Genomic DNA, 452,469 nt, shown 5'->3' on the forward strand with positions numbered 1-452,469 from the left:
TGCCCGCCGCGGAGGCGGTGCCCGCCGCGCTGGGGTTCTTCGTCGCCGCGGGCGGCGACCCGGTGCGGGTCGCGCGGCTGGCGGCCAACGCGGGCGGGGACAGCGACACGATCGGCTGCATGGCGGCCGCGATCGCCGGCGCTTACCGGGGGATCGAAGCGATCGACGCGGCCGCGGTCGCCGAGGTCGAGCGCGCGAACGACCTCGACCTCGCCGGCCTCGCCGGCGAACTGCTGGCCGCGACCCAGCGCTGACCCTCCCCACCCCCGATCCGAAGGGACGCTCGACGATGAGCGAACGAAGCGACGAATTCGCCACGGTGACTTGGAAGGAACGGCTTTCCTTCGGCGGCGGTGATCTGGCCACGAACATCGCCTGGGGTGCGCTGGCGACCTACGTGGTTTTCTTCTATACCAACGTGATCGGGGCGGCGGCCTCGGCGGTCGGCACGATCGTGCTCATCGCGCGGCTGTTCGACGGAGTGGTCGACGTCGGGATGGGCGCGATCGTCGACCGGACCTCGACCCGCTGGGGCAAAGCGCGTCCCTGGGTGCTGTGGGCCGCCGCCCCGTTCGCCATCGCGTTGATCCTGGTGTTCACCGTGCCGGGCATGGAACCGACGCCGACGCTGGTGTACATCGCGATCACCTACGCGCTGATGAACATCGCGCTGAGCGCCGCGGTGATCCCGTACGGAACGCTGAACACCCGGATGACGCGGGACTTCACCGAACGCTCCCGGCTCAACGTCACCCGGATGTTCGGCGCGACCCTCGGCTCGCTGGTCGTCACCGTGCTCACGCTGCCGCTGGTGAGCGCGCTCGGCGACGACCAGCGCGCGTGGATCATCACGTTCTGTCTCTTTGGCGCGCTCGCGGCCGTTTTGTTCTTCGTGACCTTCCGCAATACGCGGGAACGCCTCGTCGACACCGCGGCGCCGAAGGATCAGCCGGGTATCGGCGAATCGCTGAAGCTCGCGGTGCGCAACCGTTATTGGCTGCTGCTGTTCGCGATCTTCATCGTGTTCAGCGTCGCGGAATCGCTTTACACCGGAGCGACCGCGTACTTCGCGCAGTACTTCCTCGGCAATGCCGGGTTCGCCGCGCTGATGTCATTCATGCTCTACATCCCAGCCCTGCTCGGCATGCTTTTCATGCAGCCGGTCTACAACCGTTTCGGCAAAATCGCCCCGATGATCGTCGGTGCGGCGATCTTCGTGGCGGGATCGCTGATCATCGCCATCGACCCGACGGACATAAGCCTGGCGGTCACCGGTTCGATCCTGCGCGGCATCGGCCGGATCCCGATTTTCGGCGCGATCTGGGGCATGCTGCCCGACACCATCGAGTACGGCGAATGGAAGAACGGCCGCAGGCTGGAAGGCGTGCTCTACAGCGCGGGCAGCATGGGGCAGAAGCTCGGCTACGGCCTCGGCGCGGCGGTGCTCGGCTGGGTCATGGGCGCGGCGGGCTACAACGGCTTGAACCACACCCAGCCGGATTCGGCGCTGTCGGCGATCAACGCGTTGTTCGTGTACGTCCCGATGGCCTTGTTCGTGCTGTTGATCGTGCTATTCTGGGCCTACCGGCTGGAGCGGATCTACCCGAAGGTGGAGAAGGAACTGGCCGAACGCCGGGCCGCCGCTGCTGCCTCCCGGTCCTGACGCAAGCGCGGGGTCCCGCCGTGGCGGCGGGACCCCGCGTGCGCGCGAGAAGCAATCAGTCTTTCTTCAGTGCGTTCTTGACTTTGCCCGCGGCGTCGCCAAGAGCGTCTTTCACGTTTTCCGCGGCTTCCTTGATCCCGGCTTTCGCCTGATCCGCTTTGCCTTCGTTTTCCAGTTTTTCGTCGCCGGTCAGGGAACCGGCGGCCTCCTTGGCCTTGCCGCCGAAGTCGTCTGCCTTGGCGCCGATCTTGTCGCCCATCGACATGGCTTCTCCTCCTTCATCGCGAACAACGAACTCCAGAATGCGTCACCGGGGAAGACAGCGCGGATTCCGAATCGTCACTCACTCGATCCTGTGATCGTCGTCACTCGTTCGGGGAGTGAGTTTCGCGCGGTTCCGGAGTCGAACCGGTGAACGGAAACAACCGGAGACGACCGGAGGAGAACCGATGGCTTCGACGAACGACACCGCGGCCAAGTCCCAGGACGTGGAGAAGGCCGGCACCGGACAGCTGACCAGTTCGCAGGGGACGACCACGGTCGCCGACGTGGTGGTGCAGAAGATCGCCGGACTGGCGACGCGGGAGATCCCCGGGGTGCACGACCTCGGCGGCGGCGCGGCGCGGGCGTTTTCGGCGCTGCGGGAGCGGATCCCCGGTGCCACGGCGTCGGCCGGACAGGGCGTTTCGGTCGAGGTGGGGGAGAAGCAGGCCGCGGTGGACCTGCAGATCGTGGTCGAGTACGGCGTCGCGATCGCGGAGGTCGCCCGTTCGATCCGGCGCAACGTGATCAGCGCGGTCGAAGGCATGACCGGGCTCGAGGTGGTCGAGGCCAACATCAACGTGGGCGACCTGCACCTGCCGTCCGACGACGAGGAGGACGCGTCCGGCGACAGCGGCCGCGTGCAGTGAACCCGGTCGAGGAAGCGGGCCGGATCGCCGCCGCGGTACGGGAAGCGACCGGGGTGGCGGACGTGCACGGCGGCCGGTTCGGGGGCGTCGCGACGCTCGGCGCGGGCCGCCGGGTGGCCGGGGTGCGGGTGACCGAAAAGGACATCACCGTCGGCGTGACGGTCCGGATGCCGTTCTCGTCCGGCGAGGTGGCGGCCGCGGTGCGCGCGGCCGCCGCGTCGCCCGGCCGTCCGGTGCATGTGCTCATCGCGGACGTCGAAGGGCCGGTTCCGTCGGGGCGGGATTCGGAAGACGGGAAGGAGACGGGGTCGTGAATGCGACTGGTTTGGGTCTGATCGCTGGTCTCGCGCTAGGCATTGCCGCGGTGGTCGGCGGGTTCGGCGCGTTTCTGCTTGTGCTTGTCCTTGGCGTGGCCGGGCTGCTGGTCGGCCGCGTGCTGGACGGGAAGCTCGACCTGTCCCGGCTCGGGGGCCGTGGACGGGACTAACGGCGAAGGAGGACAGGATGAAACGCCGAACGCGCCGGTCGGTTCCGGCGAGCTTGACTGCTGGTGTGCTGCTGGCGGCGGGCGTCCTGACCGCGGTCGCCGCGATCCAGCGGATCACCGGCCATCAGCCGTGGCTGGACTACCGCGCGGTCGCCGCGGCCGCGCACGACGCGCGCTGGAGTGATCTCGTTCCGGCGCTGATCTCGGCCGCGGTCGCGTTCGCCGGGCTGGTGCTGCTGGCGGCCGCGGTCCTGCCCGGCAAGCGCCGGATCCTGCCGCTGGCGGGAGACCCGGATTCCGGTGCCGACGCGACGAGCTGCCGGGCCGCGTTGCGCGCGGCGGCGGCCGGCGTGGACGGGGTCGGGCGAGTCCGGCTTTCGGCCGGTCAGCGCAAAGTCAAGGTGCGGGTGCAGACCGCGCGCACCCGGACCGACGGGCTGGCTGACGCGGTCCGCGCCGCGGTCGAGTCCCGTTTGGACCGCATCGCGCCGGTCCGGCGGCCCGCCGTGTCGGTGCGGGTCCGTGCGACGAGGGAGGCGTCATGACCGGTGTCAACCGTCCGGCCGCGCTCAACCGGTTCCTGCTCGGGGCGATTGGCCTCGTCCTGCTCGCGGCGGGCGGATTCGGCCTGGCCGCGCACTTTCGCGTGCTGCCGTTCGTGGACCCGGCGGTGCCGCTCGTCCCGGGCACGGCCGAGCCGCCCGGCTGGGCGCTCTACGCGATCGCCGCGGCGGCGGTAGTGGCGGGGCTGCTCGCACTCCGCTGGCTGATCGCCCAGCTCGCGCGCCGGCCGCGCACGGGGATCTGGCGCTTCGAGACGGATCCCGCACAGGGGCGTACTGAACTGCACGCCGACACCGCAGTCGCCCCCTTCGTCGAAGAGCTGCGCGCGCATCCCGGCGTGGAGCAGGCCCGTGCGTCGCTGGCCGGGTCGCGGGAGAATCCGTTCCTGGCGCTGGTCGTGACGTGCGCACCGGACGCGGACCTCAGCGAGATCCGCGGCCGCATCACCGCCGAAAGCCTTCCGCGGCTCAAGGAAACGTTGGGGCTGGACGACATTCCGGTCGCGATCGAGTTCCGGTTCGCCCGGCGTGCCGCTTCTCGCGTCGAGGTCCGTTAGGCAGCGGCTCAGCGCGGAGTCAGCACCACCACCGGGATCTCGCGGTCCGTCCAGTCCTGGTACTTGGCGAAATCCGCGTACAGCGCGACCATCCTCGGCCAGAGTTCGCGGCGTTCGTCCGCCGCCGCGACTCGAGCGGTGACCGGGAGGTCCCGGCGGCCCTTGAGGTGGACGCGGGCTTCCGGGTGCGCGAGCAGGTTGAAGTACCACTGCGGGTGCTTCGGCAGGCCGCCCTGGGAGGCCACCAGGATCAGGTCGTCGCCGGAGCGCAGGTACAGCAGCGGGGTGGTGAACAGGCGGCCGGACTTGCGGCCGCGGTGTTCCAGCAGCAGCGTCGGCACGGGGTGGCGGAAACCGGCCCCGACGCGCCATTTGGCGCCGACCCGGCCGTTGGTGGCGGTGAAGACCTTGACCTGGATTTTGGCCATGTACTTCATGAGCGCCGCCGTCACCGGCGAGTCCAGGCCCTTCGGTGCTTGGGCGGGAAGGGAAAAGCGTCCCATCTGTGGCCTCCTGGCGGTGCGTCAGCGGGGAGCGGTCGATCCGGCCAGCGGCATCGGGTCGAGGCCGAGTTTGCGGTGGTCCCACGAGCGGACGCGGTCGACGTCGACGCGGACCGCGACGCGTTTGCGGAGCATGAATTCCACCATCGGTTTCACCTCGTCGGTGTACTCGCCGTGGTAGCGCTCCCAAATGCCGACGCCGACCGCCCAGAGCGCTTCGGGGTCGTCGACGACCTCGGCCCGCCCTTCCAGCGAGACGCCGCGCAGGACGTCGTAGGTCAGGCCGTCCTCGATCAGGACCGTGACGCGCGGATCGCGGCGCAGGTTGACTGCCTTCTGCGCCTTGGCTTTCGTTTCGAACCAGAGTACGCCGTCGAGGACCGCGTACCACATCGCGACCGCGTGCGGATGCCCGCTGGCGCCGAGCGACACGAGCGTCGCGGTGCGCTGGGACGCGAGGTAGGCCGAGACCTCCTCGGGGGTCATCTCGATCTGCGCGCGCTGGTTGGCTCCCATCGATCCCTCACTTCATGCGTCGGGCCCCGGCGGGCCAGCGAGTACGGATGTCACGACGTCGACGAGGTCTTCGACGATCTCCCCGGTGGTCCAGTCCGCCGCGTCCGGGCCGTGCAGGCGGCGGGCGCGGCCGACGTCGCCGAGGACGTTCAGGGTCACGGTCATCGCTTGGGACAGCCGGAAATCGAGCGTCCGGCGGGGGACGCCCGGGCTCAGCCGGTCCAGCAGTTCGACGAACACGGCGTTGCGCTCGAAGAACGACTCGGCGACCGCGCCCAGCCCGTCGCCGCCGGTCGCCAGCAGCCTGCCGACCAGCCGGATCCAGCATTCGCCGCCGGATTCGAGCACCGCCACCACCGGCTGTACGAACGCGCGGGCCAATTCCCTTGCGGTGACGCCGTTTTCGGGGAACTCCCGCAGCACCGCGTTCCGCTCGCCGGTCACCTGGTCGAGGCGGCTGCGCAGGACTGCGTCGACCAATCCCTCTTTCGAACCGAAGTGGTAGTGGACCGCCGCCACGTTCGTCTGCGCCGCTTGCATCACGGTGCGCAGGGACACCGCGCCGACGCCGTGCTCGGCGAAAAGCCGTTCCGCCGCGGCGATGAGCCGCTGCTCGGTCGCCGTTCCCCGGCTGCCGGGGATCCGCGCGGCTTCGGTGCCCATGGCGCGGACTCTATCAGCCGATTCAATCAGTTGATAGAGCCCGCGTGGGCGGTCAGAGCCGGTCGTACAGCGAGGCGAGCCGGGTGAGGACCGTGCCCGCGGCGTCGATCGCGTGCTCGTCGAGGTCCTCGGTCAGCTCTTGCAGCCCGGCGGCGAGGATCTGCTCCCGTTCCTCATGGCGGCGGCGGCCCGCGTCGGTCAAGGCGACGATCGAGGTGCGGCGGTCGCCGGAAGCGGCGCGTTCGCGCGTGACGTACCCCGCGTTGGCCAGTCCGTTGACCAGCTGGGTGACCGCGGCCCCGGTCGTCTCGACGTGCCCGGCCAGCTGGTTGACTGTCATCGGCCCGTGTTCGGCCAGGCTTTTGAGGGCGCGGGCGTGTGCGAGCGAAAGGGCTTCGGCGTCGCGGGTCGCGCGGCCGCGGAGCCGGGAATCCGCCGCGCTGAGCCGGTAGGCGGCTCGCGCCAGCCGGGTGATCGCGTCGTCGCCCATCGGTTCGTCTCTCCTGTGTCGCCGGCCGCATTCCTTGCCGCGCGGAGTCTAGCCGTGGCACATTAGCTAAGTACTTAGTTAATTGAGGAGGCGATCATGACGGCACGTTCGGCCGGGCAGAGCTGGGCTTTGGACATCGCGCTGGCCCAAGGCGGGTTCGACGCGTTGCACCCGGAGGGCAAGGGCACGCTCGAACAGCTCGGGCACGATCACGCCGATTTCGACAAGGTGTTCGCGATGGTGCGCGCCGGGGCGATGCTGCCGAAGGCGTGGGCCGTCGTCGCGGGGCAGGCCGAAGAGCGGGCCGCGCACCACGAGCGGCTCGGGTACCGCCGGACGGCTTCGGACCTGTACCTGCGGGCGGCGGTGATGTACGGCCGCGCGCAGTACTCGATCTTCGATTCCGCCGACGGGCGCAAGGCGAAGTTCCGCGAACGCTGCGATTTCTGCGTGGCGCGGCTGGGGGAACTGCGCGGAAACACCGTGCGCCGGGTGGAACTGGACTTCGAGGGCGGCAAGATCTTCGGGCTCCTGCACCTGCCCGCGCACCCGGTTTCCGGTGCCCCGGCGGTGATTCTCGGGCCCGGCATGGACATGATCAAGGAGGACTACATCTTCGCGGCCGAGCGCTACTACACCTCGCGCGGCGTGGTGGCGCTGTCCGTCGAGGGGCCGGGGCAGGGCGAAACGCGGGCGCGCGGGCTGACGGTGACGCTGGACAACTACGAGCGCGCTCTCGAAACGTATGCCGGGTATCTCGCCGGTCTCCCCGAGGTGGACGAGAACCGGATCGGCCTGTTCGGCATCAGCATGAGCGGCTACTGGGCGCTGCGCGCGGCGGCGGCGCCGGGCACCCGGCTGCGCGCGGTGGCGGCGTTCGAGGCGGTGTCCGGCGATTTCGAGACGATCTTCGAACGGGCGCAGCCGAGCTTCAAGAACAACTACCTCTACATGGCGGGCTACACCGACGAGGCCGCGTTCGACCGCGACCTCAAGGACAAGATGCCGCTGGGCGATCTGGTCGGCGGCATCGAATGCCCGGTCCTGCTGGGCATCGGCGAATTCGACGAGCTGACGCCGGTGGAGAACGCGCTCGAAACCTACGAAAAGATCCGTGCCCCCAAGGAAATGCGCGTCTACGAGGACGAGTTCCACCCGCTGGGCGGCACGGCGGCGGAGGTGTTCGCGTTCGGCGCGGAGTGGCTGACGCGCGGGCTGGACGGCGAGTTCGACGCGCCGGGCCGGGACGAGCGGTTCTTCGTCCACCGCGACGGCCGCACGACCGAGGGATCGGCCGACCCGCGCTGGTGGCTCGGCGCGGCTCCGGCCGGTCTGGCGACGGTCCGTGAAGGACTCCTTGAGGGAATCTGATTCCCCCAAGGAGTCCTTCACGGACGGTCGCTCCTTCAGGGGATGAGGACGGTCTTGCCGACTAGCCGCCCCGAAGCCGCTTCGTCGTGGACGGCCGGGAGATCCGCCAACGGCCGGCGGTCGGCGACGGTGATCCGCAGCGTTCCCGCGTCGACCCGCGACACGAGACCGGCCAGCTGACCGGCGTCGCTGACGACGAACACGCGAGCGGTGCGGATCCCGCGTCCGGGGTTGTCCGGCGGGGGAGTCGTGGTGCTGACCAGCGCGCCGCCGTCGGCGACCAGGCCGGTCAGCGCCGCGGTTTCCTCCGGCGTGGTGGGCACGAGGTTGACCACGACGTCGAACTGTCCGGCCGTCAACGGGCTGGCGGTGAAGTCGAGGTGCCCGATGATCCGGTCGGCTCCGTAGCCGCGGAGACGTTCTTCGTGGCGTGGGCTCGACGTGGCGGTGACCGTCGCGCCTGCCTCGTGGGCGAGCTGGACCGCGTAGCTGCCGACCGCTCCGCTGGCACCGTTGATCAGGACGGTTTGGCCTGCCTTGAGGTGAGCGTCGTCGAACAGCGCCTGCCAGGCGGTCAGCCCGCCGACCGGGAGTGCGGCGGCGTCGGTCAGCTCGACCGTTCGCGGCGCGGCGGCCAGTGCCTCGGCCGGGGCGATGGCGTACTCGGCGGCCGCGCCGTCGGCGTTCATCGGCAGGAAGGCCACGACCGCGTCGCCGACCTGATGGCCGTCGACTCCGGGGCCCAGTTCGGCGATCGTCCCGGCGACCTCGATGCCCGGCACGTGCGGGAATTCCAGCGGGAACACCTCCTGCAGACCGCCCGCGCGGATCCCGAGGTCGACCGGGTTGAACGAGGTGGCGGCCACCTTGACCAGCACCTGTCCCGCGCCGGGGACCGGCCGCTCGGCGTCTTCGTAGGCGAGTACTTCGCTGCCGCCGTAACGGTGATAGCGCACTGCTTTCATGACAGTCCTCCGTAACTGCTTCAATGTCGAAGTAACTTGAGTATGCTTCGATGTTGAAGCAAAGTCTCGAAGATGTGAGGGTCGCCACAATGATTCGACTTCGAAGCATCTAAGCTGGCGGGCATGGCGGACGCGCTGGAACCGAAGCAGCTCACGACGTACTTCGCGCTGATGGAGGCCGTGAGCCTGCTGCAGCACGCCGTCACGCAGCAGCTGCAGGCGGAGGGCGGCCTGAGCTATGTGCAGTTCGAACTCCTCGCGCGGCTTGCCGATTCCGGTGCGCCGTTGACGATGACGGAGCTGGCCGACGGTGTCGTCTACAGCCGAAGCGGCCTGACTCATCAGGCGGGTCTGCTCGAGAAGGCGGGCCTGGTCGTGCGCGCGCCGAGTGCGGAGGATCAGCGGGCCACCGTCGTCTCGATTACCGAGGCCGGTCGGGAGCTGGTCGCGAAAGTGCTGCCTGGGCACGTCGAGGTCGTGCGCCGGTTGCTGGTCGCCCCACTGTCCACTGAGGACTTGGACGCATTGGGCGGCATCATGGCCCGCGTCCGCGACCACATGCGCGCCGAGCCGCCGCGGTCGGCTGCCACGCGCCGGGGCCGGGTTCTCTAACGCGCACCGTCGTTGTTCTTAGACTGGCCGGGTGGAGGACATCGAGGCGATCGCCGTGCTGCAGGACCCGGTCCGGCGGCGGCTGTATGACTACGTGGCCGGTCAGGATCACGACGTGAGCCGGAACGAGGCGGCCGAGGGCGCCGGGATCCAGCGCACCCTCGCGGCCTTCCATCTCGACAAGCTCGTGGACGCGGGTTTGCTGGAGACGGAAAGCAAGCGGCTGAGCGGCCGTTCGGGCCCCGGTGCCGGCCGCCCGGCGAAGCTCTACCGCCGCTCGGGCGTCGAGCGTCAGTTCTCGGTCCCCGCGCGCGACTACCGCGTCGCCGCCGACCTGCTGGCCGAGGTCGCCGAGACCGCGCGTTTGGACGTCGAGCTGCAAGCCGCCGCCCGGCGGGAGGGTCGCGCCGCCGGACCGGTCTCGGACCTCGCCGGGGCGGAAGCCGCGCTGGCCGCGCGCGGCTACGAACCACGCCCGGACGGCGACGTCGTGCGCCTGGCGAACTGCCCGTTTCATGTCCTGTCGCAACGGCATCCGGGGTTGGTGTGCGGCATGAACCTGGCGTTGCTGGAGGGGCTGCTGGAAGGCGCCGACGGGGTGCGAGCCCGGATGGACCCGCGTCCCGGGCTGTGCTGCGTGGTGGTCGAATCTTCTAAAAATAATGAGAGTTGACATAGAAGACCGGCGATGGTGAGGTGAGGACGTGACCGGACATCACCTCGCCCAGCTCAACGTGGGCATCCTGAAATACCCGATCGACGACCCGCGCATGGACGGCTTCACCTCCATGCTCGACCCGCTGAACGACGTCGCCGACCGCGCGCCCGGTTTCGTGTGGCGCCTCGTCGAGGACGGCGGCAACGACGCCACCGCGATCCGGACGTCGCTGGGGACGGACGTCCTGGTGAACATGTCGGTGTGGGAAAGCCGCGACGCCTTGTGGGACTACGTCTACCGCAGCGGGCACCTGGACATGCTGCGCCGCCGGTCGGAGTGGTTCGAGCTGCCGAAGACGCCGTTCCAGGTGCTGTGGTGGGTTCCCGCCGGGCACATCCCCACGGTCGAGGAGGCCGTCGAGCGCTTGGAACTGCTGCGGGAGCAAGGCCCCTCGCCGCGCGCGTTCGGTTTCCGGGACAGCTATTTGCCCGAAGGCGCCGCTTCTGCCCCGTGACACGTCCGGTGGGTCCCCGGGCCGGCAGGGCCGGGTGGCTAGGGTGTTCGGCGTGGCGAACATGTCCCGATGGTCGGATGAGAACGGCGGCTTGGACTTCGGCCTGCTGATACTGCGGGCGATGCTGGCGGTCGCGATGGGCGCGCACGGTTTGATGCAGGTCTTCGGCCTGTTCGGCGGCGCGGGCATGGCGCATTTCGGGAACCTGTTGCGCGGCTACGGGTTCAGCCACAACATCGAGTTCCTCACCTGGCTGACCGGAATCACCGAGGTCGCCGGCGGGGCGCTGCTGGCACTGGGCCTGCTGACCCCGCTGGCGGCCGCCGGACTGCTGGGCGTGGCGATCAGCGCGGTGCGGGTGAAGTGGGCGGGCGGCCTGTTCGGCAGCGACGGGCCGGGGTTCGAGCTGGAGCTGACCCTGGCGGCGATGGCACTGGCGTTGCTGCTGACCGGACCGGGGTGGTACGCGCTGGACCGGCACACGGCTTGGCGGCAGAAACCACTGGGGTTCGCGGTGGGCGGCCTGTTCCTGTCGGTGTGCGCGGCGGTGGCGGTGGGGTCGTTGTTCTGACCGTGTTCGGGCGGCGAGGTGAAACACGGATGGCGGGCGCGCCGATGTAAGGGAGCATGCCCGGCTCGAGATCGCGTTCGGCGCAGTTGACGTCGCGTGTGTGGTGGGTCTTGGCGGCGTCGGTGCTCGTCGCGACTGCTGCCGCGGGTGCCGTTCTCTGGTGGGCGGGAACGCGGGGGCTGTCGGGCGCCGACTTGGCGAGGGCGCGATTCGATTCCGTCAAGATCGCGTTGAGCCTCGGTGCAGGAGCCGGCGCGGCGATCGGGCTGTACCTGGCGTGGCGACGGCAACGTTCGACCGAACAAGCCGCGGCGGACACCCGCCACGACGCCGAACAACGGCGCGTCACCGAGCTTTACGCGAAAGCGGCCGAGATGCTGGGGGCCGACCGCGCGGCGGTCCGCATGGCCGGGCTCTACGCGCTCGAACGCCTTGCCCAAGACCAGCCGTCGCAGCGGCGCCCGGTCGTCAACCTCTTCTGCGCGTACTTGCGCATGCCTCCGTCTGCGGACGGTGACACTGGCGTTTCCGCTGATCCGGCCGAAACCCCGCTCGCTAACGAGGGTCGTCAGGAAGTCGAAGTCCGCTTCGCCGTTCAGGGCCTGCTGCGCCGGCATGTGCACAGCGGTCCGGTCGGGGGAGAGCCGCCGAGCGCCGAGTACTGGGGAGACGCGCTCGATGTCTCGCTGGTCGGAGCGACGTTGATGAATCTGACCCTGGACGGCCTCCGGCTGCATCCGAACACCAGGTTCACCGGCGCGCGTTTCGTCGGCGACCTGAATTTCGCCGGAACGGTGATCAGCGGTCCCACCTGGTTCAACGGCGCGGTGTTCCTGGGGAAGGCGGATTTCCGGAACGCGACCTTCGTGTCCGGCGCGCTGTTCCGGAAAGCCACGTTCACGGGCTCGTCGAATTTCGGGAACGTGTCCAGCCCGCACGGGGTGGAGCTGGACGGGGCGATGGCGTCGGCTCGGGAGGAACACCGATGGCCCGCCGGATGGCGGGCGCTTCCGCCCGCCGAGGGAAGCGACGGCTTCGCCGAGATCGTCGAAGATTGAGCGGTGCGCTCGGGCGCGCCGTCCGAATCGGGTCGCGCCCGGAGGCGCAGTAGGGTCGGATCATGGACGAGTTGGTCTATCAGGTCACCGGTGCGGCCGCCGAGCGCGCGGCTCCGATCACGTTGGCCCAAGCCGGGTTGCGGGAGCGCGACCACTTGCAGGAGTGGGTGCTCGAGCACCCGGAGATGCTTGGTGACGGACTGCTGGTCGTCACCAGCGAATGCGACCGGTGGACCTCTGCGCGTGGCCGGGAGCGGGACCGGCTTGACGTCCTGGCGATCGACACGGACGGGCATCTTGTCGTGGCCGAACTCAAGCGCGACGCCGCCCCGGAGACCGTGGAGACGCAGGCGCTGAAATACGCGGCGTACTGCAGCCGGTTCACCCCGGGAACGCTGGCGCGCGAGTACCGCGCCTGGCGGGCGAGCCGAGGCGAGACCCTCAGCGAGGAGGACGCGCTCGCCCGGCTGGAGGCACACCTCGGAGAGGACGTCGGCGGGATGGCCGCCGCGCCGCTGGGTCAGCCGCGGATCGTGTTGCTGGCAGGCGGTTTCACCGCGTCGACCACTGCGGTCGCGGTGTGGTTGCGGGAAATGGGTATCGACATCAGCCTGCGCACGATCAACGCTTACCAGACCGCCGGCGGGCCTGTCGTGTCCGTCGGTGCCCTCTACCCGATGCCGGAGGTCGAAGAGTTCACCGTGTCACCGTTGCTTGCCCAACGTCAGCGAGACGAGGACGTGCGCCGTGCGGCTCGGCAGGAACCCGCAGTGCGCCAGTTGATCGCCAGCGACACTCTCCAGCCTGGCACGGAACTGCGCGTGCTGGCGGGAGGGCCGGACGCGGCGCGGTTCGCGGAGTGGGCCGCGTCCGCGGACCGTGACCGCGCGATCTGGACCGGCACCCCCGTCAAGCCGTTGCGCTGGGCTGGCACGGAGGCCGCGGAGTGGGGCGCGACTGGCAGTTTCACCGTCACCGGACTCGTGAAATACCTCTACAAAGAGGCCCAGTCGGCGGTACCCGCCGGTGCCGCCACGCAGTTGGTCGCCACTCCCGATGGGGAGAGTCTCGCCGCGCTGGCGGGCACGGGTGCCGGAGGCGGCCCCTTCGACTGGTCGGAACTGCACCGTTTGCTCGCCAAGATTCCCGCCGGGCGCTGGACGGCCTATGGTGCCGTCGCCACCGTGATCGGCACTGCCGGGCAGCCGCTGGGCCGGCACCTGAGCACCTGCCGGGAATGCGAGAACGCGTGGCGGGTGCTTTCGGCGGACGGGAGTCCCTCGCCCCACTTCCGCTGGGAGGACGGCCGAGAAGAGACCGTCACGGATGTGCTGCGCCGGGAAGGCGTGCGGTTCGTGGACGGCGTGGCCGACCCGGCGCAGCGACTCTCTGTTGAGGCGCTCCGGGAGTTGCTCGCCAGCGAATGAGAGGACGGCCCGCGGCGAGACGGCTGAGCAGCGCGGGGCTGGATTCGCCGCCGTGCCGGGGCGGGGCTGGGAGGACCCGCTCGGGAAGCGGGCGGCGCGGAACGGGACGAGGATTGGTCGGGCTGGCGGGGCGCTGAATCGCCGTATCAGGCACCGGTTGTCGTGCTGACCTATCACCGTCGCGGTCCGGTCCGGATGGACGGGGCGTTCTGCTTCGTCGCCGTCGGTGCCTCGGCAGCCCGGAAGGCACTGGCAGCCGGGCTCGAATCACCCGGCTTCGAGCCTGCAGAGGTGCTTCACTCGCCGCTGACCGCCCAGATCCGCGCCGTCCGAGCGCCTAACCCTGGGGCACCTCCAACGTCGCAGCGAGCAAACTCCGCGTATAAGCATGCGCAGGCGCCCCCAACACCCGCTCCGTCCGCCCAGTCTCGACAGCCCTTCCCTGGCTCAGCACGACGACCCCGTCCGAAATGCTGCGTACTACCGCCAGGTTGTGGGTTACGAAGATCATCGACGGACCGTCGCTCATCAGCGAGCGCAGTAGTTCCACCACCGACGCCTGCACCGAAACATCCAGCGCCGACGTCACCTCGTCGCAGATGATCAGCTTCGGCTCGCACACCAGGGCGCGCGCGATCGCTACTCGCTGGCGTTGGCCGCCGGACAGTTCGGCGGGGTAGCGGTCGGCCAGGTGGGCGGGGAGTTCGACGCGGTCCAGTGCGGCGCGGGCTCGGCGGCGGCCTTCGCGGGTGGTTACGCCGAAGTAATGCCGCAGAGGCACCAGCAGGCTGCTTTCGATCGTCCGATGTGGACTGAGCGAGCCGTAGGGATTCTGGAAGACGTACTGCAGTTCACGCCGGGTGCGGGCGTCTCGCCGGGCGGCTGTGGCGGGGACGGGCTTGCCGTCGAAGGTGATCGAGCCTTGGTGTTCGGGGTGGAGGCCCGCCAGGCACCGGGACATGGTGGTTTTGCCGCTGCCGGATTCGCCGACTACGGCCAGGCATTCGCCGTGCCGCAGGTCGAAGGAGACGTCGAAGACGACCTGTCGGCCGTGGTAGGCCGCGGTGAGGCCGGAGACGGACAGCAGGGGCGTCTGGTGATCGGCTGGCTGGTGAGGTTCCGCGCGGGGTGCGGTTCGGGTGGTGTGGGCGACCTCCTCGATGCGGAGGCAGCGGGCGAGAGTCCCGGAAGGGACGCGCACCAGAGGCGGATGTGTTGTGCGGCAGGCAGATACGGCGTGGTCGCAGCGTGGGGCGAAGGCGCAGCCAGGTCGGGCATCGGTGATGCCGGGGGCTCGGCCGCGGATGGGGACCAGGCGGTGCCGGTGGGTCGCGGACGGTACGGCTGCCAGCAGGGCTCGGGTGTAGGGATGCGCGGCGCGGGTCAGCACGTCGCGGGTGGCGCCGTGTTCGACGATCTCGCCGCCGTACATGACGACTACCTGGTCGGCGACGTCGGCGATCACCGCGAGGTCGTGCGAGACGTAGATCGCCGCCAGGTCGCGGGTTCGACAGAGTTCTCGCACCAGGTCCAGGACGCGGGACTGGGTGGCGACGTCCAGTCCGGTCGTCGGTTCGTCTAGCACGATCAGCCGTGGTCCGGCGGCGATCGCCATGGCGATGGCGACGCGTTGCTGCTGTCCGCCGGAGAGTTGGCGCGGGCGGCGGCGCAGGAAGGCGTCGTCGCTGGGCAGGCCGACCGTGTCGAGGAGTTGCCGTACTCGGGATAGCGCGGGTGCGTCCAGGCCCTCGGTCAGTTGGGTGGCGATGCGCAGGCCGGGGTTGAGGGCGGTGGCCGGATCCTGTGGCACGTAAGCGACTTTCCGGCCTCGGGCGCGGCGCAGGTCGGCGGGAGGCAGAGCCAGCAGGTCCACGCCGTCGACGGAGACCTGTCCGCCGGTGATGGCCGCGCCGGTGCGGGCGAAACCCAGCAGCGCGAGGGCGAGGGTGCTCTTGCCGGAGCCGGATTCGCCGACGACGCCCAGGACCTCGCCGCTGCCGAGTTCGAAGCCGATGTCCTGGACGATCGGGCTCCCGGCGGCCTGGACAGTCACGCCCGACACTGCCACTTCCTTGGCCACGTCAGCTCTTTCCTTCCGTGCGGCTGACTGTCCTGGCGACCGACTCGGCCACCAGGTTGCCGCCGAGCGCCATCATGAGGATCAGCGTGATCGGCGCGAGCACGGCCAGCGGGGCGACCGCCAGGCCGTCCTGGTTCTCGCTGACCATGAGTCCCCAGTCCGGGGCGGGCGGTGTGATGCCGAAGCCGAGATAGTTCAGCGAAGCGATCGCCGTGATCGCCCACACCAGCCGCATTCCGGTCTCCACCATCAACGGCGAGGTGACGCCGGGCAGTACCTCGCCGAGGACGATCTGGCGGGCGGGCAGGCCGTTTGCCTTGGCCCACAACACGTATTCACTGTCCAGCACGGGCAGGGCCGCGCCGCGCAGCACCCGCGAGACTCCGGGGACGAACGCGACCCCGACGAGCGCGGCGGTGAGGAGGGTGTGCCGGCCGAACGCGGCCACGAACACCAGCACGAAGATGGTTTCCGGGAAGCTCAGCACGACGTCCATCGCCCGCATGAGCACGGTGTCGGCGGCACCGCCCCGGTAGGCAGCGGTCAGGCCGACGAGTGCGCCGAGCGCCACGCCCAGTGCGGCGGCGAGGAGTGTCATCCAGGTCAGGCTGCCGCCGCCGGAGAGCACGCGGCTCAGTACGTCGCGGCCGAGAAGGTCGGTGCCCAGCGGGAATTGCGCGCTCGGGCCGGACAGCGGCGGCGCGACGATGGCGGTCGGCGGCCACGGCGCGAGCAGCGGTCCGAAGACGACGATGAAGGCGATCGCGGCGAGCAGTCCGAGCCCGAGCCGGGCGCGGCCAGTGCGGGCCGCGCGGCGCACCACTGAGACGGTCATCGGGTGCGCCCCGGGGCGGAAAGGACGTCGGAGAGGAGATTGCACAGGTAGTACGTGGCCGCGAGGATGAGCACGCACGCCTGCAGGACCGGCAGATCGTGCGAGTTCACCGCGCTGACCAGGGCCGTGCCGAGCCCGGGGTAGGAGTAGACGTATTCGACCACTACGACGCCGGTGATCGTGACGGCCGCGACCAGCCCGGCCGCCGGCAGGCTCGCCGCGATGGCGTTGGGCAGCGCGTGCCGGAACAGGATGCGGCGACGGCTGAGTCCTTTGAGGACGGCCATCTGCACGTACTCGCTGTCGAGCGCGTCGATGACCGAAGCGCGGACCATGCGTCCCAAGTACATCACCCCCATGAAGGTGAGTGTGGCGACCGGCAGCACGAGTTCCGCCGGATGCCACCACGGCAGGTCGCCGGGCGGGATGTCCGAGACGCCCGGCAGCACCCCGAGCAGCGACGTGGCGAAGAGCGCGATCAGCAGCATGCCGACGACGAACGGCGGCAGCGCCATGCTCAGCGACGAGACGGCGACGAACGCCTTGTCCGCGTAGCTGTCCCGGCGCGCCGCGCTCAGCACCCCGGCGATCACCGAGAGCGGCAGGATCAGCAGCATCGAGACGAAGCCGAGGGTGAACGAGTTCACGATCCGCGGCCCGAGGATGTCCGCGACCGGTTCCTTGTTCTGCAGCGACACGCCCGGATCCCCGCTGAGCAGGCCGCCGAGCCAGCGGCCGTACTGCGTCACGAGCGGCTGGTCGAGCCCGAGCTGATGACGCAGCCCCGCCACCTGCTCTGCGGTGGCGTCCTTGCCGAGGACGATCCGGGCCACGTCGCCCGGCAACGCCTGTGTCACCAGGAAGACCAGGACCGAGACCAGGAACAGCACGAGCACGCCCAGCGCGAGTCGGCGTGCGAGCCAGCGCGCGCTCATCCGACGGTCACCTCGGTCAGGAACGACAGCGGGCGGCCGTTCACGTCCGGCACGAGCCCGCGCACTGCCGCCCGGTGCGGCATGAGCACGTCGGAGAACGCGGGCGTGATGTTCGGGCCGCTCGTGTACTCGATTTCGTGCATCTGGTTCATCAGCGGGCACAGATCCGGTTCGGGCGAGGAGAACAGCTTCCCGGCGAGCCGCACGAAAGCGGGCTCGTTCCAGTGCGAGCCGTTGCCGATCCGGTCCGGCAGCAGGGAGCCGAGCACGGACGGCAGGTAGGGGACCGGGTTGTAGTCGACGAACGCCGGCCACTGGCCCCATTTCGCCAGCAGTTCCGGCGTCGGGACCACGTTGACGGTCACCTTCACTCCGGCCTGCGCGGCGTTCTGCGCGAAGACCTGCGCCAGCTCCGACATGCCGGGCAGCAAGCCGTCGGTGGTGATCGCGAACGACAGATCGCTGTGCCCGGCCTCGGCCAGCAGCCGTTTCGCCGCCGCGACGTCCGGGGCGCGCTGCGGGATGTCCGGCGGCGCGCACGGCGGCGCGGTGGTCTCGTAGTCGTTGGCGATCCGGGCGTATCCGCTGAAGACGTTGGACACGATCTGCTGCCGGTCGACCAGCAGCCGCAGCGCCTGGCGCACCCGGACGTCGCTGAACGGTGGGGCCGCCGTGTTGAGCCCGATCCGCAGGCTGAAGTTCCCCTTGCTGTCCAGCAGCTGGATCCCGCCCCGGCCGACGAGCGATTTCGCGATCGTCGGGGTCGTGTTGGACGCGATGTCGACCCGGCCGGACAGCAGCGCGTTCGCCTGCGCCTGCTGGCTTTGGTACTCGATCAGCTCGACAGCGCGCAGTTTGGGTTTCTTGCCCCAGTAGCCGTCGAAACGCTCTACTGTGGACTGACGGCCGGGCGCGAACGACTTCACCGCGAACGGCCCGGTGCCGACCGGTTTCGCCGGTGCCGACCCGGTTTTCGTCATCGGCAGCAGCACGCTCGCCCAGATGTCCTTGAACGGGCTGAACGGCTCGGTCAGTCCGATCCGGACGGTGAGCTTGTCGACCGCCTGGATGGCGGCCGGGTCGATCATCTGGATCAGCGACAGGCCCTGCGCCGCGTGCGCGGGATCGCGCAGGTACTTGATGCTGGACACGGCGTCGGCGGAGGTGAAATCCGTGCCGTCGGTGAACTTCACGCCGGGGCGCAACGTGATCGTCCACTGTGTCCGGTCGGCGTTCGGCGTCATGCCGGTGGCGAGCCGCCATTCGGTTTTGCCCGCCGGGTCCAGCGAGGTCAGCCCCTCGAAGAGCAGCGAGCTGCGCAGTTCCTGGATCGGGCTCTGCGTGCCGACGTACGGGTTGAGGCTTTCGCCCGCGTCGGCGGAGACGGAGACGCGAAGCGTGTCGCCGCTTGCCGCCGCGTCGTCCGGGCGGCCGCAGCCGGCGAGCAGCGCGGCGCCGAGCAGCAGGGTGGTCAGGCATCGGGCTCTGCGCGACACTGGGGACCTCCAGGTGGGAACCGGAAATCTAAGCCTTTAGATACCGCGAGCTTCGCCACAGGGTACGGCCAGTTCCGGCTCGGCGGAAGAGTCTACAAGTGGAGAAGCTAATCGTTTAGAGTGTGCCGTGCAGCTGTCGTGGACCAGCAGGAGGAAGGGGCCGCATGACCAGTCCGTACGAGCACCTGTTCGTGAGGAAGATGCCGAACTGCCTCGACGACCTCGTCAACGAGGGAGCCGCGGCGGGCGTCGTCGAACCGCCCAACGTCGGCGAATCGCTCGCCCTCATGCGCGCGAAGGAGGTTCCGGAGAGCAAGATCCACCTCACCTACACGTGGATCAGCGAATGCGACACGCCCGTGCAATGGGTGAAGGAGCATCAGCACGACTACGACGAGGTCCTGATCTGGCACGGGAACAACCCGGCGGACCCGGACGACCTCGGCGCGGAGATCTACCTCGACGTCGAGGGCGTCCGGCACGTGATCACCACGAGCGGGTCGGTCTACCTGCCCGCGGGCACCCGGCATTGCCCGCTCGGGTTCACGCGCGTGGACCGGCCGTTCCGGTTCAGCGCGCTGTCGCTCAACTCGGTCTACGCCTCGGACGAGCACACACTTCCCACGCGGTGACGGATTGCCCCGTCGCGCGTTCGCCGCGGCGGGGCGGTCATCCGCTCGCGGCGGCTCCGGCGTGCGCGGTTTCCTTGGCGGCGCCTGGAGCGCAGCCGCAGGTGACGCCGATGCTGAGCGTTCCGTCCAGCACCGCCGAGGAACCGTTGCCCGCCAAGGCGTCGAAGGCGCGGACGGCGAATTCGTCCAGCGGGACGTGGACCGTGGTGAGCGGGACGTTGCCGAGGCGGGCTTCCCTGGTCCCGTCGAAGCCGACGACCGCGAGGTCCTCCGGCACGCGCAACCCGAGGCTGTGCGCGATGCGGATGGTCACCAGCGCCTGCTCGTCGGTGGTGGCGTAGACCGCGCGGATCCGTTTGCCGCTCGTCAGCACCTCGCGGATGGCGCGGCCGGCCTCGACCTTGTCGAAGGACGTCCGGACGAGCCTGCCCTTGGTGGACAGACCGGCGTCCGCCATCGCTTGCCGCCAGCCGCCTTCGCGTCCTTCGGCCGGTCCTACCGCGATTTCGCCTGCCACGCAGAGAATGTCCGTATAACCGTGTCCGAGCAGGTGCTCGGTGACCAGCCGTGCGCCGTCGAAGTCGTTGAAGGTGACGCTGGGGGAGTCGTCCGGTGCGGTCCACTGCAGGAACACGCACGGCGTTTCGGCCGACAGCCGCGGTTTTTCGCCGGTGGTCACGAAAATCCCGCGCGGCCGCAGCTCGGAGAACGCCTCGCCGTACTCGTCCGCGAGGCCCGGGCGGTAGCCGGTGTTGCCGAGCAGGGTGAGCAGTCCCCGGCGGCGGCCTTCCGCTTCGAGGCAGCGCGACATCTCGCCGTAGAAGGCGTTCGCCGTGTCCGGCACCAGCAGTCCGACCAGATTGGACCGTCCGCCGCTCAGCGCCCCGGCGAGCGGGTTGCGCCGGTAGCCGAGCATCCGGATGGCGTCCTCGACCTTGCGGCGAGTCTTCTCGGCCACTGGGCGGGGACCGTCGTTGACGACGTAGCTGACTACCGCCGTGGAGGTGCCGGCCAGCCGCGCGACGTCGGAAAGGACCGGCTTGCGCGCGGGGCGCGGGGTTTCCTCGGTTTCGGCTGGCACGATGCCACTCTAAGGCACCGGAGCGCACCGGCGGCCCAGGTCCATTCGGAACGGCGGCGCTTCAGTGTGTGGTGTGCTTGGCCGGGTACCAGTCCTCGCCGACGGGTTCCCCGGCCAGGTTCCAGCTCCAGGACTCGGTCGGCGTGATGCGCAGGAAGGTACCCGGGCCGACCATGCCGGTGCGCTCGAAGGGCTGTTCCGCGTAGCCGTAGATCCGGATCCCGCGCGCCACGAACGGGTCGAGCGAGGGCAGATCGTCGAACACGAGGGAGACGTTCTGGTTGCCCGCCGCGATGTTGCGGAACTTGCGGGTGCGGGTCACGGTCGCGCCGCCGCCGACCCAGAAGTGCGTCCCGTCGTATTCCGCCGCGACCGGCACGACGTCGGGCTGGCCGTCGCTGTCGACGGTGGCCAGCCGTCCGGCGGGCTGCGAGCGCAGGTAGGCGATCTCGTCCTCGGTGAACGACACGGGGCTGCCTTTCTCTTCGGCGGTGCGGTCAGGCGGCGTCGAGGTACCCGGCCAGGTCGTCGAGTTCCTTCGGCCAGCCCTGAGTGTGCCCGGTGAATTCGTTGTCCGCGATCGGCGCGGGCATCCGCGCGAACCCGGTTTCCACCACGTGCAGCCGGGTGCCAGCGGCGATCGGTTCCAGGGTGAACTCGACGTGCGTGTGATACGGCTCGTCTTCCGGCAGGCCGGGCATTTTCCAGGCGAAGCCGAACACGGTCGGCTCCTCGACCCGTTCGACGGTCAGGTCGATCAGGTAGCCGCCGTCCCACCGCACCTCGGCCGGGCCGCCCGGCCGCAGGTCGATGGCCGCGGAATCGCCGAACCACGAGCCGAGGCCTTCGGCGGTGGTGAGCGCGGCCCACACTTTCGCCGGCGGGTGCGCGAACTCGACGGTCCGCTCGATGCGGTCGGGAATGGCCATGCGAATCCTCCGTTTCCGGCAGCCGCCGTCCTCCGGCGACTGGCAGCGGTCTTGCTTACCGTATGCGGGCGGCTTCCCCGGCGTGCGGGAGTTCGCGAACCGGCGGCGGCCGCAGAAAAGCGGTGGCCCAGGCGACGACCGCGGCGGCGCACGCGAAGACGAATCCGGTGAGCACCGTCGCGGCGGGGGAGAATCCGCTGAGCGCCATCCCGCCCGCGGCCGAGCCGAACGCGACCCCGAGGTTGGTGAACGAAGCGGGCAGCGACTGGGCGAACTGGGCGCCGGGACCGGCGAGGCGCACCACCCGGTACTGCATCGCCGGCACCATCGCCATGCCGAAGATGCCCAGCGCGAGCAGCGCTACCACGACCAGAGCGGCGATCGAGCCCGCGAGAAACAGCGTCAGCAGGGAAAGCGCGAGACCGCAGGATCCGACGATCAGCGTGCGCGAGGCGTCGCGGTCGGCGAACCGTCCGCCGCCGAACGAGCCGAACGCCGTCGCCACGCCGTAGACCAGCAGGAAGACGCTGATCGACGTGCCGGAGACCCCGGTGACCTGTTCCAGGAACGGGGCGAGATAGGTCAGCGTGGCGAAGATCGCCGCGCACAGCAGGACTCCGAAGCCGAGCACCGCCAGCACCCGTGGCGCGAGGGCGTATCTGGCCTGGCTGCCGATGCCTCCGGTGCTGGCGGGCACGGGCGGAACGATCACGGCGATGGCGACGAGCGTCAGCGCGGCGAGCACCACGATCGCGGCGAACGTCCCCCGCCAGCCCAGGGCCTGGCCCGCCGTCGTGCCCAGCGGCACGCCGAGCGCGGCCGCTACGGTGAATCCGGAGACGACTGCGGAGATCGCCCGTCCCATCCGCTCCGGCGGCACGATCGAGGTGCCGGCTTCGAGGGCGACGGCGATGAACAATCCTTGCGCCGCACCGGAAAGCACGCGCGCGGCGAGGATCAAGCTGTAGTCGTCGGTGAGTACCAGCGCCAGATTCGCCGCGGCGAACAGGCCGAGCACTCCGGTCAGGATCGCGCGCCGGGGGAGCCTGATGGTCACGGCGGTCAGGAGCGGTCCGCCCAGCGCGAGCCCCAGTGCGTTCGCGGTGACCAGCATCCCGGCCGCTGGGATCGGTACGGCCAGATCCGCGGCGACCAGATTCAGCACCCCGGGCACGATCAGTTCGGCGGTGCCGAGGACGAACGAGCCGAGGAACAGCACGGCCAGAATCACCTTGGCGCGGCCGGCGGACACAGCGCTCACGGGGCGACCGACGCGGGGAAGGGACGGCCGGCGCCGGTGGTGATCAAGGCGTGCAGGCTGGTGTTGACGCAGGCGGTCCAGCCTCGCACGCAGAGCTGGTAGCACGTGCTGGCCGGGGTCAGGCCGTCGTGGGTGAAGCGCAGCGTGGTCCCGTCCTCGCCGCGGGCGATCTCGAAGGTCATCTCGGTGTCGTCCCACTCGTCGTCGGCATCCTCGACATGCCAGGTCACCTGGCGGCCGGGAACGAGGCCGGTGACGCGGATCCGGCCTGACGTGATGGCTTTGTCGGTGAACGAGAAAACGTCTCCCACCTGGGCGGATGCGCCGGTGATCGTCTCGCTGAACCAGGCGCGGACGTCGTTGACCGCGGCGAACACCTCGTCCGGCGAGCGGTCGACGGTGAACCCGGTGGTGAAGTCCGTGGTCATGTAATCCTCCATGTAGCAACTGAACGGTTGCGACGGTATGGCAACCAGTTGATTGCGTCAAGGTCGGAACTAAGGTGTCGGGGATACTCGCCAGCGCAGGACATCGGGGGACGCAGTGGAAGCATCAGCGCGCCGCACGAGGGGCGAATCGGCCGGGCTTACCCGCGAAGCCGTCATCGCTGCCGCGGAGGCCGTCGCCGAACGGGCGGGTGTCGCCAAGCTGTCCTTGCGCGCGGTGGCGGCGGAGCTGGGGGTCAGCCCGACCGCGATCTACCACCATGTCCGGGACCGGGACGAGCTGCTGGACGCGGTCGCGGACGCGTTCGTGTTCCGGAAGGTGCTGCGCCGGCTGCCGCGCACGGCGGAGCCGCTCGAGCGGGTGCGGGTGATCGCGAAGCGGCTTCGCCGGGCCGGGATCGAACATCCGGGGCTGCTGTCCGCGATCGTCGGTTATATCCCCGAACAATCGCCGTCCGCGCAGATGGACTGCGCCGAGCTGATTATCTCGGACCTGCTTGAGGCGGGGGCCGCGCCGGATCGGGTGATCGTGCTGTATCGCGCCGTGGTGATGCTGTGCGTCGGCGACGCGATCGCGTACGCGAACTACGCCCGCCCGCGCACGATGCCGCTTGCCGACCGGATCGACCGCCATCTGAACACCGAGCGGTACGGCGTGCTCCGCGGCTATCTGCGCCGCGCCGCGGAGCCGACGAACGACGACGGCTTCGACAAGCAGCTGGATCTCGTCTTGCAGGAGCTGCGCGTCCCGGGTGAGTGAGCGGCCGCTGCCGTTCGCGTTCAGTCCACAGTGGCCCTTGCCCTTTAAATTGACACTGTTAATATGACGGGCACGGCCACGAGCCGCTTCGCCCGTTCCTCCGTAGCCACCACGCCCGGGAGTCCGCATGACGTTCGATGTCCAGAAGGTCCGCGATGTCGCTGCAGCGCAGCTGGAAGGAGACCCGGAGGGCGGGGCCGCGCTGTGCGTCTTCGTCGACGGCGCGGAGGCGCTGAACGAAACGTGGGGGCTCGCGGACGCCGATACTCCCTATGCCTCGGACACCCTGCAGATCGCCCAGAGCATGGGAAAAGGCGTGGTCGGGGCCGTGGCCGCGCTCTTGGTCGCGCGGGGTCAGCTCGATCTGGACGAGCGCGTCGCGGCGTACTGGCCCGAGTTCGGCACGCCGGACAAGCGGGACATCACGGTGTCCCAACTGCTTTCGCATCAGGCCGGTTTGCTTTATCTGGACGACACGATGCCCTTCGCGCTCACCACCGACCGGGAGAAGCTCGCCGCGGCTCTGGTCGCGCAGGCTCCCGCGTGGGAGGCGGGGGCCAAGATCGGGTACAGCCCGCAGACCGTCGGGAACTACGCGGATTTCCTGTTCGAGCGGGCTTCCGGAAAGGGCTTCGCCGAACTTCTGGAGGAAGTCAACGACGCGCTCGGGACTGAGTTGTCCGTCGGCCTCCCGGTCGAGCGGCGGCACCGTGCCGCACGAGTGCTCGCTGCCGAGGGCGGCGCGCTCTCGGAAGAGGCGTTGGCCGCGCTGCTCGCCGATCAGGACAGCCTGTTCGCGCGCATCTTGCACAACATTCCGGAAACGCTGCCCGACCCGATGCCAGCGGTCAACGGCGACGCGATTCGCGACGCGTTTATGCCTGCCGCGAATATGTTCGGCAGCGCACGGGATTTCGCGCGTCTGTACAACGCGTTGAACACCGCGTTGCTCGGCGGGCCGTCGCCGCTGTGGTCTCGCGAGGCAGTCGAATTGGCGACGACCGAAATCGCGCGCGGCACCGACGCGGTGCTCTCGCTTGAGACGGCGTTCGCGCTGGCTTTCCAGAAGCCCAGCACGACTTATCCGCTCGCGCGCAGTCCCCGCGGTTTCGGGCATGGGGGAGCGGGCGGTTCGCTCGCGATGGCCGATCCTGATGCCGGGTTCGCCTTGTGCTGGATGGCTACGCGGTACGGGACCGCTGCGTTCGATCCGCGCCAGACTGCGGTGCTGAACGCGGTCTACTCGGCGCTGGATTGAGCGGATTCCTTGGGGGAAGGGAAGGACTGGGGGCGGGTGCTCGCGGCCGAGCCAGGGCTAGCGCCCCAATGTGGCGTTGGGTGCATATGACGCAACCATTGCGGCATAACGGTGGCGGGGCAAGGTCCGTGAAGGACTCCTTAAGGGAATCAGATTCCCCCAAGGGGCCCTTCACGGACCACTGGCGTCAGTACCCGCTGGCCCGCCCTTCGCGGCGCGGACCGGTGCACGCGCTGAGTGTCCCGTCCGTCTCCCGCCAGGCCGTTTGGTAAGTGCCCATGTGATAGTCGTACTCCGGCAACGGGTTCGTCAGGACGCCGAGTTTCGCCAGGCCCTCGCTCACGCCGGGGGCGAGCCGTGCTTCCACCGAGATCGTGTGGTCCGGCTGGTACGGGAGGCAGCGGGGCGCGTCGTCGGCCGAGTACGGGTCCATGCCGAAGTCGAGGATGTTCGACAGCACCTGCGGCACCGTGCAGTGCACGTTGCCCGGGGAACCCAGCGACAGCCACGGTTTCCCGTCGCGCAGGACCATGGTGTTCGACAGTGTCGACCGCATCCGGCCGCCGCCGGTGACCCAGCCTTCGAACGGCGAGTCGAGGCCGTTCGTCCAGTGGCTGCCGACCATCGGGATGCCGCCGACGACCTCGCCCGGGATGCCGCCGCTCTGCAGGGTGTTCATCATCTGCACCCAGTTGCCCCGCTCGTCGACGATCGCCAGTTCGCAGCTGCCCGCTGGCTGCTTCGCCGCACCGGAGGCGGCCATCGCGGGCACGCCGCGGGTGAGCTTTACATGTTCGGTCAGGTCGATTTTCGCCTTGGCGTTGCGGAGAATCGCCGCGAAACCCTTGATGAGTTCCTTCGCGGTCAGCGCTTCGGTCGGGTCCTCGAACACCAGCGGATCGTTGAGCAGCCCGGTTTCGTGCGCGGCGCGGCGGAGGGCGTGCGCGAGGTAGTACAGCGACTCCGCGTTCTCCGACCAGTGGCCGAGCGACGAGACGTCCAGTTCTTCCAGGATGCCGAGCACGATCTGGCAGAAGATGCCCTGGCGCTCCGGCGCGGACTGCTGGACGACGGTGTTTCCCTTGTGCTCCCAGCGATGCCCGGACGACCAGCGCGGCGCGATCGCGGTCAGGTGCTCGAGTTTGACCGGCCAGCCGAGTTCGTTCCCGCGCGCCACGAAGTCCTGGGCCCATTTGCCGGCGAGGAAGTAGTCCGGTCCCTCGGCGGCGAGGTTGCGCATGGTCTCGGCGAGTTCGGCGGACGCCCAGCGGTCGCCAACCTGCGGAAGGTGCCCGCCCGGCGTGAAGTGCTTGCGGCCGGACTCGGTGAACAGGAAGAAGTCCACCGTCTGCGCCATCACCAGATGCTCGAACGACGTGACGATGTGGCCTTCCTCGGCCCATCGGACCGCGGGCGCGCACAGCTTTTCCCACGGCTGCGTGGCGAACCGTTCGTAGAGCGCCTTCATCCCGGGCATGAACCCGGGCACGACCGCCCGCGGCGAGCCGGGCACCTGCGCGTAAAAGCCTTTGCCCGCGGGGATCGGGGCGAACGGCGCGAGCCCGGGAACGATCGTGCCCATGCTGTTGAGTTCGGCGATCTGGCCGGACTCGGCGTCGTACACGAGCGCGGTCACGGTGCCGGTGTGGTTCGTCATGTCCTGCTGGACGACCGCCTGCACGAGGCAGCCCGCGATGGCCGCGTCGACGGCGTTTCCTCCGGCGCGCATGGTGTCGAGCATCGTTTCGGTGACGACGGTGTGCTGGCTCGACGCGACGGCGCGGTTGCCGGTGACCGGCGTTTTCGGGCCTACCCGGCCCAGTTCGCCGGTGGCTGCGTTGGCGGTCATGCTCCTCCTCGGTCGGTGCGGTTCGGCAGGTGCTCGATGAAGTAGTCCCACATGACGGTGCGGGCGTAGCGGTTCGTCCCGTTGTAGTGGTCGCCGCCGGGCCAGACTTTCAGGTCGAACTGGCGGTCCGCCTCGATCAGCGCGCGGATCAGCGCGAAGGTGTGGTCCATCGTGGCGTTCGAGTCGTGGTCGGCGGTGATCAGCAGCAGTTTGCCCCGGAGCCGGTCGGCGAGGTGGAGGTTGCCGAGGTCGCGCAGCGCGCCGGGGTCGTGCGGGCCGCTGCCGAGGAACCAGTCCCAGCTGCCCTTCGGCATCTTGAGCGCGTCGTGCACGCCGCAGGAGCTGACGGCGACCTTGAAGAAATCGGGGAAGTACAGCATCGACCGGACGGAGTTGTAGCCGCCGTAGGAATGCCCGGTGACGCCGACGCGGTCGAGGTCCAGCGGGTACTGCTCGGCCAGCTTGCGCAGTGCGGTCACGTGGTCGTCGAGGCCGCGTGGTTCGGCGGGCGCGTTGTGCGTCCACTGGCGGAAGGAACGGTCGCGGCCGGGGGTGCCTCGGCCGTCCATCACGATCGTGGCGAACCCGAGTGCGGCGTACGCCGCGCCTATCTGGGACCAAGCGGCGTTGCCACCTCCGCTCAGCCAGCCCGAGGGCTGCAGGACCACCTGGAAGCCCGCGTACATCAGGTCGATCACCGGGACCCGCTCGCCCGGCTGGATGTCTTCGGGGAGCGTGATGAGGCCCCAGAGGTCGGTTTCGCCGGTGGTGACCCGGAACTGCTGCGGGACGGCGAATCCGGCGTCGAGCAGGTCGCGGACGTCGGTGCGTTCCAGGGTTTCGGCGACCGCTCCGGTGCGGGCGTCGCGCAGCAGGATCTCCGGCGGGGTGTCCACAGTGGACATCCGGTCGACGAACCAGCGTCCGCTGGGGCTGATCGAGCTGGTCTCGGCGCCGCCGAAGACCGCGGTGAAGAACTGCGGGGCGGGTGCGAGCAGCTCGTGGTCGGCGGGCTCGGAGGTGAGCAGGGTCTGGCCGCCGCCATCGAGGTCGGCTCGGTAGACCTTGCGCCAGTACGGGTTTTCGCCGTCGTCCCCGCACCCCGCGACGAACACGATCTCGCGGCGCTGCGGGTCCACACGCAGGATGTCCCGGAGCGCGAGGTTGCCGGTCGTGATCGCGTTCAGCCGGGCGCCGGTGGCGAGGTCGTGCCGGTAGAGATGCCCCCAGCCGTCGGACTGGGAGAACCAGACGACCTCGTTCGATTCGGGCAGGACCCGGATGAGCGGCAGACTGTAGAGGTGGGTGTTGGGTTCGTAGATCGGCTCGGCGGTCTCGGACAGCACGACGGTTCGGTCACCGGTCTGGACGTCGATGCGGACCAGCGAGGCGGTGCGCGCCCCGGTGGTGTGCGAGAACAGGTACACCGCCGTCTCGCCGGGGGCCCAGGCGACGGTGCTGGGGCCGTTGCTGACGAAGCTCGCGAGCAGGCCGTCGTCGGCGGCGACCACGGTGCGCGATCCGGTTTCCCGGTCGATGAACGCCAATTCCGGGGTGCCGGTGGGGGTTTCGTCCTCGTGGTGGTAGCGGAACGGCCGTAACCGGGGCCGCGCCTGGTCTTCCGGCAGCTGGTCGACGAACGGGTGTTCCGGCATGGCGCGTTCGTCCAGCCGGACGGCCAGCACGAACCGGCCGGACGGGGAGAAGCACGCCAGCGCGGGCGGCAGCGGACGGCCGGCGATCGCGAGCGGCAGGATCGCGCGGGTGTAGTCCGGCATCGCGCCCCAGGCGAAGAACGGCTCTCCGTCGGTGGTGAGCGGATGTTCCATGCCGGTGGCGATCTCGCGGCACCAGAGATTGTGTTCGCGCAGGAACAACGCCGCCTTGCCGTCCGGTCCTGGCAACGCGGCGGGGTCCGGGCCGGGGACGGCGGTGTCGCCGGAAGGGCTGAGCACCGCCGTGCGGCCGTCGATCAGTCCGATTCGGACACTGTCTCCTTCGCGCTGATGGAGCACGACCGGAGTGGCTTCGAGATCGACTGAGTCCGTGAAGACCGCGGACAGCCGGGTGGTGACGTCGGCCGGGTCGAAGAGCGGTTCGCGGCGCGGGCCGTCGGGATCGACGAGGACGTACTCGTGACCGCCGCCGTCCGCGTCCCGGCGGTACCAGAACTGGTCGCCGTCGCCGGTCCACTGCGGCACGACCGAGTGGTTGCGCATCAGCCCGGGCAGCCGCTCGGGGACGAGGGCGTGTGCCTTCTGGTACCGCTCAGACAGCTCGGACTGGGATGGCTGGGACGACACTGTCACCTCCGGTAAAGGGCCTGGACCCTTCACTGTGCTGCGCCCGGGCGGCGAAGACCACCAGCAATCGTCGAAGGCGGGACGCCGGACGACGCGACATTCGTCGATAGGGGCGGGCCGGGGCGGTCGGTGACACTCGTTGGCCTGGCCGGAGTCCAAGGAGGCGTCATGAACCATCCCGCACCGGCAGTGCCCGCCGGGCGGACGAAGAACCGCTCGTCCGCCCGGTCCGTCCTGTTCGCTTCGTCCGTCGGCAACTTCGTCGAATGGTTCGACTTCACCCTCTACGGCTACGCCGCCTCGGCGATCGCCGCGACGTTCTTCCCCGCCGGCAACCAGGTCGTCGCCCTGCTGGGCGCGTTCGCGGTGTACGGCGTCGCGTTCGTCGCCCGGCCGCTCGGCGCGGTGGTGTTCGGCCGGATCGGGGACCGGCGCGGGCGGCGCACGGCGCTCGGGCTGTCGATCCTCGTCATGGGCGGCGCGACCGCCGCGATCGGGCTGCTGCCCGGCTGGTCGTCGGTCGGCATCCTGGCGCCGGTCCTGCTGCTGGTCTGCCGTCTGGTGCAAGGGTTTTCCGCCGGCGGCGAGTACACCGGCGCGATGACGTTCAGCGTCGAGCACGCGCCGGACCACCGCCGCGCCTGGTACCTGGCGCTGGTCGGGTCGTCGACCTGGATCGGCGCGATCGGGGCGACCGGCGTCGTGCTGCTGTTCCGTTCCCTGACCGGCGACGGGTTCCAGACCGGCGGCTGGCGCTGGCCGTTCCTGATCGGCGGCGTGATCGCGGTTGCCGGGCTGCTCCTGCGCCTGCGCGTGGACGAAACGCCGGTGTTCCAGGCGATGGAGCGGACGCAGCAGCCGGCCCGGCCGTTCCGGGAGCTGCTGCGCGGGCACTGGCGCACGCTGGGCATCCTGTTCGCTTACTTCGCCGTGCTCGGTCTCTTCACCCACACCTTCCTCGGGTACCTGCCGACTTACCTCAGCGAGGCAACCGGCTTCTCGCCGTCGGCGGTGCTCTGGCTCACGACCGCGCTGAACATCCTCACCATCCCGGCCGGGCTGTGGCTGGCCGTCCTCGCCGACCGGCACGGCCGCCGGATCCAGATCCGGATCGGCGCGCTGGCCGCGGTGCTGCTCGTCGTCCCGGCGTATCTGCTGATCGGCACCGGGAATGTGGTCGCGGTGCTGGGCGCCCTGCTCGTGTTCCTGTTCGCGGTGTCGTTGCTGAGCATGGGCGCGCTGTCGGTGCTGGAGATGTACCCGACGCAGGTCCGGTTCAGCGGCATGGCGTTGCCCTACAACCTGGCGTACGCGGTCTTCGGCGGCACCGCGCCGCTGGTGAGCCAGTTGCTGGTGGAAGGAACCGGAAGCCTGCTCGCTCCGGCGTTTTACGCCAGCGTGGTGGCGTTGCTCGCCCTGCCGCTGCTGCTGCGGATCCCGGAGACGCGCGGATCCGATCTGCGCGCCTGAGGCGACAGATGTCGTTGCTAGCGCGGGGAAATGGTGACGGCTGCCTGATGCCGGAAGCGCCGGGCAGCCGGAAAACTGGGGAAACACGGGAGAAAGGCATTGCATGGGCACGGAAATCGTGGTGGTCGGGGCCGGGGTGATCGGATCGTCGATCGCGCTGGAACTGGCTCGCGGGGGTACCGGGTGACCGTGCTGGACCGCGCCGCCGGGCCGGGGCAGGGCTCGACCTCGGCGTCGAGCGCGGTGGTCCGGTACAACTTCTCGACCGCGTCCGGGGTCGCGGCGGCGTGGGAGGCGCACTACGGCTGGCTGGACTGGGCCGGGCACCTCGGCCAGGACGTCGGCGAGCTGGCGCGGTTCGAGAAGAGCGGGCTGGTGATGCTGGACGTCGAGGCGGCCCCGCGCGCGGCGTGGCTGCCGCTGTTCGACGAAGCCGGGGTGCCGTACGAAGAATGGGACAGCGCGACCCTCGCCGCCCGCGTCCCGGGCATCGACACCGGCCGCTACTGGCCGCCGAAGCCGATCGCCGACAGCCGTTTCTGGGACGACGCCGAAACCACCCTCGGCGCGGTGTACACCCCAGACGCGGGCTACGTCACCGATCCCGCGCTCGCCGCGGTGAACCTCGCGAACGCCGCGGCCGCGTACGGCGCGGAGTTCCGCTTCCGCAGCCAGGTGACGTCGGTGTCGGCGAAGGGCGGGCGCGTCGCCTCGGTGGGGCTGGCCGACGGGACCCGGATCGCGTGCGACGTGGTCGTGAACGCGGCCGGCCCGTGGTCCGGCGCGCTGAACCGGTTAGCGGGCGTGGGCGCGGACTTCGCGGTGAACGTGCGGCCGATGCGCCAGGAGGTCGCGCACGTGGCCGCCCCGGAGGGCTACGCGGGCCTGGCGATCGCCGACATGGACCTCGGCACCTACTTCCGCGGCGAGGTCGGCGGCGGCCTGCTGATCGGCGGCACGGAACCGGAATGCGACCCGTTCCAGTGGCTCGACGACCCGGACGACGCCGCCCCGCACCCGACGATGGCGGTGTTCGAAGCCCAGGTCACCCGCGCCGCCCGGCGGCTGCCCGACCTGACGGTGCCGAACCGCGCCCGCGGCGTGGCCGGGGTGTACGACGTCGCCGACGACTGGACCCCGATCTACGACCGCACCGACCTGCCGGGCTTCTACGTGGCGATCGGCACGAGCGGCAACCAGTTCAAGAACGCGCCGGTGGTGGGGCGTCTCCTGACTACGCTGATCGAGCACGTGGAAAACGGTGCGGACCATGACGCGGAGCCGGTGCGGTTTCTCGCTCCGCATACGGGGGCGAAGATCGACCTGGGTGCGTTTTCTCGGCGTCGCAGCCCGAATACCGGCAGTTCTGGCACGGTGATGGGCTGAGGGTGCGGTCCGTGAAGGACTCCTTGCGGGAATGTGATTCCGCTGCCTGCGCGTGAGGCGGTGCCATGGGCGAGGTTGAGGCGGGTCGACGACCGGCTCCTGTCCAGGCCAGCGTGGTGGCGGGGTTTGTCGTCCTCACAGACGGGCAGATATGGTCATGTGGTCATGAAACGGGGCATTTCGCCAGGGTTGGCGTCCTTTGTGGACAGTCGGCAGGCCGAGACCGCCCGGCTCAACCCCCGGCCTCGGAGGTAAATTCCCTCAAGGAGTCCTTCACGGACTTGCCGCGGGCGGACCGTCCAGATGCTCCCGCAACGCCGCCGACAGTGCGCGGAGTTTGAGGCCGAGGTGGAGGGTCAGCCGGTCGTCGCCGTTGTCCAGAGTCCGGCCGGTCACCTGCTCGATCCGCTTCAGCCGCTGGTAGAGCGTCGCCCGGTGGATCTTCAGGATCTCTGCCGTGCGGCGGATGTTGCCGCCGTGGTCGAAGAACGTCTCCAGGGTTTCCGCGAGCACGTGGTGGCCGTCCTCGCGCTCCAGCGCGGCGAGCGCGGGCACCTCGGCCGCGCCGGCGAGGTCGTCGGCGGAAAGCTTCAGCAGCAGGCCGTACGGTCCCAGTTCGTTCCAGTGCGCGACCTCGCCGACACTCGGCACGAGCAGCGCCGCGCGGGCGGCCAGCGACGCGTGCCGGTAGGACTCGGTGACCTCGTCCAGCCGCTCGACGGTTGTGCCGATGCCGAACACCGGGGCCGGTCCGGCGGGCGCGAGCCGGGCGAAGCGGGCGCGGATCCGGTCGGCCAGGGCAGCGAGGGACTGCCGCGCCGGCGGTTGGTGTTGCGCGAGCAGGATCCATGCCCGGGCGCGGTTCGCGGCCATCAGCGCGACGTCCGGCGACACCGCGCGCAGGCCGTCCTCCACCGCCGCTTCGAGCGCGACTTCCTGTGGCGGGGGAGTGGCCCCGCCGGTGCGGCAGTGCACCGCCACCACGGTGAACCGCACGGCCGCCTCGGGAAACAGCTCCTCGGAGCGAAGGTCTTCGACGGCCTGTGCCCGGATCAGCGGGTCCGGCGACACCAGTTCCCGCAGGATCGCCTCGTGCCGGGCCTGCGACCGCTGGTGCAGCAGCAGCCGCCGGTACAGGATCGTGCCCGCCCGTCGCGCTGCCTCGGCAGCCGCGGCGAACTCCTCCTCGCGGAACTCGCCGTCCTTGTCGATCAGCCACAGATAGCCGAGCAGCAGCCCCTCGCACCGCACCGGCGCGCACAGCCGCGGCAGCGCGCCCGCGGTCCCGGCGAGGTCGACGACGCCCGGCTCGGTCCAGCTCGCGATGCCCTGCGCGAAAATCGGATCGGAGATTTCCGCCGGGATCGAGCGGTTGAGCACCGAACTCACCCGCACCGGGTCCTCGTCGCCGAAGTGCCTGCTGGCGGCCAGCAGCCGGATCGCCGGATCGTCGATGGCGACCGACTGCTCCAGCCGCTCGGCGAGTTCGTCCACTATGGACTGCAGATCGTCGTCGGCCACTGCCGCTCCCTTCCCCGGGTGGTCTCCCGCCACGAAACCATCCAGGCGGCGGCGAAGCCAGTCGCGGCGGGCCCTGTGCGAGACTCGTTCGCGACCGAGGGGAGCTGACGGAATGGCACATCTTCACGTCGGCTGCGCGATGTGGACCCACAAAGCGTGGCCCGGGCGGTTCCTGCCGCAGTCGCTGCCGGCGAAAGAACGCCTGCGCGCCTACGCCGCCTGGTGCAACGCGGTCGAGGGCAACACCACCTTCTACGCGACTCCGTCCCGGAGCACCGTCGAGACGTGGGCGGAGCAGACCGGCCCCGATTTCCGGTTCGTGGTCAAGGTGCCCAAGGCCGTCACGCACGAGCGGCGCTTCGCCGGGGTCGAGACCGAGATGCGGGCGTTCCTGGACGCGATCGAACCCCTCGGCGAGCGGGCGGTCCTGTGGACGCAGCTGCCCGGCTCGTTCGGGCCCTCGGACGTCGAGGTGCTCGGCCGCTTCCTGCGCCGGCTCCCCGCCGACCGCCAGCGTGCGGTCGAGGTGCGGCACCCCGAGTTCTTCACCGACGCGCGCGCGACGTCGCTGCTGGAGGGAACGCTCTCCGGCGCGGACGCGGAGTGGGTGCCGTTCGACACCACCGTCTTCTTCCAAAGCCCGCCGACCAGCAAGGCCGAGCAGGACGCCTGGGCCAAGAAACCCCGGCTGCCCCGGCGGACTCGGGCGCTGACCGGACGGCCGGTCGTCCGGTACCTGGGCCGCGATTCGGTCGAGGAGACGGTGGCCGGCTGGCGGCCGTGGACGGCGGTGGTCGCGGAGTGGCTGCGCGAGGGCCGGACGCCGACGGTCTTCCTGCACACCCCGGACAACGACGAGGCCCCGGCGCTCGGCCGGCGGTTCCACGACGAGGTGCGGGCCCTGGTGCCCGGGCTCGAACCGCTCCCCGAACCGGAACCTGTCGAGCCCGCGACCCTCTTCTGACCCGCAAGTCCGTGAAGGACTCCTTGCGGGAAACAGATTCCCTCAAGGAGTCCTTCACGGACCGTGCACCAGGGACAGGACTCGCTCCACGGCCGGATCCCGTTGCCCGGCGCGGGTGGCGGCGACGACGGTCAGCGTCAGGTTGTCCGCGTCCTCGCCGGACCGCGGCGGGGTTTCGAGCGTCCGGAACTCCACCCCGGGCAGCGCCCCGGAAGGCACCTGTTCGGGCACCAGGCATACGCACGTCCCGGCGGCGACGTGGCTGATCAGGCCGGGCAGGCTGTCCGCGCGGGCGCCGTCGCGCGGGGCGAAACCGGCGGCGCGGCAGGCGGCGGCGACTTGTTCGGCGAGTCCGGCCAGCGCGCTCAGCGAGGGCAGCGCGAAGTTCTCCGCGGCTAGGTCGGCCAGTCGCAGGGAAGGGCGGTCCGCGAGCGGATGTCCGGCGGGCAGGGCGACGGCGAGCCGTTCGTCCGCGACCGTGCGGAGGTCGAGGCCGTCCGGGTCGGCGAGCGGGCCGCGCACGAAGGCGAGGTCGAGCCTGCCGGAGCGGACCATCGAGGCCAGTTCCACCGACGTGTTCTGGTGCAGGTGCAGGCGAAGCCCGGGAAACCGGTCCCGGGCCAGCCGGAGCACGCGCGGCAGGAACGTGTAGGAGATGCCGCTGATGAAGCCGAGGTGCAGCTCGCCCTCGGTGCCGTCGGCGATGCGCCGCGCGCGGCCGACAGCGGCCTCTTGAGCTTCGAGCAGGTGCCGCGCGTCGAGGGCGAACGCGGAGCCGGCCGCGGTCAGCCGCACGGCGCGGGTGCTGCGCTCCAGCAGCCGCACGCCGAGGGCGCGTTCGAGGCGCTGGATCGCCTGGCTCAGCGGCGGCTGGCTCATCGAAAGGCGTTCGGCGGCGCGTCCGAAGTGCTCCTCCTCGGCCAGCACGACGAACTGCTCCAGCAGGCGAGTCGTCAGATCCATATCCCACAGCATATGGATAACGGCCCAAGAAGTATTGGCGGCAGATGAATGACCTCGATTTGACTGGGGGACAGCCGAGGACAACAGGAGGTGCGAGGTGGACGGGACCCCCACTGGCCCGCTGACCGGGGTGCGGGTCGTCGAGCTGGCGACGGTGATCATGGGCCCGTACGCGGGCGCGCAGCTGGCCGACCTCGGCGCGGACGTCGTCAAGGTCGAGGCGCCGGGCGGCGACCCGACCCGGCACTTCGAACCGCGCCGGCACCCCGGGATGGCGGGCGCGGCGCTGAACTTCAACCGCAACAAGCGCAGCGTGTGCCTCGACCTCAAGACCCCGGCCGGACGGGACGCGCTGCTCGCGCTGCTGGCCACCGCGGACGCGTTCATCACCAACATCCGGCCCGGCGCGCTGCGCAGGCTCGGGCTGGGCTACGAGGACCTGGCCGCCGCCTACCCCCGGCTCGTCTACGCGAGCGCGCAGGGTTTCCGCAGCGATTCCGCGCTCGGCGGCAACGCCGCCTACGACGACATCCTCCAGGCCGCCTCCGGCCTGGTCTGGCTGAACGAGCAGGTCACCGGCGAGGCGTACTACGTGCCGACCGTGCTGGCGGACAAGGTGTGCGGCCTGTTCATCGTCCAGTCCGTGCTGGCCGCGCTGCGCCATCGCGACCGCACCGGCGAGGGCCAGCACGTCGAGGTGCCGATGGCCGACACCATGATCGCGTTCAACCTCGTCGAGCACCTCGCCGGCGCCTCGCTGGAACCGGCGGAGGCGCCCGGCTACGGCTACCCGCGCGTTCTGAGCAAACAGCGCCGCGCGTGCCGCACCGCCGACGGGTGGATGTGCATCCTGCCCTACAACGACCGGAACTGGCGCGATTTCTTCGCCCACACGGGCCGTCCCGAACTCTCGGCCGACCCGCGCTTCGCGACCATGCCGGCCCGCGTCGCGCACGCCGACGAGCTGTACGGCCAGGTCCGGGAACTCACGCCGCAGTTCACTTCCGCGCAGTGGCAGGAGTTCTGCGACCGCGTCAGCATCCCCGCGCATCCCGTGTACAGCCTGCAGGAAGCGGCCGAGAGCGAGTACGCGCGGGAAGGCGGTCTCGTCCGGACGGTCCAGCATCCGACCGAGGGCGCGTGCCGTCTCGTGGCCCCGCCGGTGCGCTACTCCCGCACCCCGCCCGGGATCTACCGGCAGTTCCCGCCGGTCGGCGCGGACACCGCGGAGGTGCTGGCCGAGGCGGGTTTCGACCCGGCCCGGCTCGGCTGACCAGTCCCGTCCCAGCGACAACGTCGTCGTCCCGAGGAGAACCCATGTCCGGACCTCTCGCCCCGCCCCGTCCGAGCGCCGGGCGGGCGTGGACCGTCACCGCGCTCGTGCTGCTGTTCCTGCTGATCAACTACGCGGACAAGACCGTGGTCGGGCTCGCCGCCGAGCCGATCATGAAGGATCTCGGCCTCGGCGAGGAGAAGTACGCCCTCGTCCAGTCCAGTTTCTATTTCCTGTTCAGCGTTTCCGGCATCGCCGTCGGGTTCGCCGCCGCCAAGCGCCGGACGACGCGGGTCATGGTCGTGCTCGCCCTGATCTGGGGGTTGACCGCGTTGCCGATGGCGGCCGGGCTCGGCTTCGGCGCGTTGCTCGCGTCGCGGATCACGCTCGGTGCGGCCGAAGGGCCCGCGGTGCCCGCCGCGACGCACACCGTCTACGGCTGGTTCCCGACGCGCGACCGGGCTCTTCCCAACGCGTTGGTCCACATTGGACCGACGCTCGGCGTCGTGGCGAGCGCGCCGTTGCTCAGCTGGATCATCGCGGATTTCGGCTACCGGACGGCGTTCGGCGTCCTGTTCGCGCTTTCGGTGGTGTGGGCGGGGGCGTGGCTGCTGTTCGCGAACGACGGCCCGTACGCGAAGTCCGCCGTGCCGTCCGTCCGCTCTAACCCGGTGCCGTACCGGGTGTTCTTCCGGTCCGGCACAGCGCTCGGCGCGGTCCTCGCCGGTTTCGTCGCCTTCTGGGCGACCACCACCGCCTTGGGTTTCCTGCCCCGTTACCTGGCTTCCGGCCTCGGGATCGGGCATCAGCAAGCGGGCACGCTCTCCGCGCTGCCGTCCTTGTTCGCGACCGTCGTGATCGTGGTGATGGGTGCCGTCGCCACGAGGTGCCGCCGTCGGGGAGTGAGCAGCCGCCGCGCGTACTGCCTGCCCGGGATGGCGCTGCTCGCCGTCTCCGGTGCCGCGATGATTCTCTTCCCGCACACGGGAAAGGTCGCGGCGCTCGTGCTGATCACGGTCGCATTCGGCCTGCCGAGCGCGTTCTATCCGATGGTGTGGCTGCTCATCGGCGAGCTGGTGCCGCCGGAACGCCGCCTCGCCGTGACCGCCGCGACGACCGCCGTCGCCACCTCGGCCGGAGTGTTCGCGCCGTTGGTGATGGGCGGCTTCCTGACCGCGGAAAACGGCTATGCGGCGGGGTTCGGAGTGTGCGGCGCGCTGTTGCTGGTCGGGGCGGTCGTGGGCACCGCGCTGATCAACCCGGAACGAGACCGGCGGCGGCTGCCCGCGTTCGCCCCGGTCGCGGAGAGCGTCGCATGACCGCCGGAATCGCCGCCTTCACTCTTGATTCGCCGCACAACCGCAATGCGTTGTCGGTCGGGCTGGCCAACGAACTCGCCGCGCACCTGGGCCGTGCCGCCGAGGACCCGTCCGTCCGGGCGGTGCTGCTCACGCACACCGGCGAGACGTTCTGTTCCGGCATCGATCTGGCCGAAGCCCGTGCGGGCACCGGCCTCTCCGCCTCGCAGTTGGCCAGCTTGCTGCGCACCGTCGTCGAGACGCCGAAACCGGTGGTCGCTCGCGTGACCGGTCACGTCCGGGCGGGCGGGCTCGGGTTGCTCGGCGCGTGCGACATCGTCGTCGCAGGCCCGGCCGCGAGCTTCGCGTTCACCGAGGTGCGCATCGGACTCGCTCCGGCGGTTTTGTCGACTACCGTGCTTCCTCGCCTCGATTCGCGGGCTGTGTCTCGGTACTACCTCACCGGGGAGCGGTTCGACAGCGCTGAGGCCGCCCGCATCGGGCTGATCACGCTCGCGGCCGACGACGTTGACGAGGCGCTCGAGCCGATTCTCGCCGGGCTGCGTTCTGCAGCGCCCGGTGCACTCGCCGCCGCCAAGCGCCTGACCACGATGGCTGCGCGGGAGTTCTTCGACGCCCACGCGGGCGAGTTGACCGCGCTCGCCGGGCGGCTTGGCGAGAGTGCCGAGGCGAGGGAAGGGATCGCGTCCTTTCTGGACCGCCGTTTCACCACCAAGAAGGAGTCCCTATGACCTCTACCCCCGGCCTCGACGTCCGCGTCGAGGACCACGTCGGCTGGCTTGTCTTGGACCGGCCGCAGCGGAAGAACGCCTTCACCGGCGAAATGCTGCGCGCCTGGGCCGAGGCGTACCGCGCTTTCCAGGACGACGACCAGGTACGCGCCGTTGTCGTCACCGGCACCGGCGACGCCTTCTGCGCGGGTGCCGACCTCGGCGACCTTGGCGAGAAGCGGACTCCGCTGGGCAGCCGGCGGCTGATGACCGAGCACGTGCACCCGGTGGCCAGAGCCGCTGAAGACCTCGCCAAACCGCTGATCGCCGCGGTCAACGGAGCGGCGGTCGGCGCGGGCATGGACATGGCCCTGATGTGCGACTACCGGATCGCCTCCGAACGCGCGCGGTTTTCCGAAGGGTACGTGCGGGTCGGCCTCGTCCCAGGCGACGGCGGCTGTCATTACCTGCCGCGGATCGTGGGCCGGTCGCGGGCGCTGCGGCTGCTGTGGACCGGCGAGTTCGTCGACGCGGACCAGGCGCTGGCCTGGGGGCTGGCGGACGAGATCTGCCCGCCTGACCAACTGGTGGCGCGGGCCCGGGAATTCGCCGGGACGCTGGCGTCGCAGCCGCCGGTCGCGGTCGGGTTGATCAAGCGCGCGGTGCAGGCGGGCGAGCATGCGGATCTGCGGACGTCCCTGGATCTGATCGCTTCGCACCAAGCTGTCGTTCAGGCGACCGCCGATTCCGCCGAGGCGCTCGCGGCGTTCGTCGGCAAGCGTCCGCCGCACTACACCGGAGAGTGAGCCAGATGACCGAAGACCTTCGTCGCCGGGTGCGAGATTTCCTCGCCGCCCACCCGTTCACCCCGCGCTGCGATTCCTGGGCGGGCTCCTACGACTTGAGCTTCAGCCGTGCACTCGGCGAGGCCGGGCTGCTGGCGGTTTCCTGGCCGAAGCGGCTCGGCGGCGGTGGCGGAACCGCCGTCGACCGGCTCGTCGTGACCGAGGAACTGCTGCGCGCCGGGGCGCCGCTGGCCGCGCACTGGGTGGGCGAACGACAGATCGGCCCGACCCTGCTCCGGCACGGAACCCCTGCGCTGCAAGAGGAATTCTGCCCGCCGCTGGCGCGCGCGGAGTACACCTTCGCGCTGGGCATGAGCGAACCGGACGCCGGTTCGGACCTGGCTTCGCTGCGCACATCGGCCGTCCGGGACGGCGACGGCTGGCGCATCACCGGTCGCAAGATCTGGACCAGCGGCGCGCACCGGGCCAGCCACCTGTACGTCTTGGCCCGCACGTCCCGCGAAGCCGACCGCCACGACGGGCTGACGGAGTTCGTCGTCGCCATGGACTCGCCGGGCATCACCGTCACGCCGATCCTGGACCTGCGCGGCGAGCACCACTTCAACGAGGTCGTCCTGGACGAGGTGCCGGTTCCGGGCCGATGGGCGATCGGCCGGGTCGGCGAGGGCTGGCGGCAGGTCGTCGGGCAGCTCGCGTTCGAACGGGGCGGCCCGGAGCGGTTCCTCTCGACCTATCCGCTGCTGTCGGCGGTGCTCGCGGCCGGACTCGCGGACGAGACCGCGCGGCGCGAGCTGCGCGCACTGGCCGCGCGGCTGCAGATCCTGCGCGCCTGGGTGCTGGAAACCGCACAGGTGCTCGACGCGGGCGGCTCCCCGGTCGTGCCCGCCGCGACGAGCAAGTACCTCGGCCACCAGTTCGAGCAGAGCGTCATCGAGTGGGCGCGGCCGCTCATGCCGCGAGCCGCCCCGGCCGTCCGCGCGCTCTACGACCAGGCGCTCGCCGCCTCGCCCGCCTCGGGCATCCGGGGCGGAGCCGCCCAAGTCATGCTGTCGATGATCGCTAGGGACAACTGATGACCGTACCCACTCTGGAAGCCGACCTGGACGCCTCGGTCAGCGAGGTGATCGCGGGCTGGGAACGGCCCGGCGACCTGCGCGAGCACTGGCGGACCGCCGCCGGGCTCGGCTGGACTACCATCCTGGACGACCTCCGTCCCGACACGCCGGACCTGGTGGACGCTGCTTGCGGGGCGGTGACGGCTCTCGGCCGCGGCGGGTTCGCGCTCCCGCTTCGCCAGACGCTGGTCGCCCGCGTCGCGGGAGGTCCTTCGTCCACAGTGGACGCTATCCTCGTGCACCCGGCCGCACAGGGAATCTGGGCGCCGATCGCGGACGGCAGCGCACCCGCCGAAGCCGGACGGGACTTCGCGGACCGGCCGTATGCTCTGGTATCGCCGACGGAGATCCCGTTGCGGCTCACCGCGTTGTCCGAAATCCTGCGGTTCCAGGAGATGCTCGGCGCGGCCCAGGGCGCGGTCGCCGAGGCCCGCCGCTACGTCGCTGAGCGCGTCCAGTTCGGGAAGCCGTTGACCGCCATTCCGGCGGTGCGGACCATGCTGGGACAGCTGAAAGTCGATGTCCGGCAACTGGAAACGATCACCCGCGAGGCCAGGAACCGTCTCTTTGGCGGCGACGACGCGCTCGCCTTCGCACTGGCCACCGCCCGCGAGGTGGCCGCGACGGTGGTCCCCGGGATCGCCCAAACCGCGCACCAGCTGCACGGCGCGATGGGCGTGACCTACGAGGCCGCGCTGCACTGGCGGACCAGGCTGCTGTGGGCGGACTGCGACGAGGGCGCGCGGTGGGGCGACGACGGCGCGGACGCGGTGCCGCTGGACGAGGCTGCCTTGTGGTCGCTGACCGCTCCGGGAGCGTGCTAATCTCGCGACATGCTCATCGAGGTGGACAGAAGCTAGCCGCCGGGTTTCGGCGGCGTACCGGCCGACGAATGCCCTGGCTTTCGCTTTTCTCCCACCGCTTTCCCCTTTCGCGCGCGAAAGGGGACGATGACTTCCAGGAGCATTCATGACGCAGGACTTGCCGCGTCCCCCGTTCGACCCGGAACTCGCCGAAGCACTGTCGACCCTCGACGGCCGGGTACCGCTCGGCATGACGGCCGACCAGCTGGAGCGGTACCGGAAGCTGCCTTTCCCGAGTATCGAAGAACAAATCGGCGACCGTCCGGTCCACTGTGCACACCACACGATCGCTGGTTACGGAGGCGCGGAGATCGAGGTCTCGGTCCTTTCGCACCGGGACCACGAGACGCCGGGCCCCGGGATCTACCACCTCCACGGCGGCGGAATGGTCATGGGAGACCGGTTCGCCGCCGCGGGCCCGCTGATCGACTGGGTCCTGAAGCACGACGCGGTCGCCGTCACCGCCGAGTTCCGGCTGGCGCCGGAACATCCGGATCCCGTGCCGGTCGAGGACTGCTACGCGGGCCTGCGGTGGATGGCCGCCAACGCCGGCGCCCTGCGGTTCGACCCCGCTCGCCTGGTGCTGTTCGGCGGCAGCGGCGGGGGAGGCCTCGCCGCCGGAACCGCGTTGCTGGCCCGCGACCGCGGCGGCCCGGCGCTGCTCGGACTGCTGCTGCAGTGCCCGATGATCGACGATCGCGACGAAACGGTGTCGTCGCGCCAGTACGACGGCGTCGGAGTCTGGGACCGGACCAGCAACCGCACGGCCTGGACGGCAGTCCTCGGCGACCGCCGGGGAACCGCCGACGTCTCGCCCTACGCGGCGGCGGCGCGGGCGACGGACCTGAGCGGGCTGCCGCCGACCTTCGTCGACGTCGGCGCGGCGGAGGTGTTCCGGGACGAGGACGTCGCGTTCGCGAGCGCGATCTGGGCCGCGGGCGGCGAGGCCGAACTGCACGTGTGGGGCGGGGCGTTCCACGGGTTCTACGACCTGGCACCGGGATCGGCGCTGGCCGAGGCTTGCGTGGCGGCCCGGGAGGCTTGGCTTCAGCGGCTGCTGGACCGGGCCGTGCGGCAACGGCCGGTCATTAGCGAACCTGATCGCGAACAATAAAAACCCCAGCAACTCGCGACAGTTTACCTGCGCCACTTGGCCCAATTCCCTGCCGAACCCTTTCGTCATTCCGCCTTTGCCCGGTGAAATCGACGCCGTCGGTTTCACCGGGCAAAGGGGACAAGCCGTGCTGATGGTCATGCTGAGTTCGACTGTGCTCGCCGCCGGAGTTCTGTCAGTGTCGACCGCCACCCCGGTTCCGTGCAGCGAAGCCAGCCTCACCGCCGCTATCAAGGCCGCCAACGCGCATCCAGGCACTTCGCTCGACCTCGCCGAAAGCTGCACCTACCAGCTCACCACCGCACTTCCCGCGATTACCGCGCCAACGACGGTCAACGGCCGTCACGCCACCCTTTCCCGCTCCCTGACCGCCGCGCCATTCCGGATTCTGCGCACCGAGGCGGCCGGAGTGTCGATCTCCGATCTTTCCGTAACCGGCGGGCACACCGGACCGGGAGAAGACGGCGGCGGCATTCTCAATACCGGCGCACTGGCCCTGACCCGCGTGACGGTCACCGGCAATTCCACCGGAGACGGTCCGCCCGGTACCGACGGCGGCTCCGGGGGCGGGGTGTTCAGCCAGGGCGGCACGGTGTCGATCACCGACAGCACGGTCAGCGGCAACGTCACCGGCAGCGGCGGTCCCTGGGCCAGGGTCGGCACGGGCGGTTTCCCCGGCTCCGGCGGCAATGGCGGGGGAATCGCGGTCCGCCAAGGCACCTTGACGGTCAAGCACACCGACGTCAGCGGTAACCGGACCGGCCGCGGCGGGGACAGCACGGCGGCCCCGGGCACCGAAGGGGACAACTGGGCGCACGGCGGCGACGGCGGCGGGATCTGGAGCACCCGCAGCACGACGGTCCTCGACAGCACCGTGTGCCGCAACACTGCGGGCGACGGCGGGGTCGGCGGGCCGGTCGGCGGCTCTCCGAGCGGATCCGCTGGTCATGGCGGTCCGGGCGGAAGCGGCGGCGGCGCATACGTCGCGGGCGACACCACGTTCGCCACCAGCACGGTGTGCCGCAACAGTTCCGGCGGCGCGGGCGCGGGCGGCTCCGGCACCACTCGCGGCTACGACGGAAACGCCGGCAACGGCGGCGGGATCTGGACCGGCGCGGGCGCGACGGCCCTCAACGGCACCGAGATCGCCGACAACCGCACCGGCTCGCCCGGGACCGTCCGGCCGGGGACCCCCGGATCGGGCGGCGGGGTCTACGACCACATCGGCGAACTGACCGTCACCGGCGGCCTGATCACCCGCAACGTCAGCGGGCAGGACGGCGGCGGCGTCGGGCTGCACAGCATGCGGAAGCGCCCGCCCGCGCACTTCCGGATCACCGGGGTCCGGATCGCCGACAACGTCGCGGGCGGCAACGGCGGCGGCCTCGCGGTGTCCAGCGTCCAGGACACGGTGGCGCACACCCTGGCCGACAGCGTCATCACCGGGAACACGGCGGCCAGCGGCGGCGGGCTGCATCTCGGCTCCGGCAACACGGTGACGCTGGACCACGACACCATCTCCGGCAACCATCCCGACGACTGTGTTCCGCCCGGCTGCCAAGGCGGATAATCGGCCCGATCAAGCGGCGGATGGAGCACACTGTCCCGGTGAGCGACATCGCGTTGTATCACCCGTACATCCACTTCCGCGACGAGACGTGGTTGAAGGCCGCCGCCCTGCACTGGCCGAAGATCGCGCGGTTGCTCCCGGCCGCCTCCCCGTACTTCCAGGAGACTTCGGAAACCGAGCAGGCGCTGCGGGACAGCACGGACTTCATCGTCGACATCGATCCCGGGCTGTACCGCGGCGGGTACCAGCGCATCGACGACCTGATGTACCGGTTCCTCGACGCCCACCTCGACGAACTGCTGCCCCGCTACGGCCTGCGCGCGGCGGGGATCGAACTCCCGCCGGACGGGCAGGTGACCGCCGAGCCGATCGAGCCAAGGGACCTGCACCCGAAGCTGACGAAGGTCGCGCCGTCCAAGATGTCCTGGGACCTGACCCGCCGGCTTCGCGACGCGGGGCTGCTCGTCGTGTACGAGTACGTCTGGCGCCGACCGAGCGACGGCCAGGAGCAGGCCGCCGCCGTGATGGCCATGCACCGCACCCTTTCGGCGGTCTACCTGGCCGTGCTCGCCGGAGACATCGCCGAGCGGAACCGGATGGCCACCGTGACCGACCGGCCGGCCGCTCAGGTCGCGGTCACCGGCTGGACCATCGACGCGCTGGCGGAGGTGCTGCTCGACGACAGCCCGGAGCCGCCGCGGGACGATCTCGACGTCGAACAGGCCTTCACCATCCTGGCCCTGGCGACCGTGCTCCCGGGCGGGCTGGAGCACGTGCCGGTGTCCCGCGTCGTCGAGGCCCGCGAGCGGCTCCTCCCGGAACTGATCGCGTACCGGGAATTCCTCGACTCGCTGTCCGAGACCTTCGCCGAAGTCGCCGCCGCGCCGGATCCGGAAGTCCGGGCGGCTCGCCTGAGTTCGCTGGTCGAAGCGGAGGTGAACCGGCGGACCGCGGCCACCGAACGGGAGATCCGCCGCTTGGGCCTGCAACCGGTTCGCGCGGTGCTCAGCGCGCAGACGCTTACCCCGCCGGCATTGCTCGCGTCTCTGCTGACGGCGGCGGGGGTGCCCGGCTCGATCACGGTCGCCGGCGCCGCGGCCGGGTGTTTCGTTGGGGCGGCTGCCCGGGCGTTTTCGCAGCGGGGGAAGCTCGTGGAGGGCCATCCGACGGGGTATCTGCTGGGGCTGAAGCGGGAACTGACGCCGGGGGAGGCGGTGGCGGGCGCCCGGCGGGCGTTTCGCCGGGTGAGCGACCGGATCCGCTGACGAAGCTACCCGGCCGGGACGAACGTGATCAGCCGCTGATGGGGATCGTCCACCACCTGCAGCACCACCTGGTCCACCGTCTCCTCGGTCCCGTCCGGCAGCCGGAGCCGGATCCGGAGGCAGGTGTGCGGCCGCACGACGTCGTTGCGTTCCCACAGGGTCGCGAACTCGGGGTTCGTGCGGAGCAGGTCGTCGAGCCAGTCTCCGCCGGGCGCGCCCGGGGTGCTTGCGCGCACGATGCCGATCACCGTGCGCCGCATGGCTTCCAGGTCCGGGAAACGGCTCTGCAGCACGGGATCGGCGAACAGCAGCTGCACGTACCGGCGCCGCTGCGGCGGGACCGCGCCGAAGTCGGTCAGCAGCCGGGCGGCGGCGGGGTTCCAGGCCAGGACCAAGGTGGCCGGTCCGACCAGGACCGCGGGCACCTCGCCCATCCGGTCGACGAGGCGGCGCAGCGGATCGCTCGGCTCGGGGTGCTCCGGAGGGGCGTCGGGGGCGGCGAGGAGATCCAGCGCGTAGCGGGTCTGGTCGGCGTCGAGCCCGAGCGCGGCGGCGACGCGGCGGACCACGTCGGTGCTCGGCAGGACGCGGCCCTGCTCGATCCTCGTGTAGTACTCGTCGCTGATGAAGGCCCGCGCCGCCACCTCGCCGCGCCGGAGGCCGGGCACCTGGCGGCGTCCCGGGTCCGCGCCGGCGGGCGGCGGGACCTCGTCGCGACGGGCGTGCAGGAAGGCGCCGAGCTGCGTGAGCCGGGGGTCGCGCGCCATCAGCGCGGGCTCCGGGGGAGGGGGATCGGATCCTTCCCTCCCGCGCCCGGAACCGGCGCGGGACGGTGGAGGCATGACCGATCACGAACGCATCGACGTCCACACCCACCTGGTCCCTCCGTTCTGGGGCGAGGCTCTCGCACAGCACGGCGGCGACCCGTCGGGCTGGACGCTGCCGCCGTGGACGCCGGACGACCACCTGAAGTTCATGGACGCCAACGGCATCGTCACGAGCGTACTGTCGCTGACCGCGCCCGGCGTGGCGGGCTGGCAGGGCGCGGCGCGCCGGGAGATGGCGCGCCGGATCAACGAGTACACCGCCGAACTGGTGCGGGAACGGCCGGACCGGTTCGGGAACTTCGCGACCCTCCCGCTGCCTGACGTCGAAGGCGCGGTCGCCGAAGTCGACTACGCCTTCGATCAGCTGCGCGCCGACGGCGTGGTGCTGCTCTCGAACTACGACGGCGTCTACCTGGGCGACGACCGCTACACCCTGCTGTGGGAGACGCTGGACCGCCGTCGCGCGGTGGTGTTCATCCACCCCGCGCACCCGCTTCTCCCGCTGCTGCCGGACGTGCCGGGACCGCTGGTCGATTATCCCTTCGACACCACCCGCAACGCGGTGCACATGGTGATCCACGGGATCACCGAACGGTACCCGAACGTGCGCATCATCCTTTCGCACGCGGGCGGTTTCGTGCCCTACGCGGCACTGCGGTTCTGCCAGGTGCAGGCGGCGCTGGAGCCTGCCGGACCCACTGCGGACGAACTGCTGGCCCGGTTCCGCAGTTTCTACTGGGACACGGCGTTGTCGTCCGGGGAGTACGCCTTCGGTGCGCTCGCCCGGTTCGCCGACCCGGCGCGGATCCTGTACGGCAGCGATTTCCCTTACGCGCCAGCACAAGTGGGCACCCGGTTCACCGAGATCCTCGACACCGAAAGCGGACTCACTCACGAACAGAGCCGTGCTATCGACTCCGGCAATGCCAGCGCGCTTTTCCCGCGCCTGAAAATCGCTGGCTAGGGCAGCGGCGAGTACTCCGCCGCGTCGCCTGCTCGCGCGGTGCTGCGCACCCCGTCCACGCTGACCGGCACGTCCCCGGCGACGGTCACCCGGTGCAGGCGGCGCGGAAGCTCGTCGTAATCGGCGACGCCGTAATGCTGGGTGGCCCGGTTGTCCCAGATCGCGAGGTCGCCGGGAGCCCATTGCCAGCGCACGGTGTTCTCCAGCCGGGTGACGCGCGACTGGAGCAGTTCGAAAATCGCCGCCGATTCGGTGCTCGGCAACCCGACCAGGCGTTTGACGAAATGCCCGAGAAGCAGCACGCGTTCGCCGGTCTCCGGGTGGACCCGGACCACCGGATGTTCCGTTTCGTATACCTCGGACCGGAATTCGTCGCGATAGGACTGTTCTTTCACGTCGACCCCGCCGACGCGGTATTCGTCGGCGCGGCCGGCGTAGTCGTGCGCGTTGGTGTGCACCGCCCAGAGCCGGTCCGCCAGCGCCTGCAGCGACGGGGGCAGCTTGGCGTACGCGGCCGCGGTGTTCGCCCACGTCGTGCTGCCGCCGTAGGCGGGGATGGTGACGGCGCGCAGCAGGCTGATCGCCGGGATCCGGTCGACGAACGTGACGTCGGAATGCCAGCTGTTGGCCTTTCCGTGCTGGGCGTCGATCGGCAGGATGTTCCCCAGCCCGGTGCTGCGGACGGTCGGATGCGGCTGGGTGAGCCCGCCGAGCCGCCGCGCGAACGCCTGCTGCCCCTCGTCGTCGAGGTGGTGCTGCTCGCGGAAGAAGATCACCTTGTGCGCCAGCAGGGCTTCGCGGATCTGCGCGACGGTCTCGGCGGGCAGGTCCCCGCCGAGCCGGACTCCGTCGATCCGGGCGCCGATGTGGGCGCCGGTCTGGTGCACGGCGATGCGCGTGGGCTGGACTGTGTCCGTGAGGGTCATCGGTTGCTCCCGTTCGGTGTGCTCGGCTGGTTTCCAGACTGGGCGCCCGCGAACCCGCGGGGCAAGATTGCGTTCACGGTGAACCAAATTCGTCCCAGATTCCGGGCAGCGGGCCGGAGTCCGGGATGTGGGACGTCGTTGCCCGGCGCATTTCCCGCTGACAGCCTGATCCGCATGTCCCCGGACCCGGCCCTGACCGCCCGCCTGCACGTCGATCTCCGGCGTCAGGCCAGCGCGGTCTGTTCCGGTTCCCGCTGATCTTCCCCGGCGGGCGAAACGCGTCCGCCGTCCTCCGCGTGCGCGAATTCGACGCTCCCCTTTCCCCGTTTAGAAAAAGGACGTGCCACCGTGACCACGAGCCGAAGGCGATTTCTTGGACTGACCCTCGCGGGGGTAGCGGCGACCGCGGTCGGCTGCGGCACGGCGAGCGGCGGCACCACGAAAACCCTGCGCTACCAGGGCTGGGCGGGCCAGGTGACGCCGCCCGAACTCGCCGCCGACCTGGGCTATCTCAACGACGTCACGCTGCAGTGGGTGGGCGACACGATCAGCGGGCCGCAGGACATCCAGTCCGCGGCGACCGGGCAGGTGGACTTCGGCGGCGCGTTCAACGGAGCGGTCGTCAAACTCGCCGCGGCCGGGGCGCCGATCACCTCGGTGCTCGGTTATTACGGGGTGGACAAACTGGAATTCAACGGCTTTTACGTGCTGGAGAACAGCCCGATTCGCGGCCCGCGCGACCTGGCGGGCAAGAAGATCGGGATGAACACCCTCGGCGCGCATTCCGAGGCGATGCTCGACATCTACCTCCAGCGCAGCGGTCTGTCCAAAGAGGACATCGCCAAGGCGGAACCGGTCGCGCTGCCCCCGGTCAACACCGAACAGTCGCTGCGCCAGGGGAACATCGACGTGGCCGTGCTGAGCGGCATCCTGCGCGACAAGGCGCTCGCGCGCGGCGGCATCCGCCCGCTGTTCACCGATTACCAGCTGCTCGGCGCGTTCACCGCCGGGACCTACGTGCTGCGAAAGGACTTCATCGAACGCAATCCGGAAACCGTGCGCACGTTCGTCAGCGGTGTCGCCAAAGCCATCGAGTGGACCAAGACCACGCCGCGCGAGCAGGTGGTCGAGCGGTTCACGAAGATCGTCAAGGGCCGCAACCGCAACGAGAACCCCGACCCGCTGAAGTACTGGAAGTCGTGGGGCGTCGCCGACCAGGGCGGCGTGATCACCGACAAGGAACTGCAGCTGTGGATCGACTGGCTGGGCGGGCGCGGGGACATCCGGCCGGGCTCGGTCAAGGCGGGCGACCTGTATGCCAACAAGTTCAACTCGTACGCGAAGGGCCAGTGATGAGCGCGGCGCACAGCGGGATCCGGTTCGCCGGAGTCGGCAAGACCTTCCCGGTCCGGGGTTCCGGCGGCGGGGTGACCGCGCTCTCGGGGATCGACCTGGACATCCGGGCGGGCGAGTTCGCGGTGATCGTCGGCCCGAGCGGCTGCGGGAAATCCACCCTGCTCGACCTCCTCGGCGGGCTCGCCGAACCGGACGCCGGCCGGATCGAACTCGACGGCGTTCCGGTGCGCGGCCCCGGCCGGGACCGCGGGATCGTGTTCCAGCAGTACGCGCTGCTGCCGTGGCGCACCGCGCAGGGCAACGTCGAATTCGGGCTGGAGGCGACCGGCGTGCGCCGGGCAGACCGGGCGCGGCGGGCGCGCGAGTACCTCGATCTCGTCGGCCTGCTGGAGTTCGCCGACCGGCATCCGCACGAGCTGTCCGGCGGCATGAAGCAGCGCGTCGCGATCGCCCGCAGCCTCGCCTACGACCCGGACGTGCTGCTGATGGACGAGCCGTTCGCGGCGCTGGACGCGCAGACCCGGGAATCGCTCCAGGACGAGCTGCTGCGCATCTGGCGGCGCACCGGCAAAACCGTCTTGTTCATCACTCACAGCATCGACGAGGCGGTCTATCTGGGCGAGCGCGTCGTGGTGCTGACGTCGCGGCCGGGCCGGGTGAAAAGCGTGGTCGACATCGGCCTGCCGCGGCGCGACGACGTGGCGGACGTCCGCTCGACCGGCGAGTTCGCCCGGTACCGGCACGCGATCTGGGAACTGCTGCACGACGAGGTGGCCCGGGCGCACGAACTGGAGAAGGAGGCTGTCGGAGCATGAGCGTCACCACTGTTCCGGACACCGCGAGGACTGCGCGGGCCGAACCCGCCGCGGCCCGGCCGCGCGCCGGGCGGGTCCGGGTCCAAGCGGTCTTCGTGAAGAGCATCGCGCTGATCCTGCTGCTCGCGCTGTGGGAGATCGCCCCGCTGGTGGGTCTGGTGGATCCGGTGTTCCTGCCGCCGTTCCACACCGTCCTCGGCGCGCTGGCGGACCTGGCGGGCAACGGGCAGCTCGCCGCCAACGCCGGGGCCAGTCTGACGCGCTCGCTGGCGGGGTTCGCCCTCGCGGTCGCCGCCGCGGTGCCGCTCGGCGTGCTGATCGGCTGGTACAAACCGGTTTCGGACGTGCTGACCCCGCTGGTGCAGGTCTTTCTCAACACCGCGGCGCTGGCGCTGCTGCCGGTGTTCGTGCTGATCCTCGGCATCGGCGAGACCTCGAAGATCGCCATCGTCTTCTACGCCTGCACCTGGCCGATCCTGCTCAACACGATCAGCGCGGTGCGGTCGGTCGACCCGACCCTGCTGAAGCTGGCCCGCTCGCTGGACCTGCCGCCGCTGGCGCTGTTCGCCAAGGTGGTGCTGCCGGCGTCGGTGCCCACGATCTTCACCGGGATCCGGCTGGCCGGGGCGGCGGCGATCGTCGTCGTGATCGCGGCGGAGATGGTCGGCGCGAAGGCCGGGCTCGGCTACCTGATCAACTTCTCGCAGTACAACTTCGCCATTCCGCAGATGTACGCGGGAATCGTCGCGATCTCCGTTCTGGGCGTCGCGTTCAACCAGCTGCTCGTGACCGTCGAACGGCGCTTCACGTCCTGGCGCACGGAAGGGACCGCCTGATGGATACGCTCGAGTTGACGGCCGACGTGTTCGTGGCGGGCGGCGGCCCGGCCGCGACGTGGGCGGCGCTGCACGCGGCCCGGGACGGCGCGGACGTCGTCCTGGCGGACAAGGGCTACTGCGGCACCAGCGGCGCGACGGCCGCGGCGGGCACCGGCGTCTGGTACGTGCCGCCGGACCCGGCCGCGCGCGAGGCGGCGATGGACTCCCGCGAGGAACTCGGCGGCAGGCTCGCCGACCGGCGCTGGGCGGCCAGGGTGCTGGACGAGACCTACGAGCGGGTCAACGAACTCGCGGTCGCCGCCCGGTTCCCGTTTCCCACCGGTCCGGACGGCCGCCAGCTCCGCAACGGGCTGCACGGCCCGGAGTACCTGCGGCGGATGCGGATCCTGGTCCGCCGCGCCGGGGTGCGGGTGCTCGACCACAGCCCGGTGACCGAATTGCTCGCCGATCCGTCCGGGGCGGTGGCGGGCGCGGCCGGCTACCAGCGGCAGGGCCGGCAGAATTACCGGGTGCGGGCCGGCGCGGTCGTGCTGGCCACCGGCGGGTGCGCGTTCCTGTCGAAGGCGCTGGGCTGCGACGTCAACACCGGCGACGGCGCGCTGTTCGCCGCCGAAGCCGGGGCCGAGCTGTCCGGGATGGAGTTCTCGAACGCCTACGGCATCGCGCCGGAAGGCACCTCGGTCACCAAGACCGCGTTCTACCACTTCGCCACCTTCTTCCGGGCCGACGGCAGCGTGCTCGAGGGCGCCAGCGGAGTCCGGCGTTCGCCGATCGCACGGGAACTGTTGCGCGGCAGGGTGTTCTGCCGCCTCGACCGGGCCGACGAACAGGCCCGCGCGGCGATGCGGCTGGCGCAGCCGAACTTCTTCCTAGCCTTCGACCGGATGGGGATCGACCCGTTCGCCGAGAAGTTCCCGATCACCCTGATCGCCGAGGGCACGGTCCGCGGAACGGGCGGCATCCGGATCGTCTCGGACGACTGCGCCACCACCGTCCCCGGCCTGTACGCGGCGGGCGACGCGGCCACGCGCGAACTGATCTGCGGCGGCTTCACCGGCGGGGGCAGCCACAACGCGGCCTGGGCGATCTCGTCGGGCACCTGGGCCGGACGGGGCGCCGCCCGCTACGCGCGGTCGCTGGGCTCCCGCGCCGGCACTCGCCGGACGCTCGCGCTCGGCGAGGCCGGACTCCGGCCGAGCGGCCCCGGCGGCGGCGACCACCGCGAGGTGATCGCTGCGGTCCAGCGCGAAGTCTTGCCCTACGACAAGAACTACCTGCGGCACGGCAAGGTGCTGACCCCGGCGCTAGCCGCGCTCGACGACGTCTGGACCGAACTGCGCGCGTCGCTGGGCGGCACCGGCGAGCTGTCCGTCCGCACCCGCCAGGCGGCGGCGATGGCCGCGCACGCCCGGTGGATGTACCGCTCGGCGCTCGCTCGCACCGAGACCCGGGGCATGGCGAAACGGCTCGACTTCCCTTCTCCGGACCCGGCCCAGCGGCATCGGCTGCACACCGGCGGCCTGGACACGGTCTGGGTCCGTCCGGAAAGGACGGTCGCCGAGGTCGAGGCGGCGTCATGATCGAACTGGTGTCCGCGCAGCGTTGCATCGCCTGCGACAAATGCATCACGGTGTGCCCGACCAACGTCTTCGAGCGCGGCGCGGACGGCATCCCGGTGATCAGCAGGCACGACGACTGCCAGACGTGTTTCCAGTGCGAGGCGAACTGCCCGGTCGACGCGCTGTTCGTGTCGCCCCGCACCACCCCGGAACCGGACGGTGCTTCGGCGAAGGACGCCGATCTGCTGGCGGTCGGCGGATTGCTGGGCAGTTACCGGGAGCGGATCGGGTGGGGGAAGGGGCGGGTACCGGCGTCCAGCCGGGCGATCGGTCCGCCGCTGCGCCCCGGCGCGGACCCGATCACCAGCTGATGCGGTCCGTGAAGGGCCCCTTCACGGACTTGGGTTCCCCGGCCCAGGAACTTGCGGCGGTGCCCCGGATGCCGTCGAGGCGGGAGCGGGTTTGGTCGTCCGTGAGGGCCACCCTCACCGCCCCTGATTCCCTCGGGGTTCCCCTCACGGACCTTGGGATCCGGCCAGGCGGACATCCAGCAGACGCGGGACCACGCACCTCAAGCCCCCGGCACCGGGTTGCTGTCCGTGAAGGGGGCCTTGAGGGAATCAGATTCCCTCAAGGAGTCCTTCACGGACCTGAAGAGGCGGGAGCTGAGCGATAACAACGAGTGTTCTCACGGCAAGCCTCACCCCCGCCGCGGCCGTCCTCCGCGCCGTTCTCGCGCACGGCCCCCTGGCCCGCGACGCGATCGCCGAACTCACCGGGATCAGCCCGGCCGGGGTCAGCCGTCAGTGCGCGAGCCTCGCCGATCTCGGCCTGCTCTCCGCCCGTCCGGCGGAAAGGCCGCTGGATCGCCGCACGGCCGGGCGGCCCCGGACCGAACTCGCCATCGCCGCCGACCGGCACGCGGTGTTCGGCGTGCACATCGCCCACGAGTTCGCGACCTTGGCCGTGCTGGACCTGCGCGGCCGCGTCCTCGCGTCAGAGCGCGTGCCGCATCCGGGCGGCGGGCCGGAGAAGGTCCTGGCCGGGGCGGCGGTTCGGCTGCGGGAGTTCCGGCAGCGGCACCGGGCGCGGATCCCGGTCGGGCTCGGGGTCGCCTGCGGCGGCTGGGTCGACCCGGACGCCGGCGTGATCGTCGAGCATTCCTCGCTCGGCTGGTACGACGTGCCCGCCGGGGCGGTGCTGGCGGAGCTGTCCGGGCTGCCCACCCGGGTCGACGGGCACGCTCGCGCGCTGGCCTCGGCGGAGGCGATGTTCGGCGCCGCGCGCGGGTGCGGGTCGCTGGCGCAGCTGTTCGTCGGCAACGTGGTGGACGCGGCGATCGTGTCCGGCGGCCGGTTGCACCGGGGGCCGGGGTCGGCCGCGGGCACCGTCGCGCATCTTCCGCTCGGCGCGCCGGGCACGCGGTGCGCCTGCGGCCGGTCCGGGTGCTTCGAAGCGGACACGGCCGAGCGGGCGGTCACCGCTCGCGCCGGGCGGGAGTCCATTGTGGACGTGGTCGGCGCGGCCGGGGCCGGGGATCCGGTCGCGCTCGACGTGCTGCTCGCCCGCGCCCGCACGATCGGCCGGGCGGCGGCGTTGCTGTTCGACGTGGTCAACCCCGAGGTGCTGGTGGTCGCGGAGCCGGGGGTCGCCGAACTGCCCGCCTGCCTGGCCGCCGTGCGCGCGGAGGTTTCGGCCCGGTCGCGGGGACGGGTCGAGGCGGCGACGCGAGTCCTGCCGACGAGCTTCCCCGGCCGGGACCTGCTCGGCGTCGCGGCCGGGGCGGTGCAGCTGGACGCGCTCTACGCCGACCCGCACGCGCTGGCCGGCCGGCTCGCCGGTTAGCGGACCTCGCCGAGTTTGCCGGTGGCGACGTCGAAAACGAAGCCGCGGACGGAATCCCGGTGCGGAATGAACGGGCTGGTGCGGATCCGGGCGAGGGACTGGCGGACGTCCTCCTCGACGTCCGGGAACGCTTCGGACGCCCAGGCGGGCTTCACGCCGGTGTCCCGGAGGATCGAGTTCCGGAATTCGTCGTCGGTGAACGTGAGCATGCCGCAGTCGGTGTGGTGGATCAGGATGATTTCCGTGGTGCCGAGCAGTCGTTGGCTGATGGCCAGGGAACGGATCTCGTCCTCGGTGACGACGCCGCCCGCGTTGCGGATGACGTGCGCGTCGCCTTCCGCGAGGCCGAGGACCCCGTAGACGTTGAGGCGGGCGTCCATGCAGGCGAGCACGGCGACGTGCTTGGCGGGCGGCAAGGGGAGCGGCCCGGTGAAACTCGCGGCGTATTCGGCGTTGTTGGCCAGAAGCTCATCGGTGACGGACATGATGATCCTTCCGCGAGAGGAGTGGACTGGCCGAGTGGACCGCTCCCCGTCCCGGGAGGCAAGCGCGTCCACCACCTGGACGGAGCCAGCGGGAACGCAGGCTGGAATCGGGGCGGGACAAGGCAAACGCTCCAGGCCGCCGTACCGGACGGCCTGGAGCGTTCAGCCGGGCTCAGGTTCAGTTGCGCGCCGCCGCGGCCGGGTTGGCGACGGCCAGCTTCCACACCGCGTACCCGATCGCGTCGGAGTTCTTCTCCAGCGGGGTGTCCGGGATGTTCGCGGTCGTGTCGCAGGCCCGGTGGTAGCAGTTGTCGAACGGCGCGCCCGCGGTGCCGCCCCACATCTGGGCCTGTTCGTAGCTCTTGATGTCGCCCGCTCCGGTCGCGAGGCCGCCGACCGGGATGCCCGCGCGCTTGAACGACGCGTGGTCGGACCGGCCGTCGCCCTCGGTGTCGCCCTCGGTCTGGATGCCGATCGAGGCGAAGTACTCGTCGAAGACGGCCTTGACCGAAGCGACGTCGTCGTAGACGAAGTAGCCCCAGTTCTTCGAGCCGATCATGTCGAAGTTCAGGTAGGTCTTGATCTTCGACCGCGCGGTGCTCGACAGCGTGCTCACGTAGTACCGCGAGCCGACCAGGCCGGACTCCTCGTCGGCCCACCAGGCGAACCGCACGCGCTTGGCCATCGCCGGGTTGGTGCGGGCCAGCGTCAGCGCGACCTCGAGGATCGACGCGCTGCCGGAGCCGTTGTCGTTGATGCCGGGGCCCGCGCTCACCGAGTCGAGGTGCGCGCCCAGCATGAGGACCTGGTTCGCGTCGCCCTGCGGCCATTCGGCGATCAGGTTCTGCGACCGGCCGAGGCAGCTCGTGCAGGTCTGGCGCGTCGTGGTGTAGCCGGCGGCCTTGAGCAGACCCTCCACATAGGACACCGAAGCCGCGTAACCGCCGCCGCGCGGGGAGCGCGTGCCGCCGTTGTTGCGGGCGATGGTCTGGAACTGGTTCAGGTGCGTCTTGATGTTCGCCAGCGAGATGTCCGGCGCGGCGAGCGCCGACGAGGGCGCGGCGGTGGCCGCGGGCCCGTTGACGACGCTCAGGACTGCGACCAGGGCGGTGACCCCGGCGCCGAGTCTGGTCTTCCATGTCATGGCGGTGTGTTCCTCTGAATCGGGGGTGGGGAGGGGAGTGCGGCCGGGCCCCGCCTGGGGCCCGGCCGCGGTCGGATCAGCGGGTGGTGCAGGTCGGTTCACCGGAGACAGCCGGCACCGAGACGGCGTTCCACGCGGCCTTGGTGGCGTTGAATTCGGTGCAGCTGCCCGGGAAGAGCGCGATCGCCGCCTGCAGCGTCGCCTTGCGGGCCGCCTTGTGGTTCCACGACGAGGTCTTCTTCAGCAGGCCGTTGTAGAAGATCTTGGCGGCCTTCTGGATGCCGACCCCGGTGACGCTGCTGTTGTTGCAGGTCGGGCTGGACGGTTTGCCGCCGCCCGGGTTCGAGCCCTCGGCGAGCAGGTAGAACCAGTGGTTCTGCGGGCCGGCCGCGGCGTGCACCTCGGTGCTGGGGATCGACGAGGAGTAGCAGTTCGGGTCGCCGACCTTCGACGGGTTGTACATGTAGCGGATCGGGCCCTGGCCGACCAGGTTGACGCCCTCGCCGACCTCGTAGTCCGGCGTGTCCTTCGCGTTGTTCGCGTAGGCCTCGGTCAGCGCCCCGAAGATGTCGCCGGTCGACTCGTTCAAGCCGCCGTTCTCGTTGCCCGAACCCGCGCCGCCCGGGGTGGTCTGGAAGATGCCGTGGCCGAACTCGTGGCCCACGACGTCCATCGAGGTGGCCTGGCGGCGGTTGTCCTGCGAGTGCCCGAAGTGCGTCGAGGAGCCGTCCCAGTAGGCGTTGACGTCGTTCAGCCCGACCGACGCCGGGAACCCGCGGCCGCTGCCGTTGATGCCGTTGCGGCCCAGCCAGTCCTTCAGCATCTTCCATTCGGTCTGGACGCTGAAGAGCGTGTCGACGCAGCCGGTTTCGAGGTTCGTGCCCGAACCGTTGCCCCAGCTGTTGTCCGGTCCACTGTAGACGGAGCCGCCCTCGCGGCCGCAGCTGAGGCCCGGGCGGCCGGGGTCGCGCATGCTGTAGGTGGAACCGGACTGCGTCGTGTCGATGGAGACGGTGCCGACGTAGTAGCTGTTGCCGGTGCCCGCCGCGTTCACCGTGTTCGCCGTGCCCGGCTGGGCCTGGGTCTTGGCCCCGGTGCCGAAGGTCTTGATGTCGTCCCGCTTGTCGAGCACCGCGCCGGTGGCGGCGTCGACGAACACGTGCAGCCTGCTCGGCGCGGTCGCGCTGCGCCCGGCCACGACGACCTCGTAGGCCAGCCTCGGGTTCGCCCCGGCCAGCACCACCTTCTCCGGCGCGCTCACGCTGTCCACAGTGGACAGCTGGGCGCGCGCGGTTTCGGCGGCTTTCGCGGCGTCGAGAACGGCTTGCGTCCCGACGGTGATCGGCGAGGTCTCCGCGGCGCTCGTGCCGCGGACGTTCCCGGCCCCGTCCGCGACGACGACCGCGTCTCCGCCGACGACGCGCAGGCCCTGGTAGGTGCGTTCGTAGGCACCGTAGAAAAGCCCGCCGCCGCCCGCGGTCAGGCCGACGCGCCGGAAGGACTCGGCGGGGCCGCGGCCGAACGCGGCGAGCCCGGAGGCGACCGCCTGGTCGGCGGCTTTCGCCGCGGCGACCTCCGGGGACGCGGGTGGTGCCGTCGGGGCCGCTCCGGCCGGGGCCGCCGGGAGCGTGAGCGTCATGGCGAGCCCGGCGGCGGCCGCCAGGCCCGTCGTGAATCCGCGAGGGGGCATCGAGGTGTTCCTTCCCTGAAGGCAGGACGATGGGGATCGGGGAGGGGAAACTGCCCGGCCGCTCACGGTGGGTAGGCGGCCGAACACGTCCGAGTAAAGGATCAGCGGTTCGGGGCGTCAATGCTCCGAACGGACCAACGGAACGTTCCGGATTCGCCGGGCAATTCGTGTAAGTCCTGCCAGTGCTGGGAATCTGTGCGTGTTCGGCGCCGGAGCGACTTTCGTAGGGAATGTCCCGGGTGCAGTCCGAATGTCGGATGGTCGCGGCGCCGGTCGTGGCTCCCGGACGTCAGCTCCCGGTGACGGCCGCGCACACCTCGGCGGCCGCGGTCCACAGTCCTAAGTGGCCAGTCCGGACCGTCCGGCGCTCCCGGGCCCGGGCCGCCATCGAGGCGAACGGGGAGCGGTCGCCGAAGAGGACGCACCGGCTCGGCGGCCGCTCGTCGATCCTGGCCGGGGGCAAGGGTTCCTCGTGGGTGGCGATGCTGATCGGCCGCAGCCGGGAAACCACGTCGGGATCGGCGAAGCCGAGTGCGTGGAGGCCGAACGGCGGAACCGTCCGGCCCGCCGGATCGGAGGACGCCGCTGCGGCGAACGGCTGACGGAGCATCGGCATCAGGTCGAACGCGGATTCGCCGGGGAAGGGGAGGAAAGCGTCGAGGTAGATCGTTTCGCGGACCTGCCCCGGGCACGCGTCCGCGACCCCGGCGACGACCATGCCGCCGTAGCTGTGCCCGGCCAGGATCGTCCCGGGTTCGAGCAGCCGGCCGACTTCGTCGATGTGCTGCCGCAGGCCGGCGACGGCGAGGGTGGGCGCGACGACGGTGTGCCCCTGCCGGGACAACCGCGCCGCGACCCGGTCCCACACCCAGCCGCCGCACCACGAGCCGTGCACCAGGACGTACTGGCTCACCGGTCGGGGACTTTCGCGACGACGTCGACCTCGACCAGCACCCGCGGATCGAACAGCGCGGCGACCCCGACCAGCGTGCTCGCGGGCGGCGCGGGAACTCCTTCGCGCAGAGCGGCGAAGAGGTCGGAGATCAGCTCGGGCCGGTAGTCCACGACGTAGACGGTTTCCTTGACGATGTCCTCGCGTTCGCATCCGGCGGCCGCGAGCGCGATGTCGAGGTTCCGCGCGATCTGCCGCGTCTGGGTCACCGGATCGGTTCCGCGCAGGTTTCCGTGTTCGTCCCAAGCCACTTGGCCGGAAAGGAAAACGAGGCCGGTGTCGGGGAGGAGCACGGCGGGCGTGAACGCGCCCGGGATGTGGTGGAGACCGGCGGGAGTCAGGTAGTCGGTCATCGCGCCGCTCCGGCCCAGGCGGTGATCGCGGCTTCCCTGGCCGCGGCGTCCGGCGGCTCGCTTTCGCGGCGGACCCACGCGATGTGGCCGTCCGGCCGGACGAGCACCTCGGCGACGTCTTCGGTCCAGGAGTCTTTGCTGCTGGTGGCCGTCGTGATGCGGTTCTGCCAGGCGTCGGCGACCTGCGCCGCACCGTCGCCAGCGAAGTCGACGTAGCCGAAGGTGCCGCTGTGCACCAATTCCGAGACCCTCGCCGAGCCGAGCGGCAGGTCGGGCATGCGGGTGCCGAGGAGCGGGTCGCCTGGTGCCGGGTAGGACGTCGACAGCGCGGACACGATGCCGGCCAGCCGGGCGTTGGCCTCGGGGATGTCCAGGAGGGAGTTCAGCAGTTCGCGCAGTGCGTGCACCGGACGCTGATAGTCGGGCACCAGCGTGAGTTCGAGCAGCAGGGTCTGGGCCTGGGTGTTGTCGGTGACCAGCTGTCCCACCGGATGCCGCTCCGCGTGGTAGGTGTCGAGCAGGCCCGGCGGCGCCCAGCCGTTGATCTCGGCGGCGAGCTTCCAGCCGAGGTTCATCGCGTCCTGCAGGCCGGTGTTAAGGCCCTGGCCCGCCGCCGGGAAGTGGATGTGCGCCGCGTCGCCCGCGAGGAAGACCCGGCCGTTGCGGTAAGTCTCCGCCAGCCGGGTCGCGTTCCCGAATCGCGACAGCCAGCGGGGTTCCGCGACGCCGAAGGACGTGCCCGCCGCGTCCGTCAACGCTTCGCGGAACTCGGCGAAGGTCACCGGTTCCGTCGCCGGGACGCGCATGCGCTCCGGATCGGTGAGCACGAACCGGGTCAGGCCGCCGGTCAGCGGGGCGATCAGCACGGACCCGCGCCCGGCCTCGGCGATCGCGTCCTGGTCGACGACGGCGAAGTCGCCGAGCATCGCGCTCATCGTGCCGTCCGAGCCCGGGAACCCGATGCCCGCCGCCTCCCGGACCCTGCTCCGCCCGCCGTCGCAGCCGACGAGATACGCGGCGCGAAGCCGGAACTCGCCGTCGGGTCCGGTGCCTTCGACGTCCACTCCGTCGCTGTTTTGGGTCAGCGAAACGACTTCGTGCCCGTAGGAGATCTCGACGCCGAGTTCCCGTGCGCGTTCTTCCAGCAGCCGCTCGGTGCGGGCCTGCTCCAGGAAAAGCGTGTAGCCGTGGCGGGTTTCCAGCGCGGAGAAGTCCAGCTGCCGGGGCAGCCCGGCGAAATGCCAGCTCGGGACGGTGCGGCCGAGCGCGAGGAACCGGTCGGCGATGCCGCGCAGCTCGAGGATCTCGATGCTGCGGGGATGCAAGGTGAGCGCGCGGGACTGCTCGTGCCGCGTCTGCTGCCGTTCGAGGATCCGCACGCGCACTCCGGCGAGCGCGAGTTCGGTGCCGAGCAGCAAGCCCGTCGGGCCCGCTCCGCTGATCACCACGTCGGTGTCCACAGGTGCCTCCTTGATTTTCGAACAACGTTCATTTAATCCTTGAGGCCAGTGTCCTGACGAAGCGCGAAGCTGTCAAACACGCTGATAGGCTCGGGTGGACATGACCGCGCACCAGCCCCGCACCCGAGGACGGCCGCCCGCCGCCGACCGGGCCGACGTCACCGCCGCCGCGCTCCGGCTGCTCGGCGAAACCGGCCTGGACGCGCTCACCATGCGGAAGCTGGCCACCGCGGTCGGCGTCCAGGTGGGCACGCTCTACGGCTACTTCCCGACCAAGCGGGCGCTGCTGACCGCCATGGCCGAGGAGATGCTGAAGGGCTGCCGGGACGCGGCCGAAGGAGTTGCGCGGCCGAGGGAACGGGTGCTGGCGCTGGCTCGGAGCCTGCGTACCGCGCTTCTGTCCTATCGGGACGGAGCGCGGGTGTACGCGGGCACGCACTCGATGGGACCGAACACGCTGGGCTTCGCCGAGGCTCTCAACGGCGCTTTGCGCGAGGCCGGGCTCGATGCCACTGCGGCGACGCGGACCGGGCTGTTGATCCTGCACTTCGCGACGGGGCACGTCCTGGAGGAACAGGCAGCGCTCCAGTCCGGTCCGGACCTGCCCGCCGACATCGAAAACCTCCGCGAGGCGATCCGGGGCGGCGAGTATCCGCATCTCGCCGAGGCTCAGGATCAGTTGACCGGTACGGACTTGGCGGAGTTGTTCGAGCAGGGGTTGCGGCTGCTGACGGCGGAGCTTTCCTGATTCACTGCGCTGGCATGGGATCCGGCGCATTGTGCGCGCGGCGGTACGCAAGCGGCGACATGCCCAACTGTGCGTGGAAGTGTTTGCGCAGCGCGACCGGATCCCCGAAACCGCACGCCGTGGCGATCCGTGCGACGGGCAGTCCGGTGGATTCCAGCAGCAGCCGCGCGTGGGCGAGCCGTTGCTGCGCCAGCCATTTCAGCGGACTGCTGCCGACCTCGCCGCGGAACCGACGGGTGAACGTGCGCGCGCTCATGTGTGCGTGCCGCGCCATTTCGTCGAGGGTGAGCGGCTCGGCCAGCCGGTCCAGCGCCCACTGCCGGGTCGCCGAGGTGGACCGGTCGGTGTCCTGCGGAACCGGGTGCTCGATGAACTGCGCCTGGCCGCCTTCGCGCCACGGCGCCACCACGCAACGCCGCGCGGCAGCCAGACGCCACTGCCGCTCCGTGGTCGAGGCGGACCAGGTGCAGGCACAGGTCCATCCCGGCCGCCCCGCCGGCGGAGGTCAGGATGCGGCCGTTGTCGACGAACAGCACGTCCGGATCGACTTCGACGCTCGGGAACCGCCGCGCCAGCGCGTCGCACAGCGCCCAGTGCGTGGTGGCTCGCAGGCCGTCCAGCAGGCCGGCCGCCGCGAGCAGGAAAGCCGAGGTGCACAGGCTGACGATGCGCGTCTCCGGGCCGATCCGGTCCAGTGCGGCGGCGACTTCCTCGGGCAGAACGCCGGTCTCCAGCAGGGTTTTGGTCGGCTCTTGGGTGGCGAGCACGACGGTGTCCGCGGTCTCCAGCGCCGACTCGTCGTGCTCGACGACGATCCGGTAGTCCTCGTGCGTGCGCACCGGACGGCCGCCGAGCGAGCAGGTGCGGACGGAGTAGAACCGGGTGCCGTCCGGTGCGCACGCCTCGTTGAACACCCGGGCCGGGATGCCGAGGTCCAGCGGAAGGACCCCGTCGAGGGCGAGTACGGCGACACGATGCGGCATGGCCGGAATAGTACGATAGGTGTCCTTCCGGCCACTCACTCGTCGCCGCGCGCGTCCGCCACGCTGGTGGTCGAGCAACCGGAACGAGGAGAGCATGAGCGAGCACACGATGCGGGCGGTCACTGTCCGGGAATTCGGCGGACCGGAGGTGCTGACCGCCGAGGAGGTCGCGCGCCCGGAGCCGCTGCCGACCGAGGTGCTGGTGCGCGTCCGCGCCGCCGGGGTCAACCCGGTGGACTGGAAGACCCGCGAGGGCCGCGGAATGGCTGGGCTGCAGACGTTTCCGCTGATCCTGGGCTGGGACGTCTCCGGCGTGGTCGAGGAGGTCGGCTTCGGCGTGACCACGCTCGCGCCCGGCGACGAGGTGTACTCGATGCCCTGGTTCCCGCGTGCGGCCGGCGGCTACGCCGAGTACGTCACGGCACCGGCTCGGCAGTGGGTCCGCAAGCCCGACACCCTCGACCACGTTCACGCGGCCGCTGTGCCGCTGGCGGCGTTGACCGCTTGGCAGGCCCTGGTCGACACCGCCCGCGTACAGGCTGGCCAGCGCGTTCTGATCACGGCCGCGGCCGGCGGGGTGGGCCACTTCGCGGTCCAGTTCGCCCGGCACCTCGGCGCCCAGGTGATCGCTACCGCCAGCGCGGCGCGGCACCAGTGGCTGAAGGAACTCGGCGCCGACGAGACGATCGACTACACCGCCACCCGGTTCGAGGAGGCCGCGGCCGAGGTCGACGTGGTCATCGATCTGGTGGGCGACGAGCACGACCGGACCAGCACCCGTTCGCTGAAAGTCCTGCGCCCTGGCGGTTTGCTGGTCGCCGTCCCGTCCGGAGTCTCCCCGGAACTGGCGCGTGCGGCCGAGGCGGCTGGCGTGCGGGCGACTCCGTTCCTGGTCGAGCCGGACGGTCCCGCGCTGGCCACGATCGCGGGCTTGATCGACAACGGCGAGGTCGCCGTCGAGGTGGCGGAAACCTTTCCGCTCGAGCAGGCAGCCGCCGCCCATGCCCGGGGCGAGACGGGGCGTACTCGCGGCAAGCTCGTGCTCACCGTGACTGACTGAGCGAGAACGGCGGTTGTACCTCGGTCAAGTCGGTGACCACGAGATCGGCGGCTGAGCTGTCGGCGCCGATGGCGACGCAGAACGTCCCCGCCGCTTTCGCGGCTTCGATTCCGGCGGGGGCGTCCTCGAACACGACTGTCCGGGCGGGCTCGACGGCCAGCCGGGTGCAGCCGAGGAGATACCCCTCCGGATCGGGTTTGCCGCGCGAGACGTCTTCGGCGGTGATGACCGTGTCGAACAGCGGCCGCACGCCGAGCGCGGTCAGTTCGGCGTTGGCGTAGTCGCGGGTGCCCGACGTGACGACGCCGATCGGCCAGCCGAGTTCGTGCAGCGCGCGCACCAGGTCGACGGCTCCGGGCATCGGCTCGGCCACGCTGGTCGCGTAGGACATCGCTTCGGCGAACAGGTCGTCCACGGTCGGCTCGCCGGGGAAGCGGTGGCGGTTTTCGGCCAGGACGGTCTTGCCAGGGCGTCCGGAGAACGACGCGAGCAGTGGCTCGGGCAGGTCGACGCCGTGTTCGCGGAACAACCGGCGCCACGCGGCCTGGCTCCGGGGTTCGGTGTCGACGAGCGTCCCGTCGAGGTCGAACAAAGCTGCGGAGAACATGTCATTTCCTTTCCGTGCCAAGGGAGACGGCGGCGGCGATCAGGGCGAGCACAGTAAAACCTCCCAGTACCGTCGCGAAGGACGCGGTCGGCGCCCAGGGGAGTCCGAGGTAAGCGGTGCTCGCGCCCGCGACTCCGAGCGCCGCGCACAACTGCGCGTTGGTGTTGATCACCCCGGAGAGGTCCGCGGCGCGGTCCGGGCGGGCCGTCGAGGTGAGGCGGCCGATGAGCGAGTTCGCGCTGATTCCGAGACCGAACCCGCCAAGCCCGAGCAACGGAACCAACGGCGGCCCCGGGCGACCGGCGGCCAGCAAGTGGAGGCTTAGCGAGGCGTAGGCGGCGGCGAGGATGAGGCAGCCGGCCGTCGGCGCGAATTTCCGCCAGCGGGCGGGGAAGCGGGGGAGCAGCAGCCCGGCCACGCCGAAGGCGGCGACCCAGGACACCATGGCCAGTCCCGTCTCGGCTGGTCCGGCGCCTAGGCCCTGCTGGAGGTAGAGGGCGAGGACGAAGAGCAGGCCGACGTACGTCGCGGTGGTGAGCCCGTGGGCGATCAATCCTTTGCGCACCAACGGGTCGGCGAAGACATCCGGTGCGAGCAGGGGGCGCTTGCCTTGTGCGGCTGCCGCTTTGCCGAGCCGTACGAACCAGACGAACACGGCGGCGCTCACGGCGAGACACAGCCACATCCACGTCGGCCAGCCGTGTTCGCGTCCGAGCGCCAGCGGCACGATCGCGAGCAGCACCGCAGTCGACAGCACCGCCGCGCCTCGCAAATCCAGCCCGCCCCGCTCGGCGCGGGTGTCTGCGGGCAACGCCCGGCGCGCGGCCAGGAGGAGCACGACGCCGATCGGGACGTTGATCAGGAAGACCGACCGCCAGCCAGTGCCGAACACGTCGGCGGAGATGAGGAGGCCGCCGAGGAGTTGTCCGGCTACGGCGCCGCCGGACAGCGCGACGGCGTAGTAACCGAGTGCGCGGCTTCGGTTCGTGCCGGTGAAGTGGGCTTGGATTCCGCTGAGGACTTGCGGCACCATCAGCGCCCCGGCCGCGCCCTGCGCGAACCGCGCGACGATCAGCCAGCCGATGCCCGGTGCGAGCCCACAGGCCAGGGACGCGGCGGTGAATCCGGCCAGCCCGGCGATGAAGATCCGGCGGTGGCCGTGGGTCGCGCCGAGCCGGGCGCCGGGGACGAGGAGGACGGCGTAGGCGATGAGATAGCCGGACACGACCAGCGTGACTGGCCCTTCGCCGGTGCCGAACCCGCTCCGGATCGACGGGGCGGCGAGGTTGGCCACCGCACTGTCCACATTGGCCATGAACTGGCCGGAGAGCAGGACCGCGAGCAGCAGCTCCCGCCGCGGGAGCTTTTTCTCCGGGGAGAGTTCGACAGCCACGGCACCGACCCTGCCCGGGCCCGGCCGCCCGCGCTGGCGGTTTCCGGACACGGCTGTCGATCTTGGCGGCGGGGCTCGCTGGCTGGCGGCGGCATTGCGCCTCGGCGAGCACCCCGAAGGCGATTGCGATGACGGCATGTGAGCTTCGGATCGGGGTGCAGGGGCAGGGCTGAGCGCCTGGGTGATGGGGGTGGGGTGGCGGCGGTTCGTCTTGGGCGGGCTAGCGCACCAATGTGGCGTTGGGTGCATGTGGCGCACCCAACGCCACATTGGGTGCGTGGGCGGTGAGGGACGGGTCACGCCCGCTCACGGTTGCGCGCCCGGTGGTTGGCGACGCTGACCCGGTTGCCGCACAGGTCGGGCATGCAGTAACGCCGCCGTCCCGCCCGGCTGGTGTCGACGAACACCCCGTCGCAATCCGGGGCGGCGCACGGGCGGAACCGGTCGTGCCCGAGGGCCTGCAGCACACCGAGCAGTCCAGCCCCGATGACCACAGCCAACTCGTCGGCGAGCGACGCGCCCGCTGCGGTCTCGATGTGCCATTGCCACCGGCCGTCGCCATCGCGGTGCAGCCGGGGCCCTCTGCCCGCCCGGGCGACCAGATCCCCGGCGAGGCGGGCGGCTTCGTCCTCGTCCGCCTCCAGCACCGTCCGGACCTCGTCGCGGAGCGCGTGTACCCGCGCCAGATCATCGGCGCTCCGGGGTGCGTCGGGAAGAAGGCCGTGCTCGGCGAGAAACCGTTCCAAGGCCGCCGAATCCGGGAGCGCATCACCGGCGCTGCGCACCCGGGGAGACGTGTTGACCAAGTCGGTCGCCGCGCCAGCCCCGGCCATGTAACCCTTAAACGGTATCTTCACGCCTTACTCCCTGCTAGGGTAACCGTTGCAAGACGACTTTACCCCTTACTGAGGAGAGTTATGCACGCGCGTGGACTGCTGACCGACCGGATCCCGGTGTCCGGCGGAGAGGTCGCGACCGGGGTCTTCGGCGAAGGCCCGCCGGTGGTCCTGACGCACGGAACCCCGGCGTCGTCCTATCTGTGGCGCGAGGTGGTCCCGATTCTGGCGCGTCGGCGCACCGTGTACGTCTGGGACCTGCTCGGCTTCGGCGATTCGCGGCCCAGTCCGGGTGTCGCGCCGTCGATCGCCCGGCAGGCCGCGACGCTCGCGGAACTGGTGGCGCACTGGGGACTGGAGAACCCAGCGCTGGTCGGCCACGACATCGGGGGCGGGATCGTCCTGCGGGCGCACCTGCTCGAGAAGGTGCCTGCCAGTCGGCTGGCACTGGTCGACGCGGCCGTCCTCGGGCCGTGGAATACGCCGTTCACTGAGCACATGCAGCAGCACGCGGACGCGTATCGCACGATGCCGCACCACGTTTTCGCGGACATCATCGCGCCGCGGATGCGCACCGCCACGCATCACGCCATGTCCGATGAAGTCGCCGCCGCCTACCTCGCGCCCTGGGCCGGCCCCGAAGGGCAGCAACGCTGGATCGACCAGGTCGCGGCCGTCCATTTCGGCGACGTGCGCGAGGTGACGGACCAGCTCGACCAGATCGCCGCGCCGACACTGGTCCTCTGGGGCGAACGCGACGAGTGGCTAAACCTGACCACCGGCGACCGGCTCGCGGCGGCGATTCCCGGCGCGCGGCGGGAGAACATCGCGAGGGCGGGGCATTTCGCACCTGAGGACAATCCCGGTGATGTCGCGGAGGCGCTGCTGCGGTTCTTCGGGTGAGCGGCGGGTGGTCTAGCGACTGTCTACTTTGGATTCAGGGGGTTCTTGGTCTTATCGGGCGATGTCTCGCGGGGACGGACACAGTAGGTTCGAGAGGTTGTCTCGCACGGGGGTGGATGCGTGAGTCAGGACGAGGCTGAGCCGTTGGCGCCGTTGCCGGAGCCGGTTCACCGGGCGGCGGAGCAGTTCCGCGAATGCCTGGTCGAGGTCGCCCGGCTGGCCGGTGCCGCTCCGCCGGACGGTTCGACGGAGCAGCACCTGCGGATCGGGATCCGGGAGGCGCTCGACGGGCGAAGCCAGTTGTCAGAGGAGCTGTTCGACGCGCTGCTCAGGGCAGCGGTGTATGACCCGGATCCGAGCTTCAACCGTCAGTTCGTCGAGCCCGCGGTGGCCGCTTTCGGGCGGCGGCGGGTGCAGGAAGCGCTCCTGGACTACCTGGCGACGGGCACCGATCCCGAGCGGGCCGGGGCGGCTCGCGCCTGGTACTGGGCGGAACCGAACCTCGACTACCGGGGCAAGGATCTGGTCGCGACGCCGGAGAGCCAGGCGGAGTACGACGCGCACGCGGACCTGCGGGCGCGGTGGAACGCCGCCGCGCTCCGGGAATTCGTTTCCAACGAGGACCTCGACGTGCGCCGCTGCATCCTTCCCGGACTGCCGTTGCACCCCTCGGGGCATCCGGACGGCGCGCGTGACCTGATCGCCGAGGCGGTGCACATCGCCCGCGCTCATCCCGACAGCTATCTGCGGCAGCGGGTCGAGATCCAGGTGCGGTGGTGAGGGAAACCCGTGCGGAATACCCGACAGAGGATGTCGTGATTTCGCTGGGAAGCTGGGCGCAGCGACCCCTCACGACAAGGAGCATCAGATGGGATCTCAGCTCAACCCGTGCCTCGCCTTCGCCGGGAACGCGCGGGAGGCGATGGAGTTTTACCGGGAAGTCCTCGGCGGCGAGCTGGATCTGGGCACGTACGGCGATTTCGGGTCTCCGGAGGCGCCGGACGGCGATGACACCAAGATCATGCACTCCGTTCTTTCCACTCCGGACGGCTACACGATAATGGCGTGGGACGTCCCGGAAAGGGTGCCGTTCAATCCGGGCAACAATGTCGCGCTCTTTCTCGGGGGCGACGATCTCGTGCTTAGGGACCGCTTCGAGAAACTGTCCGTCGGAGGCACTGTGACGTTGCCGCTGGCGAAACAGTCGTGGGGCGACGAGGCGGGCTCGCTCCTGGACAAGTTCGGGATCAGCTGGATGGTCAACCTCGCGAATCGCTAGGTTCCGGCAGGAGTTGGGCCGCGAGGGCGCGTGCGGTGGCGGTGAGCGTGGCCTGGTCCAGTCCGGTCCGGCTCATGAACACGAGTCCTTGTTGTGCGGCAAGGAGAGCCCGTGCCATCGCGACTGGATCCGCTTCGGCGGGCAGGTCGCCCTCGCGCTGGGCCCTGGCGACGCACTCGCCGATGAGTGCGGTCGACGTCTCGTAGGCGCGGTGGGCGTGCTCGAGGACTTCCGGATCGGCATTGCCGAGTTCGCTGGTGCTGTTGGCCAGCAGGCAGCCGCGCCGCGGGGTGGCGGGGTCGACCGGAGCTTCGATGAGCAGGCGAAGCGCGTCCAGGGCCCGCGGCGGCTCGGCCAGGGCTTGCCGGAGCGCGGCGTGGCTGTCGTCGGTGTAGCTGTGCAGCGCGCGGAGGAAGAGCTGATGCTTGTCGCCGAACGCCGCATACAGGCTGCCCTTGCCGAGCCCGCTGACTCGCATCAGGTCTTCCAGCGAGGTCGCGGCGTAGCCGGCGTTCCAGAACTGGTCGCGGACGGCGTTCAGCACCTGCTTCTCGTCGAATGATCGCGGACGTGCCATGCGCACAGCATACGAGTTATTGACTGCTTGGTCAACAACGCAGCCGTCGCATTCTCCTTCAAATATTCTCCTGTTTCTCTCCGAAAGCCCCCACTGGCAAAAGATCGCGGCATACTCGAAAGCCGGTCCGGGGAATCAATCGAGTGCGACGTGAAGCCGAGGGAACTGTCATGTCTGAATGGATTTTGGCGTTCGACGCGGGGTGCGGGACCTGCACCGGAATCGTCGATCGGATCAGTGCCGCGGCCGGTGGCCGGCTGGCCGTCGCGGGGCTGGGCGAGGACCGGATCCGGGCGCTCCGGCAGCGGGCGCTGGGCGAGCATCCGCCGTTCGCGCCGACGCTGCTCGCGGTCGACGGGGACCGGGTGCGCGGCTGGACCGGGCCGGCGCTGTCGCTCCGGCTGGCGCGGGTGCTCGGGCCGGCCCGGTCCGTCGCGGTGGTGCGTGCGCTGAACCAGGCCGACCTGACCGTGCACGGCGATCGCCGCCGGTTCCTGAAGCTGGTGCCCGCCGCGGCGCTGGGTGCGTTCGTCCTCACCGGCGGCCTGGCCGGGACGGCGATGGCCGGGCCCGGCCGCCGGATGACGCAGGCGGAGGCCCGGGAACTGGTGGCCCGGCTCGATCCGGTGCCCACCGGTTATCGGGAGTTCGCCGCGTTGCCGATGGCCATGCGCCGCGTCCTCAGCTGCGACCTGCCCTCGGACGTGATGGCCGACCTGTGGCGGGCGCATTTCCAGCGGTACCGGCACGCGAATCCCGGCCTTTCGGCGGCGCAGAACGCGGTGCTGGACCGGGCGGTGGCGGCGCTGCCGGTGCTGTTCACGACCGGCCAGCTCGCCCCGGCGGACGTCAGTTCGGTGACGGACCCGCTGTGGGACGAGGCCGTCGCGGCGTTCGGCCACCGCGAGACGGTCTCCGTGTTCAGCACTCTCGGGCCGGCCGAGCCGGCGGCTGGTCCTGAGCCTTACACGATGTGGTGCGACTGCCACCAGGGGCACAGCGGCTGCACCAGCTGCGGGGACACCATCAACTGTCTCAAGAATTACTGTAACAACTGCGGAATTCTGTGGACGGAATTGTGCGACGGGGTCTGCGGCGGCTGAGCGATCAGGGCCGTCCGCCCTCGAGGTGGATGGTCTCGCCGGTCAGGAATTCGGCCTGTAGCAACCACAACACCGCGTCGGTTACGTCGGCGACGGTGCCGGTGCGGCCGACGAGGGTTCGCTGGGCCGCGGTCGCGAGGAAGTCCGGTTTGGCGGCTCCCTTGGCGTCCCAGACGCCGGAGTCGATGATTCCGGGCGAAAGGGCGTTGACCCGGACCGGTGCGAGTTCGGCGGCGAGGTGCTGTGCCGCGAAGGACGCGGCGCCGTTCGTCACGCCTGTCACGACGTTTCCGCGCGCCGGACGCCAGCCGACCTGGCCGGAGAACAGCAGCAGCGATCGCCGGATCGTGAAGTGCTTCGCGAGCAGCAACGGCCCGATCACCTTGGCGGTGAAGGCATCCACGGTTTTGTCCCGGTCAAGCTCGCGGACCGGGGTCGCGTGGGGTGCGGCGGCTGTGTTGACGATGTGATCGACCGCTCCGAGTTCGGCGGCCGCGGCGGCGATGGTCGCTTCGTCGCGCAGGTCGATGTGGAGTCCGCCGGGTCGGTGGGACGCGACGTGCGCCTGGGCGCCCTCGGCGGTCGCGGCCGCCGCGATCGCGGTGCCCAGGTGCCGTCCGCCCAGCACCAGCACTGTTTGCCCGGTCAGCCGGTTGCTCATGGTCCTTCTCCGTTCCGTCGGGGTGCGGAAGTAGGCTATGGAAAAGTAACCAGGTACTTCAACGTAACCGGACCCGGAGGAATCGCCGTGGGCTACAACGTCATGTCCGCCAGCTGCCCGTCCCGGGTGGTGCTGCACCGGATCGGGGCGCGGTGGACGGTCTTCGTCACCACCGCGCTGGAGGACGGCCCGCTGCGCTTCACCGTCCTGGCGGAGAAAATCCAGGGCGTCACCCCGAAAGTCCTGACCGAGACGCTGCGCGCGATGGAGGAGGACGGCCTGCTCGCGCGCGTCGAGTACGCGGAACAGCCGCCGCGTGTCGAGTACGGGCTGACCGATCTGGGCCGGTCGCTGCTGGTGCCGCTGCGGGCGGTGCGGGAGTGGGCGGAGACGCACGTGCCGGAGATTCTCGAAGCCCGCGAGCGGGCGCGGCGCGGTTAGCGAGGGAAGACCACGCGGCTGGCCGATGAATTCGGACCGCCCGGACGGTCAAGCTGGTGGGCGAACAGATGACCGCGACCGTTGGAGCCTCTGTGAGCCGTCTGCGTTTCGGCGCCTTTCTCGCGCCCTTCCACAAGCCCGGGCAGAATCCGACGCTGGCCCTGCAGCGCGACCTCGAACTGGTGGAGCACCTCGACCGCCTGGGCTACGACGAGGCGTGGATCGGCGAGCACCATTCGGCCGGTTCGGAGATCATCGCGTCGCCGGAGATCTTCATCGCCACGGCGGCGGAGCGGACCCGGCGGATCCGGCTCGGCACCGGCGTCACGTCGATTTCGTATCACAATCCGCTGTGGGTGGCCGACCGGATGGTGCTGCTGGACCACCTGACCCGCGGCCGCGTGATGCTCGGCTGCGGGCCGGGGTCGCTGCCGACCGACTCGTCCATGATCGGGCTGAACCCCACCGAGACGCGCGAGCTGCTCGAAGAGAATCTCGACATCATCATGCGGCTGTTGCGCGGCGAGTCGGTCACGCAGCGGACCCGGACGCACAATCTCGTCGACGCCCAGCTGCAGCTGCGGCCCTACACCGATCCGCATCTCGAGGTGGCCGTCGCGGCGGTGGCCTCGCCGACCGGGCCGCGGATGGCCGGGCAGCACGGGGCCGGCCTGCTGTCCATCGGCGCGACGCTGACCAAGGACGGATTCGACGCGCTCGCCCACCATTGGAACGTCGTCGAGGAGCGGGCGCGGCACTACGGACGCCCGGCACCGGACCGCGGTTCATGGCGGCTGGTCGGGCTGATGCACATCGCCGAGACGCGGAAACAGGCGTACCAGGACGTCGAGTACGGCATGCGGCACTGGTTCGAGTACTTCCAGAAGGTCGCCGCGTTCCCGCAGATGGCGGTCGGTGACAGCGCTGACGTACAGGGCATGATCGACTTCGTGAACGAGGCGGGCATCGGCGCGATCGGCACGGTCGAGGACGCGCGGGCCCAGGTGCAGCGGCTTGTCGACCAGTCGGGCGGGTTCGGGGCTTTCCTGCTGCTGGGGCACGAGTGGGCGAATCCCGAGGCGACGAAACGGTCCTATGAACTGCTTGCGCAGCACGTGTTCCCGGAGTTCCAGGGGCAGGCTGAGAGCACGGTCGCGGCCAAGGACCGGGCGGCGCGGTCCCGGCCCGCGCTCGCGCAGAGCCAGCTGGATGCGGTCGACACCATGACGAAGCGTTATGAGCAGGAGCGGGACAGTGCCGGGTGAGCCCGGGGTTTGCTGTCCGTGAAGGACTCCTTGAGGGAACCTGATTCCTTCAAGGAGTCCTTCACGGACCTGGAGCGGCCGGGGCGATGCGGTATCCGGTTCCGCGCACGGTGTGGATCATCGGCGGCTCCCGGAGTTTGCGGCGCAGCTGGCGGATGTGCACCTCCAGCGTGTTGGACGCCGGGCTGACCAGCTCGTCCCAGACCTGCTGGAGCAGTTCGGCGCGGCCGGCGGCGGCCGGATGGCGTTCCATCAGCAGCCGCAGCACGGCGAATTCGCGGCGGGTCAGGGTGAGCAGGACGCCGGCCCGGCGGGCCTCGCGGCGGCCCGGGTCCAGTTCCAGGTCTCCGCAGCGCAGCACGGCCGGCGCGGCGGCGGCCGGGGTCCGGCGGCACAGGCTGTGCACCCGGCCGACCAGTTCGGCCATGTCGAAGGGTTTGACCAGGTAGTCGTCGGCGATGCCGAGCCCGGCGACGACGTCCGCGGGGGTGTCGCGGGCGGTCAGGAACAGCACTGGCACCGGCCAGCCCGACTGGCGGCGCTCGCGCACGTAGCCCAGTGCGTCGCCGGCGGGCAGCATGCGGTCGAAAACCGCGCAGTCGTAGGAATTGACGGCGAGCGCGAGGTCGGCGGCGGGCAGGTCGGCGGCGGTGTCCACGGCGAGGCCCGCGCCGCGCAGCGAAGTGCTTACCGCGAGCAGGAGATCGGTGTCGTCCTCGGTGAGAAGTACCCGCACGGACGACGAGCGTACCGGCTATCCCGTCGCGGAACTGACGTCTTCGGCGGTGAGCGTGCGCAGTTCGCTCGTTTCGGGCATCCGGCCGAGGCCGCGCAGGCGTTGCGATTGTGCCTTGCGGGCACCTTCGAACGACCGGCGTGCGTCCCGGGCGTTGCCGAAACCCGGCTCTCCCGCGATCCGGGCGAAATGGTTCAGCAGCACCGGTTCGGTGTCGGGGGCGAGCACGTAGTCGCCGTCCTCGGCCATTCGGCGGACGATCTGCAGCAATTCCTCCGGCGTGTAGTCCTCGAATTCGACGGTCTTCGCGAACCGCGACGCCAGTCCGGGATTCGCGGCGAGGAATCCGGCCATTTCCCCGGTGTAGCCCGCGACGATCACCGCGACCTCGTCCCGGTGGTCCTCCATCAGCTTGACCAGCGTGTCGATCGCTTCCTGGCCGAAGTCGCCGCCAGCCTGGCGCGAAAGCGTGTATGCCTCGTCGATGAACAGCACGCCGCCTAGGCATTCCTCGAACACCACGGAGGTTTTTTCCGCGGTATGGCCGATGTATTGCCCGACCAGGTCCCGCCGCGACACCTCGCGGAATTGCCCGCCGGAAAGCACGCCGAGTTCCCGCAGCAGCCTGCCGTACGTCCGCGCGACCGTCGTTTTGCCGGTTCCGGGAGCGCCGGTGAAAATCAGATGATGGCTGACCGCGCCGACCGCCAGCCCGGCATTCCGCCGCCATTCGTCGACCTGGATTTCGTCGACCACCGCGCGCACTTCGGCCTTGACCCCACGCAGACCGACCATTCCGTCAAGCTGGGCGAGCAGGCCGTCGAGTCCCTCGGCGTCGGCGGTCGCCGGAGCGGGTTCGACTACCGTCGGGACCGCTCCTTCGGCGAGGCCGAGCGCCGGTTCTGCGGTGTTTTCCAAGCGGCACGCCTCGACCAGGCCGGCGCAGTCGGCGCCGAAGGAGATCCCGGCTCCGGTGACGTCGTGCACGGTGGTCCGCCGGATGGTCGGCACGCTCCGGTGCGCTACCGCGATGCCCGGTCCGGCGGCGCGGGAAATGTCGCAGCCCTCGATCACCGGGCGGGCGTACTGGTAGAGGTACACGCCGCGATAGCCGCATCCGGCGACGGTGCAGCCGGTCACCGTCGGATCGGCACCGAGCCCGATCACGAGCCCGTCTCCAGTGATGTCGCGGATTTCGCAGTTTTCGATCCGCCCGGAGGAGCTTTCCACGACTACACCCTGTTCCGCGCCACTGATCGTGCAGCGGCTGAGGTGGAACCGGCGGGAGCCGCGCACGCTGACCGCCGGGCCGCCGCTCGCGGTGAGCGTGCAGCGTTCCAGGATGAGTTCGGCGGCGTCGGCTTGGACCGCGCTGCTGGCCCCGGCCACCTCGATCCCGTGCAGGGCAAGGAAACCCGTGCGCACGCTCAGCGCCGTCCAGTCCGCGCCGGAGCCGTCGAGCTTGACCGTCGCACCGGCCGCGGCCCGGAGAGTCAGCTTCCGGCCGACGAGTTCGAACGTCTCCGCGTAGGTGCCGTCGGCGACGGAGATCGTGGCGCCGTCGGGGGCGGCGCGCACCGCGTCGCCGATCGTCGGACAAGCCCCTTGCTGCCCGGGAGCCACCAGCAGCGTCCGGGGCGCGGCGGCGGCCATCAGCCCGCCCGCTCGCTCAGCCAGCCGCGGTCGGCGGCTTTGGCCCCGGCCTGGAACCGGCTGCGCGCGCCGAGCCGGTTCATCACGTCGGCGACCGTCCGCCGGACCGTGCGGACCGAAATGCCGAGGTTCTCCGCGGCCGCCGCGTCGGTGTAGCCCGCGGACAGCAGTTTCAGCAATTCCCGTTCCCGCTCAGTGCTTTCTTCGCGGTCGGCGGCGGTCTGCAGCGGAACGGCGGTCGGCCAGACGCGCTCGAACAGCTCCACGACCGAGGTGACGACGCCGGGCAGGTGGAACGCCGCCGCGCCGGAACCCTCGGCGGGCAGGACGACCGCGGTGCCGTCGATGACCAACGCGTCGAGCGGCACGCGCGGGACGGTCCGCGTCGACGCTCCGGCCAGGCTCAGCGCGGCCAGCCGGGTCGACAGCCGTGGCGCGGTCCGCGCGGCGTCCGGGGCGAGCATGCGGTAGCGCACGCCGCGGCGCAGGTTTTCCTGATCGCCCGGCCGGACGAGACCGATCGGGTCCGGGCCGAGCGTGGACTGCGTGCTCATCACGAGGACCTCGAACGAGGCGCCGGCGAGCAGCCGGGTGACGGCGTTGGCCGGGGTGCCCGGGAGCGGGCGGGGCCGTTCGAATGCGAGGGTCATCGCGGGAATCCTCCGATCGGGTGCGATGTGGTCAGGGCGGGGAACGGCTGCTGGAGGGTCATCGCGGAAAACCTCCGATCGGCAGCGACGCGGCCACTGCCGGGAAATGGCTGCCGTCAAGACGGGAGAGCCGGACTCCGCCCGAGGCGAGGCCGCGGGCGAACCGGGCCGCAGTCGCGTCGACCGCTGCCTCGGTGGTCGCGGCGAGGCGCAGCACGGCGGACCGGCCGCCGCCGCTTCGGGCGCTGACGGTGAGCGAAACCGCGACTCCGGCGACCGGGACCAGCAGCCGGGCGGTGAGCGCGGCGGCCGTCGGCCCGGGCAGCGTGGCCCAGCCCTCCAGCGCGAAACATGCCTGGGAAACCGGTCCGGTGCGCCAAAACCGCCAGTCTTCGCGCAGTTCGTCGCGGCCTCCGTTCACGTGTGCGAGCGCGGTGAACGCGGCCGCGACGGCGTCCTCGGCGGGCGGGTCGGCCGGGATGCCCGCGCGGGCCAGCGCTCGCCGGATACGCCGGAGTGCGTTGCGCAGCGCGAGTTCCAGTTCGGCGTCGCCGGGGTGGTCCGCGGAACGGAGTGCGCCCGCGGCGAGCCAGATCCGGGCTGGCGCGTTCGGCCGGGTACCGGCGTGGAAAGCCGCTTGCACGGCGAACTCGGGGTCCTCTCCGGCCGGCGGCGGAAGCAGCGCGGCCGGGTCTGGGAATGTCCGCGGGTCCGCCGGGTTCGCGGGCGCGAGCAACGCGGTCAGGCCGTGGGCGTGGCTGATCGCGGAGGTCGTGCCCTGCGCGGTCTCGAAAGGACGCACGGTCGAACCGGGCAGCAGCAGGCCGAGCAGCGCGGTCGCTTTCGCGGCCGACGCCGGCAGATCGTGCCGCCGTTGCCGGAGAAGGAAACGGCAGCCGAGTCCGGCCAGCTCGCCGAGCCACTTGCCGCGCACGCGGATCCCGGTCAGCGCCAGCAGGATCGCGGCTCCGGCCGAGGTCGCGGCGAGCACTGGCCACGGCCGGTCCAGCGTCGCCAGCACCGCCACCACGGACAGCTGCCAGCAGACGACCTGCGGCAGCTCGATCCGCACGGATCGCGGGACCGGCTGGCTCCGTGCGATCGGAGCCGGAGCGGGCGGCGGCATCGGCGGCGCCGGACGCGGGGGAGGAGCAGGGACCGGGGGCGGTGCCGGTCTCGCGAAAGTGGGCGGCGGCACCGGGGTCCGGGCGTAAGCAGGCGCGGCGGTGGCTGCCGCCGAGACGACGAGCGTCGGAGTGCCCGCCGCGCGCGGCACCGCGGCTGGGCGGGCGATCCGCGCCGCCTGGTCACGACTGTCCACAGTGCACTCCCTGGTCGGGGATGGCCGGTTGCGGCCAGCTCGCCGCGAACGGGTGTTTCGCGGGAGCCGGCGCGCTAGTGTGACGGCGTTCCGCCGGGACCGGTCCTGGGAAAGTCACTCGGGCGCCTCCTCGTCGCCGTCGGGCGGATCCGCCGTGACCCGGATACGACCACCCCGAACATGAGGTTTCGATGACATGACGCGGCAGCGAGTGCTTCTCGTCGAGGACGACGAGAACCTGCGGGCGGCGATCCGGGCGGAGCTGGCCGCGGGCGGGTTCGAGGTGGCCGAGGCCGCCGACCTGGCCGGAGCCGACGCCCAGCTGGCCGCGGGCGGCTTCGGCTGCGTGGTGTTCGACCGGATGCTCCCGGACGGCGACGCGCTCGACTACGTCCGGCGGCGCCGCCTCGCCGGCTGGGACGGGCGGGTGCTGTTCCTGACCGCCCGCGACCGGGCCGCCGACCGGGTGGCCGGCTTCGCCCACGGCGGGGACGACTACGTGGTCAAGCCGTTCGCGATGGCCGAGCTGACCGCGCGGGTGCGGTCGCTGCACCGGCCGGGCGGGATCCGGCCGCCGGTGCTGCGCGTGGCGGACCTGGAAATCGACTGCGCCCGCCGCGAAACCCGGCGCGGCGGGGTGCTGCTCACGCTGTCCGGAAGGGAGTTCTCGGTGCTGGAATACCTGGCCGTGCACGCGGGGCGGGCGGTGTCGCGCACCGACCTGATCGAGCACTGCTGGGACGAAAGCGCCGATCCGATGTCCAATGTGGTCGACGCGGTGGTCACCCGGCTGCGGCGCAAGCTGCGGGAGCCGAACCTGGTCCACGCCGTGCGCGGGCACGGCTACCGGCTCGGCCCGGCGTCGTGACGCGCACCGCGGCCGGACGGCTGCGCGGCCTGCGCCGGCTGCTCACGCTGGTCTTCACCGGGATCAACGCGGCGGGCCTGATCGTGTTCGCCTGGCTGCTGGTCCACGACGACGAACAGCGCGGCGACCGCCAGCTGGACGCCGACCTGCAACGCACGACCGCGGTCGTGGCGCGGCTGCTGCAGTACGACTCCGCCAGCGGCACGCTGATCACCGGATTCGTGTCCAAGGACGAGCTGAACGACCAGTGCCCGCAGTTCTATGTGCTGCCCGGCGCTTCGGGCCAGTTCCGGCCGTATTCCAGTGCGCGCCAATGCGTTTCGGCCGATCTGGCGACGCTCGGCGGGTTCGCGGCCGACGCGGCCCGCGACGGGAAGATCGAGTACGGCCAGTTCCGCGGAACGGACGACCGGCGGCTGCGGCTGCGGGCCGAGCCGGTGCGCGGCAAGTCCGGGCAGTACATCGGCGCGGTGGTGGCGGTGAACGACGCCCAGCCCGTCTACGAGGCCCATCTCCGCTACACGCTGGCGGTGTTCGGCGGCTGCCTGGTGCTGATCGGCGGGCTGGGCCTGGCCGGGCACTTCCTCGCCGGCCGCGCGATCCGGCCCGCCGCGGCGGCGCTGGAACAGCAGGAGATCCTGCTCGCCGAGACCGCGCACGACCTCCGCACCCCGGTGGCGGCGTTGCGCGCGCTGGCCGAAACGTCGCTGCGGCACCCCGAGCAGACCACGGAGCTGCTGCCGCGCACCGTGCAGCTGGCCTCGCGGATGGGCGGGATCATCGACAGCCTGCTCGTGCGCGCGCGGCTCGCGGCCGGGGTGGACGAGCTGGCGGTCCAGCCGGTGTGGCTGGACCAGCTGGTGACCGGGCTGGTCGAGGACACTCCCTCCGACGGCGCCAGCGTCACGGTGACCGCCGCGCCGTCGCGGGTGCTGGTCGACCCCGGGCTGGTGCAGCGGGCGATCGGGAACCTGCTGGACAACGCCCTGCGCTACGGCAGGCAGCCCGGTCAGCCGGCGATCGTGCACATCACCGTGGCGGGCGGCCGGGTCGTGGTGGCCGACCACGGCCCCGGGGTCGAGCCCTCGGTCGCGGAGGGGTCGCTGGACCGGTTCGCCAGCGGAAGCGGATCGACCGGGCTGGGATTGTCGATCGTGCGCTGGGTGGCGCAAGCGCACGGCGGCACGCTGGCGGTGTACAACGCGGAGGAGGGCGGAGCGATTTTCGACCTTTCGCTGCCAGTAGACGCCACTAGCGGCTGACCCCCGGGGCCCGGGCCGCTCTGCGGGCCGACGGGTGGCCGGGCCGGGCTGTCCGTGAGGGCCACCTTCCCGGCCCACCCCCCAACAGCCACCCGCACCCCCACCCATCGAGGCACCCAGCCCTGGCCCTGCACCCCGATACGAAGCCTCCCTGCGGTCTGGTGGTGCTTGTCAAGGCATCTTTCCCGCCTTGACAAGCACCACCAGACCGTCAGCACACTTGGCTTCGGGGTGCCCCCCGCCGACGATGGCCCGTTGCGGCCAACCCCGGGACCCCTCCCTGCCCCCTCGACTACTTTCCGCCGCTGTGAACAAACGCAGTCGGCGCAAGGGAAGATGGCACCGCCGGGCACCAGCGGCGCTGCTAGCGGCCGTCGTGGTCGCGGCGGTGCTCGCGGCGGTCACCGGCGCGGCGCGGTCGCTGCCCGGGATGCGGGTGCTGCCCGGCGGGCACTGGGTCTACAACTCGGTGCTGCAGGCGGCTTTCCACCTCGACGGGGGCACCGCGGCGATCGACGCGCAGGCCCCGGTGCCCGGCGACCAGGGCAGCCAGGTCGTGCAGGGCGACACCAGCGGTTACGTCGTCGGCGACCAGCGGATCACCCGGTTCGGCAAATCGGACCTGAGCGCCGGGCCCTCGGTGCGGCCGCCGTCCGGGGAGATCCCGGCCGGGGTCGAGACCGCGGGCGGGCCGTATCTCGTGTACCGCCAGGCCGGGCAGATCGTGCGGCTCGGCGAACCGCCCGCGACGATCTCCGCGGGCGGGCCGGTCGGCACTCCGGTCGCCACGCCGGACGGCACCGTGTGGCTGTTCCGCACCGGTTCCGGGCTGCTCTGCCGGCTCGACAAGGGCGCGGACCGGGTGTCTTCCTGTCCGGTGGCGCTGCCTTCCGGGCACGGCGGCGGGCTGACCCTGGTCGGCGACCAGCCGCATTTCGTCGACACCACGGACAGCACCGTGCACAGCGTCGCGGGCGGACGGCTCGGCGACGGGGTGGCGATGGGCCTGCCGCCGGCGAAGGAACTGCGCGCGGCGGCGAACGACGTGTCCGGGCGCGTGCCGCTGCTCGACCCGCAGGCGCACCGGCTGTACCTCGTCGATCCGTCGCCGAAGCCGGCCAAACCGGTCACCGTGCCGTTGCCCGCCGGACAGTACGACGGGCCGGTGGCGGGCGGTTCCGTCGTCGCGCTGGTCGATCGCGCCGCCGGGACCCTGTACACCTTCGACGCCACCGGCAAGCAGTCCGACGCCAAACCCGTTCCGCCCGGCCCCTCCCGGCTGTCCCGCGGCGAGGACGCGCGCATCTACGTCGACGGCGGCCAGGGCACGCACGTGCTCGCGGTCGGGAAGGACGGCAAGGTCGCCGACGTCCCGGTCGTCCCGCCCCCGGCCGGGAAACCGGACCAGCCGGTGCCGAACCAGCCCGTCCCGAACCAGCCCGTGCCGCCGCAGCCGAATGCCCCGCCGCAGCCGAACGCGCCGCCGGTGGAACAGCGCGGCGTGACCGACGGACGGTCCGCGCCGCCGGATCGCAACGCGGGCAACGGTCCCCGCCACGAACCGCAGAGCCAGAAGCCGCCGCCGAAGGAGAAACCGCAGCCGCCCGCAGTTCCGGCGAGCCCGCCGGGAGCGCCGTCCAACGTGTCCGCGTCCGGCGGCGAAGGCTCGGCGACCGTCTCCTGGGGTGCCGCGGCGAGCAACCGTGCCGCCGTGACCTCGTACGAGATCAAGTGGGCGGGCGGGTCGAAGACCGTCGGCGGCGGCACCCGGCAGGCCACGATTTCGGGCCTGCGCAACGGAACCCGCTACACCTTCACCGTCACCGCGTCGAACAAGGCAGGCACCGGACCGGGTGCGTCGGCCTCGGCGACCCCGGCTTCCGCGGCGTCCGCGCCGGGGCTGACCGTGACGCGCAGCGGCGGCGACGGTGCCTCGCTGTCCTGGACGCAGCCGGATCTCGGCGGCGGATCGCTGGTGCACTACGAGGTTTCCGGCACCGGGCTGGGCACGAAGAACGTCGGCGGCACCAGTACCGAATACTCCGGGCTGGCCGCGGGCCGGTCGTACACCTTCACGGTGCGCGCGGTGACCAGGACGCCGGACGGCGAAACCCGCACCGGAGCCGCGTCGTCGAAGACGCTGAGGATTCCGGCGCGGAGCGTCAAGATCAGCCAGGGCGGGCCGACCACCAGCGACAAGTGCCACGAGAACTGCGCGAAGGTGAACGTGACGGTTTCCGGGTTCCCGCCCGACAGCGAAGTGTCGATCCAGCTCACCTCGGACAGCACCGAGAACGTCCAGACCGAGCGCACCCGGACGAACGCCAGCGGTTCGGTGTTCTACGACAAGCTCGACTACGACCGGCCCGGCCAGAAAATCTGGGTCACCGTGACCGCCTCGGACGGCACCAGCACCACATCCAATACGATCACCTGGGAATAGGCAGATGACGCAAGCACTTTCGCCCGGCACCGTCTACGAGCGCATCGCCGCGAGTGTCCACAGTGTACTGCGCGGCAAACCGCACGCGGTGCGGCTCGCGGTGGCCGCGCTGTTCGCCGAGGGGCACCTGCTCGTCGAGGACGTGCCGGGGGTCGGCAAGACGACGCTGGCCCGCTGTCTCGCGCGCAGCGTCGGCGGCTCGTGGAACCGCATCCAGTTCACCCCCGACCTGCTGCCCGGCGACATCACCGGGGTGCCGGTATACCGCCAGCGCACCGAGCGGTTCGAGTTCCGCCCCGGCGGGGTGTTCGCGAACGTCGTGGTGGCGGACGAAATCAACCGCGGCACGCCGAAAACGCAGTCGGCGCTGCTGGAGGTGATGGCGGAGCGGACGGTGACCGCGGACGCGGTGCGGCACGAGGTGCCCCGGCCGTTCCTGGTCGTCGCGACGCAGAACCCGATCGAGATGGCGGGCACCTACCGGCTGCCGGAGGCGCAGCTGGACCGGTTCCTGATGCGGCTGGAGATCGGCTACCCCGATCTCGCGAGCGAGGTCATGGCGATCATGGGGGAGTGCGCCGGGGTCAGCCCGGACGAGCTGTCGCCGGTCGTCGACCTGCCCGCGCTGCGGAACACCATCGCCCAGGTCCGCTCGGCGCACGTCGACCGGGCGATCTGCGAGTACGCGGCCCGGCTCGCCGCCGCGACGCGCGGGCACGACGCGCTGCGCTACGGGGCGAGCCCGCGCGGCAGCATCGCGCTGATCCGTGCCGCGCAAGGGCTTTCGGCCACCTACGGCCGCGCGTTCGTGACCCCGGACGACATCAAGGAGGTGGCGCATCCGGTTCTGGCGCACCGGCTGATCCTCACCACCGACGCGGAACTGCACGGCCGGAGCCCGGCGAGCGTCGTCGACGAGGTGCTGAAGGCGACTCCGGTGCCTGCCGTGAGCGGGGCGGGGGCCTGATGGGCAGGCTGACCGGACGCGGCATCGGGGTGCTGGCGGCCGCTGCGGTCCTCGGTGGATTCGGCCAGTTCGCCGGCTATCCGGTGTTCCTCGCGATCGCGGGCGCCGCCGCGGGCGCGGTGGGTTCGGCGGTCGTGGCGACCGGACGGCGGCCGCGCGTCGAGGTGGCCCGCGAGCTGTACCCGGATCGGGTGGAACGCGGCTGTCCGGCGTTCGCGCGGCTGCGCGTGCACAACCCGACCGGACGCCGCCACGCCGCGTTCAGCGCGGTGGACCGGGTCGGCCTGGCCGCGAAGGTGGTCAGCGTGCGGGCGCTCGCGCCGAACGCCGAGGCGGTGCAGCACTACGAACTGCCCACCGCCGTCCGCGGCAAGCACCGGGTCGGCCCGCTCACGCTCGACCGCGGCGATCCGCTCGGGCTCGGCCACCGCACGCTCGCCACCGGGGAAACCGCGACGCTGCGGGTGTATCCGCGGGTGCACGCGATGCGGGCGCCGAAGGGCGGCCGTCCCCGGCACCACCACGAGGGCGCGGCGGTCGACGAGCGGCTGCGCGGTTCGTTCGACCTGCGCGAGGTCCGCGAATACGTGCCTGGCGACGAGGTCCGGCACCTGCACTGGAAGGCGACCGCGCGGACCGGGCAGCTGATGGTCCGCGACTACGTCGATCCCGACCAGCCGCGTTTCACCGCGGTGCTGGACACGCGGCTGCGCGGGCCTCTTCTGGAGGAGGCGGTGGACCTCGCGGCGTCGCTGGCCGCGTCGGCGGCGAGCGACGAACAGCCGGTGCGGCTGGCGACCCCGGGCGGGCTCGACCTCGACACCGGCGGCGGCACGACGGCGTTGCGGCGGCTGCTCGACGCGCTGTGCGAGGTCGGCCCGTCCGCCGAGGACGCACCGCTGGTGCCGGACGAGCTGATCCGATCCGGGGTCGGCGGACTGGCGGTGGTCACCGCTGGCGCCGCTCCGGACGATCGCGCCGCGCTGGCCGCGCTGCGCGGCCGGTACGCGCCGGTCTTTGTGTTCGTGCTGGGCGCGTCGTGCGCGGGAATTCCCGGTGCGACAGTGCTTTCCGCTCCGGACGCTGCCGAGGCCGTCCGCCGCTGGAATGCGATTCCCCGATGAGTCCACAATGGACCAGGAGGTCCTCGACCGCGCTCCTGCTGCTCGCCACCGGCCTGGCCGGGATGGGCTGGGCACCGGTGTTCGGGGCCGGGGCACTGGCGTTGCCGGTCGGCCTGACGCTGGCGGTGTGCTTCGCGGTCGCCGAACTCTGCGCGGCGGTGTCCGCGCTCGGGCCGTGGCGGCCGGTCCTCGCGCTCGCGGCCGGGCTGCTGACGCTGGGGGAGCTGGAGTTCGGCCCGGACCTGCCCGGGCCGCGGATGCTGGGCGGCCTGCTCGACGGCGTCGTCCAGTCCTGGCAGCTGACCCTGCAGTCGACCTGGCCGGCGCGGCCGGATCCGGAGCTGCTGCTGTTCGTCCCGCTGGCGGTGCTGTTCGCGTCGGTGCTGGGCGTGGAACTGCTGCGGCGTCCGGCGGTCGCGCTGCTGCCTGGGCTGGCGGTCATGGGCTTGAGCCAGGCGTACGTCGCGTTGTCCGGTCCGGTGGCCACTGCGGCCGGGCTGGCTTACGTCGTCGTGGCGGGCGCGCTGCTGGCGGTGACCCGTCGGCAGGGCAGCCGCGTGGTGTTGCTGGTGCCGACGGCCATGCTGGCGGTGGCCGTTTCGGTGGGGATCACCGCGTTCGATCAGGGTGCGCAACCGCCGTTGGCGCTTCAGCACGAAGCGGTTCCGCTGCCGCCGATGCGCGTCGAAGACCCGCTTGGCCAGATCGCCGAACGGCTCTCGCATCCGGCGGCACCGGTGTTCAGCTACTCGGGCGCGGCTCAGGTCGACCGCTGGCGGATGGCGGTGCTCGAAGACTTCGACGGCGTCACCTGGCGGGCCGGCGACGGCTACCGGCGGTTGGGCGCTTCGCTCGGCGAGGCCAGGCACCACGCGCGGATCACCGTGCCCGCCTCGACGGACGGCCCGTGGCTGCCGAGCCAGGCCGAACCCGCGGCGGTGACCGGGATCGCGCCGCTCGTCGACCCGGGCACCGGCGTGCTCCTGCTGCCCGGCCGGACCGGTCCGGTGAGCTACGACCTTGGCTGGCGGGAACCGGCCCCCGCCGCGCTGCTCGACGCCGGGATCGACCCGGCCGCGGTGACCGGCGGGCTCGGCCAGGTCCCGCCCGGGGTCGCCGAGCTGGCCCGGACCGCCACTGGCGGGCTGCGGCCGTCGTTCCGTTCGGCGCTGCAGCTGGAGCGCTACTTCAGCGAGCACTACCGGCTCGCGACCGGCCCGCGCCTGCCCACCGGAAGCGGCTGGGCACAGCTGCGCACCTTCCTCTTCAGCACCAAAGCGGGCACCAGCGAACAGTTCGCCGCCGCGTACGTCGCGCTCGCCAGAGTCACCGGCATCCCGGCCCGGATCGCGGTCGGCTTCCACGCCCCGGCACCCGGTTCCGGCCCGGTGACTGTCCACAATGGAGACGTGCTGGCCTGGCCGGAGGTCGCGGTGGCCGGCGTCGGCTGGGTCCCGCTCGACCCGGCGGGCGCGGCGAGCAGCGGCACCGGGCAGCCCGCCGGGGCGCTGGCACAGGTGACCGCACAGGCACGCGCCGAGCTGCCGCCCCCGCCGCAGCTGCACGACCCGGACACGCCGAAGGACGATCCGGCTGTCGGCGAGGATGCTGCGGAGGGCCCCGCGTTCCCGTTCCCGCCGCAGTGGCTGCTGGCTGGAGCCGCCGGATTGTCACTGCTGCTGGTCGCCGCGATCCCGATGGTGCGAACGCTCCGCACGGCCCGCCGGCGTCGACGCACGGGCGCGGACGGCGTTGTCGCGGCGTGGCGGGAAGCTCGGGATCTGTTGCGGGCACGCGGGATCGCGGTGCCGCCGGGGGCGACCGTACGCGAGATGGCCGGCCTCCTTCCGTCCACAGCGGACAGATCGGCGGCGGAAGGACTGGAATGGCTGGCCCGGCAGGTCGATACGGCGCTGTGGTCCGGAGCGGCCACTGACGACAGCGCGGTTTCCCATGCCTGGACCGCGGTGCGGGCCCTGCGGAAGGGCCTGGCGGGCGAGCCGTGGCGGGTCCGGTTGCGGGCTTCGTTCGAGGTGCGCAGCCTGCTGCCGGTTCCGGCGTGACCGGTTGGTGTCAGCGGCCTCCCGCCTCCGGCCGGACTGCGGAGACTTAAGGGCATGACTGCTGAACCTGACTCCATCCGCGCGGCCTACCGGGCGTTCGCCGAACTCGAGGGCTCCGCCGAATCGGACGACCGCTTCGTCGCCGCGATCGTGGGCTACGACCACGACCTCCGCGAACTGTGGCTCGATCCACGTGCGCTCCGCGACCGGGACGCGGCGGCGCTGGCCGCGCGTGTCCTCGACACCGTGCGCGCCGCGACGGACGACGCCGACCGTCGTGCGTTCGCGGTCGCGCAGCCGTTTTTGCCGCCGGGCACGGGGTTTGAGGACGTGGACCTCGCGTTCGATCCGGTGCTGGCGGAGGTGGAGCGTCGCGCGCGGCAGGGCGGGTGACGGCTGGGCGGCCCGGTGCCTGTCATGGCGCGTAGTAGATGCTTGCGTGTGGAGCTGGTGGGTTTCTCGTCGTCGGGCGGTTTGCCGCCGAATTGTTCGGCGATCCCCGGTGCCTGCGGCAGCGCGCTGGCCGCCTGGTGTCCCGTCGTGGCGGTGCCTTGGTCGAACTTCGCCCGGTGACGGCGGGCACCGGGTCGGTCTTGCGTCCGGCCCGGTGCTCGTCACAGCGCGTGGTAGATGCTCGCGGCGGTGTTGAGCGTCGAGCTGGCGTTCTTCTCCTCGTCGGACGGTTTGCCGCCGAACTGCTCGGCGATCCCCGGTGCCTGCGGCAGCGCGCTGGCCGCCTGATGCCCCGCTGTCGCGACGCCTTGGCCGAACTCCGCGCTTTTGCCGAGTTTGTCCGCCACCTGCTGCCCGGTGTACTGCCAGCCGCTGGCGACCTCCGAGCCTTTCCGGGTGGCCGCGTCCACTCCGGACTGGAACATCTCCGCGGCGCCGGGCTGGCTGAGCCCGTTTCGCGCGGACAACGCCTCGAAGGCGCCCTTGGCTCCGGCACCGAGCACCTTGGCCGCTCCGTAACCGCCCGCCGCGTCCCCGGCGAGGGCGACCCAGTCCCAGACCGACACGGATTGGTTCGGATCCTGCATTTTGTCGGCGACCGCCTTGCCGTGCGCGAGAAACGCCACCAGGCTCGCCGCGACCGTGATCGGCACGGCGACCGGTGCGGCCGGGGTGAGCGACAGGGCGCCGCCGAGGCCGGCCACGATCGACGCGATGTCGCCGACCTTCTGGTAGTCCAGGCCCTTGTCCGGGGCGGCGGTGGGCGGGGGCGGCGCGGCCTGCTGGCCGCTGGCGAGCGCCGACACCCGGGCAACGGCTTGGTCCAGCAGCTTCTTCACCTCGGCGGCGACCTGCTTGACGAGGTTCTCCGCCGCGGCCTGCCCGGCGCCGCGCGGGAGGTGCAGGTACGAGGAGTAGACGCTGATGTTCGGCGTCACCGCGTTGGCGATGTTCGCCTTCGTCGTCTTGACCTCGTTGGCGAAGCCGGTGACGACGGCCGCCATCTTCCGCATCGCCTGTCCGGCCTCGGCCGCTGCCTTGCCGACCTGCGCGGTCTTGCCGGCGAACGCGGTGCCCGCCGGATCGCCCCAGGCCTGGCCGACGCCGCTAGTGTCCTTGCTGCCCGCGGCGGCGAATCCTTCAGCGGCTTTCGTCCAGTTGTCGGCCAGCTTCGCGACCGCGTCCTCGTCGGTCTGCGGCCATCCGGACAACGCCTTGACCCGCGGCCAGAAGCCGAATTCGGCGGAGGGTTCGGCGATCGGCATCGTGGCCCCTCACCGTCGCACGGCGGACATCGCACCCGCCGCGTCCGCGTCCCGCCGGGCGTAGTCCGCCGCGCAGCTCGCGCCGACCTCGGCGAGCTGCCGGTAGAGCGCGGGAATCCGCTCCGCGGCGGTCCGGACGGCTTGGGTTGCCGCCGTGTAGGGCCCGCGGAAGGCGTCGGCGAGGGGGCCGGTGCCGATGGCTGCTTCGCCGGCGGTGATCGTTTGTGCGCTGCTTTGCCAGGCGGTCGAGACTTGTTGCCCGGTTTGGTTGAGGTGGTTGAGTTGTTCCCGCAGGGCGTCGGTGTCGAGGTGCACGCCGGTCATGCCGGGTCTCCGGGCAGCAGCCGCGTGGTCAGCTCGCCGACCCGCCCCGCCGCCGCGACGCCTGCGGCCCGGACGGCCTCGGTGATCGTGTGCGCGACCGCGCGCGAGTCGCCGAGCCGGTAGATCCGCGGGTCCAGGTCGAGGGCGAGCAGTTCGCCGCGCCCGCCGACGGTCGCGTGGACCAGCCCGTCCGGCGAACCGGCCTCGCCGCGGATGTCGGGCAGGCCGTCGCGCAACGCCCGCAGGCCGTCGGCGATTCCTTGCCAGTACGCGTGATCGTCCATGATGTCCTCCCTTTTCCGCACAGCGTCGCCGGATTCGCGCCGGAACGGAGCGCGGTGACCGCTTCCGGCCACCCGCCTCCGCGGGCCCCGCCGCGCGGGGACCATGGCCGCACCATGAACCGAATCCTCGTTCTGCTCGTGCCAGTGCTGCTGGTCTCGGCGGCGCCGCTCGCGGAAGCGGCGCCGCCGGCCGGGGTGTGTGCGCACGCTGATCCCGCGCATTCCCCGGTCGTCCAGGAGCCGTGGGCGCAACAGCTGCTCAACCCGAAGCGGGTGTGGCCGTCGAGCACTGGCGCCGGGGTGCTCGTCGCGGTCGTCGATTCCGGGGTCGACTCGGATCACCCGCAGCTCAGCGCGCCGGGCAAAGTGCTGCCCGGCCGGGACTTCTTCTTCGCGGGCGAGCTGCCCGGCAACTTCGACTGCGCGTCGCACGGCACCGCGGTCGCCTCGATCATCGCGGCCGATCCCGCGTCCGGCATCGGGTTCTCCGGGATCGCGCCCGGCGCGCGGATCCTGCCGGTGCGGGTCACCGACCGTTCGCTCAACGACAGCGGCGAACCGCAGCCGATCGCGCCGGACGCGGTCGCTGCGGGCCTCCGCTACGCCGCCGACCAGGGTGCGAAGGTGATCAACCTGTCGCTGTCGGGCTACGGCGACCTGCCGCCGATCCGGGACGCGGTCGCTTACGCCCAGTCGAAGGACGCGCTGATAGTCGCGGCGGCGGGCAACCGGCAGGAGCGCGCCGCCGGTTCCGCGTCGTTTCCGGCGGGCTATCCGGGCGTGGTGGGGGTCGGCTCGATCGACATCGCCGGGGCGCGGGACGACAGTTCCCAGACCGGTCCGTACGTCGACCTCGTCGCCCCAGGCAAAGGCGTGGTCGGCGCGACGCGCGTCGGCGGGCACGACTACTGGGAGGGCACCAGCTTCGCCGCGCCGTTCGTCGCGGGAACCGCCGCGCTGGTGCGGGCGGCCTGGCCGTCGCTGACCGCGCAGCAGGTGGCACAACGATTGATCGCCACCGCCGACGTCGCGCGCGGCGGTGCGGGGAGCCAGGGCTACGGCGCGGGGGTGGTCGACCCGTACCGTGCGGTCACCGAAGGACTTTCCGGTGCCCCGAAAGCGCTTCCGGCGGTGCCGCCGCAAGCCGTCGACGTCGCCGCGCAGCGGGAGCACGCGTGGTGGGCGCGGGCCGGTGCCTCGGCGAAACTCGTTGCCGGGGCGCTGGTTCTGGCGATTCTGCTGGCGGTGCTCGGCGCGGCGGTCGCCGTGCGGGGGAGCCGCCGGCGGTGGCGGGCGGGGCGGTCGGCGGCGAAACCCCGCGCCCTCGGGCGCGAGGAGCCGCCCGAGGAGATGTTCCTTTTCCCGCCGCCCGCGGTCGAGCGGCCTGATCCCTCGTGGAGGAAACCATGAAACGTCCGATCGCCGGAGCGGCGCTGGTCCTGGCGCTGGGCGGGTGCTCGGCGGAACCGCCGGACCAGCGGCCGGTCACACTGCCCGCGCCGACCTCGACCCCGTCTTCGACCTCGGCCGCCCCGCCAACGTCGAGCAGCCCGGCCACGCCCGCCGGGCCCGCGCTGGACTCGCAGCCGATGACCGCCGCGGACGGGAAGAACGTCTCCGCCTGCCGGCGCCGGTCGTGCGAGGTCCTGGTGCACGCGGGCAGCGAGCTGAGTTTCGCGACGAGCAACGGTCCCGGGGCGGCGGTCGTGGCCAGCGTCGGGCCGGAGGGGATCGTGCTGGGCGTGTCCGCGGGCATCAGCGGGCAGATCTCGTCCGGGCCCACGGCGGGCGAGTTCGCCTCGATCAACGACGTGAAGTTCGTGCTGGCGGCGGCCCGTCCGGGCAGCGGGGTGCTCCGGCTGATCCGCGGTTAGGCGCTCGTGAGCGGCTATGCCGGGGCATAGCCGCTCACGAGGCGTCAAATGGTGACGCTGCCGACCCGCGCCTTGGCCGAGGCGAGCGCCTGCTGCAGCTCGCCGTTCGCCTTGACCACGCCGCCGCGCAGTGCCTGCAGCATGTCCTGCTGTGCGGTCGAAACCTGCTGCCAGGCCTGGTTCACCTCGCTGAACTGGCCGCCCGCCTGGTCGAGCCAGTCGTTCGCGGTGGCCCCGGACGCGGTGCGCCAGGTGTCCATCTCCTGCTGCACCTTGCCGACCGTCGCCATGATCTGCGACGAAAGGTGGTCCAGCTGCCCGAAGTTGCCCTTGATCAGCATGTCATCCTCCTGCCGTGTTGAGCGCGCCGCCGAACGGCGACATCCCGCCCGCCGCGTGCAGGCCGGACGCGCTGGCCTGGTCGGCCATGTCGTAGGTGTGCGAGGAGTACTTCGTGTTCTCGCCGAGGTGGTTGAGCGCCGCGACGAGCCGGGTGATGCCCTGTTCCCAGTTCGCGTGCGCGGCGTCGAACGCGGGCCGCGCGGTGCCCTCCCACTGGCCCTTCAGCGCTTCCACGGTCGGCCGCAACTGAGCCTGGTGGGACTGGATGTTCGTGGACACGGTGCCCGCCATCTGCGCGCCGCGCTGCAGGCTCTCGGTCACGCCGTGCAGCTGATCGCCGTTCGGCATGGGCTCGCTCCTTTCCCGGTTTCCGTTGGTGTGCATGCCCGGGCGCGTCGCGCCCGCGAACCGACGCTAGATCCGCACCCGCGGCCGCCGGACCGGCGAGGCCTCTTCCTGCCACGGACGCCCTGGCGCGCCGCCGGGGCGTGATGATCGCGGCAGGAGAGAGGAGACCGCCGTGGCGACAGTCGTGGTGCGCAGGCCGATCCGCCGCCCGGCGCCGGAGATGCCGTCGGGCGAACTGGTGCTGGACGCGCCGCCGGAGCTGCCCGCCGCGCCCGGCCGCGGCTGGGCGCAGGTGCTGATGGTCCTGCCGATGGTGGCGATGATGGCCGCGATGGTGCTGATGTTCAGCGGCACCGGGACCAGCGGCACGATCCGGTACGTGGTGCTCGGGCTGTTCGGCGTCGCGATCGTCGGCATGCTGGTGCTGTCCTTCCTGAACGGCGGCGGCGCGTCGAAACGCGAGATGGGGCACGCGCGCCGGCTGTACCTGCGGGGGCTCGCGCAGCACCGGATGCGCGTCGCGCGCACGGCCCGCCGTCAGCGGGAAGCGTTGTGGTACTTGCATCCTGAGCCGGACGCGCTGTGGTCGGTCGCGGCGAGCCACCGGCTGTGGGAACGCCGCCGCACCGATCCCGACTTCGGCGCGGTCCGGATCGGCCTCGGCGAGCAGAGCCTGGCGACCGCGCTGATCGCGCCGGACACGAAGCCGCTGGAACAGCTGGAACCGTTGTCCGCGCTGGCGTTGCGCCGGTTCATCACGACGTACTCGGCGATCGGCGGGCTGCCGCTCGCGCTCGCCGTCGACGGGTTCGCCCGGATCCACCTCGACGGCGACCAGCGGCGGGCGGCGGCTTTGGTGCGCGCGATGCTCGCCCAGCTCGCCGTGCTGCAGTCGCCGGACGACCTGCGGATCGCGATCTGCGCCGGACCGGACCAGGCTCCCGGCTGGGAATGGGTCAAGTGGCTGCCGCACGCGCTGCACCCGGAGCGCACCGACGCGCTCGGCCCGCTCCGGCTGGTCGCGAACTCGATCACGACGCTCGAAGCGATGCTGGAGGACGTGCTCGCCGACCGGCCCCGGTTCGATCCGCAGTCCTCGGCCCGGGTGTCCGGGCCGCATCTGGTGGTCGTGCTCGACGGCGGGTCGTTCGCCGGCTCGGACCACCTGATGACGGCCGGGGGTGTCGAGGGCGTCACCCTGTTCGACCTGACCACCGCGCCGCCGAACACGCCGGAACCGACCGTGCTGGTGCTCGACGTCGCGGCGGACGGCACGCTGACGAACGACACCGGGGAAGCGGAAACCGTGCTGGGGCAAGCAGATCAGCTGCCGATCCCGGCGGCGGAGGCGCTGGCGCGGCAACTGGCCCCGCTGCGGCTGACCGCGGCCGCGCGCGGCGAACAGCCGCTGAGCGCGGAGCTGGGCCTGGAAAGCCTGCTGGAACTGGGGAATCCGTTTGCCTTCGACCCCGCCGACACCTGGCTGCCCCGGCCGAGCCGCGACCGGCTGCGCGTGCGGTTCGGCATCCGGCCGGACGGCACGCCGATCGAGCTGGACCTCAAGGAGTCCGCGCAGGACGGGATGGGCCCGCACGGGCTGCTGATCGGGGCCACCGGCTCGGGCAAGAGCGAACTGCTGCGCACGCTCGTGCTCGCGCTGGCGATCACGCATCCGCCGAACACGCTGAACTTCGCGCTCATCGACTTCAAGGGCGGCGCGACCTTCACCCGGCTCGACAAGCTCCCGCACACCAGCGCGGTGATCACGAACCTCGCCGAGGAGCTGCCGCTGGTCGACCGGATGACCGAGGCGATCAACGGCGAGCTGATCCGGCGCCAGGAACTGCTGCGCGCGGCCGGGAACTTCTCGTCGCTGCGGGACTACGAGAAGGCCCGCACCTCCGGCGCGCCGCTGCCCGAGGTGCCGACGCTGCTGGTGGTCTGCGATGAGTTCAGCGAACTGCTGTCCGCCCGCCCGGATTTCATCGACATGTTCGTCCAAATCGGACGGGTCGGCCGCTCGCTCGGCGTGCACCTGCTGCTCGCCTCGCAGCGGCTGGAGGAGGGCAGGCTGCGCGGGCTCGACACCCATCTGTCGTACCGGATCGGGCTGCGCACGTTCTCCGAGATCGACAGCCGGGTCGTGCTCGGCGTGACCGACGCGTTCACGCTGCCCCGCGCGCCCGGACACGGCTTCCTGAAGTTCGGCGACGAGCCGATGATCCGGTTCCGCTCGGCGTATGTGTCCGGCGTGCACGCCGCCGGGGCCGCCCCGGTCGGTTCCGGACCGGTGCAGCTGCCCGGTATGCAGGTCTACTCGACCGCCTACGTCGCGCCGCCCGCCGAGGACGCCGAAACCGAGCAGCCGGGCGAGGACCCGGACGAGGCGATCGGCGAGAGCCTGATGGACATCCTGGTCGACCGGTTCGCCGGCCGCGGCTCGCCCGCCCACCAGATCTGGCTGCCGCCGCTGGCCGAACCGCCCACAGTGGACAGTCTGCTCGGACCGGCCACAGTGGACCCCGAACGCGGTCTCCAGGCGGGCGACCCTGGTTTGCGCGGTGCGCTCAAGGCAGTGGCCGGGGTCGTCGACCGGCCGCTGGACCAGCGACGGGACCCGCTGGTGCTCGATCTGTCCGCGGCGGCCGGGCACGTGGTCGTCACCGGGGCGCCGCGCTCGGGCAAGAGCACCGCACTGCGTTCGATCATCGCGTCGCTCGCCCTCACCCATACGCCCCGGGAAGTGCAGTTCTACTGCCTGGACTTCGGCGGCGGCTCGCTGGCTTCGCTGCGCGGGCTGCCGCACGTCGGCGGGGTCGCCGGACGGCAGAACGCGGGCGCGGTCCGGCGCACGGTGGCCGAAGTGTCCACTGTGCTCTCCGAGCGGGAACGCCGGTTCGCCGAGGACGAGATCGACGGGATGGCGGCCTACCGGGAACTCCGTCCGGAAGACGACCGTTACGGCGACGTCTTCCTGGTCGTGGACGGCTGGCCCACGCTGCGCAAGGACTTCGAGGACCTGGAGGACGTGGTCGCCGCGATCGCCGCGCGCGGCCTCGCCTACGGCGTGCACCTGGTGGTGTCGTGCTCGCGGTCGTTCGATCTGCGGCCCAACGTGCGGGACCTGTTCGGCAGCCGGATCGAACTGCGGCTCGGCGATCCGGTCGACACGACGGTGGACCGGATGAGCGCGCTGAACGTGCCGGAGAACGCGCCCGGCCGCGGCATCGCGAGCACCGGGCACCAGCTGCTGATGGCGCTGCCCCGGCTGGACGGCCGGGACACCGCCGACGATCTCGCGGCCGGAGTGTCCGATTTGGTCAGTGCGGTCGCCGGGGCGTGGCAAGGGGAACCGGCGCCGAACGTCCGGCTGCTGCCGGCGAAACTCGCCTACGAGGCGCTGCCGCCGCGCGACGATCCGGCGAAGCACCAGCTCGCCGTCGGGATCGCGGAACAGGACCTGGCCCCGGTGCGGCTCGACTTCGCCGCCGACGCGCACCTGCTGCTGCTCGGCGACGCGGACTCGGGCAAGACCGCCTTCCTGCGCACGCTGGCGCGGCGGATCACCACGTCGTACTCCCCGGACCAGGCCCGGATCCTGCTCGTGGACCACCGCCGCGGCCTGCTCGGCGAGGTCGAGGGAGACCACCTCCTCGGCTACGGCACCGACCTGGCCACCACCGCCCGCCTGATGAACGAAGCGGCCCGCGCAATGGCCGAACGGCTGCCCGGCCAGGACGTGACGCCGGAGCAGTTGCGCGCCCGAAGCTGGTGGCAGGGCCCGGAACTGTTCGTGCTCGTGGACGACTACGACCTGGTCGCGTCGGTGATGGAGAACCCGTTCCTGCCGTTGATGGACTACCTGGCGCAGGGCCGCGACATCGGGCTGCACGTGGTGCTGACCCGCCGCACCGGCGGTGCCGGGCGCGCGCTGTTCGAACAGTTCCTCGCGCGGGTGCGCGACGTCGGTTCGCCCGGGCTGATGCTGTCCGGCGACCGCGAGGAGGGCCCGCTGCTCGGCGGGCTGAAACCCGAGTCCCTGCCGCCTGGGCGCGGCAGGCTGATCACCCGTCGCGAGGGTGCCCGGCTGCTCCAGCTGGCCTGGCTGCCGCCGCGCGAGTGAGGCGAAGTGACGAGATCGGCGCAAGGAGGCGAAAAATGGCATCAGAACTGAACGGGGTTCCCGACGCGATGATGAAGTTCAGCCCGCAGCCCCCGGCAGGGGGTCTCGGCGGCGGGGGTGCGTCCGGGAGCGGCGGCGGGATGGCGGAGGGCGTCGCGTTCGCGCAGGCGGAACGGCAGTCCGCGCAGCAGCTGCAGAAGTTCCTGGAACAGGTGAAGCAGGGGTTCGGGGCTTACGCTTCGATCGCCCGCGCGTCCGCGGAGGAGTACCTGAAGGCGGACCGCGCGGGCAAGGAGGCTTTCCCGAACAACCTGTCCCCGCTGAAGCCGGGAATGCCGATCGGACCGGGGCTGCTCGGGCCCTTCCTGCCGGGGGCGACCCGATGAGCGCGTACGGCGGGATGAAATTCGACCAGCAGGCGGCGATCATGAAGGCGACGGTGCCGCTCGCCGACGTCGCCAAGCAGGCCGCGGAGATGTGGCAGAAGGCGAAGACCCAGCTGACCGGAGCGTCGGCCTCGCTGCAGCAGCAGCTCAAGGCGCTCGAGCCGGACTGGACCGACGAGGCTGGCGGCCGGATGCAGCAGCGCGGCGGGCGGAGCGCCGCGGACATCGATTCGTGGACCACCGGGATCGACCAGGCGGTGTCCGCACTGGGCGAGCTGGCCGGGGCGATCACCAGGACCGGGGCCTGGTTCGAGGACATGGCGAAGCTGCTGGAGGGCAACCCGCTCGCCGAGCTGCTCAAGCAGCAGCTGGCGCCGCTGGGCGGGCAACAGCTCGACACTCTCGCCAAGCAGTTCGAGGGGGCGACCCAAGCGGTCAGGAGCACCAAAGGCAACGACTGGAGCGGCCCGCTCGGCTCCGGCGGGGGCGGTTCTGGCAGCTCCGGCGGCGGTTCGGGTTCGGCCGGCGGTGCGGCCGGGGGCGGACAGCAAGGGCAGAGCGGTTCGTCCTCCGGCGCCGGGCAGGGCGGCGGGGCGCAAGGCGAGGGCCAGTCCGGTGACCAACCCGGCGGGCAACCCGGCGACCAGTCCGGTGGCCTGCCCGGTGACCAGTCCGGCGGCCTGCCTGGTGACCAGCCGCGGCAGCCCGGCGATCCTCAGGTCCCGTACCCGGGCGAGGGTCCGTCGCTGTCCGGGCTCGGCGGGGCTGCCGCGCCGGTCGCGCCGCCTGCCCTCCCGCCGCTGCCGCCGTTGTCCGTGCCGCCGTCCTTGCCCGGCGGAATGCCGCTGCCGATGGGCGGTCTGGGCGGCTTCGGCGGCGGGGTCCCCGGGGTGAAACTGGGCGGGGGCGGCCCGAAGCCGCCGCAGCCCGCGTTCCCGGTGTCGCAGCAGGCCGCGACGCTCTCCAGCGGCCAGGCCCCGAAGCTCCCGGAAGCCGGACCGCCCCCGCCGCCCGGCGGCAACGGCGGCGGCGGGATGCCGATAGCGCCGATGTCCGGCCTCGGCGGCCTGTCCGGCGGCGGCGGGACGCCGGGATCCGGCGCGGCACAACGCCCGCCCTCCGGCCGAGGCCCGCGCCGCACGAACCCGCCCGGGCTGCCCGCGGCACTGCGCGGAAAATCCGGCCGGACCGACCCGTCCGCGTTCGCCCCGCTGGCACGCCCGTCCCGCCGAGAACGAGCGGACGACCGCACGACAGTCGAGGTCCTGGACGACGACCTGTGGCAGGTAACCGGCTCGGGGGCCGGTCAGCCGACGCCTCCGGGGAGGCTGGCCCGCTGACCGGGAGAGGGGCGGTGCCGTCGGTTGGCTTGGCGGCACCGCCTTTTTCGCGCCCGCTGACCATGCCGGGTGCCTTGTGCGGGATGGTTCGTCCGTGAAGGACTCCTTGAGGGAATCTGGTTCCCGCAAGGAGTCCTTCACGGACTTCGTAATCCGGTCATAGGGGGGCAAGCGGGCATTTCGCGCCGATGTGGTCCTTTGTGGACGGTCGTTTGATGGGGCCGCGCTGCTTGAGGTCCGGGCATGGGGTCGGCAGGCGGGGTTTGTTCGCTGCGGTGCCCGAGCGCAGGGCTCGGCAGAGCCGAGGGCGGTTCCGGCGTGCGGAGTGGAGGGCGGCGTTGCGGCGGAGGGCTCGGCTGGAGCTGAAGGGGGTGGCGGGGGCGGTGCCGGAACGGAGAGCGGCGTTATGGCCGGAGGGCGCGGCCGGAGTTGTGGGCGGAGTGCAGGGCGGTGCCGGGCGAGGAGCGGCACCCTTCCAGCGCGCGCGGCCGGAGTTGAGGGCGGTGCCGTAGCGGAGGGCGCGGCCGTAATGCTGGGCGCGGCGGGGATGTCCGGCCCCTCACCACTGCTTCATGCGGGTGGGGGTCGTGAGTGGCAATCCCGGTTAGAACCGGCATAGCCACTCACGACCCCACTAAGCTCACCACTGCTTCAGCGCCGCATCCCGGTCCAGCCCCGGCCCCTGGGGCACCCTGGCCACCAACGCCGCCGGGACACGGACTGGGCGGATTCCGGCGTAGCCGAGGGTTTCCAGCACATCCGGCCGCCCCAGGGGATAGGTGCGGCCCAGGTCGGTCACCACCGCGTAGGTTCCGGCGGGGGCGCGGTCGCTGGCCATCGCCTCCACTACCGCCGCTGTGCCGGGCGGGACCACGACTTGGTCCGCCAGTGCGACGCCGCCTTCGGTGCGGCCTGCGGTGGTCGTCGCGGGCGGGGGCAGGAGGTTGTCCACGCTCACCGACGGCACGAACGACGCGGGGGCGAAGGACAGGCACACCCGGCCGGAAGCGGCGGGGGCGAAGTCGGGACGGGCGGGTGGCAGGTCGCGGGCGGTCGCGGCGGGGCGGTCGGCGACCTTCGCGCCGCTCAGGTCGATCGGGCTCAGCCGTACCGGGAAGGGTTCGGCTCCGCCGTAGGCGGCGGTCGTCGGGCGGTAGGCGCGCTGGATTTCGTACTCCAGCGGGGTGATCGGCCGCAGTTGCGCGGGTTCGGCGAGGTAGAACTGGGTGTCCATGGCCAGGAGTTGCCCGGTCAGCAGGTCCGCACGGCCGGGCACTGCTTGTGACGGTTTGCCCTTGTCCGGCAAGGCGATCGGCGCGACCGGGGCGCCTTCGGGCAGGACGTCGACGACGGCCGCGCCCACTCGGGTGACCGGGGCCGAGCCGAGGGCCAGGCCGACGGCGACGGCGTCCTCGGCGGCGATCCGGTGCCGGTATCCGCCGGAGACCAGGTATTCGTCGCCGCTTTCCGGGGTTCGCACCAGCAGTTCCCTGGTGCCGAGCGGGGTTCCGCCGGGCGGTTCGTGGCCGACGAACAGGGTCGAGCGGTACGCGGTGGCTCCGGCGAGGTCGGTGCCGGGCTGGGAGCACAGCGTCCAGCCTTGGCCGAGTACCCGGTCGGCGGTGGGCAGTGCGTCCGGCGCGTCTTGGATTCCGATTCGCGGTCCGCGCGGGACGCCGGCGAGCGATTTCGCCGACACTGACTGGGTTTGCGCGGGCGAACCGAGGGCTAGCAGCGCGGAGGAGTAGTTCGCGACTGGATCGAGTTTGCCGTTGAGATAAACATAGCGGGTGCCGGTTTCCTTTTCCACGATGACGGATTTGCCGTCCTGCCAGCTGCGGTCGCCGCCGGGGGAGAGCAGGCCGTACACCCCGGACGCGCCGAGGGCGAGCACCGCCAGCACGATTCCGGCGACGGCCGAGGCCGACGGCAGCCGGAACGGCGGCTGCTCCGGATCGGTCTCCCGGGTCACCAGCGCCGAAACCGTGCGCTGCAGCAGGAATTGGTGGGCTTGCAGCCGATCGCGTGCGGTTGCCATCTCAGCCGCCCAGTCCGCACAAGTAGCCGTACAGGCCGAGCACTGCGCACACCGTCGGGACAATCGCTAGCACCACGACGGCCTCGAGCAGTTCGGCGTAGCGGCCCCAGCGCGGGCTGGAATCCCTGGTGCTCCGGCAGAAGTCCGATGAGGACAGTCGCGGCGCAAAGTCCTAACAGGACCGGAGCGGCGGCGCGCAACGGGCCGACGGCCAGCAGCGGGCCCAACGCGAGCGAACCGGCACCGAACGCGGCCGCCAGCAGCAGCGCGAGCCGCTGGGCCAGCACCGGATGCAGCCGGGCGCGCAAGGTGAAACCGGCGGTGAGCAGGCCGGTGACCGCCAACGCTGACGGCTCTCCGTCGCGCACCAAGACGAAAATCGCCGGGACGACGGCGAGCACCACCCCGCAGACCATGCCGGTGAGCAGGCCGTCGGCGCGCACGACGGTCGCGTATACGGCGGGTCGCGGCGGCTGTGGTTCGTCGCGCAGGAGGTCGGCCGTTCCGCGCGGGAGGACTGGGATCGGCATCCGCGCGGCGCGGATCGACAGCGGGGCGAGCAACGGGGAGAACGCGAGCCCGGTGCCCGCGACGATCGCCGCGGCTCCGGTTGTGCCGATCGGTCCGGTCGTCGCCAGCCAGCCGCTCAGCATTTCGAGGAGTCCGGCCGTCGCGCCGGCGATGAACAACGCCGGTCGTTCGACGATGCCGAGCAGGCCGAGAACCGCGGCGAGCAGCAGGGCCGCGCCGGCCGCGATCAGATGCGGCGCGCCGAGCCCGGTCAGCGGACGGTCGCCGGCGAACAGCAGCCCGCCGCCGGCGAAGGCGAACGGCAACGCGGCCGCGCCGAGCACCGCGCCCGCCCCGGCGTCACCGGCTGCGCGCGCCAGCGCGACCCCCGCCGCGAGCAGCAGCGCCGCCCCGCCGAGCGCCCCCGCCGCTGGACCCGGCCACGGCGGTCCGGCGGCCAGGACCGCGACCAGCGCGAGCAGCGCGGCGGCCATTCCCGCGCCGAGCCCGGCCCGGCGGGTGTGCGCGGGTTCCCAGGCGCTGCTGGCGCGTTCGGCCCCGGCGGCGATCGCGGCGACCAGGTCGTCATATTCCAGTTCCGGCCATTCGGTGCGGGCGGGCACGAGGTTGAGCACCTCGCCGTCGAGAACGCGGTGCGAGGACAGCGTTCCGGAGCCGTCGAGCGGGGTGCCGTCCGAACGGCGCAGCACCCATCCGCCGTCCGGCACGCCCTGGTCGGCCAGGTGCTCGCCGGCGTGCTGCAGCAGGCCGGGCATCAGCTCGGCGATCGGGGACCGCTCCGGCAGGGTCAGGTCGACGCGGCGGGCCGGGGCCGCCACGGTCACCCGGACGAGGCCGATGGTGGGCATCGCGGATCTTCCTTTCGGAGCGGGCGGCAGCAACCTGCCGGAGCGGCCGCGCACGGCTGGGATCGCTCCTACCATGAAGACCCGGCCGCGACGGCGGAACCGGCTCGGCAGCTAGCGGACACGGAGGTCAGCGGTGCGAAGCGAGGCAGCGGGCAGCGGCTGGACCCCGCTGGCCAACGGGCCGGTCGCCGCCGTGTACTCGGGGCTCCCCGGCGGTGTCCCGGTGGCGCTGAAGGTGTTCCCGGCCCGGTTCGACCGCGCCACACTGTCCACAGTGGAGAAAGAACGCGGCAAGCTGAGCGCGGTCGCTTCGGTGCTGCCGGTGCACGCGGTCGACCAGTTGCCCGACGGACGGCACGCGCTGCGGATGGAGCTGTGCCCGCAGTCGCTGGCCGCGCTGCTGGACAGGGTGGGCAGGCTCGGCCCGGCCGACGCGGCGGTGCTGGGCCACGGCGTCGCCACGGCGTTGGCGGGCGCGCACGCGGCGGGCGTCGTGCACGGCGGGGTGAAGCCGTCGAACGTGCTGTTCCGCGCGTCCGGGGAGCCGGTGCTCGCGGACTTCGGCGTCGCGCTGCGCCAGGCGTTCCCGCGCGATCCGGTGGAGTCGCTGGAATTCCTGGCCCCGGAGACGCTGCGCACGGAAACCTTGGACGAACGCACCGATCTCTACGGATTGGGCGCCCTGCTGCACCTCGCGCTGACCGGCCGTCCGCCGCTGCCGGGCCGGCTGGGCGAACCGGTGGGGGAGCGCGTCCTGCGGCTGCTGCGCACTCCGGTGCCGGCGATCCACGAACCGGGCGTGCCGGTCGAACTGTCCACAGTGGTCGGACGGCTGCTCGCGCCGGACCCGGCGAACCGCCCGGCCGACGCGGGCTGGGTCGCGGACCGGCTGGGGGAGATGATCGCCCGGCTTTCCTCGCCGGGGCCGGTGGTTGAAGCGCCTGGTGCCGCGCCGTCTAACGCCGCGCAGCCTGGTGCTGCGCCGTCTAGCACCGCGCCGCCCAGCACGGTGCCGCCTGGTGCCCCGCCGTCGAGTGCCGGACCGGCTTTCGACGACTTCGGTGCGGCTCCTCCGGTGCGGCTGCCCGCGTCGGCGGTCGCCGAGCTGCCGGAAGTCCAGCCCGCCGCCGACGACGTCCCGGCACCGGAACCCCCGCCCGCCGCGGACGACTTCCCGGAACCGCCGCCCTCCGCCCCGCGCGCGGCCGGGGAGGTCCGCCCCGCCCGGCGGATCCGGCTGGATTTCGTCGCCGGGGGACTGGTCGCGGCGGCGGTGGCGGGCGTGGGGCTCGTCATGGTGCTGACCAGCGGTTCCGACGACCTCACCACGGTCGCCCGCACCCCGCCGCCCGCACCCGCGCCCGCCGCGGCCGCGCCTTCCGTCGACGTCCGGCTGGACCAGCCCGCGGACCGCGGCACCCAGGTCACGCTCACCTGGACCAGCAGCTCCGGCGCGGTCGACTACGCGGTGATCGTCGCGCCGGAGGGCGAGCCCAACAAGGCCGTGCTGGCACAACGCCAACACACCCTGACCGTCCAGGTCGACCCGTTGCGCCGCTACTGCTTCGAGGTGCAGGCGACCGACAGCCAGGCCGTCTACCGCAGCGAACCGCAGGCCATCCGGGGCGCGGTCTGCCACCGGTGAGCCACGACCCGGTGAACCCGGCTGGCGCGACCGCGTTTCGCGGCGAATAGTCGAGTTGTGCGCGTGCTTGCGCGCGGCCGGGCGGAATCGGGATGCTGGGCTGACGGCGGAGGGAGGAGCTGACATGGACGACGTGGAGCTGACGCACCGCGAATGCGTCCGGCTGCTCCGTTCCCCCGAACGGGGCCGTCAGGCCATCGTCGCGTTCGACGGCCTGACGCCGGTGCCGCGCGCCTGCCTCCTCCTCGACGCGGGCGACGTGCTGATCCCGACCGGACCGGACAGCGGCCTCGTCCGCGTCGCGGCGCTGCGTCCGGTTTCGCTGGAATTCACCGACCGGGACAAGGAAGGACGGCTGCGGTGGACGGTCCGGGGAATCGGGCTCGCGCGGCCGATGACCGGGCTGGACGTGCCGCATCCGGTGCCGCGCAGCACGGTGCTGGCGGCGATGCCGGACGCGTTCCGCAACGGAGTGCGGGTCGTGGTGGCCCGTTATCGCGGCAACCGGTCGGCGATTCCCGCTCCGCGCGTCGAAGAATGAGGAAATAGCGCACGAGGGATTCGGCGACGGCGGATTCCGCTGCGCGCACTCGCGATTCTCGAGGCGGCGGCCTCACGGCAGTTTCTGTCCGTGAAGGACTCCTTGAGGGAATTAGATTCCCGCAAGGAGTCCTTCACGGACCTGGCCGAGGGGCTGGGTGGCGGTCCCGCGATCATCCCGCCGCGAAGGTGGGCCGTTCGAAGTGTTCCGGCAGGAGGTTGCTCAGCGTCGGGGACGGGGCGAGGCCGAGTTCGTCGTGCAGGACGCGGCGGCATTGTTCGTACTGCCGCAGGGCCGCGCCGCGGTTTCCGGCGGCCAGGTGGGCCTTCACGAGCACCCGATGCGCGCTTTCCCGCAACGGCTCCGCGCGCACCGCGGCGAGGCCGGCGGCGACCGCTTCCCCGTGCCGTTCCGCCGCGGTCAGCCGTTCGGCCATCGCTTCCAGCGCGTGCAGGCGGAGCTGGTGGTACTGCTCCTGTTCGATCAGCACCCATTCGCTTTCCGACCAGTCCGGCAGCAGATCCGCGGAAAGCTCGGCGCGCGTCTGCGTGGTCAGGATGTCGTCGCACGGGCGCGAGCCGTCGAGGAGGCGGTGGGCGCGCAGGACCGCGCCGTGGATGTCCACGTGGATGTGCTTGGCTATCGCGACTTCCTGCGCGGACGCGTCGATCACTTGATGCCCGGTGCGCATCGCGCGCCACAGCGAAGAGCGGAGATTGGCGTTCGCGCGCGTGACAGTCGTGTCCGGCCACAGCATCCCGGCCACGTAGGTGCGGCTGCGCGGCATGTCCTGCAGCGCGAGAAACGCGACCAGCCGTTGAGCGCTGGACGAAATCGAGATGCGGCTCGGGCCCGCGGACAACGCGAAGCCTTTGAGCAGCCGCAAGGTGATGCCGTGTCTGATGTCATGGGCCGTTTCCGCGATCATCGCACCCACCCCGGACGATGTTTTTGTGGCCTTGGCGCCCTTTTTCGACAGCTGAGGACCCCCAAGTCCATATTACGGAGCAATCCATGATCGTGTGGCCGCCTCCGGATTGCCCGGGGATCCTATGAGCGCCAGCGTCACCGGGCCGTCTCAGCCGCGTCACCTGTCCGGTTCGAGCAGCGTGTCCAGCCACGCCTGCACCGCGGCGTGCACCTCGTCGGCGGTGCTCGCGGCGAGCGGCGGGGCCGCTTCCGCGCCGGTCGTCCGGAGGATGCGCGCCCGGAAAGCGCCCGGCTCGCCTTCCGCCCACACGCGGAGGATCAGCGTGCCGGAGTGCTCGAAGGGTGCCTCCACAGCAAGCAGGATGCCGTGCCGCTGTCACTCCGGCGTTGCCGTCCCGTGTCCGCCGCCGTCGTCGGGAAAGCCGGGAACGCTCCGGTGACGCCCGCGTGACAGCCGGATCGCGGTGCGGCTACGCGGGCGGCGGCATCCTTTCCCCAGCGGGTCGGCAGCACGGAACCGGGGGAGGATTCGGATGGGCGACTTCGGCGTCATCGCCGACGTCTCGACGACCATCGTGGGGTCGCTGACGCGGGCGTTGCTCCCCCTCGGCGGCAGCCCGCCGCCGACCGCGGTCCTGCACGACCTGTCCGATCCGGTGAGCCCGCAGCCGCCGAAGCTCACGGTTTTCCTGTACGAGATCGCGGAGGACCCGGCGTCGCGCAACCGGCCGCCGGTGCGGTCGCTGCCGCCGGACCCGCCGACCACGCGCAAGCCGCCGATGGCGCTGCTGCTGCGCTACCTGATCACGCCGTGGGGCGGCGACCAGGCGACCCAGCAGCGGATGATCGGCCGCGCGCTGCAGGTGCTCTACGACGACGCGATCCTGGACGGTTCCGAACTGTCCGGAAGCCTGGCGGGGACGGCGGATTCGCTGCACGTCACGCTGACTTCGCTGACGCTGGACCAGAAATCCTGGGTCTGGTACGCGATCCAGAAGCCGTACCGGCTGTCGCTGAACTACGAAATCCGGGTGGTGAACCTGGACGTCGCCACGGAACTGGCGGTCCGGCCGGTGCTCACCCGCGTCATCGACGGGGTGCCGACGCCATGAGCCGTTTCCTGCCGCTGGAACGGTCGACGCTGTCCAGCCCGGCCTGGTTCGTGCCGTTCGACGACTACCGCCGGCACGTGCGTACCGCGGGCGTTTCGGTGCTGCTGGACCGTTGGCACGAGGGTGTCTGGGTCCCGCAGGACACCGCCGCCGTGCGCACGCCCAGCGCGGCTCTGGCGTATCCCGGACTGGGCAGGCACAGCGCTGGAGAACCGCGCCGCCACCGGGTCCGCTTCGTCGCTGCCGGGTACCAGCCGCTGTATCCGGCGGACGGCCAGCCGTTCTCGTCAGACGTTGTCGGCATCGAGTTCGTCGTGCGGTCCGAAGAAGACACGGCCGCACCGAGACTGGTCCGGCTGCTGCCCGCGGTCACGTTCCCGTATCCGCCGGGCGTTCGGACGGTGCACGGCGTGGTCCTCGACGCGAGGACGCGGGCCCCGCTGGAGAACGTGCTCGTCGAGGCGCGGGGCCGGGCGAGCCGGGATCCCGTTTCCTGGCACGAGCGCACGTTGTCCGGCGCGCGGGGCGCTTTCCGGCTGGCCCTGCGCTGGGAAGGCGAGAAGGCCGAGGAGCACGCCGTCGAGGAGACCTTCCGGCTGGAAGCCGTCCAGCGGCCGGGCCGGACCGGGGCGCTGGTGGTCCGGCTGCCCCGGGACGCCGGGACCCGGCAAGTCATCGAGATCCGCGAGCAGTGAGGAAGAAGTGAGGAGCCAGCCATGCCCGAGTATCTGAGCCCCGGGGTCTACGTCGAGGAGATCGACGCGGGGCCCCGGCCGATCGCGGGGGTGAGCACCAGCACGGCGGGCATGGCCGGGGTCACCGCTCGCGGCCCGTACGCCGGAAAGCCCAAGCTGGTCACGAATTTCCTGGAGTACCAGCGCCTCTTCGGCGGTTTCGTGCCGGAGCCGTCCGCCGCTGTGCGGGACGCCTGGGCGAACAACCCGACCGAGGGCGGCCGCTGGTGGCTGTTCCCCTTGGCAGTCAAGGGATTCTTCGACAACGGCGGACAGCGCCTCTACGTCAAGCGAGTGGTGAGCAAACAGGCGAAGCCCGCTTCGGGCGTGCTGGGAAAGGGCTTGGCGAGCCCGGTCGACGCGGACGCCGCGAAGGGCGCGACGAGCCTGCGCCTCGGCCACCTGATCGGCTTCTCCGGGGTCGGCCAGCAGCTCTCGATCGTCCGCGGCGACGACCAGCGGCCGATCGGCCCGGCGACCGTGACCGGCTACGACGTCGCCGCCCGGCGGATCGAGATCGACCCGCCGCTGCCCGCCGAGGTTCGCGCCTCCCGGGGCGACTACGTCCAGGCCGGACCGCGCAGCGACGACGGGACGATCGAGTTCTCGGCGATCAGCCCGGGCGCGTGGGGCGGCGACGTCCAGGTCCGGATCCAGCCGGTCGCCGGAGCCGCGCTTCCGGTGCTGGCGGACCCGCAGGAGGGCGCGCAGTTCGTGACCCGGCTCGTCGCGGACGCCGCCGCGGACAGCGCGACGGTCGAGGTCGCGGCGGTCTCCGGGCTCGCCGCCGGTGAACTCTGGGTGCAGATCGGGCCTCGCCGCTTCAAGGCTGACGCGAGCGAACCCGCGGACGGCAAGGTCACGCTGACCTTCGCCGCCGGGACCGCGCACCCCGCCTGGCGGACCGGGCTCGCGGTGCGCCGTGTGCGGCGGGCGAACACCGAAGCGGGACCGAAGCTGCGCATCGGCGGGGCGAGCAGGCTGTACCAGGGCGCCGTGGTCCAGTTCGACGACGGCGAGCACCTGAGCGTCCTGCGGGCCACCGCGATCGACGCGGACGTCGTTACGTTCGACGGGAACACGCCGCTGCTGTTCGAGACCGACCGGATCACCCTGGTCGAAGCCCAGGTCAACACCCGGTTCGCCAGCGCGGGCGGGGCTCCGGAGACCGAGGCGTTCGGCAATCTGCGCCTCGCCGGCGACCATCCGTCGAGCGTGGCCGCGACGCTCGCCAGCCGCTCCCGGCTGGTGAACGCGACGGCGCTGCCCGGACTGTCGCTCGACCCGGCGAAGTTCCCGTTGCCGGCTGTCGGGTCGTGGCTGAGCCTGACCGGCGGCGACGACGCGCACGGCTCGCTGAGCGTGGCCGACTTCGTCGGCGAGGACGGCGGCAGCGGGGCCCGCACCGGGATCGTCGCGCTGGAGGACATCGACGAGATCGCCGTCTGCGCGGTGCCCGGCGTGTGGTCGGGGACGGTCGAATCCGCGCTCGTCACGCACTGCGAACTGCTCAAGGACCGGTTCGCGATCCTCGACCCGCAGGACGGCCTCGACATCGAGGGGATACAGGCGTTCCGCGAGCCGTTCGACACCAAGTACGCCGCGCTCTACTACCCGTGGCTGGTCACCCGCGATCCCTCGACGAACCAGGACGTCCAGGTGCCGCCGTCCGGCCACCTCGCGGGCATCTACGCGCGCGTGGACGCCGAGCGCGGCGTGCACAAGGCGCCAGCCAACGTCGTCCTTCGCGGCGTGAAACTCACCGACGGCCTCGCCCAGGACGTCACCAAACGGCAGCAGGACGTGTTGAACCCCAAGGGAATCAACGCGCTGCGCTTCTTCCCCGGCCTCGGGCAGCGGGTGTGGGGCGCGCGGACGCTGTCCTCGGACAGTTCGTGGAAGTACATCAACGTCCGGCGGCTGTTCCTGTTCCTGGAGGAGTCGATCGACGAGGGCACGCAATGGGTGGTGTTCGAGCCGAACGACGAAGCGCTTTGGGCGCTGGTCCGGCAGACCGTCACGAACTTCCTCACCACGGTCTGGCGCAGCGGCGCGCTCGCCGGCACGACAGCCGCCGAAGCGTTTTTCGTCGCCTGTGACCGTTCCACGATGACCGAGGACGACCTGGCCAACGGCAGGCTCGTCTGCGTCGTCGGCGTCGCGCCGGTGTACCCGGCCGAGTTCGTGATCTTCCGGATCCAGCAGAAGACCCGCGAAACCCAGCTCGCCTGAACCGGCCCCCAGCAAGCAGCCCAGCAAGCAAGGAGAAGCCATGCCGCCCGTGATCAGGGACGATCCGTATGCGTCCTATAACTTCCAGGTCATCGTGACCAACGTCAGCGACGACGGGGTGGCGGTGAGCGGGTCCTTCGCCGAGGCGAGCGGGCTGGAACTGGAGATCCCGCCGATCGAGTACCGCACCGGCAGCGAGGACATCACCGTCCGGAAGATCCCCGGGCTGAAGAAGTTCACCAACATCACCCTCAAACGCGGCATCACCGGCCACGTCGGGTTCTGGAACTGGGTGGTCGAGGCGCTGAACGGCAAGGTCCGGCGCACGTCGGGTTCGATCGTGCTGCTGGACGAGAACCGCCAGGAGTCGATGCGCTGGAACTTCGACCGGGGCTGGCCGACCAAGTACACCGGACCGACGCTGAGCGCGGCGAAGAACGAGATCGCGATGGAAACGCTCGTGCTCGCCGTCGAGAAACTGGAAATCGACGTCTGACATGCCTGCCGAAGCCCTTCCGGGCGTATCACTGACGTTCGCGCCGCGCGGCGCGGTCGAGGAACCGCTGCGCACCGACGTGGCGGCGTTCCTCGGCCGGCTCCGCCGCGGGCCGGTGGGCGCGCCCGTGCGGGTGGAGAGCTGGAACGACGTCGTGGGCGCGTTCGGGCCGCCGGACGGCTCGGCGGCGACGCCGTACGCGCTGCGCGGCTTCTTCGAGAACGGCGGCCGGACGGCGTGGGTGCTGCGGGTCTCCGGCCCGGCGGAGCCCGCGAGTGCACTGTGGACGGTCGGGGACCTCGCCGGGTTCGCGCACCGGCGCTACCGTGTGGTCGCCGCCAGTCCCGGGGCGTGGGCGAACGGGACCCGCGTCGCGATCCGCTTCCAGTCCAGCACGGTCGCCGGGCTGCCGACGGTCGGCGTCCGGGTGCTCGTGCCGGGGGAGCCGCCCGAGGCGTTCGCCGGCATCCCGCCCGCTGAGGTGGCCGGGCGGCTCGCGTCGTCGCGGCTGATCCGGCTGGTGCCGGACGGCGGCGAGCCGGAACCCGGTCCGCGGGGCCCGATTTCGCGGTCGTGGGACCTCACCCTGACCGGCGGTGCCGACACGCCGCCGGGCCGAGCCGAGTACTCCGTCGCAGTGGCCGCGCAGGCGGACCTGCCCGAACCGGCGCTGGTGGCGCTGCCGGACCTCGGTGCCGATCTCGCCGGACCCGCCCACACCGACACCGTGCTGGAGCTGATGAGCAGCGCGCAGGCTTCGCTGGATCGCTTGGCGGTACTGGACATCCCGCCGCAGCTGTCCTCTGTGGACGACGCGGTGGCCTGGACGGAATCGCTGGCCGGCGACAACGCGCTGCTCAGCACGGCGGCGGTCTACCATCCGCCGCTGCGCGTGCCGGACGGGCTGAATCCGCGCATCGTCCCGGCGTCGGGGCATGTGCTCGGGGTGATCGCCCGGCTCGACGCCGAACGCGGAGCGCATCACACCCCGGCCAACGCGGTGGTGCTGGACGCGGTCGATCTCGCGGTCGAGTTCCCTGAGCCGCAACAGCTTCGGCTGTTCGACGCGGGCGTCGACCTGATCCGCTGCACCCGGGGCCGAGGGCTGCAGGTGTGGGGCGGGCGGACGCTCTCGGCGGACCCGCGCACGCGGTACGTCGCACACCGCCGCCTGGTGCACCTGCTCGTCCGGGCAATCCGGCGGGTGGCGAGCCCGCTGGTGTTCGACGTGGACTCGCCGGAGCTGCGGCTGACCCTGGTGCGCGCGCTGACTTCCGTGCTGCTGTCGGCTTTCCGCGCGGGCGCGCTCGCCGGTTCGCGGCCGGAGCAGGCGTTCCGCGTGGCGTGCGACGACGTGACCAATCCGCCGGAGCGGGATCCGGGACAGGTGATCTGCGAGATCGAGGTCGCGCCCGCGGTGCCGATGGAGTTCATCCGGCTGCGCCTCGTGCTCGGCCAGGACCGCAGCCTGGAGGTGATCGAGGCATGACGTCGCCGGATCCGCTGCCCAAGTACAGCTTCGTCGTCACCCTCGACCCGGGGGACGCGTATCTGCCGCCGGCGCAGGCGCTGCTGCTGCCGCTGGTCGCGGCGGGCGCGTTCCAGGAGGTCACCGGGCTCGGCGCACAACTGGAGGTGACGAGCTACGCCGAAGGCGGGCGCAACGAGACCACGCACCAGCTCCCGGTGCGGCACAAGTGGAACCCGATCACGCTGAAGCGCGGTGTGGTGCGCGATCCCGGGCTGTGGGCGTGGTACCAGGCCGGGCTGGCCGATTCGCTCGGCGCCCGCCGCGACGGCGCGGCGATCCTGCTCGGCCCGGACGGGGTCCCGGCCGCGGCGTGGGCGTTCCACGGCGGGCTCGCGTCGAAGTGGACCGGGCCGGACCTGCACGCCGAGCAGAACGCGATCGCCGTGGAGGCACTGGAAATCACGCACGAGGGACTGACGAAGGTCCTTTGACACAGCGCGAGCACATGGGGAGGAGAACGGCATGCCGAACGTGGTCATCCACAACCTCGAAGTCCGGTTCCAGGTGGACGGCGACGACGGGGCCGTGTTCACCCGCCTGTTCAACAAGCACATCCAGGCCTGGTCCTGGCTGTACGAGCGGGAATGCGCCCGGGCGGGCCACACCGCGGCCGAACGCCGGATCGGCGACCGGGAGGAGCACCAGTGACCGCCCCGGTGCCGTTCGCCGGGCAGGGTTCCGCGCTCGCCCGGCTGGAGATCGTCCGGCCGGAGATCGCCGACGAGCGGGCCCGGCGGATCCCGCTGCGGTTCAACCCGACCGACTACAAGCTGAGCAAGACCAGCACCTTCGCCGAGATCACCATCCCCGGGCTGGAAACGCCGCCGTTGCAGTACGTCCGCGGCGAGACCGAGACGCTCGCCGTGCAGGCGCTGGTGGACACCTCCGACACGCTGGAGAACGTCCGGACCGCCTACGTGGACGCGGTGCGGAACCTGCTGCGCCCGGACAGCCGGGAGCACGCGCCGCCGGTGGTCCGGTTCGTGTGGGACGAGGCGGTCTTCACCGGGGTCGTGGACAAGCTGGAGGTCGGCTACCAGCTGTTCCGGCCGGACGGGGTGCCGCTGCGCGCGATGCTCGACCTTTCGCTGAAGGAGTTCCGCCCGGCCGCCGCGCAGGTCGCGGACTCGCCGCGGTCGTCGCCGACGGTGGAGAAGACGTACGTGGTGCGCCGGGGCGACACGCTCAGCAGCATCTCCGCCGCGGTGTACCGGCGGCCCGGCGCGTGGCGGGAACTGGCGCGCGCCAACGGGATCGGCGATCCGCGCGACCTGCGGCCGGGGCGCGTGCTGACCGTGCCCCGGCTGGCGTGAGGAGCGCGCGATGAGCAGTCCGGCACCGGAGGTCGCCTCGCCCGACCGGTACGCGCCCGAGTTCGAGGTGCGGATCGAGGGCCTGGAACTGGATCCGTCCACGAAGAACGACATCATCGACATCAAGGTGAACCGCGACCTCGAGGAGATGTCCGGCTTCGACCTGACGCTGAACAACTGGGACGACGTGCACCTGAAGTTCAAGCACAGCGACTCGCCGCAGTTCAGGCTGGGCAGCCGGGTTTCCGTCCGCCTCGGGTACGCCGACCAGGTGCTGACCGTCGCCACCGGGACGATCAGCACGCTCAGCCCGAAGTTCGCCGACGCCGCGTCGCCGACGGTGGGCGTGAGCGGCGTGGACGGGATGCTGCGGCTCAAGGACCGCAAGCCCGCCGAGAACGAGGTGAAGATCTACCGCAACCTGCCGGACTGGCGGATCGCCGAGCAGATCGCCCAGCGCAACCACCTGCGGATCGTGGCGACCCAGGAGGGGCCGGTGCACGACGTCGTGGTCCAGAAGAACCAGGACGACGCGAGTTTCCTCATGGAGCGCGCGAAACGGCTGGACTTCGACTGCTATCTCCTGCCGGACCCGGACTCCGGCGAGGACACGCTCTACTTCGTCAAGCCGACCGACGGCCGCGACAGCCGCCCGATCCGCGTGTTCCGGCTGGCCTACGCGCCCGGCCTGACCACCGGCCCGGCCGCGCTGCCCGAGGGACTGGTGCCCAATCTGCTCGAGTTCACCCCGACGCTCACGCTGTCGAAGCAGGTCGGCAAGCTCACCGTGCGGGGCTGGGATCCGCGCACCAAACAGCCGTTCGCGTTCACCGCGACCGCGGAAAACCTTCCGGCGGGCCAGAACTCGGCCGACGGGCAGAGCGGGCCGGAGACCGCGGACGCCACGCTGGGCGGGCGGCAGGACGTCGTGGTCGACGCGCCGGTCACCAGCGATCAGGAGGCGCGCGAGCTGGCGATCAGCCTGCTGCGGGAACGGGCGTACGAGTTCATCACCGCGACCGGCCGGGTGGCCGGCCTGCCCGAACTGCGGCCCGGCGACAACCTGGAGGTCTACGGCCTCGGGAAGCGGTTCTCCGGCACGTACTTCGTCAAGCGCGTCGAGCACACGCTCAACACCAGCGGGTTTTTCACCTCGTTCACCGCACGGCGGATCCACCAGGGGGACAAGTGACCAGGACCGCGCCCCGCGCGCGCACCACGGACCGGCGTTTCTACGGCGTCGTCGAGGCCATCGTCGAGGAGAACGAGGGCGACGACGAGGGTCGGGTGAAGCTGAAGTTCCCGTGGTTCGACGGGACCACGGTCACCGACTGGTGCCGGGTCTCGCAGCTGTACGCGGGCAACGGCTACGGCTCGCTCTTCGTACCGGAGAAGGGCGACGAGGTGCTGGTCGCGTTCGTGCACGGGGACATGCGGTTCCCGATCGTGCTCGGCGGACTGTATAACGGCGTAGACAAGCCGCCGTCGGCGCGTACGGAGGGTCGCGACCAGAAGCTGATCCGGACCAAACACGGCCACGAGGTCCTGCTGGACGACACCGGCGGAAAGGCCGCGGTGCGGGTGAAATCGGCCGCCGGGCACGTCGTGGAACTCGACGACGAGGGCAAGGCCATCCGGATCACCGCCGCGGCCGGCGGGAGCGTGACGGTGTCGGCGGACGGCGAGGTCACGCTCAAGGCCCCGAAGGTGACCATCGATTCGTCCGCCATCGATCTCGGCGGCGGGGCCACCGAACCGCTCGTGCTCGGCAACGCGCTGCTGCGGGCGTTCAACACGCACACCCATCCGACGGCGGGAGCGCCGCCGGCTCCGCCGCTCACCCCGGATGTGCTGTCGAAGAAGGCGAAAACGCTATGACCAGTCCCGAATTCCTGGGTACCGGCTGGCGGTTCCCGATCCTGCCGGACGAGGCCGGGCGGCTCGGTTACGCCGTCGGGGAGCAGAGCGTCGAACACTGCCTGCGCGCTTTGCTGCTCACCGCCACCGGCGAGCGGGTGATGCGGCCCGATTTCGGCACCCGCGCGCAGGAATCGGTGTTCGCGCCGGGCAGTGTGCAGAGCCTGCGCGATCTCGAACATTCGATTGCCGCGGCGGTGCGCACGTACGAGCCGCGGGTGGAACTGGACGAGGTCCGCGCGGAAACGGACCCGGCCGAGGAATCCCGCGTCACCGTCTCGGTGGTGTACCGGATCCGGAGCAGCAACACCAAGGCGAACCTGGTGTTCCCGTTCTACGTCGGCCTCGCCGGGAGCACGCCGTGACCCTGCCCGCGCCGAAGCTGGACGATCTCACCTGGGCCGACATGATGGCGGCCGTCCGCCGCCGCATCCCGGCGGAATCCGGCGGCACGTGGACCCTCCACGCACCGTCGGATCCCGGCCTCACCCTGCTGGAGCTGTTCGCGTATCTGCTGGAACAGCGCCTGTACTGGCTGGACCAGGTGCCGGACGCGCTGGTGCTGGCCCTGCTGCGGCTGCTCGGGCTCGACCCGCCGCGCCCGGCTGTCGCCGCTGCCACCGTCCTGCGGCTGAATGCGGAACAGCCCGGAAGGCCGGTGCCCGTCGTGCCCGCCGGAACGGTGTTGTCCCGGGATCCGTCCGGGGCGGTCGCTTTCTCGCTCGACGACGACGTCGCGGTCTTCCCGCTGGACGGCGAGGTGACCGTGTGGACCGATCGCGACCGCACCGCGGATCTCCGCGCCCGGCGCGGGGTTCCGCTGCTGACAAGCGACGGTTCAGCGGCCCGGTTCACGCTGCCGTTCACCGGCGCGTGGCCCGCTCCCGGCTGGCTTTCCCTGCTGGTCGAACTGGAAACGCCCGCCGCGTCGCCGCCGTCGTGGTCGCCCCGCGCGGTCCCCGAGGTGGCGCCGCCCGCCGAGCTGGTCTGGTCGTGGTTCCGCCCGGGCACCGGGATCTCCGGGGCTTTCGAAGCGGTCAAGGACGGCACCGCCGGACTCCGGCGCTCCGGCGTCGTCCGCCTCCGCCCGCCCGCTCGCTGGTCCACTATGGACACCGGGTTGCTGGTCTCGACCTCGGCCGCCACCTTCGCCGCGCCGCCGCGGCTGCTTCAGGTGGCGGTGAACGTCTCCGCCGCGCGCCACCGCGAGGACCGGGTCGCGACCGGGGCCGAGCTGGGCGAGCAGATCGCGAAGTGGCTGAAGCTGCCCGGTTCGCGGCTCGTCCTGCCCGACGCGGCGGACCGGCTGCTCGACGCGACGCTGCGGCTCGCGGGTGACGAATGGCAGGCGGTGCCGGACTTCACCTTCGGCGCGTCGGCGGACCGGATCTTCGTCACCGACCGGGCGGACGGCGCGCTGGTCTTCGGCGACGGTCTCACTGGACGCGTCCCGTGGCCTTCCGGCGACGTCGAGGTCCGCTACACCATCGGCGGCGGCCGGGCCGGAAACGGCGGGATGACGGCGAACTGGCTGCCCGTCGGCGATTTCGAGGGCGCGCTGGCGGCCGCCAACGTCGTGCGGGCCGAGGACGGCGAGGAGCCGGAAACCATCGCCGACGCCCGCCGCCGGGCGGCCGGATCGCTGGGCGAGGTGACCCGCGCGGTCACCGCCGAGGACTTCGTGACACTCGCCCGGACTACCCCGGGAGTGGCGGTCGCCCGCGCGTACGCCGCGCTCGGCGAGCATCCGGGCTTCCCGTGCTCGCAGGTGCCGGGCGCGGTGACTGTCCACATTGTCCCGTCGGTGCCGCGCGCCGATTTCGCCCGCGAGGATTTCGTCGCCGCGCCCGAACCGGATCCCGGCATGGTGTGCGCGGTCGCTCGCCGCCTCGCCGAAGCGCGGCTGGTGACCTCGGAGGTTTTCGTCCGCGGCCCGGTCTATCGGCGGGTTTCGCTGCGCGTCGATCTCTCGGGCGACCCGGCCGACCGGGCCCGGGTGTCCACTGTGGCCAGTGCCGCCTTGCGCCGGTACCTCGACCCGCTCCTCGGCGGAGACGAGGGGAGCGGCTGGCCGTTCGGGGAACCGCTGCGGCAGTCGGCGCTGCTGCGGGCCGCGCAGCGGGCGCTGGGAGATCTGGCCGATGTAGACGCGGTGGCGATCGGCCTCGACGGGGCGGAGCCGGTGCAGGACTGCCGCGAGGTTCCGTTGCGCCCGGGCGACCTGCCGGTGCTGGGCGCGGTGCGGGTGCGGGTTGTTCCGGTGGCCGGGGTGAGGGAGGGGTTGTCGTGACCGGCGCGGTGTGGTGGGAACGCGAGACGTCCGGCGAGGGCCGGATCGTCCCCGGCCCAGGTCCGACCGGGGTCCAGCCCGAACTGCTCGACCCGACCCGGGAGTCCGTACGCGCGGCCGTCCGCGGCCGGATCGCCGGCTACACCCCGGACTGGACCGGTCCGGACCGTCAGGACGCCGGGGTCGCGCTCGTGCGGCTGTTCGGCACGCTGGCCGAACCGGTGCTCGCCCGGGTGAACCGGCTGCCCGAGAAAGTGCTGGCCGAGCAGCTTGCCACGGCGGGCGTCCGGCGGCGGCCCGCTGGGGCGGCGGCCGCGCTGCTGGAGTTCACGGTGAATCCGCCGGACGGCGCGTCGGTGCTGATCCCGGCCGGCTTCCAGGCCGTCGCGACCGCTGCGGGCGGACAGGTGATCTACGAGACCGACCAAGACCTGTACGCCACTCCGGCCGCGCTCGGGGCCATCGCGGCGCAGGACACAGCGGGGCTGGAGTCGATCCCGCTCGGGCCCGCCGGGCCGGGCAGGCCGTTTCCGCCGTTCGGCCGCGAACCGCGGCCGGGCAACGCGTTGTGGCTTGGGCTGAGCGGCGCGGCGAGCCCGTATCCCTTGCTGTCGCTGGGTTTCGTCGTCGACGCGGCAACCGCTGACACCGCGCCGCTGCTGCGCTGGGACATCCTGGACGGCACTCGCTACGTGCCCGCCGAGGTGGTGCGCGACGAGACTCGCGGGCTGCGGACGAGCGGGACGGTGGAGCTGCGGATTCCCCGCACCTGGGCTCCGGGCGTTCCGCCGGGGGCTCGGCCGGGCCCGGCGTTGCGCTGGCTGCGGCTGCAGATCGCGCACGGCGAGTTCGGCGGTCCCGCCCCGGTACTGGCCGGGAGCCGGTTGAACATGGTCGCGGCGACCGCGGCGCGCACGATCCGGGACGAGCCGCTGATGCCGATCCAGGACCCGGCCGACTCCGGCCGCCGGCGGATGCGGTTGAGCCAGGTGCCGATTCTCGCGGGCTCGGTGGTGATCGAGGTCGACGACGATCCCGGCGGCGACGTTTTCGGCACCACGAAGGGTTCCGGGGCACGGTGGACCGAGGTGGAAAGCCTGGCATCGGCCGGCGCGGACGACCGGGTCTTCGCGGTGGACCACGAGACCGGCGAGGTGAGCTTCGGCGACGGCGTGCACGGTGCGGCCGTCCCACCCGGGTTCCGCAACGTCCGGGCGGTGCGGTACCGCGTGGGCGGCGGCAGCGCTGGTGCGGTGCCGGTGCGCGCGGGCGCGGTCAACGGCGTCGTGACGGCGTTGCCGTTCGTGAGCCGGGTCAGCAACCCGTTTCCCGCGTCCGGCGGCACGGATCCCGAGCCCGACGCCGACGCGATCCGCCGTGGGACCGCGGAGCTGCGCGCCCGCGGACGGGCTGTGGCACCGGCTGACTACGGTCTGCTCGCCACCCGCGCGCCCGGCGCGTCGGTGGCCCGCGCGCACGGCGTAGCCGGGCTGCATCCAGACTTTCCCGGTGCGCCGATCCCCGGCGTGGTCGGAGTGCTCGTGGTGCCGCCGCTGGACGATTCCGGGGAACCGCCGGTGCCCACGGCCGCGACCCTGCGCGCGGTGGCTGGCTTCTTGACGCGCGAGGTCGCGCCCGCCGGGGTCACCGTGGTGGCGGCACCGGCCCGGTTCCACCGGGTGGCGGTGGAGGCATGGGTCAGCCTCGATCCGGATCAGGAGCGGGCCGCCGTGCTCGCCCGGGCGAGCGACGCGCTGACGACGTACCTGGATCCGGTGCGCGGCGGCGAGGACGGCGCGGGCTGGCCGTTCGGCGGCGCGCTGCGGCACACGTCGCTGGTGCGCCGCGTCCTCGCCAGCGACGGAATCCGCGCGGTGTCCCAGCTTTCGCTGGTCGTCGACGGGCTGCGGCTGCCGCCGTGCACCGATCACGCGCTCCCGCCGCACACCCTCGTCTGGCCGGAACGGCCGTTGCTGATCCCGGTGGGAGGCCGATCGTGACCTGCGGACAAGCACCCGCGACGTTCCGCCTGCTCGACGCCTACTCCGGGTGGGACGAGCAGGAAGTCCACGACCTCGCCGGATTCGCCGACCCGGCCGGAGTCCGCCTCGCCCGCCCCCGCCCGGGGCCGTCGAGGGCCGAGCTGCTGCCCTGGTTCCCGGACTCTCGCCTGGCCCCCGGATGCCAGCCGTGCTCGTGGTACCTGCTACTGCCCGAACGCCGGGAACTGCTGCGCCGCGACACCTGCGGCGCCTGGACGCCGGTCCGGCTTGGTTGCGATCGTACGCCGGTATCCGTTGCGGCACGGGCACATCGGCTCGCCGTGGTGGACGACGGCCGCGTCCGTGTGTGGCGGCGCGAGGGCGAGCAGCTGGCCGGGGTGATTGAGATTTCCCGGCCCTCGCTGGCCGCGCTCGGCCCCCGCGACGAGGTCCTCGTGGCCCGCGAAGACAGCACGGACCTGTGGCGGTTCGGCTCGGACGGCTCGCCGCGCGGCGTCCTCCAGACCGGCGTGCCCGGCCGGATCATCGGCCTGCGGACCGGCCCGCACCGGACGATCTGGCTGCTCGCCGAGGACAGCGACGGACTCCAGATCTATCGCGGGGGAGCGCACCGTCCTTTTGAGACGTCCACAATAGACAAACTAGCCGCGCTCCGGCCGAGCACGCTGATCGCGGCGGACGACGTCGGCTTCTGCCTGCGGGAGAACGGCGAGGACGGCGTCCAGACCACGTGCTGGACCTGGCAGGGCGAACTCCGCACCGAGCCGCCGCCCGAAGCCGTCCAGTACCTGACCGCCGGGTCGTACGTCAGTGCCCTGATCGACAGCGGAATCTCGCGCTGCCGATGGCACGGCGTGCGCGTCGAGGCTGAGATTCCTGTCGGCACAGCGGTTTCGCTCGATCTCGTCGTCACCGAGGACGGCCAGTTCGCCGACAGCGACTGGCAGACCGCGCCGCCGGGCGTCACCGACTTCCTGGTCCAGCAGCCGCCCGGCCGCTACCTCAAGCTCCGGCTGCGCTTGTCCGGCGACGGGCGGAAAACCCCGGTCGTCCGCCGCGTGCGGCTCGATTTCCCCCGGTCGACCAGCGCGGACCTGCTGCCGCCCGCGTTCCGGCAGGACCCCGCCGCGGACGATTTCACCGAGCGGTTCCTGTCCCTGTTCGACGCTTCGCTGGCCGAGATCGACCGGGTCATCGAGCGGTACCCGGCGCTGCTGGACCACGCGGGCGTGCCGGACCGCGTGCTGCCGTGGCTGGCCGGGCTGCTCGGCCTGTCGTTCGAGGCGGGCTGGGACGCGCGGACCCGCCGCGAGCTGGTCGCCGCGGCCCCGGAGCTGTACCGGCGGCGCGGAACCCCGTGGGCGCTCAAGAAAGCGGTGACCATCGTCTTCGGGGCCGAACCGGTGCTCGACGAGCTGGCGAAGGACCGCCGCTGGGCGCAGGTCCGCGCGGCGGCCACCGGGTCCGGGCCGGGGCTGGGTTCGGTGCGGCTGTTCGGCCGGTCGTCGAGCCGGTTCCGGATCGGCGGGTCGGCGCTGGGCGGCGCGCCGCTGCGGGCGTTCGGCGACCCGGACGACGACCCGCTCACGGCGCACGCGCACCGGTTCCGGGTGCTCCTGCCCGCCGGAGCCGCGGACGAGGAAGCGGTGCGGCGGCTGGTCGAGCGGCAGGCGCCGGCGCACACGAGGGCGTCAGTCCGGATCGGCGGGCGGGGGTTCGTGGTGGGCGCGCAGTCCGCCGTCGGCGTGGACACCGCGTTCGTCCCGCTGCCTCCGCCGGTGTTGGGCCGGGGACTGCGCTTGAACCACGACGGCGTGCTGCGGCCGGGGCGCGCGGGTCCGCGCCACGCGGTGCGTCCAGGCGTGACCGCGGCGGTCGGCGTGCACACACAGGTGTTCTGAGAGGGCATTCGAGAGGGCCGAGAAGATGACAGAGACAGAAGGGACGTCTGAGGGATTCGACGTCCAGCCATTGCGCAGACTGCGGTACTTCCACGGCCAGCTGCTCGGCGCCCGGGATTTCCGCAACGAACAGGCATATTTCCGCGAGAAGCTGAAGCTCCGCATGCGCTGCCTGCTCGGCTACGGCGTGGTGTGCGGGCTGTTCGTGGAACCGCTGCCGCCGGACGACGACTGTCCACCTGAGACCGGGGCGGCCGCGGTGCGGATCACGCCCGGCCTCGCGGTGGACTGCGACGGCAATGAGGTCGTCGTCGGCGGCAGCTGCGCGATCGACCTGCGGAAGGCACTGCCGGAAGCCGACCGCGACAAGAAGACCGTGTGGGTCGGCGTCGAGTACTGCGAGCGCCCGGTCGAGCCCACCCGCACCGTCTACGACGACGGCTGCGCCGATGGGGACGACTGCCAGTTCGGGTACACCGAAGAGTCCTACGCCATCCGCGTGACCGGGTGCGAGCCGCCCGCGGACGAACGCTGCGACACCTGCTGCTCCCGATGTACGCATAAAGTGCTGTGGCTGGCGAAAATCACTGACGTCGACTTCGACAAGCCGCTGCGCGAGGAGCAGATCCACCTGAACATCCGGCGTCCGTTCGGTCGGCACGTCCCCACGGTGATCACCGGGATCAACTGGATCCACGGGCACACCTACACCATCGACGAGGCCAAGACGCTGCTCGGCACGCAGAACGAGGACGGCGGCCTGCGAGTCCGGTTCTCCGGCGACGTCCGGGCGGACACCCTGCGGCCCGGCGTCGTGGAGATCCAGGTGATCGAGGGCGGCTCCGGCCGCAGCGCCGCCACCTGGTACATGGGCGGGCAGTTCGCGGAACCGGCGGCGGGCGCGGAGTTCGCCCGCGAGTTCCGCTTCCGGCAGACGACCCGCGAGACGCTGCAGGACGGGGACCGCGTGCTGGTCACCGTCCGGGCCGCGTTCATTCTCGACCGTTGCTGCCGCCCGGTCGACGGGACCAACGTCGGCGGGCGCGTCCCGACCATCGGCGCCGAGCCCGCCGAGGCGCACGGCTGCGTGGTCCCGCCCTCGGGCATCGGCCCGTGGACGTCGGGCACCGGCGCCGGCGGGGACGTTTTCGAGAGCTGGTTCTTCGTTAAGGAGCGCTGATCATGGGAACAGACTGCGGATGCGGCTGCGGAGGGACCACCGGCTGGCCGTCCGCTTTCGTCCGGCCCCGCTTCTTCGCCGGCCAGCTGCTCACCGAGGACGACCTCGGTCTGCTGGGCGACTACGTGACGGGCAAGGCGAAGCTGCGCAACCGGACCCTGTCCGGGCCGGGCGTCGTGTGCGGCCTGGAAGTGTCCTGCGACCCGTGCGGCGGCGGGAAGGTCGTGGTGCACCCCGGGCACGCGCTGGACTGCGAGGGCAACGACATCGTGTTGAGCTGCCGCGAACAGGTCGACGTGGCGGCGCTGGTGCGGGAGATGCGCGTCCGCTCGCTCGGCGTGGACTGCGGCGACCCGTGCGACGACGACGGCAACCGCCGCTATGGGCTTTTCGTGCGGTACGAGGAGCTTGCGGTCGAGCCGGTGGCCCCGTACGCCACCGAGGAGCCGTGCCCGGCGCCGGGCTGCGTGCCGTCCCGGATCCGGGAGGCGTTCCGGTTCGTCGTCAAGACCGGCGGCTTCGACGACCACCGCCACAACCCCGGCACCCGGCTGTTGCGGAGCCTTGGCAACCTGGCGACGGCCGACCACGCCCGGCTGCGCGACCAGCGGCTGGGCAAGTACGCCGACGCCATGTTCGTCGCGGCACTGGGTTCGGGGCGGACGCTGCGGTTCGACGCCGCGGACGCCAAGCGGTACGCCGACAGTTCCGCCTGGCTGAAGGGAAGCGGTACCGGAGACGCGCCTCCACCGCCGGTGGCCCGCGAGATGACCGAGCACGTCCGGGCCCTGGCGAGCGCCGTCGCGCGGTATGACACCTACGACAAGGCCGGACAGGAGCAGCTCAAGAAGGACTACCCGGATCTCGCCGGGGTCCAGGACGCGCGCGGCCTGCTGCGGACCGCGTGCGGGCGGCTGGCCGGCACCGGCACGGAAGCGGTCTGGCCGGACCCGGTGCACCGTTCGATCGCGGTCGCGGTCGTCACCGAGACGAACCTCCGCGTCGCCCCGGAACAGCCGGATCCCGATGCCCCGCTGGAACTTCGGATGCTGGCGCAAGGCCTGCCGCTGAACCACGCGCTGCGGGTCGAGTTCCGCGCGGACCTCGGCGTGCTCCGGGAATGGCTGCTCGACCGGCTCGAGCACGCGAGCGATCTCGCGGACTGCGGCCTGCGCGGCACGGTGGCGAAGATCGACCTTCCACCGCAGCTCCCGCCACCCGCCGCGGACAGCGCGGAGAAGACGACGATCGCCGAACTGCGGCAGATCGCCGAAGCCGCCGCCGACCTTTCGGTCGCGGTGCGGCGTTTCGTGACCGACGCGGCCTGTTCGACGCTGAACCCGCCGTGCAGCGACTGCACCGACTCGGAGGTCCTGCTCGCCCACCTCGAGCTGGACGGCTGCGACGTCACGCGAGTCTGTTCCGCCACCAGGGAACAGGTGCTGCCGGGCGGCTCGGCCTACGGCGAATGGCTGCCGAAGCTCTACCGGCTGCGCGAGCTGGCGGAACGCGTGTGCTGCCAGCCGGTTCCCCGGTACGAAAAGCCTTCTCTGCCGACCGAAGGGCCGATCCCGCGCCCGTACCCGGAAAAGCTGCTGGAGGACTGGCCGCGCACGGGCGATCTGGAGTCGATGCTGTCGCTGCTGCTCACCCCGGCGCCGGGGAGACCCCGCCGAAGGCGTTGCACGAGCAGGTCTACACCACTCCGAGCGAGGTCACCGACAGTCTGCAGGAGCTGGCTGTTCTGCGGACCCAGGTGAGCGATCTGACCGCCGCGCTCGAAGGCGTCCGCGCGCAGCTGGCCGGCGCGGAGGCACAGCTGGGCGAACTGCCGGAACGGCTCGGGCCCCGGCTGGCGGAACTCGAAAGCACGCCGAGCGAGGAAGACGCCACGCCTCCGGCGAAGCGCACCCGAGGCCCGAAGTCCGGTGAGTCCTCGTGACGGGCCCGCTGCGTCCCGTGTTCCACGAGGGCCAGGTCCTGGCGGCCGCGGACCTGGCGGCCACCGTCGAACACGCGCGCGGGGCGGCCGCGCGGCACTCGCGTTACCTGCACGACTGGGGCATCGCCGACGGGCTGGGGCTGACGACCCAGCCGCGGACCGACCCGGCGACCAACACCCGGTACGTCGAGGTGCGGGTGTCGCCGGGGTTCGCCGTCGACGGGACCGGCCGCGAGCTGGTCGTCCCGGAGGCGGTCGTGCTCCGGGAAAGCGACTTCGAGGCGGTGAACGGGGCGGACCTGCCGACCACCGAGCCGTATCCGGTGTTCCTGAGCGCGGTGGACCGGACGCCCGCGCAGTCCACGCGGCTGGATTCCTGCGGGGCGACCGCCGGGCAGAGCCGGGTCGAGGAGTCGTACCAGGTCCTTTTCGGACGGCTCGGCGACGAACGGCTGGCCGCCGACCAGCAGCCGCCCGCCGCCGGTTCGGCACCGGCCGATCCGCCGGTCCGCTGGCTCGTCCTGCTCGGCTACGTCCGGTGGACGGCCGGGCATTTCGCGGGCGTCGAGGCGAAGGCGCGCGGCGTCGCGCCCCGGTACGCCGGGGTCCGCGCCGACACGGTGACCGCGCGGTCGGGCACGCTGACCCTGCGGACTAGCCCGGCGGTCAAACAGGGCCAGCCCGCCGTGGTGCTGTCCGGCGAGGATCCGCCGAGCCTGGTTTTCGGGCTGTACCAGGGAAACGGCTCGGTCAGCCCGCTGATGACGGTGGCGGCCAACGGGAATCTGTCCATCCAGGGCAGTTTCTCCGGACGGATCTCGGTGGGCAGCACGCTCGTGACGTCCGGGACGGCGACCGACGGGATGCTGCTGCCGCTGCCGTCGGGGATCACGCCGGAGCAGGTCGCCGGGGGACAGGTGGTGCTGCACGTCCAGCTGACGCCCCGGATCCCGCCGCTCCCGGCTCCGTCGGCGCTGTACAGCCCGGTGGAGGCCACTGTGGACGGTGACCGGCGGGTGCGCTGCCGGGTGCGGCTGTTCGACGCGGCCGCGACGCCGGCGGTGGTGACTGAAAAGCCCGGCGCGGTCGACTTCCTGGTGCTGGCCGCGGTCGCGGCGGCGAACGGCGGAGGTGGGAAATGAGCTTCTCAGCGGTGTACGTGGCCGACACCGGTCACGTCGTGGGCGCGCTGGCCGTCACCGGCGCGAGCCCGCCGAACGCGGTCGCCTCGCTCGTGGGCACGGAACTGCCGCTGCGGATCTCCCTCGACGCGGGCAAGACCGCGACCATCGCGCTGACCGCCCGGCAACTCGCGGTGGCGGCCGTGGACGACGAGCCCGGCGCCCTCGACGACCCGCTCGGCTTCGGGGTCGAGCTGACTCCCGACGCCAAACCCAAACCCGCGCTGGCCCAGCTGCGGTCGTGGTCCGGCGGCATCACGCTGACCGCGTCGGCGTGCACGATCGCCCTCCCGGTCGAGACCACCCGGCTCACCCCGGTCCGCGCGCTGATCTCCGACGGCGAGCAGACGCACGTGCTCGCCGGGGAAATCCCGGCCAGCGGGAGGCAGGCGCAGCTGCCGGTCGTCCTGACCGGCACCGGCAAACACGGCGTGCTGGCCCTGGTCCCCGGCTGGGCGGGCCGCCTGGAAGCGCTGGCCGTCTCATGAGCGCGCCCGCCGCGACGGTCACCGTGCACCACTGCGCGGTGACCGTGGTCCGGCGCGGCGGGTGGAGCTGGGGCCCCGATCCGCGGGGCCTGGTGAAGCGGGCCCTGGACGCGCTCCCGGACCTGCTGGCGGCGGAATTCGCCGACCAGCTCGCCCAGGACGGCCCGGACGTCGAGATCACCGCGCCGGTGACCCTGACCGTCCGCCTCGGCCGGGGTTCCGCCGCCGGGGAGCGTGCTGTTGTTCTCCACCGGCCGGAACCGGTCGCTGTCGCGGGCGGGGTCGCTGAACCTGAGGCGGTGTCTCTCGAAGAATCTTTCGCGCCGGAGCCGGTGGGCGAGGGTTGGTCGGCGCCGTCGTTCGCGTCGTTGCTCGCGGAACTCGCCGAGCGGGGAGAACTGGAAGCGTTGCTGGCGTTGCTGCCGGACGAGTCGCTGCGCCGCTACCTGCAGACCCGGGCCGGGCTTAGCTCGGTGCCGGACGAGGCCGTGCGACCGTCCACTGTGGCTGGTCTGCTGGCCGCCGAACTCGCCCGCCGGGGCCTGGGCCCGGCCCCGGAGGTTTCCCCGCCCGAACCGGATGCCTCACCGGCGACCCCGGTTCTTTCGTCCACTGTGGACATCCCGCGGCGGGAGACCGGGGAGGTCCGGGTATGGTCCGTGCTCCCGTTCCTGCTCACCGGCCCGCTGGCCAGGGTCGGTTACCTCGACGCGATCGGCCCCGCGCTGGACGGTCTCGACCTGGCCGACGAGGCGCCCCTGTTCGCGGCCGCGCTCGCGTACAAAGTGCTCGGCACGACGGAACGCGGCTGGCGGCGTGCTGAACGGGACACCGCGGCCGCAGCCGCCTTCGCCGGATACGACGTCCCCGAGGAAGCCCTGACCGGTTTCGCGCGCCGGGTCCGTCCCGCATTGCCGGTGCTGGACGGGATACTGGCGCTCTCGCTGTGCCGAGGACACGACCCCGCCGAACCGCTCCTGATCGTCGGTGCGGCCGATCAGTTGCTGCTGGTCGACGCGCAGGGCCTGTTCCCGATCGCGTGGGCTCCGACGGTCGCCGGGCTGCTGCCGCACTGGCGGGCGTCCGGCAGCCCGCCGATGCTGGTCCGCGACAGCCCGCTGCCGCCCGGCTGTCTCCGCGAACTGGCCACGGCCGGAGTGCGGTTCGCGACCGACGTACGGCCGGTGCGCGGCGATCCGGTCACCCGGCTGCCCCTGCGGAGTCCTTTGTGGACTTCCGGCGGCGTCGACCCGCGACTGGCCGCGGGGCTGCCCGGCCATGCTGAGCGGCTCGGCGAACTGGTGGAGTCGCTGGTCGTCGAACGCCGCGCGATCCCGCTCGCCGCGGACGACGACCTGGAACGCAGCGTCACGCTCGCGGCGGCGCTGGGCCTCGGCACGATGGCCTGGCTGCTGTGGCGCGACCGCGAAAGCCCCGATCCGGTGCTGGCCCTGCGGCGGTTCGCCGACCTCGAAGCGACCGTCCGGTTCGAACGCCGCGCGGTGCGGGTGCGGGTCCCGCTGGGCCGCCGCCATGCCGATCTGCTCCGCGCGGGCCTGCTGTCCGACGTCCCGGGCGTCGGCTGGCTGGGCGGCCGGACCCTGACGTTCTCCGGCGGGTGATCCGGCGATGACCGACCTGGCGGCGGAACACCTGCGGCTCCGGCTGGCCGGGCTGCACCGGGCGCTGCGCGTCGCGGCGCTGCTCACTCGGCCGAACCTGACGCCGTACTGCGTCGGGGTCCTGCTGGACGAGGTGGGCGCGTTCGCCGACGCGATGACCGAACCGGGTGCCGGGCGGGACCTGCGCCGTTGGGCGGCTGCCGAGGGCGTGACCTTCGTTCTCTGGTGGGTGATCCGGCGATGACGGAACTGGCGGCGGAACACCTGCGGCTCCGGCTGGCCGGGCTGCACCGGGCGCTGCGCGTCGCGGTGGAGAACCAGGCGCGGGTCGCGGCGCTGCTCACCCGGCCGGACCTGACGCCGTACTGCGTGACCGACGAGCAGGTCGGGGTCCTGCTGGACGAGGTGGGCGCGTTCGCCGACGCGATGACTGAACCGGACGCCGGGCGCGAAGCGGAACCGGAGGCCGAGCGAGAGCTGCGCCGCCAGGCGGCCGCGGCGGGCGTGACCTTGCCGCTGGACGCGCTGGCGGCGCGATTCGGCCTGACGCGGGCGGACCAGGACATGGTGCTGCTGGTCGCCGCGCCCGAACTGGACCGCGGCTACGAACGGATCTACGCCTACATCGTGGACAACCTCAACCGGCGGCTGCCCTGCGTGGAACTGCTGGCGACGGTCGGCGCCGACACCCCAGCGGCCCGGCTGGCCCGCCGCCGCGCACTCGCCCCGGCGGGCCCGCTGCGCCGGTACGGACTGCTGCGCGCGCACGGCGAATCCCCGGTCGAACTCGCCCAGGAACTGGTGCTGGGCCCCGGAATGTTCGAGTTCCTGCTCGGCTGGGGCGGCGACGCCGGGCTGCTCGGCTACGACCCCGGTGAGGTCGAATCCCGGCTGCCGCAGGTGCTGCCCGCCCGGTCTTCGGACCAGCTCGCCCGCCTGGGCCGCGCGCTCGGCGCCGGCGCGATCGACCTCGCCGGCTTGTGGGGCTGCCCGCCGGACGGTCAGCTCGACGCCGTCCAGGAGCTGGCGCGGGCGGCCGGAAAACCGTTGCGGGCCTTGACTTCCGACCCCGAGGACGCCTTGCGCACCACCGCCGCGCTGGACGCGGTGCTGTGGATCCCGACCGACGACCTGCACGACGAACCGAACCGCCTCCAGGCCGAGGCGGTGTCGGCGGCGCTCCTGCGCTCGCGGGTTCCGGTGTGCCTCACCGGGGTCGAACCGTGGCGTCCGCCCGGCCTGCTCGCCGCACGCGCGTACGCCGAAGTGACCGTCCCCGCACCGGGTTTCCTCGACCGGCGCGCGATGTGGTCGGCCGCGCTCCCCGCGCTGGACGGCAAGCTCCTGGAAGACCTCGCCGCCCGCTACCGGATGACCGGCGGCGAACTGCGCGCGGTCGCGTCGGTCGCGGACGCGGGCGCGCGCCTGGCCGGGAACGGCCGCCCGGAACCGGTCGCCGACCACGTCGGGCCCGCGATCGCCACGGTGACCCGCGGCCGCAGCGGCGGCTCCGTCCAGTCGATCGTGCCCCGCCGGACGGTCGGCGACCTGGTCCTGCCCGAGGCCCAGCTGAACCAGATCCGGGAGATGGCGGCGGCGTTCCGGGCGTGGCCGCGCGTCGCCGAAACGTGGGGCTTCGCCCGGCGCTCGGCGCACGGAGGGGTGAAAGCGCTGTTCACCGGCGAACCGGGGACCGGGAAGACGATGTCCGCGGAGATCGTCACCGGCATGCTGGGACTGGAACTGCTGAAGGTGGACCTGGGCCAGATTGTCTCGAAGTGGGTGGGCGAGACGGAGAAGAACATGGAGATCGCGTTCCGCCGGGCGGAGGAAAGCCACGCGGTCCTGCTCTTCGACGAGGCCGACGCCCTGTTCGGCAAACGCGGCGAGGTCCGCCACGGCAGCGACCGCTACGCGAACCTGGAGGTCGGCTACCTCCTGCAGCGGCTGGAGGCCAGCGACGGGCTGATCATCCTCACGAGCAACCTGAAGGAGAACATCGACCCGGCCTTCACCCGGCGGTTCCACTTCGTCGTGCACTTCCCGCGCCCCGGCATGGCCGAGCGGCACCGCCTGTGGCAGCAGGCGTTCCCGCCGGAAGCGCCGCTGGCCCCGGACGTCGACCTGACCGCACTGTCGCGTTTGGACCTGACCGGCGCGGGAATCGCCGCCGCCGCCCGCACCGCCGCCCTGACCGCCGCCGACGACGCCGGCGAGACGATCGCCATGCGGCACGTGGTGCGCGGCGTGGCCCGCCAGTTCCAGCGCGAAGCCCGCCTCCTCCGCCCGGCGGAGCTGGGCCCGTTCGCCCACCTGCTCGCCGACGACGCACCCCGGGGTGATCCTTGATGCAGCCGACGGATTTGCCTTTGTCCCTGGCCCGCGTAGCGGTGCCGACGACGCCGGTGATGGCCCAGGAGGCCCGGCGTGCGGTGGAAACACACGAGGGGCGGACTCCGGAGCTGGCACCGGGGGCGGCGGGGAACGCGCAGGCCGCTCATGCCGCGCGCACGCCGTTTACGCATCCGGTGGCGGCGCAGGACCAGACCGGGAACGCGGCGGTGGCGAAGGCGGTTGCCCATGTGCCGGTTCCTGTTCTGGTGACGCCGGTTCGGAAGCCGTAGGCGGCGCCGCGGGGGCGGGCCCCGGGGCAGGTGCCGGGGTGCGGCGCGCAGGACCGCGCGGCGGCCGCTCATGTTCCGGTTCTGGTCGTCTCGGTCGGGAAGCAGTAGGCGGCGTTATCCCGCGCCGTGCCCGGCGAAGGAGGACAGCCGTTTGACCCGGCCGTCGGTCACGACCGCGATCCGGTGTTCGCCTGGCAGGTCCGTGAAGGGGCAGTCGTCGGCTCCTTCCCGCAGGGTCGCCGACTCGTCTCCGGGCGCGATCCACAGCAGCGCGCCCGAACGGAGCCAGCCGGCGAGGTCGAAGTCGTACTGCGACACGGCGGGGCGGTCCCAGTCCCAGCCCTGCCAGACCCCGTCCCGGTAGACCGGATAGGTGTTGGCTCCCCACAGGTTGACCAGCCGGACATCCTCGGGCTCCGGTCCGAAGTAGCTGATCGTCCAGCCGGTGTGCGCGCCGACCGGGACTTCGGCGAGGACCGCCCGGACGCCGGGGCTGCCGAGGATCCGCGGCACCACGAACGGCGCACCGGGGCCCGGGACCGCGGCGAACGGAGCGGTTTCCACCGGTTCGGCCAGCCGCATCGCACCGGTCATCGCGAGCCACGTCGGCGGCAGCGACTCGGGCGAGCGGCGGATCGCGGCCAGGTAGTCCCAGAACCACCCGTCGAGACCGGCGGTGTCGATCGGCCAGCGCACCGCCGTCCCGGTGTGCGGGCACCGGGCGACGGTCACCTCGGGCAGCAGTTCCTCGTACCGCCGGTTGATCTCGTGGACGCGGTCCCGCAGCGGGAACGACTCCTCGACCCGGTCGGCGTCGTAAAGTTCGCGCGCCCGCGCCCGGAGCGCGGTGCCTTCGGCCATCAGCCGGGCCCGTTCGGCGGCGGGATCCTCGGTCATCCGCGATCAGCCTCTCTCGCCCGCAGCCCGGTTCACAGTGGTGTTTCAGCGTAGACGAACAGGGGCTGCGCGCGGCCGGGAACGAACCGGACCAGGCCCTCGCTGCCGTCCCGGCGATGCTGCGCCACCAGCTTGTCCTTCATCGCCCGCTCGGTCGGATCCTTCGGCTCCCACTGGACGACCGCGCCGTGCATCACCCCGAACTCGTCCCGGATCATGTCCGTGATCAGCTGGTCGTACTCCGGCTTGGACAGCTCGGACCCGTCCGGCCTGCGGATGTCGTACAGGTCGTGGTCGCCGGCGATCGGCCGCCGGGCGCGGTGCTTGTCGTAGCCGTGCACGATGTAGCCGGACACGTCGAACCGGCCGGGCCCCAGCTCTTTCCGGCCGAGTTTCTTCATCTTCTCCAGGTAGGTCTGCCGTTCCTCGGTCCGCATCCGGTACCGGTCGCGCCCCGCCGCCCGTTGTTCCTTCGTCAGCCCCGCCCGCTTCGGCCGCGGCGGATGGCTGAGGAAAAAGCCGACCAGGCCCTTCTTCTCCGGCTCGACGCCGAGGTAGGTGTCGGCGGTGTTGACCGTCTTGGCCTTGATGTCGACCGGCTTGTAGAAGGCGCCGCGTTCGAGGTGCGGCACCGAGTCCTTGTTGGTCGGCCGGACGTCGATGACCACTCCGCGCTGGTCGGCGGTGCGCTGGAACATGCGCTGGTTCTTGATGAGCATGCCGTAGTCCGCGCGGACCGTTTCCTCGTCGAGCGGCGTTCCCTCCGGCGGGCTCGCCTTCTCGGGGTTGACGGCCGCCACGAAATGGACGATGTGGCGGGTGCCCTGAATGCGCTCGACGACCACGACCAGTTTGCTGAGTCCGTGCCGGGCGCGGATCCCGGGCAGCCGGGCCTTGATCTTGCCGACCGGCATCCGCGCCTTGACCAGGGCGCGCGCTTCGCGCAATGCGGCGTTCAGGATGCGCTCGAAGTCCTGTGGAGTCGCCTTCTTGCCCGGCGGCCGCCGATCGTGTTTCGGTCGGGGCTTTCCTGGCCTCGGAGTCCGGCGGCGCGGCGCTGGCTTGCCGAGCCTCGGCCGGTCCTTCCGGGGCTTCTTCCTCCCGACCTTCGCCTTGAGCTTCGCCCACAGCTTCTTGACCAGCCCGACGATCTTGTCGATCACCCAATCAATAGCCCGCCCAACGGGTTTCGCCATCGCCTGGACGATCTGCTTCACCTTCGCCGCGACCCCGCCCAGCCCCAGCAGCGACGCGAGGAACCCCAGCAGCACCGGAATCGACCGGGCCAGCGCGCGTTCCACCAGCGACGGCACCCCGCCCGAACCCCCGCGCGCGATGGCGATCACCGCGTCCAGGACGGCGTTCACGAAGTCGATGATCTGCCGCGCCTGGGTGACGACGAACCGGACGATGTCGATGATCAGCTTCACCGCGCGCACGAACGCCGACGCCGGGTTCAGCAGCGAGATCACCCACGTGATCCCGGCGATGACGATGGTCGGCGTCACGTACTCGATGACCTTGCTGACCAGATCCCGTTTGAGATCCCCGACCCGGCCCTTCAGGTCGTTCCACATCCCGGCGACCCCGCGCTTGCGCACCTCGGCTACCAGCGGCACAGCCGTCTCCGCCGCCGCGACGGCAGGTTCCGGGACGCGGCGGACGATGCGGGCGCGGAGCGCCTGCCAGGTCAGGCCGAGCAGGCTCGCCAGCAGTTTCAGCACGCCTTCGGCGTCGAACTTCGCGGGCAGTTCCAGCCCGGCTTCGGTCGCCTTGCCGAGCAGCCACGACAGGACGCCCTGCTGCAGATGCGTGCCGATGTTGCGCAGGAACTGGCGCAGCCCAGCACCGACCGCCGTGACCAGGTTGCCCAGGAACCCGATCGGGTTGGCCAGGATCAGCGGCACCGCCGACGCCGCCTTCGCCAGCACCGACAGCAGCAGCCGACCGAGTTCCAGGATCGTCTGGATGACGCCCTTGACCGCGTCGACCGCCTTGTCGACCAGGCCCTTGTTCTTCTCCTTCTCCTCGGCGATCTCGGAGTCGACCGCCTTCAGCGCGTCGGTGTACTTCGTGGCCAGGGTGTCGACGAGTTCGGTGCCCTTGTCGTCGACGGATTGGCTGAGTTCGTCGAACTGGTCCGAGAAACCGGCCGCGGCCTCCTTGCCGATCGCCTGCAGGTCGGCGGGCAGCTTCTTGACCTCGTTCTGCAGATCCGCCCGGCCCTGGGCGATGCGGCGTTTCGCGCGGTTCAGCTCCGTGGCGACCGTGGTGGCGACGTCCGAGATGACCTGGCGCATCCGCTGGAGGTAGTGGTCGCGCGCCTCGTCGAAGATCTTGTTCGCCTCGTCGGGGAGACCGGCGAAGAGGTCCTTGACCCAGCGCGCCTTGCCGAGGATGCCGGAGTACCGCCGGTCCTTGTACTCGTCCATCTTCTGCCGGTGCTCGGCGGTGAACGCGTCCCGCGCCGCCTGCTCGCCCCGGCCGAACTGGTCGTCGACGAGCTTGTCGAGGCCGTTCAGGATGCCCTCGACGTCCTGCTTCATCGTGTCGAAGACGCCCTGCAGGATCGCGGTGACCTTGGCGCGCTTGTCCTCGTCGCGGCCCTTGGCCCCGGCCTTGCCCGACCCGACCTGTTGCCCGGTGCGGATCCGCTGCGCGCCCATCGCGTTCATCGCCGCGGCGCCCGTGCGTTTGGCGTCCATTGTGGACTCTTGCAGCTGGCCGGCCTCGTTCTTGCGCAGCTTGCCCGGCGTGACGTCGGAGTGGTGCTCGGCGGTCTTCTTGGCCGCGAGCGCGTTGGCGAAGGACGGTTCGTTGGACTTCTTCAGCTGCGTTTCGGTGACGTGGGCGTCCGCCATCTGCTGATTGACGCGCGCCGGACCCGCCGACAGATCGGTCGCCGAGGGCGGCAGCTTGTCCGGCAGCGCGTTCGCCGCGTCGGGCGCTCCCGGCGTCGCGGGCGGACGGTCGGCGGCCATCGGGACGACCTTCTTGGGCACTGCCGCCGACGTGTCGGGCGGTGCCTCGGTCGTCGCCGCCACCTGCGCGGCGGAGTCTGTTTTGCCCTCGCCGACTTTGCCCTGCACCTGCGTCCGGATCTCGCCGGCTTTCCCGGAACCGGCGAACTTGTCGGCCTCGTCGAGGTTCTTCGGCGCCTTGTCGGCGATCGCCTTTTCGACCGCCTTGATGAACGCTTCCCGGTCGAATTCCTTCGGCTGGGCCGCGTTCATCTTCTCGGCATTGGCGGTCTTGCCCTGAGCCTCCGCGTCGTCCTTCGGCGGCAATGCCGCGTCCTGCGCCGATGCGGCTTCGGTGCGCGGCGGGGGATGGGACGCGGCGACGGTGCGCTTCTTGTGCTGGACTTCTTTCTTGAGGCTGAGAAACTTCGGATCCGCGTTGGGACCGGGCCGTTTTTGCTTTTCCGGCGCGGTTTCCGGCTTTCCAGCCGATGCGGGTGCCGCCGGTTGCTGGGCCGGAGCAGGCTGATTGGCCAGCTTGACCGCGGCGACGGCGGCGTTGCCGAGAGTGTTCTGCCCGGCAGGCGGGACCGGCCGCAGCGCGGGCGGCAGCGCTCCTGGACGCCGTGCCAGCTCGACGCTGGTCGCCGCGTTCGACGGCGTCCGTGTTGAGGGAACGGCCTGGTCACGGGTGTCTGGCCGGTTGACTGGAGCCTTGGTCGTGGTCACCGGAGCTGGGCGCGTCGTCGGCGTTCTCGTCCGCAGCGCGAGAGCCTTCGACGGCATCGGCCTCGAACCCTTTCCACGGCAGGCGGGCGAACACCGAAGAGTGGCATCCGAGGCGTGGCGGCGGTGTCACCGTTCCGTCGCCGTTCTGTCGTCCGGGTCGGCTGGCGGAGCCGGTGAAACGGAAGTCGCTGGATTGATCTGCAGCGAGGACACTTTCTCTTGGGCTCGCTGGGGCCTCGCGTCGCGATATTCGCGGTATCGGCCGAGGGCTTCCGGTTGTCTTCGTGCCGCGGCGATGCGGCACTCCGCGCTCGCGGAAGTCCGTGAAGGACTCCTTGAGGGAATCGGAGTCTCCATGCCAGGGACTGAGCTGCGTAGCCGCATGCCTGCTGGACCGTCCATAAAGGACACTGGAGCTGCTGAATTGCCCGATTGATGCCCGTATGACCATGTCCGACGGGTCCGTGAAGGGACCCCTGAGGGAATCAGATTCCGTGAAGGCGGCCCTCACGGACGACCCAATCCCGCGCCCGCCACCCGCCGGCACGCCAAGAGCCGCACTGGTCCTGGCTCGCCTCTTCGATCCGGGCAGACGGGCCTCGACGGCATCCACAGCGCCGCCTCGAGTCCCTGGCAGGGGAACTCTGATTCCCTCAAAGAGTCCTTCACGGACCTCCGGATTGCGCACCAGGCTGGCCGCAGAAGCGGTCGCGGTCAAGCAGGCCGCATTGTCCGCATAGTCCGCTCCACCTCCCAAAAAGCCCGCACCGCAACGATCTTCCCCACTTCGTCGACCCGGTAAACGAACACCCCCTCAGCGTCAAGCACCCGCCCGTCATGACGGCTGTGCACCCGCCCGGTGAAGGCGACCTCGTTCCCGCACGCGAAAGAGTCCTCGAACTGGAAATCGATCGACTCATTGGGCGCGATAGCCAGATCCCAGAACGCCGAGATAGCGTCGAGCCCCCGATGCCCTTCGCCGGAAGGGTCGAACTGCGAAGGCCCGACCGGGTCCTCGACAAGGGCATCGGCGGCGAACAGCGCAAGCCAAGCGTCCTTGTCCCGCTTCCGGACGGCGGCGTGCAAGGCCTGGCTGGCGGTGCGCGCGGGATGGGGTGTGGTCATCGAACCTCCTGTGGTCGAGCGTTTCGGGGCGAAGGATCCGTCGATAGCCTGGGTCGCATGGTGTTCGACTCCAAGCGCCTTGATCTCCAGCCGTACGCCGGTTTCGAGATGGACCGTTACGTCCGGCGGACGTACTGCAGCTGGGAGGATTCCGGCTGGCAGTCCTTGCTGGTGCAGCGGTTCGAGCACGTCCCGGTGGCCGAGGACATGACGCTGCCCGCCGCGGCGGATCTGCATCTGGTGCTGCCGGTCGCGGGACGCGCGGTGATGGAGACGCGCCGAGGCGGCCGGTGGGTGCGCGCTCCGTGGGAGCCGGGGCGGCTCGAGCTGATGATCCCGGATCAGCCCGCCGAGCGCCGTTACCGGGCGGACGAGTCGCTGGCCAGTGTGCAGGTCCACCTTCCGCGTGCCGCGTTCGATTCGGCGGCGGGGCAGCTCGGCGGTCCAGCGGTGGACTTCGAGGCGCTGGCCGCGTCGGTGAATGCGGGTGATCCGCTTGCCGAGGAGATCGTCCGGACGGTCGGCGGCGCGGGCGACGATCTGTATGCCGAGTCCGCGGCGGCGTTCCTGGCGATGCACCTGCTCACCCGCCACACCCGGCGCTCCGCCGAGGCGGTGCCGAAGCGGGAGAACGAGCGGATGCGCGCGGTGGTCACGGCGATGCGGGAGCGGCTCGCCGAGCCGGTCACGCTGGCCGACCTCGCCGACGAGGTGCATCTGAGCGTCTACCACCTCGTCCGGGTCTTCAAGGAGGCGACGGGAGTGACGCCGTACCGGTATCTGACCCGGTTGCGGATCGACGAGGCGAAACGGCTGCTGCGCGACACCGACCTGACGCTCTCCCAAATCGCCGCCCGATGCGGCTTCGCGGACCCGGCCGTGCTGTCGAAGGCCTTCCTCCGGGAGACCGGGGTGCGGCCTTCGGCGTACCGCGATTCCTGACACCGCGGCCTCAAGCGGATACGAGCCGCGCGTGCTGGAACGCGTTCCTGATCTCGGACACCAGCAGCTCCGGCTGCTCCAGGCCGGGGAAGTGGCCGCCGCGGTCGAGGTCGTTCCAGGAGCGCAGGTCGAGGTAGCGGCGTTCGGCCCAGCGGCGGGCGGTCGGCCACGGGTCGGCCGGGAAGAGCGAGCAGGCGGTCGGCGTGGTGATCGGCTGCGCGTTCTCCGCCTCCGCGCCGCGCGGCACCCAGCGCATCGCCTCCCAGTACCACCGGGAAGACGAGGCGCCGGTGCCGGTCAGCCAGTACAGCGCGATGTTGTCGACCTGCTGCGAAATGCGCACGCCGCCGCCGGATCCGGGCCGGTTGTCGCCGTAGGCGATGAATTTCTCGCCCAGCCACGCGGCCAGCCCGGCGGGGGAGTCGAGCAGCGAGTAGCCGAGGGTCTGCGGGCGGGTGCTCATCTGCAGGCCGAAACCGTAGCCGTCGATCATGTGCAGGTTCCGCCGGTCGAGGATCCGCTGTTCGTCCGGGGCGGGCGCGATCAGGTCCTCGGGCAGCGGGGAGGCCAGCGGCATCGTCAGGTGCAGGCCCGTGACGCGCTCGGGGGCGATGCGCGCGAGTTCGGTGCTCACGAACGCGCCCCAGTCCCCGCCGTGCGCGCCGAACCGGTCGTAGCCGAGCACGGTCATCAGCTCCGCCCACGCCCGCGCGGTGCGCCCGGGATCCCAGCCGCGCCTGCGGGGACGGTCGCTGAACCCGAACCCGGGCAGCGACGGGATCACCAGGTGGAAGGCGTCGCGCGCGGAACCGCCGTGCGCGACCGGATCGCTCAGCGGCCCGGCGACGTCCTCGAACTCGAGGATCGAACCGGGCCAGCCGTGCGTCAGCACCAGCGGCAGCGCGTCCGGCTCGGGGGAGCGGACGTGCCAGAACGCGATGCCGAGGCCGTCGAGCACCGCCCGGTAGTGGGGAATGGCGTTCCACCGCGCCTGCCGCGCGGGCCAGTCGTGCTCGCGCCAGGCGGTCAGCAGCATCGACAGGTCGGCCAGCCGGATGCCCTGCGTCTCGTCCGGCACGGTCTCGGGTTCGGGCAGCCGCACGCGGTCCAGCCTGGCCCGCAGGTCGGCGAGGTCCGCGTCGGCGACCTGCACGGGGAAGGGTTCGGGACCGGACGGGGTCTCGTCCGCGAAAAAATCAGCCACGAAACGAACCGTAGGGCCGGGCGGGTACTGCTTCAATGTCGGAGATTGCGGTGTGCGAGTCGATAATTGCGGTCGGTCACGGGATGGTCTGAACCATAAAAGAAATGTGTTCGTCTATAACTTTCCCGCGTGCCGCCGAACGGCGTAGCGTGTAACGCCCGGCATTTCCTTCCCGATGACGGTGCGACGCCGCATCGGTGCCCTTTTCCGCTATCGAGAAATGATCAGCCGAACGAATTCTGGGGATGGGAAGCGCATGTCTGCCGAAAATGACGTCCGCGTCGGGGAATTGTCCGCTTTCCCGCGCCGCCGGGTGCGCTGGCCGCTGCTGACCGTGACCGCCGTCGTCCTGCTGGGCGTGTTCTCCTGGTGGCTCGGCCCGGTCGCGCTCGTGGCGCCCTGGGACAACTTCATCCTGCTGGACGGCGGCTACCGCATCGCACAAGGACAGGTGCCCGGCGCCGACTTCTCGAACGCCATCGGCCCGCTCGTCTACGTGCTCACCTCGCTCGGCATGAAGATGCAGGCAGTGCCGTCGCTCGCCGCGGTCACTTACGGCATCCTGCTGTTTCTCCCCATCGCGACGGTGCTCGCCGGATATGTCGCGCATCGGCGCCTGCCCGGCGGGTATGCGACAGGCTTCACCGTTTTCGCCGCATTACTGGTTATTTCCGTACGGCCGCCGGGTTATTCACCGGGAACGACGACATACGCGATGCTTTACAACAAGTTCGGCTGGCTGCTTTACTCCGCGCTGCTGCTCGCCGTGCTGATCCGGCCGCGCACACCCCGGCCGCTCGCCGACGGCGCGGTCATCGGGCTGCTGCTCGGCCTGCTCGCCTACGACAAGGCGAATTTCTTCCTGCTGGGCGTGGTCGCCGTAGTCCTCGGTCTGCTCCTGCGCACCCTCGCCGCGCGGGCGATCCCCGGCGTGCTCGGCGGGTTCGGGCTGCTCGTCGTGGTGTTCTGGCTGGGTTTCGGGATCAACCCCGGCGCCTACGCACGAGACGTCGCCACCGCGTTCGCCGCGCAGGGAAGCGGAAAACGGCTGGACATGCTGCTGCACAGCGCGGCCTACAACGCACCGGTCGGCGTGCTCGCGTTGCTCGTCGTGGCCGGTCTGTTTGTCCTGGCCCGGCGGCACGGCGAGGCGGCCCGGCCGTGGCGACTGCTCGTGATCACGCTGTTCGTACTCGGCTCCAGCGTCGTGATCTCCGCCGCCAACAGCCCGGAGAAGTCCGACCTCGCCGCGCTCGTCGTCATCCCGCTCGTGCTGGTAGCGGTCCTGAAACCGGATCTGCCGCGCTGGACCGGCGGCGACGGCCAGCGCCGGATTCCGGCGCCTCTGCTCGCCGGGCTCGTCCTGCTGCTCGTCGCGACGACAGCGCCGATCGCCGGGAAGGACGCGCTGGCGCTCGGCATCAGCGCCGGCCGCCGGGATCTCGTCGCGACACCCCCGTCGTCGCAGCAAATCGCCAGCCCGCACCTGCGCGACTTCGTCGTCCCCGCGGACGCGACCTGGACGACCGCGTACCGCAACTCCGCGGCCGTCCCCGCGATGCTCAACGACGGTCTTGCCTTGCTACGCCGCCACATCCGGCCCGGCGACCGCGTGCTCAGCATGTCCTTGGCCAACCCCTTCGCCTTCGCGCTCGACCTGACCCCGGTCACCGGCGGCCCGCTCTGGTGGGACCTGGCGATCAGTTTCGACGAGCGCACCCACCCGCCGGCGGAAGAGGTTTTCGGTGCGGCGCAATGGGTCATGGTGCCCAAGCTGCGGCCAGGGCAGGGCTGCTGCCAGGACACCGTCGAGGCGATGACCCGCGTCTACGGCGGCTACCTGGCGCAGCACTTCCAGGTGGTCGAGGCCACCGCGGAATGGACGCTTCTCACGCGCGGCTGATCTTCGGAGCTAGGCTCGATCAAGCGACCTCCGACGCGGTGACGCGCTGGCTCTCGCCGCTGCCCCGTCCTGAACGCCCCGTACGTCTCGTCGACGGCGCTCGGCACCTCCGGCGTGCGGCGGCTTTCCTTCCTCGCCTGGTCAGTGCGCATTTCCGGCGCACCGCGAGCCGCGCCCGGTTCCGGTTTGCTGCCGGTTAGGCGCCGGTTCGCTGGCTGGTCCGCCGACGGCCGCCGCTTCATGGTGGTCGGGTCCGTGCGGAAAGGAGATGAGCCGGATGCCCCCGCGCAAACGAGAGCCCGACCTCCGGTGGCCGCGTTCGCTCGTGCTGCGGCTGATCGCGGCCGCACGTCCGCCGAGGACGGCCGAATCGGGCGTGCCGCGAAAGCAGCGGCGCTGACTCCAGCCACGGAAGGAATCGTTGCGATGACCGTTGCCGCGCGCGGCACCTGCTTGACCGGACACCACGGAGTCGCGCTGCGCACGGCGGCCCAGCATTACGCCGCGCTGGGCTGGCCGGTCCTGCCAGGCCCGGTGTGCGACGGGCTGACGACCTGGCACCCGGTCAGCCACGCACCGCTCGGCCCGCGAGAACCGACGGTGCCCCGTTCCGCCGCCACCGTCGACCACCGCGTCATCTCGCAATGGTGGTCCGTGCACCGCCAGTCGATCCTCGCGCCGGCGGGAGGCCAGTTCGACGTGCTGCGCACCCCGACCTACCTGGGCTGGCGAACCCTGGCCGCCTTCGACGGAGGCGCTCCGATAGGCCCGGTAGCGATCTCGCCGCGCGGTGCGCTGTTCTTCGTCGAACCCGGCACGTGCCGCGACTGCGGGACGGTGTGCGGGGTCGAGTGCGTTTCGCAGGGAGCGCTCGTCGTTCTCCCGCCGAGCAGGGTCGTCGCGGGGGTGGTGTGGTGGCGGATCTCGCCGCTGAACTGTCCCAGGCTGGGCGACGGCGCCGAGATCCTGGGCAAGCTCGCGGAACTGTCCGGAGAATCCGGGTAGCCGCCGGGAACACGCACGGTCGCTTCCGCTGTTGCCAAGATCAGAAGCAGCAACGGCGGAAGGGGCGAACGCGCATGCGCGCGGTAACCATCAGGGACGGCAAGTTCGAACTCGGCGAGGCACCCGACCCCGTCGCACACGGCGACCAGGTGATCGTCCGGATCCACGCCGCCGGGCTGAACGCGGCGGACCTGCAACAGGCCCAAGGCACGTACCCCGCCCCGCCGGGCTGGCCGGAAGACATCCCTGGCTTGGAGGTCGCCGGAGTGGTGGAACAGGCTGACCGCGACGGGACCTGGGCCGTGGGCGACCGGGTCATGGCCGTGGTGGGCGGTGGCGGGCACGCCGAACGGATCGCGGTCCCGGCAAGCCTTCTGCTGCCGATCCCGGATCAGGTCGACGACGTCCGGGCCGCCGGGTTCCCGGAGGCGTTCAGCACTGCCTGGGACGGGCTGGTCGAGCAAGCCGGGGTGCGTCCCGGCGAGCGCGTGCTGGTCACCGGGGCGGCGGGCGGGGTCGGCACCGCGATGGTCCAGGTCGCCGGATTCGCCGGGGCCGAAGTCGTCGCGAGCGTACGGCGCGCGGAGTCGCACGCCGCGGTGCGCGAGCTGGTTCCGGGCGCGAAAGTCGTGACACCGGACCAGGAAGAGGAAAACGGCCCCTACGACGTGGTCGTCGAACTGGTCGGCGGCGAGGACTGCCTGCGCCGCGTGCAGTGGCTCAACCCGTACGGCCGGATACTCGTCATCGGCGTCGGCGCGGGGCAGGAGTCGCCGCTGCGGCTGTTCGACCTCATGCGGGTCCGCGGCCGCGTGCTCGGCTCGACGATCCGCTCCCGCAGCACGGTCGAGAAAGCGGTGCTGGCGAGGCGGGTGCGGGCGGGGCTGCTCGATGCCCTCGCGGAGGGTCGGGTCTCGGTGCCGGTCGACAGTGTTTTTCCACTGGAAGAGGCGTTGAAGGCGTATGAGCGGCTGGGGTCGGCGGGGAAGCTGGGGAAGGTCGTGCTGCGGATGGAGTGAACGGACGGGCGGTCACTGTGCGGTGCGTTGAGCCCAGTGGTCTTCGGCGCTGGCGAGGGCGTCGAGAATCCGTTGCTGCTCGCCGCTGCCGGTGGTGGGCAGCCGCAACAGCGGAAAGTCGTGCGCGCGCAAGATCTCGTTCTTGAGCGCGTCGCGGGCCAGCTGGGCTGGTTTGTTCTCGTGGAAGGCGAATCCGTCGACCTCGATGGCCAGCAGCGGTTGGTTGGTCACTCGGTTGTAGACCACGAAATCGAGCGATGCCCGCCGCTTCGCGTACGCGGTTTGCTCCGGAGTGAGCCGGTCGAAATCCGGCAGGAGGTTCTTCAGGAGCACCTGCGGAACGGCTGTCAGATGCGCGTAGCGCGGCTCGGCGAAGATGTCGTGCAGGACAGTCCAGATGATGTCTTCCGACGGGTACTTGAGTTCCTTCTTGAGCCGCGCGGCCAGCGGTCGCAACCGCTGCGCATAGGCGGAGTAGAGCAGGTCGAACACGGAGACCACCGTGCTGTCGACGACCTCGTCGCCAGGGTTGTGGTAGCGGATGTAGCCGACCAGGTCCTGGATGTGCCTGCTGGTCGGCATCAGGTCGTGGTTGGTCACGAGGATGAACCGCCGGACCGCGCGCGACACCGCGACGTTGATCATCTGCGGATCGTCGACGAACGGGAGTCCGGTGCGGCCGCGCCACGTCTCGTCCAGGACGGTGGTCAGGATGACCACCTGCTTCTGGCGGCCCTGGAACCGGTGCACGGTGTCGGCCTGGATCTGGTCGAGCACGTCGCGGGTCTTGTCGGCCTGCAGCCGGTACGGGGTGGTGATCCCGATGTCCGCGTCGGCGAAGCCCCGGCAGTGGTCCCGGATCACCTCCTGGCTGATGACGTCCACCTCGCGCTGGTTCGAGCGCCCTCCGGTGTGGTGCTGGCGCATGTGGTTGCCTTCGACGGTGCGCACCACGATCATCGGCTGTTCGATCTTGTTGACGGTGTACGGGATCAGTTCGCCGTCGTAGAACTTCTTGTTGCAGAAGCCGATGATGGCCGGGTCGCATCGGTAGTGTTCGCGCAGCAGCGCGCTGGGCAGTTCCGCGCCGTACTGTTCCGCCAAAGAGGACAGGAGGCTGTGCCGCCGGCAGTCGTAAGCGGGCATCGGCGGCTCGAGATCGGCCGCGGCCTCGACTGGGATGGGCGGGAGCTGCTTTTGGTCGCCGACGACGATGACGTTGCGGGCACACGACATCGCCAGGCCCGCTAGGAGCAAGTTGACCTGAGAAGCCTCGTCGATGATCAGGTAGTCGAGCAGGTATCCCTCGGCGATGCTGGCCCGCAGCGAATGACAGGTGCTGAGCAGCGCCGGGTAGTCCTCCAGGAACGTCTCGAACGTGCGACCCCTCCGGTACGAGTCCGCGTCGTAGACGGTGCGAGACAGCTTTCGGTAGCGGTCCGCGAGTCCGGCGTGGAGAATGCGAACGGACAGGTCCTTGTGGTCTTCGGCGAGCTGCTCGAATTCGGCCCGTTGCAGTCTGCTGTCGGCCAGCTCGACTTCCTGTTCCAGCTCGGCGATCCGCTTGGTGTAGTACGCCAGCTGAAGGCGGAGCACGACATCGGTGTCCGCCGGGTCGAGCATGCGCAGCGAACCGTACTTGAAGTAGTTGCCGATCCGCCGCAGCAGCCGGGGACGGGAGCCGGTCAGTTCGAGCTGGCTCTCGGCCAGGTAGTCCATGACCCGGTCCGCGGACTTCTTCAGCAGCGGGAGTTTTTCCAGGTCAGGCAGCTCTTCCTGGTCGAGATGGCGTTCGAAGTGCCGTAGTTCGAGACGGTGGGCGTCGAGCGCCTGGCGGCGGTCGGCAAGGACGCGCTCGTGCTCCTGCAGCTTCCGCAGCCGCCGGTCCAGATCAGCCAGCTGTCCCGGATCAGGGCGTTGCGGTGCGCTGGACACGAATTGCGCGACCGCCGCGTTGCGAGCCGGCTGCTGCGCGAAGAATTCCTCCCGCTTTTGTTTGCGGCCGAGGTTGCCGAGGATGTGCCCGAAGCCGAGTTCGCCGAGTTTGTCCCGGACGTTGTCGACCGCCGCGTTGCCGAACGAGACGATGCCGACGGTCTTGTGCTGTACGGCCGTGATGTTGGCGATCAGGTTGAGGATGGTCTCGGTTTTCCCGGTCCCCGGAGGTCCCTCGATGACCGAGACCGACCTGGTCAGGCCGTTTTCGACCGCCTTGCGCTGACTGAGATTGCAGCGGAAGGGGAAAATCGGAGCGGCGTCCGGCGGCCGCGTCGCGATCGGCGCTCCGGTCAGATACGAAGCGAGCACGCTCTCCGGGTGGACGAAGGCGAGCCGGTCGTACGGGGTGCGCAACGGATCGTCGGAGCTGAGCCGGGACACGATCGTCCGCCAATAGCGCAATACGTCATTGACGAGCGGTATCGCGGTTCCCGACGTGACGACGCGTACCTGGGCCTCGGGGTAGGTCTGGTATTTCTCTCCGCTGCCGGAACGGTAGAAGACTCGGCACCATGCGCCTTGGGCACCCGGGAACACGGCGGTTTCGGTCGCGCTCTCCCACAAGGTTCCGTTGACTTCGACCCGGTCGTCGCCCGTCAGGACGCGCCGCCCCGCGGTACGCAGGATCTGCACGCGGTCCGGGCCGTACGGAAAGGTCTTGCCCTTGCCGGTGAAGGTGAGGTGAATGCGCTGATGCGCGGGCTGGAACTCGTATCGCGCTACCTCCCGGGTCTTGTCCTCGAAGACACCGGTCTGGCGATTGCGGATCAGCACCGCTTCGCTGCGTGGATCGATCACGTTTCCCCCTATGCTCCGGACATTACCCGTGGTCGCCGAGAGCGAGAAGTTCCACCCTTTGTGCTGCGGTTATCGCTGTCTTTACCGGAGGCAAGTGCGTATTGGTGAGTAAAAATAGCAGGCTTACGACGATTTCCGATGATTGGTCTGACTTGGTCTTCAACGGTCCCGTTTCCGGAGCCCGGCCGGGGATAATCGCCGCATCGTCTTCGGACTGGGGGAGGATCTGTGGCAATCCGAAGAGCGCTTGCCGCCGCGTTGATCCTGTTCGGGACGGCCGCCTGCGGCGGGACACCGGTGCTATCGGTGGTGGCCTGCGGGCTTTTCTCCAGCGTCAGCGGCAGCTCCGCGGCGAGGCCCGCGTAGGCTGAGTCGCCGTAGATTCCCGGTTCGTCGCCGAGGTGAATGCGTCCCTGCCAGACCAGTTCGGGTCTCGGACTCAGCGTCTCATCGCTCCTTGATCGTCATCGAGTTCTCCGGTCGGTGTTCTTGGGTGGGCGGCAAGCGGTCGAGGTCGCGCAGCGCCCGGACGGTGAGCCCCCACAATCCGGCGAGCGCGGTCAGCACGCCGCTCAGCAGCAGGAGGACGGCCATTCCGCTGCCCGGCCCGGTACCGGTCAGCCACCCGAAAGCCGAGCGCAGCCGGCCGGGTTCGCGCATGCCTGGCTCGAACACGCCGTCGGCGAGCGGGCCCGCGATGAGCAGCACGGTCACCCCGGCGGATTCGGTGAGCACCCTTCGCGCGGCGAAGATCCGGCCCTGCTCGGACAGCGGCGTCGAGGACTGCCACAGTGCCTGGTTGGCGGCCTCGACCAGCGGATAGAGGAACGCGCCGACGAACGACGCCGCCATCCAGACCGCCGGGGACGCGCTGGCACCGAGCGGTATCTGACCGAGCAGGCCGATGAGCACGAACCCGGGCAGGATCACCTTCAGATGCCCGCGCCGCCTGCCCCACAGCGCGGTCACCGCCCCGCCGACGATGCCGCCGGCACCGGCCGCGCCGAGCACCGCGGCGAGCGCGGCGGTTCCGGCGGCACCCGACCTGGCCAGGACCATCGGCGAGATCAGCACCCCGAACATGGTGGCGAAATAGGCCAGGAAGAACAGGGTCTGCAGGGCGCGAAGGCCGGGCCAGGAAGCGATGTAGTGGAACCCGTGGGCGACGTCGTGTCGCAAGCCCCGCCGTCGGGCGGTGGGAGCTGGTTCGCGCACCCGCTTCGCCACCGCGGTCAGCGCGAGCGCGCAGAAGGCGTAAGTGGCCAGATCGATGGCGAACACGGTGCTCAACCCGCCGTGGGAAAGCACGAGGGTGGCTGTCGCGGGCCCCACGACGCCCGCGACGGACAGCGCCAGCGACAGCAGACCGCTCGCGCGCGAGTAGTGGCGTTGAGGCACCAAAAGGACACCGACGCCAGCAGCGCCGGGTACTGGAAGGCCAGCACGATCCCGAGCGCCACGAGAGTGGCGTAAACCGTTGCGGTGGAAAGGGAACCGAGCGCGGACGCCGTCGCCAGCCCGGCCAGCAGCAGCGCGGCGGCGGCGTTGCTGGCCACCAGCGTCCGGAGCCTGCCCCAGCGGTCGCAGAGCGCGCCGGCGAGCGGGCCGAACACGACTACCGCCCCGAAGGAACAGAACTCGACCATCGCGACCGGCGTCGTCTGCCCGGTGCGCTGCCAGGCCCACAGTACGATGCCGAAGTTGGTCATCAGCGTGCCGAGCACCGACGCGAACTGCCCCGCCCACAGCACGGCGAACGGCACCGGATCCCAGGACCGTCCGCGTGCGGAGGCCAGTCTCACCGCAGGAGCCGATCCAGGCTCAGATGTTTCGCGACGTGCGCGGTCCAGCGGTCGATTTCCTCGTCCAGTTCCGGGGTTTCGAGGAGCTTGCGGGTCTGCTCCGGATCGTCCGGGGTCCGCTCGAGCTGGCCGAGCCCGTCGTAGTCGGGGATCGTCCCCCAGCACGGCACGCCGCTGCGGGACTCGAGGATCTGCATCCCGGAGATAAAATCGCGCGGGTCGCCCATGTAGCGGTTCACCACGAGCCCGATCACCCGCTCCCGTTCGAACGGCCGCATCAGGCTGAGCGTGCCGATCATCGCGGCGAACACGCCGGTGTGGGTGACGCTGCCGACCAGCAGGCACGGCGCCTTGATGAGGTTGGTGAGCCAGAGATTCGAGACGTCCCGCCTGCGCAGGTTCAGCTCGACCGGGCTGCCGCAGCCCTCGATGACGATGAACTCGTGCCGCCGCGACAGCTCCCGGTAGGAATCCATGATCGCCTCGCGCAGGAACGCGGTCCGCCGGCGGGGCGCGAGGCCGAGCACGCGGTCGTCCCGCCTGCCGTTGACCGCCGTCCTCACCTGGCCGGCGTGCCGCCACACCGCGACCGGGTTCATCGTCGCCTCGGGGGACAGCCTCGCGCCGGACGCCTGGTACACCTGGTGATGGTGGATCACGCTGCCGGTTTCGGTGCGGTAGAACGAATCGCCGTCCTGCATGGACATCGCCTTGAACGGCGCGACGTCGATCCCGCGCTGGCGCAGCCACCGGCAGATCGCCACGGTCGTCAAGGTTTTGCCCACTCCGGACGCAGTACCCAAAACGGCGACATTGCGCGCGGTTCCGCTCACGGAGTCCCCCAGTTCTCAGTGCGCCCACCAGATTTCCAGCCTGCCAGCCGCAACCTGTCTAAAGCAATGCGATTGCTCCGGACAGGGCAGGGTTGCCGTCAGCTTCGGCTCGGCGCGGGGGATCTTCGAGAATCGTTGTGCGGCTTTCTTTTCTTATCGAATATCGCAAATAGTTGCGGTGTTGGGGGAATTATTCGCAGAATTGGTGGGCGTTCGCGTGAGTCGGGAGGGGTGCTGAGGCAGGGTTCGCGCTCCTGGCGGGCTGCCCGAATGGCCACCGCGCGCGACCTCAGCCCGTGGTAACCGCCATCGCCTTGTCGAGCATGTCGGGAGTGCACAGCGCGACATCGCTGTCCAGTTGGGGTTCCAGTCCCGCGCCCCAGGCGACGCCGAGCCCGTACGGCGGCTCGCTGGTCGCTAGTGTGGTCCGGAATGCCTCTCGGTAGCCAATGAGTTCCGACAGGGCATGCCGCGCGGCCGTCTGGACGCCTTTGCTCTGGCTCAGCTTGCATTCGACAAGGAGCCATCGGGTGCGCCCGCCCCGATCAGTCCATCTGAGCCAAAGGTCCGGACGCAAATCAGGTTGCTGGGAAAATCCATGCTTAGTGAGTATTTCTTTGTACTTCGAGGGAGAATGAACGTCTGGCGGAAGCGACTGGTACCACACGTCGATCTTCCGTCCGTCTGGTTGCTGGCCGTCCGTATGCACGCGTCCCTTGAACAAGTACAGCGGCTGCACGTTCCAGCCATGGCTGTTCAAGGCGTCGATTACCCGGAAAGTGGTGGCTAGTTCGAAAAGGATGGAGTCGAGTGCGGTGACGAGGCCGGCGCCTTCGATGGCTGCCTGGATCGCCTCGCGCTCAGGAGTTTCCACGAAGGACACGAGTTTTTCGTATGCGCGAAGAACCGGTGTGTACCGTTCGCTGGTGCGACCCGCCCGGATCCGCGCGAGGGACCGCGGGCTCGGCGCGACGCGGTCGATGTCGCGGAGCATTCTGTTCTGTTGCCAGTGCTGTGCATCATTCAGGTGCTTTCGGACGAGCTTTGCGGGTTCTTCCCGGGATTTGCTGGTCGCCCAGTCCCGGAGCTTCGCGGCGTTGACGACTCCGTCGAGCACGTGCACGAGCAGCTCGTTCTCCGGGGTCTGGTACACGCGCTCGGCAGGCGCGGTCACGTAGCTGTGCTGCGATCCGCTCGCGGCACGGCCGGTCAGCGTGCGATCCCACCGAACCGGTCCGTGGAGCCGCTCGTGGCTGATCTGCTCGTTCTGCGCCGAACTGGTGGTCAGCCGCCTGGCCAGCAGCGGCAGCGAGGTCATGAAGTCCTGCACTTCCCGGCACAGCAGGAAATGCAGCTCGCCGAGTCGCTTGACCTGGTGCTCCGGCCATCCCAGCAGCGCCGCCGCGGTCAGCAGGCCGGGGACCTCGAACCGGGAGGCGGGCGAGACATAGGACCAGATCCGGTCCCGGATTTGCCCGACGAGTGCTTTGCGGTTCCAGTCAAGATCGTGCATCACAAGGCAGGCTCGCCTTCGCTCGAACCGGAACCGTTAGACCGGTCGACAATGCCCAGGACGTCGGCGAAAGAAGATTTCAGCTTATCCAGGTGGCGGTTTCTGACGAGCTTGGACAATCGGCTGAGCAAATCCTGGCCGCTGCGATCGTCGATGCCCTCGTACTGCGGCATCAGATAGCTGAAGAACAGCTGGTAAAGCAGGTCGCTGTTCTGCCAGGTGGCAGTTCCGTCCACAGTGTACGACCGCGCAAACCGGGCCATGTCCACAAAGACTGCGGGGCCGATGTCTTTGATCGATCGCAGATTCAGCAGTTCCGAGAGGACCGAATCGATGCGCTGAGCTTCTTGGTCGGCCATGCCTTCGAGTTCGCGGTTCCAAAGCCGCCGGAAGACATCGGTGTCAGGCGATGCGACCTCGATGAACGCAAACCGGCGCATGAGAGCGTACGACATTTCGAAGAGCAACGACTTGTCGAAGACGTTGATGGTCGCCAGCATGCGCCAGGCCCGCGGGATCCGGATGATCGAGTAGTCCTGCGCGCTGTAGCTGCTGGCAGCCCCTTCCAGGACCAGGGCGATCCTCTTGCCGTCTTTCCGGTCCTCGTACGGCAGCACCACGGATTGGCCGGAAAGGAGGGTGAACAGTTGCCCGAACGCCCGGTCGAAGTTCGACCTGTTGAGTTCGTCGACGATCAGCCATTGCGCCCCTGACGCTGCTTCGAGGAAGGGGCCGGGCCGGAACTCAAGCTGGCTTCCGGACTTGGCGGGCCGAAGCCCGCCGATGGTTTCGTACGTCGTCCAGTCGGCCGTAGCCGTGGTCAGGGTGTGCCCTCGCGACAGTCCGGCATCTTCAGCCAGCCGGCACAGGGCCTCGGCAAGAGTGGTCTTCGCGGTTCCCGGCGGCCCGGTGAGAATGATGTGTTTCCCGCTGTGCAGCGCAGCGACGGCAGCGCGGTAAACATCGAGGTCGAGTTCCAGCCGGTAAGGGTCGGCCTGCGCGATGTCTCGCAGGGCTTCGACGGTGAACTTGGACCAGTGACTGTCGTCAATCACGTTGTCCTCCTCGTCCCGACCTTCGCTCGGTTCTGGTTCGGACGCGGGGGTGAGGTAGCAGTACTCGAGCAGCGGGACGGCGGCTTCGGCAAGCTCCAGGAAGGAATCCGAGACCTGGTCTCCCAGGGCATCCAGTTCCTCGACCGGCAGGTAGACCGAGATGCTGGACGAGGGGCCGTTCGGACCGCTTGCGTGGGCCAGCCATTCGCCGAGCCCGGCGAAATCGCTGTTCTTGGTCGGCTGCCGCCATGCGTTCAGGTATTTCGCGTTGGAGGGCAATGCCTTCTCGACGGCCTGGACAACTGATGGCGGAGTGTTCCGGAGGGCACTTTGCAAGCGCTCCAGATAGTCTTCCGCAATTGCCCTTTGCGGTCCGGAGAGCTGGGACCGGCCCGCGCCGAGGCACAGGCACAACTCGGCACCGTCCTCGGAGACGATGAGAGCGACCTGGAGAGCGTACGATTTGTTCGGCACGTCGGCGGGGTAGATGCAGCACCACATATCCTCCGGGGTGAGCCCGTTCGGCTGCAGGGTGCTGACAAAACTCCTCAACCGCACTTCCGTCTGTATCGTTTCGGCCAGCCACCCGGCAAGCTTCTTCAGACGGTTGCGCACACTTCGGAACTGGTTTTGATCTTGTCCAGGTACGGTCTCCGAACTCCAGGGAACCCGTTCCGGGTAGCGCGCGAAGACGTCGCAATCCGGTGTGCCGAACGCGATGCCAGGAGATTCGACCATGCGGTAAGCCTCAAGTCTTGGGGTCGAGCAACGTCTGCTGCTGCGCGTGAACTCTCATCACGGGACTGGACCGGCTAGCGGAGATTGCCGGCAACCTCGACGCTTCTGCCGGGCTTCGGGACCGGCTCGGTCCGTCCCGTCGCCTCCGCCTTGGAGTCGGTCGCCGCTCCAGGTATCTGCCTGGCGAGGCACACGCCTCGAACCCCCGCCCTCACCGTTGTTCGCCGGCGAGGTTCCACAACGTGCTTGACCTCGGCGCCGACGTCCCGAACCGGAACTCGTCCCGGACGGCGGCCACCGCTTGCGCAAGTTCGATCTCGGTTCCCCCACCACCCAATCCATATCACAGTCGCGCCTACGGCGGGCCCGAAACGCCGGACGTGTCGGAGGACTCCGTGCCCGGGATCGGCGTGACCTGGACTTTGCCGTGCCCTCCCCGGGGCAATGAGCTGCCCGGGCGTCGCTGATGCTGGGGAACGGTCAGGTGCGCGTGGTCCGGTCACGGAGGCGGATCGTCAGTCTCCGTCCAGTTCTCGCCCTGGCGACAGGTCGCGACAGGCTGATCGCCGCCGGCAACACGGCGGCGATCCGTTCCCCGTCCACGATCATCTCAACCCTCGGAGACCCGGATGATCGTCTTCCCCGGAACCCGCTTCCCCGGCAAAAACGCACCAGGAGCCTCCTCCAGCGAAAGGATCGCACCGACCGTCACTTCCAGCCGCCCGTCGCGGACCCGTGCCACCAAGTCGCTCAACCGGGCCCGGTCCGGTTCCACCACGAAGAACACGGCGCGTCCGTCGCGTGGCCGGACGGTCGGCGGATGCGCGATGGTCACCAACGTCCCGCCCGCGCGGACCACAGCGGCGGACCGGTCGAGGATCTCCCCGCCGAGGACGTCGACGACCAAGTCAGCTTCACCGGCGTCTTCGAGACGTTCCGACTCCAGATCGAGGAACTTCTGCGCGCCAAGGGAAAGCGCGCGAGACCGATCACGCGCGCGTCCGGTGCCGATGACGTGCGCGCCGGCCTCGCGAGCGAGTTGCACCGCGAGGGAACCGACGCCGCCGGCTGCGCCGTGGATCAGGACGGTTTGCCCGGTGGCGAGGCGGCCGTGGTCGAAGAGGGCCTGCCAAGCGGTGAGCCCGGAGATCGGCAGCGCGGCGGCCACCGGGTAGTCGACGTCGGCGGGGAGCGGGGCGAGGTTGCGGGCCTCTACCGCGACGTAGTCGGCGAGGGTGCCGTCGCGGGTCCAGTCGGCGAGGCCGAAGACGCGCTGGCCGATGGTCAGCCCGGTGGTGCCGTAGCCGAGTCCGGTCACGACGCCGGACAGTTCGTGGCCGGGCACGCTCGGCGTCCGGTCGCGGCCGGCGCGGTCGGTCCAGGTGCCGGGCCAGTCCAGTTCGCCGGGGGTGAAGCCGGCGGCGCGGACCTGGACCACGACGTCGCTTTCCGCGGCGTGCGGGTGCGGAAGGTCGGTCAGGGCCAGTCCTTCGGCTCCGGCCTCGCGGTCGGGGGCGATGATCGCGCGCATCAGTTCCTCGTTCGTTCGTCGGTCGCTGCGTCAGGGAGACGAGACAGCCGGTGCGGGTGTGACCGTCGGACGCGGGTGAGTTTGTCCGGGTTCATCACCCGCCGGTAGGCGACGATCCGCCCGCCGGAAAACTCGAAGGTGTCCACGGAGAACACCGTCCCGGCGCGCCGGTGCACCAGCGCCGGTTCGCCGCCGACCTCGGTCAGGTCGATCCGGTCCGGCCGCCATTGCCCGCTCACGCGCACCATAACCTCGGCGACCCGCGTTCCGCCGCGGATGGTTTTGCGGGCGGCGAAGGCGTTGCCGCCGCCGTCGGTGACATAGGTGGTGTCGGGGTGCAGCAGCTGGACCAGGGCTTCGAAGTCGCCGGCCTCGTACGCCGCCCGGAACAGGGTCAGCAGCCGCTCGCGCTCGGCCTTGGACGCTGGCGTCGGCCGGTCCGCCCGCGAGATGCGGCGGCGGGCGCGCGAGGCGAGCTGACGCGCGGCCGCCGCTGTCGTGTCAAGGATTTCGGCGATTCTCGGGAACGGGATCTCGAAGACGTCGTGCAGCACGAAGGCGACCCGCTCCGGCGGGCTGAGTTCCTCCATCACCAGCAGCATCGCCGAGCTGACCGAATCGTCGACGAGCACCGGCTCGGCGGCGTCCGGACCGGTCAGCAGCGGTTCGGGCAGCCACGGGCCGACGTAGCTTTCGCGGCGCACCCGCGCGCTCTTGAGGACGTCGTAGGCGCGCCGGGCGGAGACCGTGACCAGCCAGGCCCGCAGGTCGGTCACCGCGGACAGGTCCGCCGCGGCGGCGCGGAGCCAGACGTCCTGGGTGACGTCCTCGGCGTCGGCGACGCTGCCCAGCAGCCGGTAGGCGACGCCGAACACCGCGGGCCGGTGGGTTTCCCAGCCCAGCAGGTCCGGACCGGATGCGTCGCCCACTGCGGTTCCTCTCTCGCCGATGATCAAGGGTAAGCCAGGTCAGACCCGGGCGATGAATTTGATCTCGATCAGCTGCTCCGGGAACGCGAGCCGCGGCGTCGCGAGCATCGTGCTGGCGACTTGCGGGTCCTCTCGGCCGTACGCCGCTTTGCGCACCGGTCCCGCCACGGCGAAGGCGGCGTCCACGTCGAGCACGTACAGCACCTCTTCGACGACGTTGTCCAGCGTCGCGCCGTAGCGCTTCAGCAGGTCGGCTGTGTTCTCGTACGTGCGGCGCATCTGCGCCTCCATCGCCGAGAAGTCCGTGACGGTGCCGTCGCTGTTCACCGGCGCTGGCGCGATGAGCTGGTCACCGTCGTGCGACAGCTGGCCCGACAGGTAGATGGTGTCCCCGTGCCGCACCGCCTGCGCGTAACCGAAATTGCTTTCCCACGGGACCCCGAAATACTCCGCTGCCTTGCTCATGGTCAGCCCTCCTGCCGAATGATCATCAGGCCGAACGCTACGAGCGGCTCTCCGGTCTCACCAGACGTGCCGATGCCAGTTTGGGCAAGGATCGTGCCAGCGCCGGTAGCCTGGCCTCAGCCGGATCCGGAGGAGAGCCCATGTCCCAGCTGACAGTGGCGCTCGTCGCCGTGCCCCGCGTCATCGGGCTCGACTTCAGCATTCCCGCGCACCTTCTCGGCGGGCACCCCGGCTACCGCGTGCTCGTGTGCGGCGACGAGCGCGGCACCGGGCCGGGCATCGTCCCGGACCGGCCGTTGGCCTCGATCGCCGAGGCCGACATCGTGATTCTGCCGGGCTACGACGAACCGGAAGCGCCGCTGCCCGCGGACTACCTGGCACCGGTCCGCGAAGCCGCGGACCTCGGCGCGCGGCTGGTCGCGATCTGCACCGGCGCGTTCGCCCTAGCCCAGGCCGGGATCCTCGACGAACGCGAGGCCACGACCCACTGGCGGTTCGTACGGTCGCTGCGCGAGCACTACCCGAGGGTGCGGGTGCTGGAGAACCGGCTGTTCGTGGAGGACGGGAAGATCCTCACCTCCGCCGGCGCGGGTGCCGGCATCGACGCGTGCCTGCATCTCATCCGCACCGACTTCGGCGAGGCCGCCGCGTACGAGGCGGGCAAGGAGATCGTCGCCGCGCCCGCCCGCGACGGCATCCAGCCGCAGTACGTGGACGTTCTCGCCGCGCCGCGCGCGAGCCTGGCGGACACGCGCAGCTGGCTGATGGAGCACCTCGGCGACCCGATCACGGTGCAGCGCATGGCAGAGCACGCCAATCTCTCGCGCCGGACTTTCATCCGGCGCTTCGAACGCGAGACCGGCATGTCGCCGATGCGCTGGGTCGTGAACCACCGCGTCCTCAGCGCGCGGCGGCTTCTCGAGACCTCCGACTGGGCCGTCGAGCGGATCGCCGCCGCTACGGGATTCGGGACGGCGGCTAACTTTCGTTCCGTTTTCCGTCGGGAGGTCGGTGCGACGCCGACGGAGTATCGGCGGACTTACCGGACTGACCGCTCGGCGGCCAGTCCGGCAAGCAGCGCCTAGCGTTTCCGGGCGGATGGCAGGGTTTCCGGGGTGAGGATCGCCGCGGTCAGGCTGACCAGTGCGCCGAACGCGAGGTATCCGGCGGGCGCGTAGGTGTTGTGCGTCGCTTCGCCGAGCGGATCGCCGCCACCGGATTCGGCACGGCGGCCAACTTCCGCGAGGTCGGCATGACGTCCACGGAGTATCGGCGGACTTACCGGACTGACCGCTCGGCGGCCAGTCCGGCGAGCGGCCGTTAGCGTTTCCGGGCGGACGGCAGGGTTTCCGGGGTGAAGATCGCCGCGATGAGGCTGACCAGTGCGCCGAACGCCAGGTACCCAGCAGGCGCGTAGGTGCTGTGCGTCGCCTCGACGATCGCGGTGGCGACGAGCGGACCGGCGCCGCCGAAGAGGACGACGCCGAGGTTGTAGCCGATGCCGAGCCCGCTGTAGCGGCGTTCGGTCGGGAACAGCTCCGCGAAGACCGCCGGTTGCGGGGCCAGCATCAGCGCTTCGCCGATCACCACGATGCCGAGGCCGGCGATCAGGAAGCCGAACGACGTCTGGTGCAGCAGCAAGAACCCGAGCGGCGCGGTGACCAGTACCCAGATCGCCCCGGCGACGAGGAACGGCTTGCGGCCGACGCGGTCGCACCACCGGGCGAACACGACAGTCACCGCCATCAGCACCGCCATGGCCGCGAACCCGGCCAGTTTCGCCTGCGCTGGCGGCACTTCGAGGTCGGTGACGAGGAACGTCGGGCCGTACACCAGCAGGACGTAGGTGCACATCGTCGGCGAGCACACCAGCCCGGCGACGCGCAGGATCGAACGCCAGTCGTGCCGCAGGGTCGCGCGCAGCGGGGTGCGTTCGTGCGCGTCGGCGGCGGCGATCCGGGCGAACTCCGGCGTCTCGTCCAGTTTCAGCCGCAGGTACAGCCCGACCAGCCCGATCGGCAGCGCGATCAGGAACGGGATCCGCCAGCCCCAGGACAGCAGCGCGGCGGGGGAGAGCACCTCGGTGAACAGCAGCGCGGACAGGCTGGCGGCCATCATGCCGAGCACGATCGTGATCGTCTGCCAGCTGCCGTAGTACGCCCGCCGCCCGGCTGGCGCGGTCTCGATCACGTACGCGACGGCGCCGGTCCACTCGCCGCCCGCGGACAGGCCTTGCACCAGCCGCAGCACGAGGATCAGGATCGGGGCCGCCACGCCGATCGAGGCGTAGGGCGGGACGACGGCCATCAGCGCGGTGCCGGCGGAGATCATCAGGATGATCGCGGCCAGCGCGCCCCGCCTGCCGTGGCGGTCGCCGATGTAGCCGAACACGACCCCGCCGAGCGGGCGCACCACGAAGCTCACCCCGAACAAAGCGAAGGTCAGCAGCAGCGCGGCCGTCGCGTCGCCGGCGGGGAAGAACAGCTTCGCGATCGTGGACGCGAAGTAGCCGTACAGGACGAACTCGTACCACTCGATGAAGTTGCCGACGCACGCGGCCACAATGGACTTGCGTTGCGCGGGGCTGATGAGCGAGCCGGTGGCGGCTCGCGCGGGTGTCGTGGCGGTCATGGCGGTGTCACCTTCCTGTCGGGGCGGCGCTGCCCCAGCCGGGTGTCCCCGCTACGGGGACGCGGTCGACCTGGTCGAGATACGTGCCGAAGCCGATGTCGAGGCGGATTCCGCCGTAGCGCGCGGACACCACCTCCCGGCACGGCAGCAGATGGATCGGGTCCGCTGTGGACGGTCGAAGGGTCACCTCGGCCGTGCCGTCCCAGCCTCCGGCGGGTTCGGAGGTGCGGAACGGGATGCGGACGAGCCGGCTGACGTCGTAGCCGGTCCCTTCCGCGCTCGGGATCAGTTTCAGGGCGAAATGCCGTCCGAACCACTCGGGGATCGGGTCGAGCGCGGACTCCGGCCCCCGGGACTCGGCGCGCACGGTGACGATCTCGATGTCGTTGGCGGTCACGATGCGTCCGGTCGCCGTCTGCCCGTCCTCGTCGAGGGTGACCCGGCGGGCCTGCTTCTTGGGCAGCCCGAAGATCTCCCTGCCGAGGGTCCCGTGGTTGAGGCCCTCGATGAAGAAGGTGAGCGGGTACGCGCCGACCTCGCCGTGCCGCTGGCAGCGGACGCTGATGCCCGCCTGGAGGTAGGGCGGCCGCTGTTCGACGCTCCCGTTCGGCAGGTGGAACTCCGCCCCGAGGAATTCGGCGACCCAGATCCCGACGAGCGGATCGGCCGTCGGGGCCAGCGGCGCGGGCAGCAGCCCGGCGAGCACTGCGGGGTCGGTGCGGTACTCGACGGTGAGCCATCGCAGCCGCACGGATTCGGTGCCGACGCCGAACAGCGGCGCGAACGGGGGCATGGCGACGAGGTCGGGCATCAGGTCTCCTACGAGGCAGCGGGGCTGTGGTCCGTGAAGATGTGGTCGTGCGGTCGCATGACGGCTCCTAGGCGCGCGCGGTCTTGGTGATCGCTTCGGCGATCACGTCGGTCGAGGGGATGACGGCCGCGGCGAGACCCGGTGCGGCCGGGATCCGGGTGGCGGGCGTGCCGATCCGGACCGGCGGGCAGCGCAGCGGGACCCCCGATTCGGCGACCGCGGCGAGCACCTCGCCGCCGACCCCTCCGACGGTGTGCGCCTCGTGCGCGACCACGAGTTTGCCGGTGCGGCGCACGCTCGCCAGGACGGCGTCCAGGTCGAGCGGGCGGACCCAGCGTGCGTCGAGGACCTCGGCCTCGATGCCGTCCGCGGCGAGCCGGTCCGCGGCCTCCAGCACCCGGTGCTGCAGCGCGCCCCAGGTCAGCACGGTGACGTCGTGGCCGGGACGGCGGACCGCGGCCCCGCCGACCGGCTGGATTTCGCCGCCGACGCTCACCTCCTGCTTGCCCGCGTGGTACAGCGTGCGGTTCTCGATCACGATCACCGGGTCGTCGCACCAGACGGCGGACAGCAGGAGGTCGTAGGCGTCCTGGTGGGTGGCGGGCAGGCACACCCGCAGGCCCGGGACGTGCGCGAAGAACGCTTCCAGCGACTGGGAATGCTGCGCGCACGCACCCGGCGCGTTGCCCTGCTGCGTGCGGACGGTCAACGGCGCGGACACCGTGCCGCGCGAGATGTACCGGACGTTGGCGGCCTGGTTGACCAGCTGGTCCAGCGCCACGAGCGAGAAATCCGCCCACATGATCTCGGCGATCGGACGGCGGCCGAACATCGCTGCCCCGACTGCGCCGCCGAGGATGGCGGATTCCGAGATAGGGGTGTCGAAGACCCGTTCGCCGAACTGTTTGCGCAAGCCCTTGGTCACGCCGAAGACCCCGCCGGGGGTGCCGACGTCTTCGCCGAACAGGAGGGTCTCGGGCAGTTCGTCGAGGGCGCGTCGGAGGGCGGCGTTGACGGATTCGGCGTAGGTGAGTTTTTTGGTTTCAGGCATAGAGGTGCTCCAGGACAGTGGTGGGGTCGGCGAGGGGGTCGGTCAGTGCGCGGGCGGAGGCTTCGGCGATCTCGCCCGCCACCCGGTCCCGCAGTGCGTCCAATGTGGACTGATCAACCCCGAGTTCGCGTAGGTGCGCTGCCAGCCTGCCGATCGGCTCGGCGGCCAGCGCCGCGTCGAGGTCTCCGGCGGGCCGGTAGTGCTGGGCGTCGCCGATGTAGTGGCCGACGATCCGCTGCGTCATCGCCTCCAGCACCACCGGTCCGTCTCCGGCCCGGGCGCGGCGGACTGCCTCCGCGACGGCTTTGCGCATCGCCTCGGGGTCGTTGCCGTCGACGCGGGCGCCGGGGACTCCGTAGGCGGAGGCGCGTTTGAACAGGCGGTCGACGCGGACCATGTCGGAGATCGGGGTGAGTTCGGAGTAGTGGTTGTTCTCGACCAGGAAGATCACCGGCAGCGAGCGCACTGCGGCGAAGTTCATCGCCTCGTGCACGGCGCCCTGGTTCAGCGCTCCGTCGCCGAAGGCGGCCAGCGCGACGCGGCCGGATCCGTCGAAGGTGGCCGCCAGGGCGGCTCCGGCGGCGATCGGCGCGCCCGCGCCCACGATCGAGTTCTCGCCGTACATGCCGTGCCCGGGCGCGGTGAGGTAGGCCGAACCGCCGCGTCCGCCGTTGATTCCGGTGGCTCGGCCGAGCAGTTCGGCGAACAGCGCGTGCGGCGGCGCGCCGCAGGCGAGGGTCCAGCCGTGTCCGCGATAGGTGGGGAACACCGCGTCGCGGGCAAGGTCGAGCGCCGCGCAGGCGCCGACGTAGATCGCCTCCTGGCCGTTGCACAGGTGTACGGAGCCGACGACGTCGCCGGTGGACCGCAGCCGCGTCACCTCCTCCTCGAAGAGGCGGATGCGCCACATCGACTCCAGATGACGCAGCAGCGTGGCTGTTTCGGGCATGGGGGTACCCACTTTCCTTGTTCGACAGGGGTGGTTCAGGAGCGGAGCAGTCCGCCGTCCACGGTGACGATCTGCCCGGTGACGTGCCGGGAATGCGGACCGGCGAGGAATTCGACGACCGCGGCGACGTCGTCGGGGTCGCCCGCGCGGCGCAGCGCGGAGCCGGGTGCGGCGATCTCCTCCCCGGCTTCGGCGTAACGGGCGCGCAGCCGTCCGGTGGAGATCGGCCCCGGTGCGACCGCGTTGACCCGGATCCCGTACGGGCCGAGATCCCGTGCCAGATAACGGGTGTACTGCGCAACGGCTGCTTTGGCGACGCCGTAGTGCGCGTAGCCGCCGTCCTCAGTGGACTCAAGCCCGTTGATCGAACCTATCGTGACGATGCTGCCGCGTCGCTGCGCCCGCATCGGCTTCGCGACCGCCCGGCAGAAGTGGATCGTGCCGAACAGGTTCAGCCGCAACACGCTTTCCAGTTCGGCGAGGTCCACTTCGGACGCTTTGTTCCCGTGGATCGGCCCGGTCCCGCCGCCCGCGTTGCAGACCAGGACGTCCACCCCGCCCCACGCGGCGAGCACGGCGTCCACGGTCGCGTCCACTGCGGACGGATCGGTCACGTCGCACTGCAGGCCGAGCGCGTCCACGTCGTAGGCGGCGAGCTGCTGCAGCACCGAATCCGTTGCCTCGCCGGGAAACTCGGCGTGGAAGTCCCGGTCGACGGCCGCGACCGCGGCACCGGCGGCCGCGAAGCGCAGGGCGATCGCGCGTCCGATGCCTCGCCCCGCCCCAGTGACCAGGACCCGGGCGCCTGCCAGCGTCGTCATGAGACCTCCCGGGAGGGCACGGCGAGCCTTCCGGTGCGCAGCAGGCCGGTCGCCATCGCCGCCGCTTCCCGCACTTCGGTGCTCAGCCAGGTCTGCCGTTCGGTGAAACGCGGCAGCGGCACGGACACGGTGAACGCGCCCGCAGGCAGTCCGTTTTCACCGAAGAACGGCGCGGAAACGCAGCAGACGCCGTCGCTGAATTCTTCGAGGTCGAGTGCGTAGCCGCGGCGGCGGACGGCGGCAAGGTCCACCGTGAGCGCGTCGAAATCGGTGATGGTGTTGGCGGTGACCGCTTCCAGCGGTACCCCGTCGAACATCGTGGCGACCTGCTCTTCGGGCAGGAAGGCCAGCACCGCCTTGCAGGAGGCGCGCGCGTGCAGCTGGCCGGTGTAGCCGACGTCGAGATTGCCGACGGACAGCGTGTGCAGGCCCGAAATGTAGTGCTGCAGGATCAGGGTGCCGTGGTGCCAGCCCGAGATATAGGACGTCTCGTGCGTCTTGTTGTGCAGCCGGGTGAGGATCACGGCCAGCTCGGGGAGGGCCCGGACCGCCGTTGCAGGTGCCGGCTCAGCGACGCCGCCTTGGGCCCGACGTCGTAGCGTCCGCCGGACAACCGCACCACATGCCCGCTGGCGACCAAGGTGCGCAGCAGGTGGTAGCAGGTGCCGATCTTGATGCCGAGCTGCCGGCTGAGCACCTTCGCGGTGGCAGTTCCGTCCGCGGCCGCGACGGCTTCCAGCACCTGAAGGCCGCGCTCCAGGGTGTGCAGCAGGGTGGAGCGCGGCTCATTCATCGCGGAGCACCAGCCTGCTCAGCGTCAGCGCGAGCACCTTCGCGGCCTGCACGACGTCGGCCTCGGCGACGGACTCGTCCGGCGCGTGCGCCCGAGGCACTTCGCCGGGCCCGAAAATCGCGGTGGGGATGCCTTGTGCGCCGAAGAACGCGGCGTCGGAGCCCGCGGTGAAGCCCGTGAGCACCTCCGAGCCGGTGCAGCTCCGCTGTGCCGAGCGCAGCGCGGTGAGCAGCTCGTGGTCGGCCGGGGTTTCCCAGCCGGGGAGCCCTTCGTGGTCCCAACGCACGGTCGGCGGATGTTCGCGCAGCCAGTCGTCGGTCGCGCTGAGCGCGGCGAGCGCTTTCTCGATCGCGCGGCGCAGGTCGTCCGGGTGCTCGCCGGGCATCAGGCCGATCCGGCCGGACATCGTCGCGTGGTCGGGCACGGCCGCGCGCCAGCTGCCGGCGCGGGCGGTGCCGATCGCGAACGGGATCGCGGTGGGCACGTCGGCGAACAGCGGATGCCGGTAGGCCGCGCCCCGTTCGCGGGCCAGCTCGGCCAGCGTCTCGCGCACCCGGATAAGCCGCTCGAACGCGTCCACGCCTCGCCACGGCGCCGAGGTGTGCGCGGCGACCCCGGTGACGTCGACGGTGAAGAACAGCAGGCCGGTGCTGACCGGCACGATCGCGCCGCCGGTCGGCTCCAGCACCAGCGCGGCCGCCGGATCCGGGACCTCCAGCGCCGCCGCGCGCGTGCCGACCCCGGTGGTCTCCTCGGCGACGACCAGCTGCACCGCGACGTCGAACGGCAGGTCAGCCCCGCAGTCCTGCAGCGCGGCCAGCGCGTACAGCCCGGCCGCGATGCCGCCCTTCATGTCGACCGAACCCCGTCCGTGCACCCGGCCGTCCTCGCGGGCTCCCGAGTACGGCGGACGCGACCAGGAGTCCTCGTCGCCGGCGGGCACCACGTCGATGTGCCCGTTCAGGACGAGACAGGGCTTGCCGCGGCGGCCGGGGTACCAGGCGATCAGGTTCTCCCGCTCGGCTGCGCGCGGCTCGTCGCCGGCCAGCCCGGACGACGCGATCGGCTGGCGCGTCACCGGCCAGCCCCGCGCGGCGAACCAGTCGGCGTAGCGGCCGGCGACCCGGTCCTCCCAGCCGCTCTCGCTCGGCGCGCGGACGGTGTCGGCCAGCAGCGTCAGCATCTCCTCGGCGAGGGTGTCGACCTGGGCGAGCACCTGTCCGTCACTCGGTACTGGCATGGGGCACCTCCTGCTCTGTCGGGACGCACACTGTGCGACCTCGGCCGTGCTCATTGCATCAGAGTGAACCCGTTTTTCGACTATCTGAAATTTGCCCGCCGCGCGGCTGGGCGATCCGCGGCAGCCCGCCTAGCGTGCGGCGGGCATCCCCGAGCCCGAAGGAGAAGCCCGTGTCCCATGCCGAGCTGGCGCAGCGGCACCGGCGGGTCATGCCCGCCTGGCTGGACCTCTACTACGACGAGCCGATCGAACTGGTGCGCGGAAAGGGCCGCCGGGTGACCGACGGCGAGGGCCGGGAATACCTCGACTTCTTCGGCGGCCTGCTCGCCACGATGGTCGGCCACGACGTCGCGGAGATCACCGAGGCGATCCAGGCGCAGGCGGGCCGGCTGCTGCACTCCTCGACGCTGTACCTGATCCGCAGCCAGATCGAACTCGCCGAGCGGATCGCGCGGCTGTCCGGCATCAAGAACGCGAAGGTCTTCTTCGCCAACTCCGGCACCGAGGCGGTGGAGACCGCGCTGCTGCTGGCCACCCAGCGGCGGCGCTCCCACCAGGTGCTGGCCTTGCGCGGCAGCTACCACGGCCGGTCGTTCGGCACGGTCGCCGCGACGGGCATCCGCGGCTGGTCGGCGACCGCGCTCAGCCCGCTCGCCGTCACCTACGTGCACAACGGCTACCGCTATCGCAGCCCGTTCGGGCACCTGGACGACGCCGGGTTTATCGCCGCGTGTGCGGAGGAGCTGCGCACGATCATCGAGACCTCGACCGCGGGCGACGTCGCGTGCCTGCTGGCCGAACCTGTGCAGGGCGCGGGCGGATTCGCCGTGCCGCCCGACGGGTTCTTCCCGGCGATGAAGGAGGTGCTGGACGACTACGGGATCCTGCTCGTGTCGGACGAGGTCCAGTCCGGATGGGGCCGCACCGGCCGGTCGTTCTTCGCGATGAACGGGTTCGGCGCAACCCCGGATGCGATCACCTTCGCCAAGGGACTCGGCAACGGCGTCGCGATCGGCGGGGTGGTCGCCTCTCCGGAGCTGATGGACTGCCTCGGTGCGCATTCGATCTCCACCGCGGGCGGCAACCCGCTGGCCACGACGGCCGGGGTGGCGACGCTGGACTACCTGCTTTCGCACGATCTGCAGGCCAACGCCGACCGCATCGGCGAGCGTCTCGTCGCGGGCCTGCGGGACATCGCGGACAGCTGCCCGCTGGTCGGCGAGGTGCGCGGGATGGGCCTGATGATCGGCGTGGAACTCGTCGTGCCCGGCACCCGCGACCCGGCCGTCGCCGCGACCGCACGGGTGCTGGAAGCCGCGCGCCAGCGGGGGCTGCTCATCGGCCGCGGCGGCCTGCTCGGCAACGTCTTGCGCGTCACGCCGCCGATGACGGTGACGGCCGCCGAGGCGGACGAAGCGCTGGCCGTGCTGCGCGAGGTCTTGACTGAAGTGTCCATTGTGGAGCAGAAGGAGAACGCATGATCCGCCGCTGGAACCCGGAAACCCTGGCCGCCCCGATCGGCACCTACAGCCATCTGGCCCACGTGCCTGCCGAGTACGAACTCGTGCTGGTCTCCGGACAGGCCGCGCGGGTGCTGGAGGCTGCGCGAGCGGGGGCTGCTCATCGGCCGCGGTGGCCTGCTCGGCAACGTCTTGCGCGTCACGCCGCCGATGACGGTGACGGCCGCCGAGGCGGACGAAGCGCTGGCCGTGCTGCGCGAGGTTTTGACTGAAGTGTCCATTGTGGAGCAGAAGGAGTACGCATGATCCGCCGCTGGAACCCGGAAACCCTGGCCGCCCCGATCGGGACCTACAGCCATCTCGCGCACGCCTGCCGGGTAAGAATTCGTGCTGGTCTCCGGACAGGCCGCGCGGGGTGCTGGAGGCTGCGCGAGCGGGGGCTGCTCATCGGCCGCGGCGGCCTGCTCGGCAACGTCCTGCGCGTCACGCCGCCGATGACGGTGACGGCGGCCGAGGCGGACGAAGCGCTGGCCGTGCTGCGCGAGGTCTTGGCTGAAGTGTCCATTGTGGAGCAGAAGGAGAACGCATGATCCGCCGCTGGAACCCGGAAACCCTGGCTGCCCCGATCGGGACCTACAGCCATCTCGCGCACGTGCCTGCGGAGTACGAACTCGTGCTGGTCTCCGGACAGGTCGGCGTGCTGCCCGACGGAACTCTCGCGGGCGACGACGCGGAGTCGCAGGGCCGGGCCGTGTTCGCGAACATCGAGCGGCTGCTGGAAGCCGCCGGCGCGGGGCCGGACCAGCTGGTGCGGGTGTTCAGCATGGTGGCGGGCACCGAGCACCTCGCCGGGTACCGCACCGCGCTGCGGGAAGCGTTCGAGCGCTGGTACCCGCGCGGCGACTGGCCCGCCCAGTCGCTGATCGTGGCGGCGGCGCTGGCGAAGCCGGAGATCCTGGCGGAGGTCGAGGCGACGATCGCGGTGCCGCGGTGACGCCAGCCGAGTTCCGGGCGCTGTTTCCGGCTTTGCGCGAGCTGACCTGGCTGGACACTCCCGGCGCGCCGCCCGGAGCAGCGCCGGTGATCGCGGCGATGCGGGAGACAATCGACGCGTGGTCGTCAGGCCGTTTCGCATGGCAGGCGTGGGACGGTGCCGCCGCTCAGGCTCGGGAACTGTTCGCTGGGCTGCTCGGCGTGCCAGCGGGGACGGTCGCCACGGTGTCGTCGCTTTCCGAGGCCGCCGCCACGGTCGCCGGGTCGTTGCCGCGCGGCCGCGTTGTGGTGGCGGAACCGGAGTTTCGCAGCAACCGCTTCCCCTGGCTGGCCCGGCACGACGTGGTCAGCGTCCCCGCGCGCCGGACCGAGGACCTGATCGCCGCGCTCGACGACGACGTCGCGCTGCTCGCGGTGAGCGAGGTGACCAGCCGCGACGGCTACCGGCTCGACCTCGCCGCGCTGCGGGCGGCGACCGACCGCGTCGGCGCGCGGCTGTTCGTCAACCTCACCCAGTCGCTGGGCGTGCTGCGGTTCGATCCGGCCGTCGTCCGACCGGACTATTTCGCGGTCCACGGCTACAAATGGCTGCTGTGCCCGCGCGGAGCGGCGTGGCTGGTCGCGCGCCCGGACCGGGTGGACGAACTGCGCCCGCTGGCGCCCGGCTGGAAGTCGACCGCCGCCCCGCACGGCTACTTCGGCGGCGCACTCGACCTCGCGCCCGACGCCGGGCGATGCGACGCGTCCCCGGCCTGGTTCTCGTGGATCGGCGCCTGCGCGGCGTTGCGGCTGCTCGCCGCGCTGGACCCCGCCGCCGTTGAGCGCCACGTACTCGGCTTGGCCGCTCGCCTGACCAGCGAAGCCGAAGCGCTCGGCTTGCGGCCGGTGCACGACGGTCCCCAGTCCCACATCGTGGTCCTGCGCACCGACCACGCCGACCGGATCGCTCAAGCCCTTGCCGCGCACGGCATCCGCGCTACCGCTCTGGGCGACCGGGTGCGTTTCGGCTTCCACTACTTCAACGACGACACCGACATCGCGGCCGTGACCCGTGCATTGGCTGCCGGAGGAGAGCTGACATGAACAGCGTGCCCGTCGCCGTGGTGACCGGCGGTGCCAGCGGCATCGGCAAGGCCACCGCCGAACTGCTTGCCGGAACCGGTTATCGAGTCGCCGTACTGGACCTGGTGCGCGCCGAGATCGCTGGCGTCCGGTCCATCCACTGCGACGTCACCGCGCGAGCCTCCGTGCAGCAGGCCGTGGACGAGGTCGTCGGCACGCTCGGAGTGCCCGAGCTGATCGTGAATTCCGCCGGGATCTACCGGCCCGCGGAAGCGCTCGACATCACCGACGAGGACTTCGAGGTGTCGTTCGCGGTGAACGTCCGCGGCACCTTCCTGGTGTCTCAACTGTTCGCGGCGGTCATGACCGAAACGGGCGGCGCGATCGTTACCGTTTCGTCGGTCGCCGCCCGGCAGTCGACTTCGGAAAATGTCGTCTACTCCGCGACGAAGGGCGCGGTCGAGGCGTTGACTCGCGGTCTCGCGGTTTCCCTTGCCCCGTACGGAATCCGCGTGAACGGCGTAGCGCCCGGCCCGGTCGCGACCGCGATGGGCCACGCCGCCGCGGCCGACCCGGAGTACGAGCAGCGCATGCTCGCCCGCGTGCTCAGCCGCTCGTTCGCGACGCCCGCCGAGATCGCCCCGGCCATCGCCTACCTCGGCAGCCGCGCCGCTTCCCAGACCACCGGCCAGATCCTGCCGGTCGACGGCGGGGTGCTCGCCTGCCGCTGATCTCAGCGCAGCGGCGGGTAGTCCAGCCACGGATCCTGGAGGAATTCGCGCCATCGCGGATCGTGGCCGGTGCGCTTGACCCGGAAGTACGCGGCCCGCCGGGTCCGCCCGGAGGTGTTCCCGCCGATGTTGTGGCCCAGCAGGTAATGCGCCAGCAGCAGATCCCCGGCCCGGCCCCGGATCTGCTCGGGTTCGGGCAGGGGGATCGGCGGATAGCCGCCCGCGGCGAAGAACGCGTCCGGTCCGTGTTCGCGGAAATGCTCCGCGTGCGTCAGGTGGGTGCCCGGCCAGACCCACAGATTGCCGGCGTCCTGGTCGAGCTGGTCGGACAGCAGCACCCCGGCCAGCAGCGTGAACGTGCCCGGACGGCCGTCCGGCTCCGGCGGGAAACCGTCGATGTGGTGCCCGCCTGGCCGATGCGAAAACGGAGGGATGTTGAGCGCCACCTGCACCTGGCCCGGCACCTCCAGCGCGCCTTCGCCGATCAGCGATTCCGCGCACGACCACGCCGGGCTCCGGGTGAACAATTCCAGCAGCGCCGGAACTTCCGCCGACTCTGGGAAATAGAAATGCGGCCCGCGAACGGCGGCGGGCGGCGGGTCGCGCTTTGTCAGCGTGTCGATGGCGTCCGTTGCCGATGCCACCAGATGTTCAGGGATAGCTTGCGGAATCACGATGAAACCACGTTCGGCGAACTCCCGCATCTGCGTCCGGTTGAGCACGAAGGCCACGGTAAAGCACTGACGCCGGTCGTGGCGACTGATTTTCCTTCGCGCGATCCCGGTCCGCCCGATAACATCGGCCGCTCAACCCTTCTCAAGCCGGAGAGGCGCAATGTCACGCCACTACCTCACGACCGCCATTCCATACGTGAACTCCAAGCCACACCTTGGCTTCGCGATGGAACTGGTGCAGACGGACGTGATGGCGCGGCACTGGCGGCACCGCGGCCACGAGGTCCGCTTTCTCACCGGCACCGACGACAACTCGCTGAAGAACGCGATCGCCGCGGAAGCGGAAGGCGTGCCGACGAAGGACTTCGTCGACCGCAACGCCGCCGCGTTCGAGGCTTTGCGCGAGCCGCTGCAGATCAGCTTCGACGACTTCATCCGCACCAGCGCGGACCCGCGGCACCGGGCGGGCGTCGACCGGCTCTGGCGGGCCGCCGATGCGCAAGGAGACTTGTACCGCAAGGATTTCCAGGGTTTGTACTGCGTCGGCTGCGAGCAGTTCTACACCGAGGCGGAGCTGGCCGACGGGAACTGCCCGGAGCATTTCACGCCGCCGGCCCAGGTGAGCGAAGAGAACTGGTTCTTCAAACTGTCGCGGTACGAGGACAAACTGCGCGAGCTGATCGAGTCGGGCACGCTGCGGATCGAACCGGAAAGCCGCCGTAACGAGGTGCTCGGCTTCATCAACACCGGCCTGCAGGACTTCTCGATCTCCCGCTCGACCGAACGCGCGCGCGGCTGGGGCATCGAGGTGCCCGGCGACCCGGGCCAGGTCGTGTACGTGTGGTGGGACGCGCTCGGCAACTACATCACCGCGCTCGACTACGGCACGAACGGCGAGAACTACCGGCACTGGTGGGCCGAATCCGACGAGCGCACGCACGTGATCGGCAAGGGCATCATCCGGTTCCACGCCGTGTACTGGCCGGCGATGCTGCTCAGCGCGGGCCAGCCGCTGCCGACGACGATCTTCGTGCACGACTACCTGACCGTCGAAGGCCGCAAACTGGGCAAGAGCCTGGGCAACGCGATCGACCCGGTCGCGATCGTCAACGACTTCGGCGCCGACGCGCTGCGCTGGTGGCTGGTCCGCGACGTGCCGAGGGTCGGCGACGCCGATTACACGACCGAGCGGCTGCTCGGGCGCTACCACGAGGACCTGGCGAACGGCCTCGGCAACCTGGTCAACCGGACGGTCAGCATGGTCCACAAGTACCGCGGCGGCACCGTCCCGCCGCTGACGGCACTGCCGGAAATCCCGCTGACCGACGTGATCTCCGCGGCCCCGAAGGCGGTGGACGCCGCACTGGCCCGCTTCGACCTCCGCACCGCGACGGCTGCGGTGTGGAAGATCGTCGAGGAGGCCAACCGGTACGTCGTCGAGGTCCAGCCTTGGACGCTCGCTCGGGAGGAGAAGGCAGGGGACGCCGAGTCTGGGCAACGGCTCAGCGACGCGCTGGCTTTGCTGATCCATGCCGCGCGGGTGGTGGCGGAGGAGTTGACGCCTTTCTTGCCCGCTGCGGCGGCGCGGGTGGCGGCGCAGTTGGGTGATGGCGGGGATCGGCTTGGGGCGCCGGAGCCGTTGTTTCCGCGGATTGAGGTGAGCAGCTAGCGAGACAAATCCACTGCTCGCCGGACCTGGTCGCTCAGCTCGCTGCCCGCGAGATCACCATTGAGAACTTGTGCTGGCAGCGGAAATCGTGGCCAGGCGAACGATACGGTCCGATAGCCGACCGGCTCTTCCCCGTAATGGCTCCGGCACGGGAGAGCGGGCTCGCCGCCGCACTGCTGTGCCTGCGACGGCGAGGCGATCGACGCTTTACCCGTGGCACGCTACCTCGTACCGCCCCCTGTTCCACGGTTCGAAGGTGTTGTCGGGCTTGGCTTTGGCCGTGTAGTAGTGATTGTCGGTGCCGATCACTCTGATCACGTGCTGGGCCGGGTCCAGATCGACGCCGATCTCGATCGGGCGGTGACAGCTGTTCTCGTGATAGGCCAGGCCGTTGCCGACCTGGTGCCATCCGCTCCCGCCGTCGGCGTAGACCGGGCGGGAGTCGCCGACGACTCCGATCACGACGTTGATGATGTTGCCCCCGCCGAAATCGACGACTACCGCGCGGGAACCGCACAGTTTCGCCCCGGGGTGCTCGAAGTTGTCGGTGATCGGTTGCGATGCGCCGTTGCACGGGCCGGTTTCCCGGACGGACGCGTTCGCCGCGCCGCTGGACACCAGGCTCAGGCCTAGCGCCAGCGACACCGCTGCGATGCCGGACACGATGGTGTGTTTCGCGATCATGGGGTCGATTCCCTTCGTCGGCTCTGCTTGTGGGCGGCGGCCAGCCGGTCACGCTGGGCGGTCTCGCCGGAACCAGGCATAGCCCGCCGGGATTGTTCTGTGTCGGTGCCTGGACTCCGAACATCGTTGCCCGAACAATGGGCCGGGGGGCACGCTGTCCGACGCGGCGGGCGGCCGCAAGCTGCCGACCCTCGCAGTGGCGCTCGCGTATGTCCGGGCTTGCGAGGGCGACGTCGCCGCGTGGGAAAGGATTGGCGCGCGCTCGCAGCGGAACTGGCCGCCGAAAACGCCGGGAGCCGGGAACCAACCGGCAACGCGCCGTATGTCGGGCGACCTGACCGACGTGCGCCACCCGCGTCTCGAAGCGGCTCTGACCGGGCACACCTCCGTGATCCCGGCGGTGACCTACCGTCTGCTCAGCGCGGGACTGGATGCCACCGCGCGCCCCTGGGAGCTGAACTTCGAGGAAGTGTCGGCTCGTCTGCATCCGTGACAACAGCCAGTCGTGCACCGTGCACAGCCGCCTGCCCTCCGTTTCGTCTCCCCGCCCGAATCGCGCACCCCACTGGACTTCCTAACGTCGGCCACAACGTTGTGATCCGGTCCGTACGACAGGAGCCCGCCGATGACTGATCCCTCTCGCAGCCGCCTGGGAGTGCTGCTCGGCAGCACCACTCCGCCCGAGCAGATCGGCAGGCAGGCCGCGGCCGCGGAGGCCGCCGGGTTCGGGGAGGTGTGGTTGCCCGAGGACTACTTCTTCCTCGGCGGCATCGCGGGCGCCGCGCTCGCGCTCGGGGCTACGTCGCGGGTTCCGGTCGGCATCGGGGTCGTGTCGTCGGTCGTGCGGCATCCGGCGTTGCTGGCCATGGAGATCGGCACTCTCGCGCGGGCCTATCCGGGGCGGCTGATGCCGGGCATCGGGCACGGCGTTCCCGCCTGGACCGCGCAGATGGGCTTGACCCAGCGGTCTCCGATGAGCGCGCTGCGCGAGACGCTCACCGCCGTCCGGGGGCTGCTGGGCGGGGAGACGATCAACGACGAAGGCCGGTTCGCCGTGTTCCGGGACGTCGCGATCACGCATCCGGTCCCGGAGCGGGTGCCGTTGTTCACCGGGGTGCTGGGCGACAAAGGGCTGGAGCTGACGGGGGCCTTGGCCGACGGGTTGCTCGTCAGCGCGCTCGCGCCGGTCGAATACGTGCGGAGTGCGCGGCGCAAGCTGGACGAGGCCGCTCGTGCCGCCGGGCGCGAGGAGCGGGTCGCGATCACTGTCCTTGCCGCCGCGAATGTCACGCGGGACCCGGGGCAGGTGGCTGCGACGCGGGAGGCGCTCAAGGCGGTCCTCGCGTTTTACCTTGCTGCGACCGGGCCGGGGCCGCTGTTCGGCGCGGTCGGGGCGAACGAGCAGCTGGCGGACATGCTGTCTCGCGGCGGTCCCGAGGTGGTCGCGGCCGAGATGCCGGACGCCTGGCTCGACGTCTTCGCGGTCGCGGGCGATCAGGACGCCGCGCGGGCTCGCCTCAAGGACTACCTCGACGCTGGCGCGGACAACGTCGCCATCGCCACCGTCGTCGCGGACGGTGCGGAAGAAACCCTTGCCGCAGTCGGAGAACTGACCGGCGAATTCACTCACTGAAAGGGCACGACCATGAGCACTGACCTCGAGCGGATCCTCGAAGTGCACGAAGGCTGGTACGAGGCGAACATCGGTCTCGTCGCCGACCGGATGCTGCAGTACTTCCCGAAGGGCGACGGCTACCACCAGTTCAACCTCAACGGCCACACCTACCACGGCGTGCTGGACAAGCACCGGCTGTGGGTCAACGCCGCGAAGATCGGGCTGAGCATCACCGCGATCAAGGACACCGTCGGCCCGGACATCCAGGTCTTCGGCGACGTCGCGCTGCTCACCGCCGAAGGGACCGCGGACGTGCTGTCTCCTGGCCAGGAGAACGCGGTGACGACGCCGTTCCGCACGACCGAGTTCTTCCGCCGCGACGACGGCGAGGGCGGCCAGGACTGGCGGATCTGGCACATGCACGTGAGTGTCCAGGACCCGCAGATGCCCAAGCACGGAACGGAATGAGGACGGGTTTGAACCGCGTCACCGTCGAGGGGCGGACCGGGAAGCTGTCGGTGCTGCGCACGGCGGACGACCGGTCCGGCACCCCGCTCGTGCTCCTCCATCCGATCAACTCCGCGGCGGTGGTCTGGGCGGACGTCGCCGCGCGGCTGGACCGGCCGGTCGTGGCACCGGACCTGCGCGGGCACGGAAACTCCGGGCAGACCGGTCCGTTCACTGTCGAGGAGGGCTACGTTCCCGACGTGCTCGCGGTCCTCGACGCGCTTGGGCTCGACGAGGTGCATCTGGCCGGAGGGTCGCTCGGCGGCACGATCAGCGTCGCGCTGGCCGCGCTGCATCCTCGGCGGGTGCGCAGCGTCGCGACGTTCGGTTCGACGCTGGGCACTGGCGTTCCGGACGAGGCGATCGCCGCGATGGTGCGCGAACTCGAGGCCGCTGGCACCGCTGGGTATTTCGCCGGGCAGGTGCCGGAAATCGTGGGCCGCGCGCACCGGGACTCCGCGCGGATCCAGGAGGTGATGGCGGAGGCGGTCGGGACCCGGCCGACCGCGGTGGTCGCCGAGATCCTGTACGGGGCCTTCGGCGCGGACATCCGGCATCTGGCCGGAAGGGTGGCTACGTCGGGGATTCCGGTGCTCGCGGTCGCCGGGACGGAGGATCCGACGTGCCCGCCCGCGATGTCGCGTGAACTGTCCGAAGTCACTGGCGGCACGGCGAAGGTGCTGGACGGGACGGGCCACCTGCCGATGCTCGAGGAGGCCGGCGTGGTGGCCGAGCTGCTGAGGGAACACCTCGCGAGTGCGGAGGCAGGAAAGTCGTGACGTACTCGATCGTCGCGCGCGATCCGGAAACCGGATGGCTCGGTGTCGGTGCGCAGACTCACTTCTTCGGAGTCGGCACGCTGCTGCCCTGGGCCGAGGCGGGGGTGGGAGCGGTGGCCACCCAGGCGTTCGTCAACGTGGACTACGGTCCTCGCGGCCTGGAGCTGTTGCGCGCGGGCGTGCCCGCACCGTCCACTGTGGACCTCCTGGTGGCCGAGGACCCGGAGGCCGCGTACCGCCAGCTGGGAGTGGTCGACGCGCGGGGCTCGGTCGGGATGTACACCGGCGGGTCCTGCGCGCCGCACACCGGCTTCGCGCGCGGGCATCAGGTGGCGGTGCAAGGGAACATGCTGGCCGGCCCCGAGGTCTGCCAGGCCGCGCTCGCCGCTTTCGAGACCGCGGAAGGGGATCTCGCCGACCGGATCGTCGCCGGGCTCCGGGCCGCGGAGGCTGCCGGGGGAGACGTGCGCGGTTCGCAGTCGGCGGCGTTGCGGGTGGTGTCGGGCCGACGCGGGCCGACACCGTGGAACGAGGTGGTCGTCGACCTGCGCGTCGACGACCACCCGGATCCGCTCGCCGAGCTGGCGCGGCTGCTGCCGCGTTCGCGGGCGTTCGGCGCGGTCGGCGGGGTGATGTTCACGCGCGGGCTGACGCTCGGGCCGTTCGACGGAGTCTCCCCGGGCGAACTGGACGAACGGCTGGCCGCCCTCGCGTCGGCAGCGGAGGTCATCGGGCCGGACAACCGCGAGGCGGACTTCTGGCGCGCGGTCCTGCTCGCCCGCGCCGGACGCCACCGGGAAGCCGCGGACCTCTTCGCCGAGGTCGTGAGATTCCGGCCCGCGTTGCTGGAGTTCGCGAAAGGCCTTGCTCCGCTTGGCTTTCTCGACGACGAAGCGCTCGCCGCGATCACCGCACACCTTGAGGAGCCAGCATGAGCGCCGACGCCGCGGTCCGAGCCGACCGGGTGACCGACCTGGCCGCGAGCCTGATCCGGTGCGACACGCGGAATCCTCCCGGCGGCGAGCAGCCCGTGGTCGAACCGCTTTCGGAGGTCCTGCGCGAACTGGGCGCGGAGGTGGAGATCTTCGAACCCGAACCGGGCCGCCCGTCGGTCCTGGCCCGCGTCGGGAACGGCGAGGGACCCACGCTGCTGGTCAACGGGCACATCGACGTCGTCCCGGTGTCCGAAGCGGACTGGTCGGTGCCGCCGTTCGGCGGGCTGGTCCGGGACGGGCTGCTCTACGGCCGGGGCGCCTGCGACATGAAAGGCGGGATCGCGGCCGCGCTCGAAGGGCTGCGCGCCTGCCGAGACGCCGGGATCGAGCCGCCTGCCGACATCGTCTTCCACTTCGTGGCCGACGAGGAGACCGGCGGCCGGGCCGGGACGGAAGCGCTGGTCGCCGCCGGGCTGGTGCACGCCGACGCGGCTGTCGTCCCCGAACCGAGCGAACTGCGCGTCGGAGTGGCCGAGCGAGGTTCGCTGATGGCGGAGATCGCGGTGCGGGGCCGGGCGGGCCACGGCAGCGACCCGGCGGCCGGGCACTCCGCGATCGCGGACGCGGCGCGCATCGTTTCCGCGCTCCACCTCGCCGACTTCGGCGACGGCGAGCATCCGCTCCTCGGCACGCCCACCGCCAACGTCGGGACCATCGCGGGCGGCACCGCGGCCAACATCGTGGCGGCCGAGTGCAGGCTCCGGGTCGACCGGCGCGTGCTGCCCGGCCGGACCCGCGATGAGGCGCTGGCCGAGGTGACCGGGCTGATCGACGCCGCGGGCGAGTTCGACTACACCGCCGAGGTCGTCGCGTTCGCCGAGGGCTCCGAAGTGGACTCCGGACACCCGTTCGTCGCCGAGGTCCGGCGCGCGGCGGACGGTGCGCCGGTGCGGGGGTTGAAGCTCGGCACGGACGCGCGGTTTCTCCGCAATGCGTTGGGCATTCCGACAGTGGTGTACGGGCCCGGCTCGATGACTGTCGCGCACACTGCTGACGAGTACGTGCCGGTCGGTGACCTGGTCACTGCCGCGCGGACGTTCGCCCGGCTGTACGTCTCCTTCGACGGTGTGAGCAGCCACGACGCCAGTTAAGGTCGTCGCATGGAGCAGGTCGCCGAAGCCTCGATCGACGACGTGGTGCGCGGTGCCGTGCACTTCGGCAGCGGAGGCGGCGGCGACCCGTACCTCGGCCAGCAGCTTCTGCTCGCGGCGGTCCGGCGGCACGGGCCGATCCCGCTCGTGAAGGCGGACGACCTTGCCCCGGACGCGCTCGTGCTGCCGGTGGTGTCCGGCGGGACCCCGCACACCCTCGTCGAGAAGGCGCACAGCAGGGCCGAGGCGGAGACGCTCCGGGCGGCAGTGGAAGCACGCGCCGGACGCGAGTGCGCGGCGGTCCTGCCGATCCAGCTCGGCAGCGTCAACGTGGCCGTCCCGCTGGTCGTCGCGGCCGAACTCGGGCTGCCGTGCCTCGACCTCGACCTGATGCGCCGCACCCTGCCGTCGATCGACCTGACCCTGCTGCGGCTGGCCGGGTTTTCCGTCTCGCCCATCACCGTCGTCGGCGGCGCCGGGGTGGTCGCCGAGTTCAGCCAGGGCGCCGACGCGGTGCTCGGCGAGCTGGTGCGGGCCGTGCTGCCGCCGCTGGGGCTCGTGGCGCTGATCAGCGCGTACCGGGTGACCGCGGGGGACTGTGCGCGGCTCGGCGACATCGGGTCGATCAGCGAGTGCGCCAGGATCGGGGCGGCGCTCGCCGAGGTCTCGCCGGACGGTTACGACCCGTACCTGCGGGCCTGCGGCGGACACCTGGTGTGCGCCGGAACGGTCGCCGAAGTCCTCCAGCATTCCTCCGACGGCTGGCCGCGCGGCGTGGTTTCCCTTGATACGCCAGAGGGTTTCGTGCGGATCGACTTCCAGAACGAGAACCTGGTGGTCAGCCGGGAAGGCACGGTGCTGGCCACGGTCCCGGACCTCATCGGTGTCGCGGACGCGGACACGGGCGCCTTGACGCAGACGGTCGACCTCGCCGTCGGCCAGGAAGTGCACGTGATCGCCAGTCCGGTCGACGATCGGTGGCACACGCCCGACGGACACGCGGCGGCTGGTCCGCGTGCGTTCGGTTACCACGTCGACCCCGTGCGGTTCGACGGTTCGACGCCCTTGGCCGGTGCCCGATGAGGAGGGTGGGCATCGACGCCGTCGCCGCCCGTGCCGTGGCCCTGGACGAGGGAAGCCGGATCGTGGCGTCCCATCGCGGGCTTCCCGGGACCGAACCGTCGCGGCTGCTCGACGCGCTGATCGCCGAGGGCGTCGACGCCAGGACGGTCGACCGGGTCGTGGCGATCCTGCCGGAGCACGTGCCCGCCGAGGTGCGGGGCGTCGGGGTCCTGCGCATCGGCGGCGCCACGGCGCTGCCGCCGCTCGCGGGGTGGCCGGACCGGACGTCCGGGCCCGTCGCGATGGTGCGCGGCGGTCACGAGTACGACGGCACCGAATCAGCGCCGCTGGACCTCGCCGCGGTGGCGGAATTCGCCCGGCGATGCGCCGGAACCGTCCGCGCGGTCGCGGTGTCCGGCGTCCACGGGCTGGAGAATCCCGACCACGAACAGCAGGCCGCCGCAGTGCTCGCCGACGTGCTCGGGCCGGACGTACCGGTACTCACCGGCGGCGAGACCGAGGCGATCGGGCTGCTGGAGCGGGAGAACACCGCCGTGCTCGACGCGGCTCTGGCCGAGTTCGCCCGCGCGCGGATCGACGAGCTGGGCACTGCGGTCCGGAAGCACAACCCGGAGGCCGAGCTGTACCTGGTCCGCGGCGACGGAGCAGTACTGTCCGAATTGGACGCACAGCGCCACGCCACGGCCTGCCTCGGCGCGGCCCGCGCGGCGCTGCTGCACGGGGCCGCCCGGCTGGCCGGAGTGCCCGCGGCCGTGGTGGCGGACGCGAACGACGACCGGACTGTCGTCGGGACGACCTACGGCGGCTTGCTCCCCGAATCAGGCGCACACCGAGAATTCGGCGGAGTCCGGATCGGCTCGCGCCTCCCGAGGCTGACCGTGGTCGATCGAGAGAGGTCGTTTGCCGCAGCGGTCGCCCGCGCGCGATACGGGTATGACGACCTCCCGGTCGTGCTCGTCGGCTCCGCAGATGCTCCTGGTGTCTCGGTGATCCGGCCGCCGGACGGCGATCTCGCGGCCGCTGTAGGGGCAGCCACCGCGGAGGCGGTGGGTGTGGTCGACCGGATCTTCTGGCAGGGCACCGGCGGCCGGGAAGACTCGGCGGCCCGCGCCCGGCAGCTGGCCAGGGACGCCGCGATCCGCGCCGGCGCCGATCCCCGCACCCTGCGGGAAACCCCGGTGAAGGAGGCGCTGATGACCTACGTTCCGGTCCCGGCCGCGCGCCTGCGGGCGATCGCGGTGGGGCCGCTTCTGGAACCGGTGGTGCCATGACGGTGACTCTTGCCCAGCTGCTGGACTTGGGCGTGCTCGAACACTGCGAGGTGCTCGCGGGTTCTGCGGTGCGTGAGATTTCCGAACTAGCCCCGCGCAGCGTGGTGGTGTCCGGCCGTGAGCAGCTCGCCCTCGACGACCGCGCGATCCGGCTGGCGTTGCCGCTTCTGGAACCGGTGGTGCCATGACCGTCACCCTTGCCCAGTTGCTGGACTTGGGCCTGCTCGAACACTGCGAGGTGCTCGCCGGGGAGGCGGGCCTGCGAAGGCCGGTCGGGACGGTCGTCGCGGGCTCCACCGTGCGGGAGATTTCCGAACTAGCCCCGCGCAGCGTCGTCGTGTTCGGCCGCGAGCAGCTCGCCCTCGACGACCTCGCGGCGGACCTCGCGATCCGGCTGGCCGGCGGCGCGGGCCTGTCCGGGATCATCGCCGCCCGCACACCCCGGCCGGTTCCCCTCGCGGCCCGTCGCCTCGCCGATCGGCTGGCGTTGCCGCTCATCGGCGTCGAGGACATCGTGCCCGCGCGCGTGGTCACCGCGTTCGATCCGTACGTCCGTGCGCCCGAAATCGCGGGCCTGCGCGTGCTCGGCGACGCCTCCCGCCGGTTTCAGCGGCCGCCCGCCGACGCGGACGCGCTCGCGACGCAGCTCGGGGAAACGCTCGGCGCCCCGGTCGCGCTCGTCGACGCGGAATCCCGTTTCGTAGCCGGTGATCCGACGGTGCACACGCTGCTCGGGACCTGCGCCGACCCGGCGAGACTGGCCGACGCGCGACCCGCCGCGCTCACCGTCGGACCCGACGGCGACCTGATGCTGCAACCGGTCCAGGTCGGCGCGACCGGGCCGGCGGTGTACTGGATCGTCGTGCGGCGGCCCCGCTTCGCGGCTGGTGCGCTGCTCGAACCGGTCCGGCGGGCGATCGCGATCGCGGCGCTGTCGTTCGCGGTGCACGTCGCGGGCGAAGCGATCCTCGCCGAACGGGAGCACCGGCGCCGTTCGCTGCTGCTGAACGAGATTCTCGAACAGCCGGACGAGCCGGGACGCCGCACCGTCGAGCGGGCGACCGCGCTCGGCTGGCGGCTCGCCGGACGGCACACCGCGGTGCAGCTGCAGGTTTCGGCCGCCCCGGCCGCGCTCCGGACGTCCGCGCTGGGCACGGAACTGGAGGCGCAGCTGGCCGAACACGGCGTGCCCGCGAGACTCGTCGAACGCGGCGAAGGATGGCTCTTCTGGCAAACCGCCGACGCGCCGTCCGACGCGGCGGACCCCGGCCCGCTGATCGAACGGCTCACCCGGACGCTCGCCGCCGTCGAAGCGGAGCATCCCGGGCTCCGGCTCTGCGCGGGCGTGGGCCGCGCGCACGAGGGCACGGCGGGCATCGGCCACTCCGCCGAACAAGCTCGCCGCGCCGCCATGCTCGCCCACACCTCGCACCGCCGGGCGGTCGTCGAGCACATCGACGCTGGCAGCACTCGACGGCTCATCGCGGGCTGGTACGAATCCGCTCCTTTGCGCGGCGCCGCGGCCGACCTGCTCGCTCCGCTCACCGAGGCGGACCCGTCCGGCGTCCTGGTGCGCACCCTGCGGTGCTACCTGGACTCGCAGTCCTCCGCGAAGGCAGCTGGCGTCGTCCTCGGCGTCCACCGGAACACGGTTATGCAGCGCATGGAACGGATCGCCGAGCTGCTGCCCGCCGACCTCGCCGATCCGGACGACCGTCTGGCCGTGCACTTGGCCACGCGCGCGACCGGGGTCGATTGGGAGGAGCCCGGCTGACAGCGTGCACGGGACAGCAGGGTTCGGCCATCGTGCACGGTGCGGATCGCCGAGTTGCCCGCCGACCCGGACGATCGCCTTGCCGCGCGCTGTCGGCATCGACTGGGGCGAGCCCGGCTAACAGCGTGCACAGGTCAGCAGGCCCGCGTTCGGCCACCGTGCACGATGACGAAGCCCCGTGCGGCCGGTTGAGTGTCCGGAATGGACACTGCGGGAATCACCATCGGCTACAAGGCATCCGCCGAACAGTTCGGGCCTCGGCACCTGGTCGATCTTGCCGTCCTCGCCGAACAGCGGGGCTTCGACTCGGTCATGGTCAGCGACCACTACCAGCCCTGGCGGCACCGGCACGGGCACGCGCCGTTCTCGATGGCCTGGCTCGCCGCGGCGGGGAGCGAACCGAACGGGTCCAGCTCGGCACCAGCGTGCTGACCGCGACCTTCCGCTACCACCCGGCCGTGGTCGCGCAGGCCTTCGGCACTCTCGGCGCGCTCTATCCCGGACGGATCGTGCTCGGCCTCGGCACCGGCGAAGCGCTCAACGAGGTCGCGGTCTCCCGCATGGAGTGGCCCGGGTTCAAGGAACGGTTCGCCCGCCTGCGGGAGGCGATCGACCTCATCCGTCGCTTGTGGACGGAGGAGCGAGTGAATTTCGCCGGCGAGTACTACCAAACAGAGAACGCGACCGTCTACGACCGCCCGCCCCGGCCGGTGCCGATCTATGTCGCGGCAGGCGGTCCGGTGGTGGCGAAATACGCCGGCCGGGCGGCGGACGGCTTCATCTGCACCAGCGGCAAGGGCATGGACCTCTACACGGAGAAGCTGCAGCCCGCGGTCGACGCCGGAGCCGAGCAGGCGGGCCGTGCGCGTTCGGACGTCGTGCGTTCGATCGAGATCAAGCTGTCGTATGACGCCGACGCCGAGGCAGCGGTCGCGAACACCCGGTTCTGGGCGCCGCTTTCGCTGACCGCCGAACAGAAACACGGCATCTCCGATCCCGTCGCCATGGAGCAGGTCGCCGACGAGCTGCCGATGGCCCAGGTCGCTTCCCGGTGGATCGTGTCCGCCGATCCGGACGAGGTCGTCGAGCGGATCCGCCCGTACGTCGACGCCGGGTTCACCGACCTCGTGCTGCACGCGCCCGGCGACGATCAAGCCCGTTTCCTCAAACTGGCCGGGAAAGACCTCCTGCCCCGGCTGCGGACCCTGGGCTGAGCGCCCTGCCGGGCGAAGATCACGGTGCGCTGCGCCCACTGACGGCGGTCCAGGCGCTGCTTAGCCTTCCCCCTACGCATCGTGGCGTGGACGGAAGGAGCGGTCCGGTGACAGCAGTCGACGAGCGGCCGGGAACAGCCGGGCTCTCCGGGGCCGTCCGGCTTTCCCAGCTCGTGAGCGCGCGCCGCGGCTGGTTCAGCGTGGCCGCCCCGGCTTCCGGCCTCGACCGGCCGCTGGCCGGGGTGACGCGGTGGGACCCTTCGCGCCTGCCCGGCCGGAATGAGCTGGTGACGGTGCCGGCCGCGGCCGAACTGGAGCAAGCCCTGGCCGCCGCCGGTCGCGCGCAAGCGGCGGCTCTCGTCGTGCGCGAGCTGCCGCCGGACTTCGGCCTGACCGCCGCGGTGCCGGTGCTCGTGGCGGAGAAGCAGGTCAGCTGGGCGGCGATCGAAACGCTGGTGCGGGCTCTGTTGTCCGGCGCGCGCGGCGGCACGCCGACTGCGGGCGGCCTCTACGAACTCGCCGAGAGCGCCGCGCTCGCGCTGGACGGCGCCGTCGTGATCACCGACGCCGGCTTCCGTGTGCTCGCTTTCGGTTGCGCGGGAACGGTGGATGCGCTCACCAGCGAAACGATCCTCTCCCGGCGCGTTCCGGACGCGATCCGGGAGCGCCTCAGCCGGATGCGGAGTGCCACGCGGGCAGGCTCGTGGTGGGCAGCTCCGATCCGCGTCGGCAGCTCAATCAGCGGTTACGTCCTCTGGGCACCTGGTCACGGCGCGCCCGAGTCCGCGCCGAGAGCCCTGAACGAGGTCTCGACAGCGGCCGCGGCCTGGTTCATTGACGAACCCGCCGGACGGGACGACGAGGACGCGATCCGTGCCGAGCTGCTGCGCGGGCTGCTGACCGGTTCCGGTTCCCTGGAAGCGCTGACCGAGCGGCTCGGCCCCGCGCGGCGGTGGCGGCTGGCCGCTCTGGCCGCGCACGCCGACACGCCAGCAATCACCTCCGAGCACGAGGCGGCCATGGCCCGCTGCGCGCGGATGCTCGACCCCGGCGCGGCCACGGCGGTGCTGGGCTCGGTCCTGTTCGTGGCATTCCCCTCCACCCCCGGCAGCGGGCCCGCCGATTTCGCTGAGCGACTCCGACGGCGCGTGTCGGCGGCCGCGGGCGGGCCGATGGTGTCCTGCCTCGGCCGCCCTTGCGGCACCGGCGAGGAGATCCGCGCCGAACTGAACCCGCTCAGGCACGCGACGGGCGTGCTGGCGGCGCGGCCGACCCCGGCCACCGTCCACCTGGCGGACTTGCGCCCGCACGTCCTGATCTCCGAACTGGCGGGCCTCGCCGACGAACACCCCGGCCTCCTCGACGGCGCACTGGACGTCCTGCGCCGCGACGACTCCCCACGCGGCGCCGAGTACCTAGCCACGCTCCGCTGCTGGTTCGACGCCGGCGGCGACGCCACCCGAGCCGCGGCCGCACTTCGCATTCACCGCAACACCTTCCGCTACCGGCTGCAGCGGATCGAAGCCTTGTGCGCGGTCGATCTGGATGATCCCGTGCAGCGCTTCACGATCGAGCTGCAGACCCGGCTGCTTGTTCCGCCGCTGAGGACGTCTTAGCTTGTCGTTTAACCACGGGCTGGTGAGGGCTGCCCGCAGTTGATCATGGGTGCAGCCCTTGTTCGATGATTCCTCTTGCGACAGAAGCAAGTTCGGCCGTCAACCCGGCCGGGGAACATGAATCTGGATCTGAATGTTGGTGCTGATCATGAAGGCAATGGCACTGCAGCACTACGGCGGCGCAGACGACCTGCAGCTCACGGAGCGGCCGACGCCGGCGGTCGCGCCTGGTGAGTTCCTGGTCCGGGTGAAGGCGGCGGGCGTGAACCCGGCCGACTGGAAGGTCAGCGCCGGCAGTCTCGACGGCGTCATGGAGGCTCGTTTCCCCCTGATCCCGGGGTGGGAGGTGGCCGGTGTCATCGAGACCCGCGGCTTCGATGCCACCGAGTTCGAGGTCGGCGACGAGGTCGTCGGCTACATCAACAAGGACTGGGCGCAGAACGGCGGCTATGCCGAACTGGTCTCCGCCCCGGCTCGCACCTTGGCGCGCAAGCCGGCGTCCTGGGACTGGGCGCACGCGGCGTGCCTGCCGCTGCCCGGGCTGACGGCCTACCAGGCCGTCAAGCGCATCAACATCGGCGAGGGCGACACCGTCCTGGTCCACGGGGCCGCCGGCGGGGTCGGCTCGCTCGGTGTGCAGATCGCCGTCGCCCGCGGCGCCAGGGTCATCGGCACCGCCAGCAAGCGCAACCACGACTTCCTGCGCGGGCTCGGAGCCACACCAGTCGCCTACGGCGAGGGCCTGGCCGAGCGGGTGCGCCAGCTGGCGCCCGGGGGTATCGATGCGGCGCTCGACTGCTACGGCAGCGACGCGGTGGCCGTCTCGCAGAAGGTCTTGAAGGACCCAGCGCGGGTCGTCTCCGTAGCCGACCTCACCGTCACCGACCAGGGCGGGCAGCTGGTGTGGGCGCGCCCGAACGCCGACGACCTGGCCGAGCTGGTCGATCTCGCCGAGTCCGGGAAATTGTCCGTCACCGTGAACCGCTCCTTCCCGCTGGAGCAGGCGGCCGACGCCTGGCGGGCTCTCCAGGAGGAGGGCCGCACCCGCGGCCGGATCGTGCTGGACATCGACGCCAACTGACCTGCCCGTCCGCGACCCGGAACCAACGCACTTACCTACGCTGGGTGGATGGCACTCGTTAGATGACATAACGCCAGCCGGTAAGTGAGTAAGCGCTGAACCAACATCCAATGAGGACAAAGGCGGCCGTCGCGGCAACCGCGGTCCCGGGGCGGCGGGCGGCGAGACCGCGGGCGATCGGGAACAGCAGGATGAAACCGGGGACCAGGAATCGCGGTTTGGCCGTCGGGAGTCCGGCGGTGCCGACGACCAGCACCACCATCCCGGTGCCGTAGGCGGCGAGCGGCCACCATCGCGACAACGGGCGGAGCGTCGTGCACAGCAGGACAGCGAGCACGGCCGCGCCGAGCAGGAGGAAGACGGTCAGCGTCTCCATCACCGAAGAGCCGGAAACCAGCTTCTGCCAAGAGAATTCCGCTGCCTCGCGGCCGTAGTCGAAGCGGGTTCGCCAGTTGTCCCATTCGAGGTCGAACCAGCCGGTCGGGCTGCCGGTCCGGACCGCGACGAAGACCCACCAGCCGAGCAGCCCGAGCGGGCACAGCACCGCGCAGATCATGGTCGGCCAGCGGTCGCGGGTGCGGACGAAGGCGATCACCGCGGCGACCCCGACGACGGCGACGAGCACCGCGGCGGTCGAACGGGTCAGGCCCGCGCCGACGCAGCACGCGGCCGCCAGCAGCCAGCGGCGTTCGACCACCCCGACCAGCGTCCAGGCGGCGAACGCGGTGAACAGCGCCTCGGTGAAGACCATGGACTGCGTGATGGCGATCGGTGCCCCGGCCCAGAGCACGACCAGCAGAAACCCGGTGCGCGCCCGGCCGTCGATCCGTTGTGCCAGCCGGAAGATCGCGGCCGCGGCCACGCATCCAGCGACCGTGCTCACCAGCAGCCCGGCCAGGATCGTGCTCCCCAGCGTCACCGGTGCGACGACCCGGAGCAGCATCGGGTACGCCGGGAAGAACGCGAGCGGCGTGTCGGGCGCGTAGTTCCCGGCCGCGTCGTACAGGCCGCGCGTGGTGCCGAAGTAGCCGTAGTCGGCGATGTCGAGGTAGAACTGGCCGTCCCAGGCGGTGAGGCGGCCGATCAGCGGCTGGCCGGTCCGCGCGGTGAACAGCGCGAGCAGGGCGACGCTGAACACGCGGACGAACAGGTACCCGCCGATCGCCCGGACATCCGGGCGCTGGTGCCAGCGGATCGCCGGCGGGGCGGGGGCGGCAAGTGTGGTCAAGACGGTTCTTCCCGGGGGTGGTCAGTGGTGGTCGTGGTGCGGTCCGGCGAGCAGGCGCACCGCGCGTGGCTTCATGCCCGTCCCTGAAGCAGCCGCGACGCATGGACGGCCCGCTTCGCTCCGCACTGGGTACAGGCCTCGTGGCGGCCGCCGGGTTGCATGAGAGCAACGTGACCCAGGTCATAGCCGTGCGGACGCGCCCGAACCCCTGGGGGTTCGGGCGCGTCGCGACCCCTGGTGGGGGGCTCTTGGCCAGGGGCCGATCGGGGGGCGGTCAGGACTGGCGGACCAAGGTCGCCCCGGTCAGGAAGTCCTCGAGGGCCGCGGTGACCGACCGGTGGCGCACCGCGCACGCGTAACCGGGTGGCTGCGGCCCTTTCACCTTGAGCGGCAGCTTGGCGGTCCCGGTGACAGTGCCGTCCTGGACCGGATAGTCCGTAGCGGCCAGCGCGGTCGCGGACCGGTGGATGTCGAGAGTCGATTCGCCCTTCGTGCAGACGACGTCCACGTCGACGGTCACCTTGACGGAAATCGTCGTCGCGGTGCCTTCGACCACCACATCCACCTCCTGGAACGAAATCGTGGCGACCGTGCCGTCCCAGCTGACTTCGGTGGCTTCGGGGACGAAGCGCGCCTCGTCCGCCCGCGCGGTGGCGGAGCCGGAGGCCAGGAACGCCACGGTCGCCGCAGCAGTGCGCAGTGTCCTCTCGAAAAGCATGCGCACCCCCGGTCAGACCGGCTCGAAGTCCACGGGGACGTCGTTGTTGTTCTGGTCCTTGCCGCCGCCGGAGGCCCCGTTGACGACCGTGAAGTCCTTGGTCGTGCCGTCGAGGGACAGCCGCAGCGTCTCGAAACCGATCCGCAGGGTGGACACGCCGCGCAGGTTCGCGGACGAGACCTTGAACTTGATGTCCACGTCGACGTCGATCAGCTGTTCGCTGCGGAACGTTTCCTTCAGCACGCTCTGGGTCTTGTCGCGCTTGAAGCTCAGCGCCCACACCTTCCAGCCGGACGACGAGGGAAGCTGGTAGACCTGGTAAATGGCTCTGAAATCGTAGCTGCGGAGCTTGCCCTGGATCCGTCCCTCGAGGTCGAACCCCTGCGACTGGATCACCAGGGTCCGGAAGGTGCTGAAGCCGTGGAACGCGGTGACCTGGTCGTCGGCCGCGACGGCGCGGTTCGCCCCGACGAGGTCGAACCGGCCGTGGGACACGGCGATCGCGGGCGAATGCGCCGCGCTGACGGCGCGGGGCGGGGCGGCGGAGGCCGACGTCGCCACCGCGGCGAGGGCCATGAAGCTGACCGCGGCCGCCAGGGCCGCTCTGGTGCATGCCTTCCAGGCACGATTGGTCATGTCCGTCTCTTTCTGTGCGGGGCAATGGTTCGGGAGGGGGCATTCGGCGGCTCGCGCCGACTCCGAACAGCTCACCAGGGGGTACTGGACGGCTGCTGGACGAGGATTGGACTCCGCCGTCCGTCCACAACGGACAGTCCGAGGACGGGGGTTGCGGCGGACGGCCCCGGCCCGGTTAGCCCGGGCGGAGCCACTTCCTTGTGCACCGGCCGCCGGGCCCATTACGTTGGGCAGCCGATAGCTGGGGGCCAGCGTGGCAACGAGGTCGGTACGCATCCAGGTACTGGGATCGCTGCGGGCTTGGCACGACGGCACGGAACTCGATCTCGGCCCGCCCGGAAGGCGCGCGGTTCTCGGGCTGCTCGCGCTCGCCGGCGGGGACGCGGTGACCCGGCGGGACCTCGTGGACGCGCTGTGGGGCGACCGTCCGCCGCCGAGCGCGGTGAACGTCGTCCAGACGCACGTCAAGCACCTGCGGCGGCTGCTGGAACCCGGCCGGGCGCCGCGGGCGGGGAGCGGAGTGCTGCCGCACGTCGGCGGCGGCTACGCCGTGCGGCAGGACGCGGTGGACGTCGACCTGTGGCGGTTCCGCGAACTCATCGCCGAGGCCAACGACGCGCACCGCGATTCCGACGCCGCCCGTGTCGTGGCTTCGCTCGGCGAAGCGCTCCGGCTGTGGCACGGCAGGCCGCTGGCCGACCTGCCGCCGCTCTCCGGCCACCCGAAGGTCGTTTCGCTGGTCGCCGAGCGCCGGGAAGCGTTTTGCCGGTACGCCGGAGCGATGATCGACACCGGCGCCGCCGCGGAGGTCCTGCCTGGCATCGCCGAAGCCGCGGCGGAACGGCCGCTTGACGAAGCCGCACAAGCACTTCTGATCCGCGCCCACCACGCGCTCGGGCAGCGGGGCGAGGCGTTCCGGCTCTACGGGCAGGTGCGGACGCGCCTCGCCGACGAACTCGGGATCGACCCGGGGCCCGAACTGCGCGCCGCGCACGCGGCCGTGCTGCGCGAACCCGGGGCTGCGGTCCACGCCGAACCGCAGCCGGCGCACCGGGTTCCGAAGCAGCTGCCCGCCGAACCGCGCGGCTTCACCGGCCGGACGGCGGAACTGTCGCTTTTGGACAGTCTGGCGACCGGCGACCTCGCCGTCGTCTCCGGCACGGCGGGCGTCGGCAAGACGGCGCTGGCCGTGCACTGGGCGCACCGCGTCCGGGACCGCTTTCCCGGCGGGCAGCTGTATGCGAACCTGCGCGGCCACGCACCGGGCACCCCGGCTACCCCTGCCGAAATCCTTGCGCAGTTCCTTGCCGCGCTGGGGATTCCGCCGCAACGCGTACCTTCGGACGCGGAGACCGCGGCCGCCCTGTACCGGACCCTGACGACCGACCGGCGGCTCCTGGTGCTGCTGGACAACGCCGTCAATCCGGATCAGGTGCGGCCGCTGCTGCCGTCCGGGCCGGGGTGCCTGACGGTGGTGACCGGACGTGGCAGCCTGACCGGTCTCGTCGCCGTGAACGGCGCGCGCCAGTTCACGATCGACGTGCTGAGCCCCGACGAAGCCGTCGAACTGCTCGCGGAGGTCTTGGGCCGCGCGCGCGTCGGCGCCGAGCCGGAGGCGGCGGCCGAGTTCGCCAAACTGTGCGTCCACCTCCCGCTCGCGCTGCGGATCGCCGCCGCCAACCTCGCCGACCGGCCCGGCTCCGGCATCGGGGACTACGTCGCGGAACTGCGCGAGGGCAACCTGCTCGCCGCCCTCGCGGTGCCGGGCGACCAGCAGGCGGCGGTGCGGGTCGCCTTCGACCTGTCCCACGCCGCCCGGTCCGCCGAGGCCCAGCGGCTGTTCCGGTTGCTGAGCCTGGTTCCCGGCGCGGACTTCGACGCCGAGGCCGTGGCCGCGCTGTCCGGCGTCGAGACGACGCGCGCGGTCGCCCTTCTCGATCGGCTGGCCGCCGCGCACCTGGTCGAACACCACGCGCCGGGCCGGTACCGCTTCCACGACCTGCTCCGGCAATACGCCGCTGAGCAAGCCGGACGGCTGGAGCCTGCCGAGGAGCGCGAGCGGGCGCTGCGCCGCCTGTACGACTGGTACTTGGCGGGAGTGGACGGTGCCGCCCGCCTCCTTTACCCGCACATGCTGCGGCTGCCGGTGTCCGGCGTCCCGTCTGCGTTCGCCGGGCTGGGCGAGGCGTTGGCGTGGCTGGACACCGAACGCGGAAACCTCGTCGCCGCCGTGCGGTTCGCGGCCAGTGATAGCCCGCGTCCAATGGCGTGGCAGCTCGCCGACGCGCTGCGCGGGTACTTCTGGATGTGCATGCGCCGGGTCGAGTGGCTCGCGGTCGCCGAGGCGGGCCTGAGCGCCGCCGATGCCGAGGGCGGTCCCCGCGAACAGGCCGCCGCTCGGCTCAGCCTCGCCGACCTGCACTTCCGCCAGGGCCGATACCAGCAGGCGGTCCGGCACTACACGGCGTCGTTGCTGCTCGCGCGGCAGGCGGGCTGGACCGAGGCGCAGGCCGCGGTGCTGGGGAACCTGGGGTGTGTGTACTGGCAGTCCGGACGGCTCGCCGCCGCCGCGTTCCGGTTCGGTCGCGGGCTGGCACTGAGCAGAAGGATCGGCCAGCCGGCGGGGGAGGCGGTCGCGTTCGGCAATCTCGGGCTCGTCCACTGGGAAATGGGCAGGCTCGCCGAAGCCGCCGAGCACTACACCCAGGCGCTGCGCCGGTACCGCCGGATCGGGTCGCGGTACGGCGAAGCGATCAACCTCGCCAACCTCGGGCAGACACAGCACGCTCGCGGCCGGACGGCCGAGGCCGTAGAACTGCTATGCCGGTCCCTCGATTTGCAGTGCGAGGCGGGAAACCGGGCCGGCGAAGCGGAAACCCGCAGCAGGCTGGCCCTGGCGCACAGCGATCGCGGCCATCGGGCGATGGCGCTGGAATGCGCCAGCACCGGGCTCGCGCTCGCTCGGGAAGCGGGCGACCCGCGCACCGAGGCGGAGGCCCTCGCCGCGCTGGCGTCCGTACTGGCCCGCTTCGGCGACCGGCCGGAAGCGATCCGCCGGTACGAGCAGGCCTTGGACCTCATCCGCGAAACCGGCGACCGCTACCCGGAGGCCGACGCGCTCATCGGCCTCACGACGGTCACCGCCGACCCGGGGCCCGCTCGGCAAGCTCTCGCGCTCGCCGAGCGGGCCGGCTACCGGGCGCTGCGGGGCCAGGCCCTGACGGCACTGGCAGGAGCCCTGCTCGCCCGCGGCGACCCCGGAGCCGCCGCCGAGCACGCCCGGAGCGCGCTCGCCGTGCACCGGGAGACCGGGCACGGACCGGGAGAGGCGCGGACGCTGGCGCTGCTTTCCCGGCTGCGGCCGTGATTCACCAGCGGATGCCGCTCCGGTCCACCGTGTAGGTGCCGTCCGGCCGGACGGTGGCGACCACCCACGGGTTCACGCCGTCGGAGCCAGCGGTGCCCGAACACTCGAACCGGCTCTGCTCGTAGACCGTCCGGCCGTATTTCGCGGGCGTGTCGGACTTTTCGACCCGGCCCAGCCACCGGCAGGCGTCATTGAGCACCTGGTGCGTGACCACCATCTCGACCGAGGTGACCTTGGATCCCCGCGCACACCACGAGATCCGGTTGAAGTACTTCCACACTCCTTCGTTGGCCAGCTCGATCGGGACGGTGGACCAGCACTCGTTACCTCCTTCCGCAGCGCCCGTGACGAACGGGACCGTGGCGAGCAGCCCCGCCGTGACAGCCGTGAGCGCGCTGGCTCTCCGGGCTCTTCGCATGGCAACCCCCTCGTTTCCGTGTCCCCCCCAATGTGTTGTCTCGGGGCGGGGGCCGCAAGACGCCGAAGCGGGCGGTCCAGCGGATGTTCAACGGGTGTCCAGTGGGGGCCCGACCCGTCGTTGCGGCGACGCCGGTCTTGGCCCGCTGCTGGCGCTTGGTCTGGACACTGTTCCACCTGCCGCTGAGCCGATCGCAGTGCTCGCCTCGTCGCCCGCGCGCCGCCATCGGACAAGTTGCCGTCCGAGGCCAGCCCTTGCCGGGAGCCTTGTCAGCGCCGTTCTGGAACTTTTCCCGGGACCTGTACTGAGAAATGGCCGCACCGGGCGAATGCCCGCATGGTTGTGAGCCCGCTCGGCCGTATTGTTGGGCAGAACACTTTGACCCGAACCCGCCTGCCCTCGGAGCGCCGTTTTCCTTCTGCGCGGGCAAGCCTGCGGTGGTCCCCGCCGCGGGCTGACTGGCCGCCTCCGAGTCGCCAGCTGGTCTGCGCAATTCGCCGCTATTGTTAAAACGGGACCGCGAGTTGCCGCTGTGCGCACTGATGCTGCCGTGGTGATTTCCTGGAATTCAGACGACTAGTCCGTGCTCGACGGTTGTTTCGAAAGCGAACGATGCTCATGTTCAGGGACTTGATTTGACGCCCTGCCAACGAAAGGAGATTCAGGTCTCGGGAGCGAGCGCGGAGGCGTGTGCCATTCTGTGGCCATGGACATCGAGCTAGGGGACGCGGTTGCCGCCTTGCGGGACGAACTTGTCGAGGCGGCGGCCAGGGGTTCAGGCGAAAGGGTGGAGTTCGTCGTCGGTCCCGTTGAACTTGAGTTCGGATTCGAATTGCGTCGGGATGCCAAGCAGAAAGCGGGTTTCAAAGCCTGGGTCGTGTCTGCCGACACCGAGGATTCCGCGGTGCGCGGACGTACGCACAAAGTGAAGGTGACACTGGCTCCTCGTCCGGCGGGCGGTGGCGACTTGCTGGTAGCAGGGGAGCGCGCGCGTCCAGAGGGGCCGCTTCGTCCGGCAGCGCGCGCTGAAAAGGGGCCGTGACGCGCAGTGGAGTGGGAACGGGTAGCAGCCGTGACCGGGACGGCCCCTGGCTCGGGTTACGCGGTCGCGTCGTCGCTGGTGCTGACGTCGGCGCACGTGGTCGGCCCGGTGGGAACTTCGGCGACGGTTTTCTTTCTCGGCCGGCAGGAGGTGCACGCCGGGGTGGTCGTCTGGCGCGGCACGCCAGGCGGCGGGGACGACGCAGCCTTGGTCGAAGTCGATGACGCGGTTGCGGGACGAGGGCTGTCCGGCGCGGTCGGCTGGGGACGACTGGTGACCCATCGGCCCAAGGTCCGGTGCGAATGCTGCGGCGTCCCTGATCTTGTTCAGCGTGCAGACCGTGCGATCGACGTTCTGCAACTCACCGGGTCTGTCAATCCGGGCGATCGCGCGGTCGGAGAAAGATACGTGGTGAACCTCGACGCGCATCCTCCGTCGGGACGGGCGCCGTGGGGCGGCATGTCAGGCGCGGCGGTGCTGTGCGAAGGGCTGCTGACCGGTGTCGTAGCGGCCGAGCCAGCTGACCGCGAACACGCTGCGCTGGAGGCGATACCAGCGTTCGTGTTGCTGCGAGAACCGGACTTCAGGGCGATTGTCGCTCGTCACGCCGGTGCCGAGGCTGCAGCCAGCGAGGCTGTCGAGTTGCATGACCTGGCGGATCCTCAGGCACGAGGTTCGTCGGGCAATGCGCTGCTATCGCCGGCAGGGCTGCTCGCTCCCCGCCGGGCCGTGGTTCCGTTTCACGGCCGTGAAGAGACTCTCTCAACGTTGGAAGCTTGGTCGGAGGAGGACGGTCTCGGCGTGTGGCTGCTGCACGCGCCGGGAGGGCAGGGCAAGACGCGGCTGGCCCACCAATTCGGCGCGAGCCGAGTTCGGGCCGGCTGGGCGGTGTTGTGGCTCGACCGGGACGCGCCGAAGCAATCGCTGGACGTGTTGGCCGACGTCAGAGCGCCGACGCTCGTCGTGGTGGACTATGCCGAAGGCAGAAGCGAGCAGTTGGCCGCGCTCGCCGAAGTCCTGGTGCGACGCCGTTCCTCGGTACCGGTCAAGCTGTTGCTGCTCGCTCGAACAGCGGGTGCGTGGTGGCGCGAACTGCCGTCGACGGGCGAAGCCATCCGGGATCTGGTCGATATCGCGGAGATCTCCGCTCTGCCGGCGCTGGATGGCGACAACGAAAGCCGCGAGCAAAGCTATCAGGAAGCGGTCGCCGCGTTTAGCCTTGCAGCACGCCGTATCCGCGGGGCGGAAGCAAACATCTGGAGTGCCGCGGCAGCGGCGATCAATGCTCGGCCGCTCCGCCAGGCCTGGGACGGGACAGTGCTAGCGGTGCATATGACTGCGCTCGCTGATCTGCTCGACGCGGTTACAGAGGCCGCTCAGCCCATGGCCGGTGTCCGGCGGGGCCCCGAGGATCGCGTGCTGGATCACGAACGCGGCTACTGGCTGATGGCCGCGCAGGCTTCGAGACTGCTGCCGATAGTTACGACGGCGATGGTGGACGACGTCGTTGCCGCGGCGACGATCGTCGGACCAAGCAGCGGAGAGGAACTCGACGAGCTTCTGACGATGATTCCCGCGGTCGCCGAGCTTCCGTTGGGGCTGCGCGAGGCAGTTCGCGGGTGGCTGGTCTCCCTTTATCCCACGGTCGATGACGGGAAGTTCGAAGGGCTGGTGCCTGATCGGCTGGCCGAGCGGCTGGCCGGGCGTCTGATGCTGGATCGGAGTCGGCAGTGTGTGCTCGAAACGCTCGCGGTTTCGGCGTCAGAGGAAGACGCTCGGAAGATTCTCACGGTGGCCACGAGGGCCGCCGCACACCGAGCGTTCGGGTCGGCGGTTTCTGCGGCCGTCACTGAACTGTGCTTGCGCCACCACAAGTTGCTCCCGGCGGCTGTCGACACCGCGCCCAGAGTGGAGGACTCGACTCCGCTGCTCGACGCTCTTGCCCGCTTCGCCGACGATGCCGAAGCGGGTAGTCCGATGTTGGACCTATTGACGTTCGCGTTTCCCGACGACAGCGAGGTGCTGGCGGATGTCGCTGTCGCCATTACCGGGGCGGCGGTGCAGTGGTGGCGTGGCCAGACCCTGGAAAACGCGGCGGAAGAGGCGTACCTCGCGGTGCTCCTTCAACGTTTGGCGGGGTGCTTCGGCGCGGTGGGACGGTACTATGATTCGCTGGACGCGATCACCGAGTCGGTCGATATTCTGCGCCGGTTGCAAAAATCCTATCCGGGAGCGTCGCCCGTACTGCTTTGTTCGGCTCTCAACTCGCTGTCTAACGATCTGAGGGACCTTGGCCGCTACGACGAGGCCCTGGAGCTGCTCACTGAATCCGTTATGCTCCAACGCGATAGCGGTGATATCGCAGGGCTGGACGATTTCGAGATCCGCAACTACGCGACGAACTTGAACAATCTCGGCAACGTGCTCGGGATAGTCGGCCGATACGACGAAGCGATCGAGGCGGTGAACGAGGCGGTCGAGATCCGTCGGGCGTTGGCCGGGCACGAGTCCAGTTCCGATCTCGCCGATCTCGCGCTCGGCCTCAACAGCCAGTCGAATGCCCTGGCCGCGCTTGGCCGGCACGCGGATGCGCTGACCGCGTCCATCGAGTCCGTCGAGATGCGGCGAAGCCTGGTGGCGGAACGTCCTGACGCCTACCTCCCGAATCTCGCAGCGTCGTTGTACAATCTCGCGTTGCGGCTGGGCGATCTCGGACGAGGTGAGCAAGCGCTTGAGGCGATCGCCGAAGCGGTCGGCATCGAGCGCCGGCTGGCCGAGCGCAGACCCGCGGTCTACGAGGCTCGCCTCGCGGAGAGCTTGCACGTGATGTCGGACTTCCACCGTGTTCTGGACCGCCTCGACGACGGACGCGCTTGCCTCGCGGAGGCCGTCGGCATACGACGGCGGCTCGCGGAGGACAGGCGAGGGATGCACTTGCCCGACCTGGCGAGCAGCCTGGCCAGCCTCTCGAGCATCTCGCACGACCTCGGTCGCCTCGATGACGAGCTTTCGGCGCGTTTCGAGGAGGTCGGGGTCCGACGTCGGTTGGCGGAACGCGATCCCGTTCATCTCCGCTCGCTGATTCCGAGCCTGGTCGGCCTGTCGAACGGCCTGGCTGGCCAGGGGCGGACCGAAGAAGCGCTTGAGGCGATCGTCGAGGCCATCGCCGCATGCCGCCGGCTCGATGATCTCGAAGCGAAGTCGTACTCGGTGCTGCTTGTCAAGCTGCTGGGCAACCGGGTGAACCTTCTCCATGAGCTGCGCAGGTATGAAGAGGAGATCTTGGCCGCTTCGGAGGCGGTCGACATCCTGCGCCGGCTCGGCCCGGATGAATCACCCGCCCGCTCGGACGAGCTCGGTTCCAGGCTGCTCTTGCTGTCCGAAGCCTTGGCCGATGCGGGTCGGCTCGAGGACGCACAGGCCAGGGCGGCTGAAGCAGGCGAGGTGTGGCGCACGCTCAATGACCAGCGGAAAGGGGCCTGCACTCGGGCGTTGGCGATGAGCCTGGGCATACGGGCTCTCGTGCTCACCGGCCTGGGCCGTGAGCAGGAGAGCCTCGCGGCGGTCACGGAAGCAGTCGAACTCATGCGCCAAGCCAAGGACAACGGCAGTGACGAGGATCTTCCTTTTGCGGAGTTCCTTTATGAATGCGCGGTCCGGCTGGCCGGGCTAGGCAGAGAGGCGGAAGCCGTTGCCGCGGTGACCGAGGCGATCGACGTCGAACAAGAAGCGATCCGGAAGCAACGGAAGACGGATACGGAAACTCTTGACGAATGTCGTCGATTGCTTGCCAGGCTGCAATCTGCGGAGCTGAGCTGAAGTTGTTCATCGCGCCGCGGGCGCTGTTCGCGCGGCTGCAAGACGCGGGCGTGCTCTTCGAAGCGGTCGGCTCCGACCATCTCTCGTTCCACGACCTCGGCGTCCCGGCAGGCGGCCGAACACGGGGCCGTGCCGTTGTCCGACCGCTGCTGCTACCAATCCTGTGAACGAGCCGAGGGAATCAACCGGACTGCGCTCGCGTCGAATGCGCAGGCTCGGGCGGGGCTGAAATCAGTGAGGGGCCCTTGAAGGAAACACAAGGAGCCTCTCACTGACTTGCCCCAGCTGCGACTTCTACTTAGGCAGCACGCAGGTGTTCGACTGCACCGCGACATCCGTGAACTGCTGCCAGCCGCCGTGGCCGATGGTGGTGGGGCCTTCGGCCCAGGTGTCGGTGTAGGACGAGTAGCGGTACCACCGCAGATCGCCGCCGGCGGTCACCCCGTACAGGACGTCGCCGCCCGGGGAGGAGAGGGTTTGGTAGATGCCCCAGCCGCCGTTGCCGACCAGTTTCTTGTGCTGTGCCCAGCGTCCCGCGGCGTGGTCGTAGGCGTAGCGGTAGAGCTGACCGTCGCGGGTGCGGGCGTAGAGGACGCCGTCTCCCGCCGCGGTGATCAGGTCGTAGGAGTCCCAGCCGGTGTCGACCTTGACGGTGTTCCAGGTCTTGGTCGACTCGGTGTAGGTCATCCGCCAGAGGATTCCGTCGGAGCCGGTGGAGTAGAAGTCCCCGCGCGCGTCGACGGTCAGCTTCGGGCGGGTGGCCGGGTCGTTCCATCCCCACCAGCCGGTGGCGATGACCTCGCGGGAGTTGTCGCTCCAGCCGGTGCCGGTCCACTGGTAGCGGTAGACGTCGCCGTTGGGCCGGATGCCGTAGATCACGCCGTTCGGGCCGGCCAGCACGCGGGCGAAGCCGGACCAGCCGCCGTTGCCGATGACGCTCTGGTTGGGGGACATAGCCCCGCCGGCAACGGGGTCGGGGTGGTTGTAGAGGACGAGGTCGTCCTTGACCGCGAAGATCGAGACGCTGCCAGTGCACGCGATGGACAGCGCGGGGATCTGGCCCTTGATCCAGGCGGCGATGTTGTCCGTGCGTGCCTGCGTGGCGCCGGGCGTGGTCGGGGCTTCGGTCAGGCACCCGTTCTGGGCGGAGGTGCTGGTGAGCCCGACGAGTTCGGTGCGTCCGTCGCGTTCGCGGACGACTGGACCGCCCGCGTCGCCCTTGCACGGGCCGACAGTGCCGGTGATTTCCGCCGTGGTGTCGGTGGTCGTGCCTGCGGTGAAGGATGCGGTGTGGGCCTTGGTGGGGACCCAGGTGTCGGCGGTGCGGCCGTAGCCGGTGACCTTCAGTGTCTCGCCAGCGACCGGGGCGGTGGTGCTCAGCGCGACCGGGGTTACGCCGTTGACCGGCGCGGAAAGCTTGGCCAGCACCAGATCGCGGTCGGGACGGGGCACCAGATAGACGACGTCCACGACGGCGCCGCGGTCGGTCTGTCCGAGATCAGGACGGCCGACGACGGCCGTGGTCTTCTGCTTGGGCGCGCCGGCCGGGATGGCGAAGCCCTGGCTCGGGTCGTCGGCGAAACACCGGGCGGCGGTGGCCACCCACTGCGGCGCGACCAGCACGCCGCTGCAGCCCCGTCCGTCGACGCCGGGCTGGCCGACGGTGATCTTGGCCGCGTACGGCGCGGCGTCGACCGGACCGGGGGCGGGCGCCGGACCGGAGGTCTTGATTTCCACCAGAGTCGCCGGGCCGTTGTCGGGATCGGCGGACTCGCCCAGCTTGGTCCAGGTGTCCTTGCCGACCGGCACGGTCTGCGTTGTGCCCTTGTGGGTCAGGGTCATTTCGACGGCGTTTCCGTCGCCCTTGGCCAGGAACGTCGCGGGGACCTCCAGCGAGAGGTAGCCCTTCGGCCCGGTGGACTCGAAGCAGAACGTTTCCCGGGTGTTGTTGCGATTGGACACGATCCTGATGACGTCGGTCCGGTCGCCGCATACGGCCAACCGGATGTTCCCGTCCCCGGCTTTCAGCCGAATGCCTTGCTCCGCCAGGATCTTGTCGGCGCCAGGATAGGCGTAGTCCTCGATCGCGGGACTCTGGCCGGCGGCCGCCGCGGCCGCGAGGCCGGGAATGCCGCACAGGACCATGCCTGCTGCCGCGCCGAGGGCCGGCAGCTGATAACGCATGCGCAACGGCCAATTCCTCTCTGATTGTGCTCGTTCGGGGTCGCCCGGCCCCGGGAGGGCGCGCTGTCGCGTCGCGTGGCTGTCCCCCCGGTTGCCAGCTTCACCGGCAGACGTCGCACGGGGCCGGAAAATGTTACCGATTTCGGTTTTTGTCGCCGTAGGTCACATTCCTCGTAGTTTCGACCGGAATCTGATATCTATCTTCTGTTCACTGCGGGTGTGCCTGGGGGCGCCGGTCAGTGCGGGGAGAGCAAGAGGGGGAGTTCGAAGTGAAGCTGGTGCCGCGAGCCTGGCTTGGGCGTCCGCATTCGGCGCGGGCGGGCGCGGCAGGCGGGAAACAGCCATGAGAACCGCCGTCCGGATTCTGACCGCCAACGCGGCGTGGCTGGTCGTCGCCGGGGCCGTATTGCTGGGCACGGGATTCGTTTTCGTGATCACCGCTCCGCCCAACAGCGGCGCCAACATCGGCGCCGCCGGCTGCTTCACCCTCGGCCTGGGTGCTACCGGGCTGGCCCTGCTGCTCGGCGTGGCGGCGGCGTTCGTCCGGCTGCTGGCGGGCAGGGGCCCCGATGTCGAACTCCTGGCCTGGGAGAAGCGCCTCAGATGGTTGACCAGGTCCTCGATCGGCCTGTTCGCCGTCGCGGCCGTCGTGCTGAGCTGGGCGACTCTCGTCCTCGCCAACCAAACCGCGCCCGCCGGCGTGGCGAGCGGGATTATCGGGATGGAAAAGGCCTTCCCGATTTTCGTGAGCGGCCTCTGCATCGCGGGCGCCGGTCTCCTGGCCGGGCTTCCGCCGACGGTGCGTTACTGGTCGAGGCCGATGAACGATGTCGCACGCTGACCTGGTTCCGCCCCCGCGGCGCACCGACGCCAGTTGGCCGGAAGGACCCATCAGAACCGCCGCGCGGCTCATGACCACCATCGCAGTCGGGCTCATGGCGGCCGGGGCCGTGCTGCTGGCGGCGGGATTCGTCATGGTCATCACCCAGCGGCCCCATGCCGGTGTCAACTTCGGTGGCGACGGTGCGTTCTTTTTCGGTCTGGGCGCCACCGCGGGGGGCCTGCTGATCGGCGCGGCGGCGGCAGTGGCCTGGCTGCGAGCCCGGAAGCGCGAGCCGCGCGTCGCTACCCCTTTGCTGGCTTGGGAAAAGCGCCTCCGGTCCTTGACCGCGGCCGCGGTGGGCCTGATCGCTGCCGGGGCGGTCGTGCAGAGCGGGGGAGCCGTCGTCTTCGCCACCGGATACGCGGACGGCGGCACCAGGAGTGCTGTTCCGGCTCTCGTGACCGGCGTCTGCATCGTTGCCGCCGGTTTCCTGGCCGGAGTTCCGCCGACGGTCTATTGGTGGTCGAAGCGGAGGACCAGGGTTGACCGCTGACTTTGTCCACACCTCCGGTTGCGGCCCAGCTCTGCGAGCCAGCAGGAAGGAACCATGAGAACCGTTGCTCAGCGCTGGTCCACCATCGCGGTCCGGTTCATGGCGGCCGGGGGGCGTGCTGCTGGCGGCGGGATTCGTCATGATCATCACTCAGTCGCCCAACATCGGTGCCGGCGGCGCCCTCTTTTTCGGTCTGGGCTGCACCGGGTTGGGCCTTGTCGCTGGCCTAGCGGCGGCCGTGTCCTGGCTGCGGGGCCGGAAGAGCGAGCCGCGCGTCACTGCCCCTTTGTCGGCTTGGGAGAAACGCCTCAGGTTCTTCGCGGCGGGCTTGATCGCTGCCGGGACTGTCGTGCAGAGCGCGGGAGCAGTGAGTTTCGCCCACGAAACCGCGGACTCGGACTGGAGCGATACCTATGCGATGTTCGTGGTTGGCCTCGGCATTTCCGGCGCCGCCTTGCTGGCGGGAATTCCGCCCGCGCTGTATCGGCGGTCTGACCGTGCCCACACCACCAGGAAGGAACCATGAAAACCATCGCTCAGCGGCTGCCGGTCATCGCGATCCGGCTGATCGTCGCCGGGGACGTGCTGCTCAGCATGGGAGCCCTGATGGCGATCGCCGAGCCGTCCGGGCCCGGCGTCAATTTCGGTGCGGGCGGGTCCTTCATCCTCGGTCTGTGCGTGACCGGGGCGGGCCTGCTGCTCGGCATCGCGGCAGTACTGGCCCGGCTGCGGGGGAGCGGCGACCGGCCTCCGTCCGCGCGGCTCCTGCCCTGGGAACAGCGGCGGAAGCGATTTACCACAGTTGCGCTTGGCTTGAGCACCCTCGGGGCCGTCGTATTGGGTGCGGGTCCGCTCTTTTTCCGCGGGGAGCCGGGTACCGGCTTTGAACGTGACATTCCGGTATTCCTGGTCGGCCTCGGCATTTCCGGTGCCGCCTTGCTGGCCGGAATTCCGCCTGTCGTGTACTGGTGGTCGAAGCGGGGGGCCGGGATCGGGCAGTGACCGCGACCACATTCCCTGATGTCACATTCCCCGCTTACGCCCCGTCCTGGAGTCGTGAGGGAAGTCAGGGAGGGGGAGAGCGTCATGAAGTCCGTCATCGTGTGCACCTCCGTGTCGCACGGCAACACCAGGAAGATCGCCGACGTCATGGGCGAGGTCCTCGACGCCCGGGTGGTCACCCCGGAGCAGGTCGACCCGGCTGCGCTCGCCGGGTGTGACCTCGTGGGTTTCGGTTCGGGGATCTTCCTGGGTTCCTTTCACTCGCAGTTGCGCGAGTTCGTCCAGTCGCTGCCGCAAGAGCGGCGAGGCACCGCGTTCGTGTTCGCCACCAGCGGCTTCCCGGAAGCGCGGTTCCAGCCCTTCTTCCGTCCTCTGGTGCGGATGCTCGGGCAGAAGGGTTTCGAGGTGGTCGACACCTTCTCGTGCCGTGCGTGGGACACCTATCTTCCGTTCAAACCGATCGGCGGCATCAGGAAAGGACGGCCCGGCGCCGCTGACCTGGCGGCGGCGCGCATCTTCGCCGAAGGCCTGAGGACCGGTGCCGGTCGTTAGCAGCGTCTCGTTGGAATCCACCCAGTGCAGAAACCGCGTCACGGCTGTGGGTTTTCCGCGGAGCGGGTGAAATTGCGGTGGCCCTCGCGAGTAGATTGATCGTTGTCCCGGTCCACCGGGAAACGACCCCGTGAGATTGGGTCTGCAACGAGGGGAATCACATGCACAAGGGTTTTGTCATGTCCATCGGCCGTGCGGCCGTGGCGATCGGCGCGGTGACCGCGCTGGCGGCGTGTTCGTCGGAGGCCACCACGGCCCCGCCGGAAGCCGCTCGGCCTGAGGTCTTCGGCGCGGCCGGTTACCGCGGCATCGCACCGGGGATGGCCAAGGAAGCGGCGCTGGCCACCGGGAAACTCGCCAACGCCCCGGTTTCCGTGCTGGACGGCTGCACGGTCCTGAGCTGGCAGGGCGGCCCCGCGCCGGACCAGGCGAAGCTGGCCGCCGAGGCCGAGGCGGAGCGGAAAGCCGTCGATCTCAACTCCAAGGCGGACGCCGCGGACCAGGCCGCGAAGCAGAGCACGGGCGGGTCCGCCGCGGATTCGGCCAAAGCCGCGGCCAAGGACGCGGAGGCGGCCCAGCTGGCGGCGGACGCCGCGATGGCGAGCGCCGATCTGGCAGGCAAGCGGGAAGAGCGGGACAAGGCGTTCGCCGCCGCCGGTGGGGCCTCGTTCGGCAAGAACGGCTTGCACGAACTGGGCGCGCCGCCCGGGGCCAAGACCGCGGAGGGCATCGGCGCCGGATCCTCGCTGGCGGATCTGCACAAGGCGTACGACGCGCGCGGCCTGAAGGCTGGCAAGGCCGGGCGGTTCGAGCTGCCGATCGCGGAAAAGCCGGGCTGGAGCTTCGAGTTCACGCCCACTGCCGACGGCGCCGTCGGGGGAGTGGCGATCGTCGACACCGCGACGAAGTGCCGTTGACCTAGCGGCAGGGTCCATTGTGGATGGACGACGGTCTCCTTGCCGTAGCGGGCAAGGAGACCGTCGCTTCGGGTCAGTTGCCGAGTTCGGCGCCTGCCGCTTCGGCGTCGAAACCGGCGGGCCACCGGGTTTCGTGATCGATCTTCGCCCCGCGCAAGTCCGCACCGGACAGATCGGCTCCCGACAGGTCGGTGCTGCGCAGGATCGTTCCGCGCAGATCGGCCCCGACGAACAGCGCGCTGTCCAGCTCGCAGCCGACCAGGCTGCAGTTGCGCATGCTGGTCAGCACGAACGCCGCGGACCTCAAGTCCGACCACGACAGGTCGGCGCCGTCGAACCGCGCGTTTCGGGCCACCGCGCGCACCATGGAACCGCGCCGCAGGTCAGCGCCCCGGCCGTCGACCCGGATCAGGTTCGCGTCCGTCACGTCGAGCGCCTCGATCGGCGACGACAATTATTTCCGGCCGGAACAATGCTGGCGGACTGTTTCCGCGCCGTCCGTCAGGTGTGCCCGTTCCTGCGCGGCGATGTGCCTGTCCTGCTCGATAACGGAGATCCGGGGGGAGAGAGAGTTGTGTCCAGTCGCGACACGTTCTTCGCGGCTCCGCTGCGCACGCCGATCCATGTCCACATCGGATAGACGGACCCGAAGGTGTCCGTCGACGAGGCACAGGCGTGGCGGGACCACACCGTCGGCGAGTTCAGCCTCTGCACCTACCCGGCGGACTTTTCTCCTCGACCCGGGCCCGCTGCCACCGGCCGATCTGGTCGTCGAGGCGGTTCCGGAAGTGCTCGACATGCGCACGGCGAACCCGGACGCCGTCTTCGTGACCACGACGTCCGGGTTCATCGTCAACGCGCTGTTGTTCCCGTACCTCAACCGCGCCGTGAAACTGCTCCAGGACCGGCAGGCCACCGCGGACGAGATCGACGAGGTGATGACTCTCGCCTGCGGCGACCCGCTCGGCCCGATCCGGTTGCTGGACGTCGTCGGCCACCTCGCGGAGTTCGTGGCGGCCGGGTACTTCAGCGTCAAAAGCGGGGCTTCAGGCCGCATTGACGCCCGGGTCACGCGGGCTGTCCGAGCTGGGACAGCCCGGTGAGCCGGATGCCGGCGTGGGTCTGGTAGCGGCGGTTGACCCCGATCAGCAAGGCGGTCATCCGTTCGCAGACCCCGCTCAGGTCCAGCGGGCCGCAATCGATCGCCCGCAGTCCGGGAATCCGGGTGATCAGCGCGGCCGCGGCCTCCTTGTCCGCCTTCTGGTCGCCGCAGAGCAACACGTCCTCGTCCAGGTGCTGTGCGGTGTCCCGCAACGTGGCGGCGCTGACGGTCTGCAGCGCGGAGACGACGGAAACGCCGCGCGGCAACAGGTCTTGCGCCTGCTCCGCCGCTGAACCCGCCCAGGGGGTGATGGGCCGGAGGCCGCGGCGGCCGGGCACCATCGGCGCGGTGGTGTCGATCAGCAGCTGGCCCGGCTGAATGACGTTCGCGATCGAACGGACCGTCTCGATGTGCGCGCTGAACGGCACCGCGACGACGACCACGGGTGCGTCTTTGATCATTTCGGCGTTTTCGCCGCCGGACGCCCCGGGAAGTGGTGCCGCTGCGGCCTTCGCGGCGTCGGCGCGGCGGGAACCGATTCTGACGTGGACGCCAGCGTGTGCCCAGCGGGTCGCGAGCCCGAGGCCGAGCGCTCCGGTGCCGCCGACGATGGCGACGGTTTCGCTGTAGGGCGGATTGGGGTGCATGGGAGATCGCTTTCGTTCGCTTCTGAATGAGGTCATTCGCTGAGCGGGTGCGCCTGCCCGTCCCGTGCGGGCCCGACCCAGACGCTCTTGACGTTGGTGAACTGTCGGAGCCCGAAGGCGCCGAGTTCCCGCCCGTAGCCACTGCGCTTGACGCCGCCGAACGGCAGACGGGGGTCGGAGGCGACGATCCCGTTGACGAAGACGGCTCCAACGTCGAGGCGGGGGACGATGCGGTCGGCCCGGTCGAGATCGGTCGTCCACAGTGCGGCGCCGAGACCGAACTCGGTGGCGTTGGCGAGATCGACGGCTTCGGCCGAATCCTTTGCGCGCACGACAGCGGCGACGGGGCCGAAGGTCTCTTCAGCCGCGACTGCCATCGCCGGAGTGACCTGATCGAGGACGGCTGGCTGGAAATAGAATCCGGGCCCGTCCGGGACGGTGCCGCCGGTGACGACGCGGGCGCCGGCGGAGACGCTGCGGGCGACCTGGTCGACCAGATCGGCGCGGATGCTGGCCCGGGCGAGCGGGCCGACTTGGGTGCCGCGATCGAAGGGATCGCCGACGGCGAGCGCGGCGACCCCGGCCGCGAACGCTTCGGTGAACTCGTCGGCGACGGCGTCTTCGACGATGAAACGCTTGGCGGAGATGCAACTCTGCCCGGAGTTGAGCATGCGCGCGGTGACCGCTGCCGCGGCGGCCGCTGGCACGTCGGCGTCGGCGAGGACGATGAACGGGTCGGAGCCGCCGAGTTCGAGCACCTGCGGTTTGAGGTGCTGTGCGGCCAGCGCGGCGACCTTGGCACCGACCTCGGTGGAACCGGTGAGGGTCAGCGCGTGGACGCGGTCGTCGGCGATGAGGCCGGGCACCGCGTCGGGGCCGGCGAGCAGAGTGGTGAACAGGCCCGTCGGACAGCCGGCGCGGTCCCAGATGTCGGCGATCGCGAGTGCGCAGCGCGGGACGTTCGACGCGTGCTTCAGGACCGCGCCGTTGCCCGCGAGCAGCGCTGGCGGAGCGAAGCGGAACACTTGCCAGAGCGGGAAATTCCACGGCATCACGGCGAGCACCAGGCCGAGCGGGTCGTAGGCGATGTGGCTTCGCGCGGCCGTGGTCTCGACCGGCTGGCTGGCCAGCAGCGCCGGACCTTCGGACGCGTAGTACTCGCAGCACCACGCGGACTTCTCGACCTCGGCTTCCGCTTCGGCGATGGGCTTGCCCATCTCCTCGGTGATTAGCGCGGCAAGCCGGTCCCGGTCGGCGCGCAGCAACGCGGCGGCGCGCTGGAGGTGCTGGGCGCGGTCCTCGACCGGCGTCGACCGCCACTGGGCGGCCGCGGCGGTAGCCCGGGCGAGCGCGGTCTCGATCTGGGCCGGGCCGTGCGGGTCGAACCGAGCTAGCACTTGCTCGGTCGCAGGGTTGACGGAGGTGATCTGGCGAGCGGGCATGGTGTTGCTCCCGGGGTTGAGAGGGAAATGAACGGGGCAGGCGTGACTGATTCCGGGTCGGGGGTCGCCCCGGTGTCGCTCCTTGCGGAGAGAAGGTCAGGCGACGGCCTGCCTGCTGACCGATTCCGGATCCGGGCCGCTCCAGAGGACGTCGTCGGCGGCGACCCGGTCGTGCGCGGCCGGCGAGCTGAGTGCGTCGAGGACCTCGCGCGAGACCCGCAGGTACCAGTCCGCGACCTCGGCGGGGTAGTCCGCGTAGCTGCCGTTTTCGCGCAGCACCGGCCCTTCGACGGTCGGGATGTCGGTGCGGCCGTCGTAATCGACGGTGTAGGGCTTCCCGAGCCGGGACGCGGTGGGGGCGTCGATCGTGGCGTCGAGCTTGATCCAGCGGCCGTCGACGAAGGCTTCGCCGAGCGAGTGCCACGGCAGCGGGCGTCCGGCCGGTCCGCCCCACAGCACGCGGACCTCGGGGGAGAGGAATTCCATTTTCGGCGCGTCCAGTGCCTGGAAGGCGACGCGGGCCGGGATTCCCGCCGCGCGGGACAGGGCGACGAAAGAGCTTGCTTTGCCCATGCAGAAGGCGACACCGTGCTCGAGCACCGCGCTCGCGGCGGTCTCGCCCTGTGCGAGGTAGCGGAACGAGGCGAGGATGTCGTAGGGCAGGTCGCGGACGTAGTGGTAGATGCGGCCGAGTCGTTCGACGTCGGTGGCCGCGCCCGCGGTGAGGTCGCGGGCGGTGGAGACGACGAGCGGGTGGTCCGAGTCGAGGTACGCGGTCGGGCGGAGGTAGTCCTCGGAAGGCATGGCGGGGCTCGCTTTCTGCGCTGCGGAGGCGGTTCAGGCGGACAGGGCGTCGAGGTGCGGCAGGATCTGCTCGCCGACGACGTCGAGGTGGTCTGAATCCGCCACGTCCGGGATGGTGAAGAGGAAGTGGTTGATTCCCGCGTCCTGGTATTCGCGAAGGCGTTCGAGACACGCTTCGGGGGAGCCGGTGATGAGGCCGCTTTCCGGGATCGACTTGAACCGCGCGCGCAGTTGTCGTTGCGCCTCAGGCGATTCAGTGGGGGCGAGCAGCGTCGTCAGCGACAGCTGGAGAGTGGCCGGGTCGCGGTCGATCGCCTCGCACTCGCGGTCGAGCAGCGCCCGGCGTTCGGCGCATTTCGCGGCCGGCCACCACCGGACGTTGATGCCGTTCGCGTGCTGGACGGCGATGCGGCTGACCCGCAAGCCCTCGCCGCCGATCCACAGTGGAGGGTGCGGCCGCTGCACCGGCGGCGGGTCGCAGATCGCGCCGTCGATCTCGTAGAACTTGCCGTGGAACTGGGGGTTCGGCTCGGTCCAGACGCTGCGCAGCACCTGCAGCGACTCGGCGAGCGCGGAAACCCGGTCGCCGGTCGAGGGGAACGGAATCCCGTACGCTTCGAACTCCTGCTGGAACCAGCCCGCGCCGAGGCCGAGGTCCACCCGTCCGTCCGAGATCACGTCGAGGGTGGCGGCCATCTTGGCGAGGACGGCGGGGTAGCGGTAGGAGTTGCACAGCACGCTGGTGCCCAGCCGCAGCGTGCTGGTGTCCCGGGACAGCGCGGACAGGGCCGTCCAGCATTCGAGCAAGGGGATCGACGAGGAACCCTCGGCGGGCGCGTCCGCTTCGCCGCCGCCGGCGATCCCGGCGTCCCGGACGTAGTCGTCCGGGCTGAGGGTCAGGAAGTGGTCGCACAGCCACACCGAGCCGAACCCGTGGGACTCCGCGGTTTTGGCCACGCGGGCCATGTCCGGGTAGCTGCCCACGGACAGGCCGCGGATGGTCAGGGCGAGGATCAGCCCGGCGTGCGGGCGGTCCGGAGGAACCGGATCGGTCATGGGTACTGCCTTTCTGTTCGTTCGGTCATCCCGGCCGGGCCGCCGGAGAGGACGCGGGGGAGGGTCACGGCGAAGCCGTAGCGGTCCGGCCGGTAGTGGAAGACCACGACCTCCAGCGGCCGGTTCCGGTGGTCGAAGCTGATCCGGTCGAGGACGAGGACCGGGGCGCCCTCGTCGAGGTCCAGCGCCGCCGCGACTTCCGCGGACGCGCCGGCCGCGTGGATTTCGTGCCGGGCTTCGGCGATGCGGGTGCCCAGGCGCTGTTCCCACATCGTGTAGGTGGTTTCGGTCGCGGGTTCGGCCGACCGCAGGGGTTCCGCGGCGTCGAGCACCCGGGCCGGGAGGTGGATCGTCACCAGCGCGACCGGCTGCTCCCCGTCGCCGTAGCGACGGCGGATGACGAGCGCTTCCGGCTCGCCCATGACCTGGGCGACGTGCGCCGGCGCCGGTTCGATCCCGAAGCTCAGGACGTCGATGTGCGGGGTGACGCCGCGGTCGAGCAGGACCTCGGTGATCGTGCGGACGCCGGAGGACAGCTCCTGGTCCAGCGGTTCGGACACGAACGTGCCCAGCCCCTGCTTGCGCACCACCCAGCCCTGGGATTCGAGGACGCCCACCGCGGCCCGCACGGTGATCCGGCTCAGCCCGGACTCCGCGATCAGCTCCTTCTCGGTGGGCATCCGCGCGCCGGGCGGCAGCTGCTGCTTGATGATCTGGGCCTTGATCTGCTCCGCCAATTGCACCGTGGCCGGCGTGCGGCCCCGTTCGATCCGCAGGTCGGCGGCCGACAGGTCCAGGCGGGACTCGGAATCCGGATGGGATGTCATAAGTCGTATTGAACCGGTCGGCGGCCCGGAACCGCACGCCGACCGGCGCGGAAGGCAGGTCAGCGGGTTCGCCGCCGGCCGCCGAGCCTTGACACTGTGCATAAGACGTTTTATAACGTCTTATCGAAGGGGATGCAAGAGGCTCCCCGGCATTGCTCGCAGACTGGAGACACCGTGTCCGACAAAACCCCCGTGTCCGACGAGAACCCCGTGACCGTGATCGCCCGCTTCGCCCCGACGCCCGAGCGCGCCGCGCAATTGCGGGCGCTGCTCGAAGGGATGGTCGCGCCGACCCGCTCCGAGCCGGGCTGCCTTCTCTACAACCTGTTCACCTCTCGGGGAGACGACCCCGAGTTCGTGCTGATCGAGCGCTATGAGGACACGCCCGCGCTCGAGGCGCATCGCGCGTCGGCGCACTACAAGAACTACCGGGCCCAGCTGCCGGAGATGCTGGCCAAACCGATCGAGGTCACTGTTCTCGCGCCGGTCGACGTGCTCGACTGACTGCGGCACCCATCCCCGGCGTCGTGCTGACAGCTCAACGGAGAGCAGCTCAAAGGAGAGCACTGTGTCCGACCTGGAAAGCGGCCTGCCACCGCGCAAAACCCTTGCTCAACCCCGGACCGTCCGCAGGATCGACAAGACCAGCCGCCGCGCGCTGCTGGCGTCCTGGCTCGGATGGACGTTCGACGGATTCGAGACTTACGCGCTCGTGCTGGCGGGTTCGGCCGCCGTCGCCGGCCTGGGCACCAGCGCCCAGCTGGAACGGCTTCCCGCCTATGTCGGCGCGCTGGTGGCCGCGACCCTCGCGGGGTGGGCCTTGGGAGGGATCGTCGCCGGGTTCGCGGCGGACTACCTCGGCCGGCGGCGCACCCTCATCATTTCGATCCTCTGGTACGCGTTGTTCACCGGCCTGACCGCCCTGGCGCCCAACTACTGGTGGTTGCTGGCCCTGCGTTTCATCACCGGCATGGGGCTGGGCGCCGAGTGGGGCAGCGCGACGACGCTCATCGGCGAGCTGTGGCCCGATCGCAGCCGCGGGCGTGCGGCGGCGGTGCTGCAATCCGGTTTCGGCGTCGGCGCGGTGCTCGCCGCGGTCGCGTGGTTCCTGCTGCAGCCGGTCGGGGGCCAGGCCTGGCGGTACCTCTTCCTCGTCGGCACGCTTCCGGCGCTGGTCGTGCTTTACGTGCGCCGGGCGGTTCGCGATCCGGAAATCTGGACGACGATTCGCGACCGACGGCGCCAGGTCAAAGCGACGGTGGCCAACGGCGGGCAGGTCTCCGAGCAGGACCGTGAGCTGTTGCGTTCGCCGTTCGCCTCGGTGTTCAGCCAGCCCCACCTCCGCCGCCGTGCGGTCCGGCTGCTGGTGGTCACCGTGGTGTCGGTGATCGGTCTCTACGGGGTGTCGGCGTGGATCCCGCAGTACACCGCACAAGTGGCCGGACCCGCCTGGTCCGCGACCGCCGGGCTGGTCTTCAACGCGGCCTCGGTGCCCGGCTACCTCGTGCTGGGCTACCTGGCGGACCGGTGGGGCCGAAAACCCACGATGGTCCTGTACTACGTCGGGTCCGCGGTGATCCTTCCGGTCTTCTTCTTCGCGGTGAAGACGCCGGAAACCGCCCTGATCGCGGCCGGGGTCGCCGGGTTCTTCATCCTGGGACAGTTCGCCTGGATGCCGATCTACATGCCCGAACTGTTCCCGACCACGGGCCGCGCGACCGCGATCTCGGCGGTGTTCAATTCCGCCCGGATCGCGGGCTCGGCGGTCACGCTCTTCACGGGCGTGTTGATCAGCCTGCTGGGCGGCATCTCGACGGCGGCGACCACGGTCGGCCTGGCGTCGTATGTCATCGCGCTGGGGGTGATCTGGTTCGTGGGTCCCGAGACCAAGGGCCAGCCGCTTCCGCGCTGAGACCGGACGGTGTCGTGGGTGCCGGCTCGCGACACCGTCCGGACGGCTCAGCCGAAGTCCGCGTAGCGGCGGTCGCGCCAGGCCAGCGCCGCGCCCAGTCCCTTGGTCGCGACGAGTTCGGTGAACTCGGCTCGTTCCGGGGTCGCGGCCGAGTTGAGGACCGCGGCGATGTCGTGGTTGGCCGCCACGGCGTCGCGCAGTCCCATCGCTTCGTAGGCGCGAGTGAGGGCGCGTTTGGTGTAGCGCAGGATGGACAGCGGGGTCAGCGCGATCTTGCGGGCCAGGCTGTCCACAGTGGACTCCAGGTCCGCGGCGGGCACGACCCGGTTCACCAGGCCCAGTTCGAGTGCGCGCCGGGCATCCACGACGTCGCCGGTGTACAGCAGTTCGTTGGTGGCTTTCTGCCCGAGCAGGAACGGCATCAGCAGGGTCACCGGGCCGGAACCGAAGCGGATCTCGGGCTCGCCGAACTGCGCGTCGTCGGCGGCCACGAGCAGGTCGCAGGCCATCGCGAGTTCGCAGCCGCCCGCCAGGCACCAGCCCGACACGGCGCCGACGACCGGCTTCGCGAGGCCCCACACCTTCATCGTGAGCCCGATGTTGTTCTCCAGCCCCGCGTGCCATTGCTCGGCGGTCGAGATCCCGGCTTCGACCTCCTGCGAGATGTCGTAGCCGACGCTGAACGCCCGGTCGCCGCCGCGCAGGACGACGACCTTGACCGCGTCGTCCCGCTCGGCCTCGTCCAGCGCCGCGGTCAGCTCCCGCATGACTTCGACGGAAAGGGCATTGAGCTTCTTGGGCCGGTCGATGGTGAGCCAGGCGGTGTCGTCGCGGTGTTCGGTGCGGATGTATTCGGTCATCGGGTGCCTCCGGGGGTTTCGGGGGTGAGGGTGGCGCGGAGTGCGCGTTTGTCGACTTTGCCGACGGGGGTCAGCGGCAGGTGTTCGACGCAGGTGAAGGCGTCGGGCACCCAGAAGGAGGGGAATCTCTGGGCGATGTGGGCGCGCAGTTCGGTTTCGTCGACCTGGCGGCCTTGGCGGGGCACCAGCACGGCGACGGGTCGTTCTGTCCACTTAGGATCGGCGCGCGCCACGACGGCCGCGGCGGACACCGACGGATGTGTGCAGAGATGTTGTTCCAGCTGGGCGGAAACGATCCATTCGCCGCCGGACTTGATGAGGTCCTTGGCCCGGTCGTGCACCGCCAGCCGGCCCGCTTCGTCGAGCGATGCGACGTCGCCGGTGTCGAACCAGCCGTCCCGGTCGCCGACGACGAACGGTCCGCGCACCTGCAGCGCGCCCTGCTCGCCGGCAGGTGCGCACGACCCGTCGCCGCGGGCGATCCGGGCCTCGACCAGCGGCACGAACCTTCCGGCGCGGACGCTCGGGTCGGCCCGCTCGCAGGTGCTCACCGCGAGCGTTTCGGTCATGCCCCAGGCGGACGCGACCCCGGCACCGAGCACGTCCCGGACGAGGTCGACGACCGAGCACGGGACCGCGCTGCCCCCGGTGAGGATCTCGCGCACCACGAACGGCGGAACGGTGTCCAGTTCGGCGACGTGGCGGCACACGTCGAACCACACGGCGGGTACCGCCGCGGCCACCGTGATCCGTTCCGCGCTCAGCAGTTCAGCGATCCGCGCCGGTCCGAAGTCGCCGCCGGGCAGTACCAGCGACGCGCCGGTGAGTGCGGCGACGAACGGCAAGCCCCATCCGTTGACGTGACAGAACGGCACCAGCGGCAGCACCCGGTCCTCGGCTCGCAGCCCGGAGGCGTCGGCGGCGCCCTGGCTGAGCGCGTGCAGCACGACGTCCCGGTGCGTCACCTCGTAGCTCTTGGCCGGACCGGTCGTCCCGCTGGTGTGGAAGCGGAACGCCGCGACGTCCTCGTGCAGGCGCGGCAGTTCGATGTCGGCCTCGGCGGCGAGGTCCGCGGCCGAGGCGACCGTGATCCCGCGCCCGGCGAGTTCGGCGGCCGCCGCCCGGACGGCCGGTCCGGTCGCGCGGTGGCTGAGCGCTTCCTGGTCTACCACAAGGAGATCGAGCCGCCCGGCCTGCGCGACCATGGCCGTGCTGTCGAGCCGGAGGTTGAGGCTGGTAAGCGTCGCCCCGAGCAGCGGGACCGCGTACAGCAGTTCGAGGTGTTCGAGGGTGTTGAACGCCAGGACCGCGACGCGGTCGCCCGCGCGGATCCCGTAGCGGCTGTGCAGTCCGGCGGCCGTCCGGGCGATGGCGTCGGCCAGGTCCGCGAACCGGATCCGGGTGTCGTTCGCGACGACTTCGGAGCCGGGGTGGACGTGTTTCATCCGCCAGACGAGCCGGTCGAGAGTGAGCGGGACGCTCATGCTTCCGCCAGGGTCGTGGTGACCTCGACCGGGCCGGCGAGGGTGTCGCGGATCGGGGACCGGCGCTGGACCGCGGCGGTCAGGTCGGCTAATTCCTCCCGGCTCGCGGTCGGCGAGGCGGCGTGCACGGTCACGCGGATCTGGCGCGCGCCGGGCCGGGCGTCGTCGTCGAGGCCGAGGAACGCCTGGAGGTCGAAGTCCGCTTCCAGTTCCAGGCGCAGCGACGAGAGTTCGATGCCGCGGGCGGTCGCGTTGGCGGCGAAGGTGACCGAGTAGCAGCCGGCCAGCGCCTGCAGGATGTACTCGGCCGGGCTGGCGGCGCGGTCGGTGCCGAGCAGGGCCGCGGGTTCGTCGGATTCCAGGATGTAGCGGGAGGTGCGGCTGTCCACGGCCGCACCGGCCTGCCGCAGTTCGCCGGTGGTGGCGCGCTGGTGGCAGCCGCCCTGCCAGTCGGCGTCGAGGGCGAAGGTGACCTGGGCGAGTTCTGGTTGCTGCCGGACCGCTTCTACGGTGGCGGCGAGTGCGTCGCGGTCGATGCCGTTGGGGGCGGTGGCGGTCTGGGTCATCGGAGTTCTCCCATTTCGATCGTGCGGTTGTGCGCTGGGTCTTCCGTGCTGCGCCGGAAGGTTTCGGGGGCGAGGTACGCGCAAATGCCGGTGATGACGCTCAGCAGCAGGCAGTAGCCGACGACGAGCCACGGCCTGCCGTTGTTCGCGACGAGCAGGCTGCTGGCGATCAGCGGCGCGAGGCCGCCGGACAGCACGGAGCCGAACTGGTAGCCGATCGACGCGCCGCTGTAGCGCACGCCGGGCGGGAACAGCTCGGCGAAGAAAGCGGCCTGCGGCCCGTACATGGCGTCGTGGAACAGGTTGATCCCGACGACCATGGCGAGGGTGATGAGCACCGGGTTTCCGTTGTCCGCCAAGAGAAAGAACGGCGCGATGAACACCGCGCTGGCGATGGTGCCGAAGAGGTACAGCGGGCGCCGTCCCCAGCGGTCGGAGAGCCAGGCCCAGGCCGGGACCGTGGCGAGGCTGAGCGCCGACGCCACGAGCACCGCCCGGAGGCCGACCTCGTCGCTGGCGGAGCGGGCGATGTAGGCGATGCCGAAGGTCGTGTAGAGGTAGTAGAGCGCGTTCTGGGACAGGCGCATGCCAGCGGTCAGCCACACCGGGCGGCGCTGAGTCCGCATGAGTTCAGCGAGCGGGCGCTCGGGAAGCCGGTTCTCCGCCTTCATCCGCGCGAACGACTCGGGCTCGGCCAGCTTCGCCCGGATCAGCAGCCCGACGGCGACGAGCACGCCGCTGGCCAGAAACGGGACGCGCCAGCCCCAGGCGAGGAACTGCTCGGTGGTGAGCAGCGTGCGTCCGAGGGTGAACGCGCCGGCCGCCATGAGCATGCCCGCCGAGACGCCGATCTGGGTGAAGCTGCCGTAGAAACCGCGTTTGCCCGCCGGCGCGCTCTCGACCGAGACCAATGCCGCGCCGCCCCATTCGCCGCCGACGCCGAAGCCCTGCGCGAGCCGGAGAAACACCAGCAGCAGCGGGGCTGCTACGCCGATCGAGGCGTACGTCGGCAGGAGCCCGACGAGCGTCGTGGCGAAGCCCATGATGAGCAGCGAGGCGACAAGCATCGCCTTGCGCCCGATCCGGTCGCCGAAGTGCCCGCCGACGAGCGCGCCGAGCGGCCGGGCGAGAAACCCCACGGCATAGGTGCCGAACGCGGCGATCAGCCCGAGCGCGGGGGAGACGCCGGGGTAGAAGAGCGGGCCGAACACGAGTGCCGCCGCGCTGCCGTAGAGGAAGAAGTCGTACCACTCGATGGTGGTTCCGATGAAACTGCCGAGCGCGACCATGCGTGCCGATGGAGTGCGCCGCGTCGTTGCCTGCGCCATGGTTCTCACCGTTCTGTGTCGGTGGAAGTGCTGTGCCACAAGGAAAACATCGGGGCTAGCGGCGGACAACGACCAGCTCTCCACAGTGCTGTGCAGTTCTGCACAGCTCGGGTCGTGGGTTCACTGTGGACGGTGGAGGAGCGGGCGTTCGCGGACGAGCCCGTCGATCGCGGCGGAGACGGCGCGGACGCGGGCCAGTCGGGCGAGTGCGTGCGGGATCGGCCGGACTCCGTCGGTGCGGTCGCCGATCCGCGACGGAAGAAAGGCGAACCCGAGGCTTTGGCGGGCCGCGCGGATCTGGCCGGAGATGGTGCGGCTCCGGTACACCGGCCGGGCTGCGGGCGCTGTCTGGAAGAGGGTTTCAGTGCGGTGTCGTTCGGCGCGGTTCGGTTCGTGGGTTCATTGTGGACGGTGGAGGAGTGGGCGTTCGCGGACGAGCCCGTCGATCGCGGCGGAGACGGCGCGGACGCGGGCCAGCCGGGCGAGGGCGTGTGGGATGAGGAGCCAGTAGCTGTGCGGTACGGCGTGCGGGAAGGTCTCGATCGGCCGGAGTCCGTCGGTATGGTCCCCGATCCACGACGGAAGGAAGGCGAACCCCAAGCCTTGCCGCGCGGCGCAGATCTGGCCGGAGATGGTGTTGGTGCGATACACCGGACGGGCCGCGGGCACCGCCCGGAACAGGGTTTCTAGCGTCGGGGCGCACAGGGCGTCTTCGGTGTACCAGAGGAACGGTGCGTCGGCGAGGTCGTCCGCCGACGCGAGAGGGCCGTGGCTTTCGAGCAGTGCGGGCGCGGCGTAAAGGCGCAGTTCGTAGTTCGCCAGGAGCCGTGCGTCGACGGCGCGGGTGATCGGGCGTTCGATGGTGATCGCGAGGTCGAACTCCCGCGTGCTGAGCGACGCGTGCACGTTCGCGATCACGAATTCCAACGACAGCGCGGGAAATTCGCCGGCCAGCCGGTGCAGGCCCGGAGCCAGCAGGAAGGTGCCGAAGCCGTCGGGCGCGATGACGCGGACGGTTCCGGTCAGGTAGCGGCCCGTTTGCAGGCAGTCCTCGCGGGCGGCGAGCACCGCGGCTTCGACGGCTTCGGCGTGTTCGAGCAGCCGGGTTCCGGCCGCGGTGAGGGTCCAGCCGGAGGGTTCGCGGTGGAACAGCCGTTGCTCCGCGGTGCGTTCGAGGTGCGCGATGTGCCTGCCCACGGTGGTGTGGTTCAGGCCGAGGTGCTTCGCCGCCTCGGTCAGCCGCCCGCGGCGGGCGACTTCGAGGAAGATGCCCAGGTCGTCGGCGGAGATCATCGAGGTACCTCCCGGCGGGGTTCCGGAGGCGGGGAGGAGAGTCCGTGAGGGGAACCTTCACGGACTCCGATCCCCTCACGGACTTGAAAGCACGGTCAGCAGGTGCGGCCCTGCCCCGGCGAAGCAGCCCCGACCAGCACCGCGACATTGCCGAACACGTCCTCGCCCCGGCCCATCGCCGCGTGTGCGGCCGGGACTTCCGAGAACGGGACCGTCCGGCCGAGCACCGGGTCGATCGTTCCCGCGCGGACCAGGTCGTTGTACGCCCGGGCCTGCTCGTCGTTGGTGCCGTGCGAACCTTGCAGCCGCTTCTGCCGGGTCCAGTGGTAGCGCAGGTCCACCATCGCGTCGAAACCGGTCGTGCCCGCGCAGATCACGACCATCCCGCCGGGGCGGCACAGGAACACGCTCGTCGGGATCGTGGCGCCGCCGGGATGTTCGAAGACGATCGCCGGGTCTTCGCGCGCACCGGCGATCTCCCACAGCTTCTTGCCGAAGGCCCGTGCGTCCTTCGACCATTCCTTCTGCCCGGCGGTGTCGTCGACCAGCGGCGGCACGCCCCAGTGCCCGAACTCGCGGCGGTTGATATACCCGATCGCCCCGTGCTTCATCGCGAAGGCGCCGCGTTCGTCGTCGGAGACGACCGCGACAGCCCGGCCGCCCGCTGCCCGCACCATCTGGCACGCCTGGGTGCCGAGCCCGCCGGAACCGCCCCAGACCAGGACGAGGTCGCCGGACTGGAGCGTGTTGCCGGCCCAGCCGTACAGCATCCGGTAAGCCGTGGTGCCGACCAGCGTCGGCGCGGCGGCTTCCTCCCACGACAGGTGCTCGGCCTTGGGCAGCAGCTGGTGCGCCTGCACCCGGGCGAACTGGCCGAACGCGCCGTAGTTCGTGTCGTAGCCCCAGATTTTCGCGCTGGGCGCGATCATCGGGTCCCGGCCGGCCGCGATCCACGGGTCGTCCGCGTCCCAGACGCCGGGGTGCACGATCACGTGCTGGCCGATCTCGACGCCGGTCACGCCTTCGCCGACCGCGTAGACGATGCCCGAGGCGTCCGATCCGCCGATGTGGAAGTCCTCCGGCTCGCCGCGCTTGCGCCGCACCGCGATCTGGTCGACCGGGTAGCCGCGGGCGGCCCAGACGTTGTTGTAGTTGATCCCGGCGGCCATCACCCCGATCAGGACCTCGCCCGGCCCGATCCGCGGGGTGTCGACCACCTCTGGCCGGAACGCCTCCGCCGGGTCGCCGAAGCGGTCCTGGCGCACGACCTGGGCGTGCATCCGGGCGGGCACGACCCCCGGCGGCGGCAGTTCGCCGATCGGGACCGGCTCCGCCCCCGGGGTCGCGACGCTCGTGCGCTCTTCGTCGTCCATCGGTGCTTTCCTTCCTGAACGGGCTCGCGGTTTTCCGCCGCCGCAACGGGATCCGGGGAGTGCGCACCGGGTCTGCCGTTCTGCGCGCCGGGAACGATGCAGGCGACGCTAGAGGCTCCAGGGGACGCGAGTCATGAGAAGAAACGCTAAGTTTGGCGAAAGGTCCTCGAAAAAATCGCGAACGGCGGTGGCGGCATGGCAGCGGACGCGTCCCGGCGGCAGGCAGTACTGGACAAGGTTTTCGCGCGCAGGCACGAGCTGGCCGAGGACCTGGTGGCGGAGTACCGCCGCGAGATCCCCGAGTACGGCGAGCTGCCCGAACCGGTGCTCGTGCGGGACGTGACCGAGGCGGCCGTGCTCAACATCGAGTTCCTCGTGCGCAGCCTCGCCGACGACGCGCCCGTGGCCGACGGCGCGCACGAATGGCTCCGGCGCAGCGCCGCGCGGCGCGTGCACCAGCGGGTCAGCCTGCCGTCCTTGCTGCGCAGCTTCCGGATCTGGGGCATCCGGCTGTGGCAGGCCATGGACAAGCTGGCCGGGTCGGGCAAGGCGGGCAGGCTGCTCTCGATCGAACTGGCCGAGGCGACGATGGTGCACGTCGACCGCGTCTCGACCGCGGTGACCTCGGCGTACGTCCGGGAATCCGCCGCGGTTCCGGCGGACCGCACCGCGCTGCGCACCGACGTCCTGGAGACGCTGCTGACCGGCGAAGCGGTGAGCGAACAGGCCCGCAGGCAGAGCGCGGTGCTGCGGATGACTCTGCGCGGGCCGGTGCTGGTGGTGGTCGTGCAGCTGCCGCCCGGGGTCGATTCGACCATCGGCGTGCAGTCCGCGATCCGCGCGGTGCGCAACCAGCTCGCGCCGCTGGCGAGGGAGTTCCTGGTGGGCGCGCGGGAGTCCGAGGTCGTCGCGATCTGCTGCCTGGACGCGGCCGAGGACGTCCGCGAGATCGAGCCCGCGTGCGACCGGCTCGCCGACCCGGAGCGCGGCTGGGCGGTCGGAGTCGGACGCGCGGCGGAGGGCCTGCCCGGCGTACGCCAGTCGTACGCGGAGGCGCGCGAGGCTGCCGACCTCGGCGGACGGACACGAGCGGTCCGGTTCGGCGACGTGCTGCTCGACCGGCTCCTGCGCGCGCCGGGGCACACCGACGCGCTGCTGGAGGAGACCGTCCAGCCGCTGCTGGACTACGACGCCCGCAAGGGGCGCCGCTCCTGCCGACGCTGCGCGCGTACGTCGGCGCGAACTTCAGCCTGACCAAGGCCGCCGCCGAGTTGTCGGTCAACCCGAACACGGTGGTCTACCGGCTGCGGCGCATTCACGCGCTCACCCGGCGTGACCCGCTGCAGGTGGACGACCTGCTGTTGTTGTCGCTGGGCCTGCGGTTGTACGACTCGGGTGCCGCAGAGCTTTCGTAAAAACCGAGACAAAGCGACGGCTGTTGGACTACGACGCCCGCAAGGGGCGCCGCTCCTGCCGACGCTGCGCGCGTACGTCGGCGCGAACTTCAGCCTGACCAAGGCCGCCGCCGAGTTGTCGGTCAACCCGAACACGGTGGTCTACCGGCTGCGGCGGATTCACGCGCTCACCCGGCGTGACCCGCTGCAGGTGGACGACCTGCTGCTGTTGTCGCTCGGCCTGCGGCTATACGACTCGGGTGCGGCGGAGCTTTCGTAGGAACCGAGACAAAGCGGCAAGAAACTTCTCAGTTCCTCTCATGACGTGGGTTACTCGCGCCGCTTAGCGTCTCCCTGCGGCGGTACCGGTCCCCACCTCGGCTGCGCGCCGTCAGTCCACCCCACCTCGGCTCAAAGGAGAGTCCACGATGGGCGACACCATCGCGCCGTCCCCCCGGCGCACCGGGCGCGTTGTCCTCTCCGCGTTCCTGATCCTCGCTCCGGTCGCACTGGGCCTGGCCGTGCCGCTCTACCAGCGGACCGGCCCCGCGCTGGGCGGGATCCCGTTCTTCTACTGGTTCCAGATGGCCGCCGCCGTGCTCACGGCCTTGTGCACGACCGCCGTGTACCGGCTGCTGTTCGCCGGGGAGCGGGACGAGGAGGGCGAGGTATGACCTTCAACGCTGTCACCTTCACCGTTTTCCTCGTCCTGATCGCCGTCGTCACCGTCATGGGCTTCGTCGCCAGCCGGTGGCGGCGTGCCAAACAGGCCGACCGGCTCGACGAGTGGGCGCTCGGCGGCCGCACGTTCGGCCCGTTCGTCACCTGGTTCCTGCTCGGCGGTGACCTCTACAGCGCCTACACCCTCATCGCGGTCCCCGCGGCGATCTTCAGCATGGGCGCGTTCGGCTTCTACGCCGTGCCGAACGCGATCGTGCTGTACGCGCTCGGTTTCCTGTTCCTGCCCAAGCTGGTGTCGCTGGCGCACAAGAAGGGCTACGTCACCCTCACCGATTTCGTCAACGACCGCTTCGGGTCGAAGGCGCTCAGCCTCGCGATCACGATCACCGGGCTGCTCGCGACCCTGCCGTACCTGGCGCTGCAGCTGGTCGGCCTCGAGGTCGTGTTCGGCGCGCTCGGCATCGGCGGCTCCGGGTCGTGGTTCGTCCGGGACCTGCCGCTGCTGATCGCCTTCGGCGTGCTGGCCGCCTACACCTACTCCGCCGGGCTGCGCGCGCCCGCGCTGATCGCTTTCGTCAAGGACGGCCTCACCTATCTCGTCGTCATCGCGGCGGTGATCTGGGTGCCGATCAAGCTCGGCGGGTTCGGCGAGATCTTCCGCAAGGGCGGCGCGGCGCTCGCGGGCAAGACCACCTCGACGCTCGATCCGGCCATCGCGGTGAACCCGAGCGTCTACCTCACCCTCGCACTCGGTTCCGGGATGGCGTTCTTCCTCTACCCGCACGCGATCACCGGCGTGTTCGCTTCGCGGGGCGCGAAAACCGTGCGCCGCAACATGTCCGTGCTGCCGATCTACACCGTGCTGCTCGGATTCGTCGCGCTGCTGGGCATGATGGCGCTCGCGATGGGCGTCAAACCGCACGACGGCAACCCGCAGTACGCGGTGCCGCAGCTGCTGTCGGCGGTCTTCCCGCCGTGGCTCACCGGGGTCGCCTACGCCGCGATCGCGATGAGCGCGCTGGTCCCGGCGGCGATCATGGCCATCGCGGCGGGCAACCTGGTGAGCCGCAACCTGTACCGCCAGTACCGGACGAAGCCGGTCAGCGCGAAGTCGGAGACACTGGTGTCGAAGGTCGTCTCGGTGCTGGTGAAGGTCGGCGCGCTGGTGTTCGTGCTCACCCTCGACGCGAAGTTCGCGCTGAACTTCCAGCTGCTGGGCGGGATCTGGATCCTGCAGACCCTGCCTACCGTCCTTTTCGGACTCTTCACCAAGCGGTTCGCCGACCGCCGCGCGCTGCTGGCCGGCCTGCTGGTGTCGGTGGTCTACGGCACCTGGGCCGCCTACCAGGTGAAGTCGGCGACCGGCGGCCCGTTCGGCGGGTCGACCGCGAAGCCGTTCTTCCTCGACAGCCCCATCTACATCGCGATCTCCGCACTGGCCTTGAACTTCGCGGTGGTCGTGCTGGGCAGCGTCCTCGCCCGGGCGCTGGGCGCGCACCCGCGGGCCGCCGGCGTGGCCGAAGAGCCGGTCGCCGCCTCGAACTGACCTGTCGTCCCCCTGTAGGAGGAGCATTCCCGATGACACCCGGCATCCGCGTGTCCGACCGGGGCGCCGTGCGCGTCCTGACCATCCACAACCCCGCCAAACGCGGTGCGTTCTCCGGAGACATGGCTCCGGCCCTGCTGCGCGAACTCGACCGCGCGGACGCCGATCCGGCGGTGCGCGCCATCGTCGTCACCGGGACCGGCGGCTGCTTCTCCTCCGGGCACGACCTGCGGGAAGTGCTGGAGAAGCCGGAAACCGCGGGCGACCCGGCCGCCAACGCCGCGTTCGGCAGGCCCGCCGAGATCCTGACCCCGGTGATCGCGGCGGTCGACGGCGCGGCGTACGCGGCGGGGTTCATCCTGGCGCTCAACTGCGATCTGCGGGTCGCGAGCCGGGACGCCCGGTTCTGCGCGGTGGGCGCGGCGATCGGCCTGGTGCCGGTCGGCGGCCAGCTGAGCAGGCTTCTCGACCTGGTCGGTTACCCGGTCGCCTACCGCTGGCTCGCCACCGCCGCCCCGTTCGGCGCCGAGGAAGCCCAGCGGCACGGCTTTGTCACCCACGTCCACGACGGTCCGGAAGCTCTCGACGGAGCGCTCGAACTCGCCGAATCCGTCGCCGCGGTCTCGCCCGCGGTGGTCGCCGCGGTGAAGGCCGGGCTCAAGCACAGCCTGCGGCACGGCACGGAGGCCGGTCTCGCCGCCGAACCGGCGCTCGCCGCGCTGGTCCGGGAGTTGCCCGACGGCGACGAAGGCGTGTCCTCCTTCCTCGAACGCCGCCCGCCCGCCTATCCGGACCACCCGCGCGACCACCACGACCGCATTGCCGAGGTGCTGTCGTGACGACGGTTTCCCTGTCCGGCGAACGGCTGCGCGAGGACGAGATCCGCGAGCTGGCCATCCGGTACGGCGTACCGGCCAATCCGGTCGTGTTCGCCGCTTCGCCCGCCGAAGCCGGAAGGGCGGCGGAGCGGATCGGCCGCCCGGTCGCACTCAAGCTCGTCGCGGACGGCGTCGTGCACAAGAGCAAGGCGGGCGGTGTGCTGCTCGGCGTCGAGCCGCCGGACGTGGCCGCCGCGGTCGAAAAGCTGTTCGCCGCACAGGAAGCGCGCGGGGTCACGGTGCGCGGCGTGACGGTCGAGGCGATGGTCGAACCCGGGCCGGAGGCGGTCGTCGGCGCCCTGCACGATCCGGGGTTCGGCCCGGTGGTCATGGTCGGGTCCGGGGAGTGGACGTCGAAACCCTCGGCGACATCGCGTTCGCGCTCGCCCCGCTCGATCTCGCCGGAGCCGCCGCGCTGATCGGCCGGACCAGGATCGGTGCGGTGCTGCGCCGCCGGTTCCCGGCCGCGCACGCGGCGCTGGCCGACCTGCTCGTACGGGTCGGCGGCGCGGACGGGCTGCTGCTGTCCGAACCGGTCGACCAGATCGACTTCAACCCAGTCGTCGTCGGGCCGGACGGGATCGTCGCCGTCGACGCTCGCGCCGTCGCCCGGGCTCCGGAGCTGCCGGTCGACACCCCGGACCCGGCGACGGCGTTCGAGCAGCTCCGCCCCGCCGTCTATCCCGAGAACATCGCCGTGCTCGGCGCCTCGGCCGATCCGGCGAAGATGGGACACCGGGCGGTGCGCGCGGTCGTCGAGCAGGGCTTCGCCGGGGCGGTGCACCCGGTCAGCCGGTCGGCGTCCGAGATCCTCGGGTACCCGGCGGTCCGCGAGATCAGCGAACTGCCCGACGGACTTGACCGGGCGGTGATCGCGCTTCCAGCACCGGCGGTCCCGGATGCCCTGCGCGCACTCGCCGCGAAGGGCACGAAAACCGCGCACGTCTACACCGCCGACACCGACGACCTCGCCGAGGCAGTCGCCGGAACGCGGCTGCGCGTGGTGGGCCCCAACTGCATCGGCCACTACACGCCTTACTCGCGGATGACGATGATCGGCCGGTCCGCGTCCTCGGACGAAACCGGCAGCATCGCGTTCGTCTCGCAGTCGGGCACCTACGCCGGCGACGTGGTGCGCCGAGGCAACGAACTGGGGCTGCGGTTCAGTTTCGTCAGCTCGGTCGGCAACTGCGACGACGTGTCGCCGTCGGAGTTCTTGGCGTTCTGCGAGGCGGATTCCCGCACGTCGCTCGCTGCGTTCTACCTCGAAGACGACAGCGACGCGCAACGGTTCTTCACCCTCGCCGCGCGGGTGTCGATCCCCGTCGTGCTGTTCAAGGGCGGCCGGAGCGCCGCGGGCGGCGCGGCTGCTGCCTCCCACACCGGCGCCCTGGCGAGCGATCCGCAGCTGCTGCGGGACGCGGCGGCGGCCGCCGGGGTGGTCTTGGTCGAGAACCTGGACGAACTGCTCGACACGCTGCTGGTCGCGCAGTACGCGCCCGCGCTGACCGGCACCGGTCTGGGACTGGTGGGCAGCGGCGGCGGGGTCGCGGTCGTCGGCTCGGACGTCGCCCACGAGCACGGTCTCGTGCTGTCCCCGGTTTCGGCGGAAACGGCGGAATCCCTTGCGCCGTATGCCGCTCCGGGCAGCAGCCTGCACAACCCGGTCGACATCCCGATCTGGTCGCTGTTCGACGGCGCGCGCTGCTTCACCGGCGCACTGGCCGCCGCGCTCGCGCGCGACCCGGGCGTGGACAGCCTGTGCGCGTATCTCGATCTCGGGACCGTCTACGACCTGAAGGAGCGCGAGGAAGCCGCTGACCTGGTCACCGCGCTCACCGTCGATCTGCTGGCCGCCGACCGCGGCGACGTCCCGCTGGTCCTGGTGCTGCGGAGCAGTTTGAGCGCCGAACAGGACGCGCTGGTCCGCCGGTTGAGACAAGTCGCGAGCGAGCACGGCGTACCGATGCTGGACTCGGTCGAACGCGCGGTCGCGGCTCTCGGGCGGGTTCGCGAAGCCAACGTATCCCGGAGGAGGTGACCGCATGGCGGGGTTGACCGCGGACCGGCGAGCGCTGGTGGTGATCGCGGCCGCGACGTTCGCGTCGATGAGCGTCTGGTTCTCGGCGTCGTTCGTGGTGCCGCAGCTGCAGCAGCTGTGGCAGTTGACCAGCGGGGAATCCGCGTTGCTGACGATCGCGGTGCAGCTCGGGTTCGTCGTCGGCGCACTCGTCGCCGCCGCTTCTGGCCTCGCGGACGCCGTCCCGCCCCGGCGGCTGATGAGCGCCGGCGCACTGTGCGCGGCAGTGGCGAACCTGCTGCTGTTGTGGGCCCCCGGCTTCGGGACCGCCCTGCTGTTGCGGGCGCTCACCGGCGCTTGTCTCGCCGCGGTCTACCCGCCCGCGCTGAAAGAAGTGTCGTCGTGGTTCCGCAAGGGCCGCGGAACCGCGCTTGGTGTGATCATCGGCGCGCTGACGCTCGGCTCCGCCGCACCGCAGCTGGTAAAGGCGTCCGGCGGGCTCGGCTGGCAGTCGGTGATCGCGGCGACGTCCGTGCTCACCGCCTTCGGCGGCCTGCTGGTGCTGACGGTCCGCGGCACCGGGCCGTACCCGTTCCCTCGCTCGGTTTTCGAGCTGCGGTCCGCGATCCGGGCGGTCCGCAGCCGCCCCGTGCTGCTGGCCAACCTCGGCTACGCCGGGCACATGTGGGAGCTGTACGCGATGTGGGCCTGGATCGGGACCTTCCTGGCCGGGCTCCGGGGCTTCTCCGGCCCGGACGGCCCCCGGCACGCCGCGCTGGCCGCGTTCGCGTGCATCGGAGCCGGCGCGGCAGGCTGCCTGGTCGGCGGCTGGATCGGCGACCGGGTGGGGCGCGCGCAGTCGGCGCTGATCAGCCTCGCGCTGTCCGGCTCGACCGCGGTGGTGCTCGCCGCGGTGCGGGAGGTGCCGACGCCGATCGTGGTGGTGCTGAGCGCTTTCTGGGGGTTCTGGGTGATCGCCGACTCGGCCCAGTTCTCCGCGCTGGTGACCGAAACCGCGGATCCCCGCTATGTCGGCAGCGCGGTGTCGCTGCAGCTGGCGCTGGGCTATCTCACCACGGCGGTGACTATCTATCTGGTCCCGGTGCTGGCCGAATCGGCGTCGTGGAGCGCGGCGCTGCTGGTGCTGGCGGCTGGTCCGTTGGTCGGGGTGCTGGCGTTGGTGGCGTTCCGGCGCAGTGTGGTTGTCCGGGCGGAACCGGGATGATCGTGTGGAGCAGGTACAGTTGTGAGGACGCGATCCCGCCAAATCTCGCCGAAGAATGGAGGCTGCTGCGCCGCGAACCTGCGGACTCGCCTGCTGTCAGCGGCCAGCCGGGATTCCCTGCTGAGAGCCCGGTGTCTATGCCTTGCCCGCCACCACCAGGTAGTTCTCGGCCTCGATATCGAACGTGCTCACTTCCGTCCGCAGTCCGGCCCGGTGCAGTTCGGCTTCGAGTTCCTCGTGCCGGTAGGGCCAGCAGGACAGCAGTTCCGAGCGGACGACAACCGATCCAGTCGCGTCAACCTGGGCGATCGCGATCGCGATCTCGATGCGGTGTTCCTCAGCCGGGACATCGACTCCAGAGCAGCACCCCTGCCTCGCGCGCCCTCGGCATGGTGCAGCGAGTTGCCTACGCAGAACACCATGTCGAAGGTGGCGTCCTCGAAATGGTCGGGCAACTCTTCCCAGCTCGCCCGCACGGCCCGGACGGATGCCCCGAATTCCTCGGACAACTCCGCAGTCCGACGGACCATCGCGGCGCTGGCGTCCGTTGCGGAAACCTGGATGCCACGACCGGCGAGGCCAACCGCCAGCTGCCCGGTTCCGCACGAACAATCGAGGACGTGGGCGTTCGACGGCAGGAGGCTGAGGACGTCATCGAACGACGCGACGAACTCGGCCGGAGCCAGCTTCGCATCGGAAATGAGCCACTCGTACACCTCGGCAAGCGCGGCATAACCAGTCACAACTGCTACCTCCGTCACGCGGAAGACTCACGGTGGCACGTCAGTACATCAGCGGAGCAAGCCGATCCACTAATGGTTTTGCAGGGGGCAACCCGCCCGCTATGCCGCTGAGCGGTCGTCCAGGAACGCGGCCATAGCGCACCATCTCCCTCGCCAGCCAGCTCACGGCGACTTCCTTGCCAGCTGGGCGCACCTAGGCCCAGTCGCTGCAGTGCCGGACCGCATTCGTGGTGGCCTGACGCAGGCACACCCGCACCAACGCGCGTTGCGTGCGTTCGAAACTGCTCGCGACCGCGCTCACGGCGCCCGGACCGCATGCTTGCCCGATGGGCGAGATCGCGCCGTCGTACCAGGCGTCGGCGCTCGCGCAGACGCCGGCCGCGCCCTGGCTGCGCACTGAACCGGTGATCCGTCCCCGGTACGGGCCGATGCTCGGGCCGATCCACTCGATCGTCGCGGTCAGCACGCCGCCGTGTGGCTCGGTGTCCGAGGTTTCCGCGTCGACCGTGCGGGACCAGCCGCTTTCCGGCAGGCGGGAGGTCGTGTAGCCGGTGGGAAACGGGGTGGTGGTGCCCGGTGGCGCCGGCTCGGACCCGGTGAGCCGCGGGGCCACGAGCAGCGCGAGGATCAAGGCGGCACCCGCGGCGACGCCGACAGCCAAGCGCCGGAACGACCGCCGCCGGGGCGCGCTCCCAGCCCCGCGGGCGCGGTCCGCCTCGTCCCACAGCTCGGTGAGATGACCCGGGTCGCTGCCGCACGCCTCCGCGATCGCCCGCACGGCATCCTTGGCAGGCCAGGCCTTTCCGTTGACGTACCGCTCCAGCGACGACCTGCTGTACGGCGTGCGGGCCTGCAGTTCGGCGTAACTCAGCCCGGAGGCCTGCTTGACCCGGTGCAGTTCGGCGGCGAGTCGTTGCGCGGCGGGCGCCCGTTTCGGCCGAGCCGCGCGATGCCCTTGCCGCGGTTTGTCCGGTGCGTTGGAATCGGTGTCTCTCATAGCCCTCGACGTCCCCTCGGAGCGCGTGGCTTCCCGGTTCATCTCAGCACGTCCCCGGGGATGCGGGAACCCTTGCCGCCGAAGCCGATCGCGGGAAAAGTCGGCGACGGCCGGGATCGAACAGGGGCTGCCAGGCACGACACGGACCGGCGGGCAGTGTTTACAGTGAACGATCTCCCGATTCCGCCGGGAATCGTGCGGGGGCCGGCCGGGGAGAACCCGCGCCATTTTCCGAAATTGTTTCGTCTTAAGAGGGAGTTATCGATGAGGACCGCAAGGTCACGGATTCTCGTGGCGATCGCCGGCGCGGCGATGGCCAGTGCACTCGGGGTCGGTACGGCCGAAGCCGCACCGAGTTCCCCCGAGGCCGTTCAAAGCTGGGACGGCGGCGCCGTGCAGCTCTTCCCCGCCGCCCCCGCCGCGTGGGCGTGCGACAACGGCTACCTGTGCCTCTACCAGGACTCGGGCGGCCGGGGACGGCATCTCCAGTTCAAGGACCGCAAGAAGGTGCAGAACCTGACCACGTACGACTTCAACGACAAGATGTCGTCGTGGTGGAACAGAACCGCGCATGACGCCTTCTGGTACTACGACATCAACGGCAAGGGAACCACCAGGCGGATGCCCGCCGGATCGCGTTCGAGTTCGCTCGGCGGCGACAACGACAAGGCCAGCTCGATCTACATCACCTGAGTATTTTCGGGGATCGCGCCGGTGGCACGCACGCCACCGGCGCGACACCCGGGTGCGGAGGAGTCGGAAATGAGCCGCTTGGCCGCCGGACGCATACTCCTGACGGCGCTGGCGATCGTCAGCACGCTTTCCGCCCACCCGGCGGACACCGGCTACCCGCTGCACACCAGCGGACGGTGGATCCTCAAACCGGACCACACCCGGGTCAAACTGGCCAGCGCGAACTGGTCCGGCGCCGAGTCGCCCGAACACGTCGTCGCGGGCCTCGACCGCGCGAGGCTCGCCGACATCGCGCGCTGGATCAAGACCGCCGGCTTCAACTCGGTGCGGCTGCCGTGGTCGAACGAGATGTACCAGCGCGATCCGGCGGTCAACGACGCCTACCTCGCCGCCAACCCCGGTCTGAAAGGCAAGCACGCGCTGGAGATCTTCGACCGGGTGATCGACGCGCTGGGACGGGAAGGGCTGATGGTCGTCCTGGACAACCACGTGAGCGTCGCGGACTGGTGCTGTTCGCCGAGCGACGGCAACGCGTTCTGGTACACCGACGACTACCCGGAGCCGGTCTGGATCGCCCACTGGAAGGGAATGGCCGCGCGCTACCGGACGAAACCGCACGTGGTCGGTGCCGAACTCCGCAACGAAGTGCGCCCCAGCACAACGAAAACGCCAGTCTGGGGCGGCGGCGACCCGAAAACCGACTGGGCAGCGGCGGCCGAACGCGCCGGCAACGCCGTGCTGTCAGCCAACCCGAACCTGCTCGTCATCGTCGGCGGCATCAACTACCAGGCCGACCTCACCGGCCCGTATCACCGCCCGATCCGCCTCTCGCACGCCGACAAACTGGTGTACGCGCCCCACGCGTACAAGTGGTTCGCCGACGTCCGCCACGGCTACGAGCGCTTCGCCACCCAACTCGGCGCGCAATGGGGATACCTCCTGACCCAGCATCAGCCGTACACCGCGCCGGTGTGGGTCAGCGAGTTCGGCACGTGCATCACCTGGGTCGCCTGGGGCTGCGATGCTGACGACACCGCCTTTTCGCAAGGGATCCAACGCTATCTGCGCGACGGGGACATCGATTGGGCGTACTGGCAACTGAACGGGACCCAGTCCGATTCCCTCGACCACGGCGCGGGAAAGCCTCGCAGCCACGGCGCGCTGGATTGGTACGGGCTGCTTAATCCGCAGTGGAACGGCCCGGCTAATGCGGAGAACGTGGCGCGGATTCAGGCGTTGCAGGCGATGACGCAACATCCTTGATACGGGCTACTCTGCCGCCAGAGGCCGCCGCGGGTAATTATTGCGATTTCCGCCGGAAAGCAGGGTAGTGACGTTGCCTTTGAGGTGTTTTCTGGCTGTTGATTGAGAATTGCGTATGCAGATCAGAGTGCTGTCGCTGTCGGGACGAATATGCACTCAATGTGCACGGAATTCCGATTCTTCCCCGGAGATCCGCCGCTAACGTCGGACTGGGGCGAGAACCGCCCTGGAGGAACGAAAAGGGAGGAACTGCATATGCGTACGCTCACTGCGGTTGTGGCCGGTGCGGCGGCCACGAGCGCGCTGCTGCTGGGACCCGCGTCGGCGACGGCGGAGACCCTGCGCGAAGGTGCTTACGTCGCCACGATCCAGGTATTCTCCAGCGGAGAGACGTACCGGGTCGAACTGCTGAGACAGGCCGACGCGGACCAGGCCGTCCGGCTCATGAACGGCGAGGTCACGCATCCGGGAATTCCGATCGGCGACATTGTCCGGGGTTCGTCCGGCGTCAACACCGGATACGACTGGCACATCGACCCCGCCACGTTCCACTGGGCCGACATCACGGCCGAAGCATGCGACGGCCAGCCGCACGAGGTCAGCAACGCCGACGAATGGAAGGTCCAGCAATACTGCCCGTGGACTATCAAGGTCGTCTCGGTCACCCCGGAAAGCTGACCTGTCCTTCCGCGGCACTGGGAAGAGTGCGGGGCGGCCATGACGGCCGCTCCGCGCTCGCCAACGATCACCCCACAGCCGCTGGCACCGCCCGTTCCCGGATCGGCAGCAGCAGCAGCACCCCCAGCAGCGGACCGACCGCCAACACCCCAAAGGAGAGGAACAACGACCCAGTAGCGCTGAACACCGCGCCCACCGCGACCGGTGCGAACACCCCGCCGAGTTGCCACGCCGTGTTGGCGAAACCGAAGGCACCGCCGACGAAGCGCGGGTCGGCGTATTGCGGGACGGTCGAGTTGGTCAGCACCGTGTAGCCGTACACGCCCAAACCGAGGAGCGGAGCGAGGATCAGCAGGACGGTGTAATCACGCACCAGCCCGAAGACGATCAGGATGAGCGCGAAATACCCGCTGAGGATCATCAGGTGTGCCTTGCGGGTGCCGCGCAGGCGGTCGGACAGGAAGCCGACCAGGGGTTTGACGCCGATCGCCGTGGTGCTGACGATGACCATGACCAGCGCGGCCTTTCCCGCCGAGAGCCCGAGCGACTTGACCATCAGCGAGTTGCCCCAGGCCAGGAACCCCAGGGTGGCCCACTGCATGCCGAGTCCGGCGGCCGCGAGCGACAGGAGGTTGCGGTTCTTCAGCATTGCCGCGAAGCCGAGGCGTCCGCCCGAGCCGGGCGAGGCCGGGACGGGGGAGACTGGGACGGGCGGGTCGTTGCGCAGCAGGGCCCAGCAGACCACACCGACCACGACGGTGAGTACGCCGAACAGGTAGTAGACCCCGTTCCAGTCCAGCCGCGCCATCAGCGCGGGAATGGAGGCGTTGGCGATCACGCTGCCGAACGCGGTCGCGGTGATGTACAGCCCGAACGCGGTCCCGCGCTCGCGCGGCGGGAACCAGCGGCTGAGCAGTTTGGTGAAGGACGCGACATCGGCGCCGCTGACCAAGCCGATGAGGACCTGGATCGCGATCCCCACGCCGAGGTTGTGCACCGTGCCGAAGGCGAACGTCAGGATTCCCGCCAGGACAAGGGAAATCCCCACGGCGAGGCGGCCGCCGATCAGGTCCGCGACGATTCCGCCGGGGATGTTGGTGACCACGTACCCGATGGACATCGCGGTGGCGAAGATCCCCAGCTGGGCCACCGACAGGCCGATGGAGTGCGAGGCGTCGACCGCGACCACCGACCACGCGGTGCGGTTGAGGTAGATGAGGGTGTAGGCGAGCCAGCACACGGCGAGGATCACCCATCGGTAGCGGGATGCTTTCGCGGCCAAGTGCACCGTAGTGTCCGAGGAAGACTTCGTGGCATCCATTGTGGACCTCCTTGTCCAGTAACGGGAAGCTCAGCGCAGCAGGCCCCATTCGCGGAGCTGGGCCGCGTTGTGGTGCAGGGTCGCGACGGGCGGGCGGTCGAGGCTCAGGTCTTCGACCGAGACCCAGCCGGAGTAGCCGCGTTGGTCGATGAGACTGAGTACCTGGGGGACAGCGACTTCGCCGTCCTCGAGCGGGGTCCAGCCGGCTCGCCAGCCGCCGCCTGGGGAGCGGAAGTGCGCGGCGTTCTTCAGGTGCACGTGTCCGAGATAGTCGCCGAGCAGGTCGAGCGCGATCTCGTGCGCCTCGTAGCCTTCGAAGACGAGATTGCCGACGTCGTAGATGACACCGACGTACGCGGGGTCGAAATGCGCGACAACTCGGTGCGCGAGTGAGGCGCTGGGGCAGATGGTGTTGTGGTGGATCTCCAGCAGCGCGCGGATTCCGGCGGCGCGCGCGGCGGTCTCGACTTCCCCGAAAAACGCGACGGTGTGCTCGAACAAGTCCGAATAGGACTTTCCCGTTCGAGAGATTCGCGGTGCCTGCAGCCGAAATTGCGGAGCACTGGCCGCCTTCGCCAGGTCGCACGCGAGGTGAAGCATCTCGGTGTCGCCGACCTCGATGTAGGGCGCGAGGCCGATTACGTCGAGTCCTGCCGCGCGGGTGTCGTCCGCGACCGCCTCCGTGGCTGGGACGTCCAGCGGGAGGGTGGCGCGGTGGTCGACCAGGTACGGGTGCGCGGGCTTCGGGTCGCGGATGCTGCCGGGGCGCGGCTCGACCCGCCATTCGATCCCGCCGAACCCCGCGGCGCGGACCTGGGCGATGCATTCGGCGGTGTCCACTGTGGGCAGGCAGATCGTCGCGACGCCGAACTTCACGGCTGGGCCGCGTGTTCGACGGCGAGCGGGGTCTGGGGGAGCGGGGCGAGTTGCGCGCCGCCGCAGACGTGCAGGACCTCGCCGGTGATGAACGACGCCGCGGGCGAGGCCAGGAAAGCGACCGCTTCGGCGACGTCACGGGGTTCCGCCATCCGCGGCATCGGCGTGATGGCCCGGTATTCCGCAGTGAGGCGGCGGATCTGCTCTTCGTCGCGGTCGTAGGCGGTGAAGTCGGACCGGATGAAGCTGGGCGCGACCGCATTCGCCGTGACGTTGTACTTCCCGAGTTCGGTGGCGAAGGAGCGCGTCATCCCGACGATCCCGGCTTTCATGGTGGTGTAGGCGACCGGACCGCCGGAAACCCAGTTGCGCGAGGCGAGGTTGACCACCGCACCGCTGCGTTGCGCCTTGAAGAATTCCAGTGCCCTGCTGACGAGGAACGCCGGACCGCGCAGGTTCACGTCGCTCATGAGGTTCCAGGCGTCCGGGGACAGCTCGGAGAGCGTGGAGCGCCGGTTCACCGCCGCGTTGTTGACGATGACGTCGATCCGGCCGAAGCGCCTGCCCACGTCCGCGACCAGAGCCTCGATCGACTCGACGGATCCGAGGTCGGCGGCGATGCCGACCGCGGGCGAGGCGAACCGGGCGCGCAGGTCGGCGGCAGTCGCGTCGGCGGCGTCCGCCTTGACGTCGGCCACTACGACGGTGACTCCGTCTTCGAGCAGGCGTTCGGTGATGGCGGTGCCCAGTTTTCCCGCGCCTCCGGTGACAATCGCGACGCGGCGGGGTTCAGTCATGGTGTGCTTCTTTCTTTTCCCAACAGGACAGGAACTCGGCGATCGCGGCTACGACGTCGCCGGGGTGCTCGTGGTGTGTCCAATGGCCGCCTGGCAGGACCTTGATCGTGGCGTCGGCGAGGAATTCGCGGGCCAGACGGGCGCGTTCGTCGTTGCGGTAGATCGCGAGCAGCGGTACGGGAAAAACGGCGAAGAACTCCTTCGCCTGCGACAGGAAATGCAGCGCTTCCGTGCCGAAAGCGAAGTCGATGAACAACTCGCGGATGGCCGCCGGTGTAGCGGAGACCAGGTCGCCGGAAAGCACTGGGCTCGGCCCGTGGCTGGCGAAGTGTTCGCGGGCGACCGCCACGGGATCCTCGCGCCGGAGCCGTTCGGCGATCGCCTCGATCCGGGCGCGATCCTCGTCGGGAAGCCCGAACGCCGGGTCGATCGCGACCAGTCCGGCCACCGATTCCGGTTCCTGCCGGGCGAGGAACGCGGCCACCTCGCTGCCCGCGGAATGGGCGACCAGCACCACGCGGCCGAGCCCGAGCCGGTTCACCAGCGCACGTACGTCGGCCGCCACCCGCGACAGCCGCATGTCCGGCCCTGGCTCGGACTCGCCGTGCCCGCGCAGATCGACGAGCACGACCGGCGCGATCCGTTGCAGGCCTGGCAGAACGGGGCGCCAGTCCGAACGCGAGCGCGCCCAGCCGTGGACGAGCACGAACGTGAACGGAGCCCCGACCGGCCCGGGCAGCCGCTCGCAAGCCAAGTCGACGGTCATCGCTTCCTTTCCGCTGGTCTGTTCGCTGGGACGATCCTGCGTGACCAGCGGTTATAGATCAAATGCCTATCGTTCGACCCCGCCATGCCCGACAGGCATATGATCGGTTCATGCTGGAGCTGCGCCAACTCGACTACTTCCGCGCCGTCGCCGAGTACGGCTCCATCTCGCGCGCCGCGGCGGCGCTGCACATCACCCAGCCGACGCTGAGCAGGCAGATCGCCCAGCTGGAGAAGTCGCTGGGGCATCAGCTTCTGAGGCGCACCGCGGCCGGCACCGAGCTGACGGCGGCCGGCGAGGGCCTGCGCGAGCACCTGTTGTCCATCTTCGAGCTGGTCGACCGGGTGCCCGAGGTGCTCCAGGCCGCGGCCGGCGCCCGGCGTCTCGTCCACTTGGGAGTCCCGTCGGGGATCCCGGCGGGCTGGATCGAGGCCTACCTGAACGCGGTGCGCGAAGCCGCGCCGGAGATCCATTTCGCGATCGTCGAAGCCACCAGCGAGGAACAGCGCCGGCTGCTGCTGAACGGCCTGCTGGACCTGAGCCTCGTGCACACCCAACCGCCGGAGCTGCACAAGGAACTCCTTTTCCGGCAACGGCTCGGCTGCGTCTTCCGCGAGGGAACCGGGCCCGGCGACCGGGAGCAGCTCGACGTCACCGATCTCGACGGACTGCGCGTCATGGCCCATTCGGCCAAGGGCGAAGAGGTCAGCCTGCGCGCGGCGGCGACCGCGACCGGCACCGACGTGGACTGGCTGTTCCGCGCGTTCTCGGAGCACAGCGAACTGATCGCCACCAGCTCACAGGTCGACACGGTGCTCATCGGGGCGACGTCCGCGCGGAAGTGGTTCCCCGCCTGGCGATGGATTCCGTTGCACGCGGACCGTCCCGAGCACTGGATGCGGACGTGGGCCGCCTGGGTGGGCAGCGACCTGAAGCAGGGCGACGTGTTGCTGGGCTGTCTGCGGGAAACCGCCCGGCAGTACCGGGACGATCCCACTTACGAGTTCAACGGCTCGGCGAGCCAGTTCGCGCCCTCCTCGTAGAGCCGTTCGACGGCAGGGCCGGTCAGCCCCGGCAAGCCGGTCTTCACGGTGAAGCCCGCTTTGGTCTGCGCGTAGCCGAGATGGCGGTAGCCGACCGGGAACCGCGCGAGCAGCTCCGGCTCCAGCTCCAGTCGCGATGCCGGGTCAACGACATCCAGCCGGTCCTTCTCGTAAATCGGCTGCCGCCGGACGATCTTCCACGCCCCCTCGTATCGGGCGCAGAAATCGTAGAAGCGACCCGTGCACACCACGTCCGCTTCAACGCCGTCGATCACCACTCGCTGGTTGATGGTCATCTTCGTCTGCGCCACCGCCCGGTCTCCCGCGATGTCCGCGGAATGCCCGCCCAGGAAGTGCAGGATCGAAACCCCGCGCTCGAAACCCTCCCGGCTCGCCGCGACGAACTCGGCCGCCGGGCCCTGGAACCAGGTCGCGGTCATCCACCCGTCGACGGGGTGCCAGACCGTGGCGAACCGCTCCCAGTTCCCCGCGTCGCGCCAGATCGCCCAGTTCTCGACGAGTTCGCGGATCGCCAGCCGGTCTTCGCGGTGCGCGGCCATGGTTGTTCCTCCCGATCGCCATTCCTCAGTGGACTTTCATCGTGGCCCGGACCGGAGCGGCGGCCCAGCAACGGCTGCCACTGGATGGCAGCGCACTGGTCAGCCGCAGCGGCGGGAAACCCCGAGCGCCGCGGTGCGCACCGCGGGAGCGAGCTGGCGCAAGGTGGCGCGGGAGTGGGTCACGATGCCGAGCGCGCCGCAGACCGCACCGGCGGCGTCGAGGACCGGCGCGGCCACGGACACGGCCCCCAGCGTCATCTCCTGATAGGAGTACCCGAGGCCGTGCTCGCGCACGACATCCAGGGCCGCGGCGAGGCGGCCGGGCGCGACGATCGTGTGGGGCGTGCGTGCGGTCAGGCCGTGGTCGATGATCTCCTTGCGCAGCGTGGGCGGGGAGAAGGCGAGCAGCACCTTGCCGACCCCAGTCGCGTGCAGCGGCAGCCGTCCGCCGATCCGGGTCGCGGTGGGCACCGCGCGTCGGCTGGAGATCTTCTCGATGCACATGGCTTCGTGGCCGTCGAGCACCGCCAGCTGCACGTTTTCGCCGGTGGCCGCACAGAGGTCCTGCATGAACGGCAGCGCGGCCTCGCTCAGCACGCGCTGTCGCGGTGCCAGGGATCCCACCTGCCACAACCGGATCCCGACCCGATATCGCTGGTCAGGCGTTCGTTCCAGGCCGCCCCAGTCGACGAGTTCGCCGATGAGCCGCCGGGCCGTCGACAGCGGCAGCCCCGACAGTTCAGCGATCTCGGTGAGCGTCAAGGCCGGGCGGCCTAGGTCGAAACAGCCGAGCACCGCCAGCAGTTTGCTGGAGACGCTTCGTCCCGGCGACGCCCCGTTGCCCGCCATCACGCGACCGCCTCCGGTGCTTCCTCCGGAACGTAATGTCCGGAGGCGCCGTAACCACGCAGGTCCGGGGCGACGACGGTGCGGCCATGGCTGAGCGGCTCGAGCGTGGTCACGAGACGCCCAGCGCCGGATGGCGGGCGAGGAGTTCGTCGAGGCGGCTGCCGACGTCGGTGCAGTTGTTCCGGACCACCGAAAGGAAAGCGGCCAGCACCGGCGAGGAATCGGTCACGCGGAAAGACATCTGCAGATCCGGCAGCCGGAACCGCGGTTCGACGGCGCAGAACCAGATGTCCTTGCGCGCGATCAGCCGCATCCGTTCCGGGCCGAGGCCGACTCCCGCGGAGCAGGCGGCGAGCCCGGCGATCGTGTGGATGTCGCGCGCCAGCGTGGCACTGTCGAGGACGGCGGGCTCGAACACCGAGCGGAGATAGGAGCCCGCTGCGTCCGCGCTGACCACGAGGGGTTCGCGGGAGAGTTGCGCGACGTCGACCGACTTGCTCCCAGCGAAGGGATGTCCCGCCGAAACCGCAGCCACCAGGTGGTCGGCGCCGATGGGCACGGTGACGAGCTGCTCCGCGCCCGCGCCGCGGGGCTGCCCCGCCCCACCGCCACGTCCAGCTCGCCCGCGAGCAACGCCGCGGACCCGGCGGAACTGTCCAGCTCCTGCAGGGTCATCCGCACCTCGGGATGGGTCTTCCGGAACCGGCCGATCACCCCCGGCAGCGGGTCGAGCAGCGCGGACCCGATGAACCCGAGCCGCAGCCTGCCGGTCTCCCCGCGTGCCGCGCGGCCCGCGTCGACGAGTGCGAGGCTCATCTCGGCGAGTGCGCCGCGTGCCCGGACGAGGAACGCATCCCCTGCGGCAGTGGGGAAAACGCCGCGCGCGGTGCGGTCGAAAAGCCGCTCGCCGACTTCGCGTTCAAGCGCGGCGATCTGCGTCGACAACGGCGGCTGGGCAATGCCCAGTGCCGCGGCGGCGCGACCGAAGTGCTGGTGCTCGGCGAGGGCCAAGGCATAACGGAGGTGACGAGCTTCCACGGCGTCATGATACGTCTGAAGTATCACGCAAGCAGTCGTGAGATATGGCGGTGGATAACGCGGGTCGGCGGGTGTGCTCTGGGGAGGTCCGTGACCGACGCTTCCGAAGGACCCTCCCGTGACCCGACCCTCCTCGTCCGAGACCGTCATCCTGCTCGTGCACGGTGCCTGGCATTCCGCCCTGCACTGGACGTCGACGCAGCGCGCGCTCGCGCTGCACGGCCTCGCCAGCGTCGCCGTGGACCTGCCGGGGAGCGGACTCGGCGCGCCTGTCCCCAGCGGGTATTTCTTGCCTGGCCAACCCGGTTTCGCCAGCGAACGGTCGGCCCTGCACGGCGTCACCCTCCAGGACAGCACCGACGTCGTGCTCAACGCGCTCATCAGCGCCCGCACCCGGTACCGGAACGTCGTCCTGGTCGCCCACAGCGCCGGCGGCGGGGCCGCGTCCGCCGCCGCGGAGCAGGCGCCGGAACTCGTCGACCGGCTCGTCTACCTGTCCGCGTTCGTGCCCGCGGGCCGCCCCCGGTTCGCCGACTACGTCGGAGCGAAGGAGAACGCGGACGCGGTCCAGATCCCGCCGGTCGGCGATCCGGCCGAACTCGGCGCGATCCGGATCAACCCGCTTTCCCCCGACCCGGCCGTCACCGACGTCATCCGCCGGGCGTTCCTCGACGATCTCCCCGAGGGCAGCCCGGACTCGTGGCGGCAGTTCCTGCACCCCGACCTCCCGTTCGCGAACTTCACCACGCCGATCTCGCTCACTGCGGCGCGCTGGGGCCGGATCTCCCGCTCCTACGTGCGGCTCGCCGACGACCTCGCCCTGCCGCCCGCGACCCAGGACCTGATCATCGCCGAGGCGGATCGGCTGACGCCGGAGAACCCGTTCCGCGTGCACTCCCTGCCGGGAGGCCATTCTCCGTTCGTGACCCGGCCCGGCGAGCTGGCGAAGACGCTCGCCGCGGCCGCCCTGGACCGGCCCGGCCGATGAGCTTGGTGCGTCTTTCGCCGCCATCCCAACGACTTCTGCTGCCGATCCTCCTGTCCGGCACGTTCGTCCAGTTGTTCAGCGTCACGGTCATGCAGGTGGGCGTAGTCGACGTCCAGCGGGACCTGCGCGCCGGGACGGCGGAGACCCAGCTGGTTCTCGCCGCCTACACGCTCACCTACGCCTGCTCACTGATCGTCTCCGCGCGGCTGGGGGACAAGTACGGCTATCGCGGGATGTTCGTCACCGGGATGGCGTTGTTCACCGCCGCCTCGATCGGGGCGGCCGCCGCGCCGGACGCGTGGGTGCTGATCGCCGGACGCGCCCTGCAAGGTTTCGGCAGCGGCCTGATGGCACCCCAGATCCTGTCGATCATCCAGTCGGCGGTGCCCGCGAGCCGCCGACCCGCCGCGCTGAGCGCCTTCGGCGCCACGATGGCGGCAGCCTCGCTCGCCGGTCCGGTACTCGGCGGCGTGCTGACCCAGCTCAATCCGCTGGGACTGGGCTGGCGGGCGGCGATGCTGCTGGTCGTCCCCGTCGGGATCGCCGCCCTCGCGCTCTCGCCCACGCTGCCGTCCGTTCGCGACGAAGACAAAGCCCAGCGCGTCGATCCGATCGGCGCGGCGCTGAGCCTGCTGGGTTTCGCACTGCTGGTGTTCCCGCTGAGCATGGGACGCGAAACCGGCTGGCCACTGTGGACCTGGGCCAGCCTGGCACTGGCCGCGGTGGCGCTGACCGGTTTCGTGATTTCCCAGCGCAGGGCGGCGGAACCGCTGGTCCGACCGTCCACATTGGCCGAACCGGCGACCAGGCGGGGGCTGGTCGCCGTACTGGTCTTCAACGCGGGCGTCCCGTCCTTCACCCTGCTGCTCTCGATGCACCTGCAGGGCGCCAAGGGCTGGAGTCCACTTCAGACAGGTCTGAGCCTCACTCCGTACGCGATCGGAGCTTTGGCCGGAAGCCGCATCGCGAACAGACGATTCGGCCCCCGCGCGCTCGCCGTCTCCGCGCTGGTGATGGGGCTGGTGTCGGTTGCCGTCCCGGTGCTTCTCGACCAAGACCTGCTCTGGTTGTATTGGCTCGCATTGGGTGCCGGCGGAGTTGCCTTCGGGGTTTTCACCGCGTCGGCGTTTACCCAGGTGATCGCCAGGGCACGCGCTGAAGAGGCGACCTCGGTTTCCGGCCTGCTTCCGACCGCGCAACAGCTGGGCGGGACGTTGGGTGTCACGTTCGCGGGCATCGCGTACGCCGCACCGGCCGCGACGGCGGGGGAGGCGTTGTGGCACGCGATGATTTACGAGGCAGCGGTTTTCGCGTTCGCCGCGGTGTGGGCGAGGGACCGGCCGGGTAGCTTGGGCGGATGGGGAAACTGACGGGACTCGGCGACGTCGACGCGGTGTTCTTCGACGTCCAGGGCACGTTGACCGATTTCGCGACGCCGGTGTCGGAGGCGCTCGCGACGGAGCTGCCGCGCACGACGGCGGAGCAACGGGCGGAGCTGCTGGTGCGGTGGCGGCAGTTCTGGACCGCGAACACCTCCGGCAGCCCGGACCGGCGATGGCGTTCGTCGCGGTCGGTGTACTCGGACGGCCTGGCCGAGGTGGCTCGCCAACTGGGAATCACGGTCGACGCCGACGCGCATGAACGGCTCGTGGATGCCTGGACACAGCTGCGGCCCTGGCCGGACACCGGGGAAGGGCTCTCCCGATTGCGCGAGCACGGGGTAGTCGTGGCGGCATTCTCCAACGCCGACACCTCCGTCATGGTCGACGTCGCCCGCCGCCACGACTGGCATTGGGACCTTGTCCTGACCGCGGAACTGGTCGGGCATTTCAAAGCGCACCCGGATATGTATCGGACCGCGATCGCCTCAGTGGCGGCCGATCCCGCTCGCTGTGCCCTGGTCGCCTCGCATCCGTACGACCTCGCGGCGGCCGCGGAAGCCGGAATGCGGACCGCGTACATCCACCGGCCTGGCGAGTTCGGCGGCGCCACTGTCCCGGAACGCCCGGCTCCGGACGCCTTCGACGTCGTCATCGACGAGGTGACCGCGCTCGTGCCGGAGCACTGAACCGCTTTGTGCGGCTCGACGGATGTCAGGGCCTGTTCGCCTCGTCCCGTCCGTGCGCTCCGAGCCCGCGCAGATATTCGTTTAGCGCAAGAAGGCCGAAGAAATCGCGAAAATGCGGAAAGCATTGTCCTAAGCCAGAAGGAGCGCTCTACGCGTACCCCGTCGGCGAAGGGTGTGCTGCGGCGAGCAGATCCGCGGCCGGAGACTGGACGAAGCCGAGGTGCCCCGGGCTACCTCCGCCTGTCCGCCCCTCGACGAGGCTCTACTCGAAGCAGCGACCCGGATTCGCGCACTTCACAGCCATGCCCCGGCGGATCCGCTCTGTCACCGCGGCACGAGGCCCGGCCGGTGATTCTGCTCCGCCAAGGTCAGAGGTCGAGGACAGCCACGGTCACCCGCGCGGTATCTCCAGGATCGAGGCTTTCAGCCTTGCGTACCGCGCGTTTGACCGGCAGCACGTAGCCGCGCGTGCTGTCCGGGAAGATCGACGTGCGCCAGGTGGTGGCCCCGATCCGCACCTGCACGCGCATCGATCCGAACCCTCGGCGCGGCCCGCCCAGTTCGCGGATTTCGTCGGAGATGTCGCCGGGCAGGGTGACGAAGGTCCAGGCGTCGGTCCGCCGCGCTTCCCAGATCCACAGTTCAGCGTCGAAGTGCACTTCCACGCCGACAGCTTCGCACGCGACACCGACAGTTTCCGCGGCCGCTCAGCCGGTGAGCGCGGCGACGAGTTCGTCCCGGCCGCTCGCCGCGGTCTTGCGGAAGACAGCTTTCAGGTGCTCGTTGACGGTGTGCACCGACAGGTCGAGTCGACGCGCGATGTGCTTGGCCGCCGCTCCGTCGCATAGCTGCGAGACGACCTGGCGTTCGCGGGGAGTGATGCCGTACCAGTCGCAGAACGACGGCAGCAGCCGCTTGCCGGTGATCGCTTCGATGACCACGGCCACGTCACCGGAGCCGTCGTCGAGGGGTTGGGTGTGGCAGCCGACCCAGCGGCCGTGGCTGGCTGGCGGCGCGGTCAGCACTGGCGGGCGGGCACGCGGGTCCTTCAGGCACCGACGTGTCTGCAGCGACAAACCGGCCAAGTGGGCGGCGTCAGTGAAGTCCGGGGTGCGGTGGCTGGCTCGCAGGTGTTCCCGCCACGCGTGTGCCTGCCGTGTCGCGGCCCGCATCCGGTGGTCCGGCCCCACGATGAGCACCCCCGGGGCCAGCATCGGCGTCTGCGGCGTCAGCGGGCCCGAAGTGACGTACTGACGCAGAACGGCGGCCAACGCCGGGCCCAGCTGCGCCGCGCGGCGGGCGTCCTCGTCGTTGAACTGCTTGCCGCCGGGGGAGCGCAGCAATTCCAATGCTCCCCACGTGCCGCGGCGGTCGCGCAGCAGAGCCAGCAGCGCGCTGCCGACGCCATGCGCGCGGTACAGGTCGCCGCTCAGCACGACGGCCGGCCTCGCCCGCACCAACGGCGAACATTCACTGCCATCGGAGTACGAGCGGTGCAGCAGAGCCAGCCCGAGGCCGGGGTCGAAGTGGTGCCAGAAGCTGAAGGCGGCCGGTCCGAACTCGGCGGAGGGGCTCGTCGCCGCGAGACGCAGCGCGTCGTGCGCCACCAACGGCGCCAGTGCGCGGGACAGCGCTTCTCCCGCGGCGTCCGAGCCGGCACCCTGTCCGACTGCCTCGTGCACGTCGTCCAGCGAACACCCCGCCGTCCCGCCCATGCGACCAAGCATGGCCGCCCCGCACCGGACCGGCAACGACATTCCCCCTAATTCTCGGTATGTCCGGCCCGCCGGAAGCATGCGAGCCTGAGAACAGCGCGGGACATCGAGAGGCGGACATGGCAATACGGAATTCTGGGGGTGTCTCTCGATGCGGGTGCTGCTGACCGGGTTGCCGATTCGCTCGCATCTCGTACCGGCCGTGGTCCCGGTGGCGAACGCGCTGCGGCGGGCCGGGCACGAGGTCGCGATCGCCACCGGCGGTGCGATGCGCGGCGAGCTGGAGCGGCTTGGCGTGCCGGTGCTCGTGCTGCCGGACGTCCTGGCTCCCGAAGAGATCCATCCGGCAAGGCCCGCACCGATGCGCGGATGGCGGCCGGAGGTGTCCGGCCCGATCAGCGTTCCGCTGTTCGACGAACGGATGACCGCCGCCTTCGCCGCGAACCTGCTCGACGTCGCGAAGCCGTGGCAACCGGACCTGATCGTCCGGGAGACCAACGAGTACGGCGGGTTCCTGGCCGCGGAGGCGCTCGGCGTCGAGCTGGCGATGATCGACATCGCGCCGCTGATCGTGCGGCTGGTGCCGGATCTCGTCGAGCGGCTCAACGTCGTGCGCGCGAAGTTCGGTCTCGCTGCGATCGAGTCCCTGACGCCTGCGTACGGGAAGCTCGCCGCGGGACTGCTACCCGAATCGTGGTACCCGCCGGTGCTGCGCACGCCTCAACACCGTTACTACCGCGTGCCCGACGAGCCCGGCACCGTCCCGGAGCTGCCCGCCGACGCGCCGCTGGTGCTGATGAGCCTCGGCTCGAACGTGCGCATGCTGCTGTCCGCCGAATCGCGGCTGCTGACGATCGCGGTCGAGGCTTTGGGCGCGTTGCCGATCCGCGCGGTCGTCGCGCTCGGCCACGACCCGGCCGCCTGGACCGGCCCGCGTCCGGCGAACGTGCATTTCGCGTCGTTCGTGCAGCAGCGTCTGCTGCTGGGCGCGTGCGACGCCTTCCTCACCCATGCCGGCTACAGCGGCGTCCGAGAAGCGCTCGACCACGGGGTGCCGATGGCAGCGCTGCCGCTGTTCGCCGATCAACCCGCGAACGCCGCCCGCATCGAGGAGTTGGGAGTGGGCGTTCAGGTGGACGCTGCGGGGCTGACGCCGGGCAAGCTGACCGCCGCGCTCAAGCAGGTCCTGGAAGAACCGTCCTACCGGCTGGCCGCGCGCGGGTTTCAACGGAGAATCCTCGCCCTGCCGTCGCTTACTCGGTTCGCCGCGGACCTGGAAGACCTCCGCTGAGGCGGTTCACCGGCCGGGAAAGCCGCAGTTCGATCAGCTCCGCGCCCCGCCGCAGCAGGTCCACCCACTGCTCCGGGTCGTGGTCGAAGCGGGAGGCGGACCAGCCGACGGACAGGCTGCCGTACGGTTCGCCGCGCAGGAAGACCGGCACCGCGAGGGTCGCCACACCCGTGTCGTATTCGCCGGTGGTGAACGCCCAGCCCCGGGCGGCGACCTCGGCCAGCTGCTCGCGCAGGACGGCGAGGTCGGTGACCGTGTCCGGGGTGAACCGCGCCATCGGGCGGTCGGCGAACAGCCGGTCGCGTTCCTCTTCGGACAGGAACGCGAAGTACGCCTTGCTGGTCGCGCCCGCGTGTGCCGGGTACAGCTCGCCGACCAGGGAGTAGCCGCGCAGCCGCCCGTCCGCGCCTTCCGCGGCCAGCACGCACCGCGTGTGCGCACCGTCGGGCAGGGACAGCAGGGCGGCGTGCCCGGTCTGGGCGGCGAGGTCGGACAGGACCGGGACTACCAGCAGGTCCAGCGCGCCGGCCCGGTCCCACAACCGGCCGAGGTGCAGGGCGGCCGGGCCGATCCGGTACTTGCGGGTGCTGTCGTCGCGGACGAGAAAACCGCGGTGGGCCAGCACCGCCAGGATCCGCTGGGCGATCGACGTGTGCAGCCCGAACTCGCGCGCGACCGCGGTGACTCCCCATTCCGGGCGGGCGCGGTCGAACGCGAGCAGCACCTGCAGCGCGCGGTCCGCGGTCTGCGGCAGGCCGGGCGGGGTGGCGCGGTCGTCGGGGTCCGGCATCCGGCCATTGTGCGAATAACGGGAAATGTTTGTAAAGCGGGGGAGCCCGGACGGAGTCTGGTCGGACCAATCCCCGGCGGCTTTGACTTCTTCAGAGGAACCACATGCTCAAACACGTCCTGGAACTGCTCGAAATCCTCGACGACCCGGCGGTGACCGGGAAAGAGGCCGTCGCCTACCTCGACGCCGTCGCCGGTGCGGACGGCAGCGGCGCGGAGATCACGACGGTGCCCGGCCCGGCCGGGAAGACCGACTTCGTCCGGGTCCGGGTGGCCGGCAGCCGCGGCCGCGCCGCGGGCGGCGACGCGCCCACCCTCGGCGTGGTGGGGCGGCTCGGCGGGGTCGGCGCCCGGCCGGAGGTGACCGGCTTCGTGTCCGACGGGGACGGCGCCGCCGCGGCGCTCGCTGCGGCCGCCAAGCTGCTGTCCATGCGCGCTCGCGGGGACGTGCTGGCCGGCGACGTGCTGATCGGCACGCACATCTGCCCGGACGCGCCCACCCTGCCGCACGATCCGGTTCCGTTCATGAACTCGCCGGTCGACATCGCCACGATGAACAGCTACGAGCTGTCCGACGAGATGGCCGCCGTGCTGTCGATCGACACCACCAAAGGCAACCGGGTGATCAACCACCGCGGGCTCGCCCTTTCGCCGACCGTGCGCAGCGGCTACATCCTGCGGGTCTCCGAAGGCCTCGGCGAACTGCTGGAGGCGGTGACCGGCGCGCCGCTGGTCACCTACCCGATCACGACGCAGGACATCACGCCCTACGGCAACGGCGTCTACCACCTGAACTCGATCCTGCAGCCGGCGACCGCGACCGACGCGCCGGTCGTCGGGCTGGCGATCACCTCGGCGGCGACCGTGGCGGGCTGTGCGACCGGCGCGAGCCACGAGACCGACATCGCGGCCGCCGCGCGCTATGCGGTCGAGGTCGCCAAGCAGTTCGGCGCAGGCACGCTGCAGTTCCACGACGAGGCGGAATTCGCCAACCTGCAGGCCCGCTACGGCTCGATGGCGCACCTGCAGACGCTGGGCACGGAGGTGGCCGGATGAGCACCGCGACGAAAACCGCGAAGCAGACCCGGAAACGGATCGGCAACGACGACTACTCGCTGCGCCGCGTCCCCGAAGAGGCCCGGTACGGGTTCGGTTCGATGCTGCTGCAGTGGCTCGCGCAGTCTGGTTCGCTGTCGCAGTTCGTGCTCGGCGCGACGCTCGGCGTGGGGATGCGGTTCTCCGACGCGTTCTGGGCGTTCACGCTCGGCGCGGTGATCCTGGAGGTGGTGATCTTCCTGATCGGCCTGGCCGGTCAGCGGGAGGGTCTCACGATGACCATGCTGACCCGGTTCACCGGCTTCGGCCGCAACGGGTCCGCGCTGGTGAGCCTGGTGATCGCGATCAGCCTGGTGGGCTGGTTCGGCGTGCAGAACGGCATCTTCGGCAAGAGCATGCACGCGCTCGTCGGCGGTCCGCCGTGGCTGTGGTGCGCGGTGTCCGGCGTGGTCTTGACGCTGCTGGTGATCTACGGGTTCAAGTACATGATGTGGCTGGCGAAGATCGCGGTGCCGCTGTTCTTCGGGCTCGTCGCGTGGAGCGTCATCTCGACCCTGTCGGATCACTCGGTGGGCGCGCTGGTGTCGGCCGCGCCGACCGCGACGGCCATCTCGATCCCGGCCGCGGCGACGATCATCGCCGGCGGCTACATGACCGGAGCTGTGGTCGCCCCGGACATGACCCGGTTCAACCGCAAGGGCTGGCACGTCCTGCTGCAGAGTTCGGCGTCGATCGTGCTGTCGGAGTACATCGTCGGGATGACCGGGGTGCTGCTCGGGCACCTCGTCGGCAGTTCCGACGTCACGCACATCGTGCTGTCCACTTCGGGCTTCGTCGGGCTGATCGTGGTGGTGCTGGCGACCGCGAAGATCAACGACTGGAACCTGTACGGCTCTTCGCTGGGCGTGGTGAACTTCGTGCGGACCGTGTTCGGCCGCCCGCTGCACCGCGGCGTCGTCACGCTGGTGATCGGGATCGCCGGGACGGTGCTGTCCGCGATCGGGTTCCTGCAGCACTTCACCGCGTTCCTGTCGGTGCTGGGCGTCGCGATCCCGCCGGTGGGCGGGATCATCGTGGCCGAGTACTTCCTGGTGCGCCGGCTTTCCACGCCGCTGCGGGAGACGCGGGCCGCCGGACGGGTCCCGGCGACGATGCCGGTGTGGGTGCCCGCGACGATCGCGGTGTGGGCGGTGGCGTTCTGCGTCGGCGAGTTCGTGCACTGGGGCATTCCGGCGCTGAACTCGCTGCTGACCGCCGCGATCCTGTACACGGTGCTGGGCAAGGCCGGGCTGATCCGGCCGCTGGGCTCGGCGGAACTGGAGGAGGTGGCCGCGTGACGAGCGCACAGGACGAGGTGGTCGGCCTCTGCCAGGACCTGATCCGGATCGACACGTCCAATCCGGGCGCGTCCGAACGGCCCGCCGCCGAGTACGTCGCGGAGAAACTCTCCGATGCCGGGCTGGAACCGACGCTCGTGGAAAGCGAGCCCGGCCGGGCCAGCGTGTTCGCCCGACTGTCCGGAGTGGACTCTTCGCGGCCGGCGCTGCTGCTGCACGGGCATCTGGACGTGGTGCCCGCGGACGCCGACGAGTGGAGCGTCCCGCCGTTCTCCGGCGAGATCGCCGACGGCCTGCTCTGGGGCCGCGGCGCGATCGACATGAAGGACTTCGACGCGGCGATTCTCGCGCTGGCGAGGCAATTCGGCCGCACCGGCGAGAAACCGCCGCGGGACATCGTGTTCGGCTTCCTCGCCGACGAGGAGGGCGGCGGGAAGTTCGGCTCGCACTGGCTGGCCGAGCACCGCCCGGACCTGTTCGACGGCGTGGGGGAGGCGATCACCGAGGGCGGCGGAGTGTCGTTCGACCTCGGCAACGGCAGCCGGCTGTACCCGATCGAGTGCGCGCAGCGCGGGCAGGCGTGGCTGCGGCTGGTCGCCACCGGCCGAGCCGGGCACGGCTCCTCGCCGAACGACGAGAACGCGGTCACCGATCTCGCCGAATCGCTGGCGCGGATCGGGCGGCACCGCTTCCCGGTCCGGCTCATCGAACCGGTGCGGGCGCTGCTGGAACGCGCGGCGGACCTGCTCGGCGTCCCGTTCGATCCGTCCGATGTGGACGGAAGCCTGGCGAAGATGGGCCCGGTGGCCGACCTGGTGAACGTGATCCTGCGCAATTCGGCGAACCCCACCATGATCTCCGGCGGCTACCAGGTCAACGTCATCCCCGGCCGGGCCACCGCGGCGGTGGACGGCCGGTTCCTGCCCGGGTACGAGCAGGAACTGCTGGAGACGATCGACGAACTGCTGCTGCCGTCGGTGCGCCGCGAGTTCATCCACCGGGACATCGCGATGGAAAGCGGTTTCGACGGTCCCTTGGTGGACGCCATGTGCGCGGCCATCACCGCGGAGGACCCGGACGGCCACCCCGCCCCGTACTGCAACGCGGGCGGCACCGACAACAAGGCGCTGTCCGCGCTCGGCATCCGCGGTTTCGGGTTCAAGGCGCTGCGCGTCCCGCCGGAACTGCCCTACAACCGGCTGTTCCACGGCGTCGACGAACGGGTGCCGCTGGAGTCGCTGCGGTTCTCTGTCCGGGTCCTGGACCGGCTGCTGCGCACGTGCTGAACAATGGCGGGCGAACCAAGGAGAATCGCGTGACTGACTTGCTGTTGCTGTCCAACTCGACCAACCACGGCCACGAGCCGCTGGACCACGCGCTGGACGCGGTGGCCGAGGTGCTGGCCGGACGCACCGACCTGGTGTTCGTGCCGTTCGCGCTCGCCGACCACGACGGCTACACCGAGCGCATCGCGGCCGCGGTGGCGCCGCTCGGCGTGCGGGTGCGCGGGCTGCACACCTTCGCCGACCCAACCGCGGCGGTGCGTTCGGCGCCAGCGGTGTTCACCGGCGGCGGCAACACGTTCCGCCTGCTGGCCGAGCTGTACCGCCGCGGCTTGCTGGAACCGTTGCGGGACAGGGTGTCCGAGGGCATGCCCTACCTCGGCGCCAGCGCGGGAACCAACATCGCCGGGCCCACCGTGCGCACCACCAACGACATGCCGATCGTGGAGCCGCCGAGCCTGACGTCGCTGGGCCTGGTGCCGTTCCAGCTCAACCCGCACTACGTCGACCCCGACCCGGCCAGCACGCACATGGGGGAGACCCGGGAGAAGCGGCTCGCGGAATTCCACGAGTGCAACGACATCCCGGTCCTGGGCCTGCGCGAGGGCACGTGGCTGCGCGTGCGCGGCGACTGGGCGGAACTGGCCGGGGTCTCCACGATCGGCGGGGCACCCGGCAGGCTGTTCCGGCGTGGCGTGCCTGGCGAGGACGTCTCCGGCGATGTCAGCGATCTGCTCGCTCCGGAGAGGGAACCGGTGTGGGGCTGACGCCGGGCTGTCTAGTGGCGTAAGGGAAGGGCTGGGCCTGCGGGCTCAGCCCTTCTTTTATGCGGGCTTGTGCGAGGGGCCGGGTGGTCTCGCTGTCCGTGAGGGGAACCTTCACGGACAGCGTCGTTGGGGGCGCGTTGGCCTAGGCCGACGAGGCTGGCGCGGACCAGCTCGAGCGACGGGGCTTTTCGTCTGTGAGGGGAACCCTGGGGGACTCTGATTCCCCCAGGGTTCCCCTCACAGACCTTCCGCGGCGCGCACCGGCTCCGGGAGCGGGCTCAGCTCTTCTTCTGTCGTGCCGCCGGATCGTCCTGCCCCGCCCCGGGAACTGGCCTGCCGGGAGAACCGTGCCGAGAAAGCCTTGACATAAGCATCTTAGGACAAAGATACTTCCCGGCGACCCCGCCGGCCGAGGCGGCCGGTCCGGGTCCGCGCGGTCCGGGCCGCCTCGCGATGGTCCGGCCCGGAAAGGAACCGCTGTGCCGAGGGAAGAGCGGCTGCCCGCCTCGCCGCTGACCGCGTGGCTGGGCGTGCTGGCCTTGCTGGCGGTCGTGGCGATCTCCTACATCGACCGGGTCAACGTGTCCGTGCTCATCACCGATCCCGCCTTCGCGCAGCACTTCGGGATCGCGGGCAACCGGGCCGCGCAAGGCGCCCTCATGACGCTTTTCCTGGCTGGCTACGGAATCGCGGCCATGCTGATCACCCCGTGGTACGAAGCGGTTTTCGGGGTGCGGCGCGGGCTGCTCGTCAGCCTGGGGTGCTGGGCGCTGTTCACTCTGGTGTCGCCGTACGCCGGAAGCGCGATGCTGCTGCTGACGCTGCGGTTCCTGCTCGGGGCCAGCGAGGGGCCGCTGTTCTCGCTGAAAACCATGTACGTCAAGGACAATTTCGCCGAAGGCGCGTGGGGCAAGCCCAACGCGGTCAGCTCGATGGGCGTTTCCCTCGGCACGGCTCTGGGCATCCCGGTGATCACCTTCGCCCTGGTGCACTTCGGCTGGCACGGCTCATTCCTGCTGCTCGCGGCCCTCAACCTGGTGGTCGGGCTGCCGCTGGTCGCCGTGTTCGTCCGAGCCTCGCGGCACCGGACAGCCGCGCGACAGCCGGCGTTGCGGCGCTTCGCCGGAGCGCTGCGCACGCCCAAGCTCGGCTGGATCCTGCTGATCGAGGTGGCCACGCTCGGCTACCTGTGGGGCAGCACCTCGTGGTTGCCGTCGTATTTGCTGCAGGCAAGGCACTTCTCGCTCGCGCAGATGAGCGCGCTGTCGGCACTGCCGTTCGTGGTCAGCCTCGGTTCCGGATTCCTCGGCGGATACCTGATCGACCGGATGCCAGCCCGCCGGGCACCGCTCGTGCTGGTGGTCGGCAGCGTCGGCACCGCGCTGTGCGCGACGACCGCGACCTTCGCCGATTCACGCTGGCTCGCCGCGGCGGCGCTCATCCTCGCCAACGCGTTCTGGGGCCTGCAGGGACCGGCGATCCCGACGCTGGTGCAGCAATACGCGCCGGCGGGCACCGTCGGCAGCGCCTACGGCCTGGTCAACGGAGTCGGCAACCTCGTGTCCGCGCTGCTTCCCACGTTGATGGGCGTAGCGATCGCGGCGGGCGGGGACCACGGATTCGCCGCCGGGTACGCACTGCTGGCCGCGACGCAGCTGCTCACGTTGGTTGGTGCTCTCGTGCTGCTCCGGGGTCGCGCTCCTTCCGAGGCAGATCCCGCTGTGGCCGGTCGGCCCGCGGCGCAGTCCTCTTAGGGCGGACGCGACGGAGAGCGACGAAGAGCGAATGGAGAGCGGGCAGGCCGAACCTCGGTGTCGATCAGCGCTCGCTGGTCGACCGAGAGGAGGACGCTATGCGTCGAACTGGGCGGGGACGCGGCTGGTTGCGCCGGTCCGTCGTGCTTGCGGCCGGAGCCGTCGCGGTGCTGGCGGTCACGATGCCCGCGGCAGGCGCGGCCGGGCAAGAACATCGACTGCCGTTCGGCAATCCGCTGGGGCTGAGCACGTCCCGGGCGGCGGAGCTGCAGGGCCGCATCGACGACGGGCTCCGGAGGGCCACGGCGCCGGGCAAGCAGAACAGCCAGAGCACCATCGCCTTCGAGAACGGCGCGGTGGTCATGGGATTCGCGGTCCCGGGGATCGCGAACACCTACTGCCCGGTCGGCGGAACGCACCCCGGGGCGGGCAGCGGCTGGATGTGCGTCTACGACGACTACTTCTATCAGGGGGCGTGGCTGCAGTACTACGAGTGCGGGAGGTACTCGTTCAAGCCTTACGCGTTCGAAGACCGGACGTCGTCCTGGATCAACGACCAGACTCCCGGAACCAGCGGGTGGCTCTACAGCGACTCGGGCGTCGGGGGATACGAGGAGTTCGCCTATTCGACGGCGCAGGCTTACGAGCCGCAGATGGATCCGAGCGTCGACGACAAGGCGGACGGGATCGTCCTGTGCGAATGACCTGACCTCGGGTTCCGCACCGTTCCGGGGGCGGTGCGGGACCCGGTCCTCGGGCAAAATGGGCGGGTGGGGATCGAGTTCGGGGTGCTCGGAGCGGTGCGGGTCTGCCGGAACGGCCGCGAGCTGCCCGTCGGCGGCCGCAGGCAGCGGGTAGTGCTGGCGATGCTGCTGGCCGGGGCCAACCGGGCGGTCAGCGTCGACGGCCTGGTCGACGCCGTGTGGGCCGCCGATCCGCCGAGCACGGCGCGCGAGCAGATCCAGACGGCGGTCTGGCGGCTGCGCGCGGTGCTCGGCCCCGGCCTCATCGAGCGGACCGCCGCCGGGTATCGGATCACGGTGGAACCGGACCGCTACGACGCGCGCCTCTTCGAACGACGAGTGCGCGAGGCCGCGGCGGACCCAGATCCCGGCCGCCGGTCCGGTGCGCTGCGCGTCGCGCTGGGCGGCTGGCGGGGCGACACCGCGTACGCCGGCCTCGGCGAGGTCGAACCGCTGCGGAGCGAGGCCGCCCGGCTCGGCGATCTTCGGCTGCAGACCGTCGCTGACCGCGTCGCCGCCGACATCGACGCCGGACGGGCGCAGCAGGTGGTCGCCGAGACGGTAGTCCTCGCCGCCGAGCACCCGCTGCGGGAACGGTTCACCGAACTGCACATGCGCGCGCTGCACCGCACCGGACGGCGGGCTGAGGCGCTGGCCGCCTACCGGACCGCTCGCCGGCGGCTCGTGCGGGACTGCGGCATCGAACCGGGCGCGAGGCTGCGGCGATTGCACCAGGAACTGCTCACCGCCGACGAGCCGGAACCGGTGTCCCCTCCTGGCCCGGCGCCGCCGGCCCAGCTTCCCGCGACCGTCGGCGACTTCGTCGGCCGCGAAGACCGGATGCGGGAACTCGACGAACTGATCTTCGCCCCGGGCCCCGCCCCGGTCATCGTGCTGGCCGGTCCGCCGGGCGTCGGCAAGACAGCGCTGGCGGTGGAATGGGCGCACCGCCGCCGGCGCCGGTTTCCCGATGGCCAGCTGTTCCTGACTTTGCACGGCTACGACGGCACCCGGCCCGCCGAGGCGCCCGCGGTGCTGCGCCAGGCGTTGCGCGCCCTCGGCGTGCCGGCCGGCCAGCTCCCGGCCGAGACGGATGCCGCCGCCGCGCTGTACCGGACCCGGCTCGCCGACCGCGCGGTCCTCGTGGTGCTCGACGACGTGGTCTCCGCGGGACAGGTCATGCCGCTGCTGCCCGCGACGTCGGGCAGCGCGGCGATCGTGATCAGCCGCGATCGGCTCGTCGGGCTGATCGGGCGCACCGATGCCCGTTTGCTGAACCTGGACGTGCTGGCCGCCGAGGAGTCGTTTGCCCTGCTGCGGCGGATCGTCGGAGGCGCCCGGACTGCCACCGAGCCCGAGGCCGCCGGTGAGCTGGCCGATCGGTGCGGCCATCTGCCGCTGGCCTTGCGCATCGCGGGCGCGCACCTCGTCGCCGCGCCCCGTGATCCGCTGGCCGACCACGTCACGCGGCTGGACACCGACGTGTTCGGCGCCCTGCGGCTCGGCGAGGGCGAATCCGGCGGCGTGCTCGCCGCGTTCGCCCAGTCCTATCGCCGGTTGCCCGAATCCAGCAGGCGGGTGTTCCGCCTCCTCGGCGTGCTGCCCGGCGCCGACGCCAGCACGCCCGCCGTGGCCGCGCTGGCCGAGGCTGAGGTGCGGGCGGCCGAGGCGGACCTGCGCTGCCTGGCCAACGCCAACCTGATCAGCCAGGTCGGCCGGGGCCGGTACGGGTTTCACGATCTGCTGCGCAGCTACGCCCGGCGGCTGGCCGCGGAGGACCCGGAGGCGCAGGCCGCCCTCGAGCGACTGCTGTCCTGGTACGTGCGTTGCACCTATGCGGCAACCGATGTGCTGTACCCGTACTGGGTCCGGCTGCCGCTGCCCAGCCTTCCGCCGGTGCGGGCCGTCCCGGCCTTCGACCGGCAGAGCGCGATCGCCTGGCTGGAAGGAGAACTGGCCAATGTGGTGGCGGCCGCCGACCACGCCGCGGCACATCCGCCCCACCACCCGGCCTGGTTGCTGGCAACCGCTATCCCGCTGCGTTTCTGGACCAGCGGCTGGGTGGCGGAGTGGTGGTCCGTCGGAGTCGCGGCGGACCGCGCGGTGCGGGCGGCCGGCGACCTCGCGAGCCGGGCCGCGGTGCTGCGTGCCCGGGGCATGGCCGGTGTCGTGCAAGGCCAGGTGGCGGAGGGAAGCGCCCTGCTCGTCACGGCGGCCGAGGAGGCACGCCAGGCTGGTTGGCGCGACGGCGAAGCCGCCATCCGGCTGCAGCTCGGCAGCGTCGAGATGGACCACGGAAGCTCCGGCCTGGCCGCGGCGCACGTGGAGGCCGCCATCCGGCTCGCTGCGGACATCGGCCTCGAACCAGTGCTGGCACTTGCCCGTTCCTTCCGCGGCGGGCTGGCCGCGCGGCGGGGCGACCTGGCTGAAGCAGTGCCGGAACTGACCGCCGCACTCGCGCTGAGCCGCCGGCTGCGGATCGACGCCTACGCGGCGATCGCGCTGACAGTGCTGGTCGACGTGCTCACCCGGTGCGGGCGCGCCCCGGAGGCCATCGCGCACGCCGCCGAGGCATTGACCGCATACCGCGACCAGCGAGACCGCTTCGGCGAGGCGAACATCCTGTGCCTGACCGCCGCGGCCGAACGTGCCGCAGGCGACCTGGACGCGGCCGAACGGCATGCGCACGACGCCCTGCGCCTGGCGATCACGCTGCGGCACGAGGTGAATCAGGCAGCTGCCTTCCACCAGCTCGGGATGATCCGGTGCGGCCAGCGCCGCTACCGCCCGGCCGTCGCCCTGCACCGACGGGCTCTCGCCGTGGCGAGACAGGCCCACGACCGGTGGACGGTGGTGGAGGCGCTGCTCGCCCTTGCCTCGGCCCACCGCGGCTGCGACCAGACGGACCAGGCGCGGGCTGCGGCCGCCGAGGCCCGGGCACTGGCGGGCGAACACGGATACCGGCTGCAGGAACGGGCGGCTGTCGACCTCCTCGCCGGGATGTCGTCGTGAGCGGACGGTACCTGTAGATCAGACCGCTGGCTGTACTCGAACCGAATCCGCGGCCGGAAGTGATCGTCCCAAGTGGACACTCGGACACGAACGCGGCCACGCCCCGCCAGGTAAGCACATCTGGCCGCGACGCAGTCCTCTTAGGACGAAGTCGGCACTTATTCGCTGGGCAAGGCGGCGCGACGCCCGATCACCTCCTCGGTTCCCCCGGTCGCGTCGAGCAGACACACCAGTACTCGCCGGGCCGCCTCGGCGGAGTCCTTGCCCGCCAGCCTCGTCAGCCGCTTGTCCAGCTGTTGCCGTATCCGGCGGCTGTCTTCGACAAGCTGCCAGCCGTGGTCGGTGAGCTGGGCGCGTCGCACCCGGCTGTCGGCGGGGTCTGGCACCCGCGCGACGTAGCCGAGACGCTCCAGTTCGCGCAGGTGCTTCGAGGCGGCCTGCTGGGTGACGCCGAGAAGGCCGGCGAGTTCGGAGACCGTGGGCGCCCGGTCGATCAGGTGCTGGACGACGTAGCCGTGGGAGTTGCGCACGCCGGGGTGGCCCGCCTCGTGCAGTTCCGCCAGGATCGCCCTGTTCGCGGAACTGCCCGCCAGCCAGGCGAGAGTGGGAAGGTCGAGGTCCAGTGGAGTCACGGTGTCCACCCTGCAATTGACAACCTAAGTTGTACAACTTAAGTTGTGCTTATGGGTGAGCCGGTCGCTGTCGCGACGTCCCTGCTGCGGGCGCTCGAGGCCGGGCAGTGCGGCGAGGACCTCCGGAAGTACTTCGCGCCGACGGCGTCGACCGTCGAGCATCCGAACCGGCTCAAGCCCGAGGGTGCCCGCGTCAATCTGGACCAGATGCTCGCGGCGTCGGTGGCCGGTGCCGGGTTGATGGCCAGCCAGCGGTTTGACGTGCGCTCGGCCGTGGCGGCGGGCAACACCGCGATCCTCCGGCTCACCTGGAGCGGGGTGATCGCGCGTGACGCGGGCCCGTTCCGCCGCGGCGACGAACTCGTCGCGCACATCGCGCAGTTCGTCGAGACCGCCGACGGCCTGATCGCCTCGATCGAGACCTTCGACTGCTACGAACCCTTCGCCTGACCGTCCCAAGTGGACACTCGGCCGCGCCCCGGTCGCCGCCGTTGCGCCGTTCGGGCGCGGGGATTGCGACAAACGTGAACCTACCTTCGTCGGTGTCGCGCTCGACCGGAACTGTTCGAGAATCACGAACCTGAGGTTGATCACGTTCTGTTTCAACGACGAGACGCACCGACGCCCCAGGGGAGGAGCTGCCTCCGCACCTAGCCGAGCCCGGCACCGGATCCGGTGCACGTCCTTTCTCTCCCGTTCCGCGCAGGAGGAAACACATGCGATCGACACGTTTCAGGCTCAGCGCCCTCGCCGTCGGCTCGTTCGGCACGCTGGCCCTCGCCATGACCGCGGTGCCCGCCGCGTCCGCGGCCGCGACACCGGCCGCGGTCATGCACAGCCTCGGTTCCGCCACCGGCGGGCACTATCTCGACGACAGCGGCGCCTCGGTCGTCACGGTGCTGAACGACACCGACGCGGCCAAGGTGCGCGCTTCCGGCCTGAAGGCGGAGGTGGTGCGGTACAGCCTGGGCCAGCTCGGCGCGGTGAAACAGCAGCTGGACGCCACCGGCGGCGTGCCAAGCGCCGGCTGGGGCCTCGACCTCGCCCACAACCAGGTCGTCGTCGACGTTTACGACGCCACCCCGCAGGCGGAGAAGGCCAAGCTGCTCGAGACCGCCCGCCAGCACGGCGACATGGTCCGCGTCGACCACCATCCCGGCGCCATGTCGTTGTTCATCAAGGGCGGCGACAAGATCAGCAACGGCCAAGCGTCCTGCTCCAACGGGTTCAACGTGGAGAAGGACGGCAAGAAGCTGCTGCTTTCCGCGGGCCACTGCGAGAAACTCGGCGGCGGCGGTCCGTGGAACGACGGGAAGACCGTCGACGCGGTGTTCCCCGACGAGGACAACATGCTCGTCGAGAACGCTTCGGGCGAGGGCCCGAGCGAGATCAACGACGGCACCAAGATCACCGAGTTCGCCGACGCGACGGTGGGCGAGCAGATCAAGCGCGCCGGGATCACCTCGGGCGTGACGTCGGGCGAGGTCACCAAGGTCGACTACACCTTCGAAGCGGAGGGCTACACGGTCTACCACGAGTTCTGCACGACCGCGCACTCCGACCACGGCGACTCCGGCGGTCCGGCCTACGACGGGGGCAAGGGGCTCGGCACCCTCTCCGGCGGAGACACCCAGACCTCGTGCTTCTTCCCGGCCACGCTGTCGGCCAAGAGGTACGGCGTGACGCTGCCCCAGTCCTGACCCGCGCGTGCCGCCGGGAGGAGCCGGTCCTCCCGGCGGCACCTGGGTCGCTGATTCGCTCGCGCTCAGCCGCTCAGCGCCACAGGGCGGCCGCGGCGCGGGCGTAGTCGGCGAAGGAGACCGGCGGGCGGCCGGTGATCCGCTGGACGTCGTCGGTCACGTCGGCGGCCAGGTCGTTGCGGATGCCTTCGTACATGGCGGCGTAGAGGTCGGCGACGTGGCCGGGAGTGCCTCCGCCGAGCATGGCTTCGCGGAATTCGTCCGGGTCCATCGCCCGGTACCGCACCGGTTTTCCGGCGGCCTCGCCCACGATCGCGGCCATGTCCGAAAAGGACAGTGAATCGGGTCCGGTCAGGGAGTAGGTCCGGTGCTGATGCCCGTCCTGGGTCAGGGCTGCCGCGGCGACGGCGGCGATGTCCTCGACGGAGATCGGTGCCACCCGGCCGTTGCCCGCGGGAACCGCGACGACGCCGGTGCGGATGCCTTGCAGGATCGCGGGGTGTTCGGAGAAGTTCTCGGCGAAGACGTTGGGGCGCAGGATCGTCGCGGGCACCGGCCCGGTTTCGAGGAATCGCTCGATCCACCGCGTCGGGCAGTCTTCGCCGGACAGACGCGCCGTCGTATTGGACAGGTGGACAACGCGGCGAACCCCGGCGGCCTTGGCGTCGTCCAGCAGCGCGGCCACCTCCGACGTGGGGTCGGAGCTGATCGACAGCCACTGGTAGATCGCGTCCACGCCCTCCAGTGCGGGCGGGTAGGTCGCCGGGTCGCTCCAGTCGAAGCGGACCGGCGTCACCGCGCCCTCCGGGATCCCCGGATTCCGGCTCGCTGCCCGGATCGTGTGCCCCTGTCTGGCGAGCAAGGACACCACGCGGCGTCCGGTGCGTCCGGTCGCGCCGAGAGCAAGAACCGTGGTCGGCACCCATTCCTCACAAGGTAAAGTCGAATCGGTAACGACATCACCTTAGGAATGGGTTACCGACGCGCGCCATGACAGCTCTCGACAGATTCATATCCGATCGGCGCCGCGGCGGAGCGAATCGGGTAGGGCGGTGAAAGCGGTCGGCCGCGAGCGCGACCATGTGGCCGACATCGTGGGCAACATCGTCGCCGCCCTCCGGCGCGGCGGTGTCGTCTACGGCAGGTTGCTGTTGCGCGGCCCGTGGGGCCTCACGTTCGAGTCGCGGTCGATCGCCAACATCTACGTCGTGATCGCGGGTTCCTGCGTGCTCGTCCCTGACGGCGGGCAGGCTCTGCATCTCGCCCAGGGGGATGTCGCGCTGCTGCCGTCCGGCGCCGGGCACGTGGTCGCCGACACGCCGGGCCGTCCGGCGCCCACCGTGCGAGAGCTGTTCGACGCCGACCTGGAGGAACTGTCGGCCACCGACCTCGTCATCGAGGGCGACGGCCCCGAGGCCGTTCTGGTCTGCGGCGCGTATCTGCTCGAACCGGCGCCGCAGCACCCGTTCATCGCCTCGTTGCCGGACGTCGTGCACGTGACGGCGGGCCAGATGCGCGGCACCAGCCTCGCCGCCGCCGTCCACTTGCTCGCCACCGAGGTCGACCAGGCCGGCCGCGGCACGCCCGCCGTAGTGGCCTCGCTGCTCGACCTGCTGTTCACCTACACCCTGCGGTCGTGGTTCCTCGGCCAGCCCGACCAGCCGGCCGGGTGGGCCCACGCGCTCCACGACCCCGCGGTGGGCCCCGCGCTCGCGCTCCTGCACGACGACCCCGGCAAACCCTGGACCGTGGAGGCGCTCGCGCACGCCGTCGGCGTCCCGCGCGCCCGGTTCAGCCGCCGGTTCACGTCGACGACCGGACATACCCCCATGGAGTACCTCGGCATCTGGCGGATGACCGTGGCCGCCGGCCTGCTGCGCGAAGGCCAAGCGCCTCTGCGTCAGATCGCCCGGAAGGTGGGGTACGACTCGGAATTCGCGTTCGCGCGCGCTTTCAAACGGGTCGTCGGGCACGCCCCCGGTCGTTATCGCGCAATGCACCGTCGTGATGAGGGTGCCGCCGATCCGCGACGGTAAGGAGGCGGCGATGCAGGCTGGTTCGAGGGGGCGCGGCTGGGCGGGTTTCGCCGGGCCGGCGCTGCTGTGCGTGCTGTTGTCCGCGGCGTTCTCGGCATTCCTGCTGGTGATGGTGTACGTGTGGGCGCTCATGCTGCCGGTATTGCTGGCACTGGTGACGTGCATAGCCGCCGGTTACTTGTGGCGGGGCGACAAACCACGGGCCGTGGCCGCGGTGCTGACGATTCCGTGCACTGCGGGGCTGACAATGTGCGGTTGGTATCTCTTGTCGCTGCTGTGACAGTTCAGGAGCGGCGGAGGAACAGGTTGAGCGCGGCGGACACGTTGTCGCGCACGAACTCCTCGGGCTCGGCGGCCAGCACGGCCCGCATGGGCTCGACGCTGTGTTCGGCGCCGGGCAGATCGAAGACCGCGCAGCCGGCGGCGTTGCGGACGTCCCAGTCGTCGTCTTCGCGCGCGAGCCGGAACAGCGTCTCGCGGCATCGGTCGGCGAGGCCCGGTTCGGCGAAGTCCAGCAACGGGATCGCCCGGACGGCCTCGACCCGGACAAGGTCGTCCTCGGCGACGTCGTCCGCGGTCGAGATCAGGAACGGTCCGAGCACCGGCGAGTCTTCCGCGCTGGGGACCAGCAGCCGCAGTGCCTGGAAACGCTCGTCGGCGGTCATCCGGCCGAAGCGGTCGATCAGTTCGCGGGCAGTCGGCTCGGCGGGCACGGTGCTGATCGTATCGAGCCGGTCAGGTACTTCGCTCCCGCGGCGAGGAGCCCGGGCAAGGGTGCGGCGGTGGGGTGCCAGGCGGCTTCGTACTCCCAGACGGCCCAGGACTGGTCCGGCATGAGGTCGAGGCTTTCCTTGAGCGGGAGTACGCCCGCGCCCAGGGCGATCGGGGTGAGGTCGGTCAGGCTTGCGACGTCCTTGACCTGGAGGTAGCCGAGGTGCGGTGCGAGCGCGGCGAAGGACTGGGCTGGGCTTTCCCCGGACCGGACGGTGTGCAGGACATCCCACAGCACGCCGACTTCCGGGCGTCCGACCGCGCGTACTACGCGTGCGGCGTCGGTGCCGCGGGCGTGGGAATCGTGTGTCTCCAAGAGGATCCGCACACCCAATGCCTGAGCTTCGTCGGCTACGGAGCGCAACCGGCATACCGCGCGGGTGTCGGCGTCCGGGGTGTTGCCGCCTCGTGGGAAGACGCGCAGGTGTGGTGCGCCGAGGTCGGCGGCGAGCCGGAGTTCGTCGCGGAGGGTGGCGAGGATGGGTTCGTCGGGTCCGGGAGCGGCGACTCCGGTGTACCCGGCGACCGCGAGCGGGGTCAGGCCGCTGGCAGCGCAGGCGCGCGCGGCGGCTCGACGTTGCGCGGCGGACATGCCGACGTGTACGGCTTCGCCTGGGGCGCACCGGAGTTCGAGGCCGTGCCAGCCGTGGTCGCTGGCGAGCCGGAGCACGTCGATCAGCGGCTGGCCGGGCAGGCCGAGGGTGGAGAGGGCGAGGCGCACGGTGCGGCCTTCTTTCGAGGGCTGTTGTTTCAGGCCGATCTGGTCAGGTGGTCCGGCTGGACGCGATGCGCGAAGGGAACGCCGTCGGCGAACCGGGCGAGTTCGTCGAGCGCGTCCTGCGCGAGGCGCTCGAGTTCTCCGCCGAGCGAACCGGCGATGTGCGGGGTCAGCAGTACGCCGGGCAGGTCGTAGAGCGGCGAGGTGCGCGGGAGCGGTTCCGGGTCGGTCACGTCGATGACGGCGTGGATCCGGCCGGAGGCGATCTCGTCGGTGAGTGCCGGGGTGTCGATGAGCGCGCCTCGGGCGGTGTTGATCAGGGTTGCGCCGTCGCGGAGCATTCCCAGTCTGCGGCGGTCGATCATGTGCTCGGTTTCGGGCAGGCTCGGTGCGTGCAGCGACACGGTGTCGGACTGCGCTAGCAGCGTGTCGAGGTGGACGAGGGTGGCTCCGAGCGTTTCGGCGTCGGCGGCGGTGAGGTAGGGGTCGGCGAGGAGCACGTCGAAGTCGAAGGGCCGCAACAGGTCCAGCACTCGCTTGCCGACGCGGGAGGCGCCGACGATGCCGACGGTCCGCCGGTAGTTGCCGACGCCGGTGACCGGATCGAGCGTCCGGTGTTTCCGGTAGAGGGCGCTGATCTGCCAGACCCGCTTGTGCGCGAACAGGATCGACGCCAGCGTGAATTCGGCGACCGGGATCGCGTTGGCCTCGGCGGCGGAGGTCACCTCGATGCCGCGTTCCCAGCAGGCGGGGGTGACGTGGTCCTTGACCGAGCCGCCGGTGTGGATCACCGCCCGCAGCCGGGGCGCGCGGTCCAGGACGCTCTGGTCGATCGGCGGGCATCCCCACCCGGTGATCAGGACCTCGACCGCACCGAGGTCGGACGCGGCGGCGAAATCCTCGATGACGTCGTCGGGGTCGACGTCCGCGAGCTGGATCAGCCGGCCGGTCGCGGCCGGGCCGAACAGCTCGGCCCGGACGGAACGGCGCATGGCGAGCCGGGCGCGCGGACGTCGGCTGGGCGTGCTGGAACTCCGGTGCGGCATCCGCATTCCCTTCGAAGTGATGTCACATGATATTCCGATATCACCTCGCGGCTGTCAAGGCCGATGGCGAGCGCAAAAGTGATATCGTTTGCCGTCACTGGCGAGAAGGGGACTGATGCTGGCGGAGGACAGGCAGCGCGCGATCGTCGAGGCGGTGCGGGCGCGGGGGTCGGTCACGATCCGCGAGCTGGCCGAGGAGCTGTCGGTCGCCGCTGTGACGATTCGGGGCGACGTGCGCGAGCTGGCCCGGCGCGGCGAGGTCGCGCGGGTGCACGGCGGTGTGGTCTGGCCTGCGGCGGAAGGGGAACCGGTCCCGGCCAAGCGCCCCGCCCCGGAGTCCGGTCGCGGGTATCACCTGGGCATGGTCGTGCCGCATTCGTCGTACTACTACCCCGAGGTGGTCGGCGGGGCGAAGGCGGCGGCGGAGGCGCTGGGCGTGAGGCTGGCGCTGGGGGTGTCGCGCAACGCCTTCGCCGAGGAGAAGGCGCTGACGGCGAAGATGCTGGACGCTGGTGTCGACGGGCTGGTCGTCACGACGGCCGAAGACCCGCGCACATCCCCGGACGCCGAGGCCTGGCTGCGGAGCCTCCCCGTTCCGGTGGTCTTGGCCGAGCGCCGGGTCGGGTTGGACAGCGGTGCGGTCGAGCACGTGGCGACCGACCACGAGTACGGCGCGCATCTGGCCGTGCGTCATCTGGCGGAGGCCGGGCGCAGCCGGATCGCGTTGCTGCAGTTCGACACGATGACCGCGCCGATGCTGCAGATCGGCTATCAGCGGGCGCTGACCGCGTTGGATCTGAAGCCGTGTTCGCCGGAGGTGCCGAGCATTCTGTCGGAGGACGATCCGGCGGACCTGGACGAGAAATGCGACCAGCTGGTGCGCTGCGTGAAGACCGGCCAGCTGGACGCGGTCCTGGTCCACAACGACTTGATCGCCCTGCCGCTGGTGAGCAGGCTGCAGACGTCCGGTATCCGGATCCCGGACGACCTCGCCGTGGTCACCTACGACGACGAGCTGGCCGAACTGGCCGATCCGCCGCTCACCGCGGTGGCCCCGCCCCGGCACGCGGTCGGCGCGGAAGCGGTCGAACTGCTCGTCCGGAGGCTCGACGACCCCGGCCGTCCGGCGCACCACCTCATGCTGCGCCCGGTGCTCAATGTCCGGAGCTAGCCTCGTTTCTTCTCGAGGTGCGTGACGGACCGGTGACGGTCGCCGAGGACGATGTCGGGCGGCGGAAGGAGGTGCCATGTTCGCGCACCGATCCCGGCCCGCACCAGCCGGTGCCAGCCCTTCGGCGGCCGTGCTCCAGCGATGCGGCGCCAGGCCCTGCCCGAGCGGAGAGTGCCCCGACGAGGACCGGCCGGTGCTGCACCGGCAGCCCGCCGGCGACGGCCCCCAGACCGCGCCGCCCATCGTGCACGAGGTGCTGAACAGCCCCGGCCAGCCGTTGGATCCCACGACGCTCGTCGCAATGAACTCGGAGTTCCACCAGGACTTCAGCCGGGTCCGTGTGCACTCCGACGGGCGCGCGGCGAAATCCGCCGCCGCGGTCGCGGCCCAGGCGTACACGGTGGGCTCGCACATCGTTTTCGGCCCGAACGGCTACCGGCCGCACACCCCCGCCGGGCAGCGGCTGCTGGCGCACGAACTCACCCATGTGGTGCAACAGCGCGCCGTCACCCGGATCCCGGAGTCCCGGCTGCCGATCGGGGACCCGCACAGCCCAGCCGAGAGGGCCGCCGACCGGATGGCAGCGGGCCCGGCTGGCAGTGACAGTCCGGCGTTGCGTCGCCAGATCGTGCCGTCTGCCGCGCAGCCGGTTGGGAGCGATGGTCCGGTGTTGCGTCGTCAGACTGCGGTGCCTGCCGCGCAACCGGCTGGCAGCGATGGTGCGGTGTTGCGCCGTCAGCCTGTGCCGTCTGCCGCGCAGCCGGTTGGCAGTGATGGTCCGGTGTTGCGCCGTCAGATCGTGCCGCCCGCCGCACAACCGGTTGGCAGTGATGGTCCGGTGCTGCGCCGTCAGATCGTGCCGCCCGCCGCACAACCGGTTGGCAGTGATGGTCCGGTGCTGCGCCGCCAGACCGCGCCGCCAGCCACGCAACCGGCCGCCGCGCCTCCGTCCGCCGGGACGCCAGCGCTGGTGCCCCAGCTGATGGGCCCGATGCTGCGGGAATGGCGGGCCGCGGGGCTGCTGGATCCGCCGTTCCGGCCACCTGACACGGCCGAAATCCCAGACCTGCCCGCCCCCGGCTCCGAATCGGGTGCACCGTCCGCTTCGGCCGCGCCGCCCGCGTCTGCCTCGGTCGGGCGGGCGGCACCGGCCCTCGCGCCCCCGATGCCGCCCGTGAGATTGCCGGTGCCCGCCCCGCCCGCACCCGCGCCGGTTCCGGCCCCTGCTCCCGCACCCGCCCCAGCGCCAGCCCCAGCCCCGGCACCCGCTCCCTCGCCGGTTCCGGCGGCTGAACCGGTGCCGGAACCGGTCGTCACGCCGCTGGGTGCCGGGATCGCCGCGTTCATCCTGGTCCTGCTGTATCCGTCGCCGACCGCGCCGCCCTGGATGGACGAGGTCAGCCCGGTCAGCGGCGGCCCGTACGGCAGCCCGGAGGAGTACCAGTGGACGCGGCGGCTCAGCGCGCAGCAACGGGAATACCTGCGGTACCTGCAGCGCGCCCGGCGAATCACGCCCAGCCCGGCCGCCGACGGCGACACCGCGCCCGACGTCCTGCCCCAGCCGGAACCCCAGCCCGAGCCGCGGCGGCGCCGGCCGGGTTGTTTCTCCGCCGCGGTGCCCCGCCGGGGCGGCCACGCCCGGCACGACGCCTACGCCACGAAGGTGACGGGTTCCCCGCACGACTATTTCGTGCGCACCCCGCGGCCGGTCGCCGCGATCAACTACGACGGCCTGCAAACCGGCACCGTCAACGTGTGGGAGGTCAAGACCGGTTTCGGCTGGTTCTTCTGCCCGACTTACGCCTCCCTGACCGCGACGACCCTGGCCCGCTGGGACGTGCAGAAGAATCTCGGCCTGCTGGTGGCCCAGCGGTGCGGCTATCTGCATTTGTGGGCGCACCACGACCGGTACATCGCGCAAATGCTGCTGGTGCGGTGGGGCGGCATCCCGCCGGTGGCGTGGATCCGGGAGTGAGCCGGGCGAATGCCGGAGAATGATCGGGTCACGGCCTACGTCCCGGCGTCCGGTCCGCCGGAGCTGGCCGCCGGGCTGGCCGAACTGGCCGGGCTGCTCAGCGCGCAGCCCTGGCGGGCGGGCGGCCCAGAGGGCGATCCGATCGCCCTGGACGCGGAAACCCTCGCCGGATACCTGACGGCCGTCGAGACGGACTGGGCGAACGGCGTGCCCAGCCCGTGCCTGCTCGCCTCGGGCGACCTCGTGCTGGTGGCGGACTTCCCGCCGGACGGCCCGGCGAACGTGTGGTTCCCGCTGCTGAGCCGTCCCGCGATCGACGGCCTGCTCGACCTCCTCGGCGACGTCGTCACCGCGCTGGGCGCGTATCACGCTCACGTCGAAAACGATCGGCTGCTGATGCTCTACCAGGCGGTCCGCGCCACCGAACGGGCCCGTGCGGCCGCGCCGGAGGAGTACCGACACCTCATTCCGGACCCGCCAGGACAAGCCGGTTCCGGTGCGGTGCCGTCGCTGCTGGTGCCGCAGGAGTACGACACCCGCCGAGTGCCGCCCGGCGTGTGGTGGGCGAACTACTGGGACGCGCGCCAGGTGCGCACGCTGGGCGAGAACCGGGTGCACGCGGCCCGCTGGGCCCGGCTGCGGCCGGCCGGGCAGGGCCTGCTGCTCGCCCCGACCGAGGAACCGCTGGACCCGTCCCGCGCGGATCATGCCGCGCTGCTCCGGGAACTCGTCGAGGGACTGGGTTTGCCTGCGGCGCAGGAACGTTTCCGGTTCGGCGAGGACCGGTAGCGTGCACCGTCCACAGTGGACGAATGGCTGGGCGCGGCTTCCGACACGGAGGAGAGCCGATTTCGCTCCGGCGAAAGGATATTCCCGTCAACCGGACAACGCGCGTGCGTGCCGCAGAACGAGTTCGACGGTTTCCGCCGCGCTCGTCACGGCGGTGTCGATGACCAGGTGGTCGCGGTCCCAGGTCTCGTACTCGCGGTCGACGACCTGCTGCCAGGTGGGAAGCACCAGGCCGGGGATGTCGACGGTCCGGTTTTCCACCCGGGCGCGGTGTTCGGCGGGCAGGGAGCAGACGAGTTCGACTTCGAGGGTCCACCCGCCGTGCCGGTCGCCGACGTTTTTCCACGCGTCCCGGGTGATTTTCAACGGATTCACGCATTCGGCGACCACGGTGACCCCGAGGTCGAGCTGGTCGCGGGCCAGCGCGTACCCGACCAGGTAGCCGACCGCGAGAGGGCGTTCCGGCAATTCCCCGGAGTCCGCGAGGGTCTGTTCGATCCGGTCGATGCGCAGATACGCCGCGCGAAGCTCGCGGGCCACCGGAGCGGCGACGGTCGACTTGCCGGTGCCGGGAAGCCCGCCGAGCAGGATCAGGCCGGGGTCGCTCATCGCTGACGATCCGCGAGGACGTCGCTCCACCAGCGCTGCGCGACCTTCGGATGCGAGCGCAGCCAGCCGATCAGCGCGTTCTCGCCGAACGCCGCGTGCAGCGGGTTGTCCGGGTCCTGGCTGACTCCCTTGGCTTCCGCCGCCAGCTCCGGCGGCAGCACGAGAGGTTCCACGACGGCATCGAGCCGCGGCCCCAGAAAGAACGGCACGGAGAACCGCTCGGTCCCGGCGGGCGGGCTGACCACGCGATGCCGCGTCGCGGTCAGGTAGCCCTGGGTCGCGATCTCCAGCATCTCGCCGATGTTGACCACGAAGCTGCCCGGGACTGGAGCGGCGTCGATCCAGCCGCCATCGGACGCCTGCACCTGCAAGCCGCCGACCTCGTCCTGGTGTAGCAAAGCGAGATAGCCGTAGTCCTTGTGCGCGCCGACGCCCTGCTCCTGTTCCGCCGACTGCCGCCCCGGGTACCGCACGATCTTCAGGTGCGTGTTCGCTTCCTCGTCGAACCACGCGTCGAAGTACTCTTCGTCCTGGCCCAGCGCGGCGGCGAGCGCGCGAAGCACTTCCCGGCTGACGCGCAATGCCTCCGCCTGCCACGCGAGGGCCGTCTCCCGCAGCGCGGGAAGGGTTTCCGGCCACTGGTTGGGGCCGATCAGGCGCTGCCAGGCGGGTCCGGAGCCCGCGACCGGCTCGCGCTCCGGGCCGATGTCGATCTGCTCCCGCCAGTCGGGAGCGCCGCCGGTGCGCTCGTGCCCGGTCCGCGTGTACCCGCGGAACTGCGGCGACCGGACGTTCTCGATCGCCAGCCGCTGCTCGACCGGCAAGGCGAAGAACTCCTTGGCCGCCGCGAAGATCCCGCGGGCCAGTTCGCCGGAAACCCCGTGCCCCACCACGTAGAAGAAGCCGACGTCGTGCGCGGCGGCACGCAGTTCCGCCAGGAACGCGGCCCGGCCGGGGCGGCGGAAGCGCGAGAGGTCGAGCAGCGGCAAAGCCTGCCTGTCAAACGTGGTCACGTCCGCAGCCTAGGGGCTGTTCTTCGTTCCGTATGCGGGTCTCACATCGCGGACGCTGTTTCGCTGAACACCGGCCGCGCGGCGTTCGGCGGGTTCTTCTGTCGAATTCTCCTTCTACTCGACGGGTTTGCTGTCCGCCGCACGCCTTGAATCTTTCGTGGCGAGAGCGGTGAATACGAGGCCGAATGAGGCGATGATGAGGTTCTGAAGGGCTGCCTGGAGGCCGTTCCACTTGCTGGATTGCCACATTTGAAACCATTCCCCGCCTATTGCGATGAAGCCGACCCCGAAGAGGATCAGCTGCATTACCCAGCCGAGGTTGGACAGGTGCTTGGCTGTCGACAGCGGGCGACCGGTCAGATGTGCCCGTATCCATGCGATGAATCCGGCGATGAGCGCCAGTGCGGTGAGCAGCTCCCAGGCGATGATGGCGACGTAAATGGCATCGGCGAGTCCGGGGCTCGTTATGGCGCGCCACATCATGTTCGGCGACTGGAATGTGGTGTCCATTGCCAGCACGTGCCGGACGAATTCTTGATTTGTTCCGAAGTCCGTGATGTTGCCGACGGTGACCAGTGTCATTTGGATGGCGGTAATCCCGGTGATGACGGTGGCTGCGGCAGAAAGAGTTCCAACCCTCCTGAGGATGCTCATGCAGGGATCTTACCGACTTCGGCGTGCTCGCTATGGCTGTTGTCCTCCTTCGAGCTGAGCGAAAACTATGACGTTGTCCCGGTAGGAACGGACGGTCCGGTCGAAGGAACCGCCGCAGGTGATCAGCCGTAGTTCTGGGCCGGGGGTGCGGCCGTAGACCTCCCGGGTGGGGAAGCGGTCCTTGGGCGCGTGGATGATCTGGCGCACCACGAAGGTGACGACGGAACTGTCGGCGCGCTCGACGGTGATGCGATCGCCCGGTGCGAGTTCGCGCAGCCGGTAGAAGATGCCGGGCTGGCTGGCACCGTCGATGTGGCCGACGATGACCGCGGGTCCGGTCTGGCCGGGCGCCGGTCCCGGTTCGTACCAGCCGGCTTGCATCGGGGTGGCCACCGGCGGGGTTTGCATGTGCTGGTTCGCGTCCAAGCCGAGCTTGATCAGTGACGAGTTGGCGTCGAGTTTGGGGATGTGCACTGCGGTCGGGATCACCCGCACCGCAGGGTTGTTGACCGCCACGACCGGTTGGCGCGGCGGTGGGGCAGACCGTGAGGCCGGGGCGTCGTGGGCCATGCCCGGCGACGGTGCGGGGTCCGTGGTCAGGACGAGTACCAGCCCCAATGCCGCGGCGGCCGCGACAGCGGTGATCGCGACACGGCGATACGGGGCGAGTGCCGGACGGGTGCTCTGGTAATGCTGGCGTGGCACTCGTGTCGCCTCTCTGATGATCAGCCAGATCAGCAACCAGGCGGAGCTGAAGTAGACGAGATAGCGGAGCGGCGAAACACCGGCCGTGCCGAGCGCGCGCAGCACCAGGCAGGCCAGCACGGCCGCGGCGAGCAGACCGGACAGGACCTGCCAGTTCTTCTTACGCCGCAGTCGCTGACCGGTGTGGTGGAGCGGTTCCCAGCCGACCGCGCCGACGATCACGAGGGACGCGACCGCGATGGCGTGATTAGCGTTGCCCGGCAGGAAGGTGTCGGCCAGCAAGGCCCACGACAGACCGCCCAGCGCGAGCTGGGTCTGGATGCGGCTCACCGTCGGGACGTTCTCGACCGCAGACATGGCCCACTCCGGATCGTGAACGGGGAGGAGTGGTGTGGTGTGGCCGGGGCATGGGCCACACCACACCGTTCCCCCTATCGGTGATGACGACGGCGCGCGGCTGCCGCCGTCACCAGGAGCAGGGCGATCGCCAGAACCGCCAGCCCGCCGCCGACGACCCCGCCGCCGGGCGGCTCGCGATCGTCAGCGGTGCCGCCGGCGCCGGCCTCGACTGCGCCGGCCGGTACCGGGAACCCGGCATCGATATGCTCGCTGGCGGTCCCGTGCATGGACGCTGCTGCCGGACCGCCGTACATCCCGGCGGGGGCGGCGATGCCGCCTGCCGGAGACGCGAGGCTGTCGAGGTAGCTGCCCTCCGGGTAGCTGCCCGCGGTGGCCATCCCATCGCTGGCACCGGAAGTGCCTTGCACGGAGCCGCCGGTCTGGTGATTTCCAGCCGTGACAACGGTTCCGTCGGTGCTGCCGATGCTGCCGTTGGACGGGGCACCAGCGGTGTCGCCGCCTGCGGTGGTTCCACCCGTGGTAGTGCCATCGGTAGCGGTGCTGCCCGAGGGGTCGCTCGGGGCGCTGCCGTCGGTGGTCCCGCCCGTGGTGGTGTCGCCCGGCATCCCCGGGACGGTCCCGCCGGTGGTTCCGCCGGGAAGGCCTGGGATGGTCCCGCCGGTGTTGTCGCCTGGCAGGCTTGGCAGGGTTCCGCTGGGCGATCCTGGGAGGGTGCCGTCCGCGGTGCCGCCGGTGGTGGTCCCATCGGTGGTGCCGCCGGGCAGGCCCGGAAGGATGCCGCCGGTCAGGTCCGGCAGGCCCGGGAGGGTTCCGCCGGTGTTGTCGCCTGGCACGCTCGGCAGGGTTCCGCTGGACGAGCCAGGGAGGTCGCCATCTGCGGTGCCGCCAGTGGTGGTCCCGCCGGTGGCGCCACCCGGCAAGCCGGGGAGGACGCCGCCGGTCAGGTCCGGCAACCCAGGAAGGGTTCCGCCCGGGACGGATCCGGACGGGGCGCCGGAGCCGCCGTTCGGGTCGCCGGTGCCGGGTGCCGGAGCTGGTGCCGGACTGTCGGCGGGCGCGAGGTATGCGGTGCCGGTGGTGCTGGCCTGTTCGCCGTCGGTCGTGGTGCCGGTGACGGTGACCGGTGTCGCGGTGGTGTCCGCGGTCGGCGTGAACGTTCCGGTGCACGTGGTGCTGCTACCGGTGGCCAGTGTGGTGTCGTCGCAAGTCATCGCACCGCTGGAGGCAGTGCCGCCGACGTTGCTGAGACTGCTGGCACCGGTGTTGGTGACCGGGACGGTGACGGTCGCCGGCTGGTTGGCGGCGACTGGCACGGCGTCGGACGGTGATCCGGCGTTGGCGCCGTTGACCGTCGGAGTGCCCATGGTCAGCTGGCACGAGCACCCGGCGTCACTGCCAGCACCCGGCGGAGCAGGCACTGGAGCCGGGACAGGCGCTGGCACCGGAACAGATGCCGGGCTGCCGGCGGGGGCGAGGTATGCGGTGCCGGTGGTGCTGGCCTGTTCGCCGTCCGTCGTGGTGCCGGTGACGGTGACCGGTGCCGCGGTGGTGTCCGCGGTCGGCGTGAAAGTCCCGGCGCAGGTGGTGCTGGCACTGGAGTCCAGCGTGTTCGCGTCGCAGCTCATCGCACCGCTGGGGGTGGTGCCGTTGAGGTCGGACACGGTGTCGCGGCCGGTGTTGGTGACCGGGACCGAGACGGTTGCCGGCTGGTCGGCGATGACTGGCGCGGCGTTGTCGGGTGATCCGGCGTTGGCGCCGTTGACCGTGGGGGTGCCCATGGTCAGGTCGCAGGAGCACCCGGTGTCCGCCGACGTCGACGTGACCGGGCTGGTCGTGCTGTCACCGGTGCCGCTGGCGGATGTTTTCGGCAGCGCGGTGGGCAACGTCGAGGCAGCCGCGGTCACCGGGCTGGACGAGCCGGATTGCGCGGAGCTGACCGGCGCGAGGGCTTGCGTCACGGACGAGGCCGGTCGGCGGGTCGCCGATCCGGTGCCTGTCGAAGCGGTCGCACTGGTCGAGCCGCGGCTCGACGAGGCGGTCGCGCCGGTCGAACGGTGGCCCGCCGAAGCGGTCGGGCTGGTCGATCCGGTGCCTGTCGAAGCAGTCGCACTGGTCGAGCTGCGGCTCGTCGAGGCGGTCGAACGGTGGCCCGCCGAAGCGGTCGCACTGGTCGAGCCGCGGCCCGCCGAAGCGGTCGAGGTGGTCGATCCGGTGCCGGTTGTGGTCGTTGAAGTGGTGTGTGCCGACGCGGATGGCGAGGTCGTGCTGGTTGCTGCCGCTTGGTTCGGCTGCACGATTCCCGACACCAGCGACGTCACGGGGGCCAGCGGGCTGGTGCCCGCGGTCGTGTCGGTCGCCTGGTTGCTCGTTGGCCCGGTGGCCTCCTCGGCGTGGGCGACACCCACGCCGAGGAGCATCAAGCCACCTGCGAGCAACCCGGTCTGGAGAGACCGTTTTACCCAGGTGTGCATGAGAAACCTCTCTAAGGTCTAGTGGTTCCGGCGGTGTCCGGCCGTCGGCGAAGGCCGATCAGCGGACGGGCGTTCCGGTGGCCAAGGTCAGCGGCGGCTGGGTCGCGGACGCGGCGGCCGGGTCGCACGTGCACGCACCGGTGGTGGCGTAGTTCTGCGAGAACCCGACGGTGGAGGTGTTGCCCGCGGCGTCCTTGCCGGTGAAGGTCGTCGTCACTTTCTGGGTGCCGGGGCCGGCGGTGAACTGCGTCGTGCAGTAGGTGCTGGCTCCGGGGGCCAGCGAGGTGCTGGCGCAGGTGACCCGGCCGCTCGGCGAGGTGCCTCGCAGACTGGTGATCGGCGCGGTGCCGGTGTTGGTCACCTTCACCTTGACGGTCGACGCGCGCCCGGCCGGCACGGCAACAGTCCGGTTGGACCCGGCCGCGGCGCCGTTGACCGAGGGCGTGCCGGTGATCGTCAGCTTGCCGGTGCCGGTGGGAGTGCTAGTGCCGGTGCCAGTGCCCGCGGTCGTGCCGGTGTAGAAGACCCGGCAGGCCTTGCTCTGCTGGGTGCCGTTCGGACCCGACACGGTGAAGTTGAACCTCGCGGTGTTCGAGCCCGGCCGCGCGGTCGTGACGACCGTGCAGCGGGCGGTGCTGCCCGGAGCCAGCTGGCCCGAGCCGCAGTTCAAGGTGCCGAGCGAGGTGCGGCCGCGCAGTCCGGACACCGGGACGCTGCCGGTGTTGGTCACCGGAACCGTGATGGTGGCCGTGCTGCCCGACGGGACGTTCGGGCCGGGGGCGGTGCTCGCGGCCTTCCCGTTCACCGTCGGAGTGCCGACAGAGATGCTCGCCGACGGCTGCGGAGCCGGAGCGGGCTTCGGCTGCGGGGCCGGAACCGGCGCGGGCAGCGGGTGCGGAGCCGGAACCGGCTGCGGGACCGGAGCGGGTTGCGGTGCCGGAGCGGGTTGCGGCTGCGGCATGGGCACCGGCTGCGGCTGCGGCGCGGGACCAGGCTGCGGTGCCGGACCCGGCTGCGGTTGCGGCGCCGGAACCGGTTGCGGTGCGGGACCGGGCTGCGGCATCGGAGCGGGCTGCGGTGCGGGACCGGGTTGCGGTTGCGGTGCCGGAGCCGGCTGCGTGGCCGAGCCTGATGCCACGGTGCCCAGCAGACCGGTCACCGGGGCGAGGATCCCGCTGGCGCCCGGCAGACCGGGAAGCGGTGAGCCGCCCGGCTGGCTGGCGCCGGGGAGACCCGGCAGACCCGGCGTGCCCGGGTCAGGCGTGCCCGGCTGCGGCGCGGGTGCCGGTTGCGGTGCTGGCGCCGGTTGCGGCTGTGGTGCCGGTGCAGGTGCCGGTTGCGGGGCCGCGTTGCCGAGCCCGCCGGTCAGCTGCGAGAGGAGACCGCCGAGGCCCGGTTGGCCAGAGCCGGAGAGACCCGGCAGCCCGGGCAGTCCCGGCAGACCCGGTGTGCCCGGGTTGGGCGTGCCCGGCGTGCCGGGATTCGGCGTGCCCGGCTGACCCGGTGTGCCCGGCTGACCCGGCGTGCCCAGCGTGTCGCTGCCCAGGCTGGGCAGTCCCGGCAGGCCGAGCGACTGGAGAGTCTTGACGTTGTCGGTGACCTTCAGGACGTCCAGGACCGCGGCCGGGTTGCCGCTCTGCACCTTCTCGAACGCGGTTTGCCACAGCAGGCGCATCGCGTCGAAGTTCTTGCCCGCGAACGACACGTACTCGTTCGGGGTGAACACTGTGGACGGTCCGAGGCGGTTCATGATCTCGGCGGCCTGGAGGGTGTTGTAGAGGTAGTCCGGCTTGAGGACCTTCGCCGGGTCGGGGATGCTGGGCAGTCCCTTCTGGACGAAGGTGGCGACCTTGTCCGGCGTCGGCAGCCGGGACAGGTCGACGGCCATGGTCTTGGTGTTGATGGGCAGGCCCATGCCGCCGCAGCCGGTGGCCATGGTCAGGTAGTCGGTGCCGTGGCCCCGCACGTGCGAGGGGTTGAAGATCGGGATCCAGCCCAGCGGGCCGCCGTAGATGTCGACGACCGGCATTTGCGAGTTGCCGATCGCGCCGCTGGCCATGGACAGGATCAGGTTCTTGTACGACGGGTCCGTGTGGTAGGTCAGGGCGTGCGAGCTGCTGCCGATCAGCGGGATGCCGTCCTCGTTCTTCCACATGTGCTGCAGGAAGAAGTCGCACGCGTCGCCGCCGCCCTGGTGGGTGGTGTCCCCGGTGGAGTGGGCGCCGCCGGACTGGTTCGGGTCGACGGACGTCTGCTTCGTCTCGCCGCCGAACAGGCCGCCGGTGAAGACGCCGCCGCTGAGGACGTCGCCGCTGAGGAACTTGCCCACGGTCGGGATCTGCGCGGTCGGGAGGTCCCCGCCGGGTGCCGGGGCCGGGAGCAACAGGCTGGTCGGCGGCTGGCTCTGGGTGCTGGTGGTGCCGCTCGTTCCGGAAACACTCGCCGACGAGCCGGGCTGAAGGCTCGCGGACGAGGTGGTGTCCGTTCCGGAAAGCGCCAGGCCGTCAAGACCCGGCAGCGGGGAAGCGGCGGCGTTCATCACCAGGCCGGCCAGCGCGAAGGTCGCGGTGACCGACACCGCGGCCGCGCCGCGCAATGCGCGGTTCGACCGGCGGAAGCACGAATCTTTTCCTGGAGGAAGGCCGATAGGGGCCCCTCCGCCCGGGACAGCGGCGCGACGGCGCCGTGCCCAATCTGTGAGTTTCATGGAAATGCTCCAGTTCGCGAGCGCCCGCCGATAAAATCGGCGCGGCGGTTGACGTGTCTGCTGTGAAACGGGTTTGCGGTTGCCGAGAGCCCTGGACACCAGCCGTTGACGGAGGTAGTGGCAGCGGGAGCTGCTGGCTTGCGATTTCAGCCCATGAGTTCGCGAGCCAGCCGTCGAGCTTGTCCCTCGACGGTCCTGCTGTCGCTACCGCTCAATGGATTCGCACTGCGATTCACGATGATCATTTATGGTGATCGCTGATGCGTTATTCGCGGTGGCAGCCGACACGTCAGTCAGGCGAAACCGAAGGATCGTCCGCACGCATGCGGAGCGGGAGAAGCTGATCCGAGACCGGCTCGCCAGCAGAGAACTGCGAGCCGGTCTGTCCGCCGTCGAAGATCGCGGCGGAAGCCGAAGAACCGCCCTGCGCGGCCGACGTGCCCGGCGAAGGGGCACTGCCGGGCAGCATCGCCGGCGCGATCGGGGAGATCGGCGACAGCGGCGACGGGGCGGCAGGGCTGGACGAGGCGCGGAGGTGCTGCCCAGGAGCGACGGCAGGACCCTGCGCCAGAGGCGCCGCGCCGGCCACGCAAACGGCCGGAGCCGCGGGCGCGGGCGTTGCTGGCACGGCGGCCGGGGCAGCGCTGGGCGTCGCCGGAACTGGCGGCGTGGCGGGGGAGACGGAGGTGTTCGGCGAGGTCGCCGAGGTCGCCGAGGTGACCGTGATCGTGACCCAGCCGACCGTCCGTTGCGCTGCCGACTCTGTCACGGTCAGGGGAGCGGCCACCTGGGACACGGTCCGGACCGCGGGTGAGACCAAAGCCGAACCAGTGCCGGTCACCGCGCGAACAGTCCGCGTCGTCGTGTCCAGCACCGGTTGTGCCACCGTGGCGACCGTCTTGCTGGCAGTGCTGACCACGGCCGAGGCGGTGTTCGCTACTCGCGCCACCGGTTGTTCCACTGCGGCGACAGCACTGCGGGCCGCGGTGGTCGCCGTGCTGAGCGCTTGATGTGCTACGGGGACGGCAACCGGTGCCGTGTTGGAGACGGCCGTAGTGACCGTCGCTCGCGCGAGGTTCGCCACGCCCGCCAACGACGGGATCGAGTCCGGGTGTCCGGACGACTCGGCCGCCGCCGGAGGCGGGGAAATCTCCTCCGCGCCAGCGGAATCCGCGAGCGCCGCGGCACCGGCGAAACCGGCGATCGCCAGCCCGCCGAGCAGGCCGAAACGGAGCAAGGCGCGCCCGCGACGACCGCGTGAAACGGGCGCTGTGCCCGTCTCACGGCAGATCGTCTGCAGCCACGCCATCGCACTCCACCATTTCCGGCTTGGTCGAAGGGGTTGCCCCGAAAGCTGACAGTAAGGACCCGCCGGAAAATAGGGAACTGCCACTCCCGGGACCCGTCTCCGCCACCCCTTGCAGTCTCCGGCGCCCGCCTGAACCACTCTCAGTCGGTAAAAAATGCGGAAGCTCGACCATTTTTGCTCGATCGGGTGAAACGGGGCGGGGGCGATCAACTGCTCGTCGCGATCCGGATCCGAAGGCACACTGGCAGTATGGTCACGGTTCGATAACGAAGGCGGCATCGTTGCTGGCAGGAGCACGACGGGGGTGCGGCACCACTCCTGCGCCCGATGGTTCCCGGTGAATCCGCGCGGCCGTCCTGGTGGATAACATTTCGGTCACCTCGCGTAAGAGAATGCGGGATTCGGCGTTCCGGGGGCATGGAGACCGTGGTCAATCCCCGAAACGAGCGCGATCGCGACAAATCTTCGGAAATGGCGGTCGCGGTGGCCGTGGCGGTCTACGCGGACCGGCTGAATACGCGCCACGGGATCGCGCGATTGCTGCAGGGCGCGCCAGGAATCGGGCGCGTCGAATGCGCCGCGACTGCGGACGAACTCGTCACCAGGTACACCCGGTCGCCCGCGGACGTAGTGCTCATCGCGGTCCAGCAGGGCGAGCCCTCCGGTCCCTCCGCGGCGGCGAAGCTGCTGTCGATCGACCCCGGCGCCTCGGTGATCATGTTCGGATCTTCCGGCACAGTCACGGTGGCGACCAGCGTCCTGGTGCCCGGCGTCGGCGGCTTCCTCCGGAAATGCGACGGCCTTTACCCCGAGCCGGCCGCCGCGTCGCGCGATAGCACACTGCTCGAAGCGGGACGGCCACGGCTGTCCGAGCGCGAACTCCAGGTCCTCTGGGGCATGGCCCACGGCAAGCGGAACACGCAGATCGCCGCCGATCTCGCGCTCTCCGAGGACGGCGTCAAAACCCATTGCAAGCGGATCTTCCGCAAAATGGGCGTCCACGACCGCGCCGAAGCGGTCGCCGTCGGCTTTCGGGTCGGCTTCCTTTCTTAGCGAGCCAACCGAAGCACAGGAGCGAACAGTCATGAAACGCGCGCTGATCACCCTTGCACTGGCCGGCCTGCCCTTGCTCGGGCTGGCTACGCCCGCGTTGGCACACGACACCCTGGTCGGGTCCACGCCCGCGGACAAGTCCACTGTGGACACCTCGCCGCGCACCATTGAACTGAAGTTCGACGAACCGGTGCAGCAGGGCGCGGACCTGAACACCGTGGTCGTCACCGACGCGCAGCGCAACCACTGGGAGAGCGGGCCCGCAACCGCGGCGGGCAGCACGGTGACAGTCCCGCTGCGCACGCTGGGCGCCGCGGGCGGATACACCGTCGACTACCGGATCGTCTCCGAGGACGGCCATCCCGTCCACGGCTCAATCACCTTCACCCTGAGCAAGCCGAGCACCAGCACCTCCGCCACGGCTGCCTCCGCACCGCAACCCGCCGTCGCCGCCCCTGCCGAGACGGACCGTACCGGCCTGCCGGTTTGGGTATGGATTGTCGGCGCGGCGGCGCTGCTCGGCGTCGGGCTGATCGTCGTGCTGAGGATCGGCAAACGGCCGTGACCGTCGGCGGGCCGGCCCTGACCGCCTCGCCCCGAGTCCGGTTGACCGCCGTCCTCACCGCGGCGGGCATCGCCGGGGCGCTGCTTGGCACCGCGATCGTCGCGGTCCGGCCGGCTCCCGGTTTGCCGGATCCGGGTGCGGCGATCGAGGCCAGCCTGCCGATCGTGCGGGTGCTGCTGGACCTGGCCGCGTTGACCACAGTCGGTTTGTGCGTGCTGCCGCTGCTGATCGGCGACCGGCCCGAGCCGGCGCTGGCCGCCAGCCGGGTGTGGGCCGCGGCCGGCTCGCTGGTGTGGGCCGCTTGCGCGCTGGTCTTGCTGGTGCTCCAGACGGCGGAGCTGCACCCGGATCGCGCCGTGTCGTTCGCTGCGATCCGCCGTTATGTCGACGAACTCGGCGCGGGCAAAGCGTTGCTGGTGGTGATCGTCAGCGCGCTGGCGTGCGCCGCGCTGGCGGTCCTGGCGGCGCGCACCGGCGAGCCGCTTTCGGCCGAACTGCGCGCCGCGGTGGCGCTCTTCGCGCTGCTGCCGCTGCCGGTGACCGGCCACGCCATGGACTCGAGCTGGCACGACGTGACCATGGTGTCGATGGAACTGCACATCCTCGGCGCGACCGCGTGGGCCGGCGGACTGTTCGCGGTGCTCGCGCTGGTCGCGAGCAATCGCGCGCTGCTCGCCGAAGTGCTGCCGCGGTTCTCGAAGCTGGCCACGGTCTGCCTGGTCGTGGTGGCCGCCACCGGATTGGCCAACGGCATCACCGAGGTGGTCGTCACGCGGGATCTGCTCAGCGGCCTGTTCGGCACCGGCTACGGACGGCTGCTCATCGGCAAGATGCTGTGCCTGCTCGGGCTGGCCGCACTGGGCGGGAACATCCGGTTCCGGCTGCTGCCAGCGATCGTCCGGCGCAAACCGACCGCACTGCTGCGCTGGGCGGCCGCCGAGCTGACCGTGATGGGCGCGGCGTTCGGCCTCGCCGCGGTGCTCGCCCGCGCCCCGATCGGGTAGCCGCGGTCGTTCCCGCTACACGACTGGCGTAACCGCGTCCTCCACCCGGGTAGTCCGCGACCGGCCGAAATCGCTGCGAGAAAGGACATTCGGCTGCGCGGCCGCCACCGGGTCGGGTGATCACGACGACAGGACACTCTCTCCGGCCGGTGCGAAGGTGATCTTGCAACGGGTGTTCCAGGGGAGAGGGTGCGGGATGGGCACTGTGGTCGAACGCGTCATTCCGGTGATGATCGTCGCGCTGCCGGTGTCGCAAGTCCTGTGGGTCGTGGTGGCGGTGCGCCGGAGCCGTCGCGTCCCGGCGCTGGCGGCGGCGTTCACCGCGGCGCTCGACACCGTGATCCTGCTCTGGGGCGGGCTGGTCGCCGTCCTGGTCATGGCACCCGCCGGGGACGGCGTGGGCCGCACCGTGCATCTGGTTCCGGGGCAGGACATCGCCGAGCTGGGGGACGGCGGGGGCTGGCAGATCGCGGGGAACCTGGTGCTGCTGGCGCCGCTCGCGGCGCTGGTTCCGTTGCGGGTGCCCTGGCTGCGGTCGATCGCCCGGGTAGCGGCGGCCGCGGCGCTGGTTTCGATCGGGATCGAAGCCGTGCAGTACCTGGTGCACGCGGGCCGGGTCAGCGCGACCGACGACGTTCTGTTGAACACCCTCGGCGCCACCGCGAGCGCGGGCCTCACGCGCGGGCTTTGGCGCGCGTTCAGCCCGGTGATCCCTCGCCCTCGCGAGGGCGGCGGGACCGTGTCCTCCAGTACGCCGGTTTCGGACTCGCGTGCCGCTGAGCTGCCTTGAGCGCGGGCCGGAACTGCCCGGGACGAACGTCCGTCCCGGGCAGCCGCGGCTCAGAGGCGTGCCGCGAGATCCGTCCAGCCCGGGGCGCCGATCCGGACGAACATCGGCGTCGTGTCCAGCGGGGCCGCGTAGTCGTGCAGTGTCCGGCCGCCCAGTTCGACGCGCTTGGTGTGCGGGTCGAACCACAGTCCCGACGGCAGCGCGATGTCGCGTGCGGTGCCCGCCTTGATCATCGGGGCCGCCAGCAGGGCCGGGCCGAGCATCCACTCGTCGTCGACGGTGTCGAAGCGGTGGTCGGCGGGGAAATCGAAGTACACTGGCCGCATGATCGGCGTGCCGTCCTTGACTGCCTGCTGCACCTGGGTTTTCAGGTACCCCGCCAGCTTCGCGTGGGTGCGGACCGCGTCGGCGTACAGCTTCGCGGTGTCGGCCGGATAGGCGACCGGCTTGCCCGTCGTGGTGTCGACCGTCGTCACCGGGGAGGTCGAGGCGTACATGAGCGGCATCAGCGACGCGGCCTGCGCCCAGCGCACCAGCACCTCGCGCGACGGCGGCGGCATGCTGTTCGAGCCGCCGATCATGTCCGTCTCCACGAACGGGTAGCCGTTGGCCGAGATCGCCGACGCGCGGCGCAGCGACGTGCGCAGGCCGTCCCACGTGGTGTCCGCGTCGACCGCCCGGATCACGAAGCCGTAGCGCTGGCTGCCCCAGTGCGTGCGGATACCCGCGCCCTGCTGGTCGAACGCGTCGGTCATGTCCGCGCCGAGCTTCTGGTAGTCCTGCGGGGTCAGCGTCCCGGTGGTGGCGCAGCGGTCGTCGAAGAAGCGGGTGTCGAACTTGAAGCCGTCGACGCCGTAGTCCGCCATCAGCTTCCGCAGGTTGCCGGTGTACCAGTCGCGGGCCTGCGGGTTGCCGAGGTCGATGATGCCGGCGGTCCCGTTCCACCAGGTCACCGTGCACGGCTGGGCCGGGTTTCCTTGGCGCGCACCAGATAGCCGTGGTCGCGGGCGTAGGCGTAGTTCGCCGAGTCCAGGTTGATCCAGAAGGTGGTCCACAGGCCGAACTTCTGGCCCATGGCGTGGATGCTGTCAGCCAGCTTCTTCGGGTCCGGGAACGTCTTCGGGTCGAAGGTCAGGTTGCCGTAGTTGGATTCCCATTTGTCGTCGAGTTGCACGGTGTGCCCGGCGACGCCCGCCGCTTTCAGGTCCCGTGCCCACGAAAGCACCTTGTCCTGGTCGATGTCGCGGTAGTACTGCGCCCAGGAATTCCACAGTGGACTCGCGTACTCGCTGTCGGACGCGTCGCTCTTGGCCGGCTTGCCGACCTCGCCAAGGTAGTCGTCGTACACCGCGCGGCGGCTCGATTCCACGAACACCGTGCTCGAGTATTCGGCGGAGTTCGTCACGGTCAGGTCGGCGCGCCCGGCGGCCAGCGCGACCTTCATCGGCTGTGCGGTGCGGACGAAGAGCCCGACCGATTTCGAGGTGAAGAAGTAGGGCTCCTGCATCATGTAGCTGGCGGGGGAGAACTCCGGTTCGTCCACCGTGCCTGCCGAAAGCGGGTACGGCTGGGTTTTCCCTTCGCTGGTTTCGCCGCCGCCGTACCAGTGGCCGGACGACGTCAGGTCGAAGTGGGTCGCGCGCTGTCCGGCGGCGAGTCCGTCGACCGTCCACTTCAGCTCGAACCGGTCCGGGCGCGGGGTGATCCGCAGGGTCACTGTTCGCCCCGCAGTGCTGTCGGCGCGGGCGACGACGGTCGCGCCCTCGCGCGACACCGAACGCACGCGCGTCGCCACGCCGCCGTCGAAGGTGAACGCGTCTGACGCGGTGCGCAGCAGTTGTTCGCCGCCGCGCGAAAGGCTGATGCCCAGGCGAGCGGTGTCGATGCGCAGCTGATAGCCGGGAGAATCGGGACCGCGCGGCACTGAAATCGAAGAGAGCGGTTCCGCTGAGGCGGGGGTCGCGACGGAAGCGGTGAGGATGAGCCCGGCCGCCGCGTACGCGAGTCGTCGAGGCACTGGAGCCTCCCATTCTGCGTGAATATGCTCAATGTGACGCTCGAACCTGCAGTAGTAAGCACGTCACGCAGCGGCTTTGTCAAGGCCCGTGCCCGGCAGCCGGGAACGCTGAGCGGGGTGTCCGGAATGGACGGAGACGTGCTTCGGCCGCCGTCCGCGGGAGACGCGGCGGACGGCGGGCGGGGACCGGCGTTCAGGCGATCTGGACGGGGATCCCGGCGGCTTTGAGAGCGGCGGCGACGTCGGGGTCGGCGTCGCCGTCGGTCACGACCTCGTGGACGTCGGTGATGTCGCAGATGCGGGCGAAGGCGCGGCGGCCGAGTTTCGAACTGTCCGTCACCGCCACCACCCGGGCGGCGTTCTGCACCATGAGCCGGTTGATGTCCGCCTCGCCCTCGTGGCAGGCGAACGCGCCCGCCGTGGGATGCAACGCGTCCACGCCGAGGAACAAGAGGTCCAGGCTGAGCTGGCTGAGCACCAGGGTGGCCAGCGGCCCGCTCAGCTCGAACGACTGCGGGCGGGCGACGCCTCCGGTGACGACGATCTTCATGTTCGGCCGCACGGCCAGCTCGTGGGCGATGTTGAGCGCGTTGGTCACGATGGTGAGGCCGGGGGCGTCGGCGAGGTCCGCGCGCATCGCCAGCGCCCTGGCGACGCCCGCGGTCGTGGTGCCGCCGTTGAGGCCGATGACCATCCCGTTGGACACCAGTGCCGCCGCCGCGGCGCTGATCCGCTGTTTTTCCGGGGCGTGGCGGGCGGTTTTGTAGCGCAGCGGCAGATCGTAGGCCAGGTCGTTCGCGACGGCTCCGCCGTGGGTGCGGGTGAGCAGCTGCTGTTCGGCGAGGTGGTCCAGGTCGCGGCGGATCGTGGCGGCGGAGACGTTCAGCTCCGCGGCCACCTCTTCGACGTCGAGTTTCTCCCGTTTCGCCAAGAGGTCCAACAGTGTGCTCAACCGTTCGTGCCGAGCCATCGGCTTGTGCTCCCTTCGGGCCGGTCCCCGTGCCTGCTTTCCCGCCGCGGCGTCATTGTTCACCCCGGCGGCCGATCGCGCTCATCCGGCCCCGCCGCCGGTTTTCATCCGGAAGTCGTATTCGGCGGGCAGCGGGCCAGGGGAGATCGCGTGCCACACGTCGCTCAGCGTCGTCTCGCCCTCGCGGATCCCGGGCACGGTGAAACCGCGCTCGTACACCTCGCGTGCTTCGTCGAGATCGCCGAGCGCGAGCGAGATCCGCGCCCGCAGCAACGCGAACCGGCCTTCGACCGGCCACGGTTCGAGCAATTCCCGTGCGGTGCCGGGATCTCCGGCGGCGAGCTGCGCGGCGATGGCCTCCAACGCCAGCGGAGCCAGCTTCGGCAGCAGGTCCAGGGCCCGCCGGTAGTACTCCGCGGCGCGCACCGGATCGTCCTGGGCGACGGCGAGATTGCGCCACGCCCAGCCGTTCGGCTCCGCCTCGGCCGACCGGTGCCACGCGGCCGCCGCGCCGTCGCGGTCGCCTGCCGCCCACCGGGCGATTCCCCGGTGGTACCAGGTGAGCCAGCCCTCGTCGGGCACGGCCTCGATCAGCTCGGTCCAGTGGCGGTTGACGAGTGTGTCCGGCGGTTCGGCGGCGGGCTCGGCCCGGGGCGCCACGCCGTCGAGCAGGTCCAGCCATGGCTGCTGGGCGGCGTCGAGGCTGCTGTCGGGAAACGGCGTGCCGGGCAGTTCCACCAGCATCCGGCGGGTTTCCAGTGCGCCCCAGCCGGATCCCGCCGCCAGGAGTTCCCCGGGCGCGGCGTCGGCGGTCGCGCGCCATTCGCGCCACCGCCGGTCCAGTTCCCCGGCGGCGGGCAGTCCGGCGACCGAGGCGAGCGCGGCGGGCCAGTCGGGCCCGTGCACGATCGCCGGGTCGGCCGCGACGGGGCCGTAGCTTTCGAGCCAGTCCCACGAGGCTCCGGCGGGCAGCCGCAGGTGTTCGAGCTGCGTCCGGGCGAGCCCGGCCTGGATTTCGAGGTATCCGCCCGTCCCGGGCGCGAGCCAGTCCTGCCAGCGGCGTCCGCCCGCGGATTCGCCCCACACGAACAGTTTCCGCCCGCGCAGCCGCGCCGTGGACGCCTGGCCGAGCCCGTGTCCGTCCGCGTCCACGGCGGCGATCCACGGCGGACCGCCGACCTCGAAGAAATAGTCGGCCGCCGCCGTCGCCCGGGCAGGGTAGGTCAGGTCGCCCGTCACGTCGACGAGGTCCAGCCTGCCGGAATAGCCGTAGTGCCAGGCCTGGTCGGCGGGGGCGAGCACGCGGGTCCCGGCCGTCTGCGCCACCGCGGTGTTGGACCACCAGTAGACCGGCACGTCATGGGTGTGCGGATTGCGGATCCGCACCCCGACGAACAGCTGCCGTGACCCTTCGGGAAGCCAGAAATCCAGCTGGTACGGCAGATCGCGGGTGCGTTCCCATTCCCACAGCCGCAGCACCGGTTCGCCGCCCGGCCCGGCCGCCTCGGCGGCGAACATCGGCGCGCAGGTCAGCGTCGTGTGCCCGGTGCTGCCGAGGTTCCATTCGACGCCGCCGGCGAACCACGCGTCGCGCAGCGCCAGGTTCGCCGGCTGGAACACCGGGTTGCGGTACACCAGGTCCCGGCCGGTTTCCTTGTCCAGCAGGGAATGCAGCCGGCCGCCGAGTCCGGGAAGGACGGTCGCGCGCAGCAGGTCGTTCTCCAGCACCAGCGCGGGCAGCCGCTGCTCGGTCCGCTCGCGGCCGTACCCGTCCTGCAGCCGGTACGGCAGCACTGTGTCGAGCCGGCCGTAGGACAGGTTCGCCGCGAGGTCCGCGGGAAGCTCGCCCGCGTTGACCACGGACGCGGCCGGTTCGGTGCGGACCAGCGGCGGCAACGGGTTCTCCGGGCCCAGTTCGGCTGCGGGAAGCACGAGCCCGGTGCTCGTGATCGTGGTCATGCGTCCGGCAGCCGTTCGCCGGACGCGGCGTCGAACAGGTGCGCCGCGCCGGTCCGCGGCGCCAGCGAGATCTCCTCTCCGCGCCGCCACGGCGCCATACCGGGCGTGCGCACGGTCAGCACCCGGTCCCCGGTCCGGCAGTAGAGGTACTGGTCGCTGCCGAGTTCCTCGACGACTTCGACGACCGCGCGGTATCCGGCGGCGCCGATGTCCCAGCCTTCCGGACGCACGCCGACGACGATCCCCGGCCCGGTCAGCGCGGACCGCTGCGCGGGGGTGAGCGGGAGTGTGCCGTCGCCCGCCGCCGCGCCGGAACTGTCCACTGTGGTCTCGATGAGGTTCATCGCGGGCGAGCCGATGAAGCCCGCGACGAACACGTTGCACGGGCGCTCGAACAGCCCGACCGGGGTGTCGCATTGCTGCAGTACGCCGTCGCGCAGCACGGCCACCCGGTCGCCCATGGTCATCGCTTCGATTTGGTCGTGCGTGACGTACAGCGTGGTGGTGCCGAGCCGCCGCTGCAGCGACGCGATCTGCGTGCGGGTCTGCACCCGCAGTTTGGCGTCCAGATTGGACAGCGGCTCGTCCATCAGGAACACGCTCGGCTCGCGCACGATCGCGCGGCCCATCGCCACCCGCTGCCGCTGCCCGCCCGACAGCTTCGCCGGTCGCCGGTCGAGGTACTCGGTCAGGTCGAGGGTGGCCGCGGCTTCGCGGACCCGGCGCTCCCGTTCGGCCTTCGGCATCCGCGCGAGCTTGAGGTGGAAGCCGATGTTCTCCGCGACGGTCATGTGCGGGTAGAGCGCGTAGTTCTGGAACACCATCGCGATGTCCCGCTCCTTCGGCGGCAGTGCGGTGACGTCCTTCTCGCCGATGCGGATCGTGCCCTCGTCCACGCCCTCCAGCCCGGCGAGCATCCGCAGGGTGGTCGACTTGCCGCAGCCGGAAGGGCCGACCAGCACCAGGAACTCGCCGTCGGCGACCTCCAGGTCGAGCCCGTCGACCGCGGGGCGCTCGACCCCGGCGTAGTAGCGGGTGGTGTCGGTGAAACTCACGGTGGCCATCAGAGTCCTACTTTCCGGCGCCGAGGGTCAGGCCGGTGATGATCCGGCGGGCGAGCACGACGTAGAGGAGCAGCATCGGGAGCACGACGATCGCCACCCCGGCGATCAACCCGCCGTACTCGGACTGGTAGCTGGCCGCGCCGTAGAAGGTGAACAGCGCGCGCGACAGCGTGAAATGGGCCTGGTCCTTGAGGAACACGATCGCCAGCAGGGTTTCGTTCCACAGCCCGATCGCGTTGAGTGTGAGCGCGGTGATCACGCCGCCGCGGGCCAGCGGCAGGACGACCGAGACGAACACCCGCACCGGCGAGGCTCCGTCGAGCGCCGCGGCCTCCTCGATCTCGTCGGGCAGCGAGCGGAAGAACCCGGTCAGCAGGAACACCGTGAACGGGATGGACAGCGCCACGTAGAGCACGAACAGCCCGTACTGGTTGTCGAGGTGGATCTCGCTGAACGCGACGAACAGCGGGATGATCACGGTCTGGAACGGCACTCCCATGCCGATCGCGACGCCGTTGGTCAGCACGCCCGAACCGCGCACGCCGAGCCGGGTGAGGGCGTACGCGCACGGCGCGGAGACCGCGACGGTGGCGATCGTCGCCAGCCCGACCAAGACCACTGTGGACAGCACGGCGTCGCCGAATCCGGCGTTGTTCCAGGCGTAGACGAAGTTCCGGAACGGCTTGCCGACGTGGAACCATTGGTACGGCAGGGCGAACGGCTTGGTGAAGATCTCCACCGGGGTCTTGAACGCCGCGGTGACCAGCCAGTACAGCACCAGCAGGTTGCCCGCGGTGAACAGCCACACGATCGCTGAGCCGAGCAGCCGCAGCGGGCTGAGCCTGCGGCTGCCGGGAGCCGGGCGGGGCCGGCGCGGCGGGGTGCGCCGGGGCTTGCCCGGAGCGGGGCCGCGCGGCGGCGCTTCCGTGACGGTCACGGGATCTCCTTCAGAACTGGATGGCGTCACGGCGCATCAGCCGCCGCAGCAGCACGACGAGGACCGAGACGAGGGCGATCATCGCGACCGCGCAGGCGCAGGCCGCGCCGAAGTCCGGCGTGCCGTTCGAGCCGAAGGTCCGGTCGAACACGTAGATGCCGAGCGTCCACGCCCGGTTCGGCGGGGCGTAGGTGCCGGGCCCGGCGAGCACGAAGACGAGTTCGAAGATCTTGAGCGCGTTGATCGTCCACAGCACCCCGGCCACGCCCACCACGTCCCAGGTGAGCGGCAGCGTGATGGAGCGGAACTTCTGCCACGGCGAGGCGCCGCCGAGGTCCGCGTCCTCGTAGAGGTGCGGCGGGATCTGGTCCACCGCGGCCATCAGGATGGTGATGTAGAAGCCCGAGCTGGCCCAGATCAGCGACGCGGTCACCACCCCGGTCACGTTCTCCGGCGCGAGGAACTTCGCCGCGTCCGCGCCGAGGTGCTCGAGCACGTAGTTGGCGAGCCCCTGTTTGCCCGGCTGGTACTTGAACACGAAGCCGAGGAACATGCCGAGCGCGACCGGGGCGACGATGTTCGGGAAGAACAGGATCGCCCGCACGACCTTCCCGCCGCGCATGTCCCGCAGCACCATGGTGAACAGGAACGCGAGCAGGAAGGTGCCGATGCCGCCGAGGAACACGTAGACCAGCGTGTTGCCGAAGGCGTAGCGGAACGCGTCGCTCTGCCACATCCGCACGTAGTTCCCGACGCCCTGCGGCCGCGGCGTGTCGCCCGCGCCGGACCAGCTGGTGAAGCTGAGCACCACGGTCGCGACCGTCGGCAGCACGAGGAACGCCAGGTAGAGCGCCAGCGCGGGGGCGGCGAAGGGCCAGAACAGCTTGCGTTTGCGGCTCAGGTGCGGCCCGAGCGCGGGCCGCCGCCCGGCCCGGGCCTTCTCGGCGATCGTGGCCATCAGTGCTGGTTTTTCCAGAAGGTGGCTGACTTCTGCGCGAGCTGCGCCACGAACGCCTCCGGAGTCAGCTGTCCCTTGAGCAGCGCGGTGTCGGCGGGGTCGAACACGTCGGTCTGCCATTTGCCGCCCGCGATCGCGTCGATGCCGTCGTACTGCAGCACGTGCTCCTTCTTCTGGTCGTCCATGACGGTCTTGACCGGCTTCAGGTCGTCCGGCACCGCGAGGTCGGGCCGGGGCACCAGGTTGTCGGCCACGGCGGGGATGCCGGCGAGGTTGCCCTTGTTGAGGAAGTAGGCGATGAACGCCTTGGCCGCGTCGGCGTTCTTGGCCTTCTTGGGCACGGCGAAGCCGATCGACATCTGCTCGACGGTGTCGTGCGTGGCGCCGGGCGGCATCGGGAACTGGAAGGAGCCGTAGTCGATCTTCGTGCCCGCGCCCTGCTTGTCCAGGTATTCGCGGGTTTCGCTGGGAGCCCAGGTGCCGACGTAGAGGAAACGGGCGTCGCCGTCCGCCCAGCGCTGCTGGATCTGCGGGAACTTGGCCGCGTCCCAGCCGTCGATGAAGTACTTCGAGATCCGCGCGGTCTGCGCGGCCGCCTCGCGGAAGCCGGGAACGTCGGTCCAGGCGCGTCCGGTCGGGTCCTGCGCCGCCTTCGCCAGCCCTCCCGCGCCGACGTAGCGTTCGGCCAGCTGGGTGAAGTAGTACATGTTGTAGAACGGGATGTCGCCGTCCTGGCTGACCGCCGCCTTGCCGTCCGCCTTCGCCTTGTCGAACAGGCCGACCAGCTCGTCCACGGTCTTCGGCTGGCCCAGCGCGCCCGCGGCCTTGTCGTACCACCAGGCGCTGGACTGGATCTCGTACGGCACGAGGAAGCTGTGCCCCTCGCGGTCTTTGTTCTGCGGGAAGTCGTACGAGGTGGGGGAGAGGACATCCTTGACCGTCTTGTCGCCCTCGCCGATCTTCATGCCGAACACGTCGTCGAGGCTCTGCGTGCCGCCCGGCGTCATGATCGCCGCGCCGACCTTGCTGACGTCCTGGTCGAACAGGTCGGGCACGGTGCTGGTGTTGAGCGCCGGGACCAGGTTCTGGGTGTAGGCCTTGCGGCCCAGCCACTGCACGTCGACCTTCACGCCGGTCTTGTCCTGGAAGCACTTCAGCGCTCGTTGCAGCACCTTGCCCTGCGGCTCGTCCGCGGTCCACATGGACCAGTAGACGAGCTGCCCGCCGCCCGCCGGCTTCACGGCCGGTTCCGGACAGGCCGACGAAAGGAATTCGGCGGCCCCGGGGAGCGCGTTCTCCCCAGTGCCGCCGCCCGCCGCGTCGCCGCCGCCGCACCCGGCGAGCAGCAGCGCCGCCGCTAAGGTCGAGCCCACGAGCTTGTGAAACCGCATCAGCCACCACCTGATCGAGGTCGAAAGCCCACACACTGAGTGCGTGTTGCTGCGCATTTTTGGCCCTGAACAATCACCTGTCAACATTCGCGCCCCGGTTCGCTCCGGCATCGTGATCTGCGGGCGCGGGGCAATGGCCTGCGCGAAGGGGGTCGAACGGCGGGTTGACAGTGCAAAATCGATCACCAAGACTGTGTGAACTTGTTCGTTCTTGTCGGTTGCTGATCGCCTGCGAGGGACCGAGCCATGCCACGCTTCCGCCTTCCCGTCGCCGCCGGTGCGGCTCTTGCCCTGACCTGCACCGGGCTCGCAGCCCCGGCCGCGCACGCCGGACCCGGCTATTCCGTGTCGGTCGGGGCCGTCGCCGAGTACCCGTTCCCGACGGACACGCCCGCCGCCCCGTTCCTCGACCGGGACGGGACCTTCCACTTCCAGCAGTCCGCCGCCCTCTACGGCAAGGAAGGCCCGCGCGTCTGGGACTTCTACACCGGCGCCGACTTCGATTCGGCACAGCGCGACGCGGGGCTGAGCGACGCGGTGAACCCGGCGGAACCGCGCGATCGCAACAACGACACGACGTGGCGGTGCAACACCAGCCCGACCGGCCGCGAGGCGACCGACCCGCCCGCCGGGTCGAGCTACACCCAGAAGAACTTCTGCGATCTCGTCGGCACCTGGGTCGATCCAGATACCGGTGACTGGTACGGCCTGGTGCACAACGAATTCACCCCCGAACCGTTCGGCGCCTACTCGTTTTCGCACTACGACGCGATCGACTGGGCGGTATCGACCGACCAGGGCCACACGTGGCGGATCGGCGGGCACGCCATCACCTCGCCGTACTCGACGAAACGCGGCGACACGGCGGCGTTCCCGAACCAGACCTTCGACTACGGCGACGGCGATCCGCGGCTGTTCGCCGATCCGAAGTCCGGGTACTTCTACGTCTACTACGGCTCCCGCGTCGTGACGAAGGCCGGAGCGGGCGGCGGCGGGTTCAGCGGCCTCGCCCACGTGGCCCGCGCGCCGATGTCCGGGAAGCTGGGCACCGGAACCTGGCAGAAGTGGTACGACGGCCGCTGGTCGCAGCCGGGCGTCGGCGGCAAGGAAAGCAACCTCGTGCCCACCGACGTCGACCCCCTCGGCTACACCCCGCCGGAGAAGGACTACGACCCGGCGCGCACCGGCACCGCCGCCCAGCAGGTGGCCGCCGGCACGCTGCCGCGCAAATCCGACCTGTTCGTCATGAACATCGCCTACGACGCGCACCTCGGCCTGTACCTCGGCGAGCCGGAGGCGGTCGATTCAGTGGGCCCGCAGCGGTTCTACGCGACCGAGGACCTGGCGAACCCGAAGTGGCGGCTGATCGGCGACACCGGCTCCTACCGGGACCAGTCGTGGTACCGCTGGTTCGTCGACTCGGCCAGCCGGACCGGCGGGACGATCGTGGGCAAGACCTTCCGGTCCTATTGCTCGATCTCGTGCGTGGACGGCCGCGACGGCGTCTACGCGGACGTGACCGTCACGTCCGCCGCGCCGGCCGCGTCCCCGGTCGACCCCGGCCGCGTCTACCGGATCGGCTCCGGCCGCGTGCTCGCCGCGTCCGGCCGCACCGGCACGACGTCGGTGCCCTCGTGGCTGGCGGGCGATCAGGCGAACTGGCGGTTCACCCCGGCCGCGGACGGCTCTTACCGCATCACCAACGCCGCGAGCGGTTTGGCATTGGGCGTACCGGCGGTGCCGTCGGGCCGGGCCTGGGGGACCGCGCCGACCCTGAGCGCCGGATCGGGGGTCGCCCAGCGATGGTTCCTGGTCCCGGCGGACGGCGGGACGCGGCTGGTCAACCGCTACAGCGGACTGGTGCTGGCGCTCTCGGCGAAGCCGGGACGGCAGAGCGAGACCACGCCGGTGCGCGCCTGGACCGACCAGAGCGGAAGCCGGGTCGGCGACGGGCGCACCGCGGGAGAGCAGATCCTGCGGCTCGCCCCGCTCCGCTGACCCGGCGCGAGCGGGATCGTCCGTGAGGGGAACCCTGAAGGAAACAGATTCCCTCAGGGTTCCCCTCACGGACCTGCGCACCAGGTCCTTTGTGGACGGAAGGCGGGCGGGGTCGCGCGGCTTGAGACCCCGGCCCCGGGTCAGCCGATCGCGGCGGTGAAGACGTGCAGCGCCGGATTCGCCGGGAGGGTGATCGCGACGACCCGCTTGCCCGGCGTCAGCGGCACGGAGTTCGCGAACACCCGGTAGGCCACCGTCGGATAGGCCGGACCGGACTTCGTGTTCTTGCCGGACACCGAGGCGACCGTGGTAGCGCCGTACTGGGCCGGGTCGGAGCAGCACCAGTTCGGGAAGCCGAGCGCGGCCCGGCTCGTGCTGCCGTCGGCGTACCGGACGACGACCTCGCCGTTCGCGGCCGAGCCGGTCCCGGTTCCGGTCAGGACCAGCTTGGCGCCGCTGCCTTCCACCGCGACGGTCTGGCCGCTGGCCACGACGTTGTCCGGCTTCCCGGTGCCTGCCTCGGGCCACGTCGCCTCGGCGCCGTTCGCGGTGAACGGCGCGCCTGGTTTCAACCCCGCTTCGGCTAGACCTTCCGCGCGGAAGCTGCTGCCGCCACCGTCGAGGTCGCCGTTCGCGACGTGGGCCGCATCAGTGACCCCGACATTTCCGTATGCCGCACCCATTGTCGCGTACGGAACCGTCACCATCGCCGACCCAGCCGCTTCGTGAACGCCCAGCCGGGCTTGGTATCTCACGGTGGCGGTCACTTCGTAGTCCGCAGGCTTCAGCCCCGCGTCCGGCGTGAGCCGCACCGGCACCCGCACCGTCTGGCCCGGCCGCACGAACGCCGGAGCCTGCGGCACCTCCGCGTGGAACCCGTTGGCCTGCACCGACAACGCCACACTCCGCACCGGCAGCGGAGTGCTGTTGGTGAAGCTCACGGTGGCCGGCGCAGCCTGGCCGGGAGTGGCTGTCGCGGGGGCGGAAAGCCGCACCGAGGCGTTGTCGTCGGCGGGGAAGAAGCCGCCGACCGCGCTCGCCCCGAGCAGCCGGATGTCCTGCGCGGCACCGGAATCGACCGAGCCGGTCTTCACCCGCACGACACCTCGCGCGGCCGGGTCGTACCACCAACCGGACTGAGCCTTGTCCAGCTCCGCCTTGCTGGCGTACTGCGGCAGGATGCCGTGGCCGCCGAGGACCGCCGCCGGCTTCGTTCCCGTGTGGACGGACAGCTGGTAGTTCCGCGCCGCCGGTTTTCCGGGATAGGACCCGGTGCTCGCGCCGATCCCGACGGTCACCGTGCCCGGGCCGGACTGCGGCGCGTCCACTGTGAACGTCTGCCGCGCCTGCTCGCCGCGCTGGTAGCCGCGCGTGACGCCGTCGTCCTCGGTGAGGGTGAAGCTGCCCTTGCCCTGCGGGTACACGTCGACGTCGAGCTGTCCCTTGTCGCGGGTCTGCCAGGAAGTCGTGCCCTCCGCCCACATCGGCACCACCGCGCCGCCGCGGACGAACAGCGGCAGCTTGTCCAGCGGCGCGTCGTAACCGTCCACTGTGGTCGGACCGGTGTAGGTCTTGCCGCTCCAGTAGTCCACCCAGGTGCCCTTGGGCAGGTAGATGCCATTGCGCACGGACGAGCTGTCGTAGACCGGCGCGACCAGGAAGTCGGTGCCGGACAGGAACTCGTACTTGGCCTTGTCCGTCCAGGCGTTCGGGTCGCCGGGGTACTCCAGCGCCAGCGGCCGGACCTGGCCGACGCCGGTCTGGTGCGCCTGGACCGAGTAGCTGTAGGTGTAGGGCAGCAGCCGTTCCTTGAGCAGCAGGTACTTGCGGTTGATGGAGGTGTAGGGCTCGCCCTGGCGCCAGGGCTGCTTGTCCGCCTTCGCCCAGCCGTCCATGGTCATCGCGACCGGGAGGAAGGACTTCCACTGCAGGTCGCGGACGTAGGTCTGCGGGCTGCCGCCGAAGATGCCGTCGATGTCGCCGGTGTTGTAGGCGATGCCGGACAGCGTCGAGCCCGCGTAGGTCGGGATCTGCCATTTGATGTAGTCGTAGGAGCCGGATTGGTCGCCGCTCCAGAGCACGCCGCATCGCTGCGCGCCGGCCCAGCTCACCGGCTGCCAGACGAAGCCACGCGCGTCGCTGTTGTCCTCGATGCCCTTGTGCGCGGTGTCGCAGGCGTCGAGGGCGAACTGGTAGCCGGGGCCGACCCAGGCGACGTCCAGTTTGCGCACGCGGACGCCCGCCTTGACCTCTTCGGCCTGGTTGGGCACGCCGTTCTCGGTCCACAGGCCGAGCTGCATGTTGTTGTCCCGCAAGCCTTCGCCGGTCTGCTGCAGGTCTTCGTAACCGCAGCCGTAGCCGTCGTTGACCAGCATCCAGCCGTTGGGCATGCCGTGTTCGGGATAGCCCTCGGCGACCTTCACCGCGTCGAGGGTGTGCCGTTCGCCGCGGTTGGCGTTGTGCAGGTAGCAGTCGGAATCGCCGGTCTCCAGGCCGTAAAGGGGCGGGAGGAAGGGTTTGCCGACCAGGTCGGTGTAGCCGGAGATGACGTCCTTGAGCCCGTCGCCGACGACGTAGGTCGCGTCGAAGCGGCGTTCGTCGTGGGTCGTGCGGACCGGATCGGTGAACGAGTAGCTGCCGGGCGCGAAGGTGTTGCGCAGCACGCCGTACCCGGCCGTCGAGGCGTAGAACGGCTGGGAGTTGGGCGCGCCGCCGTCGTTCCAGTTGTCGTCGGCGAAAATCTTGATCGTCTGGCCGCGGTGGCTGAAGCGGCCGTTCTGCTCCCCGCCGCCGACGTACTGTTCGGTGGCGCCGCGGGCGAGCGTCTGCGTGGTGGTGTCCGCGGTCCAGGACAGCGGGGCGGACTCGGCCCAGAGCTGCTTGAGGTCCGCGCCGTCGTAGAGGGCGAACTTCAGCGGGTGCTTGTAGGCCCGGAGCGTGGCCTTGCCGGTGCTGATGGCCCAGTAGGCGCCTCGGTCGGTGCGCTTCGGCACGGCCGGGGCTTTTCCGTTCGGCAGCACGATCTTGCTGCCCGCCGGATCGGTGAAGGTCCCGTCCGGAGCGAGCCAGACCCGGACCGCGGCCGCCGTGGGGAAGCTGACGCGGACGGCCGCGGCGCCTGCGGTCAGGGTGGTCACCGGGCCGTCGGCGGAGAGTCCGGTCAGGTCGCCGAGCTGCCCGGCGGGCGCGGTGGCGGCCTGGGCGGTGGCGGGGGTCGCGACGGCCAGCAGGACCAGCACTGCGGCCAGACTGCGGAGAGGATGCATAAATCTGCTCATTGCATACCTTTCGTGCGCATTAAAATGCACAGGGCGCTTCTGTATAGCGCACTCGGGCGGCGAAGTCACCGGCTGAGCCGGGGGAGCAGACTTCCGTCGGTATCGGGATCCGATCGCGGGCGCGCTGGGCTGGATCCGGCGGGCGGCGTCGTCTTCCGCCGTCCCGCTCCGGCGCGGCCGAGCCGCACGCGCTTGCGCGGTTCGGCCACCTCGGGCTGCTCGTCGAAGAACAGCCCGCCGATCAGCGCAGCGCCAGCAGCGTCGCGCCCACCACGGCGGCCCGATCCCCGTGGTGCGCCTGGACAATCGCGGGCGCCCGCAGCGCCCCGAGCCGATGCGCGACCTCGCGGACGAGCGGGTCGAGCAGCAGGGCTCCCGCCTCGGCGAGGCCGCCACCAACGACCACGGTGGAACATCCGGCCACGGCGGTGGCCCACGCGATCGGCTCCGCGAGCGCGCGGACGCACTCGTCCCACGCCTCGACCGCGGCCGGATCTCCGTCGCGAACCCGCGCGGCGACGGCGGCCGCGTCCGGGGCCCCGGCGCGGCGCGCGAGCCCGGACGCCGACGCGACCTCTTCGACGCGGCGGCCGCCGGGCAGCCGGAGCTGGCCCACTTCGCCCGCCCACGGGCCCGCGTCGAGCACCTCGCCGCGCACCACGAGCGCGGTCGCGAACCCGGTGCCGACCGGCGCGAACAGCATTGGTCCTGCCGCGCCTGCCGCCGCTCCGGTGCGGGCTTCGGCGAGCGCGCCGGCGCGGACGTCCTGCCCGAAAGCGAGCGGGACGTCGAGGCGGGCGGCGACGAGGTCGCGGACGGGCACGTCTTCCCAGCCGAGGTTGACCGCCAGGACGCACCGCCCGGCGCGCTCGTCCACGATCCCCGGGACGACCAGCCCCGCCGCGTCGACCGGATGCCGCGCGACGGCGCGGGCCACCAGGTCGGCGAGCGCCGCGGGATCGCCGAAGGGAGTCGGTTCGCGCCATTCGGCGAGAACGGAACGGCCGTCGGTCACGCACATCTTGACTGTCGTGCCGCCGACGTCGACGCCGAGGACGGCCATCAGGCGAGGATGACCGAGCGGGACAGGGACCGCGGCCGATCGGGATCGAGCCCGCGCCGCCGCGCGAGCGCGACCGCGAACCGCTGCGCCACGACCAGCCCGGCGAGCGGGTCGAGGTCGTGGTGCACGAACCGGGCTCCGGTGCGGGCGATCTCGCCAGTCAGCCCGTCCGGGGTTTCGCCGAACGACCACACGAGCCGGCCGGGCTGCGCGATGGCGATCGGGCCGTGCCGGTAGTCCATCGCGGGGTAGGCCTCGGCCCAGAACTGCGCCGCCTCCCGGGTTTTCAGCGCGGCCTCGCAACTGATGCCGACCGCGGCCCCGCGCCCGATGAAGGTGACCTGTTCGGCGTCGAGCAGATCGTCGACCGGTTCCCGCAGCGCGCGCTCGGCCTGCCGTGCCAGCTCGCCGATGTCGTCGCCGAGGCCGGCGCGCAGCAGCGCGAGCGTGCTCGTCGCGAAGCGGGTCTGGACCACTGAGCGCTCGTCGGCGAAGGGCAGCTCGACCACTTCGGCGGCTGCCGAAGCGGCGGGTCCGTCGCCCACCGCAGTGATCAGCGTGGTGGGCTGCCCGGCGAGCGCGGACAGCAGCTCGATGATTTCCGTGGTGGTGCCGGACCGGGAGATCGCGACGACGCGGTCGTACTCGCGGCCGGCCGGGTACTCAGAACCGGCGAACGCATCAGTGACGCCGAGGCCCCGCTGCTCCCGCGCGGCGGCGTAGCTCATCGCGACGAACCAGCTGGTGCCGCAGCCGACGACAGCCACCCGCTCGCCCGGCTGCGGCAGCGCATCGGCCGCCGGTGCGGCACAGTCCGCCGCGGCGAGCCACATCTGCGGCTGGGAAGCCAGTTCGGCGGATACGAAGGACTCCGGTGCCTCGGCCGTACTGGGCGCGGAGGACTCGGACGAGAGGGACTCGGGGGAGGACGGCTCTGTCATGAAGGCCCTTCGGTCCGTGAGCAGCACAGTGAGCGCAGGCCTCAGTGTAGACGATCGTTTGTGCTTGAAGTGCGCGATTTACGTCATCTTCAATCATTGAAGGCGAGGGCAGCCAATTTCATGTTAAGGTCACTAACATGAATTCTGGGCGGCCGTACCGGATGCGGGCGAGGGCGGAAGCGGCCGAGGACACCCGGCGGCGGGTGTTCGACGCAGCGGCCGGTCTGCTGCGGCAGCGGTTGCGCGCCGACATCCGGCTGGAGGACGTCGCGGCCGGCGCGGGGGTGACAGTGCAGACCGTGCTGCGGGTGGCGGGCAGCAAGACCGAGCTGTTCCGGGTGGCTTTCGAGCAGATCCTCGCGGAGATCGCCGGGCAGTTGCAGGGCGTCGAGCCGGGGGATGTCGACGCCGCGGTGCGGACGTGGTTCGACCACTACGAGCAGTTCGGCGACGTGGTCGTCCGCACCCTGGCCGAGGAGGCGGATCCGGCGGTCGGCCCGATCGTCGAGGTCGGCAGGGTCAAACACCGGCAGCGGGTCGAGCACGTGCTGGGGCCGCTGCTGGCTGCCCGGCCGGCTGGCGAGCGGGTCCGTGTCCTCGACGCCCTGGTCTGCGCCGCCGACGTCTACACCTGGAAGCTGCTGCGGCGTGACTTCGGCCGCTCGCGCGCCGACGCCGAAGCGGCGATGCGGCTGATGATCGAATCGATCGCGGGGAGCCAAGAATGACCCGATTCCTTTTCCTGACCTGGCCCGGCGCGGGCAACCAGGTGCCCGCAATCGGCGTCGCCGCCGCACTGCGCGCGGCCGGGCATCACGTGTCCTTCGCCGGGTACGCGCCGCAGCGCGAACGGTTCGCCTCGCTCGGGTTCCCGTTCCGCGTGCTGCCCGCGGCCCAGCGGGGGTGGCCGGAGCGGCCGCCTCGCGACTGGATGCCGGTCCTGGTCGACGCGGTGTGGGCGTGCCATGGGCACCTGGACGACCTCGAGCAACTGCTCGCCGACGAACCGGCTGACCTGCTGGTCGTCGACTGCCTGATGTTCGGTGCGCTCACGGCCGCCGAACGCGCCGACATCCCGACGGCGGTGCTGGTGCACAGCTGCCCAGGTGCGTTGCTGCCGCCGGACGGCCCGGGGGATCAGTCGCTTCTGACCGCCGTCAACAAGGTGCGCGCGGCTGGGGGTCGCGCGCACCTCGATCGGCTGTGGGACGCCTGGACTCCTTTCCGCACGCTGTGCACCAGCGTGCCGGAGCTGGATCCGCTGGCCGGGCGGCTGCCGGCGGAGTTCACCTTTGTCGGCCCCGTCGACGAGCCGCACGAGCCGTCCGGCTGGACGCCGCCGTGGCCGGCCGACGACCCGCGCCCGCTGATCGTGGCCAGCTTCTCCACCGGCCCGGCATGGGACCAGACCACCCGCGTGCAACGCACGATCGACGCACTCGACGACGGCTCGCACCGGGTGCTGGTCACCGCCGGAATGGTTGACCCGCAACGGATTTGCGTTCCGGGGGACGCCGCTGTCGTTCCGTTCGTCCCCCACGCCGAGGTCCTCCCGGACGCGGCCGCCGTGGTCACGCACGCCGGCCACGGCACCGTGGCCGAGGCCATGCGACACGCCGTGCCCGTGGTCGCGCTGCCCAACCAAGCCGCCGACCAACCGGCCCTGGCCGCACACCTCGCCGAGCGAGGCGCCGGAATCGCGCTCGACGGCGAACGAGCCACCCCGGCGGACATCCGCGCCGCCGTCGAGAAAGTGCTGGGGGACAACGGTTACCGGGACGCAGCTGCCGCCATCGCCGCGGTAATCGCCGCCGCGCCTGGTGCGGAGGGAGCGGTCAGCCTGCTCGGTGGTTGAGCTGGCCGTTCGAGGTCCTCGCGGATCCCGCCACGGGCGATGAATTGTGTCGCCGGGATGCGCTGGAAGTGGTCTCGTCCATGCTGGCGGCGGTCGCTGATCGCATGCGGGTCGTGGTCGATGTTTCAGTGTTTGCGGAGCCGGGCGACGAGGGTGGAGGTCTTCGCGGATCCTGCCCCGGGTCGACGAATTCGCGGAGCTTCGTGCCGCCGGGATGCGCTGATAGGTCGTCTCGCCCGTGCTGACGGCGGCCAGGTCGCGCGCCTGCGGCGACAGGTCGGCGTTGCGCGACAGCGGAAGCGGAGGTCTGCCGGTGCGGGCTCAGGCGCCGAAAGCCCGCAGGATCGTCTCCGCGGCGTTGTCGGCGATCCGGTCGACCTCCGCAGTCGGCAGGCGGCGCGTTCCCAGCTGCGAGTGGCGTTCCAGCGGGCCGGTCAACAGTGCCAGGAACTGCTCCGCCGCCAGGTCCGGGTCGCAGTGGCGGAGCTGGCCGCCCACCACCAGCCGGGCTAGCCGGTTCGCCAGTGCTTCGGCCAGCCGCCCGGCCGTGACCGCGTGGACCTCGGTCAGCAACTCCGGGAAACGGCTCAGCTGAGCGAAAGTCAACGCCCGCAAGGCGCGGGACTGCTCGTCGCAGCACCGGCGGGCCAGCGCCCGGGCCGCGCGCGGCAGGGTCCGGCCCGGGGCGCCTTGCGGGGTGATCGCCTCCACGGCCGCCAGGTTGGCCGCCGCGACTTGCTCGGCCGCCGCGGCCAGCGCCGCTCGGAACAGGGTGTCCTTGTCGTGGAAGTGGTTGTACACCGTCGGTTTCGCGACGCCCGCTTCGTCCGCGATCTCCTGGACGTTCGCCGCGTCGTAGCCCGATCTCGCGAACACCGTGAACGCCGCCTCGAGGATCGCCTCGCGCTTGTCGATCCGGCCGCGTGCCTTGGTCATGGACGTAGTTTACAACTGACCGAGCAGTTCGCTAAGTTGAACTCGCGAGTTCATTCTAAGGAGGACGTCTTGATCGTCAATCTGTTGCGTTTCCGGTTCCGCGACGACGTCGCGGAGGCCGACCGAGAAGCCGTTCTCGGTGCCATGCGGCGGACCGCGAGCGTCGAGTCCGCCGCGTTCGGCACGGTCGGCCGCGACCTCGGCGATCCCGCTGAGGGGTACACGCATGCCTACTGCGTCGGCGTCGAAGACCTCGCCGCGCTGGAGCGGTACATGCACGACCCCGTCCACCTCGCCGGCGACGACATCGTCCTGCCCGCCCTGGCGCGGCTTTCCGCGGTGCGGTTCACCGACGACGCCGACCCCGAGACCGGCGCGAAGATCGTCGCCCTGCACCTCGCGAAGCTCGCGAAATACCCGGACTGGGAACGGCAGCTCAACGCGATTCCCGCCTGAGCCGTCCCGGCGTACCGGAGTTCGACGCTCGGGTCAGCGGGACGGCCTTCTCCGGGACCTGAAGGAGGTTATTGGTGCTGGCGCGCGGTTTCGCCGGTGTCGTAGGCCTGCCGTGCGGCTTCGAGGCGTTCGTGGTTGTGCTCGGCCCAGTCGGAAAGGGCGCGGGTCGAGGCGAACAGGTCCTTCGCCAGGTCGGTCGCCGCGTACTCGACCTGTGGCGGGACCGTCGGGTACACGGTGCGCGCCAGCAGGCCGTCGCGTTCCAGCGTGCGCAGGGTGAGGGCCAGCATGCGCCTGCTGATCCCGGGCACGGCGCGGTGAAGGTCCGCGAACCGGACCGGCCCGCTGCTGGTGACCGCGATGATCGCGATGCCCCACTTGCTGCCGACCCGGTCGAGCGCGGTGCGGAACGCCGCGCACGTGCCGGGATCGACGTCGTCGGGCAGACGGGCCGCTGCTGCCATCGCGCTCCCTTTCCCCGGGGGAGCAGGCAGCTTCACACGGCCCCGCCGCGGGGACAAGGCGTCTCACGCACTGGTCAGGCCCGTACTGTCGCCAGCGCCCGCGACCAGGACTCGACCTGGTCCAGCACGCGGGCGAGTTCGTCCGCGCGGGACGGCTGCGGCGCGAACTCGGGGTAGCCCGGGAAGTCCGATCCGATCGGCAGCGCCAGTTGCGCGGACACGGGCGCGAGGCCGACCTCGACCGCCACCAGTTTCAGGTGTTCGACGGCGCGGACGCCGCCCGCCCCTCCGTAGCTGACGAAACCGATCGCCTTGTCGCGCCACTCGGCGTAAACGAAATCGAAAGCGTTCTTCACCGCTGCGGAGGGAGCGTGGTTGTATTCCGGCGTCACCACAATGAAACCGTCGAAAGACGCGACTTTTTCCGCCCACCGTTTGGTGTGCTCGCCCGCGTAGCGCCCGACCGCCGCGGGGATCTCCTCGTCGTAGAGCGGCAGGTTCCATTCGGCGAGATCGACGATCTCGTACTCGGCTTCCGGCCGCTTCGAGGCGACCTGATGCACCCATTCCGCGACGATCCCGGCGACCCGGCCGGGCCGGGTGCTTCCGGCGATCACGGCGATTTTCGTCATGTCTTCCCCATCCTTCGCTTTCGGAGTCGCTTCCGAGCATGGAGCGAATTCCTTTGGTGCGGAAGAAGGGAATTTTCTTTCCCGTGGTTACGCCGATGTGCCTCCCTCCTGAACCGGTCGGCGGTCAGTAGGGGGACGCTGAGTTCTGCTTCGCCCAGTTCTTCTCCGCGTCGGAGCCTCCGGGTGGCGGCACGATTCCGTTGATCATCCAGAGGTCCTCGCTGGTTTCGTCCACGTGGAACTCCCAGTGCAGCCCTTCGCGCTGCCCGAGCTGGTCTTGCAGCATGCCCTTGATCCACCGCGCGCTCCGGCGGCGGGACTCCTGGTCGGGGTTGCGCCGGGCGATGTGGTCGATGGTGATGCGGACAGCGGCCGCGGCGGGTTCTCCGCCGACGTAGAAGTCCTCGGGCCGGGTTTCGCGGAACAGCGTGACCACGTAGAACCTGGGCAGCCCAACGTTTTCGTAGTGGTCCGCGACGCGGGCGGCGAGCTGGTGTTTGTCGTCGTCGGTGAAGAGGTCAGGGGTGTGGTAGATCGTCCACAGCGGCATGGCGGTTGGGTTCTCCTGGGGAATGGGGGTCAGCTGGCGGCGGCGAAGGTCAGGTTTTCCACCGGGCCGGAAAGCGCTGCTTTGACGGTCGCGGTGACGTCGTCGGCGAGTACTTCCGTGTTCCCGGCTTCGAGCCCGTCGACGATCCGCGCGGCTGTCTCGGCGGGCGTGGCCTTCGGCCGCTCGATCGCGGCGACCATGTCGGTGTCGATGAATCCCGCGTGCACGCCGACGACCAGGGTGTTCTGGGGCGCCAGTTCGAGCCGGAGCGAGTTCGTGACGGACCACGCCGCCGCTTTGGACGCACCGTAGGCGCCGCTGCCCGCCAGCCACGACAACACAGAGTGCATGTTCACGAGTGCGCCGCCGCCGTTCGCGGCCAGGATCGGCGCGAACGCCCGTGCCACTCGCAGCGGCCCGAAGACGTTGACGTCGAACGTTTCTGCGGTCTTCTCGAGGGCGCCGGTCAGCAGCGGGGACGGCAGCAGGACACCGGCGTTGTTGAACACGATCTCAGCGTCGGCGGCGACCGCTGCGAGGGCGGCGACCGACCCTTCCGAGCGAACTTCCAGTTCGGCGGAGACCACCTCCGCGCGTGCGTCGACGAACGTCGAGCGTGCGGTGGAGTACACCTTTCGTGCTCCGCGCGCCAGCAACTCGTCCACCAATGCCGCGCCGAGCCCGCGCCGGCCTCCGGTCACCACGGCCACCTTGCCCGCTACTGCGACCACTGCGTTCCTCCATCTGACTAACGATGACGTTAGTGAGACTAAACCACGCGCGTGCTGGCTAACGCAAGCATTAGTTACACTGGCGGAGTGGCGATGGAGTTCGAGGAGCGGCTGCGCGACCGGGACGCCTGGTCGATCGGCGACGGATGCTCGGCGGAACGGGTACTCGGCCTGCTGAGCACGAAGACGGTGTTCCTGGTGGTCCGCGAATGCTTTTACGGCACAACGAGGTTCGAAGACTTCGCGACGCGGATCGGGACCTCCGCGCCCGCGGTGTCACGGGCGCTCAAGCAGCTGGAGTCGGCCCGGATCGTCGAGCGCGTCCCGTATCGGGAACCGGGCAGGCGGTCCCGCGACGAGTACCGGCTGACCGAGGCCGGCGAGGACCTGCTGCCCGTGTTCCTGTCGCTCATGCAATGGGGCGACAAGTACCTGCAGGACGGCCGCCCGCCGCTGTCGTTCGTCGAGGCTGGGACCGATCGTGCCGTGCGCGTGCGCGTGACCGCCGACCCGGCTCCGGAGACGGAATCCGGCGACATCGAGATCCGGGTGAACCCCGCGTGGCCGCACCGCTGAGGGCCCGGCGTCAGGGGCGCTGCGGGTGGTCGAGTGCGAGCAGCATCGCCGCCGACCAGCTGAAGCCGCGGGAGTTCATCGGGGCGCCGGTGGCGGGGTTGTAGTTCTCCATCAGCGGTCCGTTGCCCAGCAGGCCGGCCGCGTTGGAGCGCAGCTGGTCGGCGAGTGCCGCCGAGTCGGCGCGGTATCCGTAGCGCTGCAAGCCGGTCAAGGCGAAGTACGCGTGGTCGAGCCACACCGCGCCGCGCCAGTAGCCGGTCGGCTGGTAGTACGGGGAACTCGCCGAGGTGGTCGGGAACGGCATGCGGGTGTCGAAGTCGTTGGGGGACAGGAGGTTCTTCCGCGCGGCCGCTGCCTGACCGGGCGTGGCGACGCCGGCCCACAGGGGGATCGCGCCTTCGATTCCCTTGCCGCGTGCCGTCAGCCGTCGGCCGGTGCCCAGTTCCGTGTCGTAGAACCAGCCGGTGGCCGGGTCGAACATGGTGCGCTGGACGGCGGCCGCGACGCTGGCCTCCGAGGCGCGGTAGGACGCGGCGTCCCGGCGGTCGCCGAGCCGGTCGGCGATCAGTGCCAGGGTGTTCTTGTCCGTCACCAGGTAGGAGTTGAGGTCCACCGACTCCTGGGCGAGCGACGAACCGACGACCTGTCCGGTCGGCGAGGTGTTGTCCACGACGCCTGCGCCGAGCTTCGCGTCGAAGCGGGGTGCGTTGTCCATCCCGCTTTCCCACGCTGCCGCCAGGCGCTTGTCCTCGGCGGTGGCGTTGGCCGGGTCGACGGTGGCGCCGTACTCGGCGAGGCCGTTGTGGTCGTGGTCGCGGTTGCGGTACCACCAGGCGTGGTAGGCGGCCAGCTTCGGGTACATCTCGCGCAGGAACGCGAGATCGCCGTTGCGCTGGTAGACCGACCAGACGGCCCAGGCGGCGAGCGGCGGCTTGGAGTTGCGCTCGTTCCAGTTGCCGCCGCCGTGCGCGGGGTCGTTGTAGAAGACGGCGTCCGGGATCATTCCGGCGTCCTGCGGCCGGGTCGCTGACGCGGTCGTCACCTGGTAGTCGAACATGGATCGGATCTGGGATTCGGCCAGCGCCGGGTCGAAGACGGCGGTGCCGACGGCCTGTTTCCAGGTGTCCCATGCCCACAGGCCGTTGAACCATTTGTTGGAGATCGCGGGGGTGATGCCGTCGTGTTTCAACGCGCCCGCCGGGCTGCGCCAGTTGGTGATCAGCGTTTCGACCGACTTCACCGCCAGCCGGCGCCGCTCCGGCGGCACCCCGCGAGTGGCCGCTGCGACGTAGTCGCGCCAGCGTGCGTTGTCCTCGGCGACGGTGCGCCACGGCTGAGTCAACGCGCGCTTCGCTGCCGGCGCGTCGGCGGCGGCCTCGGCGGGGGTGAAGGTGTAGGACTCGGTCCAGTTCAGCGTTCGCCGGCCGTGCGGGCCGAGCACCAGGGGCGCGTCGCGGGTGGTGGTGTACGCGTCGCCGTCGACCGTTGTGGTCACCGGGTCGGCGTGCGTGACCTGGAAGCGTTCGGTGCCGTCAGTGAGGTAGTCGTTCGCTTCGCGCACCTTGGCGAAGCCGACCGCGACGCCGTCCTCGGTCGCGGAGAGGCGGGGAGCGCCGTGCTCGGGTCCGGTGTCCGGCCGCAGCAGCGTGCCGCTCCAGCCCGCGCCGACCGACCGCCACCGGTGCTCGGTGTTCTCCACGGTGGCCTGGACCAGCGCGGTGCGGTTGCTGGCGTAGCGCAGCTCCATGACGACGCGCAGACCGTCGACCTCGAAGCTCTGCCGCAGCGCGCCGGGCAGGGAGCTGAATGCCGGGTCGCGAGCGTCGGCGAGGTTGATCGGGCGCCCGGCTTCGCTCAGGTTGAGCCGGCTGAACCCGGTGCTCAGCCACCACGGGTACTCCTGGGCGAGGTACAGCGGCCCGGTGAACGCACCGTAGGACGAGGTGTCGCCGGCCTTGGGCAGCGCGTAGGCGTGCCACGCGCCGCGGTCGGCGAACACGTTGATGTCGCTGACATCGCCGCCGGCCGAGCCGGGCAGCGCCGACGTGGGCACGCCCTGCAGATCGAGGACGTCCGCGTAGGACGCTGCCTCAGCCGCGACCGCGGGCGGCGGGAGAAGGAGAGCGGCGCCGACGGTGGCCGCCGCGAGAGCTGTGCGCCAACGGAACATGAACACCTTCCTGAGCTGTGCCTCGGACGGCAGCGGTCAGCCGCAACGGGGCACGATATCGCCTGGCTTCCGGCACGTCCGGACCGGACTCGATCTTGGCCGGTTCGAGCGGTTCCGCGGCTTCGCCCACGGACCGGCGAAGAGACGATCTCGTCAGCGAGGGGTTCTGCCTCCTCGATTCGCGTGCCGGTTTCGGTCGCTGGGCGGCTGCGGCGCGACCTGCTCAATGCAGCGGTGAGAAAGCGGTCGGAATGGCGATGCTGGACGTAGCGCGGGCGATGTTCTCGGGACCGTTCTCCGGCGGCCAGATCCCGCGCTCGTAGGACTCGCGGCGGATGGCGAGGCGTTCGTCGAGGCTGGGGAACGGCCAGATGTGCGTGATGCGCGGTGCCCCGTCCAGTCCGTACATCGCCGTGGTGAGCGGGAAAAGCTTGGTGCGTTCGGGGAGCGCGGCTTCCCAGCCCGCCATGGTGGGCCGCAGGCCGCCGATTTTGAGTTCGTACGTCCGGAATTCGTAGACGTCGCCGAAGTGTCCCGTTTGGACCGGCGGGACGAAGGGGAAGGGCGCGTAGCTGCTGACGGTGAACGAGTCCAGGTGTTCGCCGATCCCGAACGGGTCGGAGTTGGCGAGGACGCGTTGCCGTTCGGCGGCGAGGGCGTCTGCGTCCTCGAACTCGCGGAGCAGCAGCACACGGCCGACGATCTCTCCGTGTTCGGTCTCCCAACAGCCGAGCAGCCTGCCGCGCGCCGACGGGTTCGCGACGTACTTTTCCAGCGCTGGCAACGATTTCGGCACCGTGTAGAGCTTCAGCGCGAGATGGGCCAGTTCGTACAGCATCGCGATACCTCCGTAAGCATGCATATTAAGCGTAAGCATGCTTATAATACCAGCCATGGGTGACGACCTCGTGGGCGAACTGGCGGGCTTCTGCGCGGGAACCACCGCGCCGCGACTGCCGGACGACGTCGTCGGCAAAGCCGAACTGTGCCTGGTGGACTTCCTGTCCGCGGCTCTGGTGCCCTCGGCCGAGGCGCGGAGCGCCCTGCGCGCGCTGGGAAAACCGGGATCGGCACCGACGGCGGCCTACCTGAACAGCGTGCCCGCCGCGGCGACCGGACGCACCGACACGCACGTCCGGAGTTCGTCGCATCCCGGCATGGTGGTCTTCCCCGCACTGTTGGCCCTGGCGGAGCGAAACCCGGTGCCGGGCGGGCGATTGCTGGCCGCGGCGGTGGTCGGTTACGAGGTGATGTGCCGCCTCGGCACGGCGATGATCACGCCCGAAGTGTCGGCGGTCTTCCGGCCGACCGGCGTGCTCGGCCCCGTCGCGGCTGCTGCCGCGTGCGCCCACCTGCTCGCTCTCGACGAGACCGCGACCCGGGCCGCGCTCGGCATGGCGGCCAACGCGGCTTGCGGACTCAACCAATGGGCGCGGGACGCGACGCAGGAGCATGTGCTGCATTCGGCGTCGGCCGCGCGGACCGGGGTCGAATCCGCGCTGCTGGCGGCCGCCGGGCTGACCGCGTCCGGCGGCGCGATCGACGGCGAGGCGGGGTTGCTCGCGGCCTTCGGCGCACGGAACCGGGCTCATCTGCTCGCCGGGGGACTTCGGTTCGCGATTCTCGACATCGTGCACAAGCCCGCGCCAGCCTGCATCTACGTGCAGGGCCCTTGCCAGCTCGCGGAGGAGATCGTGCGGCGGCACCGTCCCGATCCGGCCCGCATCGACTCCGTCGTCGTCGAACTCGCCGAGCAGGCGGTCCGGTACCCCGGCTGCGACAACAGCGGCCCGATCGCCGATGTGGTGGCCGCGCAGTTGAGCGTGCAGTTCAGCGTGGCTTCCGTGCTCGCGTCCGGCGGAATCCACGACCGGAACTGGCAGAACCCGGCCGACCCCGGTGTGAACCGCCTAGCTGCCCGGTCCCGGCTGGTCGCGGATCCGGAGTTGTCGGCCCGCAACGGATCCCAGGTGCGAGTCCTGCTCGACGACGGACGCGTCCTCGTCGCCGAGCAGGAAACCTTTCCCTCGATGACTGCCGACGAGATCGTCCAGCGGTTCCGCTCGGCCGCGGATCCGGTTTACGGCCACGCCGGCAGCGAAGCGATCCTCGGGTGCATTGAGCGGCTCGATGGGGCACCGTCCACGGCGGAGTTGCTGGAGGCCCTTCACTCCCGCCGATGAGCCTCAGCCACAGCAGTGCGCCCAGCCGATCGTCCGAACACCGCCGCTCGCATCAGCGCGGCGCCTCCGGGATAGTCGCCGTAGAACAGCCCGCCCGTAGCCTCGCCCGCCGCGTACAGGCCGGGTACGGGCGTGCCGTCGGAAGCCAGCGCACGTCCGTCTGGGTCGATTCGTACGCCGCCGAACGTGAAGGTCAGTCCGGCCACCGCGTGGTAGGCCACGAAAGGCGGCCGGTCGAGCGGGACGGCCCAGTGCGATTTCGCCGGGGTGATGCCGTCCGTGCTCCCGTCGGCGCGGCAGGCGCGGTTGAATTCCTCCACCGTGCGGACCAGCGCCTCGGCCGGGACTCCGATCCGCTCGGCGAGCGCGGGCAGAGTCGGCGCGGTGACCGGGACCGCGGCGCCGGCGAATTCGTCGGCCACGCGCGCGGCGGTGTGCTGGTCGAAGATCTCGTACGCCTCGCGGCCGGGCTGGCCCATGATTGCCTTGCCCATCTTCGAATAGTTCTTCACCCACGGCCCGGGTCCCTCGTCGACGAACCGCTCGCCGTTCCGGTTGACGAGCACTCCGAGCCAGAACCCGTGCAGCGGGAACGGCGGCGACGCCTCGCTGCGCTCCGGCGCGGGCATGGTCGGGTCCACGGCGGCCGAATGGCAGTTCGACCAGGTCCCGGACGAATCGGCTCCGGCCCGCAGCGCCGCTGTCAGCCCGTCGCCGGTCGCCTGGCGGGTGCCGCGCAGTTTCACGTTTTCCCAGTGCGGGCCCAGATGCCGCAGCCGCAACTCGCGACTGGCCTGGAATCCTCCGCTGGCGATCACCACTGCGTCGGCCGGAAGCACGCCGTCGCCGGTGCGCACTCCGGTGACTCGCTCGCCTTCGCGGACGACGTCGACGAGCGGCGTGGACCAGCGGACCTCGACGCCGATCTGCTCGGCATGCCGCAGCAGCGGCTTGATCACCTCGAACCCGCGCGACATCCCTTCGCCGGCGCAGGTCAGGACCTGCCCGGGCGGGATGTGCAGCACACCGTCGCGCACACCCGCGCCGACTGTCCGGTTGAACGTGAAGCGCACGCCTTTCGCGGCGAGCCACCGCACGGTGTCCAGCGAGCGTTCCGCGAGCGCTTCCACCAGTTTCGGATCGGCCTGGCCGTCGCTCATCGCTGTCAACTCGGCTGCGTAAGCCTCGCGAGTGTAGGGCGGTGCGTCGATTTTCTCGGCGTGCATGCCGGGCTCGAAGTCCTGGGTGATCGAGGTGAGGTCGTCCGGTCCGTCGTAGCAGAACAGGAACAGTCCGCCGGAAAACGCGGCGTTCCCGCCGACGTCGGCACGGCTGCCCTTCTCCAGCAGGACGACGTCCGCCCCGGCTTCGCGGGCGGCGATCGCGGCGGAGAGGCCCGTCAGGCCCGCTCCGGCGACGACAATATTCGGCACTGGTCCTCCTTGACCATCAGTTGCGGGGGTTTCACCAGCGGAAGGCGAGCGGTTGCCCGGGGGCGTCCGGCACCGGCCCGGTGTGCCGGACGAACCCCTTGCCGGGCACGCCGAGTTCGCTCGTCAGCCAGTTCGCGGCCTCGACGAGGCGCGGCAGGTCGATTCCGGTGTCCACTTCGGACAGTTCGAGCAGCTGGACGGCGTCCTCGGTGCACACGCCGCCGCCCGCTGCTCCCGGCATGGCCGGATGGCCGCCGCTCCCGGCGAGCGCGGTGTCGATGTGCCGGACGCCCAGGTCGAGCAGGGGGAGCAGGGCGGCGAGGCCCATGCCGCGGGCGTCGTGGATCTGCACGGTGAGGTTTTCCGCCGGGATGTGCGCGAGCGCCGCGGCGACGAGTTCGCGGATCTGCGGCGGGGCCGCGTATCCGGACGAGTCGGCGAGAATCCACCGGTCCACGCCGATGTCCAGGAGCCGTCGGGCCAGCGGTTCCAGGTCTTCGACGCCGCGAGCAGGCCCGGTCGGTCCGCCCCAAGCGAAGATCACGTACGTGCCGAGTTCGATGCGGTGGTCGGCGGCATACGCGGCCATGCGTTCGAGTTCGGCGAGCGAGTCCACTGTGGAGCGTCCGATGTTGGCGCGGGCGAAATCTTCGTCTGCCGACAAGAGAAACGACGCGCTGTCCGCGCCCGAGTCGATCGCGCGGGCCAGGCCGCGGACGTTGCCGACACAGCAGCCGAGGTGCAGATCCGGCAAGCGGCGGACGGCAGCGAACACTTCCTCGGCGTCGGCGAGCCCCTTGATCAGATCGGGCCGCACGAACGACGACAGCTCGAACGCGCGGACCCCGGCGTCGACCAGGCGGTGCACGAGTTCGACCTTCGCCTCGGTCGGCACGACGTGGTCCTGGAACGTCAGGCGGGGCGCGATTTCGCGGAGGCGCACCGCTTTCCGCTCAGACATGGCGGGTCGGGGCGAACCCGGCGGTCTGGGCGTCCCACGCCTCGCCCCGGCCCTGGTCGCGCAGGTCGGTCTTGCGGACCTTGCCGGTCGGGGTGACCGGCAGCTGCTCGAGCACCCGGTAGTAACGGGGGACCATGAAGTGCGGCAGGGAGCGGTCGCAGTGCGCGAACAGATCGGCGAAGTCCGGCTGCTGCCTGGATTCCAGCTGCAGCACGGCGAGCACCTCGTCCTCGCCCAGTTCGGACGGGGTGGCGACCGCCGCCGCGGCGACCACGCCGGGGTAGGCGAGCAGGACCGACTCGACCTCGTGCGACGAGATGTTTTCGCCGCGCCGGCGCAGGGCGTCCTTCTTGCGGTCGATGAAGTAGAAGTACCCGTCCTCGTCGGTGTAGCCGAGGTCCCCGGTGTGCCACCAGAGGTCTTTCATGGTCGCGAGGGTGGCCTCGGGCTCGCCGCGGTAGCCGGAGAACATGATGTCCGCCTCGCGCGGCCGGTACACGATCTCCCCGGCCTGGCCGGGCGCGGCGCGGTTCCCGGACTCGTCGTGGACTTCGAGGATCGACGACTCGGTGGGCAGGCCGATCGAGCCGATTTTGCGCGCGGACAACGGGTTGTAGAGGACGTTCTTGATTTCGGTCAGCCCGTAGCCCTCCACGATGCGGACCCCGAACCGTTCTTCGAACGGTTCCAGCACCTGAGCCGGCGCGGGCGCGGCGAACACGCGCTTCACCCGGTGGTCGCGGTCGCGTCCGGACGGCGGCTGGGCCAGCAGGACCGGCAGGATCGAGCCCAGCGCGTTGAACTGGGTGACCTCGCCGGCGCGGATCTCGTCCCAGAACCGGCTGGCGGAGAACCGGCGGCCGAGGACCGCGGTGGCCCCGGCGAACAGGCCGTGCAGGGTGATGTTGACCTGGGCAGCGCCGTGGAACAGCGGAAGGCAGGTGTACAGCCGTTCGTCGGCGGTCGTGCCCATCTGCTGCGCGCATTCCTTCGCGGCGACGACCTGCATCCGGTTCGGGTACACGACTCCCTTGCTGCGGCCGGTGGTGCCGGAGGTGAGCATGACGGCCACCGGGTCGGCCGGGCCGACCCGCGGCAGCTCGCGGGCTGGGTCCCCGGAGGCGAGCAGTTCGGGCCAGCCCAGCACCCGCACCCCATGCGGGGCGGGCCTGGACGCGGCGTCGTCGAGTAGTACGAGGGTGGTCAGCGTGTGCGGCAGCTCGGGCAGGTCGGCGACGAGGCCGAGCAGCGCGGGCTCGGTGACAAGGATCCGGACGTCGGTGCTGCGCAGCGCGTGGTCGAGGAACTGTCCTTTGTAGGCGGTGTTGACCGGGACCTCGACGAGCCCGGCGCGGGCGGCGCCGAACCAGGCGAGCAGGTATTCGACGCGGTTGGGCAGGAGAATGCCGACGGAATCGCCCGGCTCGGCACCGGTGGCGAGCAGACCGCGCGCGACCTCGGACACCGCCCGGTCCAGTTCGCGGTAAGTCAGCGCGGTGCTGTCGAAGACGAGCGCCGGTTTGTCCGGGTGCTGCCGGGCTCGCTCGGCGATCAGCCCGCTGACGGTCTCCGTCGCGAGATCTTCGCTCATGCCAGCTCCTTCTTCGCCCGGGCGAGGAACCCTTCCAGGGCCGGGTCCCACGCCGCTTCGGCGCCGGTGGTCACGAGGAACGCGTCGACCCCGAGATCACGATAGGTGCCCAACGTGTTCAGGATGCGCTCCTCGGTGCCGACCAGCGCCTGCGAGTTGGCGAAGCCGCCCAGCAGCTTGGTGAGGCCGGTCCAGAAGCAGTCGTCGTGCAGTTCCTCGTCGGTCAGCGCGAGCGCCCGCTGCCTGCCGACGGACGTGTCGCCGGACGATGAGCGCAGGAATTTCCCGGAGGCTTCGGCGATCTGCCGCTCCGCCGAACGGGCCTTGGCCCAGGCGTCGTCGTCGGTGTCGCCGAGGAACAGGCGCAGGCTCAGGGAAAACCGCATCTTCCGGCCGTATCCCTCGGCGGCGGCGCGGACGCGGTCGATGCGTTCCTTTGTTCCCGCGAACGGTTCGCCCCACAGCATGTACAGGTCGGCGTGGCGGGCGCCGAAGTCGACCGCGTCGTCGCTTTCGCCGCCCATGAAGATCGGCACCTCGCCCTGCACCGGCTTGGTGAGGATCTTCACCGCCTCGGCGGTGTAGTACTCGCCGTGGTGGTCGAACTGCTCGGACGAGGTCCAGGTGCGCCGGACCACGTCGAGGTACTCGACCGCGCGCCGGTACCGCTGCGCCTTGGGCAGGTCGTCGGATTCGCGGCGCAAGTCCTTGTCCGAGCCGCCCACCACCACGTTGATGGCGAGCCGTCCACGGGCGAGCACGTCGAGCGTCGCGAAGTACCGGGCGGCGGCGACCGGCGGCATGACGCCGGGGCGGTGCGCGACGATCGGCGAGAACTTCTCGGTGTGCGCGAGAGCGAACGGCGCGGTCGCGTGGTTGTGCGGCCAGGTCGAGGAATACCCGACCAGAACGCGGTCGATCACCTCGGAACGGTCCAGCTCCCGGACCCGCGCGAGCAGTGCGTCCGGGCTGGTCTCGCCCGCTTCGAGGGGCTGCAGCCCGGTGAAGAATTCGACCATCAGGTCCTCCTCATTCGTGTGCCAGCCAGGCCTGGTGCCTGGCGAAGTGGTCGGGCCGCCGGGTGCGGAGTTCCGCGCTCGCGGCGGCCAGTGCGACGGTGTCGCCGGCGAGGGTCAACCGCGCGGAGACTTCCCATCGCCGGTCTGCGTGGCTGTCGATCCGCGCTGTCGCCTTCAGCGGCCGTTCGACGGGAACCGGGCGGTGGTAGACGACGTGCAGGGACTTCGTGACCAGCCGGGCTTCGCGGCGCAGAGCGACGATGTTCAGCACGTCGTCGAACACCGCCGCGGTCCAGCCGCCGTGCGCGACCTCGGGGCCGCCGTGCCAGTGCCGAGGGCAGACGACGTCGAACGTCATCGCGTCCTCGTCGGCTTCGGCCGGTTCGACACCGAGCCGACACCGGCCGTCTGGCGCGCAGCCGCCGCACAGCAGCCGTCCCGACGGCGACGGGACGATCCGGAAGTCGTCCGCGCGATCACTCATCCGCGGCCTTCCGCAGGGCCGCGACGACCGCGTCCGGTACGTCGATAGTGCCGCGCCGCAAGGCTTCCTCGCGACAGGCGACGGACCGGTCGAACGGCACGCGAACGGCCGGACCGCCTTCGACAGGCCGGGTCGCGCGAATCGACGCGGCGTACTCGCTGACCCGGCGGCGGTAGTCGCCGGAGTCGGTGAGCGAGGCCGGATCGACCAGCAGCACGAAGAACCCGCAGTCGGAGATTCCCGGCGGGGCCGCGGACGCGCCGCTCATCATGCCGAGCAGTTGCACCACCATGGCGAGCCCGGAACCCTTGTGCCCGCCCCATACGCCGAACGCGCCGCCCAGTGCCGCCGCCGGGTCGAGGGTGGGCCTCCCAGCGGCGTCGAAGGCTTGCCCGTCGGCGAGTTTTTCGCCGAGCCGCACCTTCAGCACGACGTCGCCGTACATCACCGCGGAGGTGCCGATGTCCCAGATGACCGGCGTCGGATCGGCGGGGAAGCCGAACGCGATCGGGTTCGTGCCGAAGCGTCCCTCCGTGCCGCCCTCCGGGGCGACGACCGCGGGCCCGCTGCCCGCGATCATCCCGGCGAGCCCGGCCGCGGCGGCCTTCTCCAGGTAGTACGAGAACATCCCGGTGTACCAGGTGTTGCGCGCGCCGACGACGGCCATGCCGTGCGCGCGGGCCTTCTCCATCGCCAGGTCCAGCGCGCGTATCCCGACCAGATAGCCCACCTGGTCGCCGCCGTCGACGGTCGCCGACACCGAGGTCTCCGCGACGACCCGGATCGGCTGCGGCGCCTCGGCGGCGGCCCGGATTCGCTCCACAATGGACAGTGCGCGGGCGAGCCCGCCGAACGTCAGCCCGCGCAGTTCGCAGTCGAGCAGGTGCTCGGCGATGACGGCGGCCTCGTCCGGGGTGTGCCCGGCGTTGGTCAGGGCGGACAGGAGGAGGTGGCGCGCATCGGTCAGGGGCAGGGTGGTCATGAGCCGGACTCCGCGGTTTGGGGAAGGGCGGACGGGGAGGGGTTGCGCGCCGTGCGGCGGGTCAGCGCGAACGCGGCGAGCGCGCTGGCGGCGGCCGCGGCCACCAGCAGGTAAGCGGGGGAGCGGCGGTCGCCGGTCAGCTCGACCAGCGCCTGGCAGATGAACACCGCCGAACCGCCGAGAAGGCCGACGGTGACGTTGTAGGAGATGCCGACGAGACTGCCGCGCCGGTGCACCGGAACGAGCTGGACGTAGGTGATCGGGGCGACGCCCGAGTAGAACGCCGGTCCGGCCGACAGCGCCACCGTGCACGCGATGATCAGCCACAGCGGAGGGGCACTGGCCAGCGCGGCGAACAGCGGATAGCTCGCCACGAGCACGACGAGCGAGGACGCCAGCAGCGCTTTCGGCCGTCCGGCCCGGTCCGCGGCGCGACCGCCGGCGAGCACGAGAAGGATCCCGGCCAGCAACGCGAACGCGATCACGGCGGTCGCGGCGACGGCGGACAGGCGCAGCTGGATGAGGTAGCTCTGCACATAGGTGTAGACCATGTAGATGCCGACGATGTGCAGCACGGACACGCCGACGAGCAGCAGCACCGAGGACCACTGCCGATCCTGCGCCGAGTCCGAAGCGGACGGCCGGGTGCGGGCGTCGAGGAACTCCGGCGTCTCGCCGAACCGGCTGCGCAGATAGAGGCCGATCCCGCCGATGGGGAAAGCCAGCAGGAACGGCACCCGCCAGCCCCACGCGAGCATTTGCGCCGGGGTCAGCGCGGCGCTCAGCGACAGCACGACGACCGCGCCCAGCAGGAACCCGGCGAGGCTGCCGGCCTGCACCCGGCTCGAGAGCGCGCCGCGCCGGTGCGGCGGGGCGAACTCGGCGACGTAGATGATCGCCGTGGTGAACTCGCCGCCGCCGGCCAATCCCTGGGTGAACCGCAGCAGCACCAGCAGGATCGGCGCGGCGATGCCGATCGTCCCGGTCGACGGCAGCAGGCCGATCAGCGTGCTGCCTCCCGCCATCAGCAGCAGCGACGCCACGAGCGCGGGACGCCTGCCGTGCCGGTCCGCGATCGGGCCGAACACCAGGGCTCCCGCGGGCCGGGCCAGGAACGCCGAGCCGAACACCGCGAACGACGACAGCAGGCCCGCGCCGGTGCTCGCGGCCGGGAAGAACACCTTCGCCAGCACGGCGGACAGGAACCCGTAGACGGCGTAGTCGTAGGTCTCCACCGTGTTGCCGATGGAAGCCGCGAGCGTCGTTCGTCTTGCTTCTGCCGGTGTGGTCATGACGTGCCTCTCCGTTGAGGTCCGGCTGGGGATCAGGCTGCGAGGTGGTGGTACTGGCTGCGGAAGAACAGCAGCGGCTCCGCCGTGGTGTCGGCGGCGAGATCGTCGACGCGGCCGAGGACGAGGTGGTGGTCGCCCGCGTCGTGCACGGCCTCGATCGTGCAGGCGATCCAGGCGACGGCCCCGTCGAGCACGGGATCGCCGTGCGGCCCGGGACTCCAGCCGACGCCGGCGAACTTGTCCCCGCCGGAGACCGAAAGCGCGCGGCAGACGTCCTGCTGCCCGGCGGCGAGGACGTTGGCGCAGAACGTGCCGCGCCGGGCGAGCACCGGGAACGTCGAGGACGTCTTGCCGGGCAGGAAAGCCACCAGCGGCGGGTCGAGCGAGACCGACGTGAACGACGAAACCGCCAGCCCCGCCGGGCGGCCGTCCGCGTCCCGCCCGGTGATCGCCACGACGCCGCTGGGGAAGTGCCCCAGGGTGGAGCGGAACCGGGATGATGTAAGCATGCTTAGACAATATAAGCGTGCGGATACGAATGCAAGCATGCTTATGCGGCTTCGCTCGCGGCGCTCTACGCTGCGGGGGTGACCGATCCCTTGCCTTACGTAGATCCGTTCGACGACGGCCGTTCGCCCGCGCGCGCGGAGACCGGCATGGACGAGGCGTCCTCCCTGATCGACGCCGTGTTCCGGTTCGAGCGCGCGGTCTCGCGGATCGGGAACGCGCGGCTGCGGCCGTGGAGCATGACGCTGTCGAGCTACACCGCGCTGCGGATCCTGGCCAACCAGCCGCATCTCACGCTGGCTCAGCTGTCCCGGCGGTGCTACGCGCGCCCGCAGACGATGACCCGCATCGTGACCCAGATGGAGAAGCGCGGGTTCGTCGCCCGCAGCGCGCATCCGGAGAGCGAGCGGGCGCTGTCGCTGCAGGTCACGGCCGCCGGGCTCGCGGCGCTCGAGGAGATGGGCGCGGAGGTGCTCCGGATCAGCGACACCCTGGGGTCGGTCCTCGGCCGGGACGAGATCGTCGCCGCCGACCGTCAGCTGCGCCAGGCGGCGCTCGTCGTCGAAGGCGAACTCCGGGAGATGGAGCGCGGCGAAGAGTAAGTATGCTGGTTTAACGTAAGCATGCTTATACTGGCGTCATGGACCGAATGACCATGGCGCTGGACGCGCTGCGCGAGGGCAGGCCGGTGCTGGTCACCGACGCCGCCGACCGCGAGAACGAGGGCGACGTCGTGCTGGCCGCGCACGCCGCGACCGCGCACTGGGTCGGGTGGACCGTCCGGCACACCTCGGGATTGCTGTGCGCGCCCATGACTCCAGACCGTGCGGCGGACCTCCGGCTGCCTCTGATGGCGGCGCACAACGAAGACCCGCGCGGCACCGCCTACACCGTGACTGTGGACGCGAAAACCGGCGTGACCACCGGGATCAGCGCGGCTGACCGTGCTCGCACCCTGCGGCAGCTGGCCGATCCCGCGGCCGCCGCGGCGGATTTCGTCCGCCCCGGACACGTCCTGCCCTTGCGTGCCCGGCCAGGAGGCGTCCTCGAACGACCAGGACACACCGAAGCCGCGGTCGACCTGTGCCGGTTCGCCGGCGTGCCGCCTGTCGCGGCCATCGCGGAACTGGTGGCGGACGACGGTTCGATGCTCCGCGGCCCCGGCGTCGCCGACCTGGCGCGCCGGTTCGAGCTGCCCGCGCTCACCATCGCGGAGCTGATCGGTTATCGCCGTCGGAATCCGCTTCCCGTCGTCGAGCAGCCGCGCGTGGTCCGAACCGCGGAGACCGCACTCCCGACCCGGTACGGCCATTTCCGTGCCGTGGGCTACCTGGACCTGCGTACCGGCGCGGAGCACGTCGCGCTGCTCCGCGGCGAACCCGGCGACGGGTCGATCGTGCGAGTGCACTCCGAATGCCTCACCGGCGAGTCGCTGTCTTCGACCCGCTGCGACTGCGGTCCCCAGCTCGACGCCGCTCTCGCGCGGATCGGCCGCGAGGGCGGCGTGCTGGTGTACCTGCGCGGGCAGGAGGGCCGGGGCATCGGATTGGCGAAAAAGCTTGCTGCCTATGCACTTCAGGACCGCGGACTGGACACAGTGGACGCCAACCTCGGCTTGGGCGAACCGGCGGACGCCCGCGAATACGGCGCCGCTGCGGCGATCCTGCTCGACCTGGGCGTCTCGCGCGCGCAGGTCCTGACGAACAACCCGGCGAAGCTCCGGGACCTGGAGTCGGGCGGGGTTTCCGTCGTGCGCCGGTTGCCGCTCGCTGTCGGGGAGACGCCGGAGAACGTCCGCTACTTGGCTGCCAAACGGCTCCGGATGGGTCATCTCCTGGAATCGGCACGGGAGCAGTTGCCGGTCCCTGGTTCGATCTCGGCCGTCCGGGCAGATTCCCGTGGCCGATTTGAGTAGTCCTGCGCATCCGCGGCCGGGCCGGGGGCTGGAAGGCTCAGGACCATGACTGGACCCGGACCCGCCGCGCCGCGAGCGAATGGTCCCTTCTTGGCGGAGGACATCGCCCCGGGGAACCACACTGCCCGGACGGTGCTGGTGGTGGTGCAGGTGGTGGTGGCGCTCGCCGCCGTCGCCGTGCGTTTCGCCGCGCCGGGGTGGCTGCTGGTGATCGTCATGATGGGCGGGTGCGTGGTCGTGCTCCTGCCCTTGATCGTCGCCTCGGTCGCGGGGGCGCGCCTGCTGCGGCGAGGAACCCGAAGGCTGCGCACCGCCACGGCGGCGGTGCTCGCGGTCATGGATCTGGCGTTGCTCACGTTCGCGCTCACTGTCCCCGACTACGGCGACCAGGCCGACGCGTACTTCGTTCCGGCAGTCGCGCTGTTCGGGACGCACGACGCGGTGTCCCAGCGCACGGCCGACGTTTACAGCACGGTCGCCGGGTTCGCCGGCTGCTGTTATCTGATCGCCGCCGCAGGTGTGGCGGGCACGGCGGTGGTCGTGGCGATCGCCCGGCGAGGCCGTGCGTAAACCGCGCGGCTGTTTGTCAGAGGAAGAAGATGACAGCGAGAACCGCCGCCAGGACGGCGAGCGGAACGGCGTTCGCACGCGGCCGGGCCAGGAGTGCTGCGATCAGCACGCCCAGGCACAGCCACGTGCTCACGCCGGACCTGATGCTCAGAAGGAGTCGGCGACAACCGGCAGGGTGACGAGCTGCCCGTTGCCGAAGGTCACCATGCCGCTGCTGCGCACGGACTGCGCGTTGAGCCTGATTCCGGTCCACGGCAGGCCGTTCGCGTAGTCCCGGCAGTCGATGCTGCTGGCGTTCGCCTGGCGGCAGTCGCGCGGGGCCGGCGGGACCCAGCAGCGGCCGGTCATCCCGCCGTAGGCCGGGCAGTCAGTGTTCCCGGCGTCGCCGGCACGACGCGGGCTGTAGTCGTTGTGCGCGGTGATCACCCGGGCGCTGCGTTCTGCCCACCGGCCGTCTTCGAAGTGCTCGACCTTGATCGACGAGCCCGCGTCCGAGCCGAAGACCCAGTAGTCGTGCACGAAGGCGGTGATGGTGGCACGCCAGTAGCCGCCGGCGGAGCAGCGTACTGCCTGCTTGGACGTGACCCGGTCGGTCGGCAGGCCGCCGTAGTCCTGGCAGTTCGGCGGAATGTCCGGCGCGACCCGGGACGCTGCTTGGGCGTTGTCGGCCCATGCTTGGGCGCGGGTTTGCGGGGTGACGCATACGTGGTCGCCGGGCACGGCTTCCCGCCACACGAAACCCTGCCGGCACGTGTCCGGGCCGTACGCGCCGCCGCCCGGGTTGCGTCTGGCTGCTGCTTGGGAGTTGTCGGCCCATGCTTGGGCGCGGGTCTGCGGGGTGACGCATACGTGGTCGCCGGGCACGGCCTCTCGCCACACGTAACCCTGGCGGCACGTGTCCGGACCGTATTCACCGGCGGATGCGGAGGTCGGCTGCGCCGCCGCGAGGGCGCCGCATGCTGCAGCGGCGGCGGCCACTGCCGCCAACCGGGGGACAAGACCAGGCATTCTCAGCTCCTGTTGTTCCGCGACCCGCCCGACGCGGGCTCGACGAGTCCGGTGTAGCGGCCGTTTTGTTGACTGGCAGCCGGTCTGAACAATCCGCAACAACCCCATCGGCGCAACGCCGCCGCCCCGTCCGGCCCACCCGCGTGCCACGATGTCTTCCGGGCCGCGCCGAGGGAACGAAGGAGTTCGTGAGGTATGGGGCGTCGAGAACTGCCGCTCGATCCCGCGGCGGGACCGGTGGAGAAGTTCGCCCACGAGCTGCGCCTGCTGCGCACGCAGGCAGGCAATCCGACCTACCGGGCGATGGCCCGGAAGGTGAACTACTCGTATGCGGCCCTGTCGGCCGCGGCCAGCGGCAAGACCTCGCCCACCCTCGGGGTCGCGCGGGCCTACGTGACGGCTTGCGGGGGAGACGTCGCCGACTTCGAACGACGCTGGCACGAACTGCAGCGTCAGCTCGCGCCCGAGCCGCCCGCCGCGCGGCGCGCTCCGACGACGCGGCTCGACGCGATCGCCGAAGTCCTGGCCGCGCGGTACCGGGACGAGGAACTCGCGTGGCGGATCTTCGATCCCTGGCCGATGGCGGTGCGCTGGTCGTTCGCCCGGCAGCCGGTCGCCGATCACTGGGAGGTGATTCTCGGCCCGGGCGGCGGCCGCCCGGACGTCGACGGCGGCGGCATCGACGAGATCGTCACCCTGTTCCAGGGCCTGCGCGCCCGGCGGCTGGTCATCCTCGGCGAGGCCGGTGCGGGCAAGACCGTCGCGGCGACCCGCGTCGCGCTGGCGCTGCACGCCCGGCGTGGTCCCGACGATCCGGTGCCGGTGGTGCTGCCGGTGGGCGGCTGGAATCCCGAGCAGCCGTTCCGCCAGTGGCTGGCCGACCAGGTGCGGCTCGCCGTTCCCGACGTGCGCCTGGAGGCGGCTGACCTCGTCCGCCCTGGTTCGATCGTGGCGGTTCTCGACGGCTTCGACGAGCTGCCCGCCGCGCTGCGGCCTACCGTGCTGCGGCGGCTCAACGCGGCGTTGTACGCCGATGAACCGCTCGTGCTCACCGCCCGCAGCGAGGACTATGCCGAAGCCGTCCACCACGAGAACGGCGACGTGCTCACCGCGGCCGCCGTCATCGAACTGCATCCGATCGGCCACGCCGACGTCGCCGACTACCTGCGCGTTGCCATCCCGCCCCACCGCGCCTCGGCCTGGGAGCCGGTCGCACGCCATCTTGCCGAGCACCCGGACGGCGACCTGGCTTCGGCCCTGTCGACGCCGCTGATGGTGTGGCTGGCACGCACGATCTATGGCGACGGCTCGGCCGACCCTGGCGAGCTGCTGCGGCTCGACCGGGCGGGGATCGAACAGCATCTGCTCGAGTCCCTGGTTCCCGCCGTCTACGACGGTGACCGCGATGCCGAGGGGACTCGGCTGCCGGACATACGGCGATGGCTGGGCTTCCTGGCCCAGCACCTCCGCGCCACCGACACCGTCGAGCTGGCATGGTGGCGCCTCGAACGCGCGGTTCCCCGGCCGGTGATGGGGCTGCTCGCCGGGGTGATTTTCGGCCTCTCGGTCGGGCTCGCCGTCGCACTCCCCGTCGCGCTCACCTCAGACGGCGCGCACGCGCTGCTCGACGGACTGATCGCCGCGGTCGCCGCGGGAACGGCAGGCGGGCTCACGGCCGGGTTGCTGAGCGCCTCACGCGAATGCACGCCGGCCGCCATGCGGTTGCAGTGGCCCCGGATGAGCCGGCTTCGGTGGCGCCACGCGGGCGAGGGGTTCGCCGTCGGCTCGGCCAGCGGAACGGGCGCCGGATTGATCGTGGCGCTCACCGTCACCATCGCGCGCGGCATGTCTGTCGGGATTGCCGCTGGAGTCACCGTGGCGCTGGCGGTCGCGATGGCCGTCACGTTCGCCCGGACGCTGGACATGTGGCTGGCAGCGCGGGCCGACATCCTGCGTGCCGCGAGCCCAGCCTCCGTGCTCAAGGCCGATCGCATCGCCACTTTCGCCCAGGGAGCGGCTGGCGGACTTGCCTTCGGCCTGGCATTCGGGCTCATGCGGGGACCGGCGGCCGGCTTCGCGGCCGGGCTCGCCGCCGCGATCACCCGGTGCCTGGTCAGCGGGCTCGATCAAGGGCTCAGCTCGGTCGCCGTGACCGCATGGGGCCGATTCGCCCTGGCCCGGATCTGGCTGAGCCTGTTCCGGCGTGCATTGCCGTGGCGCGTCATGGCATTCCTCGACGATGCCCATCAACGGCGGGTGTTGCGCCAAGTCGGCGCTACTTACCAATTCCGGCACCTGAGCTTGCGTGAATCCCTCGCGGCCGAGGCAAGCTCGGCTGACTCTCGCGAAGATGGTGCAAGCCACGGTTGAACTTGGCCGGGGCGGCACATTGTCCGGTTTTTCTGTCCGGCCAGTTCTCGCGACAGCGGTTGACTGTGCCGGACGACAGCACGGAAGGTCGCGTAAGACCGACGACGTTGTCATGGAGGACAATCGTGGACGATGCAACCGGATTCTCGATCGGCCGCCGCCGGGCGCTGCTGGCCGGAATCGCCGGGCCAGCGGCGGTCGCCACGTTAGGCACCGCCGGTACGGCGGCCGCTGCACCGGCCGCGCGCAAGGGGACCTTCCCGCTTGGACCGTTCACGAAAAGCCAGCGCAACCCGATCCTGCGCCCGGATCCCGCGCACCCCTGGGAGTCCGCCTACCTGTACAACCCTTGCGCGATCGTGGTCGGCAACCGCGTCGCATTGTTCTACCGGGCGCAGGACGCGGCGAAGACCTCCAGTATCGGGCTGGCGTTCAGCGACGACGGCATCAATTTCACCCGGTTGCCCGAGCCGGTGCTGACGCCGACCGAGCCGTGGGAGAAGCCGGGCGGCTGCGAGGATCCGCGGGTGGTGCGCGTCGGGGACACCTATTACCTGACCTACACCGCGTACGACCGCACCAGCGCGCTGCTGTGCCTTGCCACGTCGAAGGACTTGCGGAACTGGACCAAACATCCGCCGCTGTTCCCGGACCTGCGCGATCCGGGACACGGCGCGAAGCCGTGGAACAAGTCCGGCGCGATCGCGGCGACGCCGATGAACGGCTGGTACTGGATGTACTTCGGCGAGTCGAACATCTTCTGGGCGCGGTCGAAGGACCTGATCACGTGGGAGACGCCCGGAAACGACGATCCGGTCGCCAAACCGGTGTTCCCCTGGGAAGGATCGCTCATCGAACCGGGACCGCCGCCGATCCGCACGGCCGACGGCCGGCTCGTGTTGGTCTACAATGGACGGTCGGACGGCAAGGGCGGCTACCCGAAGGGCCAGTACTCCGGGGGCCAGCTGCTGATCGACCCGGCCGACCCGACCAAGGCGGTAGCCAGGCTGGAGCGGCCGTTCATTTATCCGACCGCGGACGACGAACAGAACGGCCAGGTGAACCGCGTGACCTTCAGCGAGGGCCTGGTGCGGTTTCGGGACCGCTGGTTCCTGTACTACGGAATGGCGGATTCGGTCCTCGGGGCGGCGATCGCGTCGTAGCGGCGTTACAGTGCACGAGGGGCTATCGTTATTTCGTCGTGTACTCTTGAAATGCTTCTTGTCCAGTCTGGTGGTTGCACGTTCGCCCGCCGGGTTTGCTCGAGACATGCGCTGGCGAGCCCGGTCAGCAGAAAGTCTTCCCACATCAATTTCATCCCCAGCGCTCCGCGCAACTCGGTGGCGTATACCCGCCCTGCGTCGAGAAGGTAGTCGATCCGGACGATGAATCCTATGTAGGCCTCGATGTGCTGATGTTCGTTCAGTCCGTTGAAGTCGTCTCCGGTGAAGGTGTCGTGCGCGCCCGGGTACCAGTATCCGGTCGCGATTTCCTCAAAGGAGAGTTCTCCGTTCCGCACCTTTTCCGACGTATTCCCGATCGATATTCGATGATGCAGAAATTCCGTCGAGAAGTACTCCGCGATGAGTGCGCTCGTCATCGTGACTCGCTCGGAACGCCGGGAATTGGCGCGGCTGACCACCAGCGCACCGATTGCGCCGAGCGTGGCCCCGAGCACTGCCGCGAGCACCGCCGTCACACGCACCTCCTCGCGGCCGACAGCTGGGTCGGATTTCTACCACGCTCACCGCGCGAAGGGGAACGGGCGCGATTACGGGAGATCGAAGGGGGCGGGGGAGTGGCCTTCCCAGATCTGGCGAGACGCCTCTTCTGGATAGGGCGGCGTCTTCGACTCGGTGTCCAGGACGCGGGTGAGGCGCTCGCCGGGACGGTAGGCGGGCCAGCCCGCGTCGCCAGTGGTGACGAAGCGGACCCAGGCCTCCCGGAATTCGCGGGAGAGCGCGACGGCCTCGGGAGTGGGCTCCTCGCCGATGAGCTGGGTGCCGACAGGGCTGTCCAGCGTGCCGAACGCCAGGGGCACGTCGAGGCTGTGGCAGGCGCCCAGGATGCCGCCGAGGGCCGGGGCGGCCCAGCGCAGTTCGAACAGGTACGAGGTGCCGCCGGCGGCGGCGTTCGCCTCGGCCAGCTTCTGTGACGGCATGCGGAAGAGTGCGTCGGAGTACACCGTCTCCACCAGCTCCTCCGGGCCTGCTTGCGGGAACGCAGCACGGTAGGCCCGCGCGCCGTCCGGTGGCGGGGCGTGCAGGTCTAAGGCTGCGCGGGCGTCGTCCTCGGTGAAAGTGCCGTACTTTCCGCTCACGACGCTGAAGTACCGGAATTCGTCCCGGGTGTGGCCGACGAGCAGTTCGGTCCCGCTCGCTCGGGCGCTGGTCAGTGCGGGCCAGGGGGTTTCCGGGAGGACCTCGCCGTCGACGACGGGGCACAGCGCGGTGCCGGTCTCCGTGAGGCGGCCCCAGTTTTCGCGGTGCGCGTGGATGCCGGCGTTGAAGGAGGTGAGCGCGGCGGCCAGGCGCCATGGGTCGATGTCGCGCAGGGCCTCGGCGGTGGGGGCCGCCGCGCCGAGCCGGTCCGCGAACGCGGCGGTGACCTGCCGTGCCAGTGCGGGGGTGCTGTGCAGCCCCGGCACCGAATGGGCGATGGCCCGCCGGAACAGGTCGCGCGCGGACTTCATCGTCAGCAGGGCGGCGACCGAGCCCGCCCCGGCGGACACTCCGCCGATGGTGACCCGGCCGGGGTCGCCTCCGAAGGCGGCGATGTTGCGCTGCACCCACTCCAGCGCCGCGATCTGGTCGAGGAATCCGCGGTTGGGCGGCACGTCGTCGAGGAACGCGAAGCCCTCCGCGCCCACGCGGCAGTTGATCGTCACCACGACGACTCCTGCCTCGGCCAGCGCCGCCGGGTCGCACATCGGATCGCTCGACGCCGCCGACAGGTAGCCGCCCACCGGGATCCACACCAGCACCGGCAGTCCCGCCGCGCCGGGATCCGGAGTGCCGATGTTGAGCGTGAGCCAGTCGGAGCCCTGCGGGGGCACGTCGATCGGCAGGGACAGCGGCACGACGGGGCCGAACTCGACCGCCTGCCTCGTCCCCTCCCATGGCTGCGGCGGTGCGGGCGCGGCGAAGCGGAGCGCTCCGACCGGGGGCAGGGCGTAGGGGATGCCGCGGAACACCGCGTGCCCCTGTCGCCAGCTTCCCTGCACCACGCCTTCCGTGGTCCGCACCTTCGGCTCTTCGGACATGACGTTTCCTTCCCCTCGTGCAGACCTCAGGATTATGGGTCAGCTGTATTATGTCAAGTGTATTGGAAAAATCCCGAGGCGTAAGGAAGGGTGTCCGCGCACTGTGGGCAGTGGAGCACGGAGGGCCGCGCCCGAGTGTCCACATTGGACTCGGGGAACCCGGAACGTCCAGTGTCCATACTGGACGTTCCGGGATCAGGCCACGTCGACCGAGAGTCCGCCCACTCCGCTGATCTCCGCCTCCAGCCGGTCGCCGGGCTGGATCGGGGTGGGGGTGCTGAGCGTTCCGCTGAGCACGATGTCGCCCGCCTCCAGGCGGTTTCCCGAGCGGGCCAGGTGGCGGGCCAGCCACGCGACCGCTTCGGCGGGGTCGCCCATGACGGCGGTCGCGGCACCCGGGATCGTCCGCGCCCCGAGCCGCAGGATGCTCGTCAGCGAGGGCAGGTCGGCGGGCAGCGGGACCTGGGTGCCGACGATCGCGGCGGCCGCGTTCGTGTTGTCGGCGACCAGCATCGGCAGGTTCGCCGGGCCGCCGCGCCAGCGGGTGTCCACGATTTCGAACGCGGGGGCCACCGCGGCGGTGGCGGCGCGGACTTCGGCGGCGGTGACGTCCGGGCCGCCGACCGGCGACGCCAGCACGAACGCGATTTCCACCTCGGCTTTCGGCCGGAAAAGGCCGGTGGCGGCGACCGCCTTGCCCGGTTCGAGCAGGCGGCTCGCGAGGAGGTGCCCGGCGGCCGGCTCGGACGCGGCGAAGGCCTCGCGGGCCGGGCCCGACGTCAGGCCGATCTTGTACCCGATCACCCGGTCGCCGTCCGCCTCGGACAGCTGCCGCTGGGCGCGGGCGACGGCGTACGCCTCGGCGAGGCCGGAAACGTCGGCGGGCTCGGCCGGAACGCCGGTGCGGGCGGCGGTCCGCAAACGCTCCGCGAGGTCGGCGACGGACGGGTTCTGCATGGTGTGCTCCTCACGGCGTTGTCCGAGTGCCTGATCGCCTCCGGGTTCCGGCCCGGCCAAAGCGCTATTGTCGGGTCATGCCGAGCCCTGGAGACGTGCCCCCGGAGATCCTGGACCAGTTGCGCCGGATCTGCCGGGAGCTTCCCGAGGCGTACGAGGAACCGTCCTGGATCGGCGTCCGCTGGCGGATCCGGGCCCGGACGGTCGCCCACGTCTACACCCCGGACCCGGACAGTGCCGCGGTCTACGCCTCGCACACGGTCGACGGCGAGGCTCCTACGGTAATGACGGTCCGGGTGCCCGTCGAGGACCTGTTCGGCCTGACCGCCCGCGGCTTCCCGTTTTTCCGGGCGCCCTGGGGGGACAACGTCCTCGCCGTCGTCCTCGGCGACCACACCGACTGGACCGAGATCGCCGAACTCGTCACCGACAGCTACTGCGAGATGGCCCCGAAATTCCTCGCCGCCCGAGTCATCGGCCCCGCGGACGCCGATTAATCCGCGAGAGCAAGCCGAATCACGCAACGCTTTCGCCGAGCAGGATTCCGACATGACCTCTCAGAGCTGGGCCAGGCACTCCCGCAGCGTGTCCAGTCCCATCGAGCCGAGTTCGAGCGCCTGCCGGTGGAATGCCTTGATATCGAAGGAATCCCCGTACCGTGCCTGCGCGTCGGCCCTCGCCGCGAGCCATTGCTGCTCGCCCAGCTTGTACGAGGGCGCCTGCCCGGGCCAGCCGAGGTAGCGGTCGATCTCGTCCGGGATGTGGTCCGGGTCGGCGAGTGTCCTGGTCGACAGGAATTCCAGGCCCAGTTCGGCCGTCCAGCGCTCGCCTTCGTGGAATCCCGTGCCGGACGGGATCGGCAGCTCCAGGTGCATGCCGATGTCCAGCACGACGCGGGCGGCGCGGAACAGCTGGGCGTCGAGCATGCCGAGCAGGTCGCCGTCGTCGTCGAGGTAGCCCAGCTCGCGCACCAGCCGCTCGGCGTAGAGCGCCCAGCCCTCGGCGTGCCCGGGTACCCAGCACAACAGCCGCTGGAACCGGTTGAGCCGGGCGGCGCTGGTCACCGCGGTGCCCATCTGCAGGTGGTGGCCCGGCACTCCCTCGTGGTAGATGGTGGTGGTTTCCCGCCAGGTGGAGAACGTTTCGCGGTCGGCGGCCACCGACCACCACATCGTCCCGGCGCGGGACTGGTCGTCGCTCGGGCCGATGTAGTAGGCGCCGACGCTGCCGCCGGGCGGGGCGATCTTGCAGTCCAGCGTCATCAGCGCGTCCGGGATGTCGAAGTGCGCCCCGCGCATGTCCGACAGCGCCTTGTCCGAGAGGGTCTGCATCCAGTCGCGCAGCGCGTCCTGGCCGTGCAGCTGGTAGCGCGGATCCGCGTCGAGCAGGGCGGCGGCCTCGGCAGGAGTGGCACCGGGCTTGATCCGGTTGGCCACCTCTTTCATCTCCGCCTCGATGCGAAGGAACTCGGCCCAGCCCCACTCGTAGCACTCGGCGAGGTCCAGTGCGGCACCGGTGAAGTAGCGCGACTTGATCCGGTACTCGTCTTCGCCGACGGCGTCCCTGACCGGTGCCTTGGGGGCGAGTTCGGCGCGCAGGAAAGCGGCGAAGTCGGCGTAGCCCTGGCTGGCGGCCTCCGCGCCAGCCGCGAGTTCGGCGCGCAGCCCGTCGCTCACCTCGGCTCCGGCGACGAGCGCGGCGAAGAACGGCTCGTTGCCGGTGCCGCCCGACCAGTTCTCGCATTGCCCGATCGCCTTCTCGACCTGGCGCACCGCCGCGATGTTGCCGTCGACGGCGGCCTTGGCCAGCGAAGCGCGCAGCCCGGCCAGCGAGGCGGGCACCTTGGCCAGCCGGGCGGCGACGGCCTGCCAGTGCTCGGCGGTCTCGGTCGGCATCAGGTCGAACAACACGCGCAGCTCCTGCACCGGACTGGAGATGCCGTTGAGCAAGGACAAGTCGAGCCCGGCGTCGTGCAGTTCGAGCGAGATTCTGTTGCGCTCCAGGAACACTGCCTTCGCGGCGTGTTCGGAGTCGTCGGCGGGGGTGCTCGCTTCCACCTCCCGCACCGCGCGCGCGGTCAGGTCCGCCCGTTCTTGGCAGCCCTCGGGGGACAGGTCAGTCAACTCGTGCTCGAAGCCGGAAATGCCGACGAAGGTCGCGGTGGTCGGGTCATGGGCGGCGTAGTCGTCGACGAAGGCGTCGCTGATCTCGTGCACGGATGGACTGGTCTTTGACATACAGCGTGATCCTCCAGGGCAATAGCTGACGTTGCGCAACGCCTTGGACGTGGTCTTCAGCAGCGGGTTTCCGCGTTCTCCTTACCTCGCGGTGGTCGAGCAGTGGTCTCCGTGGGGGTCCCGGCGTGCCCGTGACAGGGCAGGTGGCTCGGCTGGCCGCTCCGGTGCCGGAGGCCGGGAAGCCTGCCGAGCAGCGCGAGCCGGGTGAGTTCGGCCTTGTTCCCGACGCCGAGCTTGGCGCGGATGCGTTTGACGTAGGTGTCGACGGTGTGCGGGCTGATGCGGAGCCGGGTGGCGATCTGCCCGTGGGTCAGCCCGTGCGAGATCTGCCGGAGCACCTGCTCCTCGCGTTCGGAAAGGTTGGGCCCCTCCGCTTCGGAGCATTCCGCGGGGGGCGGGGCCAGGTGGCCGTCGGGGATCACCTTCGTGCCGGCGATCACGGCCCGCAACGCCGCGATGACGTTTTCGCCGGTCTCGCGCTTGTCGATGACTCCGGTGGTGCCGGCCCGCAGGTACTCCTCGACGGGAAGGCACGGGTCGCCGAGCAGGACCAGGACCGTGGTCGTGCGGGCGGTCTCGGCGATGTACTCCAGGCTTTCGAGCCGGGGCAGGGAGTCGACGTCCAGCACGGCGGCGTCCGCGAGCCAGGACAGTTTCTCGTCCGGCGTGGTCCGGGCCGAGACCACTGTCATGCCTTCCTTGTGGAGAATCTGGACGAGCCCGACGAGGTAGATAGGGCAGCTGCTCAGAGCGTCGATCCTGATCACCGATACCCCCCAGAGGCCGCTAACTCTGACGTGGCGTCCGTCGCTGCGCCGACTCGCCGCTGCGATGGCCGCTTGTTCGAAACTGCACCCCCTCAGTTCGAACTGCACCCCCTACATGAGAAACTGCCCCCCTCTCCGGTGGAAACTGCCCCCTGAGGCATCCTCTAACACCTCCGGGTAGCTTGCCGGTCCCGTTAACGAGGGACATGAACTCGTCTTTGCGCTACCGCTAGTAGAGATCTTCGCGCCCGGCACGGGAACACGGCTCCGTCGGAGTGATGCTGGCTTTGTCCTTCCAGGACTGGGCAACTGCCGGTTCTGCCGCCTTTCGGCGGTGTCGAGAGTACGCGGCGCGTCTTAGAGTGGCGGCAACGACTCCGAATCTTTTCCTTGCACCGGCCCGTACCCCGACGTATGACAGAACTGTCAGCCATTGACGCGCATGGGCGGATCCAGAACACTGTGCCGATGCCTGCTGCGTTCGTCGAAACTGACCAATTCCGTGATGCCCGCATCCACCTCTGCGACCTTGCCGGCCTTGAGATCCGCGATTGCGAGGTCAGCGGTCTGAAGATCGTGGATTGCTACGGCGGCGACGTCTCTCTCGCCGGCGCCTTCAAACGCGTGCTGGTCAACGACATCGACGTCACCGCCTATGTCGAGGCGGAGCTTGACCGGAACAATCCGACGCGGGTGCTGGCGCGCGAAGCCAAGTCCGCCGACGAATACCGCGCGGCCTGGGACGCCATCGAGGCGCAATGGAAGGCGACGCTCGACCGCGCCCGGCTCCTGCCCGAGGCCAAGCTGCACGAGCGGGTCGACGACGAGTGGTCGTTCGTCGAAACCCAGCGGCATCTGCTGATGGCCAGCGATTCCTGGCTCGGCCGCGCCGTGCTCGAAGAGGACTCGCCGTATCACCCGCTCGGCCTTCCGTACAGCGGGATGCCGCGCGAGGCAACGGAGAAGCTCGGCGTCACCCTCGACGCCACCCCGACGCTCGACGAGGTGCTCGTGCCGCGGCTGGCCCGGATGGCCGCGATGCGGCGGGTCGTCGACGGGCTCACCGACGCCGAACTGGACCGGGTGTGCGGCCGCAAGCCGGGGGAGTCCTATCCCGACCGGGAGTACGTCGTGCGCGGCTGCCTCACGGTGGTGCTCAAGGAAGAAGCCGAACACCACCGTTACGCGGTGCGCGACCTCGCCGTGCTCGAAGCCGGTTCCTGAAACCGGAAAGGGACCGCTGAGCGGGACTGCCCGTTCAGCGGCGAACCCGCCTGGCCTCTCGGTGATCCGGAGCCGGTTTTCGCCCGGAGCCGTCAGCCACCATCCCCGATTTGCGTGACATCTCGCAGTACAGCCTCCCCCGTAGCATCGGCGAAGAGCGGCGCCCAGGGTCACGGCGCCGGCCAGTCGCTTCTGTCCGGACGGGACGCATTGCTGAGGAGGTACGCATGGTCGGCACGGATGTGGCCAACGGCGACCGGCACGGGCTTGACCAGACACCGCTTCCCTCCGTCTCGTATGGCGTGACGCTGCTGGGCAAGGCGCAGGTCACCAACCCGTCGGGCGCCGGTCTCCGGCGGCACATCGCGGACGTGGCCGCGTACGGCGACTACGCGTTCCTCACGGTTTACCGGGAGCCGACGTGCGAGCGGACCGGCGCCTACGTCATGAACATCAGCGACCCGAAGGCGCCGTTCGAGGTCGAGAGCGCGTTCATCGAGACCACCGCGGGCAACTACGTCGGCGAGGGTCCGTGCGTGATCGAGATGGCCAACGAGCACTTCACCGGCGCGTTGTTCATTCACCCCAACGAAATGTATGCCAAGGCCGACGCGCCCGACCCGACCGGGCCGCGCCAGCGGGGCGGCATCAACATCTGGGACGTCTCCGACCCGGAGCACGCCCGTCTCCTCGTCGCCCACGCCGGCGACTACACGGACGCGGACGGCGAACCCGCGGACCAGGCCCTGGCGGCGTACTACACCTGTGCCTGGACGGACAGTTCCACCGGCCGCACCTACGTCAGCTTCGTGACCGACAAGCCCACCACCGACATCGTCATCATGGAGATCACCGATCCCCGCGATCCGGTGCTGGTCAACGCTCTCGACCTGAGGGTGTCGCCGTTCGACGTGACCGGCGCGCCTTCGCGCGGCCTCGCCTCGATGTTCGGGCACGCCGTCGAGGTGCGCCGGGCCGGCGGCCGGTACGTGATGACCGCGACGTACTGGGACGGCGGGTACGTTCTGCTCGACGTCACCGACCCGACGCCGGGCAACGTCTCGCTGATCGCCCGGACCGAGTACGCCGAATTCGACGAGGAGCGCGCCAAGCGCGGGCAGCAGGTCTCGCCGGAGGGCAACGCCGAGCACTGCGCTCTCTCGCCCGACGCCGAGTACCTCGTCGGCGCCGACGAGAGCATCGAGTCCTACCGCCTGATCGGCACGATCACGTCGGGTCCGCACGCGGGCGCCGAGTACGTCGCGGCCTGGAGCCCGGGCACGGCACCGGTCGATGCCGATCACCCGGTGTCCGGCACGCTGACGTTCGTCGGCTCCGGCTGCCCGGGCACCGTGCCGCCCGGACGCGGGATCGCGCTCATCGAACGGGACGCCTCGATTCTGACCGGCGGGTCGGCCAAGGGGTGCGCGTTCCAGGAGAAGCTGGACGCGGTCATCGCGGCCGGCTACGACGCGGGCATCATCTTCAACCATCAGGGCCCGGACGCGATGCAGCAGTTTCCTACGGCGTCCAAGGGAAAAATCCCGCTGATGTTCGTCAACCGCCTGACCGGCCTGCGGCTTCTCGGCGTGCCGGGCGTGACCGCGGAGACCGCCGGAACCACCCCGACCCCGGCCGATCCGGCGGTCTGCGCGACCGACGTCCGGTCGGAGTTCGTCGGCTGGGGCTACCTCCGGCTGTTCAAGACGGACCTCGACGGCGGCCGGGCCACCCAACTCGACACCTACGCCATCCCCGAGGCGCAGGATCCGCGCTACGCCACCGGTTTCGGCGACTTCTCGGCGTCGCACGTGGCGATGGACCCCGATCGGCCGCTGGTGTACGCGACCTTCTTCGACGGCGGCCTCCGGGTGCTGAGCTACGGCGAGGACGGCCTGCGGGAGGTCGGCGCGTTCCGCGAGCCCGGCACCGATTTCCTCGGCGTCACAATCCACAAGATCGGTGAGAAGAACTATGTACTGGTCGCCGACCGGAATTTCGGCCTCTATCTCTTCGACATCTGATCGCGCACTGAGCGGCATCGTCTAAAACTGGGAGTCTGGTGTGTCTGATCCGACCTCGAAGTTCACTGAACCCGAATTCGCCGCCGGTGCCGCAAGGCCGGCCGATGCTGACGTGGTGATCGTCGGGAACGGCGCCCTCGGCCTGTTTCTCGCCGACGAGTTGCTCGAGCGCCAGGCGGGATCAGTGGTGGTGGTCGGCCCCAGCCATCGCGACACGGGCGCGAGCCACGCGGCCGGTGCGATGCTCGGCTGTTTCGGCGAGACCACCGCCGAATCGCTGCGCACCGAAGCCGCGCGGACGAGGTTCGAGCTGGGCGTCACCGCCCACGACAAATGGCCGGAGGCGCTGCGCCGGCTCCAGGAATTCGCGCCGTCGAACCGTCCACTGCAGACTGCGACGGAATCGCACATCATTTTGAACTCCATCGGCGCCGAACTGGACAATGTGAACTTCGCGGCGATGATCGACGCCCTCGACCAGTACGAAAAACCGTGGACGGAAATCGATCCGAACGACATTCCCGGTTACCGCCCCCGCACCGAACAGCGGGCCTTGCGTGCCATTCACCTGCCGACCGAGGGGGCGGTGGACGCCCGTGGAGTGCTGGCAGCACTGGAACGACGGCTGCGGCAACGCGGAGCGATCTTCATCGATCAGACGGTGCGGAAGCTGATCGGCAGCGACGAGGAGGTGACCGCGGTCGAATTGGACGACGGTCACCGCATCGAAGCCGGCAACGTCGTGGTGGCCGCCGGTGTCCACAGTGAATCGCTGGTGCGAACCGTCCTCGACGTGCCCGAACTGATGCCGATCTTCCCGGGGCTCGGCTTCGCCATGATCGCCCGGCGGACCGAGGGCGAACCGTTCACCAGCGTGGTCCGGACGCCGAACCGGGGGTTCGCCTGCGGGCTGCACGTGGTGCCCCAAGGCGACGGGCTGGAGTACTACGGCGCGACCAACCGCTTGGTGCACACCATTTCCAGCGTCACCTGGATGGCCGACGTCCGTTTCCTGGCCCAGTACTCGATGCACCAGCTCGACGAGGCGGTGGCCACCCACGAGGTCGTGAACTGGTGCAGCGGCAACCGCCCCGTCACGCTCGACGGATTCCCCACGATCGGCTGGATGCCGGTCTCCGGGCTGTATCTGATGACCGGGACCTACCGCGACGGCTTCCACTGCGCGCCCCTGCTCGCCGAGCACGTGGCCAACGAGCTGCAGGGGAAGTCCGGGATCATCGACCCGATTTTCCAGCCGATGCGCAAGCCGGTGGCGACCCGGACCGTCGAAGGGTCGATCGACGAGTACGTCGAGCACAGCCTCGCCGCCTGGTTCGAGACCGGCGCGCAGGCAGCGCCGCAGATGACGACCTCGCAGATCGCCGATTACTACCGGACCATGGCCGTGCGGATCTACGAGCAACTCGGCACCGATTACGCCCTCGGCCCCGATATTCTCTTGTACGCACAGGGGAATCTGCACGGCGCTCGTCGGGTCGCGCGCTATTTGCGGACCGCCGGGAGCGCGGGCGAAGCGGCCCGGCGGGCCGGGGTCGGGACGGGCGCCGGGGGAAGCAGTAGCCATGACCGTCACTCAACCGTCTCTCGGGGACAACGTCCGCCGGCTCGTGCTCGCTCAGCTCGACATCACCGGCCCCGAACCCCGCCCGGACGAGGATCTCCGGCGGTGGGGCATGACCTCCTTGACCTGCCTGGGCCTGATGCTGTCCATTGAGGACACTTTCGGGATCGAACTGCCGGAGGACGCGCTCCAGCAGGCGACGTTCCGCAGCATCGACTCGATCTCCGCGGCGGTCGAAGCAGCACAGCTCGCCGGAGAGTAGGGGAGCGGCGAACCGCGAGGCGGGGCGAAAACACGAGGGAGTTGCGGTGCAGGATTCTCGGCGGTCGGCCCGGACCGCGGGCGCGCAGACCTTGGTCGATCTCTTGGAGCGCCAGTTCCGCGAGCGGCCCGCGGCTACGGCCATCCGGACCGCGGCGCGCTCGTGGACCTACGCGGAACTCGATCGGCTTTCGGCGCGGCTGGTGCGGCGGCTGGTCGCCGAAGACGCCGGATCGATCGTCGGCCTGCTCTCGCGCCGCTGCCCGGCCGCGCTGATCTGCATCGTCGCCATCCTGCGCAGCGGGGCGGCGTGCCTGCCGATGAACCCCGACGATCCGCCGCTGCGCAACAGCGGGGTGCTCGACGAGGTCGGCTGCAAGCGGGTTCTCGCCACCGAGCCGGTGGAATGGCTGCCCGACGCCCAGTTCGTCGACGAGGACGGCGTGGATCCGGGCGATGACGGCCGCGCCACGGCGCCGCTTCCTTCGCCAAGGCCGCTTGACCTGGCCTACGCGCTCACCACGTCCGGGTCGACCGGGCGGCCCAAGATCGTCGGCGTTCCGCACGAGGGGCTCCTGAACCTGATCGTCGCCTCGTTCGAGGACATGGACCTGATCCGGACCGACGACGTGATGCTGTGGACGACAGCGCTCACGGTGGACAGCACGATGCACGACTGCCTGATGCCGCTCTGTTTCGGAGCCTGCGTCGCGGTCGACGACGGCGGCGACCTGCCCGCCAACCGCATCCTGCACGCCGTCCGCGCGCTTGGCGTGACAGCGCTGGAAGTCCCGGCCGCCGTGCTCGGGCCGTACGGACAGGCGCTGCTTCCCCGGCTGGCGGCCGAGGGCGTCCGGCTCGTCATCACCGGCGGGTCCCAGCTCGACGGGCCGGGCCTGGGCAGCAACGACTCGCTGGTCGTCCACAATGGATACGGCCCGACCGAAGCGTCGGTGGCCGCGACGTGGTATCCCTGCGACAGAACGACTCCGCGGTGGGTCCCGATCGGACGCCCGATCCGCAACGTCCGGACCTATGTCCTCGACGGGGAGCTGAACGCGGTCCCCGCCGGCGAGATCGGGCAGCTGTACCTCGCCGGGGCCGGTCTCGCCCGGGGCTATCTCGGCCGTCCCGCACGCACGGCGGCCGCCTTCCTCCCGGATCCGTTCTCCAGCACGCCGGGCGAACGCATGTACGCCACCGGGGACAACGTGCGGCTTCAACCGGACGGGAATTTCGTGTACGTCGGCCGCATCGACGACCAGGTCAAGATCAGCGGATACCGGGTCGAGATCGGCGAGGTGGAACACCGGCTGCGCGCCTGCCGGGGCGTGCTCGACGCGGCGGCCCTGCTGCGCGAGGACCTTCCCGGCGCCGCCGCGATCGTCGCCTATCTGGTCGGCGAGCGGTTGCCCGACGAGGCGCTCACGAGCCAGCTGAACGACTGGCTGCCCACGCCGATGATTCCGCGTTTCTTCGTGTGGCTGGAGGAAATGCCGCTCAACCGTTCGGGAAAGATCGACCGGCGGGCGCTCGCCGCGATTCCGCTCGGCCAGCCCGATCCGGTATGAACTGACGCTTGCCTCTCCCGCTGGGGGAGAGGCAAGCGTCAGGCGGATCGTGCGTCTGATCAGAACATCGGGTAGATGGACGCGTCGTTCTTCTTTTTCTTCTTCTTGCGCCGGAAAAACTTGGCTATCGCCCGCAGAAGCGCCACGGCGACGTCACCTCCCCTCGCCCGCGAGTCGACGTCCGTGCCTCACGACAGTTCGAGGCTTTCGGCGAGCAACGCCGCCGAAAGATCGTAGCCGTCGTCGGTGCAGTGCCCCCGATCGACGAAGAGCCAGTCCGACGGGGCCGCCGTCGCGGACATCCGGGAGTTGATGTCGACGAACCGGACGCCCTTGGAGGCGCAGGCCGCGCCGAGGGCGGCGGCGTAGGCGGCGCCGGTCTCGATGCTGCCGACCTCGCCGTAGCGCTCCTCCCACGCCCCGAATTCGGAGAACTCGTCGAACTCGTCGAACAGCAGTTTCTCCTCGCGGGACGGCGGTTTGCTCAGCCAGGTGGCCAGCGGCTGCAGGACGAAGCTCACCCGGGCTCCGGTCGCGCCCGCCACCACGAGCCAGCTGTCGAGGTGCCGCATGGTCAGGTCGACGGCGGCCTCGATCATGGTCGACGCCTGCGGGGCGACGGGCTCGGGCTCCGGTTGTTTCGCCCCGGTCCGCCACCGCAGCCCCTTGGCCGGCTTCGCGTACCGCTTCCGCAATTCTTCCATTTTCTCGAAGTACTCGTTGCAGAAGAAGAACGGGCCCTGTCCCTGCAGCGGCAGCCCGGCGAGCTGCGCCATGACGAGAGTGTTGAAACCGCTGAAGAGGACGATCTCCTCGACCGGCGGAAGCAAGTGCCGGTAGAGCATGAACAGCATCAGCTCCTGGGTGGAGTTGAAGTACGGGGCGCCGAAGTTGAGCCAGGGCTTGCTCGGCGCGTGCTTCGTCCAGAGCCGGGAGGAGAGAGTCGTCGCGTCGCTCGTGGCGCCGTAGCTCAGCACTCCCGAACCACCCACCAGCAGGCGCACCGGCCCGCCGGGATGCTGCCCGCCCACCGACGCTGTGCCGTCGAGGCCGTGGGAGATCCGGAAGCCGAACTCGTCGGTGTTGATCACGGCCGAGCGGAAATTCGGCCGGTTGAAGTACATGAGATAAGGCAGGTAATTCGTTTTCCCCCGGTCGAGGAAATCGAGATAGTCGGAGGTCTGGGGAGTCAATTGCTCGCTCGGCCGTACCACATCGTCTCCTTCGCTGGTCACCGTTCGGCTCGACGCCGGCATCGCAAGCGGAAAAGGCAGTGCGGCAGGAACCGGCCGGACCTCCTGCCCAGAAACCTAGCCCCGTCTCCTTCGCCGTCCGCGTCCCGTAAAACGGCCCCCGCCCCGCGTGTCGCCGGTTCACGTGACTGCGCCGCCCCAGTCGGCGCTGCGTACGGTCGGTCTGTCTTCACGAGCGGCATTCACCCCGCCCGGACCGGGCCCCGCCGCGTCGAAGAATACCCACGAAAGGTGATGGTGAAATGATCGAGCGCGAGCGACGACTATGGCGCAACAGCCCGGCCGACGCCATTCTGCTCGGGCTCAGCATCGCGCAGTTCGCCGTGACGATCGCGCTGGCCGCGCTGACGCCGGACGGGCTGTGGTGGCGGCTGGGCTCGGCGGCGCTGGTCGTCGCCATGATCACGTACTCGGTGCTGATCGTCAATCACATGTTCGTGCACCAGCCCTGGTTCGCCGACGACCGGCTGAACAAGGTCGTGTCGCTGATGATCTCGGCGAACATCGCGCAGTCGGCGATGGCGTATCACCTGAGCCACGTCCGCAACCACCACCGGTACAACAACGACCGCAAGCACGACGGGGTCACCGCGGACTTCAGCTCCACCTACCGCTACAGCCGCGACGACGACCACGCCCCGCTGTTCCGGTACCTGGCCTACAGTCTCGCCGCCTCGATCCGCGAGTTCGCCGGCACCGTGGCGTCCCTGCGCCGGCTGTGCGGCGTCGGACCCCGGGAGACCACGCTCCGCGCGCTGGCCACCCGGCATCCGGTCCGGCGCGCGTCCGAGCTGTCCCAGGTCCGCTACGACCGCTTGGCACAGCTGGCTTTCACCGCGCTGATCGGCGTTCTTTCCTGGCAGTGGCTGGTGATGTGCTACCTGCCGTCGGTGGCCGTCGCGTTCACTTTGGTCAACGTGCAGAACTACTACCGGCACTTCGGCGCGGAGCCGGAAAGCCGCTACGCGAACTCGGTGAGCTACTACGGCCGGCTCTACAACCGGCTGACCTTCAACGACGGCTACCACCAGGAGCACCATCTGCGCCCCACGACGCACTGGACCCGGCTGCCGAAGGTCGCGGAGCAGTACCAGGAGCAGCTCGAGGAGGCAGGCCGGGTCGTTTCGCCGGTGCCGCCCGTGATCGGCTTCCTGGACACCGGCCGCGTCAGCCGTGTCGCCGAACGCTCCGCAGCGACCCGAGCGACCCAATGAGGCCGGGCGGACGTCGGGGAAGGAGCGGCACGTGAACGCACTCGGCACGCCGGACGAGCCCTACGACCTGATCGGACTGGGCTTCGGCCCGTCGAACGTCGCACTCGCGATCGCCGCGCAGGAGATCGCGCCGGACCGCCGCTGCCTGTTCCTGGAGCGCTCCCCGGACACGCGCTGGCACGAGGGCATGCTCATCGACGGCACGCGGATGCAGATCTCGTTCCTCAAGGACCTGGTGTCCCTGCGGAACCTGGCCAGCCCCTTCACCTTCCTGCAGTACGAGAAAGCCAAGGGGCGGCTGGAAAAGTTCGTGAACCTCGCCGAGTTCCGGCCGAGCCGGCTCGAGTTCCAGGACTACCTGCAGTGGGTCGCGGCGCAGTTCGCCGACATGGTGCGCTACCGCTCCGCGGTCCGCGCGGTGACTCCGGTCCGCGACGACGACGGCGCGCTGTCGCTGTTCCGGGTGAGCGCGACCGACACCGCGACGGGCGAAGCCGTCGAATACCACGCGCGCAACGTAGTGCACGCGCTCGGCGGAGTGCCCCGCGTGCCGGAAGCGGTGACGCTCGGCCCGAACGTGGTGCACTCCAGCGCTTTCCTGCCGACGGTTCCCCGGACCTACACCGACCACGACCGCGAGTGGGAGTTCGCCGTCGTCGGCGACGGGCAGAGCGCGGGCGAGATCGCGCACTACTTCCTGGACCGCTACCGCAACGCCCGCGTCCACCTGATCCTGCCGGGATATTCGTTGCGGGCCACCGACAACAACCCGTTCGCGAACGAGCAGTACTTCGAGGCCAACGCCGACGAGTTCTACTCCCGCGGCGAGGAGGACCGGCGCGTGTCCGGCGCCAGCCTGCGCAACACCAACTACGGCGTGGTGGAGGAAGGCTTCCTCGACGACCTGTACCGGCTGGCGTACGCCGACGAGGTGCGCGGCCGCACCCGGCTCCTGGTGCACGGCGGCTCCCGGGTGACCAGTTCCGAAGCCGAGGGCGAGGGCGTCCGGATCGGGATCGAAAGCCGCTTCGGCGGCGAGTCGGGCGTCCTTCGCGCCGACGGCATGGTGCTGGCCACCGGGTACCGGCGCCGGCTGGACCCGGACATGTACCGCGATGTCCTGCCGTACCTGAAGACCGACGGCGACAGCCGGCCGGTGGTTTCCCGGGAGCACCGGGTGCGCGCCACCGCGGAGCTGACTTGCGGCCTGTACGTGCAGGGCTTCGCCGAGGCGACGCACGGGCTCGGCGACACGCTGCTGTCGCTGCTTCCCTTCCGCTCCAAGCAGATCATCACGGCGATCGCCAAGGACGGCGGGTCGCTGGCGCGCGCGTTTTCGCCGGCTCGGCGCGACGGCGGGCCGGACGCGGCGACGCTGGCGGAGCTGATCGACCGGTGCGGCTCCGGCACGCTGGTGAGCGCCGGTCCGCGGGAGTTCCCGGTCGCGACGCGGCTGCCGCTGGTGCTCGACCGCGACCGCGGGCGCAGCGGCGTCCTGTTCGGCGTGCTCGACCGGACCGACCCGCAGCTGCCGCTGCTCGACGGGGGCAAGGTGCTGGCGGTGTTCCAGCCGGACGGAGCTTCCGCCGCCGAGCCGCTGTCGATCGACGTCCGCGGCTGCGCCCGGCTGGTGACCGACCGGGACCGGCTGGTGGCGCACGAAGCCCGGGTCGGCCCGGTGCCGCGCCCCGGCGGTTCGGTCGGGATCGAGATCGAGATCGAGGCCCTTTCCGGCCGGTTCCCCCTGTCCCCGGAGCCGCGCGCGGCCCGTGCCGAAAGCGAGAGCGAGTGATGGCTGAAAGCGACGAGACCTACCTGATCGTCCGCAACGACGAGGAGCAGTACTCGATCTGGCGGTCGGACCGTCCGGTGCCCGCCGGGTGGGAGCCGGTCGACGAGCCGGCGCCGCGGGACGACTGCCTGTCGCGCATCGCCGAGCTGTGGACGGACATGCGCCCGGCCAGCCTCCGGGCCGCGATGAGCGCGTCCGCCGAAGAGCAACGGACACACAGTGGCTGAGCGCCGGGACGCAGCCGGGTCCTGCGTCCTGGGTCCGCTCCGGACCCCCGCCGGCTCATTTCGTATTTCCGAGCAGCGATGACGACGGCGAAAGACAGGGGAGACGCGATGGCTGAACGGCCTCGGCTCCTGCGCCGCTCGTGCGCGTTGCTGCTCTTCGCTTTCCGGGCTCACCCGGGTTCGATGAGCTTGGGACTGACCGCCTCGATCCTGCACGGAACGGGGCTGGCCGTCTGGTCCGTCGCGCTCGGCAAGCTGGTCAGCGGAGTGGTGATACCGAGATTCGAGACCGGCGACGTGGCCGCTGGCGCCGCCGTCGCCGTGGTGCTGGCCGTGCTCACGATCGGCTTGGTCCGGGGTGCCGCGGGGATTGTCTTGCGCTGCACCACTGTCGCGACGCGGACGCGGTTCGACGCCACGCTGCGCGAAGCGGTGACCGAGAAGTACGACGCGCTGCCGATGGCGTATCACCGGGCCCATCCGACCGGCGAGAAGCTCGCGCGCGCCACCACCGATCCCGAGGCGGCCTCGGACCTGCCCGCCCGGTTGCCGCAGGCGCTCGGCATGGCCCTGGTCTTCCTGGTCACCGCGGGCTGGATGCTGACCGTGGACCCGCTCCTGGCCGTGATCGGCGTCGCCATGGTCCCGGCGCTGACGCTGGTCAACTCCGCGTACCAGAAACGGTGCGCCGGGCCCGCCGAACAGGCCCAGGAACAGCTGGGGCGCGTGGCCGCGGTCGCCCACGAGAGCTTCGACGGCGCGTTCCTGGTGAAGACGCTCGGCCGGGACGGCGCCGAGCGGGACCGGTTCGCCGCCGAATCGGTCCGGCTGCGGGACGCGAAGATCAAGCTGGCCGTCCGGGAATGGCTGATGGACTCGCTGGTCGACCTGATCCCGAACGCCACGACGCTGGTCATCCTGGTGGTCGGGGCGTGGCGGGTGAACAGCGGCGCGCTCACGGTCGGCCCGCTGGTCAGCTTCGTCACCTTGTTCGCGGTACTGGGGGTGCCGCTGAGCTTCATCGGCAACGTCCTGGCCCACGTCCCGAGCGTGCTCGCCGGGTACGGCCGGGTCCAGACGGTGCTCCGCGAGATTCCGCCGCCGGAGGTGCCGGATCCGCAGCCGCTGCCGGACGGCCCGCTCGGCCTGAGCGTCCGCGGTCTCGGCTTCTCCTACCCGGACAGCCCGGCGGTCCTTTCCGACGTGAGCTTCGACGTCCCGGCGGGCACGACCGTCGCGATCGCCGGGAGCACCGGGTCGGGCAAGAGCACGCTGCTGCTGGCGCTGGCCGGCCTGCTGCCCCCGACCGGCGGCACGGTGCTGCTGAACGGGGTCGACCTGTACCGGGTCGCCGAGGCCGACCGGGCGGCGGCCTGCGCGGCGGTCTTCCAGCAGCCGTTCCTGTTCGCCGGCACGCTCGCGCAGAACGTCCTGCTCGACTTCGGCACCGACTCGACGGAAGGTCTCTCCGAGGCCGACCGGGAACGGCTGGACGAAGCGCTCCGGCTGGCCCGGATCAAGACGCTGGTGGACAGCCAGCCGGACGGGCTGGAAACCCGGGTCGGCGAGCGCGGGATGACGCTGTCGGGCGGCGAACAGCAACGCGTCGCCCTGGCCCGCGCGCTGGTCCGGCGGCCGCGAGTGCTCTTGCTGGACGAGGCGACGTCCGCCGTCGACGCCACGACCCGCCAGGAGATCATGAGCGGGCTCGCGGAAAGCCTGCCGTCCACCACCACGATCGTGGTCACCAGCAGCGCCGCGACGCTGGCGCTGGCCGACTCGGTCGTATACCTCGACGGCGGCCGGATCGCGGGCATCGGCACCCACGCGGAGTTGCTGCGGCTCGACGGCTACGACCGGCTGACCCGGGCCTACGAGCGAGAGCGGGTGGCGTCATGAGCGCGGTGCCCGCCGACTCCGACAGCCTCGCCGGGTCGACGTGGGCGGTGCTCCGCCGGGGCTTCGCCGCCATGCCGGAGATCCGCGAAGGCCTGGGCCTGACACTCGCCCTCGCCATGGTGGGCGGGTTCGGCAAGCTGGCCATCCCGGTCCTCATCCAGCTGCTTTTCGACCGGGGGCTCAGCTCCGGGCACCTCGACACCGGCCTGCTGCTTCGCCTGGGCGCGTTGGTGGCGGTGGTCGTGGTGGGCACCACCCTGATCAACTGGCTAAGCCTGGTGCGGCTCGCGAGCGCCAGCGAACGCGCGCTGTGCGGGCTGCGGGTCGGCGCCTTCGCCCATGTGCACCGGCTCAGCGTGGCCTTCCACTCGGCCGAGACGCGCGGGAAGCTGGTGTCCCGGGTGACCTCGGACGTCGAGACCCTCAGCCAGTTCCTGCAGTGGGGCGGCGTCGCCTGGGTGGTGAACGGCGCCGCGATGCTGGCCGCCCTCGTCGGCATGGCGTACTACGACCTCTGGCTGACGCTGGTCGTGGTGGTGCTGATCGTGCCGCTGGTCGTCCTCATCGTCGTGCTGACCAAGCGCCTCGGCGTCGCGCATTCCGCGGTCCGCGGCCGCGTCGCCGATCTCCTCACGGTGATCTCCGAGACGATCCAGGGCGCGGCCGTCATCCGCGCCTACGGCATCGCGGCGCCGAGCCTGCGGCGGACCCGGTCGACCATCCACCGGTGGCGGGACACGAAGACCCGCGCCGGCTATCTGGGCGGCGTGCTGTTCTCGCTCGCCGAGCTGTTCGCCGCGATCGTGGTGGTCGGCGTCGTCGCGGTGGGGCTGGCGATCGGCCCGTCGGGCGGGCACACCGCGGGCGAGCTGGTCGCGTTCCTCCTGCTGGTGACCGTGTTCCTCGGGCCGGTCGCGCAGTTCACCCAGGTCATCGACTACACGCAGAACGCCGCCGCGGGCTGGCGGCGGGTGCTGGCGCTGCTGGACATCGTCGAGGACGTCGCCGAGCCCGCCGAGGGACGGCAGCTTCCGTCCGGCCCGCCCGCGGTGACGGTGCGGGAGGTCACCTTCGGCTATCCGGACGCGGCCCCGGCCCTGACCGACGTGTCGTTCGAGGTGCCGGCCGGGCGGCAGGTGGTGCTGGTCGGCGCCACCGGCTCGGGCAAGACGACGCTGACGAAGCTGATCGCCCGGCTGGCCGACCCCGACCAGGGCGCCGTCCTGATCGGCGGCGTGGACGTCCGGGAGATCGCGACCGCGTCGCTGCGCTCGCGCGTGGTGGTCGTGCCGCAGGACCCGTTCCTCTTCGACACCACGATCGAGGAGAACGTCCGGTACGGGCGGCCTTCGGCAACTCGCGCCGACATCGAGCGAGCCTTCCGCGACCTGGGCGCGGGCGGGTTCCTCGACGGCCTGCCGCGCGGCCTGGACACCCCGGTCGGGCAGCGCGGCGAGAGCCTGTCGGCGGGCGAGCGGCAGCTGGTCGCGCTGGCCCGCGCGCACCTGGCCGACCCGGCCTTCCTGATCCTCGACGAGGCGACCTCGGCCGTCGACCCGCGGATCGAGCTGACGCTCATCGAGGCGCTGCGCCGGCTCACCGCGGGCCGCACGTCGCTGACCGTCGCGCACCGGCTCGCCACCGCCGAACGGGCCGACGAGGTGATCGTCCTCGACGGCGGCCGGCTGGTCGAACGCGGCCGCCACGACGAACTGTTCGCGGCGGGCGGGGTTTACGCGGGTTTGTACGACAGCTGGCGGCGGGCGACGGCGGGAGGCGCGGCCGCCTGAGCGCAGGTTCGTTTCTACGGCACGGATGGAGGTAGGCGGTCGATGTCCGATCTCTCGGCTCGATGACCGGGCGAGCGCGCTGGGCCGCCCGGTTCGCGGCGGGCGGTGTGTATGCGGGTTTGTACGACAGCTGGCGGCGGGCTACGGCGGGAGGCGCGGCCGTCTGAACGCAATTCGTCCCTACGGCACGGTTGGAGGTAGGCGATCGATGTCCGATCTCTGCGTACATCAGTTGATCGAGGCTCAAGCGGCGCGGACCCCGGACGCGCCGGCGATTTTTCCGCGGAAGGCGTCCTGAGCTTCCGCCAGCTCGACAACCGGGCGAACGCGCTCGCCGCCCGGCTCGCCGCGCGCGGGGTGCGGCCGGAGGTCCGGGTCGGGGTCGCCGTCGAGCAGCGGGCTGCCCGCTGGCTCGTGACGGTGCTGGCGGTGTGGAAGGCAGGCGGCGTCTACGTTCCGCTGGACCCCTCACTGCCGGCGAAGGTCGTGGCGGGGATGCTGGCGGACGCGGACGCCGAGCTGGTGCTCCGCGACGGACCCGAGCGCGAGTTCGAGGGTTCCGGCTTCGAGGTGGTCGACCTGGCCGACCTCACCGGCCCGGCCGAGCCGCCCGCGGCTCCGGTGCTGTGGCCGGCCAACCTCGCGTACTGCTTCTTCACCTCCGGCTCCACCGGCAGGCCGAAGGCCGTCGGGGTCTCGCACGCCAGCTTGATCGGGCACGCCACCGCGATCCGCGCGGAGCTGGGCCTGCGGTCCGACGACCGGTTCCTGCAGTTCACCTCGATGCACATCGACGCCTCGCTGGAGGAGGTCCTGCCGGCGTGGCTGGCCGGGGCCGCCGTCGTGCTGCCGGACATGGCCCGGCCGACCAGCGTCGAGCTGACCGACCTCATCGCCGCCCGCGAGGCGACGATGGTGAGCCTCCCGAGCAACTACTGGCACCAGTGGACCGATGACCTCGCCGCCGGGATCGTGTCGCTGCCCGCCAGCCTGCGCACGGTCTTCGCCGGCGGCGACAAGATGCGGATGGACCGGCTCGCCGCGTGGCTGGAGGTCGTCGGCCCGCGGCCGGTGGACTTCGTCGCCGACTACGGGCCTACCGAGACCACGATCAGCTGCACCACCTACCGGCCGGACCCGGCGGATCTGCCCGACATCGGGCTCGTGCCGATCGGGCGGCCGCTGCCCGGGGTGACCCTGCACCTGCTCGACGACGACCTGCGGCCGGTGCCCGACGGCGAACCCGGGGACGTGTGGATCGCCGGCTCCGGGCTGGCCCGCGGCTATCTCGGCGCGCCGTCCACCACCGCGGACCGGTTCTGGCCCAACCCCTTCGGGCCGCCGGGCTCGCGGATGTACCAGACCGGCGACCGGGCCAGCCTGCTGCCGGACGGGAACATCCAGTTCCTCGGCCGGTCCGACCGCCAGGTCAAGATCCGCGGCTTCCGGGTCGAGCCCGGCCAGGTGGAGAACGCGGTGCGGGACTGTGCCGGCGTGCGCGACGCCGTCGTGGTCACGGCCGACGACCCGGTGTCCGGTTACCGGTTGATCGCCTACGCCGAGGGGGAGCACACGCCGGAGGCCGACGCCGCGCTCCGCGCTGAGCTGGCCGAGCGGCTGCCCGCCGTCATGGTGCCGCAGACCATCATCTGGCTGGACCGGATGCCGCGATCCCCGCTGAACGGCAAGGTGGTGCCGAGCGAGCTGCCGCCAGCGCCCGCCCCGGTCGGCGCCGAGGCGGCCACGTCGCCCGGTCTGGAAGGCGTCGTCGCGCGGCTCGTCGCCGACGTGCTCGGCCGTCCGGCCGGTGCCGACGAGGACTTCTTCGCGGCCGGCGGCGATTCGCTGCGCGGACTGCAACTGCTCAGCGGCATCGCCCAAGCCACCGGTGCCGCGCTGACGTTCAACCAGCTGCGCTCCGCGCCGACCGTGACCGCCCTCGCCGCGCTGGTCAAGGGGACCCGGAAGCGAGACGCCAGCGGCGGGGTCGTCGCGGCGGCCGGAGAGCACGGCGAGTGGCGTCCGGCCTCGCGCGGCCAGGCCGCATTGTGGTACCTGGACCAGCTGCAGCAGGGTGCCGCGACCTACGCCGTCCCCCTCGGCTACTGGATTGCCGGACCGCTCGACTTCGAGCGGATGGATGCCGCGCTCACCGCGCTGGTGGAGCGGCACGAAGCGTTGCGAACCACGCTCGCGGACCGGGACGGCCGGGTCTGGTCCCGGCTCCGGCCGCCGGAACCGGTCCGCACCGCGGTGGTCTCCGCCGCCGACCACGCGGACGCGGTGCGCCTGGCCGAGGCGGAGGCGGCGCGGCCGTTCGACCTGTCCGCCGGGCCGCTGCTGCGGTCCTCCTGCTACCGGGTCGGCGACGAGGAGCACCTGTGGCTGCTCGACGTGCACCACAGCGCCTTCGACGCCTGGTCGCTGGGAGTGTTCTGGCGGGAATTCGCCGCGCTGTACCAGGACCGCCCGCTGCCGGAGCTTTCCGTGCGGTTCGCCGACTACGTGGCCTGGCAGGAGAACTGGCTGGGCTCGGAGGAAGCGGACGCCCAGCGCCGGTACTGGACGGAGCAGCTCGACGGCGGCGCGCCGGCACCGGAGCCTGGCAAGCCGACCGGAGCCGAGGGACAGACCGGGTTCGCGATCCCGCTCGGGCTCGCCGGCGTCGAACTGGACGCGGTGGAGCGGGTGGCGGGCGCGTGCGGGTCCACCCGGTTCGGCGTGCTGCTGGCCGGTTTCCTCGCCGCGCTGCACCGGATGGCGGGCGCCGCCGACGACGTGGTGGTCGGCGTCCCGATGGCGGGCCGGGTCCGGCCCGGGACCGAGGACCTGGTCGGCTACCTGGTCAACACCGTGCCGCTGCGGATGCGGTTCACGCCCGGCATGCGGTTTTCGGAGCTGGTGGAGCGCACGGACGCGGCGCTGGCCGAGGCGCTGTCCCGCCAGGACCTGCCGTTCGCCGAGATGGTCGGCGGCCTCGACCGCGGCGGGGACGCCGCGGGCAACCCCGTCTTCCAGACCATGTTCGTCTTCGAGTCGACCCCGATGGACGGCGGCGGCGACATCGCCGGACTGGAGATCGCCGAGCAGCAGCTCCACTCCGGTACCGCCAAGGTCGCGCTGACCTGCACGCTGCGGACGGACGGCGGGACGCTCGCCGGCGAGGTGGAGTACGCCGACCGCCGGTTCGACCGCCCGTCCGCCGAGCGCTGGCAGGACGGCATGGTGACGCTCCTCGAAGCCGCGCTGACGGACCCGTCGGCGCCGCTGGACGAACTGCCGCTGCTGCCCGCCGAGTCGGCCGCCGCCCAGCTGGCCGCGATCAACGCCGGCCACGAGGACCGCGCTGCCGCCGAAACGCTCCTGCACGACGGTTTCGCCGCCGCGCTGGCCCGGGACCCGGACGCGGTGGCGGTGCAGGCGTGGACGAGTTCGGTCAGCTACGCCGAACTGGACGCCCGCGCCGAGGCGATCGCGACCGCGCTCGCGGCGGTGGGCGCCGGGCCGGAGTCCGTGGTCGGAGTGTGCGTCCCGCGCTCGGTGGAGTCGATCGCCGCGGTTCTCGGGGTGCTCCGCGCGGGTGCCGGTTTCGTGCCGCTGGACGCCGGCTACCCGGCCGAACGCCTCCGGTGGATGGCCGCCGACTGCGAGATGGCGGCGGTCGTCGCGGCGGGGACGCCGCCGGCCGGGCTGGAGGGCCTGCCGGTCGTCGACCCGGGCGCGCCGAACGCGGGAGAAGGCCGTGGCGCGGTCCGGATCCACCCGCGGAACACGGCGTTCGTCTACTACACGTCAGGGTCCACGGGCCGGCCCAAGGGCGTCGTCATCGACCACGGCTGTGCGGCGTCCCGGGTGGAGTGGATCGCCCGGCGGTACGAGCTTGAGCCCGGCAAGCACGTGGCGCACAAGACGCCGTTGATCTTCGACGTGGCGATCTGGGAGATTTTCTCGACGCTCTCCGCCGGAGCCACCATCGAGCTGGCCGAAGCGGGCTCGGAGACCGACGTGCCGTACCTGGCCGAACTGCTCGCCGAGCCGGGCACGGTGCTGGCCCACTTCGTCCCGTCGATGCTCGACATGTACTTGGCCACCGTTCCGGCCGCCAAGTACCCGGACCTCGCCTGCGTGCAGACTTCCGGCGAGGCGGTGCCGTCGGCGCTTCTGGAGCGCTTCGCCGCCCACTTCGACGTCGACCTGCACAACGCCTACGGCCAGACGGAGACCTCGGAAGTCGCGCTCTGGACCGGGCGCTCCTGTCCGGACGGCGGCGTCCCGATGGGCCGTGCGGTGAACGGCTATCGGCTGTACGTCCTCGACGGGGCGCTGGCTCCGGTGCCGCTGGGCGTGGTCGGCGAGCTGTACGTCGCCGGGGTGAACGGCCTGGCCCGCGGCTACCTCGGCCAGCCGGAGCTGACGGCGCAACGGTTCCTGCCGCATCCCTGCCCGGTGGTGCCGGGCGAGCGGCTGTACCGCACCGGCGACCTCTCGTGGCTCGACGACGAGGGCGTGCTGCACTACGCCGGGCGCGCGGACGGCCAGGCCAAGGTCAGGGGAGTGCGGGTCGAGCCGGGCGAGATCGAGGCGGTGGCGCAGCGCCATCCGGCGGTCGAGCGGGCGGTCGTGACGGTCCGCGAGGACGAGCCCGGGGTCAAGGAGATCGTGGCCTACCTGGTCGCCCCGGACGCGTTCGTCCCCGACGTGGCGGAGTACGTGGCCGGGTACCTGTCCCAGTACCTGCTGCCCGCGGTGTACGTGAAAGTGGACGCCCTGCCGCTGACCCCGTCCGGCAAGGTGGACCGGCGGGCGCTGCCCGCGCCGACCATCCGGGACCGGGAGGCCCGCACCAGCGCCTCGGAGGTCGCCTCGCTGATCGAGGCGGAGGTCGCCGAGGTGTGGTGCGATCTGCTGCAGGTCAGCCAGCTCGGGCGCAACCAGAACTTCTTCACCGTCGGCGGCACCTCGCTGTCGGCCCTGCAGCTGCTGCAGCGCATCAAGACCCGGTTCGGGGTGGCGATCTCCGTCCGGCAGTTCTTCGACGCACCGACGATCGCGGGCGTCGCCTCCTGCCTGGAGACGGCGCTGGCCGCCGAAGTGGCCACGCTGTCCGACGACGACGTCGCCGAGCGGCTCGGCGACGCGGACGGAGCACTCTGATGGCACCTTTGGACACGAACAAACAGCGCCTGCTCCTGAAGATGCTGCGCGAACGCGGCGGCGCGGCCGAAGCCCCGCGCATCGCCCCGGTGCCGCGCGGCACCGCCGTTCCGCTCAACCCGTCGCAGGCGCGGATCTGGTTCTCCTGCCGGCAGTACCCGGACAGCAGCGAGTACAGCATCCCGGACCTGCGGACCCTGGAACGGCCGCTGGACTTCGAGACCTTGCGCGCCGCCACGGCGGAGCTGATGGCCCGGCACGACATCCTGCGGGTGCGGATGTTCGAGCGCGACGGGGTGCCGATGCAGCAGGACTGCGGGCCGCTCGAGCCGCCGGTGACCTGGCACGACCTGCGGCACCTGCCCGCGGACGAGGCGGCGGAGCAGGCCGCCGGGATCGCTGGCCGCGCGGTCGAGCGCCCGATCCCGCTCGACGAGCCGTGTTTCTTCGCGATCATCGGCTTCGCGCTGCCCGGCGAGCGCACGATGCTGGCGGCCAACTTCCACCACCTGGTCGCCGACGGGCTGTCCCGGCAGCACGTCATGGCGGAGCTGGAAGCGCTGCTGGCCGGCCGGGCGCTCGACCCGCCGCCGCCGGTCGGCTTCCTCGACTACGCGGCCTGGGAACGCGAGAACACCGACGAGGCGAGGATCGAGCGCGACCTGGCTTACTGGACCGGCAAGCTGTCCGGCGACCTGCCGGTGCTGGACCTGCCGCGGGACCGTCCCCGCCCGGCCAGGGCCAGCCGCGCCGGCTACACCGTGCCGGTCACGATCCCCGCTCCGCTGCTGACGCGGCTGCAGCGGCTGGCGGCCGACGACGGGGTCACCCTGTTCGTCGTCGTCCTGGCCGCGTACAAGCTGTTCCTGGCCCGGATGGCGGGCCAGCGGGACATCCACGTCGGCGTCCCGCTGGCCGGCCGGGACGAGGAGGTCGCCGAGTCGATCGTGGGCTGCTTCGTGCGGTCGGTGCCGCTGCGCACCGACCTGTCCGGCGACCCGACGTTCCGCGAGGTCGTCCGCCGGGTGCACGAAGGACTCCTGGAGGCCCACGACCACCAGGCCGTGCCGTACGACCGGGTGGTGGCCGAACTGGGGCTGCCCCGGCTTTCCGGCGTGCACCAGGTGTTCCAGACCATGATCACGCTGGCGCACCCGGTCGGCGGCGCGGGCGGGGCGGCCGGGAAGAGCGTCGGGCTGAACACGAACTCCGTGATGTGGGACCTGGCCCTGAGCCTGTTCCCGGACGGCGACGCGCTGGGCGGGCTGCTGGTGTACGCGGCCGACCTGTTCGACCGGGAGACCGCGCTCCGGTTCGCCGGCGTCCTCGAGCACCTGCTGGCCGAAGCCGTCGAGCGGCCGGACGCGCGGGCGTTCGAGCTTCCGTTGCTGCCGCTGGCAGAGCGAGAGCACAGGCCCGTCCCAGAGATCCCGTACCGCACGTTGGCGCAGCCGTTCGAGGAACAGGTCCGACGCGCTCCGGACGCGATCGCGGTGCGCGGTGCGGCGGGCCAGCTCACCTACGCCGAGCTGAACGCGCGGGCCAACCGGCTGGCGCGGTTCCTTCGCGACGTGGATCCCGTTGTGGCGCTTTGCCTTTCGCCAGGGACAGACCAGACGGTCGCGTTGATCGCCGCGGCCAAGGCTGGCACCACGTACGCAACACTCGATCCGGAGGACGCCCGGCTCGGGGCGATGCTGGACGAGGCCGCCCCGGCGGTGGTGCTCGTCGACGGAGCGACGGCGGGCCGCGTACCGGCCGGACCCTGGCAGGTGTTCTCGTTCGAGGAGCCTGGCCGGTGGGCCGACGCGTCCGCTGACGACCTGCCGGTCGAAGGGACCGGACAGGACCTGTTCTGCCTGCGGTACACGGCGGACGCCGCGATCGCCTACCCGGTCGAAGCGGCACTTGCCGAGCTGGTGCAGCTTCAGCAAGACCATCCTCTCGGCACCGGCGACGTGGCGCTCCTGGCGAACCCCGAGGACTGCTTCTGGCCGCTGTCGCAGGGTGCGGCGGTCGCGGTGGCTCCGCCGGAGGTGCTCCGCGATCCGCGGCTGCTGCCGGATTACGTGGAGACGTACGGAGTGACGACGCTGTCGGTCGTGCCGTCGATGGCACCGGATCTGGCAGGGTTCCCGGGCACTCTGGTCGCCGGCTACGGGCCTCCCGAGACCGGACGGATCACCGAGCAGGGCAGGCCGGTCGCGCACCGCGCTCTTTACGTGCTGGACGAGGCGCTGGCTCCGGTGCCGATCGGCGTGGCGGGTGAGCTTTACGTCGGCGGCGAGATCGGCCTCGCCCGCGGATACCACCGGCGGCCGGCGCTGACCGCGGACCGGTTCCTGGCAGATCCGTTCGGCGCCCCCGGCTCCCGCATGTTCCGTACCGGCGAGCTGTGCCGCCGCCGGGAGGACGGCGTGCTGGAGCACCTCGGCCAGATCGATCGGCAGGTCCGGGTCCACGGTCTGCGCGTCGTGCTGGCCGAGATCGAGGCGGCCTTCGCCGACCAGGACGAGGTATGGCGCGCCGTCGTCGCTCCGGCACCGGAGGGCGGTCTCGCCGCCTTCGTGGTGCCGGACGGGGAACGCGAGCTGTCCGGGAAGAAACTCGTCGACGGCGCCGCTGCGCGACTGCCGGAGTACCTGATGCCGGAGACCGTCACGGTGGTGGAGGAGATCCCTCGGAGGGGCGGCGGCGAGATCGATTTGGCCGCGCTGCTCGACCTCCGGGACCGCGAGGCGGACGCCGCGGATGCCGACCGCACCGACGCGCCGGAGACCGAACTGGAGGCGCGGCTGGCCGCGATCTTCAGCCGCATCCTGCGCCGCGACACGGTCTCGGTCACCGAGAGCTTCTTCGACATGGGCGGCCACTCGTTGCTGGTCTTCAAGCTGATCGAGGAATGCACGAAGGAACTCGGGCTGGAGCCGAGCGTGCAGGACGTGTTCACCGGCCCGACAGTCCGCGCGCTGGCCGCGACGCTGGGCGCGATGCGCACCGCGGCGGACGTGGAGCCGCTGGTGAAACTGGTCGAGCACCCGGGCGCGCTGCTGGTGGTCTTCGTGCACGCCGCGAGCGGTTCCGTGCTGCCGTTCTACCAGGTGGCCAAGCGGCTCGGGCGGGAGTTCGCGGTGTACGCGCTCCAGTCGCCGCCCGACGCTCCGCCGGAGTCGATCGAGGAGATCGCCGCCCGCTACGTGGCCGAGGTCGACGCGGTGCGCGGCGTCGCCCCGGTCGTGGTCGCCGGCTGGTCGATGGGCGGCGGCGTCGCGCTGGAGATGTCCCGCCGCTGGCTGGACCGCGGCGACCAGGTCGCCGCGACCCTGCTGCTGGACACCTGGGCGCCGCCCGCGTTCATGTCCGCGGCCGGGGACGCCGAGCAGGTCCGCCGTTCGGTACTGGAACTCGACGTGCTGCGCTTGGAAGGAGCCGACGCCGCCACCGCCCGCCTGGACGAGCTGACCGCGACGGTCGAGCGCAACCGCGCGGCGTTCCTCGACTACCGGCCGAAGCCTTACCCGGCCGAGGTGGACCTGCTGCGCGCGAGCGACCCGCTGCCCGCCGACGCGCCGCCGTTCCCGCCCGGCTACCTGGACGGCGACCGCGGCTGGTCCGCCGTCGCCGACGTGACGACCGCCGAGATCCAGGGAAACCATCTGAGCATCTTCGACGAGGAACACGCCGACCAGCTGGCCGAGGCGATCAGCGCCGCGATCGCCCGGCGGGCGGGCTCCGAGGAGATCTGAACCTTGCCCGGCCGCCCGGTTGGGCGGCCGGGCACGACCCTGCCGCGGCTTCGGGAAGCCGGAAGCCTCGCCGAACGAGGTCAATGCCAGGAACGCAAGACGGCGGTATGGGCGCATTCGCACGGATCGACGGCCCCGCCGGACCGGGATAGTCGTCCGTGAAGGACTCCTTGAAGGAATCTGATTCCTTCAAGGAGTCCTTCACGGACTCTCGGAAACGGCCGGGCATTCCGGCGGAGAAGGTGTCCTTTGTGGACAGTCAGCGGACCGCGTCCGAGCCGGGTTCAGCAGGGGCAGGCGGGCGATCCTTCGGCCTGCCCCATCCCGGTCTCGCGCATCAGCCGCGCGAGCGGCCAGCCCGTGCCGGTGGCGTCGGCCTCGTAGCGGCGGATCACCGACTCCCGGACCGACGGCGGCTGCTCCTGGCTGAGCTTGAACAGGGCCTCCACCGAGTCGATCGTCATCCGGAACGCGCCGACGGCGGGCACGATCCGGCGGAAGTAGGCGACCGACGCGGTCTGGTCCCAGCCCGCCCCGAAGCGGCCCTCCAGCCGCGCGGCCGTCCACCGGACGACGTCCAGCGTCTCCTCCAGCCCGTCGACCAGCCGGATGCGGCCGCAGACGTGCACGGCGGCGAAGTTCCACGTCGGCGCGGCCGGGTCGCCGGGGTAGACCGCGGGCGTGACGAAGCCGCCCGGCCCGTCGAACATCAGCCGGGCGTGCATGCCGTCCTCGAGCGCCTTCCAGTGCGGGTTGGCGCGGTTGAGGTGGCCGACCAGCTCGGTGCCCGGCAGCGGGCCGGACTCGGGTTCGCCCGGCGCGACGAGCGCGGGCAGGCGGGTGGCCAGCGGCGCGTGCTCGCCGTTGGTCGTGAACGTCGCCAGGGGGTGGCCGTCGATGATCCGGCGGTGCCACACCTCGTCTTCGATCCGGTAGTGGCTGGGGACGAACATGGCTTACCGCCTCACTAGCGACAGACCGCGTAGGCCTGACGGCCGCGCGGGCCCGCCGCGACCCGGACGAAGCCGGTGGCGGGGTCGACGCCGGCGGCACAGACCTTGCTGAGGGTTCCCGGGGGCACCGCGGCGATCCGATGGCCCCGCTGTTCCAGCCCGGCGAGCACCTCCGGGCCGAACGAGCGCTCCGCGATCACCGAGCCCGGATTCGACAGGCGCGGCGCGAACGACTGCGCGAAGTGGTCGATGTTGCAGGCCGGAATCTCGGTCGCCTCCTGCGGTTCGACCCCGAACTCCGCGATCGCGAGGAACGCGTGGAGGGTCCACTGGTCCTGCTGGTCGCCGCCCGGCGTGCCGAACGCCAGGAACGGCTCGCCGTCCCGCAGCACGACCGTGGGGCTCAGCGTGGTGCGGGGACGCCGTCCGGGCGCCAGCGAATTCGGGTGGCCCTCGGCGAGCCAGGCCGTTTGGCCGCGGGTGCCCAGCGCGAAGCCGAGTTCCGGGATCACCGGCGAACTCTTGAGCCAGCCGCCGCTGGGCACGGCGACCGCCAGGTTGCCCCAGCGGTCCACGACCGCGACGGTGCAGGTGTTCCCGGCGCCGGCGCGGGGCGCGGCGGCGGTCACCGTGGGCAGGCCGCTGCGCAGCTGGGTCAGCCAGTCCGGCTCGTCGGCTCCCGGCTCCTCCGGCGGTTCGGCCTGCGGGATCCACGGCTCGCCGCTGCCCACCCGGCCGGGCTCGGGGTCGAGGTTCGCGCGGTCGCCGATCAGCGCGCGCCGCTGCGCGGTGTACTCGGGTGCCAGGAGTTCGTCCAGCGGAACCGGCGTCTGCAGCGGGTCCCCGTACCAGGCCTCGCGGTCGGCGAACGCGAGCTTGGCCGCCTCCGCGAGAGTGTGGATGTACTCGACGCTGCCCAGCCCCATGCCGCGCAGATCGCAGCCGGAGAGGAGGGCCAGCTGCTGAAGGAAGACCGGCCCCTGCGACCACGGCCCCGGCTTGTGGACGGTGTAATCGCCGTACGCCAAGGAGTACGGCTCCTCGACGCTTGGCTGCCAGGCTGCCAGGTCCTCGCCGGTGAGCAGGCCGCGGTGCGGGCCGCCGGTCGAGTCGAACACGTCGGTGGTGCGCGAGAAGCGGTCGATCGCCTCGGCGACGAAACCCTCGTAGAAGACGCGGTGCGCCGCCTCGAGCTGGGCCACCCGGTCGCTCGACGCGGCCCGCGCCTCGCGGATCAGCCGCTCGTAGGTCTCGGCCAGCGTCGTGTTGCGCATCCGGGAGCCGGGCAGCGGAGCCTCGCCGCCGGGCAGCCAGGTGCGGCCCGACGCGGTCCACTCGGTGGAGAACAGCGGGGCCATGGTCGCGATCGTCGACGCGGCGGCGGGCAGCAGCGGGTAGCCGCTGGCGGCGTAGCCGATCGCCGGTTCGAGGACGGTGTCCAGCGGCATCGACCCGAACTCGGCGAGCAGGCGCGTCCACGCCCCGAACGCGCCCGGCACGGTCGCGGGGAGCAGGCCCGCCGCGGGCATCTGCTTGATGCCGAGCGCGGCGAACCGGTCGATGGTCGCTGCTTGCGGCATGGGGCCCTGGCCGCAGATGACGCGGACCTTGCCGGTCGCGCGCTCGTAGACGGAGATGACGACGTCGCCGCCGGGGCCGTTCGAGTGCGGCTCGACCAGCTGGAGGGCGAAGCCAGCGGCGGCGGCCGCGTCGAAGGCGTTGCCGCCGCGGTCGAGGATGTCCATGCCGACGCCGGACGCGAGCCAGTGCGTCGCGGCCACGGCGCCGAAGGTCCCGGTGAGCTGGGGGCGCATCACGGTCATCGCTGGGCCGTCCCGGTCAGCAGCAGGCCGAGACAGTACGTGCCGGGCTCGGCCTTGCGCGTGACGAAGTGGTGCACCGTCCCGGCCGGGATGAAGAAGGTCGCCGGGGAGCTGAGCAGGTGATGCTCGCCGTCGGCGACCACCTCGATGACGCCGCCGCCCGGATTCGGGGACAGCAGCAGGTAGATCTCGGGAACCTCGTGGGTGTGCGGGGCGGCGACCGGCTTGTCCACCTTGTCGCTCAGCTCGCCGCCGGCCAGTTCGAACGCCAGCCCGCCGTACATGTCGTCGGTCAGGTAGAAGGGCGTCGGCGCGTGATGCCCCGGAACCTCCTTGAACAGCGGGAGATCGGTCCGGGAGGCCGGTTCGGCTGGTGCGGCTGGTGCGGGACGGGAGTCCATGGACGTTCCTCCGGGTACGGCGCGGATCAGGCGGGCGTCAGGTGGAAGATGAAGCTGGACGCGGGAAGGTCGATGAGCCGCTGGTCGGCGAGATGCCAGCCGCTTTCGGCGATGACCGAGTACCACTCGTCGAGCGTCGGCAGGTACTGGTCCATGATCGCGTGCACGGTCTCGAACCCGACCGTGAACATGGGCAGGTCCGGGCCTTCGACCCCGACCGACCGGCACGTGTCGCCGAGGATGAGGCCGCGCAGGTTGGGGAAGATCTCGCGCAGCCGCTGCAGGGTCTTCGCGCAGGCGTCGCGCGGCCAGAAGTCGTGGCCCATCAGGAAGCAGGTGACCAGGTCGACGTCGGCGTACTCCGGCCGCGGCAGCATGTCCAGGACGTCGTCCTGGGTCAGCGTGATGCGGTCTTCGAGCTTCGCCTCCCGGACGGCCTCGCCGGCGACCGCCAGCGCGCCCCGCGCGATGTCGACGCCGATCGCCCGGACGCCGGGCCGCTCCCGCGCCAGCATGATGATCCGGTCGCCGCTGCCGCAGCCGAGGTCGGCGACGGTGGAGAAGTCGAGGCCGTCGAGGACCTCCCGCAGCGGCGGGTCGAAGAAGTTGCGGGCGATGCTGCGGCAGGCCACGCTGATCGCCCGCGCGTCCCGGCGCATCTGGCGGTCGGCGCCTTCCTCGACGCGGACCAGTGAGGTCAGATCGGTGAACAGCTCGCCGCAGCCCCGGGTCAGCCAGTAGAAAAAGCCCCTGGTCCGGAACGCCTCGTCGAATCCCGGGCCGCGCCGGACTACTTCTCCGCCGGCTTCGAAGACGACGATCCGGCGGCTGGACAGAGCGGCCAGGACCTGGCGGACCCCGTCCGGGTGGGTGCTGGTGCGGGCGGTGAACTCGGGCACCTCGACCGCGTCGCGGCCGGCGAGTTCGTCCAGCAGGCCGATGTCCCAGGCCGCGCTGAGGGCGGCCGCGGCCACGGCGCCGTTGAACGTGTCCGCGCAATATCGCGATTCCTCGGGCGAGGTGTTCGGCACGACGGTCATGTAAACCTCAACTCTCGGATCGGGAGCTAGCCCGGACGGTCGTCGGTGGGTGGGCCTGGCTCGCCGGCGCGCCCGCGAGGCACAGGAGTTCCAGGACGCAGTCGGCCAAAGCCGCCTTGCGCTCCATCAGTTCCGGCGTGCGCAGCAGCGGCGGTTCGTCGTGTGCGCTCGACGCGAAGGAGGGGTACAGGCCGTTCGCGGTGACGTCGAGGAAAACGGCGTGCAGCCGGCGAACCAGCTGGCAGGCGAGCGTGTGTTGCGACACGGCCGCGCGGGTGGTCAGGAAGATGCCGTCGTACAGCCACCGCAACGTGGTGCGGTGCAACTGCTTGCCGCCCTTCGGCCGTGGGCTCCGCAGCAGCGAAGACACGCCCGTGGGCAGAACCTTGTCCGGGATGCCTTCGTGGACCTGCTCGTTGAGTTCGCACTCGCGGCGAAGGGCGTCCGTCGCGGCGCCGGGGGCGAACGCCGCCTTGCCCACGATCAACGGCCGCACCGGCGCGTAGTCCCGGGCCCACGCGCCGCTGAGATTGACGTGCTGGCGCGCCATCGGCATCCGGATGACCCGCCCGTAGATCTCGCGGGGCGCGGAGCTGGCGTAGAGCAGCAGCAGCGAGTAGCCGCACACCAGCACGCGCGCCTGTTCGGCAAGCTCCGGGACTTCGCCCGGGGCGGCCTCGATCTCCTCGACGATCGCCGCGAGCTGCTGCCAGATCAGGAAAGTGGTCTGGTGGGCGGTGATCCACCGGAACCAGAACAGCCGGTCGATCTCTTCGTCGCCGTCCGGGCGCAGGCGGTCGAGAGCCGCGGGGGAGGCCTGGGCCAGCTGGCTCCGCAGCGCTCCGAGCCGCACCGGGTCGAGGACCGCGGTGCGCGGCAGCCACTGCGCGGGCAGGGCCAGCGGTTCGAGCCCGTAGGGATGACCGCCGAACTCCCACTCCGCCCCGGCAGGGAAGTCCGTGACGACGGCCGGGGTCTCAGTCGGATCCATCGGCGCTGTCCCGTCCCTCAGCGGCGTCCGGCTGGTAGGTGAACTCGACCTCCAGGCCGTTGACGTCGTAGGCGTAGAAGCTCTGCATGCCCTGCGCGTCGATGTCGATCTCGGTGGCCGGCTCGTCGCGGACGAAGGTGTAGCGGCCCGACTCGTACAGCTGCATCCACCGGAGCCGCCACAGCCGCAACTGCTCGGCCGTGCCGACCCGGATGCACAGGTGCTGGAACTGGTTCGCTTCGCTGGCCGGCGGCGCGTGCGTCCCGGCGGTCCGGGTGAACAGGTGCAGCCGGATGCCGCCCGCGGCCACCTCGACCACGCGGGCCAGCCCGGGCAGCCGCTGCCGGCTCAGTGCGGAGAAACCGTCGTTCATCTCCCAGGAAACCGTGCCGCCCAGGAACTCCTGGTACCAGGCGACCGCGTTCTCCAGGTCCATCGTCTGGATGCCCACGTGGTCGATCGCCCCGGCCAGCGGCGCCGGGCGGACCACGTCGGATGTGGTGGTGGCCAAGGTGCTCTCCTGATTCGGCAGCCGTCGGGAACCGGCTCGCGCCGTTAGTCGTCGGCGGACCGTTCGATGGTGAAGTAACGGTGCAGTTCGTCGATGTGCCGGACTATTTCCGGATTCCCGGAATCGCGGGCGATGGCGGTCATCGTGGTCCACACGAAATCGTCGCCGCCGTGATAGCGGTAGTGTTTCTTGATGACGATGCTGAATATTTCGTCGACCGTGTCCATCGTGATGACGCCGGACAGTTTCCGCAGGGCGGCCCGGTCGGCGTCGGAAAGCGGCGGCCGGTTCACCTTGCGGTTTTCCGGGATGCCGGTTTCCGGACCTCGGCCCTCGATGTTCACCAGCGGTTTGTCCGACGGCGTGTCCACGAAGTCGAGCATCATGTGGATGCGCTGCTCGGTGGAGAGCACCGCCGCCGAGTGGATCTGCGAGGCGTCGAGGAACCAGACCTCGCCCTTGCGCATCTGGAATACGGTGTTGCCCTCGTTGAAGAAACAGTCCCCGTTGGTGACCAGCGGGATGTGCAGGCGGTGGACGCTGCGCGAGTCGTCCGGGATCTCGGTGAATTCGAGCAGGTCCCGGTGCGGGATGATCACGCTGTTCTGCACCTTCGCCAGCCGCACGAAGTTCAGCCGCTCCAGGTCGACCACGGTGCTGATCAGCTCGCGCAGATAGGGCATCTGGTCGGCGTACTCGGTGAACGCCGACGGCCGGCGGTGATCGTACGAGGTGACCACTCCGTCGCCGACCTGCCCGCCGCGGGTCCAGAGCATGCAGCTTTTGTACGCGCCTTGGGAAAGGTAATCGCTGTGCGCCTCGGACCACGGGAACAACTCGGCCTGCGCGAGGTCTTTGGCGAGCCGGGCGTCGTCGAGCGGGGCGTCCGCCACATAGTGGGTTCGCATCGGATCACGCCATTCCGTTCAGTCGAATTTTGCACTCTCCTTCAGAGCGTAAGCGACGGTCGTTCCGTCGCCGCGTCACGTGTTTCGGGGGCGATTCAGCTCCGCGGCCACTTTCTCCAAGATCTCGACCTTTCCTAAAAACGGCTCGCTCGTCCTCGGCCATTGCACGACGAAATCGGTGATGCCCGCTTCGGCGAATCGGCCGGCCGCGTCGAAGAACGCCTCCGGCGAAGCGAGGACACCGCCCACGCTCGGGCCGCAGATCAGCAGCCGGGCCACGGAATCCGGGTCGCGGCCGACTTCCCCGCAAGCCTTTTCAAAAGCCTCGACCTGTTGCCGGACAATGGGCAGCGCCTGTTCGTATGGCGCGCTCTCGACCCGGCTGGGCACGCCCGTGGTCACCCAGTACGAGCCGTACTCGGCCGCCAGGCGCATGCCGCGAGGCCCGCCGGCCGCGATGGCGAACGGGACGCGGGGGACCTGGCGGCACAGCGGATGCGAATGCACCTCGTCGGCCACGTAGTAGCGGCCGTCGAACGTGGTGACCGGTTGCCGCAGAAGCAGATCGGTGAGCCGCACGTATTCGTCGAACCGCTCGGTGCGCTCGCGCCGGCTCCACGGGACGCGGCGCGTCATCTTGGCGTCGTAGCCCTCGGCGCCGGAGCCGAGGCCGAGGACGAGGCGGCCGTCGGCGATGTCGTCGAGGGTGGTGACTTCTTTGGCCAGGTACGCCGGATCGCGCAGGTTGGGTGACGCGACCAGGACGCCGAGCTTGATGCGGGTGGTCTCCACCGCCGCCGCGGTCAGCGTCGGGACGGCGGTGGCCCAGTCCTTCGCGCGGAACGCCCGCCAGTTCAGGTGGTCGTAGGTCCAGGCGTGGTCGAATCCCAGCTGCTCGGCCCGGTGCCACTTCTCCCGCGCGGTCTGCCACGGGTCCTCCGGGACGATCTGGATGCCGAACTTCATGCGTCCTGCTCGTCCGGAGAGCCCGGGTCGATGTTGAAGTTGTACCGGAAGACGTTCTCCGGATCGAGGCGCCGTTTGAGCGCGACCAGGCGCTGCCACCGCCTGCCGTACGCCTCCCGCACGCCGTCGGTTCCCTCGTCGTTGAGGAAGTTGACGTACTTCCCGACGGCGTGCGGCGCCATCGCCTCGCTGAAGTCGCGGACCCAGGCGACGTGGCGGTCCCGGTCGTCGCGGTCGGGCGACCAGTGGCCGAACATGTTGATGTCGTGCGTGGCGTGGCGCGAGCCGAAGGCGGTGTCCTCGGGAGGGACCCGGCCGATCGCGCCGCCGAGGTGGTAGACCGGCACCGCCGACAGCGGTGAGGTGATCCGGGCGACGTGCTCGACGATGATCGAGATGATCTCGTCGGTGAGCGGCCCGAAGTCCACCGAACGCCAGTAGTAGTGGTCGCCGGCGCGCGAGGTGTCGTCGAGCATGCGCTGCAGGACCACGTACGGCATGGGGGCGACGGTGTCCAGCACCGGGCGCCCGAACTCGCGCAGCGGGCGCAGGAATTCCTGTCCCTGCTCGTGATCGCCGGACCAGCACACGATGATGGCCACGACGGGAGTTCCGTGCAGCCGCTCGGGAATGGCCGCAACGGCGGGGCAGAGCCGGAGGTTGAGGATCGTCCCGAGCGCGTCGGGGGCTTCCGCGATCAGGTCGCGGTAGCGGGCCAGCACCGCGGGCGCGTCGTCGAGCGGATGGATGAGCATCCCGGCCAGGACGGTCGGATCCACCTCGTGGAGCCGGAGACCGAATCGCACCACGGTTCCGAAGTTGCCGCCGCCGCCGCGCAATCCCCACAGCAGCTCCGGATCGCGCTCCGCGTCCACGGTGACGAGGCGGCCGTCGGCGGTCACCAGGTCGGCTTCGACCAGGTTGTCCGTGGCCAGCCCGCAGCGGCGCATCAGGTGCCCGATGCCGCCGCCGAGCGTGAGCCCGCCGACGCCGGTCTCGCTGACGATCCCGCCGGTCGTGGCCAGGCCGTGCGCCTGGGTCGCCGGATCGACGTCCTGCCACAGCGCGCCGCCCTGGACGTGGGCCAGCCGGCGTGTCGGATCCACGTCGACCGCGCGCATCAAGGACAGGTCGACGACCACGCCGTCGTCGCACAGCCCTTGCCCGGCCACGCTGTGGCCGCCGCCGCGCACCGCGACGGGCAGTCCCCGTCCGGCGGCGAACGTGACGGCCGCGGCCACGTCCGCCGCGTCGGCGCAGCGCGCGATCAGCGGCGGATGCCGGTCGATGTCGCCGTTCCAGACCTGGCGGGCCCGGTCGTAGCGCGGGTCTGCCGGGGTGATCAGCTCGCCGCGCAGCGTGTCGGCGAGCTTTTCGGTGTCACCGGTCGTCAGCGTGTCCAAAACCGTCCTCCGGTTGTCGTGCGGTTCCGGCAGTGACGGAACTCTTCGTTTCGGGTGGCTGCCCTCCGCCGCGGATCGTCGCGGCCACTTCGCGCAACGTCCCGTGCAGGAGCTGCGTGAGGTCGGGCGCGGTCCGCAGCGCCGCCTCGCATTCGTCCCGCAGCAGGAACGTCAGCATCGAATGGCCGCCGAGCGCGACGAACGTGTCCAGCGCGCTGATCGGCTTCGGGCCGAGGACCCGCCGGTAGATCTCGACCAGGCGGGCCTCCAGCTCGTCGGCGGGGGGCACGACCGCGCGTTCGCGTTCGGTCAGCTCCTGCCAGGTCTTGATCAGCGCGTCGTGGTCGAGCTTGCCGTTGACCGTCGCGGGCAGGCGGTCGACGGGCACGACCCGCTCGGGCCGCATCTGGCTGGGCAGGAGCCCGGCCAGGTAGTCCAGCAGCGCGTCCGGGTCCGGGCCGGGGCCCTGTCCGGCGGGCACGACGAAGGCGAGGAGGCGCAGCGGCTGCCCGTGGGCGATCGCGGCGCAGTCGCCGACCGCGGGGTGCGCGGCCAGCGCCGACTCGATCTCGCCCGGTTCGACCCGCAGCCCGCGGATCTTGACCTGCCGGTCGATCCGGCCGAGGTGCTCCAGCGCGCCGTCCTCGCGAAGCCGGCAGAGGTCGCCGGTGCGGTACATCCGCGACCCCGGCGGCCCGTAGGGATCGGCGACGAACCGTTCCGCGGTCCGGGCGGGCTGGCGCCAGTAGCCGTCCGCCAGGCCGACGGGGCCGCTGATGTAGGCCTCCCCGGGCGTGCCGACCGGCACCAGGTCGAGGTTGGCGTCCAGCACGGTCACCCGGAAGTTGTCGGCGGGCCTGCCGATCGGCACGGACATCCCGTCCCAGCCGGGCTTGATGACGTTGTCGGTGACCGGACCGGCCTCGGTCGGGCCGAAGGCGTTGACGAGAGTGCTCGCGGGCAGCGCGGCGTAGAACTCCGCCGGGAGCCGCGGGCTCATCGACTCGCCGCCGCAGACGACCCACCGCAGCGCGTCGGCGCCCACTGCGGAGATCTCGTCGAGGAAAGCCGGCAGCATGGTCGTCACCATGAAGACCTGCGTCACCTCGTGGTCGTGGACGACCCGGGCGAGATGCCTCGGGTCGCGCTCGCCGCCGGGACGGCAGATCACCACGCGCGCACCGTGATACAGCGGCCAGAAGATCTCCCAGATGTGGATGTCGAAGCCGGCGAAGGATTTGAACAGCGCCGTCTCGCCAGGCTGGAACGGGTACTGCCGCTGCATCCAGAAGACGTTGGCCAGCGCCGCGGCTGTCCGGGACACCACCCCCTTGGGGCGGCCCGTCGTTCCCGACGTGTACAGCAGGTGCACCGGGCCGCGGGTGGTGCCGTCGTCGGGCGGATTCGTTGCGGGACAGTGCATCCAGTCCCGCTCCGCGCGGGCGTCGAAGACCTCCCAGTCTCCGTCCGGGATGCGGGCGCGGCACTCCGGGTCGGTCAGCACGTGCTGCGGCGCGGAGTCGGCCAGGATCAGCGCGATGCGCTGGTCCGGCAAGTCGGCGTCGAGGGGAACGTAGGTGACGCCTGCCTTGGCCGCGGCGTAGGTCGCGACGACCAGATGGATGCTGCGCTGGAGGCAGATGCCGAGCCGGGTGCCGGGGCCGGCGCCGCGCTCGCGCAGATAGTGGGCCAGCCGGTTCGAGCGCTCGTTCAGCTCCCGGTATGTGACTGTGGTCCCGTCCTCGTCCTGTAGCGCGATGTCGTCCGGAGTGCGTTCCGCCTGCTCCTCGAACGGCTCCGCCAGGGTGCGGTACCGGATCTCCGGGTCGCGCTGCGGGTTGAGGCCGTGCAGGATCCGCGCCCGCTCCTCGTCGCCGACCAGCGGATGGTCGAGCATCGGGAGATCGGGGTCCTTCGCGAGGGAAACCAGCAGCTGCAGAAAGGAACTGGCCCAGGCCTGAGCAGTGGGCAGGTCGGCGGAGCCCGGCACGGTCTCGACGTACAGATGCCGGCCCGCCCGGGCGATCAGGATCGTCACCGCGACCAGCGGGTCGTCGGAGCCGGGCGCGATGGCGGGCCCGGACGGGAGAGCCAGCCGGAGCGCCTCGCGGAAGCTGAGGGAGGCGTCCGGAGCGCCGCCCTGCGGGACGATCGCCTCCAGCGGTCCCCGGGTGACCCGGACCCGGCAGCCGGCGCCCGGGCGCGGAAGCCGTTGCGCCAGAACGCCGGCGCAGACCGACAACGCGACGAAGTCGTCCGCCCCGGCTTCCTCGGCGAGACAGTGCAAGGAGCCCATCACGCCGTACGGCACGGGGATCGGCCCGATGCAGTCCGTTGTGGACAGATCCCCGCTCATTGCGCGAGTCCTTCGAGGAGCCCGCAGGCGTAGAACCCGGGGGCGAGAGACTGCGCCAAATACGTTTCCCCGGACTGGATGCCGAACCGCTCGTGATAGTCGAGCAGATTGATCATCCAGTCGGCGTTTCCGCAGTGTCCGTACAAAGCGAGCGTGTCGGCGAAGTGCACAGTGTCCGGCTGCAGCCCGACGGACGTCGCGTTGAACAGCGTCAGCGGCTTGTGCAGGTTCGCCGCGAACACCTTCGCGAGCTGTTCCGGCCGTCGGCCGCCGGCGCGCAGCACCGCCGACAGCGTCCGTTCAGCGACGTCCTTCCGCGAAACGAACGTGTCGCGGCCGCGCAGCCCCTCCGGGTCCGTCTTGATCGCGGACGAGAGCAGCCGCACCAGCCCCGATCCGGTCCTGCTCAGCAGGCAGCTGGCGGCCGCGTCGCCGAAGACGGCGTAGGAGCGCACCCGGTCGCGGTCCTCGGGCATGAAGTCGAAGGCGACCACTGCCACGTTCGTCACGTCCGGGTCGGCGAACAGCCGCTCGCCGTGCTGCAGCGCGGTCAGCGAGCTGCAGCACCGCTGGAAGGACACGACGTGCGGGACACAGCCTTCCATGCCCAGTGCGAGCAGCACGCGGCTCGCGAAGTCCGGAGGCACCAGGGCGAGGGCTGGGTCGCTGGTCGCGAACACGAGGTGGTCGACCTCGCCGGCCGAGACCCCCGCGAGGCGCAGGGTCCGGCGCACGGAGTCGACGACATAGTCCTCCGCGGGGCCCGACATCTTCCGGTAGGTCGTGCATCCCATCTCGGCGAAGTCGGTTCCGAACGACACGGTCTCCCAGAGCGCCTCGAAATCGGGGATGTTCTCCGGCTTGCACTCCACGTCGCCGAAGGCGCACGCGAACGAGCCGATGCCTATGTCTTCGTGATCCGGGATCATGCTTCCTTCCACCGGCCGAGGGGACAACGGAAATGCCGGGCCCAGCGGGGCGACGGCGTCAGTGCCGGACCGGATCGGCCGCGCTGGCGTCGATCTCCCGCAGCACGGAGGCGATGCCGTCGAGGTCGTTGAGCCGCGGCACCCACTCGGGCCGGACGGAGACGCCGCCGTTCGTGTACTTCTTGATGTAGCTCATCAGCACGACGATCATGGTGAGCGAGCTGATGCCCAGCTCTTGGCGCGACTGCGCCCGGACGACCTGCTCGTAGGTCAGGTCCGCGCCGGCGGGCTGCGTCGAAAGGAATTCGGCGAACTTGTGCCGGTAGTCGTCAGCGCCCATTGCTCTCGACCTTCGGGAAGGGGAAGCCGTTGAGGTTGTTCTCGTGCATCCGGTTGTAGCCGTACTTGTCCTCGCCGGAGACCATCACGCCGCCGTGGTAGTCGAGGTCGATCGCGTCGCCGAACCCGCTGAGCCGGTTGATGTGCTCGTAGACCCGCACGGACGGCGAGACGTACCGGGATGCCAGCCCGACCCGCTTGTCGCTGCTGATGTTCGGGTTGGAGCCGTGCACGCACTTGGCGAGGAAGATGACGAACTGGCCCGCTTTCAGCTCCATGTCGACGATCTCTTGCTTGTTCGGGTCCCAGTTCTTGTCGAGCTTGAGTTCCGCGTAGTCGTAGCCGAAGAAGTCGTGGGACTTGTTCTCCACGTTGTAGGACATCGGCTTCGTCTCGTCGTAGTACCACTGCTTGTGGCTGCCGGGCAGGAAGCGCAGGCAGCCGTGCTCCTTGTCCGCCGGGGAGAAAGCCGTCCAGACAGTGAGTTCCTGCGTGGCGGCGGTGGTCTCCTCGGTGTAGCGCAGCGAGGGGTAGGAGACGTCTTCCGATTCGAACACGGTGAACGCTTCGACCTGGTGCCAGCCCGTTCCCGAGTCGCCGGGCTCCTTCTCGAAGATGTGCGTCTTCCAGCACATGATGTCGTCGTCCATGAGGCTGCGGAGCTTGTGGACGATCGCGGGCTGGGCGATGTGGCGCGACAGCGTGTCGCAGTCGAGGTGCCGGTCGTAGTTGATGATGGTGGAGTCGTGCGGCTTGTTCTCCGAGGTGACCATGTCGATCATGGCCTGGCTCCAGACCAGCGGAGCCTCGTCCTCGGCGTAGAGGTCGAACGGCCCGAGGAATCCGTTCTCCTTGAACGACTCCACCTCTTCGGCCGTCAGCCCTCGGGTCACGGTATCGCTCATGCTTTCCGCCACCTTGGATTCCCTTCTTCGATGAGACGCCTGCGGCCGGACATGCCTGGAATGAGGAATGCGAGGCCTCCCAGAGCCAACGTAACGACCGCCGGCCGGGACGTCTTGTCACCGGAACCGGTCTCTCCGCACGTCTGCCGGACCCGCCTCCGCCGCATCGTCCACAATGGACGTTACGGCAAATGAACTGTTGCCCTGTCGAAGCCTGTGTGTGAATATCGATCGAAGCTTCAGGAGACATCGTCGGAAGTCGTGTGTCCGTCCGTCGCGTGCGCTGGCCCAAGGCTTGAACGAAGGGTGCCCGTTCCGCACCGGTTTCGCCGGGACACCAGCACGGGGGACGCAGCTGTCGAGACGAGAGGATGGCACTCATGTGTCGTGTCAACCTGGTTTTCCCGCCGATGCGCCACGTCTAGCGTTGCTGCCCGGGGCCGTGAACGGCGCGAAGCCGCCGTCCTTGCCCGCCGCGGCGGGCTGTTTCGCCAGTTTGCCGGAGCCGTCTTCGGGCGGGCCGTCCGAAGACCGGGTCGCGCTCGTCAGCGGCGCCAGCGGCGGCCTCGGGCTGAAGATCGTCCGGATGCTGGCGGCGAACGGCATGCGGGTCGTGCTGGCCAGCCGCTCGATCGCGGGCGGCCGGGCCGCGGTCGATCTGCTGGGCGACCTGGCGGACCGGGTCGCGGTCCGCCAGCTCGACGTGAACGACGCGGACTCGATCGCCCGGCTGGCCGCCTGGCTGTTCCGCGCCCTCGGCCGGTGCGACGTGCTGGTGAACAACGAGGCGGTGCTCCTCGACGAGGACGAGGGGGCGAGCGCGGTCGACCCGCAGCTGGTCCGGCGCACGGTCGAGACGAACCTCGTCGGTGCCTGGCAGCTGACCCAGGCCGTCGTGCCGCTGATGCGCATCCACCGCTACGGCCGGATCGTCAACATCTCCAGCGAACTGGGCAGCCTCGCCTCGATGCGGGCGGACCTGCCCGCCTACCGCGTTTCGAAGTGCGCGGTCAACGCGCTGACTCGCGTGCTCGCCGACGAACTGGCCTGCTCCGGCATCCTGGTCAACGCCTGCGGCCCCGGCCCGGCCGAGGACGACAGCGACGAGATCGGACCGTCCGCGTCGCCCGCGGTCCCGGTGTGGCTGGCGAGCTTGCCCGACGACGGACCGACTGGGTCGTTCTACGGTGAGCGCGATGTGATCGACTGGTGAACGGGCGCTATCGGCCGGCGGGCAGGAACTGCTCGATGAGGAGGCTGACGAGGCCGGGCCGCTCGCTGACGAGGTCGTGCGTGGTCCCCGGGACGACGCACAGCTGAGCGCCGGGAATGGGTGTGGCTTGCCCGACGACGGGCCGACGGGTCGTTCTACGGCGAGCGCGATGTGATCGACTGGTGAACGGGCGTTATCGGCTGGCGGGCAGGAACTGCTGGATGAGCAGGCTGACGAGGCCGGGCCGCTCGCTGACGAGGTCGTGCGTGGTTCCCGGGACGACGCACAGCTGCGCGCCGGGAATCGACGCGGCGATGAGCAGGCTGTGGTCGGGCCGGACCGTGTCGTGGTCGCCCGACATCACCAGGACGGGCGCGGTGATCCGGCCAAGGTCGCCAGGGTCGATCCGTGGCTGCCGCGACCACATCCGGACAAGCTTGCGCAGCACGATGTCCAGATGCTCCGGGCCGTCCGGCGAAAGCCGCTCGTAGTGCAGCCGTTCGGCGTCCGCTCCCGGGCTGGGTCCGTCCACTTCGGACTTGACGAGGAAGGTGGCGGAGTCCGCCTCCGGGCTGGTCGTGAACGCGGACTGGTCGAGGTTCGCGCTGATCGAGACCAGCGATCGCACCCTCGCCGGATGCTCGAGCGCGAGCAGCAGCCCGATGATCCCGCCGTCGCTGTAGCCGACGACGTGCGCCGATTCGAGGCCGACGGCGTCGAGGTAGGCGAGGGCCTGGGCGACCCCGTGCGCGTACTGGTAATCCCCGTCCACGTCGGCCGAACGGCCGTGTCCAGGACGCTCGAACGCGAACACGCGGTAGTGGCGCGCGAGCGCGTCGGCCTGGGGCCGCATCGTTTCGAGCGAGCAGAGTCCGCCGTGCAGCAACAAAACCGGATCTCCGTCGCCGGAGGCTTCCGTGTACAGGTCGGCGTCGCCGATCCGGACGTAGGGCATCCCGGTTACCGGTACGGACGCGGGACGACCCGGACCCAGCCGTGGACGTCTTCCGCGCGTCCGTACTGCAGGTCGAGCAGCCGGGTGCGCAAGCCGGCGGTGACCGGGCCGACGCCGCCGTCCCCGATGGCGAACTCCTCGCCGAGATACCGGGCGCGGCCGATCCCGGCGATCGTCGCGGCGGTCCCGCAGGCGAACACCTCGCGCAACTGGCCGGAAGCCGCGTCGGCCCGCCACTGTTCGACTGAGTACGGGGCTTCGGCGACCTGATGGCCGGCCTCCTCGGCCAGCGTGATGACCGAGTCTCTGGTCACGCCGGCGAGAACCGTGTCCAACAGCGGCGGGGTCGTGATCCGGCCGTCGCGGAAGACGAAGAAGATGTTCATGCCGCCGAGTTCTTCCACGTAGCGGTGCTGCGCGGCGTCCAGGAACACGACCTGGTCGTACCCCTCCGAGACGGCGCGTCGCAGTGCGGGCAAAGCCGCGGCGTAGTTGCCGCCGCATTTGGCGGAGCCGGTGCCGCCCGGCGCGGCCCGCGCGTAGTCGTGGGCGACGTCCACCGAGATGGCGTCCGGCCCGCCCGCGAAGACCCCGCCGACGGGGGAGGCGATCACACAGAAGAGGTACTCCTCGGCCGGCCGCATGCCGAGAAAGGGCTCGGTGGCGACCAGGAAGGGACGGAGGTAGAGGCTGCCGCCGTCGGCCGAGGGCACCCATCGCCGATCCGCGGCGACCAGTTCCTCCAGCGCCTGGACGAAGAGTTCGCCGGGAAGCTCGGGCATGGCCAGCCGGCGGGCCGACCGCTGGAACCGCGCGGCGTTCGCGTCCGGCCGGAACAGCAGGACGCGGTCGTCCGGAGCGCGATACGCTTTGAGGCCCTCGAAAATCGTCTGTCCATAGTGGAGTCCGGCGGCCGCGGGCGACAGCGCCGTCGGCCCGAACCGCTCCACTTTCGCGTCGTGCCACCCCTCGTCCGGCCGGTACCGGACGGTGACCATGTGGTCGGTGAAGACGCTGCCGAAGCCACCTGGACTCGAAGGCGGCTCGGCGGAATCCTCCGGTGCGGCCGTCCGGTCGAAAACCACAGCGGGGGCATACCTGGTGTTCGCCACGACCACGAACGTACGCAACGCGGCCGGGACGGGCGCAGTCGCCTGAACCGGGGACGGCCCCGCGGAGCCGTTTTACGGGACGCGGCACCGCTTCGGCCCGGCATTAGTGTGCTCGGCAGCAGAGGTGGACCCGCTGGCCGCGGGCACCGCACTTGCGTCGGCTGCGACAGGGAAGCGAGGGCACATGGCCCGTCCGCGCCGAGCGGTCGCCAAGCTCTTCGACGGAGGAGGAGGAAGACGCGCGATGCGTCCATTCACCCGAAGTTCTGACCAGGCGGCCGACGACGATCCCGCGGCGTTGTCGGTGCGGACGGTGTTCGCGCGGGCGTGCGAGCCGGAGTGCGCTTCGCTGCCCGACGCGCTGCGGTCCGAGATCGTCGCCGAGCTGAGCCGTGCGGACGGCGGCCCGCGGGACGCCGCGGCCGTGTCGGAATGGGCCGCCGCGCAACGGGAACGCTTTGCCGCCCTCTTCGCGACTGCGGACAGCGAGGGCTGTGCCGACGTGCTCGTCCGCCGGGCGGCGCTCGCGTGCGCGCCCCTGGCTTCGGTGTCCGGTGCGTGGCTGCAATGGATGAGCGAGCCGGGCAACGCCGAGGAAGCGGTCACCATGCGGGTGCTCGCCCTGTATGCGGGCGACGTCGGCGCCGGGCATCCGCGGGCGTCGCGGGGGAGCGCCTACCTCTCGCTCCTGCAACACCTCCGGGTCGCGGTGCACGCGCATCCGGCGAGCCAGCTGGCGCAGGACCGCCGGATCGCCGACCGGTCTTTCTCCCTGCCGGCCTTCGCGTTGACGATGAGCCGGCACCCGAACGCGTACCGGGGCGAGATCATCGGCCTCGATCTTTGCCTGCGCGAGGCCGGGCTGCTCCCGCCGCTCGACGGTGTTCAGGCCCGGCATCCGCACGGGATCGGCTGGGACGCACTGGATCCGAGTCTCGCGCGCACGCCGGACGGGCCGTCGGCGGTCGACGATGCCCGGGCGCTGGCGGCCGCGTTCGCCGAATCGGCCGGGGCGTCCGGCGCGGCGGCGGTCGAGCGCGGCTTCGCGTGGGCGTTCGCCGCGCTGCGAGAGTGGTGCGACGAGGTGTACGACGAGCTGGACGCCGCTCGCGACCCGGGCTTCGAGATGGCGGAGCTGGTGCAGTCCCGGGCACGGGAGGCGTCCGCCTACCACGACCGGTTCAACGTCCAAGGCCGGCTGCTGAAGGACTGGCTCGTCGAGGCGCGCACCGACCCGATCCCGTTCCTGGGCGCGCTGGCGAACAGCCGCCTCGTCCGGCCGGGCCGGTCCGAGGCCAGCCGCCTGACCGGAGCCCTGGTGTCGGAGAAGGGCCGGATGTTCCGCGTGTTCCCGGACCAGGACCTGGACACGATCAGGCGCTGGATCGACGCGCTGCCAACGGATCCCGCGCAGCGGGCGGAGTGGCGTCCGCCCGCCCATCAGCCCCGCCGGATCACGCTCCGGCCGGCCCCGGACAGCGGCGACGGCGATGCTCCCGGGGACATCCGGCAGGCGTACACCGCCCTGCTGCAGCGCAAGACCACGCCCGCGGTCCGCCAGTACGCGCAGCGCTACGTGGAAAAGCGGCTCGCCCGGTGCCGCAGCGACATGGAGCCCTCCCCCGGACGCTGCCGGCCGAGCAGCCGCCGGACGGACTGCGGCCGTGGCTGCTCGACCAGCACGACCTGCACAACGACGAGTTCCACGACGGCATGGACGATCCCCTTCCCGACCGCGCCGACCTGATCGACTCGACCCTGCAGCTGGCGCCGCTCACCCTCATCGACGGTTCCTGGCTGGCCGGGTCCACCGACTACCAGCTCGCCTCGTCCGAGCGCGGCCACTTCCTGTTCGAGACCTACTGGGACGAACTCGGCAACGGCGACCTGAGCCTGAACCATCCGCTGATCTACCGCGCGATGCTGCGGGAGATGGGCATCGACCTCCCGCCGACCCGGTCGCCGGAGTTCGCGGCCTGGCCCGGGTTCCGGGACAAGTCGTTCGAAACGCCGGTCTACTGGCTGTCGATCGGCCGGTTCCCGCGCACGTTCGAGGCGGAGATCCTCGGCCTGAACCTGGCGATGGAACTGTCCGGCGTCGGCGGCAGCTACCGCCGCGGCCGCCAGTCGCTCGAGAAATACGGCTTCAGCACGGCGTTCCTCGACATCCACAACACCATCGACAACGTCGCCACCGGGCACTCGGCCTGGGCGGCCGACGCCATCGACGACTACCTGGCCCAGCAGACGCCGCAGGCGCGCCCGGACGTGTGGGACCGGATCCGGGCCGGCTACCGGTCGCTGAACCCGCCGCCCGGTCTGCTGTCCCGCAAAGGGGCCCGCCGGGCGCAATCCGAGAGGCGGTCCCATGCCTGACCTGATCCTGGGCATCTCCGCCTACTACCACGACAGCGCGGCGGCGCTCGTCCGCGACGGGCGTCCGGTCGCGGCGGCCCAAGAGGAGCGCTTCACCCGCCGCCGCCACGATTCGGGTTTCCCGGCGAACGCGGTGGCCTACACGCTCGACGAGGTCGGCGCGACGCTGGCGGACGTGTCGGCGATCGCCTACTACGAGGATCCGGAGCTGAAGTTCCGCCGCGTCCTGGCGACCTATCTCGGCGCGGCCCCGTACGGGCTGGCCTCGTTCCGGGACACGCTGCCCTCCTGGTGGACGTCGAAGCGGCGCACCGTCGACGTCGTACGCCGCGAGCTGGAGGGGTTGAACCTCGGTCCCGTGCCGGAGATCAGCCACCGGCGCCACCACGAATCGCATGCGGCGTCGGCGTTTTTCGCCAGTCCGTACGAATCGGCCGCGGTGCTCTGCGTCGACGGCGTCGGCGAGTGGGCGACCACCACGATCTGGCACGGGCAGGGGACCCGCCTCAAGCCCGTCGTCGAGATCCAGTTCCCCCACTCGCTGGGACTGCTCTACTCGGCCTTCACCTACTTCTGCGGGTTCAAGGTCGACTCCGGCGAATACAAGCTGATGGGCCTCGCGCCGTACGGCGAACCCCGGTACGCCGACCTGATCCGCGAACGGCTGATCGACCTCAAGCCGGACGGCTCGTTCCGCCTGAACATGCGCTATTTCGAGTACCTGCGCGGCCAGGTGATGACCGGCCGCGGCTTCGAGAAGCTGTTCGGCGGCCCGCGCCGCGAGCCCGAGGGGAGCTGACCCGGCGCGAGTTCGACCTGGCCGCGTCCGTGCAGCTGGTGACCGAGGAAGCCGTGCTCAAGCTCGCGCGGACCGCGCGGGAGCTGACCGGCGAGGCACGGCTGTGCATGGCCGGCGGGGTGGCTTTGAACTGTGTCGCCAACGGGAAAGTCGTCGCAGACTCGATTTTCGACGACCTCTGGGTCCAGCCCGCGGCCGGCGACGCCGGCGGTGCGCTGGGCGCCGCGCTCGCGGTCGCGATGGACCGGGGCTCCGGGCGCGCCCACGTCGGCACCGGCCGCGACGCCATGTCCGGAGCGCTCCTGGGACCCGCCTACGACGACGACCGGATCGCCGAATACCTGACGGCGGGCGGGATCCCGCACCGTCGGCTGGAGCCGGCGGCGCTGGCCGCCGAGGTCGCGAAGGCGATCGCCGCGGGCAAGGTCGTGGGCTGGTTCCAGGGCCGCATGGAGTTCGGCCCGCGCGCGCTCGGCGCCCGGTCGATCCTCGGCGACGCGCGCGATCCGCGGACTCAGTCGGTGATGAACCTGAAGATCAAGTTCCGGGAGTCGTTCCGCCCGTTCGCGCCGTCGGTGCTCGCCGACGAGGCGAAGGACTTCTTCGACCTCCCGCAGGACAGCCCGTACATGCTCGTGGTCGCTCCGGTCGCCGAGGCGGCCCGCCGGACGGTCGCGGCGGACTCCGGGCTCACCGGCCTCGATCTGCTGAAGGTGCCCCGGTCGGTGATCCCGGCGGTCACGCACGTGGACTACTCCGCGCGCGTGCAGACCGTCCGGGAGCGGGACAACCCCGCCTACCACCAGCTTCTCCTTGCCCTGAAAGAGGAAACCGGCAGCAGCGTCGTGGTGAACACCTCGTTCAACGTCCGCGGCGAACCGATCGTGAACACGCCGCACGAGGCCTACACCTGCTTCATGCGGACCGACATCGACCTGCTCGCGATCGGCGGATTCCTGCTGTCCAAGGCCGATCAGCCCGAGTGGAAAGAGGAACTGGACTGGCGCACCGAGGTGCCCCTCGACTGACGGCGCCGCCTCCCGCACCGAAGGGTCTCTGATGCGCAAAGCGATGCTCACGCTCGTCTACGTCCTGTTCGTGGTCCCGGCCGGCCTGGTGATCCGGGTGCTGCGCGATCCGATGCGCCGGTCCTGGAAGCGGGGGAGCGACAGCTACTGGCAGCGCTCGGACAGCTGACGTCGGTGCACCAGGGACTTAAGCCGCGTGTTCCGTGTGGTCCGCGTGGTCCGTGAAGGACTCCTTGAGGGAATTAGATTCCCTCAAGGAGTCCTTCACGGACCACTGTTCCCATGCGCGGGGGCTTAAGGCGGCTCGGCGGGGAGGGCTAGTGCCCCAATGGGGCATTTCGGCGGCGTTGAAGTCCTTTATGGACGGTCGGCGGCCCGCGGCGACGCCGCTTAAATCCCTGGCATCGGCCGGCGGTCTCACTGGTCTTACCGTTGTCCAACCGGCGAATTTCCCCACTTAGACATCCGGGCCGCCACGTCGGCGACCAGTTCGGCCTGGTGGGACCGAAGGTAGAAGTGATCGCCGTCGAACTGCCGCCAGTCGGCCGGTCCGGAGGTCAGCTCGCCCCAGGCGGCCGCCTCGGCCGCGCCCTCGTTGCCCGCGTAAGCGACGATCGGGCACCGCAGCCGCACCGGGTCGCGGCGGGAGTACGACAGCACCGCCCGGACGTCAGCCAGCAGCGCGGGGAGGATGAGTTCCCGCAGTTCCGGGTGCTCGAACACCGCGGGATCGCTCCAGCCGGACGCGCGGATGTCCGCCTCGACGGCGGCGTCGTCGAGTGTTTCCCGGGGCGGCTTGGCCTGGTGCGGGGCCAGCGAGTCGGAGGCGAACAGGCCCGCCGGATCCGGCCCGGCGCCTGCCTCCAGGCGGACCGCGACTTCGTAGGCGACGAGGCCGCCCATGCTGTGCCCGAACAGATACAGCGGCCGGTCGGCGTAGGGCGCGAGCGCGGGGACGAGCGCGTCCGCGATCTCGGGCACCGACTGCGCGCAGGGCTCGTCCAGCCGGTCCTGCCTGCCGGGGTACTGCACGGCGATCAGCTCGACCTGGGCGGGCAGCCGGGCGGCCCAGGGAAGGTATTCGCCCGCCGTGCCGCCGGCGTGCGGCAGGCAGACGAGGCGGGCCTCCGGATAGTGGCGCGGGCGCGGCCGGCGCAGCCAGCGCGCCGCCGCGCCGGGTGTCGTGGATACGGTCATCGAAGGCTCCCGTCGATCGCCGGTTTGGGGCCAGAATCCAGCTGTGCTTCGCTGCGAGGGATGCGTCTGGGACGGACTCCCGTTGAATACTGCCCCGGCCGGGGAGCCGGTCGCGATCGGTGGCCGGCTCGACCCGGCCACCCTGCTGGGCGCGTACCGGCACGGCGCGTTCCCGATGCCGGCCGGCTCGCCGGCCGAGGTCGAGGCGAACCATTTCCTGTACGAGGACGCGGTCGCCGCCGGGACGACCGTGCTGCTCGACTCGCCGCTGCCCGATCCCTACGCGCTGACCTGGTGGTCCCCGGACCCGCGGCCGGTCATCCCGTACGGGTGGCTGGCCAAACCGCGCACCCTCATGCAGAAACTGCGCAACCGGTTCCCCTGGACCACCACGGCGAACGAGAGCTTCGGCCAGGTGCTCGCCGAATGCCGCCGCGACCGCACGCCGGAGTGGCTCACCGACGAGCTGTGCGAGTGCATGACGGAGCTGCACAAGCTGGGCTGGGCGCACAGCGTCGAAGTGTGGGAGGGCGACGAGCTGGTGGGCGGCGCCGTCGGAGTCGGCATCGGCAGGGTGTTCGCCATGGAAACCTGCTTTCACCGGAGAACCGACGCGTCGAAGGTGGCGCTGCTCGACCTGGAGCACCGGCTGGCCGGCACCGGCGTGACGCTGCTGGACGTCGAATGGGACAGCAAGCCGAGCCAGCGGCTCGGGGCCGGACCGATGCCGCGCAACGAATTCCTCGCGATTCTGGGCCGCAGCAGCGATCCGGTCCCGGTGGCCGGCGGCGTGGCGGAGGCGCGCCGCCTCGGATTCCTGCGGCGTCCGGAGGTTGCCCCGTAAACAGGTGAGTCCCGCATGTCCGGCCGCCCGGTCAGGATGGTCCTAAGACCATGTCTTCGCCCGGAATCCGAGGCTGTGACCAAGAACGGGGCTGACCCAGTGCCAGTCGACACCTCTCGCTCCACAGTGGAATCGCGTCCCTGGGACAGCACTGTCGTCCGGCTGGCCGTCTCGTCGGTCCGCGAGGCCGACTCGCCGCGGTCCGCCGGAGTGGACATGGCACATGCGAGATCGCTGGCGGAGACCGAGGCGGACCTGCCGCCGATCCTGGTGCACCGGGCGACGGGCCGCGTCATCGACGGCATGCACCGCCTCACCGCCGCCCGGCTGCGCGGCGAGCCGGAGATCTCCGCCCAGCTGTTCGACGGCGACGAGAACGAGGCGTTCCTGCTCGCCGTCCGGCTCAACGTGTCGCACGGCATGCCCCTCACGATCGCCGACCGGCGCGCCGCGGCGGCCCGGATCATCCGCACCCATCCGCGGCTATCCGACCGGGCCGTCGCCGTCTCCGCCGGCCTGTCCGCGAAAACCGTCGGATCGCTGCGCCGCAAGCTCGACGGCCCGCCGGAGCCGGCGCGCGTCGGCCGCGACGGCCGGGTCCGGCCGGTCAACGGCGCGGCCGGCCGGCAGGCGGCGGCCGAGCTGATCGCCCGGCATCCGGACGCGACGCTGCGCCGCATCGCGCGGGAGGCGGGCATCTCGGTCGAGACCGCGCGGAGTGTCCGCAGACGCCTGCAGGCCGGCGAAGACCCGGTCCTGGACCGGCGCACCCGGCCCGCGCGCGACGACCAGACGGCGAGCCGACAGCTGCTGACGGTGAAGCTGGCGCAGGACGACCCCTCCGAAGAACTGCGGTCGCTGCTCGAAGCACTCCAGCAGGATCCTGCCTTGCGCTGCACCGAATCCGGCCGCGCGCTGCTGCGCTGGCTCGGCCCGCGGGTGCTGGTGCGCGACGAGATTCCGGTACCGCTGCAACGCATCCCGCCCCACTCGCAGATCAACCTCGCCGCGCTCGCGAGGTTCTGCGCGGCCGCCTGGATCCAGCTCGCCCTCGGGCTCGAGGAGGTCGACCAGACCGGCTGACCGTGCTCCTTTGCTGCCGCTGCACCGCATCCCGCCGCACTGCCGGATCAATCTCGGCGCGCTTGCGAGGCTGTGTGCGGCTGCGTGGATCCAGCTCGCCCTCGGGCTCGAGGACGTCGACCAGACCGGCTGACCGTGCCCGTTCGCTGCCGCTGCACCGCATCCCGCCGCACTGCCGGATCAATCTCGGCGCGCTTGCGAGGCTGCGTGGATCCAGCTCGCGCTCGGGCTTGAGGGCGCGCCCGCCCGGACCTGCAAGGTCCGGGCGGCATCGGTCAGCACGGCTCGGCGTCGCCCATCCGGCCCGCGAGGTCGGCCACAGTCGGAGCCTCGAACAGGGTGCGCACCGTGACCGTCCGCCCGGTGACCTCGGCCAGCCGGGTGACGACGGCGACCGCCAGCAGCGAATGGCCGCCCAGTTCGAAGAAGTTGTCCCGCCGTCCGACCCGGGGCACGGCCAGCACCTCGGCCCAGACCGCGGCGATCTCCTTCTCCAGCGGCGTTCCCGGCGCCTCGTACTCGGCCGCACCGGCCCACTCGGCCTCGTCGTCCGGCTGCGGCAGCAGGCGACGGCTCAGCTTCCCGCTCGGCGTCCGCGGCAGCTCCGGCACCGTCTGGTAGGCGGCAGGCACCATGTAGTCCGGCAAGCGGGCGGCCAGGAAAGCGCGAAGCTCGGCGGCGGCGGGCGGGACGTCCGGATCCGGCACGACGTAGGCGACCAGCCGCCGGTCGCCCTCCCCGTACCGGTGGACGCCGACGGCGCATTCGCGCACCCCGGGGCAGCCGGTGAGGACCGCCTCGATCTCGGCGACCTCGACCCGGAACCCGCGGATCTTCACCTGGTCGTCGGCCCGGCCGAGGAATTCCAGCCGTCCGGCGGAGTTCCAGCGGACCTGGTCGCCGGTGCGGTACATCCGGGCGCCGTCGCCGAACGGGTCGGGCAGGAACCGCTCCGCGGTCAGGTCCGGGCGGCCGAGGTAGCCGCGCGCCAGCGCGATCCCGCCGACGAACAGCTCGCCGGCCACCCCGGGCGGCACCGGCCTCAGCCCGGCGTCGAGCACATAGGCCCGCACGTTGTCGAAGGGCAGGCCGATGGGCGGCAGCGCGGGCCATCCGGCGGGGTCGCGGTCGAGCTGGTGGGAGGTGGCCAGGTGCACCTCGATGGGCCCGTACTGGTTGTACAGCGTGCAATCCGGCAGTCCCTCGAAGAAGGCCCGGACCGCCGGGGTCGCCTGAAGCTGCTCGCCCGCCGTGAGCACCGCGCGCAGCGAACGCGGGATCCGGCCGAGGCGCACGGCCAGCTCCGCCAGCCCGCGCAGGGCGACGAACGGCATGAAGATCCGCTCGATCCGCTGCTCCTCGATGACGTCGAGCAGCCGTTCGAAGTCGTGTCGCACGTCCTCGCCGACCAGGACGAGCGTGTCGCCGGCGGACAGTGTGGTGATCATCTCCTGGTAGAAGATGTCGAAGCTGAGCGCGGCCCACTGCAGCGTGCGGCCGCGGCCGCCGGGGCCTTGCCGCCGCTGCCACTGCACCTGGTTGTGCAGGGCTCGGTGCGGCATGGCCACGCCCTTGGGCCGCCCGGTGGAGCCGGAGGTGTACAGCACCCAGGCGATATTGGCTGGGTCGGCGAGATTCGGCGGCCCGGCGGCGCTGGCGGGGGCGCCGAACGCGTCGAGCGCCAGCACCGGGGCGGCCTCGTCCTTGCCGGCGGTCGGCCGGATCAGCAGCCGCGGCGCCGCGTCCTCGGCGATCAGCTGCTGGCGGGCGGCCGGGTAGGTCGGGTCGATCGGGACGCAGGCCCCGCCTGCCTTGAGCACGGCCAGGTTGGCGACCAGCAGATCGAGCGAGCGGGGAGACCGATGCCGACCCGTTCGTCCGGGCCGACGCCTCGTTCTCGCAGATGCCAGGCCAGCGCGTTCGCCCGCTCGTCCAGCTGGCGGTAGGTCAGCGCCCGGCCCTCGAACACCGCCGCGACGGCGTCCGGCGTGGCGGCCGCCTGCCGCTCGATCAGCTCGTGCAGACAGGTGCCGTCGTCGAACGGGCGGGCCGTGTCGTTCCAGACCTCGAGCATCTCGTGCCGTTGCTCGGCCGACATGAGCGGCAGGTCGTCGACTGGTGCGTCGGGCGCGGCGACCACCCCGGCCAGCAGCGTCACCAGATACCCGGCCAAGCGCTCGATAGTGGCCCGGTCGAACAGCGTGGTCTGGTAGTCCAGGTCGACGCTCAGCTCGCCCGCCTCGGTCTCCGAGGCGCCGAGCGTGAGGTCGAACATCGCCTTGTGCCCGGCCGCCTCGATCGGCGTGACGGCCAGCCCGTCGAGAAGGTCGAACTCGTTGATCACCAGGTGCGTGAACAGCACCTGGAACAGCGGGTGCACCGACAGGTCCCGCTGCGGCCGCAGCTCGGCCACCAGCCGGTCGAACGGCACGTGCCGGTGCTCCAGAGCCTCGAGCAGCCGCGGCCGGATCTGGCCGAGCAGTCCCGCGAACGTCGGCCGCCCGGCCAGATCCGCCCGCAGCACCACCGGATTGACGAAGTGGCCGATGCCGTCCGCGACGTCCGGATGCGCCCGCCCGTCGACGATCATCCCGATGCTGACGTCGGTCTGCCCGCTCCACCGGTACAGCAGCGTGTGGAACGCCGCGAGCAGCACCGTGAACATCGTGACGTTCTCCCGCCGGGCCAGCCGGCGCAGCCCGTCGGCGACTTCGGCGGGCACCGGAACCTGGACGAGGTCGCCCGCGAGTTCGGCGACGGCGGGCCGCGGCCGGTCGGTCGGCAGGCCGAGGGAATGCGGCGCGCCGGCCAGCCGGTCCTTCCAGTACTGCAGGTGTCGTTTGGCCTCGGCGCCGTCCCGGGCCTGCTGCCACAGGGCGTAGTCCGCGTACTGCATGGTCAGCTCGGGCAGCGGGGACGGGGCGCCGCTGCGGTAAGCCGCGTAGAGCGTGCGCAGCTCGTGGAAGAGGATCGAGAACGAGGACCCGTCGATCACCAGGTGGTACGCGCGGAACACGAGCACGTGCTCTTCCGGGCCGAGGCGGACCAGCTCGGTGCCGAAGTTGCGGGCCACGGAAATGTCGAACCGGTGCTCGCGGTAGCGCTGCTTCCGGTCTTCCAGCCACCGGGCCTGTTCGTCGGCGGAGAGGCCGGTCAGGTCGTGGGTCGTGAAGCGGGGATCGCCCGCGGGCTCCACCACCTGGACGCCGACTCCGTCGCGCGCGGGAAAGGCGGTCCGCAGGATCTCGTGGCGCCGCACGATCTCCGCGATCGCCGAGCGCAGCGCCGGCACGTCCAGCGCGCCGGCGAGCCGGTAGATCGCGGTGTGGTTGTAGGCGGGCCCGAGCAGGTCCATCCGGTCGAGGAACCACATGCCCTGCTGGTGCTCGGACAACGGGATCGTGTCCGGCCGCGCCGCGGGCGGCTGGTCGGCGCGGATCGCGGCGATCACCTCGGCACGCCGTTCGCGCAGCACCGCCAGCCGGTCCCCGTCGATGCCGCCGGCCGGCCGGTAGCGCAGCTTGCCGTCCTGCAGCCACAGCTGCACGCCGGCCAGGCGCAGTTCTTCCAGGAAATCCTGAATAGCAAGCACGGGCTGCCCGTTCCCGACGCGTTCAGCGGGCGCTGAGCGGGCGCAGGTCGGTCCAGCGGCTCTCGACGTAGTCCAGGCACGCCTCCCGGCTGTTCTCGGGATGCACGACCTCCCAGCCGTCGGGCACCTTCCGGCGGCTCGGCCACAGCGAGTACTGCTCCTCGTCGTTGACGAGCACCAGGAAACGGCCGTCGGTCTCGGCGAACGGGTTCACGGCATCGACTCCTTGTTCGGTAGTGGTGCGGACTCGGCGACGGCCCGGGGCTCGCGGTCGCGGCGCGCCCGCCACCGCGGGTAGACGAAGGGCAGCAGCAGTCCCGGCGTGAGCGTGGTGACCACCGCCATCACGACCATCAGCGAGTACAGCCGCTGGTCGAGCAGCCCGATCTGGAGCCCGACCGCCAGGACGATCAGCTCGGTGAGCCCGCGGGTGTTGACCAGCAGGGCGAGCGTGGCGCTGTGCCGGACCGGCATCCGCGACAGCCGGGCGGCCCCGAACGCGCCGAACAGCTTGCCGCAGTTCGCGACCAGGAGGATCACCAGCAGCAGGCCGAACGCCCGGCCGTCCATTCCGGACAGATCGACCGAGAAACCGGCCACCACGAAAAACGGGGGCAGCAACACGATCCGGTCGATCCGCTCGACCCAAGGCAGCACCCGCGCCCGGAGCGCGACGGCGCCCTCGCGGGGCATGACCGCGCCGAGCAGGAACGCCCCGAAGATGTTGTGCAGCCCCATCCACGCGGTCGCGTAGGACGACAACGCCAGCGCGGCGGCGATCGCGACCAGCAGCCCGCCGCCGACGATCGCCCGAGCGCCCGTTCCGCGGACCGCGGGCGGACGGGCCGCCAGCTTCGCCAGCAGCGGCCGCACCACCCCGGTGAGGAGCCCCACGAACGGCAACACGAGCAGAACGCGCCACGGCAGCGTGTCCCCGTGGGAGAACGCCACCAGAACCGCGAGCATCGACCAGGCGAGCACGTCGCCGACCGCCGCCGTCGCGAGCGCCAGCCCGCCGATGGGCGTGTCGATGAGGTCGCGGTCGGTCAAAATCCGGGCCAGCACCGGAAACGCGGTGATCGACATCGCGATCCCGACGTAGAGGCAGAACAGAATCGCACTCCGGCCCGACCGGTCGCCCACCAGCCCGATCGCGAGCACAGTGCCGGCCACGAACGGCACGACCGTCGAGCCCAGCGACAGCACCACCGCGATCCGGCCCTGACCGCGCAGCCCGCCGTCGGCCAGGTGCAGGCCCACCAGGAACATGAAGACGCAGATCCCGACAGTGGACAGCGCGGTGAGCGCCGGGCGGATGTCAGCGGGAAACAGTTCGCGGGTGAGCGCACCGTGGAACAGCGTCGGGCCAAGCAGAATGCCGCCGGCGATCTCCCCGATCACCTCGGGCTGCCCGAGCCGTCGGCAGAGCAAGCCCAGCAGCCGCGCGACCACGACGATCACGACAAGAGCGAGCAGGAATGCCACGACCGTACCGCCGTCCACCGCCGACCCCCTTCTGCCGCTGGGTCGACCGTAGGCAGGGGCGGGCAGTGCTGCGCAGTCACGTGAACCAGCGACGTTGCCTGGCGAAGGTCGGGCCGGAATTCCGGCGAAGGGAGTCACCGGCGGCTAACTCGCTCGACGACGCGCCGCGCTGCTGGGAGAATGCCGTTGGTGAGCCTCATCGAACTCGTCCTGGGCGACATCACTGAGCACGAGGTCGACGCGGTGGTGAACGCTGCGAACTCGTCCCTGCTGGGCGGCGGGGGCGTGGACGGCGCCATCCACCGCAAGGGCGGCCCGGACATCCTGGCGGAATGCCGGAAGCTGCGCGCCGGGCACTACGGCCGCGGACTCAAGACAGGGCAGGCCGTCGCGACGACCGCGGGGCTTCTGCCCGCTCGATGGGTGATCCACACCGTCGGCCCGGTCTGGTCGCCGACGGAGGACCGGTCCCGCCTGCTGGCCGACTGCTACCGCAACGCGATGCACGTCGCGGCGGACCTTGACGCACGCAGCATCGCGTTTCCGGCGATTTCCACCGGGATCTACCGCTGGCCGGTCGCGTCCGCCGCGGAGATCGCCTTGACGACGGTCGCCGAGACCGCGAAGGAGACACCGGGGATCACTTCGGTGCGGATGGTGTTGTTCGATCAGAGCACGTACGACGAATTCGCCGCGGCTGCGCGATGAGCGTGCCACGCTTTTCTGGCCGCGCCGTTCGGTGCCGCGGATGGGGGTGTGGTGCCGGGCGGCTGTTTCGAGCAGAAGCGGAGTGCGCAGCTGGTGGTTGCGCTGGGATGTCGCCCTCCGGGCTTCTCGCGCCCGGTGAGGTGTGCCGGTGACCGCCGTCCGCGGATGTTCGTCGTTTGCGACCGTGGTTCGCGCTGTTGAGCATGATCGATGTCAGTGACTGGCGACTGTGCATGGCCGGAGCGGTGCGCAGGTCCTCAACCAGGGTGTTCAAGACCAGTAATCGCACACTGGTCTTGAACACCCTTCATGCGTCAGCCCGCGCGGCATCCCTTCCAGTACCAGTCCGAGGTCGGCGCGTCCTGCGTCGTGTCGAAATTAATGCACCACCGCGTGTGGCCGTCAGTGCCGAGCACGTAGTAATGCCCCTGCAGCGGGAGTCCCTGAGCATCATAGAGATCGGTATCGAAGTAAATGCCGGTACCGCTTGGACTGGCCTGCCCGTTGCCAAGCCGGTGCCATGGTCCGCCGTTCCACGCGGCGTAGTACGTCAAGTAGTCGACACCGACTACGGCGATCGTCTCGCCTCTGGACCCGGGGCTCCAGATCTGCCAGGGGCTGTGGTGCTGGCCGTTCATCTCGCACCCCAGGTAGTGGCCGCTGTAGATCGCGTGCGTGTTGCCGGGGCAACTTGCAGCTGGGGCCGCGTTCGCGGAAGGGGCCGCCGCCAGCGGGCACAATACTGTGGAAACCGCCACCGCTGACCTGATGCTTCGCCAAGGATTTCGGAACATGTCAATTCGACCCTTCCGTTTGTCTGGCCGTAAGCATTGCGGAGCTGAGGTGCGGAGCACATCCTTTTTGCCCTGGCTGAACTGCTTGACACAGTGCTTGACAGAGGGGCGGTGCGCGTTCGGGACGGCGGTCCGGCCGGGCTCAAGCCGTGTCAGGCGTTGTCGCAACCCCGCGGCCTTTACTCAGGCGACGCCGCGGACCGCGTTCGTGCATCGCTGCTCGGCGACTCGGCTGCATCAGCAAGCATGTTCGCCCGGCCGAGCCGGTCCACCGGCACGCGGTACGTCTCCGGTCCCGTCCAGACGGCAATGGCCGCGATGCCGATGCACACTCCGGTGAACGCCGCGACCGGGAGCCACCCGTACGTCCCCGGTCGCTGCAGGAGCGCTCCGATGACCGGGGCGAACCCGACGAGGACGAGGCCGATCTGCTGCCCGATAGCCATTCCGGAATAGCGCACCGGGGTCGCGAACAGTTCCGCGAAGTAGACCGGATAGACGGCGCTCCAGAACGAATACAGCACCGACATGAACAGGAATGCGCCCAGCGAGATCAACACGATGCTGCCGGTCGTGATGAACCAGAAGAACAAGAAGAGCGACAAGAGGCTGCCGACGGCACCGATCAGGAGTGTCGGTTTCCGGCCGATCCGGTCGGACAGCGACGCAGCGAGTGGCAGAACCGCGAGCGACAACCCGAGCGTGACGGCGTTGACGACCAGCATTGGCGATTTGCCCACGCCGGCCGTCGTGCTGGCGTAGGACAGGCTGAAAAAGCTGAAGATTGTTTGCGAGGAAGCCATGAGCGTCATCAGGACGACCCGTAACACCGCCGTCGGCTGGGTGCGCAGGACTTCGACGCCCGGAACGCGCACGACGGAGTCGGTCTCCTGCTGTTTCTCGAACTCCGGCGGCTCGTCGAGGCGGGTGCGGACCCAGTACGCGATCGCGAAGACCACGACCGACGACAGGAACGGGATCCGCCAGCCCCAGGCAAGCATCTGAGCGTCGGGAAGCGCTGCGACAGGGATGAACACGAGCGTCGCGAGGAGCAAACCCGCGGAGCAGCCCGTCGAGGCCCAGCTGGTGAAGAAGGACCGATGACGGGCCGGCGCGTGCTCCAGGGTCAGGGTCGTCGCGCCGGCCAGTTCGGCGCCGGCGGAGAAACCCTGCGCCAGCCGGGCCGCTACCAGCAAGATCGGCGCCCAAATTCCTACCGAGCCATACGTCGGCAGGAGTCCCACTGCGAACGACGAGGTGCCCATGATCGCGAGGGCGATCATCAGCACCCGCCGGCGGCCGATCCGATCGCCGAAGTGCGACATCACAATTCCGCCGACGGGCCGTGCGACGTAAGCGACTCCGAAGGTGGCGAAGGACAGGGCGAGCCCGACGGCGGCATTGCCGGAGGGGAAGAACAGCCGGTCGAAGATAAGCGCTGCCGCGACGGCGTACAGGTAGAAGTCGTAGTACTCCAATGTGCTCCCGAGAAACGCCGCGATTGCGGCTCGCCTGGCGGACGTTTTCGTGCGCTTTTCGTTGGCGGTGTGGGGCATCGTTGCTCCCTTGGTCCGACGGAATTTCTCGGGTCTGCTCTCAGCCTCTGTCGATCCGCTCAATAAGCGCGTACGTCAGCCGCCAGTGCGTGTTCCGGTTCTGCCAGGACGGCGGGCCTTCCGTCACCGGAGGTACGGGCAGGTTTGTCACGGTGGTGTGGTCTAGCTCGTAGATCGCCGCGTACCGGGGCGCGGCGGGTGCGGATGAGGGGAACGTCTGGCACAGCTCGTAACGTGTGACGAAGTGGGACTGGAGAGCGCCGCGTGCCTCGCGAAGATGTGTCTTGTCGTAGAACGTGTTGAACGCCGTCAGCTCTTCCGCCCGGGTACCCGCTGCGGGGTCCATCCCGATGAGCCGCACGCCCCGGCTGGTTCCGGTGTCGTCTCCGTAGGAAGCGAGCGAGCGCCAGAGGAAGCGCCAGCGAACGGCGAAATCTCGCCGGCGCAACGGCATCGGGGTGAACGGCATGACGAATTCGGGGTCCGAGTTGACGGTGCGGTAATGGGTGGCCGCGTGCTCGTCCATTGTGTACCGCGCCAGCCACATCGGACCGCGGTCGCCGCGCTCGTCTTGTTCGGTCAGCCGGTACCGCGCACACGAGATCATGCCCGGGTAATAGGCCATTACTTCGGGTACATGGACGGTCGAATAGAAGCGATTGAACTCGCGCAACGCGGAGTCCTCGATCGCCGGGGTGTCCATTCCGACCCAGTACTCGAAGCGACCAGGCACTACAGGCTCTCGACCGTGAGGCGCTCCCGGGTTGGAGGCGCGGTCGGGTACCGCTCCAGGAGGTGCTGGATCGCGCGGTCTTCCTCTGGGAGCAGTGGCGTGTCGATCGCGTTCACCGCGGGAGCGAAGCCGTCGACGACGCGGGGACCGATGTTGAGTGCCGTCACCGCGGGCTGGGCCAGCGTCCATGCGTAGGCCAGGGCGCTGGGCGTGCGACCGAAGGCCCCGGCGATCGAGACGAACTCTTCGATCAGGTCGAAATTCTCGTCGGTCCAGTACATGTCGGCGTAGCGGCGGCGGAAGCCCATCGTGTCCCGCAGCGAGTCGTCACCGCGTGTATGGGCGCCCGCCAGCAGTTCTCCCGCCAGTGCGTTGAAGGCGAGCACGCTGACCCCGGCCGCCTCGGCGGCTGCCAGCTGCTCGCGCCGCGCGTCGCGCTCGAAGATGTTGTAGTGGATCTGTTGTGACTGATAGGAAACGAGATTGTTGACCTCGCTGGCCCACAGTGCCCGGTACAGCTGCCAGGCCGCGGTCTGCGAGCAGCCGACGTAGAGGATCTTGCCCTGGCGGACGAGGTCGTCCATGGCGTGCAGGGTCTCCTCCACCGGAGTCGACGGATCGAAGAAATGCGCGACGTAGATATCGATATAGTCGGTTCCCAGCCGTTTCAGCGACGCCTCGACCGCGGAGATCAGGTGCTTGCGGGTGAGACCACGCGACGTCGGCCCGATCCCGCGTTTCATGTAGAAGGCGTGGTCGACCTCGACCCGGCGCGGCGTCGCGTTCCAGTCCTGCATCGTGGTCGGCGCGTCCGCCGTCCCGACCCGCATGCCGGCCTTGATCAGCAGGTTCACCTCGTCGCGGCGCGGCCGGATCGCCTGCCCGAGCAGTTCCTCGGCCCGCCCGTTGTGGTAGGCGTCCGCCGAGTAGAACGTGTTGATCCCGGCGTCCCACGCCGCGTCGACGAGACGCCGCGTCGACGTCTCGTCCTCGAACTCGCCGATGAACGTGCCGCCGAAGAATGCCTGCGAGACAAGGAGTCCCGTGTGGCCGAGCGTGCGGTACTGCATTGATCGCTCCTTACCTGTGCGGGTGATAAACGTGTCCGCCGGACTCCGTCGTCTCGACAGTCCCCAGCGTGAGGATCGGCATGTGCACCGCCGTGACGACGGCGCCGAGCCGGGCTGCGCGATCGAATAGCTCGCGCCGCGTGGCGAACGACGATTCCGGTGCCACGTCGTAGCTCTGCAGCCACTGCGGATGCGTGAAATGCGCGGTGTGGTGCACGACGTCGCCGAGCAGCATGGCGTGCGCGCCGGTAGAACTCAGCAGCATCACCGTGTGGCCGGGGTGTGCCCCGGTGACGGGATCAGGCGGATCCCGGGGGAGAGTTCGAACTCGTCGACGTAGGTGCGCAGAACGCCCGCCGACTCGAGCGCCTCAAGGTAGCGCCTGATCAGCGCGGGCTCGATGTTTCCCGCTGCCGACCCGGACTGCCAGTACTCCAGCTCCCGGCGGTGCAGCCAGACCTCGGCGGACTCGAAGGTCAGGCTTCCGTCCGGCTTGAGCAGGTGCCCGCAGTGGTCGATGTGCAGATGGCTGATGACCACCCGGTCGACTTCGCTGGGATCCACGCCGGCCTCTTCGAGCCGGCGCAGCAGGTTCCCGCCTTCGCGGATGCCGGGGGACATCGACCGAGCCCGCGGCCCTAGCCCGCAGTCGAACATCGTCGTGGTGTCCGGTGTCTGGACCAAAAACCCGCCGAAGGTCACCGGAAACGGCGTGTCGGGGGAGTCGACTCCGACGACGGGCATCCAGCAGGCGGGATCGACACCGTGGAACCAACTCGCTCGCGGCTCCACGACGACACCGTCGCTGAGGTGCGTGACGAGCGTGCGGCCGACTCGGAAGGACCCGCTCAGGAGCAGATCCTGAAGTGCTGTCTCGGACATGGTGACTCCGATGCTCGTCGAGGTCTGACCGGTCGAAACGGGAGCGCTGCGGAACAGCCGGAACGGTTGCCCGGCTTGAGAATGCTCAGTCGCGGCGGATGCGGAGAGTGACTAGCCGCTCCGGGTGGCGGGTGGTGTGAAGACTATGCGCGAGGCCTAAAAGTGTCAACCAGCGAACTTCTGTTCGTATAGCGATACAAAATGAGACCGGTGGCCTCCGGTAGGATCCGCTGCCGTGACGGCTACGAGGAGCGCGGGCGGCGGTCCGGGTCCCAGCGATCAGTACGTTCAGTCGCTGGTACGCGGGCTGAGCGTCATCCGGGCGTTCGACGAGGACCACCCGGAAATGACGCTGAGCGAGATCGCCGCGGCGACGTCGCTGACGCGGGCGACCGCGCGCCGCTTCCTCTCGACCCTCGTCGAGGTCGGCTACATGAAGTCGCACGGTCGCTGGTACTCGCTCACGCCGCGTGTTCTCGAGTTGGGCTTCAGCTACCTCTCGTCGCTGAGCCTGCCCGAAGTCGCGCAGCCTTATCTCGAGCAGCTGTCCCAGGAAATCGAAGAATCGAGTTCGGTTTCCGTGCTCGACGGGGCCGAAATCGTGTACGTCGCGCGCGCCACGATCCGTCGCATCATGAGCGTGACCATCAACATCGGCACCCGCCTTCCCGCGCACTGGACGGCGATGGGACGCGTCCTGCTGGCGGCGCAAGCCCCCGAGGACCTCAACGACTACCTCGAGACACTTCCGTCCGACGCCCCGACCGAACGGGCGATCACCGACCCGGAAGCGTTCCGTGCCGAGCTGAACCTGGTGCGAGAGCAGGGCTTCTCTCTTATCGACCAAGAAGTCCAAGAGGGGTTGCGATCGATCGCGGTGCCGATTTTCGGCCGCCGCCAGCATTCGATGAGTCGCAACTCGGACACACCGCCCCGGACCGTGATCGCAGCGGTCAACGTGTCCACCTCGGCGAGTTCGTTGTCGAGGGCGGACATCGTGGACCGCTTCCTCGCCCCGCTCCGGCGCACCTCGGCCGCAATAGCGGACGACCTGGAGGAGACGCGCCGCGGGCGGGGGTGAGCCTCGTTGTAGCGGCGCTTGGACACTGCTCGCAGAGGCGAAGCGACAGTAATCCTGCGCAGTAGCGCCATGCCAGCCAGGTCATCAATGTTCGGCCCAGCGCGCCGAATCACGCCTATTGGGGTTGTCGTGCCTGCAGACGTGCTGGGTATCGGTGCCGCCACGGTTGCGGGCAGCACCCGATGGATCCGGCTTCAGTCCTGAAGAAGCGGGGCGCGGTCAGGGGCGAGGAGGATGGCGTCCAGCAGACCCGGGAACCGGGATTCGATGTCGTCGCGGCGGACCCGGACGACGCGGCGGCGGCCTTCGACGACGGTCCGGGTGAGACCGGCTTCGCGCAGGACCCGGTAGTGGTGGGAGATTGTCGGGTTGCTCAGGCCGAGACCGGTTCGCTCCACCAGGATCGCGCAGTCGATCGGTTCCGGGGCTTGGTGCATCGCCCTCAGCAGCGCGCGCCTGCCCGGATCGGCGAGGGCGCTGAGGATGACCGTGAGATCGAACGAGTCGACGGACGGCTCGGGCAGGGTGCGCGGCACGGGTTGGGGCTCCTTCATGTTTTGACCGTCATCAAATCATAGTCTACGCTCCGCGATGTGACGATTCGACAATCATCGAATTCTGCACTGACCTGGCGGCTGGTGATCCTCGCCGTGGGCACGTTCGTGCTCGGCGTCGACGGGTTCGTGCTGCCTGGTCTGTTGCCCGAGATCTCCGCGAGCCTGTCGGTGAGCGTGGCCAGCGCGGGACAGCTCACGACCGTGTTCGCCGTCGCGTATGCGGTGGGATCCCCGGTCATCGCCACCCTTGCCGGACGTGCGGACCGCCGGATTGTGATCGGCGCGGGCATGGTCGCGTTCCTGGCCGGCATGGTGCTGCAGGCCGCTGGGCCGACCTACGGGATCGTGCTGGCGGGCCGCGTCGTCGCCGCGCTGGGGGCGGCTGCGTTCCAGGCCAACGCTTTCGCCGTGGCGGGGGTGCTCGCTCCGCCCGAACGCCGGTCCCGGGCGTTCGCGGTGATCGGCGCGGGCTCCAGCCTCGCCGCTGTCCTCGGGGTGCCGTTCGGCCTGCTGATCGGCCAGTTCTGGGGATGGCGCGGCACGTTGTGGACGATTGTGGCGCTCGCCGCGATCGCCGCGGTGCTGGCGGGGCTGTTCGTCCCGTCGATGACGCTGCCCGCCACCACGATGCGCGATCGGTTGGCGGTGCTGGTGAATCCGCGCATCGTCACGCTTCTCGCGGTGAGCGCGCTGGTGCTGGCGCCGTCGTTCCTGCTGACGGCGTACGCCTCCGCGGTGGTCGGGATCAGTTCGCCGGGCAGCGCGAACGCGATCCTGGTCGCGTTGCTGGTCTACGGCGCGGGATTCTTCCTCGGCAACCGGCTCGTCGGCAGGTTCGCCGACCGGTTCGCCGCGCTGTCGGTGATCGTGGCCGGACTGGTCGTCGTCGCGGTGGCCGCGGCGCTGCTCGCGGCGGTCCAGCACTGGTTCGTGCCCACGCTGGTCGCGCTGTTCGTGCTCGGCGTGATGGGTTCGTCGTTGTTCATCCCGCAGCAGAACCGGGTGTTCGTGGCGGGCGGAGACGTCGCGGCGGTCGCGCTGAGCCTCAACGGGTCGATGAATTACGTCGGCACCGCGATCGGCGCGGGGATCGGCGGAGTCGTGCTCGCGAACGCGGGCCCGCTGTGGCTGGGTCCCGCGGCCGCGATCCTGGCCGTCCTGGTCATCGGCGTCGCCCTGGCCACCGCGCCGGAACGCCGGAGCCGGAAGACCGAAGCCGGCGTGAGCGCAGCGGCCTCGAACTAAAGGAAAGAAACCACTTCAACGCGAGAGAATCTTGGTGGCAGTGATTTCGAAGGCGGCGACGGTGTGAATAATTCATGCACTATTCGTTGCATACCGCACATGACAGACGGCACGCGGTCTAGGTATTGTCTCGTGAATCCTCGGTGATCCGCCTGTCGGCTACACCCTGTCGGCAACGGGCAAGGAGTCCGTTTCGCCAATTTGGGAGCGTATGTGAAGATCTCTGCGAGAACATTCCTCGGCGCCCTGGCAGTCAGCGTATTATCGGGTTCGCTGACTTTCGTTTCGAATACTCCGGCCAGTGCCGACGGAGACGTCCCCGTCCTGGCGGAAAGATATCTCGACCAGCAGATCGCTTGGGGTGATTGCCCTGGGCTGAGTAAGACATTGGCGGCGATGGCTCCGACGCCGATCCGGCAGAAATGCGGGACTTTCACCGCGCCCAAAGATTACTTTCATCAGGATCTGGGCGATATTAAGGTCGGAATTACCCAGGTTGCCCGCGACGATGATTTCGGCCCGAAGCGGGAGCTGTTCCTCAACCCTGGGGGACCGGGCGCGGCCGGCTTCCCTTTCCCGGCGAGTACCGCGATCAAGCAACCGCAGTTGCTGCTCGACCATGATTTCGTGGCGGTGGATCCACGGGGGACCGGGTTGGGTACGCGGGTCGATTGCGATGGAGGGAGCCGTCGGCCGACTCGCGAGACCTGTCCGACGCGGCGATCGCCAAAGCGCGTGCGAACGTGAAGAAGTGGGTCGCCGGCTGCGCGGCGAAGCACGGCGACCTCTTGCCCTATCTGACCACTGAGCAGACGGTCCGGGATATGGATCTGGGGAGAGCGCTGCTGGGCGCGCGAACCATCGACTACCAGGGCACCTCTGCCGGAACGTGGCTCGGCGCCCAATATCAGAAATTCTTCCCGGAGCGAGCGGGCCGGTTCGTCCTGGATTCCAACGCCCAGTTCTCTGACGGCTGGCAAACCACCTTCGAGCTGCAGCCGATGGCGATGCAGCGGCGGTGGGAAAAGCAGCTCCTTCCGTGGCTGTCCCGGCATGACTCGAAGTATCATCTCGGCGATACACCGGAAAAGGTCAACGAAACCTATGAGGCGATTCGCGCGGCCTCCGGAAGCGGCAAGCTCGGCCGCCTGACGCCAGATCAGCTTGACGCGGCCGTGGCGGCCTCGCTGTACAGCTCGTCGTCCTTTACGGAGGTGGCGGGGAAACTGCATGAGCTGGATCAGGCAGTGCGGAGCGGAAAGCCGGTGGACGACGGCGGTTCCTTGCTTTCCTGGATCTTCGACACCGTGAAGAAGTTCTTCCCCGAAAACGACCCACCGGCCAAGTCCGATACCGTGTTCACTGCGATCACCTGCAACGACACCGCCTGGCGCGGCGAGGACTACTGGGTCGATTTCGCCAGGAAGCAGGCCGGCAGCAATTCGCTGCTCGGTTCCGGATTCGCCGTTCAGCCCTGTAATTACTGGCCGTACCAGCCGGTCGGCCTGACGCCGGTGACCGGCCGAACCGCGCCAGGCGCGCTCATGCTGCAAGACACGCTCGACCCCGCGACCGCCTACGAGGGAGCCGTCGCCGCGCACCGGAGCAACCCCGCGACCCGCATGGTGACCGTGATCAACGCGGGAGACCACGGCGTGGCCGGAAGTAACACATGCGCTGATGCCGCGGTAAATCGATACCTGCAACAAGGGGTGCTCCCCGGGAACGACGTGGTCTGCCAGGGCACGCCCATGGTGAACGAGGACCGCGTGTACGAAGCAGGACCACAGCTGGCGGATGCTCAGCCAGCCGTGGACAGCAGCCGGGTGCCCAATGCGGCGCAATATGTCAATGCGCTGCTGATGGCGATCTCGACCCGAACCTGGAGTCAGATCATCCCCGCTGGTTGAGCGGTCTCGGTCAGGCGAGAGAAGGGGGAGCTTCCCGCGCGGCCGGTACTGGCGGAAGCCCGGCACGGCAGGAGGGCGGGCGAAGGTCCTGGACGAAACCGATGACATAACCCAGTCCGTCTGGTGCCTCGTACTGACTTGGCTGCAGACATTGATCTTCGCCGACGACGTTAAAGGTGTTTCTAGCTCACTATAATTGCATGATTATTTCATGTCGGTGATCTTACTTATTCATTGTTCGATGGGTGATCTTCGGGGAATATATTGCTCATTGCGCGGGAGGTCGGTCACGATGTTTTCCGACCGTAACGGAGTGGATTCGCGCGTCGCGGTTCGTCAATCGTCGACCGGGTGACCTTAAGGATGATGTTCATGCGATTGAGACAGATCGTCGCGCTCTCCGCGACAGCGGGTCTGATGGGAGCCGGACTGGTAGCGGGAACCGCGGGCGTGGCGGCCGCCGCGCAGGCCACTCCCAGTGCCTACGGATACATCGCCGGCGCGTCTGGAAGTCTTCCTTTGGGGTACTGGCCGAGCGGGGCGAACATCCTGTCCGCCGCGGCGCCAGCGGCACCGGAGTCCGATCCTGGCGCCAAGGTTCCTGGGAACGCGATAAAGTCAGTGTCGATCCCCGTCGGCGACATCAACCTTCTGCTGGAAGGCGACGGCGTCGGCGGGGGTGCGCTGGCGGTCGACACCACGGCAAACCCGGCCACGGGCGTGTCGACCGCGAAGGCGGCCGCCTTGACCGCGCGAATTGACGTGAAGCTGACGGCGGGAAAGATCATCGATTCGATTATCGGCGGGGTCCCTGACGGCGTGGGCAAGAGATTGTTGTTGGCGGCGAAGGCTGCTGCGTACGATGTTGAAGCAAGTGCGAAATTCTCTTTGTCTGGACTTGGCGCGAGCTGTCAGTCGGGTCCGGCCGGTACGCCGGCTGCCGCCGAAGTGTCCCGCCTGAAGGTCGATGCCGAAATCTCCATCGCGGGGTGGCCCCCGTTCTCGCCGGTGCATATTAATCAGCCCCTGGCCGGCAAGGGTTTCGACGTGCCGGGAATTATTACCGTTGGTACAAGTGTGGTGAACAACCTCCCCGATGGGGGCATCTCGGCCGATGCGGCCTCGGTCAGCGTGGCGGGCAAGGCATTCAATCTGGGCCATGTCGAGTGCCATCCGGGAGTCTTGGCGGATGGCCAAGAGTGACGTTCTCGGCTGCTGGAGGCGGCGCGGCTTTGAGTGCCTCACCCCGCTTCGGTCACGACACCCCGTCCGGACCTGTTGCGTCGCTGAGCACCCGTGCCGCGCTGCCGTTCGCGGCAGTCGACCGAAGGGGTCCCGCGGCGGTCCATTGGCGCTCGACTCCGGGTTGTCAGCTGGCACGAGCCGAGCACCCTGAATAAATCATCAGGCAATCGTCCGCATGCCATGACCGTCGAATGAACAATTGCACCTGCTTGCCCGGCCAGCGTCCCGGACCTTGACAGTCGGCGTTGCTCAAGGTTTCCGGATTCCTCCAGTAGTGCAAGATTTGTTCGACGTCGCAGGCATCCTGGCTGCTGAAGCTGTTCGGCAAGGAAGCTGAACTTTCGCGGACGGAATGCTTCGCCGGTTATTTCGCCACCTTCTCCGGAAGGAATTCACTCGACAAGGCGGACCGGCTTATTCCGGAATTGCACGCGTAGTTTCACGGCCGGTCGCGACCTAACGGCGGGTACTCCGACAGAGGAGAGCGGATGAACGTGAGCAAGAGACGGTTTGGGGTCAAGATCACCGCTGGTGTAGCGGGACTGCTGGCAGTCGGGATGCTGGTCGGCGACGGGGTTCTGATCGATCGGGTCGTACCCCAGGCCGGCGGGCAGCCGGGTGCGGCCCGTGCTGATGGCCCGGTGCCGCACAGTGCGGAAACGCCGCGGCAGCAGGACGGCCGGTCGGTCCTGCCGGAACCGACTGCGATACCGAGAAAGCCTGACATCCCGAGACCGTCCACGAGGCACGAGACCACCGCGACGGGGGTGAGCAGCACGGCAGACTATGCCGCAATGGACGACCGGCCATCGCCTGCCGAACAGGTGCGACGTCAGGCCGCCGCCGACAATGTGGAACACGAGCTGTCGGCACTCGCCGACAACCCCGCGGGGCACCGGTCCGCTCCGTCCGGCTCGGCCGATGCGGCTCCCGGTACGGCGGACTCGTTGAAGGCTGTCGGGACACAGAAGGTGTTCGTGCTGGCCGTCGAGTTCGGCGACGACACGAGCCCCGCCATCGGCGGCCCGGCCGGCCCGGTGCACAACCAGATTCCCCGCCCGGACCCGAAGAAGGACAACTCGACTTACTGGGTCCCGGATTTCAATCGGCAGCACTACCAGGACCTGTTCTTCGGCGACCGGACTCCTTCCTTCAAGGATTTCTACCGCCAGCAGTCGCAGGGCCGTTTCGACGTGACCGGTTCGGTGACCGATTGGATCAAGCTCCCGCACAGCGAGGCCTATTACAACAACGTCGACGGCGGAATGCTGGACGAACTCATCGCCGACGGCATGAATGGATGGATCGCCAACCGCAAGGCCGCCAAGTGGTCCGACTCCCAGATCAAGGCCGAGCTGGCCACGTTCGACACGTGGAGTCGCGCTTCCCGCAAGGACAAGCCGGACGGCCAGATCGACCACCTGACGATCATCCACGCCGGGATCGGAGCCGAGGCGACCGGAGCCAAACCCGATCAGACGGACGACCCCCGGCTCCGCGACAACATCTGGTCGCACCGCTCGAGTCCGCTGGATCCGGTGGACGTCGGCAACACCGGGCTCAGCGTCGCCGACTACACCATCGAGCCGGAGAACGCCGGGGTCGGTGTCATCGCGCACGAATTCGGCCATGACCTCGGTCTGCCCGACCTCTACGACACAGTTGGCGAGACCAACAACACCGCGGGCTTCTGGTCCGTCATGGACAAAGGATCGTGGCTCTCCGATTCGGACAACGCCACGGGCACGGCACCGGCCGGATTCGGGCCATAGGAGAAGCTCATGCTCGGCTGGGTCGACTACACGGCCGTCCGCTACGGGGAGGGAGGCGATGTCTCCTTGGACGCATCGAACGCGAAACAGGGCGACAACTCGCAGGCACTGGTCGTCATCCTGCCGAAAGGCCCGGACGGCAAGGGTCGCTATTACCTGGCGGAGAACCGGCGTTATGCCGGATACAATTCCGACCTGCGCAGAGCATATTTCCGCAGCGATCCCGACAGCTCAATCGTGCAGCGCTTCGGCTACCAGCCCGGGATGCTGTTGTGGTATTGGAACCGGTCCTACACCGACAACAGGATGGCTGAGCATCCAGGGGCCGGGCAGGTGATCCCCATCGACGCCCACCCCGACCAGATCTCGTCGGACGACGGCCGTGAGGCCAGCGTCGGCGTGCAGATGTACGACGCCACCTTCACGTTGACCCCAACGCCCGCGCTGGACCTGCGGTGGTCGAACCGAAACGAGGACAACATCAAGTATCAAGCCAAAATTTCCGCACCGTCGGCTCCCGCGCAACCGGCCTTCGACGATCGCCTCTGGGCAGCGAAGAAGCTGCCGGGAACCGCGGTGAAGGTGCCGGACACCGGCACGAGCATCACACTGGCTGGTGAAGCGCTCGATGGCGGCACTGTCACGGTCCGGCTCGTCTTCACGAAGCCATCAGCGGAATAGCCGACGAGGGCGAACGCCATCGGCCCCAGGACCGTCACCGGGAGCCACGGGCCGTCCGGAGATGCCGGGCCGCGCGGTGGGGGATGCCAGCCACGAGCTGGCCCCTCCGCACGGTCCGGCTGTCTGGTCGCGGCAGGTGTGCAGACAGCACGAGCCGTGAGGTTGCTCCTGGCCAGGGAGTTCGTGGCCGCCAGGCCCGGCATGACTGGCACCCCCAGTCGAACCGATAATTCGAGCGCCGTGTCACCGGGCCTGGCGGTGACAAAGGACCGCTGACAGACCTCCGATTTTGCTAGCGGTTCTGCAGGCAGTGTGGCGGGTTGGCGTAAGGCTCGGGTTTCGTCGTAGGTCTGTCCTGTTTGGAGGCAATGGTCAGAGCTGACCGAGCGTGCGGTTGAACAGGTGTCGCAGGGTGGTGGGGTGGCGGCGATGAAGGCCCAGAGCCAGCCGACGGCGGTCGTTCTTGATGCGCAGGTGGGCGACGGAGATCGGTCGTCCGGACGCGCGGGTGACGGGTCCGGCGCAGGTCTTGAGCGCATGGGCGTCGGAGAACTGGCTGCCGTCGTCGCCGAGAGGACTGCTGGCGCGACAGACCTGGAGATCCACGACACGGTGCTGATCGCCGCGGCCTTCTGCATGTTCAACCGCTACGTCGACGGCCTTGCGACGTTCGCGCCGAGTGATCCGGCCCCGTACGCGGACCAGGCGAGGAAAATCGTCAATCACGGCTACCTCGCGATCAGCCGCTGAAGCAGCGCCGTCGATCGCCGGTGCCGCCGGTGGCGCACCCCGGTGCGAAGTGACACAGTTTCCCCATGGCCACAGACGAAGACCGGATCACCGCGGCGCGCGCCGAATTCGACGATCTCGAGGAGAGGATGTCGCAGCACGGGAGCGTGCGCGGCACTCTGTTCGGCAAACCGTGCCTCAAGGTCGGCACCAAGGCCTACGCGTGCCAATTCCGGGACGGCGTCGCCTTCAAGCTTCCGCCGGATCCGCACGCGGCCGCGCTGAAGCTGACCGGTGCGGAACTGTTCGATCCTTCAGGAAAGGGACGCCCGATGAAGGAATGGGTGCAAATTCCGGTGCGGCACGCGAAAAAATGGCCGGAATTGGCACTGCAGGCTCTGGAACACGTCGGCGGGTGAGCGCCGGGCAACACCGCAATCCCTGACAGGTTTCGCGAGGGCCGAACTGTCACACTCGTCGTGGTCGAGGGCGCCACACAGGGAGGGCTGAGCGGCGATGCCACACCCGTTCGGGTACATGCAGCTGGCGACGACGGACATCGAGAAGTCCCGGCAGTTCTACGGCGAGCTGTTCGACTGGCAGCTCACGCCGACCGGCGACGACGACCATCCCTACGTCGAGATCCAGAGCGGCGAAGGCCCTCCGATCGGCGGCATCATGCCGTCCGCGCCGCAGGCGCCGCCGATGTGGGTTCCCTATGTCCAGGTGGCCGGAGTCGAGCCGTTCGTCGCCCAGGCCCGGAAGCTGGGCGGCGCGGTGCTCCGGGAACCCGCCGAACTGCCTGACCACAGCTGGTACGCCGTCCTCGCCGATCCCACCGGCGCTCCCTTCGCCCTGCACGGGCCGAGGAGCTGAACCAGACAGCCACGTCCGAACGCCAGGGGAGGGGAAATGGCATCTCGTCGCGCCGCGTTCATGGTCACGCTCACGGGTCTGGCCGCCCTCGGTGCCGGGCTGCTGGCCGGCAGTGCGGGTTCGGTGCGGGCTGAGCGCCCGGATCCGGCTTCGGGTGCGCGCCCCGCGGCCGCGGACCTGCTCGCCCGCGGTCGGTATCTGGCGACCATCGGCGTGTGCGAAGCCTGCCACACTCCGCCGAAGGTGCCCGCTCAGCCTCCGCCGCCCGGCGACGAGCAGGGGATCGCCCGGGAGCGCGAGTTCCGGACGAATCCCGACTGGAAGAAGTACCTCGACGAGACCAGGGTCGACGCGGGCGGCGTTCCGTTCATCCTCCGGTTCTCCCCGACCAGCAGCGGAGTCGTGTACAGCCGCAACATCACGCCGGACGTCGCGACCGGGATCGGCCGATGGTCGGTCGACGACATCGTGAAGGCGCTGCGCACCGGCGAGACGCCGGACGGCCGCGTGCTGTTCCTGTTCGCTCCGCACACGTTCTTCGCGAATCTCGCCGATTCCGACGCCAGGGCGCTGGCGGTCTACCTCAAGAGCTTGCCGCCGGTGAACAACCGGATCCCGGACCGGCAGTTGCCGTTCCCTCCCCAGCCCGCCGCTCCGGTGCCCCATCCGGCGGACCCGCCCACCGGACCGTCGCCCGCCCGTGCCGAGTACTTGCTCGCCGCGGTCGTCGGCTGCAAAGAATGCCATTCGCACCACGAAAACGGCGTTCTGCAGGAGTTCACGGGCGGCGACCCCAAGGACGCCTTCGTCGGCGTGTTCCGGCTCGGGTCCGATCTGCCGCTGCGGACCAGCGAGAAGGGGCTGGCCGCCTTCCCCTACCCGGGGAACGCGGTGCTGTACGGGGAAACCTCACGAAGTTCGGAGTGGACGGCCCGAGCCGTGACACGTCGGTGTTCGAGCTGATGCGCGCGATGCGCCGCGGGATCGCGGTGGAGCCGGACCAGTACGGCAGGCCGCGCCCGCTCGAGCACATCATGCTCTGGCAGTTCTACTCTCAGATGAGCGCCTCCGACGCCTATTCCATCGCGGCGCTGGTCAAGCGATTGCATTACGTCCCGCACGACGTTCCGCAGGGCCCGATCCGTTTCGGCGAGGACTGGCGCGCGGCCTTCAAGCAGGTGTACGGCACCGAACCGTCTCAGCACGACGCGGAGATCTTCGGCAAGACGCTGCCCAAATAAGCGTTCAGGGCAGCAATTTCGGAGCCGGCGCGGAAACGCGCCGTCCGGGAAACGCGGAAGAAACCGCCGACAGAAGACAATCCAGAAGGGGGAATCATGGCAGATTCCGCAGCGACCGGCGGCGGATCGTACGCGGAACTCGTTTCGCGGTACCACGCGCTGAGCGAGGAACACGACGAACTCGTCCGCCAGATGGGGGACCAGATCAAGCCTTTTCCCGCGGCGGGAATCGACGGTTTCCTCAGCCACTTCATCATTTCGCTGGAGATCCAGCAGGGCGATCTGGCCGGTCAGGCCGTCAATTTCACGATGCCGCCCGCGACGCAGACGGTCTCGAGGTCCGAGCCGTTCGTGTACCGGCCCGGCGGGGAAAACCGGGCCGACATCCCGCTGCCGGAGGGATGCACCCTGCCCTCGGTCATCCGGGAGGAGGACTTCCTCACCCGGCCCGAAGGCTACTTCGACCCGGGCCGCCAAGTCGTCTGGATGCAGATCCTGAACCTGGACGCACGGGTGGAGCACGAGGTGCTGGGCCCGGTCCGGATCATTCTCGGGGAGACGCTCAAGCGCGAGTACCCCGACGTTTTCCAGCCCTCGCTCGGGATCGCGCAGGCGCTCGGGCGCCGCGGCGGGTTCCCCGCCTCGCTGTTCTTCAACCCCTACGCGCTGATCGAAACCCAGTTCGGGGCGTTCCGGGCGATCCACGGAACGCTGGCGTACGGCCGCGTCACCGACTTCCCGCCGGTCGGCACTCCGGTCAGCATCCGGGACTGCATCCCGCTGGAGAACGTCGAGGACGTCCGCCGGGCAGGTGTGCCGCGCACCGCGCACGAGTCCATCGAGCCGTTCGCGCGGCTGATCGCGTTGTCCCACCCGATCGACGTGCCCATGCAGGTTTCCGGCACCGAGGCGTTCCAGTTCGTCGAGAGGGGTATCGCGCGCTCCGGTTCCGCCGGTGACTAGCCCTCCCGCGGTTTCGCTTGCCGGGGTCACCCGCTTGTTCGGGCCGGTCCCGGCCCTGCTTCGCGTCGGGTTGCGCATCGAGCGGGGCGAGTTCGTCTTGCTGCGCGGCCCGAACGGGGCGGGGAAGAGCACCTTGCTGCGGCTGCTGGGCACGGCCATCTCGCCGACTTTCGGCACCGGTGCCGTGCTGGGGTTCGACCTGGTGCGGGAGCGGCCCGCGATCCGCGCCCGCACCGAGCTGCTCGGGCATCGGGCGCGGCTGTACGACGAGCTGACCGCGGAGGAGAACCTCCGGTTCGTGTGCCGGCTCCACGGCATCAGCTCCGCGAAAGTCACCGCCGCGCTCGAACGGGTCGGGATGGCGAGGACAGCCGGCGAGCGGGTGCACGGCTTCTCTCCGGGCATGCGGCAGCGGCTCGCGCTGGCGCGGCTGCTGGTGCGTGCTCCGGAGCTGCTGCTGCTCGACGAGCCTTTCGCGGCGTGCGATCAGGAAGCGAAGCAACTGGTCGAGGACATCGTGGGCGAGGCTCGGCTCGCCGGGCGGACCGTCGTGCTGGCCACTCACGACAGTGAGCGTCCGTTGTTGCCTGACCGAGTCCTGCGGTTGGCCGCTGGCAGCGTGAACGACTCGGCGGGCACGCCGGTTACCGCGGCGACGGAGGGACGGTGACGATGGGCGCGCCGTCGGCCGTCGCGGTGATCGCGGCCAAGGATCTGCGCGTCGAACTGCGGGCACGGCACGCGACCGTGCTCGTCGGACCGTTCGTGGCGACGCTGGTGGTCTCTTTCGGACTGTCGCTCGGGCCTGGCGGGGCGGCCGTGGAGCGGCTGGCTCCCGGCCTGCTGTGGCTCGCTGCGCTGTTCGGCGCGGTGCTGCTGTGCCGCCGCGCGTACGAAGCCGAGTTCGACGACGACGCGATACTGGGCCTGCTGCTTTCCCCCAGGCCGAATTCGGTGCTCTACCTCGGCAAGGCGATCGCCATCGCAATTCAGCTCGCGGTGCTGGAGTCCGGAGTTTTCGGACTCGTCGCGGTGCTGTACGGGTTGCCCGCCGCGTCTTCGCCGGGTGGGCTGGCCGCGGCGTTGCTGCTCGGCGCCCTCGGGATGGGCGGACTGGGCGCGCTCCTCGGAGCGGTGTCGGGCGCGGCGCGGACCCGCGAGTCAGTGCTGCCGCTGCTCGTCTTCCCGCTGTCGGTTCCGATGCTGATCGCGGGCGCGAAGGCGACCGCGCTCGCGTTGTACGGCCCGACCGGCGAACTCGGCCGCTGGCTGGGATTGCTGTTCGTCGTGGCCTTGGTGTTCTGGGCGGCGGGCACTCTGCTGTTCGACTACATGGTGGAGGACTGAGATGCGGAGGGCGCGCCGGGCCGTCGGAAGGCTGACGAGCGAACGCGGGCGCCGCGTGCTCGGCTGGACGGCGGCCGTCTGCCTGGTGCTCAGTGCCGTGCTCTCGCTGGTGGTCGTGCCCGCCGATGCCGAGCAGGGCGTGGTTCAGCGGCTGATGTACGTGCACGTGCCCACTGCCTGGATCGCCTATCTGGCGTTCGCGGTCGTGTTCGCCGCGAGCGTGGCCTATCTGCGGACCAGGCGGACGCGCTGGGACCGCCTCGCCGAGGCATCGGCTGAGATCGGCGTCGTGTTCACCGCGCTGACCATCGTCCTCGGCGCGATCTGGGGCCGTCCGACCTGGGGCGTGTGGTGGACCTGGGATCCGCGGCTGACCACCACCGCGATCCTGTTCCTGATCTACCTCGGCTACCTCGCGGTGCGGCGGCTGCCGGAAAACCCCGCGCGCGCCTACCGCTGGGCGGCGGTGATCGGGGTGCTGAGCTTTCTGGACGTGCCCGTCGTGCACCTGTCCGTGCTGTGGTGGCGCGGGCTGCACCAGCCGCCGTCGGTGCTCCGGGTGCAAGGGCCGGTCGTCGCGCCGTCGATGCTGTTCGCTCTCGGGTTCGCGGTCGCCGCGTTCACTCTCGCTTACCTCTGGCTGCTGGCGACGCGCATGCACTTGCGCCGGGTCGAGGAGCGGGCGCGCTCGGACCTGCTGCGCGAGCCGGTGGCGCGGGTGGGGAAGGAGGCGCCGAATTGAGCTACGCAGTGGCCGGGTATCTCCTCACCTTCGTCGTCGTAGCCGGCTACGCGACGGCGTTGCGGCACCGGCTGCGCCGGGCTTCACGGCTGGGGCCGAGGAAATGAGAAAGGCCGTCGCTTTGGTGCCGGCGGGGTTGATCGTCGGCGCGCTTGCCTGGGTGGTGACGGCGGGAGCCGGCGACAACCTCGTGTACTACCAGACACCGGGCGAGTTGCACGCCGGCCCGAGCACGGCGCGAGTCCGCGTCGGCGGACAGGTGATCCCGCGTTCGATCGTGCAGGACGGCCGGGCGATCCGGTTCCTGCTGCGCGACTCCGGGGCACAGGTCGCGGTCGTGTACACGGGCACGACGCCGGCGACGTTCAAAGACGGGCAAGGCGCGATCGTCGAGGGCAGCTACGGCCCCGACGGAGTGGTCCGAGCGGACACTCTCCTGGTCAAGCACGGCAACCGGTACACCCCGCCACCGGACACGCGGGGGTAGCCGATGGATGTCTTCGGCCGGACCTCGCTGCTGCTCGCTTTCGCCGCCGCGGCCTGGGGATTGTTCGCCGCGCTGTTCGGCCGCCAGCGTCCGGCCCTCGCCGAAAGCGCCCGCACCAGCTGCTTCGCCGTCGCTCTGGCGACCGCGGCGGCGAACGCGGCGATGCTGGCCGCCTTGCTGTCCGACGACTTCGCGGTCCGGTACGTCGCCGAGAGTTCCAGCCGCGCGGCTCCGGTGCTGTACAAGGTGCTGGCGTTGTGGGGCGGGGCCGGCGGTTCGCTCCTGCTGTGGAACCTCGTCCTCGCCGGGTACGGCGCGGCACTCGCCTGCTGGGCCCGCCGCCATCCGCATCCGGCGCTGCGGTGGGTGTTCGCGACGGTCGCCGGGGTGCAGGTTTTCTTCCTGTCGCTGGTCGTCGTCGCGACCGACCCGTTCGCTCGCTCCAATCCGGTCCCCGCTGACGGTGCCGGGTTGCAGCCGCTGCTGCGGAGCAACGTGCTCATGGCGGTGCACCCGCCGGTGCTCTATCTCGGGCTGATCGGGTTCGCGGTGCCGTTCGGGTTCGCCGTCGCCGCGCTGGCCGAACGCGACGCCGCCGACTGGTGGGTGCAGGCCGCGCGCCGCTGGGTGCTGGCCGCCTGGTGTTTCCTCGCCGCCGGCCTGTGCCTCGGTGCGTTGTGGGCTTACACCGTGCTCGGCTGGGGCGGGTTCTGGGGGTGGGATCCGGTGGAGAACGCCGCCCTGCTGCCGTGGCTCACCGCGACGGCATACCTGCATTCCGCGCGGCTTCAGCAACGGCGCGGGATCCTCAAGATCTGGAACATCGGACTGATCCTCGCCACCTTCGTGCTCACCGTTCTCGGCACCTTCCTGACCAGAGGCAGCCTCCTGGTGTCCGTGCACGCCTTCGCGGACTCCGCGATCGGGCCGTTCTTCCTGGTCTTCCTCGGGGCGGTGGCAGTCGCGGCTGTTGTTCTCGTGCTGCGTCGGGCGAGCCGGTTGCGTTCGCACGGAAAGCTGGACGCGGCGCTGTCCCGGGAGACGTTCTTTCTCGGCAACAATCTGGTGCTCTCCGCGCTGGCGGCAACCATCGGCGCCGGCATGCTGTACCCGCTGGCAGTGGAGGCCAGTTCGGGCACGGAAGTCACGGTCGGCAAGCCGTTCTACACGCAGACGACCACGCCGCTGTTGCTGCTCGTCCTTCTGTTGGCAGGGATCGCACCGCTGCTGCCGTGGCGGAAAGGACAGCCGGGCCAGCTTCTCCGCCGCCTTGCGCTGCCGGCCGCCGCGGCAGTCGTCGCGGCCGTCGGCATCCGGCTCGCCGGAGCGCCAGGCATCGCCGTGCCGCTCGGGTTCGGCCTCGCCGCGTTCGCCGCGGCGGGCGCGCTGAGCGAACTCGCCCGTTCAGCGCGCGCACGGTATCCCCGCGGGACCGCCGTTCTCCGGTCGCTGTGGACCGCGTTCGCCGGCCATGCGGTGCGGCGCTCGCACGGTGCGCTGCTCGCGCATCTCGGCCTGGCGCTCGCTGCCGCGGGCATCGCGGCGAGCGCGGGACTGTCCCGGGAGGCCGAAGCGACCTTGGTGCCCGGACAGTCCGCCGTGCTCGCTGGCTACGAACTCTCCTACGCGGGAGCGGAGCAGCACGCCGATCCCGAACGCACGACCTTGTCCGCCCGGTTCACGCTCAGCACCGGAGACGGCTCGGCAGCGGAGTTGTCACCGTCGATCGCTTCCTACCGGGGCACCACGGACCCGATCGGCGAACCGGCGCTGCGGCGCGGCGTCTGGACCGACCTTTACGCGACCCTCCTCGCGGTCCAGCAGCCCGGCAACCAGGCGACCGTCCGGCTGTACGTCAACCCGGGCGTGCCCTGGTTCTGGGCTGGGGGAGCGCTGGTCGTCGTCGGCGGGTTCCTCTGCGGCTGGCCGGTCCGGCGCCGCTCGCCGTCTCGCGCCAGGCGCGTCGCCACGGCCGGAGCGACGCCGTGAACGGCCGGTACTGGCGGATCGCGGCCCCTGTCTCCGCTCTGCTCGCCGCGGTGCTGACGGTGCTGGTGGTGGCGGCGCTGCGGCCGTCCGGGGACGCGGAGCCGGCGAAGCGCCCCGCTCCGGACTTCGTCCTGCCGAAGCTCGACGGAAGCGGGCCTCTCCGGCTGGCCGACCTCCGCGGCCATCCGGCGGTACTCAACTTCTGGGCGTCCTGGTGCGCTCCGTGCAAGGACGAGTTCGCGGTGCTGCGCGACGCGTGGCCGCGCTACCGGCAGCGGGGCTTCGTGTTCGTCGCGGTCGTCTTCGACGACACGACGGCCGCGGCGGCGGAATTTCTGCGGACGGCGGGCGCGGACTGGCCCGTGGTGGTCGACGAGAAGTCCCGGGTCGCGCTGAGCTTCGGCGTGCGCGGCATTCCGCAGACTTATTTCCTCGACCGCGACGGCCGGATCGACCACGTCGAGCGCGGACCGCTCACCCGGTTGACCCTGTCCGCCCGGCTGTCCTCGCTGGAGCGCGGATGACGCGGCGCTGGCGCTTCCTGGTCGTGGCCGCGGCGGTCGTCGCACTGGGCGCGATCGCGCTGCTGACCGAACGCTCCCCGTCGGTCGACGAGACCGCACGGCAACTCGGCTCGGCGTTGAGATGTCCTACCTGCCAGGGCGTTTCCGTCGCGGACTCGCCTTCTCCGGTGGCCAGGGACATGCGCGACCGGATCGTGTCGGAGCTGCGGGCGGGCCGCACGCCGGACGACATCCGGCGCGAGTTCGTCGCCGCGTACGGAGACTGGGTTCTCCTGGAGCCTCCTCCGCGCGGCCTTGGCTTGCTGCCGTGGGCGATCCCGGCCGCGGTGCTCGTCGCGGGAGGGATCCGGTGGGCGCTGGCGGCTCGCCGGTGGATCGGGCGCGACGACGGCGCGAGAGGACGGCTGGAGTGAACTGGTGGATCGCGGCCGGCGTGTCGGTACTGGCCTTCGGAGTGCTGTTCGGTGTCGTCCGTCCGCTGCTCGCCGCGAAACCGGCCGGACGGCGGTCGGGTTTCTGGGCGGCCCGCCGCCGTCGCCTCGTCCTCGCGGCTGGTGCCGTGCTCTGCACGGTTCCCTTGTTCGTCACTGCGATGAACCCGCCGGACGCTGCCGAGCCTGCGGCGGTGCAGTCGCCCGCCGCCCCACACGCTGACGTGGGCGCGAGCTTGGACCGTGCCCGCCGCTATGCCCAGGAAGGCCTGGCGGACAAGGCGATCGACGAATACGTGACGGTGTTGCGGGTCGACAGCGGCAATGCCGAAGCGCTGTCGTCGATGGGGTATCTGCTGTACCTCGCCGGGCGGCCGGAGGACGGGCTGTGGGCGGTGGACGAGGCATTGCGGTCGGCACCCGGGTACGCCGAGGCGAAGTACTTCCGCGGTGCCATCCTGATCACCGCGCTCCGGCGAGGTCCGGAGGGGGCGGCCAGCCTGCGCGAGTACCTGGCCGCCGAGCCGGACGGCAACCACCGGCAGGACGCGCTGTACCTGCTCGGCCTGGCCGGAGAGAAGCCCTGACCGCTCTGCTATTGCCGGGTCAGCAGCAGCGCGGGCAAAGGGCTCAGCACCGGCGGATCGCTCGGGCGGGCCCAGCGCAGCGTCAGGTCGACCGGTGCGGACATGCTTCCCGCGGCGCGGACTGGCGCGGCGCCGACGAGGAGAGTCTCGGGCACCGGCGTCAGGCAGCTCGAAACGTCGGCACCCGACGGCAGTCCGATCGCCATGAGCCAATACTGTCCGTCGGGAACCGGCTCGAGCCGGAACGGTCCGCTGCCGCGGCAAGCCGTACACATCAGCGGCAGCCCTGATGCGAGCCGTGCCGGAAAAAGGCCGATCACGACTATCCCGGAAAAACGCGCCGGCACCGTCACTGTGCCCGGTACCGTGCCGCAGTCCTCGCTCCTTCCGGTCGTCGCGCGCATCGCGACGGAAATCATTCCCCGCAACGCGTCTTGGCTGGCCGCGGAAGCGAGGCGGCGCAGGTCCCGCGGAGCAAAGCCGGTGTACCTGCGGTACTGGTTGGTGAATGTCGCCGCGCTGCTGTAACCGACAGCCGTGCCGACGTCCATGACTGCCATTTCGGAAAGCAGCAAGAGTCGGCTGGCCTCACGCAGCCGCAACGCGGTGACGAATCGCGCCGGGGTAAGACCGGTCACCTCGTGGAACACCCTGACGAAATGGTATTTGCTCAAGCAGGCGATCCGCGCCATCTCGTCGACCGACGGCGGGCAGCCGAGGTTCGCCGCGGCCGCCGTCACCACCGCGTCCACCGCCTCGGTCCAGTGCCGGTCCACCGTCGACCTGTGTGCGAACGGCATCGCGTTTCCCCCTCCGGACACGCACAGCGCATAATCAGGTTAGTCCGGTTGTCCTCTTTTACCTTGATCCGATCGTGTGATCTGCGTGCTGTATCCCACCGGGTCCCGTTGGTGCCTTCGCGCAACGCGGCCGGGCGGGGAACCGTGTTCGCATGGCGCGCGGTCCAGCTCCGAGACCGGTCAGCGGGGCTGCTTCTGCCCACTTTTCCGGGCGGAGCTTGGGCCGGTCGCCCGAATTCCGGCACCATGTGGTGGACCTCATCGCGTCCAGACTCAATGGTGGCCCCGGTGCGTGTTCAACCTGGTAGGCGCGTCGGTGGAGAGTATTGATTTCTCCGGAACCTGGATCGATGACCTCGTAGATTTTGCCCATTGCCAGTTCGGCGAGGGCAAGACGTCCTTCGCGAACGCGCGGTTCAGCGGGAAATCCGTGTTCAGTGACTCCCCATTCTCTGGTGCCTAGTGTGCGCTGCACATCGCGATCGGCGCGCCTGCGGGCGCTGCGGCTTGGTAAGTCGAAACCTGGTCGGCCGAGGAAGCCGTTCTTCTCGCTGGGTGCTTGTGCGGGGCACGACGACCCTGCGCCCCTGTACCGGGATTTGAGGTACGGGCCGGGTAGATCTGCCGATTATGGTTTGGGGAGCCATCCAGCGAGTTCGGCAAGGTCTCCGTTTCAGCGATGACGACCTTGGTGCCGTCGCGGTGAGATTGATAGTGGTGGCCGGTGAAGTGAATCCCGGCGAGGCCGAGGAGCGAGCTAGCGAGTGGAGTGATGTCGCCGCTGCCCTGAACCGCTTCGAGGTTTTCAGAAGGCGTCTGCGTCGGTGCGGTTCGCGAAACTGGTCCACGCCACGGAGATGACTGCGGAATTCCCTGCGGTGTCGCCGACGGCCAGACGCATCCGGTCGAAGTGACATGCATGGGGTGCAGAGGAAGAAGTCGCGTACCTGGTCGGTGGATGCTGCGATGCATTTCAGGTCTCGCTTCACGGTCTTCTTCAGTGCCCGCATGCCCATGCGATTCAACGCTTCGTCAGTTTTGCCGGATCGTGCGGGTTTCTTGCTCTCGTTCGTGCGTTTGTCGAGATCCTTTGCGTTCGCTGAACTGGTGGTGCCGTTTTTCATATCTGCGATTCGCTCGTTCTCGTACGTCAGCAGAACTGCATGCGGGTGCGTGAAAGGGCGTTGTTGGTCGCCAATGCCGCCGGTCTTCTGAGCTGGGAGAGAGACGAATTCTTGGATGCGGTCGAGCTGCGCGCCGCAGTGAGCGGCTCGTGCCGACCCCCGCGTGTGGTCGTGTGTATTCCGCCAGGGAAGCTGGATATCGGTGTGGAGACGGATCCGCTCGATGTGGATGTGGTGGCGCGACGGGCCCGGGCCGTCAGGCTGGCGAGACTTGTGTTGCGGGACGGGATGGTGCGGCGCAGTGCTTGAGCTACGCCGTGGGGCCGAGCAGGTCGTCTGCGTGACGGTCTGGTTGACCGGCTCCGTGCGCTTGCGTCGCTTCCGCGGGATGGCCGCCGTGCGGGCGGCAGGCGAGTCGCGAGGGGCGTTGCTGGTTTCCGGCTGATCGGAAATCAATGCGCGACAACGACACGGCGCTGTTCACCGGTGGCGCTCGGGGTTGCTGGCCGATATCGACACTGTCGATGTTGTTGCCGAGGGCCATTGGTTGCCGGTGCGGAATCAGGCCGTACTCGTCCGTCTTCGCCCCTCGCCGGCCGGGACGGCGAGCAGGTTGAGCCGACGTTTGTGCGTGACATCGTCCGCGAGCGCGGATCCTGGGCGACTCGCGTCGTCCAGGATCCGGGATATCGAGGATGTCGGGTACTTGTCGCGGGGAGTTGTCGGGCGCGCGCCGGGTTCGTGCGAGGCCGGTGTGCTAGCGGTGTTGTGCGCGGCGGGCTTGCTGTCGTTGCTGGTCGGCGTGGTCGGCGGCCTGCTGGGCGGCGTCTGGATAGTCGCGGATCAGTGCGGCCAGGCGGTTGGCCAGGGACGTGGTGCTGGGCAGGTCGGTCGGATAGCGGGGATCGGTCGCGTACGGCGGCCGGGCGGTCGCTACCAGCCGGGCGAACTCCGCTGGGTTGTCCACGTGTTGCCAGGCCGCCGCGAATCGAGGCTGGGTCAGCCGGGTGGAATGCTCGGCGATCGCGTCCGCTTCGGCCGGGTAGGTGCGGAAGTCCCGGCGCATGCGGTGCCGGAATCCGGATCCTGACTCGTTCGGCCAGATCCTCGGTTCCGGGCCGGTCAGGCGCGGATCGTTCTCGTGCCGGGTGGGGAACACTTCGGTGGTGACCACGGTGTGGCGCCGGTCCGGCGGGTCGTTCGGGCCCGCTTCCACGTTGAACAGGTTGTTGCCGGTCGCGCCGCGTGCTGTCCAGCCCAGTTCGAGGGCCATCTGGCCGAGGATGAACGCGGCCGGCACGCCGCTGCTGCGCTGCACTTCGATCGCTTGGTCGCGGAAGTGCAGCACGAACCCGATCTGCGTGCCGAAGCGGGCGCACAGGGCGGCACTGGTCGCCGCGTCGATGGTTACGCCCGCGCCCAGTTCCGGGGCGACCGGGCCGGTTGGTGCGGCCGCATCTTGCGTGGGCGGGCCCGCGTCCTGGACCGGTGCCGGGACGCCGGTGTTCGTTGCCGGTGCGCCCGCGTCCGCGGGCAGGGGAGCACCGCCGGGCAAGGACGCGTCCCTCGGTTCCTCGTCGGGGGAATCCCGGTGCACCATCGGGCCGGTTGCCTGGGCCGGGAGACCGCGGCTGCCGGCCGCGATAGTCCGAGCTTCCTGCTCCGCCGGGTCGCTGGGCCGGCTGATCGCCTCCGGCGCGCCGGAGAGTCCGTGTTGCTGCACGACGTGGGTCAGTTCGTGGGCGAGCAGTTGCTGCCCAGAGGCCGTCGCGGGTGCGTACTGGCCGGCACCGAACGCGATGTGCGAGCCGATCGTGTAAGCGCGCGCGCCCAGTGCCCGCGCCGATTCGGCGGCGCGCGAGTCAGCATGCACCCGGACGGTGCTGAAGTCCTGACCCAGGCGAGCGCTCATGACGGCGCTGGTCGGCTTGTCCAACGGCTCGCCGGGCGATCTCACCACCTCCGACACGACGGACGGCACCGGACCTTGCTCCTGCCGAGCGCTGCGCGGCGGCGGTTGGTGGGCGTGGGTCATCAGCCGAGTGTCCGGTCCCGCCGTCACCCTGCCGTCACCCCCACGGAACCAAACCTGTCTCCTGGACCAATGCGGCGGCCTGCAGGTCGTCGCTTCCTCCGACGAACGCACCCGGTTGCTGGAACTGTTCCAGCTCCAGTCCGACCAAGGACCGTGCCTGGAGGCATGCCGCACCGGCGACGTCGTGACCGTCCGCGATCTGAACACCGTGGCCGGTCGATGGCCAGCGTTCGCCGCCGAAGCGATCGCCGAGGGGTTCCGTTCGGTGCAGGCCGTGCCGCTGCGGCTGCGCCGCAAGGTCATCGGAGCGCTCACCCTCTTCGGAGACAACGCCACCCCGTTGCGACCGGAGAACCTGGACATCGCCCGCGCGCTCGCCGACACCGCCACCGTCGGCATCCTCCAGGAACGCGCCATCCGCCGCGGCGAAGTCGTCACCGAGCAACTCCAGCACGCTCTCGACAGCCGCGTCACCATCGAACAAGCCAAAGACGTGCTCGCACAAGCCGGAGCCATCCCCATGGACGAAGCATTCGACCGCATGCGCCGCTACGTTCGCTCCCACGGCCAGCGACTCAGCACCACCGCCGACCGCATCGCCCGCAAAGCCCTCCTCCCCGCCACTGTTCTGGCCAGCCCGTATCCCCGCTGACCTTCGCAGGCCGACCGGTGCGCGGCCCACGACCGTCGTCAGCGTCCCGCTCGGCGATAACGGACGTTCCGGCTGCAGCCGAGCGCGGCCCGGTCCGATGACACGGCCGGTGCGGCTGGCGTTAAAGCGGCATCGGCCGATGCGCATGCCCGGATTCGCGCAGCTGGCGCACTCGAGGACGGCAGCGGGATCAGCGACCGGACGAAGAGACGACGCGGCCCAGGCACCGCGACAACCGCGCCAGCGCGTGCCCGGCGACGAGCCGGACATCGACCGAGCGGACCGCTCTCGTCGCGTCTACCGTTCAGGCGTCGCGCGGGTGCTTCACCTTGAGCCGTCCGCTGGCCAGCTCGCCGGACACCCGGATGAACGGGGAACCCGGCACATACGGGTCCGCCGCCTTGTCGATGACCCTGCCGCTGGTCGTGCTCAGCTCCTCGATGCGGATCGACCATCCGCGCGGCACGGTCAGATGCACCTGCCCCGAGCCGGTGCAGACCACTTTCAGCTGGATTTCCGTGTGCCGGCACACGGCGCGGGTGAAGTCGATCCGGACGCGGCCAGAGCCGCATTGCGTCAGTATCCGCCGCGGAACGACCCACTTGCCCTCCTGCTTGACCGAACCGTTGGCGGTGCGGAGCGCGAGCGCGGGCGGTTCGGAGAACGGCGGTTCGGGCGGAAACAGCGGCATCCCGGGGAAATCGGCCAGCACCGATTCCACCTCGCCCCGGGTCACCGCCGCGAGCACGACGTCGACCCGGTCGCTGAACTCGTCGAGACCGAGCAGGCCGTCACCGACGGCCTGCCTGAGCAGTTCCACCGCACGGTCGCGGTCGGCGTCGGACGCACGCTGATTCCCGCGTGCTGCTGCGCCACGGCGCGGTTCGAGTTCGCCGTCTGACACGTCGTCGCTTTATCGGGTCGGCCGCCGAACAGCGCCCGGGCGAGCGGCAGCTCGTGCGCGCAGTGCGCCGTGGGCGAGGTCGCGCCCTAACCGGACAGTCCGGCGACCGGCACGGTGATCCGGCTGCCGGGGTACGGCGGAAGATCGCACCGGGCGCGACGTTCATTTCGCACCCCGCTGCCCCGCTTGAGCTGCGACTCAGCGGCGAATGTTGAAGACTAGTGCCGCGATCGCCACGAGAAGGCTGAACCGGTGCCGGAAATCTCTCGCGACATCCCACCGGCTCCGGTTTCGCATCGCGCTGAGATAAGTGGCGTCTCGTTTGCCGAAGCCGTCGGCGTGGTCCGTGGCGGTGCAGGTCTTCCGGTTGTCAATGGCTAACAGCTGATCGGAGTCGATCCATTCCGAAAGCGTCGCGACCGACAACCACCACGTCTACACCGCCAGCATCGGCGACGGTACGGTCTGCTGCGGGCCGCCCCGAGCGAAGAAGCTGGAGTCCTTCCTGCCGGGCGGCCGAGATGGCCGCACCCAGGTCACCGGCATCAAGATCATCGGAAACTGCCTGCTCGTCGCCGGCGCCTTCACCGGACGCTTCTTCGTCTACACCGACACCGGCACCTCGTGTCCAGCTACACCGTCCCCGGCACCGGCGAGCCGATCCTCCTCAACGACGCCGCCGTCACCCGCGACGGGGACGTCGACATTGACCGGCTCCTTGCGCGCGGTGGTCTACCGGATCGCGGCCGCGGAGGTCAACGCCCCACCATCGGCGAGGTCCGCAAGATCGACGCACCGCCGCTGCCCAGCGCCGACGGCATCGCGTTGCGAGGAAACACCCTCTGTGTCGCTCGTTCCGTGAACAACAAGATCACCATGGTCCGGCTCTCCTGCGACGACGTCCGGGCCGCTGTCGTCTCCGAACGCACCTGCAGGGGCGCCGATACGACCACCGGCGTCGCCGTTGGCGGAGATCGGCTGCTGGTGACGACCTCCCGATGGACACCTACCTTTACGGCAATCCGTTGAATGGCCGGGTATTCGCCGTCCGGAGTCTGCCGCTGCACTGACACCTCGGGGGTGACGGCCGGTCAGGTCACGCTGGTTGCTGTGCGTGACCGTCCAGGAGCTTGGCGAGCAACGCCTGCAGCTGCCGGCGTTCGGATGCGGTCAAGGCGCTCAGCAGCTCGTCCTGAACGGCGTCTGTGTGCTGCTGGATCTCGGCCAGGTACGCCAGACCGGCGTCGGTGAGGACCACGATGTTCCGGCGCCGGTCGGCGGGGTCGGCCTCCCGCCGGATCCGGCCGGTCCTGTCGAGACGGTTGACGATGCCGTTGACGTCGTTGCGGTCCATGCTCAGCTGGCGGCCGATGTCGGCCTGGCTCAGCGGCCCGCGGTCGTCGAGGGCGGCCAGGACGGAGTAGTCGGCTCGTGCGGTCAGTGGCAGCCCTCGGGCGAACAGCCGCGCACCCAGTGTCGACACCTTGCTCACCTGCCAGCTGACCAGCGCTTGCAGCCTCGCCGGAACTCGCGTGCCGTCGTTCGTCTCATCCACCCCGCCAGCATATCCGTTGGGCTCCCCAACGGTTCGTGTATGGTCGGCTCATACTCGTTGGGAAGCCCAACGAATTAACGCGAGGAGGACGCGTGGTGTCCACGAATCACAGCCGGCTCGGCGGTCTCGACCTGTCCGGCCGGCGGGTGCTGGTCCCGGGCGGAACCGGCGGAGTGGGAGAAGGCGTGGTCCGCAGTTACCTGGCCGCAGGCGCCGACGTGGTCGTGCCGACCCGGACCGAACAGCGAGCCGAAGAGTTCCGCACGGTGCTCGGCGACGCGGCGACGGCCCGCCTGCACCTGGTCGTGCACGACTACTCGACCTTCACCGGCGCCGAGAGGCTGGCCGCGGAGATGAAGCGCAACCTCGGCGGCATCGACGACGTCGTCGCCCCGATCGGCGGCTTCTGGTCGGGTCGCCGCCTGTGGGAGATCGGCGAGTCCGATTGGCAAGCGGCGTTCGTCGAGCTGGCGACCGCGCACGCGGCAGTCATGCGGGCATGCCTGCCGCACTTGAGTTCCTCGGGCGCCTACTGCCTGATCGTCGGGGAGTCCGCGGTGACACCGGTGCCGACGGCCGGCTTGGTCGGCATGGAACAGTCGGCGCTGCTGATGATGCAGCGAGTGCTGACGGCCGAGCGCGGCGGTCAAAGCCGCGTGTTCGCCTTGGTGCTCGGTCCGGTCCGCACCCGTTTCGCGACCGACACCGGCTCGGGCTCCGTCAGCGCCGACGAGGTTGGCGACGTCGCTGTCGCAGCGTCGGCGGGAAGCCTGCCGGGGCGAGAGATTCAGCTGCGTGACCAAGGGGACGTCCGCCGGGCGATCGCCCTGCTCCGGGACGGTACATCGCGCGCCGAGGCCGTGGTCACGATGTCCACCATGCGCCCGAAACGGGGCCGGGAAAGCGAGCTGTTGGACCTGCTGCGCGAACTGGCCGCGCAGATCCGCGCCGAGCCGGGTTGCCTGCGCTACTCGGCGCACCTGACGCATGATGCCGATCACCCGACGGTGCTGATCTTGATGGAATTCGAGTCGAGGGCGGCGTTCGAGGCGCACAGTGCCCGCATCGCCGATCAGGTCCCGAGAATCGGCGCGCTTCTTGAGACTCCGGCCGCGCCGCCCGCATTGTTCGGATCGGACGTGGCCACCGTTTCAGGCGCGTGATCGACTTCTCTCCAGGAAGACCGGACCAGCGCGACGTCGGTCAGCTGCGTCCGCTTGTCGCGGCGGAACTTCGGCCCGGCCCATCGACCCGAGGTGACCCGAAACCGGGATGAGGCAAGGCAATTCCGCCTCGTCGACTGCCGCGGCGCCCCGCGCCGGATCGGCGCGCTCGTCCCGCTCGACCACGAACCCGCCGAGCTTCGCCGAGAGGAACTGCTGGGCGGTCCCGAACCGCCGTGCCTGCGGGCGCGACCGTCGAAGAACTTCTCGGCCCAGACGTGCTCCTGCGAGACGGCGCGCTGTGCGACGAACCGGAAACGGCCGTGCGCCGCCAAGCGGTGCACGGCCTCCATCGCGCCGGCCTGCCCGCTTCGGTCCACTTCGTACACTCGCTGCCGCCGCGTGCGCACTCGCTGAACTCCCCGCCTCGATCCGCCCCCTGGGTGACCACAACCGTGTCTGCTGCCCTGCACATTTCGTGCGCGACCTCGACGAGCTGGTCACGGCGTTCCGCCGGGCCGGGGAGGACGACCTGTACGTGCGGTGGTCGCGCGGCCCGGACGCGGACCTGTGCTCCGGCGAGGAATTCCGCGGCGGCCCCGGCGTCAGACCTCTGTGTCAGCCGGCCGTCGAGGCCCGCACGATCAGTTCCGGCTGGAGCCGCTGCGATTCCACGTCCTGCCCGGCGAGCTTGCGCAGCAGCGTCTCCAGCGCCCGGCGGCCCATCTCGTGCATCGGCGACCGGATCGTGGTCAGCGGGATGGAGATCGACGCGGCCAGGGGAGTGTCGTTGTAGCCGACCAGTGCCACGTCGTCGGGGATCTGCAGTCCCTTGTCCCGCAAGGAACCCATCGCGCCGATCGCGGCGAAGTCGTTGGTCGCGAAGATCGCGTCCGGATAGGGCTTGCGCGCCAGCAGCTGATCGGCGGCCTCCCGCCCGGCCGCCGCGTCGAATCCGTTGTAGACGATGCGGTGCGCGGGGATGTCGATCCCGGCTTCGACGAACCGGTCGACCAGGCCCTGGGTCCGTTCCTGCGCGGTGGAGGCGAAGGGGAGCCCGGCGACGATCGCGACGTCGCGGCGGCCGGTCTCCAGCAGGTGGTCGGCGATCAGCCGTCCGCCCGCCGGGTCGTCGCAGGTGATCGAGACGTGCTCGCCGAGCCGGCGCGAGGTCAGCACGAACGGGACGCCGGTTTCGGCGAGGCTGTCGAGGAACGGGTCGTCGGAGTGGGCGTCGCCGAAGATCAGCCCGTCCACCCGGCGGTCCAGCATCTGCTGGGTGCGCTGGCGCTGCAGTTCCGGGTTGTCGAGCGAGTTGGTGACGTAGGTGGAGATCCCGGCCTCGGTCGCCGCCTCGTCGATGCCCTCGTAGATCGTCGCCAGCACGAAGTCCTGCAGCCGGGGGACCAGCACGCCGATCACGTTCGACCGCGCGGTGCGCAGGCTCGCCGCGTGCGGATTGCGGCGGTAGCCGTTGCGCTCGGCCGAGTCGAGGATCGCCGCGACCTTCTCCGGCGACGCCCAGCGCTCCGGATGCTCCTCGGCCGGATTGAGCACCCGGGACACCGTCGTCACGCTGACGCCCACGTCCTCGGCGATCATCCGCTGGGTGAAGGGCCGCACGGTCGCGGGCATCTGCCTCCTGTCGTCGGGCTTCAGTATGCCCGGCCCGCGCGCACCTCGCCACAATCGATTGACACAAACGATTGACTCAAACGTTTGTGTAGCTCAGACTCAACGCCCATGACGCACATCGTGGTCTTGGCCACCGGAGGCACGATCGCCTCCCGCACGGGCTCCGGCGGGGCCTCGGTCGCCGCCGACGGGGCCCGTGCGCTGCTCGAAGCGGCCGGCCCGGACGCCGCGGTCACCGTCGAGCCGGTCGACGTGCTGCGGGAGAACTCGTTCAACCTGACCCTGGGGAACCTGGCCTCGATCGCCGAAGCGGTGCACGCCCAGCTGGCCCGTCCCGAGGTGGACGGGATCGTCCTCACCCACGGCACCGACACGATCGAAGAGACGGCGTTCCTGCTCGACCTGGTCCACGCCGACGACCGGCCGGTCGTGCTCACCGGCGCGCAGATCCCGGCCGACCGGGACGGCGCCGACGGGCCGCGGAACCTGCGGCAGGCGATCGGCGTCGCAGCCGCCCCGGCGGCCCGCGGGCTCGGCGTGCTGGTCGCGTTCGCCGGCCAGCTCTTCGCCGCCCGCGGCCTGCGCAAGGCGCACACCCTGCTGCCGCAGCCGTTCGCCGCCCAGTCCGGCGGACCGATCGGGCAGGTGCTCGACGACGGCCCGCTGCTCACCGCCCGGCCGGTCCGTCCTGGACCGCTTCCGTTGCCCGGCCCCGGGTTCGGCGCGCTCCGCGTCGAAACGCTCACCCTGTCGCCCGGCGCGACGCCGGAGCTGCTCGACCACCTCGCCGAGCAGCGAGTGCCCGGGATCGTGCTGGCCGGAACCGGTTCCGGGAACCTCAATCGCGGCTACCTGCGGTCGCTGCGCGCGGCCGTCGACGCCGGAATCGTCGTGGCCCTCTCCAGCCGCGTCCCGTTCGGGCCGGGCGCGGCCATTTACGGCAGCGGCGGCGCGGTCGACGCGATCCGCGCCGGGGCCGTCCCGGCGACCGCGCTCCCGTTCCCGCAGACGCGGATCCTGCTCGCGCTGCTGCTGTCCCGTTTTCCCGCCGACGTCGCCGCCGACCGGCTGCGGCAGTGCGCAAACCGTGAGAAAGGAATCTGAGCATGGCCAAGGAAATTTTCGTCGCCTTCGGCATCGACGTGGACGCCGTCGGCGGCTGGCTCGGGTCGTACGGCGGCGAGGACTCGCCGGGCGACATCTCGCGCGGCATCTTCGCCGGCGAGGTCGGCGTGCCGCGGCTGAACCGGCTGCTGGACCGCTACGGCCTTCCCGCGACCTGGTTCTGGCCCGGCCACTCGATCGAAACCTTCCCCGAGCAGTTCGAGCAGGTGGTCGCCGCGGGCCACGAGATCGGCCTGCACGGCTACAGCCACGAGAACCCGATCGCGATGACCCGCGCGCAGGAGTCGGAGATCCTCGACTACTGCCTGGAGCTGATCCAGGGGCGCACCGGGACGCGGCCCACCGGGTACGTCGCGCCGTGGTGGGAGTTCTCGCCGGTCACCAACGAGCTGCTGGTCGAACGGAAGATCCGCTACGACCACTCGCTGATGCACCGCGACTTCACGCCGTACTACGTCCGGGTCGGCGATTCCTGGAGCAAGATCGACTACGACAAGCCCGCCTCGACCTGGATGAAGCCGCTCGTCCGCGGCGCCGAGACCGATCTGGTCGAGATCCCGGCCAGCTGGTACCTCGACGACCTGCCGCCGATGATGTTCGTCAAGTCCAGCCCGAACAGCCACGGCTTCGTCAACCCGCGCCACCTCGAGGAGATCTGGCGCGACCAGTTCGACTGGGTCTACCGCGAACTCGACTACGCGGTCTTCACCTTCACCGTGCACCCGGACGTGTCCGGCCGCCCGCAGGTGCTGCTGATGCTGGAGCGCCTGATCGAGCACATCAACGGGCACGAGGGCGTCCGCTGGGCGACCTTCGACCAGATCGCGCAGGACTTCCAGGCGCGCTTCCCGCGCACCGCCTGACCCGGCTCACGACAGGAGCACCCAGATGACCACCCCAGCACCCGGGAGCGGGCTGCCCGCCGTCTCGGTCAAGGAGACCAGACGGGCGACCAAGATCGCCTTTTTCGCCTGGGCCGTCGCGGTCTACGACTTCATCATGTTCGGCACGCTGCTGCCCCGGATCTCCGACAGCTTCCACTGGGACGCGAGTTTCGCGCTGCTGGTGTCCACTTTGGTCAGCGTCGGCACCTTCGTCGTGGTGCTGGCGGTCGGCCCGCTGGTCGACCGGCTCGGCCGGCGGAAGGGCATGATCATTTCGGTGGGCGGCACCGCGTTGTCCTCCGCCGCGACGGCCGCGACCGCGGGTGCCGCGAGCCTGGTCGGCGTCCGCGGGATCAGCGGTCTCGGGCTCGCCGAGCAGTCGGTGAACGCGACCTACCTCAACGAGCTGTACGCGCTGACCGAGGACCGCAAGATCAAGCGGCATCAGGGTTTCGTCTATTCGATCGTGCAGACCGGCTGGCCGCTGGGCGCGCTGCTGGCGGCCGCGTTCGTCGGCCTGATCACCGCGGTCTTCGGCCCCGGCAGTTGGCGGATCGCGTTCCTGCTGGCCACGATCCCGGCGTTCGTGGTGGCGCTGCTGTGCCTGCGGCTGAAGGAAAGCCCGCAGTTCGTGGCCCAGCAGACGCTGCGGCGGCTGCGCAAGGACGGCCGCGGCGACGAGGCGGCGGCGTTCGCGGCGCGGGTCGGGCTGGAGGAGCAGCACGCGGCGCCGTTCAAGCGGATCTTCACCGGCAAGCACCTGCGCAACACGATCATGCTGTCGCTGGCCTGGCTGGTGAACTGGTTCGGCATCCAGACCTTCTCGGTGCTCGGCACCACCGTGCTGGAGTCCGGCAAGCACATCTCGGCGGGCAACGCGCTGGTGCTGGTCGTGGTGTCGAATCTGGTCGGTGCCCTCGGATACCTGACGCACGGCTGGCTGGGCGACCGGTTCGGCCGCAAGAAGGTGATCGTGACCGGCTGGCTGCTGGCGGGTGTCTTCTTCGCCGCGATGCTGGTGGGCCCGGAGAACCCGGCCTACGTGCTGGTCACGTACATGCTGGGGCTGTTCTTCCTGCTCGGCCCGTACGCGGCGATCATGTTCTTCCAGGCCGAGTGCTACGACACCGATTGCCGCGCCACCGGCAGCACCTTCATCGGCGCGATGAGCCAGCCCGGCGCGATCGTCGGCGGCCTGATCCTGACCGGCCTGGTCGCGGACGCGATGTCGTTCTCCACGGCCGCCCTGCTGGTCGGCGCGCTCGGGACGTTCGCGTCCGGCCTGATCATGCTGGGCACCAAGACAGTGACCGCGGACGCCGGGGCCGCGGCGCGCCCGGCCGGAACGAAAGCGGAGGCGGCATGACAGCGGTTTCGGCGATCAGCGGCGCGGCGTCCGGCATCGGCCGGGCCGCCGCGATCCGGCTGGCGGCGCGGGGCGACCGGGTCGTGATCGGCAGTTTCCCCGGCGACCCGCACGATCCGGAGGAGACGCTCGCCGGGGTGAAGCAGGCGGGCGGCACCGGGCTGATCGTCGACTTGGACGTCAGCAAGACCGCGTCGGCGCAAGCCTTCGTCGCCGCGGCCCTGGAGGCGTTCGGACGGGTCGACCACGTGATCGCCAACGCCGGAATCCTTCGCCGCGCCGCCTTCGACGGGATGACGGACGACCAGTGGGACGAAGTCCTGCAAGTCGACCTCCACGGCGTGATGCGGCTGGCCCGGGCGGCGACCCCGCACCTGCCGACGGGCGGCTCGATCGTCGCCATTTCCTCCATCGCGGGCGGCGTGTACGGCTGGGCGGAGCACGCGCACTACGCCACCGCGAAGGCAGGCGTGCTGGGCTTGATCCGCAGCCTCGCGGTCGAACTCGGCCCGCGCGGCATCCGGGCGAACGCGATCGTCCCCGGCCTGATCGAGACGCCGCAGTCCTTGGACGCAGCCAACTCGCTCGGCCCCGAGGGACTCCGACGCGCCGGAGCCACGATCCCGTGGGGCCGGGTCGGCAAACCGGAGGAGATCGCCAGCGTGATCGACTTCCTCAGCTCCGAGGCGGCCTCCTACGTCAGCGGCCAGGCGATCACCGTGGACGGCGCGCTCACCGTCGCGATGCGGGATTGAGAATCGCTTGCACACCACCGAAACCGGAAGGAACCCGCCCATGACCGACTCCCGTCCGCTCGCCGGCCGGACCGCCTTGGTCACCGGCGCGGCGAGCGGCATCGGCCGCGCGATCGCCGAGCACTTCTTCGCCGCCGGCGCGGCCGTCGTGCTGGCCGACGTCCAGCCGCGGGTCACCGAACGAGCGGCAGAACTCGGCGCGACCGGCGCCGTGGTCATGGACGCGTCCGACGAACAAGCAGTCGCGGACGGCGTCGCCGAAGCGACCCGCCTGCTCGGCCGGATCGACGTCCTGGTCACCTCGCACGGACTGCTGACCGAAGCCCCTGCCGACACCATGCCGCTCGCGACCTGGCAACAGACCATCGACATCGACCTGACCAGCGTCTTCCTGCTCAACCGGGCAGTGCTGGGCCCGATGCTCGAACGCGGCGACGGCCGGATCGTCAACGTCGCCTCGCAACTGGGCATCAAGGGCGGCGTCGGTCTCGCGCACTACGCCGCCGCGAAAGCCGGGGTGATCGCGATGACCAAGTCGATCGCCCTGGAAGCAGCGAGCCGAGGCGTCCTGGTCAACGCCATCGCGCCCGGCCCGGTGGAAACGCCGCTGCTGGCCGGGATCAGCGACGACTGGCGGTCGGCGAAGGCGGCCGAACTGCCGCTGGGCCGCTTCGGCACCGTCGACGAAATCGCACCGACCGCCGTCCTGCTCGCCTCCGACCCCGGCGGCAATCTCTATGTCGGGCAGGTGCTGGGCCCGAACAGCGGCGACGTGATGCCCTGATGTGCGGCAGCTGCGGCGTCACCCGGACGGACTGGCTCACCGGCGTGCTGTCCGGAAGCTACGCCCGCACCGTCGTCGCGGCCCGGCTGTCGACGCTGCGGCCCGGCGTCCGCGTAACCGCCGGACCGGCTGGCTGGTCGCTGCGATCAGCCGGCCGGACGGACTTCTACCCGGCCCTGCCCGCCCTGCTGTCCGCCCTCGGCCCGGTACCCGGCCCGGCGACGCTGGCCGCCGAATGGCCGGACCACCGGCCGGTCCCGCTGCCCGACCTGCCCGGCCACCAGCCGACGCGGGTGCTCAACGAGCTGGTGGGACAGGCACTGGCCCGGTCGGCGGGGGAGGATGGATCCTGAGCGCAGTCCTTGACCCACAAGGGAAACCGGGTCTCGAAAGGAGCCGCCCCGCTGCCGAGGACAAACTCACCCAGCTCGACGAACGCTCCCAGCGCGCAGCAACGGTCGCCCTCGGCCCCCTGCCTTCGGCGACGTTGCGAGACGCACCACGACCGCCCCGCAACGGCCCGTCGGCCGAACGAACAGCTAGGCCGCGGCGTGCTGCGGGTTGATCCGGTACATCCGGGCACGGAGCCGCTCCTGCTCGACAGGATCGCGCTGCACCGGGACGCAGCAGCCGGTGGGCAGGTCCAGGTGACTTGTTGTCCTCGTCCTGAATCCAGCGTCCGCAGATCATCACCGACGCCGTCCTGCCGGGGTCCGCGATGCTGGTGACCTCGTGGTAGTCGCGGGCGAAGATCCGGTTCACCGAGCCGGGCTGGTTCAGCGCGCTGCCCTTGCAGGATCTCACGGCTGACTTCATTTTCTCACGGGCGGCTTCACTTCGGCTTCGTTCATGAAGCGCGCGTGAGACTAGCCGGCGCTGTCCAGGTTTCGCCGAATTCGAGCACGGCTACTCGCGCGGTATCGCCGAGTTCGGCGGCAAGTTGCGCCGGGGCCGGATCCCCTGGTGTGTAGTGCACGGGGATCACGGTGGACACGCCGAGCCAGCGGGCCGCGATCGCTGCCTCCGCGGGTGGAAGTTCGGTGACCCGCACCGCGCCGACCCGGATGCCGCCGATGCCGAGAACCGCGATCTCCGGCCGGTAGACGTCGCCCCAGGTGCGGACCTGCTCCGACAGTGAGAAGTCGCCTCCGCAGAGGATTTTGCTGCCGCCGTCCGTGGTGACCAGGAAGCTCTGGGGCTGGTCGGCCACGATCTGCCCGTCGATGCGCATGGTTGATTCATGCTGGGCGGGCAACGCCTTGATGGTGATGTCGCGGAAGCGAAATTCCACCCCGGAGACGGTGGGCGCGAGCCTTTCGGCCGGGATGCCCGCCTTCAGGGCGGCCTGATAGGTCGCCGTGCCGCTGACCAGGATCGCTTCTCCGGCGTGCGCGATCTCCAGTGCCTGGCCGCGATGGTCGTAGCCGGCGTGCGTGACCGCGACGATGTCCGCCCCGGCCAGCTCCGCGGGCCGTATCGGGCTTTCCGGGAGCCCGGTGTGGAACCCTTCGCTGCCGGCCAAGTACGGATCGATCACCAGCCGCGTGCCGCGTTCGGTGGTGATCTCATAAGACGCCCAGCCGAGCCGCCGGATGGTCAGCGGCTGTGCCACTGCGTCGGGCGTGCCGCCGCCCAGCCATTCCGTGACGAATCCACGCACACGCCGCAGCAGGTCGGCGCCGGAATCGGTGGGCAGCAGGGGGAATCCATGCGGCATCCCCTGGTAGATCTCGAGGGTGACATCGACTCCCGCCGCGTCGGCCTTCTCCGCGAAGCGGGTCGCGTCCTCGCGGAACACCTCCGCGTCGCCGCAGCCGATCAGGAGCGGCGGCAGCCCCTCGGCGGCGCCGTGCAGCGGTGACTGCGGAGCACCCGCCGGGTCGGCGTCGGCGAGATAGGTGCCGCGAACTTGGCGGGTCTCGTCCCTGGTGATGACGTCGGTGTCGGCGTTGCTGGTCAGTGTTGTGCTGGTGAGAGTGAAGTCGGTGATCGGGGACAACGCGACCGCGCACGCCGGCATGGGATCACCGGACTCGCGCAGGCGCAGCAAGGCGGACAACGCCAGGGTGGCGCCCGCCGAGTGACCGACGATCACGATCTCGTGCGGCGAAAAGCCCTGCGCAAGCAAGGCGCGGTAGGCGGCGACCACGTCATCCAGCGCCGCTGGGTACGGGTGTCGCGGGGCCAGCCGGTAGTGCGTCAGCAGCACCGGAAGGCCGGTCGCGGCGGACAGCGGCGCCGCGAACACCTCGGCGGGCTCGTCGTACTGGAACCGCCGGCCGTGCAGGTAAAGCACCACTCCGGCACTACCGGTGCCGGGGGCACACACCCAGTCGTTGGCCAGGTCTCCGATTCGCCATGGCTGGGTGGCGAAGTCAGCTGCGGGCGCGGCGACATGGCCGAGCAGCGCAGCGCCGGAATCGGCCGCGCCACGTACGGCGGTCAGCAGTCCGGCGACGGATCGCAGGTCCCGCTCGGTGGCCGGATGAACTGTGCTTCGCATACCTGATCTTCTATCACCGGAACGGCTTGGCCGACCAGGTGTGCTGTCCGATGAAGTCGGATATGCGGGCAATCCCCGATCGCGATGAGCCGGAGGCCAGGCCGTTCGGGTGGTATGGGCGACATGCCGTGCCAGGCCCGTGCCGGGGTACCTCGCCGGCCACACGAAGTGGTCGAGGAGGGCGTGCATGAGAGTGGGGGAGACGGGTTGCCAGCGGCTGGTGCCTCCTTTTTCGTGCAGAAGGATGAGGAGTTGGTCGGGGTCGAGTCCGGGTTCGGTGAGGGCGAGTGCTCCGCCGCGGCGGCAGGCGGTTTCGCGAACTTCCGTGCCGGGAGAGTGTCCGCCCGGCCGGAAAGTCGCCGACAGCGCGACCGGAACCGCGCAGTTCGCCGTGAAAATGGCTGGCTGACAAGGCATGTGGACGTGGCTGACGGAATTCCTGTTCGTTGAGACCCAATGTTCTCGTCGTCGGAGTACGCGCTCTAGAACAGGTGACAGCCGTCCCGCTGGATCGCGCCTTCTTGCTGCTGACCCGGCTGTGAGTCATCGTCGCCGCGAGTGCGGCGGTCCTGTGCGCCAGTCACGCATCTGAGACGGCGGACCTTCCCGGAAAGCTCCCGGCGTTACCATCTGCGCGTGGGCGACAACGTGTCGAATGAATCGACGGAGCTGCTTTCGGTACGCGAGGAGCAGCGGAGGATGACGCGGCAGCGGATCATCACCGCGGCGCGGCAGGTGTTCGAGGAGCGGGGGTACGGACAGGCGTCGATCGGCGACATCGCCAAGGCGGCGAAGGTCAACCGCGCCACGTTCTACCTGCATTTCACCAACAAGGCCGAGGTGTTCACCGAGGTCTACCGCGCGGTACGGGAGGACCAGAGCGCGCAGTACTGGTCGCTGCTCGGGCGGGCGCTCGCCGAGGGCCGGGCGGCGAGCGTGCGCGCCTGGCTCGACGGGGCGCTGTCCTGGTGGGAGAGCCAGGCGGCGCTGCTGCCCGCGATCCACGAGGCGATGGCCAGCGACCTGGAGGTCGCGGCCCGGTGGAAGGACCAGATCGACCAGCTGGCCGGCGGGCTCGAGGAGTATCTCGTGCAGTTCCCGCCGGCGCGGCGCGAGGAGCGGCGGCTGCGGGTCGAACTGCTGATGGTGCAGCTCGACCAGGTGTGTTTCCGCGCGATCGTGCAGAAGGTGTTCGTCATCGGACGGGACCAGCTGCTCGACGTGGTGACCGGGCTGTGGGTCGACGCGCTCGGGCTGGAGCGCGACTGAGCCGCATTTAGATCAACAACTTGATGCTTGACTCGACACAGTGTCGTCCTTATTCTTCGAGGACGCCTGCGCCGACGGTGAACGCGCAGGTCAGGCGAGTACGGCCGCAGCCCTGTGCGGCCGGCTCGCTCGGTGTCGAGGCGTCGCCAGGGAAGACGCCGGTCTTCGCCCACCTGTCAACGATGACTCGGGAGCGTCCCCTATGTCCTCCAGTCCTGGCGTCGCCGCTCCGTCTCCGGCGCTGATGCGCCGCGTGGTTTTCGCGTCCGCCATCGGGAACACCGTCGAGACCTACGATTACGCGGTCTACGGCTTCCTGACGGTCGTGCTTTCGAAGCTCTTCTTCCCCGCGCAACAGCCGGGGGTCGCTTTGCTGTCGGCGTTCGCGGTGTTCGGCGTCGCGTTCGTGGTGCGGCCGTTGGGGTCGCTGCTGTTCGGTTCGATCGCGGACCGGATCGGGCGCAAGCCCGCGCTGGTGGGGACGGTCGCTCTGATGGCGGGGAGCACGGCCGCGATCGGCGTGCTGCCGCCGGTGGCGTCGATCGGGGTGTGGGCGCCGATCCTGCTGGTGCTGTTCCGGTTGCTGCAGGGGCTCGCCGCGGGCGGCGAGTACGGCACGGCCATGACTTACGCCGCCGAGTTCACCCCGCGCGGCAAGCGCGGCGCGATGACCAGCCGCGTGCAGATCGGAAGCGTGGCGAGCCTGCTGCTGGCCGCGGGGACGGTGCTGCTGCTGAGCGCCCTCCTGCCGCCCGCGGCGATGGCGAGCTGGGGCTGGCGGATTCCGTTCCTGCTGGCCTTGCCGCTCGGGCTCGTCGGGCTCTACATCCGGTCCCGGCTCGACGAATCCCCGGAATTCCAGGCGCTGGAAAACCGCACGCAGGTGCCCGCCTCGCCGGTCAAGGAGTCGTTCACCGCGCACTGGCGGCTGATCGTGCTGATCTTCGGCATCGCCGCGTTCCAGCAGGTCGGCTACTATCTCGCTTTCACCTACGCGCAGACGTACTTGATCCGCCTGGGTTTCTCGCAGTCGCAAGCCACGTTGGCCACGGTCGTCAGCATCGCCGTGGCGGTGGTGCTGGTCGCGCTGGGCGGGCCGCTGTCGGATCGCTGGGGCCGATGGCCGATGCTGCTCGGGCTGTCCGCGGGCACCTTCGTGCTGGCCTACCCGTTGTTCATCGGGCTCTCCTCAGCGAAAAGCCTGGGCGCGGCCATCGGCATGACGGTGCTGCTCGGCGTGCTGCCCGCGCTGTACACGGCGGTGGCTCCGGCGTCCTATGTGGAGGTGCTTCCCGCTCGCGTCCGCGCCACGGTGTTCGCCGTCGGGTTCGCGCTGGCGGCGACCTTGCTGGGCGGTCCGGCGTTGTACGTCAGCCAAACTTTGGTGCAAGTCACCGGCGACAACCGTGCACCCGCGCTGTTTTTGATGTTCGGCGCACTGCTCAGCCTGATCGCCGCGTTGTTCGTCCGGCGTGCGACCGGGCGGGTGCGGGATTCGGAGCCGGCTCCGGCGGTCGAGCGGTCTCCCGAAGGGGTTTGAGCCGTGTTGCTCACCGATCTCGCTGAGCAACTCGACACGGCAGTCTCGCGGATCACCGGTGAGCTGATCGACCAAGCCGGTACTTGTCTCCTCGATGCGTTGGCCTGCGCTTACGGTGGACGCGAGCTGCCGTGGGCCAGGCAGGCCAGGGCGATCTCGGGCAGCGGGGACGACGCGACAGTCTGGGCGACCGGCGGACGGCGCACCGGGCTGACCGACGCGGTGTTCGCGAATTCCGTTGCCTGTCATGCCTTGTTGCACGAGGACACGCATGCGGAAAGCCGCGTGCATCCCGGGACGGTGGTGATTCCGGCGGCGCTGGCGATCGGGGAACGGCTGCGCTCGCCGTTGCCCGCGCTGCTGCGGGCGATCGTCCTCGGCTACGAGGCCATCGCGCAGGTTTCGGCCGCAGTGCTGACCGAGGAGTTCGGCGTACGCGGATGGCGGGCCAGCAGCGTCTTCGGTCCCTTTGGCGCCGCGGCTGCGGCTGCGCATTTGCTGGGGCTCAGTCCAGCGGTCGCCGCGCACGCGTTCGGGATTGCTGCCAGCTCCGCTGCGGGCCTGTGCCAGTGGGCGCACGACGGGACCACCGAGGTGTTCTTCCAGAATGCCGGAGCGTCGCGGGCAGGCGTCGTCGCCGCGCTGCTCGCCCAGGAAGGCGCGACCGGCGCGGCGTCGGCGGTGGACGGGATTTTCGGCCTGCGCCGGGCATTCGGCGGTGCACGGGACGAAGCCGGGCCGCCGGACGTCCGGCTGGACCGGATGGCGATCTCGCAGACGTTTTTCAAGGCGTACCCGTCGTGTGCGTTGACTCAGGAACCGATCGACGCGGCCATCGTCCTTTCCGGACAAGGAATCGACCCCGAGCAGGTCGTCGAAGCCACGGTGTACACGTCCGGCGTGGCGGCACGCTATCCGGGCTGTGACAATGCAACTGCCTTGGCGGCAACGATTTCCCGGCAGATGAGCCTGCAGTTCGCGGTGGCGGCCGCGTTGACCGACGGCGCGATCCGCCCGGACCGCTATGCCGGAGCGCTCGATCCGCGGCTGGCGAAGCTGGCGGCGCGGATCTCGGTTGCCGTGGATCCTGTTGCGGACGCGGCTTTTCCGGCGCGCCGGGACGCGCGAGTGGCAGTCCGGCTCGCCGACGGACGCGTCGTGTCCGCGGAAAGCCGGGCGCAGGTTCCGGTGTCCGTGCCCGGGAAGTTCCGCTTCTATGCGGAACCGGTGCTGGGCGCGGGGGTCGACACGGTCCTGCGAGCCGTGCGAGAACCCTTCTCCGGCACTGATTCCGCGGAGTTCGCCGCCCTCCTCGGCTGAATCGACAAGTTGTTGCTTGACTCGACACTATGTCGTGTCTAATCTGGCTCGCAGGCCGGGAGCCGTTCCACGGAAGGACAATGACGTTGCGTTCCGAAGTCACGTTTCAGATCGGGTGCGACATCGGCGGTACGTTCACCGACGTCGTCGCGCTCGCCTCGGACGGACAGTCCTATGCGGACAAGTCCGACACCGTCCCGGACGACCTCGCCGCGGGATTGCTTGCCGCACTGGAGAATCTCGCCGGTCGCGTCGGACTTCCGCTGACTGAACTGCTCGCGGCGACGACGCGGTTCGTGAACGGCACGACCGTGGTGACCAACGCGGTCGCCGAGTTGCGAGGCGCGAAAGTCGGCCTGATCACCACGCAGGGCTTCGGCGACAACCTGCTGATCGCGCGTTCGGCCCGCAACGCGCACCGCGATCACCACAAGCAGCTCAGCCTTCCGCAGATCGTCGCCCGCGAGAACGTGGTCGAGGTGGCCGAACGGATCGACCGCAAGGGCCGGGTCGTCGTTCCGCTGACCGAGCGGCGGGCGCGCGAGGCCGTGGAAGCGCTGGTGGCCGCGGGCGTCGAGTCGATCGCGGTGTCCCTGTTGTGGGGCTTCGCGAACCCGGAACACGAGGAACTGCTCGCCTCGATCGTCGAAGCCGAGCATCCGGAGCTGTTCTTGAGCGTCGCGTCGCGGCTGCACCCGGTGATCCGGGAGTACGAGCGGACGATGACCACGGTGCTCAACGCGTTCACCGGGATCCGGGTCGCCGAGTACACCGAGCGGATCGAGCGCGAGCTGGCGGCGCGCGGGCTGCGCGAACCGGTCGCGTTCATGCAGGGCTTCGGCGGCACGTCGAGCGCGGCGGAAGCCCAGCAGCGGCCGATCACGCTCATCGACTCCGGCCCGGCGGGCGGCGTGATCGGCGCGCGGGCGCTGGCCGACCGGCTCGGTCTCAAGGACATCGTCACCGCGGACATGGGCGGCACGTCGTTCGACGTTTCGGTGCTGCGCGACGCGACTCCGAACGTCACCCGGCGGGTGATGCTGGGGGAGCGGTTCCTGACCGCGCTGTCCAAGATCGACGTGCTGCCGATCGGCACCGGCGGCGGGAGTATCGCGTGGCTGGACTCACGCGGAGTTCCGCAGGTCGGGCCGCACAGCGCGGGAGCCGTGCCGGGGCCGATCTGCTACGGCAAGGGTGGCGCCCGGCCGACGGTGACCGACGCGTCCGCGGTGCTCGGGCTGCTGGATTCCGGGTCCTTTCTGGACGGTCGTCGTGCGCTGGACACGGACAGCGCCGGTGAAGCCCTCGCCCGCGAGATCGGGAAACCGCTGGACGTGGACGCGGTTCAGGCCGCGGCGGCGGTGCACCGGATGGTGGTCGCGGACATGGGCAACGCGGTCCGCGCCGTGACGGTGGAGCGTGGACACGACCCGCGCGGGTTCGCGATGGTGGCCTTCGGCGGCGCGCTCGGCCTGTTCGCCGCGGACATCGCTCGTTCGGTCGGCATCCGGCGGATCGTGATCCCGGCCGAAGCCGCGGTGTTTTCCGCGCGTGGGCTGCTTTCCAGCGACGACGTGCGCACCCGCGCGCGGTCGGTGATGTGGCAAGGCGGCGGCGCCGAGGCGGTGCATGCCGCGTTGAAGGAGCTAGACGCGGAATTGGTCGGGGCGTTGCACGCCGCGGGCTATTCGGACGACCGGATCGACGTCCGCTGGGAGGGCGACTTCAAGTTCCTTGGCCAGCAATGGGAACTGCGGGTGCCGATCCCGCGCCGCGTCGATTTCGGCGAAGCGGATCTGGTCGCGATCCAGGACGGTTTCGCCGCGCGTTACGAGCGGGAGTACGGCGAGGGCACGGCTTGGGTGGGCAGTCCGGTGGTGCTGATGTCGGTGCGGGTCACCGCGACCGGCCGGGTCGGCTTCTTCGAACCAGCGAAGCAGGAACTGACCGACGTCGTCGTCGAACCGGTCGGCCGCAGGCGGATCCAGCGCGCCGGAGAGTCCGAAGTGGACGTCTACGACGCGCGACGGATCGCCGCCGGGGCCAGGATTTCCGGCCCGGCGCTGATCGAACACTCGCTTACCACCGTTTCGCTGCCCGAGGGCTGGGAGCTGAACGTGGACGGCTGGGGCAACTACCTGCTGACCGATACCGACCGGACCACCGGGGAGGAAACCGCATGACCGCCGCCGCGACCGGGCTCGACCCGGTGGACGTCGAAATTCTCGCCAAGGCACTGGACAACGTCGCCGCGGAAATGGGCGTGGTGATGATGCGCGCCTCCGGCAGTCCCGCGATCGCGGAGGCGGTGGACTTCTCCACCTTCATCGCCGACGCCGAGGGCGACATCATCAGCTACGCCGGCTACATCACGATGTACCTCGGCGCGGCCCGCCAGGCGGTCCGGCACCTCCTCGCGACGTATCCCCGCGAGCAGATCCGGCCGGGGGACATGTTCCTCTGCAACGACCCGTTCACCACCGGCAACGCGCACGCCGTCGACGTCGGCGTGGTCCGGCCGATCTTCTTCGGCGAGCAACTGGTGGCGTGGTGCTGGGCCGAGGCGCACGTCAACGATTTCGGCGGCGCCGCTCCGGGCGGGATGGACCCGACGGCGACCGAGGTCTACGGCGAAGCGCTGCGGCTGCCCGGGGTGAAGATCGTCGACCAGGGGCGTCCGGTCGAGGACGTGTGGCGGATCATCGAGACCAACATCCGGGTGCCGGAGCTGGTGCTCAACGACATCCGGTGCTTCATCGCGGCCTGCCACCGCTGCGACGAACGGCTGCAGGCGCTCGTCGCGCAGTACGGCGCCGACACTTTCCGCCGGTACGTCGAGGCCGCCAAGGACCTGGCCGAGCAGGCAGTCCGGCGCAGGATCGCGGACCTGCCGAAGGGCACGTTCACCGCGGAGGAATTCGCCGAGCACAACGGGCACGCCGACGAGCTGTACCCGATCCGCTGCACGCTCACCGTCAGCGAGGACGCACTGCGGTTCGACCTGACCGAGTCCGCGCCGCAGACCGACGGCTTCATCAACGTCAGCGCGGCGACCACCCTGGGCGCGGTCGTGTCGCCGCTGCTGATCACCCTGCTGCCGGATCTGCCGATCAACCAGGGCACGCTGCGCCCGATCGAGGTGGTCACGAAGCCGGGCACGATCTGCGACGCGCGCCAGCCCGCGCCGATGGGGGCCGGGCACATCGAGACCGGCTTCCGGATCGGGAAGGTGGTCACGCGGCTGCTCGCCGATCTCCAGGCGGGCAGCGAGAACGCCTTCGTCCGCGAGCACGTGACGGCTCCGTGGCAGGACTCGTGGAGCGCCAGTTTCTTCTACGCTCCCGACGAATCCGGCCGGCTCGTGCCGTTCCCGGACATGAACGGCGGCGGCAGCGGCGCGGGCGCGCAGGCGATCGCGGACGGCATGGACGTCAGCGGCGTGCTCGCCCAGCCGCAGAACAGCATCCCGGACATCGAGATCAACGAACTCGCCTATCCGGTGCTGTACCTGTGGCGCAAGCTCAACCCGAACTCCGGCGGACCGGGCCGGACCCGGGGCGGCGCGGGCATCGACCTCGCGTTCACGCCGTGGTACACGCCGGGCGGCCAGGAGCACGTCATGGCGGCCTGCTGGCAGGTTCCGCCGTCCGGGGTCTTCGGCGGCTATCCCGGTTCCACGAGCGGTTCGGCGCTGGTCACCGGCGCGCGGGCGGACGAGGCGTTCGGCCGGGGCGAGGTGCCGCGTGGTGTCGAGGACCTCGCTGCCGCCCCGAAACCGTTGCAGGGCAAGCAGTTCGGGCTCTCGGTGGGTGCGGGCGACGTCGTGGTACTGCGGGTCGGCGGCGGTGGCGGCTACGGCGATCCTCTGGAACGCGGGCCGGAGCTGGTCGCGGCGGATGTGCGCGCGGGCGCGGTGACGGCGGACGCGGCGCGGGTTTCCTACGGAGTCGTGCTCGATGCGGCGGGCGATCCCGACGTCGCCGAGACCAGCCGGGAACGGGAACGAATCCGCGCCGGCAGGCGGGAATGGTCCCGGGAGGACGGCTTGGCGGTGCGTCGAAGCCCGGCACACGAACGGCTCGCCGAACGCGGCCAGTGGTGCCAGCCGAGGCCGGGGGTCGAACTCGTGGAGTTCGCCGACCCGGACACCGGAACGCTGCTGCGCGCCGACGTGGTCGTGCACCCGGACGCCCGATGACGAGCCACAACGAAAGGCGGAACGACGTGGTTTCCCCGGAGACTTTCCCGGACGCGCTGGCGGCGCTGGCGAAGCTGTTTCCCGGCGAGGAGGCGGTGGTCGCGCCCGAGGGCCGGCTGACCTTCGCCGAGTTCGCCCGGCGCTGCGACGACCTGGCGGGCGCGTTCCGCGCGGCGGGGTTGCGGGCGGGGGAGCGGGTGGGGATCCTGCTGCCGAACGGGCTGCGCTGGCTGGCGACGATGCTCGGCGCCCAGCGCGCCGGGCTGGTCGCGGTGCCGGTCAACACCTGGTACCGGTCGGCGGAGCTGGCGCATCTGGTCGGCACCGCTGACCTGCGCCTGGTGGTCACCGAAGAGCAGGTGTTCGGCAAGGACATGCTCGCCGAACTCACCGCCGCCGGGCACGGCGAGGTCTTCGAGAACGGAGCACGCGCCGAGGGGTACCTGGGCGCGGTGTTCTGGCCGTCCGCCGAGCCGTTCCCGTCCGGGCTCGAGCCCGCCCCGGCTCCGGAGCGCAGTGCGGGACCGGACGACCTCGCGATGATCCTTTACACCAGCGGCAGCACGGCGTTGCCGAAGGCGGTTCCGCTGGAACACGGCAAGCTGCTGCGCAACGGGTACGAGATGGGCGAGCGGATGCACGTCGGGCCGGGCGACCGGCTGTGGTTCGCGATGCCGTTGTTTTTCGGCTACGGGGCCTGTAACGCACTGCCCGTCGCACTGAGCCACGGGTTGACCTTGTGCATCGAGGAGAAGGTCGACGGCGACGCGTCGCTGGCCTTCATCGAGCGCGAACGGTGCACTGTCTCTTATGGACTCGCGACGGCGGTCCGGGCGCTGCTGGCCGCGCCGAGCTTCGGCACCCGGGACATCTCCTCGCTGCGCACCGGACCGGTCGGGTTCAACGCCGAGGACAAACGCCTGGCCATCGAAGGGCTGGGCATCACCGAGGCGTGCAGCGCCTACGGGCTGACCGAGTCCTACGGCTTCGTGACCATGACCGACGCGAGCGACCTGCCGGAAGTCAAGCTGCACACCCAGGGCAGGCGGCTGCCGACCCAGGAGATCCGCATCGTGGACAAGTCCGGTGCGGAGTGCCCGCCCGGGGTCAGCGGCGAGATCGAGATCCGGGGCTGCGTCATCGACGGCTACCTCAGCGGATCGGACGTCAGCGGCGGCACGCATTCCCCGGACGGCTGGTTCCGCACCGGCGACCTCGGGTCGGTCGACGCGGACGGACGGCTGTCGTTCGGCGGCCGCTGGAAGGAAATGCTCAAGATCAAGGGCATCAACGTCGCGCCGGTGGAGATCGAGGGCATCCTCGGCGAGCACGCCGAGGTCGACCAGGCATACGTCTTCGGACTGTCCACTCCGGACGGCGACCAGGAGATGGCCTGCGTCGTCGTCGCGGACGAGCGCAGCGGCGCCGACGGAACCGAACTGGCGGACCGGCTGCGGGAATACGTCCGGTCCCGGGCCGCGAGCTACAAGGTGCCCGCCCGGGTCGTGGTGCTGGATTCGGCCGCGGTGCCGCAGACGCACACCGGGAAGGTCAGCAAGCTCAAACTGCGCGAGATGCTGGAGGCAGCGGGATGACCGGGCGGCGCACCCCGGCGTTCGCGGACCTGCCGACGCTGCCGGATCGCGACGAGCACCACGCGTGGGACGTGTGGGGGCGCACGGACGAAATCGGCACGCTCAACCTGATCGGGCCGCGGCAGCGGCTCGCCGCGGCGAAGACGGTGCGCAGCGGGCGGATGATCTCGCTGACCCTGCCGTTGAACGAGCCCGACCCCGGGCTGTTCGACGAACGCGAGCTGTTCCGGCACGTCGTGGAGGACACCGCGGCCGGGCACGACGACCGGCTGGACGGGTTCTACCTGCAGGGTTCCTCGCAGTGGGACGGGCTGCGGCACATCAAGGCCGGACGGCACGGCTACTGGGGCGGTCGCAGCGAGACCGACCTGGCGACCAGCGAGGCACTGGGCGTCGACCGGTGGGCTGAACACGGCTTCGGCGGGCGAGGGGTGCTGCTCGACGTCGCCGGCCACCTGGCGGCGCGAGGCACGCCGCTCGCACCGGACGAGCCGACGGAGATCACCGCCGCGCTGCTCGACGAAGTCGCCGACGCGCAGGGAACCGTCTTCGAATCCGGGGACATTCTCGTGGTCCGCACCGGATGGACGGAGTGGTACCGGCAGCTGCCGGAGCGGGACCGGGCCGCGATGCGCGGGACGATCGGCACCGGGTTCGCCTGCCCCGGACTGGAGTCGGCGAAGGACATGGCCGGCTACCTCTGGGACCGGGAATTCTCCGCGGTCGCGATGGACAACGTCGGCGTCGAAGTCTTCCCGGTGGACCGGGACAAGGGCTTCCTGCACCGGCGGCTGATCGCCTTGCAGGGCATGCCGCTGGGCGAGCTGTGGCTGCTGGACCGGCTCGCGCGGGCGTGCGCGGAGCGGGGGAGCCACGAGTTCCTCCTGGTCTCCGGGGTGCTGCCGCTGCCGCGCGGGGTCGGCAGCCCCGCCAACGCGCACGCGATTCTCTGACGTTTCGAGAAAGGAAAGACCATGCCGCTAGGACCGGTACGCCAGGTGGCGATAGTCGGGATCGGCATCACCGAGCTGTCCAGGAAATCCGCGCGCAGCGGTCTCGACCTGGCCGCCGAGGCGCTCCAGCTCGGACTGGACGACGCCGGGCTTAGCGCCGGGGACGTGGACGGGCTGTTCACGAACGTCGGCTATCCGCTGTCGATCGATTACGACCGGATGGCGGAGGCGTTCGGACTGCGGATCCGTGCCGCCGTGCAGACCTGGAGCCACGGCCGCTTCGTCGGTCCGGCGCTGCAAGCCGCCGCCCAGGCCGTGGCGCTCGGCACCACGGAAGTGGCCGCTTGCCTGGCCGGAGTGTCTTTCTCCGGGCTGGGCATGGTCGGCGGCGCGGGCGACGCGGAAGGCCTGCGGCAAGGCGGCGGCTCGCACGGGGAACTGCCGCACTACGGTATGACCGCTCCCGGCGCGGGCGCGGCGATGGCGTTCCGCCGGTACTGCGAGCGGTATGGCGTCGACCCCGCGCTGATCTCCGCGGTGCCGATGGCGATGCGCCGTCATGCCCGGCTGAACCCGAACGCGCAGATGACCAAGCCGTTGGAACAGGCGGATTACGACGCGCAGCCGTACATCGTGGAACCCTTGCGCCGTCCGGACTTCTGCACTGCTCAGCGACGGCGGTGCCTGCCTGCTGGTGACCACTGTGGAGCGAGCGCGCGATCTGCGGCAGCCCGCGGTGATCGTCTCCGGAATGCAGGGCCTGCGCGCCGGCCGGGACGAGTTCATCTTCGCGCCGCCCGGGCTGGGCGTGTTCACCCAAGGCGACGAGCGCCGGGTCGAGGACCATCCGGTCTACGCGATGGCGGGGCTGTCCGGGCCGGGCGACGTGGACTCGCTGCAGCTCTACGACGCCTTCTCGCCCAACGTGGTGTTCGTGCTGGAGCGGTTCGGCTTCACCGGCGAAGGCCAAGCCCTCGAATGGCTCCAGAACGGCCGTATCGAACTCGGCGGAGAGCTGCCGGTCAACACCGCGGGCGGCCTGCTGTCCGAGGCGCACCTGTGCGGCTGGGGGCACATGGCCGAGGCGGTCCGCCAGATCCGCGGCCAGGCCGGCGACCGCCAAGTGACCGGATGCGAGGTCGTCCAGTGGGCGACGCCGTTCGGCGATTCGACTGTCTTCACGAAGGACCGGTGACCAAGATGACCGCTACGCGACCTATTCCGCTTCGCTACCCCGAGGACGTCGAACACCTCGACGGCGCGGCTCGCGGCGAACTGCGCGTCCCGGTGTGCGGTTCGTGCGGCGAGGCGTTCTGGCCGCCGTCCCCGGTGTGCCCGCGCGATTTCCGCCGCGACGTCGAGTGGACGACCGACGCCGGGACCGGCCGGGTGCACAGCTGGGTGCGGTTCCACAAGCGGTACTTCGAGGGCGACGACGTGCCGTACGTCGTGGTGCAGGTCCGCCTCGACAGCGGCCCGAACCTGACGACGACGTGGACCGGCTCCGGCGATCCCGTGCTCGGAGAACCGGTCGCCGTGTCGTTCCGCGAGGTAGGCGACGGGGTGTGGCTGCCGGAATTCGGGCCGGGGGGAGCAGGCGTGAACCCGTCTCGTGAGCTGGCGGCCCGGATTGGACCGGTCGGCGTGTGGCTGTCCGTCCTGGCGGAGGTTCCCGCCGCCGAGGCCGCGAAGGCGGCTCAGGTGGTCGAGGATCTCGGCTACGGCGCGCTGTGGATCGGGGAATCCCCGGCGCACAAGGAAATCTTCACCAACGCCACGTTGCTGCTGTCGGCGACCACGCGGCTGACCGTGGCTACCGGAGTCGCCACCATCTGGGCCCGGGACGCGGTCGCCACCGAAGGCGCGACCCAGACTCTCGGAGAGGCTTTCCCCGGACGGTTCGTGCTCGGCCTCGGCGCCAGCCACGCGGAAGCCGGGCGCGGGAACGGCCATGACCGGCCGCTGACGGCGTTGCGCGAGTACCTCGATGTGCTGGACAGCGACCGTTACCAGGGGCCGCGGCCGGACCGTGCGGTGCCTCGGGTACTGGCGGCGCTGCGGCCCCGGATGCAGGAACTGGCCCGCGATCGGACCGCCGGGATGCACTCGTTCTTCGTGCCGCCCGCCCATACCGCCGCCGCCCGGGAACGGCTCGGTCCGGAACCGTTGCTCGTTCCGGAACAGGCTGTGGTCGTCGATGCGGACGCTGCGCGGGCGCGCGAGGTGGCGCGGAAGCACGTCGCGACCCGGCTGGCGCTGCGGAATTACGTGAACCACCTGCGTGCCTTGGGTTTCGGGGACGACGACTTCGCCGACGGCGGGAGCGACCGGCTCGTGGACGAGCTGGTCGTCTGCGGTGATCCGCAACTGGTGGCGGCGCGGGTTCGCGAGCATCTCGCCGCGGGCGCCGACCACGTGGCGATCCATCCGTTGACCGGTACGCCGGGTGTCGAGCCGGTGCTGGACCAGCTTCGGGCACTGGCGGCAGAGGGAGGAATCCGGTCGTGACTGATCGTTATCGCGCGGCCGAAGGGCAGTTCCAGCTGACCGGCGTCCAGGCGCTGGCCCGGCTGCCCTTCGAGGTACGCCGCGCCGACCGGCGGGCGGGGCTGCGGACGGCGGCGTTCGTCTCCGGCTACGAGGGCTCGCCGCTCGGGGGATACGACCTCGAACTGGGCAAACAGGCCGAGCTGCTGGCCGAGCACGACATCGTGTTCAAGCCGGGCGTCAACGAGGAACTGGCCGCCACGGCGGTGCAGGGCGCGCAGCTGGCGGCCAAGTCGGAGAACCGGCGCGTCGACGGCGTGACCGGCTACTGGTACGGCAAGTCCCCGGGCCTCGACCGGGCGTCGGATGCCTTGCGGCACAACAACCTCATGGGCACCCACCGCCTCGGCGGCGCGCTGGCGCTGGTCGGCGACGACCCGGGCGCGAAATCCTCGACGGTGCCCGGCAGCTCCGAGCTGCTGCTGGCCGACCTCGGCCTGCCGACGCTGTACCCGGCGGACCCGCAGGAGGTCCTCGACCTCGGACAGCACGCGGTCGCGATGTCGCGCGCCTGCGGGCTCTGGGTCGGATTCAAGATCGCCACCAACGTCGCCGACGGGACCGGCACCGTGCGCGTCGATCCCGGCCGGTTCCGGTCTGTCGAACCGGATCCGGTGGTCGACGGGCGGCCGTTCGTCCACGAGATGACCGCCCGGATGCTGCAGCCGGACCTCGGCAGGCTGGAGCGCAGCCGCGACGGCGCGCGGCTCGAACTCGCCCGTCGCTACGCCGCGGCCAACGGGCTGAACACTATCGTCGGCGGCCGCGACGCTCGGATCGGGATCGTCGCCGCGGGCAAGACCTACCACGATCTGCGTCAGGCGCTGGAGATCCTGGGCTTGGACGAGTCCGAAATGGAGCGTCGCGGAGTCCGGTTGCTGCGGCTCGCGATGGTGCACCCGCTCGACCCCGAAATCGTCACCCGGTTCGCGGCGGGACTGCGCGAAATCGTGGTGGTGGAGGAGAAACGTTCCTTCATCGAGACTGCGATCAAGGACTTGCTCTATGGCCGCCCCGACGCTCCTTCGGTCACCGGAAAACGCGGTCCCGACGGCACGGCGCTGGTCCCGGCCGACGGCGAACTGGACCCGGACCGCATCGCCGCGGCGCTCGCGATCCGGTTGCGCGCGCACGGCGGCTTCCCGTCGGTGGAATCCTGGCAGGCCCCGCGACGCACGATCGCGCTCCCGCTCACCGCTCGGACGCCGTACTTCTGCTCGGGCTGCCCGCACAACTCGTCCACGAAGACGCCGGAGGGTTCGCTGGTCGGCGCCGGGATCGGGTGTCACAGCCTCGTTTTGATGACTGGCCGCGAGGACTACGGCGACATCACCGGACTGACCCAGATGGGCGGCGAGGGCACGCAATGGGTCGGCATGTCCCCGTTCGTGCGCAACGAGCACTTGGTGCAGAACCTCGGCGACGGCACCTTTCACCACTCCGGCAGCCTCGCGGTGCGCGCGGCCGTCGCGTCCGGGGTGAACATCACCTACAAGCTGCTGTACAACTCGGCCGTCGCGATGACCGGCGGCCAGCAGCCGACCGGGGTCATGACCGTTCCCCAGGTCATCGCGGCGATGCGGGCCGAGGGCGTGCGCCGGATCATCGTCACCACCGAGGAACCGGCACGGTACCGGCGGGTCCAGCTGGGCCGAGGCGTCCGGGTCTGGCACCGGGACCGGTTGGCCGAAGCGCAGGAGACGCTTGCCCGCGTCCCGGGCGTGACGATGCTGATCCACGACCAGGAATGCGCGACCGAACTGCGCCGCAAACGCAAGCGCGGGCTCGCCCCGGAACCGCCGCAGCACGCCGTGATCAACGAACGCGTCTGCGAGGGCTGCGGAGACTGCGGGGAGAAGTCTAACTGCCTTTCGGTGCAGCCGGTCGACACCGAGTTCGGGCGCAAGACCCGGATCGACCAGTCGTCGTGCAACAAGGATTTCTCCTGCCTGGAAGGGGATTGCCCGTCGTTCCTCACCGTGCTTCCCGGCAAGAGCGCGGGGAAGCGGCCGCTCGCCGAACCTCTGGCGGACCCGCTGCCGGAACCACAGCGGACGGTCTCGGCTGACCTGTACACCGTGCGGGTGACCGGGGTCGGCGGCTCAGGCGTGGTCACGCTGTCGCAGATCCTCGCGACCGCGGCGAACATCGCCGGACTGCCGGTGCGGTCGCTCGATCAGACCGGGCTCGCGCAGAAGGGCGGCGCGGTCGTCTCCGACGTCAAGATCGGCGCGGCGCACGCGAACAAGGCGAGCGACGGCGAATGCGATCTCTACCTCGGTGCCGACGTGCTCGTCGCCGCGGACCCGCGTTACCTCGCCGTCGCCGATGCGCGCCGGACGACCGCAGTGGTCTCGACGTCGAAGGTCCCGACCGGGGCGATGGTCGCCGACACCAGCGTCACGTTCCCCGAGGAAGCAGCGCTGCTCGACCGGCTCCGCGAAGCGGCCGGAACCGTGACCGCGCTGGACGCCCGGGAAATGGCCGAGGTGTTGTTCGGCCAGGACCAGTACGCCAACCTCCTGCTGACCGGGGTGGCCTACCAGCGCGGTGCGCTTCCGATTCCGGCGTCGGCGATCGAAGAAGCCATCTCTCGCAACGGGGTTCGGGTCGAGACCAACGTGCAGGCGTTCCGCCGCGGTCGGCAATGGGTCGCAGACCGTGCGGCGGTGGAGACTGTGCTCGCCGGTTTGCGCGGAGAACCCGAACCGGAGCCCGCGTTGACTCCGGCGGCCCGCGAACTCCTGGCCACGGTTGGCGAAAGCGCTGAACTCACGCGCTTGCTGCGGGTCCGGGTGCCTGACTTGATCGCGTACCAGAACCTTGCCTACGCGCGGCGCTATGCGGAGCAGGTCGAGCGGGTGCGCCGCGCGGAATCCAGTGCGGTCCCGGGCGCGACGGCGCTGACCGAGGCGGTGGCGCGCAATCTGTACAAGCTGATGGCCTACAAGGACGAGTACGAGGTCGCGCGCCTTTCGCTGGATCCGGCGCAGGAACGCCAGGTCCGCGCGCGGTTCGGCGCTGACGCCCGCATCGCGTACCGGTTGCATCCGCCGGTGCTGAAGGCGCTCGGCATGCGCCGCAAGATCGAACTGGGACCGTGGTTCAAGCCGGTTTTCCGGGTCCTGGTGGCGGGAAGGCGGTTGCGCGGGACGCCGCTGGACCCGTTCGGCCGCGCCGCGGTCCGGCGGCTGGAGCGCGACTTGATCGCTGAGTACGAACGGGTCGTCGGCGAACTGGCCGCGCGGCTGGATCCGGAAAACCACGCGCTGGCAGTGGAAACGGCGCTCTTGCCCGACCTGGTGCGGGGCTATGAGGACGTCAAGCTCGCCACCGTCGCGGAGTACCGGAGCGCGCTTGCTCGGCAGATGGACGACTTCCGTGCGGCGAAAGCAGGTGCGCGGTGCTGAACGAACTGCGTCGGGCGCTGCCTGCTGGCCGGGTCCTCACCGATCCGGACGTCCTCGCCGCCTACGCGCACGACGAGGCAGTGTGGGCCGAGCACGATCTGCCGTCGGCTGTCGTGCGGGCGCATACCGCCGAGGAGATCCAGCAGACCGTGCGGATTTGCCTGCGCCACCGCGTACCGATCGTGCCGCGCGGGGCGGGCACGGGCCTGTCCGGCGGCGCGAACGCGGTCGCGGGCGGGATCGTGCTGTCCACCGAGCGGATGACCGCCATCCGCGAGATCAACACCGCCGAGCGGCTCGCGGTGGCCGAACCCGGCGTCGTGAACGAAACCCTGCGGACGGCGTGCGCGGAACACGGCCTCTGGTACCCGCCGGACCCGGCGAGTGCGCCATGGTCGACCATCGGCGGCAACGTCGCGACCAACGCGGGCGGGCTGTGTTGCGTCAAATACGGCGTCACCCGCGATTACGTGCTCGGGATGGAAGTCGTCACCGGGACCGGGGAACTCGTCCGGCTCGGCCGCCGGACCGCGAAAGGCGTGGCCGGGTACGACCTCGCCGGGCTGATGGTCGGCTCGGAAGGCACGCTCGGCATCGTCACCGAGGTCACCGTGCGGCTGCGCGGCGCACGGGCCGCTGAACGCACGGTCGCCGGGTATTTCCCCAGCCTGTCGGCGGCGGGAGACGCGGTCGCGGCCGTCAGCGAGTCGGGTGTCGTGCCGTCTGCGCTGGAACTGATCGACCGGCACACCCTCGCCGCGGTGGACGACTGGAAGAACATGGGCCTGTCCGCCGAAGCCGAGGCGGTGCTGCTCGGCCGCACCGACGCACCCGGCGAGGACGAGGCGAAGGTGCTGACCGACTGCTTCACCGCGGCCGGCGCGACCTGGGCCGCCGCATCGTCCGATGTGGACGAAGCCGAGGCGCTGTTCGCCGCGCGGCGGCTGGCATATCCGGCGCTCGAACGGCTGGGCCCGGTGCTCACCGAGGACGTCTGCGTGCCCCGCGCGGCGGTGCCGGAGATGCTGCGGCGGATCGAAGCCATCGGCGTCCGCCACGACGTGCGGATCGCGAATGTCGCGCACGCCGGGGACGGCAACCTGCACCCGGTGCTCGTCGTTCCGCCCGAGGAAAGGGCACGAGCGGAGGCCGCGTTCGAGGAGATCCTCGACGAGGCGATCGCGCTCGGCGGCACGGTCACCGGCGAGCACGGCGTCGGCCTGCTCAAACGCGGCGGGCTCGCCCGGGAACTCAGCCCAGCGGTGCTGGCGATGCACGCGGCGGTCAAGAACGCGCTCGATCCGCACGGAATCCTCAACCCGGGCAAGGTGATCGCGTCGTGCGCGCCGTCGTCCTGAGCGCTCCCGGAGAGTTGGCGGTCGCTGAGGTGGACTGTCCGGAACCCGGCAGCGGCGAGGTCCTGGTGAAGGTCGCTGCCTGCGGGGTGTGCGGGCACGACCAGGCCGACCGGGCCGGTTTGCTGACCCTTCCGCTGCCCGCGGTGCTCGGCCACGAGATCGCCGGAACCGTCGTGGCTGGCGGAACCCAGTTCGCGGCAGGGGACCGGGTCGCGGCGAAGCAGTTCGGCACCTGCGGCCGCTGCGAACCGTGCGTGATCGGCGACGAACTGCGCTGTCCGCGGCGTGCGTTCCTCTACGGCGGGTTCGCCGAATACGCCGTCCTGCCGGAATCCGCCCTGCTCCCGGTGCCGGCCGGGGTACCGCTGGCCGAGGCCGCGGTCGTTGCCTGCGCAGTCGGCACCGGACTGCAAGCTCTCCGCCGGGTGGCGCGGGTCAAGCCCGGCGAGACGGTCCTCGTCACCGGAGCCGGTGGCGGGTTGGGGTGGCACGCCGTCCAGGTCGCCGCCGCGCTCGGGGCACGAGTGCTCGCGCTCACTGGGAGCCCGGACAAGGCCGCGCAACTGGGGAATGCCGCTCAGGTGGTGCTCGCCGGAGACACCGCCGGGCAGGACATCCTCGACGCGACTGACGGCCGGGGCGTCGACGTCGTGCTCGACAACACGGGGCGCCAATCCGTGTTCCGCCAAGCTTTCCGTGCCCTCGCCCATGCGGGCCGGTACGTGTTGACCGGGCAGGTCAGCGGGGAGCCGATCCGGGTCCACCCGGCTTTCGTGTTCGAGAAGGAAGCCGTCATCACCGGCTCGGGGTCCACGCTGATGCGCACCTTCGCCGACGCAATGGCCTTGGTCGCGCAGCGCCGGGTGCGACCCGTGGTGACCCCTTACCCGCTCGAAGCCGCGACGCGCGCTTTCGCCGACCGGGTGACCGGGCGGGCTGTGCTGGTTCCTTGTGGAGGAGAGTCGTGACCAGACCGTTGGCCGGTACCCATGTCGTGGAGTGCGCGAGTTTCGTCGCCGGGCCGACCGGAGGCCTGACTCTCGCGCAACTGGGCGCCGACGTCGTCCGCATCGACCCGATCGGCGGCGGCAGCGATTACCTCCGCTGGCCGGTCGCGCCGACGGGGGAGAGCTACTACTGGGCCTCCCTGAACAAGGGCAAGCGCTCAGTCGCGATCGACCTGCGGAATCCGGAAGGCCGCGAACTGGTCCTCGCCCTGGCCACCGCTCCTGGCCGCGATCGCGGAATCCTCATCGACAACGCGGTCGGACGCCCGTGGCTGGCCCGCGAACGGCTGGCCGACCGCCGTGCCGACGTGATTCACGTGCGTGTCCAGGGATATCCGGACGGGCGGCCCGCGGTCGACTACACGGTGAACGCCGAGGTCGGGGTGCCGGGGATCACCGGCAGCGGCGACTGGGCCGCCCCGGTGAACCACGTGCTGCCCGCGTGGGATCTCGTCACCGGCCTGAGCGTCGCGGCCGGTGTGCTTGCCGCGTTGCACCACCGCGACCGCACCGGCGAAGGGTCCTATGTGGAGCTTGCGTTGTCCGATGTGGCTCTCGCCGGGGTCGCCAACCTGGGCTGGCTGTCGGAAGCCGCCGACCGGCAAGGGGAGCGACCCCGGCACGGCAACCACGTCTACGGCAGTTTCGGCGTCGACTTCGCCTGTCGCGACGACGCCCGCGTGATGGTCGTGGCGCTCACCGACGGCCAGTGGCGCGCGTTGCAATCGGCGACCGGGACCGCGGAAGTGTTCACCGCACTGGAAAAGGCACTGCACGCGGACCTGCGCGACGAGGCCGAACGGTACCGCTTGCGCGAGACCATCGCGGCAGTCCTGCGGCCGTGGTTCGCCGCGCGAGACCTCGACGAGGTGGGCAAGGAACTCGACGCCGCCCGCGTCCTGTGGGGCCGCTACCGCGGGATGGCCGACCTCGTGGCCGAACACCGCGAGCAAGCCCACGAGGTACTCGCCGACCTGCAACTGCCCAGCGGCAGCCCGGCCATCACGGCACGGTCGCCGCTGCGCTTCTCCGGCGAGCGCGGTCCCGCCGGAGCGTGCCCGGCGCTCGGCGCGGACACCGATTCCGTACTGGCCGAGGTGCTCGGCCTGACCGCCGCCGAACTCGGCGGACTGCACGACCGGCGGGTCATCGCCGCGCCGGAAAACCCGTACAAGGAGGTACGTTGACCATCGATTCGAGCATCGCCCTCGACCGCACCCGGTTCTTCATCGACGGCGTCTGGACCGAGCCGAAGAGCACCGAGACCCACCTCGCTCTGGAAGCAGCCACCGAGAAACCGCTGGGCCGCGCCGCGCTGGGCTCCGCCGCCGACATCGACGCTGCCGTCCGCGCCGCCCGCCGCGCGCTCGACGAGGGTCCGTGGGGCCGGACCACCGCGGCGGAACGCGCGGCGACGATGCGCCGGTTCGCCGCGGCACTGGCGGCCCGCGCCACCGAGACCGCCACACTCGTCAGCCGGGAGAACGGCATGCCGATCGGGCTGTCGAACGCCTTCAACGGAGACGCGCCGGCCGGGCTGCTGACCATGTACGCGGACCAGATCGAGGCGACCCAGTTGGAGGAAATCCGGCCGAGCGCGTCCGGATCGACGGTCGTGCGCCGCGCTCCGGTGGGCGTGGTCGCGGCGATCACGCCGTGGAACTACCCGCAGGTGCTCGCGATGATGAAGATCGCGCCGGCGCTGGCCGCGGGCTGCACCGTGGTGCTCAAGCCGTCGCCGGAAACCGCGCTCGACGGGTACGTTTTCGCCGACGCCGCCGCGGAAGCCGGGCTGCCGCCGGGCGTGCTCAACATCGTGGTCGCCGGTCGCGAAGCCGGTGCCGCGCTGGTGTCCCATCCGCTGGTGGACAAGGTCGCGTTCACCGGATCCACCGCCGCGGGCCGGACCATCGGCGCGGAATGCGGGCGGCTGATCCGCCGATGCACGCTGGAACTGGGCGGGAAATCGGCGGCCATCGTGCTCGACGACGCGGACCTCGACACCTTCGTCGCCGGTCTCGACAACGCCTGCTTCCAGAACAACGGCCAGACCTGCACGGTCCAGTCGCGCATTCTCGCGCCACGCTCGCGCTACGCCGAGGTGGTCGACGCGGTCGCGCAGTACGCGCGCGAAATGGTGCTGGGCGACCCGCTCGACCCGGCCGTCACGTGCGGCCCGATGGCCAGCAAGGCACAGCTCGACCGGGTCCTCGGCTACCTCGAACTGGGCCGCGCCTCCGACGCCCGGCTGGTGGCGGGCGGCGGCCGCCCCGCCGCGCTGTCCCGCGGCTGGTTCGTGGAGCCCACTGTGTTCGCCGACGTGGACAACCGCGAACGGATCGCGCAGGAGGAGATCTTCGGCCCGGTCGTCACCATCACCCCGTACGAGGACGAGGACGACGCGGTCCGCCTCGCCAACGACAGCGAATACGGGCTCGGCGGCTCGGTCTGGACTGCCGACGAGGACCGCGGCCTCGCCCTCGCCCGCCGCGTGCGGACCGGGACCATCGGCCTCAACTACTACCTCCAGGACCTCGGCGCGCCGTTCGGCGGGATGAAGGGCAGCGGTGTCGGCCGCGAACTCGGGCCCGAGGCGCTCGACAGCTACCTGGAATTCCAGTCCGTCTACGCCAGCGCAGCCCAGCTCTGACCCAGCGCCGCCCCGGGGCCGCACCGTGCGGCCCCGGGGACCGACCGCGGAGGAGAAGATCCGTGTCCCCTGTTCGACGCCTGCGCTCTGTCGCGCTCGCCCTCGCGCTTGTCCTGCCCCTGGCCGCTGTCCCGGACGCTTCCGCAGCCACCCGCTACCGGGTACAGCGGCTGGTCACCGGCACCACGCTGCACTCGCCGAACGGGATCGCCCTGGCCCCGAACGGCGACCTGCTCACCGCCAGCCTGGCCAGTGAAACCATCTCCGCGGTGGACCTGCGCACCGGACGGAACCACACCCTCGTCGGCCCGCGCGAGGGTCGTTCCGACGACCTCGCGGTGGCCCCCTCCGGCGAAATCCTGTGGACCGACCCGGTCGGCGGTGTCGTGAAAGGCCGCGCGCCGGACGGCCGGATCCGCACCGTCGCCCGCGACCTGCCCGGCGTCAACTCCATCGCTTTCGACCGCTCCGGCCAGCATCTGTACGTCGGGCAGCTGACCTTCGCCGACGCGCTGTGGGAGATCGACCCCGCCGGCCAGGCCGCACCCCGCCTCGTCGTGCGCGACCCGGGCGGGCTCAACGCGTTCGCGTTCGGACCGGACGGCATGATCTACGCCCCGCGTTCGAAACACGGGGAAGTAGCCCGGGTCGATCCGCGAACCGGAGCGATTTCGGTGCTGGCCCAAGGATTCCGGCAGCCGGTGTCCGTCCGCTTCGACGCGCGGAACCGCCTCTACGCGCTCGACGGCGCGACCGGTCAGCTGGCCCGGATCGACCCGAACGGCGCCAAGCACACCGTGGCGATGCTGCCCGCCGCGGACGACAACATGATCATCGACTCCACCGGGCACGCTTACGTCAGCAACATGGCCGACAGTTCTGTTTCCCGGGTGGACCTGAACACCGGTGCCGTCCGAGTCATTACGTCGAGCCAGCTCGCTTTCCCCGCAGATCTCGCCTCCGACGGGCGCACGCTCTACATCGCGGACGCGACCGCGCTGCGCACCGTGAACCCGCGTACCGGCGCGGTCGGCGAAATCCAGCGGCGGCTGTCGTCCTCGCTGGAGTTTCCGTCCGGGATCAGCGTCACCGCAGCACATTTCGTGCTCACCTCGGAGCTGATCGGGGCCGTCCAGGTGGTGGACCGCCGGACCGGGAAGGTCGTCCGTGAGGTGCACGGCCTCGACAATCCCGCGGACGCCGTCGAACTTCCCGACGGCAGCCTGGTGATTTCCGAGCCCGCCAACGGAAGGCTGCTGCGCGTCGTCGGCGAGAACGTCCGTCCGCTGGCGGAAAACCTCGGCACGCCAACGGGTCTCGCCGTCGCCAAGCGCGGGACAGTCCTGGTCGCCGATGCTCAGGGCCGGCTCGTCGAGGTCGAACCCGCCTCGGGGAAGGTCGTCGAACGAGCTGCCGGACTCGGCGGACTGCGGGCGGTCGCGGCCCGGCCGGACGGATCGGCCGTCGTGCTCGACGCCACCGGTCACCGCGTGCTTTCGCTGAACCGGCAAGGAAAACCCGAGGTGCTGGCGACCGGGCTCGACGTCGGCTACCTCGACGTCCCGTACGCCCGTTCTGGTGGTCTCGCGCTCGGCGCCGACGGAACTGTCTATGTCGCCGCGGACCGGCACAACGCCGTCGACGCGATCCGGAAGACGCGCGGATGACCGCACGGGAGTTCCGGTTCGGCGTCAACCTGCTGACGCCGTCCTCACGCGCGGAATGGCAGGCGCGGTGCCGGGAAGCCGAAGACCTCGGCTACGACGTCATCGCGGTCGCCGACCATCTCGGCATGCCCGCGCCCTTGCCCGCGCTCGTTTCGGCGGCCGAGGCCACCACCCGGCCGCAGCTCGCGGTGTTCGTGCTCAACTCCGGGTTCTACAACCCGGTGCTGCTGGCCCGCGATCTCGCCGGAACGGACGCGCTTCTCGACGGACGCCTCGAGATCGCGCTCGGAACCGGCTACGTCAAAGCCGAATTCGACCGCGCCGGGATTCCCTGGCGCAGCGCGTCCGAACGGGTCGACCACCTCGAACACACCGTGCTGGAGGTCGGGCGGCTTCTCTCCGACCCGGACCACCGGCCGAGCCCGGTCCGGCGGCCGCCGCTGTGCGTCGCGGGCAACGGCGACCGGGTCCTGCGGATCGCCGCCGAACTCGCCGACATCGTCGCGTTCAGCGGGGCCGCACCCGGGCGACACCCCGGGACGCTCCGGTTCCTCGGCGCGGACGCGCTCGCCGTCCGCGTGGACCACGTGCGGCAAGCGGCCCCGCACCGCTTCGACGGCCTCGAACTCAACCTGCTCGTCCATGCCGTCGCCCTCGACGGCGACCGCCAGTCCGCAGCCGCCCGGCTGCCCCGGTTCGAGGCACAACAGATCGACTTGGCGCAGGTGCCCACTGTCCTTTCCGGACCTCCGGCGGAGATCGCGGAAACCCTTCACCAGCACCGGAAGACGTTCGGCGTCAGCTACGTCACGGTGCCCGAACCGGCGATGCGCGATTTCGCGCGCGTCATCGCCGAAATGAGGAGCTGACCCTGATGGCTCGTTTGGCCCGGACCGCGGGTTTGTCGGATGTGCAGCAGGAGATTCTGTCCACGGTGCGGTCGTTCGTGGACAAGGAGATCATCCCGCACGCGCAGGCTTTGGAGCACGCGGACGAGTATCCGGCGGAGATCGTCGATGCCATGATGGAGATGGGCCTGTTCGGGCTCACCATCCCGGAGGAGTACGGCGGCCTCGGCGAATCGCTGCTGACGTATGCGCTGGTGGTGGAGGAGATCGCGCGGGGCTGGATGAGCGTGTCCGGCGTGATCAACACGCACTTCATCGTGGCGCACATGATCTCCCGTCACGGGACGGACGAGCAGAAGCAGCATTTCCTGCCGCGGATGGCGACCGGCGAGGTGCGGGGCAGCTTCTCGATGTCCGAGCCTGACCTTGGCTCCGACGTGGCGGCGATCAAGACCCGCGCCAAGCGCGAGGGCGACGATTATGTGATCGACGGCGCGAAGATGTGGCTGACCAACGGCGGCTCGTCCAACCTGATCGCTCTGTTGGTCAAGACGGACGAGGCGCCCGCTGGCGGAGCCGGCGATCAGGCACCTGTGAAGGCGCACGATCGACTCACGACGTTCCTGGTGGAGAAGCCGTCCGGGTTCGGCGAGGTCCTTCCCGGGCTGACGATTCCGGGCAAGATCGACAAAATGGGGTACAAGGGCGTGGACACCACCGAGGCGGTGTTCGACGGCTTCCGGATCGGTGCGGACAAGGTGCTGGGCGCCGCGCCGGGCAAGGGTTTCTCGTTCATGATGGACGGGGTCGAGGTCGGCCGGGTGAACGTGGCCGCACGGGCGTGCGGGATCGCGATCCGGGCGTTCGAGCTGGCGGTGGCGTACGCGCAGCAGCGGTCGACGTTCGGGAAGCAGATCGCGCAGCACCAGGCGATCGCGTTCAAGCTCGCGGAGATGGCGACCAAGGTCGAGGCCGCGCATCTGATGATGGTGAACGCGGCGCGGCTCAAGGATTCCGGTGCGCGCAACGACGTCGAGGCCGGGATGGCGAAGCTGATCGCGAGCGAGTACTGCGCCGAGGTGACGCAGGAGGCGTTCCGGATCCACGGCGGTTACGGCTACTCGAAGGAATACGAGATCGAGCGCCTGATGCGCGAGGCCCCGTTCCTGCTGATCGGCGAGGGCACCAGCGAAATCCAGAAAACCATCATCAGCCGGGGCCTCCTGCGGGACTACCAAGCCTGACCGCGGCGGCACGACCGGAATCTCGCGGCGCGCTCTTCTCCGGGCGGAGTCGTTGCGGCAGGTAGGATGCACCCATGCATCTTGCGGAGGAGTCCGGTCCCCGGCGGCGCCGGCGTGGCGCGGAGCTGAAGGCCGCGCTGCTCGACGCCGCGTGGGCGGAGCTGATGGAGGGCGGGTACGCGGCGTTGACGTTCGCCGGGGTCGCGGATCGTGCCGGAACCAGTCGTCCGGTCGTCAATCGCCACTGGGCGACGAAGGCGGAACTCGTGCGCGACGCGATCGTCCGCGCCAGCGCCCGATTCCCGCTCGCCGATCCGGACACCGGGTCCCTGCGCGAGGACACCGTCGCGTTGCTCGAACAGCTCAACGACGCGTTCGCGATGTTCGCCGCGGCGATGACTGCCCAGCTGGCCGCCTACTTCGAGGAAACCGGCACCACGGTCGCCGAACTGCGCCGGTCGTTGATCGACGAGCGGTGGGCGGTGATCGAGGCGGTGACGCGCCGGGCCGTCGAACGGCGGGAGATCGACGAAGCGAAACTCACGCCGCGCATTGCCCGGTTGCCTTACGACCTGCTGCGCAACGAAACCCTGATGAACCTGGAGCCGATGTCCCCGGAAGCGATCAGGGAAGTGGTCGACACCATCTTCCTGCCGCTGATCGCCCGGAAGCGGCCGAGCGCCAGATCTGCTCGATGACCGCGAGCCCGCCACGCTGAGCGCGGTGGTCGAGCGTCCGTAGCGGACTGAGTGCGCGTCGCTAAGGCTGAGGAGTGGCTCACGTTCCTTGTAAGATGCACTGGTGCATCTTATATTGGAAGTGGGGCAGCGACCCGCTGCAGGAAGAAGGACGGCGATGAACACCGAGAACGCGGTGACGGTCGAAGTGCGGACGATGGGCCGCACGGTGGACGAATCCGTTGTGGACCACTGGGAACTGAAGGCCGCGCGCCGGGCGCTGCGGAACCTCAAAGCGGTCGCGGGCGGACAGGTGATGATGGATCTCCTGGCCGGTCAGATCGAGGACGGCGACCGGTTCCACCGGGACGTCATCGCGGCCTCGGACGGCGGCTACCGCGAATCGCGCACCGAGTTCGCGGTGCGCGGGCTCAGCGGCACCGGACTGGCGGAGTGGTTTCGGGGCCAGGCCGCGACCGGCCGGTTCCAGGACAAGGCTTTGCTGCTGAACGCGCACCCCGAGCATTACGTCGAGCCGCCGCAGTATCCGGGCGGGATGGTGGAGACGATCGGCGGGCGCCTCACCCGGTTTCGGGTCGGGGTGGCCAGGGAACTGCCCGGCGCGGTCGCGGCTTACCTCGATGCGGCGTACCCGGTGTCGCTGATGAACGCGGAACTGACCCTCGACGACGGCACGCCGTTCGCGTATTGCCTGCACCAAGCGCGCGACACCGACACCGGGGCGGACGTGGTGGTGCGCGTTGTTTATCCCGCCGCGGCACCGGATTCGATGATCGAAGGCCACTGCGAACATCTCGCGATCGAGTTCCGCAGCTGGATCCGCAACGCGGCGGCAGCGAAGCGGTAAGGGGATGCCAGTGGAATTCACGGGGAAAACGGCTCTGGTCACCGGTTCCGGTACCGCCGGGGGACTGGGGCACGCGATCGCGGAAATCCTGGTGCGGGGCGGCGCGACGGTGGTGGTCACGGGCCGGGATCCGGAGCGCGGCGTCCAGGTGGCCGAAGGGCTCGGTGCCCGTTTCATCGCTGCCGATCTGGCGGACCCGGACAGCGTGCGAGCCCTCGCGGCCGAAGCGGGCACCGTGGACATCCTGGTCAACAACGCGGCGCTCATGACGGGCGCAACGCAGGATCTCCGCGAGTTCGACGACGTCTTCGCGGTGAATGTGCGCGCTCCCTTCGTGCTCACCACGGCATTGGCGCCGAAGATGGCCGCGAACGGCGGGGGCAGCGTCGTCAACGTCTCCTCGACCGCGGCCGGGATCGGCATGCCCGGGATGGGGGTCTACGGCGCGAGCAAGGCCGCGCTGGAGTCCCTGACGCGGGCCTGGGCGGCGGAGTACGCACACGGGAACGTCCGGGTGAACGCCGTCGCCCCCGGTCCGATGCACACGGCGAAAGCGGTCGCGATGATCGGCCCGGATCTTGGCGGCTACGGCGGAACCGTGCCGCTCGACCGCTCTGCCGACCCAGCCGAAGTCGCCGAGGCGGTCGCTTTCGCGGCGAGTGCCCGCGCCAGCTACATGACGGGCGCGGTCCTGCCTGTCGACGGAGGCCGGGCCGCCGTCTGACCGATGACAGTCCGGGAACCTCTGGAACCCATGCCGCCGACTGGCGCCGGAACCGTTCGCCCCGGGAACATCGGTCGGCAAAGGTCGAGGCTTTCGCCTTGAGCACTGCGTTCAGCTGCCAGACCTCCCGAGGGCGGCGACGCCGATCCTGTCGGCGGCCACCTCGCGCGGTTCGCCGCGAGGACTTCCGCAAGCGGCTTCCGCATTCCTCCCCGACGCACTCATCGAAGGCCGCTGCGAACATCTCGCCACCGAGTCCCGCAACTGGATCCGCGATACCGCCGCATCGACGCAGCCGCACAGCGCGTGGCTTGGGCGATGGTGCGGTGCCGACAGCGGCAAGCAGCCAGGGGAGGCGAACAAATGCGCGTACGGAAGCAGATTGCCCGCGATGCGCGCTTTCCCTCGGCCTCGCCCGGGAACGGCTCGGCCGAGGGAGGGTTCCGCATGGGCGGTCACGCCTCCCGGTAGATCGGGCCGCGTTCCACGACCCGGAGCAACAGGTCCTCGTCGATGTCCTCGGCGATCTGCACCGTCCTGGGTTGCTGGCCGGTGTAGCCGAGCAAGTCGCGCACCGTTCGGTTCGTGTAGTAGCTGCCCGCGACCGCGAGCAGCACCGCCTGGTGCCCGGCCTCGTCGAGTTGGCTCAATTGCTTGAGGGCGACGCCGGAAGGGAGGCCAGCGGTCGCCCGCCAGGCGCGCAGGAGGTCGTCGACTAGGTCCGGCAGGACTCGCAGGACGATGTCCAGCTGGCCGCTGTCGATGCCGGCCGCGGCGGCGGACGGCATCGGGGCGGCGGCGGGGATCAGGTCGTCGGCCAGTGCTCGCAGCCAGTCCCGGCACTCGTCGGGAAGGAGGCGGCCGGTGGTCGCGGTCATGGATGGCTCCGATCAGGCGGGGACGGGCTGGTTCCGGCGGTTCGCGATGAGATGTTCCGTCGCGCGCAGGGCGAGCGCGGCGATGGTGCTGGTCGGGTTGACGCCGCCGGAGGTGACGAACACGCTCCCGTCCACGACGTACAGATTGGGGATGTCGTGCGACTTCCCGTACTCGTCGACCACCGACTTCGCCGGGTCGTCGCCCATCCGCGCGGTGCCGAGGAGATGCCACCCTGAGTAGCGCATGAGCGATTCGGTGGCGACGTCGGAGGCTCCGGCCGCGCGGAGGGACTCGCTGGCCCGCGCGATGTGGAAATCGAGCAGGCGGCGGGAATTGTCGCTGACGGAATACTCGATCCGGGGCGCGGGAATGCCGGAGGAATCGGCGAGCGCGCTGTCGACCGTGACGCGGTTGTTCTCGTCCGGCAGGTCTTCGCCGAAAATGCCCCAGCTGATGGTCCGGCCGAGGTGGCGGCGGACGTGCTCGTGGTGCGCGGGGCCCCAGGTCTGCTCGCCCGCGCGGGTCGGCAGGGCGGCGTTCAGCGGGCCGCCGGTCGGGGCGAGGCTCCATTTCGCGCCGCGCACGAAACCTCGGTCGGTGTCTGTTTCGTAGAACTGGTAAGAGGTGATCTTCGCGCCGACGTGTCCTCGCCAGCTGTCCAGGTCTTCGTCGAAGTAGCCGGTGACGTTGGCGAACGGGTGCACCATCAGCCGCCGCCCGAGCAGGCCGCTGGAATTGCCGAGACCGTCCGGGTGCGCGGAGGTGGCCGAATTGAGCAGGATCCGCGGGGTTCCGACGGCGTTGGCGGCCATGATCACCACGCCGGCGCGGACGGCGTGCCACGAACCGTCGGGGAGGACGTACTCGGCGCCGGCGGCGAGTCCCTTGCTGGACATCAGGATCCGGGCCACACGCGCCCCGGTCAGCAGCCGCACGCCGCCCGCGACCGCGGCTGGCCAATGCGTGAGGTCGGTCGACGCCTTGGCTCCTTCCGGGCAGCCTTGCATGCACGATCCGAATTGGACGCACGGACGCCTGCCCTGGTGCGGGGCGGACAACACCGCCTGCGCGGCCGGCCACCAGTGCCACCCGAGTTTGTCATGGGCTTTCGCCATCCTCGCGCCGATCCGGCCGATGGGCAGCGGCGGAAGCGGGGGTTCGGCGCCGTCCGGGTAAGCCGGGTCGCCGCCGGCCCCGGACACCCCGAAGGCGACGTCCGTGCGTTCGTAAAACGGTTGCAGGTCGGCATAGCGCAATGGCCAGTCGTCGGCTACGCCGTCGAGGGAGCGCACGCGGAAATCGGACGGCAGCAGCCGCGGCCAGTCGCCCGCGTAAAGGATCATGCTCCCGCCGACCCCGGAGTACATCAGCGGCGCGACCGCGGACCGGCTGTCGTCGATCGGGTAGTCGGCGGGGTTCTGCCGCACGTTCGGGCTTGCCGACCACTGTTTGCGCGCTTCGAGTTCGTAGGTGTCGCGCTGGGCGGGGTAATCCGCCCGGTCCGGCCAGTCGCCCTGTTCCAGGCAGACCACGTCGAATCCGGCCTTCGCCAGCGCTCCCGCCGCGACTCCGCCGGACGCTCCCGCGCCGATGACCAGGACGTCAGCTTCTTCCATGGGGATTCCTCTCGCACACCGCCGTTGGTAAGCGCTTTCCGCGAACCGTACGAGCTGTGCTGCCCGGACGCAAGAGGGTGTTCGGTCCGGCTGTCCGGAGGGCGACGATCGGTTACCGGCGGGTGCTGTCGCGGAGGACGACTTCGCCTCGGACGCGGTGGCGGCGGGGAGCGTCCGCGTGGTCGTCGAGGGCGAGTTTCACCGCCTCCGCGCCCATGTTCGTCATCGGGAGGCGGACGGTGGTGAGGGCGGGCACGACGTCGCGCAACGGGCTGATGTCGTCGAACCCGGCGATGCCGATGTCTTCGGGGACTCGCAGGCCGGCTTCGCGCGCGGCGGCGAGCGCGCCGAGCGCCATCACGTCGTTGACGGCGAACAGGCAGTCGACCGGTGGGCGTCCACCGGCTCGCTGGAGCAGCGCACGCGTCGCTTCGTAGCCGCCGGCCCGCGTGAAGTCGCCGGGGATCTGGTGCGCTGCCTCGGGTTCCGCGCCGTGCTCGGACAGTCCGAAGCAGAATCCCTCGGCGCGGTCGCGCGCGGTGAGCAGCGAAGGCGGACCCGTCAGCACCGCGAACGTCCGGTGTCCGGCGCGGTGGAGGGCGTCGGCGAGCGCGGCTGCGCTGAGCCGGTTTTCGACGACGACGGTGCCGATGCCGAGCCCGTCCTGGCCGATGCACGCGGCACGGCCGCCGCCCTGGGTGTACTTCCGGAGCAGGGCGCGCATCGGGTCGAGCAGGGCGGCGTCGTCGAGCCGCGATCCGGCGAGAATGACGGTCTGCGCGCGCTGGCGGCGGAGCAGCTCCACGTGGCGGAGTTCGGCCTCGGGGTCGCGCTGGGTGCTGGCCACGGTGACCAGCAGGCCCCGCTCGCCCGCGGCGGCGATGACGCCGGCCGCGATGCAGGAGAAGTACGGGTCCGCGATGTCGTGGACGATCAGTCCGAGGGTCGCGGTGTTGCCGCGCGCCATCGCTTGCGCCTGGGCGTTGGGCGAGTAGTCGAGTTCCGCCGCGGCTGCGATGACCTTGGCCCGCAACGCTTCCTTCACCTGGCGCGTGCTCCCGTTGAGCACCCGGGACGCGGTCGCGAGCGAAACCTCGGCGCGCTCGGCGACGTCGGCGAGGGTGGCCGCGCTGGCGGCCGGCCCGGCCGGGCTGGGAGAACGTCGAGGACTCACAGCCGCGATGCTAGCGCTTTCCGGAATTCCCGGCGGCGGGCCGGGCCGGGGGCTTGACGAGGAGCGCTCGGCGAATCTAGCTTGGAAAGCGCTTTCCGCACGACGGCGACCGCGGCGGGAAGGCGTTCTCCGCATCCGGCCCTGACCGGTCCGGACCGATCCGACCAGGCGTCCCAGGAGGCCCCGTGGCTCAGCGAAGCATCGGCATCATCATGAACGGCGTGACCGGGAGGATGGGCTACCGGCAGCATCTCGTCCGGTCGATCCTCGCGCTGCGCGACGAGGGCGGGGTGCCGCTGCGCGGCGGCGAGCGCGTCCAGGTCCGGCCGCTGCTCGTCGGCCGGGACGGGGCGAAGCTCGCCGAACTGGCCCGCCGGCACGACATCGCGGACTGGACCACAGATCTCGACGCCGCGCTCGGCGACAGCCAGTGGGACGTCTACGCCGATTTCCTCGTCACGAAGGCACGCGCATCCGCGCTCCGGCGGGCGATCGCCGCCGGCAAAGCCGTCTACGCGGAGAAGCCGACTGCCGAGACGGTGCCCGAAGCTCTCGATCTTGCGGCGCTGGCCCGGGACGCGGGCGTGCCCAACGGCGTCGTGCACGACAAGCTTTACCTGCCGGGGATGAGGAAGCTGGCCCGGCTGGTGCGGTCCGGATTCTTCGGGCGGATCCTGTCGGTCCGCGGCGAGTTCGGCTACTGGGTCTTCGAGGGCGACGGGCTGCCGGCGCAGCGGCCGAGCTGGAATTACCGGGCCGAGGACGGCGGCGGCATCGTCGTGGACATGTTCCCGCACTGGAATTACGTGCTGGAGAACCTTTTCGGGGAAGTCCGCTCCGTCTACGCGCGGGCGGTGACGCACATCCCGACCCGGTACGACGAGACCGGCGCGTCGTATCCGGCCACCGCGGACGACGCCGCGTACGCGATCTTCGAACTCGACGGCGGCGTGATCGCGCAGCTCAATTCCAGCTGGACGGTGCGCGTCGACCGCAAAGAACTCGTCGAGTTCCAGGTCGACGGCACGCACGGCAGCGCGGTCGCCGGGCTGTTCGGCTGCCGGGCGCAGCACCGCGACGGCACGCCCCGCCCGGTGTGGAACCCCGACCTGGCCGACTCCCACGACTACGCCGCCGACTGGCGGGAGATCCCGGACAACGAGGTGTTCGGCAACGGCTTCCGGGCCCAGTGGGAGGAGTTCGTCCGGCACGTGGTCGACGGGGATCCGCACCCCTACGACCTGCTGTCGGGCGCGCGCGGGGTTCGGCTCGCCGAAGCGGGATTGCAGAGTTCCCGAACCGGTGCGCGAGTCGACCTCGCGCCGCTCGAGGTGCCGCGGGCGATGGCGAACGGGGCGGCGAAATGACGAGGGTGACCCTGGTCGACGCGGGTGCCGGCGTCACCGGACACACCTTGCGGGAAGCTCCGGCGCTCACCCGTCCGGACGGGCCGTTGCGCGCGCGAACCGCATACGCCGCGGCCCATGTCGTTCCGCGCGCGACTGCGCAGAATGTGCCGGGCGCGCCCGCGGATCTGGACTGGGACTCCACGCTGGCGTTTCGCCGCCACCTGTGGTCGTGGGGCCTCGGAGTGGCCGACGCGATGGACACCGCACAGCGCAACATGGGATTGGACGCGGCCGCGACGCGCGAGCTGATCGCTCGCAGCGCGGCCGAAGCGGCCTCGGTAGGGGGAGCGCTGGTGGTCGGAGTCAACACCGATCACCGGCCCGAGGAAACCTTGTCGCTGAGCGAAATCGTCGATTCGTACGCGGCTCAGCTCCACTACGCCGAAGACCACGGCGCGGGCGTCGTCCTGATGGCCAGCCGGCATCTCGCCCGCGCGGCGACGTCGGCGGGCGACTACGAGAAGGTGTACCGCGAGGTGCTGGCGCAGGCCGGCGCCCCGGTGATTCTGCACTGGCTCGGGGAGGCGTTCGACCGGCAGCTGGCGGGTTATTTCGGGCTCGACGCGGACGAGACGGTGCTTCGGATCGTCAACGAGAACGCCGGGAAAGTGCGCGGGATCAAGATGAGCCTGCTGGACCCGGGCCGGGAAATCGCACTCCGGGCGCGGCTGCCTCGCGGAGTCCGCCTGTTCACCGGGGACGATTACCACTACGTGAGCCTGATCGCCGGTGACCGCCAAGCCCATTCCGACGCGCTGCTCGGCGCCTTCGCCGCGTTCGCTCCGTTGGCAGCCACCGCGCTGCGCGCACTCGACGCGGGCGACCACGCGGAGTACCGGCGGGTGCTCGGTCCGACCGAGGCGCTGGCACGGCATATTTTCGCCGCTCCCACCGAGTTCTACAAAACAGGTGTCGCGTTCCTGGCTTGGCTCAACGGCTATCAGCCCGCCTTCGCGATGGTGGGTGGCCTGCACGCGACCCGCAGCTTGCCGCACCTGTCCGCACTGGTGCGGTTGGCCGACGAGGCGGGGGCGCTGGTCGATCCCGAACTGGCGGCGCGGCGATGGACCGATTTGCTTGCCGTGCACGGCTTCGGCGAAAGGACCCCGGCATGACCGCGCATCCGCGGATGTCGCTGAACCAGGCGACGATCCGGCACGCGGACCTCGCTGCCGCGCTGCGGGTCGCTCAGCGCGCCGGCATTCCGGCGATCGGGTTGTGGCGGGAACCGGTCGCCGAGGCCGGGCTGTCGAAGGCGGCCGCGATGCTGGCGGATTCGGGGCTGCGGTTTTCCAGTTTGTGCCGCGGCGGGTTCGTCACCGGGCACGATCGCGCGGCCGCGCTCGAGGAAAACCGGCGGGCGATCGAAGAAACCGCGGCGTTGGCCGAGGCGGGCGCGGCGGGCTCGGCGCCGGTGCTGGTGCTCGTCGCGGGCGGGCTGCCCGAGGGCGACCGCGATCTCGCGGGCGCGCGGAACCGGGTGCGGGACGCGGTGGGCGTGCTGGCGGACGACGCGGCGGCGGCCGGAGTGGTCCTCGCGATCGAACCCATGCACCCGATGTACGCCGCGGACCGGGGAGTGATCTCGACGCTGGCCCAGGCGCTCGACCTCGCCGAGCAGTTTCCCCCGGACCGGGTCGGCGTGGTCGTCGACACCTTCCACGTCTGGTGGGACCCGTGCCTCGCCGAGCAGGTCCGCCGCGCCGGAACGACCGGCCGGATCGTCTCGTATCAGGTCGGGGACTGGGTCACGCCGCTGCCGTCCGACGCGCTGCTCGCCCGCGGCCTGCCCGGCGCCGGACATGCCGATCTCGCCGCGATCTCCGGGCTCGTCGAGGAGGCCGGCTACCGGGGCGATGTCGAGGTGGAGATCTTCAACGAAGACCTCTGGCAGGACGACCCGGAACGGGTGGCCCGGCGCGTGGTGGAATCGTTCGGCCACGCGGTGGGAGCGACGGGATGACAGCCGCGAAGAAGACGCTTCGCGTTCTCGTCGCCCCAGACTCGTTCAAAGGCTCAGTCCGCGCCGCCGAGGCCGCCCGGTGGCTCGCCGAAGGCTGGCTCGCCGAGCGCGAGCACGACGTGCTGCGCGAACTGCCCCTTGCGGATGGCGGCGAGGGCACCCTCGACACGGTGGCTGCGGCTGTCCCGGAAGCCCGCCGGATGCCCGTCGTAGTGCCCGGTCCTGACGACCGTCCGGTACGTGCTCACTGGCTCCTCCTTCCGGACGGCACCGGTGTCGTCGAACTCGCCTCCACCAGCGGTCTTGGCTTGCTCCACCGGCCGCGTCCCGCTGAGGCGCACACGCTCGGGTTCGGTCGCGCGATCGCGGCCGCGCTGGACGCCGGCGTGCGTCGGCTGCTGCTCGCGTTGGGCGGGTCAGCGTCGACAGACGGCGGCGCTGGCGTCCTCACCGCGCTCGGTGCCCGACTGCTCGACGAGGCGGGAAACCCAGTTCCGCCCGGCAATCGCGGTCTGGCCCGGCTGCGCACCGTGGACCGGACGGGGCTTCGTCCCGTGCCGCCCGCGGGCGCGCTGGTGCTGAGCGACGTGACGAATCCGCTGTTCGGCCCGGCCGGGGCGGCGGCGGTTTTCGGTCCGCAGAAAGGCTTCCCTCCGGATGAACTGCCCGCCGCCGAACGCAATCTCCGGCAGCTCGCGGGCTTGCTGGACGCTGACCCGGCGACGGCCGGAGCCGGTGCGGCGGGCGGGACCGGGTTCGGCCTCCTCTCCTGGGGAGCGCAGCTGGCTCCGGGGAGCGAATTCCTGGGTTCGCTGTCCGGGCTTCCCGCCGCGGTCGCGGACGCGGACCTCGTCCTCACCGGCGAGGGACGCTTCGACGCGCAGTCGCGGCAGGGGAAACTCGCCGGGCACGTCTCGGCGCTCGCCGCCGCGGCGCGGGTGCCCGCGTTCCTGGCCGCCGGGCGGGTCGCGGCACCGGTTACTGGCCTGTTCCAGGCCGCCGAAGACCTTTCCGAACTGGCTGGCAGCCAGGCCCGCGCGCTCGCCGACCCGGCGCGGTATCTGCGGCGCGCGGGGACCGCACTGGCCCGGCGCTTCGCCTCGGCCTGACGGCCCCGCCCGGCCGCGCTTCACCCGGCCGCCGGACCCGGTCCGCGCGGCCCCACCCCAGCAGAAAGGACACATTCATGACGATCGCCAGCGTCGACCCCGCCACCGGCGAGGTCCGCAAGAAGTTCGCCGGGCACACCCCAGCCGAGGTCGAAGCCCGGATCGCCGCCGCGGACGGCGCGTTCCGGGCCCTGTCCCGCACCACCTTCGCTCAGCGCGCCGAGTGGCTGCACCGAGCGGCGGACCTGCTGGAAGCAGAGGCGGACGCCGTCGCCGCCCTGATCACCGCGGAGATGGGCAAGACCCTCGAATCAGCGCGCTACGAGGCGCTCAAGTCCGCCGCCGGAATGCGCCATTTCGCCGACCACGCGGAGCGTTACCTGGCACCGGAACGGCCGGTCGACCCGGCGGCGGCCGGCGCGTCGGACCTCGTTGTGCGGTTCGACCCGATCGGTGTCGTCCTCGCGGTCATGCCGTGGAACTACCCGATCTGGCAAACGGTCCGGTTCGCCGCCCCGGCGCTGATGGCGGGCAACACCGGACTGCTCAAGCACGCTTCCAACGTGCCGCAGTGCGCGCTCTACCTGAGCGATCTGTTCGACCGCGCCGGGTTTCCGCCCGGGTCCTTCCCCACGGTGCTGATCGAAGCCAAGGAAGTCGCCCCGCTGCTCGCCGACCGGCGGATCCGGGCGGCGACGCTGACCGGCTCGGTCGCGGCCGGCTCCGCCGTAGCCGAGGCGGCCGGGCGCAACATCAAGAAGACAGTGCTGGAACTGGGCGGCACGGACGTGTTCCTGGTCCTTCCCAGCGCGGACCTGGAGCGGGCGGCCGAAGCGGCAGTCACCGCCAGGGTGCAGAATGCCGGGCAGTCCTGCATCGCCGCGAAACGCTACTACGTCCACACCGACGTCTACGACGAGTTCACCGCCCGGTTCGTCGAAGGGATGGCGGCGACGATCGCCGGAGATCCCCGCGACCCGGGCACCACGTTCGGTCCGCTCGCCACCGAACGCGGGCGGCGAGAGGTCGAAGCGCTCGTCTCCGACGCGGTCGCCAAGGGCGCGACTGTGCTGACCGGCGGCCGGACGCCGGACGGACCGGGCTTTTTCTATCCGGCGACCGTCCTTTCCGGACTGACCCCGGACATGCGGCTGTATCGGGAGGAATGCTTCGGCCCGGTCGCCTGCGTGCACCGCGTCGCCGATCTCGGGGAAGCGATCAGGCTCGCCAACGACTCCGACTTCGGGCTCAGCTCGAGCGTCTGGACCGGCGACGCGGCGGAAATCGACCGCGCGGAGCGCGAGATCGAGGCCGGGGGAGTGTTCGTCAACGGCCTCACCGCCTCGTTCCCCGGCGTCCCCTTCGGCGGAGTCAAGGACTCCGGCTACGGCCGTGAACTGTCGGCGCACGGCATCCGCGAGTTCGTCAACGCCAAGACCGTCTGGCGCGCTTGACCCGCGCCGATCCCGGAAACATCTGCCCACCCGCGAAGGAGTTTCAACGATGAAACCCGCACCGAAAATGCAGGCGGTGATGGTGCTCTACCACCTGGGCGAAGACGGCCTGTGGGAGCACCACTTGTTCGGGGCGCTGCGCCGGCACTACGG

Annotated in this window: 424 protein-coding genes and 8 pseudogenes (2 of these 432 cut by a window edge); 247 read left to right on the forward strand and 185 right to left on the reverse strand. The window is 70.5% G+C overall.

Annotated features, from left to right (window positions below):
- Both RPX00_RS32820 and RPX00_RS32825 read left to right on the forward strand, forming a co-directional pair.
- Nucleotides 1-254: the final stretch of an ADP-ribosylglycohydrolase family protein gene (locus RPX00_RS32820; protein ID WP_406631214.1), read on the forward strand. The gene continues 769 nt to the left of window position 1, outside the view; only the last 254 of its 1,023 coding nucleotides appear in the window; its start codon lies beyond the left edge, outside the window; its stop codon occupies nt 252-254.
- 35 nt (nt 255-289) lie between these two features.
- Nucleotides 290-1,663 carry an MFS transporter gene (locus RPX00_RS32825; protein ID WP_406631216.1) on the forward strand — a complete coding sequence of 458 codons (1,374 nt, stop codon included), beginning with the start codon at nt 290-292 and terminating at the stop codon, nt 1,661-1,663.
- A 55-nt stretch (nt 1,664-1,718) separates the two neighbouring features.
- Here the strand turns inward: RPX00_RS32825 and RPX00_RS32830 are convergent, their stop codons facing one another.
- A complete protein-coding gene (locus RPX00_RS32830; protein WP_037812879.1) occupies nt 1,719-1,928 on the reverse strand; it encodes a CsbD family protein in 210 nt (69 codons plus the stop codon).
- 184 nt (nt 1,929-2,112) lie between these two features.
- Between RPX00_RS32830 and RPX00_RS32835 the strand changes: the two genes are divergently transcribed.
- The 5 genes from RPX00_RS32835 to RPX00_RS32855 are packed head-to-tail and all read left to right on the forward strand — an operon-like array spanning nt 2,113 to nt 4,181.
- Complete coding sequence (locus RPX00_RS32835; protein ID WP_406631218.1) at nt 2,113-2,574, forward strand: Asp23/Gls24 family envelope stress response protein; 462 nt, start codon at nt 2,113-2,115, stop codon at nt 2,572-2,574.
- Nucleotides 2,571-2,888 (forward strand): hypothetical protein, encoded by a 318-nt coding sequence (locus tag RPX00_RS32840; RefSeq protein ID WP_406631220.1) that lies wholly within the window; start codon nt 2,571-2,573, stop codon nt 2,886-2,888. The genes RPX00_RS32835 and RPX00_RS32840 overlap by 4 nt, the downstream gene beginning before the upstream one ends.
- Nucleotides 2,885-3,061 (forward strand): hypothetical protein, encoded by a 177-nt coding sequence (locus RPX00_RS32845; protein ID WP_406631222.1) that lies wholly within the window; start codon nt 2,885-2,887, stop codon nt 3,059-3,061. The genes RPX00_RS32840 and RPX00_RS32845 overlap by 4 nt, the downstream gene beginning before the upstream one ends.
- A gap of 17 nt (nt 3,062-3,078) precedes the next feature.
- A complete protein-coding gene (locus tag RPX00_RS32850; protein ID WP_406631224.1) occupies nt 3,079-3,606 on the forward strand; it encodes a DUF6286 domain-containing protein in 528 nt (175 codons plus the stop codon).
- Nucleotides 3,603-4,181, forward strand: a complete 579-nt coding sequence (locus RPX00_RS32855; protein WP_406631226.1) for an alkaline shock response membrane anchor protein AmaP — start codon at nt 3,603-3,605, stop codon at nt 4,179-4,181. Before RPX00_RS32850 ends, RPX00_RS32855 begins: the two co-directional genes overlap by 4 nt.
- 8 nt (nt 4,182-4,189) lie before the next feature.
- Here the strand turns inward: RPX00_RS32855 and RPX00_RS32860 are convergent, their stop codons facing one another.
- Genes RPX00_RS32860 through RPX00_RS32875 form a run of 4 tightly spaced genes read right to left on the reverse strand, consistent with a single transcriptional unit; the run spans nt 4,190 to nt 6,353 of the window.
- A complete protein-coding gene (locus tag RPX00_RS32860; RefSeq protein WP_406631228.1) occupies nt 4,190-4,684 on the reverse strand; it encodes a nitroreductase family deazaflavin-dependent oxidoreductase in 495 nt (164 codons plus the stop codon).
- 21 nt (nt 4,685-4,705) lie between these two features.
- On the reverse strand, nt 4,706-5,200 hold the full coding sequence (locus RPX00_RS32865) for a pyridoxamine 5'-phosphate oxidase family protein (RefSeq protein ID WP_406631231.1): 495 nt from the start codon (nt 5,198-5,200) through the stop codon (nt 4,706-4,708).
- A 12-nt stretch (nt 5,201-5,212) separates the two neighbouring features.
- Complete coding sequence (locus RPX00_RS32870) at nt 5,213-5,863, reverse strand: TetR/AcrR family transcriptional regulator (RefSeq protein WP_406631233.1); 651 nt, start codon at nt 5,861-5,863, stop codon at nt 5,213-5,215.
- A 52-nt stretch (nt 5,864-5,915) separates the two neighbouring features.
- On the reverse strand, nt 5,916-6,353 hold the full coding sequence (locus tag RPX00_RS32875) for a MarR family winged helix-turn-helix transcriptional regulator (protein ID WP_406631235.1): 438 nt from the start codon (nt 6,351-6,353) through the stop codon (nt 5,916-5,918).
- Nucleotides 6,354-6,449: 96 nt separating this feature from the next.
- Here RPX00_RS32875 and RPX00_RS32880 point away from each other — a divergent pair, with 96 nt between their 5' ends.
- Nucleotides 6,450-7,724 (forward strand): alpha/beta hydrolase, encoded by a 1,275-nt coding sequence (locus RPX00_RS32880; protein WP_406631237.1) that lies wholly within the window; start codon nt 6,450-6,452, stop codon nt 7,722-7,724.
- Between the two features lie 35 nt (nt 7,725-7,759).
- Here the strand turns inward: RPX00_RS32880 and RPX00_RS32885 are convergent, their stop codons facing one another.
- Nucleotides 7,760-8,689, reverse strand: a complete 930-nt coding sequence (locus tag RPX00_RS32885) for an NADP-dependent oxidoreductase (protein ID WP_406631238.1) — start codon at nt 8,687-8,689, stop codon at nt 7,760-7,762.
- Nucleotides 8,690-8,812: 123 nt separating this feature from the next.
- Here RPX00_RS32885 and RPX00_RS32890 point away from each other — a divergent pair, with 123 nt between their 5' ends.
- From RPX00_RS32890 to RPX00_RS32915, 6 genes are all read left to right on the forward strand, one after another.
- On the forward strand, nt 8,813-9,301 hold the full coding sequence (locus tag RPX00_RS32890; RefSeq protein ID WP_406631239.1) for a MarR family winged helix-turn-helix transcriptional regulator: 489 nt from the start codon (nt 8,813-8,815) through the stop codon (nt 9,299-9,301).
- A gap of 31 nt (nt 9,302-9,332) precedes the next feature.
- Nucleotides 9,333-9,974, forward strand: a complete 642-nt coding sequence (locus RPX00_RS32895; RefSeq protein WP_406631240.1) for a helix-turn-helix transcriptional regulator — start codon at nt 9,333-9,335, stop codon at nt 9,972-9,974.
- Nucleotides 9,975-10,005: 31 nt separating this feature from the next.
- Nucleotides 10,006-10,473 carry a DUF3291 domain-containing protein gene (locus tag RPX00_RS32900; protein ID WP_406631241.1) on the forward strand — a complete coding sequence of 156 codons (468 nt, stop codon included), beginning with the start codon at nt 10,006-10,008 and terminating at the stop codon, nt 10,471-10,473.
- Between the two features lie 61 nt (nt 10,474-10,534).
- Entirely contained in the window at nt 10,535-11,044 is a 510-nt protein-coding gene (locus RPX00_RS32905) for a DoxX family membrane protein (protein WP_406643171.1), read from the forward strand.
- Between the two features lie 56 nt (nt 11,045-11,100).
- Nucleotides 11,101-12,102 carry a pentapeptide repeat-containing protein gene (locus RPX00_RS32910; protein ID WP_406631242.1) on the forward strand — a complete coding sequence of 334 codons (1,002 nt, stop codon included), beginning with the start codon at nt 11,101-11,103 and terminating at the stop codon, nt 12,100-12,102.
- Nucleotides 12,103-12,164: 62 nt separating this feature from the next.
- Complete coding sequence (locus tag RPX00_RS32915) at nt 12,165-13,529, forward strand: hypothetical protein (RefSeq protein WP_406631243.1); 1,365 nt, start codon at nt 12,165-12,167, stop codon at nt 13,527-13,529.
- Nucleotides 13,530-13,866: 337 nt separating this feature from the next.
- Here the strand turns inward: RPX00_RS32915 and RPX00_RS32920 are convergent, their stop codons facing one another.
- Genes RPX00_RS32920 through RPX00_RS32935 form a run of 4 tightly spaced genes read right to left on the reverse strand, consistent with a single transcriptional unit; the run spans nt 13,867 to nt 18,875 of the window.
- The gene (locus RPX00_RS32920) at nt 13,867-15,609 is read right to left on the reverse strand and encodes an ABC transporter ATP-binding protein (protein WP_406631244.1); all 1,743 of its coding nucleotides are present in this window, start codon (nt 15,607-15,609) and stop codon (nt 13,867-13,869) included.
- 1 nt (nt 15,610) lies between these two features.
- Entirely contained in the window at nt 15,611-16,444 is an 834-nt protein-coding gene (locus RPX00_RS32925; protein WP_406631245.1) for an ABC transporter permease, read from the reverse strand.
- Entirely contained in the window at nt 16,441-17,379 is a 939-nt protein-coding gene (locus tag RPX00_RS32930; protein ID WP_406631246.1) for an ABC transporter permease, read from the reverse strand. The genes RPX00_RS32925 and RPX00_RS32930 overlap by 4 nt, the downstream gene beginning before the upstream one ends.
- Nucleotides 17,376-18,875, reverse strand: coding sequence for an ABC transporter substrate-binding protein (locus RPX00_RS32935; RefSeq protein WP_406631247.1), 1,500 nt, complete (start codon nt 18,873-18,875; stop codon nt 17,376-17,378). Before RPX00_RS32935 ends, RPX00_RS32930 begins: the two co-directional genes overlap by 4 nt.
- Before the next feature lie 164 nt (nt 18,876-19,039).
- Here RPX00_RS32935 and RPX00_RS32940 point away from each other — a divergent pair, with 164 nt between their 5' ends.
- Entirely contained in the window at nt 19,040-19,507 is a 468-nt protein-coding gene (locus RPX00_RS32940; RefSeq protein ID WP_378302059.1) for a hypothetical protein, read from the forward strand.
- Between the two features lie 37 nt (nt 19,508-19,544).
- Here the strand turns inward: RPX00_RS32940 and RPX00_RS32945 are convergent, their stop codons facing one another.
- The 5 genes from RPX00_RS32945 to RPX00_RS32965 form a co-directional block, all read right to left on the reverse strand.
- Nucleotides 19,545-20,588, reverse strand: a complete 1,044-nt coding sequence (locus RPX00_RS32945) for a LacI family DNA-binding transcriptional regulator (protein WP_406631248.1) — start codon at nt 20,586-20,588, stop codon at nt 19,545-19,547.
- Between the two features lie 61 nt (nt 20,589-20,649).
- Nucleotides 20,650-21,057, reverse strand: a complete 408-nt coding sequence (locus RPX00_RS32950) for a PPOX class F420-dependent oxidoreductase (RefSeq protein WP_406631249.1) — start codon at nt 21,055-21,057, stop codon at nt 20,650-20,652.
- 28 nt (nt 21,058-21,085) lie between these two features.
- On the reverse strand, nt 21,086-21,517 hold the full coding sequence (locus RPX00_RS32955; protein WP_406631250.1) for an SRPBCC domain-containing protein: 432 nt from the start codon (nt 21,515-21,517) through the stop codon (nt 21,086-21,088).
- Between the two features lie 55 nt (nt 21,518-21,572).
- Nucleotides 21,573-22,778 carry an MFS transporter gene (locus RPX00_RS32960; RefSeq protein ID WP_406631251.1) on the reverse strand — a complete coding sequence of 402 codons (1,206 nt, stop codon included), beginning with the start codon at nt 22,776-22,778 and terminating at the stop codon, nt 21,573-21,575.
- Nucleotides 22,775-23,206 carry an SRPBCC domain-containing protein gene (locus RPX00_RS32965; protein WP_406631252.1) on the reverse strand — a complete coding sequence of 144 codons (432 nt, stop codon included), beginning with the start codon at nt 23,204-23,206 and terminating at the stop codon, nt 22,775-22,777. The genes RPX00_RS32960 and RPX00_RS32965 overlap by 4 nt, the downstream gene beginning before the upstream one ends.
- Nucleotides 23,207-23,321: 115 nt before the next feature.
- Between RPX00_RS32965 and RPX00_RS32970 the strand changes: the two genes are divergently transcribed.
- Together RPX00_RS32970 and RPX00_RS32975 are read left to right on the forward strand one after the other, a co-directional pair.
- Nucleotides 23,322-23,984, forward strand: coding sequence for a TetR/AcrR family transcriptional regulator (locus RPX00_RS32970; RefSeq protein ID WP_406631253.1), 663 nt, complete (start codon nt 23,322-23,324; stop codon nt 23,982-23,984).
- Between the two features lie 127 nt (nt 23,985-24,111).
- On the forward strand, nt 24,112-25,242 hold the full coding sequence (locus RPX00_RS32975; RefSeq protein ID WP_406631254.1) for a serine hydrolase domain-containing protein: 1,131 nt from the start codon (nt 24,112-24,114) through the stop codon (nt 25,240-25,242).
- A 187-nt stretch (nt 25,243-25,429) separates the two neighbouring features.
- Here RPX00_RS32975 and RPX00_RS32980 read toward each other — a convergent pair whose 3' ends face one another.
- Both RPX00_RS32980 and RPX00_RS32985 read right to left on the reverse strand, forming a co-directional pair.
- Nucleotides 25,430-27,091, reverse strand: a complete 1,662-nt coding sequence (locus RPX00_RS32980) for a gamma-glutamyltransferase (RefSeq protein ID WP_406631255.1) — start codon at nt 27,089-27,091, stop codon at nt 25,430-25,432.
- Nucleotides 27,088-29,394, reverse strand: coding sequence for a prolyl oligopeptidase family serine peptidase (locus tag RPX00_RS32985; RefSeq protein WP_406631256.1), 2,307 nt, complete (start codon nt 29,392-29,394; stop codon nt 27,088-27,090). Before RPX00_RS32985 ends, RPX00_RS32980 begins: the two co-directional genes overlap by 4 nt.
- Nucleotides 29,395-29,562: 168 nt before the next feature.
- On the opposite strand from RPX00_RS32985, the gene RPX00_RS32990 reads away from it, so the two are divergent.
- Both RPX00_RS32990 and RPX00_RS32995 read left to right on the forward strand, forming a co-directional pair.
- A complete protein-coding gene (locus RPX00_RS32990; protein ID WP_406631257.1) occupies nt 29,563-30,864 on the forward strand; it encodes an MFS transporter in 1,302 nt (433 codons plus the stop codon).
- A 183-nt stretch (nt 30,865-31,047) separates the two neighbouring features.
- Nucleotides 31,048-32,250, forward strand: a complete 1,203-nt coding sequence (locus tag RPX00_RS32995) for an NAD(P)/FAD-dependent oxidoreductase (protein WP_406631258.1) — start codon at nt 31,048-31,050, stop codon at nt 32,248-32,250.
- Nucleotides 32,251-32,523: 273 nt separating this feature from the next.
- Here RPX00_RS32995 and RPX00_RS33000 read toward each other — a convergent pair whose 3' ends face one another.
- Nucleotides 32,524-33,771 carry a PucR family transcriptional regulator gene (locus RPX00_RS33000; protein ID WP_406631259.1) on the reverse strand — a complete coding sequence of 416 codons (1,248 nt, stop codon included), beginning with the start codon at nt 33,769-33,771 and terminating at the stop codon, nt 32,524-32,526.
- Nucleotides 33,772-33,910: 139 nt separating this feature from the next.
- Between RPX00_RS33000 and RPX00_RS33005 the strand changes: the two genes are divergently transcribed.
- Entirely contained in the window at nt 33,911-34,735 is an 825-nt protein-coding gene (locus tag RPX00_RS33005) for a DUF72 domain-containing protein (protein WP_406643172.1), read from the forward strand.
- Nucleotides 34,736-34,789: 54 nt separating this feature from the next.
- On the opposite strand, the gene RPX00_RS33010 is transcribed toward RPX00_RS33005, so the two are convergent.
- Nucleotides 34,790-35,698: a LysR substrate-binding domain-containing protein gene (locus tag RPX00_RS33010; RefSeq protein ID WP_406631260.1), complete on the reverse strand. Its 909-nt coding sequence runs from the start codon at nt 35,696-35,698 to the stop codon at nt 34,790-34,792.
- A gap of 97 nt (nt 35,699-35,795) precedes the next feature.
- Here RPX00_RS33010 and RPX00_RS33015 point away from each other — a divergent pair, with 97 nt between their 5' ends.
- The 9 genes from RPX00_RS33015 to RPX00_RS33055 all read left to right on the forward strand — a co-directional run bounded on the left by RPX00_RS33015 (nt 35,796) and on the right by RPX00_RS33055 (nt 45,733).
- Nucleotides 35,796-36,971, forward strand: a complete 1,176-nt coding sequence (locus RPX00_RS33015) for a CaiB/BaiF CoA transferase family protein (protein WP_406631261.1) — start codon at nt 35,796-35,798, stop codon at nt 36,969-36,971.
- Between the two features lie 44 nt (nt 36,972-37,015).
- Entirely contained in the window at nt 37,016-38,290 is a 1,275-nt protein-coding gene (locus RPX00_RS33020; protein WP_406631262.1) for an MFS transporter, read from the forward strand.
- Nucleotides 38,287-39,021 (forward strand): enoyl-CoA hydratase family protein, encoded by a 735-nt coding sequence (locus RPX00_RS33025; RefSeq protein WP_406631263.1) that lies wholly within the window; start codon nt 38,287-38,289, stop codon nt 39,019-39,021. Before RPX00_RS33020 ends, RPX00_RS33025 begins: the two co-directional genes overlap by 4 nt.
- Complete coding sequence (locus tag RPX00_RS33030; protein ID WP_406631264.1) at nt 39,018-39,806, forward strand: enoyl-CoA hydratase/isomerase family protein; 789 nt, start codon at nt 39,018-39,020, stop codon at nt 39,804-39,806. Before RPX00_RS33025 ends, RPX00_RS33030 begins: the two co-directional genes overlap by 4 nt.
- 5 nt (nt 39,807-39,811) lie before the next feature.
- Entirely contained in the window at nt 39,812-40,879 is a 1,068-nt protein-coding gene (locus RPX00_RS33035) for an acyl-CoA dehydrogenase family protein (RefSeq protein WP_406631265.1), read from the forward strand.
- The gene (locus RPX00_RS33040) at nt 40,879-41,745 is read left to right on the forward strand and encodes an acyl-CoA dehydrogenase family protein (RefSeq protein WP_406631266.1); all 867 of its coding nucleotides are present in this window, start codon (nt 40,879-40,881) and stop codon (nt 41,743-41,745) included. Before RPX00_RS33035 ends, RPX00_RS33040 begins: the two co-directional genes overlap by 1 nt.
- 145 nt (nt 41,746-41,890) lie before the next feature.
- Nucleotides 41,891-42,898 carry an alpha/beta hydrolase gene (locus RPX00_RS33045; RefSeq protein WP_406631267.1) on the forward strand — a complete coding sequence of 336 codons (1,008 nt, stop codon included), beginning with the start codon at nt 41,891-41,893 and terminating at the stop codon, nt 42,896-42,898.
- Between the two features lie 127 nt (nt 42,899-43,025).
- Nucleotides 43,026-44,468 carry a hypothetical protein gene (locus tag RPX00_RS33050; protein ID WP_406631268.1) on the forward strand — a complete coding sequence of 481 codons (1,443 nt, stop codon included), beginning with the start codon at nt 43,026-43,028 and terminating at the stop codon, nt 44,466-44,468.
- Between the two features lie 38 nt (nt 44,469-44,506).
- A complete protein-coding gene (locus RPX00_RS33055) occupies nt 44,507-45,733 on the forward strand; it encodes a DUF6236 family protein (RefSeq protein ID WP_406631269.1) in 1,227 nt (408 codons plus the stop codon).
- Between the two features lie 5 nt (nt 45,734-45,738).
- Here RPX00_RS33055 and RPX00_RS33060 read toward each other — a convergent pair whose 3' ends face one another.
- A complete protein-coding gene (locus RPX00_RS33060) occupies nt 45,739-46,500 on the reverse strand; it encodes a helix-turn-helix domain-containing protein (protein ID WP_406631270.1) in 762 nt (253 codons plus the stop codon).
- Between the two features lie 73 nt (nt 46,501-46,573).
- Between RPX00_RS33060 and RPX00_RS33065 the strand changes: the two genes are divergently transcribed.
- A complete protein-coding gene (locus tag RPX00_RS33065) occupies nt 46,574-47,524 on the forward strand; it encodes an amidohydrolase family protein (RefSeq protein ID WP_406631271.1) in 951 nt (316 codons plus the stop codon).
- Here the strand turns inward: RPX00_RS33065 and RPX00_RS33070 are convergent.
- Nucleotides 47,521-48,450: a TauD/TfdA dioxygenase family protein gene (locus tag RPX00_RS33070; RefSeq protein ID WP_406631272.1), complete on the reverse strand. Its 930-nt coding sequence runs from the start codon at nt 48,448-48,450 to the stop codon at nt 47,521-47,523. The genes RPX00_RS33065 and RPX00_RS33070 overlap by 4 nt on opposite strands.
- Before the next feature lie 174 nt (nt 48,451-48,624).
- Between RPX00_RS33070 and RPX00_RS33075 the strand changes: the two genes are divergently transcribed.
- From RPX00_RS33075 to RPX00_RS33110, 8 genes and pseudogenes are all read left to right on the forward strand, one after another.
- Nucleotides 48,625-48,708, forward strand: coding sequence for a putative leader peptide (locus RPX00_RS33075; protein ID WP_378303159.1), 84 nt, complete (start codon nt 48,625-48,627; stop codon nt 48,706-48,708).
- A 90-nt stretch (nt 48,709-48,798) separates the two neighbouring features.
- On the forward strand, nt 48,799-49,803 hold the full coding sequence (locus RPX00_RS33080) for an ABC transporter substrate-binding protein (RefSeq protein ID WP_406631273.1): 1,005 nt from the start codon (nt 48,799-48,801) through the stop codon (nt 49,801-49,803).
- Nucleotides 49,803-50,621 carry an ABC transporter ATP-binding protein gene (locus tag RPX00_RS33085; RefSeq protein ID WP_406631274.1) on the forward strand — a complete coding sequence of 273 codons (819 nt, stop codon included), beginning with the start codon at nt 49,803-49,805 and terminating at the stop codon, nt 50,619-50,621. The genes RPX00_RS33080 and RPX00_RS33085 overlap by 1 nt, the downstream gene beginning before the upstream one ends.
- Nucleotides 50,618-51,457 carry an ABC transporter permease gene (locus RPX00_RS33090; RefSeq protein WP_406631275.1) on the forward strand — a complete coding sequence of 280 codons (840 nt, stop codon included), beginning with the start codon at nt 50,618-50,620 and terminating at the stop codon, nt 51,455-51,457. Before RPX00_RS33085 ends, RPX00_RS33090 begins: the two co-directional genes overlap by 4 nt.
- Nucleotides 51,457-53,040, forward strand: coding sequence for an FAD-binding protein (locus RPX00_RS33095; RefSeq protein ID WP_406631276.1), 1,584 nt, complete (start codon nt 51,457-51,459; stop codon nt 53,038-53,040). Before RPX00_RS33090 ends, RPX00_RS33095 begins: the two co-directional genes overlap by 1 nt.
- Complete coding sequence (locus RPX00_RS33100) at nt 53,037-53,390, forward strand: 4Fe-4S binding protein (protein WP_406631277.1); 354 nt, start codon at nt 53,037-53,039, stop codon at nt 53,388-53,390. Before RPX00_RS33095 ends, RPX00_RS33100 begins: the two co-directional genes overlap by 4 nt.
- 301 nt (nt 53,391-53,691) lie before the next feature.
- Nucleotides 53,692-53,862 (forward strand): annotated as a pseudogene (locus RPX00_RS33105) (MarR family transcriptional regulator); the annotation flags it as partial.
- Between the two features lie 90 nt (nt 53,863-53,952).
- Nucleotides 53,953-54,864 (forward strand): ROK family protein, encoded by a 912-nt coding sequence (locus RPX00_RS33110; RefSeq protein ID WP_406631278.1) that lies wholly within the window; start codon nt 53,953-53,955, stop codon nt 54,862-54,864.
- Here RPX00_RS33110 and RPX00_RS33115 read toward each other — a convergent pair.
- The 6 genes from RPX00_RS33115 to RPX00_RS33140 all read right to left on the reverse strand — a co-directional run bounded on the left by RPX00_RS33115 (nt 54,861) and on the right by RPX00_RS33140 (nt 60,948).
- Nucleotides 54,861-55,349 carry a beta-class carbonic anhydrase gene (locus tag RPX00_RS33115; RefSeq protein ID WP_406631279.1) on the reverse strand — a complete coding sequence of 163 codons (489 nt, stop codon included), beginning with the start codon at nt 55,347-55,349 and terminating at the stop codon, nt 54,861-54,863. The two genes, RPX00_RS33110 and RPX00_RS33115, sit on opposite strands and share 4 nt — an antisense overlap.
- 178 nt (nt 55,350-55,527) lie before the next feature.
- Nucleotides 55,528-56,493: a M28 family metallopeptidase gene (locus tag RPX00_RS33120; RefSeq protein ID WP_406631280.1), complete on the reverse strand. Its 966-nt coding sequence runs from the start codon at nt 56,491-56,493 to the stop codon at nt 55,528-55,530.
- Between the two features lie 76 nt (nt 56,494-56,569).
- Nucleotides 56,570-58,183 carry a M4 family metallopeptidase gene (locus RPX00_RS33125; protein WP_406631281.1) on the reverse strand — a complete coding sequence of 538 codons (1,614 nt, stop codon included), beginning with the start codon at nt 58,181-58,183 and terminating at the stop codon, nt 56,570-56,572.
- A 289-nt stretch (nt 58,184-58,472) separates the two neighbouring features.
- On the reverse strand, nt 58,473-59,096 hold the full coding sequence (locus tag RPX00_RS33130) for an alpha/beta fold hydrolase (RefSeq protein WP_406631282.1): 624 nt from the start codon (nt 59,094-59,096) through the stop codon (nt 58,473-58,475).
- Entirely contained in the window at nt 59,093-59,488 is a 396-nt protein-coding gene (locus tag RPX00_RS33135) for a RidA family protein (protein WP_406631283.1), read from the reverse strand. Before RPX00_RS33135 ends, RPX00_RS33130 begins: the two co-directional genes overlap by 4 nt.
- Nucleotides 59,485-60,948, reverse strand: coding sequence for an FAD-dependent monooxygenase (locus RPX00_RS33140; RefSeq protein WP_406631284.1), 1,464 nt, complete (start codon nt 60,946-60,948; stop codon nt 59,485-59,487). Before RPX00_RS33140 ends, RPX00_RS33135 begins: the two co-directional genes overlap by 4 nt.
- A 100-nt stretch (nt 60,949-61,048) precedes the next feature.
- Here RPX00_RS33140 and RPX00_RS33145 point away from each other — a divergent pair, with 100 nt between their 5' ends.
- Nucleotides 61,049-61,696: a TetR/AcrR family transcriptional regulator gene (locus RPX00_RS33145; RefSeq protein ID WP_406631285.1), complete on the forward strand. Its 648-nt coding sequence runs from the start codon at nt 61,049-61,051 to the stop codon at nt 61,694-61,696.
- Nucleotide 61,697: 1 nt separating this feature from the next.
- Here the strand turns inward: RPX00_RS33145 and RPX00_RS33150 are convergent, their stop codons facing one another.
- Both RPX00_RS33150 and RPX00_RS33155 read right to left on the reverse strand, forming a co-directional pair.
- Entirely contained in the window at nt 61,698-62,102 is a 405-nt protein-coding gene (locus RPX00_RS33150) for a GlxA family transcriptional regulator (RefSeq protein WP_406631286.1), read from the reverse strand.
- A gap of 109 nt (nt 62,103-62,211) precedes the next feature.
- Nucleotides 62,212-62,775: pseudogene (locus RPX00_RS33155) on the reverse strand (DJ-1/PfpI family protein); the annotation flags it as partial.
- A gap of 13 nt (nt 62,776-62,788) precedes the next feature.
- On the opposite strand from RPX00_RS33155, the gene RPX00_RS33160 reads away from it, so the two are divergent.
- Nucleotides 62,789-63,739 (forward strand): NADP-dependent oxidoreductase, encoded by a 951-nt coding sequence (locus RPX00_RS33160; RefSeq protein WP_406643174.1) that lies wholly within the window; start codon nt 62,789-62,791, stop codon nt 63,737-63,739.
- On the opposite strand, the gene RPX00_RS33165 is transcribed toward RPX00_RS33160, so the two are convergent.
- From RPX00_RS33165 to RPX00_RS33175, 3 genes are all read right to left on the reverse strand, one after another.
- On the reverse strand, nt 63,723-64,346 hold the full coding sequence (locus RPX00_RS33165) for an HAD family hydrolase (RefSeq protein WP_406631287.1): 624 nt from the start codon (nt 64,344-64,346) through the stop codon (nt 63,723-63,725). The genes RPX00_RS33160 and RPX00_RS33165 overlap by 17 nt on opposite strands.
- Before the next feature lies 1 nt (nt 64,347).
- Nucleotides 64,348-65,739 (reverse strand): MFS transporter, encoded by a 1,392-nt coding sequence (locus tag RPX00_RS33170; RefSeq protein ID WP_406631288.1) that lies wholly within the window; start codon nt 65,737-65,739, stop codon nt 64,348-64,350.
- Between the two features lie 296 nt (nt 65,740-66,035).
- Nucleotides 66,036-66,596, reverse strand: coding sequence for a CGNR zinc finger domain-containing protein (locus tag RPX00_RS33175; protein WP_406631289.1), 561 nt, complete (start codon nt 66,594-66,596; stop codon nt 66,036-66,038).
- Between the two features lie 60 nt (nt 66,597-66,656).
- Here RPX00_RS33175 and RPX00_RS33180 point away from each other — a divergent pair, with 60 nt between their 5' ends.
- The 3 genes from RPX00_RS33180 (at nt 66,657) to RPX00_RS33190 (ending at nt 68,757) form a co-directional block, all read left to right on the forward strand.
- Nucleotides 66,657-67,478, forward strand: a complete 822-nt coding sequence (locus tag RPX00_RS33180) for an alpha/beta fold hydrolase (protein ID WP_406631290.1) — start codon at nt 66,657-66,659, stop codon at nt 67,476-67,478.
- A 120-nt stretch (nt 67,479-67,598) separates the two neighbouring features.
- Nucleotides 67,599-68,258, forward strand: coding sequence for a hypothetical protein (locus tag RPX00_RS33185; protein WP_406631291.1), 660 nt, complete (start codon nt 67,599-67,601; stop codon nt 68,256-68,258).
- Between the two features lie 88 nt (nt 68,259-68,346).
- Nucleotides 68,347-68,757 (forward strand): VOC family protein, encoded by a 411-nt coding sequence (locus RPX00_RS33190; RefSeq protein WP_406631293.1) that lies wholly within the window; start codon nt 68,347-68,349, stop codon nt 68,755-68,757.
- Here the strand turns inward: RPX00_RS33190 and RPX00_RS33195 are convergent.
- Nucleotides 68,738-69,334, reverse strand: a complete 597-nt coding sequence (locus RPX00_RS33195) for a TetR/AcrR family transcriptional regulator (RefSeq protein ID WP_406631294.1) — start codon at nt 69,332-69,334, stop codon at nt 68,738-68,740. The two genes, RPX00_RS33190 and RPX00_RS33195, sit on opposite strands and share 20 nt — an antisense overlap.
- Before the next feature lie 170 nt (nt 69,335-69,504).
- On the opposite strand from RPX00_RS33195, the gene RPX00_RS33200 reads away from it, so the two are divergent.
- The gene (locus RPX00_RS33200) at nt 69,505-70,437 is read left to right on the forward strand and encodes a bacteriocin fulvocin C-related protein (RefSeq protein WP_406631295.1); all 933 of its coding nucleotides are present in this window, start codon (nt 69,505-69,507) and stop codon (nt 70,435-70,437) included.
- Nucleotides 70,438-70,441: 4 nt separating this feature from the next.
- On the opposite strand, the gene RPX00_RS33205 is transcribed toward RPX00_RS33200, so the two are convergent.
- Entirely contained in the window at nt 70,442-71,098 is a 657-nt protein-coding gene (locus RPX00_RS33205) for an SDR family oxidoreductase (RefSeq protein WP_406631296.1), read from the reverse strand.
- An 87-nt stretch (nt 71,099-71,185) separates the two neighbouring features.
- Between RPX00_RS33205 and RPX00_RS33210 the strand changes: the two genes are divergently transcribed.
- A complete protein-coding gene (locus RPX00_RS33210; RefSeq protein WP_406631297.1) occupies nt 71,186-71,539 on the forward strand; it encodes a winged helix-turn-helix transcriptional regulator in 354 nt (117 codons plus the stop codon).
- A 92-nt stretch (nt 71,540-71,631) separates the two neighbouring features.
- A complete protein-coding gene (locus RPX00_RS33215) occupies nt 71,632-72,804 on the forward strand; it encodes an LLM class flavin-dependent oxidoreductase (RefSeq protein WP_406631298.1) in 1,173 nt (390 codons plus the stop codon).
- A 61-nt stretch (nt 72,805-72,865) separates the two neighbouring features.
- Here the strand turns inward: RPX00_RS33215 and RPX00_RS33220 are convergent, their stop codons facing one another.
- The 4 genes from RPX00_RS33220 to RPX00_RS33235 are packed head-to-tail and all read right to left on the reverse strand — an operon-like array spanning nt 72,866 to nt 77,164.
- Nucleotides 72,866-73,540, reverse strand: a complete 675-nt coding sequence (locus RPX00_RS33220; protein ID WP_406631299.1) for a response regulator transcription factor — start codon at nt 73,538-73,540, stop codon at nt 72,866-72,868.
- Between the two features lie 18 nt (nt 73,541-73,558).
- Entirely contained in the window at nt 73,559-75,193 is a 1,635-nt protein-coding gene (locus RPX00_RS33225) for a right-handed parallel beta-helix repeat-containing protein (protein ID WP_406631300.1), read from the reverse strand.
- Entirely contained in the window at nt 75,193-75,843 is a 651-nt protein-coding gene (locus tag RPX00_RS33230) for a LuxR C-terminal-related transcriptional regulator (protein WP_406631301.1), read from the reverse strand. Before RPX00_RS33230 ends, RPX00_RS33225 begins: the two co-directional genes overlap by 1 nt.
- A 58-nt stretch (nt 75,844-75,901) precedes the next feature.
- Nucleotides 75,902-77,164, reverse strand: a complete 1,263-nt coding sequence (locus RPX00_RS33235; protein ID WP_406631302.1) for a type VII secretion protein EccE — start codon at nt 77,162-77,164, stop codon at nt 75,902-75,904.
- Between the two features lie 196 nt (nt 77,165-77,360).
- On the opposite strand from RPX00_RS33235, the gene RPX00_RS33240 reads away from it, so the two are divergent.
- The 7 genes from RPX00_RS33240 (at nt 77,361) to RPX00_RS33270 (ending at nt 86,284) form a co-directional block, all read left to right on the forward strand.
- The gene (locus RPX00_RS33240; protein ID WP_406631303.1) at nt 77,361-78,032 is read left to right on the forward strand and encodes a response regulator transcription factor; all 672 of its coding nucleotides are present in this window, start codon (nt 77,361-77,363) and stop codon (nt 78,030-78,032) included.
- Nucleotides 78,029-79,294, forward strand: coding sequence for a sensor histidine kinase (locus RPX00_RS33245; protein WP_406631304.1), 1,266 nt, complete (start codon nt 78,029-78,031; stop codon nt 79,292-79,294). Before RPX00_RS33240 ends, RPX00_RS33245 begins: the two co-directional genes overlap by 4 nt.
- Nucleotides 79,295-79,601: 307 nt before the next feature.
- Nucleotides 79,602-81,737: a fibronectin type III domain-containing protein gene (locus tag RPX00_RS33250; RefSeq protein WP_406631305.1), complete on the forward strand. Its 2,136-nt coding sequence runs from the start codon at nt 79,602-79,604 to the stop codon at nt 81,735-81,737.
- 4 nt (nt 81,738-81,741) lie between these two features.
- Nucleotides 81,742-82,704, forward strand: a complete 963-nt coding sequence (locus RPX00_RS33255; RefSeq protein WP_406631306.1) for an AAA family ATPase — start codon at nt 81,742-81,744, stop codon at nt 82,702-82,704.
- A complete protein-coding gene (locus RPX00_RS33260) occupies nt 82,704-83,828 on the forward strand; it encodes a DUF58 domain-containing protein (RefSeq protein ID WP_406631307.1) in 1,125 nt (374 codons plus the stop codon). Before RPX00_RS33255 ends, RPX00_RS33260 begins: the two co-directional genes overlap by 1 nt.
- Nucleotides 83,825-85,891, forward strand: a complete 2,067-nt coding sequence (locus tag RPX00_RS33265; protein ID WP_406631308.1) for a transglutaminaseTgpA domain-containing protein — start codon at nt 83,825-83,827, stop codon at nt 85,889-85,891. Before RPX00_RS33260 ends, RPX00_RS33265 begins: the two co-directional genes overlap by 4 nt.
- Nucleotides 85,892-85,945: 54 nt before the next feature.
- Complete coding sequence (locus RPX00_RS33270; RefSeq protein ID WP_406631309.1) at nt 85,946-86,284, forward strand: YbaB/EbfC family nucleoid-associated protein; 339 nt, start codon at nt 85,946-85,948, stop codon at nt 86,282-86,284.
- Between the two features lie 221 nt (nt 86,285-86,505).
- Here the strand turns inward: RPX00_RS33270 and RPX00_RS33275 are convergent, their stop codons facing one another.
- Genes RPX00_RS33275 through RPX00_RS33285 form a run of 3 tightly spaced genes read right to left on the reverse strand, consistent with a single transcriptional unit; the run spans nt 86,506 to nt 88,217 of the window.
- Nucleotides 86,506-87,609, reverse strand: a complete 1,104-nt coding sequence (locus RPX00_RS33275; protein ID WP_406631310.1) for a hypothetical protein — start codon at nt 87,607-87,609, stop codon at nt 86,506-86,508.
- A 9-nt stretch (nt 87,610-87,618) separates the two neighbouring features.
- Nucleotides 87,619-87,933: a type VII secretion target gene (locus tag RPX00_RS33280; protein ID WP_406631311.1), complete on the reverse strand. Its 315-nt coding sequence runs from the start codon at nt 87,931-87,933 to the stop codon at nt 87,619-87,621.
- Nucleotides 87,930-88,217: a YbaB/EbfC family nucleoid-associated protein gene (locus RPX00_RS33285; RefSeq protein WP_406631312.1), complete on the reverse strand. Its 288-nt coding sequence runs from the start codon at nt 88,215-88,217 to the stop codon at nt 87,930-87,932. Before RPX00_RS33285 ends, RPX00_RS33280 begins: the two co-directional genes overlap by 4 nt.
- Nucleotides 88,218-88,331: 114 nt before the next feature.
- Between RPX00_RS33285 and mycP the strand changes: the two genes are divergently transcribed.
- Nucleotides 88,332-89,627: a type VII secretion-associated serine protease mycosin gene (gene mycP / locus RPX00_RS33290; RefSeq protein WP_406631313.1), complete on the forward strand. Its 1,296-nt coding sequence runs from the start codon at nt 88,332-88,334 to the stop codon at nt 89,625-89,627.
- The gene (locus RPX00_RS33295; protein ID WP_406631314.1) at nt 89,624-90,091 is read left to right on the forward strand and encodes a hypothetical protein; all 468 of its coding nucleotides are present in this window, start codon (nt 89,624-89,626) and stop codon (nt 90,089-90,091) included. Before mycP ends, RPX00_RS33295 begins: the two co-directional genes overlap by 4 nt.
- Before the next feature lie 44 nt (nt 90,092-90,135).
- On the opposite strand, the gene RPX00_RS33300 is transcribed toward RPX00_RS33295, so the two are convergent.
- Together RPX00_RS33300 and RPX00_RS33305 are read right to left on the reverse strand one after the other, a co-directional pair.
- Complete coding sequence (locus RPX00_RS33300) at nt 90,136-90,432, reverse strand: WXG100 family type VII secretion target (RefSeq protein WP_378302565.1); 297 nt, start codon at nt 90,430-90,432, stop codon at nt 90,136-90,138.
- A 1-nt stretch (nt 90,433) separates the two neighbouring features.
- Nucleotides 90,434-90,781 (reverse strand): WXG100 family type VII secretion target, encoded by a 348-nt coding sequence (locus tag RPX00_RS33305; RefSeq protein ID WP_378302567.1) that lies wholly within the window; start codon nt 90,779-90,781, stop codon nt 90,434-90,436.
- Nucleotides 90,782-90,953: 172 nt separating this feature from the next.
- Between RPX00_RS33305 and eccCa the strand changes: the two genes are divergently transcribed.
- Genes eccCa through RPX00_RS33320 form a run of 3 tightly spaced genes read left to right on the forward strand, consistent with a single transcriptional unit; the run spans nt 90,954 to nt 96,630 of the window.
- The gene (eccCa, locus tag RPX00_RS33310) at nt 90,954-94,904 is read left to right on the forward strand and encodes a type VII secretion protein EccCa (RefSeq protein ID WP_406631315.1); all 3,951 of its coding nucleotides are present in this window, start codon (nt 90,954-90,956) and stop codon (nt 94,902-94,904) included.
- 35 nt (nt 94,905-94,939) lie between these two features.
- Nucleotides 94,940-95,290, forward strand: a complete 351-nt coding sequence (locus RPX00_RS33315) for a hypothetical protein (RefSeq protein ID WP_406631316.1) — start codon at nt 94,940-94,942, stop codon at nt 95,288-95,290.
- Nucleotides 95,287-96,630: a WXG100 family type VII secretion target gene (locus RPX00_RS33320; RefSeq protein WP_406631317.1), complete on the forward strand. Its 1,344-nt coding sequence runs from the start codon at nt 95,287-95,289 to the stop codon at nt 96,628-96,630. Before RPX00_RS33315 ends, RPX00_RS33320 begins: the two co-directional genes overlap by 4 nt.
- Before the next feature lie 640 nt (nt 96,631-97,270).
- Here the strand turns inward: RPX00_RS33320 and eccB are convergent.
- From eccB to eccD, 3 genes and pseudogenes are all read right to left on the reverse strand, one after another.
- Nucleotides 97,271-98,668, reverse strand: coding sequence for a type VII secretion protein EccB (gene eccB, locus RPX00_RS33325; protein WP_406631318.1), 1,398 nt, complete (start codon nt 98,666-98,668; stop codon nt 97,271-97,273).
- Between the two features lies 1 nt (nt 98,669).
- Nucleotides 98,670-98,744 (reverse strand): hypothetical protein, encoded by a 75-nt coding sequence (locus tag RPX00_RS33330; protein ID WP_406643176.1) that lies wholly within the window; start codon nt 98,742-98,744, stop codon nt 98,670-98,672.
- Nucleotides 98,745-98,862: 118 nt separating this feature from the next.
- A pseudogene (eccD, locus tag RPX00_RS33335) lies at nt 98,863-100,122 on the reverse strand (type VII secretion integral membrane protein EccD); the annotation flags it as partial.
- Between the two features lie 58 nt (nt 100,123-100,180).
- On the opposite strand from eccD, the gene RPX00_RS33340 reads away from it, so the two are divergent.
- Nucleotides 100,181-101,692, forward strand: coding sequence for a serine/threonine protein kinase (locus RPX00_RS33340; protein ID WP_406631319.1), 1,512 nt, complete (start codon nt 100,181-100,183; stop codon nt 101,690-101,692).
- A gap of 124 nt (nt 101,693-101,816) precedes the next feature.
- A complete protein-coding gene (locus RPX00_RS33345) occupies nt 101,817-102,233 on the forward strand; it encodes a hypothetical protein (protein WP_406631320.1) in 417 nt (138 codons plus the stop codon).
- A 172-nt stretch (nt 102,234-102,405) separates the two neighbouring features.
- On the opposite strand, the gene RPX00_RS33350 is transcribed toward RPX00_RS33345, so the two are convergent.
- Both RPX00_RS33350 and RPX00_RS33355 read right to left on the reverse strand, forming a co-directional pair.
- Nucleotides 102,406-103,161 carry a BTAD domain-containing putative transcriptional regulator gene (locus tag RPX00_RS33350; RefSeq protein WP_406631321.1) on the reverse strand — a complete coding sequence of 252 codons (756 nt, stop codon included), beginning with the start codon at nt 103,159-103,161 and terminating at the stop codon, nt 102,406-102,408.
- Nucleotides 103,162-103,320: 159 nt separating this feature from the next.
- Entirely contained in the window at nt 103,321-103,515 is a 195-nt protein-coding gene (locus RPX00_RS33355) for a hypothetical protein (protein ID WP_406631322.1), read from the reverse strand.
- Between the two features lie 181 nt (nt 103,516-103,696).
- Here RPX00_RS33355 and RPX00_RS33360 point away from each other — a divergent pair, with 181 nt between their 5' ends.
- From RPX00_RS33360 to RPX00_RS33470, 23 genes are read left to right on the forward strand one after another with little or no spacing between them, the layout of a single operon-like run.
- Nucleotides 103,697-104,275: a DUF4255 domain-containing protein gene (locus RPX00_RS33360; RefSeq protein WP_406631323.1), complete on the forward strand. Its 579-nt coding sequence runs from the start codon at nt 103,697-103,699 to the stop codon at nt 104,273-104,275.
- Nucleotides 104,272-104,970: a carboxypeptidase regulatory-like domain-containing protein gene (locus tag RPX00_RS33365; protein WP_406631324.1), complete on the forward strand. Its 699-nt coding sequence runs from the start codon at nt 104,272-104,274 to the stop codon at nt 104,968-104,970. Before RPX00_RS33360 ends, RPX00_RS33365 begins: the two co-directional genes overlap by 4 nt.
- Before the next feature lie 21 nt (nt 104,971-104,991).
- The gene (locus RPX00_RS33370) at nt 104,992-107,241 is read left to right on the forward strand and encodes a phage tail sheath family protein (protein WP_406631325.1); all 2,250 of its coding nucleotides are present in this window, start codon (nt 104,992-104,994) and stop codon (nt 107,239-107,241) included.
- Nucleotides 107,242-107,281: 40 nt separating this feature from the next.
- A complete protein-coding gene (locus RPX00_RS33375) occupies nt 107,282-107,737 on the forward strand; it encodes a phage tail protein (protein WP_406631326.1) in 456 nt (151 codons plus the stop codon).
- Nucleotide 107,738: 1 nt separating this feature from the next.
- Nucleotides 107,739-109,226 carry a phage tail sheath family protein gene (locus RPX00_RS33380; protein ID WP_406631327.1) on the forward strand — a complete coding sequence of 496 codons (1,488 nt, stop codon included), beginning with the start codon at nt 107,739-107,741 and terminating at the stop codon, nt 109,224-109,226.
- Nucleotides 109,223-109,699: a phage tail protein gene (locus RPX00_RS33385; RefSeq protein ID WP_378302597.1), complete on the forward strand. Its 477-nt coding sequence runs from the start codon at nt 109,223-109,225 to the stop codon at nt 109,697-109,699. Before RPX00_RS33380 ends, RPX00_RS33385 begins: the two co-directional genes overlap by 4 nt.
- Before the next feature lie 31 nt (nt 109,700-109,730).
- The gene (locus tag RPX00_RS33390; protein ID WP_406631328.1) at nt 109,731-109,916 is read left to right on the forward strand and encodes a putative phage tail protein; all 186 of its coding nucleotides are present in this window, start codon (nt 109,731-109,733) and stop codon (nt 109,914-109,916) included.
- Complete coding sequence (locus RPX00_RS33395; protein WP_406631329.1) at nt 109,913-110,581, forward strand: LysM peptidoglycan-binding domain-containing protein; 669 nt, start codon at nt 109,913-109,915, stop codon at nt 110,579-110,581. Before RPX00_RS33390 ends, RPX00_RS33395 begins: the two co-directional genes overlap by 4 nt.
- A 10-nt stretch (nt 110,582-110,591) precedes the next feature.
- The gene (locus RPX00_RS33400) at nt 110,592-111,773 is read left to right on the forward strand and encodes a phage late control D family protein (protein WP_406631330.1); all 1,182 of its coding nucleotides are present in this window, start codon (nt 110,592-110,594) and stop codon (nt 111,771-111,773) included.
- On the forward strand, nt 111,770-112,459 hold the full coding sequence (locus tag RPX00_RS33405) for a phage baseplate assembly protein V (protein ID WP_406631331.1): 690 nt from the start codon (nt 111,770-111,772) through the stop codon (nt 112,457-112,459). Before RPX00_RS33400 ends, RPX00_RS33405 begins: the two co-directional genes overlap by 4 nt.
- Entirely contained in the window at nt 112,456-112,863 is a 408-nt protein-coding gene (locus tag RPX00_RS33410; RefSeq protein ID WP_406631332.1) for a GPW/gp25 family protein, read from the forward strand. Before RPX00_RS33405 ends, RPX00_RS33410 begins: the two co-directional genes overlap by 4 nt.
- The gene (locus tag RPX00_RS33415) at nt 112,860-114,788 is read left to right on the forward strand and encodes a baseplate J/gp47 family protein (RefSeq protein ID WP_406631333.1); all 1,929 of its coding nucleotides are present in this window, start codon (nt 112,860-112,862) and stop codon (nt 114,786-114,788) included. The genes RPX00_RS33410 and RPX00_RS33415 overlap by 4 nt, the downstream gene beginning before the upstream one ends.
- Nucleotides 114,785-116,788: a putative baseplate assembly protein gene (locus RPX00_RS33420; protein ID WP_406631334.1), complete on the forward strand. Its 2,004-nt coding sequence runs from the start codon at nt 114,785-114,787 to the stop codon at nt 116,786-116,788. The genes RPX00_RS33415 and RPX00_RS33420 overlap by 4 nt, the downstream gene beginning before the upstream one ends.
- The gene (locus tag RPX00_RS33425) at nt 116,785-118,692 is read left to right on the forward strand and encodes a phage tail protein (protein ID WP_406631335.1); all 1,908 of its coding nucleotides are present in this window, start codon (nt 116,785-116,787) and stop codon (nt 118,690-118,692) included. Before RPX00_RS33420 ends, RPX00_RS33425 begins: the two co-directional genes overlap by 4 nt.
- 25 nt (nt 118,693-118,717) lie before the next feature.
- Nucleotides 118,718-119,872 carry a hypothetical protein gene (locus tag RPX00_RS33430; protein WP_406631336.1) on the forward strand — a complete coding sequence of 385 codons (1,155 nt, stop codon included), beginning with the start codon at nt 118,718-118,720 and terminating at the stop codon, nt 119,870-119,872.
- A gap of 2 nt (nt 119,873-119,874) precedes the next feature.
- Complete coding sequence (locus RPX00_RS33435) at nt 119,875-121,632, forward strand: hypothetical protein (protein WP_406631337.1); 1,758 nt, start codon at nt 119,875-119,877, stop codon at nt 121,630-121,632.
- Entirely contained in the window at nt 121,629-121,814 is a 186-nt protein-coding gene (locus RPX00_RS33440) for a hypothetical protein (RefSeq protein WP_406631338.1), read from the forward strand. Before RPX00_RS33435 ends, RPX00_RS33440 begins: the two co-directional genes overlap by 4 nt.
- Complete coding sequence (locus tag RPX00_RS33445) at nt 121,811-122,956, forward strand: hypothetical protein (protein ID WP_406631339.1); 1,146 nt, start codon at nt 121,811-121,813, stop codon at nt 122,954-122,956. The genes RPX00_RS33440 and RPX00_RS33445 overlap by 4 nt, the downstream gene beginning before the upstream one ends.
- Nucleotides 122,953-123,483, forward strand: a complete 531-nt coding sequence (locus tag RPX00_RS33450; RefSeq protein WP_406631340.1) for a hypothetical protein — start codon at nt 122,953-122,955, stop codon at nt 123,481-123,483. Before RPX00_RS33445 ends, RPX00_RS33450 begins: the two co-directional genes overlap by 4 nt.
- The gene (locus RPX00_RS33455; RefSeq protein WP_406631341.1) at nt 123,480-125,105 is read left to right on the forward strand and encodes a hypothetical protein; all 1,626 of its coding nucleotides are present in this window, start codon (nt 123,480-123,482) and stop codon (nt 125,103-125,105) included. The genes RPX00_RS33450 and RPX00_RS33455 overlap by 4 nt, the downstream gene beginning before the upstream one ends.
- Before the next feature lie 7 nt (nt 125,106-125,112).
- Nucleotides 125,113-125,349 (forward strand): hypothetical protein, encoded by a 237-nt coding sequence (locus RPX00_RS33460; protein ID WP_406631342.1) that lies wholly within the window; start codon nt 125,113-125,115, stop codon nt 125,347-125,349.
- Entirely contained in the window at nt 125,346-127,454 is a 2,109-nt protein-coding gene (locus tag RPX00_RS33465) for an ATP-binding protein (protein ID WP_406631343.1), read from the forward strand. Before RPX00_RS33460 ends, RPX00_RS33465 begins: the two co-directional genes overlap by 4 nt.
- The gene (locus tag RPX00_RS33470; RefSeq protein WP_406631344.1) at nt 127,454-127,729 is read left to right on the forward strand and encodes a hypothetical protein; all 276 of its coding nucleotides are present in this window, start codon (nt 127,454-127,456) and stop codon (nt 127,727-127,729) included. The genes RPX00_RS33465 and RPX00_RS33470 overlap by 1 nt, the downstream gene beginning before the upstream one ends.
- A gap of 114 nt (nt 127,730-127,843) precedes the next feature.
- Here RPX00_RS33470 and RPX00_RS33475 read toward each other — a convergent pair whose 3' ends face one another.
- From RPX00_RS33475 to RPX00_RS33485, 3 genes are all read right to left on the reverse strand, one after another.
- A complete protein-coding gene (locus tag RPX00_RS33475) occupies nt 127,844-128,626 on the reverse strand; it encodes a hypothetical protein (RefSeq protein WP_406631346.1) in 783 nt (260 codons plus the stop codon).
- 32 nt (nt 128,627-128,658) lie between these two features.
- A complete protein-coding gene (locus RPX00_RS33480) occupies nt 128,659-132,372 on the reverse strand; it encodes a hypothetical protein (RefSeq protein WP_406631347.1) in 3,714 nt (1,237 codons plus the stop codon).
- A 657-nt stretch (nt 132,373-133,029) separates the two neighbouring features.
- Entirely contained in the window at nt 133,030-133,440 is a 411-nt protein-coding gene (locus RPX00_RS33485) for a nuclear transport factor 2 family protein (protein WP_406631349.1), read from the reverse strand.
- 57 nt (nt 133,441-133,497) lie between these two features.
- Here RPX00_RS33485 and RPX00_RS33490 point away from each other — a divergent pair, with 57 nt between their 5' ends.
- Entirely contained in the window at nt 133,498-134,382 is an 885-nt protein-coding gene (locus tag RPX00_RS33490; protein ID WP_406631351.1) for a helix-turn-helix domain-containing protein, read from the forward strand.
- A 10-nt stretch (nt 134,383-134,392) separates the two neighbouring features.
- Here RPX00_RS33490 and RPX00_RS33495 read toward each other — a convergent pair whose 3' ends face one another.
- A complete protein-coding gene (locus RPX00_RS33495) occupies nt 134,393-135,586 on the reverse strand; it encodes an epoxide hydrolase family protein (protein ID WP_406631353.1) in 1,194 nt (397 codons plus the stop codon).
- A 256-nt stretch (nt 135,587-135,842) separates the two neighbouring features.
- Between RPX00_RS33495 and RPX00_RS33500 the strand changes: the two genes are divergently transcribed.
- From RPX00_RS33500 to RPX00_RS33510, 3 genes are all read left to right on the forward strand, one after another.
- The gene (locus tag RPX00_RS33500) at nt 135,843-137,489 is read left to right on the forward strand and encodes a hypothetical protein (RefSeq protein ID WP_406631355.1); all 1,647 of its coding nucleotides are present in this window, start codon (nt 135,843-135,845) and stop codon (nt 137,487-137,489) included.
- 426 nt (nt 137,490-137,915) lie between these two features.
- Nucleotides 137,916-138,494, forward strand: a complete 579-nt coding sequence (locus RPX00_RS33505) for a bifunctional DNA primase/polymerase (protein ID WP_406631357.1) — start codon at nt 137,916-137,918, stop codon at nt 138,492-138,494.
- Between the two features lie 74 nt (nt 138,495-138,568).
- On the forward strand, nt 138,569-139,513 hold the full coding sequence (locus RPX00_RS33510; protein ID WP_406631359.1) for a zinc-binding dehydrogenase: 945 nt from the start codon (nt 138,569-138,571) through the stop codon (nt 139,511-139,513).
- A 12-nt stretch (nt 139,514-139,525) separates the two neighbouring features.
- On the opposite strand, the gene RPX00_RS33515 is transcribed toward RPX00_RS33510, so the two are convergent.
- The 9 genes from RPX00_RS33515 to RPX00_RS33555 all read right to left on the reverse strand — a co-directional run bounded on the left by RPX00_RS33515 (nt 139,526) and on the right by RPX00_RS33555 (nt 151,175).
- Entirely contained in the window at nt 139,526-142,309 is a 2,784-nt protein-coding gene (locus tag RPX00_RS33515; RefSeq protein WP_406631360.1) for an AAA domain-containing protein, read from the reverse strand.
- Nucleotides 142,310-142,756: 447 nt separating this feature from the next.
- Complete coding sequence (locus tag RPX00_RS33520; protein WP_406631362.1) at nt 142,757-143,707, reverse strand: MFS transporter; 951 nt, start codon at nt 143,705-143,707, stop codon at nt 142,757-142,759.
- Nucleotides 143,596-144,111, reverse strand: coding sequence for a hypothetical protein (locus RPX00_RS33525; RefSeq protein WP_406631364.1), 516 nt, complete (start codon nt 144,109-144,111; stop codon nt 143,596-143,598). The genes RPX00_RS33520 and RPX00_RS33525 overlap by 112 nt, the downstream gene beginning before the upstream one ends.
- On the reverse strand, nt 144,108-144,944 hold the full coding sequence (locus tag RPX00_RS33530; protein WP_406631366.1) for an AAA family ATPase: 837 nt from the start codon (nt 144,942-144,944) through the stop codon (nt 144,108-144,110). Before RPX00_RS33530 ends, RPX00_RS33525 begins: the two co-directional genes overlap by 4 nt.
- 289 nt (nt 144,945-145,233) lie before the next feature.
- Entirely contained in the window at nt 145,234-146,457 is a 1,224-nt protein-coding gene (locus RPX00_RS33535; protein ID WP_406631367.1) for a hypothetical protein, read from the reverse strand.
- Entirely contained in the window at nt 146,457-148,250 is a 1,794-nt protein-coding gene (locus RPX00_RS33540) for an AAA family ATPase (protein WP_406631369.1), read from the reverse strand. The genes RPX00_RS33535 and RPX00_RS33540 overlap by 1 nt, the downstream gene beginning before the upstream one ends.
- 610 nt (nt 148,251-148,860) lie before the next feature.
- Entirely contained in the window at nt 148,861-149,781 is a 921-nt protein-coding gene (locus RPX00_RS33545; protein ID WP_406631371.1) for an NADP-dependent oxidoreductase, read from the reverse strand.
- Nucleotides 149,781-150,710: an RNA polymerase sigma factor SigJ gene (gene sigJ / locus RPX00_RS33550; RefSeq protein WP_406631373.1), complete on the reverse strand. Its 930-nt coding sequence runs from the start codon at nt 150,708-150,710 to the stop codon at nt 149,781-149,783. Before sigJ ends, RPX00_RS33545 begins: the two co-directional genes overlap by 1 nt.
- Before the next feature lie 39 nt (nt 150,711-150,749).
- Nucleotides 150,750-151,175, reverse strand: a complete 426-nt coding sequence (locus RPX00_RS33555; protein ID WP_406631375.1) for a RidA family protein — start codon at nt 151,173-151,175, stop codon at nt 150,750-150,752.
- Between the two features lie 140 nt (nt 151,176-151,315).
- Between RPX00_RS33555 and RPX00_RS33560 the strand changes: the two genes are divergently transcribed.
- Entirely contained in the window at nt 151,316-152,260 is a 945-nt protein-coding gene (locus tag RPX00_RS33560; RefSeq protein WP_406631377.1) for a GlxA family transcriptional regulator, read from the forward strand.
- 98 nt (nt 152,261-152,358) lie between these two features.
- Nucleotides 152,359-152,499: a hypothetical protein gene (locus RPX00_RS33565; protein WP_406631379.1), complete on the forward strand. Its 141-nt coding sequence runs from the start codon at nt 152,359-152,361 to the stop codon at nt 152,497-152,499.
- Here RPX00_RS33565 and RPX00_RS33570 read toward each other — a convergent pair.
- From RPX00_RS33570 to RPX00_RS33605, 8 genes are all read right to left on the reverse strand, one after another.
- On the reverse strand, nt 152,496-153,806 hold the full coding sequence (locus tag RPX00_RS33570; RefSeq protein WP_406631380.1) for an MFS transporter: 1,311 nt from the start codon (nt 153,804-153,806) through the stop codon (nt 152,496-152,498). The two genes, RPX00_RS33565 and RPX00_RS33570, sit on opposite strands and share 4 nt — an antisense overlap.
- Nucleotides 153,807-153,813: 7 nt before the next feature.
- Nucleotides 153,814-154,617, reverse strand: a complete 804-nt coding sequence (locus RPX00_RS33575; RefSeq protein ID WP_406631382.1) for an acetoacetate decarboxylase family protein — start codon at nt 154,615-154,617, stop codon at nt 153,814-153,816.
- A gap of 67 nt (nt 154,618-154,684) precedes the next feature.
- Complete coding sequence (locus tag RPX00_RS33580; protein ID WP_406631384.1) at nt 154,685-155,668, reverse strand: alpha-ketoacid dehydrogenase subunit beta; 984 nt, start codon at nt 155,666-155,668, stop codon at nt 154,685-154,687.
- On the reverse strand, nt 155,661-156,617 hold the full coding sequence (locus RPX00_RS33585; protein WP_406631386.1) for a thiamine pyrophosphate-dependent dehydrogenase E1 component subunit alpha: 957 nt from the start codon (nt 156,615-156,617) through the stop codon (nt 155,661-155,663). The genes RPX00_RS33580 and RPX00_RS33585 overlap by 8 nt, the downstream gene beginning before the upstream one ends.
- A gap of 35 nt (nt 156,618-156,652) precedes the next feature.
- Complete coding sequence (locus RPX00_RS33590; RefSeq protein ID WP_406631389.1) at nt 156,653-157,438, reverse strand: SDR family NAD(P)-dependent oxidoreductase; 786 nt, start codon at nt 157,436-157,438, stop codon at nt 156,653-156,655.
- Nucleotides 157,435-157,962, reverse strand: a complete 528-nt coding sequence (locus tag RPX00_RS33595; RefSeq protein WP_406631391.1) for an IclR family transcriptional regulator — start codon at nt 157,960-157,962, stop codon at nt 157,435-157,437. The genes RPX00_RS33590 and RPX00_RS33595 overlap by 4 nt, the downstream gene beginning before the upstream one ends.
- Nucleotides 157,959-158,231 carry a helix-turn-helix domain-containing protein gene (locus tag RPX00_RS33600; protein ID WP_406631393.1) on the reverse strand — a complete coding sequence of 91 codons (273 nt, stop codon included), beginning with the start codon at nt 158,229-158,231 and terminating at the stop codon, nt 157,959-157,961. The genes RPX00_RS33595 and RPX00_RS33600 overlap by 4 nt, the downstream gene beginning before the upstream one ends.
- Complete coding sequence (locus tag RPX00_RS33605) at nt 158,224-159,471, reverse strand: M20 family metallopeptidase (protein WP_406631395.1); 1,248 nt, start codon at nt 159,469-159,471, stop codon at nt 158,224-158,226. Before RPX00_RS33605 ends, RPX00_RS33600 begins: the two co-directional genes overlap by 8 nt.
- A 170-nt stretch (nt 159,472-159,641) precedes the next feature.
- Between RPX00_RS33605 and RPX00_RS33610 the strand changes: the two genes are divergently transcribed.
- The 5 genes from RPX00_RS33610 to RPX00_RS33630 all read left to right on the forward strand — a co-directional run bounded on the left by RPX00_RS33610 (nt 159,642) and on the right by RPX00_RS33630 (nt 163,717).
- A complete protein-coding gene (locus RPX00_RS33610) occupies nt 159,642-160,952 on the forward strand; it encodes an aspartate aminotransferase family protein (RefSeq protein WP_406631397.1) in 1,311 nt (436 codons plus the stop codon).
- A 281-nt stretch (nt 160,953-161,233) separates the two neighbouring features.
- Nucleotides 161,234-161,521: a hypothetical protein gene (locus RPX00_RS33615; protein WP_406631399.1), complete on the forward strand. Its 288-nt coding sequence runs from the start codon at nt 161,234-161,236 to the stop codon at nt 161,519-161,521.
- Nucleotides 161,518-161,925, forward strand: a complete 408-nt coding sequence (locus tag RPX00_RS33620; protein WP_406631401.1) for a RidA family protein — start codon at nt 161,518-161,520, stop codon at nt 161,923-161,925. The genes RPX00_RS33615 and RPX00_RS33620 overlap by 4 nt, the downstream gene beginning before the upstream one ends.
- Nucleotides 161,922-163,007 carry an aminotransferase class V-fold PLP-dependent enzyme gene (locus tag RPX00_RS33625; protein WP_406631403.1) on the forward strand — a complete coding sequence of 362 codons (1,086 nt, stop codon included), beginning with the start codon at nt 161,922-161,924 and terminating at the stop codon, nt 163,005-163,007. Before RPX00_RS33620 ends, RPX00_RS33625 begins: the two co-directional genes overlap by 4 nt.
- Nucleotides 163,004-163,717: an SDR family NAD(P)-dependent oxidoreductase gene (locus RPX00_RS33630; protein ID WP_406631405.1), complete on the forward strand. Its 714-nt coding sequence runs from the start codon at nt 163,004-163,006 to the stop codon at nt 163,715-163,717. The genes RPX00_RS33625 and RPX00_RS33630 overlap by 4 nt, the downstream gene beginning before the upstream one ends.
- A gap of 2 nt (nt 163,718-163,719) precedes the next feature.
- On the opposite strand, the gene RPX00_RS33635 is transcribed toward RPX00_RS33630, so the two are convergent.
- Nucleotides 163,720-164,439, reverse strand: a complete 720-nt coding sequence (locus RPX00_RS33635) for a phytanoyl-CoA dioxygenase family protein (protein WP_406631407.1) — start codon at nt 164,437-164,439, stop codon at nt 163,720-163,722.
- A gap of 112 nt (nt 164,440-164,551) precedes the next feature.
- On the opposite strand from RPX00_RS33635, the gene metG reads away from it, so the two are divergent.
- Nucleotides 164,552-166,060 carry a methionine--tRNA ligase gene (gene metG, locus RPX00_RS33640; RefSeq protein WP_406631409.1) on the forward strand — a complete coding sequence of 503 codons (1,509 nt, stop codon included), beginning with the start codon at nt 164,552-164,554 and terminating at the stop codon, nt 166,058-166,060.
- 207 nt (nt 166,061-166,267) lie between these two features.
- Here metG and RPX00_RS33645 read toward each other — a convergent pair whose 3' ends face one another.
- Complete coding sequence (locus RPX00_RS33645) at nt 166,268-166,744, reverse strand: hypothetical protein (protein WP_406631411.1); 477 nt, start codon at nt 166,742-166,744, stop codon at nt 166,268-166,270.
- 196 nt (nt 166,745-166,940) lie between these two features.
- Between RPX00_RS33645 and RPX00_RS33650 the strand changes: the two genes are divergently transcribed.
- The 13 genes and pseudogenes from RPX00_RS33650 (at nt 166,941) to RPX00_RS33710 (ending at nt 179,770) form a co-directional block, all read left to right on the forward strand.
- A complete protein-coding gene (locus RPX00_RS33650) occupies nt 166,941-167,237 on the forward strand; it encodes a hypothetical protein (protein ID WP_406631413.1) in 297 nt (98 codons plus the stop codon).
- Nucleotides 167,238-167,369: 132 nt separating this feature from the next.
- A complete protein-coding gene (locus RPX00_RS33655; RefSeq protein WP_406631415.1) occupies nt 167,370-168,377 on the forward strand; it encodes an LLM class flavin-dependent oxidoreductase in 1,008 nt (335 codons plus the stop codon).
- Between the two features lie 12 nt (nt 168,378-168,389).
- The gene (locus RPX00_RS33660; RefSeq protein WP_406631417.1) at nt 168,390-168,827 is read left to right on the forward strand and encodes a nuclear transport factor 2 family protein; all 438 of its coding nucleotides are present in this window, start codon (nt 168,390-168,392) and stop codon (nt 168,825-168,827) included.
- Complete coding sequence (locus tag RPX00_RS33665) at nt 168,824-169,645, forward strand: alpha/beta fold hydrolase (RefSeq protein WP_406631419.1); 822 nt, start codon at nt 168,824-168,826, stop codon at nt 169,643-169,645. The genes RPX00_RS33660 and RPX00_RS33665 overlap by 4 nt, the downstream gene beginning before the upstream one ends.
- Nucleotides 169,642-170,580 (forward strand): DUF1028 domain-containing protein, encoded by a 939-nt coding sequence (locus RPX00_RS33670; RefSeq protein ID WP_406631421.1) that lies wholly within the window; start codon nt 169,642-169,644, stop codon nt 170,578-170,580. Before RPX00_RS33665 ends, RPX00_RS33670 begins: the two co-directional genes overlap by 4 nt.
- Nucleotides 170,577-171,731: a M20 family metallopeptidase gene (locus tag RPX00_RS33675; RefSeq protein WP_406631423.1), complete on the forward strand. Its 1,155-nt coding sequence runs from the start codon at nt 170,577-170,579 to the stop codon at nt 171,729-171,731. Before RPX00_RS33670 ends, RPX00_RS33675 begins: the two co-directional genes overlap by 4 nt.
- 9 nt (nt 171,732-171,740) lie before the next feature.
- Nucleotides 171,741-172,814: a DUF917 domain-containing protein gene (locus tag RPX00_RS33680; protein WP_406631425.1), complete on the forward strand. Its 1,074-nt coding sequence runs from the start codon at nt 171,741-171,743 to the stop codon at nt 172,812-172,814.
- The gene (locus tag RPX00_RS33685) at nt 172,811-174,085 is read left to right on the forward strand and encodes a hydantoinase/oxoprolinase N-terminal domain-containing protein (RefSeq protein ID WP_406631427.1); all 1,275 of its coding nucleotides are present in this window, start codon (nt 172,811-172,813) and stop codon (nt 174,083-174,085) included. The genes RPX00_RS33680 and RPX00_RS33685 overlap by 4 nt, the downstream gene beginning before the upstream one ends.
- Nucleotides 174,082-174,273 (forward strand): hypothetical protein, encoded by a 192-nt coding sequence (locus RPX00_RS33690; protein WP_406631429.1) that lies wholly within the window; start codon nt 174,082-174,084, stop codon nt 174,271-174,273. The genes RPX00_RS33685 and RPX00_RS33690 overlap by 4 nt, the downstream gene beginning before the upstream one ends.
- Nucleotides 174,270-175,859 (forward strand): PucR family transcriptional regulator, encoded by a 1,590-nt coding sequence (locus RPX00_RS33695; RefSeq protein ID WP_406631431.1) that lies wholly within the window; start codon nt 174,270-174,272, stop codon nt 175,857-175,859. The genes RPX00_RS33690 and RPX00_RS33695 overlap by 4 nt, the downstream gene beginning before the upstream one ends.
- 201 nt (nt 175,860-176,060) lie before the next feature.
- Nucleotides 176,061-177,073: pseudogene (fgd, locus tag RPX00_RS33700) on the forward strand (glucose-6-phosphate dehydrogenase (coenzyme-F420)).
- Between the two features lie 107 nt (nt 177,074-177,180).
- Nucleotides 177,181-178,689: a PucR family transcriptional regulator gene (locus tag RPX00_RS33705; RefSeq protein WP_406631433.1), complete on the forward strand. Its 1,509-nt coding sequence runs from the start codon at nt 177,181-177,183 to the stop codon at nt 178,687-178,689.
- Between the two features lie 148 nt (nt 178,690-178,837).
- Nucleotides 178,838-179,770 (forward strand): NADP-dependent oxidoreductase, encoded by a 933-nt coding sequence (locus RPX00_RS33710; protein ID WP_406643178.1) that lies wholly within the window; start codon nt 178,838-178,840, stop codon nt 179,768-179,770.
- A gap of 58 nt (nt 179,771-179,828) precedes the next feature.
- On the opposite strand, the gene RPX00_RS33715 is transcribed toward RPX00_RS33710, so the two are convergent.
- The 3 genes from RPX00_RS33715 to RPX00_RS33725 all read right to left on the reverse strand — a co-directional run bounded on the left by RPX00_RS33715 (nt 179,829) and on the right by RPX00_RS33725 (nt 182,352).
- Nucleotides 179,829-180,998, reverse strand: coding sequence for a hypothetical protein (locus RPX00_RS33715; protein WP_406631435.1), 1,170 nt, complete (start codon nt 180,996-180,998; stop codon nt 179,829-179,831).
- A gap of 274 nt (nt 180,999-181,272) precedes the next feature.
- Nucleotides 181,273-181,716, reverse strand: coding sequence for a hypothetical protein (locus tag RPX00_RS33720; RefSeq protein WP_406631437.1), 444 nt, complete (start codon nt 181,714-181,716; stop codon nt 181,273-181,275).
- A gap of 12 nt (nt 181,717-181,728) precedes the next feature.
- Entirely contained in the window at nt 181,729-182,352 is a 624-nt protein-coding gene (locus RPX00_RS33725; protein ID WP_406631439.1) for a hypothetical protein, read from the reverse strand.
- A 253-nt stretch (nt 182,353-182,605) separates the two neighbouring features.
- Here RPX00_RS33725 and RPX00_RS33730 point away from each other — a divergent pair, with 253 nt between their 5' ends.
- A complete protein-coding gene (locus tag RPX00_RS33730; protein WP_406631441.1) occupies nt 182,606-185,719 on the forward strand; it encodes a BTAD domain-containing putative transcriptional regulator in 3,114 nt (1,037 codons plus the stop codon).
- Between the two features lies 1 nt (nt 185,720).
- On the opposite strand, the gene RPX00_RS33735 is transcribed toward RPX00_RS33730, so the two are convergent.
- On the reverse strand, nt 185,721-186,137 hold the full coding sequence (locus RPX00_RS33735; protein ID WP_406631443.1) for a hypothetical protein: 417 nt from the start codon (nt 186,135-186,137) through the stop codon (nt 185,721-185,723).
- Between the two features lie 706 nt (nt 186,138-186,843).
- On the opposite strand from RPX00_RS33735, the gene RPX00_RS33740 reads away from it, so the two are divergent.
- Both RPX00_RS33740 and RPX00_RS33745 read left to right on the forward strand, forming a co-directional pair.
- Entirely contained in the window at nt 186,844-187,179 is a 336-nt protein-coding gene (locus tag RPX00_RS33740; protein ID WP_406631445.1) for a trypco2 family protein, read from the forward strand.
- A 30-nt stretch (nt 187,180-187,209) separates the two neighbouring features.
- Nucleotides 187,210-190,998 carry a tetratricopeptide repeat protein gene (locus RPX00_RS33745; RefSeq protein WP_406631447.1) on the forward strand — a complete coding sequence of 1,263 codons (3,789 nt, stop codon included), beginning with the start codon at nt 187,210-187,212 and terminating at the stop codon, nt 190,996-190,998.
- 294 nt (nt 190,999-191,292) lie between these two features.
- On the opposite strand, the gene RPX00_RS33750 is transcribed toward RPX00_RS33745, so the two are convergent.
- Complete coding sequence (locus tag RPX00_RS33750) at nt 191,293-193,182, reverse strand: tachylectin-related carbohydrate-binding protein (protein WP_406631449.1); 1,890 nt, start codon at nt 193,180-193,182, stop codon at nt 191,293-191,295.
- Between the two features lie 343 nt (nt 193,183-193,525).
- On the opposite strand from RPX00_RS33750, the gene RPX00_RS33755 reads away from it, so the two are divergent.
- The 6 genes from RPX00_RS33755 to RPX00_RS33780 all read left to right on the forward strand — a co-directional run bounded on the left by RPX00_RS33755 (nt 193,526) and on the right by RPX00_RS33780 (nt 197,029).
- Nucleotides 193,526-194,023, forward strand: coding sequence for a hypothetical protein (locus RPX00_RS33755; protein WP_406631451.1), 498 nt, complete (start codon nt 193,526-193,528; stop codon nt 194,021-194,023).
- Between the two features lie 70 nt (nt 194,024-194,093).
- The gene (locus tag RPX00_RS33760) at nt 194,094-194,558 is read left to right on the forward strand and encodes a hypothetical protein (protein WP_406631453.1); all 465 of its coding nucleotides are present in this window, start codon (nt 194,094-194,096) and stop codon (nt 194,556-194,558) included.
- Nucleotides 194,559-194,697: 139 nt separating this feature from the next.
- Nucleotides 194,698-195,084, forward strand: a complete 387-nt coding sequence (locus RPX00_RS33765; RefSeq protein WP_406631455.1) for a hypothetical protein — start codon at nt 194,698-194,700, stop codon at nt 195,082-195,084.
- Nucleotides 195,081-195,560 carry a hypothetical protein gene (locus RPX00_RS33770; protein WP_406631457.1) on the forward strand — a complete coding sequence of 160 codons (480 nt, stop codon included), beginning with the start codon at nt 195,081-195,083 and terminating at the stop codon, nt 195,558-195,560. The genes RPX00_RS33765 and RPX00_RS33770 overlap by 4 nt, the downstream gene beginning before the upstream one ends.
- A gap of 84 nt (nt 195,561-195,644) precedes the next feature.
- Complete coding sequence (locus RPX00_RS33775; protein WP_406631459.1) at nt 195,645-196,112, forward strand: flavodoxin family protein; 468 nt, start codon at nt 195,645-195,647, stop codon at nt 196,110-196,112.
- Nucleotides 196,113-196,291: 179 nt separating this feature from the next.
- Nucleotides 196,292-197,029: a hypothetical protein gene (locus RPX00_RS33780; protein ID WP_406631461.1), complete on the forward strand. Its 738-nt coding sequence runs from the start codon at nt 196,292-196,294 to the stop codon at nt 197,027-197,029.
- 73 nt (nt 197,030-197,102) lie between these two features.
- Here the strand turns inward: RPX00_RS33780 and RPX00_RS33785 are convergent, their stop codons facing one another.
- On the reverse strand, nt 197,103-197,483 hold the full coding sequence (locus tag RPX00_RS33785) for a pentapeptide repeat-containing protein (protein ID WP_406631463.1): 381 nt from the start codon (nt 197,481-197,483) through the stop codon (nt 197,103-197,105).
- Nucleotides 197,484-197,826: 343 nt separating this feature from the next.
- Here RPX00_RS33785 and RPX00_RS33790 point away from each other — a divergent pair, with 343 nt between their 5' ends.
- A complete protein-coding gene (locus RPX00_RS33790; RefSeq protein WP_406631465.1) occupies nt 197,827-198,132 on the forward strand; it encodes a 3-hydroxyacyl-CoA dehydrogenase family protein in 306 nt (101 codons plus the stop codon).
- On the opposite strand, the gene npdG is transcribed toward RPX00_RS33790, so the two are convergent.
- From npdG to RPX00_RS33815, 5 genes are all read right to left on the reverse strand, one after another.
- Nucleotides 198,098-198,778 carry an NADPH-dependent F420 reductase gene (gene npdG / locus RPX00_RS33795; protein ID WP_406631467.1) on the reverse strand — a complete coding sequence of 227 codons (681 nt, stop codon included), beginning with the start codon at nt 198,776-198,778 and terminating at the stop codon, nt 198,098-198,100. The two genes, RPX00_RS33790 and npdG, sit on opposite strands and share 35 nt — an antisense overlap.
- A gap of 32 nt (nt 198,779-198,810) precedes the next feature.
- Nucleotides 198,811-200,220, reverse strand: a complete 1,410-nt coding sequence (locus RPX00_RS33800; RefSeq protein ID WP_406631469.1) for an NAD-dependent succinate-semialdehyde dehydrogenase — start codon at nt 200,218-200,220, stop codon at nt 198,811-198,813.
- Nucleotides 200,221-200,316: 96 nt separating this feature from the next.
- Complete coding sequence (locus RPX00_RS33805) at nt 200,317-201,024, reverse strand: transglutaminase family protein (RefSeq protein ID WP_406631471.1); 708 nt, start codon at nt 201,022-201,024, stop codon at nt 200,317-200,319.
- 33 nt (nt 201,025-201,057) lie between these two features.
- Complete coding sequence (locus RPX00_RS33810; RefSeq protein ID WP_406631473.1) at nt 201,058-202,080, reverse strand: TIGR03619 family F420-dependent LLM class oxidoreductase; 1,023 nt, start codon at nt 202,078-202,080, stop codon at nt 201,058-201,060.
- On the reverse strand, nt 202,077-202,907 hold the full coding sequence (locus RPX00_RS33815; RefSeq protein ID WP_406631475.1) for a GntR family transcriptional regulator: 831 nt from the start codon (nt 202,905-202,907) through the stop codon (nt 202,077-202,079). The genes RPX00_RS33810 and RPX00_RS33815 overlap by 4 nt, the downstream gene beginning before the upstream one ends.
- A 210-nt stretch (nt 202,908-203,117) precedes the next feature.
- Here RPX00_RS33815 and RPX00_RS33820 point away from each other — a divergent pair, with 210 nt between their 5' ends.
- Both RPX00_RS33820 and RPX00_RS33825 read left to right on the forward strand, forming a co-directional pair.
- On the forward strand, nt 203,118-203,411 hold the full coding sequence (locus tag RPX00_RS33820; protein WP_406631477.1) for a putative quinol monooxygenase: 294 nt from the start codon (nt 203,118-203,120) through the stop codon (nt 203,409-203,411).
- A 64-nt stretch (nt 203,412-203,475) separates the two neighbouring features.
- Nucleotides 203,476-204,819, forward strand: coding sequence for an MFS transporter (locus RPX00_RS33825; RefSeq protein WP_406631479.1), 1,344 nt, complete (start codon nt 203,476-203,478; stop codon nt 204,817-204,819).
- A 47-nt stretch (nt 204,820-204,866) separates the two neighbouring features.
- On the opposite strand, the gene RPX00_RS33830 is transcribed toward RPX00_RS33825, so the two are convergent.
- From RPX00_RS33830 to ccrA, 7 genes are all read right to left on the reverse strand, one after another.
- Complete coding sequence (locus RPX00_RS33830; RefSeq protein ID WP_406631481.1) at nt 204,867-205,679, reverse strand: enoyl-CoA hydratase/isomerase family protein; 813 nt, start codon at nt 205,677-205,679, stop codon at nt 204,867-204,869.
- A complete protein-coding gene (locus RPX00_RS33835; RefSeq protein ID WP_406631483.1) occupies nt 205,676-207,163 on the reverse strand; it encodes an AMP-binding protein in 1,488 nt (495 codons plus the stop codon). Before RPX00_RS33835 ends, RPX00_RS33830 begins: the two co-directional genes overlap by 4 nt.
- On the reverse strand, nt 207,160-207,729 hold the full coding sequence (locus tag RPX00_RS33840; protein WP_406631485.1) for an OsmC family protein: 570 nt from the start codon (nt 207,727-207,729) through the stop codon (nt 207,160-207,162). Before RPX00_RS33840 ends, RPX00_RS33835 begins: the two co-directional genes overlap by 4 nt.
- Nucleotides 207,726-209,057, reverse strand: a complete 1,332-nt coding sequence (locus tag RPX00_RS33845) for an MFS transporter (RefSeq protein ID WP_406631487.1) — start codon at nt 209,055-209,057, stop codon at nt 207,726-207,728. The genes RPX00_RS33840 and RPX00_RS33845 overlap by 4 nt, the downstream gene beginning before the upstream one ends.
- Before the next feature lie 120 nt (nt 209,058-209,177).
- Nucleotides 209,178-209,384, reverse strand: coding sequence for a hypothetical protein (locus RPX00_RS33850; protein ID WP_406631489.1), 207 nt, complete (start codon nt 209,382-209,384; stop codon nt 209,178-209,180).
- A gap of 72 nt (nt 209,385-209,456) precedes the next feature.
- A complete protein-coding gene (locus tag RPX00_RS33855) occupies nt 209,457-210,350 on the reverse strand; it encodes a LysR family transcriptional regulator (RefSeq protein ID WP_406631491.1) in 894 nt (297 codons plus the stop codon).
- 95 nt (nt 210,351-210,445) lie between these two features.
- Nucleotides 210,446-211,723 (reverse strand): crotonyl-CoA carboxylase/reductase, encoded by a 1,278-nt coding sequence (ccrA, locus tag RPX00_RS33860; protein ID WP_406631493.1) that lies wholly within the window; start codon nt 211,721-211,723, stop codon nt 210,446-210,448.
- Nucleotides 211,724-211,918: 195 nt separating this feature from the next.
- Between ccrA and RPX00_RS33865 the strand changes: the two genes are divergently transcribed.
- The 9 genes and pseudogenes from RPX00_RS33865 (at nt 211,919) to RPX00_RS33905 (ending at nt 219,467) form a co-directional block, all read left to right on the forward strand.
- Nucleotides 211,919-212,977: a PucR family transcriptional regulator gene (locus RPX00_RS33865; RefSeq protein ID WP_406631495.1), complete on the forward strand. Its 1,059-nt coding sequence runs from the start codon at nt 211,919-211,921 to the stop codon at nt 212,975-212,977.
- Nucleotides 212,974-213,138 (forward strand): helix-turn-helix domain-containing protein, encoded by a 165-nt coding sequence (locus RPX00_RS33870; protein ID WP_406643180.1) that lies wholly within the window; start codon nt 212,974-212,976, stop codon nt 213,136-213,138. The genes RPX00_RS33865 and RPX00_RS33870 overlap by 4 nt, the downstream gene beginning before the upstream one ends.
- Nucleotides 213,119-213,397 carry a helix-turn-helix domain-containing protein gene (locus RPX00_RS33875; RefSeq protein WP_406631497.1) on the forward strand — a complete coding sequence of 93 codons (279 nt, stop codon included), beginning with the start codon at nt 213,119-213,121 and terminating at the stop codon, nt 213,395-213,397. The genes RPX00_RS33870 and RPX00_RS33875 overlap by 20 nt, the downstream gene beginning before the upstream one ends.
- A gap of 148 nt (nt 213,398-213,545) precedes the next feature.
- Nucleotides 213,546-213,791: a DUF3311 domain-containing protein gene (locus tag RPX00_RS33880; protein ID WP_406631499.1), complete on the forward strand. Its 246-nt coding sequence runs from the start codon at nt 213,546-213,548 to the stop codon at nt 213,789-213,791.
- Nucleotides 213,788-215,344 (forward strand): monocarboxylate uptake permease MctP, encoded by a 1,557-nt coding sequence (mctP, locus tag RPX00_RS33885; RefSeq protein ID WP_406631501.1) that lies wholly within the window; start codon nt 213,788-213,790, stop codon nt 215,342-215,344. The genes RPX00_RS33880 and mctP overlap by 4 nt, the downstream gene beginning before the upstream one ends.
- A gap of 32 nt (nt 215,345-215,376) precedes the next feature.
- Nucleotides 215,377-216,183, forward strand: a complete 807-nt coding sequence (locus RPX00_RS33890) for an enoyl-CoA hydratase/isomerase family protein (RefSeq protein ID WP_406631503.1) — start codon at nt 215,377-215,379, stop codon at nt 216,181-216,183.
- Nucleotides 216,180-216,763: pseudogene (locus tag RPX00_RS33895) on the forward strand (acetate--CoA ligase family protein); the annotation flags it as partial. The gene RPX00_RS33890 and the pseudogene RPX00_RS33895, both read left to right, overlap by 4 nt.
- Nucleotides 216,764-216,949: 186 nt before the next feature.
- Entirely contained in the window at nt 216,950-218,263 is a 1,314-nt protein-coding gene (locus tag RPX00_RS33900) for a CoA-binding protein (protein ID WP_406643181.1), read from the forward strand.
- A 4-nt stretch (nt 218,264-218,267) separates the two neighbouring features.
- Complete coding sequence (locus RPX00_RS33905; protein ID WP_406631505.1) at nt 218,268-219,467, forward strand: MFS transporter; 1,200 nt, start codon at nt 218,268-218,270, stop codon at nt 219,465-219,467.
- A 188-nt stretch (nt 219,468-219,655) separates the two neighbouring features.
- Here RPX00_RS33905 and RPX00_RS33910 read toward each other — a convergent pair whose 3' ends face one another.
- Together RPX00_RS33910 and RPX00_RS33915 are read right to left on the reverse strand one after the other, a co-directional pair.
- The gene (locus RPX00_RS33910) at nt 219,656-220,228 is read right to left on the reverse strand and encodes a class I SAM-dependent methyltransferase (protein WP_406631507.1); all 573 of its coding nucleotides are present in this window, start codon (nt 220,226-220,228) and stop codon (nt 219,656-219,658) included.
- Nucleotides 220,229-220,403: 175 nt separating this feature from the next.
- Complete coding sequence (locus tag RPX00_RS33915) at nt 220,404-221,207, reverse strand: helix-turn-helix domain-containing protein (protein WP_406631509.1); 804 nt, start codon at nt 221,205-221,207, stop codon at nt 220,404-220,406.
- Between the two features lie 264 nt (nt 221,208-221,471).
- On the opposite strand from RPX00_RS33915, the gene RPX00_RS33920 reads away from it, so the two are divergent.
- The 3 genes from RPX00_RS33920 (at nt 221,472) to RPX00_RS33930 (ending at nt 223,841) form a co-directional block, all read left to right on the forward strand.
- Nucleotides 221,472-221,900: a peptidase inhibitor family I36 protein gene (locus RPX00_RS33920; RefSeq protein WP_406631511.1), complete on the forward strand. Its 429-nt coding sequence runs from the start codon at nt 221,472-221,474 to the stop codon at nt 221,898-221,900.
- Nucleotides 221,901-221,969: 69 nt separating this feature from the next.
- A complete protein-coding gene (locus RPX00_RS33925; RefSeq protein ID WP_406631513.1) occupies nt 221,970-223,163 on the forward strand; it encodes a glycoside hydrolase family 5 protein in 1,194 nt (397 codons plus the stop codon).
- A gap of 255 nt (nt 223,164-223,418) precedes the next feature.
- On the forward strand, nt 223,419-223,841 hold the full coding sequence (locus RPX00_RS33930; RefSeq protein WP_406631515.1) for a hypothetical protein: 423 nt from the start codon (nt 223,419-223,421) through the stop codon (nt 223,839-223,841).
- Between the two features lie 67 nt (nt 223,842-223,908).
- Here the strand turns inward: RPX00_RS33930 and RPX00_RS33935 are convergent, their stop codons facing one another.
- Genes RPX00_RS33935 through RPX00_RS33950 form a run of 4 tightly spaced genes read right to left on the reverse strand, consistent with a single transcriptional unit; the run spans nt 223,909 to nt 227,601 of the window.
- Nucleotides 223,909-225,162 (reverse strand): nitrate/nitrite transporter, encoded by a 1,254-nt coding sequence (locus tag RPX00_RS33935; protein ID WP_406631517.1) that lies wholly within the window; start codon nt 225,160-225,162, stop codon nt 223,909-223,911.
- 30 nt (nt 225,163-225,192) lie between these two features.
- Nucleotides 225,193-226,038, reverse strand: coding sequence for a sugar phosphate isomerase/epimerase family protein (locus RPX00_RS33940; protein WP_406631519.1), 846 nt, complete (start codon nt 226,036-226,038; stop codon nt 225,193-225,195).
- A complete protein-coding gene (locus tag RPX00_RS33945; RefSeq protein WP_406631521.1) occupies nt 226,035-226,835 on the reverse strand; it encodes an SDR family NAD(P)-dependent oxidoreductase in 801 nt (266 codons plus the stop codon). Before RPX00_RS33945 ends, RPX00_RS33940 begins: the two co-directional genes overlap by 4 nt.
- On the reverse strand, nt 226,828-227,601 hold the full coding sequence (locus tag RPX00_RS33950) for an alpha/beta fold hydrolase (RefSeq protein WP_406631523.1): 774 nt from the start codon (nt 227,599-227,601) through the stop codon (nt 226,828-226,830). The genes RPX00_RS33945 and RPX00_RS33950 overlap by 8 nt, the downstream gene beginning before the upstream one ends.
- Before the next feature lie 110 nt (nt 227,602-227,711).
- Between RPX00_RS33950 and RPX00_RS33955 the strand changes: the two genes are divergently transcribed.
- Nucleotides 227,712-228,644, forward strand: coding sequence for a LysR family transcriptional regulator (locus tag RPX00_RS33955; protein WP_406631526.1), 933 nt, complete (start codon nt 227,712-227,714; stop codon nt 228,642-228,644).
- On the opposite strand, the gene RPX00_RS33960 is transcribed toward RPX00_RS33955, so the two are convergent.
- The 4 genes and pseudogenes from RPX00_RS33960 to RPX00_RS33975 all read right to left on the reverse strand — a co-directional run.
- A complete protein-coding gene (locus tag RPX00_RS33960) occupies nt 228,599-229,204 on the reverse strand; it encodes a nuclear transport factor 2 family protein (RefSeq protein WP_406631528.1) in 606 nt (201 codons plus the stop codon). The genes RPX00_RS33955 and RPX00_RS33960 overlap by 46 nt on opposite strands.
- Nucleotides 229,205-229,303: 99 nt before the next feature.
- Entirely contained in the window at nt 229,304-230,053 is a 750-nt protein-coding gene (locus RPX00_RS33965) for an IclR family transcriptional regulator (RefSeq protein WP_406631530.1), read from the reverse strand.
- Between the two features lie 109 nt (nt 230,054-230,162).
- Nucleotides 230,163-230,612, reverse strand: coding sequence for a LysR substrate-binding domain-containing protein (locus RPX00_RS33970; RefSeq protein ID WP_406631532.1), 450 nt, complete (start codon nt 230,610-230,612; stop codon nt 230,163-230,165).
- A gap of 86 nt (nt 230,613-230,698) precedes the next feature.
- Nucleotides 230,699-231,241: pseudogene (locus tag RPX00_RS33975) on the reverse strand (LysR family transcriptional regulator); the annotation flags it as partial.
- Here RPX00_RS33975 and RPX00_RS33980 point away from each other — a divergent pair.
- The 3 genes from RPX00_RS33980 to RPX00_RS33990 are packed head-to-tail and all read left to right on the forward strand — an operon-like array spanning nt 231,210 to nt 234,147.
- The gene (locus RPX00_RS33980; protein WP_406631534.1) at nt 231,210-232,079 is read left to right on the forward strand and encodes an alpha/beta fold hydrolase; all 870 of its coding nucleotides are present in this window, start codon (nt 231,210-231,212) and stop codon (nt 232,077-232,079) included. The pseudogene RPX00_RS33975 and the gene RPX00_RS33980 sit on opposite strands and share 32 nt — an antisense overlap.
- Entirely contained in the window at nt 232,076-233,449 is a 1,374-nt protein-coding gene (locus tag RPX00_RS33985) for an MFS transporter (RefSeq protein WP_406631536.1), read from the forward strand. The genes RPX00_RS33980 and RPX00_RS33985 overlap by 4 nt, the downstream gene beginning before the upstream one ends.
- The gene (locus RPX00_RS33990; protein ID WP_406631538.1) at nt 233,437-234,147 is read left to right on the forward strand and encodes a haloacid dehalogenase type II; all 711 of its coding nucleotides are present in this window, start codon (nt 233,437-233,439) and stop codon (nt 234,145-234,147) included. The genes RPX00_RS33985 and RPX00_RS33990 overlap by 13 nt, the downstream gene beginning before the upstream one ends.
- Nucleotides 234,148-234,515: 368 nt before the next feature.
- On the opposite strand, the gene RPX00_RS33995 is transcribed toward RPX00_RS33990, so the two are convergent.
- Both RPX00_RS33995 and RPX00_RS34000 read right to left on the reverse strand, forming a co-directional pair.
- Nucleotides 234,516-234,812 (reverse strand): DUF1905 domain-containing protein, encoded by a 297-nt coding sequence (locus RPX00_RS33995; RefSeq protein WP_406631540.1) that lies wholly within the window; start codon nt 234,810-234,812, stop codon nt 234,516-234,518.
- 42 nt (nt 234,813-234,854) lie between these two features.
- Nucleotides 234,855-235,862: a LuxR C-terminal-related transcriptional regulator gene (locus tag RPX00_RS34000; protein WP_406631541.1), complete on the reverse strand. Its 1,008-nt coding sequence runs from the start codon at nt 235,860-235,862 to the stop codon at nt 234,855-234,857.
- 151 nt (nt 235,863-236,013) lie between these two features.
- Between RPX00_RS34000 and RPX00_RS34005 the strand changes: the two genes are divergently transcribed.
- The gene (locus RPX00_RS34005; protein ID WP_406631543.1) at nt 236,014-237,153 is read left to right on the forward strand and encodes a glycosyltransferase; all 1,140 of its coding nucleotides are present in this window, start codon (nt 236,014-236,016) and stop codon (nt 237,151-237,153) included.
- On the opposite strand, the gene RPX00_RS34010 is transcribed toward RPX00_RS34005, so the two are convergent.
- Nucleotides 237,116-237,943 (reverse strand): IclR family transcriptional regulator, encoded by an 828-nt coding sequence (locus tag RPX00_RS34010; RefSeq protein ID WP_406631545.1) that lies wholly within the window; start codon nt 237,941-237,943, stop codon nt 237,116-237,118. The two genes, RPX00_RS34005 and RPX00_RS34010, sit on opposite strands and share 38 nt — an antisense overlap.
- Before the next feature lie 104 nt (nt 237,944-238,047).
- On the opposite strand from RPX00_RS34010, the gene RPX00_RS34015 reads away from it, so the two are divergent.
- From RPX00_RS34015 to RPX00_RS34045, 7 genes are all read left to right on the forward strand, one after another.
- A complete protein-coding gene (locus RPX00_RS34015; RefSeq protein ID WP_406631547.1) occupies nt 238,048-238,998 on the forward strand; it encodes a DUF1177 domain-containing protein in 951 nt (316 codons plus the stop codon).
- On the forward strand, nt 238,995-240,335 hold the full coding sequence (locus tag RPX00_RS34020; protein ID WP_406631549.1) for a cytosine permease: 1,341 nt from the start codon (nt 238,995-238,997) through the stop codon (nt 240,333-240,335). The genes RPX00_RS34015 and RPX00_RS34020 overlap by 4 nt, the downstream gene beginning before the upstream one ends.
- Complete coding sequence (locus RPX00_RS34025) at nt 240,332-241,621, forward strand: M20/M25/M40 family metallo-hydrolase (protein ID WP_406631551.1); 1,290 nt, start codon at nt 240,332-240,334, stop codon at nt 241,619-241,621. Before RPX00_RS34020 ends, RPX00_RS34025 begins: the two co-directional genes overlap by 4 nt.
- Before the next feature lie 29 nt (nt 241,622-241,650).
- Nucleotides 241,651-242,385, forward strand: coding sequence for a dipeptidase PepE (gene pepE / locus RPX00_RS34030; protein ID WP_406631553.1), 735 nt, complete (start codon nt 241,651-241,653; stop codon nt 242,383-242,385).
- Nucleotides 242,386-242,864: 479 nt separating this feature from the next.
- Complete coding sequence (locus RPX00_RS34035; RefSeq protein WP_406631555.1) at nt 242,865-244,139, forward strand: MFS transporter; 1,275 nt, start codon at nt 242,865-242,867, stop codon at nt 244,137-244,139.
- Nucleotides 244,140-244,237: 98 nt separating this feature from the next.
- Nucleotides 244,238-244,843, forward strand: coding sequence for a hypothetical protein (locus RPX00_RS34040; protein WP_406631557.1), 606 nt, complete (start codon nt 244,238-244,240; stop codon nt 244,841-244,843).
- 66 nt (nt 244,844-244,909) lie between these two features.
- Nucleotides 244,910-247,894: a BTAD domain-containing putative transcriptional regulator gene (locus tag RPX00_RS34045; RefSeq protein ID WP_406631559.1), complete on the forward strand. Its 2,985-nt coding sequence runs from the start codon at nt 244,910-244,912 to the stop codon at nt 247,892-247,894.
- A gap of 158 nt (nt 247,895-248,052) precedes the next feature.
- Here the strand turns inward: RPX00_RS34045 and RPX00_RS34050 are convergent, their stop codons facing one another.
- The gene (locus RPX00_RS34050; protein ID WP_406631561.1) at nt 248,053-248,526 is read right to left on the reverse strand and encodes a MarR family winged helix-turn-helix transcriptional regulator; all 474 of its coding nucleotides are present in this window, start codon (nt 248,524-248,526) and stop codon (nt 248,053-248,055) included.
- Nucleotides 248,527-248,577: 51 nt separating this feature from the next.
- On the opposite strand from RPX00_RS34050, the gene RPX00_RS34055 reads away from it, so the two are divergent.
- A complete protein-coding gene (locus RPX00_RS34055; RefSeq protein WP_406631563.1) occupies nt 248,578-248,976 on the forward strand; it encodes a nuclear transport factor 2 family protein in 399 nt (132 codons plus the stop codon).
- Nucleotides 248,977-249,242: 266 nt separating this feature from the next.
- On the forward strand, nt 249,243-250,226 hold the full coding sequence (locus RPX00_RS34060) for a S1 family peptidase (RefSeq protein WP_406631565.1): 984 nt from the start codon (nt 249,243-249,245) through the stop codon (nt 250,224-250,226).
- Nucleotides 250,227-250,299: 73 nt separating this feature from the next.
- Here RPX00_RS34060 and RPX00_RS34065 read toward each other — a convergent pair whose 3' ends face one another.
- The gene (locus tag RPX00_RS34065) at nt 250,300-251,148 is read right to left on the reverse strand and encodes an NmrA family NAD(P)-binding protein (RefSeq protein WP_406631566.1); all 849 of its coding nucleotides are present in this window, start codon (nt 251,146-251,148) and stop codon (nt 250,300-250,302) included.
- A gap of 130 nt (nt 251,149-251,278) precedes the next feature.
- Between RPX00_RS34065 and RPX00_RS34070 the strand changes: the two genes are divergently transcribed.
- Together RPX00_RS34070 and RPX00_RS34075 are read left to right on the forward strand one after the other, a co-directional pair.
- The gene (locus tag RPX00_RS34070) at nt 251,279-252,262 is read left to right on the forward strand and encodes an AraC family transcriptional regulator (RefSeq protein WP_406631568.1); all 984 of its coding nucleotides are present in this window, start codon (nt 251,279-251,281) and stop codon (nt 252,260-252,262) included.
- A 10-nt stretch (nt 252,263-252,272) separates the two neighbouring features.
- A complete protein-coding gene (locus RPX00_RS34075; RefSeq protein WP_406631570.1) occupies nt 252,273-252,542 on the forward strand; it encodes a hypothetical protein in 270 nt (89 codons plus the stop codon).
- Nucleotides 252,543-252,546: 4 nt separating this feature from the next.
- Here the strand turns inward: RPX00_RS34075 and RPX00_RS34080 are convergent, their stop codons facing one another.
- Genes RPX00_RS34080 through RPX00_RS34090 form a run of 3 tightly spaced genes read right to left on the reverse strand, consistent with a single transcriptional unit; the run spans nt 252,547 to nt 254,797 of the window.
- Nucleotides 252,547-252,975, reverse strand: coding sequence for a HEAT repeat domain-containing protein (locus tag RPX00_RS34080; RefSeq protein WP_406631572.1), 429 nt, complete (start codon nt 252,973-252,975; stop codon nt 252,547-252,549).
- Complete coding sequence (locus RPX00_RS34085; protein ID WP_406631574.1) at nt 252,945-253,754, reverse strand: sugar phosphate isomerase/epimerase family protein; 810 nt, start codon at nt 253,752-253,754, stop codon at nt 252,945-252,947. Before RPX00_RS34085 ends, RPX00_RS34080 begins: the two co-directional genes overlap by 31 nt.
- 29 nt (nt 253,755-253,783) lie before the next feature.
- Nucleotides 253,784-254,797, reverse strand: a complete 1,014-nt coding sequence (locus RPX00_RS34090) for a hydroxyacid dehydrogenase (protein WP_406631576.1) — start codon at nt 254,795-254,797, stop codon at nt 253,784-253,786.
- A gap of 115 nt (nt 254,798-254,912) precedes the next feature.
- Between RPX00_RS34090 and RPX00_RS34095 the strand changes: the two genes are divergently transcribed.
- The 3 genes from RPX00_RS34095 (at nt 254,913) to RPX00_RS34105 (ending at nt 258,732) form a co-directional block, all read left to right on the forward strand.
- Nucleotides 254,913-255,968, forward strand: coding sequence for a substrate-binding domain-containing protein (locus RPX00_RS34095; RefSeq protein WP_406631578.1), 1,056 nt, complete (start codon nt 254,913-254,915; stop codon nt 255,966-255,968).
- Between the two features lie 193 nt (nt 255,969-256,161).
- On the forward strand, nt 256,162-257,943 hold the full coding sequence (locus RPX00_RS34100; RefSeq protein ID WP_406631580.1) for a DUF4157 domain-containing protein: 1,782 nt from the start codon (nt 256,162-256,164) through the stop codon (nt 257,941-257,943).
- 9 nt (nt 257,944-257,952) lie between these two features.
- Complete coding sequence (locus tag RPX00_RS34105; protein ID WP_406631582.1) at nt 257,953-258,732, forward strand: hypothetical protein; 780 nt, start codon at nt 257,953-257,955, stop codon at nt 258,730-258,732.
- Nucleotides 258,733-258,819: 87 nt separating this feature from the next.
- Here the strand turns inward: RPX00_RS34105 and RPX00_RS34110 are convergent, their stop codons facing one another.
- The 5 genes from RPX00_RS34110 to RPX00_RS34130 form a co-directional block, all read right to left on the reverse strand.
- The gene (locus RPX00_RS34110; RefSeq protein WP_406631584.1) at nt 258,820-259,341 is read right to left on the reverse strand and encodes an AAA family ATPase; all 522 of its coding nucleotides are present in this window, start codon (nt 259,339-259,341) and stop codon (nt 258,820-258,822) included.
- On the reverse strand, nt 259,338-260,354 hold the full coding sequence (locus RPX00_RS34115; protein ID WP_406631586.1) for an isopenicillin N synthase family dioxygenase: 1,017 nt from the start codon (nt 260,352-260,354) through the stop codon (nt 259,338-259,340). Before RPX00_RS34115 ends, RPX00_RS34110 begins: the two co-directional genes overlap by 4 nt.
- Nucleotides 260,355-260,468: 114 nt before the next feature.
- Nucleotides 260,469-261,008 carry a DUF2165 domain-containing protein gene (locus RPX00_RS34120; protein WP_406631588.1) on the reverse strand — a complete coding sequence of 180 codons (540 nt, stop codon included), beginning with the start codon at nt 261,006-261,008 and terminating at the stop codon, nt 260,469-260,471.
- A 30-nt stretch (nt 261,009-261,038) separates the two neighbouring features.
- The gene (locus tag RPX00_RS34125; protein WP_406631590.1) at nt 261,039-262,070 is read right to left on the reverse strand and encodes a class F sortase; all 1,032 of its coding nucleotides are present in this window, start codon (nt 262,068-262,070) and stop codon (nt 261,039-261,041) included.
- A gap of 74 nt (nt 262,071-262,144) precedes the next feature.
- Nucleotides 262,145-263,437, reverse strand: coding sequence for a hypothetical protein (locus RPX00_RS34130; RefSeq protein ID WP_406631592.1), 1,293 nt, complete (start codon nt 263,435-263,437; stop codon nt 262,145-262,147).
- Nucleotides 263,438-263,555: 118 nt separating this feature from the next.
- Between RPX00_RS34130 and RPX00_RS34135 the strand changes: the two genes are divergently transcribed.
- Nucleotides 263,556-264,566 carry a hypothetical protein gene (locus RPX00_RS34135; RefSeq protein WP_406631594.1) on the forward strand — a complete coding sequence of 337 codons (1,011 nt, stop codon included), beginning with the start codon at nt 263,556-263,558 and terminating at the stop codon, nt 264,564-264,566.
- Nucleotides 264,567-264,602: 36 nt separating this feature from the next.
- Here RPX00_RS34135 and RPX00_RS34140 read toward each other — a convergent pair whose 3' ends face one another.
- Both RPX00_RS34140 and RPX00_RS34145 read right to left on the reverse strand, forming a co-directional pair.
- Complete coding sequence (locus RPX00_RS34140; protein ID WP_406631596.1) at nt 264,603-267,140, reverse strand: hypothetical protein; 2,538 nt, start codon at nt 267,138-267,140, stop codon at nt 264,603-264,605.
- A gap of 400 nt (nt 267,141-267,540) precedes the next feature.
- Complete coding sequence (locus tag RPX00_RS34145) at nt 267,541-268,488, reverse strand: hypothetical protein (RefSeq protein WP_406631598.1); 948 nt, start codon at nt 268,486-268,488, stop codon at nt 267,541-267,543.
- Nucleotides 268,489-269,031: 543 nt separating this feature from the next.
- On the opposite strand from RPX00_RS34145, the gene RPX00_RS34150 reads away from it, so the two are divergent.
- The 4 genes from RPX00_RS34150 to RPX00_RS34165 all read left to right on the forward strand — a co-directional run bounded on the left by RPX00_RS34150 (nt 269,032) and on the right by RPX00_RS34165 (nt 271,972).
- Nucleotides 269,032-269,613, forward strand: a complete 582-nt coding sequence (locus RPX00_RS34150; RefSeq protein WP_406631600.1) for a response regulator transcription factor — start codon at nt 269,032-269,034, stop codon at nt 269,611-269,613.
- Between the two features lie 31 nt (nt 269,614-269,644).
- Complete coding sequence (locus tag RPX00_RS34155; protein WP_406631602.1) at nt 269,645-270,178, forward strand: copper resistance protein CopC; 534 nt, start codon at nt 269,645-269,647, stop codon at nt 270,176-270,178.
- Nucleotides 270,175-271,182, forward strand: a complete 1,008-nt coding sequence (locus RPX00_RS34160) for a copper resistance D family protein (protein ID WP_406631604.1) — start codon at nt 270,175-270,177, stop codon at nt 271,180-271,182. Before RPX00_RS34155 ends, RPX00_RS34160 begins: the two co-directional genes overlap by 4 nt.
- A gap of 196 nt (nt 271,183-271,378) precedes the next feature.
- Nucleotides 271,379-271,972: a VanZ family protein gene (locus RPX00_RS34165; protein WP_406631606.1), complete on the forward strand. Its 594-nt coding sequence runs from the start codon at nt 271,379-271,381 to the stop codon at nt 271,970-271,972.
- A gap of 50 nt (nt 271,973-272,022) precedes the next feature.
- Here RPX00_RS34165 and RPX00_RS34170 read toward each other — a convergent pair whose 3' ends face one another.
- From RPX00_RS34170 to RPX00_RS34205, 8 genes are all read right to left on the reverse strand, one after another.
- Complete coding sequence (locus tag RPX00_RS34170; RefSeq protein ID WP_406631608.1) at nt 272,023-272,925, reverse strand: TIM-barrel domain-containing protein; 903 nt, start codon at nt 272,923-272,925, stop codon at nt 272,023-272,025.
- On the reverse strand, nt 272,922-273,989 hold the full coding sequence (locus RPX00_RS34175; protein WP_406631610.1) for a TIM-barrel domain-containing protein: 1,068 nt from the start codon (nt 273,987-273,989) through the stop codon (nt 272,922-272,924). Before RPX00_RS34175 ends, RPX00_RS34170 begins: the two co-directional genes overlap by 4 nt.
- Nucleotides 273,990-274,182: 193 nt before the next feature.
- On the reverse strand, nt 274,183-274,959 hold the full coding sequence (locus tag RPX00_RS34180; protein WP_406631612.1) for a DeoR/GlpR family DNA-binding transcription regulator: 777 nt from the start codon (nt 274,957-274,959) through the stop codon (nt 274,183-274,185).
- 81 nt (nt 274,960-275,040) lie between these two features.
- Nucleotides 275,041-276,918, reverse strand: coding sequence for a DUF5107 domain-containing protein (locus RPX00_RS34185; protein WP_406631614.1), 1,878 nt, complete (start codon nt 276,916-276,918; stop codon nt 275,041-275,043).
- Nucleotides 276,915-277,982: an ABC transporter ATP-binding protein gene (locus RPX00_RS34190; RefSeq protein ID WP_406631616.1), complete on the reverse strand. Its 1,068-nt coding sequence runs from the start codon at nt 277,980-277,982 to the stop codon at nt 276,915-276,917. Before RPX00_RS34190 ends, RPX00_RS34185 begins: the two co-directional genes overlap by 4 nt.
- A gap of 7 nt (nt 277,983-277,989) precedes the next feature.
- A complete protein-coding gene (locus RPX00_RS34195; RefSeq protein WP_406631618.1) occupies nt 277,990-278,919 on the reverse strand; it encodes a carbohydrate ABC transporter permease in 930 nt (309 codons plus the stop codon).
- A gap of 10 nt (nt 278,920-278,929) precedes the next feature.
- Entirely contained in the window at nt 278,930-279,877 is a 948-nt protein-coding gene (locus tag RPX00_RS34200) for a carbohydrate ABC transporter permease (RefSeq protein ID WP_406631620.1), read from the reverse strand.
- Nucleotides 279,877-281,268 (reverse strand): ABC transporter substrate-binding protein, encoded by a 1,392-nt coding sequence (locus RPX00_RS34205; RefSeq protein ID WP_406631622.1) that lies wholly within the window; start codon nt 281,266-281,268, stop codon nt 279,877-279,879. Before RPX00_RS34205 ends, RPX00_RS34200 begins: the two co-directional genes overlap by 1 nt.
- Before the next feature lie 43 nt (nt 281,269-281,311).
- Between RPX00_RS34205 and RPX00_RS34210 the strand changes: the two genes are divergently transcribed.
- Nucleotides 281,312-281,467, forward strand: a complete 156-nt coding sequence (locus tag RPX00_RS34210) for a hypothetical protein (protein WP_406631624.1) — start codon at nt 281,312-281,314, stop codon at nt 281,465-281,467.
- Between the two features lie 47 nt (nt 281,468-281,514).
- The gene (locus RPX00_RS34215; protein WP_406631626.1) at nt 281,515-283,266 is read left to right on the forward strand and encodes an RICIN domain-containing protein; all 1,752 of its coding nucleotides are present in this window, start codon (nt 281,515-281,517) and stop codon (nt 283,264-283,266) included.
- Nucleotides 283,267-283,406: 140 nt separating this feature from the next.
- Here RPX00_RS34215 and RPX00_RS34220 read toward each other — a convergent pair whose 3' ends face one another.
- The 3 genes from RPX00_RS34220 to RPX00_RS34230 form a co-directional block, all read right to left on the reverse strand.
- Nucleotides 283,407-286,532 carry a TIM-barrel domain-containing protein gene (locus RPX00_RS34220; protein ID WP_406631628.1) on the reverse strand — a complete coding sequence of 1,042 codons (3,126 nt, stop codon included), beginning with the start codon at nt 286,530-286,532 and terminating at the stop codon, nt 283,407-283,409.
- 253 nt (nt 286,533-286,785) lie between these two features.
- Nucleotides 286,786-287,607, reverse strand: a complete 822-nt coding sequence (locus RPX00_RS34225) for an ROK family protein (RefSeq protein ID WP_406631630.1) — start codon at nt 287,605-287,607, stop codon at nt 286,786-286,788.
- Nucleotides 287,607-288,440, reverse strand: coding sequence for an SIS domain-containing protein (locus tag RPX00_RS34230; protein ID WP_406643183.1), 834 nt, complete (start codon nt 288,438-288,440; stop codon nt 287,607-287,609). The genes RPX00_RS34225 and RPX00_RS34230 overlap by 1 nt, the downstream gene beginning before the upstream one ends.
- A 245-nt stretch (nt 288,441-288,685) precedes the next feature.
- Between RPX00_RS34230 and RPX00_RS34235 the strand changes: the two genes are divergently transcribed.
- Together RPX00_RS34235 and RPX00_RS34240 are read left to right on the forward strand one after the other, a co-directional pair.
- Nucleotides 288,686-289,276: a TetR/AcrR family transcriptional regulator gene (locus RPX00_RS34235; protein ID WP_406631633.1), complete on the forward strand. Its 591-nt coding sequence runs from the start codon at nt 288,686-288,688 to the stop codon at nt 289,274-289,276.
- Nucleotides 289,273-290,403, forward strand: coding sequence for a glycosyltransferase (locus tag RPX00_RS34240; RefSeq protein ID WP_406631635.1), 1,131 nt, complete (start codon nt 289,273-289,275; stop codon nt 290,401-290,403). Before RPX00_RS34235 ends, RPX00_RS34240 begins: the two co-directional genes overlap by 4 nt.
- 321 nt (nt 290,404-290,724) lie before the next feature.
- Here the strand turns inward: RPX00_RS34240 and RPX00_RS34245 are convergent, their stop codons facing one another.
- Complete coding sequence (locus tag RPX00_RS34245) at nt 290,725-291,339, reverse strand: TetR/AcrR family transcriptional regulator (protein WP_406631637.1); 615 nt, start codon at nt 291,337-291,339, stop codon at nt 290,725-290,727.
- Nucleotides 291,340-291,408: 69 nt separating this feature from the next.
- Here RPX00_RS34245 and RPX00_RS34250 point away from each other — a divergent pair, with 69 nt between their 5' ends.
- Nucleotides 291,409-291,795: a Dabb family protein gene (locus RPX00_RS34250; RefSeq protein WP_406631639.1), complete on the forward strand. Its 387-nt coding sequence runs from the start codon at nt 291,409-291,411 to the stop codon at nt 291,793-291,795.
- A gap of 68 nt (nt 291,796-291,863) precedes the next feature.
- On the opposite strand, the gene RPX00_RS34255 is transcribed toward RPX00_RS34250, so the two are convergent.
- The 4 genes from RPX00_RS34255 to RPX00_RS34270 form a co-directional block, all read right to left on the reverse strand.
- Nucleotides 291,864-292,259, reverse strand: coding sequence for a winged helix-turn-helix transcriptional regulator (locus RPX00_RS34255; protein ID WP_406631641.1), 396 nt, complete (start codon nt 292,257-292,259; stop codon nt 291,864-291,866).
- Nucleotides 292,260-292,333: 74 nt separating this feature from the next.
- On the reverse strand, nt 292,334-292,891 hold the full coding sequence (locus tag RPX00_RS34260) for an NADPH-dependent FMN reductase (protein WP_406631643.1): 558 nt from the start codon (nt 292,889-292,891) through the stop codon (nt 292,334-292,336).
- A gap of 124 nt (nt 292,892-293,015) precedes the next feature.
- Complete coding sequence (locus tag RPX00_RS34265; protein WP_406631645.1) at nt 293,016-293,441, reverse strand: tautomerase family protein; 426 nt, start codon at nt 293,439-293,441, stop codon at nt 293,016-293,018.
- A gap of 29 nt (nt 293,442-293,470) precedes the next feature.
- On the reverse strand, nt 293,471-294,172 hold the full coding sequence (locus RPX00_RS34270) for an SDR family oxidoreductase (RefSeq protein ID WP_406631647.1): 702 nt from the start codon (nt 294,170-294,172) through the stop codon (nt 293,471-293,473).
- A 93-nt stretch (nt 294,173-294,265) separates the two neighbouring features.
- On the opposite strand from RPX00_RS34270, the gene RPX00_RS34275 reads away from it, so the two are divergent.
- A complete protein-coding gene (locus RPX00_RS34275; protein WP_406643185.1) occupies nt 294,266-294,748 on the forward strand; it encodes a winged helix-turn-helix transcriptional regulator in 483 nt (160 codons plus the stop codon).
- A 10-nt stretch (nt 294,749-294,758) separates the two neighbouring features.
- Here RPX00_RS34275 and RPX00_RS34280 read toward each other — a convergent pair whose 3' ends face one another.
- Entirely contained in the window at nt 294,759-296,918 is a 2,160-nt protein-coding gene (locus RPX00_RS34280) for an MGH1-like glycoside hydrolase domain-containing protein (RefSeq protein WP_406631649.1), read from the reverse strand.
- 223 nt (nt 296,919-297,141) lie between these two features.
- A complete protein-coding gene (locus RPX00_RS34285; RefSeq protein ID WP_406631651.1) occupies nt 297,142-297,756 on the reverse strand; it encodes an NIPSNAP family protein in 615 nt (204 codons plus the stop codon).
- Nucleotides 297,757-297,811: 55 nt separating this feature from the next.
- Here RPX00_RS34285 and RPX00_RS34290 point away from each other — a divergent pair, with 55 nt between their 5' ends.
- A complete protein-coding gene (locus RPX00_RS34290) occupies nt 297,812-299,101 on the forward strand; it encodes an MmgE/PrpD family protein (protein ID WP_406631653.1) in 1,290 nt (429 codons plus the stop codon).
- Here RPX00_RS34290 and tcuA read toward each other — a convergent pair.
- Genes tcuA through RPX00_RS34330 form a run of 8 tightly spaced genes read right to left on the reverse strand, consistent with a single transcriptional unit; the run spans nt 299,086 to nt 307,372 of the window.
- On the reverse strand, nt 299,086-300,534 hold the full coding sequence (tcuA, locus tag RPX00_RS34295; protein WP_406631655.1) for an FAD-dependent tricarballylate dehydrogenase TcuA: 1,449 nt from the start codon (nt 300,532-300,534) through the stop codon (nt 299,086-299,088). The two genes, RPX00_RS34290 and tcuA, sit on opposite strands and share 16 nt — an antisense overlap.
- 31 nt (nt 300,535-300,565) lie before the next feature.
- On the reverse strand, nt 300,566-301,495 hold the full coding sequence (locus tag RPX00_RS34300; RefSeq protein WP_406631657.1) for a pyruvate carboxyltransferase: 930 nt from the start codon (nt 301,493-301,495) through the stop codon (nt 300,566-300,568).
- Nucleotides 301,488-303,086: an AMP-binding protein gene (locus RPX00_RS34305; protein ID WP_406631659.1), complete on the reverse strand. Its 1,599-nt coding sequence runs from the start codon at nt 303,084-303,086 to the stop codon at nt 301,488-301,490. The genes RPX00_RS34300 and RPX00_RS34305 overlap by 8 nt, the downstream gene beginning before the upstream one ends.
- Entirely contained in the window at nt 303,083-304,105 is a 1,023-nt protein-coding gene (locus RPX00_RS34310) for an LLM class flavin-dependent oxidoreductase (protein WP_406631661.1), read from the reverse strand. Before RPX00_RS34310 ends, RPX00_RS34305 begins: the two co-directional genes overlap by 4 nt.
- A 10-nt stretch (nt 304,106-304,115) precedes the next feature.
- Nucleotides 304,116-304,589, reverse strand: coding sequence for a PaaI family thioesterase (locus RPX00_RS34315; RefSeq protein ID WP_406631663.1), 474 nt, complete (start codon nt 304,587-304,589; stop codon nt 304,116-304,118).
- Complete coding sequence (locus RPX00_RS34320) at nt 304,582-305,571, reverse strand: Ldh family oxidoreductase (protein WP_406631665.1); 990 nt, start codon at nt 305,569-305,571, stop codon at nt 304,582-304,584. Before RPX00_RS34320 ends, RPX00_RS34315 begins: the two co-directional genes overlap by 8 nt.
- On the reverse strand, nt 305,568-306,863 hold the full coding sequence (locus RPX00_RS34325; RefSeq protein WP_406631667.1) for an MFS transporter: 1,296 nt from the start codon (nt 306,861-306,863) through the stop codon (nt 305,568-305,570). Before RPX00_RS34325 ends, RPX00_RS34320 begins: the two co-directional genes overlap by 4 nt.
- A 32-nt stretch (nt 306,864-306,895) precedes the next feature.
- Nucleotides 306,896-307,372, reverse strand: a complete 477-nt coding sequence (locus RPX00_RS34330; RefSeq protein ID WP_406631669.1) for a flavin reductase family protein — start codon at nt 307,370-307,372, stop codon at nt 306,896-306,898.
- 78 nt (nt 307,373-307,450) lie between these two features.
- Here RPX00_RS34330 and RPX00_RS34335 point away from each other — a divergent pair, with 78 nt between their 5' ends.
- The 3 genes from RPX00_RS34335 to RPX00_RS34345 are packed head-to-tail and all read left to right on the forward strand — an operon-like array spanning nt 307,451 to nt 309,855.
- A complete protein-coding gene (locus RPX00_RS34335) occupies nt 307,451-307,972 on the forward strand; it encodes a MarR family winged helix-turn-helix transcriptional regulator (protein ID WP_406631671.1) in 522 nt (173 codons plus the stop codon).
- Nucleotides 307,973-308,019: 47 nt separating this feature from the next.
- Nucleotides 308,020-309,285, forward strand: coding sequence for a GTP cyclohydrolase II (gene ribA / locus RPX00_RS34340; RefSeq protein WP_406643187.1), 1,266 nt, complete (start codon nt 308,020-308,022; stop codon nt 309,283-309,285).
- Between the two features lie 45 nt (nt 309,286-309,330).
- Nucleotides 309,331-309,855, forward strand: coding sequence for a hypothetical protein (locus RPX00_RS34345; protein WP_406631673.1), 525 nt, complete (start codon nt 309,331-309,333; stop codon nt 309,853-309,855).
- A 147-nt stretch (nt 309,856-310,002) separates the two neighbouring features.
- On the opposite strand, the gene RPX00_RS34350 is transcribed toward RPX00_RS34345, so the two are convergent.
- Nucleotides 310,003-310,863 (reverse strand): hypothetical protein, encoded by an 861-nt coding sequence (locus tag RPX00_RS34350; RefSeq protein WP_406631675.1) that lies wholly within the window; start codon nt 310,861-310,863, stop codon nt 310,003-310,005.
- A 195-nt stretch (nt 310,864-311,058) separates the two neighbouring features.
- Between RPX00_RS34350 and RPX00_RS34355 the strand changes: the two genes are divergently transcribed.
- Nucleotides 311,059-313,233: an NACHT domain-containing protein gene (locus tag RPX00_RS34355; RefSeq protein ID WP_406631677.1), complete on the forward strand. Its 2,175-nt coding sequence runs from the start codon at nt 311,059-311,061 to the stop codon at nt 313,231-313,233.
- 125 nt (nt 313,234-313,358) lie between these two features.
- Nucleotides 313,359-314,396 (forward strand): glycoside hydrolase family 130 protein, encoded by a 1,038-nt coding sequence (locus RPX00_RS34360; protein ID WP_406631679.1) that lies wholly within the window; start codon nt 313,359-313,361, stop codon nt 314,394-314,396.
- 5 nt (nt 314,397-314,401) lie between these two features.
- Here the strand turns inward: RPX00_RS34360 and RPX00_RS34365 are convergent, their stop codons facing one another.
- The 3 genes from RPX00_RS34365 to RPX00_RS34375 form a co-directional block, all read right to left on the reverse strand.
- Nucleotides 314,402-314,932 carry a hypothetical protein gene (locus RPX00_RS34365; RefSeq protein WP_406631681.1) on the reverse strand — a complete coding sequence of 177 codons (531 nt, stop codon included), beginning with the start codon at nt 314,930-314,932 and terminating at the stop codon, nt 314,402-314,404.
- A gap of 72 nt (nt 314,933-315,004) precedes the next feature.
- A complete protein-coding gene (locus RPX00_RS34370; protein WP_406631683.1) occupies nt 315,005-316,495 on the reverse strand; it encodes a carboxylesterase/lipase family protein in 1,491 nt (496 codons plus the stop codon).
- Nucleotides 316,496-316,690: 195 nt separating this feature from the next.
- Entirely contained in the window at nt 316,691-317,452 is a 762-nt protein-coding gene (locus RPX00_RS34375) for a 2-keto-4-pentenoate hydratase (protein WP_406631685.1), read from the reverse strand.
- 77 nt (nt 317,453-317,529) lie between these two features.
- Between RPX00_RS34375 and RPX00_RS34380 the strand changes: the two genes are divergently transcribed.
- Nucleotides 317,530-317,949, forward strand: coding sequence for an MmcQ/YjbR family DNA-binding protein (locus RPX00_RS34380; RefSeq protein WP_406631687.1), 420 nt, complete (start codon nt 317,530-317,532; stop codon nt 317,947-317,949).
- 60 nt (nt 317,950-318,009) lie between these two features.
- Here the strand turns inward: RPX00_RS34380 and RPX00_RS34385 are convergent, their stop codons facing one another.
- Nucleotides 318,010-319,689: a DUF885 domain-containing protein gene (locus RPX00_RS34385; protein ID WP_406631689.1), complete on the reverse strand. Its 1,680-nt coding sequence runs from the start codon at nt 319,687-319,689 to the stop codon at nt 318,010-318,012.
- A 56-nt stretch (nt 319,690-319,745) separates the two neighbouring features.
- Nucleotides 319,746-320,456, reverse strand: coding sequence for a DNA-binding response regulator (locus tag RPX00_RS34390; protein ID WP_406631690.1), 711 nt, complete (start codon nt 320,454-320,456; stop codon nt 319,746-319,748).
- Between the two features lie 468 nt (nt 320,457-320,924).
- Here RPX00_RS34390 and RPX00_RS34395 point away from each other — a divergent pair, with 468 nt between their 5' ends.
- From RPX00_RS34395 to RPX00_RS34415, 5 genes are all read left to right on the forward strand, one after another.
- On the forward strand, nt 320,925-321,680 hold the full coding sequence (locus tag RPX00_RS34395; protein ID WP_406631691.1) for a DinB family protein: 756 nt from the start codon (nt 320,925-320,927) through the stop codon (nt 321,678-321,680).
- A 227-nt stretch (nt 321,681-321,907) separates the two neighbouring features.
- Nucleotides 321,908-323,704 carry a hypothetical protein gene (locus tag RPX00_RS34400; RefSeq protein ID WP_406631692.1) on the forward strand — a complete coding sequence of 599 codons (1,797 nt, stop codon included), beginning with the start codon at nt 321,908-321,910 and terminating at the stop codon, nt 323,702-323,704.
- A 40-nt stretch (nt 323,705-323,744) separates the two neighbouring features.
- Nucleotides 323,745-325,439: an NAD(P)/FAD-dependent oxidoreductase gene (locus tag RPX00_RS34405; protein WP_406631693.1), complete on the forward strand. Its 1,695-nt coding sequence runs from the start codon at nt 323,745-323,747 to the stop codon at nt 325,437-325,439.
- Entirely contained in the window at nt 325,351-325,548 is a 198-nt protein-coding gene (locus tag RPX00_RS34410) for a phosphopantetheine-binding protein (protein WP_406643189.1), read from the forward strand. The genes RPX00_RS34405 and RPX00_RS34410 overlap by 89 nt, the downstream gene beginning before the upstream one ends.
- A gap of 46 nt (nt 325,549-325,594) precedes the next feature.
- Nucleotides 325,595-327,118, forward strand: coding sequence for an amino acid adenylation domain-containing protein (locus RPX00_RS34415; protein ID WP_406631694.1), 1,524 nt, complete (start codon nt 325,595-325,597; stop codon nt 327,116-327,118).
- Nucleotides 327,119-327,306: 188 nt separating this feature from the next.
- Here RPX00_RS34415 and RPX00_RS34420 read toward each other — a convergent pair whose 3' ends face one another.
- Nucleotides 327,307-328,353: an IopA gene (locus RPX00_RS34420; RefSeq protein ID WP_406631695.1), complete on the reverse strand. Its 1,047-nt coding sequence runs from the start codon at nt 328,351-328,353 to the stop codon at nt 327,307-327,309.
- A gap of 260 nt (nt 328,354-328,613) precedes the next feature.
- Here RPX00_RS34420 and RPX00_RS34425 point away from each other — a divergent pair, with 260 nt between their 5' ends.
- The 7 genes from RPX00_RS34425 to RPX00_RS34455 all read left to right on the forward strand — a co-directional run bounded on the left by RPX00_RS34425 (nt 328,614) and on the right by RPX00_RS34455 (nt 344,193).
- Entirely contained in the window at nt 328,614-329,585 is a 972-nt protein-coding gene (locus RPX00_RS34425; RefSeq protein ID WP_406631696.1) for a fatty acid desaturase family protein, read from the forward strand.
- Between the two features lie 31 nt (nt 329,586-329,616).
- Entirely contained in the window at nt 329,617-331,377 is a 1,761-nt protein-coding gene (locus RPX00_RS34430) for a SidA/IucD/PvdA family monooxygenase (protein WP_406631697.1), read from the forward strand.
- A complete protein-coding gene (locus tag RPX00_RS34435; protein ID WP_406631698.1) occupies nt 331,377-331,604 on the forward strand; it encodes an MbtH family protein in 228 nt (75 codons plus the stop codon). Before RPX00_RS34430 ends, RPX00_RS34435 begins: the two co-directional genes overlap by 1 nt.
- Nucleotides 331,605-331,712: 108 nt before the next feature.
- The gene (locus RPX00_RS34440; RefSeq protein ID WP_406631699.1) at nt 331,713-333,503 is read left to right on the forward strand and encodes an ABC transporter ATP-binding protein; all 1,791 of its coding nucleotides are present in this window, start codon (nt 331,713-331,715) and stop codon (nt 333,501-333,503) included.
- Nucleotides 333,500-335,293 carry an ABC transporter ATP-binding protein gene (locus RPX00_RS34445; protein WP_406631700.1) on the forward strand — a complete coding sequence of 598 codons (1,794 nt, stop codon included), beginning with the start codon at nt 333,500-333,502 and terminating at the stop codon, nt 335,291-335,293. The genes RPX00_RS34440 and RPX00_RS34445 overlap by 4 nt, the downstream gene beginning before the upstream one ends.
- Before the next feature lie 294 nt (nt 335,294-335,587).
- Nucleotides 335,588-340,447, forward strand: a complete 4,860-nt coding sequence (locus RPX00_RS34450) for an amino acid adenylation domain-containing protein (protein ID WP_406643191.1) — start codon at nt 335,588-335,590, stop codon at nt 340,445-340,447.
- On the forward strand, nt 340,447-344,193 hold the full coding sequence (locus RPX00_RS34455) for a non-ribosomal peptide synthetase (protein WP_406631701.1): 3,747 nt from the start codon (nt 340,447-340,449) through the stop codon (nt 344,191-344,193). Before RPX00_RS34450 ends, RPX00_RS34455 begins: the two co-directional genes overlap by 1 nt.
- Before the next feature lie 284 nt (nt 344,194-344,477).
- Here RPX00_RS34455 and RPX00_RS34460 read toward each other — a convergent pair whose 3' ends face one another.
- From RPX00_RS34460 to RPX00_RS34520, 13 genes are all read right to left on the reverse strand, one after another.
- Nucleotides 344,478-345,146, reverse strand: a complete 669-nt coding sequence (locus RPX00_RS34460) for an FMN-binding negative transcriptional regulator (RefSeq protein WP_406631702.1) — start codon at nt 345,144-345,146, stop codon at nt 344,478-344,480.
- Nucleotides 345,147-345,160: 14 nt separating this feature from the next.
- Nucleotides 345,161-346,969 carry a gamma-glutamyltransferase family protein gene (locus tag RPX00_RS34465; protein ID WP_406631703.1) on the reverse strand — a complete coding sequence of 603 codons (1,809 nt, stop codon included), beginning with the start codon at nt 346,967-346,969 and terminating at the stop codon, nt 345,161-345,163.
- On the reverse strand, nt 346,966-347,370 hold the full coding sequence (locus tag RPX00_RS34470) for a cupin domain-containing protein (protein ID WP_406631704.1): 405 nt from the start codon (nt 347,368-347,370) through the stop codon (nt 346,966-346,968). The genes RPX00_RS34465 and RPX00_RS34470 overlap by 4 nt, the downstream gene beginning before the upstream one ends.
- A gap of 26 nt (nt 347,371-347,396) precedes the next feature.
- Entirely contained in the window at nt 347,397-348,410 is a 1,014-nt protein-coding gene (locus tag RPX00_RS34475; protein WP_406631705.1) for a class I SAM-dependent methyltransferase, read from the reverse strand.
- 7 nt (nt 348,411-348,417) lie between these two features.
- Complete coding sequence (locus tag RPX00_RS34480; protein WP_406631706.1) at nt 348,418-349,401, reverse strand: hypothetical protein; 984 nt, start codon at nt 349,399-349,401, stop codon at nt 348,418-348,420.
- The gene (locus RPX00_RS34485) at nt 349,388-349,912 is read right to left on the reverse strand and encodes a VOC family protein (protein WP_406631707.1); all 525 of its coding nucleotides are present in this window, start codon (nt 349,910-349,912) and stop codon (nt 349,388-349,390) included. Before RPX00_RS34485 ends, RPX00_RS34480 begins: the two co-directional genes overlap by 14 nt.
- A 44-nt stretch (nt 349,913-349,956) precedes the next feature.
- Nucleotides 349,957-350,820 carry an aspartyl/asparaginyl beta-hydroxylase domain-containing protein gene (locus RPX00_RS34490; RefSeq protein ID WP_406631708.1) on the reverse strand — a complete coding sequence of 288 codons (864 nt, stop codon included), beginning with the start codon at nt 350,818-350,820 and terminating at the stop codon, nt 349,957-349,959.
- Nucleotides 350,821-350,895: 75 nt separating this feature from the next.
- Entirely contained in the window at nt 350,896-351,786 is an 891-nt protein-coding gene (locus tag RPX00_RS34495) for an LLM class flavin-dependent oxidoreductase (protein WP_406631709.1), read from the reverse strand.
- The gene (locus RPX00_RS34500; RefSeq protein ID WP_406631710.1) at nt 351,783-353,189 is read right to left on the reverse strand and encodes an FAD-binding oxidoreductase; all 1,407 of its coding nucleotides are present in this window, start codon (nt 353,187-353,189) and stop codon (nt 351,783-351,785) included. Before RPX00_RS34500 ends, RPX00_RS34495 begins: the two co-directional genes overlap by 4 nt.
- Complete coding sequence (locus RPX00_RS34505) at nt 353,167-355,545, reverse strand: non-ribosomal peptide synthetase (protein ID WP_406631711.1); 2,379 nt, start codon at nt 355,543-355,545, stop codon at nt 353,167-353,169. Before RPX00_RS34505 ends, RPX00_RS34500 begins: the two co-directional genes overlap by 23 nt.
- A complete protein-coding gene (locus RPX00_RS34510) occupies nt 355,542-356,474 on the reverse strand; it encodes a hypothetical protein (RefSeq protein ID WP_406631712.1) in 933 nt (310 codons plus the stop codon). The genes RPX00_RS34505 and RPX00_RS34510 overlap by 4 nt, the downstream gene beginning before the upstream one ends.
- Nucleotides 356,475-356,532: 58 nt before the next feature.
- The gene (locus RPX00_RS34515) at nt 356,533-356,814 is read right to left on the reverse strand and encodes a hypothetical protein (protein WP_406631713.1); all 282 of its coding nucleotides are present in this window, start codon (nt 356,812-356,814) and stop codon (nt 356,533-356,535) included.
- Complete coding sequence (locus tag RPX00_RS34520; protein WP_406631714.1) at nt 356,804-357,718, reverse strand: chlorinating enzyme; 915 nt, start codon at nt 357,716-357,718, stop codon at nt 356,804-356,806. Before RPX00_RS34520 ends, RPX00_RS34515 begins: the two co-directional genes overlap by 11 nt.
- Before the next feature lie 442 nt (nt 357,719-358,160).
- Between RPX00_RS34520 and RPX00_RS34525 the strand changes: the two genes are divergently transcribed.
- Nucleotides 358,161-358,931: an SDR family NAD(P)-dependent oxidoreductase gene (locus RPX00_RS34525; RefSeq protein ID WP_406631715.1), complete on the forward strand. Its 771-nt coding sequence runs from the start codon at nt 358,161-358,163 to the stop codon at nt 358,929-358,931.
- Nucleotides 358,932-359,124: 193 nt separating this feature from the next.
- Here RPX00_RS34525 and RPX00_RS34530 read toward each other — a convergent pair whose 3' ends face one another.
- Both RPX00_RS34530 and RPX00_RS34535 read right to left on the reverse strand, forming a co-directional pair.
- Nucleotides 359,125-359,886, reverse strand: a complete 762-nt coding sequence (locus RPX00_RS34530) for an alpha/beta fold hydrolase (RefSeq protein WP_406631716.1) — start codon at nt 359,884-359,886, stop codon at nt 359,125-359,127.
- 5 nt (nt 359,887-359,891) lie between these two features.
- Nucleotides 359,892-360,998 carry a branched-chain amino acid aminotransferase gene (locus RPX00_RS34535; protein ID WP_406631717.1) on the reverse strand — a complete coding sequence of 369 codons (1,107 nt, stop codon included), beginning with the start codon at nt 360,996-360,998 and terminating at the stop codon, nt 359,892-359,894.
- A 244-nt stretch (nt 360,999-361,242) separates the two neighbouring features.
- Here RPX00_RS34535 and RPX00_RS34540 point away from each other — a divergent pair, with 244 nt between their 5' ends.
- Genes RPX00_RS34540 through RPX00_RS34560 form a run of 5 tightly spaced genes read left to right on the forward strand, consistent with a single transcriptional unit; the run spans nt 361,243 to nt 365,370 of the window.
- Nucleotides 361,243-362,745 carry a hypothetical protein gene (locus RPX00_RS34540; protein WP_406631718.1) on the forward strand — a complete coding sequence of 501 codons (1,503 nt, stop codon included), beginning with the start codon at nt 361,243-361,245 and terminating at the stop codon, nt 362,743-362,745.
- Nucleotides 362,712-363,374, forward strand: coding sequence for an iron-containing redox enzyme family protein (locus tag RPX00_RS34545; RefSeq protein WP_406631719.1), 663 nt, complete (start codon nt 362,712-362,714; stop codon nt 363,372-363,374). The genes RPX00_RS34540 and RPX00_RS34545 overlap by 34 nt, the downstream gene beginning before the upstream one ends.
- Nucleotides 363,367-364,173, forward strand: coding sequence for a carbamoyltransferase N-terminal domain-containing protein (locus tag RPX00_RS34550; RefSeq protein ID WP_406631720.1), 807 nt, complete (start codon nt 363,367-363,369; stop codon nt 364,171-364,173). The genes RPX00_RS34545 and RPX00_RS34550 overlap by 8 nt, the downstream gene beginning before the upstream one ends.
- Nucleotides 364,174-364,211: 38 nt before the next feature.
- Nucleotides 364,212-365,201 (forward strand): carbamoyltransferase C-terminal domain-containing protein, encoded by a 990-nt coding sequence (locus RPX00_RS34555; RefSeq protein WP_406631721.1) that lies wholly within the window; start codon nt 364,212-364,214, stop codon nt 365,199-365,201.
- A 31-nt stretch (nt 365,202-365,232) separates the two neighbouring features.
- Nucleotides 365,233-365,370 carry a hypothetical protein gene (locus tag RPX00_RS34560; RefSeq protein ID WP_406631722.1) on the forward strand — a complete coding sequence of 46 codons (138 nt, stop codon included), beginning with the start codon at nt 365,233-365,235 and terminating at the stop codon, nt 365,368-365,370.
- A 257-nt stretch (nt 365,371-365,627) separates the two neighbouring features.
- On the opposite strand, the gene RPX00_RS34565 is transcribed toward RPX00_RS34560, so the two are convergent.
- Complete coding sequence (locus tag RPX00_RS34565) at nt 365,628-366,398, reverse strand: thioesterase II family protein (RefSeq protein WP_406631723.1); 771 nt, start codon at nt 366,396-366,398, stop codon at nt 365,628-365,630.
- An 82-nt stretch (nt 366,399-366,480) separates the two neighbouring features.
- Between RPX00_RS34565 and RPX00_RS34570 the strand changes: the two genes are divergently transcribed.
- The 3 genes from RPX00_RS34570 (at nt 366,481) to RPX00_RS34580 (ending at nt 368,458) form a co-directional block, all read left to right on the forward strand.
- Complete coding sequence (locus RPX00_RS34570; protein ID WP_406631724.1) at nt 366,481-367,242, forward strand: leucyl/phenylalanyl-tRNA--protein transferase; 762 nt, start codon at nt 366,481-366,483, stop codon at nt 367,240-367,242.
- A 99-nt stretch (nt 367,243-367,341) separates the two neighbouring features.
- Complete coding sequence (locus RPX00_RS34575) at nt 367,342-368,325, forward strand: streptomycin biosynthesis protein (protein ID WP_406631725.1); 984 nt, start codon at nt 367,342-367,344, stop codon at nt 368,323-368,325.
- A 10-nt stretch (nt 368,326-368,335) separates the two neighbouring features.
- The gene (locus RPX00_RS34580; protein ID WP_406631726.1) at nt 368,336-368,458 is read left to right on the forward strand and encodes a hypothetical protein; all 123 of its coding nucleotides are present in this window, start codon (nt 368,336-368,338) and stop codon (nt 368,456-368,458) included.
- A gap of 142 nt (nt 368,459-368,600) precedes the next feature.
- Here the strand turns inward: RPX00_RS34580 and RPX00_RS34585 are convergent, their stop codons facing one another.
- The 4 genes and pseudogenes from RPX00_RS34585 to RPX00_RS34600 form a co-directional block, all read right to left on the reverse strand.
- Nucleotides 368,601-368,891 (reverse strand): phosphopantetheine-binding protein, encoded by a 291-nt coding sequence (locus RPX00_RS34585; RefSeq protein ID WP_406643192.1) that lies wholly within the window; start codon nt 368,889-368,891, stop codon nt 368,601-368,603.
- An 11-nt stretch (nt 368,892-368,902) separates the two neighbouring features.
- Nucleotides 368,903-371,917 (reverse strand): annotated as a pseudogene (locus tag RPX00_RS34590) (amino acid adenylation domain-containing protein); the annotation flags it as partial.
- 22 nt (nt 371,918-371,939) lie between these two features.
- Nucleotides 371,940-372,131: an MbtH family protein gene (locus tag RPX00_RS34595; RefSeq protein WP_406631727.1), complete on the reverse strand. Its 192-nt coding sequence runs from the start codon at nt 372,129-372,131 to the stop codon at nt 371,940-371,942.
- Nucleotides 372,128-373,420: a cation:proton antiporter gene (locus RPX00_RS34600; protein ID WP_406631728.1), complete on the reverse strand. Its 1,293-nt coding sequence runs from the start codon at nt 373,418-373,420 to the stop codon at nt 372,128-372,130. Before RPX00_RS34600 ends, RPX00_RS34595 begins: the two co-directional genes overlap by 4 nt.
- Nucleotides 373,421-373,582: 162 nt before the next feature.
- On the opposite strand from RPX00_RS34600, the gene RPX00_RS34605 reads away from it, so the two are divergent.
- On the forward strand, nt 373,583-374,110 hold the full coding sequence (locus RPX00_RS34605; protein WP_406631729.1) for an O-acetyl-ADP-ribose deacetylase: 528 nt from the start codon (nt 373,583-373,585) through the stop codon (nt 374,108-374,110).
- A 314-nt stretch (nt 374,111-374,424) separates the two neighbouring features.
- On the opposite strand, the gene RPX00_RS34610 is transcribed toward RPX00_RS34605, so the two are convergent.
- From RPX00_RS34610 to RPX00_RS34635, 6 genes are all read right to left on the reverse strand, one after another.
- Nucleotides 374,425-374,748 carry a hypothetical protein gene (locus tag RPX00_RS34610; RefSeq protein ID WP_406631730.1) on the reverse strand — a complete coding sequence of 108 codons (324 nt, stop codon included), beginning with the start codon at nt 374,746-374,748 and terminating at the stop codon, nt 374,425-374,427.
- Between the two features lie 335 nt (nt 374,749-375,083).
- The gene (locus RPX00_RS34615) at nt 375,084-376,460 is read right to left on the reverse strand and encodes an MFS transporter (RefSeq protein WP_406631731.1); all 1,377 of its coding nucleotides are present in this window, start codon (nt 376,458-376,460) and stop codon (nt 375,084-375,086) included.
- Between the two features lie 40 nt (nt 376,461-376,500).
- Nucleotides 376,501-377,193: a hypothetical protein gene (locus RPX00_RS34620; RefSeq protein WP_406631732.1), complete on the reverse strand. Its 693-nt coding sequence runs from the start codon at nt 377,191-377,193 to the stop codon at nt 376,501-376,503.
- On the reverse strand, nt 377,193-378,263 hold the full coding sequence (locus tag RPX00_RS34625) for an aldo/keto reductase (protein ID WP_406631733.1): 1,071 nt from the start codon (nt 378,261-378,263) through the stop codon (nt 377,193-377,195). The genes RPX00_RS34620 and RPX00_RS34625 overlap by 1 nt, the downstream gene beginning before the upstream one ends.
- 10 nt (nt 378,264-378,273) lie before the next feature.
- A complete protein-coding gene (locus RPX00_RS34630) occupies nt 378,274-378,528 on the reverse strand; it encodes a hypothetical protein (RefSeq protein WP_406631734.1) in 255 nt (84 codons plus the stop codon).
- Entirely contained in the window at nt 378,528-379,145 is a 618-nt protein-coding gene (locus RPX00_RS34635) for an MBL fold metallo-hydrolase (protein ID WP_406631735.1), read from the reverse strand. Before RPX00_RS34635 ends, RPX00_RS34630 begins: the two co-directional genes overlap by 1 nt.
- Nucleotides 379,146-379,380: 235 nt before the next feature.
- Between RPX00_RS34635 and RPX00_RS34640 the strand changes: the two genes are divergently transcribed.
- A complete protein-coding gene (locus RPX00_RS34640; protein ID WP_406631736.1) occupies nt 379,381-380,226 on the forward strand; it encodes an IclR family transcriptional regulator C-terminal domain-containing protein in 846 nt (281 codons plus the stop codon).
- Between the two features lie 194 nt (nt 380,227-380,420).
- Here RPX00_RS34640 and RPX00_RS34645 read toward each other — a convergent pair whose 3' ends face one another.
- On the reverse strand, nt 380,421-380,780 hold the full coding sequence (locus RPX00_RS34645) for an ArsR/SmtB family transcription factor (protein WP_406631737.1): 360 nt from the start codon (nt 380,778-380,780) through the stop codon (nt 380,421-380,423).
- 39 nt (nt 380,781-380,819) lie between these two features.
- Between RPX00_RS34645 and RPX00_RS34650 the strand changes: the two genes are divergently transcribed.
- The 20 genes and pseudogenes from RPX00_RS34650 (at nt 380,820) to RPX00_RS34745 (ending at nt 397,552) form a co-directional block, all read left to right on the forward strand.
- On the forward strand, nt 380,820-382,028 hold the full coding sequence (locus RPX00_RS34650) for an MFS transporter (protein WP_406631738.1): 1,209 nt from the start codon (nt 380,820-380,822) through the stop codon (nt 382,026-382,028).
- Between the two features lie 213 nt (nt 382,029-382,241).
- Nucleotides 382,242-382,775 (forward strand): hypothetical protein, encoded by a 534-nt coding sequence (locus RPX00_RS34655; RefSeq protein WP_406631739.1) that lies wholly within the window; start codon nt 382,242-382,244, stop codon nt 382,773-382,775.
- Complete coding sequence (locus tag RPX00_RS34660) at nt 382,772-383,938, forward strand: alpha/beta hydrolase (protein ID WP_406631740.1); 1,167 nt, start codon at nt 382,772-382,774, stop codon at nt 383,936-383,938. The genes RPX00_RS34655 and RPX00_RS34660 overlap by 4 nt, the downstream gene beginning before the upstream one ends.
- Nucleotides 383,939-384,310: 372 nt before the next feature.
- Entirely contained in the window at nt 384,311-385,141 is an 831-nt protein-coding gene (locus RPX00_RS34665; protein ID WP_406631741.1) for a hypothetical protein, read from the forward strand.
- 836 nt (nt 385,142-385,977) lie between these two features.
- Nucleotides 385,978-386,955 carry an immune inhibitor A domain-containing protein gene (locus RPX00_RS34670; protein ID WP_406631742.1) on the forward strand — a complete coding sequence of 326 codons (978 nt, stop codon included), beginning with the start codon at nt 385,978-385,980 and terminating at the stop codon, nt 386,953-386,955.
- A 9-nt stretch (nt 386,956-386,964) separates the two neighbouring features.
- Nucleotides 386,965-387,636 (forward strand): hypothetical protein, encoded by a 672-nt coding sequence (locus tag RPX00_RS34675; protein WP_406631743.1) that lies wholly within the window; start codon nt 386,965-386,967, stop codon nt 387,634-387,636.
- Nucleotides 387,637-388,197: 561 nt separating this feature from the next.
- A pseudogene (locus RPX00_RS34680) lies at nt 388,198-388,386 on the forward strand (carboxymuconolactone decarboxylase); the annotation flags it as partial.
- A gap of 65 nt (nt 388,387-388,451) precedes the next feature.
- Nucleotides 388,452-388,784 (forward strand): hypothetical protein, encoded by a 333-nt coding sequence (locus RPX00_RS34685; protein WP_406631744.1) that lies wholly within the window; start codon nt 388,452-388,454, stop codon nt 388,782-388,784.
- Nucleotides 388,785-388,881: 97 nt separating this feature from the next.
- Nucleotides 388,882-389,241 carry a VOC family protein gene (locus tag RPX00_RS34690; protein WP_406631745.1) on the forward strand — a complete coding sequence of 120 codons (360 nt, stop codon included), beginning with the start codon at nt 388,882-388,884 and terminating at the stop codon, nt 389,239-389,241.
- A gap of 36 nt (nt 389,242-389,277) precedes the next feature.
- On the forward strand, nt 389,278-390,204 hold the full coding sequence (locus tag RPX00_RS34695; RefSeq protein WP_406631746.1) for a hypothetical protein: 927 nt from the start codon (nt 389,278-389,280) through the stop codon (nt 390,202-390,204).
- Nucleotides 390,165-390,482, forward strand: coding sequence for a hypothetical protein (locus RPX00_RS34700; protein ID WP_406631747.1), 318 nt, complete (start codon nt 390,165-390,167; stop codon nt 390,480-390,482). The genes RPX00_RS34695 and RPX00_RS34700 overlap by 40 nt, the downstream gene beginning before the upstream one ends.
- A gap of 96 nt (nt 390,483-390,578) precedes the next feature.
- Nucleotides 390,579-391,445: a hypothetical protein gene (locus RPX00_RS34705; RefSeq protein ID WP_406631748.1), complete on the forward strand. Its 867-nt coding sequence runs from the start codon at nt 390,579-390,581 to the stop codon at nt 391,443-391,445.
- Entirely contained in the window at nt 391,438-392,115 is a 678-nt protein-coding gene (locus tag RPX00_RS34710; protein WP_406631749.1) for an ATP-binding cassette domain-containing protein, read from the forward strand. Before RPX00_RS34705 ends, RPX00_RS34710 begins: the two co-directional genes overlap by 8 nt.
- A 2-nt stretch (nt 392,116-392,117) precedes the next feature.
- Entirely contained in the window at nt 392,118-392,792 is a 675-nt protein-coding gene (locus RPX00_RS34715) for a heme exporter protein CcmB (protein WP_406643194.1), read from the forward strand.
- A 1-nt stretch (nt 392,793) separates the two neighbouring features.
- Entirely contained in the window at nt 392,794-393,534 is a 741-nt protein-coding gene (gene ccsA / locus RPX00_RS34720; protein WP_406631750.1) for a cytochrome c biogenesis protein CcsA, read from the forward strand.
- Between the two features lie 103 nt (nt 393,535-393,637).
- Nucleotides 393,638-394,021 (forward strand): cytochrome c maturation protein CcmE, encoded by a 384-nt coding sequence (locus RPX00_RS34725; protein WP_406631751.1) that lies wholly within the window; start codon nt 393,638-393,640, stop codon nt 394,019-394,021.
- 3 nt (nt 394,022-394,024) lie between these two features.
- Nucleotides 394,025-396,010, forward strand: a complete 1,986-nt coding sequence (locus RPX00_RS34730; RefSeq protein ID WP_406631752.1) for a heme lyase CcmF/NrfE family subunit — start codon at nt 394,025-394,027, stop codon at nt 396,008-396,010.
- On the forward strand, nt 396,007-396,534 hold the full coding sequence (locus RPX00_RS34735) for a TlpA family protein disulfide reductase (RefSeq protein WP_406631753.1): 528 nt from the start codon (nt 396,007-396,009) through the stop codon (nt 396,532-396,534). Before RPX00_RS34730 ends, RPX00_RS34735 begins: the two co-directional genes overlap by 4 nt.
- Nucleotides 396,531-396,947 (forward strand): cytochrome c-type biogenesis protein CcmH, encoded by a 417-nt coding sequence (locus RPX00_RS34740; protein WP_406631754.1) that lies wholly within the window; start codon nt 396,531-396,533, stop codon nt 396,945-396,947. Before RPX00_RS34735 ends, RPX00_RS34740 begins: the two co-directional genes overlap by 4 nt.
- A complete protein-coding gene (locus RPX00_RS34745; protein WP_406631755.1) occupies nt 396,944-397,552 on the forward strand; it encodes a hypothetical protein in 609 nt (202 codons plus the stop codon). Before RPX00_RS34740 ends, RPX00_RS34745 begins: the two co-directional genes overlap by 4 nt.
- Nucleotides 397,553-397,560: 8 nt before the next feature.
- Here the strand turns inward: RPX00_RS34745 and RPX00_RS34750 are convergent, their stop codons facing one another.
- Together RPX00_RS34750 and RPX00_RS34755 are read right to left on the reverse strand one after the other, a co-directional pair.
- Complete coding sequence (locus RPX00_RS34750) at nt 397,561-398,352, reverse strand: helix-turn-helix domain-containing protein (protein WP_406631756.1); 792 nt, start codon at nt 398,350-398,352, stop codon at nt 397,561-397,563.
- A gap of 1,881 nt (nt 398,353-400,233) precedes the next feature.
- Nucleotides 400,234-401,388 carry a DUF4157 domain-containing protein gene (locus tag RPX00_RS34755; RefSeq protein ID WP_406631757.1) on the reverse strand — a complete coding sequence of 385 codons (1,155 nt, stop codon included), beginning with the start codon at nt 401,386-401,388 and terminating at the stop codon, nt 400,234-400,236.
- Here RPX00_RS34755 and RPX00_RS34760 point away from each other — a divergent pair.
- Nucleotides 401,387-402,163, forward strand: a complete 777-nt coding sequence (locus RPX00_RS34760) for a GAF and ANTAR domain-containing protein (protein ID WP_406631758.1) — start codon at nt 401,387-401,389, stop codon at nt 402,161-402,163. The two genes, RPX00_RS34755 and RPX00_RS34760, sit on opposite strands and share 2 nt — an antisense overlap.
- A gap of 304 nt (nt 402,164-402,467) precedes the next feature.
- Here RPX00_RS34760 and RPX00_RS34765 read toward each other — a convergent pair whose 3' ends face one another.
- Nucleotides 402,468-403,067, reverse strand: coding sequence for a DUF1707 domain-containing protein (locus RPX00_RS34765; RefSeq protein ID WP_406631759.1), 600 nt, complete (start codon nt 403,065-403,067; stop codon nt 402,468-402,470).
- Nucleotides 403,068-403,265: 198 nt separating this feature from the next.
- Entirely contained in the window at nt 403,266-403,493 is a 228-nt protein-coding gene (locus RPX00_RS34770) for a hypothetical protein (RefSeq protein ID WP_406631760.1), read from the reverse strand.
- Nucleotides 403,494-403,691: 198 nt separating this feature from the next.
- Here RPX00_RS34770 and RPX00_RS34775 point away from each other — a divergent pair, with 198 nt between their 5' ends.
- Nucleotides 403,692-404,096 (forward strand): hypothetical protein, encoded by a 405-nt coding sequence (locus tag RPX00_RS34775; protein ID WP_406631761.1) that lies wholly within the window; start codon nt 403,692-403,694, stop codon nt 404,094-404,096.
- Between the two features lie 67 nt (nt 404,097-404,163).
- On the opposite strand, the gene RPX00_RS34780 is transcribed toward RPX00_RS34775, so the two are convergent.
- On the reverse strand, nt 404,164-404,622 hold the full coding sequence (locus RPX00_RS34780) for a MarR family winged helix-turn-helix transcriptional regulator (protein ID WP_406631762.1): 459 nt from the start codon (nt 404,620-404,622) through the stop codon (nt 404,164-404,166).
- A gap of 95 nt (nt 404,623-404,717) precedes the next feature.
- Here RPX00_RS34780 and RPX00_RS34785 point away from each other — a divergent pair, with 95 nt between their 5' ends.
- Complete coding sequence (locus tag RPX00_RS34785; protein ID WP_406631763.1) at nt 404,718-405,785, forward strand: SDR family oxidoreductase; 1,068 nt, start codon at nt 404,718-404,720, stop codon at nt 405,783-405,785.
- 618 nt (nt 405,786-406,403) lie between these two features.
- Here RPX00_RS34785 and RPX00_RS34790 read toward each other — a convergent pair.
- Nucleotides 406,404-407,420, reverse strand: a complete 1,017-nt coding sequence (locus tag RPX00_RS34790; protein WP_406631764.1) for a LacI family DNA-binding transcriptional regulator — start codon at nt 407,418-407,420, stop codon at nt 406,404-406,406.
- A 108-nt stretch (nt 407,421-407,528) separates the two neighbouring features.
- Between RPX00_RS34790 and RPX00_RS34795 the strand changes: the two genes are divergently transcribed.
- Genes RPX00_RS34795 through RPX00_RS34820 form a run of 6 tightly spaced genes read left to right on the forward strand, consistent with a single transcriptional unit; the run spans nt 407,529 to nt 412,687 of the window.
- Nucleotides 407,529-408,524 (forward strand): asparaginase, encoded by a 996-nt coding sequence (locus RPX00_RS34795; protein ID WP_406631765.1) that lies wholly within the window; start codon nt 407,529-407,531, stop codon nt 408,522-408,524.
- A 2-nt stretch (nt 408,525-408,526) separates the two neighbouring features.
- Nucleotides 408,527-409,408 carry a polysaccharide deacetylase family protein gene (locus RPX00_RS34800; protein ID WP_406631766.1) on the forward strand — a complete coding sequence of 294 codons (882 nt, stop codon included), beginning with the start codon at nt 408,527-408,529 and terminating at the stop codon, nt 409,406-409,408.
- 25 nt (nt 409,409-409,433) lie between these two features.
- On the forward strand, nt 409,434-410,795 hold the full coding sequence (locus RPX00_RS34805) for an MFS transporter (protein WP_406631768.1): 1,362 nt from the start codon (nt 409,434-409,436) through the stop codon (nt 410,793-410,795).
- On the forward strand, nt 410,792-411,550 hold the full coding sequence (locus tag RPX00_RS34810; RefSeq protein WP_406631770.1) for an SDR family NAD(P)-dependent oxidoreductase: 759 nt from the start codon (nt 410,792-410,794) through the stop codon (nt 411,548-411,550). The genes RPX00_RS34805 and RPX00_RS34810 overlap by 4 nt, the downstream gene beginning before the upstream one ends.
- 40 nt (nt 411,551-411,590) lie before the next feature.
- Nucleotides 411,591-412,334, forward strand: a complete 744-nt coding sequence (locus RPX00_RS34815; protein WP_406631772.1) for an SDR family NAD(P)-dependent oxidoreductase — start codon at nt 411,591-411,593, stop codon at nt 412,332-412,334.
- Complete coding sequence (locus tag RPX00_RS34820) at nt 412,334-412,687, forward strand: hypothetical protein (protein ID WP_406631773.1); 354 nt, start codon at nt 412,334-412,336, stop codon at nt 412,685-412,687. The genes RPX00_RS34815 and RPX00_RS34820 overlap by 1 nt, the downstream gene beginning before the upstream one ends.
- 494 nt (nt 412,688-413,181) lie before the next feature.
- Here RPX00_RS34820 and RPX00_RS34825 read toward each other — a convergent pair whose 3' ends face one another.
- Entirely contained in the window at nt 413,182-414,837 is a 1,656-nt protein-coding gene (locus tag RPX00_RS34825) for an alpha/beta hydrolase fold domain-containing protein (RefSeq protein ID WP_406631775.1), read from the reverse strand.
- A 636-nt stretch (nt 414,838-415,473) separates the two neighbouring features.
- Between RPX00_RS34825 and RPX00_RS34830 the strand changes: the two genes are divergently transcribed.
- From RPX00_RS34830 to RPX00_RS34860, 7 genes are all read left to right on the forward strand, one after another.
- Nucleotides 415,474-416,106: a TetR/AcrR family transcriptional regulator gene (locus tag RPX00_RS34830; RefSeq protein WP_406631777.1), complete on the forward strand. Its 633-nt coding sequence runs from the start codon at nt 415,474-415,476 to the stop codon at nt 416,104-416,106.
- Nucleotides 416,107-416,308: 202 nt separating this feature from the next.
- Complete coding sequence (locus RPX00_RS34835; protein ID WP_406631779.1) at nt 416,309-417,646, forward strand: MFS transporter; 1,338 nt, start codon at nt 416,309-416,311, stop codon at nt 417,644-417,646.
- A 3-nt stretch (nt 417,647-417,649) separates the two neighbouring features.
- A complete protein-coding gene (locus tag RPX00_RS34840) occupies nt 417,650-418,966 on the forward strand; it encodes an MmgE/PrpD family protein (protein ID WP_406631781.1) in 1,317 nt (438 codons plus the stop codon).
- Nucleotides 418,967-419,046: 80 nt separating this feature from the next.
- Complete coding sequence (locus RPX00_RS34845; protein WP_406631783.1) at nt 419,047-421,149, forward strand: hydantoinase/oxoprolinase family protein; 2,103 nt, start codon at nt 419,047-419,049, stop codon at nt 421,147-421,149.
- Nucleotides 421,146-423,164 (forward strand): hydantoinase B/oxoprolinase family protein, encoded by a 2,019-nt coding sequence (locus tag RPX00_RS34850; RefSeq protein ID WP_406631784.1) that lies wholly within the window; start codon nt 421,146-421,148, stop codon nt 423,162-423,164. The genes RPX00_RS34845 and RPX00_RS34850 overlap by 4 nt, the downstream gene beginning before the upstream one ends.
- Nucleotides 423,161-424,759: a class I adenylate-forming enzyme family protein gene (locus RPX00_RS34855; RefSeq protein ID WP_406631786.1), complete on the forward strand. Its 1,599-nt coding sequence runs from the start codon at nt 423,161-423,163 to the stop codon at nt 424,757-424,759. Before RPX00_RS34850 ends, RPX00_RS34855 begins: the two co-directional genes overlap by 4 nt.
- Complete coding sequence (locus tag RPX00_RS34860) at nt 424,756-425,712, forward strand: cyclase family protein (RefSeq protein ID WP_406631788.1); 957 nt, start codon at nt 424,756-424,758, stop codon at nt 425,710-425,712. Before RPX00_RS34855 ends, RPX00_RS34860 begins: the two co-directional genes overlap by 4 nt.
- Nucleotides 425,713-425,739: 27 nt before the next feature.
- Here RPX00_RS34860 and RPX00_RS34865 read toward each other — a convergent pair whose 3' ends face one another.
- Nucleotides 425,740-426,144, reverse strand: a complete 405-nt coding sequence (locus RPX00_RS34865; protein ID WP_406631790.1) for a hypothetical protein — start codon at nt 426,142-426,144, stop codon at nt 425,740-425,742.
- 262 nt (nt 426,145-426,406) lie between these two features.
- Here RPX00_RS34865 and RPX00_RS34870 point away from each other — a divergent pair, with 262 nt between their 5' ends.
- The 13 genes from RPX00_RS34870 to RPX00_RS34930 all read left to right on the forward strand — a co-directional run bounded on the left by RPX00_RS34870 (nt 426,407) and on the right by RPX00_RS34930 (nt 442,712).
- Entirely contained in the window at nt 426,407-426,907 is a 501-nt protein-coding gene (locus RPX00_RS34870; RefSeq protein WP_406631792.1) for a thiolase C-terminal domain-containing protein, read from the forward strand.
- A gap of 5 nt (nt 426,908-426,912) precedes the next feature.
- Nucleotides 426,913-428,220: a TIGR03620 family F420-dependent LLM class oxidoreductase gene (locus tag RPX00_RS34875; protein ID WP_406643196.1), complete on the forward strand. Its 1,308-nt coding sequence runs from the start codon at nt 426,913-426,915 to the stop codon at nt 428,218-428,220.
- Nucleotides 428,217-431,669, forward strand: coding sequence for an indolepyruvate ferredoxin oxidoreductase family protein (locus tag RPX00_RS34880; protein WP_406631794.1), 3,453 nt, complete (start codon nt 428,217-428,219; stop codon nt 431,667-431,669). The genes RPX00_RS34875 and RPX00_RS34880 overlap by 4 nt, the downstream gene beginning before the upstream one ends.
- On the forward strand, nt 431,663-433,027 hold the full coding sequence (locus RPX00_RS34885; RefSeq protein WP_406631796.1) for an FAD-binding oxidoreductase: 1,365 nt from the start codon (nt 431,663-431,665) through the stop codon (nt 433,025-433,027). Before RPX00_RS34880 ends, RPX00_RS34885 begins: the two co-directional genes overlap by 7 nt.
- Nucleotides 433,009-433,995: an alcohol dehydrogenase catalytic domain-containing protein gene (locus RPX00_RS34890; protein WP_406631798.1), complete on the forward strand. Its 987-nt coding sequence runs from the start codon at nt 433,009-433,011 to the stop codon at nt 433,993-433,995. The genes RPX00_RS34885 and RPX00_RS34890 overlap by 19 nt, the downstream gene beginning before the upstream one ends.
- On the forward strand, nt 433,992-435,221 hold the full coding sequence (locus RPX00_RS34895; RefSeq protein WP_406631799.1) for a CoA transferase: 1,230 nt from the start codon (nt 433,992-433,994) through the stop codon (nt 435,219-435,221). The genes RPX00_RS34890 and RPX00_RS34895 overlap by 4 nt, the downstream gene beginning before the upstream one ends.
- Before the next feature lie 2 nt (nt 435,222-435,223).
- Entirely contained in the window at nt 435,224-436,684 is a 1,461-nt protein-coding gene (locus RPX00_RS34900) for an aldehyde dehydrogenase (protein ID WP_406643197.1), read from the forward strand.
- A gap of 62 nt (nt 436,685-436,746) precedes the next feature.
- On the forward strand, nt 436,747-438,351 hold the full coding sequence (locus RPX00_RS34905; RefSeq protein WP_406631801.1) for a hypothetical protein: 1,605 nt from the start codon (nt 436,747-436,749) through the stop codon (nt 438,349-438,351).
- Nucleotides 438,348-439,220 (forward strand): TIGR03621 family F420-dependent LLM class oxidoreductase, encoded by an 873-nt coding sequence (locus RPX00_RS34910; RefSeq protein ID WP_406631802.1) that lies wholly within the window; start codon nt 438,348-438,350, stop codon nt 439,218-439,220. The genes RPX00_RS34905 and RPX00_RS34910 overlap by 4 nt, the downstream gene beginning before the upstream one ends.
- A gap of 5 nt (nt 439,221-439,225) precedes the next feature.
- The gene (locus RPX00_RS34915) at nt 439,226-440,443 is read left to right on the forward strand and encodes an acyl-CoA dehydrogenase family protein (RefSeq protein ID WP_406631804.1); all 1,218 of its coding nucleotides are present in this window, start codon (nt 439,226-439,228) and stop codon (nt 440,441-440,443) included.
- 74 nt (nt 440,444-440,517) lie between these two features.
- Nucleotides 440,518-441,141, forward strand: coding sequence for a TetR/AcrR family transcriptional regulator (locus RPX00_RS34920; RefSeq protein ID WP_406631806.1), 624 nt, complete (start codon nt 440,518-440,520; stop codon nt 441,139-441,141).
- Nucleotides 441,142-441,298: 157 nt separating this feature from the next.
- A complete protein-coding gene (locus tag RPX00_RS34925; RefSeq protein WP_406631808.1) occupies nt 441,299-441,988 on the forward strand; it encodes a hypothetical protein in 690 nt (229 codons plus the stop codon).
- Nucleotides 441,989-441,992: 4 nt separating this feature from the next.
- Nucleotides 441,993-442,712, forward strand: a complete 720-nt coding sequence (locus RPX00_RS34930; RefSeq protein WP_406631810.1) for an SDR family NAD(P)-dependent oxidoreductase — start codon at nt 441,993-441,995, stop codon at nt 442,710-442,712.
- Nucleotides 442,713-443,167: 455 nt separating this feature from the next.
- Here the strand turns inward: RPX00_RS34930 and RPX00_RS34935 are convergent, their stop codons facing one another.
- From RPX00_RS34935 to RPX00_RS34945, 3 genes are all read right to left on the reverse strand, one after another.
- The gene (locus RPX00_RS34935) at nt 443,168-443,590 is read right to left on the reverse strand and encodes a hypothetical protein (RefSeq protein ID WP_406631812.1); all 423 of its coding nucleotides are present in this window, start codon (nt 443,588-443,590) and stop codon (nt 443,168-443,170) included.
- A 12-nt stretch (nt 443,591-443,602) separates the two neighbouring features.
- The gene (locus RPX00_RS34940) at nt 443,603-445,207 is read right to left on the reverse strand and encodes a GMC family oxidoreductase (RefSeq protein ID WP_406631814.1); all 1,605 of its coding nucleotides are present in this window, start codon (nt 445,205-445,207) and stop codon (nt 443,603-443,605) included.
- Between the two features lie 112 nt (nt 445,208-445,319).
- Nucleotides 445,320-446,381, reverse strand: a complete 1,062-nt coding sequence (locus RPX00_RS34945) for a LacI family DNA-binding transcriptional regulator (protein WP_406631816.1) — start codon at nt 446,379-446,381, stop codon at nt 445,320-445,322.
- 185 nt (nt 446,382-446,566) lie between these two features.
- Between RPX00_RS34945 and RPX00_RS34950 the strand changes: the two genes are divergently transcribed.
- The 6 genes from RPX00_RS34950 to RPX00_RS34975 form a co-directional block, all read left to right on the forward strand.
- Nucleotides 446,567-447,748 (forward strand): Gfo/Idh/MocA family protein, encoded by a 1,182-nt coding sequence (locus tag RPX00_RS34950; protein WP_406631818.1) that lies wholly within the window; start codon nt 446,567-446,569, stop codon nt 447,746-447,748.
- Nucleotides 447,745-448,905, forward strand: a complete 1,161-nt coding sequence (locus tag RPX00_RS34955) for a DUF993 family protein (RefSeq protein WP_406631820.1) — start codon at nt 447,745-447,747, stop codon at nt 448,903-448,905. The genes RPX00_RS34950 and RPX00_RS34955 overlap by 4 nt, the downstream gene beginning before the upstream one ends.
- The gene (locus RPX00_RS34960) at nt 448,902-449,753 is read left to right on the forward strand and encodes a sugar phosphate isomerase/epimerase family protein (protein WP_406631821.1); all 852 of its coding nucleotides are present in this window, start codon (nt 448,902-448,904) and stop codon (nt 449,751-449,753) included. The genes RPX00_RS34955 and RPX00_RS34960 overlap by 4 nt, the downstream gene beginning before the upstream one ends.
- Nucleotides 449,750-450,862 carry a glycerate kinase gene (locus tag RPX00_RS34965; RefSeq protein WP_406631823.1) on the forward strand — a complete coding sequence of 371 codons (1,113 nt, stop codon included), beginning with the start codon at nt 449,750-449,752 and terminating at the stop codon, nt 450,860-450,862. The genes RPX00_RS34960 and RPX00_RS34965 overlap by 4 nt, the downstream gene beginning before the upstream one ends.
- Nucleotides 450,863-450,939: 77 nt before the next feature.
- Entirely contained in the window at nt 450,940-452,316 is a 1,377-nt protein-coding gene (aldh, locus tag RPX00_RS34970) for an aldehyde dehydrogenase AldH (RefSeq protein WP_406631825.1), read from the forward strand.
- Between the two features lie 49 nt (nt 452,317-452,365).
- A protein-coding gene (locus RPX00_RS34975) for a hypothetical protein (protein WP_406631827.1) crosses the window boundary here: on the forward strand, nt 452,366-452,469 show its 5' portion. It continues 208 nt past the right edge of the window; the window shows 104 of its 312 coding nt (coding positions 1-104); it begins with the start codon at nt 452,366-452,368; its stop codon lies beyond the right edge, outside the window.

It is taken from the genome of Amycolatopsis sp. WGS_07 (genome assembly GCF_045278895.1).
Lineage (GTDB): Bacteria > Actinomycetota > Actinomycetes > Mycobacteriales > Pseudonocardiaceae > Amycolatopsis.

Coding starts and splice junctions, on each gene's coding strand:
- RPX00_RS34540 (WP_406631718.1), top strand. CDS start 361,243: ATGCGTCCATTCACCCGAAGTTCTGACCAGGCGGCCGACGACGATCCC.
- RPX00_RS33545 (WP_406631371.1), bottom strand. CDS start 149,781: ATGCGCGCGATCATCGCCCCCGACCGCGAGGCCGGAGCCGAAGGACTG.
- RPX00_RS33380 (WP_406631327.1), top strand. CDS start 107,739: ATGCCTGCCGAAGCCCTTCCGGGCGTATCACTGACGTTCGCGCCGCGC.
- ccsA (WP_406631750.1), top strand. CDS start 392,794: ATGCGGAGGGCGCGCCGGGCCGTCGGAAGGCTGACGAGCGAACGCGGG.
- RPX00_RS34265 (WP_406631645.1), bottom strand. CDS start 293,441: ATGCCGCTGTGGACGATCTACCACACCCCTGACCTCTTCACCGACGAC.
- RPX00_RS33040 (WP_406631266.1), top strand. CDS start 40,879: ATGACCGTACCCACTCTGGAAGCCGACCTGGACGCCTCGGTCAGCGAG.
- RPX00_RS33280 (WP_406631311.1), bottom strand. CDS start 87,933: ATGACCGGCGTGCACCTCGACACCGACGCCCTGCGGGAACAACTCAAC.
- RPX00_RS34000 (WP_406631541.1), bottom strand. CDS start 235,862: ATGGGCGGGACGGCGGGGTGTTCGCTGGACGACGTGCACGAGGCAGTC.
- RPX00_RS33195 (WP_406631294.1), bottom strand. CDS start 69,334: ATGGCACGTCCGCGATCATTCGACGAGAAGCAGGTGCTGAACGCCGTC.
- RPX00_RS32905 (WP_406643171.1), top strand. CDS start 10,535: ATGTCCCGATGGTCGGATGAGAACGGCGGCTTGGACTTCGGCCTGCTG.
- RPX00_RS34185 (WP_406631614.1), bottom strand. CDS start 276,918: ATGACCACGATCACGAGCACCGGGCTCGTGCTTCCCGCAGCCGAACTG.
- RPX00_RS33585 (WP_406631386.1), bottom strand. CDS start 156,617: ATGCCCGAAACAGCCACGCTGCTGCGTCATCTGGAGTCGATGTGGCGC.
- RPX00_RS34740 (WP_406631754.1), top strand. CDS start 396,531: ATGACGCGGCGCTGGCGCTTCCTGGTCGTGGCCGCGGCGGTCGTCGCA.
- RPX00_RS33540 (WP_406631369.1), bottom strand. CDS start 148,250: ATGGTCGAATCTCCTGGCATCGCGTTCGGCACACCGGATTGCGACGTC.
- RPX00_RS34255 (WP_406631641.1), bottom strand. CDS start 292,259: ATGGCAGCAGCGGCCCGTCTGCCCGACGACGTCGATCCCGGCACGTGC.
- RPX00_RS33510 (WP_406631359.1), top strand. CDS start 138,569: ATGCGCGCGGTAACCATCAGGGACGGCAAGTTCGAACTCGGCGAGGCA.
- RPX00_RS33500 (WP_406631355.1), top strand. CDS start 135,843: ATGTCTGCCGAAAATGACGTCCGCGTCGGGGAATTGTCCGCTTTCCCG.
- RPX00_RS32910 (WP_406631242.1), top strand. CDS start 11,101: ATGCCCGGCTCGAGATCGCGTTCGGCGCAGTTGACGTCGCGTGTGTGG.
- RPX00_RS34010 (WP_406631545.1), bottom strand. CDS start 237,943: ATGCCGGACCCCGACGACCGCGCCACCCCGCCCGGCCTGCCGCAGACC.
- RPX00_RS33985 (WP_406631536.1), top strand. CDS start 232,076: ATGAGCTTGGTGCGTCTTTCGCCGCCATCCCAACGACTTCTGCTGCCG.
- RPX00_RS32885 (WP_406631238.1), bottom strand. CDS start 8,689: ATGAAAGCAGTGCGCTATCACCGTTACGGCGGCAGCGAAGTACTCGCC.
- RPX00_RS33125 (WP_406631281.1), bottom strand. CDS start 58,183: ATGCCCCCTCGCGGATTCACGACGGGCCTGGCGGCCGCCGCCGGGCTC.
- RPX00_RS34725 (WP_406631751.1), top strand. CDS start 393,638: ATGAGAAAGGCCGTCGCTTTGGTGCCGGCGGGGTTGATCGTCGGCGCG.
- RPX00_RS33095 (WP_406631276.1), top strand. CDS start 51,457: ATGGATACGCTCGAGTTGACGGCCGACGTGTTCGTGGCGGGCGGCGGC.
- RPX00_RS33710 (WP_406643178.1), top strand. CDS start 178,838: ATGAAGGCAATGGCACTGCAGCACTACGGCGGCGCAGACGACCTGCAG.
- RPX00_RS34260 (WP_406631643.1), bottom strand. CDS start 292,891: ATGACGAAAATCGCCGTGATCGCCGGAAGCACCCGGCCCGGCCGGGTC.
- RPX00_RS34090 (WP_406631576.1), bottom strand. CDS start 254,797: ATGCCGCACCGGAGTTCCAGCACGCCCAGCCGACGTCCGCGCGCCCGG.
- RPX00_RS34940 (WP_406631814.1), bottom strand. CDS start 445,207: ATGGAAGAAGCTGACGTCCTGGTCATCGGCGCGGGAGCGTCCGGCGGA.
- RPX00_RS34510 (WP_406631712.1), bottom strand. CDS start 356,474: ATGATCCCGGATCACGAAGACATAGGCATCGGCTCGTTCGCGTGCGCC.
- RPX00_RS33285 (WP_406631312.1), bottom strand. CDS start 88,217: ATGGACGATCACGCGTACTGGCAAGGAATCGCCGACGGCCTGCGGGCG.
- RPX00_RS33695 (WP_406631431.1), top strand. CDS start 174,270: ATGACCGTCACCCTTGCCCAGTTGCTGGACTTGGGCCTGCTCGAACAC.
- RPX00_RS34645 (WP_406631737.1), bottom strand. CDS start 380,780: ATGAAGGAGCCCCAACCCGTGCCGCGCACCCTGCCCGAGCCGTCCGTC.
- RPX00_RS33755 (WP_406631451.1), top strand. CDS start 193,526: ATGAGAACCGCCGTCCGGATTCTGACCGCCAACGCGGCGTGGCTGGTC.
- RPX00_RS34320 (WP_406631665.1), bottom strand. CDS start 305,571: ATGACCACCCTGCCCCTGACCGATGCGCGCCACCTCCTCCTGTCCGCC.
- RPX00_RS33270 (WP_406631309.1), top strand. CDS start 85,946: ATGACTGCTGAACCTGACTCCATCCGCGCGGCCTACCGGGCGTTCGCC.
- RPX00_RS33200 (WP_406631295.1), top strand. CDS start 69,505: ATGTCTGAATGGATTTTGGCGTTCGACGCGGGGTGCGGGACCTGCACC.
- RPX00_RS33765 (WP_406631455.1), top strand. CDS start 194,698: ATGATCATCACTCAGTCGCCCAACATCGGTGCCGGCGGCGCCCTCTTT.
- RPX00_RS33575 (WP_406631382.1), bottom strand. CDS start 154,617: ATGCCCGACCTCGTCGCCATGCCCCCGTTCGCGCCGCTGTTCGGCGTC.
- RPX00_RS33905 (WP_406631505.1), top strand. CDS start 218,268: ATGGCGGGGTTGACCGCGGACCGGCGAGCGCTGGTGGTGATCGCGGCC.
- RPX00_RS34465 (WP_406631703.1), bottom strand. CDS start 346,969: ATGACCGTGATGCGCCCCCAGCTCACCGGGACCTTCGGCGCCGTGGCC.
- RPX00_RS33240 (WP_406631303.1), top strand. CDS start 77,361: ATGACGCGGCAGCGAGTGCTTCTCGTCGAGGACGACGAGAACCTGCGG.
- RPX00_RS33385 (WP_378302597.1), top strand. CDS start 109,223: ATGACGTCGCCGGATCCGCTGCCCAAGTACAGCTTCGTCGTCACCCTC.
- RPX00_RS33740 (WP_406631445.1), top strand. CDS start 186,844: ATGGACATCGAGCTAGGGGACGCGGTTGCCGCCTTGCGGGACGAACTT.
- RPX00_RS34455 (WP_406631701.1), top strand. CDS start 340,447: ATGGCACCTTTGGACACGAACAAACAGCGCCTGCTCCTGAAGATGCTG.
- RPX00_RS33900 (WP_406643181.1), top strand. CDS start 216,950: ATGGGACACCGGGCGGTGCGCGCGGTCGTCGAGCAGGGCTTCGCCGGG.
- RPX00_RS33070 (WP_406631272.1), bottom strand. CDS start 48,450: ATGACCCTCACGGACACAGTCCAGCCCACGCGCATCGCCGTGCACCAG.
- RPX00_RS34815 (WP_406631772.1), top strand. CDS start 411,591: ATGACCGACTCCCGTCCGCTCGCCGGCCGGACCGCCTTGGTCACCGGC.
- RPX00_RS34825 (WP_406631775.1), bottom strand. CDS start 414,837: ATGCGAAGCACAGTTCATCCGGCCACCGAGCGGGACCTGCGATCCGTC.
- RPX00_RS33145 (WP_406631285.1), top strand. CDS start 61,049: ATGACCGCGCACCAGCCCCGCACCCGAGGACGGCCGCCCGCCGCCGAC.
- mctP (WP_406631501.1), top strand. CDS start 213,788: ATGACCTTCAACGCTGTCACCTTCACCGTTTTCCTCGTCCTGATCGCC.
- RPX00_RS34435 (WP_406631698.1), top strand. CDS start 331,377: ATGGCTGAAAGCGACGAGACCTACCTGATCGTCCGCAACGACGAGGAG.
- eccB (WP_406631318.1), bottom strand. CDS start 98,668: ATGGCAACCGCACGCGATCGGCTGCAAGCCCACCAATTCCTGCTGCAG.
- RPX00_RS33255 (WP_406631306.1), top strand. CDS start 81,742: ATGACGCAAGCACTTTCGCCCGGCACCGTCTACGAGCGCATCGCCGCG.
- RPX00_RS33780 (WP_406631461.1), top strand. CDS start 196,292: ATGTCCATCGGCCGTGCGGCCGTGGCGATCGGCGCGGTGACCGCGCTG.
- RPX00_RS34495 (WP_406631709.1), bottom strand. CDS start 351,786: ATGAAGTTCGGCATCCAGATCGTCCCGGAGGACCCGTGGCAGACCGCG.
- RPX00_RS33760 (WP_406631453.1), top strand. CDS start 194,094: ATGACCACCATCGCAGTCGGGCTCATGGCGGCCGGGGCCGTGCTGCTG.
- RPX00_RS33160 (WP_406643174.1), top strand. CDS start 62,789: ATGCGGGCGGTCACTGTCCGGGAATTCGGCGGACCGGAGGTGCTGACC.
- RPX00_RS32855 (WP_406631226.1), top strand. CDS start 3,603: ATGACCGGTGTCAACCGTCCGGCCGCGCTCAACCGGTTCCTGCTCGGG.
- RPX00_RS34015 (WP_406631547.1), top strand. CDS start 238,048: ATGCTCAAACACGTCCTGGAACTGCTCGAAATCCTCGACGACCCGGCG.
- RPX00_RS34125 (WP_406631590.1), bottom strand. CDS start 262,070: ATGTCTGCGGTCGAGAACGTCCCGACGGTGAGCCGCATCCAGACCCAG.
- RPX00_RS33295 (WP_406631314.1), top strand. CDS start 89,624: ATGAAACGTCCGATCGCCGGAGCGGCGCTGGTCCTGGCGCTGGGCGGG.
- RPX00_RS34675 (WP_406631743.1), top strand. CDS start 386,965: ATGCTCGGCTGGGTCGACTACACGGCCGTCCGCTACGGGGAGGGAGGC.
- RPX00_RS34345 (WP_406631673.1), top strand. CDS start 309,331: ATGACTGGACCCGGACCCGCCGCGCCGCGAGCGAATGGTCCCTTCTTG.
- RPX00_RS34305 (WP_406631659.1), bottom strand. CDS start 303,086: ATGAGCGAAGATCTCGCGACGGAGACCGTCAGCGGGCTGATCGCCGAG.
- RPX00_RS33830 (WP_406631481.1), bottom strand. CDS start 205,679: ATGACCGAATACATCCGCACCGAACACCGCGACGACACCGCCTGGCTC.
- RPX00_RS34110 (WP_406631584.1), bottom strand. CDS start 259,341: ATGAGCGACCCCGGCCTGATCCTGCTCGGCGGGCTTCCCGGCACCGGC.
- RPX00_RS34480 (WP_406631706.1), bottom strand. CDS start 349,401: ATGGATCCGACTGAGACCCCGGCCGTCGTCACGGACTTCCCTGCCGGG.
- RPX00_RS34730 (WP_406631752.1), top strand. CDS start 394,025: ATGGATGTCTTCGGCCGGACCTCGCTGCTGCTCGCTTTCGCCGCCGCG.
- RPX00_RS33410 (WP_406631332.1), top strand. CDS start 112,456: ATGACCAGTCCCGAATTCCTGGGTACCGGCTGGCGGTTCCCGATCCTG.
- RPX00_RS33320 (WP_406631317.1), top strand. CDS start 95,287: ATGAGCGCGTACGGCGGGATGAAATTCGACCAGCAGGCGGCGATCATG.
- RPX00_RS33665 (WP_406631419.1), top strand. CDS start 168,824: ATGAGGACGGGTTTGAACCGCGTCACCGTCGAGGGGCGGACCGGGAAG.
- RPX00_RS34240 (WP_406631635.1), top strand. CDS start 289,273: ATGACCCGATTCCTTTTCCTGACCTGGCCCGGCGCGGGCAACCAGGTG.
- RPX00_RS33315 (WP_406631316.1), top strand. CDS start 94,940: ATGGCATCAGAACTGAACGGGGTTCCCGACGCGATGATGAAGTTCAGC.
- RPX00_RS33450 (WP_406631340.1), top strand. CDS start 122,953: ATGAGCTTCTCAGCGGTGTACGTGGCCGACACCGGTCACGTCGTGGGC.
- ccrA (WP_406631493.1), bottom strand. CDS start 211,723: ATGGACGACGAAGAGCGCACGAGCGTCGCGACCCCGGGGGCGGAGCCG.
- RPX00_RS34850 (WP_406631784.1), top strand. CDS start 421,146: ATGACCGCCGCCGCGACCGGGCTCGACCCGGTGGACGTCGAAATTCTC.
- RPX00_RS33180 (WP_406631290.1), top strand. CDS start 66,657: ATGCACGCGCGTGGACTGCTGACCGACCGGATCCCGGTGTCCGGCGGA.
- RPX00_RS33865 (WP_406631495.1), top strand. CDS start 211,919: ATGGCAGCGGACGCGTCCCGGCGGCAGGCAGTACTGGACAAGGTTTTC.
- RPX00_RS32890 (WP_406631239.1), top strand. CDS start 8,813: ATGGCGGACGCGCTGGAACCGAAGCAGCTCACGACGTACTTCGCGCTG.
- RPX00_RS34690 (WP_406631745.1), top strand. CDS start 388,882: ATGCCACACCCGTTCGGGTACATGCAGCTGGCGACGACGGACATCGAG.
- RPX00_RS34470 (WP_406631704.1), bottom strand. CDS start 347,370: ATGGACTCCCGTCCCGCACCAGCCGCACCAGCCGAACCGGCCTCCCGG.
- RPX00_RS34075 (WP_406631570.1), top strand. CDS start 252,273: ATGCAGGCTGGTTCGAGGGGGCGCGGCTGGGCGGGTTTCGCCGGGCCG.
- RPX00_RS33725 (WP_406631439.1), bottom strand. CDS start 182,352: ATGACCAATCGTGCCTGGAAGGCATGCACCAGAGCGGCCCTGGCGGCC.
- RPX00_RS33925 (WP_406631513.1), top strand. CDS start 221,970: ATGAGCCGCTTGGCCGCCGGACGCATACTCCTGACGGCGCTGGCGATC.
- RPX00_RS33775 (WP_406631459.1), top strand. CDS start 195,645: ATGAAGTCCGTCATCGTGTGCACCTCCGTGTCGCACGGCAACACCAGG.
- RPX00_RS34300 (WP_406631657.1), bottom strand. CDS start 301,495: ATGTCTGAGCGGAAAGCGGTGCGCCTCCGCGAAATCGCGCCCCGCCTG.
- RPX00_RS34315 (WP_406631663.1), bottom strand. CDS start 304,589: ATGAGTGATCGCGCGGACGACTTCCGGATCGTCCCGTCGCCGTCGGGA.
- RPX00_RS33815 (WP_406631475.1), bottom strand. CDS start 202,907: ATGACATCCCATCCGGATTCCGAGTCCCGCCTGGACCTGTCGGCCGCC.
- RPX00_RS33100 (WP_406631277.1), top strand. CDS start 53,037: ATGATCGAACTGGTGTCCGCGCAGCGTTGCATCGCCTGCGACAAATGC.
- RPX00_RS33430 (WP_406631336.1), top strand. CDS start 118,718: ATGACAGAGACAGAAGGGACGTCTGAGGGATTCGACGTCCAGCCATTG.
- RPX00_RS34130 (WP_406631592.1), bottom strand. CDS start 263,437: ATGGGCACTCCGACGGTCAACGGCGCCAACGCCGGATCACCGTCCGAC.
- RPX00_RS33370 (WP_406631325.1), top strand. CDS start 104,992: ATGCCCGAGTATCTGAGCCCCGGGGTCTACGTCGAGGAGATCGACGCG.
- RPX00_RS34835 (WP_406631779.1), top strand. CDS start 416,309: ATGTCCTCCAGTCCTGGCGTCGCCGCTCCGTCTCCGGCGCTGATGCGC.
- RPX00_RS34715 (WP_406643194.1), top strand. CDS start 392,118: ATGGGCGCGCCGTCGGCCGTCGCGGTGATCGCGGCCAAGGATCTGCGC.
- RPX00_RS34275 (WP_406643185.1), top strand. CDS start 294,266: ATGGAGTTCGAGGAGCGGCTGCGCGACCGGGACGCCTGGTCGATCGGC.
- RPX00_RS33685 (WP_406631427.1), top strand. CDS start 172,811: ATGAGGAGGGTGGGCATCGACGCCGTCGCCGCCCGTGCCGTGGCCCTG.
- RPX00_RS34440 (WP_406631699.1), top strand. CDS start 331,713: ATGGCTGAACGGCCTCGGCTCCTGCGCCGCTCGTGCGCGTTGCTGCTC.
- RPX00_RS34515 (WP_406631713.1), bottom strand. CDS start 356,814: ATGGGCGCTGACGACTACCGGCACAAGTTCGCCGAATTCCTTTCGACG.
- RPX00_RS34820 (WP_406631773.1), top strand. CDS start 412,334: ATGTGCGGCAGCTGCGGCGTCACCCGGACGGACTGGCTCACCGGCGTG.
- RPX00_RS34795 (WP_406631765.1), top strand. CDS start 407,529: ATGACGCACATCGTGGTCTTGGCCACCGGAGGCACGATCGCCTCCCGC.
- RPX00_RS32940 (WP_378302059.1), top strand. CDS start 19,040: ATGACCAGTCCGTACGAGCACCTGTTCGTGAGGAAGATGCCGAACTGC.
- RPX00_RS34685 (WP_406631744.1), top strand. CDS start 388,452: ATGGCCACAGACGAAGACCGGATCACCGCGGCGCGCGCCGAATTCGAC.
- RPX00_RS34605 (WP_406631729.1), top strand. CDS start 373,583: ATGCCGTTGGTGAGCCTCATCGAACTCGTCCTGGGCGACATCACTGAG.
- RPX00_RS34545 (WP_406631719.1), top strand. CDS start 362,712: ATGGACGATCCCCTTCCCGACCGCGCCGACCTGATCGACTCGACCCTG.
- RPX00_RS33935 (WP_406631517.1), bottom strand. CDS start 225,162: ATGGATGCCACGAAGTCTTCCTCGGACACTACGGTGCACTTGGCCGCG.
- RPX00_RS33485 (WP_406631349.1), bottom strand. CDS start 133,440: ATGACCACACCCCATCCCGCGCGCACCGCCAGCCAGGCCTTGCACGCC.
- RPX00_RS34705 (WP_406631748.1), top strand. CDS start 390,579: ATGGCAGATTCCGCAGCGACCGGCGGCGGATCGTACGCGGAACTCGTT.
- RPX00_RS34935 (WP_406631812.1), bottom strand. CDS start 443,590: ATGACCGCGACCACCGGCCGCCTCCTTCCCGACGAGTGCCGGGACTGG.
- RPX00_RS33920 (WP_406631511.1), top strand. CDS start 221,472: ATGAGGACCGCAAGGTCACGGATTCTCGTGGCGATCGCCGGCGCGGCG.
- RPX00_RS34805 (WP_406631768.1), top strand. CDS start 409,434: ATGACCACCCCAGCACCCGGGAGCGGGCTGCCCGCCGTCTCGGTCAAG.
- RPX00_RS34630 (WP_406631734.1), bottom strand. CDS start 378,528: ATGCTGCTGAGTTCTACCGGCGCGCACGCCATGCTGCTCGGCGACGTC.
- RPX00_RS33020 (WP_406631262.1), top strand. CDS start 37,016: ATGTCCGGACCTCTCGCCCCGCCCCGTCCGAGCGCCGGGCGGGCGTGG.
- RPX00_RS34550 (WP_406631720.1), top strand. CDS start 363,367: ATGCCTGACCTGATCCTGGGCATCTCCGCCTACTACCACGACAGCGCG.
- RPX00_RS34960 (WP_406631821.1), top strand. CDS start 448,902: ATGACCGCGCATCCGCGGATGTCGCTGAACCAGGCGACGATCCGGCAC.
- RPX00_RS34915 (WP_406631804.1), top strand. CDS start 439,226: ATGGCTCGTTTGGCCCGGACCGCGGGTTTGTCGGATGTGCAGCAGGAG.
- RPX00_RS34280 (WP_406631649.1), bottom strand. CDS start 296,918: ATGTTCCGTTGGCGCACAGCTCTCGCGGCGGCCACCGTCGGCGCCGCT.
- RPX00_RS33660 (WP_406631417.1), top strand. CDS start 168,390: ATGAGCACTGACCTCGAGCGGATCCTCGAAGTGCACGAAGGCTGGTAC.
- RPX00_RS32975 (WP_406631254.1), top strand. CDS start 24,112: ATGACGTTCGATGTCCAGAAGGTCCGCGATGTCGCTGCAGCGCAGCTG.
- RPX00_RS34095 (WP_406631578.1), top strand. CDS start 254,913: ATGCTGGCGGAGGACAGGCAGCGCGCGATCGTCGAGGCGGTGCGGGCG.
- RPX00_RS32870 (WP_406631233.1), bottom strand. CDS start 5,863: ATGGGCACCGAAGCCGCGCGGATCCCCGGCAGCCGGGGAACGGCGACC.
- RPX00_RS34670 (WP_406631742.1), top strand. CDS start 385,978: ATGGACGACCGGCCATCGCCTGCCGAACAGGTGCGACGTCAGGCCGCC.
- RPX00_RS33580 (WP_406631384.1), bottom strand. CDS start 155,668: ATGCCTGAAACCAAAAAACTCACCTACGCCGAATCCGTCAACGCCGCC.
- RPX00_RS34505 (WP_406631711.1), bottom strand. CDS start 355,545: ATGAGCGGGGATCTGTCCACAACGGACTGCATCGGGCCGATCCCCGTG.
- RPX00_RS34845 (WP_406631783.1), top strand. CDS start 419,047: ATGACGTTGCGTTCCGAAGTCACGTTTCAGATCGGGTGCGACATCGGC.
- RPX00_RS33990 (WP_406631538.1), top strand. CDS start 233,437: ATGGGGAAACTGACGGGACTCGGCGACGTCGACGCGGTGTTCTTCGAC.
- RPX00_RS33365 (WP_406631324.1), top strand. CDS start 104,272: ATGAGCCGTTTCCTGCCGCTGGAACGGTCGACGCTGTCCAGCCCGGCC.
- RPX00_RS34355 (WP_406631677.1), top strand. CDS start 311,059: ATGGGGCGTCGAGAACTGCCGCTCGATCCCGCGGCGGGACCGGTGGAG.
- RPX00_RS33620 (WP_406631401.1), top strand. CDS start 161,518: ATGATCCGCCGCTGGAACCCGGAAACCCTGGCTGCCCCGATCGGGACC.
- RPX00_RS34325 (WP_406631667.1), bottom strand. CDS start 306,863: ATGACCACACCGGCAGAAGCAAGACGAACGACGCTCGCGGCTTCCATC.
- RPX00_RS33505 (WP_406631357.1), top strand. CDS start 137,916: ATGACCGTTGCCGCGCGCGGCACCTGCTTGACCGGACACCACGGAGTC.
- RPX00_RS33190 (WP_406631293.1), top strand. CDS start 68,347: ATGGGATCTCAGCTCAACCCGTGCCTCGCCTTCGCCGGGAACGCGCGG.
- RPX00_RS33570 (WP_406631380.1), bottom strand. CDS start 153,806: ATGACCGCCACGACACCCGCGCGAGCCGCCACCGGCTCGCTCATCAGC.
- RPX00_RS33260 (WP_406631307.1), top strand. CDS start 82,704: ATGGGCAGGCTGACCGGACGCGGCATCGGGGTGCTGGCGGCCGCTGCG.
- RPX00_RS34800 (WP_406631766.1), top strand. CDS start 408,527: ATGGCCAAGGAAATTTTCGTCGCCTTCGGCATCGACGTGGACGCCGTC.
- RPX00_RS33790 (WP_406631465.1), top strand. CDS start 197,827: ATGCGCACGGCGAACCCGGACGCCGTCTTCGTGACCACGACGTCCGGG.
- RPX00_RS33230 (WP_406631301.1), bottom strand. CDS start 75,843: ATGACCCTCGCATTCGAACGGCCCCGCCCGCTCCCGGGCACCCCGGCC.
- RPX00_RS34565 (WP_406631723.1), bottom strand. CDS start 366,398: ATGACCGTATCCACGACACCCGGCGCGGCGGCGCGCTGGCTGCGCCGG.
- RPX00_RS32980 (WP_406631255.1), bottom strand. CDS start 27,091: ATGACCGCCAACGCAGCCACCGGCGAACTGGGCCGGGTAGGCCCGAAA.
- RPX00_RS34445 (WP_406631700.1), top strand. CDS start 333,500: ATGAGCGCGGTGCCCGCCGACTCCGACAGCCTCGCCGGGTCGACGTGG.
- RPX00_RS34665 (WP_406631741.1), top strand. CDS start 384,311: ATGCGATTGAGACAGATCGTCGCGCTCTCCGCGACAGCGGGTCTGATG.
- RPX00_RS33115 (WP_406631279.1), bottom strand. CDS start 55,349: ATGTCCGTCACCGATGAGCTTCTGGCCAACAACGCCGAATACGCCGCG.
- RPX00_RS34375 (WP_406631685.1), bottom strand. CDS start 317,452: ATGCAGAACCCGTCCGTCGCCGACCTCGCGGAGCGTTTGCGGACCGCC.
- RPX00_RS33955 (WP_406631526.1), top strand. CDS start 227,712: ATGCTGGAGCTGCGCCAACTCGACTACTTCCGCGCCGTCGCCGAGTAC.
- RPX00_RS33965 (WP_406631530.1), bottom strand. CDS start 230,053: ATGGCGGGCAACGGGGCGTCGCCGGGACGAAGCGTCTCCAGCAAACTG.
- RPX00_RS34625 (WP_406631733.1), bottom strand. CDS start 378,263: ATGCAGTACCGCACGCTCGGCCACACGGGACTCCTTGTCTCGCAGGCA.
- RPX00_RS33275 (WP_406631310.1), bottom strand. CDS start 87,609: ATGCCGATCGCCGAACCCTCCGCCGAATTCGGCTTCTGGCCGCGGGTC.
- RPX00_RS33475 (WP_406631346.1), bottom strand. CDS start 128,626: ATGACCGAGGATCCCGCCGCCGAACGGGCCCGGCTGATGGCCGAAGGC.
- RPX00_RS32930 (WP_406631246.1), bottom strand. CDS start 17,379: ATGAGCGCGCGCTGGCTCGCACGCCGACTCGCGCTGGGCGTGCTCGTG.
- RPX00_RS33480 (WP_406631347.1), bottom strand. CDS start 132,372: ATGCCGTCGAAGGCTCTCGCGCTGCGGACGAGAACGCCGACGACGCGC.
- RPX00_RS33360 (WP_406631323.1), top strand. CDS start 103,697: ATGGGCGACTTCGGCGTCATCGCCGACGTCTCGACGACCATCGTGGGG.
- RPX00_RS34310 (WP_406631661.1), bottom strand. CDS start 304,105: ATGGTCGAATTCTTCACCGGGCTGCAGCCCCTCGAAGCGGGCGAGACC.
- RPX00_RS34205 (WP_406631622.1), bottom strand. CDS start 281,268: ATGCGGTTTCACAAGCTCGTGGGCTCGACCTTAGCGGCGGCGCTGCTG.
- RPX00_RS33060 (WP_406631270.1), bottom strand. CDS start 46,500: ATGGCGCGCGACCCCCGGCTCACGCAGCTCGGCGCCTTCCTGCACGCC.
- RPX00_RS33645 (WP_406631411.1), bottom strand. CDS start 166,744: ATGATCGCGAAACACACCATCGTGTCCGGCATCGCAGCGGTGTCGCTG.
- RPX00_RS34395 (WP_406631691.1), top strand. CDS start 320,925: ATGCCTGCTGCGTTCGTCGAAACTGACCAATTCCGTGATGCCCGCATC.
- RPX00_RS34220 (WP_406631628.1), bottom strand. CDS start 286,532: ATGCATCCTCTCCGCAGTCTGGCCGCAGTGCTGGTCCTGCTGGCCGTC.
- RPX00_RS33655 (WP_406631415.1), top strand. CDS start 167,370: ATGACTGATCCCTCTCGCAGCCGCCTGGGAGTGCTGCTCGGCAGCACC.
- RPX00_RS33600 (WP_406631393.1), bottom strand. CDS start 158,231: ATGAATGAGCCGCGCTCCACCCTGCTGCACACCCTGGAGCGCGGCCTT.
- RPX00_RS34330 (WP_406631669.1), bottom strand. CDS start 307,372: ATGCTTACATCATCCCGGTTCCGCTCCACCCTGGGGCACTTCCCCAGC.
- RPX00_RS33400 (WP_406631330.1), top strand. CDS start 110,592: ATGAGCAGTCCGGCACCGGAGGTCGCCTCGCCCGACCGGTACGCGCCC.
- RPX00_RS33810 (WP_406631473.1), bottom strand. CDS start 202,080: ATGACCGATCCGGTTCCTCCGGACCGCCCGCACGCCGGGCTGATCCTC.
- RPX00_RS34755 (WP_406631757.1), bottom strand. CDS start 401,388: ATGAGCGCTCGCCTGGGTCAGGACTTCAGCACCGTCCGGGTGCATGCT.
- RPX00_RS33225 (WP_406631300.1), bottom strand. CDS start 75,193: ATGGCCGCCGCCGCGCCCCGGACGCTGCTGGTGGCTCCCGGGCAGCAA.
- RPX00_RS34520 (WP_406631714.1), bottom strand. CDS start 357,718: ATGAGCGATACCGTGACCCGAGGGCTGACGGCCGAAGAGGTGGAGTCG.
- RPX00_RS34425 (WP_406631696.1), top strand. CDS start 328,614: ATGATCGAGCGCGAGCGACGACTATGGCGCAACAGCCCGGCCGACGCC.
- RPX00_RS33035 (WP_406631265.1), top strand. CDS start 39,812: ATGACCGAAGACCTTCGTCGCCGGGTGCGAGATTTCCTCGCCGCCCAC.
- RPX00_RS33300 (WP_378302565.1), bottom strand. CDS start 90,432: ATGCTGATCAAGGGCAACTTCGGGCAGCTGGACCACCTTTCGTCGCAG.
- RPX00_RS33490 (WP_406631351.1), top strand. CDS start 133,498: ATGGTGTTCGACTCCAAGCGCCTTGATCTCCAGCCGTACGCCGGTTTC.
- RPX00_RS34230 (WP_406643183.1), bottom strand. CDS start 288,440: ATGTGGCTCGCCGCGGCGGACTGTGCCGCACCGGCGGCCGATGCGCTG.
- RPX00_RS33680 (WP_406631425.1), top strand. CDS start 171,741: ATGGAGCAGGTCGCCGAAGCCTCGATCGACGACGTGGTGCGCGGTGCC.
- RPX00_RS34610 (WP_406631730.1), bottom strand. CDS start 374,748: ATGAACGGCCAGCACCACAGCCCCTGGCAGATCTGGAGCCCCGGGTCC.
- RPX00_RS34925 (WP_406631808.1), top strand. CDS start 441,299: ATGAACACCGAGAACGCGGTGACGGTCGAAGTGCGGACGATGGGCCGC.
- RPX00_RS33390 (WP_406631328.1), top strand. CDS start 109,731: ATGCCGAACGTGGTCATCCACAACCTCGAAGTCCGGTTCCAGGTGGAC.
- RPX00_RS33120 (WP_406631280.1), bottom strand. CDS start 56,493: ATGACATGGAAGACCAGACTCGGCGCCGGGGTCACCGCCCTGGTCGCA.
- RPX00_RS34105 (WP_406631582.1), top strand. CDS start 257,953: ATGCCGGAGAATGATCGGGTCACGGCCTACGTCCCGGCGTCCGGTCCG.
- RPX00_RS33350 (WP_406631321.1), bottom strand. CDS start 103,161: ATGATCGCGGAAACGGCCCATGACATCAGACACGGCATCACCTTGCGG.
- RPX00_RS33305 (WP_378302567.1), bottom strand. CDS start 90,781: ATGCCGAACGGCGATCAGCTGCACGGCGTGACCGAGAGCCTGCAGCGC.
- RPX00_RS34040 (WP_406631557.1), top strand. CDS start 244,238: ATGCGTCGAACTGGGCGGGGACGCGGCTGGTTGCGCCGGTCCGTCGTG.
- RPX00_RS34350 (WP_406631675.1), bottom strand. CDS start 310,863: ATGCCTGGTCTTGTCCCCCGGTTGGCGGCAGTGGCCGCCGCCGCTGCA.
- RPX00_RS32850 (WP_406631224.1), top strand. CDS start 3,079: ATGAAACGCCGAACGCGCCGGTCGGTTCCGGCGAGCTTGACTGCTGGT.
- RPX00_RS33465 (WP_406631343.1), top strand. CDS start 125,346: ATGACGGAACTGGCGGCGGAACACCTGCGGCTCCGGCTGGCCGGGCTG.
- RPX00_RS34180 (WP_406631612.1), bottom strand. CDS start 274,959: ATGGCTCGGCACGAACGGTTGAGCACACTGTTGGACCTCTTGGCGAAA.
- RPX00_RS34530 (WP_406631716.1), bottom strand. CDS start 359,886: ATGCCCTACGTCCGGATCGGCGACGCCGACCTGTACACGGAAGCCTCC.
- aldh (WP_406631825.1), top strand. CDS start 450,940: ATGACGATCGCCAGCGTCGACCCCGCCACCGGCGAGGTCCGCAAGAAG.
- RPX00_RS34055 (WP_406631563.1), top strand. CDS start 248,578: ATGGGTGAGCCGGTCGCTGTCGCGACGTCCCTGCTGCGGGCGCTCGAG.
- RPX00_RS34790 (WP_406631764.1), bottom strand. CDS start 407,420: ATGCCCGCGACCGTGCGGCCCTTCACCCAGCGGATGATCGCCGAGGAC.
- RPX00_RS34020 (WP_406631549.1), top strand. CDS start 238,995: ATGAGCACCGCGACGAAAACCGCGAAGCAGACCCGGAAACGGATCGGC.
- RPX00_RS33840 (WP_406631485.1), bottom strand. CDS start 207,729: ATGACCCAGACCGCCACCGCCCCCAACGGCATCGACCGCGACGCACTC.
- RPX00_RS32915 (WP_406631243.1), top strand. CDS start 12,165: ATGGACGAGTTGGTCTATCAGGTCACCGGTGCGGCCGCCGAGCGCGCG.
- RPX00_RS32825 (WP_406631216.1), top strand. CDS start 290: ATGAGCGAACGAAGCGACGAATTCGCCACGGTGACTTGGAAGGAACGG.
- RPX00_RS34615 (WP_406631731.1), bottom strand. CDS start 376,460: ATGCCCCACACCGCCAACGAAAAGCGCACGAAAACGTCCGCCAGGCGA.
- RPX00_RS34930 (WP_406631810.1), top strand. CDS start 441,993: ATGCCAGTGGAATTCACGGGGAAAACGGCTCTGGTCACCGGTTCCGGT.
- RPX00_RS33750 (WP_406631449.1), bottom strand. CDS start 193,182: ATGCGTTATCAGCTGCCGGCCCTCGGCGCGGCAGCAGGCATGGTCCTG.
- RPX00_RS33165 (WP_406631287.1), bottom strand. CDS start 64,346: ATGTTCTCCGCAGCTTTGTTCGACCTCGACGGGACGCTCGTCGACACC.
- RPX00_RS33835 (WP_406631483.1), bottom strand. CDS start 207,163: ATGAGCGTCCCGCTCACTCTCGACCGGCTCGTCTGGCGGATGAAACAC.
- RPX00_RS33135 (WP_406631283.1), bottom strand. CDS start 59,488: ATGACCGACTACCTGACTCCCGCCGGTCTCCACCACATCCCGGGCGCG.
- RPX00_RS33075 (WP_378303159.1), top strand. CDS start 48,625: ATGTCCCCGGACCCGGCCCTGACCGCCCGCCTGCACGTCGATCTCCGG.
- RPX00_RS34860 (WP_406631788.1), top strand. CDS start 424,756: ATGACCGGGCGGCGCACCCCGGCGTTCGCGGACCTGCCGACGCTGCCG.
- RPX00_RS34460 (WP_406631702.1), bottom strand. CDS start 345,146: ATGTTCGTCCCCAGCCACTACCGGATCGAAGACGAGGTGTGGCACCGC.
- RPX00_RS33345 (WP_406631320.1), top strand. CDS start 101,817: ATGGACGACGTGGAGCTGACGCACCGCGAATGCGTCCGGCTGCTCCGT.
- RPX00_RS33950 (WP_406631523.1), bottom strand. CDS start 227,601: ATGACCGTCGACTTGGCTTGCGAGCGGCTGCCCGGGCCGGTCGGGGCT.
- RPX00_RS34120 (WP_406631588.1), bottom strand. CDS start 261,008: ATGAGCATCCTCAGGAGGGTTGGAACTCTTTCTGCCGCAGCCACCGTC.
- RPX00_RS33845 (WP_406631487.1), bottom strand. CDS start 209,057: ATGGCGCAGGCAACGACGCGGCGCACTCCATCGGCACGCATGGTCGCG.
- RPX00_RS33805 (WP_406631471.1), bottom strand. CDS start 201,024: ATGCCTTCCGAGGACTACCTCCGCCCGACCGCGTACCTCGACTCGGAC.
- RPX00_RS33605 (WP_406631395.1), bottom strand. CDS start 159,471: ATGCCAGTACCGAGTGACGGACAGGTGCTCGCCCAGGTCGACACCCTC.
- RPX00_RS34200 (WP_406631620.1), bottom strand. CDS start 279,877: ATGGCCACGATCGCCGAGAAGGCCCGGGCCGGGCGGCGGCCCGCGCTC.
- RPX00_RS32990 (WP_406631257.1), top strand. CDS start 29,563: ATGAACCATCCCGCACCGGCAGTGCCCGCCGGGCGGACGAAGAACCGC.
- RPX00_RS34875 (WP_406643196.1), top strand. CDS start 426,913: ATGACCGCTACGCGACCTATTCCGCTTCGCTACCCCGAGGACGTCGAA.
- RPX00_RS33025 (WP_406631263.1), top strand. CDS start 38,287: ATGACCGCCGGAATCGCCGCCTTCACTCTTGATTCGCCGCACAACCGC.
- RPX00_RS32835 (WP_406631218.1), top strand. CDS start 2,113: ATGGCTTCGACGAACGACACCGCGGCCAAGTCCCAGGACGTGGAGAAG.
- RPX00_RS33855 (WP_406631491.1), bottom strand. CDS start 210,350: ATGATCTCCGCCGACGACCTGGGCATCTTCCTCGAAGTCGCCCGCCGC.
- RPX00_RS33690 (WP_406631429.1), top strand. CDS start 174,082: ATGACGGTGACTCTTGCCCAGCTGCTGGACTTGGGCGTGCTCGAACAC.
- RPX00_RS32925 (WP_406631245.1), bottom strand. CDS start 16,444: ATGACCGTCTCAGTGGTGCGCCGCGCGGCCCGCACTGGCCGCGCCCGG.
- RPX00_RS34190 (WP_406631616.1), bottom strand. CDS start 277,982: ATGGCCACCGTGAGTTTCACCGACACCACCCGCTACTACGCCGGGGTC.
- RPX00_RS33930 (WP_406631515.1), top strand. CDS start 223,419: ATGCGTACGCTCACTGCGGTTGTGGCCGGTGCGGCGGCCACGAGCGCG.
- RPX00_RS33435 (WP_406631337.1), top strand. CDS start 119,875: ATGGGAACAGACTGCGGATGCGGCTGCGGAGGGACCACCGGCTGGCCG.
- RPX00_RS33090 (WP_406631275.1), top strand. CDS start 50,618: ATGAGCGTCACCACTGTTCCGGACACCGCGAGGACTGCGCGGGCCGAA.
- RPX00_RS32955 (WP_406631250.1), bottom strand. CDS start 21,517: ATGGCCATTCCCGACCGCATCGAGCGGACCGTCGAGTTCGCGCACCCG.
- RPX00_RS34385 (WP_406631689.1), bottom strand. CDS start 319,689: ATGTCAAAGACCAGTCCATCCGTGCACGAGATCAGCGACGCCTTCGTC.
- RPX00_RS34400 (WP_406631692.1), top strand. CDS start 321,908: ATGGTCGGCACGGATGTGGCCAACGGCGACCGGCACGGGCTTGACCAG.
- metG (WP_406631409.1), top strand. CDS start 164,552: ATGTCACGCCACTACCTCACGACCGCCATTCCATACGTGAACTCCAAG.
- RPX00_RS34965 (WP_406631823.1), top strand. CDS start 449,750: ATGACAGCCGCGAAGAAGACGCTTCGCGTTCTCGTCGCCCCAGACTCG.
- RPX00_RS33590 (WP_406631389.1), bottom strand. CDS start 157,438: ATGACGACGCTGGCAGGCGCCCGGGTCCTGGTCACTGGGGCGGGGCGA.
- RPX00_RS33915 (WP_406631509.1), bottom strand. CDS start 221,207: ATGAGAGACACCGATTCCAACGCACCGGACAAACCGCGGCAAGGGCAT.
- RPX00_RS34920 (WP_406631806.1), top strand. CDS start 440,518: ATGCATCTTGCGGAGGAGTCCGGTCCCCGGCGGCGCCGGCGTGGCGCG.
- RPX00_RS34490 (WP_406631708.1), bottom strand. CDS start 350,820: ATGCGAACCCACTATGTGGCGGACGCCCCGCTCGACGACGCCCGGCTC.
- RPX00_RS32865 (WP_406631231.1), bottom strand. CDS start 5,200: ATGGGAGCCAACCAGCGCGCGCAGATCGAGATGACCCCCGAGGAGGTC.
- npdG (WP_406631467.1), bottom strand. CDS start 198,778: ATGCACCCCAATCCGCCCTACAGCGAAACCGTCGCCATCGTCGGCGGC.
- RPX00_RS33560 (WP_406631377.1), top strand. CDS start 151,316: ATGTCCCAGCTGACAGTGGCGCTCGTCGCCGTGCCCCGCGTCATCGGG.
- RPX00_RS33045 (WP_406631267.1), top strand. CDS start 41,891: ATGACGCAGGACTTGCCGCGTCCCCCGTTCGACCCGGAACTCGCCGAA.
- RPX00_RS34635 (WP_406631735.1), bottom strand. CDS start 379,145: ATGTCCGAGACAGCACTTCAGGATCTGCTCCTGAGCGGGTCCTTCCGA.
- RPX00_RS34810 (WP_406631770.1), top strand. CDS start 410,792: ATGACAGCGGTTTCGGCGATCAGCGGCGCGGCGTCCGGCATCGGCCGG.
- RPX00_RS33615 (WP_406631399.1), top strand. CDS start 161,234: ATGATCCGCCGCTGGAACCCGGAAACCCTGGCCGCCCCGATCGGGACC.
- RPX00_RS32880 (WP_406631237.1), top strand. CDS start 6,450: ATGACGGCACGTTCGGCCGGGCAGAGCTGGGCTTTGGACATCGCGCTG.
- RPX00_RS34695 (WP_406631746.1), top strand. CDS start 389,278: ATGGCATCTCGTCGCGCCGCGTTCATGGTCACGCTCACGGGTCTGGCC.
- RPX00_RS34245 (WP_406631637.1), bottom strand. CDS start 291,339: ATGACCAAGGCACGCGGCCGGATCGACAAGCGCGAGGCGATCCTCGAG.
- RPX00_RS34475 (WP_406631705.1), bottom strand. CDS start 348,410: ATGACCGTCGTGCCGAACACCTCGCCCGAGGAATCGCGATATTGCGCG.
- RPX00_RS34855 (WP_406631786.1), top strand. CDS start 423,161: ATGACGAGCCACAACGAAAGGCGGAACGACGTGGTTTCCCCGGAGACT.
- RPX00_RS33460 (WP_406631342.1), top strand. CDS start 125,113: ATGACCGACCTGGCGGCGGAACACCTGCGGCTCCGGCTGGCCGGGCTG.
- RPX00_RS33890 (WP_406631503.1), top strand. CDS start 215,377: ATGACACCCGGCATCCGCGTGTCCGACCGGGGCGCCGTGCGCGTCCTG.
- RPX00_RS32860 (WP_406631228.1), bottom strand. CDS start 4,684: ATGGGACGCTTTTCCCTTCCCGCCCAAGCACCGAAGGGCCTGGACTCG.
- RPX00_RS33205 (WP_406631296.1), bottom strand. CDS start 71,098: ATGAGCAACCGGCTGACCGGGCAAACAGTGCTGGTGCTGGGCGGACGG.
- RPX00_RS34225 (WP_406631630.1), bottom strand. CDS start 287,607: ATGGCCGTCCTCGGCGTCGACGTCGGCGGCACGACAGTCAAGATGTGC.
- RPX00_RS33470 (WP_406631344.1), top strand. CDS start 127,454: ATGCAGCCGACGGATTTGCCTTTGTCCCTGGCCCGCGTAGCGGTGCCG.
- RPX00_RS34235 (WP_406631633.1), top strand. CDS start 288,686: ATGAATTCTGGGCGGCCGTACCGGATGCGGGCGAGGGCGGAAGCGGCC.
- RPX00_RS34285 (WP_406631651.1), bottom strand. CDS start 297,756: ATGCTGTACGAACTGGCCCATCTCGCGCTGAAGCTCTACACGGTGCCG.
- RPX00_RS34165 (WP_406631606.1), top strand. CDS start 271,379: ATGGGCACTGTGGTCGAACGCGTCATTCCGGTGATGATCGTCGCGCTG.
- RPX00_RS33065 (WP_406631271.1), top strand. CDS start 46,574: ATGACCGATCACGAACGCATCGACGTCCACACCCACCTGGTCCCTCCG.
- RPX00_RS33675 (WP_406631423.1), top strand. CDS start 170,577: ATGAGCGCCGACGCCGCGGTCCGAGCCGACCGGGTGACCGACCTGGCC.
- RPX00_RS32830 (WP_037812879.1), bottom strand. CDS start 1,928: ATGTCGATGGGCGACAAGATCGGCGCCAAGGCAGACGACTTCGGCGGC.
- RPX00_RS34910 (WP_406631802.1), top strand. CDS start 438,348: ATGACCGCACGGGAGTTCCGGTTCGGCGTCAACCTGCTGACGCCGTCC.
- RPX00_RS34370 (WP_406631683.1), bottom strand. CDS start 316,495: ATGTCCGAAGAGCCGAAGGTGCGGACCACGGAAGGCGTGGTGCAGGGA.
- RPX00_RS33455 (WP_406631341.1), top strand. CDS start 123,480: ATGAGCGCGCCCGCCGCGACGGTCACCGTGCACCACTGCGCGGTGACC.
- RPX00_RS33085 (WP_406631274.1), top strand. CDS start 49,803: ATGAGCGCGGCGCACAGCGGGATCCGGTTCGCCGGAGTCGGCAAGACC.
- RPX00_RS34290 (WP_406631653.1), top strand. CDS start 297,812: ATGGGTGACGACCTCGTGGGCGAACTGGCGGGCTTCTGCGCGGGAACC.
- RPX00_RS33800 (WP_406631469.1), bottom strand. CDS start 200,220: ATGCCCGCTCGCCAGATCACCTCCGTCAACCCTGCGACCGAGCAAGTG.
- RPX00_RS34750 (WP_406631756.1), bottom strand. CDS start 398,352: ATGCCGTTCGCACACAGGTCGACGGTGGACCGGCACTGGACCGAGGCG.
- RPX00_RS33735 (WP_406631443.1), bottom strand. CDS start 186,137: ATGCGAAGAGCCCGGAGAGCCAGCGCGCTCACGGCTGTCACGGCGGGG.
- RPX00_RS33630 (WP_406631405.1), top strand. CDS start 163,004: ATGAACAGCGTGCCCGTCGCCGTGGTGACCGGCGGTGCCAGCGGCATC.
- RPX00_RS32965 (WP_406631252.1), bottom strand. CDS start 23,206: ATGACCACGGACTTCACCACCGGGTTCACCGTCGACCGCTCGCCGGAC.
- RPX00_RS34215 (WP_406631626.1), top strand. CDS start 281,515: ATGCCACGCTTCCGCCTTCCCGTCGCCGCCGGTGCGGCTCTTGCCCTG.
- RPX00_RS33770 (WP_406631457.1), top strand. CDS start 195,081: ATGAAAACCATCGCTCAGCGGCTGCCGGTCATCGCGATCCGGCTGATC.
- RPX00_RS33030 (WP_406631264.1), top strand. CDS start 39,018: ATGACCTCTACCCCCGGCCTCGACGTCCGCGTCGAGGACCACGTCGGC.
- RPX00_RS33945 (WP_406631521.1), bottom strand. CDS start 226,835: ATGACTGAACCCCGCCGCGTCGCGATTGTCACCGGAGGCGCGGGAAAA.
- RPX00_RS34560 (WP_406631722.1), top strand. CDS start 365,233: ATGCGCAAAGCGATGCTCACGCTCGTCTACGTCCTGTTCGTGGTCCCG.
- RPX00_RS34060 (WP_406631565.1), top strand. CDS start 249,243: ATGCGATCGACACGTTTCAGGCTCAGCGCCCTCGCCGTCGGCTCGTTC.
- RPX00_RS34150 (WP_406631600.1), top strand. CDS start 269,032: ATGGCGGTCGCGGTGGCCGTGGCGGTCTACGCGGACCGGCTGAATACG.
- RPX00_RS34155 (WP_406631602.1), top strand. CDS start 269,645: ATGAAACGCGCGCTGATCACCCTTGCACTGGCCGGCCTGCCCTTGCTC.
- RPX00_RS34380 (WP_406631687.1), top strand. CDS start 317,530: ATGCCGAGCCCTGGAGACGTGCCCCCGGAGATCCTGGACCAGTTGCGC.
- mycP (WP_406631313.1), top strand. CDS start 88,332: ATGAACCGAATCCTCGTTCTGCTCGTGCCAGTGCTGCTGGTCTCGGCG.
- RPX00_RS33535 (WP_406631367.1), bottom strand. CDS start 146,457: ATGCACGATCTTGACTGGAACCGCAAAGCACTCGTCGGGCAAATCCGG.
- ribA (WP_406643187.1), top strand. CDS start 308,020: ATGACCATGGCGCTGGACGCGCTGCGCGAGGGCAGGCCGGTGCTGGTC.
- RPX00_RS33555 (WP_406631375.1), bottom strand. CDS start 151,175: ATGAGCAAGGCAGCGGAGTATTTCGGGGTCCCGTGGGAAAGCAATTTC.
- RPX00_RS34760 (WP_406631758.1), top strand. CDS start 401,387: ATGACGGCGCTGGTCGGCTTGTCCAACGGCTCGCCGGGCGATCTCACC.
- RPX00_RS33265 (WP_406631308.1), top strand. CDS start 83,825: ATGAGTCCACAATGGACCAGGAGGTCCTCGACCGCGCTCCTGCTGCTC.
- RPX00_RS32875 (WP_406631235.1), bottom strand. CDS start 6,353: ATGGGCGACGACGCGATCACCCGGCTGGCGCGAGCCGCCTACCGGCTC.
- RPX00_RS33010 (WP_406631260.1), bottom strand. CDS start 35,698: ATGGATCTGACGACTCGCCTGCTGGAGCAGTTCGTCGTGCTGGCCGAG.
- RPX00_RS34005 (WP_406631543.1), top strand. CDS start 236,014: ATGCGGGTGCTGCTGACCGGGTTGCCGATTCGCTCGCATCTCGTACCG.
- RPX00_RS33375 (WP_406631326.1), top strand. CDS start 107,282: ATGCCGCCCGTGATCAGGGACGATCCGTATGCGTCCTATAACTTCCAG.
- RPX00_RS33880 (WP_406631499.1), top strand. CDS start 213,546: ATGGGCGACACCATCGCGCCGTCCCCCCGGCGCACCGGGCGCGTTGTC.
- RPX00_RS33720 (WP_406631437.1), bottom strand. CDS start 181,716: ATGCTTTTCGAGAGGACACTGCGCACTGCTGCGGCGACCGTGGCGTTC.
- RPX00_RS34955 (WP_406631820.1), top strand. CDS start 447,745: ATGACGAGGGTGACCCTGGTCGACGCGGGTGCCGGCGTCACCGGACAC.
- RPX00_RS33005 (WP_406643172.1), top strand. CDS start 33,911: ATGTGGACCCACAAAGCGTGGCCCGGGCGGTTCCTGCCGCAGTCGCTG.
- RPX00_RS33960 (WP_406631528.1), bottom strand. CDS start 229,204: ATGGCCGCGCACCGCGAAGACCGGCTGGCGATCCGCGAACTCGTCGAG.